The sequence below is a fragment of the Marinobacter sp. MMG032 genome, from assembly GCF_040112695.1.
In the GTDB taxonomy this organism is placed as follows: Bacteria; Pseudomonadota; Gammaproteobacteria; order Pseudomonadales; family Oleiphilaceae; genus Marinobacter; species Marinobacter salsuginis.
The window spans coordinates 459975-921347 of the sequence record NZ_CP157802.1 but is presented as its reverse complement, the minus strand read 5'-3'; the positions used below and the strand labels follow the sequence as shown (position 1 = coordinate 921347).

Here is a 461373-nt window from a genome sequence, read left to right as displayed (position 1 = left end):
TACGAGATCTCCCGCAACCAGACCATCATCAATGCCTCCATTCGCGAAGCGCCTGCCGGTCTGATCAATACCGACTGTAGCCTGACCCCGGTTCTGGTATTCCTTGAGGATCACAAGGCAGAGACCCTGGAAACCGTTGTTGAGCGCGTCGAACAGTTTGCCGAGAAGAACAGCAACGAGGAGCACCGGTTCCTGCTGGCGGCCGGTAATGCCGGTGTCGAGGCTGCGACCAATGAGGTTATCTCCGGCGCCAAGGACAAGATGCTGATTCTCGTCTACAGCGTGGTGAGTTTGCTGTGCTTCGTGACCTTCCGCTCGGTCCGCGCGGTACTGTGTATCGTGATACCTCTGGGACTGACGTCGATCCTCTGCGAGGCGATCATGGCGGTGTCCGGCATTGGTATCAAAGTGGCAACCCTGCCGGTTATTGCCCTGGGTGTTGGTATAGGTGTCGACTACGGCATCTACATCTACAGCAAGCTGGAGAAATACCTGCTTGAGGGCAAAACACTCCAGGAGGCCTACTACGAGACGCTGCGCTCCACTGGTAAGGCGGTGATGTTTACCGGCGTGACGCTGGGCCTGGGTGTTGTCACCTGGATCTTCTCGCCGATCAAGTTCCAGGCCGACATGGGCTTCCTGCTGTTCTTCATGTTCCTGTGGAATATGGTGGGAGCCATCTGGCTGTTGCCGGCTCTGGCCCGGTTCCTGCTGCGGCCGGACCAGATGCTCGCCAAGGCCCGAGCTGCGAAATAACATTCGCAATTATCTGCAAAAAAGCCCGCATCGCGGGCTTTTTTGTTGTCTGCTCAACCGTTTAGCGAGCTAATCCATGCTTTATTTATGGTGTGAAGTGGTCTATGTTTTACGGTGTTCGTACCATTTGCCCGCCCACGAGGCGGGCGCTTCATTACAATGAACAGAAAAAAGGAAGAACTCACATGACACTGAAACTGAAAGCCTCCGCATTTGCTGTCGCTGCCGCAGTCAGCCTGGGTGCTGCTTCCACCTCCGTTTCCGCGCAGGAGCAGCGCTTTGTGACTATCGGCACCGGTGGTGTAACCGGTGTTTATTATCCGGCCGGCGGTGCGATCTGTCGTCTGGTGAACATGGACCGTAAAGAACATGGTATCCGCTGCTCCGTTGAGAGCACCGGTGGCTCCGTCTACAACCTGAACGCTATCCGCCAGGGCGAGCTCGATCTGGCCGTGGCCCAGTCCGACTGGCAATATCATGCCTACAACGGCACCAGCCAATTCAAGGACGATGGCGCCAACAAGGACCTTCGCGCGGTATTTTCCCTGCATCCAGAGCCGTTCACCGTTGTTGCCAGCAAGGGTTCAGGCATCAAGACCTTTGAAGACCTGGAAGGCAAGCGGGTTTCCGTTGGTAACCCGGGTTCTGGCCAGCGGGCCACTGCCGAGGTTCTGATGGAAGAAATGGGTTGGGGCATGGACAAGTTTGCCCTCGCCGCTGAGATCAAGGCCGCCGAGCAGTCACAGGCCCTGTGCGACGGCAACATCGACGCTTTCTTCTACACCGTCGGGCACCCCTCAGGCGCCATCAAGGAAGCCACTACTTCCTGTGACAGCGTGATTGTCAACGTTGATAACGAGGCGACCCAGACACTGATCGAAGAGAATCCGTATTACCGCAAAGCGGTCATCCCGGGTGGTATGTACCGTGGCTCTGACGAAGACACCACTACCTTCGGTGTGGCGGCAACCTTTGTTTCTTCCACCGATGTACCGGAAGATGTGGTTTATGCCGTGGTCAAGGCGGTGTTCGAAAACTTCGACAGCTTCAAGCGTCTGCACCCTGCCTTCGCCAATCTGAACAAGGAAGAGATGGTCTCTGATGCCCTGAGTGCGCCGCTGCACCCGGGTGCTGCCAAGTACTACAAGGAAGCCGGTCTGATCGACTGATCTGACCTGAAACCGGACCGGCGGGCCCAGGCCCGCCGGGTTTCCCTTCAGAGAACAACCTTTCACGCTACAGGAAGAACTTATGGCAACGAGCGATCCGTCGAACGGAGGTAGCGCTGGCGGCGGCAATGTAGAAGAAATCCTGCAGACCGAAACCGGGGGCAGGGCGGCGACCGGTTACGCGGCCGTTATTCTGTTCATCGTTCCCCTTGTGTGGTCGCTGTTCCAGCTCTGGATTGCGTCACCGCTCCCGTTTATTCTGGATTTCGGCATTTTCAATTCGACGGAAGCCCGTTCGATTCACCTGGCGTTCGCCGTTTTCCTGGCCTTCGCGTCTTTTCCGATGATCCGTGGTCGTCATGTTAACGCGGTCCCGATTTACGACTGGATCCTCGCCGTTGTGGCGGCGTTTTGTGCCTCTTATCTATACGTTTTTTATGAAGAGCTTTCGACGCGTCCCGGTGCGCCGATCACCCAGGATCTTTGGGTTGCGCTGATCGGTCTGGTGCTGCTGCTGGAAGCTACCCGGCGTTCACTTGGTCTGCCATTGACCATCGTGGCCGCGGTATTCATAACCTACTCTATTGCCGGCCCCTACATGCCGGATGTGATTGCCCACAAGGGCGTCAGTCTTAGCAAGCTGGCTTCCCATCAATGGCTGGGTACGGAAGGCGTGTTTGGTGTGGCGCTCGGGGTGTCCACCAGTTTTGTCTTTCTGTTTGTTCTGTTCGGCGCACTGCTGGAGAGGGCCGGTGCCGGCAACTATTTCATCAAGGTGGCCTACGCCATGCTTGGTCACATGCGGGGCGGCCCGGCCAAGGCTGCGGTTGTGTCCAGTGGCCTGAGTGGTGTGATCTCTGGTTCCTCCATCGCCAATGTGGTGACTACCGGGACCTTCACCATTCCGTTGATGAAGCGGGTGGGTTTTCCAGCCACCAAGGCTGGCGCCGTCGAAGTGGCTGCTTCAACGAACGGTCAGCTGACGCCGCCCATCATGGGCGCAGCCGCGTTCCTGATGGTTGAGTATGTGGGTATCTCTTACCTTGAGGTCATCAAGCACGCGATCCTGCCGGCGATGATTTCCTACGTCGCCCTCATCTACATCGTGCACCTCGAAGCTTGCAAGCTGAACATGCAGGGCATCGAGCGGTTGAACAAGCCCACCATGGCGCAGCGGATGCTGAACTGGGTGGTGATGCTGCTGGGCCTGATCATACTCACTCTGGTGGTGTACTACGGCATAGGCTGGATGAAGACATTGCTCGGCGAGGCAGCCATCTGGGTGCTGGCGCCGCTGTTGGTAGCCGTCTATGTCGCCCTGGTAGGTTACGCGACGCGTTTCCCTGAGCTGGAAGAGGACGACCCGAACAAGGACATGGGCGAGCTGCCTCCGGTCGGGCCAACCGTGAAAACCGGCCTGTATTTCCTGCTGCCGGTGGTGGTCCTGGTGTGGTGCCTGACTGTTGAGCGCTTTTCACCCCAGCTTTCCGCGTTCTGGGCTACCGTGTTCATGATCTTCATTGTGATCACCCAGCGGCCGCTGAAAGCCTTTTTCCGCAAGCGTGGCGACTTCGCCCGCCTGACCAAAGACGGCTTTTTCGATCTGGCCCATTCGCTGGCCACCGGCGCTCGCAACATGGTCGGTATTGGCGTGGCGACCGCCACCGCAGGGATTGTGGTGGGCACCGTCACCCTGACGGGTATTGGCCTCGTAATGACGGCCTTCGTGGAGTTCCTGTCTGGCGGCAATCTGCTGCTCATGCTCATTTTCACCGCCATTATCAGTCTGATTCTCGGTATGGGGCTGCCAACTACCGCGAACTACATTGTTGTCTCCACTTTGATGGCGCCGGTGATTGTCACCCTTGGTGCCCAGAACGGACTGATCGTACCGCTGATTGCGGTGCACCTGTTCGTGTTCTACTTCGGCATCCTCGCGGATGATACGCCACCGGTGGGTCTTGCCGCCTACGCGGCGGCGGCCATTTCGGGTGCCGACCCGATACGGACCGGTGTGCAGGGTTTTACCTACGATATTCGAACCGCAATCCTGCCGTTCATGTTTATCTTCAACACCCAGTTGTTGCTGATCGGCCTGACGGGGTGGTTTGACCTGCTGGTGACCATCTTCAGTGCGGTCACGGCCATGCTGGTATTCTCGGCCGCTACCCAGGGCTACTGGTTTACCAAGAGCTATAAATGGGAAACAGTGTTGCTGCTGCTCATCACCTTCACCATGTTCCGTCCAGGTTTCTGGTGGGACATGGTTTACCCGCCGACTGAAGACCAGCCGGGTGCACAGGTCATGGAGTATGTCGAAGAGGTTCCGGCGGGCCAGCCGATCATCCTCAAGGCATCTGGCATGAATATCGATGGCGATGAGGTGAGCACCTATGTGCGGCTGCCGATTCCCGCAGGCGAGACACCTGAGCAGAGACTGATGGAGGCAGGCCTGGAGCTGAGCCCTGACGGCGACAAAATGGCGGTGGACTTTGTCGGGTTTGGCAGCCCGGCGGAAGAGGTCGGTATCCAGTTTGGCTGGACCATCGATGCCGTGCAGGTTCAGCTTTCGCGACCGCCGAAGGAGCTGATGTTCATTCCGGCCCTGGCGCTTCTGGGTCTTCTGGCCTATGGCCAGCTCCGGCGACGGGCCCGCGAAGAGGCAGCCGGCCAGGCGGCCTGACAGAGCCCTGGATGCGAGAAACCCGGCATTAACCTGCCGGGTTTTTTTCTGTTAGACTTCGCCTCGAATCGGCCCGCGGTTTGTATCGCGTCGCGCCGTCACCATGTGGTCTCTGGTATAGATCACCGCTGAGTAACCAACAGGAGCTTTTCATGCCCGTCGTAACCCTGCCCGATGGCAGCCATCGCAGTTTTGCCGAACCCGTAACCGTTCATGACGTTGCCGCCGATATTGGCGCTGGCCTTGCCAAAGCCGCCCTTGCCGGAAAGGTGGATGGTCAGCTCGTGGACACCAGCTATCGCATCGAGAATGATGCCGACCTCGCCATTGTCACAGAACGTGACGAGGAGGGCGTTGATATCATTCGCCATTCCACGGCGCACTTGATGGCCATGGCTGTCCAGGAACTGTTTCCAGGAGCCCAGGTTACCATCGGCCCGGTGATCGACAACGGCTTCTACTACGACTTCAAGTACGACCGCCCGTTCACCAATGAGGACCTGGCGCGGATCGAGAAGCGTATGGAAGAGCTCGCCAAGCAGGACCTTCCGGTTTCGCGCTCCATCATGTCCCGTGATGAGGCGATCAAGCTCTTTGAAGATATGGGCGAAGAGTACAAGGTCCGTATCATCCAGGACATTCCGGGCGACGAAGACCTTTCTTTCTACAGTCAGGGCGACTTTATCGACCTGTGCCGCGGTCCCCACGTGCCAAGCACCGGCAAACTGAAAGCCTTCAAACTGACCAAGGTGGCCGGCGCCTACTGGCGGGGCGACACCAGTAATGAGCAGCTTCAGCGCGTTTACGGAACCGCCTGGGGCAACAAGAAAGATCTGAAGGCCTACCTGCACCGTCTGGAAGAAGCAGAGAAGCGAGATCACCGCAAGGTTGGCAAGAAGCTTGGCCTGTTCCATATGCAGGAAGAGGCGCCGGGCATGGTGTTCTGGCATCCCGATGGCTGGTCGCTATACCAGGAAGTCGAACAATACATGCGCCGCAAGCAGCAGGAGCATGGCTACAAGGAAATCAAGACGCCACAGGTGGTGTCGCGAACCCTGTGGGAGAAGTCAGGGCACTGGGACAAGTTCAAGGACGACATGTTCACCACCGAGTCGGAAAAACACGACTACGCCATCAAGCCCATGAACTGTCCGTGCCACGTTCAGGTCTTCAACCAGGGGCTGAAAAGCTACAAGGACCTTCCGCTGAGGCTGGCAGAATTCGGTTCCTGCCATCGGAACGAGGCTTCCGGAGCGTTGCATGGACTCATGCGGGTTCGGGGCTTTACCCAGGACGACGCCCATATCTTCTGTGAAGAAGACGCTATCCAGCAGGAAGTGTCGGCCTTTATCGAAATGCTGCACGAAATCTACACGGACTTCGGGTTCACTGAAATCCTTTACAAGCTCTCAACCCGTCCGGAAAAGCGGGTTGGCTCCGATGAAGTCTGGGACAAGGCGGAAGCCGCCCTGGAAGAGGCGCTGAATCGTGAGGGCGTAGACTGGGAACTGCTGCCGGGCGAAGGGGCCTTTTACGGGCCCAAGATCGAGTTCTCCCTGAAAGACTGTATCGGACGGGTGTGGCAGTGTGGCACCATCCAGGTAGACTTCTCAATGCCGGGTCGTCTGGGAGCGCAGTATGTTGCCGACAATTCGGAGCGGAAAACTCCGGTAATGCTGCACCGCGCGGTGTTGGGTTCCTTCGAGCGTTTCATCGGGATCCTGATCGAGGAATACGAAGGAGCATTCCCGACCTGGCTCGCGCCGACACAGGTGGCAATCCTCAATATTACCGATAATCAGCGTGATTATTGTCAGAATCTGGCGAAAAAGTGGGATTCTTTGGGGTATAGGGTTAATGCTGACTTGAGAAACGAGAAGATCGGCTTTAAAATCCGCGAGCATACTCTTAACAAGGTTCCCTATCTTGTCGTCGTAGGTGACAAGGAAATCGAGAATAACGCGGTTGCCGTACGTACCCGCAAGGGCGAAGATCTGGGAACTTTATCGCTTGAAGCGTTCGAACAGCTGTTGGCTGATGAAATTCAACGCAAAGGCAGAACCAAGACGGAGATCTGATTATTAAACAGCGAACGAATCGGGGTGGGCGTACTCCGAAAGCGCCTATCAATGAGAATATTGACGCAACTGAAGTCCGCCTGATCGATGCCGAAGGCAACCAGGTCGGAATTGTGCCAATTGAGGAAGCTCTAAAGCAGGCCGAAGAGGCTACCCTTGATCTGGTGCAGGTTACGGATTCCGATCCGATCGTCTGTAAGATAATGGACTACGGCAAGAAGATCTTCGAAGAGAAGAAAGCCAAGGCGGCTGCCAAGAAGAAACAGAAGCAGACGCAGGTCAAAGAGCTTAAGTTCCGTCCCGGAACTGAAGAAGGGGATTATCAGGTCAAACTACGCAACCTGATACGTTTCCTTGAAAACGGGGACCGCGGCAAAATCACGATCCGTTTCCGAGGCCGTGAGATGGCACACCAGGAAATTGGTATGCAGCTCATGCAGCGCATCGAATCCGACGTGGAAGAGCTTGCCCAGGTAGAGATGCGGCCGAAAATGGAAGGCCGGCAGATGACCATGGTAGTGGCGCCCCGCAAGAAGAAGTGAACCTGATCGGGTGCTTGTCCCCCGCGCATGCGGGGGATTTGTCGTTCAGGGGCACATCATTGTTTATTTAAAAATAGAATGCGGAGTTTTAAAAAATGCCCAAGATGAAAACCAAAAGCGGAGCCACCAAGCGGTTCAAGAAAACCGCCACCGGCTTCAAGCACAAGCAGTCCTTCACCAGCCACATCCTGACCAAGAAGAGCCCGAAGCGTAAGCGTCAGCTGCGCGGCACCAAGCTCATCGCCAAGTCGGATGTTGCATCTATCAAGCGTATGACCGCGTGCTGATCCAGCCGCGAGAATCATTCCTTAGAAAGTACAGGTAGAAGGATTAAAGTATGGCTCGTGTAAAACGTGGTGTGGTCGCACGCCGTCGTCACAAAAAGATTCTCAATCAGGCCAAAGGTTACTACGGCGCTCGTAGCCGGGTATTCCGTGTAGCCAAGCAGGCGGTTATCAAGGCCGGTCAGTACGCGTACCGTGACCGTCGTAACCGCAAGCGTGCTTTCCGCGCTCTGTGGATTGCCCGTATCAATGCTGGTGCCCGCGCTAACGGTCTGTCTTACAGCCGTCTGATCGCTGGCCTGAAAAAGGCTAACGTTGAAATCGATCGTAAGGTTCTGGCCGATCTGGCCATGAACGAGCAGCAGGCGTTTGCCGCTGTTGTTGAGAAGGCCAAAGCGTCCCTGTGATCGCTTAGCTCTTTCATCGATTGCTGATCGATATGGGCGCCCCATGATTTCATGACGGCGCCTCCTGATAGGGGAAGGGCACGCTCTTCCCCTATTTTTGTTTTTGAAGTTACGTTTTTAAGCACTTCCATTTCTGGTTTGGAGCAGGGTCAATGGAAAACCTGGAGCAACTGGTTCAGGACGGTCTGGCAGCAGTTGATAGCGCCGACAGCCTGCAGGCACTTGATCAAATTCGTGTTGAGTATCTTGGCAAGAAGGGCGTGATTACCCAGCAGGCGAAAACTCTTGGCAAGCTCTCGGCCGAGGAGCGCCCTGCCGCCGGCCAGAAAATCAATGAAGCCAAGGGGCAGGTTGAAGAGGCCATCAACGCCCGGCGAACAGACCTTGAGCGTGCTGCCATCGAGCAGAAGCTCGCCAGCGAATCCATCGATGTGACTTTGCCCGGCCGTGGCCAGGACCTGGGCGGCTTGCACCCGGTTACCCGCACCCTGCAAAGGATTGAGCATTTCTTCGCCCGCGCCGGCTATACCGTCGAGCAGGGGCCCGAGATTGAAGACGATTACCATAACTTCGAAGCGCTCAATATTCCGGGGCATCACCCGGCCCGTGCCATGCACGATACATTCTATTTCAACCCGGGCACCCTGCTGAGAACCCACACCTCGCCGGTACAGATTCGCACCATGGAAGCGGGCAAGCCGCCGTTCCGGATGATATGCCCCGGGCGGGTTTACCGTTGTGATTCGGATATGACGCACACCCCCATGTTTCACCAGGTGGAGGGTTTGCTGGTCGAGAAAAACGTCAGCTTTGCGGATCTTAAAAGTACAGTCGAAGAGTTCCTGCGAGTGTTCTTTGAGCGGGATCTTCAGGTCCGCTTCCGTCCCTCGTATTTCCCCTTTACGGAGCCTTCTGCAGAAGTGGACATCGAGTGGGGGCGGGAAGCCGACGGCAGTATCAAGTGGCTTGAGGTCATGGGTTGCGGAATGGTGCACCCCAAGGTGTTTGAGTATTGCGGAATCGATGCCGAGGAGTACCGTGGCTTCGCATTTGGCCTGGGCGTAGAGCGCCTGGCCATGCTTCGTTACGGCGTCAACGATCTGCGCATGTTTTTCGAGAACGATCTGCGCTTCCTGCGCCAGTTCCGTTAACAGGCAAGATCAGAGCATCAACCAAACAGGCATAACCGCATCAGGACAAGGCAATAACCATGAAATTCAGTGAACAGTGGCTGCGCGAGTGGGTCAATCCGCAAATCGATACCCAGGAATTAATGGACCAGATCACCATGGCCGGTCTGGAGGTGGACGGTTTCGAGCCGGTGGCCGGTCAATTCAACGGCGTAGTCGTTGGAGAGGTCAAATCGGTAGGTCCACATCCTGACGCAGATAAACTGCGGGTTTGCCAGGTCAGTGATGGCGCCTCTGAAGTGCAGGTGGTTTGTGGCGCTCCCAATGTCCGTGAAGGAATGAAGGTGCCTTTTGCAGTGGTTGGTGCGGTCCTGCCCGGTGATTTCAAAATCAAGAGGGCCAAGCTTCGCGGCCAGCCCTCCGAGGGCATGCTCTGTTCCGAGTCGGAGCTGGGGCTGTCCGACAATCACGATGGCCTGATGGAGCTCCCCGCGGACGCACCGGTCGGTCAGGACGTAGCGGACTACCTGAAGCTGAACGACGTCACCATTGACGTGGACCTGACGCCCAACCGAGCCGACTGCCTGTCTATCAAGGGCATCGCCCGGGAAGTGGGTGTTCTGAACAGCATGCTGGTCGACAGCCCCGAAATCGAGCCGGTGGAATCGGTGCACTCTGAAGTGCCTGATATCCGCGTGGAAGCGCCAGCAGGTTGTCCACGGTATCTGGGTCGGATTCTTCGTAACGTGAACCTGCAGGCGGAATCGCCCCTGTGGATGCAGGAAAAGCTCCGCCGTTCCGGGATTCGCTCAATTGACGCTGCCGTGGATGTCACCAATTACGTGATGCTGGAACTTGGCCAGCCCATGCACGCCTTTGATCGTGATGAAATCCAGGGCGGGATCGTTGTCCGGATGGCGCGAATTGGTGAAAAGCTGGTTCTGCTGGATGGCCAGGAAGTCGAACTGACCCAGGGCACTCTGGTAATTGCAGATCACGAAAAACCGATCGCCATTGCCGGTGTCATGGGTGGAGAACATTCCGGTGTCAGTTCCAAAACCCGGGATCTGGTGCTGGAGGCCGCCTATTTCGATCCGATTACGCTGGCAGGCAAGGCCCGTCACTATGGCCTGCACACAGACGCATCGCACCGGTTTGAGCGGGGCGTCGATTACAAGTTGGCGCGGGACGCCATGGAACGCGCAACTCGTTTGCTGATGGATATCGTGGGTGGTGAGCCTGGAGAAATTGTTGAAGTTGCCAGCGATGAGGATATTCCAGGGGATCGGTTTGTCGACTTGCGTGCTCGCCGGCTGAATGACGTTCTGGGTATGGAAATCGACCGTACTACCGTTGAGGAAATTCTTACCCGGCTGGGCCTTCGGGTGGAAAAGCTCCTGAAAGATGGCTGGCGGGTGAGTGTGCCCAGCTTCCGCCCGGATATCTCCATTGAGGAAGATCTGATTGAAGAAGTGGGGCGGATCTATGGCTATAACAATCTGCCCGTAACCGAGCCAACTGGCTCGCTCGGTCTGCGTCCCGAGCAGGAAGCTGTTCGACCGGTATCTGCTATCCGCAACTTCTTTGTGGATCATGGGTATCAGGAGGCGGTGACCTACAGCTTTGTCGATCCGAAAGTTCAGCAGCTGGTGGATCCTGATCGTCAGGGCATTGCGCTGGCCAATCCGATTTCCTCGGATCTGTCGGTGATGCGAACCACCCTATGGAGTGGTCTGCTGAAAACCGTCGCCCACAACCAGAACCGTCAGCAGCCGCGGATCCGGCTGTTCGAAACCGGTCTGCGCTTTCTGCGGGAGGGCGAGCGGATTGATCAGCAGCCGATGCTGGCCGGTGTCGTGGTTGGTAGCCAGTATCCTGAAAACTGGGCAAACGGTCGCAGAACAGCGGATTTCTTTGATGTAAAAGGGGATCTGGAGAGTCTGTTCAGGTTGCTCGGTATAGAGATTCAGTTTATCGGCAGCAAACACCCTGCGTTGCATCCGGGACAGACCGCCGAACTGATGCGCGACGGCGAGCACGTGGGCTGGCTGGGTACTCTGCATCCACAAGTTCAGAAAAATCTTGAACTTAATGGCACGATCCTGATGTTTGAGCTATTCTTGAATTCAATCGTTACCGGATATGTGCCTAATTTCAAAGAAATTTCAAAATTCCCGGAAGTTCGTCGGGATTTGGCTATTATTATCGGGAGCGAGGTAGCGTTCGCCGATGTAGAGCGTGTGGCCAGAAAGCATGCCGGTGAGCAGCTGACAGCGTTGCGTGCGTTTGATGTCTATGAGGGCGAGAGCCTGGGTGAAGGTAACCGGAGCCTGGCCCTGAGCCTGTTCTGGCAGCATCCCGAACGTACATTGAACGAGGATGAAGTGCATTCGCTCTTCAACGGTGTGATCGACGCATTGAAAGAAGAGCTGGGGGCAACACTGAGGAGTTGAGAAATGGCGGCTTTGACGAAAGCGGAAATGGCAGAGCGGTTGTACGAGGAATTGGGCCTGAACAAGCGCGAAGCCAAGGAAATGGTAGAAGCTTTTTTCGATGAGATCAGAGGCGCTCTCAGCCATAACGAACAGGTGAAGCTGTCGGGTTTCGGTAACTTCGACCTTCGGGACAAGAAGCAGCGGCCGGGACGGAACCCGAAAACCGGTGAAGAGATTCCCATCAGTGCACGGCGTGTAGTTACGTTTCGCCCGGGACAAAAACTAAAGCAAAAAGTAGAAGCGTATGCTGGAACCCAGTCATAACAACGAACTTCCCACGATTCCGGGGAAGCGCTATTTCACCATCGGTGAGGTGGCGGAGCTGTGCGCGGTAAAAGCGCACGTACTTCGCTATTGGGAACAGGAGTTTCCCCAGCTGTCGCCGGTAAAGCGCCGGGGCAACCGCCGGTATTATCAGCGGGCGGATGTTATTACCATTCGCCAGATTCGGAGCCTGCTCTACGACCAGGGCTACACCATCGGTGGCGCCAAGCAGAAACTCAGTAGCCACGAGGTAAAGGACGACACGTCCCAGTACAAGCAACTGATCCGGCAAATGATTACCGAGCTGGAGGAAGTACTCGAGGTGCTGAACGCGCCCGTCAAATAGAGTTCACCAGGCTCTGAAGAAAAACCGGGACAGCATGGCTGCCCCGGTTTTTTTATGCCCGCATGGTTACTGCTTCTTGCAGGTTTTGATGCCCAGCAACGAATAGGCAGGGCAGTTGCCCACCAAAGCGGTTGCCAAGGGCACAATGCCAATCCAGCCCCAGGGTGTTTGCGGGCCCACAAACACGAGAGCCAGCAGTACAATGCCGACGATGGCGCGAATGATACGGTCCGCAGATCCCATATTGATGCTCATGATCCTTTCTCCTTGCTTGATATGCGATGACAGAACGGACTTTAGCGCCTGCTCGCTGGCGGTTCAGTGATAAAGTCACACAAGGCCGGCCGCTGAGCTGAGCTAATCTGATGATCTATGGAAAAGTCGATGGTGCGACACAGCATTCTTGAAACCTTGTCCGGGCCTCTTCGCAAAGAAGTCCTTGGCAGCCTGCAGTCTCTTCACTTTGAGCATGGAAGGATTCTGTTCCGGGCTGGGGATCCCTGTCAGGGACTTCCTCTGGTACTGAATGGAACCGTGAAGGTCCAGATGACCGGCCTGTCCGGTCACAGCATCGTGCTTTATCGGATGGGGGCTGATGACATTTGCACACTGTCTATCGGTTGTCTGATGACAGGCGATGGCTTTCGTGCAGAGGCAGTGGTTGAAGAGGATGCCGAAGTGTTTATGGTGCCCAGGGGGCTGTTTGACCGGCTGATGGACCAGTCTGCTGATTTCAGGCTTGGCATTATGGAATCCTACGGACGCCGTTTGAATGACCTGATGTTACTGGTGGAAGAGGTCGCGTTCAGGCGTATGGATGAGCGTCTGTTTCAGTGGCTTGAGGCCAGGGTCGGACAGGGAATCATGACTATCACCCATCAGGAACTTGCAGTGGAGTTGGGAACCGCCAGGGAAGTGGTTAGCCGACTGCTGAAAGAGTTTGAACGCAAGGGCATGCTGCGGCTTGCCCGAGGAAAGATCGAGTTCACCAGTTCGTTTCCCGGTAAGCCCTGAAGCAAAAAGCCCGGACCTTTCGGCCCGGGCTTTTTATTGGAATCTGGTCGGGACGGTAGGATTTGAACCTACGACCCCTTGCACCCCATGCAAGTGCGCTACCAAGCTGCGCTACGCCCCGATTCGCTCTTTGCCAACTGGAAAAACTTGAGAGTATTCTCAGTGGCTTAGCGGGAGCGAAGTCTACACGAGCCCATGGAAAAAATAAACATCCGATGGCGATTTTGATGCCCGTTTTTTAGCGCAGCTTGGTTTCCCGGAGTTTCAGGATAAATTCGGGTGGTTCAAAAGTGTCTGGCCGGGCAAATTCCCAGTATTTGTCGAACACCGTCAGCCCGGTTTTTCCCTCCAGCAAGGTGCCCGGTTCCAGAAATGGGAACAGGTCCATGTAAGAGTGCACCTCTGTTTTGGATACCCGCCGAACGATGTGCTCCGGGCCGAGTTCGGAAGGGTGCCTGAGCCCCGAGGCTTCCAGCAGGTTCTGCAGCGCGTCGAGCGTATTCTTGTGGTAGTTGTATACCCTCTGGCTCTTGTGCTCTACGTCGAGCTTGTTACCGCGGCGGGGATCCTGGGTGGCTACGCCGCTCGGGCAGCGCCCGGTGTGGCAATTGAGCGCCTGTATGCAGCCCAGCGCAAACATATAGCCCCTGGCCGCGTTGCACCAGTCAGCCCCCAGCGCCAGGGTTCGCGCAATGTTGAAGGCCGAGGTGATCTTGCCGGCGGCGCCAATGGCAATGTCCTCCCGAAGATTGGTACCCACCAGAGTGTTGTGAACCAGCAGGAGCGCTTCGGTCATTGGCATTCCCAACCGATTAATAAACTCGAGGGGAGCCGCACCGGTGCCGCCTTCTCCGCCGTCGACCACGATAAAATCCGGTTTTCGCCCGGTCTCCAGCATGGCTTTAACGATGGCAAACCATTCCCATGGGTGGCCGATAGCGAGCTTGAAGCCAACGGGCTTGCCTCCGGACAGCTCCCGCAGCCGGTCAATGAATTCCAGCATTTCTGTTGGTGTTGAGAACGCCGAATGGCTGGCAGGGGAGACGCAGTCCTCGCCAACAGAAACGCCTCGTGCTTCGGCGATCTCCGGCGTTACCTTGGCGCCGGGCAGAATTCCGCCATGACCGGGCTTTGCGCCCTGAGATAGTTTGAGCTCTATCATTTTGACCTGATCAAATGAGGCATTCTCGTGAAACATGTCTTCGTTGAACGAACCATCTTTGTGACGGCAGCCGAAGTATCCCGAACCGATCTCCCAGACCAGGTCACCGCCGGGCTGTTTGTGGTAGCGGGAAATGGAGCCCTCTCCGGTATCGTGATAGAAGCCTCCCATCCTGGCGCCGGCATTGAGACTGAGGATGGCGTTGGCTGACAGCGAGCCAAAGCTCATGGCAGAGATGTTGAACACGCTTGCGTTGTAGGGCTTGTCGCAGGTTTTTCCGATCAGGATACGGAAATCGCTACTACTGAGGCGGGTGGGTGCAAGGGAATGATTCATCCACTCGAAACCCTCATCGTACATCCCGAGCTGTGAGCCGAAAGGGCGCTTGTCCAGAACATTCTTCGCGCGCTGATAGACGATGGTGCGTTGTTCCCGTGAAAAGGGACGCTCTTCCGTGTCTGACTGGATGAAATACTGCCGGATTTCAGGGCCCACGGATTCAAGCAGATAACGAAAGTTTGCCATGATCGGATAGTTCCGGCTGACCGTGTGTTTTCGTTGCATCAGGTCGTAGGTACCCAGGGCCGCGAACGCGCCAAATATTACCGGAAATACATAACCTTCCTCCAAGACCAGGGCAAGCCCGAGCGAGACAAAAAATCCGGCAATGCTGAGTGCATAGGCGGTATAGCGAAGCGGAAAGGTCTTTGTTTTTTCCATGGGATCCTCTGATTGGCTCGGAAAAGCCGGCTCGAACAGAGCGGCAGCTGATGAAGAGTTTAGTCGTACGATGCGGGATCCTGTCGCGATTGGTCCCGAATCTGGCTGGTCCGTTTTCGATCATGGTCTATGATTAATATCAAGGCGGCAAAATAATCGTGGTTTTGATGTTTTGAGCTCAAAACATTATGATAACGCGCTTGTAATGTCTGAATACCGATTCTGAATAAACGATTTACCAACTCAGGAGGCTCCATAACGTGGGCGAGGTAGTTAAAGACGAATATTCCACGGATTACGTGGCTGGCCAGGACAATATCACTCCGTTCGGGCTAGATCTCCATGCACCGGTATTTCCGATTACGGCGATACTGGTTGTTGCGTTTGTGATAGGCACCCTGATGTTCCCCGGGCCAGCGAAAGAGCTGCTCGACGGGGCAAAATGGGACATTATTGCGACGTTTGACTGGTTTTTCCTGATCAGTGCCAACATCTTCGTGGTGGTGTGCCTGGCTCTGATCTTCCTGCCGATGGGTAAAATCCGCATCGGGGGGCAGGACTGCAAACCTGAATTCTCAACGCTTTCCTGGTTCTGCATGCTTTTCGCCGCCGGTATGGGCATTGGTCTTATGTTCTGGGCCGTGGCCGAGCCGGTGGCTTACTACACGGGATGGTACAAGACGCCGTTCAATGTAGAGGCAAACACAGATGACGCCCGTAATCTTGCGATGGGCGCGACCATGTACCATTGGGGTCTGCATCCCTGGGGCATCTATGCAGTCGTTGCTCTTTCCCTGGCGTTTTTCGCCTTTAACAAAAACATGCCTTTGACCATTCGCTCGGCCTTTTTCCCGCTGCTGAAAGACAAGGTGTGGGGCTGGCCTGGACACATTATCGATGTGCTGGCTGTTGTCGCGACGATCTTTGGTCTGGCAACGTCACTCGGTTTCGGTGCCCAGCAGGCGGCTTCCGGTCTGAACTACCTGTTCGGTACGGGTGCAGACACGAATATCCAGATGGCGATCATTGTCGGCGTCACAGCCCTCGCATTGATCTCGGTGCTCAGGGGGCTCGACGGTGGCGTAAAGATCCTGAGTAACATCAACATGGCCGTTGCGGGCATTCTGCTGTTGTTCGTGGTATTTGCCGGTCCGACGATGACGGTTCTGGAAACTCTCTGGGTGACTTCCTCCAATTACGTGGGCAACGCATTGCAACTGAGCAATCCGTTTGGCCGCGAGGACGAAGCCTGGTTCCAGGGCTGGACTGTATTCTACTGGGCCTGGTGGATTTCCTGGTCACCGTTCGTAGGTATGTTCATTGCGCGCGTGTCCAAGGGCCGTACCGTTCGTGAATTTGTCACTGCCGTGTTGATCGTCCCGACTGTTATCACTGTTGTATGGATGAGCGCCTTTGGTGGTGCCGCCATTGAACAGATTCAGCAGGGCATTGGTGAACTGGCTGAGAACGGCCTGACCGAGGTTTCGCTGGCTACGTTCCAGATGTTCGCGAACCTCCCGCTGACTGGAATCCTGTCATTTGTCGGTATCGTTCTGGTTCTGGTGTTCTTCGTAACATCTTCGGACTCTGGCTCGCTGGTCATCGACAGTATTACGGCTGGTGGCAAGACTGATGCACCGACCGCCCAGCGTGTGTTCTGGGTAGTTGCCGAGGGTGCGATTGCTGCAGCTCTGATCTTTGGCGGCGGTGAAGATGCACTGGGCGCGATCCAGGCAACCGCTATCAGTGCGGGGCTGCCATTTACGGTGGTTCTCCTGATCATGGCCTGGGGGCTTCTGAAGGGCCTCAGTCACGAGCGGCAACTTTTGATCGCCCGGGGCGAACTGTCCTGAGGGGGCGTGGAAATAAAAAAACCGGGGCTTTGGCCCCGGTTTTTTTATGTTTGCTATTAACTCAGTTACTGGCAAACGTTTCCATGGCGAAACGTGAGCGCTCCAGAGGCGTGAAGTGTGGCCGTTTGAGCGCTTCAATCGCGCGGAGTCGGGGAAGCAGTCCGCGGCCATTTGCCATCTGGATTGCCAGTCCGGGCCGGGCGTTCAATTCCAGTAGCAGTGGCCCCTCGTTCGCATCTACCACCAGATCAACCCCCATGTAGCCCAGCCCGGTTGCTTCGTAGCAGCGGGAGGCCATTTCCAGCATCTCATCCCAGGCTTCTATCTGGATATTCTCCAGTGCAAGACCGGTGTCCGGATGGAGGGTTATGGGGCGGTTGAACTGAACCGCATTCAGTCCCTGGCCAGAGCCGATATCCAGGCCAACCCCAACGGCGCCCTGATGCAGGTTTGCCTTACCGTCAGACGCGGTTGTGGCCAGCCTCAGCATCGCCATTACCGGGTAACCCTGGAAAACGATAATCCGGATATCGGGCACACCCTGATGAGAATACTTCGCCAATGACGGGGCGGACTCCACCAGGTTTTCGACGATAGCCACGTCCGGAGTACCCGCGAGCGAGTAGAGCCCGGCCAGAATGTTGGTCAAATGACGCTCCAGGAACCGAGAATCTACCCGCGAGCCGGATGCCTTGATGTACTCGTCGCCATCCCGACCGGTTATGACGGTAATTCCCTTGCCGCCAGACCCTTTCGCCGGTTTGATGGCAAATCCGGCCAGATCCTCCGCCATTTCCCGGAAGTGTGATATCTCATGCTGTTGGTGGACAACCTGAAGCAGTTTCGGGGTTTTTACGCCGTATTCGGCAACCACCAGTTTTGTTTTCAGTTTGTTGTCTACCAACGGATAGGATGACCGCTCATTGTACCGGGCAATGTAATCCACATTGCGCCGGTTCATGTTCAGCATCCCCAGCCTCTTGAGCGATCTCGGCGATATCCAGTCCATGTCAGTCGTACGCCTTCATTGGCGTAAAGCGCCTTAGCTCGCTGAGCTTGTAGCCGGTGTACTGACCCATCAACAGGATCAGACCGAGAATAACAAGGTGCAGCTCCGGGAAGTTGAAGGTGAGGTGGCCGGCCAAGGGTGCGCTCATCAGCAAATAGGCGCAGATGGCCACAAACAGACTGCCTGCGCCCTGAACCATGACCTCATGCGCCCCTTCTTCTTCCCAGAGGATGGACATCCGCTCGATGGTCCAGGCGATGATCACCATCGGGAAGAAGGTGACCGTCATGCCGGTATTGAATCCCATCTGATAGCCGATGATGCTCAGGCCTGCGGTAATAAAGATAACCAGGATGATCAGGGCGGATATGCGGGATACCAGCAGCAGGTTAAGGCTGGACAGGTAGCCGCGCATCAGCAAGCCAATAGATACCACCGACAGGAACGCGATCAAGCCCGGCACCAGAGTTGTCTGCACGAAGGCCACTGCGATCAACACGGGCATGAAGGTGCCAGAGGTGCGAATGCCGATAACAATCCGCATGAAAGCGACCATCAGTGCCCCCAGTGGCAGCAACAGCAGCATTCGGAACATGCTTTGCTCTTCAATGGGCAGCTCGTAAAAGCTCAGGAAGCCGAGACCATTGGCTGCGGATTCCATGGTTGCAAGTTGAAGGGCAGGAACCGTTTGCCTGAGCATCGAGAAGCTTACTTCCGAGTTCTCGCCACCTACCACATCAAGCAATGAGGCTGCCCCCTGGCGCCAAAGCAGGAGGTCTTCAGGCACGCCCTGTTCGGCAGTCTTGGGGTTGAAGGTGAGCCAACGCTTGCCGTTGTAGATTTGCAGGTAGGGCATCAGCTGTTGCCGCCGCCGGGCATCTTCGAGTCTCAGTCCGTCCGCTGTTCTGGCGGCAATACCACTGTGGTTGAGCATGTCGACCAGAAGATCCAGGTAATTCTCTTCTGAAACCAGCAGGGTTGTGTTCTGTGTCCGGCTGTCTGGCTGCATCAGCCGGATAAGCTCGCGGGTCATGCTTTCCGGTGTGCTCGAGCGGGCTTCTGCCTGGCTAAGAATTTCCTGTACCGCTGTTGCCTCGGGCTCTTCCCAGAAGGTCCTCGGTGTTTTCGGTTCGCGCGCCGGGATTTCGGGCCTAGCATCTGGATCCGGAATAAACTGGGCTTTGAAATACAGGGTCTGTGGCCCCGAGACTTCACGTTTGCTCCACTCCGCACGGCGGCTGCCGGCGCTATCGATGATGGAAAAGCCGTAGCCGGGCGAAGCGGCTTGCTCGGTCAGGATGCGGAAGCCCGGTGGTTGCTCGGGAATATTGAGACTGGCAAGGACCGAGCCGTCCACTGCGTCAAAATCGATGCGGGCCTCAACCATCCACACTGGGCGTTGCTCACCTGTCAGCCAGGGGATGCCAAGCTCAACGTGTCTCCAGACGGCGAGGGAAATACCTGCAGAAATGAGCAGGAAAACAGCGATATAAAAAGGCAGGCGCGAGCGGGTGGTCACGATTCGTTCCCGTTGCTGTTGCGGATGGATTCAGGCAGCTCGGTTGCATATTCCTTGCCGACATCGATCAGCATGACGTCACGCAGAATATTGCGGCCGATCAGAACCTCGTAGGTGAGGTTGGTTCTGTCGGCAAGTGTAAACTCCGCAACCTGTTGGTGATCGCCAATAAAAAACTGAAGCTCGACGACGACCCGACGCTCCGCTTCATCGGCGCTGGCCTGGATTACGCGAACCCGGCGAGAGATCTCTTTTTCCAGGGTTACAAACTTGTCTGCACCGGGAACAGGCACATCAAAGCGCACCCAATTGTTGCCGTCCCGCTCGAACCGGGTGATGTTGCGTGCGTCTATCGAAGAAGTTTCGGCACCGCTGTCAATGCGAGCCTTGTAGATCAGGCCGGGGCCCGCAAGGTAGAAGTTTTCAACCTCGCCGACAATCACCTTGCCCTTCAGGCGGTCTGCACGCCCTTTCGAACTATCTGTTGCGGGGCATTGTGTCTGGGCCCGCACTGGCGGACATTCAGGTTTTTCCACCTGGGTGGCAATTGCGTCGAGTATGGTCTGAGTCGAAGAGCGGGTTTGGGCAATGGCTTGCTCGTGCCTGACCGCTGAGTTTTCTTCCATGGTAACGAGAGTTGCCCGCTGACTCTTGATGGATCCCTGGAGTTCATTCATATCCGTTTTGGGAACCATGAAATAGCGGTCTGCCGAGCATCCCGTCAGCAGAAGAATGCCTGCAAGTGTGGTGACGGAAAGCTTAGGCAGTCCAGCCCGATACCATTTGAAACCCATTAAGAACCCCTGAGCTGGCAGTCTGTCACGCTCGATACCGAGCTATTGTGACGGTCTATGCGTGTGAAACCGGATAAATAGGAAGGGAAGTATACAACATCCAATCTGTGTGGTTGATTTACAGATGGTTAAGGGGCAGTAGTGTTTACCGTGACAGGAAATTCCCCTCTCCGAGAACAGTCTCAGCGCGCAGGTATTCCTGGATTACCGGGGAGCAGTTAAGGTAGAAAAGCAATAGTTCGCGCTGCACATCCTGATCCTGGATTCTGGCTGCGAAGCTGATCAGCTCCCGGATTTCCTGGTCACTCTCAGACTTGCTGGAGGGCATGCCGAAACTCTTGCCATACCGCGCCTTCAGCAGGTTGGTAAGACGCTCGAGATGAAACTCGCCCGTGTGGGTAATGTGCGGAAGGATTCTGAAGCCGTCCTTGTTGCCGTTCGGACGGGTGCCGAATAAGCCTGCCTGGCTGTCCTGGCCGGAGCAGTCATTGTGCAGAAACTCCGCCTCCAGTTTTCGCCACAGTTCTTTCAGCATGATCTGTTATCCGTTTCTGATCTGGTTCGGGCCCGCCGTGCGGTTAAAAAAGGTTATAACCACTTGGCGAGTGAACATTTTACCCTTTTAGACGATATTACGTTGGCCGTCCAGAGGCAGATGCCCGAGCTTTAAAATAATGCCAAACAGTCGTGGTCCTTAGTGCCTCGCCATTCTGATTGACGGCGTGCCGGGCAAAAGGTTCCCTTCGTGGGGTAGACTGTTGTGGGGCCGGGAAACACCGGTTCCTCAATCAAACACAGAACCGTAACAGGAGTAGTACCAGGTGTCTGAAGCCCTCACGGAACTGATCTTGTCCCGGCCCGATCTGATGGCGGGATTGATGGTTGTGTTAATCCTTTTGATCGTTCTGAAAGGGCTCTGGGGCAGGAATGGTCGACTTGGGCAGGACGTTGAACAGTGGCGACAGCATGCAACCGCCCTCGAAAATCGGGTGGCCGGTCTGGAGTCGGATCTGGAAAATGGCAAGCAGCGCGTGGCACAGCTGGAGAGCGAGCGTCAGAGCCTGCAGGCGAAGTCGGACGAGCTTTCCCGCGAGCTGGGCGAGGCCCGCGTCGCGCTCCGCGAGAAGGAAGTGACCATTGAGAAGGAGCGCCGATCCGCCCATGAAAAACTGGAGTTGCTTGAGCGTAACCGTGATGCCTTGAAGACGGAGTTCGAGAATCTGGCCAACAAGATTTTTGAGCAGAAGAGCGAGCGTTTCAGCCAGCAGACCCGCACCAGCCTTGATACTCTGCTGAATCCTTTCAGGGACCAGTTGCAGGACTTCCGCAAGCGGGTTGAAGACGTGTACACCACCGAAACCCGTGATCGTCAGGCCCTCCGTAGTGAGATCAAGTCACTGCAGGAACTGAATCGCCAGATAACCGAGGAAGCATCCAATCTGACCCGCGCCCTCAAAGGCGACAAGAAGATTCAGGGTAACTGGGGTGAGTTGATCCTTGAACGGGTACTGGAGAAATCCGGTCTGCGCAAGGGCGTGGAGTATGATACCCAGGGAAGCTATCGCGACGGCGACAATCAGCTCTACCGGCCGGACGTCATTGTTCATCTGCCGGATAGCCGCAACCTGATCATTGATTCCAAGGTCTCACTGGTGGCCTACCAGCAGTGGGTGACGGAGGAAGAGGATTCCGGGGTCAAGGAGGAGGCGCTCAAGCAACACGTCGAGGCCGTGAGGAATCACATTCGTACCCTTAGCGAAAAAGACTACAGCCAGCTCCACGGCCTCCATTCCCCGGACTTTGTGTTGCTGTTCATGCCGATAGAGCCCGCTTTTGTGGCAGCATTTCAGCAGGACGAGAACCTTTTCGCAGAAGCCTTTGAGCGAAAGATTATTGTGGTAACGCCAACCACGCTGCTGGCAACACTGCGAACCATTGAGAATATCTGGCGGTACGAACGCCAGAGCCAGAATGCCCGGCAAATCGCTGAGCGGGCTGGCGCTGTTTATGACAAACTCAGGGTGTTTGTTGAGGCGATGGAGCGCCTGGGCACACAGTTGCATACTGCCCAGGGAACCTATGATTCGGCCATGAACACCCTGACCCGTGGGCGCGGCAACCTGATCTCCCAGGCGAACCGCTTTGTAGAACTGGGTGTTCGGGTGAAAAAGGAATTGCCGAAGGGGATAATGGACCAGGCCGAAGTAGACGAGGGTGAAGAGTTCCGTCATTCCGGGGACAACGACCTGCCTGATTCAGAGAAGCAGGCGATTGGTGCAGATAACGAGCAGGAGTAGATGCCATGGCAGTATTATTTGGAACAGGTCGCTGTTTTGCCCTGGGGGCTGTATTGGCTTCCGCGCTCCTGTCCGGGCCCGCGCTGGCGCTGGCGCCCGAGCACGAGACTCGCAGATTGATGCTCGCTACCGAAGGGGCAGTGGTTGCGGAAAACTGGGGCGAGGCCGCCGAGTATCTGAACCGCTTGCAGCAACTGGAGGGTGAAAAGCCGGCCGATTACTATTTTTATCGGGGGCGGGTGATGCTGCAGTCTTCCCACCTGAACGAAGCCCAGTCTGCTCTTGAGACCTATGTGAGCCGCGCCGGCGCTGAGGGTGCCCACTACCAGGAATCCCTGCAGTTGATCACTTCCATTGAAAAGACCCGAAAGCAGAATGCCCTGGCCCCACAGGCAACCGGTGAGAGTGAACAGGTTGCGGTTATTGAGCCGGCGGGTGAGGGCCGTATTGAGTCTTTGCGCAAGCTGTATCTGGCAGATTCAGACCGCGAGGCGCTGACGCTTCATATCAACAGCCTGCTCGAATTGGCTGGCTGGCGCCGTGATCAGGCGGTCGTGCGGCTCGATCGGCCAGCCGACGTTGAATATCGTCTTGGCACCCAGGGAGAGGAAATCCAGATTCAGGAACTGAAGCGCGCCGAGGATGGCCGGATACTGCGAAGCACAGAGACGATGTCGGTGTTTGGCATCAACCCCAGGGTGGAATGGCGTTGTGAGGCGACTGTTTCAACTTGCTGGGTCTATGATCCGAGGGACGGTTCCCGACTGCTTCAACTGGCCGAAAACCGGGAAAGGGCCCAGGAAATCGCCGAAACGCTCGGGCAGCTGATCCGTTCGCTTCAGGCGCCCTCGGGGTCCTGAGTCAATCGGAGAGATCACCGCGCTCGCCTTCCCGATAGGCGCCTGGCGTCACCCCGGTCCACTTCTTGAAGGCCCGATGGAAGGTTGAGGGTTCGGTGAAACCGACTTTGGCGGCGATGTCGTTAATCGGAAGTTCCTGCCGGCTCAGATAGTAAATAGCCATATCCCGGCGTAACAGATCCTTGATCTCCTGGAACGAGGTATTCTCCTGCTTCAGTCTGCGTCGCAGTGTCTGCGGGCTGGTATGCAGGCCCGCTGCAATCCATTCAAAATCCGGCAAAGGCTTCGAAAGATCCCTGCCGATTAACGCCCGAATGCGTCCCGTAAAGGTGTTACTCTCGTCCGGACGGGATAGCAGGTCTGCCGGCGAGGTCTTCAGGAACTGCCGCATCTCCGGCTTGTCGCGGATGACAGGCGCAGACAGGAAGCGCTTGTCGAAGGTGAGGGCAATTCTGTCAGACTCGAATGCCAGAGGGCAGTGGAAAATGTGCCGGTATTCGTCGCCATGGGCCGGCCGTGGGTAATCGAACTCGGCCTTCTCCAGCTCGATGGGTTGGCCGATGAGCCAACTGCCCAGTCGGTGCCAGATCACCAGAATACTCTCCCGCAGGAAAAAGCTCGGATCGTTGATCTCGCCCTCTATCCGGGTTACGAGCTGAGCCTTGTCCCTGGCAACCTCCAGTTCCATGGACACCATGGGTTCAAACAGGCGGGAAAACTGGAAGGCCTGCCGGTACACAGATTCCAGATTGGGGCAGTCAATCACCAAAGCACACATGGTGGCAAAGGTTCCTGTTCGGGCCCGTCTGGGCCCCAGCCCCATGAACTCATCTCCCATGCGGTTCCAGAGCACCTGCATCAAATGGCTGAACTGATCACTGCTGACCCTCGCCATCTCGATGCGCAGCAGATCGGGAGAGATTCCGGCTTCCCGGAGCATTTCACGGGTATCAAAACCAAGTCGCTCGGCGCCCACAAGGGCCGCCTGTACAAAGTGCTTCGAAACCGTCAGATCGGACATTACGCTCGCCGTTCCATGAAAACGAAACCCATCATAAAACCCCGGCAGAACAATGCAACCGAAGCCGTTTGGCCACACTGGTAGAAACGGCCAATCGGAATGAAGGAACCGGCAGTTGGCCCGCTTGGCAAAACCGGGCAGCATGAAGGAAACGAATGCTATTTGCAGAAACCTGAGAATAAAAAGGAGATTATCATGGCGGGTCCTCTGACTTCGCTGAAAGTTCTGGATTTCAGCACCTTGTTGCCCGGCCCCTACGCCACCATGCTGTTGGCGGACATGGGGGCAGATGTATTGCGTGTGGAGGCACCGGACCGAGTGGATCTGACCCGGGTAATGCCACCCCACGATGCCGGCGTGAGCACGGCCCACGGGTTTCTGAACCGTGGCAAGAAGTCGCTCGGGCTTAACCTTAAAGAGGAGGGCAGCCGGGAGAAGGTTCTGGAATTGGTCAAGGACTATGACGTTGTCGTTGAGCAATTCCGGCCGGGAGTGATGGATCGGCTTGGTATCGGCTATGAAGCCCTCAAGTCGGTAAACCCTCGCCTGATCTATTGCTCCATCACCGGCTATGGCCAGACCGGCCCCTACAAGGATCGAGCGGGCCACGACATCAACTATCTCTCCCTGGCTGGAGTAAGCAGTCACTGCGGCCGGGCTGACAGCGGGCCGCCGCCGATGGGTATCCAGATTGCGGATGTGGCCGGCGGTTCACACCACGCCGTCATGGGCATTCTGGCCGCTGTTATCCATCGACAGCAGACCGGAGAAGGGCAGTTTGTTGATATCAGCATGACCGACGCGGCCTTTGCGCTGAACGCCATGGCCGGGGCCGCCTGCCTGGCTGGTGGCCAGGAGCAGAAGCCGGAGAGCGCATTGCTCAACGGCGGCTCATTCTACGACTACTACCAGACCAGCGACGGTCGCTGGCTCTCGGTAGGCAGCCTCGAACCCCAATTCTCCGCCCGCCTGTGCGACACCCTCGGTATTTCCGATATGAAAAGCCTGGCCATGAGCCAGAAGCCCGAGCATCAGCAGCAACTTAAAGCCGCCATCAAGGCAAATATTGCTGCGAAACCCCTGGCCGAGTGGCAGGAGATCTTTGCCAACCAGGACGCCTGCGTGGAGCCGGTTTTGACGATCTCGGAGGCCGCCAAGCATCCACAACTTAAAGCGCGGGATATGGTGATTGGAGTTGACCGGGGAGACGGCACTCAGCAGCCGCAGATCGGATTCCCGATAAAGTTTGAAAAAACGCCATCGCAAACGTCCCGGATCGGAAAAATGCTTGGGGCTGATAATGATCAGTTTCTTTAGAAGAAAATAACGTGAATAAGTGTTCAGTTTTGTCTGGCTGAAAAGGAGGGCTCTGCTAATTTTATAGATGTCACCGGACATGGTGAAAACGTAGTGAACAAATACAAGGAAAACACTATGAAGCTCAGGAAAACACCGAGTGGCAAACATGCCCTCAGTCTCACTGTCGCCCTGCTTGGCAGTACCTTGCTGGCGGGTTGTTTTGACAGCGACAATGACTCTTCTGGACCCTCACAGGCTGAGGTGGATCCCAATCTCTTTCCTTCGGATGGTCAGCTTGAGGCAACCATTCGTCGAACAACGGGTGGCGTTCCTCACATTGTTGCTGATGACCTGAAATCTGCCGCGTTCGGGCACGGATATGCTCAGGCTCAGGACAACGTCTGTATGCTGGCGGAGGCCGTCGTCAAGGCCCGAAGCGAAAGGGCGAAGTATTTTGGGCCGGGGCCGGATGCAGGATTTGGCGTCGGTATCAATGTCGTCAATGACTTCAGCTTCAAGGCCCAACAGATATACGCAGGCGCTGAGGCCGAGTTCCCCACGTTAAGCCCGGAGAGCCGTGCGCTTATTGAGGGCTTTACGGAGGGGTATAACCGCTACGTTAACGAAACCGATGCCTCCCAGTTCCCGGCAGAGTGTGCGGATCAGGAATGGGTGCAGCCGATAACTCCGGTGGATCTCCTGGCCCATTATCGCATTGTCGGCCAGTACGCGAGCGGTGCGTTATTCGCGACGGGGGCCGTGTTCCTCGCAGTCCCACCAACAGCGAGTCCTGCACCGACACCGGTAAGCTCGGTGACCAATGCTGAGGAAGTAAACAACCTACTCAAAAGCGTTGTGGCTACCGCAGAGGCCGGCGCGAGATCACAGACCAATTTCGCGGATATGGGCCTTGCCAGCAACGCGTGGGGTATTGGTAGCGAGTTGACCGAGCAGGGACGGGGCGCTCTGTTGGCGAACCCGCACTTCCCGTACACAGGACATCGGCGCCTCTACGAGGTTCAGATGACCGTGCCGGGTTATCTGAATGTTCATGGCGCTGGACTGCTGGGTACGGCAATTCCGCTGATCAATTTCAACGAGAATCTTGCCTGGTCTCACACGGTTACGACCAGTCGCCGCTTTACCTGGTATGAGCTGGTGCTGAAGGATGATGGAGAATTCCTGACATACGTGAAGGACGGGGTTGAAAAGCCGATCACCACTGAGACCTATCAAATCGAGGTCGACATGGGGATGCCGCAACCTGTTGTGCTGGAGAGAACCTTCTATTTCTCCGAGTATGGTCCCATGATCGCAGCCAATGCTGTCAGCAGTCAGCTGCCAGCCTGGGGCGACAACGGTGCCCTGAACGCGTCTTCAATGGTTGCTCACACCTATCGTGATGCCAATGCCAATACCGGCGGCCTTCTGGACACCTGGTTGGGCATGAGTCGAGCCAGCAACCTTGAAGAGTTCCAGAGTGTCTTCCAGAACTGTGGGTCGACCCTCTGGACCAATACTACCTACGCTGATGACCAGGGTAATGCGTTCTACATTGACAGCAGTTCGGTACCAAATCTCTCCGAAAAAGCTATCGCCCTCGTTAATTTGAGAAGAGCGAGTAGCGACGCTTATGCCGGTCTATTTGATCAAGGCGTGACACTACTGGATGGCAGGCTTTCCCAGGAGGACTGGGTTGAGACAGCATGTGGTCCTCTGGTTCCCTATGACCAGAAACCGAAGCTGGTAAGATCGGACTGGGTGCAGAACTCCAACAGCAGTTACTGGTCAACCAATCCGGACGAGTTCCTGACAGGCTTTTCACCTCTGTTTGGTGATGAAAAGGCGCCTATCAATCCCCGTACGCGCCTGGGCATCAAGATGCTGCAGAATCTGATGGATCCTGGCTTCCCGGACGCGCCGCTACCAGCAGGGCAGGATGGCAAGTTCAGCGCGGAAGAACTTATTGGTGTGATCTGGAACAACCGGGCATGGTATGCAGAACAGTTCCTCCCGGAGCTTCTGCAGCGCTGTGATGCCATCGGCACCACCGCGGTGAACGGTGTCGATTTGTCGTCCTGGTGTCAGTCTCTGAGCAACTGGGATGGGCTATACAACCGGGATAGCGTCGGTGCTCATATCTTCCGTGTTTTCATGGCTAATTATCGCAACGATCTGGACTCAGATCTGACGACGCCTTTCAGCCCGGCTGATCCCGTGGGGACACCGGCTGATCCATCTGAAGAGAATGCCGGGACCGCAAGCGACACCATGCTCTTGGCGCTTGCCGATGGTGTGGCTGCTCTGCAATCTCAGGGAATTTTGCCGACTGATGCCCTTGGAAGCCTTCAGTATTACCGCGCTTCCGGTGGCGTGGCCCCAGGCTCCGGCGCGACACCAGTGTTCCAGACTCAGCCAATTCCCTGGCACGGTGGTGACGGCAACATAGATGGAGCGTTCAACGCGATCGGTGTGGTGACGGATCCGTTCCTGGAAGACACGCGTTTCCCGCGGATTGCACCGTCAACGATCGACAATACTGCCGGATTGTCTGACGGAACGGATGGCATTGATGGCTGGTTGATGGCCAGAGGTACTAGTTGGCATTTTGGTCTGGAGTTCACGGACAACGGTCCGGAGGCTTATGGCCTTGTGAGTTATTCGCAGTCCACAGACTCCATGTCACCTTTCTTCAGTGATCAAAGTGAACAGTATTCCAACAAGGAGTTCCGCCAACTGTTCTTCACGGAAGAGGACATTCAGGCGAATCTGTTGCCACAAGGTCAGACTGTTATTTCTTCGGATTGAGAAACAGTCCACTATGAAAACGCCGCACCCTAACAAGTGCGGCGTTTTTCGTTGCTATTGGTCATGTCGTTGAGAACAAATGGCAGTGCCATCTAAGCTCTCGCAACGCCTGAAATCTCCACGCCTTTACTGCCTATCCTGCCCGACACCACCCCCTTCGCTGGTCAGCTGAGGGCCGTTAACAAGCCTCATGATAAGAACTTCTCTAGAAAACGTGAGCCGCTGAAATCGACGCATGAGTTGTGGGACGTGTGGGCTGTTCGGAATATTGATTGTTCGTGTCTGATCCATGTCGGGCATCGTCCAAAAAAAAAGCCCCGGCGATGCCGGGGCTTGGTAGACAGAAGCCAGTCCTTACGGAGCAGCCTGCTCGTCCTGATCGAGTGCGTTGGCCAGAGTCGGACTGGTTCCCAGTGCATCGATGTTGTTGGGGGAAGCTGGCACGTTGCCGCCGCTCAGAGCTTGCGCTGTTTGCGTGACCATTACCGTAAAGGCGTCACTGGTAACGGCAAACCCACCCGGGCAAGCATCATTTGGCGCTTGAGGCGCTACAAAAGTACCGTGATTGGCGGTAGAGCATGGGTTGCTGCCGTCAAAGAATACTGCGACCGGAGTGGCTGAAGCGCCAGAGACGTCTTCGCTCTGAAGGAGGTTCAGGTCAGCTCCATCGGCAAGATTGGTTCCGCCTGCTCCCAGATCCAGCAGTGCCATCAGAGGCTCCGTGCCAGTCAGCGGTGCGGAGAATGCGGGGCTGAGTGGATTAACGTTAGCTTCGTTCGGTACGGTGCTGTCTCCAACCACCTCAGTGACAAGCAGGTTTCCAGTGGAGGCGCCAAGAGACTTGGCAAAGTTCACTGGATCACCAGCATCAGAGATTGACTGGAACACGTAGAAGAAGCTCTCGAAAGCAGAGGTTCCCTGGGTTACACCTGCATTAGCCAGTCCACCAAGAACTTGGCCGGAGAAGGCCGGTGAGTTCTCAATCAGGCGAGTTACTTGGCCGCTCGTGTTGTGCAGAACAACCGAGCCAAGGGTCGGGAACGTAAAGTTATTAAGGGGAGCCCCGGCATCCTGATAGGTCTGATTCAGCACCCCGTTCAGGCTGCTGTTAGCCAACGCTGAGAAAACGGTTCCAGAAATACCGCCGAGGGAGTGACCAATGAAGTTCACATTGATTCCCGGACCAACGAGATCAAAGGGTTGATAGTCGCCATTAATGTCAAAGGTTTGGATTGACGCTGCCACGTTAAGGAGATCAACGACGCCCTGACGCAGGTTATCGCGGCTGTTCATCATATTGAGAGGATTGATAAACAGGCTACCTGATGAGATGTCTGCCAGAGGGGCTGGTACCGGCTGCAGAGATGCATTTGCGGTATACCCAAAGTGTCGCTCGCCGATGTAGTCAGCAGAAATCAGCGCATTGAGTTGTGCGATGACGGGTGCGAGGGCTGGATTGTTCTGCGCCTCAAGTCCCTGAATCGTAGCCTGTACGGTGGTTGTCAAAGTCTCTTCGTCGAGCTCTGATAGGCCAGCAACCCTGCCTACGCTCGCTCCAGCAAGCCCGTGCAGAGGCTGATCGATTGCTACAACCGTTTGGCAGGCACTTTGTGCCAACAGAATGGCGGGCAGCATTGAGACACTCCGATCTACGGTAATGCCATGCTGGAAAATAGTTACGCCGTTGGGCTTAAATCCTCCCGTTGGGTCTTGATCAACGCAAGACGCTGGGCGCGAATCCGTTGAAGGATTAAACACCACGACTGGTACAGTAGTATCGGCTTTTTTCTGCGGGAATGGGAAGTAGCCATTCACGTTCAGTGTGCCGTCGATATCACGAAGGAAGGAGAAAATTGTGTCTCCCGGAGTCAGATTCTCATTCAGGCCAGCTTCCATGCTTGTGTTGCCTGTCCAGCTGCCTGTGACAATTCCGGCTCCGGTTTCGCCAGGAAGACTCTGGTAGTAGGGCAGGGTGATCGCGCCCTGATGTACTTGAACCTGGGCTGCCGCCTGTGCAATTGGGTTTGTAGGATCTTGTGCTGCCAGACCCTGAATGGTTGCCAGATCTGCCGCCTCAGTTTTCGGATAGAAGAACGAAGGGCGTGGTACTGGCAAGTGAATCGTGTCCCCGATTTCCGGAACAATGGCCTGCGTAAGCGTCGTCTGCGGAGTCTGTGTTCCGTCAGCCGTCAACACATCTTGCACGTTAGACAATGCCGTAACGGCGGCGATTTCTTGCGCACTCAGAGTTGAAGCGTCAAGTTGGCCAGCGCCGAGTTGACCGGCAATCTCGGTGATTTCACCAAGCTTTGTTGTAAGTTGGGAGAAGTTGAGAGTGGGGTAGTTGTCTCTGATTGCTTTCAATTGGGCAGTGAAGCCAATCTTTTGCCCCAGTCCCGACGCATATGCCGCCGGCGCCATCATCGCCCGAAGAACGTCAGTGTCAGAGTTGGTTGTGAATGTGTAAGCCAGCGCAGATTCAGAGCCTGTCTGCATCTGAGCAAGGAATCCGTTCGCCAGCTGGTCAGCAGTCTGCAGAATGGTTTTCACGTTGCCTAGTGCGGGGTTGCCCAGCACGCCATCTGCTAGAGCGACATCCTGAACGGAACGCTCAATTGGCTTACCGTTTGCACCCTGGACGTCGTCAGTGACAACAACCAGGTATTTCTGACCTTCAGTCAAAGGTTCAAGCGGAACAACACGGATAGCGTTGTTTGTGCCGCCATCAACACTTACAGGGTCCGCGCGGAAATTAGGCTGCTCAAGTCCCAAGCCCTGACCAAAGGGATTACTTGCAACGATGCTGGTCGGGTTGGTGTTCGGAAGAGCTTCAGGAGCCGAATCAATTGCAGGGCCAACGTTAAGTGGGAGCAAAAATACTGTCGCGTTTGCCATGACGGTCGCTGGATTCAGCTCACCGTCAAACTTCAGGGTAAAGGCGCCTGAAGTGGAAAAACCCGAGAGATCGTTAACAGCGTCATCTGCCGGGGTGTTACCAGTCGAAAGCCCTGTAAAGTCATAGTTGGCGCTCTGGGTTGCGCCCAACAGCAGGATCAGGTCGGCATTGATCGGGAACGCAGGCTCTTCCGCAATCGGGTTAGGGTTGTAGATCGGACGAACAATCGACCTGTCAATCGTCGTATCTTCAATCTGGTAGTCCGGATTGGCATTCGCCCCCGTCTCGCCGCTATCAAAGCAGCCTGTAAGTCCAACGGAAGACGCCACGGCAAGACTTATTAGAGTTTTCTTGAACATGGGTGGAACCTTTTCCTGTTGTTGTGTCGTTATGTTCGGCAGCTGACGGGGCCGGTCTGATCCGGTAAGCCCGTTGTCAGTGGCCTGTTCTGCTTAAACTGTTGTCTGAAATTGTAGCCAGCGCTGTAAGCCAATTTCTGTATCTTTGACTATAGCGACAGTATGGCAAGTGTTGATCAGCCAAAAGTGTGATTCTGGTGTTTGAATCCTCCCCGCACGATTGGAGTTCGGCCTTTGAGAAAAATAGTTGCCGGATAACGGTTTGTCGAGGTCCGGCAACAGGGAAATTGGGGCCTGGTCGACGTTTATTCGAAGCGCGAGAAATCTGGTTGGCGTTTTTCCATGAAGGCCCGGAAAGCTTCGGCGGCTTCGGGGGATTTCAGCCGTTCTGCAAACAGCTGACCCTCCTCCAGCATGGCTTCCCGGAGTGCTTCCATGGTTGGCTTGTTGAGGAGCGCCTTGGTGGCCCGAATCGCTGCCGGGGCTTTTTCAGTGAGCCTCTGGCAGGCTTCGAAGGCATTGGCTTCCGTTTGCCCAGGCTCACAAACCCGGTTGATCAGGCCAAGCCGAAGACCTTCTTCCGCGGAGAAGGCACCACCAAGCATCAGAAGTTCGGCGGTGCGTACCCGGCCGATCCAGGAAGGTAGCAACAGGCTTGAGCCACCTTCGGGGCACAGGCCGAGGCTGGCAAAGGGCATCTGGAATGCCGTGTTGTCGCCGGCGAACACCAGATCACAGTGCAGCAACATGGTTGTGCCGATGCCGACGGCCGCGCCATTGACCGATGCCACCACCGGTTTAGTGGCGCTGGCCAGTAGTAAAAGAAAACGGCCAACGGGCGTCTGCTCGAAATCACCTGGCAGACCTGCGGCAAATTCGCCCAGGTCGTTGCCTGCGGTGAAGCACTCGCTGGTGCCGGTGAACAGCACGCACCGGATGTTGGTGTCATCCCGGGCCCGTTCCAGCGCGTCGCCCATGGCGGTATACATGGCGTGGGTGAGGGCGTTCTTGCGTTCTGGCCGGTTCAGTCGGACGATGAGGGTCCGGTCTTTGGTTTCGGTGAGGACGAGGTCAGTCACGGCGTCTCCTGGGGTGTTATTATCGTTTGGTTAGGATGATACCTTTTTCTGTTGGCGTTTTTCACGGGTTTTAATCCTTGTTTCGCCATCCGTCGAATCACTCGCCAAACCGATTTTCTGGTAAACTCTCGCCTCCCGATTTCTGATGACACGACATAACGATATCAAGCTGATGAGGCGCCTATGACCACCGTAATCCGCCAGGACGACCTGATTGAAAGCGTAGCGGACGCGCTGCAGTTCATTTCCTACTACCACCCGAAGGATTTCATCCAAGGCGTCTATGAGGCCTACCAGAAGGAAGAATCCCAGGCGGCCAAAGATGCCATGGCCCAGATCCTGATTAACTCGCGCATGTGTGCCCAGGGGCACCGCCCGATCTGTCAGGATACAGGCATTGTGACGGTATTCGTGAATGTCGGCATGAACGTCCAGTGGGATTGCGATATGCCACTGGACGACGTGATCAATGAAGGCGTCCGTCGTGCCTACACGCATCCGGACAACGTGCTGCGCGCCTCGGTGCTGGCCGATCCGGACGGCAAGCGCCAGAACACCAAGGACAACACCCCGGCCATCATCCATTACAAGATGGTTCCGGGTGATACCGTGGAAGTGCACGTGGCTGCCAAGGGTGGCGGTTCTGAAGCCAAGTCCAAGTTCGCGATGCTGAACCCCTCTGACTCAGTCGTGGACTGGGTGCTGAAGATGGTCCCGCAGATGGGGGCCGGCTGGTGTCCGCCGGGCATGCTGGGTATTGGTATCGGCGGTACCGCTGAAAAGGCGATGGAACTGGCCAAGGAATCCTTGCTGGACCCGATCGACATCCACGATCTGAAAGCTCGTGGCGCGTCCAATCGTGCCGAAGAGCTTCGTCTGGAGCTGTTCGACAAGGTAAACGAACTGGGGATCGGCGCTCAGGGCCTCGGCGGTCTCACTACGGTTCTGGATGTGAAGGTGAAAGACTACCCGACCCACGCGGCCAACAAGCCGGTGGCGATTATTCCGAACTGTGCAGCCACCCGTCACGCTCACTTTACCCTGGATGGTACCGGGCCTTCCCTGCAGACCCCGCCAAGCCTGGACGATTGGCCGGAAATTACCTGGGAAGTGGGTGAGAACGTCCGTCGCGTGAATCTGGATACCGTCACTCCGGAAGATGTGAAGGACTGGCAGCCGGGTGAAACCGTTCTGCTCTCCGGCAAGATGCTGACCGGACGCGACGCTGCCCACAAGAAGATGGTGGACATGATCGAGAAAGGCGAGGAGTTGCCGGTTGATCTGAAGGGTCGGTTCATCTACTACGTGGGGCCGGTTGATCCGGTACGCGAAGAGGTTGTTGGTCCCGCAGGCCCGACCACTGCCACACGTATGGACAAGTTTACCCACACCATGCTGGAGAAGACCGGCCTCACCGGCATGATCGGTAAAGCCGAGCGCGGTCAGGTGGCCATCGATGCCATCAAGGAATTCGGCGCGGTTTACTTGATGGCCGTGGGTGGTTCCGCTTACCTGGTCTCCAAGGCCATCAAGAACGCTGAAGTGGTTGCCTTCCCGGAACTGGGTATGGAAGCCATTTACGAGTTCGAGGTGGAGGACATGCCGGTCACTGTCGCCGTCGATTCCCGCGGCTCGTCTGTGCATCAGACAGGTCCTGCGGAATGGCACGAGAAGATCATTGCTGCCAAGGCGGTCTGATCTCCGGAAGTCGCTGAAAAAAGAAAAGGGCCGGACGAATGATCGTCCGGCCCTTTTTCGTTCTGTTGGTCCAGATTTATCAGCTTGAACAGCTGATATTCAGGTGTTTGCCCCAATCCGGCGGCAATGCCGCATAAGCGTCGTTCTCCGGTTGTTCGTCATAGGGCCGCTCAAGCACCTTCAGTAGTGCTTTCATGGGTTCGTAATCCCCGTTCTGGGCTTCCTGAATGACCTGCTGGGCCAGGTAATTCCTCAGCACATACTTCGGATTCACGCGGCGCATGGCGTATTCCCGTTCATCGTGAGCGCGGGTTTCGTTCAGTAGTCGTTCCTCGTAGCGCTCCAGCCACTGGTCCGCCACGCTTCGATCGACAAACAGATCACGCACCGGCCCATGGCCGTGGCTATGCAGGTTGGAAAGCGCCCGGAAGAAACGGGTGTAGTCCACATGATGCTCGTGCATCATGCTGAAGGTATCCATGATCAGGCTCAGGTCTGCTTCATCCTCAATGGCAAGGCCCAGCTTGTCCCGCATGTTCTGGAGGAAGCGCTCGTTGTAGGCCACTTCATACCGGCGAAGCCCCCGGCGCACGTCGTCTTCCTCCATCACGGGCAGCAGGGCTGTGGCCAGATAACGGCAATTCTCAAACCCGACTTGCGGCTGACGATTGTAGGCGTAGCGCCCGCCCTGGTCGGTATGGTTGCTTATATAGCCGGCATCGAAATCATCGAGAAATGCGTAGGGGCCGTAGTCAAAGGTGTCGCCGATGATCGACATGTTGTCACTGTTCATCACGCCGTGGCAGAAGCCCACCGCCTGCCAGTCCGCAATCGTTCGCGCCGTCCGCTCGACCACTTCCTCGAACCACCGGCTGTACCGTTCGTCATCGGGCAGATTGATCAAGTGGGGGAAGTGCAGCGAGATCACGTGTTCGAGTAGCGTCTTGACGGTTTCAGGCCCCTCGTGGTGGGCGGCGAACTCGAAGTGCCCGAAGCGAATGTGCGTTTCGGCTACTCGCACAAGTGCCGCTGCTGTTTCGATGGACTCCCGGCGCACCGGGTCTCTGGCGCTGACCATGAAAAGGGCCCGGGTGGTCGGGATGCCAAGGCCATACATGGCCTCGCTGCATAGATACTCGCGAATGGTGGAGCGAAGCACGGCGCGGCCATCGCCAAAGCGGGAGTAAGGGGTCATACCGGCGCCTTTGAGGTGCCAGTCCCAGCGTCGTCCATCAGGACCAATGGTTTCCCAGAGGAGCAGGCCACGGCCGTCGCCGAGTTCCGGGTTGTAGACCCCGAACTGGTGGCCGGTGTATTTCATGGCCACCGGGTCCATGCCCTCGAGTAATTCCGATCCTGCGCCCACTCCGGTCCAGTCGGATTCGGAATCGGCCCGAAATCCCATCTGGGCTGCGAGTTTGTGGTTGAAACACACCATCTTCGCGTCTTTCAGGGGTGAGGGCTGAACCCGCGTATAAAAACTGTCCGGGAGCTCCAGGTAGCGATGCTCTATTCGAAAATCGTTGCCACTCATAAAACGCCTATACTCCCATTGGTATGAATTCTGCTGCCGTCTCGCTTAAGTCACCCATTAAACTGGAAACCCAACGTGTCTGATCGCTCACTAAAACAAACCGTCAGTGCCCTGATTCAACAGGAGGGCCTGCCCGACGCCTACGCCGAAACGGTGGAAAAAACCATTCTGCCGCTGGCAGACCGAATCTGTGCGCTCCATGATACGGAAAAGCGGCCCATTGTGGTTGGTATTCACGGAGCCCAGGGCACAGGCAAGTCCACGTTGACCCTTTTTTTACGGGAAATTCTGCTCCGGCACCGCAATCGCCCCACTGCCAATTTCTCCCTCGATGATATTTACCTTACCAGAGCCGAGCGTGAGGCCCTTGCCCGGCGGGTACATCCGTTATTTAAGACCCGGGGTGTGCCAGGAACCCACGACGTAGCGTTGGGCCAACAGATTTTGCACCGTCTGCGCAGTGCGGGGCCCGGAGATGCCACGCCCATTCCAGCCTTCGACAAATCAAGGGACGACAGGGTTCCACGTGAGCATTGGCCTGTTTTCGGAGAAAGGGCAGAGATCATTCTTCTGGAAGGCTGGTGCCTGGGCGCGCGACCGGAGATAGACAGTGCGCTAAGAGAGCCGATGAATCCCCTGGAGGCGAACGAGGATCCTGACTGCGTCTGGCGCAGGTATGTTAATGAGCAGTTGAAAGGGGAATACCAGGCGTTTTTTGGTCAAATCGATTGTCTGGTTATGTTGAAGGCTCCCTCCATGGAGTGTGTGCTTGAGTGGCGTCGACTCCAGGAGCAAAAGCTGGCGACGAAAATCGGTAATGCACCAGAAAAGGGCGAGCTCCATGGTGGTGCACAGGATCTGCGCATCATGAACGACGAAGAAATCGGTCGCTTCGTCATGCACTATGAACGCGTTACCCGATCCTGTCTCGCTGAAATGCCGGGCAGGGCTGATGTTCTTATCAACGTGGCCGAGGACCACTCCCTCGGTCTTCCGCAGTTCCGTGAGTCTTGACGGAGAACGGCCATGGCCCGACCTCATTTGATTATCTTTTCCGACCTCGATGGCACCCTGCTTGATCACGATGATTACCGTTGGCAGGCCGCCGGTCCAGCCCTCGACAGGCTGAAGGCAGCCCAGATACCCCTGGTGCTTAACTCCAGCAAAACCATGCCGGAGATCCGGGCGTTGAGGGAAGAGCTTGGAAATAACGATCCGTTCATAGTCGAAAACGGTGCAGCCGTGGTTATTCCGCCCCATGCACTGGGTAATGCCGAAGAAGAAGTGGTGAATTTTGGTGCAACCCGGGATCGGGTTCTTGAGGTGCTTGGCGCTCAACGTAAGAGGGGAGCTCGATTCACGAGCTTTGCCGACATGTCCGCAAACGAGCTGGCGGCAGAGACGGGCCTGGATCCGGCGGCAGCCGGGAGGGCCAAAGAACGGCTTGGGACCGAACCATTGCTCTGGCAGGGATCGGAAGAGGAGCTGGCGGAATTTGAGGCGGCTCTGGGCTCGGAGGGCCTTCGACTGGTAGCCGGAGGACGTTTTCTTCATGCCATGGGGATATTCGATAAAGCCGATGGGGCCCGGTTCTTGCTAAACAAATACAGAGAGCAATACCGGGAGCAGTATGGCGATGCGCCCGTGTTGGCCATTGCCCTGGGCGACAGTCCCAACGATCAGCAGATGCTGGAATCGGCCGATATACCGGTGGTAATCCGGGGTGTCAAAAGCGATGAAGTGCGGCTGCCTTCGGCAAAGCACGCCATGCGCTCCCTCAAGCCCGGCCCTGAAGGCTGGAATGAGTGCGTACTCAATCTCCTGTTTGAGTACGGGTACTGACCCGTTTGAATGCGGGTATAAACAAGGAGAGCCGCCATGGGCGACTTTTACCAGAATGGCATTATCACAACCCTTCATAACCTTGTTCGGCGTCCCGTGGAGGACCTGGAAGCGGAGCTGATGAGCTTTCGCAAGGCCCGGCCAATGTCACTGGTGTTGCCGTCGCTGTATTCGGAGCTGGAGGGGCCGGCCCTGAAAAATATTGTGCACGAGCTGGGCAAGGTGCCTTATCTGGATCAGGTGGTCATTGGCCTCGACCGTGCCAATGAGGAGCAATACCGCCACGCTCTGGAATATTTCTCGGAGCTGCCTCAGAACTTCAAGGTGCTCTGGAACGATGGGCCCCGCCTCAGGAGTATTGACCTGAAGCTCAGGGAGCAGAACCTGGCGCCGACGGAGATGGGCAAGGGCCGAAACGTCTGGTACTGCTTTGGCTATGTACTGGCCTCCGGTGTCAGCAAATCCGTTGCCTTGCACGACTGCGACATCCTTACCTATTCCCGGGATCTAGTGGCCCGCCTGATCTACCCTGTGGCCAATCCCGGCTTCAACTACATGTTCTGCAAAGGCTATTACGCCCGTGTCGCCGACGGGAAAATGAACGGACGGGTGAGCCGGCTACTGGTGACGCCGCTGATCCGCGCACTGAAGAAAGTCTGTGGTCCCAACGATTTCCTCGACTACCTCGACAGTTACCGCTACCCCCTGGCCGGGGAATTCTCATTCCGCACCGACGTGATCAATGATCTGCGCATTCCCAGTGACTGGGGTCTGGAGATCGGTGTGCTTTCGGAGATGAAGCGCAACTACGCCACCAACCGCCTTTGCCAGGTGGACATTGCCGATGTCTATGATCACAAGCACCAGGAACTCTCGGCGGAGGATGTCAGCAAAGGGCTGTCCAAAATGAGCATGGATATCGCCAAGGCCCTGTTCCGGAAGCTGGCGACCAACGGCGAGATTTTCTCCAATGAAAAATTCCGGACCATCAAAGCCACGTATTTCCGCATTGCCCTGGATTTCGTGGAGACCTACCAGAATGACGCCATTATTAACGGATTGACGTTTGATCGGCACAAGGAGGAGAAAGCCGTGGAGCTGTTTGCCCAGAACGTGATGCGGGCCGGCGCCTATTTCCTCGATAATCCGATGGATACACCCTTTATTCCCAGCTGGAACCGGGTCACAAGCGCCATTCCTGACATCAAGGAGCAGTTGCTGGAGGCGGTCGAACTGGATAACGAGGAATTCAAGCCATGACCCAGCCTCTGAAAGCGAAGCTGGTGTCCATGCTGGAGGTGGTTTACCCGGAGCTGGACTGTGACTTTCTGGCCGGGCAGTTATTGACCACCATGGGGCTGGCGCCCAACCAGGAACCGCCGCCTGCGCATCAGAATAACTGGGACGAATCGGATGTGGTGTTGATCACCTACGCCGACACGGTGCAGCGGGCGGACGAAAAGCCTCTGCAGACTCTGCACCGGTTTCTCGGCGATTGTCTGTCGGATTCCATTTCGTCGGTGCACATACTGCCGTTCTTCCCTTATAGCTCCGATGATGGCTTCTCGGTCATGGACTATCTGGCGGTGAACGAGTCCCATGGAAATTGGGAGGATATCGAGAGTATCGCCAGGGACTATAAGCTGATGGCGGATCTGGTCATCAACCATATGTCCGCACGCAGCCGCTGGTTCGAGAACTTCCGCAAACGGGTGGATCCGGGCAAGGATTATTTCTTCGAGGGTAATCCCAGAGACGACCTGAGTGCCGTGGTGCGTCCCCGTACCTCACCGCTCCTGAACCCGGTCCAGACCGACGATGGCGAGCGGTATGTCTGGTGTACCTTCAGCGAGGATCAGGTCGATCTGAATTTTGCCAATCCGAAGGTGCTGATCGAGTTCGCTGCAATCATCCGGCGCTATCTGGAACGAGGCATTATCATTTTCCGGCTTGATGCCGTCGCCTTTCTCTGGAAGGAACCGGGTACGCCCTGCATTCATCTGCAGCAAACCCATGAGCTGATCAAGATCCTCCGGCTGCTGATCGAGCATCACAGCCCTGATGCCGTGGTGATTACCGAGACCAACGTACCCAACCGGGAAAACCTGACCTATTTCGGCAACGCCAACGAAGCCCATGTTATCTACAACTTCTCGTTGCCACCCCTGCTGATCAATACCCTGGTGACCGGTGACTGCAAGCACCTGAAAACCTGGCTGATGAGCATGCCGCCGGCCCAGATGGGCACCACCTATCTGAACTTTATTGCCTCCCATGATGGTGTTGGCATGCGGCCGACGGATGGTCTGCTGACGGAAGAGGAAAAGCAGCGGCTGATCAACACCATGGATTCTTTTGGTGGCAAGGTTTCTTTCCGGCGAACGCCGGATGGTCGGGATCAGCCCTACGAAATCAATATTGCCCTGTACGACGCACTTCAGGGCACGGCGGAGTCGGGGCGGGATCACTGGCAACTGCAGCGTTTTATCTGCGCGCACACCGTGATGCTGGCCCTGGAGGGCATTCCGGCGTTCTACATCCACAGTCTGCTGGCGACGGAAAACGATCTGGAGCGAGTGGAGCATACCGGTCGGCTGCGGTCCATCAACCGCAGTCAGTGGCAACTGGACGACCTGGAGCAGAAGCTCGCGGACCCCCTGAGCCATCACAGCAAAGCGTTCCAGGAGCTGAAGCGTTTGATCGCCATTCGGCGCAAACAGCCGGCATTTCATCCGAATGCCACCCAGTTCACCCTGCATCTCGGGCTTCAGCTGTTCGGTTTCTGGCGTCAAAGTATGCGCCGGGATCAGTCCATCTTCTGCATTCACAATATCAGCAACGAGGTGCAGCAGGTGGCCCTGAGCGACATCAATCTGATTGGTACCGATCATTGGCAGGACCTGATTTCCGGGATGACCATTGATGATCTTTCCGGCTCTATCACCCTGAAGCCATACCAGAGCGTGTGGTTGTCCAACCTGGAAGTTACCGTCTGATCATCTGACAACGTCATTTGTGCAATGCTCGAAAAACATAGGGTATCCTGTGCCCATATGAGCAAGGCCGAGACGTGATACATGATCAAAGCAATCAAGGTAACCGGGGGCAACCTCAGCTGGGAATCCTGGGAAGGGCCGGGGGAGCCGCCCGAGGACCACGTTGAAATTGAGGTTGTCTGGACAGCCATCAACCGTGCCGACCTGATGCAGCGGGCGGGTGTCTACCCACCGCCGCCGGGCGCGTCCGACATTCTGGGGCTGGAAGTCAGCGGGCGGATTGCCTCGGTGGGATCAGGGGTAACCCGTTTCAAACCTGGTGACGAGGTCTGCGCCTTGCTTACGGGCGGCGGTTACGCGACCCATGTTGTCGTGCCCGAAGTTCAGGTTTTGCCTATCCCCAAGGGTTTGTCACTCGAGAAAGCAGCGGCCATTCCCGAGGTGCTCGCCACGGCCTGGCTGAACCTTTACCACGAAGCGGCACTGAAACCGGGCGAACGGGTGCTTCTGCACGCAGGCGGAAGCGGTCTCGGCACCGCTGTCATTCAATTGGCAACGGCCTTCGGTAACCCGGTTTTCGCCACTGCCGGTGACAAAGTCAAGCTGGAGGTTTGTCGAAAGCTGGGGGCCAGCGGTGTCTGGAACCGGAATGACGGTTCCTTTGTGGAGGCCGTTACAGCCTGGGGCGGAGTCGATATGGTTCTGGACCCGGTTGGTGGCAGCTACATTGCCGAAGACCAGCGGGTTCTGAATGTCGATGGCCGGATTGTACTGATCGGGCTGATGGGCGGCCGGATGGCCGAGGTGGATCTGGGCATCATGCTGGTCAAACGCCAGCGTATTATCGGTTCCACACTCCGCTCCCGAACGGTCGAGGATAAGGGTGAGGTCATGCAGGCGCTCTACCGGCATGTCTGGCCGCTGCTGGCCGCCGGCCAGATTGAGCCATTGATCGATAGCACCTGGCCGATCGAACAGTTGGAAGACGCGATGGCCTATGTGGCCGAGAACAGGAACACCGGCAAGGTGCTCCTGAAGATTGCCGACTGAGCAGGCAGCCTGTCGCGCCTTCCTGGATTCGTTAGTCTGCGATATGAACCAGCTGCTTGCCGAAGTTCTGGCCCTTGAGCATGCCCTTGAAGGCGTCAACGGCATTTTCCAGGCCTTCGGCAACAGTTTCCCGGTATTTCAGTTCACCGGAAGCGACCCGTGAGGCCAGAATGTCGGTGATCTCCTGGTGCTGGTCCTGCCATTCGGTCACCAGGAAAAACCGGTGTTCGGGTACTGGGTCCAGTGCCTTGAGGACGTGAAACGGGGTTTCCACGCTGGCCATATCGGTTGCATTGTAGGCGGATACGAAACCGCATATGGGCACCCGGGCGCCCGTGTTCAACAGCGGTGCCACGGCGCGCGTCACGGCACCACCCACGTTTTCAAAGTAGATATCGATGCCGTCAGGGCAGGCCGCTTTCAGGTCTGCTTCCAGATTGCCGGCCTTGTAATCCACACAGGCGTCGAAACCCAGTTCATTGACCACGTAATTGCACTTTTCGGGGCCGCCGGCAACGCCAACAACCCGGCAGCCCTCTGATTTGGCAGTCTGGCCAACGACGGTGCCTACAGGCCCGGAAGCGGCAGAGACAACCACGGTTTCGCCGGCTTTCGGCTTACCCACGTACATCAGGCCGCAGTACCCCGTGCGCCCAGGCATACCGGCAACGCCGAGATAGGCTTGCAGGGGTACGTTGTCTCGCTGCTGAATCTTGTACACCATCGGCGCATCGCCCGGGAAGGTAACGTATTCCTGCCAACCGGAATAACAAGTGACCAGATCACCGACCTTCAGGGCGTCCGAGCGGGATTCCACCACCCGGGCAACGCTCTCGCCGACAATGGGCTCGTCGATGCCGATAGGCTCCATGTAACCTTTGGCATCGTTCATACGAGGGCGCATGTAAGGATCCAGCGACAGCCAGAGCACCTGTGCGACCACCTCACCCTCATTGGGGGAGCGAACGGGGCGCTCTTCCAACACCAGATCGCCTTGTTGAATTTCACCCTGGGGGCGCTGTTTGAGTACAACGGCTCGGTTCCTGTATTCGCTCACTTGTTCTCTCCGGTTGCATAATGAAACCAGATTAGGGTGCAGCAGATTCCGGTGTCGGTCAACCTTCTGGCCAAGTTGATGTGGTTGAAATGTTTTGCATCAGTTGTAGCGAAATGCAACAAATGCAATAATTTGTGGCGTATGAACAGGTATCGTATCTGGAGGTCACCATGACAACCGCTGTTCGTCTTGACGACACATTGGTCCGCCATGCTGCGGCGGAGGGTGCAGTCCATCGGCGCTCGACACCCAAGCAGATCGAGTACTGGGCCGAGATAGGGCGTGCCGTCGCCGGCGACGTGAGCGCCGAAGATCTGATCGCCATTCTCCAGGGTATTCGCCGGGTGAGGGTTGAGCCGGTGGTGGCCGAGCAGGTTTCCAGCGATGACCTCTGGGCTGAGGTGGATCAGGCCCGGGCAAGTGGCGAACTGGAGCGCTCTATCAGCCGCGGGCGTACGGTGTATCAGGCGTCTGGAGAGAAACCGGGCTATCTGGAAGCCATATATCCGGATGGCTCCCGGGAAATCGGTCAGTTTCGCAATGGACGCTTTGAGGCACTGAGTGACCGTGACAACGCAGCCTGAGCTCTGGCTGCTGGTTGGCGGTAACGGTGCGGGCAAAACCACATTTTATGAGCGGTTCCTGGCCCGCCGGAAGATTCCGCTGGTAAACGCCGATAATATTGCCCGCAGCATGTGGCCGGACGCGCCCGAAAAGCACAGTTACGAGGCAGCACTGATTGCGGAAAGGGAACGGCTCAGGCTGATTGAGGAGAGGCAGACCTTCTGCTTCGAAACCGTCTTCTCCCACCCCTCGAAAGTGGATTTTGTCGGGACAGCCAAAGCCGCCGGATTTCGGGTTCGGATGTTTTACTTCCATCTGGAATTGCCCTCCCTGAACAAGGCGCGGGTCGCTTCCCGGGTAACAGCCGGCGGCCACAACGTCCCAGAAGCCAAGATCGAGTCAAGGATTCCACGAACGCTGGCGAATCTGCGCCAATGCATTGGTCTGGCGGACGAATTGCACCTGGTCGATAACTCGCGCCTTGATCAGCCTTACGTACGCGTCGCGGTCTGCGAAAATGGGCAGTGGTGTGCCTTGCAGGATAATTTGCCGCAGTGGGCAAGTGATCTGATTGATCGCTGATCATTCACCCTGGCCAGCTGTCCGGCACTACGAATAAGCGATTGGTTTCCTGCCAGAGGCCGGTGACGGAATTCTGCTTCAGCTTCGCGAACAAGAGCGGGATCTCGGCGCGTTCGATGGTGGCCAGTGCGGCATTCACTGCATCAGGAGCGGGGGATTCGTATTGACGCCACGGGCCGATCCAGTGGGGTTTGTTCAGGAGCACCCAACCGGGAAGGTCCGATGATTCAACCTGTGAGAGGTAGCACCACTGGCCTCGAAGGTGATTTGCAGGCACGGACTGTGGGGCGCTCACCTGTGTTCCGGTCGGGTAAAAAAGGTATCCGGGCATGAAAATGCGGGGCATGACAGGTTCTTTGATACCCATGTCTGCCAGCAGCGCCCTGGCTTCGGGCAGCGTGGTTCGCTGGCTTTGCAAGCGCAACATCCGGTCTGCTTTCAGGTCCAGCCGATCCCGGGCGTTCGGTCCATACCACAGGGTTCTCCCACTGTGCTCCGGAACCCCCAGGTAATATTTGATGGCAATTTCGTGGTGCTCAATTCGATCTTCATTGCGATTGTGCACGACAAAATCCAGTTCGCCGATGGTTCGCCCGTTGGACTGTATCTGTTGGTTTTGAAGCAGAACTTCCCAGCCCAGCAGATCTTCCAGCAATACCCGGTAAAGCCGTTCGAAGTAGAACCCGAGCCGTTTCTGGGGCGGTTCTCTCAGCAGAGGCGGTGCTGTTTGCGGGTTGTGATCCCAGGCTTTAATTTTTTCCGTTACATCATCAGGCAGAAAGCGACCTGGCTCAAACGTCAGCGGTGACTGCAACAGCTGAGGTGCCTGGCATACCCAGGCAAGGTGTCGGACCTCGGGGGTGGTCAGCTCAGAAGCAGAGTAGGGGGCTGTTTTTGCATCCATATGGCCAGAATACCGTAAACTGTCCGCAAGGCACGATGATCAGTTCACTTCACTTCTGAAGGAGGCTACATGCAATATCTTCACACCATGATCCGGGTGAGTAATCTGGAAGAGACGCTGCATTTCTTTTGCGATTTGCTGGGAATGATTGAAATCAGTCGCAAGAGTAGCGACAAAGGCCGGTTTACCCTGGTTTTCCTGGCTGCGCCGGAAGACGAGGCGCGTGCCCGAGAAGACCGGGCGCCGATGATCGAGCTCACCTATAACTGGGATCCTGAAGAGTACACTGGCGGGCGCAATTTTGGCCACCTTGCTTACCGGGTGGACGACATTTATGCGCTTTGCGAGCACCTCAAATCCAATGGCGTAATCATTAATCGCCCGCCCCGTGATGGGCATATGGCTTTTATCCGTACCCCGGATAACATCTCTATCGAGCTTTTGCAGAAAGGTGAGGCGCTTCCACCGAAAGAACCCTGGGCCAGCATGGAAAACACTGGTACCTGGTGAGCCCTGCAGGCGGGCCGCCGCGTGGGGCCAGAGCGTGATACAATAACAATCCGCAACAAAGCTTTCGTATCAGGATGATGCATCAAGAACATGGAGACGTTCGATGGACGATTGGCAAGGATGCCTGGATCCCCAGTGCCAGACCGCTTTACTACGAGCCCGGGAAAGCGTTGAACGCCGTGGCGGCTCGGTGATTACCGCTGAAGACTACCTGCTTGCCCTGCTGGACTCTGTACTCAATATTGTCCGCTTTTTGCGGGGCTGCGGCGTGGATATGGATGAACTCATCCGCACCATTCAGTGCGAACAACCGATAGTGACGGAAGTTGGTGGTGAAGGACAGTTGTCATCCCAGTTGATGTATTGGTTCGCATCGGCCAGGGAAACCAGCAATTCCCCATGGCTAGGGTGGTCGCAGCTGCTTGCGACATTGGTTCGCCATGCGGAGCGGCTGCAGGAAAAAGCCTATGTGGCGGTTTTCGAGCTGGTCCCTCGCTGGCCCGATCCTTCGGAAGAGCGGGAGCCGGCTCCGATCGATGAATTCCAGAGAGCTCCTGTGGTTGTGACTGATTCCGCGTGGGTTGAGCTGGCGGAGGACGTTGCGATCAGTCTGGCGGCGTCCCCGTCAGCCATGCTCTGGGTCCGGGGTGATCGGGGTTCGGGTAAAACAGCGTGGCTGCAATCACTGCTACCAACACTGGAACTCGATTATGTTGAGCTGGACCTCCGCCGTGAAGCGGAAATCATGGCCAGTGATCTTCCGGTTCTTCCAGAGCGCCGGGTGCAGGGCGAGCCTGGTGAGAGTGGATCACGCTGGCCGGTCCTTGTGCTGGACAATATCTCACCCGCAGATCTCATTGCGCTGATGAATCTGCCCGATGGTCTGGCCTCTGAGTTGTTGCTGCAATGGGCCGGGCCGATTCTACTGCTGGGTCCCGGCGAGGCCGCCGACAGCAGTTCGGCCGCCACACTCCAGCATCGCCTGGGCCGTACCCTCGACATCTTTGCCATGCCGGCTTCCAGCGTTGTCCAACGGCAGGCTATTCTGACGGCACATCAGGCCGCCTTAGAGAAGCAATGGAATATCCAGATTCCTCGCTCCGTGATCCGGTTTGCGGCCTCTCGCCGAAGCCGTTGTGTGAGCACTCCCGGAGGAATGCTCCAATGGCTGGAGCGCTCGGCTGCCAGGCTCAATCTCTTTGCTCGAAGGGGCCCGGCCGAGGCGGTGGCCCTGTCCGGGCAGGAAGACACTCTGCGACGTCAGTCGCTGGTGGCCCTGGCCCGCAAGGAGCCTCTTGACGATATCGAAGCATCGCTGGGAGAGATACAGCTTCATCGGGTGGCGGCAGAGGTGGCCTGGCATGAGCGTAAGGCGGCCGGCACCTTGCGTCAGCTTTCTGCTGAAGATTTACGCCAGGAACTGGAGCGCTGGGTTGCAGCTCGACCCGGGCCGGTTCACTATGTGCTGCATTGTAATCAGCAGGATGGAGATTCAGCGGGTGCAGGATCTGGAAATTTACATTCGTGATCTGGAACCGGGTGCGGTGTCAGGGTGGCTAGAGAATCACCTGGACGAACTGGAACTCGATGATGGTGAGGTGACGCGCGTGATCAAGGGCGTTGGCCGCTACGAGGGCGAAAGACTTCGGATATCGCTTTATCCCGGAGCTTTCGGAAAACGATTTACGTCACTGGTTATTGAAGGCCCCAGAGTGCCCTGGAACAGTGATCTGGACTGCGCGCGCAGTGCCTGGCGTGCAATGGATACCGAGATTCGTTGCAGCCCGGGAGACTGGACAGAAGGGGAGCCTGTAGAGGATGAGAAATGGTGGCGATTGGACCACCGGGGCGAGCAACAGGTCGTCTGGAACTGAAAGAGGCAGCCCGTGGGCTGCCTCTCTTTTTAGCGGGCGATTCAGTCGCTCAGGATGGACACGTTGTCGGCCTGGAGGCCTTTGTCTGCTTCCACAACGTTAAAGCGTACCAGTTGACCCTGGCGCAGAACCCGGCGCCCGCGGCCACGAATGGCACGGAAGTGAACGAATACTTCATCACCACTGTCGCGCACGATGAAGCCGAAGCCTTTCTTGACGTTGAACCACTTTACGGTGCCTTCCTCGTTCCCCTCAGGGCTGCTTTCGTCATAGCCGTCATCATCGTCATCGCGGCTCTGGCTGGGTGCACGGTTGCTCGACCGGGATGTTTGTTGCTTTTCGGCCGGTTTCTTGACTGACAACGCAATGGCCAGGAAGCCCGCAATGCCGAAAACGATCAGCGAGATAATGTAGGCTGCGATACCACGGTTGCTACCCAGGGCTTCCACAAGTTGGCCCGCAGCGATCAGGCGAAGAGGCTCTGGTGTGAAAGACAGCAAAATGGCAAGCACCAGCGGTGCGGGAATGGCGATCAGGAGAGAAAAAAGGATCGCTTTGGATGGATTACGCATTGACTGAAATTTCTCCATTCTTGTAACGCTAACGATAAAAACCGGATATCGGGTAAAATCGCACATCCGGCCGGTGAAAACCGACAGTACCCCGAAAAACGGGCGCGCTGGCGGGCAAAAGCGGAATGATACCAGATTATCCCGAGCACTGACCAAGCAGCGGGATACGCAGTGTCATCGATCACATTCTAGAGAGATTTACCCAGGGGAGTCCCAATAGCTGATGAGCCAGAACGATCTGGAAACCCGACTGGATGAGCTGGAAACCCGGCTGGCCTTCCAGGATGACGTTATCAATACCCTGAGCGAGCAGGTGGCCAAGCAGGAAATGGATATCCGTGAACTGTGGGAAGCCAAGCGGTTGCTGCACAAGCAGCTGAAGGATGTTTCGCCGTCCAATATCAAGTCGGAGCAGGACGAAACACCTCCTCCTCATTACTGAAGATGGCGCAATAAAAAGGGTCAGGTGGAATCTTCACCTGACCCTTTTTTGTGGGATTCCGATTTTGACCTTTATGCCAGGAGTTCGATCAGAATCTGCTCGTAGATATCCGAAAGGGTATTCAGATCCTCGGCCTTCACGCATTCATCCACCTTGTGAATGGTTGCATTGATAGGGCCAAGTTCCACCACCTGTGCGCCGGTTGGCGCGATGAAACGGCCATCGGAAGTGCCGCCGGAGGTTGAAAGCTCGGTTTCCCGGCCGGTCACTGTGCGAATGGCGCTCTGGCTGGCGGATACGAGCGCTCCCTTGTCCGTGAGGAACGGACGGCCACTCAGGTGCCACTGCAGGTCGTATTTCAGGTTGTGGCGATCCAGTATGGCTACCACCCGTTCCTCGAGGCTTTCTGCCGTGTTTTCCGTGCAGTAGCGGAAGTTGAAGTGCACCAGGCACTCACCGGGAATAATGTTGCTTCCGGTGCCCGCTTCCATTCTGGTGATCTGGAATGTGGTTGGCGGGAAGAAGTCGTTGCCGTTATCCCAGAACTCCTTCGCCAACGCATCCAGTGCCGGGGCCACGGAATGAACCGGGTTCTCGGCAAGATGCGGGTAGGCAACGTGGCCCTGAACGCCATGCACTGTCAGATAACCATGTAAGGAACCCCGGCGGCCGTTCTTGATCACGTCTCCCACTTCATGGGTGCTGGAGGGTTCGCCGATCAGGCACCAGTCAATCTTTTCGTTCCTGGCTTCGAGGGCTTCCACCACTTTCACGGTGCCGTGTTGGGCCGGGCCCTCCTCATCGCTGGTGATCAGCAGGGCAATGGAGCCACGGTGATCGGGGTGTTTTCCAACGAATCGCTCACAGGCGGTTACGAAGGCCGCAAGGCTGCCCTTCATGTCCGCCGCGCCACGGCCCAGCAAATAGCCGTCCTTGATTACCGGATCAAACGGCGGGTGTGCCCAGTTCTTCTCCGGACCAGTCGGCACCACATCGGTATGGCCGGCAAAGGCCAGCACCGGCCCCTCTGAGCCCTTGCGGGCCCAGAGGTTATCGGTATCGCCAAATCTCAGGTTTTCGCCAGTGAAGCCCAGAGGTGCCAGCCGCGACATCATCAGTTCCTGGCAGCCGGCATCTTCGGGAGTGACGGACTGCCGGCGGATCAGGTCGATGGCAAGTTCTAGGGTCGGGGAATCAGTTGTTTGCATGCAGCTCTTCATTCAGCTCGATGGCAGACTTGTTGGTTTTGCACTCGACCGCGCCGGTCTGACTGTTGCGGCGGAACAGAAGATCCGGCTGGTTGGCCAGATCGCGAGCCTTGATAACCTCAACCAGCTCGTTGTTGTCGTCGAGCAGGGCAACCTTGGTTCCGGCGGTGATGTACAATCCGGCTTCCACTTTGCAGCGGTCGCCCAGCGGGATACCGATGCCGGCGTTGGCACCGATCAGGCAGTTCTCGCCAACCGCAATGATGATGTTGCCACCACCGGACAGGGTGCCCATGGTGGAGCAGCCACCGCCCAGGTCGGAGCCCTTGCCAACCATAACGCCGGCGGAGATGCGGCCCTCGATCATGCTGGTGCCTTCGGTGCCGGCGTTGAAGTTGATGAAGCCTTCGTGCATGACGGTGGTACCTTCACCAACATAGGCGCCAAGACGGACCCGAGCAGTGTCGGCAATGCGAACACCCTTCGGTACCACATAATCTGTCATCTGCGGGAATTTATCGACGGACTTGACTTCCAATGTGCGGCCTTCGAGGCGGGCCTGTAACTGACGATCGGAGAGCTCGTTCAGGTCGATTGCGCCCTCGTTGGTCCAGGCCAGGTTGGGCAGCAGGCCAAAGATGCCATCGAGCTTCAGACCATGGGGTTTCGCCATGCGGTGGGAAATCAGGTGAAGCTTGAGGTAAACCTCGGGCGTGCTGGAAGCTGTGTCATCGGTTTCCAGGACCGTAACAACGACCGGGCGTTTGCTGTTGGCCGCTTTGTCCGCCAGGGTTGCCTGGTCGGTCTGGCCAATCTGTCGCAAGGCATTGGCGAGCTGGCTGAGCTGTTCGGCGGTCGCGCTGATCGCCTGGTTGCCGCCCTTGTATTCCAGGACATTGGAGATGACGTCCATCAGGGTGTTATCGGGTGTCATGACCGGCTGCTGGTAAAAGACTTCCAGCCACTCGCCCTGGTTGTTCTGGGTGCCGATACCGATACCGAATGCAAAGCTCATCTGATGGTTGCTCCTGTTCTGAATGTTGGGGTAAGAAGTTCGCGCCTTCCGACTCCGGAGTTAAAATTTGGATCTGTTGCCCTGAGATTCAGGCCAGCCATGCAGCCCATTCGTCTGCATTGAAACCCACGCGCACCTCATTGCCGTTTTCCACGACAGGGCGCTTAATGATGGACGGATTTTCCAGCATGATCGCGTGAGCACTTTGGGCGCTAATGGTATCACGAACCTCCTCGGGAAGTTTGCGCCACGTGGTGCCACGGCGGTTCAACAGGCTTTCCCAGCCAACGGCGCTCTCCCATTTGGACAGCAGATCGTCGTCCAGACCGTCTTTCTTGAAGTCGTGGAACTGGTAGTCAACGCCTTGCTCATCCAGCCACTTGCGGGCTTTCTTCACCGTGTCACAATTTTTTATGCCATACAGTTTCATGTCTGGTTCGCCTTAACAAATTCAACAATCCGGTGTGCCGCCTCGACGCATTCTTCCACCGGCGCAACCAGGGCCATCCGGACCCGGTTTTCTCCGGGGTTGTGGCCATCCACCGTGCGAGAGAGGTAGCGCCCGGGAAGGACGTGGACGTTCTGCTGGGCGGAGAGTTCCCTGGCAAAGGTTTCATCGTCCATCGGTGTTTCCGGCCACAGGTAAAAGCCGGCGTCCGGGAAATCCACTTCCATGACTTCTCTGAGAATGGGCACTACGGCCTCGAACTTGGCGCGGTAGGCTGCACGGTTCTCCCGAACATGGTCTTCGTCGCTCCAGGCGGCGATGCTGGCCAACTGGTTATGGATGGGCATGGCGCAGCCATGGTAGGTGCGATACTTCAGATAGCCCTCGAGAATGCGAGTGTCACCGGCGACGAAACCGGACCGAAGGCCGGGCAGGTTGCTGCGCTTGGAGAGGCTGTGAAATACCACGCAGCGGCGGTAGTCATCACGACCAATGGCGGCGCAGGTTTGCAGCAGGCCTTCCGGCGGTTTGCTCTCGTCGGGGTACAGCTCGGAATAGCATTCGTCGGAGGCGACGATGAAGTCGTGTTTGTCGGCGAGGGCAATAACCCTGGCCAGTGTTTCCCGTGGAATCACCGCGCCACTTGGGTTGCCCGGTGAACACAGGAACAATACCTGACAATCCCGCCAGACGGATTCCGGCACTGCCTCAAAGTCCGGAATAAAGCCGTTGGAGCCGTCGCAGGGAAGGTATACGGGCGTGGCGCCGGCCAGGAATGCAGCACCCTCATAGACCTGATAAAACGGGTTGGGGCTGACCACGGTGGCAGGTTTGCTGGCATCCACCACAGCCTGGACCAGGGAAAAGATGGCTTCGCGCGTACCGTTCACCGGTACGATGTTTTTCGCCGGGCTCAGGCTGTCGGCTTTCAGTTGGAATCGTTGGGTTGCCCAGTGACTGATGGCCTCGCGAAGTTCATCCGTACCCCGGGTGGTCGGGTAATTGGCAAGCTTGTCCAGGTTGTTCGCAATTACCTCTTTGACGAATTCAGGGGAGGGGTGCTTCGGCTCGCCGATCCCGAGAGAGATGGGGTGGAGATGATCAGGCACGCTAATGCCGGCCTTCAGTTTGGCCAGTTTTTCAAACGGGTAGGGATGGAGTCTGTCCAGATTGGGATTCATTGAATGTCGTCCAGCATTTTGCAGAGATCTTGCTGCAGGGCCTGGCACACGGCCGGGTCCCGGATGGGTTCGCCGTGTTCGTCGGTGACGAAGAAAACGTCCTCTACGCGCTCGCCCAGGGTGGCAATCTTGGCGTTGGTCAGTCGCACCCGATGCTCCAGCAACACCTGGCCGACTCGCGCCAGCAGGCCGGGCCGGTCAGGGGTGATCACTTCCATTACGGTGCGCTGGTTGATGGTGTCGTTAGAGAACGTCACCTCCGTCGGGAAGGCGAAATGTTTCAGTTGCCTTGGTGTGCGCCGGTGGATGATATCCGGGTAGTCTTCCGGGTCATCCAGCTCTTCAATCAGGCGTAAACGCACCCGTTCCTTGCGCGCGGGATCGATTCCAAGAGGCTGGCCCTTTTCATCCAGCACCACGTAGGAGCTGATCGAGTAGGGACCCTCACTGGAGCTGATACGGGCGTCCACGATGTTCAGGTTCAGCTGCTCAAGCACCGCAGTGGTTGCCGCAAACAGGGCAACCCGGTCCTTCATGTAAATAATGATCTGGGAATAGCCATCCGTGGGTCCGCCCCGAGTGTCGCGAATAAGCACCAGTGGGTCGGGGTTGTTGCCGTGACGGACAATGGCGGCTGTCTGCCAGGCAATATCAACGGTTGAGTCCTGGAGAAAATAATCCTCATCCACGGTGTCCCAGATAACGTCGATCTGCTCATCCGTCATGTTCTGGGCGTGCAGGATCTCGCGCGCTTCAGATTGGGTGGCGCGCACCCATTCTTGCCGGTCGATGGGGTTTTCCGTGCCCCGGCGCAGGGCCCGTTTGGCCTCGATATACAGTTGGCGTAACAGAGAGGCGCGCCAGGTGTTCCAGAGTTTTGGGTTGGTTGCGCTGATATCGCATACGGTCAGCACATAGAGATAATCGAGGTGCGCCTGGCTCGGTACTGCTCTGGCAAAGGCATGAATGATGTCCGGGTCAGATATGTCTTTGCGCTGCGCGGTCATGGACATCAGCAGGTGGTTTTCCACGAGCCACGAGATCAGCTGTGTGTCCCGCTCGCTCAGATGATGCCTGTGGCAGAAAGCCTCGGCATCCATGGCGCCCATTTCCGAATGGTCACCGCCCCGTCCTTTGGCAACATCATGGTATATGCCCGCTATATAAAGGGTTTCCAGCTTTGGTAACCGATGGATCAGGCGAGAGGCCAGGGGGTATTCGTCCCGCGCCTCGGTGCCGCTCAGCCGAACCATGTTGCGGATGACGCGCATGGTGTGGGCGTCCACGGTGTAAATGTGAAAAAGGTCGTGCTGCATCTGGCCGATAATCTGGCCGAATTCCGGGAGGTACCGGCCTAGCACGTTGTACTTCTTCATGGCGGACAGGGTCTGATCCAGCGCATGGGGCGTTCTGAGCAGCTCCATGAACAAAGTGGTCACAGCCAGATCGGAACGGAACGCATCGTCAATCAGGTGGCGGTGCGCCCGCAGAGAGCGGATGGTGGTCGCGCGAATGCCCTTGATCTCCGGATGCTGGGCCATCAGCACGAAAATTTCCATGATGGCGTAAGGCGCGTAGGCAAAAACCTGGTTGTTAACCGCTTCGATATAATAGTTGCGAATCTGGAAGCGTTTGTTTATTGGCTGGATGGCGTCTTCGGACGCGCTGCCGAGAATGGCCTCGTCATAATATTGCAGAATCACGTCGGTCAGCTCGGCGAGCGCCAGTACCGTTCGATAGTAGGACTGCATCATCAGTTCAACGCCAAGCCGCTTGCCTTCGTCCTTGTAGCCGAGCATCTGGGCAAGGGCTCGCTGATGGTCGAACAACAGGCGGTTTTCATTCCGGTCGGCCAGTAGTTGCAAGCCATAGCGCAGTTGCCAGAGGAAGGTTTCACCCTGGAAGAGTATCTGATGCTCTTCCTCGGTGAGAATGCTGAATCGGGTCAGGTCTGCAATGTTCTGCAGTCCAAAGTGGCGTTTGGTAATCCAGCCAATGGTCTGTATGTCCCGCAGGGCGCCCGGGGAGCCTTTGACGTTGGGCTCAAGGTTGTATTCGGTATCGCCGTATTTCTGGTGCCGTTGCTGCTGCTCTTCGCGCTTTGCGATGAAGTAGTTGCGGTCGGTGCTGACATCGTCGGAGTACACCTGCTCGCTGAGGTCCGACCGAAGCTCATCCGGGCCGGCGATGGTGCGGGTTTCGAGCAGGTTGGTGAGTATGGTGATGTCTTCACGGGCGGCCGTTTTGCTTTCCTCAATGCTGCGAACGCTATGACCGATATCCAGTCGCAAATCCCAGAGGAGAGTAACAAAGGCCCCCAGATCTTCGTGCCAGCTGTCCTCGATACCATTGCGAGTCAGTATGAGCAAATCAATGTCTGAGTGGGGGTGAAGCTCACCGCGCCCGTAGCCGCCGACAGCCACCAGGGCAATGTCCGGCGAGCCGGAAAAAGGATAACGATTCCAGATTAGCTTCAGAACGGTATCGACGGTGTCGGCCCGGGAGTGGACAAGGGCGCGGACATCGGCCCCCTGCCGGAAGGCCTCGGCATCTGCGTTATACCTTCCCTCTAACAGTTCCCGGGCCGCCTTGACGGGAGAGGGGTCGTTACTGATGCGGGATTCCAGCTCGCTTTGGTCCACTTAGAAGGACTCTTCCTTTCGCTTGGTCAAAACCTCATGGCCGTCAGCAGTCACAAGGATGGTGTGCTCCCATTGTGCAGATAGCTTGTGGTCCTTGGTAACCACGGTCCAGCCGTCCGGCAGCAGTTTGGTCTGGTATTTGCCCTGATTGATCATCGGCTCAATGGTGAAGGTCATGCCCTCTTGAAGCTCCAGGCCGGTGCCGGGTTTGCCGTAATGCATAACCTGCGGCTCTTCATGAAACACCGCGCCGATGCCATGGCCGCAATAATCGCGAACCACAGAGTAGCGGTGTTTTTCGGCGTGTTGCTGAATGACGTGGCCAATATCTCCCAGGCGGGTTCCCGGCTTCACCAGCTCGATACCTTTATAGAGGCACTCCTGAGTGATCTGGATCAGGCGCTCTGTGCCCGGTTTGGGCTTGCCGACGATCCACATCTTGCTCGTGTCACCGTGGTAGCCATCCTTTATTACGGTGACATCAATATTAAGGATGTCTCCGTCCTTGAGTATTTTCTTCTCTGACGGGATGCCGTGGCAGATCACGTGGTTAACCGAGGTACAGATGGACTTCGGAAATCCTTTATAGTTGAGCGGCGCCGGAATGCACTTTTGCTCATTAACAATATAGTCGTGGCAGATCCGGTCGAGTTCTTCAGTGGAAACGCCCGGTTTGACGTAATCGCCAATCATCTCGAGCACTTCGGCCGCCAAACGGCCAGCGACGCGCATCTTTTCGATTTCTTCCGGAGTCTTGATCGATACCTGCATTGGGTTTCCCGTTGATTTGTATCAAACCGGCATTTTAAGGGCCCTGCCGTCCGGGTACAAGGAAGCCGGTCGTCAAAAATAATGGCGTTTACCGGCTCGAATATGGTATAAACGCGCCCGCTGGAAACGAATCCGGCAAATTCACACACGTGTCGGCACGTTATCCCAGGGTGCCTGCTCCTGCTTTTCAAGGAGCCAGGTTGGGATAATCGGACACGTGGAGGACTAACCCGAAGCTAAAAAGGTAACTATCATGGCTCAGGTAAATATGCGTGACCTGTTGAAAGCAGGTGCTCACTTCGGTCACCAGACCCGCTACTGGAACCCGAAAATGTCGAAGTTCATCTTCGGCGCCCGTAACAAGATTCATATCATCAACCTTGAGCAGACTGTTCCTGCCATGAACGATGCGCTGAAGTTCGTTCAGCAGCTGGCAGAGAACAAGAACAAGATCCTGTTCGTTGGTACCAAGCGTGCCGCGGCCAAGATCATCAAGGAAGAAGCCGAGCGTGCCGGTCAGCCGTTCGTTAACCATCGCTGGCTTGGTGGCATGCTGACCAACTACAAGACCATCCGTCAGTCTATCCGTCGCTACCGTGACCTGGAAACCCAGAGCCAGGACGGTACTTTCGACAAGCTGACCAAGAAAGAAGCGCTGGATCGCACCCGTGAAATGGACCGCCTTGAGCGTTCCATTGGCGGTATCAAGGACATGGGTGGTCTGCCGGATGCGATGTTCGTGATCGACGTTGACCATGAGCGTATCGCTATCAAGGAAGCCAACAAACTGGGCATTCCTGTTATCGGCGTTGTGGATACCAACAGTGATCCGGACGGTGTTGATTACGTGATTCCGGGCAACGATGACGCCATTCGCGCGATCCAGATTTACGTGAAAGCCGTTGCTGATACCTGCATCGAAGCGGCCCAGTCTGCCGGTGCCGGCGCTGACGAGTTTGTTGAAGTCAGCGAAGACGCCGAAGGCGCTGCTCCAGCCGCTGAGTAAGGCTTTACCTTCACGTTTGAGATGTAAGGTGTGCCCCGGGTTGCCTCGGGCACACCTCCCCACCGAATTCGGAACAGTTGAGAGGATTGAACATGGCTGCAATTACCGCTGCAATGGTCAAAGAGCTGCGTGAGCGTACCGGCCTTGGCATGATGGAGTGCAAGAAGGCGCTCGTTGAAGCAGAAGGCAGTGTAGACGCCGCAATCGAGGAACTGCGCAAGTCTTCCGGTCTGAAGGCTGCCAAGAAAGCCGGCCGTACCGCCGCTGAAGGCGCTTCACTGATCAAGATTTCTGACGACAACACCGTTGCGTACATTCTGGAAGTGAACTCCGAGACAGACTTCGTGGCTCGCGACGACAACTTCCTGAACTTTGCCAACGATGTCCTGAACGTTGCCTTCGAAAAAGGCGAAACTGACGTAGCCAAACTGATGGAAGGCGATCTGGAAGCCAAGCGTGAAGCGCTGGTTCAGAAGATCGGCGAAAACATCACTGTTCGTCGCATCGTGAAAGTTGAAGGCCCGGTTGTTGGTGGCTATGTCCACAGCAACAACAAGATTGCTTCTGTTGTTGCCCTGACTGCCGGCGACCCTGAAGTTGCCCGTGATATTGCCATGCACGCAGCTGCGGTTAACCCCCGTGTTGGCAAGCCGGAAGACATGCCGGCAGAAGAGCTTGAAAAAGAGAAGGAAGTAATCAAGGCCCAGCCGGATATGGAAGGCAAGCCTGCCGAGATCGTCGAGAAGATGATGGGCGGCCGCATCAAGAAGTTCCTCAAGGAAAACAGCCTTGTTGAGCAGCCTTTCGTCAAGAACCCGGATCAGACCGTGGGCGAGCTGATCAAGTCCAACGGTGGCGAGCTTGTTGGCTTCGTGCGCCTGGAAGTGGGTGAAGGCATTGAGAAGGAAGAAGTGGACTTTGCTGCCGAGGTTGCTGCTGCAGCCGGCACAGGCAAGGCCTGATCCTTCGTTTGATGCAGCGGGCGCTCTGCCTCTGCATCACCTGAGTCTGCCACGTTAGCCGGAAACTTCCGGCTCTCGTGGCGGGCTTGTATCTGAGATACCCCTTTTTTGAGGAGTATGTCAGATACAAGCCTGCAACGGGTATCACGCCGGATAGCAGCCAACAGACGACAAGGGGATCATCATGCCGACATCATCGAAAACCCAGCCCAGATACAAGCGTGTTCTGCTCAAGCTCAGTGGCGAAGCCCTGATGGGTGAGCACGATTTCGGTATTGATCCCAAAGTTCTTGACCGCATGGCACTGGAAATCGGTGCGCTGATTGGTATCGGCGTACAGGTTGGTCTGGTGATTGGTGGCGGTAACCTGTTCCGTGGAGCAGCCCTGAATGCTGCGGGCATGGACCGGGTGACCGGCGACCATATGGGTATGCTGGCCACGGTCATGAACGGTCTGGCGATGCGTGACGCTCTGGAGCGCTCCAACATCCGTACCCGCGTAATGTCGGCAATCCCGATGAGTGGGATCGTCGAGCACTACGACAGACGCCGAGCAGTCAGGGATCTCAAGGACGGCGATGTCGTGATTTTCTGTGCCGGTACCGGCAACCCCTTCTTCACGACAGACTCCGCTGCTTGTCTGCGTGGTATTGAAATCGAGGCGGATGCCGTGCTCAAAGCCACCAAGGTGGATGGCGTATACTCAGCGGATCCGCACCTGGACAGCAGTGCAGAGAAATACGACTACCTCACCTATGATGAGGTTCTGGACAAGAAGTTGGGCGTGATGGATCTGACAGCCATCTGTCTCGCCCGTGATCACGGCATGCCGCTGCGGGTGTTCGATATGAACCGTGCAGGCGCGCTGACTCGCATCGTAACCGGCGAGAAAGAAGGTACACTGATCGAATAAAACGCTGTCCAGGTCCCATGGGAGTTTGGGGCCATAGTGCAAAAAGACATGACGAACGAATTGAGGATGCTGAAGTGATTAACGACATCAAAGCAGAAGCCGAAAAGAAGATGAAGAAGAGCCTGGAGTCCCTGAACAATGCGTTTAACAAGATTCGCACTGGTCGGGCCCATCCTTCTATCCTGGATAGCGTCACCGTGAACTATTACGGCCAGGAGACGCCGCTGAAACAGGTGGCAAGTGTCAACGTCGAGGATAACCGGACTCTGACGGTCTCTCCCTGGGAGAAGAACCTGATGCCGACCATCGAGAAGGCGATCATGGCGTCAGACCTCGGTCTGAACCCGGCTACCAGTGGCGATATCATTCGGATTCCAATGCCGATGCTGACTGAAGAAACCCGTAAGGAAATGGTCAAGCAGGCAAAAGCGGACGCCGAGCACGGTCGTGTTTCAATCCGCAACGCACGTCGGGATGCCAACAGCATGATCAAGGATCTGCTGAAGGAAAAGGAAATTACCGAAGACGACGAGCGCAAGGGCGAGGATGAGATCCAGAAGTTGACCGACCGCTACATTGCGGAAGTCGAGAAGATGCTCAAGGCCAAAGAAGAGGACCTGATGGCGGTTTAACCGTTCGGGTTCACTTGCAAGCGAATTGAAAGGCCGCGGCAATCAAGCGCTTCGGCCGCACAGGGGATTTCATGACGGGAACTGTATCCGCAGAGATTCCGGTGTCGGCAGACAGCCGACCCCGGCATGTGGCCATCATCATGGACGGGAATAATCGATGGGCCAAGGCCCGTCGTCTCAAGGGAGTGGCTGGCCACAAGGCCGGAGTGGATGCGGTCAGGGCAGTGGTAGAAACCTGCGCCCGCGAAGGTGTGGAAGTTCTCACTCTGTTTGCCTTTTCCAGTGAAAACTGGCGGCGCCCCAAGGACGAAGTGTCGGCCCTGATGAAGCTGTTCCTGTTCGCGCTCGAGCGCGAAGTGCGGAAGCTTCATCGTAACGACATCCGGTTGCGCATAATTGGTGACCGGTCCGCCTTCAGTTCTGCGCTTCGCGAACATATGGAAGCGGCGGAGGAGCTGACCCGCAACAACACCCGGATGACGCTCGTGATTGCAGCGAACTACGGCGGACACTGGGATATCACTCAGGCCACGCGCAAGGTGGCGGAACAGGTGCGTGTCGGGCATTTGGCGCCATCCGATATTACCGATGACCTGATCCAGCAGCACCTCAGTATTGGTGACCTGCCAATGCCTGATCTGATGATTCGCACGGCCGGTGAGCAGAGAATCAGCAACTTCATGCTGTGGCACCTGGCTTACACAGAGCTTTACTTTTCTCCGGTGTATTGGCCTGATTTTCAGCAGGAAGAGATGCTCAAGGCCCTGCAGGCATATGCCGGTCGACAGCGTCGTTTTGGCCAGACAGATGATCAGATAGCGGCCAAGGCTCTACAACAATAACGAACGATAGCGACGTCAACCGTGTTAAAAACCCGAATTATCACCGCACTGATTCTCGCCCCGATCGCCATCGGCGGGATCTTCTTTCTCCCTCCGCTGGGGTTTGCTCTCTTCACAGGTGCCATCATCTCTATAGGTGCCTGGGAGTGGGCCAATATGTCTGGCATTGGGCATCCTGCTGGTCGGATCGGTTATGCGCTGCTAACCGCCCTGATTCTATACGGGCTTCTCAACGTGCCGTTTGTGGCGGTGCTCTGGCTGGCGTTGTTCTGGTGGGGAATCTGTTTTCTTCTGGTTCGCAGTTACCCCGCAGGGTCTGAAAAGTGGGGCAGTCTGCCGGTCAGAGCCGTAATGGGGCTGTTCGTGCTGGTGCCCGCCTGGGTTGGCCTGAATCACTTGCGCACCGGTGGCTTTCAGTTTGGTGACAGCTCCAACAACCTGCTGCTCATTCTTTACGTGTTCTGCGTGGTCTGGGTTGCTGATATCGGTGCTTACTTTGCCGGTCGGGCGTTTGGAAAAGCGAAGTTGGCGCCCCGGGTCAGCCCCGGTAAGTCCTGGGCGGGTGTCTGGGGTGGTCTGGTGGCCGTGGGAGCCTTTGCTCTTGTGGTGAGTTTTCTGGCTTCGGCAGGGGTAGGACAGACACTGCTCCTGATTGTTGCCAGTCTCGCCACCGGCCTGGTTTCCGTGTTGGGTGATTTGCTGGAAAGCATGCTCAAGCGGCACCGTGGCATCAAAGACAGCAGCCAGTTGCTACCCGGCCATGGCGGGATTATGGATCGGATCGATAGTCTGACAGCGGCGATTCCGGTTTTTGCTCTCATCATTACCCAACTTGGTTGGCTCACAACCGGGCACTGGTGACTATGGCAACCCGCTCTATCAGTATTCTCGGAGCCACAGGCTCCATTGGCCTCAGCACCCTGGATGTTGTTCGACGGCACCCGGAACGTTTCTCGGTTTATGCATTAACCGCCAGCACCCGCGCGGAGGAACTGGCTGTGTTGTGCCGGGAATTCCGTCCCAAGGTCGCCGTCATGGCCGATCCAGAGGCTGCCAATATGCTCTCCGAGCTGCTGGCAGACTTGCCGGACACCGAGGTGCTCGCCGGCCTGGATGGGTTATGCCAGGCAGCCTCGGCGCCTGACGTTGATACCGTGATGGCAGCCATTGTTGGCGCGGCGGGATTATCGCCTACGCTTTCAGCGGTAAGGGCAGGGAAGCGGGTGCTGCTTGCCAATAAAGAAGCCCTGGTGATGTCCGGGAAATTGTTCATGGACGCCGTGGCCGAGGCCGGTGCCGAACTGCTGCCGATCGATTCCGAGCACAATGCGATTTTCCAGTGCATGCCGGCGGACAAGATACGGGATCCTGCCGGTGCGGGTATCACGAGGATCTTGCTGACAGCCTCTGGTGGCCCCTTCCGCGAGCACTCCGCTGAAGATCTCCGGTCGGTAACGCCGGCCCAGGCGTGTGCCCACCCTAACTGGTCCATGGGGCAAAAGATTTCCGTAGACTCCGCCACCTTGATGAATAAGGGCCTGGAACTGATTGAAGCCTGCTGGCTTTTCAACACAACACCTCAGAAAGTCGAGGTGCACGTGCATCCAGAGAGTATCATCCACTCGATGGTTGAATATGCCGATGGATCCGTGCTGGCCCAGCTTGGCAGTCCGGATATGAGAACGCCGATTGCCAACGGCCTGGCGTGGCCAGAGCGCATTGATGCCGGAGTTCCCCCCCTGGATCTGTTCGCTATCGGGCGCTTTCACTTCGAACGCCCGGATCTGGGGCGTTTCCCTTGCCTGCGCCTGGCTGCGGAAGCTTTCGAGGCCGGCGGCACTGCACCGGCGGTTCTGAATGCGGCCAATGAAGTGGCGGTTGCCGCTTTTCTCGACGGCACCCTGTGTTTTTCGGATATCCCCGTTATCATAGAGCGAACGCTCGCTGCGACCGCCGTTGAGCCAGCAGACAGCTTTGACATCATTTTTGCCAAGGATAAAGAGGCACGGGGTCGTGCGCGGGAACAGATAGGTCTGTTAACTGTCTGATAGTCGCAGCCGTAGGCTGCCCGGCTGAAGCCATTCAATCAGGAACGCTATGCAGATTATTGAAACCGTCCTCGCACTCGCGCTTACCCTCGGCATCCTCGTGACCTTGCACGAATACGGTCATTTCTGGGTCGCCCGGCGGTGCGGGGTAAAAGTGCTCCGATTCTCGGTGGGTTTCGGGAAACCCATGTTTTCCTGGTATGACAAGCATGGAACCGAGTTCGCGGTTGCGGCCATTCCACTGGGCGGCTACGTCAAGATGCTTGATGAGCGCGAGGGGCCGGTACCCGAGGAACTCCGAGACCAGGCCTTCACGTCCAAGCCGCCCGGCCAACGTATTGCCATTGCCGCGGCTGGCCCACTCGCCAATTTTATGTTTGCCATTTTTGCTTACTGGTTGCTGAGTGTGGTCGGCGTTACCCACGTTGCCCCTATTGTCGGGCAAATTGCTGACGAGAGTGTGGCCGAGCGGGTGGGGCTGCAGGAAGGCATGGAGATTCACGCCGTGGATGGCCATCGGGTCAGTTCATGGCGTGATGTAAACATGCGGATTCTCGAGAGGACCGGCGAGCACGGTTCGATCTCCATGGAGGTGTCCGCGGATGGCGCCCGGGGAACCGTCAGTGGTGAGCTTTCCGGATGGGGCCTGAGTGATGACACGCCCAACCCGCTGGCTGAGTTTGGCATCACGCCATGGCGGCCCGCAGTGCCGCCTGTATTGGGTCAGATTTCCGAGGGTGGGCGTGCAGAGGCAGCCGGGTTGCAGCCCGGAGATCGCATCGTTGCCGTGAATGGCGAGGCGATCGGCAGCTGGTTTGAGCTGGTAGAGTTCATTCGCAACGCTCCGGAGCAGACACTTCAGGTCACTGTGGAGCGCAACGGCTCGGAACAATCCCTGAGCGTGACTCCGGAAGCAAGGACCGAGGAAAGTGGCGAGTCGATCGGTTTCGTCGGGGCAGGCGTAGAGGCGATCTCGTGGCCGGAGGAAGTTCTGCGGGATGTCAGCTACGGTCCGTTCGCTGCCATCCCGGTAGCCCTCAGCGAAACCTGGGCGGACACCCGTCTTACGCTCGTGGCCATCAAGAAAATGGTCACCGGACTGTTGTCACCCACAAACCTCAGTGGTCCGATAACCATTGCCCGGGTTGCAGAGGCCAGCGTCAGCTCCGGATTCGAAGATTTCGTGCGTTTTCTTGCTTATCTGAGCGTAAGTCTGGGCATTTTGAACCTTCTGCCTGTACCGGTACTGGATGGTGGTCATATCGTTTACTACACCATCGAAGCCCTCCGGGGAAAGCCGCTTTCCGAGCAGGCTCAGGCGTTTGGATTACGAATTGGTATGGCAATGATCCTCACATTAATGGTGTTTGCTCTTTACAACGACCTGATGCGGTTGTGAGAATTGCGAGCTCTTTACGCGCATTAACCAGGCGAAATATTTGAATGAGACGTTCTCTTCTAAGTGTAGCCGTTGGCCTCGCTGTGGCCGTGTCCGGCCTGAAGCCAGCACTTGCTGATCAGTTCACTGTTGCGGATATTGAGGTTGAAGGCCTGCAGAGGGTATCTGCGGGTACTGTTTTTTCTGCGTTCCCTGTCAATATTGGTGAACAGGTGGACGAGACCGAGCTGGCTGATGCGATCAAATCGCTGTTCCGGACCGGGCTTTTTACCGACATTGAGGCCAGCCGGGAAGCTGGTGTACTCATTCTGACGGTTCGAGAGCGTCCCTCCATCAGTGATATCGAGATCGAGGGCAATAAGAACATTGAGACCGAGATGTTGATGGACGCGCTGGCAGGGGCCGGGCTTCAGGAAGGCCAGGTGTTCCGGCGTGCGACCCTCGAGCGTCTGGAGCTTGAAATACTGCGCTCATACATTGCTCAGGGCCGCTACAATGCCCGGGTAAAGGCAACAGCGGAAGAGCTTCCGAGAAACCGGGTTTCGATTCGTCTGGATATCAATGAAGGTTCTGTTGCCGCGATTCACCACATCAATCTCATTGGCAACCGGGATTTCACCGACGAGGAGCTGCAGGATCTGTTCGAGCTGCAGAGCACGAGCTGGTGGAACTCGATAACCAACGCGGATAAATACGCCAGAGAACGTCTGAGCGGCGATCTGGAGTCGCTTCGGTCATTCTATCTTGATCGGGGCTATCTCGATTTCAACGTCGAGTCCAGCCAGGTGTCCATCTCTCCGGACAAGCAAAAAGTCTTCATTGCGATCGCTGTAAATGAAGGTCCCCAGTACACCATTTCCGAAATTAACCTTCGCGGTGAGCTGATCGTGGGTGAGGAGGAATTGCGCTCGCTGATTCCGGTCGAGGAAGGTGATGTATTCTCCCGGTCCCGCATGACAGCAATTTCCGAATCCCTGGCATTCCGGCTTGGCCGGGAGGGCTATGCCTTTGCCAACGTCAATGCCGTTCCGGAGCCGGGCGAAAATAACACAGCCGCAGTCACGTTTTTTGTGGAGCCTGGCAAACGGGCCTACGTGCGAAGAATCAATTTCGATGGCAACGTGTCTACACGCGATGATGTCCTGCGCCAGGAAATGACGCAAATGGAGGGCGGTGTCGCGTCTTCCGACCGAATCGAGTTCTCCAAGACCAAGTTGGAACGTCTTGGCTTCTTCCAGACTGTTAACGTGGACACCGTCCCGGTACCTGGCACCGACGACCTGGTGGACGTCAATTACTCCGTTGAGGAGCAGCCAACAGGCAGCCTTTCGGCCTCCATTGGCTTTTCCCAGGATTCGGGTGTGATTCTCGGTGCCAATGTCTCTGAGAATAACTTCTTTGGTACCGGTAAGCGGGTATCTTTCGGCGTGAATGTCAGTGACTCCATCAAGAGCGCAAACATCTCCTATCTGGACCCTTACTACACCGTTGATGGCGTGAGCCGCGGGTTCAGTGTATTCGCCCGGGAGACTGACTACGAAGAGGAAGATATTTCATCGTTCCTGCTGGATGAGTACGGTGGCCGCGTTACCTTCGGCTACCCCACGGACAGTATTACCCGCCTGAATTTTGGTGCCGGTGTCACTCAGTCGAATCTGAAGGAAGGCCTCTTTACGTCACAGGAGGTGAGTGAATTCATTGATGAGGAAGGCGACTCGTTCACCAACTTTTTCCTGTTCGGAAGCTGGCGTCGCAGTACTCTGAACCGTGGAGTGTTGCCGACTGATGGTTACAGCCACTCACTGTCCCTGGATGTGGCGGTGCCGGGTAGTGATCTGACCTTCTACAAAGCCACCCACAAAACGGATTTCTACTACCCTGTGACCGATAATAATCGCTGGGTCTTCCGGGCACGGTCAGAGATCGGCTACGGCGATGGCTATGGTGATCGCAGCCAGATGCCGTTCTACGAGCACTTCTACACCGGTGGTTATGGTTCGGTTCGTGGATACGAAGCCAACTCGCTGGGGCTCAGGGCAACGAATAACGTAAACGACCTTTCGGATCCGGATCCGTTTGGCGGCAACCTTTTGACCGAGGGTGGTCTGGAACTGATCTTCCCGACGCCGTTTGCTGGCGATACCCGCTCAATGAGAACGGCATTCTTCCTGGATGCCGGCCAGGTGTTTGATACAGCCAGGGGGTTCGATCCGGAACTGAGCGAAATCAGGATGGCAGCCGGTGTCGGCTTCCAGTGGATAACGGCTGTTGGCCCATTGGCATTCAGTCTCGCTTACCCTCTGAACGACAAAGCTGGCGACGACACACAGGTGTTCCAGTTCTCGCTGGGCCAGACCTTCTAAAGCATGGATAATAATAATCGACGGATGAAAATCAGGAGAAAACCAATGTCCCGATTTGTTTTGATGTTCGCTGCTGTGATTATGGCGTTTTCATTCCCGGCGATGGCCGAAACCCGGATTGGTGTAGTCGATCTGCGTCAGGCACTGTTCTCGTCTGACGATGCCAAGACATTCAGCGAATCGCTTCAGAAGGATTTTGCCGGGGACGAAGCCCGCGTCCGTGAAGCCCAGGAAGCAGCTCGCAAGCTCCAGGAACGCCTTGAGAAGGATGGAGCCATGATGAACGAGAGCGAGCGTAACAAGCTGGCGGGAGAGTTCCAGGAGAAGGTAAAGGAATTCAACTTTCTCAAGCAGCGGCTGGATTCAACGGTGAACCAGCGCAAGCAGGCGTTTCTGGAGCAGGCTCGTCCCGAGGTGGACGCAGCGGTCAAGGAGCTTCTTGAGGAGAACAACCTCGACCTTATCCTGCCAAGCGAAGCGGTTGTCTATGTAAAGCCTGAAATGAATCTGACCTCTCAGCTTCTTGAAAAACTGAACCGTTAATCTGTGACGGGCACCCCGGTGCCCTGATCGTTGCTTGGGAGTTCGCAATGACAGAAAGGTCCTATCGCCTTGGGGAAATTGCCAATGCCCTTGGTGCGGAGCTACGGGGTGACCCTGATGTAAAGGTTTCGGGTCTGGCGACGTTGCAGGCGGCTGGTCCCGGTCAGATCAGCTTCCTGGCGAATCCTTCCTATGGTAAATATCTGCCAGAAACGCGTGCTTCGGCCGTTATTGTTGCACCTGCCTCGGCGAAAGAGGCTCCGACCAACGTCCTGTTACTGGACAACCCCTATCTCGGATATGCTCGGTTGAGCCACTGGTTTGACCCCGCCCCTGTTGCTTCGCCCGGCATTCACCCATCCGCAGTAGTAGACCCGTCAGCGATTATTGCTGAAGATGCCAGCATAGGCCCGAATGCGGTCGTGGAAGCCGGGGCAGACATTGGTGAGAGGGTTGTTGTTGGAGCCGGCTCGATTGTTGGAGCCCGCGCCAGAATCGGAGCCCGGACTCTGATTCGGCCCCGGGTGACTCTGGCTCACGACGTGGTTATTGGCGAACGTTGCCGCATACTCAGCGGTGCTGTGATAGGCTCCGACGGTTTCGGTTTCGCTAACGAGAAGGGCGTTTGGCACCGTATTGCACAGCTCGGGCGCGTTGTTCTCGGGAATGATGTGGAAGTGGGCGCCAACACCACTATCGATCGCGGGGCTTTGGATGACACCGTGATTGGCGACGGTGTGAAGCTCGATAACCTGATCCAGATTGCCCATAACGTATGCATAGGCGAGCACAGTGCCATGGCGGCTATGGTTGGCATTGCCGGCAGCACCCGCATTGGCAGGCACTGTGTTTTCGGTGGCGCATCCGGCGTTGCTGGCCATCTTGAGATCGCCGATCAGGTTCATCTGACCGGTATGACGCTGGTAACCGGTGACATCCGGGAGCCCGGTGTCTATTCATCAGGCACGAGTGCCGATACCAACCGTCAGTGGCGCAAGAATGCAGTGCGCTTCCGGCAGTTGGATGTTCTGGCGCGACGGGTAAAAGAACTCGAAAAGAAATTAGAGGGCTGAGGCCGATCAACATGATGAACATCGACGAAATTCTGGAGTACCTTCCACACCGATACCCGTTTTTGCTGGTGGATCGGGTAACTGAGGTCGAAAAGGGAAAATCGATCAAGGGCTACAAGAATATTTCGTTTAACGAGCCGTTCTTCCAGGGCCACTTCCCGAATAATCCCATCATGCCGGGCGTCTTGATCATTGAGGCGATGGCGCAGTTATCCGGCATTCTCGGTTTTGTGACTGTGGGCCGGAAACCTTCTGACGGCGTGGTACAATACTTGGCCGGTTCGAGCAAGGCCCGGTTCAAACGCCCGGTATTGCCAGGGGATCAACTGTGCATGGAGTCGGAATTTATTTCCGGTAAACGGGGTATATACAAATTCGAGTGTCGCGCTCTGGTCGACGGAGAAGTCGTTTGCGTGGCAGAGATTCTGACCGCTGAGAGAGAAGTTTGATGGCGACAAATGACTGGTCGGGAGTCCATCCTCAGGCAATTGTAGACCCGTCAGCCAGGCTCGGGGACAACGTCACCGTCGGGCCGTGGAGTTACATTGGTCCGGATGTGGAAATCGGCGATGGCACAGAGATCCTGTCGCACGTTGTTGTTAAAGGGCCTACGGTCATTGGCCGGAACAATCGCATCTTCCAGTTCTCCAGTATCGGTGAAGAGTGTCAGGACAAGAAATACGCCGGCGAGCCGACCACGTTGGTGATTGGTGACAACAATGTGATTCGCGAGAATTGCACCATCCACCGCGGCACGGTCCAGGATCGTGGCGAAACCCGCATTGGCAGCGGTAACCTTCTCATGGCTTATGTGCATGTCGCCCACGACTGCATTGTGGGGGATAACACCATCCTGGCCAATTGCGCGACCCTTGCGGGCCATGTCTCGGTCGGTGATTTTGCGATCCTCGGTGGTGGCACCATGGTTCACCAGTTTTGCCATATTGGCCCCCACAGCATGGCGGCCGGTGGCAGCATCGTACTCAAGGATATTCCCGCCTACGTTATGGCCAGTGGTCAGTCAGCGGAGCCTCATGGCATGAACGTCGAAGGCCTCAAGCGCCGCGGTTTCAGTAAAGATGTTTTGCTGGCCTTACGCCGTGCCTACAAGGTCATCTACCGCCAGGGGCTCACGACCGAACAGGCCGTTGAAGAACTCGAGAAATCCTATTCCGATGTCGCGGAGATTCGCCCGCTCATTGACTCCCTGCGTGGAGCACACCGCGGCATCATCCGCTAACCCGGCAGGAGCCTGTCGGTGACAGATCTTTCTCACGCGATCATCAGCGAACGCAAAATCACATTCGGTATCATTGCCGGCGAGGCATCGGGGGATATCCTCGGTGCCGGGCTGATTCGTTCCCTCCGGCAGCGTTATCCCCGTGCCCGTTTCGTCGGAATTGGCGGAGAGGAGATGGTTGCTGAAGGTTTTCACTCGCTGTTGCCGATGGAGCGCCTTTCGGTCATGGGCCTGGTTGAGGTCCTGGGTCGGATTCGCGAACTATTCAGCATCCGGGCCCGAGTGCTGGACTATTTCTTCACGACTCCGCCGGACGTGGTCATTGGTATTGATTCCCCGGATTTTACGCTGGCTATCGAGCGACGCTGTCGCGAGGCCGGTATCCTCTCTGTCCATTATGTCAGCCCATCCGTGTGGGCCTGGCGGCAAAAGCGGATTTTTAAAATCGCCAAGTCCGTCAACCTTATGCTGACCCTGTTCCCGTTTGAGGCTCGTTTCTATGAGGAACACCACGTGCCCGTGGCGTTCGTGGGTCACCCCTTGGCCGATCGCATTCCCGTGGAACCGGATACCCTCAAGATGCGGGAGTCGCTGGGTATAGACCTCGAAGCGTCGGTACTTGCCGTCCTGCCGGGCAGCCGGGCAGGGGAGGTGGAAAGACTCGGCACCCTGTTTTTGGAAGCGTCTCGCTGGATCCAGGAGCGACGCCCGGATCTTCAACTGGTGATTCCCTGTGTCAACAGGGATCGCGAAAAACAGGTGCGGGATCTGGTTGATGCGCTCGAGGTGAAACTGTCAGTCACGATTGTGCGAGGCAGGTCCCGAGACGTGATGGCCGCCTCCGATGTTGTGCTGCTTGCTTCGGGAACTGCAACGCTGGAAGCGATGCTGTTGAAAAAGCCGATGGTCGTGGGCTATCGCTTGAGCGGATTCAGCTATGCCCTGTTGTCGAAATTGGTCAAGGTACCTCACGTCGCGTTGCCCAATTTGCTTGCCAAGCGCCAGCTGGTTCCGGAACTGCTTCAGGATGACGCCACGGCGGAGAGTCTGGGCGCCGCAGTGCTCGAGCGCCTGGAAAACACTAAAGAGCGGGTTCGGCTCAAAGAAGCCTTTACTGACTTGCACCACACCTTGAGGCAGGGTGCCGATGAAAAAGCCGCCCAGGCGATCTCTGACCTGTTAGAGCAGGGTGCCCGCTGATGCCGAAAAAGCCATTGCCGCCGTTCGAATGCCGCTATACGGGCTCTCTCCTGGCTGGTGTCGACGAGGTCGGTCGGGGTCCGCTGATTGGGGCTGTCGTAACGGCGGCGGTGATTCTGGACCCGGACCGGCCGATTGCCGGCCTGGCGGACTCAAAGAAGCTTACTGACAAACGCCGCAGCGCGCTCTATGGGGAGATCCTGGAGCATGCCAAAGCCTGGAGCATAGGCCGGTGCGAGGCCCATGAGATTGATGAGCTGAACATCTATCAGGCCACGATGCTGGCCATGGAGCGTGCGGTTTCAGGTTTGGCGATCGCCCCCGAATACGTTCTGGTGGACGGTAACCGCTGTCCGAAGTGGCACTGGCCATCGGAGCCTGTTGTGAAGGGTGATAGCAGGGTCGAAGCCATCAGCGCCGCCTCCATCATTGCCAAGGTAACCCGTGACCGGGAAATGGAAGCGCTGGAGACGCGTTTCCCTGGTTTCGGCCTGGCACAGCACAAGGGCTACCCAACACCGATCCATCTGGAAGCCCTGCGCCGTCTCGGTGCGACTTCCGAGCACCGCCGCTCGTTTCGCCCGGTACAGGAAGTGATCGAGCAGGTGGGCTTCTATCGCGAGAAAGTGGCGCCAGAGCCAAAGCCAGAGCCAGAGCAACTGCAATATCGAACCGATCTTTTCGAAGATATTGATTGACAGTGGTGCATCCAATCCTTAATATACGCGCACGTTGATCGGGGCAAACCCATCAACAACCAGTTTTGATGCGGGGTGGAGCAGTCTGGTAGCTCGTCGGGCTCATAACCCGAAGGTCGTTGGTTCGAATCCAGCCCCCGCTACCATATTTAAGAAGGGCAGATCAGTTACTTACTGGTCTGCCTTTTTTGCGTTTGGGCCGGCAAAAATCCCCTGTGACGTATATGTGACAAATATGTGCCAAGGCTTGTGACGGTTCGATCTGCGGCCAGGTGGAAAATGACCGTCAGTCAGTTTTTGTTCCTCCTGTGACAATAGTCCTCTACGCTGCAAGTCTGAGTGTGTTCTTGACGTTCCAGTCTAGCCCAAGCTGCCACATTATTATGGCGACATACTTCGGGGTTCTGGCCACGCTTTCTCATTGGAAAGCGGACCTTTTACCGCGATGAGGTGAGTTAGTGAAGAGAGGCTGAACCGAGGTAAGTCCACTCATAGGCTAGGAGTGGCAAGGGCACCAGCATAAATCCAAGCTTTTAAACAAAAGCGAACATTCTAGCGCCTTTCCGACACGCCTAGCAGCCTGTCGGACTTAATGGGCCAGTATGAGATAATGCTGACCTTAAATAAATCACGAATCAGCCATGAGTAACTTTCGTTCTTTCGACCGTCACACGGCCTATTTGCTTCCGCCATCCGTTGACGATTGGTTACCCCAAGACCATTTGGCGCGCTTCATTGTTGAGGTTGTCGACGGCCTTGATCTGCGCTCAATGGTGAACGCCTATGGTGGGCGCGGCAGCGCGGCCTATCATCCATCGCTGCTGTTGTCTCTGCTCATATACGGCTATGCCACCGGCGTGTTTTCCAGCCGCAGGATCGAGCGGGCGACCTACGACTCTGTGGCCTTCCGCTTTATTTCGGCTGGTGCGCATCCAGACCACTACACCCTGGCGACCTTTCGTCGACGTTTTCTCGGTGAACTGGCCGACTTGTTCGTTCAGGTTCTCGAAGTCGCACAGGAAATGAAACTGGTAAAGCTGGGCACCATCAGCCTGGACGGGACCAAGGTCCAGGCCAATGCGTCGCGCCACAGCGCCCTGTCCCATGGCCACATCGAGAAGATGGAAGCTCAGCTCCAGGGCGAAGTGCAGGAACTGCTGGCGTTAGCTGAGCAGGCCGACCAGTCCAATGTCCCAGATGGAATCAGCCTGCCGGAAGAAATACAGCGCCGGGAAGATCGGCTTAAGGCGATGGCGGAAGCCAAAACGAAGATCGAAGCCCGGGCCAAAGCGCGTTTCGAGCGCGAGCAAGCCCAGTACCAGGCCAAACTTGCCGCGCGAGAAGAAAAGCAGAAGAAGAACGGCAGAAAACCAGGCGGTCGTCCACCCAAGCCGCCCACGGCTGGCCCCAAGGCAAAAGATCAGCTCAATCTCACCGATGAAGAATCGCGCATCATGCCAGTGGCCGGTGGCGGCTTCGAGCAGAGCTACAATGCCCAGGCAGCTGTCGATGCAGACAGCATGCTGGTGATGGCACCAGCGGTTACCCAGGCCTGTAACGACAAGGAACAAGTCGAGCCGATGCTCGCGCAACTGGCCGCATTACCGGAGTCGTTGGGCAAAGCTGACACACTGCTTGCCGATACCGGGTATTTCAGCGCCAAAAATGTCGCCGCCTGCGAAAAGGCCGGCATCGATCCGCACATCGCCGTCAAACGGGAAAACCACCACCAGCCGCCGTTGGCGCGATTCGCTGAACCGATGCCAATAACCGAAGGCAGTACGCCGGTCGAGCGCATGGTGCACAAGCTACAAACCCAAGCCGGACGCACGGCCTATGCCTTGTGTAAGCAAACCGTCGAGCCGGTATTCGGCATCATCAAGTCGGTGCTCGGATTTCGTCAGTTCTCGTTACGCGGACTGGACAAAGTGAGCGGCGAATGGGCACTGGTTTGTCTGGCCTGGAATCTGAAACGCATGGCCGTACTGCGTCCGAAATCCGCCCAATGGGCCTGAAATGGGGGCAATTCTGCTCGTTTTGGGATTATTGGGCGCTGTAGGTCACAATTACGCACCAAGATAGTGCGAAACCTGTTTGGATAAGCAGGGGCAAAAATATGCCAATGCTAAGTCCGACAGGCTGCTAGCACAGCTGTCCAATTTCAGCTGGACGGCGAGTTTCAAAATTCGTGCTAGAGTGTCTCTATATCTATGAATTAAATTGAAAATTAGAGCCGTAACTCGGGTTTTGGATAAGATTCTACAATTGCGGCTTAATGCGAATTCAGATTAATAAGCTGTTGAACTAAACCGCTTCGCGGTAGCGAGTGGGCCGGGGAATTCCCCGCAAGTTCAGGTGAACTGACGGATACTTTTGATGAGCCCGAGTGGGCGTTTCAGAAGAGGAGAATCCGTCATGACACCGTTACGTCAGACCATGATCCAGGCCATGTGCCAACATGGCTTTTCCCCCCGAACCCAGCAAAGCTATCTCTACGCGGTAACCGAGCTGGCTCGGTATTACCGGCCAGTTGCCGCCTCTACCTCCATGGTATCCGGTTTCTGTATCTGCAAGTGCTTCACTGGGCGCATTTTGATGTGACGTTGGTATTACCCAAGCGCCCCCAGCGCATTCCGGAATTGCTGACCCGTCAGGAGGTCACTCGCCTGCTGTCGGCAGTCTCCAACCCCACGCATCAGGCGTTGTTGTCTATCATCTATGGCTGTGGCCTGCGAGTCAGTGAAGCCGTGGCGTTGCGGGTGAAGGATGTTGATGGTGAACGTCACCTGCTTCGAATTGATCAGGGTAAGGGAGCCAAGGACCGGATGGTGCCTCTGGCACCGGGACTGCTCCAGGTGCTTCGTCAGTATTGGCGGGTTCGGCGGCCCATGCCGTGGTTATTTCCCAGTGATTTGCTGCCGGATCGGCACCTTCAGATCAGCACTCCCCAGAAGGTGTACCATCAGGCCAAAAGTGCCAGTGGCATTCAGAAAAGCGGAGGCATTCATGCCCTGCGCCATGCCTACGCTACCCACCAGTTAGCTCAGGGCGTTCCCCTTCATGAGTTGCAACAACTGCTGGGGCATAGCGATCTGCGCAGCACGCAGCGGTACTTGCACTGGCTGCCTGGGGTGACACCCCAGAACCGTGGACCTGTCGACCTGATTGCAGGTCTGGGAGGTGGATGATGGCCAGCGCACTCACCGTTCAGACGATTCTGGATCAGTTCCTCCCCGAAAAGTCATTGGATGGCCATCGCCTCAAGGTCTGTGCCCGGTTGACCGGGTGCCGGACGGCCCGCATGGGCGGTATGGAGATGCGTTGTGATCACTGCAAGACCCGCTCCGTCTGTTATTACGGCTGCCGGGATCGGCACTGTCCGCAATGCCAGGGTCGCGCCAGCCAGCGATGGAGTGACCGCCAACGGGCGTTGTTGCTGCCGGTCCCGTACTTTCATGTGGTGTTTACGCTGCCCCACACCCTGAATGGATGGGTTCAGCTGCATCCGGAAGTGCTCTACCGCTGCCTCTTCCAGGCCGTCTGGAACACGCTTAATCAGTTCGGTCGCAATACGCGGCATCTGCGGGGCGAACTGGGCATGACCGCGGTGCTGCATACCTGGGGGCAGAACCTGAGCCGCCATGTTCACGTGCATTGCCTGATCCCGGGAGGTGTACTGACAGACAGTGGCCAATGGCGCAAGGCAAAAAGCGATTACCTGTTCCCGGTACGGGCATTATCAAGGCGTTTTCGGGGGCGAATGGTGTCGTTGCTGAGGGTGTCGGCGAACGCCGGTGAGCTGAATCGGGTGACTAGCAGTGGTGAGACTGATGGTGTACTCAACGGCCTGATGCAACAGGAAGTAAGCGTTCATTCCAAGACGCCCTGCCACCCCTTTGAAATTCGCCCTACAGTAACCTCGCAATTTCCAACACGAGGTTACCCCCATGAAAAAGCACCGCACACCCAAACAGTGGCAGGCCCTGGTTGATCAGCAGCGTGACAGTGGCCTGTCAGCGCCGCAGTTCTGTAAGCAGGAGAATATCGGTTACGCCAGTTTCTGCAACTGGCGCAAGCGCCTGTCCGATCCGTCGACTGATGAGACGGCAGTAAGCGGTGAAGCCGGTTTTCTGGATCTCTCATCGTTGATGGGCAACTCTCCATCCTCCGGCCCAGGCTGGAACATTGTGCTCAGCCTGGGCGGCGTCGAACTGCGGCTGAGCCAGAACGGATGATCGGGCTCGATAGCCAGGCGCGCATCTGGCTGTGCACCGAGCCCACCGACATGCGCAAATCGTTCCGGGGCTTGAGCGCCCTGGTCCGGAATCAGTTGAAGCACGACCCACTCAGCGGCCAGTATTTTGTCTTCGTCAACCGTCGAAAGACTCAGATGAAGATGCTGTACTTTACCGCCACCGGTTATTGCTTGTGGGCCAAGCGCCTGGAGCAGGGACAGTTCCGGGTGCCGTTATCTGCCTCTGGTCAGCGGGCCCTGACCCTGACGGATCTGCAACTGCTGATCGATGGTATCGAAGTGCAAAAATACCGGCAGTTCAAGCGTTTTCGAGGGGTATAGAGAGTGGACTTCCGGTATAATAACGGCCATGAATTCAACGGCTTCCACTCCTTCTTCCAACGCACCTTCTTACTCGGCCCTGGCCGAGGAGAATGCCGTGTTGCGGGAGCAGTTGGGCGCTCAGGCGGAGGCCATTCGCCAGCTGACCCATCAGTTGGACTGGTTCAAGAAACAGCTGTTCGGTCCCAAATCCGAGAAGCAAGTGTATGACCTGCCAGGACAGGACAGCCTGTTCCAGCCCGATGAAGCACCGCTGCCGGAGCAGCCTGATGATGCAGAAAAACGCACCATTAAGGCCTATCAGCGCGGCACCGGCAAAAAGCAGCGGGACGACGACTGCCTGAACGACACCGGACTGCGCTTTACCGCCGATGTCCCGGTGGAAGTCATTGAACACCTGCCACCGGAGCTGACCGGCCCAGAGGCCGATCAGTACGAAGTGATCGGCAGCAAGACCACCTACCGCCTGGCCCAGCGCGCCTCCAGTTATGTGGTGCTGAAGGTGGAGCGGCCGGTGTTCCGACGCAAGGGCAGTGAGAAGCCCATCACCACCCCGGCTCCGTTCAACGTGCTGGATAACAGCCTGGCCGATGTCAGCCTGTTGGCCGGGTTGCTGGTGGACAAGTTCCAGTTCCACCTGCCGCTGTATCGTCAACACCAACGCATCCAGCAGGCCGGCATCACCGTCAGCCGCAGCACCCTGACCAACCTGGTGAAGCGTGCCATCGACCTGCTTCGCCCCATCGTAGATGCCCAGACCGACAACGTATTGCGCAGCCGGGTGATGGCCATGGATGAAACACCCGTCAAGGCCGGCCACCAGGGTCGCGCCGGCCCGCAAAAAGGCAAGATGAAATCCGGCTGGTTCTGGCCGCTGTACGGCGATGCCGACGAGGTGGTGTTCACCTACTCGAACAGCCGTGGGCGCGCCCACATCGAACAGGTACTCAGCGAGTCGTTCAGTGGCACGCTGATCAGTGACGGCTACGCGGCCTATGCCCGTTATGCCGCCGCCCAGGAAAACGTCACCCATGCCCAATGCTGGATGCACAGTCGCCGTTACTTTATCGACGCGCAGAAGGCTCACCCGGAAACTGTCACCGAGGCCCTGCAACGGATCGCGACGCTGTACCGGAATGAAGAGGCCATCAACGCTCAAGGGCTGACTGGCGAGAAGAAACGCCAGTACCGCCTGGCGCACTCCAAGCCGGTGGTCAGCGACTTCTTCCAGTGGTGCCGGGATCAGTTGGAGCAAGGCGGGCTGTTGCCCAGCGATCCTCTGACCAAAGCCCTGAACTACGTGCTCAGCCGCGAAGCCAGCCTGACCGTGTTCCTGGAAGACCCGGACGTGCAGCCAGACATCAACCACCTGGAACGGGCGCTACGCCCCATCCCCATGGGCAAGAAAAACTGGATGTTCTGCTGGACCGAACTGGGCGCGGAACACCTGGGCATCATCCAGAGCCTGATCAGTACCTGCAAGCTGCACGATATTAACCCCTACACTTACCTGGTGGACGTGTTGCAACGCATCAGCCAGCACCCGGCCCGTGAAGTCAGCGACCTGACCCCGCGCCTCTGGAAAACCCGGTTCGCGGAGAACCCGTTACGGGCCCTGATCGACCCACGCCACCCTGACCGACAGAACAAACAGCCGGAGGCCGTTCATGCGCATTGAAGACATGAGCATCGACCAGTTGCTGGAACTGAATCAAACCATCTGCCGGCGCATCGACGAACTGAGGGATCAGGAAAATCTACAGGCGCTGAGCCAGTTGCGGGTGGGCCTGAAAGTGACCTTCGAGGGCCGGGAAGGACCGGTGCTGGGGATCGTCACCAAGATCAACCGCAAGAGTGTGATCGTGTTGGCCGAGGACGGCACCAAACAGTACAAGGTCTCGCCGGAGTTATTGAGGCCTCTCCGTGACGTGAAGTAGGTCAACTACGTCTTGGAATGAACGCTTACAACAGGAATGGGTTGTCTACACTCGGCACTGCCTGAACCAGGCCGATACGGTTGTCGATTATCTCGCTCGCTACACTCACCGGATTGCCATCAGTAACGGGCGGTTGTTGTCGATGGAGGGTGACCGGGTCTCGTTCCGATATAAAGATTATCGGGACAATGGGTGGATTAAGACCCAGTGGCTGGAAGGGCAGGAGTTCGTCAGGCGATTCCTGATGCATATTTTGCCCAAAGGGTTCATGCGTATCCGCCACTTTGGTTACCTGAGCAACCGGACGCGACGACGAAAACTGGCTGTCATCCGGCAGTGCATGTTGCAGTCACCCCAACCAGAACCACACCGAGTGAACCAGGAACCGACTCGTTGTTGGCCTTGCCCGCGCTGCAATGATGGTCTGGTTCACATGGTTCGTCAAATGCCGTGCTTTAGAATAGTGGCAGTGCCAACCGGCTAGCCATTAAGCTGCGCCTGATCTGGCGGGTGATCGCTTACAGTTCCAGGTGAGCTGGGCCGGTGTGCGGCCCGAGACTGGAAAAACCAGCATCTGCGGGTTAGTCTGAGCTACATCACAATAAGGAATCGGCCAATGATGGATATAACCCGGCAAATGTTCACTGGTGCTGAGGTCTGTCGGCAGCCAGCCTCACCGTTCCGAGCCTTGCCTCCTGATTACTTTACCCTTATCCGTCGCCAGACAGCTTCAGCGCCGGCGGCTTAGTCCAACAAACATTTAAAGGTCATGCTGCGCACGACCATTAAATGCTTAGGTGTTAATTTTTAGGAGAGCTTGTTGCTATGGAAAGTCTAGTGTCCTTTAACGAAAGTTCGTCGAATAAATTGTAGTTTAAGGTTATAATTGCAGAAAGCATTGACGGAGCTACTGCAATGGGCCGACCCGTTGTTCCTTTGATCATTACAAATGAAGAACGCGATGAGCTTCAGTCGTGGGTTCGGCGGCGACAGATGCCGGCAGCCGAGCAGCAACGCGCACGAATGATCCTGTTGAGCACTGAGGGCTTGCCCGGACGAGTGATTGCCGAGCGAGTGGGTGTAACGGCAGAGACCGTCAGTAAGTGGCGTAAGCGGTTCGAGCAGTTTCGTGTGGCGGGACTGACAGACGCCCCGAGAAGTGGCCGGCCACGCAGTATTAATGACGACAAGGTAACAGACGTTATCAACAAAACGCTTCAATCCAAGCCCAAGGATGCGACCCACTGGTCTACCACGCTGATGGCCAGGGAAACCGGGCTCAATGCCATGGCCATCAGCCGGATCTGGCGGGCGTTTGGGTTAAAGCCTCATCGTCTGGAGACCTTTAAGCTCTCGACTGACCCCCATTTTGTGGCCAAGGTTCACGACATTGTCGGGTTGTATATGAACCCGCCTGACCGGGCGATGGTCCTGTGTGTGGACGAGAAAAGCCAGATACAGGCGCTGAACCGCACTCAGCCGGCGCTTCCGTTGTCGTTTGGTTACTCCGAAACGCGAACGCACGATTATGTTCGCCATGGCACTACCACTCTGTTTGCAGCCCTGGACGTTGCCACTGGCGAGGTCATCGGACGCCTGCACAGGCGACACCGTGCCAAAGAGTTCCTGGCGTTTTTAAATGAGATTGACCGGGAGGTCCCGGAAGATCTGGATGTTCACCTGGTCATGGACAACTACGGGACTCACAAGACAGAAAAGGTACGAGCCTGGTTCGCCGCAAGGCCCCGCTATCACGTTCATTTCACGCCAACATCAGCATCGTGGGTCAACTTGGTGGAACGATTTTTTGGCCTGATCTCGGAACGTTGGATCAAGCGCAACTCGCACCGAAGCACTCGTGAACTGGAGGCTTCCATTAAAGACTACCTGGCAAGATACAACGACGATCCCAAACCTTTTATCTGGCGCAAAACAGCGGATCAAATCATTGCATCAATCGCTCGTCTTTCCGATAAGCTGAATAATAAGACGAACCTTTGTTAAAGGACACTAGAAGCGATCAAAGGCGAGATTGAGAATTACCACCCAATTGAGCTGCGACCAGCCGGACGCGATACCCTCGTCTCTGGAGCTCCCGCGCCCAGTGATGGGCTGAAGCACACGCTTCCATGCCAATCTCGGCGCGGGCTGGTACTTTCCGGCTGAGAGCATCAAGCCACTTGCTACGAGAATACTTACCTTGCCATTGAGTGTGGCCGTGGCGGTTTGCGCCGTGCACGGGGAACACTGACTTGGCAATATCAACACCGACGCGGATAATATTCATGTGGACTTCTCCTCATCTTTTCGATGGTTGACTGTTCACTCACCATTTTGGCACGTAGATGCCGGTTAGGTGAGGAGGAGTCCATCCCATTGCTTACCCATCAACGACGAGAGATCCAGAAAACTGGCTTCACCGGCCCCAGTCGAATCTTCGGCTGAGGGAACAGACGCTTACGCCTGTTGCAGAAACTGGCATAGCCGATGTTCTCCTGCTTGCAGAACTTTGGGGCTGACAGACCACTGTTGCGCTTCTGGTCAACCAGGGCTCGTCACTGTTCTTCGGTGCGATATGGTCTCATGAAAGCAACCTCCTATTGGTGAATGATCGGTTACTGTAGGAAGAAACTTATCGGGGTGGCAGAACGTCGTGGAATGAACGTGTGCAAATCGCCGCGGAATCGTGCCCATCATCGTCTGTTGAAACGAATCTCGAAATTGCTTAGAATAAAATTATCTTTAAGTACAATGATAAAAATCAAAGATGGAAATAATAAAATGAATAGCATTCTAGATAACGCTTTAAGTCAGGCAGTAGTTTTTGAGTGCACTCACCCAGAAGTGGTCTCAGATTTTGTAAATAAAAAGATTGGCCGTCACACTATTGAACTAATGAGTAAGCCAAAAGCTCTGTCACGCTTGAGTTTTACAGAATTTTCTGGGCTTGGATTATCCTCTCTTTCCTATGGCAGCGAGGTTCGGATCAAAAGTCCTGAGTTAGAGAATACATTTCATTTACAAATAATCACGAAAGGCTTCTGTAATATAACTTTCAAGGACGGAGAAGTTTTTTTGGCTCTCTTCCATTTCGTGTGGAATCGGTCGCCAGCTAACGCCTTTTTGAGCCATACTCCCTGATATCTTCTGACCTCCAGCGAACATCTCTATGAATCCGGAACTCTTGTTCACACAAGCCTTGGGTCTGACGTCACCATGGGCTGTCGATGACATCGATTTTGACCCAAAGGCCCAGCGTATCGATTTCCGGGTCTCCTGTGAGGCGAAGCAATTACCGTGTCCTGGTTGTGGGCGAGCTGATCAGCCTATTCACGACCGGAAACCGCGAACTTGGCGGCATTTGGACTTCTTCCAGTTTGCCGCCTATGTCCATGCCGAGGTGCCCCGGGTGCGCTGCGGCGGCTGCAAGAAGACCACTCAGGTGGAAGTACCCTGGGCTCGCCCGGGCAGCCGTTTCACCCTGCTATTCGAAGCCTTTGCGCTCACGTTGGCCAAGGCCATGCCGGTATCGACCACGGCAAGGCAGCTGAGGACTGATGACAGGGCCCTTTGGCGGGTACTGGACCACCATGTCACCCAGGCACAAGCTCGTGAAGACTACAGCACCGTGACCACCATCGGGGTCGATGAGACCGCCTGTCGGCGTGGCCATCACTACATCACGCTGGTGCATGACCTGGCCGAGCGCCGACTCATCTTTGCAACGCCCGGTCGTGACGCCCAGACTCTGAAAGGATTCTCTGAGGATCTTGCAAGCCATCAGGGCAAGGCTGATCAGATCCGGCACGCCAGCATCGATATGTCTAAAGCCTACATCAGCGGCCTGGGGCAGCACCTGCCCAACGCCGAAATCACCTTTGACCGGTTCCATATCATTCAGCTGGCAAATCAGGCTGTGGATGCCGTGCGCAAGTCTGAAGTACGCCACGACGCCCGCCTGAAGCGAACCAAATGGGCCTGGCTCACGGACATGGCCCGCTGGAGCAAAAAGCAGGATGAGGCCGTCTACGACCTGACCCGCTCCAACCTGAAGACCGCTCGTGCCTGGCGCATCAAAGAGGCCTTGCGTGACATCTTCCAGGCCAAGCCTGGTCGTGAACAAGCGGAAGGGTTACTGAAGCGATGGCACTCCTGGGCCAGACGCTGTCGGTTGGAACCGATGAAACAACTAGCTGCCACCCTCAAGCGACACTGGGCCGGAGTCCTACAGGGCTTTGAAAGCGGCTTGAGCAATGGTTATGTCGAAGCCATGAACAGCCTGATCCAGGCGGCCAAGGCCCGTGCGCGCGGCTACGGCACGGCGAGCCACTTCATTGCCATCTGCTTTCTGATTGCCGGCAAGCTCAAGCATCTGCCAGCAAACCCGTTCCAGACGCCATTACAGAGAATGGTTGCAAGCTAATGTTCCACACAAAACGGAAGAGACCCGTTTTTTTAGGTCAGGGTGACGCAATGATGTTGAATCCCCATGAATTGATAATACTTGATTATTCTCATGACTGTGAAAAGTTGATCTTCAATGTGCCCGAAAGCGAATTTCAGTGTACTGTCGTTTCTGATCTTGGACATATTCCAAAATCAGGTATTCGCTTCCACCGAACTCCGGTAAACCTTTTTTCTTTCCCATCATTAGTAAAACTTTTCGAAGCTATACTCCTGGAGTCTGAAAATTTAGACTCAAGCCTTTTTTGTACTTCTAGCCTATACAAAGAAATCTTTGCAAAAAAACTACTAAGTGTATTTAGAGGCAATTTTAATATAGATGATGATATTCAGGATATTCATCCTTGCATGAAAAATATTATCCAGTACATTGATGAGAATCTCAAAAATGATATTACTTTAGAAGAGTTATCTGACGTGTCAATGGTTAGCGTACGCTCAATTTATAATATGTTCGCCAGCTCATTTTCAACAACTCCTAGAAACTATATAAAGAACAAAAAACTTAATAAAGTTAGAGAGGAATTGTTAAGCGGTCGTGCGAAAAATATCACGGAGATTGCGTTCGATTACGGATTTATGCACTTGGGGCGACTATCGTGTGATTATAAAAAGGTATTTGGTGAGCTCCCTTCTGAAACCCGAAAAGCGGGATTTTCTCTGGAGACTCTGAATAAGTCTCAAAATCGGCGATAATCGAGGGCTAGGAGTCTGCGCGGCAGATACTTTTTGAGCGCTTGTTTCCGCCAGACCGGGCCACTGTTTGGCTGGACCGAGTGTCCGCGATATCGGATTGGCTAAATCATCGCTTTCGGTCCAGCCGGTTAAAAGGGGGGCATCAAAGAGCCCCAACTGTACCTACCGTGAGCCAAAGGCTGCCTCAAGGACTTATGCCAGCCTCATCAGTGAACTCATGCGCCGGAGGTTGAGAGACAGGCAGACCAGATCCCATTCACCCTGTACCGATTGAAGGCCTCGCAAGCTGAACTGGCGAAAGCCCAGAATATTCTTGATCCAACCATTCACCGCCTCGACCAGGTGTTTGCGCTGAGCATAAACTGCTCGCCCCTCGGCGGTGGCAAGCTTCTCCGCCATCCGGGCCGTCGCCGGATACCGCGTGGCGTCGTAAGCGTTCATTCCGAGACGTCCTGCCGACTCACTGAATTCCACCCTACAGTAGCCTCGCAATTTCCAACACGAGGTTACCCCCATGAAAAAGCACCGCACACCCAAACAGTGGCAGGCCCTGGTTGATCAGCAGCGTGACAGTGGCCTGTCAGCGCCGCAGTTCTGTAAGCAGGAGAATATCGGTTACGCCAGTTTCTGCAACTGGCGCAAGCGCCTGTCCGATCCGTCGACTGATGAGACGGCAGTAAGCGGTGAAGCCGGTTTTCTGGATCTCTCATCGTTGATGGGCAACTCTCCATCCTCCGGCCCAGGCTGGAACATTGTGCTCAGCCTGGGCAACGGCGTCGAACTGCGGCTGAGCCAGAACGGATGATCGGGCTCGATAGCCAGGCGCGCATCTGGCTGTGCACCGAGCCCACCGACATGCGCAAATCGTTCCGGGGCTTGAGCGCCCTGGTCCGGAATCAGTTGAAGCACGACCCACTCAGCGGCCAGTATTTTGTCTTCGTCAACCGTCGAAAGACTCAGATGAAGATGCTGTACTTTACCGCCACCGGTTATTGCTTGTGGGCCAAGCGCCTGGAGCAGGGACAGTTCCGGGTGCCGTTATCTGCCTCTGGTCAGCGGGCCCTGACCCTGACGGATCTGCAACTGCTGATCGATGGTATCGAAGTGCAAAAATACCGGCAGTTCAAGCGTTTTCGAGGGGTATAGAGAGTGGACTTCCGGTATAATAACGGCCATGAATTCAACGGCTTCCACTCCTTCTTCCAACGCACCTTCTTACTCGGCCCTGGCCGAGGAGAATGCCGTGTTGCGGGAGCAGTTGGGCGCTCAGGCGGAGGCCATTCGCCAGCTGACCCATCAGTTGGACTGGTTCAAGAAACAGCTGTTCGGTCCCAAATCCGAGAAGCAAGTGTATGACCTGCCAGGACAGGACAGCCTGTTCCAGCCCGATGAAGCACCGCTGCCGGAGCAGCCTGATGATGCAGAAAAACGCACCATTAAGGCCTATCAGCGCGGCACCGGCAAAAAGCAGCGGGACGACGACTGCCTGAACGACACCGGACTGCGCTTTACCGCCGATGTCCCGGTGGAAGTCATTGAACACCTGCCACCGGAGCTGACCGGCCCAGAGGCCGATCAGTACGAAGTGATCGGCAGCAAGACCACCTACCGCCTGGCCCAGCGCGCCTCCAGTTATGTGGTGCTGAAGGTGGAGCGGCCGGTGTTCCGACGCAAGGGCAGTGAGAAGCCCATCACCACCCCGGCTCCGTTCAACGTGCTGGATAACAGCCTGGCCGATGTCAGCCTGTTGGCCGGGTTGCTGGTGGACAAGTTCCAGTTCCACCTGCCGCTGTATCGTCAACACCAACGCATCCAGCAGGCCGGCATCACCGTCAGCCGCAGCACCCTGACCAACCTGGTGAAGCGTGCCATCGACCTGCTTCGCCCCATCGTAGATGCCCAGACCGACAACGTATTGCGCAGCCGGGTGATGGCCATGGATGAAACACCCGTCAAGGCCGGCCACCAGGGTCGCGCCGGCCCGCAAAAAGGCAAGATGAAATCCGGCTGGTTCTGGCCGCTGTACGGCGATGCCGACGAGGTGGTGTTCACCTACTCGAACAGCCGTGGGCGCGCCCACATCGAACAGGTACTCAGCGAGTCGTTCAGTGGCACGCTGATCAGTGACGGCTACGCGGCCTATGCCCGTTATGCCGCCGCCCAGGAAAACGTCACCCATGCCCAATGCTGGATGCACAGTCGCCGTTACTTTATCGACGCGCAGAAGGCTCACCCGGAAACTGTCACCGAGGCCCTGCAACGGATCGCGACGCTGTACCGGAATGAAGAGGCCATCAACGCTCAAGGGCTGACTGGCGAGAAGAAACGCCAGTACCGCCTGGCGCACTCCAAGCCGGTGGTCAGCGACTTCTTCCAGTGGTGCCGGGATCAGTTGGAGCAAGGCGGGCTGTTGCCCAGCGATCCTCTGACCAAAGCCCTGAACTACGTGCTCAGCCGCGAAGCCAGCCTGACCGTGTTCCTGGAAGACCCGGACGTGCAGCCAGACATCAACCACCTGGAACGGGCGCTACGCCCCATCCCCATGGGCAAGAAAAACTGGATGTTCTGCTGGACCGAACTGGGCGCGGAACACCTGGGCATCATCCAGAGCCTGATCAGTACCTGCAAGCTGCACGATATTAACCCCTACACTTACCTGGTGGACGTGTTGCAACGCATCAGCCAGCACCCGGCCCGTGAAGTCAGCGACCTGACCCCGCGCCTCTGGAAAACCCGGTTCGCGGAGAACCCGTTACGGGCCCTGATCGACCCACGCCACCCTGACCGACAGAACAAACAGCCGGAGGCCGTTCATGCGCATTGAAGACATGAGCATCGACCAGTTGCTGGAACTGAATCAAACCATCTGCCGGCGCATCGACGAACTGAGGGATCAGGAAAATCTACAGGCGCTGAGCCAGTTGCGGGTGGGCCTGAAAGTGACCTTCGAGGGCCGGGAAGGACCGGTGCTGGGGATCGTCACCAAGATCAACCGCAAGAGTGTGATCGTGTTGGCCGAGGACGGCACCAAACAGTACAAGGTCTCGCCGGAGTTATTGAGGCCTCTCCGTGACGTGAAGTAGGTCAACTACGTCTTGGAATGAACGCTTACGGCCTTCCGTTACTCTCAGTTACGTGATGATCTGCTGCCGGACGACAACTACCGCGAACTCTGGCAACTCGCCGATACGCATCTTGAACCCCGTGAAGCCTGCAAGTGGATCGTGACAACACTGCGGCTGGCCTTCGAATACGATGACGAGCAATCGCTGGGGGAAGACCTGTTGATAGAAGCCCGGGCCGGCCGGTTCGCGTCAATTACCGAGATCCAGTCACGCTACCTTCGCGGCAATCCCGACCTCGAATTCTCAGCTTCAAGTCAACACACTCTGGTCAGTTATGACGATTTGCTGTCTTCGATCCGCAGCCAGGAGGCGTCGATATGACCGACTCCGTCGCCTTACTGCTTAAAGAACTCCGTCTGCCGGCCTCCCATCGTCACTATCAATCGCTCTGGGAAACGGCCGTTGAAAAGCACTGGTCGCACACCGATTATCTGGCGGCCCTGTGTGAGCACGAACTCTCTGACCGCTACCAGCGCCGTACCCAGAAGTGGCTACGGGAGGCAAAGCTTGCCGCGAACAAAACCTTCTAGCAGCCTGTCGGACTTAGCATTGGCATATTTTTGCCCCTGCTTATCCAAACAGGTTTCGCACTATCTTGGTGCGTAATTGTGACCTACAGCGCCCAATAATCCCAAAACGAGCAGAATTGCCCCCATTTCAGGCCCATTGGGCGGATTTCGGACGCAGTACGGCCATGCGTTTCAGATTCCAGGCCAGACAAACCAGTGCCCATTCGCCGCTCACTTTGTCCAGTCCGCGTAACGAGAACTGACGAAATCCGAGCACCGACTTGATGATGCCGAATACCGGCTCGACGGTTTGCTTACACAAGGCATAGGCCGTGCGTCCGGCTTGGGTTTGTAGCTTGTGCACCATGCGCTCGACCGGCGTACTGCCTTCGGTTATTGGCATCGGTTCAGCGAATCGCGCCAACGGCGGCTGGTGGTGGTTTTCCCGTTTGACGGCGATGTGCGGATCGATGCCGGCCTTTTCGCAGGCGGCGACATTTTTGGCGCTGAAATACCCGGTATCGGCAAGCAGTGTGTCAGCTTTGCCCAACGACTCCGGTAATGCGGCCAGTTGCGCGAGCATCGGCTCGACTTGTTCCTTGTCGTTACAGGCCTGGGTAACCGCTGGTGCCATCACCAGCATGCTGTCTGCATCGACAGCTGCCTGGGCATTGTAGCTCTGCTCGAAGCCGCCACCGGCCACTGGCATGATGCGCGATTCTTCATCGGTGAGATTGAGCTGATCTTTTGCCTTGGGGCCAGCCGTGGGCGGCTTGGGTGGACGACCGCCTGGTTTTCTGCCGTTCTTCTTCTGCTTTTCTTCTCGCGCGGCAAGTTTGGCCTGGTACTGGGCTTGCTCGCGCTCGAAACGCGCTTTGGCCCGGGCTTCGATCTTCGTTTTGGCTTCCGCCATCGCCTTAAGCCGATCTTCCCGGCGCTGTATTTCTTCCGGCAGGCTGATTCCATCTGGGACATTGGACTGGTCGGCCTGCTCAGCTAACGCCAGCAGTTCCTGCACTTCGCCCTGGAGCTGAGCTTCCATCTTCTCGATGTGGCCATGGGACAGGGCGCTGTGGCGCGACGCATTGGCCTGGACCTTGGTCCCGTCCAGGCTGATGGTGCCCAGCTTTACCAGTTTCATTTCCTGTGCGACTTCGAGAACCTGAACGAACAAGTCGGCCAGTTCACCGAGAAAACGTCGACGAAAGGTCGCCAGGGTGTAGTGGTCTGGATGCGCACCAGCCGAAATAAAGCGGAAGGCCACAGAGTCGTAGGTCGCCCGCTCGATCCTGCGGCTGGAAAACACGCCGGTGGCATAGCCGTATATGAGCAGAGACAACAGCAGCGATGGATGATAGGCCGCGCTGCCGCGCCCACCATAGGCGTTCACCATTGAGCGCAGATCAAGGCCGTCGACAACCTCAACAATGAAGCGCGCCAAATGGTCTTGGGGTAACCAATCGTCAACGGATGGCGGAAGCAAATAGGCCGTGTGACGGTCGAAAGAACGAAAGTTACTCATGGCTGATTCGTGATTTATTTAAGGTCAGCATTATCTCATACTGGCCCATTAAGTCCGACAGGCTGCTAGGCGCTGGATCAAAGCGGCTTTAGCCGCCCCTGCAACGCCGCACTGGTCAAGCTGCAACAAGACAGTGACTGGGCACACCATGCCGACAATGTGCTCTTGATAGGCCCCAGCGGCACTGGCAAAACCCATATTGCCAATGCACTGGGCCATCAACTAACCGAACAGGGCGTGCGCTGTAAACTGTTCCCTGCCATAGCGCTGGTTCAGCACTTACAACAAGCCAAACGCGACCTCGACTTGATGACCGCCATGACACGGCTGGATAAATACCGGGTCATCATCATCGACGACATCGGCTATGTGAAAAAGACGGATGCCGAAACCCAGGTGCTGTTCGAGTTCATCGCCCACCGCTATGAGAGTGGCAGCTTGATCGTCACGGCCAACCAGCCATTCAGCGAGTGGGATCAAATATTCCCGGACAGCATGATGACAGTAGCAGCCGTTGACCGGCTGATACACCCGGACAAGATAGTTGACGCCAGACAGTAAGCAATGATCCGAACTTTGCTGAGAAGGTTTTCGACGTCGTTGGCCTGTACCTGAATCCGCCGGATAACGCGCTGGTGCTATCGGTTGACGAAAAAACGCAGATCCAGGCACTGGATCGCACTCAACCAAAGCTGCAACTGAAACCCGGCCAGATCGAGCGCCGTACCCACGATTACAAGAGGCACGGGACGACCAGCTTATATGCGGCCCTGAATATCCTGAACGGCGAAGTGATTGGGCGCATTACACAACGTCACCGCGCCAAAGAGTTTCTCGATTTTCTGCGACAAATTGATCGAGAAACACCGAAAGAGCAGGACCTTCATCTGATTCTGGACAACAGCTCGACTCACAAAACACCAGAAGTGAAAGCCTGGCTGGAAAAGCATCCCCGGTTCAAGCTTCACTTCACACCAACCAGCGCCTCTTGGCTGAATGCCGTGGAGGGCTGGTTTGGTCAACTGGAACGCCGCGCTTTGTACCGTGGCATTTTTACCAGTGTCGGCGAACTGAAGAAGGCGATTCGTCGCTTTATCCAAACTCATAATGAGAAACTGGCAAAGCCGTTCCGCTGGCACAAGAGTGCAGAATCGATTATGACTTCAGTGGCGCGAGCAAAGCTGAGTATTATTGATAATAAATAAACGGATTACCCAGACGGGACACTAAGCTGACAGAGGGGGAGGAGTCCATCCCACTGATTCAGGTCAGGTTCAAAATGGACCCGGACCCAAGATCTCATGCAGGCTGCTGATGATTGTTTCAGGTGCAGAAACGGGATAATAATTGCAGTCTGCGGATTTCGATCCCAGACTAATTCAGAGATTATCTAAGTGAACCATTGTTGTTGGTCTCGATGTAGTCTATTCGTCCCTTCGCTTGGCAGGCAAGGGACTTTTTATATTTACATCGACTTGGCAGTCTGGCACGTTGTCAAATAAAAGATGGTGTATTCTCTATCAATTGAGAAGTGGTGAGGTCTTATATGTCACATCGTATAAAAGAAAAAATCGAATCAATGCTTGTTGCGGATCAGGAAAAAGGTATCTATAAGTTAAGGAGGGATGCCTTTACTGATGAAGAAATTTTCGAACTAGAAATGAAATATATTTTCGAGGGGAACTGGGTATATCTTGCACACGAAAGCCAAATTCCAAATAATAACGATTTCTTTACGACATACATTGGGCGACAGCCAGTAATTATAACGAGAGATAAAGCCGGTGTTCTAAATGCCTTCCTCAATGTCTGTACCCACAGAGGAGCGATGCTCTGTCGGACAAAGAAAGGTAATAAATCGGTCATGACATGCCCTTTCCATGGCTGGACTTTTAATAATTCTGGGAAACTGATAAAAGTAAAGGATGAAAAAGATTCAGGCTATCCAGATTCATTCAACTGTGAAGGAGAGCTGAATCTCAAAAAGGTTGCAAGATTTGATTCTTATCGTGGATTCCTTTTTGGAAGCCTGAATCCTGATGTGCAAGAGTTAGGTGATTATTTGGGTGAATCCACAAAAATAATCGATATGATAGTCAACCAGTCGGAAGATGGTATTGAGGTTCTAAGAGGTGCTTCCACCTATACGTTCGATGGTAACTGGAAGATGCAAGCAGAAAATGGTGCAGATGGATACCATGTTTCAGCTGTACACTGGAATTATGTTGCCGCAGTTGCAAGAAGGAAGCAGGGTCTATCTACTGATAATGCAAAAAGTTTGGATCTTAGCACTTGGAATAAGCAAAAAGGAGGATTTTATGCTTTCGAGAATGGGCACATTCTATTATGGATGCAAGTACCAAATCCTGAGGATAGACCATTGGCTGAAAAGCGAGAAGAATTGTCCAGAAAGTACGGTGAAAACAGAGCCGATTGGATGATTTCGAATATAAGGAACTTGGGGATATACCCAAATGTTTTTTTGATGGATCAAACGAGCACCCAGATCCGTCACTTCCGCCCAATCTCTCCGAATAAAACTGAAGTAACGATATATTGTTTCGCTCCAAAAAATGAAAGTGATAATTCACGTAATAGACGCATTCGACAATATGAAGACTTCTTTAATGCTTCTGGTATGGCAACACCAGATGATTTAGAACAATTTCGCTCGTGTCAGGAGGGTTTTTTAGCTTCCAAAGCACCTTGGAATGATCTTAGTCGAGGGGCTAAGCATTGGATTGAGGGGCAGGATGAAGCAGCTAAGGATATAGATTTATTTCCTCTACTAAGCGGTGCGAAAAGTGAGGATGAAGGACTGTTCGTAGTTCAACACAAGCATTGGGCTAATATCTTAAAAAATATACCTGATGAAGAAGGACAAATTATTTACAAAAAATGAACCTCTTTGGAGAGATGACATGAATTTTGATTATGAAGATATCTGCAAGTTTTTGTATTCCGAGGCTCGCTGTTTAGACGATCAAGATTTTGAGCGCTGGCTTTGTCACTATGATAAAAATGTCGAATTCTGGATGCCATCTTGGGATGATGATGGGGAGATTACAAGTAACCCAAGGAACGAAATTTCACTAATATATTATGAAAATCGTGACGGTCTTGAAGATCGAGTCTTTCGTATCCAAACTGATCGATCGGGCGCAAGCAGTGAGCCTGCTCCGAGGACGCTTCATTCTATAAGCAATATTGAAGTAGTAGACTGTTCTAATCAAGTATGTAATGTTCGGTTTAACTGGACAACAAAGAGTTTTAGATATAACGTAGTGGATACATATTTTGGTGTTACTTTCGTAGATTTAATCATTGATGAAGGTGGGGGTTTTTTAATTTCGAGAAAGAAAGTCGTATTAAAAAATGACTATATACATCATGTGGTTGATATCTATCATATTTAATGTCTTTAAAAAGTTATGGTCTGAGCTTTTCGCACTCGCCTATTAGGGTTAACCATTTGATGTAAAGGCAATATATAATGTACAAGGTAGCGCTAAATTTTGAGGACGGCGTCACTCGATTTATTACAACCTTGCCAATGGAGACGGTGGCGGACGCTGCATACCGATCTGGAATCAATATTCCGCTCGATTGTCGTGATGGAGCTTGTGGAACATGTATGTGCCACTGTGAATCCGGCATTTTTGAGATGGACGGTTATATCGAGGATGCACTCACTGAACAGGAGGCCAGACGCGGGTACGTTTTAACCTGCCAGATGATTCCGGAGTCGGATTGCGTTGTGACGGTACCGGCTTCTTCTGAGGTCTGTATACGCAGCCAGCAAGCTGACATACAAGCCAGGTTGGTCAAGATCAATCGCTTGTCAGAATCGACTTTGTCATTCACCGTTGCCGGTGATCAAGTACGTGCTATGCATTTTCTGCCGGGGCAGTATGCTAACGTTCTGGTGCCAGGGACTGACCAATGGCGTGCGTACTCCTTCAGTTCCATGGTGAGCCAAGCCGATGAGTCGGTATCCTTCCTGATTCGTATAGTACCTGAAGGCTTGATGAGCACCTATATGGTAGAGAAGGCCAGAGTCGGTGAGAGCATTACTCTGCGCGCTCCGTTCGGCAGTTTCTACCTGCGTGAAATCCATCGCCCGGTGTTGATGCTAGCTGGCGGCACCGGCCTGGCACCATTTCTAGCGATGCTCGAAAAGATACAACAAGGCTACAGTGAACACCCTATCCACCTGATTTACGGCGTCTCTCACGATGCTGACTTAGTTCACTTGGACAAGCTGGAGTTGTTCGCCAACGCTATCGAAAACTTTACGTTCGATGCCTGTGTATTGTCAGAAAAGAGTAATTGGCCCCATAAGGGCTACGTCATCAATTACATAGAACCCGGTCACCTGCAAGATGGCGATGTTGACATCTACCTTTGTGGTCCCCCTCCGATGGTTGAAGCGGTCAACGACTATATACAGGAAAAAGGCATTCGGCCAGCTAGCTTCCATTATGAAAAGTTTGCGGCAAGTAAATGAGGAGAATTAAATGCGAGTTGAACGTTTTGAAAACCAAGTCGTCATTGTGACCGGCGCGGCTCAGGGCATAGGTAGAGCGGTTGCTCTCCAGATGGCGGCGGAAAAAGCCAACCTGATGCTGGTGGATCGCTCCGAGATCGTCAAAGAAGTGGCCGAGGAGGCATCGGCTGCCGGTGCGGCAGACGTCCGGGTCAGCGTAGTCGACCTGGAACAATACGGAGGTGCCTGCAAGGCAGTCCAGTCGACAGTAAGCTATTTTGGTCGCATCGACATTTTGGTCAATAATGTTGGCGGTACGATCTGGGTCCAGCCCTACGAAGTTTACGAGGAAGTGCAGATCGAAGCTGAGATTCGGCGCTCATTGTTTCCGACCCTTTGGTGTTCCCATGCTGTCCTGGCACAGATGCAAAAACAGCAAAGTGGAGTGATCGTGAATGTATCATCCCTTGCAACCCGAAGCACTAACCGAGTGCCTTACGCAGCCGCAAAGGGTGGCGTAAACGCTTTGACGGTGTGTCTGGCATTTGAAAATGCCAAATATGGAATCCGTGTCAATGCAGTTGCGCCCGGTGGTACTGATGTTGGCGAGCGAAGAATTCCGCGTAATAGCAAAGCTTTAAACCAATTAGAAGAAGGATGGTATCAGGCTATCGTCGATGAGGCTACTGAAATGAGCTTTATGAAGCGTTATAGCGTACCGGAAGAACAGGCTAATGCCATACTTTTCTTGGCGTCTGACGAGGCTTCCTATATCACGGGTACGGTGTTGCCTGTTGGTGGTGGCTATCAGGGGTGACCTTTTTGCTCCAATTAAAAGTTAATAGGTTCGCACTAATTACGCCCCCCCGAGCACGTTGGTTGTTCGTGTTCTCCTGAAGTTAAGTAATGCAGTTTTCGACTAATAATGGAGCAATACTCGGGAGCGGGCCGAAGGCGCGCTTTAAACGCGAGTTTGGGTTCCTCAAGTAAATCTGACTGGGAGAGGAGGGTATGTCCGGGTTCCAAGTTTTCAACCGCACAACGGGAGATTGTTTTGCCTGCCAGGAGGGCCAGAGTGTACTCAAGGCCATAGAGCAGCGGGGGCTGAAGTGTGTGCCCGTTGGTTGCCGGGGTGGAGGCTGCGGATTTTGTAAGATCCGGGTTCTGGAAGGACATTTCGAGTGCGGCAAGATGAGTAAGCGGTATGCCCCGCCGGAAGCCGTTGAAAAAGGCGAAGTTCTGGCCTGCCGGATCTACCCGAGAACCGACTTGATGATCGAGTGTATGCCGCAACCTGCAGCGCCACTCGCCGAACAGACAAAAACAAAACCGTAGAGGTAATCGTCATGAAAAAAGGTGTTATGCGTCCCGGCCACGTTCAGATCCGCGTTCTGGACATTGAGGAAGCCGTCAAACACTACACAGACTTGATGGGCCTGATTGAAACCGACCGTGATGAACAGGGTCGTGTTTACCTGAAAGCCTGGACGGAAGTCGACAAATTTTCTGTGGTGCTGGTGGAAGCCGACGAACCCGGCTGCGATTTCATGGGCTTCAAGGTGCTGAACGAAGAGGTCCTGGTTCAGCTTGAAAAAGACTTGGTGGATTACGGCGTTGAAGTTGAGCAGGTTCCTGCAGAGGAGTTGAAGGATTGCGGTCGTCGTGTTCGCTTCACAGTGCCTTCTGGCCACGCCTTCGAACTCTATGCCGAAAAGCTCTATACTGGCAAATGGGGCCTTTCCAGCGTTAATCCGGAGGCTTGGCCTCGTGGTCTTCAGGGAATGAAGGCCGTGCGCTTTGACCATTGCCTGTTTTACGGTCCGGAGTTGGCTGCGACGTACGACATTTTTGTTAGAGTTCTCGGCTTTGATCTGGCCGAGCAAGTATTGGACCCGGAAGGCACTCGGGTGGCGCAGTTCCTGACTGTGTCTATGAAAGAGCATGACATCGCCTTCATCCACCACGAAGAAAAAGGTAAGTTCCATCACGCCTCTTTCCACCTGGAAACCTGGGAAGACGTTCTTAGGGCGGCGGACCTGATTACCATGACCGATACGTCCATCGATATCGGGCCGACTCGTCACGGTCTGACCCATGGCAAAACCATCTATTTCTTTGATCCATCTGGAAACCGTAACGAGGTGTTCTGCGGTGGTGATTATTTCTACCCGGATCATAAACCGGTCACCTGGAAGACCGAGGAGCTCGGTAAAGCGATTTTTTACCATGATCGGACATTGAACGAACGCTTTATGACCGTTCTTACGTGATTCCGAAGGGATGAAACAGGACGAAGTTGCAATGAAAGACATTAAGCACTACATCAGCGGGCAGTACGTTAGCTCGGCCAGCGCCAAGCTGTTCGACAACGTCAACCCGACCAACGGCAAGGTGATCAGCAAGGTTCACGAGGCTGGCCGGGACGAAGTGGATGCCGCAGTGAAGGCCGCGAAAGCGGCCCTGCGCGGCCCCTGGGGCAAAATGACACTGGAGGAACGTGCCAGTATCCTGCACAAGGTGGCAGATGGTATCAATGCCCGTTTTGATGAGTTCCTGGAGGCAGAGTGCCTTGATACCGGCAAGCCAAAATCCCTGGCCAGCCACATCGACATCCCCCGGGGCGCCGCCAACTTCAAAGTGTTCGCGGACATGATCAAGAACGTGCCCACCGAATCCTTTGAGATGCCCACTCCGGATGGTACCGGGGCCCTGAACTACGCGGTTCGTCGTCCCAAAGGCGTTATTGGCGTGATCAGCCCTTGGAACCTGCCTTTGCTGCTGATGACCTGGAAGGTCGGGCCGGCCCTGGCCTGTGGCAATACCGTGGTGGTCAAGCCGTCGGAAGAGACGCCGACCACCACTGCGTTACTGGGCGAGGTCATGAAAGAAGCAGGTGTGCCGGATGGCGTCTACAACGTGGTGCATGGCTTTGGCTGTGATTCCGCCGGTGCCTATCTGACCGAGCATCCACAGGTAGACGGCTTTACCTTCACCGGAGAGACCGGCACGGGCGAAGTGATCATGAAGGCCGCCGCCAAAGGTATCCGGGACATCTCCCTGGAGCTGGGTGGCAAGAATGCCGGCCTGGTGTTTGCCGACTGTGACATGGACAAGGCGATCGAGGGCACCATGCGCTCGGCCTTTGCCAACTGTGGCCAGGTATGCCTGGGCACCGAGCGGGTTTATGTCGAACGTTCCATCTTCGACGAGTTTGTGGGCCGGATGAAAGAAGCCGCGGAAAGCCTGAAGATCGGCCCGCCAAATGACAAAGAGGCCAACATGGGCCCGCTGGTCAGCCTCAAACACCGCGAGAAAGTTCTTTCCTATTACCAGAAAGCTGTTGATGACGGCGCCACCGTGGTTACCGGTGGCGGTGTTCCCGATATGCCGGCAGAGCTTGCTGGGGGTGCCTGGGTGGAGCCCACGATCTGGACCGGTTTGCCGGAAGATTCGGCGGTGATTAATGATGAGATTTTTGGCCCCTGTGTCCACCTGTGTCCGTTCGACACCGAGGAGGAGGCTATTGAGCTGGCCAACAGCCTGCCTTATGGGCTCGCCTCGGCAATCTGGAGCGAGAATATTACCCGCGCCCACCGGGTAGCGGGCCAGATTGAGGCGGGCATTATCTGGGTCAACAGCTGGTTCCTCCGTGATCTGCGCACACCGTTCGGTGGTAGCAAGCAGTCCGGTATTTGCCGCGAGGGTGGTGTGCACTCCCTGGAGTTCTACACCGAAATGAAGAACATCTGCGTGAAATTGTGAGCTGATCATGACTGCACCTGAAAATAGTCCCGAAATCGGGCGTGAGATAACCGCCGCCGGCTACCGCACCAACGTGCATGACCATGGTGCCGATAATGCTAAGAGTGATGTTCCGGTCATGATGATCCACGGTTCCGGCCCCGGTGTCACCGCCTGGGCCAACTGGCGCCTGGTGATTCCGGAGCTGGCGAAGCATCGCCGTGTGGTGGCGCCGGACATGCTTGGCTTCGGTTACACCGAACGCCCGGAGGACAACACCTATAACCGGGAACGCTGGGTGGCCCATGCCATCGGTGTTATGGACGCCCTGGATCTGGAGAAAGTGGATCTGGTAGGCAACTCCTTCGGTGGGGGCCTGGCTCTCGCTCTGGCGATCGCGTACCCGGAGCGCATTCGTCGTCTGGTGCTGATGGGCTCGGCTGGCGTCAGGTTCCCGATCACCCAGGGGCTGGATGAAGTCTGGGGCTACGAGCCTTCCCTTGAAAACATGCACCGCCTGATGGATGTGTTCGCGTTCAATAAAAACCTGCTCACCGAAGAACTGGCGGGAATGCGCTATCAGGCCAGCATCCGCCCCGGTTTCCAGGAGTCGTTCGCGGCCATGTTCCCGGCTCCGCGTCAGCGCTGGGTTGACAACCTGGCCAGCCCGGAAGAAGACATCCGGGCACTGCCGCACGAAATCCTGATTATCCATGGCCGGGAAGATGAAGTGATTCCTCTTGAAGCCTCCTACCGACTGGCTGAACTGATTGACCGGGCTCAGCTGCATGTGTTCGGTCGCTGTGGCCACTGGACGCAGATTGAACATGCCAGTCGTTTTGCCCGGCTGGTCAACGATTTTTTGAGCGAAGCCGACCAGGTCGCTGCCCGAGGTAACTAATGGAACAGTCTACAATTCAGGCACTTGGCGACGAGTTATACCAGGCCATGCTGAGCCTCGAAGCGGTCACACCGCTGACCAGCCGTGGCGAGGAGATCAGTATTGACGACGCCTACCACATTTCTCTGCGCATGCTGGAACGTCGTTTAGCGGATGGCGCCTCGATCATCGGCAAGAAGATTGGCGTTACCAGCAAAGCCGTACAGAACATGCTCAATGTTCATCAGCCAGATTTTGGCTATCTCACCGACGACATGGTGTTCAACAGTGGCGAGGTGATGCCCATCAGTGATCGGCTGATTGCCCCCCGAGCTGAGGGCGAAATCGCCTTCATCCTTAAGAAAGATCTGACGGGGCCCGGTATCACCAATGCGGATGTTCTGGCCGCGACTGAGTGCGTCATGCCGTGCTTCGAAATCGTCGATTCCCGCATCCAGGACTGGAAGATATCCATTCAGGACACCGTTGCCGACAACGCCTCCTGCGGACTGTTCGTCCTAGGGGACCAAGCGGTGTCTCCTCGCAAGGTGGATCTGGTTACCTGCGGGATGGTGGTCGAGAAGAACGGCAGTGTGATCAGCGCCGGTGCTGGTGCAGCGGCACTGGGTTCGCCGGTGAATTGTGTTACCTGGCTTGCGAATACGCTGGGTGAGTTCGGTATTTCCCTTAAGGCCGGAGAAGTCATTCTGTCCGGCTCGTTGGTACCCCTTGAGCCGGTCAAGGCCGGTGACTATATGCGCGTAGACATAGGTGGCATTGGAAGCGCATCTGTTCGCTTCGCATGACCGACAAGAACAATGAGGAACAGGCTATGAGCAAGAAAATCAAAGCAGCGATCATCGGCTCGGGTAACATCGGCACCGACCTGATGATCAAGATCCTGCGCAACGGCAAGCACATCGAAATGGGTGTGATGGTCGGTATTGATCCGGAGTCGGACGGTCTGGCCCGCGCCCAGCGAATGGGCGTGGCGACCACCCACGAAGGCGTGGATGGCTTGGTGAAGATGCCGGAATTCGCCGACATCGACATCGTTTTTGATGCCACCTCCGCCAAGGCTCACATGCACAACGAGGTGTTCCTGCGGGGCCATAAGGAAAACATCAAGATTGTCGATCTGACCCCCGCTGCGATAGGCCCCTACTGTGTGCCAGTGGTGAATCTGGAGCAGAACCTGAAGGAAGGCAACGTGAACATGGTCACTTGCGGTGGCCAGGCCACCATTCCGATGGTCGCAGCGGTCTCCCGCGTCGCCAAGGCGCATTACGCGGAAATCGTCGCATCCATTTCCAGTAAATCCGCCGGTCCCGGTACCCGCGCCAACATCGACGAATTCACCGAAACCACCTCCAAGGCCATCGAAGTGGTGGGCGGCGCCCAGAAAGGCAAGGCCATCATCATCCTCAATCCGGCTGAACCACCCCTGCTGATGCGGGACACGGTGTATGTGCTCTCCGATGCCACCGATCAGGCGGAAGTAGAAGCCTCCGTCGAGGAAATGGTAAAGGCGGTGAACAGCTACGTATCCGGCTATCGCCTCAAGCAGAAAGTGCAGTTTGATGTGATTCCCGAAGACCAGCCCATGAACGTCCCGGGCCTGGGCCGCTTCAGCGGCCTGAAGACCTCCATCTTCCTGGAAGTGGAAGGTGCCGCCCATTACCTGCCGGCCTACGCGGGCAACCTGGACATCATGACCTCTGCTGCGCTGGGCACCGCCGAGCGCATTGCCGAATCGCTGGTCAACTGAGGAGGATATCCCCATGACATTCAATCCCGGCAAGAAACTCTATATCTCCGACGTGACCCTGCGGGACGGCAGCCACGCCATCCGTCACCAGTACTCCATCAAGAACGTGCAGGACATTGCACGGGCCCTGGATAAAGCCAAAGTCGACAGTATTGAAGTGGCCCATGGCGACGGCCTGCAGGGCTCCAGCTTCAACTATGGCTTCGGTGCCCACACCGACCTGGAGTGGATCGAAGCGGTGGCCGAAGTCACCGAACACGCCAAGATCGCCACCCTGCTGCTGCCGGGCATCGGCACCGTCCACGACCTGGACAACGCCTACAGCGCCGGCGCCAGAATCGTGCGGGTGGCCACCCACTGCACCGAAGCGGATGTGTCGAAGCAGCACATTGAGCACGCCAGAAAACTCGGCATGGACACCGTCGGCTTCCTGATGATGAGCCACATGCAGACCCCCCAAGGGTTGGCGGAACAGGCCAAGCTGATGGAAGACTACGGTGCGACCTGCCTCTATGTCGTCGACTCCGGCGGTGCCATGAACATGAACGACATCCGCGACCGCTTCCGGGCGCTGAAAGACGTTCTGAAACCTGAAACCGAAACCGGCATCCACGCCCACCACAACCTGGCCCTGGGTGTGGCCAACTCCATCGTGGCGGTCGAGGAAGGCTGTGACCGTGTCGATGCCTCCCTGTCCGGCATGGGCGCGGGCGCCGGTAACGCGCCGCTGGAAGTGTGTATTGCCGCCTTCGACAAGATGGGCTGGGAGCACGGTACCGACGTCTACGCCCTGATGGATGCGGCCGACGATATCGTGCGCCCGCTGCAGGACCGCCCGGTAAGAGTAGACCGTGAAACCCTGGCCTTGGGCTACGCCGGTGTCTACTCCAGCTTCCTGCGCCATTCCGAAGTGGCGGCGCAGAAGTACGGCCTGAAGACTGTGGATATTCTCGTTGAACTGGGCAAACGCCGCATGGTGGGTGGCCAGGAAGACATGATCGTGGATGTGGCGCTGGATCTGCTGGCGGCACAGAAGGAGCGGAACGCTTGAGCAAGACATTGAGCCGTGAACAGGTCCTGGCCCTGGCGGAACACGTGGAAAACGCCGAACTTCAGGCCCATGACATCACCAAGGTGACCAACGACTTTCCGGATATGACCTTCGAGGATGCCTACGATGTGCAGTGGGAGATCCGCCGTAGGAAGGAAGCCCGTGGCAATAAGGTAGTTGGTATGAAAATGGGACTCACCTCTTGGGCCAAAATGGCGCAGATGGGAGTGGAAACGCCGATCTATGGCTTCCTGGCCGATTACTTCAGCGTCCCTGACGGTGGTGTGGTCAACACCAAGGAACTGATCCACCCGAAAATCGAGGCAGAGATTGCCTTTGTCACCAAGGAGCCGCTAAAAGGACCGGGTTGTCACATTGGTCAGGTACTTGCAGCAACAGATTTTGTGATTCCCGCGGTGGAGGTAATCGACTCTCGTTATGAGAACTTCAAGTTTGACCTGGTGAGTGTGGTGGCAGACAACGCTTCGTCCACGCGCTTTATCACCGGTGGTCAGATGGCCGATGTTGCGGACGTCGATCTCAAAACCCTGGGCGTGGTGGTCGAGAAGAACGGTGAAGTGGTGGACGTAGGTGCGGGTGCTGCGGTACTGGGCCATCCGGCCTCCAGCGTTGCCATGCTAGCCAATCTGTTGGCCGAGCGTGGCGAACACATTCCGACTGGTACCTTCATCATGACCGGTGGCATTACCGCCGCGATTACTGTTGAGCCCGGTGACAACATCACCGTGCGCTACCAGGGACTGGGAACCGTGTCCGGGAGGTTCATCTAGAACTTCAGCAAATACTGCCGCTGGAGCACAAAACCTATGATAAAGGCTATTGGCCTGTATCTGTATTTCAACTTTCGTAGCTCATACTTCTACCTGGCCTGCAGTCGCATGTTCGAGGTGTTCGACCAACATCATCTCAATATTATATGGCGGCTACTGGGCGCGCTGGTTCGTTTTGTCGCTAACTCCTCCTCCAAAAACCACGGAGCCGACACGGGTGGGTGCAGGCCCCCGCTGGCGGAAAACGGAGGTTTGTTCAGGCCCTGGTGACGATGATTCGAGCGGAATGGTCAGAGGGCCGGATATAGGCGATACCGATGTGCTGCTCTCGGTTGCTGAAAGCATCGGACTGGATGGAAAGCCTTTGCAGGGCAATTGATGATCCTGAAAACCATGCCCGGCTTGACCGGAACTGGCAGGAAGCAAAGGAAAAGGGCTTTGTAGGGGGCCACACCTTTGTCATCGGCGATCAGATTTTCTGGGGTCATGACAGACTGGACTTCGTGGCGGAGTACCTTCAGGAAAGAGCTGCAGACAGCCTGGACCGGTCAGATCTGGATGTACTTGCCCGATGGCAGAGGCTGGTACCCAATCGCACTGTGCCGGTGTTGATAGACGAGGATTTGGTGCTGACGGACTCCAGGCCCTTGCTGGAGTATCTGGCAGAAACGGGCCCGGAGCTGCTGCCTGATTCCCCCAGCCAGCGGGCGGAGGCGCGATGCTGGATGGTATATGGCGATAGTGTTCTGGGGCGCAGTATCCGGGAAGAGGTGTTCGAGAAGCGCGATAAACCTGAGAATGAGTGGGACCAGAGCAGAATTCGTGCAGGGGGGTCGCGGATTCATGGAAGGGCTGCCGCCCCTGGAAACAGCTCTCGGCGCGGAGCACTTCCTGGCCGGCAACCAGCCAACTCTGGCTGAGTGTGCCTGTTTCCGAGGTTTGCGCTGGCGTTAGCCAGTGATTTTGCGGTTCCCGAAGAGTTTCCTGGTATTCTTCAATGGCTTGGGCGCATGGCCGCTCACCCCGCGTTTGTGCCTGCGAGCCCGGAACGGGTGAGGAACTTTCTGTTTGATCTTACTTGAGGAAACACCATGCCAATAGCACAGCTGTACATTCTTGAAGGGCGCACCGATGAACAGAAGGAGAACCTTATCCGGGAGGTATCGGAAGCCATGTCCCGCACCATCGATTCACCGATTCAGCGTGTGCGGGTCATCATCACCGAAATGCCAAAAAACCATTTCGGAATAGCCGGTAAACCTGCCAGTAAAGTCAGGCCCTAGACAGGTCTCCAGGTCAATGTGGATTGCCGGGGTATATTGTGAACAGATTGCCAGTACTATATCTGTCGTGTGAGACGAAAGCATTGGGCGGCGCCAAAGCCCAATTCAGTCTGCGCCGTCTGGTACCGAAGGGCGTTGTTGTGAACGATGTGGCATTGAACCTCGGCCCCGTTACTAATCAACTGGCCGATACAGAGTATTTCAGCAAAGCCAATGTCCAGGCGGGCAGGGAGAAGAACACCCAGCCGTCACTGGTGGTGGCGCGTGATTGACACCCCTTATCCGTGTTTGATTGGTTCGCATCCGATGATACAAATGAAATACTAGTTAGCAACCCAAACTGGCCGAGCACTGTATGCACTGAAGAAACAGATGGTGGAGCCCGTGTTAGGAATTATCAAACAGGTGATGGGCTTGAGACAGTTCTCGATGAGGGGACTGGACAAGGTGGTGGGCGAGTGGACGTTAGCCACGCTGGCGTGGAATGTGAAGCGGATAAACGTGTTGAAAATGGGCGCAGTGAGAGCCTTTCCCCCTCTCAAAGGCCGATCTGGTGTTCCTCAAGGTTACATAGAGGTCAACTTGGACTCTCTGATGACCACTAACAGGCAAACTTGGGAAGCCAAGCGAACGAGACAACTTTAAATAACGCCTGTCAGGTGCAAATCCGACAGGCTTCTAGAACCGTTTGATTTCCTTAGAAATTACCATTTTCTATCTTCGCTTTCAGCAACCCTCATGAATATCCGGCTTTAATGGAGAAGAAAAATGTCAAAGCACCTCGATAGTCACTTGCTTAGCAACGGCATAACTGCCTTTCTTTTCGGAGTGACGGGGCCCTTGGCTATCCTCATCACGGTGGGTCGTGATGGCGGCCTGAGTGATTTGGATCTTGCCTCCTGGATCTTCGGTGCCTACGGTCTCAGTGGGGTGCTGACTCTGTACTTTTGCTGGCGATACCGGCAGCCGCTTGGGATGGCTTGGACGATTCCGGGCGCGTTGCTCCTGCCATCGGCCCTCGACCACATGAGCTTTGCGGAAGTCATCGGGGCCTATTGGGTAACTGCTATACTCATCACCTTGCTTGGCTGGAGCGGACTCATTAACTGGTTGATGCGCGGCATTCCCATGTCCATCGTCATGGGGATGGTCGCCGGGGTTTTCCTGCCGCTGGGAGTCAAAGTGGTCACCGCGTTTACCGGTAATGCACTGCTCGCCACCGTAAGCCTCGGGGTCTTTCTGCTCTTTACTGCCTTGCCAGCGCTAGGGAGGCGACTGCCTCCAGTGCTGGCCGCGTTGCTCGCAGGTGGCACGGTAGCATGGACTACGGGCGGCATCGCGCCATTGGGAGTGGTGCCGACGCTGATGGCGCGTCCTATTGTGTACATGCCGGAGTTCTCGCTGCAGGCCCTAGTAGAGTTGGTCATCCCGCTCATGATCACTGTTCTGGGTATTCAGAATGCACAGGGCTTTGCGGTATTGCAGCAGGTCGATCATCCACCGCCCATGAAGGCTGTTACGGTGGGATCCGGGCTGGGCTCAATGCTGTTCGCGCTGGTCGGTTCGGTGCCCGCCTGTCTTACCGGGCCGACCAACGCGATACTCGTGTCCAGCGGTGCGCAGCATCGGCAATGGGTCGGCGGCATGGTCTTCGCGATCCTAATGATTATTTTTGGCCTGTTTGCACCGGTTGCAACTGCCGTTGCGTTGGCGCTACCGCTTGCCTTGGTTGGGCTAATCGGCGGACTTGCCATGATCCGGGCGCTGCAGGGCGCTTTCCAAGGCGCCTTTTGTGGCGAGTGTCCACTTGGTGCTCTGGTCGCCTTTGTAGTGTCGGTGGCCGGTGTCCCTATCCTGAATATTGGCGCTCCGTTTTGGGGTCTCGTGTTCGCCTTGATAGCGTCCTGGCTACTCGAGCGTGACAGCCTGCGAAGGGTAATGATGGCAAACTAGTGTCCTTTAACGAAAGTTCGTCGAATAAATTGTAGTTTAAGGTTATAATTGCAGAAAGCATTGACGGAGCTACTGCAATGGGCCGACCCGTTGTTCCTTTGATCATTACAAATGAAGAACGCGATGAGCTTCAGTCGTGGGTTCGGCGGCGACAGATGCCGGCAGCCGAGCAGCAACGCGCACGAATGATCCTGTTGAGCACTGAGGGCTTGCCCGGACGAGTGATTGCCGAGCGAGTGGGTGTAACGGCAGAGACCGTCAGTAAGTGGCGTAAGCGGTTCGAGCAGTTTCGTGTGGCGGGACTGACAGACGCCCCGAGAAGTGGCCGGCCACGCAGTATTAATGACGACAAGGTAACAGACGTTATCAACAAAACGCTTCAATCCAAGCCCAAGGATGCGACCCACTGGTCTACCACGCTGATGGCCAGGGAAACCGGGCTCAATGCCATGGCCATCAGCCGGATCTGGCGGGCGTTTGGGTTAAAGCCTCATCGTCTGGAGACCTTTAAGCTCTCGACTGACCCCCATTTTGTGGCCAAGGTTCACGACATTGTCGGGTTGTATATGAACCCGCCTGACCGGGCGATGGTCCTGTGTGTGGACGAGAAAAGCCAGATACAGGCGCTGAACCGCACTCAGCCGGCGCTTCCGTTGTCGTTTGGTTACTCCGAAACGCGAACGCACGATTATGTTCGCCATGGCACTACCACTCTGTTTGCAGCCCTGGACGTTGCCACTGGCGAGGTCATCGGACGCCTGCACAGGCGACACCGTGCCAAAGAGTTCCTGGCGTTTTTAAATGAGATTGACCGGGAGGTCCCGGAAGATCTGGATGTTCACCTGGTCATGGACAACTACGGGACTCACAAGACAGAAAAGGTACGAGCCTGGTTCGCCGCAAGGCCCCGCTATCACGTTCATTTCACGCCAACATCAGCATCGTGGGTCAACTTGGTGGAACGATTTTTTGGCCTGATCTCGGAACGTTGGATCAAGCGCAACTCGCACCGAAGCACTCGTGAACTGGAGGCTTCCATTAAAGACTACCTGGCAAGATACAACGACGATCCCAAACCTTTTATCTGGCGCAAAACAGCGGATCAAATCATTGCATCAATCGCTCGTCTTTCCGATAAGCTGAATAATAAGACGAACCTTTGTTAAAGGACACTAGTATCCCGTCTGGGTAATCCGTTTATTTATTATCAATAATACTCAGCTTTGCTCGCGCCACTGAAGTCATAATCGATTCTGCACTCTTGTGCCAGCGGAACGGCTTTGCCAGTTTCTCATTATGAGTTTGGATAAAGCGACGAATCGCCTTCTTCAGTTCGCCGACACTGGTAAAAATGCCACGGTACAAAGCGCGGCGTTCCAGTTGACCAAACCAGCCCTCCACGGCATTCAGCCAAGAGGCGCTGGTTGGTGTGAAGTGAAGCTTGAACCGGGGATGCTTTTCCAGCCAGGCTTTCACTTCTGGTGTTTTGTGAGTCGAGCTGTTGTCCAGAATCAGATGAAGGTCCTGCTCTTTCGGTGTTTCTCGATCAATTTGTCGCAGAAAATCGAGAAACTCTTTGGCGCGGTGACGTTGTGTAATGCGCCCAATCACTTCGCCGTTCAGGATATTCAGGGCCGCATATAAGCTGGTCGTCCCGTGCCTCTTGTAATCGTGGGTACGGCGCTCGATCTGGCCGGGTTTCAGTTGCAGCTTTGGTTGAGTGCGATCCAGTGCCTGGATCTGCGTTTTTTCGTCAACCGATAGCACCAGCGCGTTATCCGGCGGATTCAGGTACAGGCCAACGACGTCGAAAACCTTCTCAGCAAAGTCCGGATCATTGCTTATTTTGAAGGTTTTCAGCCGGTGCGGTTTCAGGTCAGCGGCTTTCCAGATCTGATGCACTTGCCAACGACTGACACCGGCATATTCGGCCATCAACCGGACGCTCCAGTGGGTAGATTCCTTCGGCAGCTTTTTGACCGTGTCATCAAGAATCGACTTGACCTTTTTCCGGTCCAGCTTCCTGGGCTGTCCGGGCCTTGGAGCATCTTGCAGGCCACTCAGACCCTGCTTGATATAACGGTTACGCTACTTGAAAACGGTAGGCGTACTGGTCTCCAGTCGCTCGGCCACCGCTTTCGGTGATTCGCCAGCATTCAGAGCCAGAACGATCCGAGCGCGTTGAACAAGATTCTGACTTAATTTGCTTGTCCGTAACCAGCCTTCCAGCTCCAACTGATCATTCACGGTAAGATTAAAGGGTGCTGGTTTCCGCGCCACAACAGGATCTCCAAGCCGGTGAAAAACGACCCGAATTATAGCACATTTATGCTAAAGAATTACCCGGACGGAAAAATAGCAGTGGTTGCCTGACGGTTATCCCGTGTGATCATGAGGGTTTTTTCCGTTTCATTTTATTGAACTGCAATATGCGGATACTAACTGCATAAAAAGGATATCAACATCTGACAAAAAGCTTTTAAATGAAAACTCCGAAAAATAAAAATTGGAGCTAAAAATAATGAGTAAGTGTGTAACCTATTTCGCGGCATTAGCCTTAGGATTTTCTCTGAGCTTTTCCTCTAGTATTGCATTCGCATCTTCAGTTATAAAAATTGGAGTAATGCAACCATTATCTGGCGTATATGCAGGGCCGGGGCAGTCTGGACTTAACGGATTATTGCTCGCGCTGAAAGAATATGAAACCAATGCTCATCAAAATGAAATCGATTTAATCATACTCGATACGGAAGCTAAGCCTGCACGAGCACCCGAATTAGCAACCTCCTTACTCGAGCAGCACAAGGTAGATTTTGTTGTTGGGCCAGCTCACTCGGGTGTAGCAATGGGGATGATCAAGGTGCTGCGTGAAAAGGACACCGTGATGATAATTCCGAACGCCGGCGCTGCAGCGGCAACCGGCCCGCTGTGTTCTCCTAACATTTTTCGCACTTCTTTCTCATCCTGGCAGCCCTCCTACCCCATGGGCAAAGTCGCTCTGGAGAAGGGCTATAGGGATGTCTACCTGATTAGTTGGAACTACGGCATGGGCCGGGAAAGTCTCGAAGCTTTCGAGGAATCCTTTAAAGCTGGGGGCGGTAATGTCGTGAATAAGGTACTGTTGCCGTTCCCATCCGCCAATTTTCAGCCGCATATCAGTGACATCGCCGCCCAGGATCCGGACGCTGTGTTCGTTTTCTTCGCTGGAGGGGGGGCCGCCAAGTTTGTTAAGGACTACGACGCCTCGGGTTTGCGCGGCAATATTCCACTGTTAGGTTCCGGGTTTCTCACCGAGGGCACTCTGGAAGCTCAGGGTGAAGCTGCCGAAGGTGTGATTACAACCCTGCACTATGCAGAGCAGTTGGAGTTGCAAAAAAACCTTGAATTCCGAGAAGCCTTCCACAATGAGTATGGTCACTACCCGGACATCTACGCAGTTCAAGGATATGACGCCGGTCAAGCTATTAACATGACCCTCAATGAGCTTAATGGAGATGTAAGTGACAAAAGGGCGGTGATTGATGTCATGGAAAAGTTGACCATTGACAGTCCCCGTGGAGCTTTCACCTTCTCTCGGGGTCACAACCCGATACAGAATATTTATCTGCGGGAAGTAATAGATGGTGCCAATGTAGTGACGGGCCTGGCCGCTGAGGCTCTGGAGGATCCGGCCCGAGGCTGCAAATTATAATATTGCTCCCTATCACAACTCTCTCCCTCCTCTGTGCTATTCGCAGGCGGCCAGGGGGGGCTTCTTAGCCTTTTCATTCTTTATTGTGGTGAAGTGTCATTGGGGTATTTTATGACAGCAGAACTCATTATTGTACAAGTTCTTAACGGCATCCAGTATGGCTTGTTACTGTTTCTGATTGCCTCGGGGCTGACACTGGTACTTGGCGTCATGGGAATCCTTAATTTAGCCCATGGTTCAATGTATATGGTGGGTGCCTACTTGATGTGGTACTTCGTGACGGTTACCGGCAGTTTCACCGTTTCGGCGGCGCTTTCGGCTACCATTGCCCTTTCTCTTGGCATCCTTATCGAACGTGTTCTGATACAGCGATTTTATAATCGTAACCATCTTGACCAAGTACTGGTCACTATTGGGATGATTTTTGTTTTCAATTCACTTCAAAGTATCCTGTTCGGTAACGATCCTTACGGTGTTCCGGTGCCTGATGCCCTGGACGGTGGCATTCCCTTAACGAATAACTCCACCTATGCTGTTTACCGCATTTTTGTAGCAGTAATCTGCGTCGGTATTGCCGGGCTCCTTTATTTTGTGATCGGGCGTACCCGTTTAGGCATGATGATCCGCGCCGGAAAATCAAATCGCGAGATGGTAGAAGCTTTAGGCGTTAACATCAAAAGTCTCTACACCATTGTGTTTGCATTTGGAGTCATGCTCGCCGCTATCGCCGGCATAATCGCCTCACCCATCAGCTCTATTGTGCCTGGTATGGGCGAGAGCGTTCTGATTACCTGTTTTGTGGTCGTAGTGATTGGCGGAATGGGTTCAATTAAAGGAGCTTTTATTGCTGCCCTATTAGTGGGACTGATAAGCACCTTCTTCTCGATACTCATGCCCAGCATGGCAAATATGATTATCTATATTTTTATGATCCTGGTGTTGTTAATTAAGCCTCAGGGCCTGTTCGCCAAGTAAGCGGGAGCCGATCATGATTTTCGAGAAACGAACCGAGCGTATCATCGTTCCGATATTTTTTATATTGGCTCTATTTGTGCCACTGTTTTTGGACGCCAATTCTTTTTTTGTTAATAAAGTATCGACCATCATCATCATGTCCATTTTTGTTATGTCCCTAGATTTTCTGGTTGGGCGCGTTGGCTTGATCACCTTGGGACACGCGCTTTTTTACGGTCTCGGAGGGTACCTTTTCGTGATTTTGTCGCCGGAATACGAAGTCGTAAACTTTTGGGTCTACACTTTCTATATATGCATTATTTCGGCCCTGATCGCATTGGTGATAGGTGTGGTGGTACTCCGTACTACCGGCATTTACTTCATCATGATCACTCTCGCGATCTCCCAGATGGCGTTCTACTATTTCTTTGATTCGCTCAAATATGGCGGCGACGATGGTCTCTATATTTACATGACGCCTGAGACGAGTATCTTCGGCTTGAGCTTCCTGAATCTGGATGACCCGCAGCACTTTTACTATCTGGCGCTGTTCTCCCTGTTCAACACCCTGGTGTTCTTCAAGGTGGTGCTGCGCTCCCGCTTTGGCCGCATTGTCGAGGCCACCAAGCAGAACCCGGATCGTACCGAGGCCCTGGGCTACAATATCTTTGCTTTCCGCCTTACCTGCTATGTGATCGGAAGCACTCTGGGCGCCTATGCCGGCTTCCTGTTCGCCCTGCAATATGGCTTCGTGAATCCGTCCTTCCTGGCCTGGGAAATGTCCGGCACAGCGCTGGTCATGTCCATCCTCGGCGGACTGGGCACCATCTATGGCGCCATCCTTGGCACCTTCACCTATGAGGGCCTGCAGTACTTCTTTGAGCACCTGACCGAGGAATGGCTGCTATTCATGGGCTCGGCCATCATCCTGATGGTCATCCTGCTGCGCAAAGGTATTGCCGGCTATCTGGAAAAGCTTCTGGAGAAATAACCATGGTTAATGACATCGTTCTGGAAACAGAAGCCCTGAGCAAGTACTGGGGCGGCATCAAGGCCCTCAACGACATCAGCCTGCAGTTCCGGGACCGGCAGCTGCACGGCGTGGTGGGCCCCAACGGCGCTGGCAAAAGCACGCTGCTGAATATGCTCTGCGGCACCCTTAAGCCCACCTCCGGCTGTATCTTCCACAAGGGCCAGCGGATCGACACTCTTAAGCCCTGGAGGTTTGTCCGGCGCGGCATTGGCCGCAGCTTTCAGAAGACCAACATCTATCCAGAAGTGACCTGCCTGGAGAACTGCGCGATCTCGGCCCAGCGTCGTTTTGGTGGCAACTTCAACCTGATCGCGTCCCGCCATAGCAACAAGCTAGTGCGCAAGGCTGCTGAACAGGCCCTCGCGCAGGTAGGCCTCGAGGACCGGACCTACACCCTTGGGGTCGAGATTTCATACGGCGAGCAGCGGCAGCTGGAAATCGCCATGGTGCTGGCCACCAGCCCCTGCATCCTGTTGCTGGACGAACCCATGGCCGGCATGGGTCACGAGGAGTCCCAGCGCATCATCAAGTTGCTCAAGGAGCTAAAGAAAACCTACTGCATCGTACTGGTGGAGCACGACATGGATGCCATTTTCGAGCTGTCGGACCAACTCACGGTACTGGATAACGGCAGCCACCTGATTACGGGCACAGTGGATGAGGTACGGGCCGACCCACGAGTGAAAGAGGCCTATCTGGGCGTGGACGAGGAGCAAGCGGCATGAGCACGGCACTACTGGCACTCAAAAACATCAACACCCTGTACGGACGCAGCCACATCCTGCACGACCTGTCCTTCCGGCTCGAAAAGGGGCAGTCCATGAGCCTGATGGGCCGTAACGGTATGGGCAAGACCACCACCTTGAAGTCCATTCTCGGCATCGTTCCGCCTCGCAGCGGCCACGTGTATTTTGACGGCGAGGACATCGGCAGGTTACCTACCTGGAAGCGCATGCGCCGAGACATAGCCTATGTACCCGAGGGTCGGGGGATGTTCCATAACCTGACCGTGAAGGAGCACCTGCAGATGGCCGCCCGCCCGGGCAGCGACGGCCAGATCGGCTGGGACTACGACCGTATAATGGAAACCTTCCCGCGACTGCAGGAACGGCTGTCCAACATGGGCACAGAACTGTCCGGTGGCGAGCAGCAAATGCTGGCCATCGGCCGTGCCTTGGTCACCAACCCGCGCCTGATGATCCTGGACGAGGCCACCGAAGGTCTGGCACCCCTGATTCGCCAGGACATCTGGAACGTGATTGCCACTATCCGGGAGTCCGGTATTTCCACCCTAGTGGTGGACAAGAACATCAAGGCTCTCAAGAAATTGTGTGACCGGCACGTGGTGTTGGTCAAAGGCAAGGTGCACTTTGACGGAAGTTCAGAGGAAATTGACCGGAACTTGGAAAGGGTTGAAAGCGCGCTAAGCGTATAGTTCAGGAATCAGATAATAAATATGGATGAATGTTCTTGGTGTACATTGGTAAAACAAAAAGAGGAAGTAAAATAATGAAATATCGCAAGTCTCTAATCATGTTGGTAGCCGCATTCTGTTTTGGCATCGCGCCCGTAACGCATGCGATTGATCTTGGTAACTTCAACGATACATCTTTCAGTATAGGAGGGTTTCTCAAGGCTGAGGGCATCTTCGAAAATCCCGAAAATGGGGACAGCCGAATTTTTGGCCGCGCGAACCAAAGCCGTTTCAACCTTAAAACGGTCACCCAAAAACAGGGGCACACAGTGGTAGGCTTCATAGAAGGGGACTTTTACGGTGGCGTATACCCGGGCGAGAATAATGACTGGCGTCTGCGACACGCTTTTATTAAAATAGACAATACGACTATTGGTCAGACTTGGACCGGCCAGTTTTGGGCCGTGGCCTTTACAGATTATTTAGATTTTTTCGGAGGTCCGCGTGGTACACTAGCGGGTAATAACTTCCGCACCACTCTAGCCAGCTACCAGTTTCAGGGGCTTCGAGTAACTGCCCAAGATCCGGTTTACGCTGACGCCGATACTCCTGATCTCGCTATCAATTACGATCTGAACCTGGATGGCGGTCACAGGGTCATCCTGACCGCAAGTGGCCGAGAAGTGGACAATGGAGACTTCGTCGCCGGTGGTGCAATCGGTACCAAAGTTATGCTGGGCGTTCACAGCCTCAACCTAAATGCCCACTATGGAGAAGGTCTGGGTGCGTTTACTGGTGTCGGTGTGAACGGATCTCTTTCGGACGAATTGGAAAATGGTGAAGCCGTGAGCCAAACTGGCCTAAATGCCGGCTTTCGTTATGTCTTCAACAACCAGTGGCGAGCCAATGTATCTTATACTATGGTGGAGGTAGACGATCAGGCAGAGACCAATTACGAGAGTTCGCGGATGAACCTAATTCATAACATTTTACCAGAGTTGGAGGTTGGGGTTGAGTGGCGTAAGTATAACTTGGCTTTTGGGCCGCTAGCTCCAGAAGGGCAGCAGGTCGAAGTGATGGCTAAGTACGCATTTTAAACGTGGTGAATTGAGCTATATTCTGTCTAGTCCTGAAAGAGGTTTACACTTATTTCTATCTAAACGCCCGGTGCATCGCGTCGGGCGTTTTGTATTTGTGCGCCAGGCATGGCGCGTAGCGCCTTGACGGGCGCTGTTCCGGTACAGGTGGTGCTGGCCGGGACTGGTCCACTGCCGGCCGGCTGGATGATGACGGTCAGCCAATCACAGAATACGACGAGCATGGTCATCCCAGCTATCTGAGCGAGAAAGGGGACTTCCGCCACGGCGAAAATGTCGTGCCAACCTACGCCTGGTTTGACGGCACGGTGAAATACACCCTGGTGGATGAAGAACTCGACGTGGCTCATCCTCCGGTTGAAATCAACCGCATTGAGGGCAGTCCGGAGGATCCGAGCTCCCGCATCTGGCCGTTCAAAGTCATGCAGGGCAAGCAGCCTTACGACACCGAACGGAAAACCCTGCTGGCCACCCACGTGTTTGGTGCCGATGACAGTTCTTTGTGGAGCATTTTCAGCTGGCCCAGGGCGCTCAAGGCCGGCAGCGAGATGTCCGGAATGCCCTTCAGCGGCAGCTACGACTTTATCGAAACCACCATGCACTGGCCCATAACCCACATGGTGCCACCGTCTGAAATGGCCCTGGATTGCGCTTCCTGCCATGCTGAAAACAGCCGTCTAGCAGGTCTTCCCCGCATCTATATGCCAGGGTACAGCGGCAACATCTGGCTGGATCGTATTGGCTGGTTGTTGGTAGCCCTGACCTTGATCGGCGTTGTGCTGCATGGTCTGGCAAGAATTCTTCTGAAGGGGAGGAAACAGCCATGAGCCGGGTAATGATCTACAAGCGTTTCGAACGGTTCTGGCACTGATTCCAGGCCCTGCTGATCTTCACGCTGCTGTTTACCTGATTCGAGATTCACGGTAGCTATTCCGTGATTGGTTTCAGCGAGGCGGCGCGGCTGCATACCCTGGCCGCCTGGTCATTGATCATCCTGTGGCTGTTCGCCATTTTCTGGCATGTCACCACGGGTGAATGGCGGCAATACATTCCAACCCGGAACAAACTGTTCGCGGTGATACGCTACTACCTGATCGGGACTTTTACTGGTGAGCCGCATCCGTACCGGAAAACCACCCGGGCCAAACACAATCTGCTCCAGCGTTTGGCCTATCTGTTTTTCAAGCTGATGATTACACCGGTCATCTGGCTCAGTGGCCTGCTCTATCTTTTCTACAACGACTGGCCCGCAACGCTATCCAATGCCCTGGAACTGGAAACGGTGGCACTGGTTCATACCGCAGCGGCCTTTGCCATGCTGGTCTTCATCATTGCCCATGTGTACATGGCAACCATGGGCCCCAGGCTCACTAGCCTGATCAAACCCATGATTACCGGCTACGAGGACCTCGAGGAGCACCATTGAAGAGGCATTCGCTAATCTTCGATGCAAATCGCCCGGCGCTGAACCGCCAGGGCGGTCTTGCCGATAAGAACTGCGATAAGCAACGTAAGCAGGCCAAGAAGTAAAACACCAAGCCCTTTGAAGAACACGAGTTGAAGCTCCTCGTACATTACGAAAGTGGCGATCGTCATGGCTGCCATTGGGAACGAGTACGCCCACCAGGAAAGAAAGAATTCTAGTCGGAGGAACCTGGAGGCTTGGGTCATCAGCATCAGGGTCAGAAAGATCGCATCGTAGTAAAGCACCCGTCCAAATGCGTTCACTTCGCCAACCAGCTGGAACCAGGAAATGAAACCCACGGCAGGCGGGGCGATCAAAATGAACAAAGTGGGCAGGAGTTTAGCCGGAAGCGGCTGATGGAAAAACATCCGGTAGAAAATGATGGTTAACAAAACCAACCAGAAAACCAGGCCAATGCTGAAGAAGAACCACGAGATTTCCACAGATGCATGCTGCACGCCTGCAATGGGTACGAGTATGTTACCTACGATGGGGATAAACCAGGCCGGGTTGATGTGGGCAACTTCAAAGTGGGTCTGGTGCAACCAGGCTGACAAAACATAGAGCGTGAAGCCAAGGTGAAGGGCCGCGCCAATGCTCCAAAGAATGAGTGACACAGCGCCATTGTAGGGTAACAGCGCGATACTCAATAGAATCAGACCAATCGATATGGTCGGGAAGAAGTTCAGTTTGACCGGATGGGCAAACTCCGCTTTTACTGCGCCGGGGTATTTCATGACCTTGGCCAGATAAAGCATTAGCAGAGCAACAAACCCGATGATGGTTAGCCCGAGCAATATAGGGCTTGGCTTCCAAGAGATTCCAAGCAAGCCTTCCGCGCGATGCCAGGCGATGGTAAATCCGGTCATTCCCATCACAACGGCGAACCATGAAATCGGAAAATTTTGCAATCGGGAAGGCCGAACTTCCGTCATCCGTCCACCTCCTTTTCTGAAGACTCAACCAAGGTTGCCCCGTACACCCGGGGCAACCCGAACCTCAAGGCTCAGAACGTGAACGTGCGCATCTTCGGGTTCAGCATCTGGCCGGCCATTTCCGACGGCATTGCAACGCCGACGCCGTCAATCAGATCGTCCTTGCCGTAATCGCTGTTCGGAAGATACAGCGCACAGACCTTCGCCTTGCCACCCTGTTTGAGCAGGCCTCGCAGCATCTGCCCCGGAGTGACACCTTTCGGTTTGAGGGCGGGAGCTTCATAAGTCTTCAGCGCCAGGTCACCGGCCTGATCGCATAGCAGTACATTAACTTTTGCCCCTTGCTTGGCCATGGTGTTAGACAGGACCATCGCCATACCCTGGGTCTGTAGGGAATCGCTGGACAAGATTACAAGCACTTCCTCAACAGCGCCTTTGTGGCTGTCGGCATGAATGCTGAACGGCGCGACTGCTAACAGGGCAGCGGCGGCAAGGGCTTTGAATAATTTGATCATGGGGAGCTCCTCTTTGATGGATCAAAAGGCTTCAACGCGAAGGTATCTAGACAGGATTTAACCGTCAGTGACAAAGTCACTTAAGCTGGTCGATGAATCTTCAGTTCAAAAAAAGCCGGGCGTTTTCAGCCCGGCAAAGGGGTTGTGTGCTCAATCTCCGGGTTCATTCCCAGGCGGCACCCTCAAGTGCATCCAACGGAATCTTCAAGTATCGTTTGCCGTTGGCTTCGGGCTCCGGGAGCCGTCCACCCCGGGTGTTGACCTGCAGCGCATGAAGAATCAGTTTTGGCATCGGTAGCTCGCTGTCACGGGTGTTTCGAAGCTCTACATACTCGGCTTCTGAAGTCTCAGCCAGATGCTTGTTGGCCTGCTTCTGCTCTCCAACGGTGCTTTCCCATTCGGGTTCACGGCCGCCGGGTATGTAGTCGTGACCTGTGAACAGCCGAGTCTCATCAGGCAGGGCCAGAATGGCCTGGATGGAGTCCCAGAGTTGATGGGCATCGCCCCCGGGGAAGTCCGCACGGGCGGTGCCGAAGTCCGGCTGGAAAATGGTGTCGTGGACAAAGGCCGCATCACCGATCATATAGGTGACAGAGGCGAGCGTGTGGCCCGGCGAAAACATCACACGCCCATCAAGATTGCCAATCCGGAACTCGTCGCCAGCACGGAACAGTTGGTCCCACTGTGAGCCGTCGGCCGGGAAATCGGGCCAGTTATAGATGCCTTTCCACAGTTCCTGAACGCCAGTCACATAGCCACCGATCCCGGTCGGAGCGCCGGTCTTTTCTTTCAGGTACTGGGCTGCCGAGAAGTGGTCGGCGTGCGGATGCGTGTCCAGAATCCACTGCACCTCAAAACCCTGCTCCTGCACATAAGCCAGCAATTCATCGGCGTGGTGCGTGGCCGTTGCGCCGGACTTTTCATCGTAATCTAGCACCGGATCAATAATGGCACACTGCTTCGTCTCCGGATCGCTGACCACGTACTGAACACTGAATGTGCGGGGATCGAAAAAACCCGCGACATCGGGAGTGCCCGGGTGTTTTGCGGGTGATTGTTGGAAAGTCCTCATAATTGCGTCCTCCTCAACGCTGAAAAAGCGCCTTTGATTTGGTTATAACGATATATCTGAAAGATTTTAAGGGCTAATTGATACGAGGCATTGAGCCAATGAGGACAACCTAACGGTGCTAGATTTGGGTGGGTGGGGGTGTGCGTCGATTCGATGGACTCAGTTCGAGAGGATATGGACTTACGCGATACGCGTGACATACCCCAGCCTCAAAGGGAGGCGATTTTCGAACATTGACTGCTCAATTCGAATGTTCGCTTTGCGACCGTAGTGACCTCAATGAATCTTCTTTGCCGGAGGTGCTTTGGTCTCATGCAGTGCAAAGGTCAAATAGCGATCGCCCCAATTTCTTTCCGAAAGTGCCAAAATGACCGCTGCCCTTTTGCCCTCAGTTCCGTAATCTACTCGCCTTGGTTCCCCTGAACAACGTCCTCAGATTTGTCCGGTTGGGCCTGTCCCGAATTGGACAGCTTTGGGGTATTACCGATTAGAGTTCTCGGAGCGATCATGCTCGCAAGCCAGGTCTTGGATTGACCAGAATCGGAGTGCCCGTCACCGGGTCCGGAAGGAGATCGCAGCGGACGCCGTAGACTGCCTCGATCAGATCGGCTGTCACCACTTCGCCCGGGTTTCCCTCAGCCACAATACGACCTTCCTTCATTGCCACGAGGTGATCCGCATATCGACAGGCACTGGCCAGATCGTGGATAACCATGGCAATGGTCTTGCCCTGGCGGGCCAGCGCGCGAATCAGCTCGAACACCTCGATCTGATGGCCCAGATCCAGTGCGGACGTGGGTTCATCCAATAACAGCAGCGGTGTTTCCTGGGCAATGGTCATGGCGATCCAGGCGCGTTGCTTCTGGCCTCCGGACAGGGTATCCAGGGCGCGGTCTGTCAGTTCCGTCACATCGGCGGCCTGGATTGCTGTGTCAAAGGCGCTCTGGTCGCGGGAGGACCAGGCTTTCATCCAGCCCTGATGGGGCTGCCGGCCAAAGCGGACCAGATCACCCACAGTCAGGCCTTCAGGCGCGGTGTTGTCCTGTGGCAGCAGTGCCAGTTTCCGCGCCACGTCCCGGGAGGGCAGCCGGTGGATGTCCTTACCATCCAGCAGAACGAGACCAGTACTGGGATTATGAATCCGGGCCAGGCCATTAAGTAGAGTCGACTTGCCACAACCGTTGGGTCCGACAATGGCTGTGACCTTGCCGGGGGGGAGCCGAAGACTCAGATCTTTCGCAACAGTGAAATGGCGATGTGCCAGGGTAATGCCCTCGGCGGCCAGGGTCGCTGAATCGTTCGGGGTCATGTCAGGCTCCTTGGGGAAGGCCTCAGCAGAATCCACAACAGATAGGGACTGCCGATGATGGCTGTGACGATGCCGACCGGGATTTCCAGTGGCGAAAACAGCGTGCGGCCAACCACGTCCGCCACCACCATGAAGGTGGCCCCAGTCAGGGCCGAGGCGAGTAACGGTATCTTGCCCGGGCGGCAAAGGGTGCGCGCCAGTTCCGGGGCGAGCAGGGCGATGAGCCCTACCGGGCCGCAGACAGACACCGCCAGGCCAGTAAGTATTACGGCAAAGCCCAGGCCCAGGAGGCGGGTAATCCTGAGCCGGGTGCCCAGATTGATCGCCACGGCATCGGAAAACTGTAGAGTGTTCAGTGCACGGCTGATACCCAGCAAAATCAGATATCCGGCGACCAGCCCAATGGCCAGAACCTGAACACTCTGGCCTGAGCGGGCGTTGAGGCTACCCACCGTCCACGGGTAGGCGGCGTTGGCCGTATCGATGGCGACCCGGCTGAGCATCACCTGGGTGACGGCCCCGGCGATGGCACCTATGCCGATGCCCGCCACAATAAACCGATAACCCCGTGTGCCATTGGCGCCGGCGAGGCCGAAGGCAATCGCCGTTGCCGCGGCGGCGCCGGTCAGGGCCATGGTAGAGGGAGCCAGGGCGATGCCCGTGCCCACCACCGAGGCGACGGCAAAGGCCGTGGCGGCGTTATCAATACCGATGATGCCGGGCGTGGCGAGACGGTTCCGTGCCAGTGTCTGCATCAAGCAGCCGGCCATGGCCAATGCACCACCACTCAACAACCCCGCCGCCACCCGACTCAGACGCAACTCGTGGACGATGAATGTGGTCATGGTGTCAGCGTTTCCGGCGAGGGCCTGCAGTACGTTCAAAGGCGCAAGCGCAATAGTGCCGAGGGAGAGTGAGGTGATGACTGCGAGTAGCATGAGCGCCAGCAGGCAACAGTTGGTCAGGGCGGCGCGTTTATCCGGTAGGTTCATGGTCATTTTCGTGTCACAGGGCCGGCATACGCCCGGCGCGGACAATCGCCAGCAGAACCGGCGCCCCGATCAGTGCAGTGACGACCCCCAGGGGCAGTTCTGAGGGCGCGGCAATGAGCCGGGAGACAACATCTGCCCCGAGGACCACGGCCGGTCCGATGGGTACGCACAGCCACAGGGTCTTGCGGATGTCCGGGCCGGAGAACGCCCGGGCGATGAAGGGCACGACCAGCCCCACAAAAATCAACGGACCGGCCAGAGCGGTGGCCGAGCCCACGAGCAGGGCGACGGTAACAGTAATCAGAAATCGGACCCGGCCCGGGTGGTGGCCAAGACCCACGGCTGCTTTCTCACCTAGAGCCATGGCGGCGAGGGGTCTGGCCACCACTACCGTCAGCAGCAGTGCCACCCCGATGGCCGGCAGAGTCGCCTCCAGCAGGTTCAGGGATTTGCCGGCAATACTGCCGGTGATCCAGAAGCGGATCTCGTCTGCAGCCCGTTGGTCCATCAACAACAACATGGAAGTCAGCGCCAGCAACAGTCCGGTCAGGGTCGCCCCGGCCAGAACCAGCCGGACCGGGTCGTTACCGAGTCCCTGCACGCGGGTGGCCGCAATCACCAGTGCGCAACCGGCCAGAGCACCCAATTGGGCAACCAGCGTGGTCAGGGTGGCGGTGGTGGCACCAAACAGAATGGCCACGGCAACGGCAAAACCGCTGCCGGCACTGACGCCCAGCAGCCCCGGTTCTGCCAGTGGATTTCGGGTCATGGCCTGCAGCAGTGCGCCAGCCAGACCCAGGGAGAGTCCCGTCACCATTCCGATCACGGTCCTAGGTGCCCTCAGCTCCGCAACCACAAAACGGGCCTCGGCGCTGCCCTTGCCGCTGATCACGGCCAGGGCATCGGTCACCGAAACCGGGCCGGCACCATAAATCAGGCTGGCGAAGGCCACCACCAGCAGCAAAAAACCTGTCGTGGACAACTTCAGGAAAAGAGCGCGGGACGCAACAACGCTGTGAGAAACGGAATAGTTCAAGGTAACGGGTTTCAACGGTGGCTAGTGCTCATTGCCGCTTCAATGTCATCGAGAATCGCCAGAGCTGCCAGTGGCCCGGTGGCGCTGGTCCACAGCTGGCCGCTGACCGTCACCACACGTTCTTCCTGCACCGCGTTGAGGCGGGCAAAGGCCGGTGACTGACGGGCGGCTTCGAGGGCTTTGTTGCCATCGTCGTTCAGGGTGGCCAGAAACACCCAGGTCTGATCCATGCGCGACAGGTTTTCAAGGCTCAGCGGTTCACTGTGTGGACGCCCCGACTTGACCAGATCGTTGTCGGTGACTTCGAAGCCGACCGCCTGAAGCAGGGAAGCGGAGAACAGTCCTTCGGCCATCACTAGGGGACCTTGCGGCATCCAGCGCACCAGGGTGGCGTCGCGTTGGTCGGCGGGAATGGTGGCTGCCAGCAGCTGCGAGACCTCGTTAATCCGATCTCTAACCCTGGCGATGATGCGTTCGCCAGCCGCTTCCCGGCCAAGGGCCTTTGCGAACAGTCGGGTTTCCCGCTCCCAGCTATCTGCCTGAAACAGGGGCACGTTGGAAACCACGACCGGCGCGATGCGTGACAGTAGCTGATATTGCTGTTCGTTGGTCTGAGGTGCCGCCAGGATCAGGTCTGGTCGGGCGGCGATCACGGCTTCGATGTTGGTCTCCGCGGGTGCCCCGACGATGGCAATCTCGCCCGCCTGGGGCTTGATGTAGTCAGCCACATCGCTGTCGCCCCGGGTAATCACGGCTCCCACCGCATTGGCGTTGACAGCAAGGGCGGTATCGAGAGCCCCCTCATACAGGGTCACCACCCGTTCCGGTTTGCCTTCGATGGCTACAGTGCCGAAGGTGGTATCGACATGGCGGGAATCGGCCAGGACCGGAAGGCTTGAAACGCCCACCAGAGCAAGGCTCGCGAGCAACTGTCCGGCCAGTCGCAAAGTACGGTACGTAGGCATGGAAAAACTCCAGAATGAGTCGGCTATCAGATGGCCAAGTGTTAATAAGCTAGCGATCTAATTAATGATAATTGTTCGCATTACATTTTGTAAGGTGCTAATTTGGCACAGACAGTTGCAGAATCTGGAACGGAACAGTCGATGTACGATCTCAAAGAGCTGGAAGCATTTGTTTCTGTGGTAAAAACCGGGAGTCTCACGGTCAGCACGCGGGAGCTGAACCTGCCCAAATCCACCCTAAGCCGGAGAATCCGGGGCCTCGAAGATAATGTGGGGCAGCCATTGCTACGTCGTGAGTCACGACGCATAACCCCCAATGAGGCCGGGAGGGTGTTCTACCGTTACAGCAATGAGATCTTGGAGCTGGCACTTCAGGGGCGATCGGCACTGGATGAACTCAAGGAGGAGGTCAGCGGTAAACTGATTTTGTGCTGCCATGAGGCTCTGGTACGGGGCTGGTTCTCGGAACTGGTGGAATCCTTTATGACGCGGCACAAGGATATCAGGGTGTCGATTCAGACCCAGAGCGTTTTTCCCGAGACGGTGGACGACGGAGCGTGCGTGTGGCTGGGCGGTTGCGGCGAAACTACCCTGCGGCTGGAACCATTGGGTCAGTTGTCACAGGGTATCTATGGCAGTCCCGGATACTTTGCCCGTTATGGCGTTCCTGAAACCCCTGGTGATCTGGCCCGCCATGCGTGGGTAGACATGATCGGCAGTGGCGACACCGGGGCGGTCCTTCAGCATCCCCGACAGGGATCTTATCCGTTGAGCCTTCCGGAAACCGCTTTCACCGTGGACCAGTTCGTCGTGCAGGGCGATGCCATCGCCAAAGGTCGGGGGTTGGGTCTGATGCCGCACTGGCTTGTCGAGCGACGGCTCGAGGCTCACCCGGGAACATTCGTGCCATGTTTGACCGAATGGCAGGGGCCGGTATTGCCGGTCTCCCTGGTCTATCCTCATGGCATCCTGCCTAGACGCCTACGCGCGTTTATCCACCATGTCAGGAATGTCGTGCCGCCGGAATGGTGGGCGCCTGACGCCGCTCAGCGATCACGTGCTGTCCCGAATTCCGGAACACACCATCCCACCCATTGATGACTTACCTTGTGGTAATGTTCGCGCCATTGATAATTGTTCGCATTTGGTAGCCCCTGTCGATTAATCGCGAGACGCTGGCGAAATGCGAACCGAACATTGCAAAAATAAGGAGTTCATCATGCGTCGTCGTTATCCCGCGCTCGCCTCGGCCATTGCGCTGGCTGGTGCCAGTTCTGTTGTCCTGGCCCAGTCCGAGCCGTTTGAGTTAGGGGAGATTGTCGTTACTGCCTCGGGATTTGAGCAGAATATCTCGGATGCGCCAGCCAGTGTTTCCGTCATTCCCGGCGAGGAATTGAACAAGCGCAGTTACACTGACATCACCGACGCCGTGAAAAATATCCCTGGGGTTTTCGTAAATGGCGGTGGTAACTCCCAGGACATTACCATCCGGGGTATGACCGAACAGTACACGCTCTACCTGGTGGATGGCCGACCGGTTTCGGCAGGTCGGAACATCAATACCAACGGGCAGGACGGGGGTAAGCAGATCGCCTTGCCGCCCGCTTCCATGATCGAGCGGATCGAAGTGATTCGCGGGCCCATGTCCTCCCTTTATGGCTCCGAGGCCATGGGTGGCGTGATCAATATCATCACCAAGAAGGCCACGGGCGAGTGGTCCGGTTCGGTGTCGACCGAATACACCCGGTCCTTCTCTGATCTGAATGAAGATTCCCGCCAGACCACGCTGTTTGCCGGCGGCGCGCTGGTGCCGGGCTTGTTGGGTCTGCAGGTCAATGGATCTGTTGCCGACACCGAGGAAAGCCAGTTCATCGGAGGCGACGACAATGCCGAAAGCACGCCGGACAGCACCCGCAAACAGGGTGGAGCGAAACTGATCCTGACGCCGGATGCCCAGAACGAATTCGAGCTGGGTTACACCGCAGCAGAACTGGAGTACATCCACAATCCGGGTGTCAGCATACCGCTGATGGGGCGGAGGGGCCCGAATGAAGCCACAAGTTACACATTCCACAAGGACGTTTACCAGCTTGGCCACAAGGGCACCTACGGCAATCTGACCCTGGATACCTATGTTCAGCACGATGTGTCCGAACGGGAGCGCCAGCTTGAGAAAAAACGGGAAGAAGTGTCCACCTTCAATACCCAGGGCACCTATCTGCTGGGGCAGCACATTGTGACCTTCGGTGGCCAGTACCGTTATGAGGACCTCACCGACGAGACCAATGGCCTGCTGGGCCTGGTACCGACCGCCACCAGCAACGTGGACCGCTGGATCGGCGCCCTGTTCGCGGAAGTGGAATGGTCGGTGCTGGAGGATCTCAATGTGACCACCGGGGTACGTTACAACGACGACGAACTGTTCGGCGGCCACGTCACTCCACGGATCTACGCCAACTATCGGCTGACTCCGGAATGGACCCTCAAGGGCGGTGTATCTACCGGCTACCGGCAGCCGAGCCTCCCAGATGCCACCGAGGGATTCGGCCGGCCCACAGGCGGACCCAACTCGCCCGCACCCCATTCCCGGGCGCTGATCATCGGTAATGAGGATCTGGAGCCGGAGAAGAGCACCAGCTTTGAAGCTGGCTTCGTGTTCAACAGCTTCGATCATGACCTGGATGCCAGCGCGATGCTGTTCCGCACCGAGTTCGATGACAAGATCTCCGAATTCCGCTTCTGCGGCCCGGTCGGTGATTCCGAAGATCCCACCACCTGGACCTGCCCCTACCAAGGCAATAACTACTATTTCCTGAGTACTCGGGAAAACATCGACGAAGCTGTGATGCAGGGCCTGGAACTCTCCCTGGACTATGGCATTACGCCATCATTAACCCTGAGCACCAGCTACACCTACACCGAATCGGAACAGAAAACCGGCGATTTCCAGGGCGAACCCCTGAACAAGATCCCCCGGCACATGGCTAACCTGGGATTGGACTGGCAGGCAACGGCGATGCTGAACCTGTGGCTTGACGGCAATGTCCGTGGGGAAACCAGCGACTTCCTCGACCGCACCAGCATGGAAGACGGTACACCCGGCTACGGCTTCGTGGACGTGGGAATGGTCTATCAGCTCACCGACAATGCGCGGATCAAGGCCGGTCTCTACAACGTCGGTGACAAGGAAGTGACAACCGAAACCTACGGCGTGGTTCTGGATGGCCGCCGCCTCAATCTTGGCCTCGCGGTCGACTTCTAAGAAGGATGCATCGAATGACAATGATTAAAGACGCTGTCGCAGTGGCGCTGGCAGGCTCAGTCCTGGCTGGTTGCGCCGCCATTTCGGATGTCCGGGGGCCAACGGTGATCAGCTATGATCATGGTGCTCTGGACACGCTGATGGAGCTGGGTGTGGGAGAGAAGGTGCTGGCTATTCCCCATCAGGGCCTGCCCGATTATCTGTCGGAGCTCGGGCACCAGCTGCCGGATGCCGGTAGCTTGAAAGTGCCGGAATTGGCTGCGATCGAAACCCTGCAACCAGACCTGGTGTTGATGACTGGCCGTCAGAGCGAGGCTGTCGAGGAGGTGGCGGAACTCACGCGGGTGAAGGACGTCACGTTGCCGCAGGGTACCTATCAGGAGGCCGTGACGGCTCGGGTGCTGGAACTTTCCCGACTCTATGGCCTCGATGGTCGTGCCGAGGAAAAACTCGACGCACTCTGGGACTATGTTAATGACCGAAGAGCCGAAGTGGCCGGTGCCGGCAGAGTGACGGTAGTAACCCACAACGAGGGCAAATTTTCATTGCGGGATGAGCCGGTGGTTTACGAGTTACTGGAACTGACACCAGCGAAAGTCCCGGACACCGTCAAACCGGTCAGTCGGGGCACCCGCACCTTCTATCCGGTGACGCCAGAGACCCTAGCCCACATGGATCCCCGGACTCTGCTGGTGGTGGATCGGAGCGCCGCCATTGGCGCCGCCCCCCTGGACCAGGCGAGGCTTCAGGAACAGCTAAAACAGAGTGGTGCGACTACTCGGGTTGTCATTCTGAATCCTGGGCTTTGGTATCTTTCCGGCGGTGGCCTGCAGAGCATTCGGCTGCAGGTTAATGAAGTGCTTGCTGCTGTTGAGGGGTAGGCGCTGCAGAGAATTGGCTCACTCGACGGCGTCTGGTCCGGACCTGCGATTCGTTATGGGCAATGGAACGAATGCTGGATTTTGACGCTATCGATTTTTTCTACTGTTGAAGATGGAGCACCAACGGGTGGAAAACTCTAATCAGCGGTGCAACTGAAACAGGGATGTTTACAGGTGGTCCGCGACGGGTCAAGCGATGGAGCAAAACTGCGGCAAAATATGATGACTTAATGAGAGTGGTCCTTTAACCATCCCATCTGCTCAATGATCTTCTTGCAACTCGAGCAGGTCTCCCACCTCACATTCAAATAATCGGCAGAGTTTCTCAATGGCTTCCAGGTCTATCCTTTGCGCTGTTTCTTTGTAGAGCAGGGTTACGGTATTCCTGTTAAGACCCGTCTCTCTGGCTACGTCCACGATCTTCATTTTTCGCTCGCCCATCAGCCGAGCGAGATGGCATCGAACCATTTCTGATCATCCTTAATTAAAAAATGTCATCCAGAATGGCAAAAAATGCTTGCAAATGTACTTTTGTTGCTTAAAATGTCATTTAGGATGGCATTCTGATATGGAGAATGTCTTTTGTTGATTTAGCGTAGCGCAACAGAAGGAAAATTTCGATGGAAAATTCCTACACCTACCTGACCACTGAAGAGCTGGCTGGCCGCATCAAATATGACTGCCGCACAATTCGTCAATGTCTTAAAGACACGGTACTGCTGGAGGGCAAGCATTACATCAAGCCTTTTGGCCGACGGAAAATTCTCTTTCTCTGGGAAGAAGTTGAAAAGGAAATGCTGGTCAGTGCTCGTGAGCACGAACACCTGTCAATTCCCATGGCAAGCGGAGCGGTATGTCATGGGTAAGGTGAGAGAGCGTAAGGAGACCGGCAAGCTTTATCTGGATTTTATGTTCGAGGGGCTGCGGTGCAGGGAACAGACCGCGCTGCCGGATACGCCGGCCAACCGTAAAAAGTGCGAAGCACTTCTTCAGAAAGTTGAGGCCAAAATTCTCCTGGGTGAATTCGATTACGCTGAATTCTTCCCGGGCAGCAAGAACCTGAAAAAACTGGCCAAGGCAGGGGCGCTTTCTGGAAGCAGCCGGGCTTCAAATGTAATGGCTGATCCGGATCAGGAAACCGATCAGTCGCCGCTGTTCCCTGATTTCGCCGATCTGTGGCTCCAAGAGAACAAGATCCAATGGCGCGCTTCTCATCTGCGCAATGTTGAGTCCATTCTTGAAAGCTCCCTTAAGCCGGCGTTCAAAAACAAGCGCCTGACCGAGATCACCAAATCGCACATCCTGGCCGCGCGCAACAAGCTGGGGGCCCGTAAGGGCAGGGGAGGCAATGCCCAAATGGCCCCCAAAAGCATTAATAGCCACATGGCGATCCTACGTATGATTCTGACAGAGGGGGCCGAGCGCTACGACTTTGCCAATCCCTATCGCAACATCAAGCCGCTGAAGCTGAAAAAGGTCCAGATCGAACCCTTCTCGATGGATGAGGTAGATAAAATCACCAAGTACGTGCGGGAGGACTACCGCAACTACTATCAAGTCCGCTTCTTCACGGGCATGCGCACCGGCGAAATCGATGGCTTGAAGTGGGAGCACGTGGATTTTGAGAAGCGCGAGATTCTTGTTCGCGAGACGCTGATCAATGGTAAGACCGAATACACCAAAACCGATGGCTCCCAGCGGGAAATCCCTATGTTTGGCCCGGTTTATGACGCACTCAAGGCACAGCACGCGGCAACCGGCAAACTGAGCAAGTTCGTATTTTGCAATCGTCTCGGTGAGCCGCTTGATCACAACAACGTGACCAAGCGCGTCTGGTACCCCTTGCTTCAAGCTCTGAACTTGAAAAAGCGGCGGCCTTATCAGACACGGCATACCGCAGCCACGTTGCTGTTGGCATCTGGAGAAAACCCAGAATGGGTAGCTCGGGTGTTGGGCCACTCCTCCACCGAGATGCTTTTCAAAGTGTACTCCCGCTTTATTCCGAATGTGACCCGTATGGATGGCAGCGCCTTTGAGCGTTTGATCCAAAGCCGTGTAACCGCCAACCAGGAGGTGGACAATGAAACTGAATGAGCTTCGCCCAATTCTGAAGGAAACCTTCAGCGGCGCTTACCGGCTGACTGGACGGGTAGCGTGTTTTGACGATGAGGGCATTCCCTATCTGAAATTGCGCCTGAGCAGCTGTGTTCATGATTGTGTGGTGCTGGCAGTGATCGACTCCATTCCCATCCCAGAGCGCTTGGGTCATATGGAACTGGTCGTGGTCAAAGGGCAGGGTTGCGTTGGTCAGGAGGAGGGCGCCATCCTGTTGACGGACATCCGTCGGCCGCTTCCGACCGATGTGGCTCGTCTGCCGGCGCTGCAAACGTTGCCGCGGCTGTTTTGTCCAAAGCCGGACTCGCTCGACCAACTGATTGATGCAGTGCGCTCCCTGCGGTGCGAGTCGCTGCAGATGTTTGTCAAGCGTGTGCTGGAGCGTCGGGACCGCCTAGAAATCTTCCTAAAAGCCCCGGCCAGCAAGAACTACCACCATAACTATCCCGGTGGACTACTGGTGCATTCGCTGGAAGTCGCCAAAGGCGTTCTCAACATGGTGCATATGAATGAACCGCAGATGGCGAGAGGCATGCAGGAAATCGGTTTTGTGGCCGGACTCCTCCATGATATTGGCAAAACCTACACCTTTGATCTCAATGGTCGGTCTACTGCTGCTGCTCGCCTTTGTGGTCACGGTGATCTGACCCTGGAGGCCTGCGCGCCCGGGCTGGCGTATCTGGACAAAGTTGATCCGGATGCTGCATTAGCCTTGCGCCATATTTGGACCTGCGCTTCTCCGGGAGCTCGTTACGGAGTGCCTGCCGCAATGACCCTCGCTCGCTATGTTCGGGATGCCGACGGACAGAGTGCCATGGTGAACAACCAGTACCAGGCGTTTCGGCGTCGAGAGGCTCAGGGATTCGGTCGTCTGGGGCAGAATGTCTACTGGATACCATCGTTTGATGCAGGGTGGCGATAAGAATGAAATCGAAAGGGTTGAGTCATTACTTGCCTCACCCCTTTCTGACTCTATTCGGGAACGACAGCATCGTAATACAAGCTGTCGTTTTCTGATGATTTGGCGCCTCGCCTTATTAGCTGCCTGGCCTCGGTGACTCGTAAGCCAGAGCAATAGAGACCGGGGCTATCCATTTGTTGGGCTGACTTGGCCTATCGATGATGCAGCTATTCAAACCTGTCCCAGTAGGGCGGCTCGCCAAAAAAGCCATCGATAAAGTCAATAAAGCTCCGAACCTTGCTCGCCAACAATTGGCGATGTGCGTACACCGCGTAGAGCGCCATAGGCTCCGGCTCATGTTCGGGCAGAATGACCTTCAACTTGCCTTCCTTTACTGCAGAGCCGGCAATGAAGGTGGGTTGTAAGGCAATTCCGGTCCCGGCAATAGCCGCTTCTATAAGCACATCGCCGTTGTTGCTGATCATCCCTCTTGTGTTTTCGCGACTACTATCCTGAAGCCATTTCTGCAGCGAATGGCCGGGATCCATGTTCATATAACTGTAACGCAGATACTTGTGCTCTCTCAGATCTTCCGGTCGCCGGGGGGTGCCGTATTGCTCAAGGTAGGCAGGAGACGCGCAAAGAACCAGTCGTACCGGAGCCAGTCGTTTCGCAATCAGTGAGGAGCTCTTGAGGTGGCCAATTCTCAGCGCAATATCGAAACCTTCTTCCAGAATGTCGACTTTCCGGTCGTTCAGTTGCAGATCAATGCCGACGGCGGGGTGCTTTTTTTGGAATTCACTCAGCAGAGGGGCCATATGGCGAATGGCAAACGAGACCGGTGCACTTATGCGTAACAGGCCCTGAGCCTCGGCTTGCAGATTACCGAGCTGATTCTCCATGTCATCAATGTCGTTGAGTACCTGTTGGGCGCGTTGATGATAATGAGTGCCGGCTTCCGTCAGGTGAATTCTCCGAGTGGTGCGATTAAGCAGCCGCACCCCTAAGTGTGTTTCAAGCTGCGAAACGTACTTGCTGACCAGCTGTGGCGATATCTTCAGCCGTTCCGCGGCGCGGGTGAAGGTGCCTTCACTGACCACGGTCACAAAGGCACGCATGGCTTCAATTCGATCCATTGGCTTATCCTGCGGAGTACATCCTTTTTTAACAACGTTTTGTTGATAATAAAGCAACAATAGCCATCTTAGTCTTTCGATTTGGTGATAGTAAAGTGGTCACATCACTTGAAGCATAAGCTTCGGGCTCAACTAACGAGAGAAAGATTCGAGGTGGCGATCATGAACAATCAATTTGTACAGGCATTATTTCAATCCAACGGCGGGTTTGCCGCACTGGTTCTACGGGTGCCGGTTGGCCTGATCCTCGCCGCCCACGGCGCTCAGAAGCTCTTTGGCTGGTTTGGCGGTTATGGACTGGAAGGCACCGGGCAATGGCTGGCAAGTATTGGACTGGAGCCGGGTTACCTGATGGCGTTACTGGCCGGCAGTGCCGAGTTCTTTGGCGGCCTAGCGCTGGTGCTTGGTCTGCTGACACGCCCTGCGGCTGTGATCGCGGCCTTCACCATGCTGGTGGCCATATTTGCTGTCCACATCGGAAACGGCCTGTTCATGTCCAATAACGGTTACGAGTATGCCCTTACCCTGTTTGTCGTCACTCTGGCGCTGGTGATTCAGGGCGGTGGCCGGTTTGCGCTGGATAACCTGTTTCAGAGAGAGGGCTGAACCATGCTGGTAAACGGAGTCTGGAAAGAAAACTGGCAGCCTGTCCAGGCCAAAGATGAGGAAGGGCGCTTTATCCGCCAGACCTCGCCCTTTCGCAACTGGATCACGCCGGATGGCGCCCCGGGACCGACCGGGGTAGGAGGCTTCAAGGCGGAACAAGGACGTTATCACCTGTATGTGGCCTATATTTGCCCCTGGGCTTCGCGAGCATTGATGGCTCGCGAGCTGAAAGGGCTGAAAGACGTGATTGGCGTGACTGTTGTCGATCCCCGGCTGACTGATCAGGGCTGGCAGTTCGGCGGCTATCCGGGTGCGGATGAGGACGCGCTTAACGGTGCTCGCTATATGCATGAGCTATACACCCGGGCGGATCCTCAAATTTCGGGTCGTGCTACTGTGCCGGTCCTCTGGGACAAACACACAGGCACTATCGTCAATAACGAGTCCGCGGATATTCTGCGGATGCTGAACAGTGCCTTCGCAGGGATTGTTAATGAAGGGCCGAATTTGTACCCGGAATCGCTGTCAGGCGAAATCGACAGTCTCAACGAGTATTTGTACACAGACCTGAACAACGGGGTGTATCAGGCCGGCTTTGCGTCCAGCCAGGCGGCTTACGACGAAGCCTACAACAAGGTGTTTGCTGCTCTGGACGAAGTGGATTCGCGGCTGGCCGACGGGCGCGTTTATCTGTTTGGTGACCAGCTGACCGAAACCGATATACGCTTGTTCGTGACCCTGGTGCGCTTTGATGCGGCCTATCACAGCCTGTTCAAGTGCAACCGGAATACCCTGAGAGCCATGCCGCGTCTGCACGACTACATGCACCGCATATTGGCGCTCGACGGCATTGCAAATACAGTAAACCTTGAACATATCAAGGCCGGCTACTATTCCATCAAGGCTTTGAACCCAAGTGGCATTGTTCCGGCAGGGCCGGGAGAACTCTGAGCACAGGAGTGATCGCCATGAACACTGAAACCGATGTGCTGTTTATCTCCCATGGGGGCGGGCCAATGCCACTCCTGGGGGATCCGGGACACCGAGAAATGGTGGCGCGGTTAACGGAGGTTGCCGGTAAGCTTCGCAAACCCTCCGCGATACTTGTTGTTAGCGCGCACTGGGAGGCGTCGGTGCCGACGATCACCTCCAGCGCCAGACCTCCGCTCATCTATGATTACTCTGGCTTCCCACCGGAGGCCTACAATATCCAGTATCCCTGTCCCGGGGAACCGAAACTGGCGTGTCAGATATACCAGGCGCTGGATCAGGCGGGGATCCGGGCGCGCCTTGACGACCAAAGGGGGTTTGATCATGGCCTGTTCGTGCCGCTCAAGCTGATGTATCCGGCGGCGGATATTCCATGCATTCAGTTGTCCCTGGTAAACAGTCTGGATGCCAGTACTCACCTGGCTATTGGCAAGGCACTGCAGGCAGTGGACTACGACAACCTGCTGGTGATTGGCTCGGGCTTCTCATTCCATAACATGCGGGCGTTTTTCTCCGCCAATACGTCGGAGGTTCAGGCTCGCAACCAGGCGTTTGAGGACTGGCTGGAGGAGACGTGTGCCGATAACTCAATGCCGGAATCGGAGCGGGCAGAGCGCCTGGCTCATTGGGACCTTGCCCCCCATGCCCGGTTCTGCCATCCCCGGGAAGAGCACCTTCTGCCTTTGCATGTCTGCTATGGCCTAGCGAATAAGGCGAGCGACGCTCATATCTCGGCAACTATTCTCGGTAAGAAATCAGGGATGTTTTATTGGCGAATAGAGAGGCTCGGTTAAAGCACCAGGCGTGGACGTTTCGTGTTTAAGGCACGTAAAACCGCCTGATATCGGCAAAATATCCGTGGATCTTGTGAGAAAGGGTGGTTTTGATAAACCAAAGCTGCAGTCGAAGGAGGAATCATGATCAGTCCTGCGGAAATCAAAGATCGCGCCGTAGGTTCAATAATGGGCGCTTTCATCGGCGACGCCATTGCACTGGGGCCGCACTGGTATTACGACCTCAAGGAATTGCCACCAAAAGCCCATCCGATCTGAGCCTCTGTCAATGCCTGGTCTGTAAAGGTCTGAACAGCCCGAAACGGTCAATTAACGGACAAAAAGGAAGCATTGCTATAAAAAAGGGCCTTATCCCAAGGTAAGGGTAAGACCCAACTCCCGAAACAGGATCTTCTATTTCAGGGTGATCGTCGTGTTGACAGCGTCAGCCTCGACGTCTTCCTCAAACCATCGGGACGTGACTGTTTTGGTTTGGGTGTAGAACGTTATGACCTGCTTGCCGTAGGGACCCAGGTCACCCAGCTTGGAGCCGCGCGAGCCGCTGAATGAGAACAGAGGAACAGGAACCGGAATGGGTACGTTAATACCGACCTGTCCCACGTCGATGTCTTCCTGGAAGCGCTGGGCTGCTGCACCTGAACGCGTGAAGATTGCGGTGCCGTTTCCATGCGGATTGGCATTGATAATGTCAATGGCTTCATCCATGGACGCGGCTTCCATGACGCATAGCACCGGCCCGAAGATTTCCTGCTCATAGATCGTCATGCAGGCGGTTGTAGTGGTTCAATGATTCCGGACACCAACGTAGGTGGTAAGGTTGCCACCATAAACGAGGTGTCTGATGACCAGAAAACGACGTTCCTTTACTCCTGAGTTCAAGCAGGAAGCAGCCAGCCTGGTGCTGGATCAAGGTTACACCATCGCCCAGGCAAGTATGTCGCTGGGTGTGGTAGAAAGCGCTCTGAGGCGCTGGGTTCAACAGCTGACGGATGAGCGTGAGGGCGTTACCCCGAAGGGTAAGGCCTTAACCCCGGAACAGCGCCGGATTCAGGAGCTGGAAGCCCGCTGTAAACGCCTTGAGCAGGAGAAAGACATACTAAAAAAGGCTACCGCTCTCTTGATGTCGGACGACATGAATCGTACGCGCTGATAGACCAGTTGAGTGAGCGAATGCCTGTTGAAATGGTCTGTAATGCGCTCGATATCAGTCGTTCCAGTTACTACGAATACCGCCAACGGCGGAACCACGTGGATGTCGAGCGTCTGGCCCTGAAGGCTCAGGTAAACCGCCTGTTTACCAAGAGCCGAAGTTCGGCCGGCAGCCGGACAATTAAAGGCTTGCTCAGCGAAGAGGGTGTCGTCGTTGGTCGCTTCAAGGTTCGACGCCTGATGGCCGAACTGGGACTGATCTGCAAACAACCCGGCCCTCACGCTTACAAGCAGGCCACCGTTGAGCGCCCCGATATCCCGAACCACCTGGCTCGTGAATTTGCGGTAGACCGGCCCGATCAGGTCTGGTGTGGTGACATCACTTACATCTGGAGCGGCCAGCGGTGGAGTTATCTGGCGGTCGCACTGGATCTGTTCGCCCGCCGCGTTGTTGGTTGGGCGATGTCATCTAGCCCGGATGCGGACCTGGTTGTAAAAGCTCTGGACCATGCCTGGGAACAGCGTGGTCAACCCGAAAAAGTCATGTTCCATTCAGACCAAGGAAGCCAGTATGCCAGCCGTAAGTTCCGTCAGAGACTCTGGCGCTACCGGATGACTCAAAGCATGAGCCGTCGCGGCAACTGTTGGGATAACGCACCAATGGAGAGGCTGTTCCGAAGTCTGAAAACTGAGTGGGTACCAGCCTTGGGATATCGAAATCTACCTGAGGCAAAGAAAGATGTTGGCGGCTATCTGATGGATTACTACAACCGACAGCGACCTCACACATTTAACGACGGCATTTCGCCCGTTGCTGCTGAGGAAAACCTTAAAATACTGTCCGGAATTAGTTGACCACTACACGCGCCTGGTCGAGACCCTGGAGACTAAGATGAAGAAGAATGACTGGCCGGTGACGTTTTCACTTGGCGTGGTGTCCTTCAATGAAACACCCGGTCGAGTTGATAAAGCCCTGGTGGTAGCTGACGAAACCATGTACCTCGCGAAACGGTCTGGGAAAAATAGGGCTGCAATGCGGACTTTTCATTAGGGCCTCCAATTAGTTAGGCCAGACAAAGCTGGCGGACATGCAGGGTGTTCCGCGAGGCCTGGCCAAAGTTCTGGCTGGCAGTGGCGTGACGGTGAACACAATCCTGCCTGGCCCGACACGTACCGAAGGCGCTCTAAAAATGATGGCGAATCTGGCAGCGGAACGTGGGGTTACGGTCGAGCAGATGGAACGACTGTTTCTCGATGAAAATCGTCCCTCATCGCTTATCAAGCGGTTCGCTGATCCTGAAGAGGTGGCAAGCCTGTGTGTCTACGCAGCATCGCCCCAGGCCAGCGCCACGACCGGCTCGGCTCTGAGGGTAGAGGGCGGCATTGTCGAGAGCATCGCCTGATTGAGCATTATCAGGCGGAGAGCCGAGAAGGGTTGACTCGGGCATGTCAGGGCCACCTGCTAAACTGGTCAAACATCTGCGAACGAAAGGAGATCCCTATGCTTGGAGATTCGAAGGACCGTTACGGTGCCTTGAGTAAAACGTTGCATTGGCTGATGGCGGTGCTGATTGGCTGGCAGTTGTTGAAGTTTGGTGATCGTATTGCGGACGGCGAGCATTGGGTTGGCCAGACGCTGGTCCCCTGGCACATCTCCATCGGTTCATTGTTGCTCGTGTTTATCGCCGCACGACTGCTCTGGGCAGTTAGCCAACGCCAACATCGCCCGGAACAGGATCCCGAGATTGCAGTGCTGGTCAAAGCAGGGCATGGATTGCTTTACGCGGGCATGCTGCTGATGCCCCTCAGCGGAATGATGGTCATGCTGGGTGGCGGTCATGGCATTAACGCTTTCGGGTTGCAGCTGGTGTCGGAGGGTGAGGAGATAGTCTTGGCCTCAGCCCTGGGAAGCGTCCATAGCCCACTGGCCTGGGCATTGACCGTACTGATCATCGGCCACATCGGAATGGCCCTGATTCATCATTTCATCAAGCGTGACGACACGCTTACCAGAATGTTGTAGCGGGGTTCTGAACCCCGCGTGGGAACGACAGCGAACGGCTGTCCCGCTCGACGTTAGCTTCCTATCTCTTTATAATGGCGACCTCGCAGGAGAGTGGGCCGCTGGCCCCGCCGAAGGCGCAAACTCCCATAAACGCTCAGGCACAGGTACTGCGAGCATCATCTAACGCCGTCTGGAGAGCGACTGCCACCGCGGTCCACCGAAGGGGCAAGCAGAGCTAGGCTCTGTAAACTCTCAGGTATCAGGGACAGGGGGAGAGGCCACAGAAACTCAGGAGTCCTGTGTGCTGATCTCTATCTATATGATTGCCATTACCGCTGAAGCCATGTCCGGAGCCCTCACCGCCGGGAGAAGGAACATGGATCTGTTCGGGGTGGCTGTAATCGCTTTTTTCACTGCCCTCGGTGGCGGAACCGTCAGGGACATTCTTCTGGGCAACTTTCCGGTAACCTGGACCCAGCACCCCCGCTATATCTACATGACTATTACGGGTGGGCTGATAACTATCGTGATCGCCCGCTTCATGCGACACCTTCATCAGCTATTTCTCGTGCTGGATGCCATTGGCCTGGTGGCCTTTACCGTTATCGGGTGCAATGTCGCGCTCAGCCTCGGATACGACACGGTCGTGGTGGTGATGTCCGGCAACACCACTGGCATCTTCGGCGGTATTATTCGAGACATTCTCTGCAACCGCACTCCACAGGTATTGCGCCATGAATTGTACGCCAGCGTTTCGCTGGTTGTGGCCTTGCTCTACCTGGCGTTACTCGGTCAGGGATTGAGCGAAAATATTACGCTGCTTGCTGCGTTCAGCGTGGGTTTACTGCTTCGCATGGTTGCCATTCGTTGGCGGGTGTCGCTGCCGGTTTTCAATTATTCGCAGACCCGCTGGGAATGATAGCCGCCGTTCAAGACCTCTGAATGTCTCCGACGAAAATCACGGCTTTCTTTTCGCTGTGGAAGAAAAGAGGATAGGAAGCTTGTAAATTATGTTGACGGCGGAAGATCTGATGTCTGCTCATTTTGTTCGTTTATGGACCTGTGCGACTGCATTGCTTTTGAATACGGCACAAACTGGTTACGCCCAAGCAGATACCTTCAATATTTCCTGGGACAATGACCTGCTTCTGGGATTGGATCAGGGGTATACCAACGGTGTGCGCCTGGCGTATTTAACGTCACCATCGGAAGATACAAAGGCGGTCTCAGCAAATATTTCACGTGCTGCGGGAGGTTTTTTCGAAGCGTTACCGGGGATCGATCCGGGAAACCAGAAACAGGCGGTGTCTTTCAGCCTTCGCCAATTCATGGTCACCCCAGCGGACATTTCGCTCGAGAAACCCAGTCGAAATGACCTCCCTTACGCAGGTTACCTTTTTCTGAGCAGCACTATCTGGAGTTGGGATGCGGACACGATTACTGGCTATGGCGCTCATCTCGGTGTGGTTGGTCCCGAAAGCGGAGCTGAAGCTTCGCAAAAATGGGTGCACAGACTGACAGGCAGTGAAGAACCCAGGGGTTGGGATTACCAGTTAGGGTCGGATGTCGTTGGTGGCTTGCAAGCCACCCATGCCCGGAAGTTGTGGCGAAGTGGCAATAAAGGGGATTTGGAGCATGAGATGGCTTGGGTTGGTTCGGGCATGGTATCCAGTTTCCGTTCTCACGCAAGAGTGGGCGGAGTGTGGCGAACGGGTCAATATCTGCCAGGTAACTTCGTACCCGACTACGCGGGAACCTCCAGCACCGTTGGACTGCCGTCCGCGTTAAATGGCTCAGGGCAGGGATGGTCTGTATTCATAGGTATGGGCCTGGAATATGTTCCTTATTCTTACCTTGAAGACAACGCTGATCCATACCAATTTGAAGAGAGTCTTTTGCTGGCTCAGGTTGGTATCGGTGCAACCTGGCAATGGCAGTCAGTGCAGGCTGCCCTGACATTCCGGGCGACCACCGGCGAGCAAGAGACTAACAAGGACAGTTTCAGCTTCGGAACCCTGTCTCTGACCTGGGTTTATTAGGCTCTCCTGCAACCGTTGATGCGCTCAGCCGGTGAAACCCAGCTTTGACTCCACTGCTGCCTTGGCGTCCACGAGCGCTCGCATGTAATCCTTCCTGTGCTTGTGAGCCCTGGAGGCCGGAACAACAACGGTGATCGCGAAGTGGCCGAGGTAGGTATCCAGCTCGGTGGCGTACGCGGCGACATCTTCCCGGTAGGTTTCCAGATCTTCGGCAATCCCGGTCACACGGACCTGCTCGAGTTCTTCCAGCAGCTGTTTTCGGGCCGAGGGCGATAGGGTGCCTTGCTGCTCGGCCAGATCGAGCAAGCGGACCACCGCTTTTTCCTCCATGTTGGCGAGCAAGGCCTTGCCAGGAGCGGTTGAATGGAATGGGACCCGGATGGTCCCCATCTGTGGTACAACCCTCAGCTCCCGTTCGGCAACAATACGATCAATAACCAGAACACTGTCTCGTTCCCCCACGCAGAACACCACGGTTTCCTGGAGACTTGATGAGAGTTCCTCGAGGAAAGGGCGAGCGACCGAAAGCACATCGATGCGCGTGTGGTAGAGCAGGCGACCCAGTTCGGGGCCCAGCCGATAACCGGTTCCTGAAACGCCATGCTCTGCAAACCCCTCCGTTTCCAGTGCGCCTACGATACGCTGCACGGTTGATCGCGGCAGCTCTACCGCATTAGCCAGTTCACCCAGGCTCAGTCCCTCGGGGTGGTTACCCAAAACCCGCATGATTTCCGCTGCCCGTGCAATGACCTGTATTCCGGATCGTTGTTCTGGAAAGGACGTTTGCTCCGAAGCTCTGCTCATCAAGATGTGTTCCCTCGAGTCGTTGGTTTGACGACATTAAGTCCCTCCGCCCAGAGCATGTCAACCGAACCAGAGCATTCCGATGCGCAGTACTTTCCGAAATTATCACTGTATCGCAATGCGGGTATTATACCGCAATACGGTACAGCGTCTGATAACTACGGAGATACAAGATGACAGACTCCCCTTTCCATTGCCGCCGCGCCTGGCTGTTCTTGCTGTTGTTGGCCGCCATCGGCTTCCTGGCCGGGTGTAGCAAGCCGGATCCAGTTGCCCAAGGTCAGCGCCCGCCCCCTGAAGTCGGTGTGTACGAGGTTGCTGAAAAGCCCTTGCAGCTGACATCAAAGTTGCCGGGCAGAACTCGGGCCTGGCGAACTGCCGAGGTGCGTCCGCAGGTCAATGGCATCATCGAGCAGCGCCTATTCGTGGAAGGCACGTTGGTTGGAAAGGATGAACTGCTCTATCGCATTGACGATGCGCCTTATCAGGCCGACCTGGCCCGGGCCGAGGCCAACCTGGTCAATGCCCGCAATCTGGCCGAACGTTACGAAAGCCTTGTGGGCAGCCGTTCCATCAGTCGCCAGCAGTATGACGATGCCCTCGCAGCCCTGCGAAGTGCGAGGGCTGAATACCAGGCGGCAGAGATCAACCTTGCCTATACCTCGGTCAAGGCGCCCATCCCAGGCAAGATCAGCCGCTCCCGGGTCAGTGAAGGTGCGTTGGTGACCAGTGGCCAGCAGCAGGAGATGGCCACGATTACGCAACTCGATCCGATCTACGTGGATATTGTGCAGCCGGTGACCAAGTTGCTGGACCTTCAGAAGGCCGTTGAAACCGGGCTGATCGAAGCCAATGGCAACGATGATGTTGAAGTTTCCCTGATTCTGGAGAACGGCGAAGCGTACGGACACAAAGGGGTTCTTAAGTTCTCTGAAGTTGTGGTGGACGAGGGGACTGGCTCGGTCACCCTGCGCGCAGAGTTTTCCAATCCGGACGGCAAACTGCTTCCCGGCATGTTTGTTCGAGCCGTGGTGGACGAGGGTGTGCGCCCGAATGCGATTCTGGTTCCCCAGCAGGCGGTGTCCAGGGATACGCGGGGTGCTCCGGGGGTGTGGCTGGTGACAGAGGAAAACACGGTGCAACGCCGGGAAATCAAAACCAGCCGTACGGTTGGCAATACCTGGCTGGTCACTGAGGGTCTGGAAGCCGGAGACCGGCTAGTGACGGAGGGTGTGCAGCGGTTGGCACCGGGTGTGCCCGTGCGGGTATCGCCGGCCAGTAATGTCGAGGTGCGCCTCGATCTTGACTCTCAGGCGAAGTAAGGAGCCAGTCCAATGCCTCGATTTTTCATAGACCGCCCGATCTTCGCCTGGGTTATTGCAATTCTGCTGATGCTTGGTGGCGGCCTGGCGGTGAAAACATTACCCGTGAACCAGTTTCCGGATGTTGCACCGCCGGCCATCGCGCTCTCGGTGACTTACCCCGGGGCCTCGGCTCAGACCGTTCAGGACACCGTAGTTCAGGTCATCGAGCAGCAGCTCAACGGCCTGGATGGCTTGCGCTACATTTCCTCCGAGAGTAACTCGGATGGCAGCATGCAGATCATCGCCACCTTCGAACAGGGCACCGACCCAGACATCGCCCAGGTACAGGTGCAGAACAAATTGCAACTGGCCAACCCGCTGTTGCCGGAAGAAGTGCAACGTCAGGGGATCCGGGTTTCCAAGTTCAAGGTGAACTTCTTCACGGTGTTTGCACTGACCAGCCCGGACGGCAAGTACACTCAGGGCGACCTGGCTGATTACATTGTGTCCAACATCCAGGACCCGATTGCCCGTACCCAGGGTGTGGGCGACTTTCTGCTTTTCGGCTCCCAGTACGCCATGCGCATCTGGCTGGACCCGGAAAAGCTCAACAGCTTCCAGCTGACCCCACAGGATGTGATCAATTCGGTGCGCGCCCAGAACGTGCAGGTGTCTGCTGGCCAACTGGGTGGATTGCCCGCCGCAGAGGGCGTGCAGCTGCAGGCCACCGTCATTGGCAAGCAGCGCATGAAAACCGCCAAAGAATTCGAGAACATCCTGCTGAAAGTGAGCCCCGATGGTTCCCAGGTGCGCCTGGCCGATGTGGCTGAAATCAACCTGGGTAATGAAAATTACGCCATCACCGGCAAATACAACGGCGCGCCGGCAGCGGGTATGGCCCTGCGTCTGGCGACCGGCGCCAATCAGCTGGAAACCGCTACCCGGGTGAAAGAAACCCTGGCCGAGCTGGAGCGTTTCCTGCCGGAAGGTGTTGAAATTGTTCTGCCGTACGACACCACGCCGGTGGTATCCGCCTCCATTGAAACGGTAGCCATGACCCTGGTTGAAGCCGTGGTTTTGGTGTTCCTGGTGATGTTCCTGTTCCTGCAGAGCTGGCGGGCCACCATTATTCCGACACTGGCCGTGCCGGTGGTATTGCTGGCCACTTTCGGGGTGCTCCACGCGTTCGGTTTCACCATCAACGTGATGACAATGTTCGCTATGGTTCTGGCCATCGGCCTGCTGGTGGACGACGCCATTGTGGTCGTGGAAAACGTCGAGCGATTGATGGAGGAAGAAGGGTTGTCGCCCAAAGAGGCGGCCAAGAAATCCATGGATCAGATTGCCGGTGCGCTGCTGGGTATCGGCCTGGTGATTTCAGCGGTGTTCCTTCCAATGGCCTTCTTCGGGGGGTCTACCGGGGTCATCTACCGGCAGTTCTCCGTCACTATCATTTCTGCCATGTCGTTCTCGGTGCTGGTGGCGTTTATCTTCACCCCGGCCCTGTGTGCCACCCTGCTCAAGCCTGGCGACCATCATGCCAAAAAAGGTTTTTTCGGCTGGTTCAACCGCACCTTTGACCGCAACGCAGACCGTTACAAGTCCGGCGTCAGTTATCTTGTTAAACGCAAAGGCCGGTTCATGGGTGTGTACCTGCTGCTGGTTCTGGGCGTCGGGTTCCTGTTCAAAGGGCTGCCTACCGCTTTCCTTCCGGACGAAGACCAGGGCGTGATGATTGTGATGGTGCAGTTGCCCACCAACGCCACCGCAGAGCGAACCGAAGCCGTGCTCGCAGAAGCCGGGAATTATCTGTTGGAAGAAGAGTCCGAGGTGGTCAAGAGTGTGATGTCTGTCCGGGGCTTCAACTTTGCCGGACGGGGTCAGAACTCTGGCATTTTGTTCGTTGATCTCAAGCCCTTTGGCGACCGGGAAGCCTTCGCCCAGAGCGTGTTCGCGCTGGCGGATCGGGCTGGCGGTCGATTTGCCCGGATCAAGGACGCCATCGTGTTCCCGATTGTGCCGCCGGCCATTCTGGAACTGGGTAACGCCACCGGTTTTGATCTTTACCTGAAGGATAACGGGGCTATCGGCCATCAAGGCCTGATGGCCGCCATGGGCGAGTTTGTAAGCAAGGCCAATGCTGAGCCGGCGTTAAATATGGTGCGCCACAACGGTTTGCCGGACGAGCCCCAGTATCAGGTGATCATCGATGATGAGAAAGCCAGGCTATTGCAGGTGTCCATTGCCGACATCAACGCCACCATGTCCGCGGCCTGGGGTTCCAGCTACGTCAACGACTTCCTGCACAATGGCAGGGTGAAGAAAGTCTATGTTCAGGGCCAGTCGGATTCCCGCTTGGCGCCGGAGGACTTCGACAAATGGTTTGTGCGTAACACCCAGGGCGAAATGGTGCCTTTTGCGGCTTTCGCTACCGGTGAGTGGGTGTATGGTTCACCCCGTCTGCAGCGCTATCAGGGGTTGCCCGCGGTTCAGGTTCAGGGCGCCCCCGCCCGCGGCTACAGTACCGGTGATGCAATGACCGCGCTGGAAAACATAGCTGCGAACCTGCCCCAGGGCATTGGCCTGGAGTACACCGGTCTGTCCTATGAAGAAAAACAGGCGGGCAGTCAGGCCATGGTACTGTACGCGCTGTCGATCCTGGTGGTGTTCCTCTGCCTGGCAGCGCTGTATGAAAGCTGGTCGATCCCATTCGCGGTGATCATGCTGGTGCCACTGGGCGTGCTCGGGGCGGTGGTCGCCACTATGGCACGGGGCCTGTCCAACGACGTGTTCTTCCAGGTGGGAATGCTGACCACCATGGGGCTGGCGGCCAAGAACGCCATCCTGATCGTGGAGTTCGCCCGCCAGTTATACGAGCAGGAAGGCAAACCGCTCTTGCAGGCTACTGCTGAAGCGGCCCGACTGCGCCTGCGGCCTATCATCATGACCTCACTGGCGTTTATCTTCGGGGTACTGCCCATGGCCATCGCCAGCGGCGCTTCCAGCGCCAGCCAGCACGCCATTGGCACCGCCGTGGTGGGTGGCACCCTGGCCGCGACGTTCCTCGCCATCTTTTTCGTCCCGGTATTTTACGTTGTGGTTGCCGGTCTTGCTGCACGATGGAAAAAGGCGGAATCAATCAAGGGGGCAGTATAATGACTGTCACCACCCGACTCGTGCTGGCGTTTGTGGGTTCTGTCCTGCTTGCAGGGTGTTCGCTGACGCCTCAATACCAGCAGCCGGAGCCACCGGTTCCGGCGCATTGGGATGTTAGCGAGCGAGACTTGAATGGTGAGCTGCATAACCTGGACCTCAGTTGGCAGGCATTTTTCCCGGATCCGACATTGCAGGCGCTGATTTCGGCCTCGTTGGAGAACAATCAGGATATGCGGATTGCGGCTCTGAATGTGGAGGTTCTGAGAGCGAGGTATCAGATCGAGCGTTCCGCGCTCTATCCAGGTTTGTCGATCGGGGCTGGAGGCGCCCGGCAGCGGGTTCCCGGCGATCTCTCTGCTTCAGGTTCCGATGCAATTGCAGAACGCTATGACGCCAGCGTAGGTCTGACCAGTTATGAGATCGACTTTTTTGCAAAGACCCGTAATCTCTCGGCGGCGGCGCTTGAGAATTACCTGGCCACTGCACAGGCGAAACGCAGCTTTCAGACATCGTTGATTAGCGAGGTTGCTAAGACCTATTTCTCCTGGCGCACCAACCGCAAACAGTTGGCACTTGCCCGGGCGACACAGCAAAGCTTTGAACAGAACCTGGCCTTGATTCAACGCCGATATGACAGTGATGTGGCATCCGCCCTGGAACTTACTCAGGCAGAGACGCTCGTGCACCAGGCACGAACCCAGGTTGCGCAGTTCGACAGACTTGCCCGGCAGGCGGTTAACGCGCTGGCCTTTTTCTCAGGCCACAACTTGCCGGACGGTATGACGAGTTCATTGTCGGAATCCCTTCCGTTGAACAGTGCGCCATTGGGTGCGGGATTGTCGTCCGATTTACTGAAACAACGACCAGATATTCTGGAAGCGGAGCATAGGTTAAAAGCCGCCTATGCAGACATCGGAGCCGCCCGGGCCGCGTTTTTTCCTAGCATTACTCTGACGGCGAGTGCCGGCACCGCCAGTAGCGAGCTCAATGGGCTGTTCGAAGGAGGCAGTGGGAGCTGGTTGTTTGAGCCGCGAATCAATCTGCCAATTTTTACGGGCGGTCGAAACAGGGCCAACCTGGAGGTTTCCGAGACGACCAAAAAGATTCGCCTCGCCGAGTACAGTCGCGCTATTCAGCAGGCGTTTCGTGAGGTGGCCGACAGCCTGGCCGCCCGCGACACCCTTCGGGATCAATTGAACGCGCAACAGGCGTTGGTGAACACTTTGGATGAGTACAATCAACTGGCCAGGAACCGCTATGACGCAGGGATAACCAGTTACCTTGCCGTTCTTGATGCCCAGCGCGAGCACTTTTCTGCACGTCAGCAACTTCTGTCTGACCGCTTCAACCAGGTATCCGCTGAGATTGAGTTGTTCCGATCGTTAGGTGGCGGTTTGGTCTCAGAGACTGCTTTGGCGAACAGAAGCAGAGCGCAATGAACCGACTTACGAATTTGAAAAAGCACCCTGTCCGGGTTGGAGAATTTTATGGAAAGGATTAAGTCGTCTATAAGGTATGTGTTTGTCACTGCGGCTCTAATCGGCCAAAGCGTGACTGCAATAGCCAGTGAGTACCCGGCTGCGGTGCAGAGCCTGATTGATCGCGGCGTAACCATCAGCGGAACCTTCGACGCGCCGGGTGGCATGACCGGCTATGTTGGAAGTATGGAGGGCTGGCCGGTTGCCTTTTACCTTACGATGGACAGCCAGCACGTAGTTGTCGGTCCGATGTTGAATTCAGACGGAGTGAACCTGACCGAATCGAAGATCCAGGAATTAGTCTTCGAGCCGGAAAAGGACACGCACTTGTATTAAATGTGGGCGACGGGAATGATGATGCTTTGGTGAACTCAGGAGGAGAGGAACAATGAGAACCATACTCCAAGTGGACTTTCCTTATGAGGGCCCTTTTGGCGATGAGATGGCGAGCGCGATGGCCGAGCTTGCTGAGTCTATTGCCAGGGAGCCGGGGTTTCTTTGGAAAATATGGACAGAGAACAGCGACACCCGCGAGGCAGGCGGCATTTACTTGTTCGAGGATGAAGGTAGCGCAAGGGCCTATCTGGACAAGCATACGGCCCGACTGAAGGAGTTCGGTGTGCCGAAGGTGAATGGTAAAGTGTTCCGCGTTAACGAGCCGTTGTCCGCTATTGATCGCGGCCCCGTTTGAGTCATGTTGACCGGGGTACGGGACACGTTGTTGCTTTACGATCCCGGCTTCGCACGATTGATCTTCGCCAGCCGAGCTGTGTTGGGCTTGGCAGCGGTCGCAATTATTGGCTGGTTACTTGCCAGAGAAACCGAGCAAGACCTTCCGGGGGTCTTGCTCGGTGTGGCGGCGGCACAGTTCACTCTGCTTCTGGCTCGTGAGCCGAGGCGCGTTACAAGAATTACCACGTCCTTTCTAATGATTCCGGGCTATGGGCTTGGGCTTATGATCGTTCACGTTGTCGCTGACCAGCCAGCGCTGCAGATCATCATTCTGCCTCTAATGGTCGGGCTTGGCTTCTGGTTACAGAGCGGTCGCTCCAAGCTGGCAACCATGATAATGGCCGCTGCGTGGATCTTCATGTTTACGATCTATTTCGGGGCTCAGGATGGGTTGTTGACCTGGCACTTGGCAGCGGTCAGCGTTTCGATCTTGATAATGATGGCGGTGCGCTTTTTGATCTGGGCTGACGATAAGCCGCTCCGCTTGAGCCTTGTTTTGCGCAGTCATCAATTGATCCTGATGCGCGCCGCCCATTTGGCCGCCAGATCAGATACCAGAGCGGATTTGCTTGGTTGGTTTCACAAGGCGATGGTGCCGGTTATTCAGTCATTAGCAACGCATCCAAAACTGGATGATTCCAGCCGGGCCGCGTTACTCGATCAGCGAACCGCTTTTGAAATAGAACTTCTCGGCGCGCCAGCGAGCGAAGCAGAAATCTCCCGGATCCTCACTGAAAAACCAGAAGTCACGAGAGCCGATTGGGTTACCCGGGAAGCTGTGCAGAAGGATGTTGCTGAGTTTCGGAGAACTGACGTGGCGGAAAATGCGGCTAGTTTCTCGGAAAAATGGATGCATTCCTCTCATCGGCGGGCGATACAGGTGACGGCAGCGGTAATGCCGGCAGCCCTGGCGGGATTTCTTATTTCACCGGAAAGATGGCCATGGGCGGTGTTGGTAGCCATGTTCATGTTTTTTGGAACAGAAAGCTCGGGACGATTGTTAAGCAAGGGCGTGCAAAACGTTATTGGCGTCGTTGTGGGATTCGCTCTGGCAATCGTTTTAAGCAGTATTTTGCCACCCATTCCCTGGTTGGAGTGGGCCACAATTATGGGCCTGACTTTTCTGGCCTTCTACTTTATACCCGTTAACTACGCTGCCGGAATGGCGGCAGTAACGGCTCTCATTGGACAGGCACTTTCTCTCGGGGGAAGTGACATCGGAATGTTGCTTGGGCTCAGGTTCATCGAAGTTCTGGCTGGCGCAACCTTTGGAATCTTTGCCGGCCTTTTCGTGATGCCTGAAAGAGCCAGTGATAATGTTCGGCGAGCCTGTGCAAACTTACTGAACGATGCAGCAAACGTGCTCGACCCTAGTAAGACTGGCCCTAGTGCCGCCCGCCTCCGGGAAAACCTGGCGGCTGCCTATACCGCAGCTGACTTTGGCCGTCTTGCAGGCCTTCTGATCGACGGCGCTGGAATGCGGGCAGCCCTTATCGAAATGGCCCAACTTCAGAACCTGATAGAGCTTTACAGAAGCCGCACGTCCCAAACCAATCAGCAAATACCCAACCACTACTTGAATGAGTTAGCCGGCCAGTGCCGAACCGTTGCCGAGCAGGTTGTTGACCGCAGAAAAGAAGCCTTGGTTCCTATTTCGTGGCCTGAGGGCGGCGGCAACGAATTCGGGATTCTCGCAGCAATAGATGCGAGTGTCCGGTCGATTGCCAAATACAGCTAGGCACCGTTTGGAATTGTTACCTAAAAATTTTGAATCTCTCCGCGGGTTGAGGGATAACTACACTATTTAGCGGTTTTTAGGATTCTTTCGTTCTTCGTATCGAGACCAGAGGGACCAACCAGTCAGTGCGCCAGAACCCACAATACCAATCGCCATGGCCGTCAAAACACCTGTTTCAAGCTCCATCGTTGTCTCCTGAGTCTCTGGAGTATTTACTGTAAGATTTTAGCTGATTGGCTAATTTGTTGTGAGATGTTAAATGAACTTTGATCCTATCAACCATTCAGGTCAGCTTTATGAATCAGAAGAATTCAGAGCAAGGTAGTGAGGTTGTTTTCGGGTGTATCCCCTCGCGACTTTTCCTTGATTCTGCGCTTTACATCGATACAGTGCGTGCTGGTATTCCGGGCCTATGGTTAGCTCGAGTCGCACTGTTATCCGGAATTGGTAAGGAGATTGGGAAGACACTTGGCATGTCGGAACAACGCTTCGAGGCAGCCTGTCAGATGGTTACTCTGGATACGAGAACCTCGGAAGCGGTGCTTGAGATTGCCAGGGTGCTGTCGGTGTGTTTTTCGGTCTGGGAGTCGCAAGCGCTAGGAAAAGCTTGGTTGGGATGCCATGTTCCTGCTCTGGGTGAAGAGACTCCGCTCAGTTTAATGGATACCCACGAAGGCCGGTGCTGGCTGATGGAGGTGCTTCGCAAAATCGAAGGAGGCGATTTTAGCTAGCTTATCGTTTCGAAAAGGATAATGGTTAGAGTCTCATTTAGTACCGAAAAATCGCACTGCTGCCGAATCTCATCCCATATGACATTTCTGCCAAAGAAAGAATCGTTTTTGGCCTCACTTAAAGCTGCATCAGCGTTATCTGCGCGATTCAACCGCATGGCTTGCTTGGCCAATCCGTTTTTTTCAGAACTTACCTCGCCAAAAAGTGCGCAAAAAATACGCTTTTACTGCAAAAACAGTCCCTTGATCCTTGAAATAATTAAGCCTGAAGCGTGCCACTGTCAGTGATCAAACTGATCTGAGAGGTTGCCTGAACGAATCGACTGTAACGTCGTTCAGAGCGTCTCGCCGAATGCGAGTCTGACGTGTGGTAAAAGTTAAGAGTAACCGTTTGTTGCAGCCTGGACGGATTGTGATCGACAGCAATCACTGGGTGGATAGGCCGGTACTCGAGAATCTTTGGGACTGAAGTTTATGACTACTCAAAAATCATGCGCGACACTTGATACTACAATCTTGGTTCTGCACCCATCCAGCGCACCCCATGTTGTGAACACTGATGGTGCGTTGGAGTTTGAGGAAGAAGGTGCGCTGGTATTGCCGGCGCAAAAGCAGTTGAAAGACGCGCTGATTCGCGCGCTTAATGAATACGCCAAGTCTCAAAAAACTGAATCCGTCGTTGTCGAATCGCGGCTGAGGGTCGATTCGAGGAGCGATGTTGAGTTCCCTGCAACGTATGTTATTAAGCTTGTCGGTTCTGGCGTAACGTCCGTCGACGTTGAAGCGTTCTCAGCTGCTGCTCGGCTGATCCTTGCCAAATTGATTCCACAGCGAACGCTCGGAGAGCCAGAGGTAGAGAGCTTGCTAGGGATGCAGGATCAGGATGTTCTGCAATCATTGGGCGAGGATGTCGCTGCGCGGTTTGCGAACAAATCGATCAAGCAGGGCATCATGATAAAGTTTGGAAGCGCGGATCCTCAAGGCATAACAATGCGGGGAGTGATGCCAGCTCTCGCCGTAGAGCAGGGCTCACTCGGAACTATCGAGGGTATTGCCAGGCCGATGGGATTCGACGAAGAAAAAAGCATCGTGATCCTCATGGTGAAAAAGTCTGCCAACGACGACGAATCGCATTGCGACGGTAGAATCGAGATGTTGTGCCACGACCTGGGATTTCTCCGCATCGTTGCTCAAGTGTATGCAAACGGTGGCCAGGTAGAGTTCAAGGCTACCACTCAGCCCGGAGTCAGAAAAAAAAGGAAAAGCGTCTTCACCTTGCAGGCATTGAGTCCGGTTGCGGCAAATGAACTGGATCATTTTGAGCTCGAATAAATGTACTGGGGCTCTGATCCCGAGAGCGGCCCTGTCCTTGGGCAGTAAGCTGCTGCAATAGAGATGTACGCCAGTACTAGCTCAAGACCGTCATGGAGCGGACCTAAAGCGGGTTTTGCGAGAACCAACCCGGCGTAAGACCTCGCCCGCCCGAAGGTTCGCCCGTAATCTTCATTGAACGTATCTAGCTGGATCGAAGCGTCTGCAGCCTCATCGAACTGGCCGGCTTGCAGTAAACTTTGAGCGCGTGACATATCGTGAGGCCTGCTTTTGATGATGGCCATATAGGAAGTCTCCGGCAACTCAAAACAGTCGATAACCAGGCGCAGGAGGTTTGAATCCTCCGGTAGGTTCATAAGTAGGTGGCCGTTTCTGCCCACCAAGTTGGAAGCCTGATCCAACAGAGGTAGAGGTCCAACGTTGGTCAGTTGATTCTTCGGTGGCAGCTTCTCGGTGAGTTTCAACATGCGCGGCCAGACGCTAAAAGGGCGTGATTTAAGCAGGTGTCTTGGTAAGGCCGCTCCGTAAACGTATGCCTTTTTCCCTTTCTCAGGATCAAACACCTTGAAGCGAATACCCGCGTTGATTCGATCAACCAAGGTTTCAGCGTCGGCCAGCTCCCCGGGCTCAAGACGCAACAAGTGTTCAATACGGTTTGTATGGTATCCAAGTGCCAGGAGTCGCAAAGCCTCGATCACGATAGAAGGCGTCAGTTCTGCTTGTTTGGAGAAGATCGTGGGCAGAGAGTCCTGTTCAGATACCGTTTCAATGGCCCATTTGTCGGTGTGAATCGCGTTTGGAATGTTGCTGGCGTAGTGGGACCTGACAGGAGTGAGCATGTCTGCCCATTCTATGAGTAGGTGGTTGTATGAGCGCATCTGTGTGTGGGGGGTCTGGTGGCCCAGCGCGCGGCCGATCGCCGTTGCACCGCGTCTCGATGGCAGTTCATGCTGTCCCAGCATAATTTGCCTGATAGCTTCTACATCTGCAGACGTGCACAAATTGGCGGCCAGCGGTGTTTGAATCTCAAACAGCGCAGTAGACAATATATTGCAGAAGCCATGTCTTGCCTGATGGAGGCTCATTCTTGAGTTGCCTGTGACAAGTTTAAGCGCTTTGGCAATGTCGGAGGGAATTGATCGCGCAAAGGGCGTGAGCGCTCCGTCGTTATCCCCAAAGATCGGCTTATTGTTCGAGCCCACTGAACGGATTGTATACCGGGTAAGGGTTGTTTCAATCAGTGTCCGTTCGATCTCCGCCAGTGGGAACATCAAGGGTACGGCGCGCCGACTGCTAGCGCTGTTTTTCAGGGATCGAATGGCGTTGCTTTGAACGAGAACCCATGTAAGTTCCCCTGATTGGCACCAATCAGAGCGCAGTAAGCCCAGGGCTTCTTGGGCCCGGAGGCCAAACCGGAAGGCAAGTAAAAGGACAAAGGCAGCTTGCTTGCCACGGTCCTCTTCGTCTGAGTCCGGGCGCAGCAGTATCCGCAGGGTCTGAAAGTATTCTTCTTCTGAAAACAGTCTGGGGCGCACCGATCGTCTTGAGCTGCCCAAGTCCAGCTCATCCCAGTCGGGTGCAGATACGCCGCGTTCGCAAGCCCAGTCAAAAAAATCGATGAGTCGAGCCGAAAAATACTGCAAGTCCCGTTGTTTCTCCGCATGCCGGGACAGCATTCTCGCGCACAATTCGGTGACGTCTTCTTCGGTCATGACCATCAAGTCAGCATTTGATGCTAAACCACGGAATGCGGGGGACAGTGTGCCCAGGTAGCGTTTGACAGAGGTGGCTGCATAAGGTTTGTGAGCTCGATTGTGCCCGCCTTTGCCCCTGCGGATGCGATAGGCGACCCAGTAACCAAGCATTAAAATGGCGCTGCTGACTCGGTAAGCATTGGATCTACAGTGCCGCTCTATGTCCTTGGCAATCTTCAGTGAAGTGCTCTTGGTGTACTGATTCAGAAAGTCATGCAGCGCTCGGAGGAAAGCCTTGGATGCATCGTAAAATGCCTCGGGATAGTCCGCAGAGGTCATAGCCGGGATGTTTGGTAAAATTTCCGGCTCCGGTAGTTGGTCTTCTGTGCTGCCTCCCGGGACTTTATAGCGGAGCCCTTCGGTAAGCCTCAGGTGATCATAAAAACACACGCTTGTTGGGGGGCTCCTTTCGCTCAGGGCACCAGCGACCATTCCGGGCAAGTCGATGAGGTTGGCCTGCTCGACAACTCGATGTAAAGATTCAAGCACTTTGCCCAGAGTCAGGTCTGTTTGCCCAGCTATACCCTCAGGCCTTGTAGACTTCAGGATTTGCAACAGTGACTTTAGGGACTTCGGGCAAGGCGTTCGCGTGAGGTCCTTTGTGTCTTTTATCCCGAGGCCTTTCGCCAGCAAACGTCCAGTGGTGTGATCGATTACGTGTCGTTGAACCGGCTGATCAAAGTTATCAGGCTCCAGCGCTTCGTTGTATTCAAGGTACACGCGCTGTTTGTGCTGGATCACACGGTAATTCTCGCCCCGAACCAGATCCCCCAACAGCTTAGGGTAGGAGATTCGCTTTTCGATGGCGAGGAAGGTGACAGCGAGGACCAATCCCTCGGATTTTGATAGTCGTGTCTGTCGGATGGCTTGCCTAGTTTCGCTCGCCCAGCGCTGAAGGTCCGGCATAAGTTGAAGTGCCCGGGGACAGGAGCTCCGGAACAATGAGCGCTCAGTGCCGAGGTGAGTCAGTCGATGGCGGATAAACTGCCGTGCTTGTGGCCCTGAAGTCTCAAGCCACTGGATCAAGACCTCCATTCGGATGGCTGCGCGGGGATGGGGCAGACCGTTCTCGCGCGAGAGCATCCATTTAACCAGACTGTCAACATATGCCTGGGTCAGCTGTTCATGCTCTGAGAGAGCATTGGCTTCCAGAGCTAAATCCAGATCCTTTCGAGCTAATGAGCGAGCTTGATCGCGAGCCTGCAATCGGTCCTGATGGCGTTTCGCCTGACCGAAATGCTTTGGCCCGTTGTAGTTGGCTGTGTTGGGCTGGCGTTGAAGCTGAATCTCAACTTGGGGTGTGGTGGGCGGGGCAGCCGTAAAACCAAGTCGGTCAAAGCAGTCATTAATCGCTTGGTGATATCGCTCAGCGTCATCTTTCCAGCATCTTGGTGAGTGATCGCTGTAGGTTGTAACCCCTCGTTCACCGTGCCCCATCCAGCCATCGACGACTTCAGGATTTACGTTACATCGTAATAACTGCTGGGAAAATCTATGCCGGAACAGATTGTTCGGAAGAGACCATTCGAATAGTTCGGCTCCCGGTACGTTTGTGTCGTTTAGTGGGTGCCAGGATCCGCAAGGATCGAGAAAGAAAAACAGCGGCAGAGAGTCGGACGTTCCTTGCAGTACCCGTTCGATACGCTCGGCAAATCCATTGTCGTGATCTGCCAGAACATCTTGAAGTTTACGAAGATGCTCACAATATGCATTAACCAGTGCCCTTGCTCCATCAGCCAAAGGCACCATTCGGCCGCAGTGAAGACCGTCGTCTGTTTTATCATTGATAAAGACCGAAGAAGGCCTGTTGCAAAAATGGCTCAGAGACTCAAAGGGTTCGGAAAGATGACGGCACCCCGTGGCGGCGTAGAGAGCGGTGACCGTATATTGGACCAGATTGTTGTGGAAAGTGACGGGATCGCCATTGGCACTTGCCAGAAGTTTTTCAGTGCTTTTGTGGACCCCTTCAATCAGTATTGATTCTAGCGGTGCTAAGAGACTGCCCATTAGGTTAACCCGTTCACTACTCCCGGATGTGTGTTTTACGGGCAATGCGAAGCCGTTCTGGACTTGTCGGATATCCCAATTGGCATAGCCACACGCTGCGGGAAGGGCAGTGCGGGGATGGGCTGATATCAGACGCGCGAGAGAGTGATCGCCTTGCTCATTAAACACTCGCTGGGGTAGGGCGTTCGCGAGTTTCGCGCTGGAGAGTCTGGGAAAGTGTTGGCGTGCGTGTTCTCGGAACCAGGTTTTCAGGTCATGGGGACAAGCTATCGTCCACAACCGTCTCAGCGATGATTTCTCATGATATGACTGACTGGCTTGTCGAAATATTTCGTGGATCTGTTTCGGCAGGGTGACATGGAGAGTTTCTGCAAAACGCTCGATCAAAGGCTCGTCTTTCTTGTCGGGATACCACGAACTGTGACGACGGGGTGTCTGGCGAAGTAACGTTAAAAAATCGCTTGAGAGGCTCCACTCGGGCTGGACCTTATCGGTGATCTCTAACTCCAATATAAAATCCAGGGATCGTCCAAAATGAAGCGCCAGCCAGACCAGGCCTGCACCCAGTCGCTCTTGAAGTTCATCATGAACGAGGGTGCTCGCTAGCCATCGCTCCAGAAGGTCGGTTTCCGGGGGAAGTGGCTTATCCCATGACCATGGCAGATAGTGAGAAAGCTCCGCCGTTTGCATCAGAACACTTCGGCCTGATAGCTGCTGCTGTTCCGGAGTCTCTTTCGGATTCACGTCGAACAGGAGCAGCTGTTCGAGCGCCTCTTCATCAGCCGAGGTACTCTCGTTGTAGGAGTAGCTTAGAATCTTTGGCGTGCCGATTTTATTGTCAAGGGTCAGCGGGTGGTCGGTGTTCGTGACTAGTCTGATGAATGAGGGCCTGAAGAGGTGGGCCGTTTTTCGAATGGCGATTGGATTTCGTTGGCCTTCTGCTACCCGTTGGATCGCTTTGAGCAATAAAAGTTGTTTGCGATTGCCGGGTTTCGAAAAATAACCCAACGATTGTGTGGCAGCGTGTCGGATCGCAAGAGTGAACTGTTTGTAGGAGTGGCGATCTGAAGGACAGGCCTGCATAGACTTCTCAAGAACTGCGTCTATTGCGGTCCACTTATCGTCGTCACCGGATAAGCTGAGAGCGCTCGCTACCTGTTGTATTTGGCTGTCGTGGCGACAGGAATGTTCCACTGTCCGCTGAATAGCTTGCACGATGAGCCAAAGCCTGAGGGTCCGGCGGAGGTGATCCAGTGGATCACGACCCGATAGTGCTGAGGGTTGTACGATCATTTCGAGCAGAAAATGCTCGTGCTTGATGTCGGCTCCGGCGGCACGGAGTGTTTGTTTGGTATTGTTTCTTGATACGCCCTGGTGAATGCCAACGTACGCTGAAGAGATTTCGGTGCATGTATTGTAGGCTGTGATCAGTCGATTCAGTTGATAGACGTATGGATTGTCAGCCCATTGGGTTAATAGGTCGACGGAATCGGAATCGGAGAGTTCGCGGGATAGGTTGCCGATAATGGTGAAATTTTCGGTGAAGCCAAAAGTGAGAGCAATGGCTTGGAAGATTTCGGATACGCCTTGCTGCTCCGCCCAGGATTCGATAGTCTGAAAATGAGGTCCAGCAAGCCTTACGGTCAAATTGCTATCGTCTGATTCTTCAATCCTGTGCCGATTTTGGTAGTCGTCTTTCGCCATTAATGCACCTAGTCTCCAGAGCCTGCCACCCTTGAAACTCTAATTCATACATCAATTTAAGGCAATTTATTAAGATTGGGCACAAAAAAAGTGGGTTATAATTGTCAGTCTCATAACCTTCGAATCCAGCCCCCGCTACCAAATTCAAAAAAGGCAGATCAGTTAGTCACTGGTCTGCCTTTTTTGTTGCGATATTAAAAACTTGTTAGCGAAATCGCCCGTCCAAAACTCCGTCGTTCTGGGGTATGCTTCGGGACTGAGTTTCCGAAACCATCGTTTGATGAATAAAACAACATAAATGGAGCCTCCGATGAGTTCAATGAAGCGCCTGCTTGCCGCGTTTGCATCCTTTGCAGTTATGTCCAGTGCCGCCGTTGAGGCCCGCGATTTTCGCCTCGGCTTGATCACGCCTCCGCCCCACATCTGGACCAAGGCAGCCAACGAGTTCGGGCAGGATCTGAACGAGAAGTCCGGAGGAGAGCATTCGGTAGCGGTTTTCCCGGCCAGGCAGCTGGGTAACGAGGCGCAGATGGTTCAGCAGCTGCAAACGGGCGCACTGGATATGGCGTTCCTAACCATTGCTGAAGTGTCCAACCGGGTGCCGGATTTCGGCGCGCTATATGCGCCTTATCTGGTCGACAACATTGACCAGGCCGCAGAATTGTTACGCTCCGACGAAGCGAACAAACTTCTGGACCAACTGCCGGCCAACGTTGGCCTGGTAGGTGTAGGTTATGCCATGGCTGGAATGCGCCAGGTGCTCAGCCGGGATGAGGTTTCCGGTCCTGCCGATCTTGAGGGCAAGAAGCTACGCATTACCCCGTTCGAGCCCATTCGGGATTTCTACAACGCCGTCGGCGCGGCACCCACGCCGTTGCCACTTCCTGCGGTCTATGACGCGCTGGCGAATGGCCAGGTTGACGCCATCGACATGGATTTCGACTCCATCCTGGTGCTCAAGTTTTACGAGCGCGCCGACCACCTGCTGATTTCCAACCACATGATGTTCCCCATGGTGGGCGTGGTATCTGGCAAGGTCTGGCGTGACCTGGGCAACGAAGACAGACAGCTCATCCAGGAAACCATGAAAGCTCACCTGAATGCCGTGATGGACAAGTTTGTGGCCCAGGAGAAGGACCAGGAACAGCAGCTCAGAGAGCTGGATATCACCGTGAGGAAGGCAAACCGCAGTGAATTCGCTGACGCCATTTCCGCCTGGGAAGACATCTGGGCTGAGAAAGCCCCGTCTCTTGGTATCCTGCGCAACGTCGCTGAGGACATCAAAGCCCAATAATCCGGGCGATGCACCATGCTTAAAGCTGTTTCGGATTTTGTCGCACGCATTGAAGCTGTCATCGCCGCATCGCTTGCCGGTGCGGTGACCCTGCTGATACTTCTTAACATCGTCACTCGTTTTGCCGGTTACGCCATCTACTGGGTGGATGAGCTGGCGATCTACTGCATGATCTGGATGACTTTCTTCGCGACATCCGTGCTGCTCAAACGGCGGGAAAGCGTTGCCGTGGGTCTGCTGACCGAGTATGTAAAAGGTGGAACCCGAACCGTACTGGCGAAAATTAGCGACCTGATGGTGCTTCTGTTTGGCGGCATTCTGGCCTGGCTCAGCTGGCGCTGGTATGACCCGGTCACGCTATATCAGGTGGGGTTTGACCTGGAAAGCTTTCAGGCAGAAACCTTCAACTTCATGTACGCGGAGAACACCAGCACCCTGGGCATTAAAAAGTTCTGGGTGTGGATGGTGCTGCCGATTCTGTCGATTACGTTGACCATTCATGGTTTAGCTAATCTTCTTTGTTTCGAGGCCGCCCCCGAACAGAGCGGGGGTACGACATGACCGCGGTTGTCTTCGCCGTTCTGTTGTTTTTGGCAGTGCCGATCTCCCTGGTATTGGCACTGACGGCGCTCTGGTATATCTACGATTCGGGTAACACCGTGCTGCTGGATTCCTACTTGCAACAGCTATTCGGCGCTATCCAGAGCTATGGACTGCTGGCGATACCCCTGTTCATGCTCGCCGGCGAATTGATGAATGAGGGTGGCCTTACCAGCAGGCTGGTGAACCTGGCGCGCATCCTGGTCGGTGGGTTCCGCGGAGGCATGGCTTATATCAACCTGGTGGCCAACATGATGATGGCGGCCATTATGGGCTCTGCTGCCTCACAGATCGCCATGATGTCTCGCGCCATGGTGCCTGCCATGGAGAAAGACGGTTACGAAAAGCCTTATGCCGCCGCCATAACCGCTGCCGGGGGATTGCTCTCGCCCATTATCCCGCCGTCCATGCTGTTCGTGCTGTTTGGCGTTCTGGCCCAGGTACCGATTGCGGATATGTTTATTGCGGGCATTATTCCAGGGCTGGTGATGTCCTTCCTGTTTTTTATCGCTATCAGCCTGCTCGGCCTGAAATACCAGTATCCGAAAGGGAGCTGGCCAACGCGCCAGCAGGCTAAACAGTATTTCCTGATGGGCATCCCGGCGGCGCTTATCCCGCTGATCATCATCGGCGGCATCCTCACCGGGCTGGCCACGCCCACAGAATCAGCCGCGCTGGCTTCAATGGGTGCGCTGGTGATTGGCAAATATGTTTATAGAGACCTCAAATACAAAAACCTTTTCGGAGTTCTGAGGCGGACCGCCTTCAATTCCGGCATGGTCATCATGCTGATTGCCGCGGCCGGCGTATTCGGCTGGGTGATCATCTTCGAAAAGATCCCGCAAAGCGCGGCCAGCTGGATCGCCGCACAAACCACAGACCCTTTCATGTTTCTGATGCTGGTCGTGGGTATCCTGCTGCTGGTGGGCATGGTGATCGATGGCATTGCCGCACTGATATTGGTCGTGCCGATCCTAATGCCCATAGCGGAAGCTCAGTTCGGCATCAGCGCTTACCAGTTCGGCGTGGTGGTGTGCCTGACTTTGGTTCTTGGCTTGCTTACGCCACCGGTTGGTGCGGGCCTTTATATTTGTTCCGCCATGACCGGCGCATCGCCGATGGCTATTTTCCGGGCTTTGCTTCCGTTCCTTCTGGCAACTATTCTGACGCTGGTGTTGATCAGTTGGGAAGAGGGGTTGGTGCTGGCGTTGTTGTAGGTAGCACCTGATTTACATAGAGGCACGCTCTCGCAGTTGAGTATGGTCTCCAGTCATTTCGAGGTATGCTATATACCTTCCTTCATTTCTTTCCCTGCTTAGACTTTTTTCCAGTAGCTCACGCCGCTATCGCCCTTTCCGGGCAAATTTTTGCCTTGCTAGTCAGTGATTTCCCCTCTTTATTACCATTCCCTGACGGGAAATTGACATTTTCGTAATTAGGAAAATGACCGTCATCACATCGATAATCGTCCACGTTTTATACAATTTTACAAAGTCGACGATATATTGGTGTTAATTGCATATGAAACGCGTCATCAAAGTGTCACAGGCATGGATTGCCGCGTTTATTCTGGGAGCACTTCTCACAGGCTGTGGGGGTGGTTCATCGGGTAGTGCTGGCACTGCATCACCGGGCGATTCCGGCGGTTCGGTTGGTTCAGGTAATCCGACTGATGGCGGCAACGTTGGTGGTCAGGATCCATCTCCTGAGCGTTCCGCAGTGCTGAGCTGGAGCGCGCCGCTTACTCGCGTGAATGGCGAGAGCATTCCGATGGGCGAGCTCGACAAATATGTGATTCGTTACGGGCAGGATGCCGAAGAGCTGAGCGAAGAGGTTGTCGTTATCAATGCTCAGGCCGAGGCGGAAATGTCCTACGAAGTAAGCGGGCTGGACGTGGGTACCTGGTATTTCACCATTCAGGTTCAGGATACCAACGGGCTGATCAGTGAGCCCTCCGATGTTGTAAGCAAGTCTATCCGGTCCTGAGGCGGGAATTCCCGGCCTGAAGTTTGAAGTCTCAGGCCAGCGGATCTGCAATTGGAAGTTTCAAGGTGAAGGCAGAACCTTCACCCGGTGTCGATGACACCGATATCTCTCCCCTGTGTTTTTCCACGACGGTCTTTACGAACGAAAGCCCCAGCCCGGTACCGTGTACTCCGGCCAATTCCGAGCTCTTCTGCCGACGGTAGCGGTCAAACAGGTGCGGCAGTTCTTCCGGATCGATGCCTGTGCCTTCGTCCGCGATCGTCAAACAGGCCTGGTGACCGGCGCGGAAGACCTGAATGCTGACGTCGGATCCACTCGGGCTGTATTGAACCGCATTGGTGAGCAGGTTGATAACGGCCCGCTCCAGAAGCTCCGCGTTGCCTTTCAGCCAAAGATCTTCGGTGCCCTGAAGCTGGAGCTGTATCTGCTTCTCGATGGCCTGTTCGCTGACGCTATCACGGGCATTCTCCACGATGGCCAGAAACTCGCATTCGTAGAACCGGGTTTCTGTCAGCTGTTCGGCTCGTGCCAGTTGTACGAACTCCTCCGCCAGGTGATAGCTTCGTCGGGCCAGCCGTCCCAGCTGGTCCAGTTGTTCCTGTTCAATGTGGCTAGGGTCTCGTTTCAACTGTTCGATCAGGGCAAGCTGTGAAACCAGTGGCGAACGTACGTCGTGGGAAATAAAGTCGATGGCTTCGCGGTGCTGGCGCTGCTGTTCCCGTAGTTCCGAAATGTCCGAAATGTTGGCAATGATGCCTTGTTGGTCAGTGTCGGGCAGTGAAAACGGCGCGAAATGAATCAGAAAATCCTTGTCGCGAATTCTCAGATCCACGGTTCGGCTCTGTTGCAGTGTCAGGGTATCGGAAACCGTTTCGTGCCAAGGCGGCGTTTCCCGAGGGTCATGTCCTTCGAGCAACCTGACCAGGGGCAGGCCTGCAAGGCTCGGCATGGGTTCGCGGAACCACTCTTCAATATGGCCGTTGGCAAAGCGGATAACGCCCAGTTCGTCGGTAACAATGATACCGTCGGGCATGCGCTCGAAGCTTCTGCGAATAAATTGTTGCATGTGATTCAGCCGATCCGTGGCGATACGCACCCGCTCAATTCGCGCTGAGATATTTTCGCTGGGTCTTGCGGTTGAATCCGCCAGTGCAGGCTGCTCCAGATGAAGTCTGCGCAAGTAGCGCTGGACAGCTTCGCGGCCGAGATCATTGGGCAGCATCAGGCCCAGGTGATAGCGGGTACCGGCGCGCAATAGCTGAATCCAGCTGCGGTTGCTGTCGTGGAACCAGTGGCCGGGGGTCAGATCAGAGGGAACATCGGCCAGGGACAATCCGCGGGCGGAAAGAACCTCGTTCTCCTTGAGTAAAAGCCAGCCAGTGGGCCGGAAGAGGGCTTGAAAGTGCTCCAGAAGTTGCGTTGGGTTTCTTCCCGAGGGTGCGGGCAGGGCAACTTGCGGGCTTCTGGCAAGGTCGTCCAATTGCCGGTTAAGAAAACGATTGGTCATGGCGAGCCTGAGGCCGCTTGAGACTGGAAAGGCCAGGAGCGGCACCAGCAAAGCGTTCGCCAGGGGAATCCACCATTTCAGCGCCAGAAGCATGAACAGATAGAGACCGACCAGTCCGACCAGAGCCGCTGCGCAGGCGAGCAGAGTGCGTGCCGGGCGCATCGGAGGCAGGGCGAGCGCGAGGATCAGAATGGTTGTTAAAGACAGAAGGGCCGAAGCCCATTCCGGTGCCGGGCGAATCAACAGCCCCTGGGTTCTGGCGGAGAACACGTTGGCGTGAAATTCAACACCGGCCATAGGTCGACTCAGGCCTGAGAAAGGTGTTGGCAGTATGTCTCCGAAACCTGCGGCTGTGGCGCCGACAAAGACGGTTTTGCCTCTGAAACGTTCAGGGGCTGGCGGTTGTGTAATAACCTCTGCAAAGGAGTACGACTGCAGGGAGCCGGCACCACCGATCAAGGGGATGGCCCGATACTGATCGCGAACATTGACATAGGGAAGGGCCTCTTCCGTCCCCGAATTTTGTGGCCCTATCCCGCTAGCGGCCAGCGCTAGGCTCGGCCAGAGCTGACGACCCAGACCATTAAACAGGTAGAGACCACGCGCAACGCCGTCGCTGTCCAGTTCCACGTGAGCGTGCCCGAGACCGTTGGCCGCTGAAGCCAGTTGTCCAACCGGCAATTGTTCGCTCAACAGATACTGGGATGTGGGGGGAGACAGATAGACCGGCAGGATGACGTTGCCATGGCTGCGCATCTGTTCTGCCAGTTGCTGGTCATCGGGTGACGGTTCTGCAAACAGAATATCGAAGACAATGGTTTTGGCGCCTGCCTGCTCAAGCTTGGCAATAAGCTCTGCGTGCAGTGTGCGAGGCCATGGCCAGCGCCCGAGGCGGTTCAGACTCAGCTCATCAATGGTTACCAGTACTACCTCGTCCGAGGCATTTACAGGATTTGAAGTAATGGCCTGATCGTAGAGCCAGAAATCAAGGCGCTGGGGCAAATCCGTGGTCTGGATGAGCAGAAGGAGCGCCAGCAGTATCAGGCCCAGAGTCCAGGGGGTCGTTTTAATTGGCAGCCAATCCCGGTTCATGAGCCCTGCTGTGTGTTTCGTTCGATCAACGGATTATTCCAGGTACAATTCCCTCCCAGGTCCCCAGCGGCTTTGCAAAGGACCATCAGAAAGAGCTTTCAGGCGCACAAAATACCGCCTTCCGGGAATAAGACGCAAGGCTGCGGTGGTGTCAGACAGCGTTGCTTCCTTGATGATGTTGTTGAAACCGGGCTCTTCCGACAGCTGTAGGCGATAGTCAGTGGCTGTGTCCACCTTCTCCCAGAAGACCCTGACCTGGCTGTCGATGTAGTTCACACTGATGATTCGCACTGGGGGCAGGCTGCCATTGACCACAAGCTCTCGCGGCTCGGTGGTAGCGACGGAGTTGCCGCCTGCCTCGGTAACCACCCGCCAGTAGTATTTGCCGGGCCCCAGCGGGCGTGAAGGCAGCGCTGCAGTTTCCGGCGCCCATTCGCTGGTGGCGGTAACGTTCCGGAAATCCCGGTCCTCGGCAACTTCCACTCGAGCCACTTCATTGTCGCCGTTCAACTGCCAGCGAAACTCGGGCATATCATCGTTTACCGTGTCTCCATCGGCGGGAGACAAAAGGCTGGCGGTTCTTGCCTGAAGATCGACCTCCACCGGAATTACACGAGGCATGCCGGCGGTTCCGCGAGCATCCAGGGCCGCCAGGTGCACTTCATAGCTGCCGTTATCCAGCCGGCCGATATCAAAGCTGCTGCCAGTGAGTTTGCGGCTTTCCACCCAGCGGCCGGTGTCACTTTCGAAAATATCCACGCGATGCATGGGGGCACGGCTTTCCTGCCAGGTCATCGTAGCCGGCAGTTGGGTCAATTTTGGTGGAAGTGGGTCAAGGGCAGGCGCTGGTGGCAGGCGTCGAATGCTGAGGCCATCATTGCCCGCGGTGGACAGGCTGGCACCGAAGCCCGCAGGAATGCGGCGGGTCTTGCCGGGTGCTCCGAAGTCAACATTTCCCTCGGTTACCTGCAGGCGAGTACCCTCTGCGGATGTCTGAAGTGCAAATGCGGTCCCGCGCACAGCGGCGACGGCGGATGGCGTTTCAATCTCGAATCGGGCGCCGCCCTCCATCACTGGTTTTACGCGGGTGTGGATCTCGCCCCTGTCCAGTCGCAGCCGGGTATCCACCATGCCGGCTTTGCCATATTGGGTCAGGCGATTGAAGATCAGCCGTGAATTCGGAGAAATCCGGACTTCCGAGCCGTCTGCCAGTTCAATAGTGGCGGTTCCGGACGCTGATAGAATTTCGTCACCGACGCGGATCAGGGCATCTTCACTGAGCGGCGTTTTTCGACCCGAGTTTCCGGAAATCAGTTGTACAGTTCCGGTGACCGAGGTTGCCCGTGCAGGTTGTGGTTGGCGTTTCAACCAGGCAAGAGGAATGCGAACACTGTCGCCGGCACCGAGCGTGGCACCGTTTTCAATCTTGTTGTACTGCAAAAGGCGACTTGCTGGAAAGTTCGGCGCTAGAAGGTCGCTGGCCACTTCCGAAAAACTCTCGCCAGGCCGTAACGTGTAGATCCACTCAGGCACTGTGTTGGCGGGAGATGCGTCGGAATGGCCGGCAGAACCGCGAGTCACCGACAGCTCCGCAGCCGTGGGAGCGGCGCAAGCGAGCAGAGCGAGTATCAGCAGCAGTACGGGCAATCGCGGAGCCGGGCTTTCAGTCATTGGCGGCCCTGGCGGGTTCTTGATCATCAAACGCCTGATCCTGTGCCTTCATGGCCTCCAGGCGGTAACCGCGCTGGTAAATCGTCTTGATGCGGAAACCATTTTCGGGATTGAGCCCCAGGCGACGGCGAAGGCGGCTCATGTGTGTATCCACAGTGCGGGTATTGATGTCCCTGGCCAGCCCCCAGACACGCTCGAGCAGCATTTCCCGGGTTAGCAGACGCCCCTGGTTCTGGAACAGGAACAAGGTCAGGTCGAAATCCTTGTCGGTCAGCGTGAGCTCTTCACCATGAAGCGCAATGACTCGCTGCTGCGTATTGATTTCGAACGGGCCGTAGCGAAGCACCTCCTTCTCGCTGTCAGGATTGGACCGTCTCGCCAGGGCGTTGATGCGCGCGACCAGTTCCGCAGCCCGGGCGGGTTTTGCCAGGTAATCGTCGGCGCCGGCATCGAGGGCGCGAACGATGTCTGCCTCGCTGTCCCGTTGGGTGAGGAAGACCACGGGAATTGGCCAGTTGAGCTGGGCCCGGACGCTCTCTAGAACGTCGATACCAGTCATATCCGGAATCTGCCAGTCCAGAACAAGCAGGTCGTAGCTCCGATGCAGAACTGCGCTCAGGAAATTTTGGCCGGTAGGGAAGCTATCGCAGTGATGCCCGCGCTCAGACAGAATTGACTGGATGTGCTGTGCCTGTTCGGTTTCATCTTCAAGCAAAGCAATACGCATTAAGCCTCTCCCGGAGTGTTGCTCTCTTGCCTGTTATGGAGCAGAGCGCTTGACGGACTACTCTGCTATATCAACCAATTATCACAAAATGTGGATCTGCCTTCAGTATCGTTATGTAGACTTGCGTAAACGGACTGCAGGCTTTCCGTTGTCGTCGTCCAGTGTTTGTCGGCAGCCCGGGAAATTACTGCAGCCCCAGAACCAGCCTTTTTTGCCTTTTCGCCGCACCAGGGGCGAGAAACAATGGGGGCAGGGAATGGGTTTTTGGCCAGTACCATCCTGGGGTGCGTCTTCTTCCAGTGGTCGGGTACCCCGGCAATCGGGGTAGCGGGTGCAGGCGTAGAATCGGCCGAACTTGCCGTCCCGCTCCGTCATTGGGGCACGGCATTTGGGGCAATGGGGCCGGGCCTCGGCTGATTCTGTCCCGGCATGCTCGCAGTCCTGGGCGGGCTGGCCTTGGGGTTTGTCCAGAAAGGCGCGTATTTCATCTTTCAGGGTTTCCAGGAACTGCCTCGGGTCACCCTCTCCGCGGCGAATGCTTTCCAGATTGGCTTCCCATACTGCTGTGCGATCCGGTTTGCTGACCGATTTGGGCAGGGCGCCGATCAATGCTTTGGCTTTGTCCGTAGCCCGGATGTGTCGACTGTCACGGTATAGGTAATCCCGCTTGAAGAGGGTTTCGATGATGGAAGCCCGGGTTGCCTCGGTACCCAGGCCATCGGTTTCCCGCAGGGTTTTTCTGAGTTCGGTATCGGTGACAAACCGGGCGATGTTGGTCATCGCCGATAGCAGGGTCGCATCGGTAAAATGCTGCGGCGGCTGGGTCTTCCGTTCGGTGAGGCTGCTATCTTCACAGAATACCGGCTCGCCTTTTTCCAGCCTCGGCAAGGGCGTCTTGTCCGGCTCGTTGCGCCCTTCCCGGAGTTTCAGTTCCAGCGCTTTCCAGCCGGGCTCCAGGATGGCGGTTTCCGTGGCGCGGAATTCGTGCTCTGACACTCGAACCGTCAGTTTGCCTTCCCGGTGCACGGCATCAGGCGCGAATTGCATCAGGTAATGCCGGCTGATCAGGCCGTAGATTTTTTCTTCTGCTGCAGTGAGTTTGCCGTTGGGCGTGGGGCGGCTGGTTGGAATAATGGCATGGTGGGCGTCGACCTGTTTATCGTCCCACGCAGCCGTCCGGCGATCGAGATCTGCGCCGCTACAGGCCTCCTGAAGATCGGGTGCGACCCGGGCAATGGCCCTTACCACCTGTTCCCGCTGGCCGTAATGGCCCTCCGGTAGATACCGGCAATCAGATCGAGGGTAGGTGATGAGCTGGTGGCGCTCGTACAGGTTCTGGGCGGTATCCAAGACCTCTTTGGCGCCCATCCGGAACAGTCGGCCTGCTTCGATTTGCAGGGCCGATAGGGAAAACGGCAAAGGTGGCGCTTCGGACCGATCCCGAAAGCGGGATTCGGTGATTGTGCCGGGGCGGCTTCGGACACTGTCGGCAATCTGTTCAGCAATTTCCCGATTCAGCAGGCGATTTTCTTCATCCAGATAATCCTGGAACTGTTCGTTGGGCAACCAACGGGCGGTGAAGCTTCGCTGGTCGGCTTCCTCTTCCTGAGCCTTGAATCGGGCTTCAATCCGGTAATAGGGCTTAGGCTGGAAGTTTTCGATGGTGTTGTCACGCTCAACCACAAGGCCAAGTACCGGGGTTTGGACCCGGCCAACGGAATAGACGCCTTGCTCCCCTTGTTGCTGGTAACTGAGCGTGTAGAAGCGGGTCAGGTTGATACCATACAACCAGTCTGCCCGTTGCCGGGCGAGCGCTGAATGGGACAGTCGACGGAAATCGCGGTTGTCTTTGGGGCTCTGTATAGCGCGAGATACGGCCGCTGGGGTCAGATCGTTGATTAGAATGCGCTGCACCGGTGCTCTGGTGCCGAAATAGCGGATAACCTCGTCTACCAGCAGTTGGCCCTCACGGTCCGGGTCGCCGGCATGAATAATGATCTGGGCCTGTCTAATCAGGGATTCCAAAACCTTGAGTTGCTGGCGCACGCTGTCCTTGGGCATGACTTCCCATTTGTCGGGAAACATGGGCAGGTCTTCCTGGCGCCATTTTTTCCACGCCGGGTTGTAGCGCGCAGGCTCCGCCGGTTCCAGGAGGTGGCCAATGCACCAGCTTACCGTGGCAGCATTTTCGCCGTTGCCACAACGTATCCAGCCCTGGCCTTTCTGGTGAGGGCCGGGGAGGGCGGCGGCGATGGCGCGGCCCAGGCTTGGTTTTTCGGCGATGTAGAGGTGCATGGGGTTTGGGTGTTTTGGAATCGGGATGGGAATGTGGCGCTTTGGCTCTGTAGTGTCAAGGCTCTCGGGTGTGTGCTGTATGTGTAGTAGACTGGTTGGTGTAGGGGAGGCGGCTGTGGCGATGGCTTTCCCAAAAGACGCCGTGAACCCATCCCTGGGGGCTTGGCGTTGCCATCCATGGCAACGCACACTTTTGGGAAAGCCATCGCCACACCCGCTTCTGACAACGTGCCATTCGCCTCTCTAGTTCCAATGCGGAGGCAGGAGTATTGAAACATGAAGATCCAGAACGCAATTGAAACCAAGCTGAACGAGGCCTTCGAGGCCCGTGTGCTTCAGGTGGAGAACGAGAGCCACAAGCACAGTGTGCCGCCGAATTCTGAAACCCATTTCAAGGTGACCCTGGTGTCGCCGGAGTTTGAGGGGCAGATGAAGGTGCGGCGGCATCAGGCGATTTACAAGGTGCTCGCCGAAGAGTTGGCGGGTCCGGTTCATGCGTTGGCGTTGCATCTATACTCACCGGAAGAGTGGGAGGCGACCGGTCACACTGCGCCGGAGTCTCCGAATTGTATGGGTGGGTCCAAGAAGGATCCGGTGATGGCGGCGCGGACCGCTCAGGGAGAGGGTTCATGAGTCAGTTTTTCCAGATTCATCCGGAGACGCCGCAGAAGCGTCTGATCAATCAGGCGGTGGATATTCTGCGTCGTGGCGGGGTGATTGTGTATCCCACGGATTCCGCCTATGCCATCGGCTGCCACCTGGGCGATAAGCAGGCAGCGGATCGGATCAAGCGGATTCGCAGGCTGGACGACAAGCATAACTTCACCCTGGTATGCCGGGATCTGTCGGACATCGGGGTGTACGCGAAGGTGGATAATACCCAGTACCGGTTGCTGAAGAATTTCACGCCCGGCCCCTACACGTTCATTCTGGATGCCACCAGTGAAGTGCCCCGGCGGCTGCTGCATCCGAAACGCCGCTCGGTGGGCGTAAGGGTGCCGGATAATGCGATTGTTCAGGAGCTGCTGGGTGAACTTGGTGAGCCAATCATGAGCAGCACCCTGATCCTGCCCGGAGAAACCGATCCGATGACAGACCCCTATGACATCCGGGAAACCCTGGAGCATGAGCTGGATCTGATTATCGACGGTGGTTTTTGCGGTTTGGAAGCGACTACGGTGGTGGACTTTACTGGCGAGGCTCCGGTGGTTACCCGAGTTGGCAAGGGAGATCCAGCGCCGTTTGAGGTCTGATCTCCCTTCTAGATTATGCCCGGGCGTTCAAATTAAAGGCGTACGCCCGGCTATTTCCCGCAGCTTCCATTTGCTCAGCACTCACCGAGCGCCGCATGGTGTCGTAACGGTGTACCAGATCCTGCAGGCCATTGAACTGCTGGTTCTCGCTGATCAATGTGTCCAGTAACGGGTTGTTCACGCCGTAGGCCTGGTTCAACTTGAGCGCATTATCCATGAAATGCAGGGTCGGCTCGGTGACGCTCAGGCGATTGAACGCTTCCTTGAAGTTCTTGTTCACGTTCAGGTCTTTTTCAATCTGGGCACGGGTGTTGTCCGCAATTTTTCCCTCTACCACAACGCTGCCGTTTTCGTTTTTGCTCACGTTCAATGCAGTTGCGGGGTGTAAATTGTATTCGGCAAGTTTGTGCCGCAGTGTCTCGCGAATGAAGGCAAGATCCTGCCCCACCGTTTGCTTGTAGTTTGCCATTGCCAGCCGCCGCGCTTTCAGACGTGAGAGATCAGCCTCGCTGCTGTCAGAGGGCGTGAAACGGTCATCGCCAGATGTCGGTTCGGCTTCTACAGCTTTGGGCTGGGCCTTGCCAGTCGCGGCTTCCGGAGCTGTTGAGGGCGTCTGGCGCTTTTCCATGGCCTGCTGGAACTGGGTGCTTGCCCGGATCAGAGAGGTCAGTAGGGACATGGATGGGATTCCTCCTTCGGTGAACCGTAATGCGGTTTCCGAACAGTCTGCGTTGGACATAACGGATACTCGTTATCTAGCTCTGCAGCTTTCAGGCCAACTCCATCAAGTCCCTGCCTGAGGGCTCCCCTCTCTTGTTATGCAAATGACCTTTCCCGGATCTGATCTGGGTCAGGAAATAATTGACGCATATCTATAAAGTTTGGCGACAGTTAGTTGTCGCCATAAAACGTCAAAACAACTCTCAGGCCGCGCGGCCTTGGTGTCGGATTATCATGAAAAAACATTACTCCATCCGCTTCCTGCTACTTGCGGCCCTGGCGGCTGCCTTCTCGCTGATTCTCGTGTTTACCGTGCTCTACAGCGCCGACTCCCAGCGTGATCATCTCGAAGAGTTCAGCCACAAATATGTGGATGGGCTGGCGAAATCTTACTTCGATGGGCTGAACACCATGATGGTCACCGGCACCATCGGTAATCGGGATGTGCTACGGCAAAAGGTGATGGCATCCGAAGATGTGCTGGATGTGCGCGTGATTCGCAGTGATCATTTGAACCGCACCTTCGGGGCTGGCAATGCATCGGAGCAGATAAGAGAGCCTCTGGATGAGAAAGCGCTGGCGGGCGAGAGGGTGGAAGCCTATTCCAGCAATGAGGAGGGTCGCGTCTACACGCTGATCGAGCCGGTGATCGCTATGGAAAACTACCAGGGTGTGAACTGCCTGGGCTGTCACCAGGCCAAGGAGGGTGATGTTCTCGGTGCCATTCGGGTGGATTATTCCCTGGCGGACAGCGACGCCCGGTTGCAGCAACAACTTCTGACCAGTGGCGGCATCCAGGTGGCCATTTTTGCTGCAGTGTTCTTCATGACCGCAGCCGCCTTGAGCCGACTGGTGTTTTCCCGCCTTCGGCGACTCCACGACCGTATGGATGAGATTTCCAGCAATTCGGATCTGACCATTGAGCTTGAGGTTACCCGCAACGACGAAATCGGTTCCGTTTCCCGCGCCTTTAACCGGATGATGGCCAAGATCCGCGAGAGCATGAATACAGTAATGGACAACGCCGAACAGGTTGAGCAGGCGGCCAGAAGTATTGCTGGCAAGGCGGACACCACTGAGCGGGAAGTGCTCGCCCAACGTGACAACACCGATCAGGTGGCCAGCGCCACGACAGAGATGGCCGCGTCAGCGGTTCAGGTCCGGGAAAACGCCATCCACACGACTCGCAAATCCGCAGATACCGCGGAATCCGCCAGCAAGGGGGAAAGCCTTGCCCGCAATGCGGTTGAAGGAATTGAGGCATTGAACAGCGAGGTCCAGAGTGGCGCGCAGCGCATTGAGCAACTGGATCAACGGACAAGCCAGATGTCAGATATGCTGGAGGTGATTTCCAATATTGCCGACCAAACCAACCTGCTGGCGCTCAATGCCGCCATTGAGGCGGCGCGGGCCGGCGAGCAGGGGCGAGGTTTTTCGGTGGTGGCCGATGAGGTACGGGCGCTGGCCTCAAGAACCCAGGATTCAACGGAGGAAATCCGAAACACCATCAATGGACTCAAGGGCGAGGTCGTCGATTGTGTGGCCACCATGCGCCATGCCTCGGAAATGGCAGAGCTGCAGGTTTCAGCGATTCTGACCGTGGAGTCGGAGTTACAGACGATTGCCGCTGCCGTGCGCGAGATTACCGATCTCAATCAGGAAATGGAGAGCGCCGCCAACGAGCAGAGCGATGTCTCCGAGTCCATCAATCACAACGTGATTGAAATCAGCCGCTCAGCAGAGCAGACCTCCGGGGATGCCAAGGAGACGGCGAGGATCGCCGGTGACCTGCTGGCCATGGCGGAGAATTTGAGGAAGACCATCGAACAGTTCCGGCTGAATCAGGAGGGCCGTAAATAAAAAAGCGACCCGGGGCTGAAGAAAGGCTCAGCCCCGATGGTCGGAGACGAAAGGGTTGGTGGCTCGTTCCTGGCCAAATGTGGACATCGGACCGTGTCCGGGAATGAACGCAACCTCATCTCCGAGCGGGAACAGTTGTTCTTTGATTGAGCGGATCAGTGTTGCGTGGTCCCCCTTGGGAAAATCCGTGCGCCCGACGGAGCCATGGAACAGCACGTCACCGACCAGCGCCAGACCTGAGCCCCTGTGGTAGAAAACCACATGGCCAGGCGTGTGGCCCGGGCAATGAAGCACCTCCAGAGTCTGATCGCCCACAGTCACCTGCTCCCCATCTTCAAGCCAGCGATCCGGGGTGAATACTTCCGGTGCCGGAAACCCGAACATCTGTGCCTGCTGAGGCAGGCCGACAATCCAGAAATTGTCTTCCTTCTGCGGCCCCTCAATGGGAATACCCAGCGTTTTCGACAGCTCCGCGGTTCCGCCGGCATGGTCAATATGGGCATGTGTTAGCAGAATTTTCTCGACCTTCACACCTTCCTCATCCACGGCGGCGCGGATCTTTTCGAGATCTCCACCCGGGTCCACGACGGCCGCCCGGCGCGTCTTCTCGCACCAGATCAATGAGCAGTTCTGTTGGAAAGGTGTAACCGGGATGATTCTGTACTTCAGTGACATAGGTTTTCTCTAAAACAGGGGGATAGCTTCTTCGAATAGCTTACCACGCCAGCCAGATAACGTGGCGGGCACCCTTGCCCGGCCGCAGAGCCCTCACTGTGACCGCTTCAACAGAAAATCCGGCCCGGCGTAGCCTCTCGGTGAAGGCATGCTCCTGGCCGGCTGACCAGTAGGCGAGTATGCCGTCATGACGCAGGGCTTTCTGGGCGGCCGCAATGCCTTCCGGTGAGTAGATCCAGTCGTTTTCTTTGCGGGTCAGTCCTTCCGGACCGTTGTCGACATCGAGGAGGATGGCGTCCCACTCGCTGTCTGAATTTCTCAGTAATTCCGCCACATCGCCGATGTGTACCGGGGCTCTCGGATCATTCAGCGGGTTGCCCGCTGCAGAGCCTAGCGGCCCTCGATTCCAGGCTTCTACTTCGGGAACCAGCTCGGCAACCGTTACCTGCGCATTGTTTCCAAGGGCGGACAATGCTGCGGCCAGCGTGAACCCCATGCCCAGGCCGCCAATCAGCACTCGCGGAGCAGGTTGATCGGCAATGCGTTCGCACGCCAGGGTGGCCAGGGCATCCTCCGAGCCGTGGATGCGGCTGTTCATCAATTCGCCTGTGTTGCCAGCGATCTTGATAGAGAATTCTTCATTACGCTGCAACAGACGCAATTGCGTCCCTTTGCCTGGGATGGTCGCAGTGCCGATTTCGGTGAAGCGTGCCATTTGCGGTACCGGGGTGAAATATTGGCGGGCAGTGTAACCCGCTTCATATCCGGTGAATACAATGGGCTGGGTTCGAAATCGGAAACAAGCCTTTCGTCTGGCTTGTCTTTACCTCTATATTTGAAAAACTAACAAATGAAAGTCTCTGAGAAGGGCATCACGCATGGAGTTTTCCAGTCACTTCAAAGGCCTCGAACAGGACATCAAGGACCTCGTCATATCAAGCTTCACTGACTCGGAAGGCTCTGACGAAGGAGAGCTTATCGGTGAACTCGTCCTTAACCTGCTCAGCGATACAGCACCTGATGACATCCAGGTTTTTCTTGCCAGAGCAGGGGATGAGCTGGTTGGGGCGGCTGTTTTTACCCGGCTGACTTATCCAGATGATCACAGAGTGGTCTTTTTGCTATCGCCGATGGCGGTGGCCACCCGGTGGCAAGGCAAGGCTGTCGGTCAGCGCCTATTGACCCATGCCCTGGATTCACTCCGTGAAGAGGGCGTTGATGTGGCGATCACCTACGGCGATCCGGCGTTTTACGGCAAGGTCGGATTCAAACCTCTCTCCCAATCAATCGCCCGGCCACCTCTGCCATTGAGTCAGCCCGAGGGTTGGATCGGGCAGTCGCTCACAAAAGAGCCCCTGGCAGCACTGAGCGGGACATCAATTTGCGTGGCGGCGTTGAACGATCCGTCTTTCTGGTAGTGAGTTATTTGGTTTTCGATTCAACAGGACGGGATGGCAGGTTCTGATTCAGGTGAAGTGGTACCCCCGGCAGGACTCGAACCTGCTACCTTCCCCTTAGGAGGGGGACGCTCTATCCAGATGAGCTACGGGGGCATTATCGCGAGAAGGGCGCTATGATAGCGGGCTAAGCCAAGAGGCTCAAGGTGCGACCCGGTTTCGGTGATTGTCACGGAGTTTGTTTTGCCAGACCCTTTCTCGTTAAGTGTGATTGTTCCTGTATGGATGGAGGCGGCGGGTGTTACGGAAACACTGCGCGCCCTGCAAACGATTCGTGCACGGGGGCATGAGGTGGTTGTCGTTGATGGTGGCAGCACCGATCGAACCGTTGAGCTGGCCCGGCCGCTTTGCGACAGGGTGGTTGCCGCAAAGAAGGGACGGGCGCTTCAGATGAACGCCGGGGCAGCGGCGGCAAAAGGCGATCTTCTGTTGTTTCTGCACGCGGATACGCGCCTGCCGAACAACACTCTTGAGCACCTAGCACGTTTCGTCCAGTCGCGCCGCGCCTGGGGACGGTTCGATGTGCGGCTAAGCGGTGAGCGGCCGCTGTTCCGGGTTATTGCCTGGTTCATGAATCAGCGCTCCCGCCTGACGGGCATCTGCACGGGCGATCAGGCCATGTTTGTACGAGGGGATACTTTCGAGGCGCTGGACGGTTTTCAGCCTATGCCGCTGATGGAAGATGTGGAATTTTCCCGTCGTCTTTGCCTGGTGTCCCGTCCCTTCTGTATAAACGAACCTGTCGTTACCGATAGCCGCCGTTGGCAGAAACACGGTGCCTGGCGAACGATTCTTCTTATGTGGCAACTGCGCTGGCGTTACTGGCGTGGTGAATCGCCAGAGTCTCTGGCCCAAATCTATCGATCGGATGTGCGCAATGCCCCAAAGTAACTTTCCGTCGGCGGTCTTTCTGCAGTTTGCCAAATGGCCGGAGGCTGGCCGGGTAAAAACCCGTTTGATGCCGGAGTTAGGCGCTGTGGGCGCACTTGATGCCCACATCCGACTTACGCTGGCGGTGCTGGATAACCTGTGTGCGACCGGCTACCCGGTAGAGTTCTGGTGGGACCGACCGGCTGATGATCGGCCCGGCGAGGCCGAATCGATTGTTGAAGAACTGGAAGGTGCAGGTCTGCATCAGGGCGTCCAGCAGGGCAGGACGCTCGGGGAGCGTATGCACCGCGCCCTCAGTCAGTCACTTGGGGATTACGAGCGGGCCCTGATTGTTGGCAGTGATTGCCCGTCGGTGGACCCGGATTATGCCCGAAAGGCGGTTGCCTGTTTGGCGGATTATGACGTTGTGCTCGGACCGTCAGACGATGGCGGCTATGTGCTGATTGGGGCCTCCAGAGTGGCGGAGGGAATGCTCGACGACATTGCCTGGGGGACGCCCGAAGTTCTGACTCAAACCTGTGATCGACTGGAAGAGTCGGGGCTCAGCTATTGTTTGCTCGAGCCCCGCTGGGATGTTGACGAGCCCGAGGACTGGGCTCGTTTTCTGCGTACCTGCTAATGTTTTCAGCTGGCGGGTACCGGTGGCAGTTCCGTTAGCCTGCCCAAAGCCCGACTCGCCTCAAGGCCGTCTCCGCCGGTCACAACCTGCAGGCTCTGGTCTCGCTCCAGAACCGACTTCCGGAACGTTTCAAGCAGTGCCGCTTTACTCACGCCTCGCACCGCGTCGGCCAGTTGCTCACGGGAATCAAAGCTTTCCATGTCTCGATCAATCTCGCGCCAGTAGCGGCTGGAGATCTCGCCAAGTTGCCGGTCTTTCTCCAGCAGTTTGCTGATGACGGCCTGCTTTTCGCGTTCCAGACGCTCCGCTGTCAATGCTGACAAGGTCTCCTCGAAGCTGTTGGAAAACTCCTGAACGGCCTGGTCGATCTCTGCGCGCGTTGCCGACGGCGATTGCACTACAAACCCGAGGGCAGGCGTCTCCAGCATTTCGAAAGGCGTCGCGTATACGATATAGCCCAACTGGCGGTTGGTTCTTATTTCCTCATAGAACGGGCTGCTGATGATCTGGGCCAGCAGGCGGAATCGGGCCCGTTCCTCGAAGCTGGTGTTGTCGCCCTGCATGTAGAGTGTATAGCCGGTGTCCGGGTGGTCTACCTCAATGGAAACCATCGTTTCAGTGTCTGGCAAATGACGTACCTGACTGCGGTCTACCTCGGTCAATTCACTGTTGCCAAGAACAATCGCGTCGATCTGCCGCGCCAGGTTCAGGGCCGAGGCTTCCGTGAGGTTTCCATGGGCCAGCATGACCGGGTCCACCTGTGAGAGCAGGGCCTCCGAGAAGGAATTCAGTTCATCGAAGCTCACTTCCCGGGCAGCCTTGAGCTTGGCGTCAGTCGGCCAGGCACCCTCGATAAGGGACGTCTGTACGAACTCCGAGGTCTGTTCCACCGGGCGGTCCTTGGCCTTGTTCTGAAGGCCGTCAATCAGCTGTTGCCGGGCGATTTCAAAACGCTGCTCCGTTAGCTCTGGTGCAGCCACCTGAAGCAGTATCCGGTTCATCAGGGTATGGAGTTTATCGTTGTAACCGCCGACACGAACCGTGATACCCCTCAGATGAGGGTAAACGCTGTAATCCAGGCCCGCGAGGCTGGCAGAGTAAGCCCAGGCATTCAGATTAGTATTGATGGTGTCTACCAGCAGCTGGGTCAGAACGTAGCTGCGGGCCGAAGCCCGGGTGGCTGGCGTTCGCAGACCCACGAACACATTGGCTTTCGGGGTATCAAACCGGGTGTCCCGGGCAAACCAGACATCCATTCCTTCAAGTGCGCCGAGTCTTGTCGGCTGGTCCATCGTGCTTCCCGATACCATCGCCAGATCTTCCGGTACGAAGGGGTTTTCAGGGGGTAAACGCAGCTGGGCCGAGAGCTCTGGGAGGCTCCGAGCCGTGAGCGTTTCCGGGTTCAGGGCTTCCCGAGTCCAGGCAGCGTTGTACCAGTCGGTGCGATTCGGATTCTCCAGTTCAGGTTCTGGTGCCAGAACGAAGGCAAGCAGGTTTTCCGGTGTCAGTCTGTCCAGAATGTCGCGATACTGCTCCGGTGCAAAGCGCTCAACCAGCCAGGGAGCCCGCAGTACGTCTTCCGGCGGATAGTCCTGCAGGTAGCGAGAGAGACGCATCGCCTCATGCAGGGGGTTACCCTGCTCGCGGAACTGGAAGTCTATTCGTGCCAGGTTCTGCATCTCGAGGAAGCGCTGCTCGCTGATTCCTTTCTGGCGAACCTTTTCAATGTACTCGAACACCAACGGCAAAATGTCCTCATGGCGAGCTAGCCCCTCGGGTGTCAGGGAGATGCTGATCTCGAGGGTGGCGTTTTCACCGGTATCCATGCCCAGACCTGCGGAGAGGCTCTCGGCCAGACCGGCCTTTTTAAGCGCATCGAAAAGACTGCCTGGGCCCTCATGGCCAAGCAGGTTGGCCACGTAGCTGACGGGCTTAGTGCGGTAGTTTTCTTCCTGGGATGGAATCGGGAAGGTAAGCGACAGGCTGCGAACATCCTTGAGCGCTTCTGCTGTTACCTTGGCCGGGAGGTCCTCCGCCCGGTAAAGGCTGGCCACATGGCGTTTGGTTTCGAGGTTTCGGTTTTCGATGGCATCGAACCGGCCTCGCACCATGGATTCCAGTTCGTCCAGGGTTTGCGGCCCGTAAACCGCCAGGCTCATGATGTTCGAGGAGTAGTGCTGCTTCCAGAACTCGATCAGGTCAGGCCGGAGCGGGTTGTCTTCGGTGTTCTCCAGGGTGCTGAGGTTGCCCACCGCAAACTGGCTGAAGGCGTGGTCGGGATTACTGGCGGCTTTTTTTACGGAATAGAATCGGCGCCCATCGTCTTTTTGTTTGGCGCTGAATTCCGAGTGCACGGCGTTGCGTTCACGGTCCACCAGTTCGGCGGTAAACAGGGGTGCGGAAAACTGCTGCGCGAATCGGTCCAGGGCCGGTTCCAGAAATTCGGCCTGAACATCGAAGAAATAATTCGTGTCCTGGAATGCAGTGAAGGCATTGTGCTGGCCGCCATGGCTCTTGATGAACTGCTGGTATTCCCCTGGATCCGGATATTTCTCGGTTCCAAGGAACAGCATGTGCTCCAGGAAGTGGGAGAGTCCTTCCCGATCCGCCGGATCATCGCCACTACCGACGGCAACGTTCATCGAGGCAGCCGCTTTGTCGGCATCCTGATCCGAAACCAGAATCACCTTCAGGGCATTATCCAGTTCGATGAACCGGTACTGGTTATCGTCATTGGGGCTCTTCTCCGGAATCTGGGCTGCAAAAGCAAGGGTGCTGAACAGCACAAGTGTCAGCAGGGAAAACAGGCGTGATATCGGGTTCTGCATTGAGTTCTTCCTGACGGTGCGTGTGTTCATAGGTTCTCTGTGATTCGGAGAAGAGTTTCGTGTATCAGTGCATCGGCGCGCTGCGTGTGCTCTCTGGTTGCTGGTCCAATGTTTTACGAGCGAGATCCGCGGCTTTCTCACCGTCCAGCTGGCCAGAGGCGATACGCTCCAGAACCGTAGCCATGATGGCGACGGACTGTCGGTAATCGGCAAACTCGGCCTGGAAGGCATGATCAATGGCCTCGTAGACCGCCTGGATTTTCTCCTCGCGGGAACCTGCGTTTTCGGCGGTGTCGTTTATGGCCCTCAAACAGGCTCGGGCAATGGAAATGTATCGTTCTGCGTTGGGATTGTCTTTCTGCATGATTGGTGGTTCCGAAGATCGGTTTTCCTGTGAAAAGAAGAGATGCCAGAAGGCGCGATAAGTTCCCGATTATGTCATTGCTGGCGGGCGCTTTCATTGCTTTGCGGTAATCCGGAAATTGGGCATGCATGGGCCAATTCCTGTGCTAGTCTCAAAAGCATTGTGTCGGCGAACCGGACAGGCCCGTTGAGCGTGCGGGAGAAAATTTTTAGAGTAATAGCTCTATGCAAAACAAAGGCTTACAGAGTAAAAACTCTAAAAAAGTTCGATACATGAAGGTTGCAATTAAGTACAATGCCGGCGTTTCCGGAAAACTCTAAGACTTTAGTCGTATGAGCGCCGGCATGGATAGACAACAACAGAGCAACAGGCAGGGTGGAAGATCGATGAATTATTTCCTGACGGGTGGCACCGGATTTATTGGCCGTTTCCTCGTGGAGAAGCTTCTGGCACGTGGGGGTACTGTCCACGTTCTGGTGCGTGAACAATCCCAGGACAAGTTGGACAAATTGCGCGAGCGGTGGGGTGCGGATGAAACCCAGGTGAAGGCTGTCATAGGCGACCTGACCAGCAAAAATCTGGGTATTGACGCCAAGACACTGAAAGCCCTGAAAGGGAAAATCGACCACTTCTTTCACCTCGCCGCCGTGTACGACATGGGGGCCGACGAAGAAGCTCAGCAGGCGACCAACATCGAGGGCACTCGGGCTGCGGTGAGTGCTGCCGAGGCAATGGGCGCCAAACACTTCCATCACGTGTCTTCCATCGCGGCTGCCGGGCTGTTCAAGGGGATTTTCCGCGAAGACATGTTCGAGGAAGCCGAGAAGCTGGACCATCCTTACCTGCGCACCAAGCACGAATCTGAAAAGGTGGTTCGGGAGGAATGTAAGGTTCCCTTCCGCATTTACCGCCCGGGCATGGTAATTGGTCATTCTTCCACCGGCGAAATGGACAAGGTGGATGGCCCCTACTACTTCTTCAAGATGATTCAGAAAATTCGCCATGCGCTACCCCAGTGGGTGCCGACCATTGGTGTCGAAGGCGGGCGTCTGAACATTGTGCCGGTGGATTTCGTAGTTAACGCCATGGACCACATTGCCCACCTTGAGGGTGAAGACGGCAAGTGCTTCCACCTGGTGGACAGTGATCCGTACAAGGTTGGCGAAATCCTCAATATCTTTAGTGAGGCAGGGCACGCACCCAAGATGGGGATGCGGATTGATTCCAGAATGTTCGGCTTTATTCCGCCGTTCATTCGCCAGAGTCTGAAGAATCTTCCGCCCGTGAAGCGGCTGACCTCGGCAATCCTCGACGACATGGGCATTCCGCCCTCCGTGATGTCATTCATCAATTACCCGACCCGGTTCGACGCCCGTGAAACCGAGCGCGTTTTGAAAGGCACCGGTATTGAAGTGCCCCGGCTGCCGGACTACGCGCCGGTGATCTGGGACTACTGGGAGCGCAATCTGGACCCGGACCTGTTCAAGGACCGCACGCTCAAGGGCACGGTTGAAGGTCGCGTGTGCGTAGTGACAGGTGCAACGTCCGGTATCGGTCTGGCCACGGCGCAAAAACTGGCAGACGCTGGCGCCATCCTGGTGATCGGCGCCCGGAAACTGGAGCGTCTGAAGGAAGTGACCGCGGAGCTGGAGTCTCGCGGAGCGAGCGTGCACGCCTATCCGTGCGATTTCTCCGACATGGACGCGTGCGATGAGTTTGTGAAGACCGTTCTGGATAACCACGGCCACGTGGATGTGCTGGTCAACAATGCCGGGCGTTCCATTCGCCGGTCACTGGACCTGTCGTTCGATCGATTCCACGATTTCGAGCGCACCATGCAGCTGAACTACTTCGGTTCCGTGCGCCTGATCATGGGCTTTGCGCCGAAGATGCTGGAGAACCGCCGAGGGCACGTAGTGAACATCTCGTCTATCGGGGTGTTGACCAACGCGCCCCGATTCTCGGCCTATGTGGCGTCCAAGTCTGCCCTGGATGCATTCAGCCGTTGTGCTGCTGCGGAGTGGTCAGATCGCAACGTGACCTTCACCACCATCAACATGCCGTTGGTGAAGACCCCGATGATTGCGCCGACCAAAATCTACGATTCGGTGCCTACCCTGACGCCGGACGAGGCCGCAGGCATGGTCGCTGACGCGATTGTTTATCGACCGAAACGCATCGCGACTCGTCTCGGGATTTTTGCCCAGGTGCTGCATGCCCTGGCACCCAAGATGGGCGAGATTGTCATGAACACCGGTTACCGGATGTTCCCGGATTCACCTGCCGCCGCCGGCAGTCGATCCGGCGAGAAGCCGAAGGTGTCCACAGAGCAGGTGGCTTTCGCCGCCATCATGCGGGGCATCTACTGGTAACGTGGTAGCGCCTGAATCGAGTGGGAGGGGAGTTACTTCCCCTCCCATTTCAATTGGTTAAACAAGATTCGCCTCTTTTTTGAGTTGTTCTGGGCTAAAGAAAACCTGCCGATAGCCGATGGTTAACATAAGAACAATATAAAAGAAGGGCTATTGATGACTCTCAAGAAACGTCTTTTGCTGACCTTGCTGCTGGTTGGCCTGCTTCCCGTCATTGCCATCTCGTTTTTTAACGCCGAAATTGCCCGACAGAGCCTGACGGAACAGGCGTTGCAACAACTCTCTATTGCGGCTACCAACAAGCAGCATAGTGTTGAAGATTATCTCAGCACTATTGCCCGGCAGTTGAAAGCCATGGCCAATAATCGCGGGACCCGAACGGCGGCCCAGGGGTTTGGTTTGGCATTTCAGAATTACGAAAAACTGGTACAAGAGGAGCAGTCGACCTTACGGGAAAACGTCGAGGCTTATTATCAGCAGAATTTCTTGCCACCCTTACAGCAAAATGGTGGTGCTAAGGGACGTTCAGCCTCGGATTTCGTTGCATCCCTCAGCAAAAACAGCCTGGCTCTGCAGATGGGTTACATCGTGGACAACCCGAATCCTGTGGGGCAGAAAGACGAATTGGTATCGGCCGACGTCCATATCGCGCAGTTTTATAACACCCTTCACAAACAGTGGCACACCTCCTTCAAGGAGTTTCAGGAGGCGTTCGGCTACTACGATATTTATCTCATTGATGCCGATACAGGCCATGTTATCTATTCCGTAGCCAAAGAGGTTGATTTTGCTACCTCCCTGAAAGACGGTCCCTACGCGGATTCCGGCCTTGCGGCAGCTTATCGTCAGGCGCTGTCTGACGGACAGTATACTGCTCCGACTTTTGTTGATTTTACTCGGTATGTACCGTCCTACGGTGCGCCCGCCGGATTTGTGGCAACCCCCATATATTCCGAAAAGGATGAGCGGCTGGCCGTGCTGGCCTTCCAGTTCCCCATCGACAGCCTGAACAACATCATGATGGAGCGAGATGGCATGGGCGAAACCGGGGATGCCTATCTGGTGGGCCCGGATAACCTGATGCGGTCAGACTCATACCTGGATCCGGAAAACCGCAGCGTTGTCGCTTCCTTTGCCGACGCGGAGAATGGGCGCATAAGTTCGACATCGGTGGATGAAGCTCTGGCTGGGAATTCCGGTGAAGGCGTGGTTACGTCCTACCGGGGCGAACCAGTGTTTTCCGCCCACAGGCCAGTTGCTGTAGGCGGGTTGAACTGGGCGCTGGTGGCGGAGATCAGCGAAGACGAGGCCTTGGCGCCCGTGCGTGAAATGTGGACGCTGGCCGCGATAGCCATTGCTATTGTGATCCTGGCTGTAGTGGCCGTGGCGGTCTGGACCGCAGTGCGGATCATGAAACCCCTCGGCAGAGACCCGGCCGAATTGCAGGCACTGGCGGAGCAGGTGGCTGCGGGTAATCTGGTCATCGATTCGTCCGAAAGTGACAGGGCAACGGGTGTTTACGGCTCCATGCTCAAAATGGTGTCGGACCTGAAAGAAGTGATCTTCAGGGTCGAGGAGGCTTCCCAGCGCCAGGCCAGTGCATCTGAACAATTGTCGGGTACTTCCTCACATACTCTGGAGAGTGTGAATCAGCAGGCAGAGCAGACTGAGCAGGTGGCGTCGGCCATTGAGGAAATGTCCTCCGCCATCAACGAAGTGTCCCAGAACACCGCGGAATCGTCAGCCAGCGCCAAGCGCACTCATGAGGCGGTCAGCCGCAGCGCAGCCGAGGTGGAATCCTCCGCTGAGGACACCCGTGCTATGGCCAGGGAACTGGAGGAAGCTGAGGCCGGCATAGAGGACTTGCGAAAGAATATGGAATCCATCACCAGGGTTCTGGATTCGATAAAGTCCATCGCCGACCAGACCAATTTGTTGGCTCTGAATGCCGCTATTGAAGCGGCCCGGGCCGGTGAACAGGGCCGGGGCTTCGCGGTGGTTGCGGATGAGGTGCGCAGCCTGGCCCAGAATAGCCAGAAGGCGACCGAGGAGATCAGTAGTTCCATCGAAACTCTGGTGAATTCGTCGGAGCGTGCTTCACAGGTGGTTACCCGCTGCAGCGTCCAGGCCAGCGGTATTTCCGAGCGGACAGGAGCCGTTGTATTACAGCTTCGCGAGGCAGTGGAGGAGGTCACCCGGATGTCCGGTATGGCGGAGCAGATTGCGACTGCATCCGAAGAGCAATCAGCCACAGCCGAAGAAGTAACGCGCAACGTATCTACAATTGCAGAAAAGTCCGTTGAGACCAAACAGGCCATGGCCCAGATATCAGAAGCCAGTGGTGACCTGGCCGAGTTGTCTCATCAGCTCAAGGATTCGCTGTCCCGGTTTAAAGTCAGCTGAGTACCAGAAGGCGTTGAAATCTTAGGCCATGCTCGGCACACAAATAAAAACCCGCTACGGCGGGTTTTTTTAATGGCGGTTACTCGGTCTCTTCGGGGATCACAGGAGGTGGAAAGCCGCCCAGCTCTTTCCATCGATTCACAATGCCGCAGAACAGGTCCGCAGTCTTTTCCGCATCATAGGCTGCGGAGTGGGCTTCCTTATTGCTGAACGGAATGCCCGCGATCTTACAAGCCTGGGCCAGAACCGTATGGCCGTACGCCAGGCCGGCCAGAGTGGCGGTATCGAAAGTGGAAAAGGGATGAAATGGATTGCGCCGGATATCTGCTCGCAGTGCGGCCGCAAAGATGAAATTGTGGTCAAAAGTGGCGTTATGTCCCACCAGAACGGCCCGCTTGCAGTCGTGGTTTTTCACTGCCTTGCGAATCGGGCTGAAGATTTCACTGAGACCTTCCCGCTCGGGAACCGCTTCACGCTCTGGATTCCACGGATCGATGCCGGTGAAATCCAGGGCGGATTGCTCCAGATTGGCGCCTTCAAAGGGATCAATCTGTTGTACGTGGGTCTCCGCTCGCCGCACCCAGCCGTCGTCGTCCATGGTCAGTATTACCGCCGCCACCTCCAGCAGGGCATCCCGCTCGGGATTGAATCCTGCGGTTTCCACGTCGACGACAACGGGTAGAAATCCGCGGAAGCGGAGGGACATGGGATGCGGTGGTTTGTTTTCGTCAGTCACTCAAGCTCCGGTCTTGGCCGTGTGTGAGAAGGAATAGATCAGGTTTACGCCAGTCGCCAGTGAACGGTTTCACCGGCCTTCAGGGGCACGATGGTTCCGTCAGCCAATGGCAGCTCCGCCGGCATGGTCCAGGGTTTGCGAACCAGGGTAATGGTATCGGTGTTGCGCGGCAGGCCGTAGAAGTCAGGGCCGTTGAAGCTGGCGAATGCCTCAAGCTTGTCCAGAATGCCAAGCTCTTCAAAAATATCCGCATACAGGCCGATGGCGCCATAGGCTGAGTAACAGCCGGCACAGCCGCAGGCAGCCTCCTTGCGATCCTTGGCATGAGGAGCAGAATCCGTGCCCAGGAAAAAGCGTTTGTCGCCGCTGGCTACTGCGTCCCGCAACGCCTTCTGATGGCGGTTGCGCTTCAGAATTGGCAGGCAATAAAGGTGCGGTCGAATGCCGCCGACCAGCATATGGTTGCGGTTATACATCAAATGCTGGGGCGTCAGCGTCGCGGCAAGGTTGTCGCCGGTATGCTGCTGGACAAACTCGGCGGAATCGGCCGTCGTAATATGTTCCAGCACAACCTTGAGATTCGGGAAAGCCTCCAGGGTGGGGGCCAGGACCCGCTCGAGAAACACCTTTTCACGGTCAAAGATATCGATATCGGCGTCGGTTACTTCACCATGAACCAGAAGAAGCATGCCGCAGTCTGCCATTGCTTCCAGCACGGGATAGATGTTCCGTATATCCTTCACTCCGGAGTCGGAGTTCGTTGTCGCGCCCGCCGGGTAAAGCTTGGCGGCCACAACACCGGCGGCTTTGGCCTCGCGGATGGTTTCCGGTGTCATGCTCTCGGTCAGGTACAGGGTCATCAACGGCTCGAAGGCGGTGCCTTTGGCAGCCGCGAGAATCCGCTCCCGATAGGCTGCGGCATCAGCGGCGGTTGTGACCGGTGGCACCAGGTTAGGCATGATGATGGCGCGGCCGAAGCAGGCCGCTGTGGCCGGTACCACGTCGCTAAGAATGTCACCATCCCGAACGTGAAGGTGCCAGTCGTCGGGCCGGGTAAGAGTAAGCTTTTCTGTCATGGCAGTTGTCCGCAATACCTTATGCGAGGCGTGCTGTGGGGCCCTGGAGGATAGAGCCCCGAAAAATTTGGCGAATTATACCAGAAGGCGCGGGTGATTGTTTTCCGCCCGGAGCTAAAGAAAGGCAGACGCGGGCCGTTAAGCAATCAGAATCTGTTAACTACCGGACACTGATGGCACGTACTATGGGATTCCGCCTCGGAAAACGTCTCAATACACTGCTGGCTTGCAGTCTTCCTGTGCTGCTTTTGCCGGCTGCCGGGCAGGCTGCCAGCTATGGTGCCGGTATCGAGAATAGCCAGTGGTATCTTGCCGAATCGGTATTCGAGTGTCGCCTGGTGCACGAGGTTCCCGGTTACGGTCGGGCCGTGTTCAATCATCGCGCGGGTGAAAGTCTGAGCTTTTTCCTGGAGTCTGATTCGACACCAATGCGACCAGGGCGGGGGAGTCTCGTGGTGGAGGCACCGGCCTGGCGTCCGGGTGTGGCGCCGAAGCCCCTGGGCACGGTCAATGTGTCGGATGATCGCCGCCAGGTCTCCCTGGATACACGCCAGGCCTTTGTTGTTGCCCACGGCCTGCTGGAGGGTATGCGCCCCACGGTTACCCGGGAATCCTGGTTTGATGGTCGTCCGGTGCGGGTGCAGGTGTCCAATATCAATTTTGCTGGTGAATATGTAGTTGCCCCCGCTAAACCGGACACCACCTCATTCGTTTGATGCCAGTTCCGCCCGGTACTCCCAGGGCGATTTCATTTTCAGCCCCTTGTGCGGGTGGCTGCGGTTATAGTCTTCGACCCATTCCGGCAACCTGGCCATCACCGTGGCGGCATCAGGGAGATCGTTCAAGTACACATAGTCGCGCTTAAACGTCTTCACGAAGGCCTCAGCCATGCCGTTGCTCTGAGGGCTTCTCACCGGTGTGGTACACACGACAAAGCCCAGAGAGGACGCGAAGGCTCGCGTTTCTTTGGCAATGTAGCAACTGCCATTGTCCGTCAGCCATTCCAGCGGATGAGGCACTCGCTCTGACTGGCCGAACCGGTATTCCAAGCTTTCCAGCAGCAGGTCTTGAACCATCTCACCGGTGATGCCACCAGTAGTCGCTACATAGCGCATCAGCTCGCGATCACAGCAGTCCAGGCTGAAGGCTACGCGGACAACCTCCTTGTTCCAGCAGCGGATCTCAAAGCCATCTGAGCACCAACGAAGGTCCGGCTTCAACGTAATAACCTGGCCATTGTGGCAGCGCTCTTGAGGTCGCCCTGTATACCGGGGTAACAGCAGCCCATCCTGCTTCATCAGTCGGTACACGCGCTTGTGGTTTACTCGCTCATCGTTGGCTGCGAGCAACCGATTCAGTCGAGCCGTGATCCTTCGATAGCCATTGGCAGCACGGGCCTCGCACAGCTCACGGATAAACGGCAAATGCCGGTCATCGTCTTGTTTGCTGTATCTCGGGCTTCGGCCTTTCTGGCGACCATGAAGGCGATCCAGAAGATTGGAGCGCGATACCTTCAGCACTTCCGCAACCCGCTTCAGAGGGTATCGTCCGGTGGCAGCAACGGCATGCGCGAGATCAACTTTTTTGACTGAGCCACCTCCAGGGCTTCCCGGAGTATTTCAGCTTCCATCGTCTTGCGGCCCAACATCCGCTCCAGCTCCCGAACCTTCTTTTTCAGGGCTTTGACCTCGGATGCGCTTACAACCTCATCACCGGATTCAATCGCGGACATGCCACCGTCTTTCATCAGCTTCTTCCAACGGAACAACAGACTTGCTGATATACCATGACGCCGGGCTACAAGCGATACCGACATGCCTGGCTGCTCACACTCTGCAACCATGAATGCTTTCTCCTGCGCGGAATACCGGCGACGGCGCTGCACTCCGGTTATGACTTCGATTCTCTCCACCTTGGACACTCCTTTGCACTAGGTCTATGCCTAGGCCTTTGCTTCTACCAAGGTGTCCGGTTTAATTGGGGGCTACTACAGAATACCAGCGCTATCAGCGCTGCACGTCGAATCTCTTGCCGGTGAACTTCGATCAGATTCAGCGTTCAAGGGTGCCCTTTGCCAGTGGCAGCACTCAACTGTCTGACGCCGACAGGCAGTTGCTGGACAACATCGTGCGTTACGTGAATGCCGACACCACGGTTGAGAGAATTTTCGTGGATGGTCACAGTGACAGTATTGGCAGTCGTATCGACAACCGCGCGCTTTCCGAAGATCGTGCCAACGTGGTGGCCGACTACCTCAAGGCGAGCGGTATTGATGAAAACATGATTACCATTCGGGCACACGGTGACCAATACCCGGTATCCAACCGGCCGGCGGATAACCGCCGCACCAATATCCGCTTGCAGAGGGCAGGCGATCGCCCGGAGCTTCAGCAGGCCAACGGGTATGGCGGTGAGCCCCGGGGATAATCGCTTTCAGTAAACCGAGTTCAATACTTCCAGATGGGCGTTTACGCTTTCTGCCAGGGCCCTCAGGTGGTATCCGCCCTCCAGCGTTGAAATGATGCGGTCGTTGCTGTGCTCACGTGCAACAGACACGATCATTTCCGTCAACCAGCGGTAGTCGTCGGTATCCAGATTCAGTTCCGCCATCGGGTCAAGTCTATGGGCATCAAAACCCGCGGAAATCAGAATGAGTTGCGGTTTGAAGTCGTTCAGCCGCTTCAGCCAACCTGCCTCCACCTGTTTCCGATACTCCTCAGACGAACAGTTCGCTGCAATCGGAATGTTGACGATGTTGTCGGCCTGGCGGTGCACATGGGAGTGCGGGTAGAACGGGTGCTGGAAGCTGGAGCACATCAGGATTCGCTCGTCACCACCGACAATGTCCACGGTTCCGTTGCCCTGGTGCACATCGAAATCAATGATCGCGACCCGTTCAAGGTGATGGAAGGTGAGAGCGCGCATGGCGGCCAGGGCGACGTTATTGTAGAAGCAGAAGCCCATGGATTTCGCTCGCTCGGCATGATGGCCGGGCGGGCGCGCGCAAACAAAGGCGTTGGTTACCTGGCTACTCATAACCATATCCACGGCCTGGATGTTGGCGCCAGCGGCAAGGCGGGCTGCCCGCAAAGTGTCCGGCATCATGGCCGTATCCGGATCGGTAAACACGCGGCCCCTTGTGGGTTGCATCAGGTCGAGTTGATGCAGGTACTTTTCGGGATGCACCGTCAATAACTGGTCCCGGGTGATCTCTTCCGGCCTCACCCAGTCGAGCTTCTGATCAAGACCGGTATCAGCCAGGTAGCTGATGATCGCCGCCAGACGCTCAGGGCTTTCCGGATGTTCCGGCCCCATGTTGTGTTTCATGAAGTCATCGTGGGAAAAGAATGCCGTGGTCATACGTCTCGAACTGCCTTCGATGTGCTTATATTTTCTTCAAGCTTATCAGGGAAAACCGCCTGATGCCGTGTTTCTTTGGTCTTATAGGGACGATAGCCATTTCACATCGGGGAATCAGGGCCTAAGATAAGGGTTACACTCATAAGTAACCTGTTTTATTACATTTATTCGCCAACGGCCTGCCGGCCACTCACATAGGAGAGTCAGCTTGAGCACCCGGTATCTGGAGAGCCTTTTCAATCCCGCGTCCATTGCGGTGATCGGTGCGTCGGAGCGGGCAGACAATCTTGGCGGCATGGTATTGCGGAACCTGATGGGGGGCGGTTATCCGGGGCGCCTGCTGGTGGTCAACCAGAACGATTACGACAACGTGCACGGTGTACCCTGCGTCAAGAAAGTCTCCAAAATGGACTTTTCCCCGGATCTGGCCATCATCTGCACGCCGCCGGATACCGTGGCCAAGACCATCAAGCGGCTCGGGGAAGCCGGGGTGCGCACCGCCATTGTCATGACCGGTGGCATGTCCCGTACTCACAGTAAAACCGGTCAGCCTTTGATGTATTCCGTACGCGAGGCCGCCAGGGAAACCGGGATCCGGGTGCTCGGCCCCAACACGATTGGTTTGATGGTTCCGGCACGTAGCCTGAACGCCACCTATGCCCACATGGGCGCGATCCCGGGACGGGTTGCTTTCGTAGGCCAGTCCGGCACCATTGCCAGTTCGGTTATAGACTGGGCCTTTGCCCGGGGGGTGGGGTTTTCCTACTTCCTGACCCTCGGCGATGGCATGGATATCGATCACGACGATCTGATCGACTATCTGGCGCAGGACACCCAGACCCGCGCGATTCTTCTGCACATCGAGAACATCCCGAATGCCCGGCGGTTTATGTCTGCGGTGCGGGTAGCCTCCCGCACCAAGCCAGTGATCGCAGTAAAATCCGGGCGGGTACCGGAATCGGAGTGGTTTCCCCACGATCTGCCGGCCGGTTTGAAACGCAGCGATCCGATATACGATGCCATGCTCCAGCGGGCCGGTGTGCTTCGGGTGGACGGTCTTGGCCAGATGTTCGATGCGCTCGAGACGTTAACCCGGATGCGGCCATTGCGCCGGGAAAGCCTGGCGATCATGGCCAACGGGGTTGGCCCGGGGGTGTTGGCTGTGGACCGCCTGGCGGACCTGGGCGGCGAGCTGGCGGAGTTGTCGGATGCCAGTATCGAGGCCCTGGCCGAGCTGCTGCCACCTTACTGGACCCGCAAGAACCCGATCGATCTCAACTACGATGCTTCACCGGAGTTGTATGGGCAGGCGATCAAGATTCTTGCCAAGGATCCGGAAGTGGCAAACGTTCTGGTGATGTATGCGCCAAGTCTGACAGAGGACAGCCTCCAGATTGCTGACGCTGTGGTGCAGGCTTCCAAGGGCACCCGTCTGAACGTGTTCACCTGCTGGCTGGGCCAGAGTACGGTCATGGATGCGCGGGAAGAGTTTTACCGGGCCGGGCTGCCGTCGTTCTTCAATCCCGAAAAAGCCGTCATGGCGTTCATGCAGCACGTGCGTCATCAGCGTGTTCAGCGGCTGCTCACGGAAACACCCGAGTCCTTTACCGATCACTTTGCAGACCGAACCCACACCCGTCATGTGGTCAGCCGGGCATTGCGCTCGGGCCGGTATCATCTGTCGAACCGGGAAGCCCGGGATCTGGTGAGTGACTATGGCATTAGCACCATCGACACCATGTACTGCGACGATATGGAAGAGGTCCTCGAGGTTTTCGCAGTTGAGCGGCGCCCCATCGATATCACCATCATCCATGAGCAGGCCTGCCATCCTTTCCTCGACCTGAGTCCTACCCAGCGCCGATACAAGGGCACGGTTCAGAAGCTCAACAGCGAAGCGGCCATCATGGACTCCTGCCGCTACCTGATGGAGGAATACCAGAGCCACTTTCCGGGCAGTGGCTTCCTCGGCTTCGCTGTTCAGCGTTCCTATCAGCACGTGGGCGGGATTGAGTTCAGTGTTGGTATTACCCGGGATCCGTTATTTGGCCCCCTGGTGGTATGTGGCGCAGCGGGCGCCCAGATCAATGTGATGACCGACCGGCAGATTGCACTGCCGCCATTGAACATGGTGCTGGCCCGGGAGCTTCTGCGCCGGACTTATATGTACAAGCTGTTGAAAGAACACAGCCTGAAGCCGGAAGAGGATATCCGGGCGGTGTCCGAGACGCTGGTCACCCTCTCCCAGATCGTCATCGACATTCCCGAAATACAGGGTCTGGAGATTTCGCCGCTGCTGTTCAACGAGCAGGGGGCCGTGGCTGTGAATATCGCCATCAATCTGGCCGACAAGCCAGGCCGGCCGATTATCCAGCCATACCCGCGCGAACTCGAGGAGTGGATTGTACTGCCGAAGTCCGGGCGGCGGGTCATCATCCGGCCGGTACTGGCCGAAGATGAGCCCGCGCACCGGGCGTTTCATGAGCTACAGTCGCCAGAATCCATCCGCTACCGGTTCTTCCAGTACCGGAAGCATTTCTCCCGGGAGGACGTTGCCCAGATGGTGCAAATCGACTACGACCGGGAAATGGTCTTTATTGCCAACGCGCCGAGGGAAGACGGAGAAGGTGAGGAAACCCTGGGCACCGTGCGCACCTGGACTGACGCAGACAACCTGCAATGCGAGTTCGCGGTCATGGTGCACGATAAAATGAAGGGAGAGGGCCTGGGCGTCGCCCTGATGCAGAAGATGATCGATTACTGCCGTTCCCGGGGCACCATGGAAATGGTTGGCAACGTGTTGCCGGACAATCGCCCCATGTTGCAGCTTGCGGAACACCTGGGCTTCGAGATCAAGTTCAATATCGAAGAGGAGGTGATGGACCTGCGGCTGGTTCTGAACGAACCGGAAAAGGACTGGCAGAGAGAGCGCCTGGGCAAGAGCGCCCATTGAGCGGTAAGGGGAAAGACGGGGTCAGATTGATTATGCACCTGACCCCGGGGTATCAGCTTTATTCTTCGACAATCGCTGAACGGTCTTCACCACCCAAAGCTTCGAGAAGCCCCGGGATCAAGCGGGACAGCTCCAGGGTCATCAGCGTGAAGGCTGCATCAAACTTGGCAACGGCATCATCCACATCGACGTCGTCCAGTTGGTCCTGGAGTGTTTCGCCGAATTTCAGGCGACGGATGCCCAGCTCTTCATCCAGCACGAAGGAGACGTTGTCGTCCCAGGTCAGTGACAGCTTGGTCACCTGCATGCCCGCATCCAGATGGTTGCGGATTTCATCGGCTTTCAGGTCCAGGCCTTTGCAGCGCACCACACCACCATCTTCAGACGGATCTTTCAGCTCGCATTCACTGCCCAGAACCACCTTGCCAGGCAGATCGACGGATTCGTTCAGCCAGCCGGTGAAGGTAAAGGCAGGCGCCTGCTCCACGGCGGGCGGACGAACCGGCAGCGAGCCAAGGCTCTTGCGCAAGGTGGAGGCCAGATCTTCCGCCTGTTTGGCGGAGCCGGCATCCACTACCAGGACACCGTCCAGGGGCGCGAGGTAGGCGAAGCAGCGGCGATTTTTGGAGAAGGCCTGGGGCAGCATCTCCAGCATCACCTGTTCCTTGATTTCATCCTTTTCTTTGCGGCGGACCTTGCGGCCCTGCTCGAACTCGATAGCCTCCGCTTTCTCTTCCACGGCTTCCTTCACCACCGGGCCAGGAAGGATTTTCTCTTCTTTGCGCAGGGCAATCAGGTGATAGCCGTTAGCACTGTGAACCAGCTGTTCGCCATGCTTGCCCAGGGGTGGAACCCAGCCCTGGCGGCTGGTTTCCTGGGGGCCGCAGGGTTTGAAGGCGTCGGCCTGCAGTTTTTCTTCCAGCTCTTCGGCGGAGATATCAAACGGTTTGGTAAAACGGAATACGCGGGCGTTGCGAAACCACATCAGGGCTGGTCCTTGTCGTTCATATTTGCATGATCTCTACGAGTACGGTCTTGATAATAAAGCCCACAACGCCAGCGCCCAGCACCGTAAACAGGGCGATGGTGCCGAATCTTCCGGCCTGGGATTTCTTGGCCAGGTCCCAGACGATGATACCCATCCAGACAATCAGGCCGGTCAGAAACACCAGCATGGCGATCTGGGAAAACACTGCTTCGTTCATTGCTTACTCCGATGTCAACGTGGATTACTGTTCATCCCGCAGGAAAACCCAGTTGTTCTTATCGGATTGGTCTTCGCTGAAGTAATAGCCTTCGAGGTTAAAACCTTTGAGGTCGTCGGCCTGGGTAATGCGGTTCTGGATGGCAAATCGGCACATCAGGCCGCGGGCTTTCTTGGCGTAGAAGCTGATCATCTTGTACTGACCATTCTTCCAGTCTTTGAATTGGGGGGTAATCAGCCTACCTTCAAGGTCTTTCTTCTTTACACTTTTGAAATACTCATTGGAGGCCAGGTTTACCAGCACGCCGTCGTCGTCTGCCAGCAGCCGGTTGATCTCGTCAGTAATCTTGCTCCCCCAGAAGGCATACAGGTCCTTGCCACGGTTATTCTCGAACCGGGTACCCATCTCCAGGCGATAGGGTTGCATCAGGTCCAGCGGTTTCAGGACCCCATACAGGCCGGAGAGCATGCGCAGATGCTGTTGGGCAAACTCGAAGTCCTCCTCGCTGAAGCTCTCTGCGTCCAGGCCGGTATAAACATCACCCTTGAAGGCCAGTACCGCCTGGCGGGCATTCTCGGGGGTGAACGGCGTGTGCCAGTTCTGGAAGCGCTCCGCGTTCAGCTGGCCCAGCTTGTCGCTGATGCTCATCAGGTTGCTTATCTGATGCGGCTCCAGTTCCTTCAGTTGGTCAACCAGCTCACAGGCGTCGTCGAGAAATTCCGGCTGGGTATAGGTGTCAGTTGCCAGCGGGCTTTCGTAGTCCAGCGTTTTTGCAGGGGAAATAACCATCAACATGTCAGGCAATCCTCATTGCAGGAATGTGAGTAATTCATCCCTGGTAAACGGCCAGTCCAGTTCCGCACCGGTGTCGTTGCGTCGCAGCACTGGAATCCGGGTGCCGTACCGCTCCACCAGCTTTTCGGACCGGGCAATATCCACCACGTCTACCGGTATGGGTTCCGGCATGGGCGTACTGACAAGCAGGGCTTCAGCCAGCTCGCACAAATGGCACTGGGATGTCGTGTAGAAAAGCAGTTCCATTATTTCGGCTGTGCGTCCAGTTTCTGGCCGTTGACGCCCTGGCTGTCCTTGCCCATGAGATACAGGTAAATCGGCATCAGGTCTTCCGGTGCCGGATTTTGCTGTGGGTTCTCCGCCGGGTAGGCGTGGGCTCTCATATTGGTACGGGTCGCGCCCGGGTTCAGACTGTTCACCCGGACATTGTGGCGTTCGTCATCCAGTTCTTCGGACAGAAGTTGACTGAGGCCTTCAACCGCAAACTTGGAGACTGCGTAAGCGCCCCAGTAGGCTTTGGCTTTGCGACCGACACCGGAAGACGTGAAAATCACCGAAGCATCGTCGGATTTGCGCAGCAGGGGGATCATGGCCCGGCTGAGCAGAAACGGGGCTGTTGCATTGACGTGCATGACCTTGTTCCAGGTTTCCGGGTCATACAGTTCAACCGGGCTGCGATCGCCCAGGATGGCCGCGTTGTGCAGTAAACCGTCCAGTTGGCCGAAGTTGTCTTCCAGCGTCATGGCCAGTTCTTCATAGTCCTTCACTGCAGCGCCCTCAAAGTTCATGGGCACGATGGCGGGCTTGGGGTGCCCGGCGGCCTCGATTTCGTCGTAGACCGTTTCCAGCTTTCCTACAGTTCGGCCAACAAGTACGACGGTCGCACCATGGGCGGCAAAGGCCTTTGCCGCAGCCCGGCCAATGCCGCTGCCGGCACCCGTCACCATAACGATACGGTCTTTCAGAAGATCGGCGGGTGCTTGGTAATCATGCATAACCTGTCTCCGTGTCAGGCTGTTACCGGTTAAACACCGGATCCTAAAATTGATCGACTATTGTAACAGCTTTGCCAGGTCAGTGACGGTGTCGGCAATAAGATCCGCTTGCCACAGGTCAATGGTTTCCGGCTCTTCGATATAACCGTAGCGGACCGCGATAGTCTTCATTCCGGCATTGCGACCTGCTTCGATGTCCCGTTCGTGATCGCCTACATAAATCCCTGAACCAGGCTCGGTTCCCATTTGCTGGCAGGCGAGAAACAGGGCCTCCGGATGAGGTTTGCGCTGGGCAACATGATCGGGGCACACCAGGACTGCGCATCGGTTCGCAAGATTTAAGGCTTCGATTAGCGGAACCGCAAAACGGGCAGGCTTGTTGGTGACAATGCCCCAGGGGATCCCCTGTTCCTCAAGAGCCTGGAGTAATTCATCCATGCCTTCGAACAGGCGGGTTTCTACAGCGACTCCGGCCTCGTAGAGGTCGAGGAAGGCTGTGTGTTTTTCCAGGTACTCCGGGTGCTCCGGTTCCAGGCCGAAGCCGACCCGGATCATGGCCCGAGCGCCGTTTGAGACGGAGCGTCGAATATGCTCCGGGGGCAGGGCGGGCATGCCGTATTGTTCCCGCAACTGATTGAGGCAGCGTATGAAATCCGGTGCCGTGTCAATCAGAGTACCATCCAGGTCGAACAGGACTGCCGAGGCTTGATGCGTGTTTTCAGGCTTCACGGATATCCCTGGCGTGCATCAGGTAGTTAACGTCCACGTCCCTACCGAGTTTGTAGATCTTGGTAATCGGGTTATAGGTCATACCCGTCAGTTCCCGGACATCCAGGCCTGCGTTGCGCAGATGATCGGACATTTCAGAGGGCCGGATAAACTTCTTCCATTCGTGAGTGCCCTTTGGCAGCAAACGAAGCACGTATTCGGCGCCGACAATGGCAAACAGGAACGACTTGGGGTTCCGGTTGATGGTTGAGACAAACAGGTGTCCGCCGGGTTTGAGCATGGCGGCACACGCCTTGATGACCGATGCCGGATCCGGGACATGCTCCAGCATTTCCAGACAGGTCACGACATCGTACTGGCCAGCATGTTCGCTGTCCTGCGCCAGTTCTTCGACGGTGATTTGCTGGTAATCCACGTTCACACCGCTCTCCATGCCATGGAGTCGAGCGACCGCAAGGGGCGCCTCGCCCATATCGATACCGGTAACATGGGCGCCGCGCTGGGCCATGCCCTCAGACAAAAGGCCGCCACCGCAGCCGACATCCAGGGCGCGCTTGCCAGCCAGGGATACGCGCTCATCAATGTAATTCAGGCGTAGCGGATTGATGTCGTGTAGCGGTTTGAATTCGCTCGTGGGGTCCCACCAGCGACTGGCCAGGGCCTCGAACTTGGCGATTTCGTTCCGGTCTACATTCTGGTTTGTCATGGTTGGTTCTGCCTGATGGATCAATAAGAAATCGGTTAGTTTGCCTTTGTACGGATACGCCCGGCCCAATCTTCAACCCGGAGCATGAGATCGGCGACGTCAATGCGGGTTAGCCGGCCGTCCTGTAATTGTGGTACGCCGTTAATCCAGCTGTGGCTTACTGATCGACCATGGTTGCTGTAGACGAGGTGCGAAGCCGGATCGTAAACCGGCTGCAAAAACGGGTCACTCAGGTCAATGGCAATGATGTCTGCCAGCTTGCCCTCAACCAGTGATCCGAGTTCGTGGTCCCGCCCCAGGGCCCGGGCTCCGTTGATGGTTGCCATTTCCAGAGCCTTGTGGGCAGACAACGCCGAGGCATCACCGGCTACTACTTTGGCCACCATGGCAGCGGTGCGAAGTTCTCCGAACAGATCCAGGTCGTTGTTGCTGGCGGCGCCGTCAGTGCCAATCGCAACATTAATCCCGTTGTCCAGAAGGTCCTGCACCGGGCAAAGGCCGCTGGCCAATTTCAGGTTCGATTCCGGACAGTGAATGACATGGGCTCCCGATTGTTTCAGCAGGCTCACATCGCTTTCATCGATCTGCGTCATGTGCACGCACTGGGTCTCCGGGCGAAGTACGCCGAGGTCTGCCAGTCTGGCCGTCGGGCGCTGGCCACCTTTTTCAGTGGCCTCGGTTACTTCAAAGGCAGTTTCGTGCAGATGTACCTGGATAACGGCACCGGTTTTTTCCGATAGCCGTACCGCTTCAGTCATCGGCCCGTCGGAAACCGTGTAGGGGGCATGGGGGCCAATGGCCGGCATGATGTAGCCGTCGGTCTTCCAGGTGTCTATAAAGTCGGCACCTTTGCTCAGATACTCGTCCGGACCGGCACCCCAGGGTGTCGGGAAATCCAGCAGCGGAAAACAGATCTGGGCGCGCATGCCCGCATCATGGGCGACCTGTGCAGCGATCTCCGGAAAGAAATACATGTCCGAGAATGTGGTGGTTCCGGTGCGCAGCATTTCTGCCATGGCCAGTTGTGTGCCATCGGCAATGAACTGTTCGCTGATAAAGCGACCTTCGGCCGGCCAGATGTGATCATTCAACCAGGTCATGAGCGGCAGATCATCCGCCATCCCGCGAAACAGTGTCATGGCTGCGTGGCCGTGCATATTGATCAAGCCGGGCATGACAACATGGTGGGGAAGATCGACGGTTTCACGGGTTCGGAAGGTCTGGTCCGCCTGCTCCTGGGGGATTACGGCGACCAGGCGGCTCCCCTGAATTATGACGGCGTGATTCTCAAGCACTGTGCCTGCTGGCTCAATTGGAATCAGCCAGCGCGCGTTGATGCGGATATCGGCTGCGTTGATGGTATCTGCCGTCATTCATTCCTGCCTTACAGCGCTTGGTGCGACCCTGCCGCACCTTGAAAATGTAGCCCGGAAGTATAACCGTTATACTGGCAGTTTTCAGCGCTGAAAAACCGGAGCAGTTTTCTATGGCAACCACCCCGAAACCCTCTTCTGAACGCGGCATTGGTACCGTTGCAATACGGTGGCATGGCAGCAGTCTCGAATTGCTGGACCAACGCCTGCTGCCCGGGGAGGAACACTGGATCACCCTGGAGGGCGCTGCGGGTGTGGCACAAAGCATCCGGGACATGGTGGTTCGTGGCGCTCCGGCGATCGGGATCAGCGCAGCCTACGGGGTGGCCCTGGCAGCCAGGCATGCCGGCGGTGGCGATTGGAAAGCTGAAATCAAACAATCCATTCGTGAGCTGGCGGCATCACGGCCCACGGCGGTGAACCTGTTCTGGGCGTTGCAACGGATGGAACGGGTCTTCCACGCCTGTCACTCTCTCGACGTAGCGGAGAAACGTTTGGCCAATGAGGCCGAGGCAATCCATGAAGAAGATCTGGCTGCCAATTTTGCCATGGCGGACCATGCCCTGGAATTCATCGGTGCAGAGAAACCGCTTTCGGTGTTGACCCACTGCAACACCGGTGCACTTGCCACCGGTGGCTACGGCACGGCTCTGGGCGTTGTTCGACGGCTGCACGAGGAAAAACTGTTGAAAGACGTCTATGCCGATGAAACCCGACCCTGGCTTCAGGGTGGCCGGCTAACGGCCTGGGAACTCTCTCGGGACGGCATTCCTGTCACTTTGAACGCTGATGGCGCTGCGGCAGCAATATTGGCTCGTAACGATGTCCGTTGGGTCATTGTCGGCGCCGACCGCATCACCGCCAATGGCGATGTGGTTAACAAGATTGGCACCTACAGTCTTGCGGTGCTGGCCAGGCATCATAAAGTGGGCTTCATGGTGGTGGCACCGTCGAGCACCGTGGATATGGCTCTGGAGTCAGGCGCGGATGTTCCCATAGAAGAACGGGACGGGATTGAGGTGCGGGAAATCCGGGGTATTCCTCTGGCGCCGGAAGGCGTCAATGTGTTCAACCCGGTTTTTGATGTGACACCGGCCAACCTTATCGACGCCATCGTTACTGAAAAGGGCGTCGTGCATAACCCGAATATTACCGGTATGAGAGCACTATTTGGTTGAAGACGGGCCGCCCGCCTGCCGCTTCTTTCGGACGGGGGATTTCTCGGGTCTGGATGGCCCTTCGGGGTGTTTGTCCTCGTAGGCAGCCTGAAGTTCGGCCACCTCCCGTTCCTGTTCTTCGATAAAGTGCAGGGACATCTCAAAGCTCTGGCGGGTGAACTCCAGCACTTTCTGGAAGCCCTCATCCGAGAGCGTCCGTGCGTCGTCATGCCGGCGGAAGATGTTGATGAATTCGCGTTCCCGCTCGAACTGCAGGGGGAGTTTCGCCACACCCCAGTCATTCAGAATCTGCCAGACTTCCGGGTTGTAGTTGCGCGTGGTGCGCATGATAAAAGGGATTGGATCATTCCGGGCAATGAGAGCCGCGAGACGCAGAATCAGCTCGAAGGAGAGAGTGGAGGTGCCATTCTCAATGGCCTCGAGAACCGACTTGTCCCGCAGGTTCAGGGCCTCGCTCATTTCCGACAAGGTTAGACCGGCCACTTCCCGGATGTCCTTCAGGGACTGACCCGCCGTGAGCATCGCCCGCAACTGATCCTGGGAATTCATCAGGGCCCGACCAACCCGAAGAGACGTATCTGTGGCCTTCACCCCGAACCGGAGCGCTGACCCGGTGAGGCTGGCCAGGCGGTCGATAAGACCTTCCGGCGTCCGTTCCTGGGTTACCGGTTTTTCCAGCCCTTCCACCTGCTCCAGCGAGCGCATGGCATGCAGCGCATCCAGAAGCATGTCCTGGAGCATTCGCGCTTTCTGGCGGCTATCCTGCCCGCTGGTGTCCTTTTCAGTCATGGGCCTGGAGGCATCCGCTTACCGGGTTACCGCGGAGGCCGGAGCCTGTGCGGCGAACTGTTGCGGGTCCAGGATGGACGCCATGCGGTTATCCAGGTCCAGCATGTCAGCCATGATATGGCCACCTTCACGGATCACGAAATCCAGTTCTTCGTCGGTGGAATCCAGGTCAGCTGCCTGTTGGTCCTGCCAGTCTTCGAGGGCTTCAAGGGAATCGAATGGTGGCTGCCCTTTCAGTTCCCGCCTGGCATTCGCAATTGTCAGACGCGTGCGCTCAATTTGTTCGTGTTCGGCACGACGCTCTTCCAGATTAAGGCTGACGCTGTCCGTGGCGCGCTGCTTGGTGAGGAAGTCGATTTCCTGCTGCAACAGACTGAATTCAGGGTTGGTTGAGAACCGCTCTTCGTGTCGCTTGCGAAGCTCATCAATAATACCGCTGAAATCAAAGTAACGCGTGTGCGGCACGGCTTCGATCTGGTCCCAGGGCAGGGCATGGTCGAGGGCGTCCTCACCGATGCGGGTCTTGTCGATGCGGGATGGAATCTCGATATCCGGAATGACCCCTTTGTGCTGGGTGGAGCCGCCTGATACCCGATAGAACTTCGACTGGGTGATCTTGAGTTGGCCATGGTTCAGCGGACGCACCGCCTGAACGGTACCTTTGCCGAAGGTCTGGGAACCAACGACCAGCCCCCTGCCATAGTCCTGGATGGCGCCGGCGAAAATTTCGGACGCTGACGCGCTCATACGGTTGGTGAGTACCACCAGCGGGCCATCATAGGCGACCGAAGGGTCCTCATCGTTCAATACCTGCACATCGTTATTGGCATTGCGGATCTGAACAGTGGGGCCTTTATCGATAAACAGCCCTACCAGATCGTTGGCCTCGTGCAGGGCGCCACCACCATTGTTGCGCAAATCCATGACCAGTCCATCAACGCCCTCGGCTTCGAGTTCCGCGATGAGGTTACGAACGTCCCGGGTTGTACTCTTGTAATTCGGGTCTCCGGCCTGCATGGCCTGGAAATCGGCATAGAACGTGGGGATGGTGATTACGCCAATCGTGTATTCCTTGCCACCGCGCTCAATCCGGATGGTGTCCTTGCTGGCGCTCTGTTCTTCCAGTTTCACCTCATCGCGCTTGATCGCGATGGTTTCGGTGATGGTCTCGTCAGACGCGTTAGCCGGAATGACTTCCAGGGTGACGGTCGAGTTCCTTGGCCCGCGAATCAGATCTACAACTTCGTCCAGCCGCCAACCAATCACATTCACCGGTTTTTCACCTTCCTGTGCCACCGAGACTATGCGGTCTGCCGGTTCAAGCTGACCCTGTTTGGACGCCGGTCCGCCGGGCACCAGTCTCACTACCTTGGTGTATTCGTTATCTGACTGAAGGACCGCTCCAATGCCTTCCAGGGAAAGGCTCATGTTGATGTTGAAGTTCTCGGAGGTGCGCGGTGAAAAGTAGGATGTGTGCGGATCCCACATTCCGGTAAACGCATTCATGTAGGCCTGGAAAGCATCTTCGCTTCTGGCCTGGTACGCGCGCTTGAGCTGACCTTCGTAGCGCCGGCGCAGAGTTTCAACGATGGCCTCATCGTCGGCGCCGTTCAGTCGCTGTGCCAATACTGCGTTTTTGATGCGTTTTACCCACAGTTCGTCCAGCGCCTTGGCATCCGCCTCCCAGTCCGCTTCCGAGCGGTCCACCAGAATGCTCTCGTTGGCCGAGAAGTCCAGCGAGTCTATGCCGTTGTCGATGATTGCCAGTGCAAACTGCAGACGCTCGATAATCCGTTGCTGAACAAGGTTGTAGATATCAAAGCCCGGCTGGAGCTGGCCGGTTTTCAGGGCAGAGCCCAACTGGGTCCGGATTTTGTCGAATTTCGCAATGTCGTCTTGTGACAGGTAGATTCGCTGGCCGTCCAGATAGTCCAGGTAGGCATCAAACACGTCGCCAGACAATTCGTCGCTGATTCCAAGGTCGCGGAAATGCGTAAATTGCAGCTGACGGGCAATCAGAATGTTAGCGCGCGCCTGATCGATCGTCGGCGCAACCGGCTCGTAGACAGCTGGGGTTTCAACCTTGGCATGCAGTCCCAGTGGCGTCGACAGTAGCAAGGCTACAGCCATTGCCTTGCACACCCCGGATCGACCAGTTCCGGCCAGGGTGCGACGAGCCATAATTCTTTCCGCGATGGTCATAAATGCGTACCTGACGGTGTGGGGAGCCCCTCGGCTTTCGGAGGGAGTGTCTACCCGTGACTTATAAATTTATTGTAGGCAAGCACTACACCCGATGCCATAGGCAGGGCGTATCGGTTCGTGACAATCTGTCCATGAAGGCGCCAGGTTGGTAACCGGATGATGGTCGATTGCGTAGGTCTTTGATTGGTAGGGGTGCCGGGCGGAAGCGCATCCCGCCCGGCAATGAGTCAGCAGGGTTTGATCAGGCGAACGTTGTGTTGGTTTCCGCCTTTTCCTGCAGCAGTCTGGGCGGTGCAAAGCGCTCACCATAGGTTTTGGCGAGCTCTGATGCCCGTTCCGTGAACGCTTTCACTCCGAATTGATTGATGAACTGGATGGCGCCACCGGTCCAGGGCGCATAGCCAATGCCGAAGATGCTGCCGATGTTGGCGTCTTCCACCGTGCGCAATACGCCTTCCTCGAGGCAGCGCACCGTTTCAATGGCCTGAATGAACAGTATCCGGTCCTTCAGCTCCTGCAGTTCGACTGCCCGAGCCTTGCCGCTATCCACGAACAGGTTTTCCAGTTCCGGCCAAAGGTGTTTTTTGCCACTGGCGGGGTACTCGTAGAACCCGGCGCCCGAGGCTTTGCCTTTGCGCCCGTGCTCGTTGACCATGGCATCAATCACCGCCTCAGCCGGGTGGGGGTTCCAGGTGCCGCCTGCCGCCTCGGTGTCTTTCTTGCTCTGGTCCCGGATGTGCTGCATAAGGGTCATGCTGACTTCGTCCGAGATCGCCAGAGGTCCCACCGGCATGCCGGCCAGCAGTCCTGCATTCTCAATGCTGGATGGGTGGATGCCTTCGCCCAGCATGCAGATGCCTTCATTGACAAAGGTGCCAAAAACCCGGGAAGTGAAGAATCCCCGGCTGTCATTCACCACCACCGGGATCTTGCCGATCTGCTGAACGTAGTCGAACGAGCGTGCCAGCGTTTCATCAGAGGTTTTCTCGCCGACGATGATTTCCACCAGTTGCATCTTGTCTACCGGTGAGAAGAAATGCAGGCCAATAAAATTCTCGGCGTTCGCGGAGGCCTCGGCGAGTTGGGTGATGGGGATAGTGGACGTATTGGAGGCAAATATGCCGTTGTTTACCAGCTTCGGTTCCGCCTCCTGGGTTACTTTGGCTTTCAGGCCGCTGTCTTCAAACACGGCTTCGATCACCAGGTCGCAGCCCTCCAGATCATCCGCAGAATCCGTGGCTTTGATGCGCCCGAGGATCTCTGCCTTCTGCGCTTCGCTCATCCGGCCACGGCTGACTTTCTTGGCCAGCAATTTCTCGGAGTAGCTCTTGCCTTTTTCGGCGTTCTCCACAGAGACATCTTTCAACACCACGTCGATTCCCCGTGTGGCTGTGGAATAGGCTATACCTGCGCCCATCATGCCGGCGCCAAGCACGCCAACCTTGCGGAAGGTTTCTTTCTCGACGCCATCGGGCCGGCTGCCGCCCGCCTTGATGGCGTTCAGCTGGAACCAGAAGGTGCCGGTCATGTTCTTGGCGACCTGGCCGATCACCAGCTCGGCAAAATACCGGGTCTCGATCAGGCTACCGTTGTCGAAATCCACCTGGGCTCCCTCGACGGCCGCGGAGAGAATGCGTTCCGGCGCCGGATAGCAGCCTTTGGTTTTCTGCTTCAGCATGGCCGGTGCGATGGCCAGTTTCTGGGCCATGGCGGGATGGTGAGGCGCCCCGCCAGGAAACTTGAAGCCTTTCTGGTCCCACGGCTGATGACACTTGGGATTGGCATCGATGAATGCCCGGGCCTTGGTGATCATGTCGTCGGCAGAATCGGCCAGTTCGTCGACAATGCCAGCCTTAAGTGCGGCTTTGGGGTTCACCTTTTTGCCTTCCATCAGAAACGGGAAGGCTGCCTCAAGACCAATCATCCGGGGCAGTCGCTGGGTTCCGCCACCGCCGGGAAGCAGGCCCAGCGTCACCTCCGGCAAGCCCAGTTGAATGCTGTCGTCGTCAATCGCCACGCGATGGTGGCAGGCCAGGGCGATCTCCAGACCACCGCCCAGGGCAGAGCCGTTGATAGCGGCCACCACGGGTTTGCCGGTGGTTTCGAGGAAGCGCATGTGGGCTTTCAGGCCGTTGACCATGTCCTCAAAGGTTTTGGCGTCGGCCTGTGTGACCTTGTGCAGCTCTGTCAGATCGCCGCCGGCAAAGAAGGTTTTTTTGGCTGAGGTAATGATCACGCCGCGGATGTTGTTCAGGTCATCTTTCACTTTCGCTGCCGTCTCCGAGAGGGCGTCCCGGAAAGTGGCATTCATGGTGTTGGCGGACTGGCCCGGCATGTCGATGGTGAGGGTCAGGATCTGATCTGAACCCAGTTCGTAACGGATGGCACTCATAATCGGTTCTCCTTGAAAAGTGGACGGGTTCAGACGCGCTCGATGATGGTGGCAATGCCCATGCCGCCCCCAACGCAGAGGGTAGCCAGGCCGTAGCGCAGTTCACGCCGCTCCAGCTCATCCAGCAAGGTGCCAAGAATCATGGCGCCGGTGGCACCAAGCGGGTGGCCCATGGCGATGGCGCCGCCGTTCACGTTCACTTTTTCGTCGGGAACCGAGAGTTCCCGCTGGAAGCGCATCACCACGGACGCGAAGGCCTCGTTCACTTCAAACAGGTCAATCTGGTCGGCGGTCATGCCCGCTTTTTCCAACGCTTTGCGCGCCGCCGGCGCAGGACCGGTGAGCATGATGGTTGGATCGGTGCTGGTGACGGCTGTGGCAACGATGCGGGCGCGTGGTGTCAGGCCCATGGCCTTGCCCTTGGCTTCGCTGCCGATCAGCATGGCGGTGGCGCCGTCGACAATACCGGAGGAGTTACCGGCGTGATGCACGTGGTTGATCTTCTCAACGTAGTGGTACTTCTCCCGTGCGACACCGTCGAAGCCCATTTCACCCATCATCTGAAAGGAGGGTTTGAGGCCACCCAGGCTCTCCAGCGTCGTGTTGCCGCGCACATGCTCGTCACGGTCGAGGATCACGACACCGTTCTGATCCGTGACGGGAATAATGGATTTTGCAAAGTAGCCGTTCTGCCATGCATTGGCGGCTTTCTGCTGGGATTTCACCGCAAAGCCATCGACATCTTCACGGCTGAAGCCTTCAAGCGTGGCTATCAGGTCTGCGCCGATACCCTGGGGCATGAAACCGGTATGCAGGTTGGTTTCCGGGTCCGTGGCCCAGGCTCCGCCGTCAGAGCCCATGGGTACCCGCGACATGGCCTCCACGCCACCGGCAACCACCATGTCCTCCCAACCGGAGCGTACTTTCATGGCGGCCAGGTTAACGGCTTCAAGTCCGGACGCGCAGAAACGATTGAGGGTAACGCCGGCCACTTTTTCATCCCAGTCGGCCGCCAGAGCGGCTGTCTTGGCGATGTCCGCACCCTGGTCGCCAACGGCGGTCACGCAGCCCATTACGATGTCATCCACCTGGGCGGTGTCCAGGCTGTTCCTCTCCTGCAGCGCGTGGAGCACTGTGGTCAACAGCGTGATGGGTTTGACGCTGTGAAGTGATCCGTCTTTTTTTCCGCGCCCTCTGGGGGTGCGGACTGCATCGAAGATATACGCCTCGGTGGTCATTGCTTGTCCTCTGGTCATATTGTTTTCGGAATTGATTTACCGATGACACAACCATAGCCCGATGCGACCAGGGGGTGTAATGACGCGGGCTGCCAATCGCATTGGCGAAATTGCTCAGGAACCATGACAAGGCGGGAGGTGGCTTCTATGGTGTTAGAAACCGCAGACGAATTCAGGAGGCGAAAGCCATGTCTCTGCGAGATGCGATCGACAACTTTTACGAACGACTGGTGGTGGATGCCATTGAGGCAACGCGGGAGGAGTCCGACACGGCGGATTATCTTACCGATGTGATGTGCGTGGCCCTGAACCGCCTTCCAACGCGGTATTATCGCCATTCAATCGACATGATGTTCTACCTGGCCGACGAAGAACTCAAGGGGATGAAACAGAAATCCCTGGCCGCCGTTAAGGAGGCCAGGGAGTTTGTTAAAGAGCACCAGCGGGAATAAACCTCAGGGTGCTTCAGGCCTGGTTCAGGTTGGCAAGGGCCTTGTTCAGGCGCTCGGCCAGCTCTGTGTTTGCGTCTTTGCCGATTCCGGCCAGGCACCAGCTCGCGAGCAGCTTTTCCACGTCCTGCATTTGATCATTGCCGTTGTCGGCGGATCCCATGCCATCAGCCAGGCGCCGTACCTGTATTTCCATGCGGCGCTGCTGGTCGGTTTCGGGTGAGGGGACACCGCACAGAATTTCCGCCCGTATCACCAGCTCGGCCGGATCACTGGCGTCTGAGGCATCCGCCAGCGCGGCCCAGTGTTTGGGCACGGAATCATTGGCGGTTTCACCCGTTGGGGCAGCCATTACAAGAGACTGCCACGATGCCATTTTTGCCCGAAGCTTCAGCTCGGAAAGCGCCTTATTCAGCCGCTGCTTTTCCTGCTGAACCTGCTCTCTGACGCCCTTGGACAGGTTTGACTCGTCGATTCCACGAAGCGTCGCCAGGGCCGCCGTTACTGACTCCTCATTACTGTCTGAAGATGCCTCGGCAACCTGCTCCAGAGCCACCTGCGCTGACTCGTCGGCGGCCCGCGATGCCTGCTGCTGTTCTGTGCGCTCGGCATCGCGGCGGGCAAAGATCTGGTCGCAGGCCTTGCGGAAAGCCTGCCATAGTTTGCGGTCTTCCCGGTGACGGGTAATGCCGATCGCCTGCCAGTCCCCCTGCAGGGCCTTGGCCTGATTCATGGCCTCCTGGAGCGGTTCGTGGTCAACCAGTGCCTCGGCCTTTTCGACAATCGCCTGTTTCAGTGCTTCGTTTTTCCGGCGCTCCTCATCGAGTGGCGCCTCAAGCTTCCTGAGCAGTTCATCGAAGCGTTTCTGGACGGCACGATTGTCCCGGAATTCCACGGGCCACGCTTCCTTCCACTCCTGGCGCGCTGTCTGGTGGATTCGCTCTGCGGCTTTCCAGTCGATCGATGACCAGTCGGCATTGTTGAGGAAACTCTCAAGTTGCTCGCAAATGGCGGATCGCTTCTCCAGATTGGCCTGTTTAAGGCCGGACTTCGCAGAAAAGTAGGCTTTGCAAGGCTCATAGGCCTTGTCGGAGGCAGCTTTGAACCGGGACCAGAGGTTGCGGTCTGAAGAGCCGCCCAGATCGCGCCACTCATTCTGCAGTTCCTTGATTCGCTCCGCCTTGGCTTCTGGATCCATGGGTTGTTCTGCCAGGTATTCCATTTGCTCGCATAGGGCAATCTGCTTTGGCTGGGTGGCAAAGCCCTGCCAGTCCGAGAGTTCTCTCAATTGTCCGTTAAGGAGTTGTACCCGGGCCTGATAGGGTTTGGCGTGGCGCTGGTCCAAATCACGTAAATGTTGCTGGGCGGTTTTGAACAGCTGCTTCGATTCCTTGAGTTGCTTGGCCTCAAGTGCCGCTTCGAGCTTTTCGAGATCGTTCTCAAGGCGCTTCGCCAGGGCCCTCTGCTGCTCCTGGTCAACACGGGGCTGGGGCTTTGACCTGCGCTTACCGGCCAGCTTTCGCAAGGGCTCAAGCAGTGTGGGAATGGGGTAGCCTTCCGGCCAGTTGATTTCCGCGATCAGGGTTTTTGCCTGCGCGCGCTGTTCTTCAGTAGCGTCGTCTTCCCCCTCTACCAAAGTGCCGAGTTCGACAATGGTGTCCCGGTCCTGAGTGATCCGACGGATCGAACCGAGGTAATTGCGCAGCGCCAGCATGGCTGTTTCGTAGGACTTCTGTTCCTGCTTGTCCACGGCAGTATCCCGGGTCGCTTCCAGCCAGCGGTTTTCCTGGGTTTTCTGCAATGCATCCAGAGAGGCGAGTGAGGGCAGGGTCTCTGGCGGTTGGGCCTTGAGCTCATCCATTGTGCGGGTGAGCAGATCGAGAGTTTCCTGGCGCTGTAGCTGCTGATCTCGCTGGCGCTTTTCACCCTCCGCTGCAGATTGCAGGGTCGCAATGCGTTCTTTGCACTGGTGCACTGCTTCCAGGAATGCTTGCGCCTGCTCCGGAGTTGCGTGCTCTTCCACCTCTGTCCATTGTTTCAGCAGGGCATCAAGCCGGGCCTCGTAAAGTTTGGTGTCGTCGCTTTTCGCCTGGTCCCGCGCGTGACGGGTCAAGGTGGCAATGGTCTGGCTAATGCTGTCCAGTCGAGCCTGTTCTTCACGGCGTTGCTGAAGGGCCGATTTAACGGTTTGGTAGACCCCTTTATCCCGGCCTTTGGCCTGTTTCTGTACTGCCTGGAGACTGGCTTCATCGGTCAGTCTGCCGGCTGCGGTCTGTCGGATATCCGCTGTGACACCTCCCATCGCGAGTTTGGCCAGAATACTTTGCGACGGAGAGCCCTCAAGGGCTTTAAGCTGTTCTTCTCTCTGGCTGGCCCGGGTATTCTCCTGTTCGACAGGCTCGGGCTGTACAGCTTTTCGTTGCTTAGGCGCTGCCTCGGGTGTCTTGCGGGATCTGAACAGTTTCTGGATGAACGCAGCCATAAAAGTATCCTTGGGTGTTGAAACCAGTTCACGGTGTCGGGCAAAGTTGGACCGCCACCGGCCATCGGCCTCCGGTTCGGAAGGCCGGGTAGTTTGACTGGTCAGCCTGGGAGGCTGATCAGTCGGAAATTTTCGCGGCTAGTCTAGCGTTTTGTGTGCGTATGCGGAAAGGGTCTGTATGGCAAAACAGGAAAATCAGGACGATCAGGAATATAAGGCCCGGGCAACAGCGCTAAGATTGCTTGCCAGAAGGGAACATAGCCGCTTTGAGCTGAGTCTGAAACTGCGTCAGAGAAAGGTGTCGGGCGACATTATTGACGCTGTTCTGGATGACTATGAGAAAGAAGGCTGGCTCGATGATGACCGGTTTGCCGACGTTTATGCCCGCCAGAGGATGGATCTTGGTTATGGACCGCTCAGGATTCTGGGGGAACTTCAGCAACGAGGGGTGCATCGGACCCCGGAGTGTGTTGATGAAATGACTGAGGAAGATTGGTGTGAACGGGCTGTTGCCATCCGGGACAAACGGTTTGGGCTGGCGGATCTCAGTGAAGACTGGGATGAAAAAGTGCGTCAGGCGCGTTTTCTGAATCGTCGGGGTTATTCCGCTAGCCAGGTTGAAAGGGCACTGGAAGCCCGTGCCGACTAGACCACTTCGGGGAGACGCTTCAAAGGGTCGGGGGGATCATGCCCAGCTCTGCCGGCAGGCCAGCCCGGAGTTTTTCGTCCGGCTGCAGTCTGTCTGAAAGAACTCCGGCTTTCTGGCTCTCCTCCATCTTTACGATTTGCGCTTCCCGGTCTGGCGCGGGCGTCGCAGGTTCGTTGAGTCGGGCCAGGACATCATAATAACGCCGGATATTCTGAACGTAGATGACTGGCTCGTGGCCCCGGGCATAGCCAAAGCGGGTCTTGGTATACCACTCCTTCTCAGCCAGCAGTGGCAGGAATTCCTTCACATCCATCCACCGATCCGGGTCTTTTCCTGCACCTTCCGTCAGGCGACGGGCGTCCTCAAGGTGGCCAAATCCCACGTTGTAAGAGGCGAGGGCGAACCAGGTACGGTCTGGTTCGGGGATACGTTCGGGAATCTTCTCATGCACGATCCGGAAATACTTGGCACCGCCCTGGATGCTTTCCTCTGCATCCAACCGGTTGTTGATCCCGATGTGGCTGGCTGTGTTCCGCGTCAGCATCATCAGACCGCGGACGCCGGTGGGGGATACCGCGTTGGGACGCCAGTGGGATTCCTGGTAACCGATGGCCGCAAGAAGCCTCCAGTCCATATCGAATTCCCTGGCATAGTCCCGAAACAGCGATTCGTACTTGGGCAAGCGGTTTTCGACGTGGTGCATGAAGGTGCGGGCGCCGACATAATTGAGTCGGTCCAGGTGCCCATAGAAGCGTTCGGCAATCTGGGCCAGGGTGCCGTCGGCCTCCAGGGTTTCGATGAATTGCCGGGCGGCTTTTGCCAGGGAGTCATCTTGCGCCGACGGGAAAAACCAGGCCAGTTCGCCAGGTTCGCCCACCGCAAATGCCTCCTTGACCATTGGATAAAACACGTGGTTCAGATCAAGTTCGTTGGAGGAAACCATCGCATATGGAAATTCGCCGCTCTCGACCCGGGACAGAACCCCAGCAGCGTCCAGCCCGGGGTGCACTTGCCACTGAAGCTCCGAGATTTCTTCCCGGGCCTGGTTCAGGCGATATTCATGGTTGCTGTCAGCCACCACATGAAGGGGTTTCCCGGTCAGATCTGCCAGTGATTCAGGGCGTTCCACGTCCCGGTTATAAACCAGTATCGATTGTGCGTTGATGCCTGTAGCCACGGTATGGTGCTGATCGACCGGTCCCGGCTGGCTGGACAGTCCAAGCATGCCCAGGTGGGCGTAGTTCTTCTCCAGCACTGACAGAATTTCGGTATTGTCCTCGGCGACCCGGATCCGGAGTTTCACGCCCAGCTCGTTGGCGAACAGTTTGGCCAGTTCATAGTCGTAACCGGTTGGGCCGTCCTCACTTTCCACATAGATAGAAGGCGCTGTGCGGGTAATAACATGCAGCACACCCTCCTCCCGAATTTCCTGGAGAGTGCTGGGCTGTGAACATCCGGTCAATGTCAGGGCCGCGCCAAGGAGGCAAGCTATCTTGGCGGATGCGCCTGTAAATGCAGCAAAAATTCTGGGCAAGTCCCGAGTCTCCGTCACGGCTGGATCATCTGGTTGCTTTACCGATGGCGGCTTGGCAACCCTCGCTATCCTGAGTGTGGAAATCCGTTCCACATTGCCAATGATCCTTGGTGGTGGATGTTCGGTCAATAAATCTGGTTAATTAATATGCAAAACAATGTCAATTGTGCGGTCGGGGATTAACGCTTCAAGCGCTGTATCCCGAACCCGCTTTCGAGTATCATGGCGGCCTTTCAAATTGCACCCAGACTTCCCCGTTTCGCGCGATACAGGTTGATATCATGCTTGAACTTCGCGGCGCACCCGCGCTCTCGCCATTCCGTTCCCGCAAACTGCATTCCCGGATTCAGGATATCGTGCCTGAAGTCGAACACGTTTATGCAGAGTTCATGCACTTTGTCGATCTGGAGGCGCACCTCTCCGACGGAGAGCAGGCTATTCTGGACCGGCTACTGACCTATGGCCCGAGTGTGCCGGTGGAAGAGCCGGACGGGGTGCTCTTTCTGGTGGTTCCGCGCCCGGGAACCCTGTCACCCTGGTCAAGCAAGGCAACGGACATTGCCCGAAATTGCGGCCTTCGTCAGATACACCGAATCGAGCGGGGCACGGCTTATTACATTCGTTCCGGTCGGAAGCTGGGGCTTGAACAGCGTGAGAAGATCGCAGCACTGCTGCATGACCGCATGACCCAGAAGGTCTTCCATGAAATGGGCGGTGCGGAGTTGTTGTTCAGTCATGAAGAACCGCGCCTTCTTGGTCGGGTTCCTGTTCTGGCGGGTGGCCGCGATGCGCTGGTTGAGGCGAACTCACGCCTGGGGTTGGCGCTCGCCGAAGATGAAATCGACTACCTGGTGAAGTCTTTCACGGATCTTGAAAGGGATCCGACCGATGTTGAGCTCATGATGTTTGCACAGGCGAACTCCGAGCACTGTCGTCACAAGATATTCAATGCGTCCTGGGATATTGACGGCGAAGGCCAGGAAAAATCTTTGTTCGCCATGATCCGCAATACCTTCGAAATGAACAGTGAAGGCGTTCTCTCGGCGTACAAGGATAACGCCTCTGTTATCCGGGGCAGCCGGGGTGGCCGCTTCTTCCCGGATCCGGAGACCGGGGTCTACGGGTACAACGAGGAAGATATTCATATCCTCATGAAGGTAGAGACCCACAACCACCCCACGGCGATTGCCCCGGCGGCCGGTGCGGCAACGGGTTCCGGCGGCGAAATTCGCGACGAGGGCGCAACCGGGCGGGGCTCCAAGCCCAAGGCCGGCCTGACCGGCTTCACAGTTTCCAACCTGAACCTGCCGGACGACCCCCAGCCATGGGAAATCAATTATGGCAAACCGGAGCGGATTGCTTCAGCTCTGGATATCATGATCGAAGGCCCGATTGGCGGCGCGGCGTTCAACAACGAGTTCGGTCGTCCCAATCTGGCCGGTTATTTCCGCACCTTTGAAGAGAAAGTGCCGGGTGCCGCTGGCGAGGAAGTCCGCGGTTACCACAAGCCGATCATGATTGCCGGCGGTCTCGGCAATATTCGTGAAGAGCACGTGGAGAAGGGCAATATCCCGGTGGGTGCCAAGCTCATCGTGCTGGGTGGCCCCTCGATGCTGATTGGCCTCGGTGGCGGGGCGGCCTCGTCCATGGATTCCGGATCCAGTAACGAAAACCTGGACTTCGCGTCGGTTCAGCGGGATAACCCGGAGATGGAGCGTCGCTGCCAGGAAGTCATCGACCGTTGCTGGCAGATGGGGGACCAAAACCCGATCGCGTTTATTCACGATGTTGGTGCCGGCGGTCTTTCCAATGCCATGCCGGAACTGGTGAAAGATGGCGGCCGCGGCGGCAAATTCGAGCTTCGCGACATTCCCAGTGACGAGCCGGGCATGTCACCGCTGGAGATCTGGTGTAACGAATCCCAGGAACGGTATGTGATGGCCGTGGCTCCGGAAAATCTGGAGCGGTTTGACGCCCTTTGCCGTCGGGAACGTTGCCCCTATGCCGTGATTGGTGAAGCGACAGAGGCCCACCACCTGGAGTTGGGCGATTCCTACTTCGACGACAAGCCGGTGGACCTTCCGATGGAAGTGCTGTTTGGCAAGCCGCCGCGCATGCACCGAAGCGTCAGTCGAGCTTCCTTCACTAAGCCAATCTTCGACTCCACCAAAATCGACCTGGACGACGCCATTCGCCGTGTTCTGCGTCTACCATCGGTTGGTTCCAAGAGCTTTTTGATCACTATCGGTGACCGGACCATTACCGGCCTGGTAGCACGGGATCAGATGGTTGGGCCCTGGCAGGTCCCGGTTGCCGATGTCGCCGTTACCGCTACGTCCTTCGATGTCCGGACGGGAGAGGCTATGGCCATGGGCGAGCGAACGCCGGTTGCAACGATTGATGCCCCGGCGTCCGGCCGCATGGCTGTTGGTGAAGTCATTACCAATATGGCCGCCGCGCCGATCGGTAAATTGTCGGATATACGGTTGTCGGCGAACTGGATGGCAGCTGCCGGACACCCGGGCGAAGATGAAAATCTCTATGAGACGGTTCGCGCGGTAGGAATGGAGCTGTGCCCGGAACTTGGAATCACGATTCCGGTGGGCAAGGACTCCATGTCCATGAAGACCATGTGGGAAGAAGACAACGGCGAGCAGAAGAGCGTAACCGCACCGCTTTCACTGATCGTTAGTGGCTTTGCCCCGGTAACCGATGTTGCCAGAACGCTGACACCCCAATTGGTTAAGGATGCTGGTGAGACCGATTTGATCCTGGTGGATCTTGCCGCGGGCCAGAACCGCCTGGGTGGTTCGGCTCTGGCTCAGGTTTACCGTCAGGTCGGCGCCGTGGCACCGGACCTGGATGATCCAGAGGACATCAAGGCTTTCTTTGCGGTGATCCAGGGTCTTAACTCAGACGATAAGCTGTTGGCTTATCATGACCGCTCCGATGGTGGCCTGTTCGTCACATTGGCCGAAATGTGCTTTGCCGGCCACTGTGGCGTTGATATCAAGCTGGACGGCTTGGCTGAGGATCGCAGTCAGTTTGCCAGGGAACTGTTTAACGAAGAGCTGGGTGCAGTCATCCAGGTGCGCAGGGAAGACACGGGCTTTGTTCTGCAGCAGTTCTCTGCCGCGGGTCTGGGTGATTACATCAGCGTGATTGGCAGCCCGAACGACACCGACAGTCTTCGCCTCACTTTTGAGGGTGGCATCGTTGTGGATGAACCTCGTGTAGAGCTTCAGCGTCTTTGGGCAGAAACCAGTTACCGAGTTCAGTCTCTGCGGGATAACGCCGATTGTGCCCGTGAAGAATTCGATAATCTGTTGGATGTAGAAGATCCCGGCCTTCATGCCGAGCTTACCTACGACATCAACGAAGATGTGGCGGCCCCCTATATCAATAAAGGCATTCGACCGAAGGTTGCGGTTCTGCGAGAGCAGGGTGTGAATGGCCAGGTCGAAATGGCGGCTGCCTTTGATCGCGCCGGTTTCGATTCTGTCGACGTGCATATGAGCGATTTGCTTTCCGGTCGGGTTACGCTGGATGGTTTCAATAGCCTGGTTGCCTGTGGCGGCTTCTCATACGGCGACGTTTTGGGCGCTGGTGAAGGTTGGGCCAAATCGATTCTGTTCAGTGATCGTGTCAGGGACCAGTTCGCGGCATTCTTCAATCGCCAGGACACTTTGGCGCTGGGCGTGTGCAATGGCTGTCAGATGCTGTCCAATCTGCACGAACTGATTCCTGGCAGCGAAGGCTGGCCCCGTTTTGTCCGCAACCAATCGGAACAGTTCGAAGCAAGGCTGGTCATGGCTGAGGTGATGCCGTCGCCTTCTGCGTTCATGGATGGCATGGCTGGGTCCCGTATGCCGATTGCGGTAGCCCATGGCGAAGGCAGGGTTGAATTTGCCAGCGGCACGTCCGCAGAGGCGCTCTCCGAGAACGAGCTCGTGGCGCTGCGCTACGTGGATAATCGGGGGCAGGCAACGGTTCGTTACCCCTATAACCCGAACGGGTCGGAAGCCGGAATTACCGGTGTTACCACTCGCGATGGCAGGGTTACCATCATGATGCCGCATCCCGAGCGGGTGTTCCGCGCTGTTCAGCATTCCTGGCGGCCGTCAGAATGGCAGGAGGACGGTTCCTGGATTCGCATGTTCCGAAATGCGAGACGCTGGTTCGGTTAATCCTCAGCGTCAGGAAGAGCCGGTTTTGGATGCGTTCAACATGAGCGTTCACTCCAAAGCCGGCTTTTTTATTGGCTGCCCCGTTTCCGGGCGTTTTTCAAGGGAAAAAATTGGCGAAATTGGCAAAAATCCCCTTGACTCAGTATTTTTATGCACATTGCTGGTGCCTTCTTGTTTGTTCTGTGCACAAAGACCGGGAAATCGGTTCAACTTTTGCGCAAAATTCATAACCTATTGAAAAGTAAAGATTAAATGAATCGGGTGATTTTGTCGCCAATTTAACGAAAGTGCAGTGATTACGGGGTTTGGGGCCGTGTTCCCAAAAACTTTCCCCAGAGTTATCCACAGAATCTGTGGGTAAGTGTCTAAGCCATTAATCTGTACAAAAAATATCCGATCCGGAGGAGGGTTTGCTATGTACAAGCTGTGTTATTTCGTTCCGGAAACCCACGTAGAGCAAACCAAGCAGGCCTTGTTTGATGCTGGAGCTGGCCGTATCGGCGATTACGATTGTTGTGCCTGGCAATGTCTAGGACAGGGCCAGTTTCGTCCGCTTGAGGGAAGCGACCCGTTTCTTGGCAAAGCCGGTGCGATTGAAGCGGTAGACGAGTACAAGGTTGAGCTGGTCTGTGCCGACGAGCTGATTCGGGAGGCCCTCGCAGCGCTCAAACGGGCTCATCCCTACGAGGAGCCCGCTTACGAGGTTTATCGGATGGCGGAGTTATAGTTTGCGGCTTTATTTGCGGTCTTTTGCCATGGGGTGGCGTATGTCGCTCACATGGACGTCGAAAGATTCGCGCCTGTAGTCGGCCAGGAACAGCTCGAGGGTTCGCTTCACGGTTGGAAATGAGATCTCCTCCCAGGGAATCTCGTCGAGGCCGAAAAGCCTGGATTCCAGGGACTCTTCACCGGCGCCGAATTGCCCGTTCTTCAGGGTGGCTCGGTAGAACATATGAACCTGATTGATGTGTGGCACATCGATAATCGAATAGAGCCCCTCAATGTTTACTTCAGCGAGAGCCTCCTCCATGGTTTCACGTTCGGCGGCTTCAATGGTGGTTTCTGCGTTCTCCATGAATCCAGCGGGCAGCGTCCAGTAGCCATAGCGCGGTTCGATCGCTCTTCGGCACAGCAGTATCTGCCCCTCCCATACGGGAACGGTTCCGGCGACAATGCGCGGGTTCTGGTAATGTATGGTATCGCAGCTTACACAGACATAGCGGTGCCGGTTATCGCCCTCGGGGATGCGTTGTTCAACCGGCTGGCCGCATGTGCTGCAGTACTTCATGATTTTCCCCGTATACTGAATTGGTTTGGTAGTCAGTTTAACGATCCCGGCTGCCTCTGTCTCATCCAACCTCCGGATGTAACGTGGAGACGAACATTGCGTGATTTACTTGCCGAGCGACTCGCCGGCTATGCGCCACGGCAGCTGGCGCTGGATTATCCCGAGGCCGGGATACTGGTTCCGGTGACCGATGATCACCGAAACCCTGAAATGATCTTTACGCTCAGGTCTGAAAATCTGTCCACCCATCGCGGACAGGTAGCTTACCCTGGCGGTAAGCGGGATCCCGGGGACCCATCTCTTGCAGCAACTGCGTTGCGTGAAACCCACGAGGAAATTGGGCTGCCGCCGGAGCAGGTCCAGATTATTGCGCCGCTCAGCCAGGTGATGTCCCGCTATGGAATTCTGGTTACTCCGTACGTCGGTGTCATTCCCGGGGATCATCCTCTGGAGCCGAATCCTCACGAGATCGAAAGTGTATTTCGAGTGCCTCTCTCCTTTTTTCTGGAGGACCGGCGAGAGCGTACGGATGCTCTGAACTTTCTCAACCATACCTTTTACGTTCCGTGCTATCGGTGGGAGCGTTATGAAATCTGGGGGCTGTCGGCCGTGGTTCTGGTTGATTTCCTGAACGCTGTGTACGATGCCGGAATTGACTTGCTTGAACCGCCTGAAGGAGGCTGACATGTTTTACCAGTTGAATGACCGAACGCCGGAATTGTCGGGTGAGGGGCACTTCGTGGCTGACAATGCGTCGGTGATAGGCAATGTGAGGCTCATGGATAATGCCAGCGTCTGGTTTAACGCCGTTATCCGCGGGGACAATGAGTTGATTACCATTGGGCCGGAAACGAATATCCAGGATGGCTCAGTTCTGCACACCGACCCGGGTATGCCGCTTACGCTTGGAAGGGGCGTAACGGTCGGCCACAAGGTCATGCTTCACGGCTGTGAGATCGGAGACTATTCGTTGATTGGCATCAACGCGGTTGTACTTAATGGAGCGAAGATCGGCAAGCATTGCCTGATTGGTGCCAACGCCCTCATTCCAGAGGGAATGGAGGTACCGGATGGCTCCATGGTTGTTGGCTCTCCCGGCAAGATCAAGCGGGAGCTGAACGACAACCAGAAAAAGATGCTGGAAATGAGCGCGCAACACTACGTGCAGAACGCGGCCCGCTATGTCGATGAACTCAAGCCCTGCGAGCCGAAGAAATGAGTGTCGCTGATAAAGTGCGTTCACCCTGCGTGAGCATCTGTGCACTGGATGAGAATGATGTCTGTGTCGGGTGTCATCGGAGCGGGGACGAAATCACCCGCTGGACCCGAATGGATAACGAAGAACGTCGCGAGGTGCTACGAAAGGTGTCGGAGCGAGAAAAGAGATCCCTGATTCACGGCTAATAGAGGTGCTGGCAGATCATGACTGACTCAGTTCGAATTGGTACACCACTTAAAGGTAATGCTTTCAGGGTTCTGTTTTGTGGATCCGGTGAGCTCGGAAAAGAAGTTGTTCTCGAGTTGCAGCGCTATGGCGTTGAAGTGATCGCGGTCGACCGTTATGCCGATGCGCCTGCCATGCAGGTGGCCCATCGAAGTCACGTCATCGATATGTTGGATGGCGCCAGCCTGCGCCGCGTCATCGAGCAGGAAAAGCCAAATCTGATTGTTCCTGAGATTGAAGCCATAGCAACGCCGGAACTGGTTAAGTTGGAAGAGGAGGGGTACCACGTTATCCCAACCGCCAGAGCGGTGAACCTCACAATGAATCGTGAGGGAATTCGTCGCCTTGCGGCCGAAGAGCTCGGATTGCCAACCTCGCCATACCGCTTTGCAGGTTCCCGGGAGGAGTATCTTGCTGCCGTTCAGGAAATCGGCCTGCCACTGGTCGTTAAGCCGGTGATGAGCTCCTCGGGAAAAGGGCAAAGTACGGTCAAGATCGAAGATGATATTGAGGCCGCGTGGGAATATGCGCAATCTGGCGGGCGAGCCGGCAAGGGAAGGGTGATCGTTGAGGGTTTCGTGGACTTTGATTATGAGATAACTCTTCTGACCGTAAAGCACCGCGATGGAGTTTCGTTTTGTGAGCCCATAGGGCATCGTCAGGAAGACGGAGACTACCGTGAGTCGTGGCAACCGCAGCCGATGGCGCCGCTGGCCTATGAGCGCTCGGCTGAAGTTGCCCGTGCTGTGGTGGAAAATCTCGGCGGATATGGCATCTATGGCGTCGAGCTATTCGTTAAAGAGGATAACGTCTGGTTCTCTGAGGTATCGCCACGCCCTCATGATACCGGGTTGGTAACCCTTGTTTCCCAGGACCTTTCCGAGTTTGCACTACACGCGCGGGCGATCCTGGGTCTGCCGATCCCCTCGATACGTCAGGCCGGCCCGTCAGCTTCGGCGGTGATTCTCCCCGAGGGGGATTCAGCAGAAGTCTCTTATACAGGGTTGGAGTCCGCGCTATCGGAGCCGGATACCCAGTTGCGCCTGTTCGGAAAGCCAGAGCTAAAAGGGCGTCGTCGAATGGGGGTTGCGCTTGCGAAGGGTGCCTCAATAGAAGAGGCGCGGAAAAAGGCGCGCGATGCTGCGCAATCGGTTATCGTTGAATTATGAATCTTTCTTGGAATTGGGTGTCAAAAATCGGCTTGGTGAGGTTTTTCGAAAAAAATTCGAAGCAAGCGTTGACACCTCCTGAGAGGTCTGTAGAATGCGCATCTCTTTCGAGGGGCAAGCCACTTAGGCGGCTCCGGATTCGAAAGGCAACTGTTTGAAAGTATTGAAGAAAACGAGTTTTGAAATTCTTCAAATAAACGGTTGACAAGGCAGCGGAACGATGTAGAATACGCGGCCTTGATTGAGCAACAGCTCAAGCGCTCTTTAAAAAGTTGACCAAGTAATTCGTGTGGGCGCTGGCCGAGGTATTTCGGATATGAAATATCAGGACAGTGACTCGTCGAAATTGAGTTTTGTCTTGAGCAAGAATTGCGATCTTCGGATTGCTATATGATTTAAACTGAAGAGTTTGATCATGGCTCAGATTGAACGCTGGCGGCAGGCTTAACACATGCAAGTCGAGCGGTAACAGGGGGTGCTTGCACCCCGCTGACGAGCGGCGGACGGGTGAGTAATGCATAGGAAACTGCCCAGTAGTGGGGGATAGCCCGGGGAAACCCGGATTAATACCGCGTACGCCCTTCGGGGGAAAGCAGGGGATCTTCGGACCTTGCGCTATTGGATGTGCCTATGTCGGATTAGCTAGTTGGTGGGGTAAAGGCCTACCAAGGCGACGATCCGTAGCTGGTCTGAGAGGATGATCAGCCACATCGGGACTGAGACACGGCCCGAACTCCTACGGGAGGCAGCAGTGGGGAATATTGGACAATGGGGGCAACCCTGATCCAGCCATGCCGCGTGTGTGAAGAAGGCTTTCGGGTTGTAAAGCACTTTCAGTGAGGAGGAAAAGTTGGTCGTTAATACCGGCCAGCCTTGACGTTACTCACAGAAGAAGCACCGGCTAACTCCGTGCCAGCAGCCGCGGTAATACGGAGGGTGCAAGCGTTAATCGGAATTACTGGGCGTAAAGCGCGCGTAGGTGGTTTGATAAGCGAGATGTGAAAGCCCCGGGCTTAACCTGGGAACGGCATTTCGAACTGTCAGGCTAGAGTATGGTAGAGGAGTGTGGAATTTCCTGTGTAGCGGTGAAATGCGTAGATATAGGAAGGAACACCAGTGGCGAAGGCGGCACTCTGGACCAATACTGACACTGAGGTGCGAAAGCGTGGGGAGCAAACAGGATTAGATACCCTGGTAGTCCACGCCGTAAACGATGTCTACTAGCCGTTGGGACTCTTGAAGTCTTAGTGGCGCAGCTAACGCACTAAGTAGACCGCCTGGGGAGTACGGCCGCAAGGTTAAAACTCAAATGAATTGACGGGGGCCCGCACAAGCGGTGGAGCATGTGGTTTAATTCGACGCAACGCGAAGAACCTTACCTGGCCTTGACATGCAGAGAACTTTCCAGAGATGGATTGGTGCCTTCGGGAACTCTGACACAGGTGCTGCATGGCCGTCGTCAGCTCGTGTCGTGAGATGTTGGGTTAAGTCCCGTAACGAGCGCAACCCCTATCCCTAGTTGCTAGCAGTTCGGCTGAGAACTCTAGGGAGACTGCCGGTGACAAACCGGAGGAAGGTGGGGATGACGTCAGGTCATCATGGCCCTTACGGCCAGGGCTACACACGTGCTACAATGGCGCGCACAGAGGGCTGCAAACCCGCGAGGGGGAGCCAATCTCACAAAACGCGTCGTAGTCCGGATCGCAGTCTGCAACTCGACTGCGTGAAGTCGGAATCGCTAGTAATCGTGAATCAGAATGTCACGGTGAATACGTTCCCGGGCCTTGTACACACCGCCCGTCACACCATGGGAGTGGATTGCACCAGAAGTGGTTAGTCTAACCTTCGGGAGGACGATCACCACGGTGTGGTTCATGACTGGGGTGAAGTCGTAACAAGGTAGCCGTAGGGGAACCTGCGGCTGGATCACCTCCTTAAACGAAGCCGAACGCTTCGGTCAGAGTCCACACGAATTACTTGGTTGGCTGAATAAAGAGAGCAGATGGGTCGTTGCAGGCCCGTGTTTTTGGGTCTGTAGCTCAGGTGGTTAGAGCGCACCCCTGATAAGGGTGAGGTCGGTGGTTCAAGTCCACCCAGACCCACCAGAATTGCGTGGCTCGTCGTTGTGTCCGGGCTTGCATAGCAGGCTATGCGGCGCCCGAACACGCCTAGATCCACACAATTCTATAGCTAAGGTTAAATCGGCCTGGCTTGTGTGGAAGATCGAGGGGCCATAGCTCAGCTGGGAGAGCGCCTGCCTTGCACGCAGGAGGTCGGCGGTTCGATCCCGCCTGGCTCCACCAAAAGCCTGAACGATCGATGCTTTGAACTGACTAACTTCGGTTAGCAGTGTGCAGAAACAAGTGTTTCAACTTGATGAACAAGTTCGAAGCCCTTCTTTCTGATCACTGGGTCAGATTTGCTCTTTAACAAATTGGACGAGATAGAACACAGAATTTTTTCTCTCATTATCTCCGAGAGAAAAGTTCAAAAGTGATAGCGATTTCAAGCGTTATCCGGTGTTGTCGTTGAAGTGGTTGTTATATCGCTTCAAGGAACTGTCTCCACTTATTGATGCCCTGGTTTACCAGGTTGTCGATGGATGGAACACAGTTGTCTTGGGGTTATATAGTCAAGCAACTAAGCGCATACGGTGGATGCCTTGGCAGTCAGAGGCGATGAAAGACGTGGAAGCCTGCGATAAGGTTCGGGGAGCTGGCAAACAAGCTGTGATCCGGACATCTCTGAATGGGGAAACCCACCGACTTTCGGGTCGGTACCTTACACTGAATCCATAGGTGTAAGGGGCGAACCGGGGGAACTGAAACATCTAAGTACCCCGAGGAAAAGAAATCAACCGAGATTCCCTAAGTAGCGGCGAGCGAACGGGGACTAGCCCTTAAGCTAGACAACTGGTAGGAGAAGGCTCTGGAAAGTGCCGCCATAGTGGGTGATAGCCCCGTATCCGAAACCTGAGTCTGGTGAAATCGAGTAGGACGGGACACGTGATATCCTGTCTGAACATGGGGGGACCATCCTCCAAGGCTAAATACTCCTGACTGACCGATAGTGAACCAGTACCGTGAGGGAAAGGCGAAAAGAACCCCTGTGAGGGGAGTGAAATAGATCCTGAAACCGTATGCGTACAAGCAGTCGGAGCGGACTTGTTCCGTGACGGCGTACCTTTTGTATAATGGGTCAGCGACTTATGTTCAGTGGCGAGGTTAACCGTTTAGGGGAGCCGTAGGGAAACCGAGTCTGAATAGGGCGATTTAGTCGCTGGGCATAGACCCGAAACCGGGCGATCTATCCATGAGCAGGTTGAAGGTGCCGTAACAGGCACTGGAGGACCGAACCCACTGTCGTTGAAAAGCCAGGGGATGACTTGTGGATCGGAGTGAAAGGCTAATCAAGCCCGGAGATAGCTGGTTCTCCCCGAAAGCTATTTAGGTAGCGCCTCGGACGAATACCACAGGGGGTAGAGCACTGTTTCGGCTAGGGGGTCATCCCGACTTACCAACCCGATGCAAACTCCGAATACCTGTGAGTACTATCCGGGAGACACACGGCGGGTGCTAACGTCCGTCGTGAAGAGGGAAACAACCCAGACCGCCAGCTAAGGTCCCCAAGTACCAGTTAAGTGGGAAACGATGTGGGAAGGCTCAGACAGCTAGGAGGTTGGCTTAGAAGCAGCCATCCTTTAAAGAAAGCGTAATAGCTCACTAGTCGAGTCGGCCTGCGCGGAAGATGTAACGGGGCTCAAACTGGTCACCGAAGCTGCGGCTGCATACGTTGTATGCGGGGTAGGGGAGCGTTCTGTAAGCCTGCGAAGGTGTGTTGAGAAGCATGCTGGAGGTATCAGAAGTGCGAATGCTGACATGAGTAACGACAATGCGGGTGAAAAACCCGCACGCCGGAAGACCAAGGGTTCCTGCGCAACGCTAATCGGCGCAGGGTGAGTCGGCCCCTAAGGCGAGACCGAAAGGTGTAGTCGATGGGAAACGGGTTAATATTCCCGTACCTTGGATAGCTGCGATGGAGAGACGGAGAAGGCTAGGTGAGCCGGGCGACGGTTGTCCCGGTTTAAGCGAGTAGGGAGTGGACTTAGGCAAATCCGGGTCCACAATCCTGAGACGTGACGACGACTGCTCATAGAGCGGGAAGTCATTGATGCCATGCTTCCAGGAAAATCTTCTAAGCTTCAGGCTATTCGAGACCGTACCCCAAACCGACACAGGTGGTCAGGTAGAGAATACCAAGGCGCTTGAGAGAACTCGGGTAAAGGAACTAGGCAAAATGGTGCCGTAACTTCGGGAGAAGGCACGCTGGCAGTAAGTGAAGCCCCTGCGGGTGGAGCTGAGACCAGTCGAAGATACCAGGCCCCTGCGACTGTTTATTAAAAACACAGCACTGTGCAAACACGAAAGTGGACGTATACGGTGTGACGCCTGCCCGGTGCCGGAAGGTTAATTGATGGGGTTAGCGCTTGCGCGAAGCTCTTGATCGAAGCCCCGGTAAACGGCGGCCGTAACTATAACGGTCCTAAGGTAGCGAAATTCCTTGTCGGGTAAGTTCCGACCTGCACGAATGGCGTAACGATGGGGGCGCTGTCTCTACCCGAGACTCAGTGAAATTGAAATCGCCGTGAAGATGCGGTGTATCCGCGGCTAGACGGAAAGACCCCGTGAACCTTTACTATAGCTTCACAGTGAACTTTGAGCATGTTTGTGTAGGATAGCTGGGAGGCTTTGAAGTGGGAACGCCAGTTCTCATGGAGCCAACCTTGAAATACCAGCCTGACATGTTTGAGGTTCTAACTTGGTCCCCTTATCGGGGATGAGGACACTGTGTGGTGGGTAGTTTGACTGGGGCGGTCTCCTCCCAAAGCGTAACGGAGGAGCACAAAGGTGGGCTAAGCATGGTCGGACATCATGCGGTTAGTGTAATGGCACAAGCCCGCTTAACTGCGAGACAGACACGTCGAGCAGGTACGAAAGTAGGTCATAGTGATCCGGTGGTTCTGTATGGAAGGGCCATCGCTCAACGGATAAAAGGTACTCCGGGGATAACAGGCTGATACCGCCCAAGAGTTCACATCGACGGCGGTGTTTGGCACCTCGATGTCGGCTCATCACATCCTGGGGCTGAAGCCGGTCCCAAGGGTATGGCTGTTCGCCATTTAAAGTGGTACGCGAGCTGGGTTTAGAACGTCGTGAGACAGTTCGGTCCCTATCTGCCGTGGACGTTGGAGATTTGAGGAAAGCTGCTCCTAGTACGAGAGGACCGGAGTGGACGAACCTCTGGTGTTCGGGTTGTGACGCCAGTCGCATTGCCCGGTAGCTATGTTCGGACAGGATAACCGCTGAAAGCATCTAAGCGGGAAGCCCCTTCCAAGATGAGATCTCCCTGGACCCTCGAGGTCCCTGAAGAGCCGTTCAAGACCAGGACGTTGATAGGTCGGGTGTGTAAGCGCTGCGAGGCGTTGAGCTAACCGATACTAATTGCTCGTGCGGCTTGACTATATAACACCCAAGACAATTGCGGATAATGCAGAGCCTAACCGCTCAAACGAAATCAACATCACTCAGTTCTATCCCGTCCCCCAGTGATCAACCGTTTTGCCTGACGACCATAGCGGTCTGGAACCACCTGATCCCATCCCGAACTCAGAAGTGAAACAGACCAGCGCCGATGGTAGTGTGGCGTTGCCCATGTGAGAGTAGGTCATCGTCAGGCTCCTAACACCAAAAACCCCAGCATCTTCGGTGCTGGGGTTTTTTATTAGCTGCAAAAAAGAGATGACCTACGGGAGTGTCCGCACCGGTGCCGAAGGCAGAGCGAGCATCGCTCGCTCAGGTAAGGACGGGCACCCCGTCTCGGGGTGGCCCGGGTCATCGTTGCAGCGCAACGCGCTGCCTGCGGTATGGGAAAAGATCCCGACAAAGCAAAATCAAGGCAACCAAATCTCAAACACCCCACCACCCAGGCTCCCACCGTTGTGGAGCTTTATAGACCCACTTCTCTCTCCCTCACTGTGCAGTTTGGCGACGGAGGAGGCGAAAAACAGCCCAAGGCTGGTGCTGCCACTTTTGAAATCAAGCGATTTGAAGTTCAGGGTTCCGGTATGTTGCATACTCTCCGGATAGCCTTTCCCGTCGTCTTCAACACCAATCACCAGATATCTATCTCTTTCACCAGCTGTAAGCAGGATTTTGCTTCGCGTGTAGCGTATAGCGTTGTTAATGGTGTTATTTAACACGCCGGTCAGAAGGTCCTCGTCGAAAAAGCCGTTTATGTCTTCAGCCTCTATCGAAACATCAATGCCGAGGCCCTTAAGCAGAGGTGTGTGTCGTGCCAGGTGTTCGGTCAGGAAATCCGGCACAAAGTGTTCCTCAATGTGCGCGGAGAGGTTGTTCTCGCCAAGGCGGTAGATGCCGAGAAGTTGCACCAGATCGTTGTGCATCCTTTCGGCTTCGTACTGAAGAGTATTGAAACGTGCAGATTCCCCCAGGTTTTCCTCGTGTTCGGTGCGAAGTTCGTCCAGGGAGTTCAGGAGCATGCCTAGCGAGTTCTTCATATCGTGAACGGCTGAGGCGAGTACCATTGAAAAATCGATATTCTGGTCGTTCATTCCATCAGTCCCTTCAGCTTGCGTTTTAAGGCGATATAACGCCTATGTTGGCGATGTTGCTCGGGTAGTCCTGATAACCGATCAAGGCAGGACTGACAGCGCTTGAGGAGCTCAGTGCTGGTCGGGTTATTGTCGTGTTCCTTCATCAGTACCTGAACCAGGTTAAGGTTCAGGGCTGCGTGATCAGGCACGATCTCCAGAGCCTTTGAAAACGTTTCTGCTGCTTCTTGCAGGTTTCCGGATTCGAAGGCTTTGATGCCATCCCGGTTCAGGGCTCTGGCCTTGATCTTCTGGCGGAATCCCACGGGTTCATCCAGCAGGCTTTCAATCTTCTGGAGAGTTTCAGGATCGTTGCTGAAGCGTTCGGACATCTCGGCCAGCAACTGTTTCGCATCGGATTCATGCCCCAGGCGAAACAGGGTTTTGGCGTAATCAAGCCCCGTTCTGGCATCCAGAACGGTGGTATCCTGGAGCTCCGGCCTGATACTCTCAAGAATCTTCGCAGCCTGTCGATCCTGTCCCTGGCCTGCGTAAATCCGGCACTGTACGATGCGGCTGCGTAGACCGATACCTTCCTCGCCATCGAATCGCTTTTCCATTTTTTTGAGTACCGCCAGCGCTTCTTTGGCCTTTTCCGCACCATCCTCGTCGAGGTCGCCTTCACTCAGGTCCGACAGTGTCTGGCCCAGTGCAAGGTAGTGTTCGGAGTTGTCATGTATCGAGTAGGTCCCCAGTTCAACGGTTCGACGCCATGCATCTGAAGCCGTGTCCATGTCCTGGTTTGAACCTGCCAGTTCGGCAAGATGCTTCTGCCGAAGCAGCGCATTGGGGGAATGCTCGGCGGCTTTTTCGAGCACTTGCTGTGCCTGTGTAGGACGCCCCTGTCGTTCCAGCCCCTCTGCGAGCAGGTCATACGCCTCCATGTAGTCCGGATGCTTTGCCAGAAGGTCTCTGAGGCCGTCTACCGCCTCGTCGAGACTTCGTTTAGCAAGCAGAACCTTGCACCGCCCGAGCTTTGCCCAGGAAAGCTCACGTTGTGCCAGGACGTCATCGTAGATCTTGAGTGCGTGAGCCTGGTCGCCCAGTTGGAAATACAAGTCGCCCAGGGTTTTCATCAGCCAGGTCTTGTAACGAGGCTGCCGGGGCAGTGCCTGGAGGCAGAGTGAAATAGCCTCCGGATAGTTCTCCCGGTCGATTTCCCGGTTAATGGGTAGGAGGATGTTGCGCTGGCTGATCAGGGCTCCCAGGCGCTTCTCCAGTACGGCCCGATTGATCGGTTTGGTGAGGTAAGCGTCGGGTTGATATTCCCTCGCTCCCATGACCATTTCCTTGGATGTTTCGGCAGTCACCATCAGAAAGAGAGAAGAGCGCTTGAGTAGTTTTTTATGCCGAAGCTCCTCCAGTATGTGCTGGCCATTCTTGCCTTCGCCAAGATTAAAGTCACACAACACGACATCTACGTGATTGTAGGTACAGTACTGAATCGCCTGATTGGCATGGGCTACCAGCTCAATTTTGTCGGCACCGCAGCTGCGAAGCATCTGGCGCATGGACAACCGGAAATTCTCGAAGTCATCAATAACCAGATAGGTGAGCTTGCCGAACGGGTTGAAGTCAGCTTTGGAATCGGTCATGAGCGCTTCTGTTTGAGTAGCTTGTTAACCAGTGCCCTCAGTGCAGCAGGTTTCACCGGTTTGTAAAGAATCTGGTAACCCCGGTCTATGGCATCTTCCCGCACTTCAGGCGCCATATAGCCGGTGATGAGTATTCCAGGGATGTCCGCGTTCAACGCACCACGAATGCTGTCCATGGCGTCGAGGCCATTCTTGTTTTCGTCCAGTTGATAATCGGCAAGTATAATATCCGGGCTTTCCCCTTCCAGTTTTGCCATGGCATCTTCCAGACTTTCGGCCGCGGTCACATCACACTTCCAATTGCCCAGTAGCGCCACCATTCCCTGCAGTATGGCCGGGTCGTTATCGATACACAGGAAATGCAGTCCCCCGAGGTTTGATACTCTCCGGGAGCCCGTAGCGGGCTTGGCAGTGGCGGCTTCGTTCTGCTCGGGCGCGGCTGTTGGTACCGTTATCCCAAAGACGCTACCGCGACCCTGGACAGAATGGACGCTGACCGGGTGGTTCAGCATACCGCTGATGCGATCGACGATCGCAAGACCAAGGCCCAGGCCTTTTTTGTCCCGGCCATGCTGAAACCGACGGAACTCCTCGAAGATATGGGTCAGTTGATCCTCGGGTATGCCAGGACCGGTGTCCCAGACCTCTATCCGGATATAGCCTTTGAGGCGACGGCATCCCAGGAGGATCTTGCCTTCTGGTGTGTAGCGTATGGCATTGGAAAGGAAATTCTGGACCACGCGACGCAGGAGTTTGGCATCCGATCGGATCCATACCGTGCTGGGTACAACGTGCAGCTCCAGGTTCTGGTCCTTGGCGATGGCGGAAAAATCGGTTGCCAGATGGCGCATGATGTCGTTGACGGGGAAGACCCCGATGTTTGGCTCCAGGGCCCCTGCATCCAGCTTGGAAATATCCAGCAGGGTGCTGATGATTTCTTCGGCGGCCCCCAGGGAACTGTCGATGTGGTCTACCAGATCTTTCATCTCACCGTCATCTGCTTTCCCGGCGAGGGCGGAGGTAAACAGTCTGGCTGCGTTCAGGGGCTGGAGCAGGTCGTGGCTGGCCGAAGCCAGGAAGCGCGTCTTGCTCTGGTTCGCCTGCTCGGCCACCGATTTGGCTTTCAGCATCTGCTCATTGATGACCTGGAGCTCCTGGGTGCGTTCCTTTACCCGCTGTTCCAGGTAAATGTTCGTTTCCTTCAGGGCCTGCTCGGTTCGACGCATGGCGGTAATATCCTGGAAGGTCGTGACATAGCCACCGCCGGGGATCGGACTGCCATCAATACGCAAAACGGTTCCATCGGGCCTCTGGCGCTCATAGGACATTGGCCGACCCTCGCGCATGCTGGTGCAGCGGTCAGCCACGATTTCATCAATCCTGCGGGCAGAGAGGTTGGCGTTGGTCAGGTTGTAACGCATCAGATCTTCGACTGGGCGTCCGACCCTGACGAAGCCTTTCGGATAGGTAAACAGCTCCAGGTAACGATGGTTCCAGACCACCAGTTGCTGCTGATGGTTCACCACTGACACGCCCAGGCTAATGTTCTCAATGGCCGACTGCAGCAGCTCGCGGCTGAAAGTCATGGCCTGGGACGCTTCATCGACAATGCTGACAACGTCCTCGATCTGCATGTCCCGGCCGGTGAGGGTAGATTCCAGGACCACTCTGGCCGTAGAGGCGCCAATCACCGAAGCCAACTGGCGCTCGATGTATTTCATCAGATGGGCGGACGCCGGGCGGTGTGGGTGCAGTCGAATGGCATTGCGGCGCTCGTAATTCCGGAAAATGGTTTCTGAGCGCTCTTCACCCATGAACCGGTCCGTAAGGGCCTGCAGGTCGGACGTCAGTATCTCACCCTGCCAGCTCTGGTGTTGGGCCGTTTCGGCCTTGGGCTGTGGATCGTGAAAGAAAGAAGCAATCTGGATTTTTTCGCGGACACGCTGGCGAGTGAGCATTGAGAGGACGATGTACACGACCGTGTTGATCCCCAAACTCCAGATAATGCCGTGGCTTGTCTGGTCCAGCTCGGACCCGAACAGTGCAGTAGGCCGAGTCCAGTTCAACCCCAGGATTCCCTGCTGAACCAGGGTGTCGTTGACCCATCCCGTGGTGGCGAGCGCCGGCAGTAGCAGGGTGTAGCACCACATCAGGAAGCCGAGGCCCAGGCCCCAAACGGCCCCCATATAATTGCCCCGGCGCCAGATAATACCGCCCACCAAGGCAGGCCCGAATTGTGCTGCCGCAGCAAACGAGAGCAGGCCGAAGGCTGTCAGGCTGTAGTCTTCACCAGCCATCCGGTAAAAACCATAGGCTGTGAGCAACACCACGAAAATAGCGACACGTCTGATACTCAACAGCAGGTAACTGAGATCCGTCCGTCGGTTCATGCCTGGCCGGAAAAACTTAAGCAGCGCCGGCATGATGATCTCGTTGCTGACCATGGTGGCGATGGCCACGGAGCATACGATAACCATGGCTGCTGCGGCCGAGCCACCACCGAGGAACGCGAGTATCGCCAGCCATTCCTCGCCGGCCATGATCGGCAGCTGCAGTATCAGAACGTCAGGGTTGCCGGCTGAGGCCTCGGGCGACAACAGTCCGGCTGCTGCAATAGGGAGTACAAATGCGCTGGCTACGATCAGGTAGATGGGCATGGCCCAGCGTGCAATTTCGAAATCCCGATGGTCGGTATTTTCGACGACCATGACATGAAACTGCCGGGGCAGGCAGATGATGGCGAGCATGGCAATGAGCGTCTGGGTTATAAAAGCTGGCGCTTCAATGCCGTCGGTGGTCAGGGTGCCGATCAGGTCTGCGTCCCTCACCCGGTCAAACAGGTCTCCGAATCCGCCATACAGACCGTAGCCAACGAACAGGCCGACGGCGACGAAGGCCACGAGTTTGATCAATGATTCAAAGGCCACGGCCTGGATCATGCCCCGGTGATGCTCGGTGGACTCCAGGTGCCGGGTGCCAAATAGAACGGTGAATACCGCCAGGGCGAGCGTGATGTACCAGGCGGAATCGTTCCAGGCCGCAGTGCTCAGTTCTTCATAGCCGGTGCCGGTTTCCGAGAGCACGTTGAAACCCATGGCAATGGCTTTGAGCTGCAGTGCAATGTACGGAACACTGCCGATCAAGGCGAATGTCGCAATCATCGCAGCCAGTAGCTGGGATTTGCCGTATCGGGAGGCAATGAAGTCCGCGATGGAGGTGCTGTTGTTGCGCTTGCTGATATAGATAATACGGCGCAGCAGTGGCGCGCCGAAAACAAAGACCAACAGCGGGCCCAGGTAGATGGGCAGAAACCCGAGCCCCTCCTGGGTGGCACGGCCCACGGCGCCATAGAAGGTCCAGGAGGTGAAGTAGACAGCCAGGGACAGTGCGTATATGTGGGTGCGTGCCAGTCGCCTGCGGTAGAGGCCGGGATGCTTGTCACCGGCCCAGGCGATCACGAACAGGATCGATATGTAGGTGATGGAAATAAGGACCAGCAGCCAGGCACTAATCATGGTCACACGTTCCCGACAGTATCAGCAGTTTGAAGCATCACGCTAACGAGGTATCACTTTGCGCACACGGTTTTATACAGGGTGTCTCCGGGTTCAAGCAGCTTCAGGTTGTCCACTCGGGGACTTCCGTCAGAGCCCAGTGGCACCAGCTCTCGGGTCGCACAGTTGATGATGTGGATGCGATGGGAAACGGCGTCCGTCATTTTCTGCTCGAAACGATAGAGGGTAAACCGAACAATGTCCTCGCTGTTCGTGTCACGACTGATGCTTTTGGTGTCGACTGTCGAGAATGCGGTGACATAGGGGAAGACGAACGTCCAGGGGCGCCACAGGATGCCGTCTGTTTCGGTATTCACGATTACCGCCTCTTCCGGCAGGCGGACCTGCTTCTGGTCAAACCAGGTGTATTCCATATAGATGAGATAGCCCAGCATGCCCGCTCCGGCAAACACCGGGATGATCCACTTCGGGGCTTTATTTCGAGTGGCGGCACGAATACCAAGAGCGATACCGGCAGCGCCAAGGCCACAAAATACGGTGGCGACAAATGTCCAGAACATATAATGACTTCCTCAAAAAAGAACGGGCTCCCTCATTGAGGAAGCCCGTTCAGTACCAACCTGTCAGTTCATTGAACGTATCAGGTTGAGATGTTGCTTAGTGGTCTTGAGCTTGACCGGCACCACGCGGGTAACGGACGCTTTCAACCAGCTCCTGAATCTCAACGGGCGGTTCTTCAGTTGCGTTGGATACAATGAAGGCTACCGCAAAGTTGACGATTGCACCAACCGCGCCGATAGACAGCGGGGAGATGCCCAGCACCCAGTTTTCCGGGGTGTCTGGCAGGTTGTTGGTGCCCGGGATGAACAGCCAGCCCTTGTAAACGAAGATGTACACAAGAGTGAAGGCCAGACCGGTCAGCATGCCAGCGATGGCGCCTTTGTTGTTCACGCGCTTGGAGAAGATACCCATCATCAGCGCCGGGAACAGGGAAGCTGCCGCGATGCCGAATGCAAGTGCAACCACCTGCGCCGCAAAGCCTGGAGGGTTGGCCCCAAGGTAGGTGGCAACAACGATTGCGACCGCCATGGATATCCGCGCCGCCAACAGCTCGCCTTTCTCCGTGATCGCCGGGTTAATGGAACCTTTGATCAGGTCGTGACTGACCGCCGAGGAAATCGCGAGCAACAGACCGGCCGCTGTGGACAGTGCTGCTGCCAGACCACCTGCTGCGATTAGACCGATGACCCAGCCGGGCAGGTTGGCGATTTCCGGGTTGGCCAGTACCAGGATATCCCGGTTAACGACGAGCTCGTTGCCGTTCCAGCCGCGGGCTTCAGCCGTAGGCGCGAAGGCTTCGCTGTCGTTGTAAAGCTGGATACGACCATCTTCGTTCTTGTCGGTGAACTGGATAAGACCCGTGATTTCCCATTCCTTGATCCAGTTTGGACGCTCGTCGTACTGGATTGGCTCCGCTGCGGTGCCGTCCGGATAGATGGTGGTCATCAGGTTCAGACGAGCCATGGAAGCAACAGCAGGTGCAGTCAGGTACAGCAGGGCGATGAATACCAGGGCCCAGCCGGCAGACCAGCGCGCGTCAGCCACCTTCGGTACGGTGAAGAAGCGGATGATAACGTGGGGCAGACCTGCAGTACCGATCATCAGCGACAGGGTGAACAGAACCATGTTCAGCTTGTTGTCGATATCGGCGGTGTACTCGTTGAAGCCGAGGTCAGTGATAACCTGGTTCAGCTTGTCGAGGATCGGCATGCCGGAATCCACGTGAGTCGAGAACAGACCCAGCGGGGGAAGCGGATTGCCAGTCAGTTGCAGGGAGATGAACACCGCAGGAATGGTGTAGGCAATGATCAGTACGCAGTACTGGGCCACCTGGGTGTAGGTGATGCCCTTCATGCCGCCCATTACCGCGTAGACGAATACCACCACTGCCGCGATCATCAGACCTACGGTGGAGTCCACTTCGAGGAAGCGGGAGAAGGCAACACCGGCACCAGCCATCTGGCCGATAACGTAGGTTACAGACGCTACGATCAGACAGATAACCGCCACCAGGCGGGCGTTCTTGCTGTAGAAGCGGTCACCGATGAACTCGGGCACCGTGAACTTGCCGAACTTCCGCAGGTACGGAGCCAGCAGCATCGCCAGCAGAACGTAACCGCCAGTCCAGCCCATGAGGAAGGTGGAGTTGGCGTAGCCACCGGCAGCGATCAGACCTGCCATGGAGATAAACGATGCCGCGGACATCCAGTCGGCGCCGATTGCTGCGCCGTTGGTGATCGGGTGAACGCCGCCACCGGCAACGTAGAAGTCACTCGTGCTTCCGGCCTTGGCCCAGATAGCGATAGCGATGTAGAGGAGGAAGGAGCCCCCTACAAACATGATGTTAATGGCAAATTGACTCATTCGTTCTTACTCCTCGTGCACGCCGAATTTTTCATCGATCTTGTTCATGCGCCACGCGTAGTGGAAGATCAGAGCGATGAACGTGAGGATGGAACCTTGCTGGGCGAACCAGAAGCCCAGATCGGTACCACCAATCGGAATGCCCGCGAGCATTGGACGGAGCAGAATTGCAAAGCCGTAAGATACCAGGGCCCAGACGATCAGGCTCCCGAATATCAGGCGTAGATTCGCCTTCCAGTAGGCTTCAGCGTCGTAGCTATGACCTGACATAGGATCACTCCTGTGTTGTTGTTGTGGAGGTTGGGTGGGTTTTTGGTGAGGCACTTCTGTTAGAGAATTTATTATTCATATAAGTACTTCTCCGACTAGTTGTCCCTACTGACTTTACTGGTCAAGCGATTTATAGATATTGGCAAAAGGTCTAATTCTCAGTAATTTGGCGTGACGTCCGTCTATTTTCGAGACGTCTGGGCCAGCATCCATTCAGTAACGATGCATGTTTTGCAGACGCCGATGGTAATGAAGCTTGTCGTGCAATCCCTTCAGGGTTTTTACGCCCTCGGTGCGGGCCTTATTCAGGGCTATCAGGGTGAGCTCGGCGGTGGCAAGAGCGTCCGAGGCAGCGTGGTGTCGTTCGCTGACTTCAAGGCCGAAATAATCCGCCCAATTGTCGAGCCCCTTGCCCCCGGTTTTCGTGTTGGGAAAAAACGCAGGCATCAAGTCCGCGACATCCATCCAGGTGTGGGGCTGGGTGTATCCCAGCTGAGCCTTCAATGTCTTCTCCAGAAATTTCTGGTCGAACGCCGAGTGGTAGGCCAGAATCGGGTCGCCATTCATCCACTCGAGAAGGTAAAGCAGGGCGTCCTCGATTTCGTGCCCCTGGGTCAGAGCTTCCGGCCCGATTCCGTGAATAAGCACCGTTTCCCTGATGTCGAGCTCTGGCCGCCTGAGGATCAGGTCGAACTGGTCGCCGAGGTGGATGATGCCGCCCCTGATAGCTACCGCTCCGATAGCAATGACTTCATCCTTGGCGGCATTCAGCCCCGTGGTTTCCAGATCGAGCACAATCAGACGGCAATCCGTGAGGAGCTGTTCTCCCGGTGTTTTCGCGTGGGGCAGATTGCCGGGATCGTGGCTGCCGATCTTCCCGCCCCGCCGATGCTCAATCCATTGTTTTATTTGTTCCAGCATGTCTCGCGCCTGAAGGTCAGAGTTGGTAGGTCACTTCGAGCTTCTGCTGCAACCGCTGAGCCTGCCTGAAGGATTCCCGCAGGATCCGGCGGTCGAGCGGGTTCAGATCGTCGGGATCAATATAGTTGGTCAGCTCCTGGTCCTTTGCCAGCATTTCCTGGTGCGCCCGCATCCGGATCGCCTGGATCAGGCTATAGGCTTCTTTCCAGGCGTTGGCATCTTTCGGGTCGAAGATGCCTTTTTTGGCCAGCTCATCCATTCGTTCCAGGGTGTTTGCCGTCTCAACGCCATTCGCCAGGGCAAAGACGCGAACAGCTTCAACAAATGGCGCCAGGCCCTGGCGTTTAAGGTCCAGTGAATGCTTGTTGCCTTCATCCGACAGGTAGCGGAAGTTGCGGAACATGGTCAGCGGTGGCTTGCGCTGGAAGGCGTTGCCGGCAAGCATTTTCTGGAACAGGGCGTTTTTCCGGATCCGTGCAAGAACCTTCTCCAGAAGGGCATCCAGAGGCTCTGTCGGCCCGTAGATGGCCCTCATATCCAGGAAAATCGAGGAATAAACCAGGTTCTGGGGCGTGGATGCGTCAATAAAGCGGATAAACCATTCGTCCCATTCCCTGTCGCTGAGGCACAGTTTCGGATTGCTGGCCATGATGTTGCCTTTGCACAAGGTGAAGCCGCACTCAGCCAGTTCGTCGTTAACCCTCCGGGCAAACGGCAGCAGCTTCTCCCGGACCTGTTCTTCGGACATGCCTTCGGGCGTCTGGAACAGGATGCCATTGTCCTGGTCCGTCAACAGAGTCTGCTCCTGTCGACCCTCGCTGCCGAATGTCAGCCAGGTAAAGGGAATGCCGGGGTCGTGTTTCTTGATGTTCAGTTCCAGGACCCGACGGACAGTAACATCGTTGAGTGTCGTGATGATCTTGACCACTTGCCCGGAGTCAGCGCCGTGGGCAAGCATGGCATCCACCAGGCGGGAGACGTCCGCTCGCAGGCTCACCAGGGTACGAAGGTGGGTGGCAGTGCCGATGGTGCGGGCAAGGTTAACCAGATCCACCCGCTGCAGGGAGAACAGGTCCCGTTCCGAAACTACGCCAATCAGCTTGTGGTCGTCGTCGATGACACACAAATGGGCAAAATGGTGCTCCGCCATCAGCATGGCAGCCTCGAATGCATCCGCATGGGAGGGCAGGCAGCAGGGATCCTTGGTCATGACCTGTTGGATGGGTGTGTCCAGCGGGCCGGTGCCCTCGGCGATCATGGTCCGAAGGTCCCGCAGTGTGAAAATGCCGGTCGGGATGCGGTTTTCATCGGTAATGATAATGCTGCCGACATTGTTCTCGTGCATACGCGCCACGGCCTTGCGCACTGGAAGGTCCGGCGAGCACACAATGGGATTTCGCAATGCATAACGTTCCAGCGGGGTGTCCAGGGAGGTACTGGAACCCATCGAAGCCATGGCGCTCGACTGGATGCGCCGGTTCACCTGATCAAGCAGGCTACTGACGCCTCGCAGGCAGAAATCCCTAAAGGGTTCACTTTCAGAAAACAGGGTAACGAAGGCCGCCTGCCCGATACTGAGGCAGAAGGTATCGCCCGATGCCCGGTGCAGGGTTCTGGTTGGCCGCTCGCCGATCATGGCGGCCAGAGGAAAACACTCACCCTGGCTGATTTCGAAGGTCGTTTCGGTGCGGTCTTCCTTATCGTTGTGGCGCTCGCCACGAATCCGCCCTTGTTTGACTACGTAGAATCGTTTTACGACGTCATGGTCCGGAGAGAGGACAACGTCGCCATCGGCGTAAAACTGAATGGAGGCATTCTCGGCGAAATGCGCCAGATGCGCATCATCCATGCTGGAAAAGGGCGCATGTTCCCGCAGAAACGTCATTATTGCTCGGATGTTCTGGGGGCGATCATTTTCCGGGTTCGCTGAGGCCATGTCCGTCGTCACTCGCTGGTTATTATTGTCCGTCTGAAGTGTAGTGTAGCCAAAGCGTTCGTCGCCTTACGATTTTGGTCGCAGGAAGCCTGACATAGATCAGTTTTCTTTAAGGCCACTGACCCGGGTGGTAAAGTCAGTATCTGAAACTGGTTATTAACTGTAATGCCATGACAACCAAAGAAGAGCGCCTCAGCTTCCTCGAGGAAATGAAAGACGTCCGGCGTATCCCTAAGCCCAACCGGGCAGAGGTAACAACGCCCCGTGAACTGACGCCCGGCCATCTGGAGCGCCAGAGGGCGGCCGTGGAGAAACCGTTGCGGGATACCAACCCGTTGACATCCGACATGGTGGAACCGCTCACGGCTCACGATGTATTGAGCTGGCAGCGGCCGGGCGTTCAGCACGGCGTGTTCCGCAAGCTCAGGCTCGGGCAGTATCCGATCGAGGCGCGCCTCGATCTGCACCGGATGACCGTTGAGCAGTCCCGGCGTGAAGTTTTCAGGTTTATTGGCGATTGTGTCCGCTACGGATTGCGTTCGGTCATCATTCTGCATGGCAAGGGCGAGCGCAATCCCGATGGAATTGCCCAACTCAAGAGCTACCTCGCCAAGTGGCTACCGGAGCTGGACGATGTCCTGGCGTTTCATTCGGCCCAAAAACACCATGGTGGTACCGGTGCGGTTTATGTCATGGTGCGAAAAAGTGACCGGGACAAGCAGCATAATCGTGAAATCCACGGAAGCCGTTAGCGGCTCCGATCCCAGACACCCTTAAATCAGAGCCGCCATGGCGGCTGAGCGGAGGTTATCGTCGTGAAAAAAGTTGCAGTAGCTGTATTGGCCGTGCTGGCGCTGGCGGGTTGCAAGGATCGAGTGATCTGGAACGACAACGGTAAAGTTGAAGAAGCCACTACGGATCGCGAAGTCTGGAACTCCAACGGCAAGATGGAATCTGGTGAACGCAAGATCTGGGTTAACAAGGATGGCGAGGAAATCGTCAAATAAACCCTGAGCATCTGCCGCAGGCCGGGGCACAACAATAAAACCGGGCAACAAGACCGGAAATACAAAGGAGAGAGTTGGGATGGCCGTGAGCCTGACAGTTAACGGCGACGAGCGGTCGCTGAACATTGAGGGCGATACGCCGCTTTTGTGGGTATTGCGTGATGAGCTGGGGCTCAAGGGCACTAAATTCGGTTGCGGTGCCGGCCTTTGCGGCGCATGCACGGTGCACCTGAACGGGCAGCCTGTACGCTCCTGCTCCACGCCCGTTGAAATGGCTGCCGGCGGCGAGGTCGTCACGATCGAAGGGCTGACTGATGGCGATCGGCTTCATGCCCTTCAGGAGGCCTGGATAGAACACGGTGTTCCCCAGTGCGGTTACTGCCAGTCCGGCCAGATTATGAGTGCAGCTCACTTGCTGGCGAACAACTCCACCCCCTCACGGGACGAAATCGTCGCCGCCATGACGGGCAACCTTTGCCGATGCGGGACCTACTCGCGGATTATTGCGGCCGTAGAATCCGTCGCTGGCTCTGAGTCTTCAGGCGGCTCTCAGAAAGGGGGCGCGTAACATGGCGATGAACCGACGGAATTTCCTCAAGGTCAGTGCCGGTGCCTCCGGCAGTCTGATGGTTTCACTGACGTTGCCGGGCTGTGCCGGAATCCAGACCGGCTACGAGCCGGATACCGGTGAATGGCGGCCCGATGCCTGGCTCGAATTGACCACTGATGACGAGGTTTTCTTCACCCTGGCCCGGGTAGAAATGGGTCAGGGCACCTACACCGGGTTGACGACGCTTATTGCCGAGGAGCTGGAAATCCAGCCAGAGCGGATTAAACCCCGCTTCGCCCCGGTGGCGCCCGAGTATCGAAATCCTTTGTACAAACTTCAGCTCACCGGCGGTAGCACCAGTGTTGCAACCAGTTGGGAGCCCTTGCGAATGGCGGGGGCTGAAGCCCGGCAGATGCTGGTTATGGCCGCGGCCCGGGTCTGGAACGTTGAAGCTAGCGATTGCCGGGCCAATGAAGGGCGGGTGGTGCACCCGAACGGTATCGATTCCATGGCCTATGGCCGGTTGGTCGAGCTGGCTGCCAAAGAAGTGGTTCGGGGTGACATTGCCCTGAAACCACGAAGCGAATGGAAGTACATCGGCAGGGAAAGGGGCAAGCTGGATGCCCGGGCCAAGTCGACGGGAACCGCGGTGTATGGGATTGATGTGGAACTTCCGGACATGGTTTATGGGGTGGTGACCAGGTCGCCCAGGCGCGGAGGCAGGCTACTGGGCTTTAACGGCGATCAGGTCCGGGCAATGGCGGGTGTGCTCGACGTTTTCGAGATCGAGCGCGGCGTTGCCGTCGTTGCCGACAAGTACTGGCGGGCCCGGAAAGCCCAGGACGCGCTCCGGATAGATTGGGATCTCTCGGATGCCGTGTCTTTGTCCACGGAGGATGTGTTTGATTACTATCGCTCTGCCGCTGATGAGGACCCTGGGGAGTCCGAGCGCAGTGAAGGCAGTTTTGCCAGCGCTGTGGAGGAGGGTGACCGAGTAGTGGAAGCCGAGTACGCCCAGCCCTACCTCGCCCATGCTACGTTGGAGCCCATGAACGCCACGGCCTGGTATCACGAAAACCGGATGGACGTGTGGGCACCTACTCAGGCGCCGGACCTCGGACGGATCGCGGCGGCCAGGGTAACCGATCTCGGGCCCGACGATGTCACCATCAATACCACCTTTCTCGGCGGCGGCTTTGGCCGTCGGCTGACCCAGGACTACATAGAGGAAGCGGCGGCCGTGGCCTATCGCATCGGGCGGCCGGTTAAAGTTATCTGGTCCCGGGAAGAAGACACCCGCCATGACCTCTATCGTCCGGCGATGCTCCACCGCATGAAAGCCAGTCTGTCTGGTGGCGAGCTGACGGGCTGGCATCACCAGATCGTTGGACCACAGATCCTGGACTGGTATGTTCGCAACGCGGCGCCTGCCCAGTATCCCTGGGCGCCGAAGTTCATGTACGACACTCTTGGCTCCGTCGGTCTGATGGCCGAGGGCATTGCCACTCCCAAAGATATCTCCGCGATCGAGGGGGCTATCGAGTACCCCTACCGGGTGGCCAATATTGATATTCGCCATACCCACACCGACCCCGGCATTCCCATTAGCTGGTGGCGGTCCGTGGGCTATTCCCATAACGGCTTTGCGGTTGAGACCTTCATGGACGAACTGGCCCACGAGGCCGGAGAAGATCCATACCAGTTTCGTCGTCGGCTGATTTCCCATGAGCCACGGCACCTGGAGGTGCTTGATCGGGTTGCCCGCCTTGCCAATTGGCAGTCCACTGTGGCAGAAGGCCGGGCCCGGGGCCTTGCGTTGTTCCGTAGTTTTGGCACCTATGTGGCGCAGGTGGTGGAAGCCGGAATCGAGAATGGCACGGTTCGGGTCTACAAGGTCACCTGTTCGGTGGACTGCGGCCAAGTCGTGAATCCACGTATCGTGGAGGACCAGATCGAGGGTGGCATTCTGTTCGGTCTGACGGCAGCGCTCTACGGGGAAATTACCCTGCAGAACGGTGAGGTCCAGCAGAGCAACTTCCACGATTATCCGTTGATGAGACAGTACGAGCGACCCGAGGTGGTGGTGGATATTGTTGATAGCGACGAGGCGCCGACCGGTGTTGGTGAGCCGGGCGTGCCGCCAGTCATTCCGGCCCTGGGTAATGCGCTGTTCGCACTGAATGGTAAACGCCAGCGAAGCCTGCCGTTGAAAGCCGATGTCTGAGTCACGCGTCGCTCATTCGGTCGCCACGGGGCGTCAGATGGTTATTGCCAGGATGTCTGAGTGGCTGCAGGCGGGGCAGAGGGTGTGGTTGTGCACCATCGTCGAGACCTGGGGGTCCTCACCGCGTCCGGTTGGTTCCTGGCTGGCGATTGCGGAATCCGGCCACTGGAGCGGCTCGGTTTCCGGGGGTTGTCTGGAGGAGGACCTGTTGCGGCGCACGGCCGAAGACGGGCCAGATCATCCCGTCTTTGTTGATTACGGCATTACGGATGATGACCGGGATCATTTCCAACTGCCTTGCGGCGGCAGGATCCGGCTTCTTGTGGAGCCCCTTCAGGGGCAGTCAGGCCTTGATCATGTTAACGCGCTTGCGGGCGCCTTGCGCGATCGTGAACCGGTGGTCCGCCGCGTCCCCCTGAATGGTATTGTGGCTCTGGAGCGCGCTGTGGCCAGGGCTGGTAAGTCTGTTAGCTTTGACGGCGAGCAGCTTGTCCACGTTCTGCAGCCTGAGTGCCGGCTGTTGTTGATTGGCGCTGGCGAGGTTGCCCGTTACGTTGCGGAATTTGCGACGGCGGCGGAATTTGCTGTAACCCTTTGCGAGCCCAGGGAAACGTTTGCCTCAGGCTGGAGCTACGATCAGATTCCTCTGGATCGCCGCCTGCCCGATGATCTGATTTCCAGAGAGTTTGGCGACGCTTGGTCAGGCATCCTGGCACTGGCTCATGATCCTCGCATAGACGATATGGGCTTGCTGGCGGCCCTTCATTCCAATGCTTTTTACATTGGCGCCATGGGGTCCCGGAAAACCTCGGAAGCAAGGCGGGAACGACTGGCCTCTCTGGGGCTCGATGAAGCTGCACTGGGAAGACTGCGAGCGCCCATCGGCGTCGATATTCCCAGCAAGACTCCGGCAGAAATTGCCATCTCCATTGTCGCCGATCTGATCTCTGCAAGGCATCATTTGCGGGGCGCCGCTTCGTCCCTATAATGGCGGCCATGGGAGTGTTGTAAGCACTCTGAATCCCGGGAGAGAGCTCGTGTTTGATGTAACCCGATACGCAGTCGCTGCAGAAGCAATAATTGAGGCCGGCCGCTTTTTGTACCAACAGGGCTGGTCACCGGCAACCAGCAGCAACTATTCCGCCCGCGTAGACGGCGAACACATTGCCATAACCGTTTCTGGCCGCCACAAGGGGCAGCTGGGTGCCGGCGATGTTATGGTCGTAGACCTGGCGGGTCGCCCGGTGCAGAGTGATTGTCGCTCCTCGGCAGAGACCCGTTTGCATACGGTGTTGTACGAGGTGTTTCCGGAGGTTGGAGCGGTCCTTCACACGCACTCGGTGAAGGCAACGGTTCTCAGCCGCTTGCTGGAAGCTGGCCATCCGCTGACACTGGAGGGCTATGAGCTTCAGAAGGCGTTTACGGGAGTCGATACCCACGAATCGGTACTGGCCGTTCCGGTGTTTGATAACACCCAGGATATCGACGCGCTGGCGGAGCAGACCCGGGAATGGTTCCGGCAGCACCCCGAGCAGCCCGGGTATCTGATTCGCGGCCATGGCCTGTATACCTGGGGTAAAACCATGGCCGACTGCCTGCGCCATGTCGAGGCCTTTGAATTCCTGTTTGAATGTGAGCTTGAAACCATGAGGGTTCGCCCATGACCACCCTGAGTATTTTTGACCAGAGCCAGCCTGAAAAGGCACACACAGTCACCGAGAACCCGGAAAGAATAAGGGAACTTCTTGCCCGTCACGGTGTGCGCTACGAGCAGTGGCCAACCAAGGATCTGCCGGCTGATGCATCCCAGGAAGACATCCTCGAAGCCTACAGCGAGGAAGTGTCGAAACTGAGAAAGGAGTGTGGTTTTCAGTCTGCGGATGTGATCAGCCTGAACCCGGACAATCCGCAGAAAGATGCATTTCGGCAAAAGTTCCTGGATGAGCACACCCACAGTGAAGACGAAATCCGTTTCTTTGTCCGTGGCCAGGGCCTGTTTTACCTGCATTTCGGCAACGAGGTGTTTGCGGTGCTGTGCCAGAAAAACGATCTGATCAGCGTGCCAGATGGCACGCGGCACTGGTTCGATATGGGGCCTGAACCGGGGTTTACCTGTATTCGCCTGTTCACCAACCCGGAAGGCTGGGTCGCCGATTTCACCGGTGAAGACATCGCCAGCAGGTTGCCCCGATACGAGGCACTGGCAGGAGCGGCGGAATGATCCGGGTTGTGCTGACGGACATCGAAGGGACCACCAGCTCGATCTCGTTTGTGCACGATGTCCTTTTCCCCTACGCGAGCGAACACCTGCCGGGATTTGTCCGCGATCGGCATCAGGACACGCCTGCGGTGTCCGAGCAGCTGGACGCAGTGGCGGAGGCGTCAGGTATTGCTCGTGAGGATATTGATGGCCTGATTGAAGTTCTAAAGACCTGGATCAAAGAGGATCGCAAGGAAACGTCCCTGAAGGCGCTGCAGGGCATGGTCTGGGAGCAGGGATACCAGCAGGGAGAGCTGAAGGGCCATATCTACGCCGATGCAGCCGATTACCTGCAGCGCTGGCATGATCGGGGGCTGCGTTTGTTCGTATATTCCTCAGGATCGGTCAAGGCCCAGAAGCTGATTTTCGGTTTCACCACGGAGGGCGACTTTACGCCATTCTTCTCCGGTTACTTCGATACTCGTATCGGTGGCAAGAAAGAGGCCGCTTCATACCTCAATATCTTGTCTGAATTGGGCGTTGAGGCGTCCACGGTGCTGTTCCTTTCAGACGTGGAGGCCGAACTTGAGGCAGCCGAGGAAGCCGGTATGCAAACCGCCTGGCTTGTTCGCGAGGGAGATCTGCCGGAGACAGAACGTTTTGTTGCGCGTGATTTTGCGGAGGTGGATACCCTGCTGCAAAAGCGCTAGGCCAACGCCCCTAAAACGCCATAGCAGGAGGATTTGATGCCCGGAACCGGTTTTTGCAGAATCGTTGCGCCGGTTCTCGCCATGCTTCTTGCCGGTTGCGACCCTTTCTCTGATGCCCGCCCCATGATGGATGAGTATGTGGAGCGGGTCGCCCGGGTGCTGGAAACCGATCCTGAATTTTCTGATATCCCGTCCGCAAGCCAGCTTCCCCGCCGTCGCGACCGGGTGTTGCCCATGCCCGAGCTGGAAATGGGGATGCTCGACTTTCTTTCGCTTTACGGATGTGAACTCCAGTACGTGGTTGGGGAGAAAACCTCGGTGATGGGGCGGGTGATGCAGCCTCTGAACCGTTTGCGCTATGAAATCCGGTTTATTGAAACAGCTAGGGACTGCCTGCCGGACATAGAGGATGAAGAATTCGCCGAAGAGCTAACCGGCGCCATCGACAGCAAGCTGGAATCCCTGCCCATTGCAATCTGGAATGCCACCTGGGGCGTTGAAGAGATCGAGAAGCTGTTCACTCTGGCCAAGGGCTATTACCCGGTAGCGCCGGAGAGCAATCCGGTATCTGATCTGGCTCTTGATATCAACAGCCTGAATGCAGCCGTTTTACGTCTGTACTCGGAGGACCTGGCGGTTTCTCTCGATTTTGCCGGCGACGTTCACCAGCGTTGGCAGGCGGAATTCCGCGCCGGCCAGTTGATCAACAGCGCACTTCTTCTGACCGCCCGGCTCCAGGATGGCACGGAATTGCTCAGGCAGAGAATCAACGGTCGGCCCCTGTGTCTTAACGGTCAGTCCAATAACCAGTCAGATATTGTGCAGAACATGTTTTTCAGTGTGTATATCGAAAAGATCCAGCCCTACATGAGCGCCGTGAATCAGGGGCGGGCTGCGCTCATTGAGCCGTTTGAGCGGCTGGCCAAAGTCCAGAAAGAGGTCATGCCGGAGAGTTTTACGGCGTGGTACCAGCGCCATCTCTCGCAGGGAGCCCAGAGCAGTCTCTGGCGGGAACTGGATGTAGCCATGATGGCGCATACCAGAGCCTGGCAGGAATTGCTGGGCCAGTGCGGGTTGCGCCCCGGCGCCTGACCCCGCTCAGCGCTGGCTTTCCGGCGTCACCCTCAGAATTTCCTCCACCGTTGTCTGGCCTGCAGCCACTTTCTGGGCGCCACTCAGGCGCAGGGATTTCATGCCTTCCTTATAGGCATCCAGCCTGAGCTGTTCCAGCTCGCAGCGATCGGTGATCTGTCGAAGTAAAGAGCCTGAGAGCGTCATGATTTCATAAACTCCGGCCCGGCCAAGATACCCGGTGTTCCGGCACTCCAGGCAGCCCACGGGCTGGTAGAACTGCTTGGGAACCGGCGCTTTCCAGGGCCGGGTCAGGGTCTGCCAGGCCTGCTCGTCGGCAGGGCCCGGCGCTTTGCAATGGGGGCAGAGGGTTCGGGCAAGCCGTTGCGCCATCACACCCAGTACCGTGGCCCGAATCAGGTACGGTGGGATACCCAGTTCCATCATCCGGGTAATCGCGCTCGGCGCGTCGTTGGTGTGTAGGGTCGAGAGCACCAGGTGGCCGGTGAGGGCAGCCTGAACCGCCATTTCCGCCGTTTCCAGATCGCGAATCTCGCCGATCATGATGATATCCGGATCCTGCCGCAGCAGGGCCCGCACACCCGCCGCGAAGGTGAGGTCGATGTTGGTCTGGACCTGCATCTGGTTGAACGCCGGCTCCACCATTTCGATGGGATCCTCGATGGTGCAGACGTTGAGCTCGGATGACGCAATCTGTTTCAGGGTCGAGTACAGGGTTGTGGTCTTGCCAGACCCGGTTGGCCCGGTCACCAGTACAATACCGTGGGGGCGGGAGGTGATTTCCTGCCAGCGCTGGCGGTCTTCCTTGCCGAATCCCAGTTGCTCGTAAGACTTCAACAACACATCCGGATCAAAGATCCGCATGACCATCTTTTCGCCAAAGGCGGTGGGCATGGTGGCCAGACGAAGTTCCACCTCACGGTTATCGGGTTTGCGGGTCTTGATGCGACCGTCCTGTGGACGGCGCTTCTCGGCCACGTTCAGGCGACCGAGAATTTTCAACCGACTGGTGACCGCCACGCCCACGTGCTCTGGGAATTCATAGACATTGTGGAGCACGCCGTCGATCCGAAACCGCACCTGGGTGACTGTGCGGCGGGGCTCTATGTGGATGTCTGAGGCGCGCTGGTCAAAGGCATACTGCAGCAGCCAGTCGACGATCTTGACCACGTGCTGGTCATTGGCATCCGGGTGTTCGCTGGCGCCAAGGTCCAGTAACTGTTCGAAATTCTGGTTACCTGCCACACCGGGGCCCTGGCCGCCACTGGCCTTGCTGACGGAGTTGGCAAGCTGATAGAACTCCACGGTATATCGGCGGATATCCTCGGGGTTGGCGACCACGCGACGGATATCCTTGCGAACTGCCTGTTGGAGGTTTTGGACCCAGTCGTTCTTGAAGGGCTCTGTGCTGGCGATCAGTACCTCTTCTGCGCCGATCTCCACCGCCAGAATGCCGTGGCGTTGGGCAAAGGCATAGGACATCACCCGGGCAATGGCAGGCGTGTCGATCTTCAAAGGATCAATGTGGTAGTAAGGTTGCCCGGCCCAATCTGCCAGCCAATGGGTCAGCCGGTCCAGATCAAGTGTGCGACCACTTTTCTGGCTGGTCAGTGCGGCAATGGCCACCAGTTCCAGTGGATGGCGCTTGCCCTTCTGTCCATCGCCGGTGGCCGCGCCAAGATTGGCCGAGAGTACCCGTTCTGCGTCTTCCTGGCTGATTTCCCCGCTGGTGACAAGTGCGGTGCAAGCATCTCTCAGGGTCAGGGTGCTTCTGGGCGGCGCGGGTGGCCTCGGCACGGTTCCGGAGTTGCTTGTTTCAGCCATAAAGTGTCAGGTCCAGGAATTCAGGGTGTATTTCCATTCGCCACTGGCCGGTTCACTTTGAGGTGAATCATGGCAACAGTGAACAACAGGAAGGTCAGTACCGTCAGAATGACCGGTCCCGTAGCACCTTCACTCAGCCAGGCAGATACGACGGCCTGGGTGAAGTAAAAGATCACCACGAACGACATCCAGATATAGCCCCGATTGTGGCCCCGAAATACCGGAATCGCAAAGGGCAGAAGCGGAAGCAGTTTCACCGCCAGCATCAACGGTATTGAAACGCCCTCGACGGGTGCCGGGTAGAAAGTTGTGATCAGCAGGGTGGCAAGCACGCCGATGTAGAGCGCGGCTGTTGCACGCAAGGTGGCGCGGGCCTTCGGGTTGTTCAGCATAGTGTGTTCCGCAATAAAAAAATGTTAAGAAGATTACGTCTGGTACCCGGGCGTGTATCAGTCAGCAAGCTTCAGGGCGAATCGGGCAAGGCGCTCGCCAAAGGCCTGGCACAATGCTTTCTCGTCAGCGCTCAGTGGCTGCTGTTCACCGGTTCCGGCCCAATGGCTCGGGCCATAGGGAGTGCCCCCGGTTTGTGTGTCCCCCAGGCTTTTCTCGGAGTAGGGCAGGCCGCAGACGACCATGCCGTGATGCAGAAGTGGCATCATCATGGTCATCAGTGTGGTTTCCTGTCCGCCATGAAGGCTGCCGGTCGACGTGAATGCCCCGGCGGGTTTGCCTTCGAGGGCGCCGCCCAGCCATAGGTCGCCGGTGGTGTCCAGGAAGTGCTTCAAAGGCGCCGCCATGTTGCCAAAACGGGTGGGGCTGCCGATGGCCAGGCCGGCACAATTCGCGAGATCGGATTTGCTGGCATAGGGCGCCCCGGAGTCCGGCACAGCGGGCAGCGATGCTGCCGTGTCCGGTGAAACCGGCGGTACCGACCTCAACCTTGCTTCAATTCCCTCCACTCGCACCACGCCACGTCCGATCTGGCTGGCCAGCTCTGCGGTTTGGCCGGTGCGGCTGTAGAAAAGAACAAGAACGTACGGCAATTGCTCGGGCATCGTCAGCGATCCTTCTGATCTGACTCGGGGAAGTTATTGGGGGTCAAAGAATCGAGAGAACGTTTTCTGGCGGACGACCAAGGGCTACTTTGCCGTTGGCAATCACGATCGGCCGTTCAATCAGTTTCGGGGTCGCTATCATGGCCGCGATCAATTGCTCATCGCTCAGCTCAGGGTTGTTCAGTCCCTGTTCTTTATATTCTTTTTCCTTGGTACGCATCAGCTCGCGGGGCGTCAGATTCAGGGCGCTGAGAATATCCTTTAGCTCCTGCTCTGTCGGTGGTGTTTCCAGGTAGCGTATAATCTCCGGTTCAATTCCCCGTTCGGTAAGCAGTTCAAGGGTTTGGCGGGATTTCGAGCAGCGCGGGTTGTGGAAAATCCGGGTTGGTTCTGTCATCTTCGTGCCTGGTTGTCTGAATGGAGTCCACGATTTCTGTGGTCGGTAGTCTAACAGGAGGTTTTCCGGTGCAGTACCCTGATTCAGTTCTTCGTGGCTCCCGCCTTCGCACAGCAGCTATTGCGCTGCTTGTTCTGACGATGACGGGTTGTGAGAAAATTGAACTTGAACGGGCCGAAGGAACAAAGCTGAACTGGGACTCGTTTCGCGGTCAGTGGGTGCTGGTCAACTACTGGGCGGAATGGTGCAAGCCATGTCTTGAGGAAATTCCCGAGCTCAACGAGCTCGACCAGGCACCCGACATCACCGTACTTGGCGTTAATTTCGATGGTGTGCGGGGCGATGCGCTGGTGGAACTCGGGGAACGGATGGGCATTGAATTTACCATGCTGGCGGATGACCCGGGACCCGGGTTCGGCTGGAAACTGCCGGTCGCGCTGCCGGCCACCTTCCTGGTCAATCCCGATGGTGATCTGGTTGAGACTCGTTTTGGCCCCCAGACCGAAGAAGAGCTCAGGGCAGTAATCGGCGGCTGAGACCGCAGCTCTAACTGAATTTTACAGCAGGAATAACCTGACGTTATGTCGCAGACTTTTGTACATCTCCGTGTCCATTCCGAGTACTCCATGGTGGATGGCCTGGTCAGGGTGAAACCGCTGATCAAACGTGTTGCCGAGCTGGGCATGCCGGCCGTCGGCCTGACCGAGCAATCCAATATGTGCTCGCTGGTGCGTTTCTATAAGGCGGCCATGGGCGCGGGTGTCAAGCCCGTCATAGGCGCGGATCTCTGGCTCGAAAATCCGGATGAACCCGAAAACCCTTTCCGGCTGACGCTGCTTGCCCGAGACAACGATGGTTATCTCAACCTCACTGAAATCATTTCCCTGGGTTTCACCGAGGGCCAGCGGTTCGGCAAGCCGATTATCCAGCGAAAGTGGCTGGAGGCCAGAGCGAACGGCCTGATCGCGCTCTCCGGCGCAAAGCTGGGTGATGTGGGCAAGGCGCTGATGGCCGGCAAGCCGGAACTGGCTCGGGAGCGGGCCCGTTACTGGATGGATCTGTACCCGGACAGCTACTACCTGGAGCTCCAGCGCACTGGTCGACCGGGTGACGAGGACTGCCTGCACCTGAGTGTTGAGCTGGCCGGGGCGCTTGGCCTTCCAGTGGTGGCCACCAACGATGTTCACTTCCTCGAAGCGGAAGACTTTGAGGCCCACGAGGCCCGGGTTTGCATCGGCGAGAGTCGTACTCTGGACGATCCGCGGCGTGACCGTCGGTTCAGTGATCAGCAGTACCTGCGCAGCGCCGATGAGATGATCGAGCTGTTCAGCGACATCCCCGAGGCCATCGAGAATACCGTGGAAATCGCCCGGCGCTGCTCGGTGAAGGTTCGGATGGGCGAATACTTCCTTCCGAACTACCCGATTCCGGACGGCATGACCATGGACGACTATTTCCGGAAGGTCTCCGAGGAAGGCCTGGAGGAGCGGCTTGCCAAGACCCTTAGCAAGGACGATCCGGAATACGATGCTAAGCGGGAGGCCTACTACAAGCGCCTGAACTTCGAGCTGGACATCATTATCCAGATGGGTTTCCCGGGCTACTTCCTGATCGTGATGGACTTTATCAAGTGGGCCAAGAACAACGGCGTACCGGTCGGGCCAGGTCGGGGTTCCGGTGCCGGTTCCCTGGTGGCCTATGCCCAGTTGATTACCGATCTGGATCCCCTGGAGTACGACCTGCTGTTCGAGCGCTTCCTGAACCCGGAGCGGGTCTCCATGCCTGACTTTGACGTCGATTTCTGCATGGAAGGGCGGGACAGGGTGATCGAGTACACCGCCCAGAAGTACGGGCGTGAGGCGGTGTCGCAGATCATTACCTTCGGCACCATGGCCGCGAAGGCGGTTGTGCGGGACGTTGCCCGGGTGCAGGGCAAATCCTATGGCCTGGCAGACAAGCTGTCCAAAATGATCCCGTTCGAGCCGGGCATGACCCTTGAGAAGGCTCTGGAACAGGAACCACAACTGGTCGAGTTTCTCGAGAATGACGAGGAAGCCCAGGAAATCTGGGAAATGGCCCTGAAGCTCGAGGGCGTATGCCGGAACGCCGGTAAGCACGCAGGTGGCGTGGTGATCGCGCCCACCAAGATCACCGATTTCTCGCCCCTGTATTGTGATGATGAGGGCGGAAGCCTGGTGACCCAGTTCGATAAGGGCGATGTGGAAGATGCCGGACTGGTGAAGTTCGACTTCCTGGGCCTGCGGACGCTCACGATTATCAAGTGGGCGCTGAACATGATCAATCCGCGCCGGGAAAAGAAGGGCATGCAGCCTCTCGACATCAACGAGATTCCACTGGATGACGTGCCCTCGTTCGACATGCTCAAGAAAGCTGAAACCACGGCAGTGTTCCAGCTGGAATCCCGGGGCATGAAAGACCTGATTCGCCGTCTCCAGCCAGACTCCCTCGAAGACATGATCGCCCTCGTGGCCCTGTTTCGGCCGGGGCCGCTGCAATCGGGCATGGTGGATGACTTTATTGACCGTAAGCACGGTCGCCAGCCCATGTCCTTCCCGCACCCGGATTACCAGTACGAGGGCCTGAAGCCCGTACTGGAACCGACCTACGGCGTCATCCTGTATCAGGAGCAGGTCATGCAGATCGCCCAGGTCATGGCCGGCTATACCCTAGGTGGAGCGGACATGCTGCGCCGGGCCATGGGTAAGAAAAAGCCCGAGGAGATGGCCAAGCAGAAGCAGATCTTCCTGGATGGCTGCGAAAAGAATGGCATCAACAAAACCCTGGCCGAAAATATCTTCGATCTGGTGGAAAAGTTTGCCGGCTACGGCTTTAACAAATCCCACTCGGCTGCTTACGCCCTGGTGTCATACCAGACCCTCTGGCTGAAAGCCCATTACCCGGCAGAGTTCATGGCCGCGGTACTGACTGCCGATATGCAGAACACCGATAAGGTGGTCACGCTGGTGGAAGAATGCCGGAACATGAAGCTGGATCTTCTGGTGCCGGATGTCAGCCGTTCGGAATACACCTTTACCGTTAATGACGACGGCCAGATTGTGTATGGTCTCGGAGCGATCAAGGGCTTGGGTGAGGGCCCGATCCAGAGCATTGTTGAGGGGCGTGGCGATGGCGAGCCGTTCCAGGATATCTTCGATTTCTGTCGGCGGGTTGATCTCAAGAAGGTCAACAAGCGGGCCATGGAAGCGCTTATCCGCTCCGGTGCCATGGACAAGCTGGGTGCAAGCCGTGCGCAGCTCATGGCAAGCATTGATAAGGCCGTGCAGCAGGCCGACCAACAATCCCGGAACGAATCCGTTGGCATGATGGATATGTTTGGCGAAATGCTGGAAGCCGGTGATGGTGGCGATCCCTACGAGGACGTGGCCGGGGTACGCGAATGGCCGGAGAAGCAGCGGCTGAAAGGCGAAAAGGATACCCTGGGGCTGTACCTTACCGGTCATCCGTTTGACGAGTATGAAAAAGAAGTCCGTCGGTTTGTCCGGTCCTCCATTGCCGATTTGAAGCCGAACAAGTCACCCCAGCGGGTGGCGGGGCTGGTGGTTGCCCAGCGAACCATGAAAACGCGCACCGGCTCCACGATGTGTTTTATCACCCTTGATGACCGCAGTGCCCGGATTGAGGCGACGTTGTTTTCCGAGGCGTTTTTCGAAAACCGTGAGCTGTTGCAATCCGACCAGGTGATTGTGGTGGAGGGCCAGGTCAGTCACGACGACTATTCCGGGCAGATGAAAATGCGAGTGAGCTCGGTGATGGATGTGGCTACGGCACGCCAGCAGTTCAGTCGTGGCCTCAAACTGAACCTGTGCGCCGATCAGTTGCAGAACGGCTTGCTGGAGAAGCTCGACAGTACTCTGCGGCCCTTCCGATGCGAGGGCAGCCCGGTCTGGATCGAGTACAGCAGCCCCGAGGCGTCGACCCGGATCGAGCTCGGTGAGTCCTGGCGTGTGCAGCCGGATGACAACCTGCTGCTGGAGCTCCGGTACCTCGTAGGCGACCAGTCGGTAGAACTGGTCTATGATTGAATGAGTTGAAAATTAAAAGTTTGTCAGACAGCGGACTCATACCAATGTCCGCTTTAGCCACTGACCGGGCGCTGCTATCTTTGTGTCAAATTCTGGTTTGGCGGAGTACGTTCCCGCCTGGCAAAAAATGATGGAACATCATGAACCCTAACTATCTGGATTTCGAACAGCCAATCGCCGACCTGGAAGCCAAGATTGAAGAGCTTCGGATGGTTGGTAACGATACCGACATCAATATCACAGACGAGATCACCCGGCTGAAGAAAAAGAGCGTCAGCCTTACCGAGAGCATTTTCTCAGATCTCAAGCCCTGGGACGTTGCGCGACTGGCCCGTCACCCTCGCAGGCCCTACACCCTGGACTACATCGAATCCATCTTTGAGGATTTTGATGAGCTGCACGGTGATCGTCGCTACGCCGACGACCTGGCTATTGTAGGCGGTACCGCCAGGCTTGATGACAAACCGGTGATGGTCATCGGTCATCAAAAGGGTCGGGAAGTCCGCGACAAGGTCAAGCGTAACTTCGGTATGCCCCGGCCGGAGGGCTACCGCAAGGCTCTGCGCCTGATGGAAATGGCCGAGCGTTTCAAGATGCCTATCCTCACCTTCATCGATACGCCAGGGGCTTATCCGGGCATTGGTGCGGAAGAGCGCGGGCAGAGCGAGGCCATTGCCTTCAATCTGGCGGTCATGTCTCGCCTCAAGACACCCATTATCTCCACGGTGATCGGTGAGGGCGGTTCCGGTGGCGCCTTGGCCATCGGTGTCTGTGATCAACTGAACATGCTCCAGTACTCCACCTACGCGGTGATTTCCCCAGAGGGCTGTGCCTCAATCCTCTGGAAGAGTGCCGAATACGCTGCCCAGGCGGCGGAGGCCATGGGTGTAACAGCTGACCGGCTCAAAGATCTGGGGCTGGCGGATAACGTGGTAACCGAGCCCCTTGGCGGTGCTCACCGCAACCCCGAAAAAATGTCGGAATCCCTCAAGGAGGTTCTGGCAAAAGGCGTCGCTGAACTCAGTCGCCTGCCACTGGATGAGCTGGTATCCCGCCGCTATGAGCGGCTGACCCGCTATGACACCGGGCGCTGAGCCCGGCTCCGGATTCACCTGGCCGGAGGCACTGTGCGCCCCGGTCAGAGAACTCCCCGATCACGCCCGCCTGTTGGTTGCCCTGAGCGGCGGCCTCGATTCCACCCTGTTATTACACCTGGCAGTCCATTGCCATGGGCATTCCGGGGCTGTCCGAGCGGTTCATATCAATCATCAGCTGCAGCCGAATGCCTCCGAGACCGAATCATTCTGCCGCGATCTTTGTGGGCGCCTGGGTGTCCCGCTTGTGGTTGAGAAGGTCACTGTCAGGAGCGGAGAAAACTCGGCTGGTGGCATCGAAGAGGCAGCTCGCAAAGCGCGCTATTCCGCCCTGGAAACGATGGTTCAGCGGAGGGATCTGGTTCTGATGGCTCACCATGGCGATGATCAGGCCGAAACGGTGCTGTTCCGGATGCTGAGGGGCAGCGGTGTGGCCGGGCTGGCGGGTATGCCGTTCAGTCGTGCCCTCGGCCCGGCGACACTGGTCCGGCCTCTGCTTGGGTTTGAACGGGCCGAGCTTGAGCGGTGGGCCAGGTCCGCTGGTCTGTCGTGGGTTGATGACCCCAGTAACATCGATCAACGATTTGACCGGAATTTCCTGCGCCACACGGTGCTGCCAGCTTTGCGGGAGCGCTGGCCGGGGCTGAATCGCAGGTTGCGCCACACGGCGGACGCCTGTGCCGAAAGTGAAGCGCTGAACCAAAAGCTGGCGGCCTTGCAGTGGCAGGCTGTCAGCGGTGAGCAGGACCGACTGCCCGTTGAGGGGCTGAAAACCTTAACTCTGGCGGAGCAGAAAAACCTGATTCGCTGGTGGGTTCGGGAGCGGGGGTTTCCTGTGCCCACAATCAGCAGTTGGCAGCAGGTTATGCAGGACCTGATTTTCGCAAGAGAGGATCGAGAGCCGGAGTTCCGGTCCGACGGTTTCAGTCTGCGCCGCTTTCAGGGCGATCTTTACCTGGTTCCGGATCACTCGCAGCTGCCGGATGTCCCCGTTACTCTGGAGCCGGGTCCCGGGCTGAACTTTGGCGAATGGTTCCTGAAGCTGGAGCCGGCCGTTACCCCGGAAAGACCGTTGCCGCCAATACGGATATTTACGAGGCAGGGCGGTGAGCGGGTACGTTTCCGTCCGGATGGTCCGTCCCGTTCGCTCAAGAAGTGGCTGCAGGAGATTGCGGTTCCACCCTGGGAAAGGGCCCGGCTGCCGCTGGTTTTCGCCGGTTCAGGGGATGCAGCCGAACTCGTTGCCATTGGCGATTTATGGTGTTCTGAACAATACTCGGAAGGCGCCCATGCCGCCGGTTGGCGGCTGGTTGTAGAGCGGGAATGTGATTGAGTCAATGGGGCCTTTCTGGTAGTCTGGCGTCCCATCTTGAGATGACAATCTCCCTCCTTCACCGAACCAGACAATCACGGAATCTGCATGACGCGTTATATTTTCGTCACCGGCGGTGTCGTGTCCTCCTTGGGGAAAGGTATCGCATCAGCCTCACTGGCTGCGATCCTCGAGGCACGCGGCCTGAAGGTCACTATTCTCAAGCTGGACCCGTACATCAACGTGGACCCCGGCACCATGAGCCCGTTCCAGCACGGTGAGGTTTTTGTCACCGAGGATGGCGCGGAAACAGACCTGGATCTGGGCCACTATGAGCGCTTCATCCGTTCCCGGATGAGCAAGCGTAATAACTTCACCACCGGCCGGGTGTACGAAGAGGTGATCCGCAAGGAGCGCCGTGGTGACTACCTGGGCGGAACCGTTCAGGTGATTCCTCACATCACTGACGAGATCAAACGTCGGGTTGTTGAAGGGGCTGCCGGCGCCGACGTGGCACTGATCGAAATCGGTGGTACGGTTGGCGATATTGAATCCCTGCCGTTCCTGGAAGCCTGTCGTCAGCTCAAGGTCGAAGTAGGTTCCCAGCGTGCGCTGTTCATGCATCTGACCCTGGTTCCCTACATTGCCACGGCTGGTGAGATCAAGACCAAGCCGACCCAGCATTCCGTCAAGGAAATGCGCTCTATCGGCCTGCAGCCGGATATCTTGCTGTGCCGCTCGGAGCATGAGGTGGACGCCAGCTCGCGTCGCAAGATTGCCCTGTTCACCAACGTCGAAGAGCGGGCAGTTATTCCTCTCCAGGATGCCAAATCCATTTATGCCATCCCGCGCATGCTCTACGAGCATGGCCTGGACCAGTTGGTTATCGAGCGCTTCGGTCTGGATGCCCGTCCTGCGGATTTGAGTGAATGGGACAACGTTGTTGAATCGTTGATGAATCCCGAGCAGGAAGTAACCATTGCCATGGTTGGCAAGTACATGGAACTCCTGGACGCTTACAAGTCTCTGATTGAATCCCTGCTCCACGCCGGCATCAAGACCCGTACCAAGGTCAATATCAACTACATCGATTCCGAAGATATTGAGCGTGACGGTACAGGCGCGCTGGAAAGTGCCGACGCTATCCTGGTGCCGGGCGGCTTCGGCGAGCGTGGCGTTGAAGGCAAGATCCGCACCGTTCAGTACGCCCGTGAGAACAAGGTACCTTACCTGGGCATCTGTCTGGGTATGCAGGTTGCAGTTATTGAATATGCCCGCAATGTGGCAGGCCTCAAAGATGCACACAGCACGGAATTCCGGACGCACACGCCGGAACCGGTTGTCGGCCTTATCACCGAGTGGCTGGATTCTACCGGCGAGCGGGAAGAGCGTACTGAAGAGTCCGATCTGGGCGGAACCATGCGTCTTGGCGCCCAGGACTGCGTGCTGACCGAAGGCTCCACCATTGCCAACTGCTACGGCAAGAAAACCATTCAAGAGCGTCATCGCCACCGCTACGAGGTGAACAATCATTTCCTGCCGAGGCTGGAAGAGGCCGGGCTCCAGATCTCTGGCCGTTCATCGGATGGACGCTTGGTGGAAGTGGTCGAGGCGCCGAACCATCCCTGGTTTGTTGCCTGCCAGTTCCATCCGGAATTTACCTCCACTCCCAGGGACGGCCACCCGCTGTTCAAGGGCTTTGTTGAGGCAGCACTGGCCAGCAAGAAAGGATCCTGAAGATGGCGCAGAGCACCGTAAACGTATCGGGAATCGAGGTCGCCAACGACAAGCCGTTCGTGCTCTTTGGCGGCATGAACGTTCTGGAGTCGCCGGAGCTGGCCATGGAAGTGGCCCAGGCATACGTTGAGGTAACTGGCAAGCTGGGTATTCCCTACGTTTTCAAAGCGTCTTTTGATAAAGCCAACCGGTCGTCCGTGAACTCTTTCCGTGGCCCCGGCCTGGAGAAAGGTCTTCAGATACTGGCGGACATCAAGAGCAAGTTCGGTGTTCCCATTATTTCGGACGTCCACGAGCCGGCTCAGGCGGCCCCGGCAGCCGAAGTCTGTGACATTATCCAACTGCCGGCGTTTTTGAGCCGCCAGACGGATCTGGTGGTCGCCATGGCGAAAACCGGTGCCGTGATCAACATCAAGAAGGCCCAGTTCCTCGCGCCCCAGGAAATGAAGCACATCATTACCAAATGCGAGGAAGCCGGCAACGACAAGGTAATCCTCTGTGAGCGGGGCAGCAGCTTCGGTTACAACAACCTGGTCGTCGACATGCTCGGCTTTGGCATTATGAAAGCCATGAATGTGCCGGTGATGTTTGACGTGACACACTCGCTGCAAATGCCGGGTGGCCGTGCCGATTCCGCCGGTGGCCGACGTGCCCAGGTGACCGATCTGGCGCTGGCGGGTATGTCCCAAGGGCTGGCAGGTTTGTTCCTTGAGGCCCATCCGGACCCGGACAAAGCCAAGTGCGATGGCCCCTGCGCTTTGCGGCTCAGCCAGCTTGAGCCCTTCCTGCAGCGGGTAAAAGCTGTGGATGATCTGGTAAAAAGCTTTAAATCGATCGACACCGCCTGATTGGCGGTGTTGGCGTTTTACGCGGACTATGGGAGCGAGCGGGAACGGCCCTGCGAAAATGTAGAGGGCCATGGATGGCCCGAAACAAGCGCACATGGATGTGCTCGTAGCGGTTTTCGCAGGGCCGTTCCCGTTCGCTCTGACTCCCGAATTTGAAAATGAACTTGGAGACAGAGAAGAATGACCAAGATTGCCAACATCAAGGGCCGTGAGGTTCTGGATTCCCGCGGTAACCCTACTGTAGAAGCCGACGTTATCCTGGAAGACGGCACCATTGGTACCGCCTGCGCACCGTCTGGCGCTTCCACCGGTTCCCGCGAAGCGCTTGAGCTGCGTGATGGTGATGCTTCCCGTTACCTTGGCAAAGGTGTTCTGAAGGCGGTTGAAGCCGTAAACAGCAAGATCCGTGAAGCCCTCGTAGGCAAAGACGCCGCCGATCAGCGCACTCTGGACCAGATCATGCTGGACCTCGATGGCACGGAGAACAAGGCTAACCTTGGCGCTAACGCCATTCTGGCTGTGTCCCTAGCGGCGGCCAAAGCCGCGGCAATCTCCCTGGGCAAGCCTCTGTACGCGCACATTGCCGACATCAACGGTACCTCTGGCAAGTTCTCCATGCCGGTGCCGATGATGAACATCCTGAACGGTGGCGAGCACGCCGATAACAACGTGGATATCCAGGAGTTCATGGTTCAGCCGGTGTCTGCCAAGAGCTTCTCCGAAGCCCTGCGTGTGGGCGCGGAGATTTTTCACAGCCTGAAGAAAGTGCTTAAGGCCCAGGGCCTGAACACGGCAGTTGGTGATGAGGGTGGCTTTGCGCCGAACCTGCCTTCCAACGAAGCGGCACTGGCAGTGATTCAGGAAGCGGTCGAGAAAGCCGGTTACAAGCTCGGTACCGATGTCACCCTGGCTCTGGACTGTGCGTCTTCCGAGTTCTACAAAGACGGCCAGTACCAGCTGTCCGGTGAAGGCAAGAGCTTTGATTCTGAAGGCTTTGCCGACTACCTGGCGGGGCTTTGCGAGCGTTACCCGATCGTCTCCATCGAAGACGGCATGGATGAAAGCGACTGGGATGGCTGGAAAGTGCTGACCGATAAGCTCGGTAGCAAGGTTCAGCTGGTGGGCGACGACCTGTTCGTGACCAACACCAAGATCCTCAAGCAGGGTATCGAGAAGGGCGTGGGTAACTCCATTCTGATCAAGTTCAACCAGATCGGCAGCCTGAGCGAAACTCTTGATGCCATCAAGATGGCCCAGGATGCCGGCTTCACTGCCGTGATTTCACATCGCTCCGGTGAAACCGAGGACACCACCATTGCTGATCTGGCCGTGGCCACCTGCGCCGGGCAAATCAAGACAGGTTCCCTGTGCCGTTCCGATCGTGTTGCCAAGTACAACCAGCTGCTGCGTATCGAAGAAGCCCTGGACGGTAAGGCGCCGTATCGCGGCCTGAGCGAGATCAAGGGGCAGGGCTGATCGACTGATCTGACCGGTTCGGGCAGTGTGTCAGGCCGGTAATCGGCGAAAAACTGTTAAGGCCATCGTGTTCCGGATGAAAATCGGGATACGATGGCCTTTTTGTACAGGCAGTTAGAAGAATTTGTTGCTAATCTACTCTAAGGTCTATACTCAACGTCCGGCGTTGGTATTTTGATTGATTGAATTTTAACGGAATCGGCAATGAAGTTGCTCTGGACCATAATGGTGGTTGTGATTCTCCTGCTGCAGGTACGCCTGTGGGTCGGGGAGGGCAGCTTTGCGCAGGTGTGGGCACTTGAGCAGTCTATCGCCGAGCAACGTGAAGAAAACGCCGAGCTGGCTACCCGCAATGAACGTCTGTATGCCGAAGTCAGGAACCTGCGTAACGAGCAGGGCGCCGTTGAAGAGCGCGCCAGAATGAACCTCGGTCTGATAAGAGACGACGAGACCTTTTTCCTGGTTGTTGAAAACTGATTGTCTATGCCTGCTCCGAGACTTTGGCTGATTGTCCCTGCCGCCGGCATCGGCCAGCGTATGCAGGCCGAACAACCGAAACAGTACCTTCGAATCGGCCAGCGTTTCATTCTCGATATCACCCTTTCCCGATTGATGGATTCCGCCCCGTTTTCCGGCTGCATGGTGCCATTACATCCGGCCGATCATTGGTGGCCGGATACCGAGGCCAGCGGCGATAGCCGAATCCAGACCTGCACCGGCGGAGCCGAAAGGGCCGAGTCGGTATTGTCCGCACTGCATGCCCTGGCGGAGCAGATCAGGGATGATGATTGGGTCCTGGTCCACGATGCGGCACGACCATGTCTTCATACCCGGGACCTGTCGAACCTGATTGACCAACTCTACCACCACCCTGTCGGGGGGCTTCTGGCTTCGCCAGTGGCCGACACCCTGAAGCGGGCTGGCACCGGCGACCTGCCTGAAGTTCTTGAAACGGTGGATCGCAAAAATCTGTGGCGGGCATTAACGCCTCAGATGTTTCGCTATCGTATTCTGGTGGATTCACTGGAAGCTGCCCTTGCCGGTGAACTTCCGGTGACTGATGAGTCCTCTGCCGTGGAATTTTCCGGTAACATGCCGGTTCTGGTCGAAGGGCGGCCGGACAATATCAAGATCACGGTACCCGCGGATCTGGCACTCGCAGGCTTTATTCTCAGCCGGTTCTGAGTTTTCGGAATTTCCGGAGCACATTATGCGTATTGGTCAGGGCTTTGATGTCCACGCCTTCTGTGAAGGCGACTCTGTGATTATTGGCGGTGTAAGCATTCCGCATTCCCATGGGCTGAAGGCCCATTCTGATGGTGATGTCCTGCTGCACGCACTGGCGGATGCGCTGCTGGGCGCCGTAGCACTGGGCGACATCGGACATTTTTTTCCGGACACCAGTGATGAGTGGGCGGGCGCCGACAGCCGCGACCTTCTGCGCCGCGTCATGACCCGGGTCCGGGATGAGGGGTTTGGCGTGGTGAATGTGGATGCCACCATCATCGCTCAAGCTCCTAAAATGGCCCCTCATATTGATGCCATCCGTCTGAACATTGCGGAAGACCTGGGCGTTCCGGCCAGTCGCGTTAGTGTGAAAGCCACCACCACGGAAAAACTCGGCTTTACCGGGCGCGGTGAAGGCATCGCCTGCCAAGCTATCTGCCTGCTTGAACCGGTGGATTCGTGAATCAGTGGCGCCTTGACTGGCCAACGTCTGGCGGTAGGCGTGTTGCTTCGGGCCGTTTGAAGACAGCGCCCGGCGATTTCATTGTTGACGAGGTGCTGGAATTTCCGGAAAGCGGCTCCGATCTCAGGGCAGACGCAATCTCCGGCGTCGGAGAGCATCTCTGTGTGAAACTGGAGAAAGTGGGCGATAACACAGAGTACGTCGCTCGCGAACTGGCCAAAATGGCGGGTTTTCGCAACTTTGATGTCGGCTTCTGCGGTCTCAAGGATCGACATGCGGTAACACGCCAATGGTTCAGTCTCTATCGGCCAGGGTGTGAAGCTCAAGACGCCGCCCTGATTGACGAAATTGCTGTTCGATGGCCCGTTCTTGCGGCCTCGCGACAGGCCCGGAAATTGCGGCGGGGAGAGCACAGTGGCAATGGCTTTGTAATCACCCTGAGAGCAGTCACCGGGGAACGCGAGGTGATTGATCGTGCTCTGGTGCGCCTGGCAGATATTGGCGCTCCCAATTACTTTGGCCCCCAACGGTTCGGCAACGGTGGTGCAAACCTTGACCGGGCGGTGCATCTGGATCCTGCCACCCTGAACCGTCGGAACCGGTCCGGCGGAAAAGGCCGGGGTGGCAAAAAGCGCGCTGGCAGCGACGGCTCGAAAAACGTATTGTATTTTTCGGCGGCGCGCTCATGGCTGTTCAATGAGGTGCTTGCGGCTCGGGTAAGCGATGGCAGCTGGGCCGAGGCGGGGGCTACAGGCCCCTTGTGGGGTGACGGCGGCACGACGGCTTCCGGGGCACTGGAAGCTCTTGAACGGGACATTGTTGCGCAAACCCCTGGATTGGCGAGCCTGTTCTCGGTCACCCGGATGAAACCGGAGCGACGTCCCCTGGCGGTAAAGCCCGATAGGCTTGCCTGGCGGTGGCTGGCTGAGGACACTCTGGAACTGACGTTCTTTTTGTCACCCGGCCAGTACGCCACAACGATTTTGAGTGATATTTTCGAGCTTGAGGACATGAGCCTCAGCCGACATAACGAACAACAAGGCTAGCGGAGAACACTGTGCGTATTCTGTTGTCGAACGATGACGGCGTTCACTCACCGGGGCTAATTGCCCTGTTCGAGGGATTGAAGGGGCTGGGTGAGCTGGAGGTGGTGGCGCCCGATCGGGATCATAGCGGCGCCAGCAACGCCCTTACCCTCAATCGGCCTTTGACCGTAGAAGAGCATCCCAACGGGTTCCGCTCTGTGGATGGCACCCCGACCGACTGTGTTCATCTGGCGGTTAACGGGCTGTTCAAAGAGCCGTTCGACAGAGTAGTCTCCGGAATAAACACCCACGCCAACCTGGGCGATGACATTATTTATTCGGGTACTGTTGCCGCAGCCACTGAGGGACGTCACCTTGGTCTTCCGGCCATCGCTGTTTCCCTGGTCAACGATGGCCACTTTCACTATGCGACGGCTGCCCGGGTGGTCCGGATGCTGCTCGAGAACGAGAGCCCTCTGGAGCTCGGGCCGCGCTCTATCCTCAACGTTAATGTACCGGACGTCCCCTGGGAAGAACTGGCAGGCATTCGGGTAACCCGTCTGGGCCACCGGGAACGGGCGGAAGGCGCGGTGCCAATGACCTGTCCCCGCGGTAAGGAACGTTACTGGATAGGGGCGGCCGGTGTGGGCGGTGATGCCGGTCCTGGTACCGATTTCAACGCCGTCCGCGAAGGCTACGTCTCGGTAACCCCGGTGCATATAGATATGACCCGGCATGAGGCCCTTTCGCGGCTTCGGGACTGGGTCGATACCCTTGCGGATTTGCCGGAGGGCCGGGGATGACCGCTCAGCTTGAAGGTATCGGGATGACCTCACGGCGTACCCGGATGCGACTGGTGCAGCGCCTCAGGGAAGCCGGCATCGAATCGGACCGCGTGCTCGAGATCATGGGAGAGGTGCCAAGGCACATTTTCCTGGATGAAGCGCTGTCCCATCGCGCTTATGAAGACACATCCCTGCCAATCGGGTATGGCCAGACCCTGTCCCAGCCCTACATTGTGGCAAGGATGACGGAATTGATGCTCGCTCATGGGCCATCACGGGTGCTGGAGCTGGGAACCGGGTCAGGTTACCAGACCTCGGTGCTCTCCCGTCTGTTTTCGGAAATTTACAGCGTTGAGCGTATCAAGGCATTACAGGACAGGGCGCGGGACCGGTTGCGTCAGCTGAACGCCAGGAATGTGTTCCTGAAACACGCTGACGGAGGTATGGGCTGGCCTGAGCGGGGTCCTTTCGATGGCATCATCGTGACCGCAGCGCCCATTGAAGTACCAGGCGAGTTACTCGCCCAACTGGCAGACGGTGGCGTTCTGATTGCGCCCGTGGGAGAGGAAGACCAGGTGTTGGTTGAGGTAACCCGCAGGGGTGATCGTTTCGATCACAAAGAGTTGGAGCCGGTCCGTTTTGTGCCGCTGTTGGGCGGGGTTGTCCGCTAGTCATGGTTGATTCTGCAGTACCCAATTCGGATCCTGAAAGCGAAACCGGCCGTATCCATCATCCTGCAGCAGTTTTCCTGCGGGGCATTGCCATGGGCGCGGCTGATATTGTTCCAGGTGTCTCTGGCGGCACCATTGCATTCATTACCGGCATATACTTCCGACTGTTGGGAGCCATCAACGCGGTTCCCGCAGCGGTATTCCATGATCTGCTTCGGGGTCGCTTTGGCGCTTTCTGGCGCACTTGCGATGGAACCTTTCTGGCTTGTCTGCTGGCCGGCATCCTGACCAGCATTGCCACCCTGGCTTCAGCCATCAGTTACATGCTGGTGGCCTATCCCATCCTGATCTGGAGCTTTTTCTTCGGTTTGATTGTCGCTTCGGTTTGGCATGTGGGGCGCCAGGTTCGGCACTATGAGCCTCTACTGCTGATCCCGCTGCTACTGGGGATTGCTGTCGCCTGGTGGATAACCACTCTCTCCGCCAGCGAGGTGGCGCCATCCGCACTGGCGTTTTTCGGGGCCGGTGCGCTAGCCATCTGTGCCATGATTCTTCCCGGTATCTCGGGCAGTTTCATACTGGTGATTATTGGTATGTATGCTCCTGTGCTGGCAGCGATCAAATCGTTGGATGTGGGCGTTCTTATGTTGTTTATGGCAGGGTGCGTGGTGGGCCTTTTATCCATTGCCCGCCTGATCACCTGGGCATTTCATCATTTTCATGATCTTGTCCTCGCCCTGCTGACGGGCTTCATGATCGGTGCGCTCAACAAGGTATGGCCCTGGAAAGAAACGCTGAGTTGGCGGGTAAACAGCTCGGGTGAAAAAGTGCCCTTGAATGAGGCAAGCGTCTGGCCATGGACCTTTTTGGAGCAGGCCGGGCAGGATCCCCAGGTGCTACTTGCGGTGGTTATGGCGCTGGCTGGCTTCGCTCTTGTTCTGCTTGTGGAGTGGATTGGCTCAAGGCGCGGGCATGCCTCATCGTCGGCGTAGATCGGGTCGCTTGTTTTGCGAAATTGTTACCTAACGCACATATCGGGTGTTTCGTGAGGTAACAAGGGCGGCCAGCCAGTAACTTGGCTTCCTGCCTGAAATGTGCAATATATTAGCAAGTTACTATAAAAAGTTTAGAAACTGCTTCGATAACTAAAATGGTTTATACGGATTTTTCATAACTGGGTCAGTTTTATTCCTGTGAGATTTTTGCGTGGGCTAGTCAATGCCGTTTTACCGGTGTCCCCGCGGTTCCTTTCCGGTGCCTGTGAATCTTGTCGCCCTGCTAAAAAAACTCCGATCAGCCTGTTTCTCCTCGCTCCCCTCATAACTTTGATGCTGCTGTCTGGCTGCAATACGCCGGCACTGTACCAGGATGACATTTACAATCCCCCGGTTTATTGGGGTAGGCATGTAGTCCAGCCTGGTGAAACCCTCTACAGCATCGCCTGGCGGTATGGTCGGGACTATCGGGAGCTGGGTGACGCCAATGGGATTGGCCCGCCCTGGAACCTCAGGGCGGGGCAGGTGCTTCGTCTGGACCTTCGCGGAAATGTAACCTCGGGCAGTCAGACTACCACGGCTAGCAGACCGGCTGCCGCGGTCTCCAAAACCCCGAGCCGGGCCTCGCCGCCAAAGCAGACAGCCGCCACGGCACCAAAACCTGCGGTTACCAGGGCGCCGAGTAAAGGCGCGCCGCTTGCCTCGCAGACACAGACCGTAGCCCGAATTGAATGGCGCTGGCCGCATATTGGCACTGTAATTGCTGGATATTCAACATCTGGAAAAGTCAATAAAGGTATTGATATTGCCGGCCAAGCCGGGGATGCTGTAAGAGCAGCAGCCACCGGGAATGTAGTCTACGCCGGCAACGGGTTGCTTGGATACGGCAATCTGATTATCGTGAATCATAACGAGCACTATTTGAGTGCTTACGCTCACAACCGGAAGATTCTGGTGCAGGAAGGGGAGGATGTGAAAGCCGGGCAGGTGATCGCAGAGCTCGGTAGCAGTGGCGCTGAACGACCCATGTTGCATTTTGAGATTCGGAAGAATGGCAATCCGGTTGACCCAGTCCATTATCTGCCACCGCGCTAGGAAATGGTGCAGTCAGCAGGCTGCCCAGATCGCACACCCCGGCACTGACAAAAACACCGCGTTCGCAAGAAAAACAAGAACGGTAATGGCCGTGACAGGCCGACCAACAAAATGTCCTGAAGAAAAAGCATGAAGACAAAGACGTCCGCAATAACAAGAAGTATCGGGCGAACATCCAGGATTATTGAGAGGCGGGGCAAGACAAATGTCAGCAGAGCAAGAAGACATCATCATTGATCGCGTGTCGGACATGGACGATGCCGAGGATCAATTGCTAGCAGAAGAAAAAGTCGATAAAGAGGCGACTGAAGAGGTCGCTGAAGTCGAAGAAGATTTCCCTACCCAGGGACGTTATTTCACCAGTCAAAAGCAGCTGGATGCCACTCAGCTGTATCTCAACGAAATCGGATTTTCACCGCTCCTTACGCCGGAAGAAGAAGTTTATTTTGCCCGCCTGGCGCGCAAGGGTGAGGAGTCCGGTCGCAAACGTATGATTGAGAGCAACCTTCGCCTTGTGGTGAAGATTGCCCGTCGCTATGTGAACCGTGGTCTGACTCTGCTGGACCTGATCGAGGAAGGCAATCTTGGCCTGATCAGGGCGGTTGAGAAGTTCGACCCGGAGCGTGGCTTCCGCTTCTCCACTTACGCCACATGGTGGATTCGCCAGACCATTGAGCGCGCCATCATGAACCAGACCCGCACCATCCGACTCCCGATTCATGTGGTGAAGGAACTCAACCTCTACCTGCGTGCGGCGCGGGAGCTGACCCAGAAGCTGGATCACGAACCGTCGGCCGAAGAAATTGCGAAGATGGTCGACAAGCCGGTGGCTGACGTGAAGCGCATGCTTGGTCTGAATGAGCGCGTTGCGTCCATGGATACACCCATCGGCACCGGTGGTGAAAAATCGCTTCTGGATACCGTAGCCGATGAGGGAGCTTCAGATCCGGCGGATCTCCTGCAGGACAACAACATGTGTTCCTGCCTGGAGAAGTGGATTGATCAGCTCAGTGACAAACAGCAGGAGGTTCTCTCCCGCCGGTTTGGTCTTCGGGGCTACCCGGTCAGTACGCTGGAGGAAGTGGGGCAGGAAATCGGTCTGACCCGCGAACGTGTAAGGCAGATCCAGGTCGAGGCGCTGCGTCGTCTTCGTGAGATCCTGGAGAAGGAAGGCTTGTCCGGAAACCTGCTTTTCAAGTAGGACCCTCCAGATATTCCCATCAAAAAGCCGGCCAGGACACTCCTGGCCGGCTTTTTTGTGTTTCAGGATCGCTGCAAATGAGAACCAGGTTGCGCCTTGGCCGCCAGCCTCATTGATAGAATGCCGGGACCGGGCGGGGATAAGGGTGTCGAAGTCCGGTGCACGAATGAAACACGTCAATAATAACGATCGAAAAGGAAAGGACTATGAAGAAGGCTCTTACAACCGGCTTTGCCTCCGTGCTTATGACAGCCCTGCTGTCGGCACCGGCCTCTGCGCTCACCGTAGAAGGCGTTGATGTTCCGGACACCTATTCCGCCATGGATACCGAACTGAAGCTTAATGGCGCGGGTACCCGTTCCAAGTGGTTTATGGATCTGTATGTCGGAGGCCTGTACGTCCCCGAGACCATTGATGATGGTGAGGCCGTTATCAACGCAGACGAGCCCCAGGCGATTACGCTGCATATCATTTCCGGCATGATTACCAGCGAACGGATGACCGAGGCCACGCTGGAGGGTTTCGAAGCCTCCACCGACGGCGATATGGCGTCTATCCAGGAGGATGTGGACCAGTTCATGGCAGTGTTCCAGGAAGAGATCACCGAGGGTGACGTTTTTGATCTGGTGTATCTGCCCGGCGAGGGCGTGCGGGTCCTGAAGAATGGCGAACACAAGGACACGGTTGGCGATCTGGCCTTTAAAAAAGCCCTGTTCGGAATCTGGCTGTCTGACAAGCCGGCCCAGAAGGATCTGAAGGAGAAAATGCTGGGTCAGCGATAACCGTGGCTTGGCATCTGAATCAAAAAGCCGGCGAGATGCCGGCTTTTTAATGCCCCGGGTTCAGAGGTAATCCCGTTTCTGCTTGAATTCGCAGAGGTCTTCGATGATACAGGCACCGCATTTCGGTTTACGGGCAGTGCAGGTATAGCGGCCATGCAGAATCAGCCAGTGGTGGGCGTCCAGCAGAAACTCTTTCGGAACCAGGCGCATCAACCGGTTTTCAACCTCAAGAACATTCTTGCCCGGAGCGATGCCCGTTCGGTTCGACACTCGATAGATATGGGTGTCCACCGCCATCGCCATGTGGCCGAAGGCGGTGTTGAGCACCACATTTGCAGTTTTCCGACCCACGCCTGGTAAGGCCTCAAGATCTTCCCGGCGTTCCGGTACCTGACCGCCGTGTTTTTCGATCAGCATGCGACAAGTCTTGATCACGTTTTCGGCCTTGCTGTTAAACAGGCCGATGGTCTTGATGTATTCCTTGAGACCATCAACGCCCAGGGCGAGGATGGCCTCTGGGGTGTTGGCTACCGGAAAGAGCTTGTCGGTGGCCTTGTTGACCCCCACATCCGTGGCCTGGGCCGATAGAATAACCGCTATCAGCAACTCGAACGGGCTGGAATAGTTCAGCTCGGTGGTCGGATTGGGGTTGGCTTCCTTCAGCCGGGTGAATATCTCAATGCGTTTCTGTTTGTTCATCGGCTCTCAGTCTGTTGCAACCAGGGATCAGGAAACGTTGCCGGTGACCCGGACCCGTTTGCTGCCCGCCGCTACGGGTGCGGGCTCATGGGCTTTGCGGCGTTCTTCCAGATGATTATCGATCCCGTTCTTGAGGGCAATCAGCAGGCCCAGACCCACGAACGCGCCCGGGGGGAGGATCATGAACAGCATGTCCGGGTAGTTTTCGAAGGGGCGTACCACCCAGTCAGCAGCAACGGGGCCGAGGAGCAGGTGCATGTCGACAAACAGAGTGCCCTGTCCGATCAATTCCCGAAGGCCTCCGAGAACCACCAGAACCGCCAGAAAACCGAGGCCCATCATGGCGCCGTCCAACAGTGCCGGAAGTGGTGGGTTCCTCGAGGCGAAGGCGTCGGCCCGGCCCAGGATGGCACAGTTGGTGACAATCAGCGGAATGAAGATGCCAAGAATCAGGTACAGCTCGTAGGTAAAGGCCTGCATCAGCAACTCTGCGCAGGTCACGAACGAGGCGATGATCATCACGAACGCGGGCAGGCGAACTGACTCGCTCACGAAATTGCGAATCAGCGACACCGCGAGATTGGATCCCATGAGTACCATGAGTGTGGCCAGGCCCAGGCCGATGGCGTTAACAACGGTACTGGTCACTGCCAGAAGAGGGCAGAGTCCAAGCACCTGGACGAGGGCAGGGTTATTGTCCCAGAGTCCGTCCCGGACGATTTCGCTGGATGATTTGGTTGCCATGATCAGGAATGCTCCGTATTGGACGATTCGCCGGCAATCGCTTCAGGATTCAGGATCTTGTCTCTTGGTGACGGCTCTTCGTTAAGCCGTTCCCGGATAATCTGACGATTTTCCCGGAAGTAGATAAGTGCTTTTTGAACCGCTTTCACCACAGCCCTAGGTGTGATGGTGGCGCCGGTGAACTGATCGAACTCTCCACCATTCTTTTTAACGTTCCACTCCCGGTGGGGCGGCTTGCCCAGGGACCGGCCATCAAAGCTCTTGATCCAGTCGGATTTCCGGGTCTCGATCTGGTCTCCCAGCCCCGGCGTTTCTTTATGATTGGTTACCCGCACGCCAAGGATAGTACCTTGCATGTTGACGCCCACCAGCAGATGTATTTTGCCAGAGTACCCGTCCGGGGCCACCACGGGCATGATCATGCCAATGGGACGATCATTCTGTCTCGCCACCCAGACGGTCAGCGGACCGGGTTGCGCTAGCCGCTCACTGGCGGGTAGCTGCACCGTGTCCCTGAGCAGGTCGTTATTGTGCTGGCTCTCCGGAATGATCTCGTAGAGGGCCTGGGCTTCGGCACGAGCCGCCTGCTCACGAATGCGTTCTTCGGTAGCCACCTGGGTCACGGCGATGGTGCCACCGGTGATAACGGCGAACAAGCCGAGCCCGATGGCACTGCGACGAATGGACTGTGCAACTGCGGCCATGATTATCCCTGACTCCCCGGCACACCCCGACGGGCCTTGTGATGCCCGTATGTCCGCGGGGGTGTGTAATGATCAATGAACGGTACGGCAAAATTCATTAGCAGAACGCTGAACGCCACGGCGTCCGGATAATTGCCCCAGGTACGAATCAGGTAGATCAGGATGCCAATCCCGGCCCCGTAGATCAGTTTTCCCTGGTGGCTGGTAGCGGCCGAAACCGGATCGGTGGCAATAAAGAACGCACCCAGCATGGTTCCGCCTGCCAGCAGATGCAGTGAGAGCGGCGTGTAGAGGTCGGCATTATTGCCAAAAGCCAGGCTCATTACGATCAGGCCGCCGAGAAACCCCGCCGGAATGTGCCAGCTGATAATGCGAAGGCCGATCAGCAGCAAGCCTCCGGCCAGGAATGCCCCGTTGACCCACTCCCAGCCTTTGGCGATGCCCTCTCCAAACGTCGGATGGTTGAGAACCTCGACCGCAGTGTGGGTGGTGATCTTGTGTTTGTATTCATCAAGTGGTGTGGCCATTGTCCAGCCATCGACCGCTGTTTGCTGGCCCGAGGCAATGGTCGCCAGTGTCTCACCAAAGCCGGGCGCTCCGTCCCAGAGCATGGCAGGTTCCGCCCAGTTCGTGGTCATGGCCACCGGAAACGAGACCAGAACCAGGGCGTAGCCCACCATGGCGGGGTTGAACGGATTTGAGCCCAGCCCCCCATACAGTTGCTTGGCCACAACTATGGCTGAAATCACCGCGACGGCTGAGACCCACCAGGGCGCGAACTGAGGCAGTGACAGGCCCAGCAGAAGGCCGGTGACGGCAGCAGTGTTGTCCTTGATAAAGAACGCGACTGGCTTCTTTCTGAGCTTCAGAAGGGCAGCTTCGGAGGCGATTGCAACGGCGATACAGAAGACCACATTGATCAGGTTGCCCCAGCCAAAAAACAACGTCTGTGCCAACAGGCCAGGCAAGGCCGCAATAAGCACCCAGAACATCACGCGGGATGTTGGCCGGGCACTGTGTGCGTGGGGCGATGACTGCTGAACGAATGCCATGGGTGTGGTGCCTGATCTCGGTTAGTGGGTTGGCTGGGATTCGGTTGGACCGGCGGCCAGCTGCTGTCTGGCTTCAGCCAGGGCTTCTTCAGCACGTTTTACCCGGTCGTGGTTTTTGGCTACGGCCCGCTCCAGTTTCTCCACGTTGTCCGCCTGCTGGGCTTTGGCGTCATCGAGCATGCCCTGCATGGTTTCCAGTTTCGACTGAGCCTGGCTCAATTGTTTTTCAAGGGCCTCGATATCCGGCTTTTCCTCCGCCGGCGGCTCGCTGGCGGCAGGCTGCCTGGAGGCCTCAGCCTTTGCCTTCTTGCGGGCCAGGGCCTGTTCGACCAGCGCCGACTTGGCGGCCCGCTCATCAACCGCTGCACCCTCTGCAGCCGCTTTTTCCGCTTCAGCCTGCTTCTTGGCTGCCGCTTCGGCAGCGGCCTTCGCACGTTCCTGGCGCCTCAGTTCTTTCTCCTGCTGCTCCCGCTCGAGGCGGGCCTGGCGCGCTTCGAAGCGCTCGCGAGCTCTGTCTGCCTTTAGCTGTTCCGCCTGTTGGGCACGGATCTCGCCCTTGGCGAATCGATAGTACTGAACCAGTGGAATGGAACTCGGGCAAACGTAGGAACAAGCTCCGCATTCAATGCAGTCGAACAGGTTCAGGTGCTCCGCCTTTTCAAACTCGGTAGCCTTGGCATGCCAGAACAACTGTTGTGGCAGGAGTTCCATCGGGCAGGCTTCGGCGCACTGGCCACAACGGATGCAGGGCTGTTCAGGTGACGGTGCCGGCAATTCGGCTGCAGTTGCAGCGATCACACAGTTGGTGGTTTTGATCACCGGTACCGCTTCCGTTGTCAGCGTGTAGCCCATCATGGGCCCGCCAAGCACAAGACGACTAACGGCGTTCTGGTTAACGCCGGCCTGCTCCAGCAGGTGTTCAATCGGCGTGCCAATGAGAGCTTCGAAATTACCCGGTTCCCGGACGGCTTCCCCGGTAATGGTCACCACACGGGAGATCAGCGGTGTTCCTTCGAAAACCGCCTTTGCCACGGCCACTGCGGTTCCGATGTTCTGGCACATCACGCCAATATCGGCTGGAATGCCCCCGCTGGGTACTTCCATGCCGGTCAGAATCTGGATCAGCTGTTTCTCACCGCCTGAGGGATACTTGGTGGGAATAACCGCAATTTCGGTCTGGGTGCCTTCGGTGGCTTTTTGAAGCGCGGCAATGGCCTCTGGCTTGTTGTCCTCGATGCCGATCACGCAACGCTCGGGGCGCAGAATCCAGGCCATGATTTTCAGGCCGGCAACCACCTCATCGGCCTTTTCCCGCATGGTCATGTCGTCCGCGGTGATGTAGGGCTCGCATTCCGCACCGTTCAGGATAAGCGTGCTTACCTTGCGGTCCCGTGGTGGCCGGAGCTTGATGTTGGTGGGAAAGCCGGCGCCACCCATGCCGGAGATGCCGGCGTCACGGATGATCTGCAGAACCTGGTCCCGCTCCAGGGAACGATAGTCCTTTACGGGATTGCGCTGGCACCACTGGTCTTCACCATCCGATTTCAGGGTGATGCACCGGTCCGTCATACCCGAGGGGTGGGGAACAGGAAGGTCGGCAATGCTCTCAATCACGCCGGATGTTGGCGCGTGTACAGGGACGCCCATGCCCGTTTTCACATCGGCAATTTTCTGGCCCTTCAATACCCGCTCGCCGACCTCAACAATGGCTTCGGCGGGCTCGCCGATGTGCTGCTGAAGGGGCAGAACCAGATAGTCAGGAACGCTGGCGCTGCGAATCGGGCGGGCGGTGGAAATGGCTTTGTGTTCCGGAGGGTGAATGCCGCCGGAAAAGTCCCAGAGTTGAGTCATCAGGCGCTGGCTCCCTGGCGATCGGTGGCAATGAGGCCGGATTTGGGCGGTGTCCAGGTCCAGGTGCGTATATCCTGTTCAACCGTCACCATGTCGATGCAATCCACAGGACAGGGATCAACACACAGATCGCAGCCGGTGCATTCGCTTTCAATCACCGTGTGCATGTGCTTTGCGGCTCCAAGAATGGCGTCCACGGGGCAGGCCTGGATGCACTTGGTGCAACCGATGCATTCGTCCTCACGAATCACCGCAACCCGTTTGACCTGTTCAACGCCATGCTCGGCATCCAGTGGCTCTGGCTCTACATCCAGCAGGTCGGCCAGTGCCTTGATAGTGGACTCGCCGCCTGGCGGGCACTTATTGATGGGGCCGCCCTCGGCGATGGATTCGGCATAGGGACGGCATCCGGGATAGCCGCACTGGCCGCACTGGGTCTGGGGCAGAAGGGCATCAATCTGATCGACCAGGGGATTGCCCTCGACCCGGAATCGTTCAGCGGCAAATCCAAGCAAACCGCCGAAAACCACGGCGAGGGCCAGAAGAACCACAACGGCAACAAGAACGCTTGTCCACATAACCTGTTACTCCTAATCCCGTCAGCCGGTCACACGCTGACCAGGCCGCCAAAGCCCAGGAAAGCCAGAGCCATCAGCCCGGCCGTAACAAGGCCGATAGCGGCACCCCGAAATGCAACCGGAACATCGGCCACGGCGATGCGCTCACGCATGGCGGCAAATAGCACCAGAACCATGGAAAAGCCCGCTGCTGCGCCAAAGCCATACAAAACCGACTCAACGAAATTGTTGTTCTTGTTGATGTTCAGAAGGGCAACGCCGAGCACTGCGCAGTTAGTGGTGATCAGCGGAAGGAAAATACCCAGCACCCGATAGAGCAACGGGCTTGTCTTGCGAACCACCATTTCGGTGAACTGCACCACCACGGCAATCACCAGAATGAACGTGATGGTTCTCAGAAACGCCAGGTCCAGCGGCTCAAGCAGATAGGTGTAGGCAAGGTAACTGCAAACCGACGCCAGGGTCAGCACGAAGGTGGTAGCCAGGGACATACCCATGGCCGTTTCCAGCTTTCCGGACACACCCATGAACGGGCACAGGCCCAGAAACTGAACCAGCACAAAATTGTTCACCAGAATGGTGCTGACCAGAATCAGCAGATATTCCGTCATTTACCTTGCTCCATTGGCCCCTGCCAGCTCTGCCTGGTCGCCCTTACATGACCCGCATGCCGGGGGTGGCGCCGGAATCCGGGGACAGGATGAAGATGTCCTTGCCGCCGGGGCCGGCCGCCAGAACCATGCCCTCGGACATCCCGAACTTCATCTTCCGTGGCTTGAGGTTAGCGACCATCACCGTCAGGCGCCCCTCGAGTTCTTCCGGATTGTAGGCTGACTTGATACCAGCAAACACGTTGCGCTCGCCATGCCCTACGTCAAGGGTGAGGCGAAGAAGCTTGTCGGCGCCGTCCACATGCTCGGCTTTGACAATTTTAACCACCCGAAGATCCACTTTCGCGAAATCGCCAAATTCTATTTCATCTGCGATCGGCTCCAGATTGGCAGCAGGCGCCGGTTTGCCGGTCGCTGCAGGCAATTCCTCCTTGGAGGCGTCCAGCATTTTCTCGATCTGGGCCATGTCCACGCGGTTCATCAGCGGTTTGAACTTGTTGATACCGTGGTTTTCCAGGCGCTCGCCGCGGTTGTTCCAGTCCAGCGGCGCATTCAGGAACGTCTCGGACGCCTTGGCAGTTTCCGGCAGTACCGGCGCCAGATAGGTCATCAGAAGATGGAACATGTTGATGGCGTTGGTACAGATAGCCTGCAGGTTCTCGTCCTGGCCTTCCTGCTTGGCAATCACCCAGGGCTGCTCGTCGTTAACATACTGGTTGGCAATGTCCGCCAGTTCCATGATCCGGCGCATCGCGCGGCCGAATTCGCGGGTCTCGTAGAATTCCTCGATTTCCTTGCCGGCTTCGATGAATTCTTTCAGTTTGGCGTGCTCGGTCACCTGGCCAAGCTGGCCTTCAAAGCGCTTGGTAATGAAACCGGCGCTGCGGCTGGCAATATTCACCACCTTGCCCACCAGATCCGAGTTCACCCGGGCCGCAAAATCTTCCAGGTTCAGGTCCATGTCATCCACACTGCCGGTCAGCTTGGCGGCGAAGTAGTAGCGCAGGTATTCCGGGTTCAGATGGTCCAGGTAGGTGCGCGCCATGATAAACGTGCCCCGGGACTTGGACATTTTCTTCCCGTTAACGGTGACAAAACCGTGGGCCCACACTGCGGTCGGTGTGCGGAAGCCAGCGTCATGGAGCATGGACGGCCAGAACAGAGCGTGGAAGTTGATAATATCCTTGCCGATGAAGTGGTAGACCTCAGCGGTGGAATCGGCCTTCCAGAAGTGCTCGAAATCGATGCCTTCCCGGTTGCAGAGGTTCTTGAAGCTCGCCAGGTAACCGATCGGCGCGTCCAGCCAGACATAGAAGTACTTGCCTGGAGCGTCCGGAATCTCGAAACCGAAATAGGGCGCATCACGGCTGATGTCCCATTCCTGCAGACCGGCGTCCAGCCATTCAGCCAGCTTGTTGGCCACCTGCGGCTGCAGCGTTCCGCTGCGGGTCCACTTGGCGAGGAAATCCTGGAAATCCGGCAGCTTGAAGAAATAGTGCTCGGATTCCTTCTCGATCGGTGGGGCTCCGGAGACCGCCGAGCGCGGATTGATCAGCTCGGCCGGCGTGTAGGTCGCGCCACAGGCCTCACAGTTATCACCGTACTGGTCCTCGGTCTTGCACTTGGGGCAGGTGCCCTTGATAAAGCGATCCGCCAGGAACATGTTCTTTTCCGGATCGTAGGACTGGGTAATCTTGCGCGTGGCAATGTGTCCGTTTTCCTGAAGCTGACGGTAGATGTACTCCGAGAACTGACGATTCTCCTCGGAGTGGGTGGTGTAATAGTTGTCGAAGCGGATATGGAACCCGGCGAAATCTTCCTGGTGCTCCTCACGGATCCGGTCGATCAGCTGCTCAGAGGTAATGCCTTCCCGCTCCGCGCGGAGCATGATGGCGGTGCCATGGGCATCGTCGGCGCAAACGTAGTAACAGTTCTGGCCACGCATCTTCTGGTAGCGCACCCAGATATCGGTCTGAATGTATTCCAGCAGGTGCCCCAGATGGATAGGGCCGTTGGCGTACGGCAGGGCGCTGGTAACCAGAATATCGCGCTGTTGCTTGCTCGCTTGCGTCATGGTGATGTCCGAACCTTATGTTGACACGGGTTGGAAAAACAAAACGGGGACTGGCGGCTGTCTTGATTGATTGCCCCAGATAAAGACCCCATATGGTCAGAAACGGGCACAGATGATACCTTCCGAGCAGATAATTTTCACCCGAATCACCTGTTTCCGTGCTTAAAATCGAGCATGAGCTTATTCCGGAGAACCCGATGACACAGATTTCAGAGCAGGCCCTGCAAGCAGCGGTTCGCGAGTACCGCGATCCCTACCTCAACAAGGACCTCTACGAACTGGGTGCCGTTAAATCCCTCAACGCCGACGACAACGGGAACGTCACCCTCATGGTCGAGCTGCCATACCCCTCGAAAGGCATCGCAGGAGCCCTGAAACAGCTGGTCGGTAACGCCCTGGAAGACGTCGACGGTGTTGAGAATGTGGACGTCAACGTGGGCCAGAAAATCCACTCCTACAAAGTCCAGAAAGACCTGCCCTCGGTCCCCGGCGTGAAAAATATCATCGCCGTCGCCTCCGGCAAGGGCGGTGTCGGCAAATCCACCACCGCCGTCAACCTGGCTCTGGCTCTCCAGGCCGAAGGTGCACGGGTTGGCATTCTAGACGCCGACATCTACGGCCCCAGCATCGGCATGATGCTCGGCGTGCCTGAAGGTAAACGCCCGGATACCCGCGAAAACAAATACTTCGTCCCCATGGACGCCCACGGACTCCAGGCCAACTCCATGGCCTTCGTCGTCACCGAGAAAACCCCCATGGTCTGGCGCGGCCCCATGGTCAGCGGCGCCGTGATGCAACTGCTGCAGCAAACCCTCTGGAACGAACTCGACTACCTCATTGTCGACATGCCCCCCGGCACCGGCGACATCCAGCTCACCCTGGCCCAGAAAGTCCCGGTAACCGGCGCCGTCATCGTCACCACACCCCAGGACATCGCACTGCTGGATGGCAAGAAAGGCATCGAAATGTTCCGCAAAGTCGACATCCCGGTGCTTGGCGTGGTCGAAAACATGAGCGTCCACATCTGCAGCAACTGCGGCCACGAAGAACCCCTCTTCGGCCACGGCGGCGGTGAACGCATTGCTGAGGAATACGACACCACACTCCTCGGCCAGTTGCCCCTGCACATGACCATCCGGGAGCAAACCGATGGCGGCACCCCCTCCGTGATCGCCGAACCGGACTCCGAAGTGGCCCGCCGTTATCGCGATATCGCGAGAAGGGTAGGGGCTGAACTGTCCACTAGGGAGCGGAACCTTTCCGGTTCGATCTCAAGTGTTTCCGTGACCGAGCACTGAGGCGTTGCGCAGAACTGCGGCGGTTAACTCACTGGCTTGATCACGGCCGCAGGGGCAGCCTTCCAAAAATGTCGAAGGCCATGGATGGCCTTCGCCAAGCGCACATGGATGTGCTCGTAGCGGTTTTTGGAAGGCTGCCCCTGTCGGCGTAGCCCGCCAATGGTGAAGTCCTGAATAACAGTCGCAGCCCTCTTAAGGCGGAACCTCCGTTGGCTTCGACAGACCCCGAGTGAACAGGTAAACTACGCCCCAATTTTCCCAGTGGATACGAGACTTCGCCAATGAGCATCAAATCCGACAAGTGGATTCGCCGGATGTCCGAACAACACGGCATGATCGAACCGTTCGAAAGCGGACAGGTTCGTGAAACCGAAAAAGGCCGCGTGATCTCCTACGGCACCTCCAGCTACGGCTACGACGTGCGCTGCAGCAACGAATTCAAAATCTTCACCAACGTCCACTCCGCCACCGTGGACCCGAAGAACTTCGACGAAAACAGCTTCGTCAACTACACTGGCGACGTCTGCATCATCCCGCCGAACTCCTTCGCGCTGGCCCGTACCGTGGAATACTTCCGCATCCCGCGAAGCGTACTGACCATCTGCCTGGGCAAGTCCACCTATGCCCGCTGCGGGATCATTGTCAACGTAACCCCGCTGGAGCCGGAATGGGAAGGCCAGGTAACCCTGGAATTTTCCAACACCACCAACCTGCCGGCGAAGATCTACGCCAATGAAGGCGTGGCCCAGATGCTGTTCTTCGAATCTGACGAAATCTGTGAAACCAGCTACAAGGATCGCGGCGGCAAGTACCTCGGCCAGACCGGCGTGACCCTGCCCAGGACATGAACGCCAATCAGTTCCTGAAAGCCGTCTCACAACTGCAGGGCTGGCGCGAATGCGCCTTCCTGCTCGCTCTGGCTGAGCGCTCATTCCCGAATTACGCGTTGTTTTCCGACGCCATGGGCCTGAAAACCGGTGCCAAAATGCGCCAGCTTCTGGATCTGGGCTGGGACATGCTTCAAAAAGACGTCTCGGAATCCGCCATTCCCCAGCTGCTTGCGAAACTGGAAACCCTTTCGCCAGATGTCGAAGCCTACGATGCCTACGGCGTTTACCCGGCCTTCGACTTCTGTCAGCTACTGGAGCAGGCCCTGCTGAACCGGCTCAACCCGGCCAAGCACCGGGCCACCGATGCCTCGCAAATGGCTACCGGAACCGTGATGAACTTCATTGAGCTGTCGGAGGGCGAGGATCTGGAGGAGGACGAACTTGTTCGTTTGCTCGATCACCATCCGCTGATGAAGGAAGACAAAACCTTCCAGCGGGACCTGATCCTGGCTCTGAAACGCCAGCGTACGCCGACCGATCAGTTTGTGGCCCGGCTTCGGGAAGACGCCGCCAACGAGGGCGTCAGTAACCTCGGTATCTCGCTCAGCGAATAAACGCAGGGTGAAGAAGCAAGCTACACTTCCGGTAGTACTCCTTATTCTCAGATTAGGTCAGATGGATTTAACCCCATGAAACTCTCTGCTTTTGGTCGCAAGTTCACCGCCGATGCCGGCATCACGTCTCTGATGGATGACCTGGGTAACGCCATGGCATCCGGAGATGACATGATCATGATGGGTGGCGGTAATCCAGGGCACATTCCCGAGATTCAGCAGCGGGTGCAGGAAATTCTGGCCGATATGAGTCGTAGTGAGGGCGACGTTCGCCGTTTGGTCGGCATCTACGATCCGCCCCAGGGTGAAAAACAGTTTATCGCCTCGCTCGCCGAACTGCTTAACCGGGAATACGACTGGGGGTTGAAGCCCGAGAATATTGCCCTGACCAACGGCAGTCAGGCGGCCTTCTTCATGCTCTTCAACATGTTTGGCGGCGATTATGGCGAAGGACAGCGCAAGCATATCCTGTTGCCACTGGCCCCCGAGTATATCGGCTACGCCGACGCTGGCATCGAACCGGGACTGTTTCACGCGGTTCAGCCGGACATCTCCTTCACCGATGCCCACGAATTCAAGTATCGGGTGGATTTTGATGCGGTGGAGGTCACCGGAGAAACCGGCGCCATCTGTGTGTCGCGGCCAACCAATCCCACTGGCAACGTTGTCACGGATGAGGAGCTTGCGCGGCTCGAAGAGCTTGCCCGGCAGCACGATGTTCCGCTGATCGTTGACGGAGCCTACGGCACGCCCTTCCCGAGCTTGTTGTTCGTTGATGCAATGCCGACCTGGAACGACCAGATTATCCTCTGTCTGAGCCTTTCGAAGCTGGGTTTGCCGGCGGCGAGGACCGGTATCGTGATTGCGGCCGAGCCCGTGATCAAGGCGCTTTCCGGTATCAACGCCATCATGAATCTGGCGACTGGCAGCTTTGGTGCCATGCTGGCGAAGCCGCTGGTTCGCTCCGGTGAGATCCTGTCCCTTAGCCGGGATGTGGTTTGCCCCTTCTACAAGGCGAAGATGGAGCGGGCGGTGGCGGCTTTCCGGGAGGCCATGGGTGAGGACAGCTGCCGCTGGTACGTCCACAAACCCGAAGGCGCCATGTTCCTGTGGCTCTGGTTCCCGGACCTGCCGATTACCAGCCTGGAACTGTACCAGAGGCTGAAAAGCCGGGGTGTCCTGGTGGTTTCCGGGCATTATTTCTTCCCGGGGTTGCCCGAGGATGGCTGGAGGCACCGGCACGAGTGCCTGCGCGTTACCTATTCACAGGACGACGACCGGGTCGCCGAAGGTCTTCGGATCATTGCTGATGAGGTCAAGGCGGTGTGGCGGGAGGCCGGGCGCAGCGTCTAGCGCTCGAACTCCGCTTCCTTGAGTTTCAGCTCGTAGGTGCTGCCGTCCGGCTCCACCTGTCTGAGCCGGACGAGCAGGTAATTCTGCTCCGGCGAAAACCACATCAGGGTCTGGCGCTTCGAGTCCTCGCGGACCTTCTCTGCCTTGAGCGTGCTTCTCTGTTTGCTGCCCGTGTTTATCTTCTCGCCGTTGATCACCGCGAAGCGATCGGTATCTATGGAGTTGCCGTCCAGCACCCGATAGGTCATATCCCGCTTGCCGTTCTTGATATCCTGATGCAGCTGAAGCTGATAACCCAGCGGGTCCAGAAGGCCTTCCTCAAGTGGTAGTTCAAAGCGCTTGCCCTTGTATTCCCCGCTTGCGACGCCTGCGGACCAGTCAAAGTCGATCGATTGCTTTCGGTCGCTGATCAGAAAACCGGATAGTCGGTACCGGTATCGCATGGGTATGACGTGTCCGTCCTCCCAGCGGAATACGAGCGATTCGTCGATACTCACGATAAAGGAATCGACATCCGTCCGGTAAAGCCAGATGTCGTTGCCCTGGGAGGTAAGTGTGCGCTTTGCAGTACCATTGAGGGAGAGCCCCTTTTCCATGGCTGCGGTGTAGCTGGCCTCGAAAGGGGTCAGGTCGGCTTCAGTCTGTGCGTGCAGATTGGCCGGCCCGGCCAGAATGCCGAGGCAGGCCAGCAAGACCGCTAAGCCTGCTCTGGTGAGTCGTCGTGAAAGCATCTTGTCATTCCCGAACCATTACCGTCATCAATGGCGACAGTGTAGCTGCTTGGAGCGAGTGCGGGGATGACAATTCGTTCAGGGGAGGTATCAGTTGTCCGGCAGGCGCATGGGCGCGTTCAGCGGTTCGCCGTCGAACAGCACATAATCGCTGCCCAGTTGAATCCGGCCTTCGCAGAACCAGCGCACAACGATAGGGTAAAGGATGTGCTCCTTGGTCTGGACCTTCTCCGCGAGGCTTTCGGGTGTGTCATCGGAAGCAATCGACACCTCTGCCTGGGCAATGACCGGGCCGCCATCCAGCTCTTCGGTGACGAAGTGGATAGAGACGCCGTGAACCCTATCACCCGCTTCCAGTGCCCTGCGGTGCGTGTTGAGCCCGGTGTACTTGGGCAGCAATGAGGGGTGAATGTTCAGCATCTTGCCCCGGAAAGCCCGGACAAAGTCGGTGGTCAGAATACGCATGAAGCCTGCCAGAACAATCACGTCCGGATTGTAGCGGAGGATTTCCGCCATCAGGGAGGCATCGAACTCATCCCGGGATTCGAAATTCTTGTGGTTGACCACAAAGGTTTCGATGTTGGCCTGGGCCGCGCGCTCGAGGGCAAATGCTCCGGGCTGGTTGCAGCCAACGGCAACGATCTGCCCCGGGAAATCCCGTTCTCGGCTGGCTTCAATGAGAGCCTGAAGGTTGGTGCCACTGCCGGAGGCGAGCACCAGGATTTTCGGTAACGGAGTCTGATCTGCCTTCATGCCGACAGCAGTCCCGGAGCGTAGCGAACGCTGGCATCGGCCTCTTCACTGTCTGCGCGCTCGATCGTACCCACGTGCCAGGCATGTTCGCCCAGAGCCTTAAGCGTATCCAGGGCGAGTTCCTTCTGGTTGGCCGGCACGCAGACAATCATGCCGATACCGCAGTTGAACGTGCGGTACATTTCTTCACTGGCCACGCCGCCGTTGTTCTTGAGCCACTCAAAAACCGGAGGCAGCGACCAGCTTTCGGTGTCTATGGCCGCGATAGTGCCGTTTGGCAGAACCCTGGGAATATTTTCCGGCAGGCCGCCACCGGTAATGTGGGACAGGGCCCGGACATCCACCTCGCGAATCAGTTGCAGGAGGTTCTTTACGTAGATGCGCGTCGGGGCCATCAGGGCATTCGCCAGGGTAGTGTCGCCCATAGGCTGCTCGAGGTCGGCGTTGCTGACTTCCAGAATCTTCCGGATCAGGGAATAGCCGTTTGAGTGAGGTCCGGAAGAGCCCAGGGCAATCAGAACATCGCCGGCCTGAACCCGGCCGCCATCAATGATTTCGCTGCGTTCGGCAACGCCCACGCAGAAGCCTGCCAGATCGTAGTCGTCGCCCTCGTACATGCCCGGCATTTCAGCGGTTTCTCCGCCTACCAGCGCGCAACCGGCCTGTTCGCAGCCTTCGCCGATCCCGGCAACCACCTGTGCAGCAACATCTACGTTGAGTTTGCCGGTTGCATAATAGTCCAGGAAGAACAGCGGCTCTGCGCCGCCGACAACCAGATCGTTCACGCACATGGCAACCAGATCAATGCCAATGGTGTCGTGCTTGTCCAGTTGCATGGCCAGTCTGAGCTTTGTGCCCACGCCGTCGGTGCCGGAAACCAAAACCGGTTCGTTGTATCCGGCGGGAATGGAGACCATGGCGCCGAAGCCGCCCAGACCGCCAAGAACCTCGGGTCGGCGAGTGCGCGCGGCGGTGTCCTTGATTCGGCTGACGAGTTCATTGCCGGCATCGATATCGACGCCAGCATCGCGGTAGGTCAGGGAGGGCTTCTGTTCGCTCATGGTGTACTTAACCGTTGGCCAGTGGGTCAGGCGGCGGATTTTAACAGGTGCGGTGTGGCGCTCCAAATGTATATTGCTTTTCCGAAATCCGCGGCTGCTACTCACGCCTTGGGGCATGGTGTATCCTATGCGCCATTCATGCGAATTGCAGGGTGTTTCATGTCAGTATCAGGACAAAAGCCGGCACACAGGTCTGTTTCCGCGGCGTGGTTCTTTGCGTTGTTCAGCTTTCTGCTGATCGGGTTTTCCGCCCCGGTAACCGCGGTGACAGTCTCCGACCTGTACTCGGCCAAAGTACCGGTGGAAGGATCCTCGCCTGGGCAGCTGGCTCAGGGGTATGCCGATGGCCTCAGCCAAGTCTTTATCCGGGTTTCCGGCACACGTGAGGTGCTGGCCATGGAGGGCGTTGAAACACTGCTGTCCGACGCCGAGTCTTTGCTACTTTCCTATCAGGTTGCCCGGGATAAGTCCGGCCAGAGTGTTCTGAGCATGTCTTTCGGAGCGGTTGGTGTTAACCGCGCCCTGGCTTCAATCGATGCGCCGGTGTGGGGCGCCAACAGGCCACTTACGCTGGCCTGGATCGCTGCCGAGGATCGGGGTTCGAGAACACTCGTCACGCGACCAGAAGCGGGCGCCGGCGCAGAAAACGCCGACACCTGGCGGGCTGCGTTCGATGAGGCTGCCGGTCAGCGTGGCTTGCCGGTTGCGTTACCGCCATCGGATTTTGGCGCTGATCGGGAGTTGCTCTCGGATATCTGGGGGCAGTTTATTGGCCGGGTGAAGTCCGCCTCTGAGGATCTGGATCACGATGTTCTTGCACTGGTTCGGGTCAGCCGCACCGGCGGGCAATGGCGTGCGGGCTGGGTGTTCGATGGTATGGCCATGAATACCGGTGAAGAGTCGGTAACGGCGCAGACTCCGGAAGCATTGGCGGAGGCCGTGATCAATCGCTGGGCCGAGCTCTATGCCAGCCGGTATGCAGTCTCTGCATCAGAAGTGGGGGACTCGCCGCAGGTGGACATTGTTTTGCGCGGCGTGACCTCACTGGAAGACTATGCAAGAGCCAATAAGGTGCTGGAGGGGCTGACACCGGTTGTCAGTGTCGGTGCCCACCGGGTACGCGATGAGCAGCTTACCCTGCGCGTTGCTTTTTCCGGTGAGCTGGACCAGCTTCGCGAGTATATCGCCCTGGATCCGCGCTTTGTTCCGATGGAGTCAGACGTTCCCGCGGAACGCCCAGGTCCCGCGCCGACAGCAGAGGGGCAGTTAACGTCGTCGGACGCGAACACAGAAGCAGCAACCGGGAGCGAGGAAGCCCAACCGGAAGACCCGGATCAGCAAACCTCTGTGGCAGGGCCCGAAGAAACCTCCCAGTTTACCTATCAGCCGGTGCCCGTTGATGAGGAAGAGGCCAGGGAGGCGTTCGAATCCCTGTACCAGGTTCTGTATTATCGTTGGCAACCGTCTTCTGTCATCGGGAGCGATGGCGGCGAATAAGGTGTAACCGGAGGGAGTCTTTTGAATTTGCACCGCTGGCGCTGGATTCCCAATGCCCTGACGTTCCTGCGTATCCTGTTGATCGCTCCCTTTGCTGGAGCGCTCCTTGCCGGAGATTATCGCCGGGCGTTGCTTATTTTTTTCCTGGCGGCGGGTACCGGCGCGGTTGACGGGTTCCTGGCCCGGCATTTCAACTGGCGCTCCAGGCTTGGGGCGATTGCCGATCCCCTGGCGGACAAGGCCCTGCTGATTACAGCTTACCTGATGCTGACACTCACCGCCGTTCTGCCGGTATGGCTGTTTTTGCTGGTGCTGGGTCGCGATCTTTTGATTGTTGTCGGGGCTCTGGCATACCACTACAAGGTTGGCCGATACGATATGGAGCCAAGCATCCCCGGCAAGATCAATACCTTTATTCAGATTCTCGTCGCCCTTGCCATTATCGTGCTGCTGGCGGACCTGCCGATGCAGCCCTGGGTGGTGGATGCCGGCATACTCCTGGTGGCTGTTTCCGCAGTGGTCAGCGGGGGGCATTACCTGATTGTATGGAGCTTGCGGGCCTGGAGGGCTACCCGTCCATGACCGCGTCCCAGTTGGTGCTTGGGGTCAAGCTACGAGATGATGCCCGGTTTGATAACTTTCACGGTGACAGGAACACCACAGCGGCCCAGCGCCTTGAATCCGTCTGTCATCGGCCTGATGATGTTCCAGTGGTTGTACTGTGTGGTGATGCCGATACCGGCAAAAGTCATCTTTTGCAGGCCGTGTGCCACCTGGGTGATCAGCAGGCCAGGACAGCTGTCTGTATCAGCATCGCAGAGCTGGAGCCTTTCGGTGCCGATGCCCTGTCGGGGCTTGAGGGCCACGACATTGTATGTCTGGACGATGTCGATCGCATCGCAGGGCAGCAGGTATGGGAAGAGGCCATTTTTCATCTGTATAACCGGATACAGGATCGGCGCGGCCTGTTGTTGGTAAGTCTCTCTGATTTGCCAGCGAGCCTGCCTTTTGCATTGCCGGACCTGGTCTCGAGGTTCAGTCACGGGTTGGTCATCCAGTTGGGCATATACCGGGATGAGGATCGCCTGAAGATTCTGCGGGCCCGGGCAGAGCAGCGGGGGCTGGTCATGGCAGATGACGTCGCCAGCTACATCATGCGCCGGGCACCGCGGAGGCTCGGTGATTTGCTGGGGATTCTGGATATACTGGACGAAAACTCACTTCAGGCCCAGAGGAGGCTTACCATCCCCTTTGTGAAAACAGTGATGGAGTGGTGAGCTGGACGGCACACATTGCAGGGCAGAAAACGATAACGGGTTCATCAAGGGAGAGAAAAAATGAGACGGGTGGTATTCAATCAGAAGGGCGGTGTCGGCAAGTCCAGTATCACGTGTAACCTCGCAGCCATCAGCGCCGCTCGTGGAAAGCGAACTCTGGTTGTGGATCTTGATCCCCAGGGAAACTCCACCCATTATCTGCTCGGCAAGCCTGCCAGCGAGCTCAAGGACACCGTCGCCGATCTGCTTGAACAGACGGTTGCATTTACGGTTTTCAATCGCCGCCCGGATGAATTTGTCCACGCCTCACCGTTCAAGAACCTGTTTGTGATGCCTTCCAGCCCGGAGCTGGACTTCCTGGAACGCAAGCTGGAAGCGAAGCACAAAATCTACAAACTGAGGGAGGCCCTGAAAAAGCTCGGTGAATCCTTCGATGCGATCTACATCGACACGGCGCCCGCGTTGAATTTCTACACGCGCTCCGCTCTGATTGCCGCCCAGCGTTGCCTGATACCCTTCGATTGTGACGATTTTTCCCGGCAGGCCCTGTACAACATCCTGAATGAGATTCGTGATCTCCAGGAAGATCACAACGAGGACCTTGTGGTGGAGGGAATTGTTGCCAACCAGTTCCAGCCCCGCGCCAGCTTGCCGAAGCAGCTGGTCAGGGAGCTTACCGAAGAAGGCTTGCCCATGCTGCCGGTAAGGCTCTCAAGCTCCGTGAAAATGAAAGAATCCCATCAAAGCCGGCAGCCCCTGATTCACATGGCGCCCAAGCACCCACTGACACGCCAGTATGAGGACCTGTTCCGGGTCCTGCATGGTGAAACCGTGGAGCTTGAGCCGCTGAGCGATTGAGGCGAGATTGATATGACTGAATCCGGTAACCCGATCGGGCAGGTTGCAGACTGCCTTCTGAACATTGAGATGGAGTTGCGGCAGCTGGGTCTCTGGGAGTCTGAGCCACCACCGGACGAAGCATTCCAGAGTGTTCAGCCATTCTGTATCGATACGCTGGAGTTCACCCAGTGGCTGCAATTTGTCTTCGTTGAGCGGATGAAGGTGATCATCGAAAACGATCACCCGTTACCCTCGGCTTCCGGCATCGCACCGATGGCCGAGGAGCACTTCCGGGGACGGCCGGAGTCCGGGAGCCGGCTGGTCAGGGAACTGGAAGCTATCGATCGCCTTCTGAGTGACGGGTGATCAGTCCAGTCTCATAGACAGATCCAGGGCCTTCACATCTTTGGTCAGAGCCCCGATCGAAATGTAGTCCACGCCCGTTTCGGCGACCGGCACCAGGGTGTCGGCGTTGATGCCCCCGGAGGCCTCCAGCTTTGCCTTGCCCCCAGTGGTGGCAACAGCCGTTCGCATGTCCTCAAGCGAGAACTCATCCAGCATGATGATATCTGCGCCAGCCTTCAGGGCCTGCGCCAGCTCGTCGAGGTTCTCGGTTTCCACTTCAACCGGTTTGCCTGGCGCAATCCTGTGGGCGGCCTCAATGGCCTTGGCGATTGAGCCGCAGGCGGCAATGTGATTTTCCTTGATCAGGAAGGCGTCCCAAAGGCCGATGCGATGATTAAAGCAACCGCCACAGGTAACGGCGTATTTCTGGGCCAGACGCAGACCTGGCAAGGTTTTGCGGGTATCCAGCAGGCGAACCTGGGTGTGGGCAACCCGGGCAGCATAAGCAGCGCATGAAGTAGCAACCCCGGACAGGGTCTGGAGCCAGTTCAGGGCTGCTCGCTCGGCGCTCAGCAGGCTTCTGGCAGGGCCCTCCATAGTAAACAGCACCTGGTCCGGTGAAACGGTATCACCATCGGATACCTGCCAGGTGAGTTCCACGGACGGGTCCACTTGTCGGAACACCTCGTTAACCCATTCCCTTCCTGCAATCGTCGCGGTTTCCCGGGTAATCACGCGGCCCTTCGCTCGTTTGTCGGCGGGTATCAGCCTGGCCGTGATGTCACCATCACCAATGTCTTCCCGCAGGCTCTGAGCAACATTCTCAATTCGGGCCTGGCGAAGGAGTTCTGGGGAGATCATAGGGCAAAGTGTCCGGTGCAGAGGGTTGTAAGCGGTTTAGGCTGCCAATTCTAAAGGGCCGCCAGAGAATCGCCAAACTCTTGAGTCCAGACTGCTAAACTGTGATGCACGTCAGGTCTACACAAAAGGTGACAAAATCTGACACAACCTGACGTGGGCAGCTCGTATCATGTGAAGTGGAGAAACCAAAAGGCATTATTGCAAGACAAGGCGGAGCAGCGACATGGTGCACGATAACAAGGTTGTCAGCTTTTCAGGCCAGAAGCCGCCCGCCCGGTTTTCATTGCCTGCGCCCCTCATTCGTCTGCGTGACGCATCGGGTCAGTCCCTGAAGTCCGTTCTTGCCAGTTTTTTCGATCGTGCCGATGATGCCCTGTTCGAACTCGCCGACAGAGCCGGAACGAATCTTGACCAGACCGCCTACTTTGACGCCATGCGCGAGCTCAGGCTTCGCCGCAAGTCCATGGTGGTCTCGATCCTCCAGTACGTCAGCCAGGCGTTCAATGAAATTGGCAAATTCCAACCCCAGCAGAGCGCCCGGTCCCTGGAGGACGTGGATGAGGACTCTCTCAGCCTGGTTGATCACTCCCAGTTGGAGCAGCAGGTTGCTGTCGACAACCTGATCAACAAGCTCCGGAACCGCTATACCGAACAGATCCGTCTGCTGACAGCGCGTGTCGGGCATCTGTTGCCGGGCATTGATCTGAAAGACGCGCAGATGCCATTGAGCCCGGAAATCATCTGTGGCGGTGTTGCCGAAGCCTGTGCCGATCTGGATATTGATATCCGGGCCAAGCTGGTGGTTTTGAAGCTGTTCGATCGCCTGCTTGCCGATACTCTCGGTGACTTCTACAAAGAAGCGAACCGTACCCTGATTAATGAAGGGGTTATGCCGGACATGAAGCGTCCCCCTACCGGCAGGGTGCCCGCTCGCTCGGGTCAGCGCCCGACAGGCGAGAGTTCGGCACCGGCAGGCGCGGGCGGGCAGGCAGGTTTTTCTTCAGAGAGCCAGGGTATGTCTCAATCGCAGGCAACATTCTCGGAGCTCAGTGCGCTGCTGCACCGGGGCGATACCGCTCCTGCCAGCGGTACTGCCTCTTACGGTGAAGGTTACATTGATACTGATCGACTGATGGCGCGCCTCACCGAGGCGCAGTCCAACAGCCGTCAATGGGGCGATGATGCCGTTGTTCCGCTGAACGAGCAGCTTCAGCCGATCCTGCGCTCAGGTGATGGCAAAAGCCTGCACGTGGGTCAGGTGGACAGTGATGTGATCAACCTGGTTTCCATGTTGTTCGACTTCATCCTTGAGGATCGTCAGCTGCACCCTGTGATGAAGGCGTTGATTGGTCGCCTGCAGATTCCGGTACTCAAGGTGGCACTGAGCGACAAGAACTTCTTCAATCGCGGCGGTCACCCGGTCCGTAAGCTGCTTAACGAACTGGCGCTGTCAGCCATCGGCTGGACCGAAAAAAAGGCCGGCCAGAGGGACCCGCTCAGGGAAAAAATCGAATCGGTTGTGGACAGGGTGCTGGGCGAGTTCACTACCGACGTCAGTTTGTTCGAAGAGCTGCTCAAAGACTTCAGCCACTTCATGGATCTCGACCGCAGACGTCGTGAGCTCGTGGAGCAACGCCTGCGGGATGCAGAAGAGGGTCGAGCCCGGCAGGAGCGTGCCTCCCAGGCGGCGGACGGATTGTTACAGGAACTGATGGAGCAACGGGACATTCCCGAGCCGGTTGCCGGGCTCCTGAACGAAGCCTGGACCAAATATCTGCAATGGGTGGTTCTACGGGAAGGTGAGGAAAGCGACCGCTGGCAACACGCCCGGAATCTCACCGAGCAGCTGGTGTGGAGTGTCGACCCTCGCCCGATCAATGACTCTACCCGTGGGGAGCTTCTCCGTGCGATTCCAGCCATTGTGGATGACCTTCGCAAGGCTCTCCAGGAGATTTCCTGGGACCCGTTTGCCACCGATGCGGCCATTCGTGACCTGGAGCTGGCCCACGTAGACGTTTTCCAGCGGCTGGTGACCGCGCCCGCTCGTCCCGAACCTTTGGCGGAGCCTGAGGACTTGCCCGAGCCAGAGCCCGAGCGCTCGCTGCAAGAGCCTGTGGCTCCTCCGGCGCCAGACGAGGGGTTGGAGGAGACCCTGGCGCCGACCGAGCCCGAGCAGGCAGCCTCTGGGCTGGCCAACGAGGCGCCAGAGGAAAAAGCGGGGATGGCAGAGACTGCGGATCCGGCTCAGGTATCGCCGCAATGGCTGGAAAAGGCGGAAAGCTTGCGCGTGGGTTCATGGATTGAGCTAACCCGAGACGAAACCAAGGTGCGCTGCAAGCTTGCGGCCTTTATCAAAGCCACTGGCAAGTACATCTTCGTCAACCGCAGTGGTGCCAAGGTGGCCGAGTATTTACGTCTGGAACTCGCCGCCGACATGGAAGCCGGGAAGATCAGCATGCTCGATGATGGCCTCATCTTTGATCGGGCACTGGAGTCGATCATCGACAACCTGCGCAGCAGCCGCAAGGACTGATTCGTAGCAACCGTGGCAAGTTTGTGATTCAATCAGAGAGTGTAATCCTCTGATACATCTGGAATTACTTTGCCCGATACAGACGTTTTCGCCGAACGCCATACTGATTCCGGTACCGATGCAAGATTGCTTCGTGAAACCGGACGGATTTCCTTCGCCCGCTGGCGTCCCTCACCAAATTTCGGGCCCCGTCCGGATGGGGTGCCCATCTCCCTGTTGGTCGTCCACAACATCAGCCTGCCTCCCGGGCAGTTTGGCGGTCCGGAAATAGAGGACTTTTTCTGCAACCGGCTTGATCACTCCGCGCACCCATATTTCCAGACCATCGAGGGCGTTCAGGTGTCCGCCCATCTGTTGATTCGTCGGGATGGTGCTCTGGTTCAGTTTGTCAGTCTGCTGGAGCGCGCCTGGCATGCTGGCCGTTCGTGTTTCGAAGGTCAGGACGAGTGCAATGATTTCTCCATCGGCATAGAACTGGAGGGGACTGACGACATCCCTTACACCCCTGAACAGTATCGTAGGCTGGCAGAGGTGGCGGACCTGATTATGGCAGCCTGGCCGGCCATCACTGCCGACCGTATCACCGGCCACTGCGACATTGCGCCGGGCAGGAAAACTGATCCGGGGCCGGCCTTCGACTGGCAGTACTTCCGGGCGGGGCTGCACGCAGCCAGAGGTTCGGGGAGGAACGCCTGAATGGTGTTTGTTGTGTTTCTTCTGGCTTACATGGTTCGCAGGCGTCTGGATTCCCTTGATCTGCTCTCCGGTGACGAGGTCTGGCGTCGCTGGTTCAGGCATGGCAGCCGGGTCAGGGCAGGCCGTGAGTCCGGGATAGGTATCGGGCTGGCACTGGTTCTATTGCCGGCCTTTCTGCTCGGGCTTGCGCAATATCTCCTGGTCGCCTCCGGCTGGAGAATGGCTGCTTACCCACTGGAGTTCCTGGTTCTGGTCGTTCTCATGGGAACGCCTGGCTGGCGACAGATCCTCCGGGCCTACGCAGAGGCATGGCAGCGGGGGGATATGCAGTCAGCCTGGCATCATGTGAAAGATCTTTTGCCGGCCGATGAACGGGGAGCCGCGGTGTCTCCCGAGGCCATGCACCTCTCGCTGTCGAAGGCACTTATGGTGTCGGTGTTCCAGCGCTTCTTTCTGGTGGCTTTCTGGTACGTGGTTGGTGGTATCGGCGTTGCCGTTCTCGCCCGCGGTCTGGTTGCCCTTGCCGATCAGTGGCCCCAGGCTCCGGCAAGGCCGCGCTTTTCCGGGTTGGCGAACCTCGCCGGCTGGATCCCTGCCAGGCTTCTTTCCCTGACTTTCGGAATTGCCGGAGACCTGGCCGGCTGGCTGCGGGAAACCCGCCGCACGCTGACCGGTGTGACCAAAAAAGCCGGGGAGGTGCTCATGATTTCGGCCAACGGGTCGTTAACCGGGTATGCGCTGGATCCAGCCCGCTTTTCCCGGGTTCATCCGGATGAGTGGACAGCGTTCGGAGGACGTAGCCTGAGAGCAGTAAGGGATTTGTTGAACAGAAGCATGCTGGTCTGGACATGCACGCTCGCTCTGCTGGTCATTTCCGGGGTTGTCTGAGCCGGATTTTATAAAACATTACAGTTTAACAAGAAATAATGCTTAAGTTTTTAAGACTTTAGGCGACAATATAAGAAAAGAACATGAGTTCAGTTGTTTTTTGCCAGCACGAGGGTCCCTGTGAAGCAACTCATTAATCCCGCCATTGCACTGATGAACCGGCTGCCGATGGTTTACAAGTTCAGTCTCATCAGCATCCTGTTCCTGTTACCGATCGGTGGGCTGTCCTGGCTCGCCATTTCCGAGCTGAACCGTTCCGTCCAGACCATGACTCGAGGTGTCGAGGGGCTTGAGCAGCTTCAGCAGGTTGACCGGCTGGTGGACGCCGCGATGGATTATCGCGATTATCGCTCACCCGCGATCATCAAGGACGAGAGCGCTATTATGGCGGTGTCGGAAGAGGCTGCCAGTGAGATTGATAATACGCTGGCGGCCCTGACTGCCGAGGAGCGTTCTTTCGATACTTCTGGCTCCTGGGCCGAGCAGGTCAGCGACCTTCGGCAGGAGTGGGAGGCTCTGCGGTCTGAAGACAACTATCAGGGTAACTTCGATCCGCAGTTCAAGTATTACCAGGAATTTGTCCAGAAGGCTCAGGCCCTGCTTTCGGCCACCATTGAAATCTCGGGCCTGGGGCAGGGGGCGTCCCGGGAAAATCAGTTGATTCTCGGACTTGTCCGCGACTCATTACCGGCAGCCCGCACCGTGATTGGCCAGGCAAAATCCTACGGTATCTATGCCCTGGTCGAGGGGCAGGTAGGCTATGCGCTGAGCGAAACGCTGAACGAAATCTATGACCAGTTGACCAATCGCAGTTCACTGCTCTCACCAGCGTTGGCCCTGGCCTCTGAGGCATCGCCGGCTTTGGCTGAGCGGGCGGGCAATGCCATCCAGCGGGTTGATGAGAGCCTGATGGTGGTTCGGGATCAACTGGATGTGAACGTGATTACGCCGATGCGCCTGGAAATGCCCTGGACTGAATACAACGACCTGATGTCCGGGCAACTGGCTCACTATGATCAGGTCAAGGCGGCGGCTTTCAACGTGGTCGACGAGAATCTGCAGGCGCGGCTGAACAGTGAGGTCAATCAGCGCCGGCTGATCGTCATCGCCCTGGTTGTTGTTCTTCTGGTGGTGGTCTATCTCTATATCGGCTTCTTCATGTCTGTACGCACTGCCATTAACCGGTTCAGCGAAGCGGCTCGCAGCGTCGCTGCCGGCGATATGACCACCCACATCATGCTGCGCAATCGCGACGAACTGGGTGAGCTGACCACGGAATTCAATAACATGACCGACCGGATTGCCGAGCTGATCCGTTCCGTCAGCCGGACTACGGCGGATGTGGACCAGCAGGCAACCCGGGTCAATGATACTGCGGCGGCCAACAGCGAAGCCGTGGCACGGCAGATGGAAGAAAGCGGCCAGATCAACGAAGCCATGAACCAGATGGTCGAGGCGGTTCACGAAGTTACCGAAAGCGCTCACCGGGTGGCAGACAGCGCCAGCAACGCCGAGCAGGACACCGAGACCGGTCGTGGCGTCGTTGCTGATACCGTAGAAACCATCAACAAGCTGGCAGGCGAGATATCCGGCGCCGTGGAAGTGATTAACCGGGTCAGCAAGGACAGCGACAACATCAGCCAGGTGCTGATAGAGATCAAGGCGATTGCCGAACAGACCAACCTGTTGGCCCTGAATGCTGCGATTGAGGCCGCGAGGGCAGGTGAGCAGGGTCGTGGGTTTGCGGTAGTTGCCGATGAGGTCCGCTCACTCTCTCAGCGTACCCATAAATCCACCGAAGAGATCGAAGGCATGATTTCCCGGCTTCAGAGCGGCGTGAAAGACGCGGTTTCGGCCATGACCAACAGCCGGGACGTTACCGAGACAACGGTGCAGAAGTCTGGTGAAGTGACGGAAGCTCTGGACAGGATCGCCAAAGGCATCTCGGTGATCGTGGATATGAGCCACCAGATTGCACAGGCGGCAGAAGAGCAGTCTGCCGTTGCGAAAAACGTGAATGCCAGTGTCGAGCAGATTGGCGAACTGGGCCATAAAACGGCCGCCAATGCCGAGGAGACACTGGGATCCTCGAGGGAAATGTCGCAACTGACGGCCTCACTTCAGCGTCTGGTGGAGGCCTTTAAAGTCTGACTGGCGCCAGAACTGGAGCGAGACAACTAAAAATCCGGCCCTAAAGGCCGGATTTTTTTTGTTCCCAGAGAATTTCCTCACCGCCCTCGCGCCGGGCTAATACGCGGGCAATGACGAATAACAGATCGGAGAGACGATTCAGGTAGTGCCGGGAAGCGGTGTTGATCGAATCCTCGTGGCCGAGGGCGACGACAACCCGCTCTGCACGGCGACAGACCGCACGGGCAAGGTGGCATTGGGCTGCAGCGGGGCTACCGCCTGGCAATACAAAGTTCTTCAGTGGTGGCAGACCCTCGTTGTGCTGGTCCAACGTGCCCTCCAACCACTCAATGTGTTCGTCGCCGATCACACGGCTGCCGGGAATGGCAAATTCGCCGCCAAGGTCGAACAGATGGTGCTGGATACGGCGCAGGCTTTCCACCAGTTCATCGTCGCTGTCCAGTGTCTCGATCAAAAGCCCGATGTGGCAGTTGAGTTCATCAGCGGTACCCATGGCCTCGACCCGCTGGGCGTTCTTGGCAATACGATTTCCATCGGCCAGGCCCGTAGAGCCGTCATCGCCGGTGCGGGTGTAAATCTTGGAAAGGCGGTTGCCCATCAGTCTGCTCCTGTTAACGTCACGACAGTTGTTGTACCCGCTCGGTCAGCATTTGGTTCACCGGAGTTTCGATGCCGAGCTCTTTCCCCAGTTTCGCCACGTATCCGTTTATAAAGTCTATCTCGGTTTGGCGTCCCCGTTGAACATCGGCACGCATGGATGACGTGTTGCCGGCGGTATTGCGGGCTACCTGCTCGATGCGTTCCCGTAGCGCGTCCGGTGTCTGTCGAATCCTGACGGCGGCATCCATCAGCTGTGAAAGCTCCAGACAGAGCTGGTCGATGGTGCTCTGGTACAGGGGGGCATCCAGGATCTTGCCATTGGGGCAGTCCAGGATGGCGGTGTAGGGGTTGATGCCGGCGTTAATAATGAGTTTTTGCCAGAGGCGCTGAACGATGTCCGTCTCCGGATGAATGTTCAGGCCGGAGGTTGCCAGCATGGTAACGGCTTTCCTGACCGTTGCTTTGGCGGGGCTTGTCATCGGGCCTACCCAGGTGTCACCGGTACCGGCGTGAACGAGAAGCCCTGATTCTGGTCGGTTCGCGCCCTCTGTAGTGCTTGCGGCCAGGATTGGTCGCTCCGGCCACCGCTTGGCAACGGCTTGCTGGCTGCCAAGACCGTTCTGGAAAAGCAGGATGGGGGTATCAATTGCGAACTGGTTGATGACGCCGGCAACGGCGTCCAGGGTATCGCCGGCCTTGGTTGTAACCAGAATAAGCTCTGGCTCGTCGCCAGGCTGTAGAAAGGGAATCCGTACTTGTGATTCCGGCCCTTTAAAAGGCCGGAACCGGTAATCGACACTGGCGCCGGTCGGCTCACCGGGCCTGGCAATGAAGGCAATGCCCCCCGCAGGTAGCATTGCGCCCCAGAGCCTGCCCAGCGAGCCTGCGCCGAGAATGCCGATCATGCCGGTTACATGGCCTCGATGTCAGCCCTTTGCTGGCTCAGGCGGGCCTGGCTGCTCTGGGCGTCCCGGAGTTTTTCCTGCTCTTTCTCAACTACCTCGGCGGGCGCCTTGGCAGTAAACTTCTCGTTCCCCAATTTGCCCTCCAGGCGGCCAATCTCTTTCTGCAGGCGCTCCAGCTCCTTGTCCAGGCGCTTGAGCTCGGCATCCTTGTCGATCAGGCCGGCCATGGGAACCAGAACTTCCATGTCGCCTACCAGTTGGGTGGCAGACATCGGAGCTTTGTCACCTTCGAACCAGTCCAGGCTCTCCAGCTTGGCAAGGGAGCCAAGGAACTGGCGGTTGTCGTTCATGCGACGCTGGTCTTCGGCGTCTTTGCCGCGCAGCAGTACCGGAATCTTTTTCGCCGGGGAGATGTTCATTTCGCCCCGGATGTTCCGCACTGCCACGATTACGCCTTTCAGCCATTCAATATCGGCAGTGACCGCTGCATCCTGCTTGGTGGCATCCGGCTGCGGGTAGGCCTGCAGCATGATGCTGTCGCCGATTTTACCAGCCAGGGGCGCAATACGCTGCCAGATTTCCTCGGTGATGAACGGCATCATCGGGTGGGCCAGGCGCAGGACGGCTTCCAGCACGCGCACCAGGGTACGACGGGTGCCGCGCTTGGCTTCGGCGCTGGCGCTTTCATCATTGAGGACCGGCTTGGACAGCTCTAGATACCAGTCGCAGTACTCATTCCAGATGAATTCGTACAACGCATAGGCGGCCAGATCGAACCGGTACTGGTCCAGGTAACGGATGACATCCTGTTCGCAGCTTTGCAGCTCGCTGATGATCCAGCGATCGGCCAGGGACAGCTCTACAGGCTCGTCATGTACGCCGCAATCTTCGCCCTCGGTGTTCATCAGCACGTAGCGGGCCGCGTTCCACAGCTTGTTGCAGAAGTTGCGGTAGCCTTCCAGGCGTTTCATATCCCAGTTGATGTCGCGGCCGGTGGTGGCCATGGCGGCCAGGGTGAAACGCAGGGCGTCGGTGCCGTGGGCGGCGATGCCCTCGGGGAATTCCTTCTTCGTGCGCTTACCGATCTTCTCGGCCAGCTTCGGCTGCATCAGGTTGCCGGTGCGCTTCTCCAGCAGGTCGTCCAGGCTGATGCCATCAATCATGTCCAGCGGGTCGATTACGTTGCCCTTGGACTTGGACATCTTGTCGCCGTGCTCGTCGCGAATCAGACCGGTGACGTACACGGTGTGGAAGGGCACTTGGGGCGTACCGTCTTCGTTCTTCATGAAGTGCATGGTCATCATGATCATCCGGGCAACCCAGAAGAAGATGATGTCGAAGCCGGTTACCAGCACATCGGTTGGATGGAAGGTCTTCAGGCGCTCGGTGATTTCCGGCCAGCCCAGGGTGCCGAAAGTCCACAGGGCAGAGCTGAACCAGGTATCCAGAACGTCTTCATCCTGCTCCAGGGTGACGTCGGCATCCAGGTTGTGCTTCTGGCGAACTTCATCTTCGCTGCGGCCAACATAGATGTTCCCCTCGGCGTCGTACCAGGCCGGAATACGATGGCCCCACCAGAGCTGGCGGGAGATGCACCAGTCCTGGATGTCGCGCATCCAGGCAAAGTACATGTTCTCGTACTGCTTGGGTACGAACTGGATACGACCGTCTTCCACCGCCTCAATGGCCGGTTTGGCCAGGGTCTTGGCGTCGGCAAACCACTGGTCGGTCAGCATGGGCTCGATAATCAGGCCGGAGCGATCACCCCGGGGCACGCTGAGTACGTGGTCCTCGATGTTCTCGACCAGCCCCTCGGCTTCCATGTCGGCAACAATCTGTTTACGGGCTGCTTCCCGGGTTAGTCCGGCGTAGGCGCTTGGCATGGTGCCGTCGAGTTCGGTGTTTTCGCTGCCATCGGCATTGAACACTTCGGCCACGTCCCGGATGTTGGCGTCCTGGGTCATGACGTTAATCATCGGCAGGTTGTTGCGCTTGCCCACGGCATAGTCGTTGAAGTCGTGGGCCGGAGTGATCTTCACGCAGCCGGAGCCTTTCTCCGGATCGGCGTGATGGTCGGCCACAATGGGAATCCGACGGTTCACCAGCGGTAGCATCACGTGTTTGCCAATCAGGTGCTGGTAGCGTTCGTCGTCCGGGTGTACGGCCACGGCGGTGTCGCCGAGCATGGTTTCCGGACGGGTGGTGGCCACCACCAGGTAATCTTTGCCGTCTTTGGTCTGCACGCCGTCAGCCAGTGGGTAGCGCAGATGCCAGAAAAAACCTTTCTCTTCCTTGTTTTCCACTTCCAAATCAGAAATGGCGGTGTGCAGTTTCGGGTCCCAGTTCACCAGGCGTTTGCCGCGGTAGACCAGGCCTTCGTCGTACAGCCGAATGAACACTTCCTGCACGGCCTTGTAGAAGCCATCGTCCATGGTGAAGCGTTCGTTGTCCCAGTCCACGGAATTGCCGAGGCGACGGATCTGGCGGGTGATGGTGCCGCCCGAGTGTTCTTTCCAGTCCCAGATGCGCTTGATGAACTCTTCCCGGCCCAGGTCGTGGCGGGTTTTGTCTTCTTCAGCGGCCAGTTTGCGCTCAACCACCATCTGGGTGGCGATGCCGGCGTGGTCGGTGCCGACGGTCCACAGTGCGTTGCGGCCCTGCATGCGCTTGAAGCGGGTGAGGGTGTCCATGATGGTGTGCTGGAACGCATGGCCCATGTGCAGGCTGCCGGTGACGTTGGGCGGCGGGATGGCGATGCTGTAGGACTGGCCTTCACCTGTGGGGCGGAAGTACCCTTTGGCTTCCCAGTTTTCGTACCACTGGCGCTCGATGTTTTCTGGCTGGTAGGTTTTTTCCATGGGGTTCTGCAGTGACCGTTGGTTGATTCACAAGGGAAAATTGAGACGCACGATTATACATGCTCGCCGGTGATGCGGCGAACCTAACGCTTCCTCTGATCATGCACCCGGGGTTCAATTCCCAGTGCCCGCAACTGCTTGAAATGCGAGCGGGCCTGATTCAGCACATTCGGATCGTTATGGGCGACCAGAGCCAGCCGTTTGAACCGGTCTGCATCCGCCGGCAAGGTGGCCGAAAGAATGATCACGGTATCCCAGTCTTCGGCGACCGGCGGGCATAGCAGGATGCCGACAGGGTCGGTGCAGGTGGTAGCTGAATCGGGAACAACGCTGTGTGGAATGAAGGCGTCGGGGCTGAAGTTCCAGAGCAGGTCGTCCAGTTCTTCTGCGTGTTGCATGGTATCGCAGACGACGCACACGCGGTCTCCCTGCTGCCAGGCTTTGTCCACGAGCTTTGCGGCGTGGAGGTTGCGGGCTGCGGGGGTGTTCTGGGCGAGGATGTGGAACCAGTAGCGTTGGTTCCGGTCCTCTTGGCCGGAAGAGCCGGCAGCGGGGCTGCCGGTTTCCGGAGAGGGCGCCGGGTTGTTATCCGGCATGGGACATCAGGTAGTCGACCAGCAGGGGCACCGGGCGGCCGGAAGAGCCTTTGGCCTTACCGGAGTGCCAGGCAGTACCGGCGATGTCGAGGTGCGCCCAGCGGTAGTCTTTGGCGAACCTGGACAGGAAGCACGCTGCGGTAATGGTGCCGGCTGGGCGGCCGCCGATATTGGCCATGTCGGCGAAGTTGCTGTCGAGCTGGCTCTGGTATTCGTCCCAGAGCGGCAGGCGCCAGGCTCGGTCACCAGCCCGTTCGCCGGCGGCCAGCAGTTCGTTGGCCAGTTCATCGTTGTTGGCCAGCAGGCCGGTCGCATGGTTGCCAAGGGCAATGATGCAGGCACCGGTCAGGGTTGCCAGATCGATGACGGCGGCCGGGTCAAACTTCTTCACGTAGGTGAGAGCGTCACACAAAACCAGGCGGCCTTCGGCGTCGGTGTTGAGGATTTCAACGGTCATACCCGACAGGGTGGTTACAATATCGCCCGGGCGGGACGCGCCGCCGTCCGGCATGTTCTCCGCCGCGGCAATGACAGCCACTACGTTAATCTTGGGCTGGGTTTCGGCCAGAACCTTCATGGCGCCGAAGACGCTGGCGGAGCCGCCCATGTCGTACTTCATCTCATCCATGCCCTCGCCGGGCTTGAGGCTGATCCCGCCGGTGTCGAAGGTGATACCTTTGCCAACGAGGACATGGGGCTTGTCTTTGGCCTTGCCGCCACGGTATTCCATCACAATCAGGCGTGGGGGTTGGGTGCTGCCTTTGCCCACGGCGAGGATGGTGTTCATACCCATTTTTTCCATCTGCTTCTCATCAAGCACTTCGGTCTTGATGGAGTCGTAGTCCTTGGCCAGTTTCTTGGCCTGCTGGGCCAGCCATTCCGGATGGCAGATGTTGGGCGGGGTGTTGCCGAGATCCCGGGTGAAGTTCATGCCGCGCCCGGTGGCGAGGCCGAGGTTGAAGGCATCCTTGAGGGCTTTGCCGGCATTCGAGGCATGGACAACGACTTTGTTTAGCTTGCGGTCGGCAGGCTTTTCGCTCTTGAAGTCGCTGAAGGTGTAGAGCTGGTCTTCCAGCGTCCTGCCAATCAGGCTCAGCCGGGCGGCCTCGGAGCTCACGGCTTCTTCGCCGGTTACCGGGGTATCTGCCAGCGCTATCGCGACACTTTTGGACGGACCGTCCTTGAGCGCGGTCATCATTGCAATCAACGCTTTACGGTAGTTGGCGGGGCTGCGATCTGCATCCTTGCCCGTGCCAACCACGAGCAGACGGCTCCAGGGCTGATCGGTCAGCGGAATTGTCACTGTGGTGGCATTTTTGCCGGTGAGGTCACCGGCCTTCTGGAGTGTCTTGATCAGCCCGCCCAGAGCCTCATCGGCCTGATTGGTCGAATCGGGCCAGGTGCCTTTCTCAGGCAAGCCAATAACAAGGCAGTCTGCTTTGGTGCTGGCGATGGCTTTACTGCTCAGGCTGAAATTCATGGCAACTCCTGTTGATTGTTCACGAGGGTCCCGCCGCCGGCGGGAATCGTTCTTGATTGTGATCTAGTCTAGCATTGGGGCTTGCCGGGAAATTATCAAGCGATTGGCGCGGCTTCCGCGCCTGTTCGTGCCTTCACGCCGGTGTAATACCGCTACTCTGTCATTCGGCACCAAGGTTACATAGAATACGCGCAGTTCCCAGCCACCTCCACGTTTCAACGGATACGGCCAGAGAGACCGATTTGAGTATCATTTTCCGTTACCTCATACGCCAGATCATGATCAGCATGCTTGCCGTTTCCGGCATTCTGCTGCTGGTGTTCATGAGTGGCCGTTTCCTTAAATATCTGGACAGTGCTGCGCAAGGCAGTATTTCCGCCGGTGTTCTGTTCGAGATCATGGCGTACCGTTTTCCGGGATTTCTCGAACTGATCCTGCCGCTGGGTCTGTTTATTGGCATTCTGCTCGCCTACGGCCGCATGTACCTCGAAAGCGAGATGACCGTGTTGTTTGCCTGCGGTGTCAGCGACAAGGCCCTGTTGGGTAAAACCCTCCTGGGCAGTCTGCCGGTGATGATCATCGTTGGCGCCATGAGTCTGTACGTCTCTCCCTGGGGAATGAACCAGGTTGAGAAAATCTTCAATGAACAGCGCAAGGCCACAGAATTCGAGATGCTGGCGCCCGGGCGTTTCCAGGATTTCTCTTCGGGCGGGCGGGTGACCTACACCGAAGGCCTGAGTGAGGATAAACGCCGGCTTCAGGGGGTCTTTATCGCCGAATACGCCGAAAACGGTCAGGGGCTGACGATTATCACCGCCGACTCCGGTTCCCAGCTGGTGGACCCGGAAACCGGGAGCCGTTTCTTGATCCTGGAAGAGGGTGGCCGCTTCGAGGGTGCCGCTGGGGAGCTGGACTACACCACCATCGATTTTGAAGCCTATGGCCTGAAGATCGAGAGTGGCAAGGCTGGCACCCGGGAGCTGGAGGAAGGGGCCAGTACCTGGAGCCTGATGCAGTCAGACCGGCTGGAGGATCGGGCTTTGTTGCACTGGCGCCTTTCACTGCCCCTGATTGTCCCGGTCGTGACTTTGCTGGCGGTTCGCCTGAGCCGGGTGAACCCTCGCCAGGGTAGGTTCTTCCATCTGCTTCCGGCGATGCTGGTGTACATCACCTACCTCGGCCTGCTGATTGTTGCCCGGGACTGGCTTGCCGAGGGCAAGGTTCCCGAGTGGGTCGGCATGCTCTGGGTCCATGCCCTGTTTATCGGTTTTGGCCTTTGGCTGCAATTTGGTCCTGACTGGCTGCATCGCCGGCGATTGATGCGGGAGGGGACTGCCCATGCGCAGGATTGACGGCTATGTGATGCGCACCGTTGGCGGCGCCATGTTCCTGGTGATGGTAGTGGTACTGTCGCTTGATCTGATCTTCGCCTTTATCGCCGAGCTTGAGGATACCCGCAATGATTACCAGACGCTTGAGGCGCTCTGGTATGTCTTCCTGACCCTGCCACGTCGGATCTACGATTACCTGCCGCTGGGCGCGTTCATGGGGTGTCTGGTGGGGCTGGGTTCCATGGCCAGCTCGTCGGAGCTGACGGTTATCCGGGCGGCCGGGGTCTCGCTCAAACGTATTGTCTGGTCGGCCATGAAGCCGGCTCTGGTTGTGGTCATTCTGGGCGTATTGATTGGTGAGTACGTGGCCCCGCCGGCAGAGCGGGTGGCGCAGAGCGACAAGGCCGTGGCACTGGGTGCAGGCACCAACGTCGCTTCGGCGTCTGGGGTCTGGCACAAGGAAGGGAACGTCTACATTCACCTGAACGCGGTGCAGCCCAATGGCGTGCTTCACGGCGTTTCCCGATTCCAGTTCAACGAAGACAGGCAGTTGCTGGCGGCGAGCTTTGCGGAGCGGGCCATCTATCAGGGCGATTATTGGCTGCTGGAGAAGGTGCGCACCACCGAGTTCGAGGAAGACAGAACCACCCGCTCTGAAAAGCAGGCCCTGAGATGGGATACGGGGCTGTCACCAAGCGTTCTGAGTGTCCTGATTGTAAAACCGGAAAACCTCTCCATGACGGGCCTGTTCACTTACGCCCGCTATCTGGGGGAGCAGGATCTCAATGCCTCTCGTTACTGGCTGGCGTTCTGGAAGAAGGCCCTGATGCCCCTGGGTACTGCTGTGATGGTGCTGGTCGCCATTTCCTTTATTTTCGGGCCCCTGCGCTCGGTTACCATGGGTTTTCGAGTGTTCACGGGCCTGTTGGTGGGGCTGCTATTCAAGTACATGCAGGATCTGCTGGGGCCCATGAGTCTTGTTTACGGTTTTAACCCGATGCTGGCGGTGTTGGTGCCAATTGCGGTCAATGCCGTGGTAGGCGCGATCCTGATGCGCCGGGCCGGCTAGCAGACCCTGACCCCGTCGTTACTTTGCCGCGCGCTTTTTCGTTGTGGTCTCCTTGGGAACCGAGACAACGACGCTGTCCGACAGCCGATCAGTGATGGAAAGACCGTTGATCGGATAGAACAAAGCGATAATCGCCGGTATGCCCAGAAACAGAGTGGCGGCTCCGAGGTAGTAGCTGCCCAGCAGCGTCAGGAAGATCACCGCCGCCGCCGTTACATACCGCCTGAGCGCCTTGCTCCAGCTCACCGACGTGCCATCGATGTTTTCAATGCGGATACGCCACACCTGCATTCCCAGGGTCTGGCCGATGCGGGTCCAGAAATAGCCGAAGAACAGGTAGAGGACCAGAAACAGGGTAAACGTCAGCCCCGGGTCGCCCGAAAGCTGGCCTGACTCGGCCATCTGTTCGTACCGGTCCCAGCCAGTAATCCAGCCGGCCACCATGGTGTATCCCCAGGTCGCGACAAGCAGCACGGCGATGCTGATCAAACCGTCGTAAATAATGGCAAGAGAGCGTTTCAGGGCGGTGGCTGGTGGGAATAGTTCCTCGGCGTCATGGAAGCGTCGGGGCATGGAATCTCCTGTGATGTTTCACGTTTTTCCTGTTCTCGGCGTGTGCTAGAGTAGCGGATTTGCACAAGCATGTAAGTATTCGTATTCAATCGCGGACCGGGCGGCACTCCCGCCGGGTTTCTGGAAAGGTATTAAAGGGCTATGAAAACCGCAGAGTTGCGACAGGCGTTCCTCGATTATTTCAAGCAGCAAGGCCACACCATTGTTCCAAGTAGTTCGCTGGTACCTGCGGACGACCCCACATTGCTGTTTACGAATGCGGGAATGAACCAGTTCAAGGACCTGTTCCTGGGCCGTGAAGAGCGTGACTACACCCGGGCAACCTCCTCCCAGAAATGCGTCCGCGCGGGTGGCAAGCATAACGACCTGGAAAACGTGGGCTACACCGCCCGTCACCACACCTTCTTCGAAATGCTGGGCAACTTCAGCTTCGGTGACTACTTCAAGCGCGAAGCGATCAACTACGCCTGGACATTTCTGACCGGCGAGAACTGGCTGAACCTGCCCCAGGAGAAACTCTGGGTGACCGTATACGCCGAAGATGACGAAGCCTTCGATATCTGGAACAAGGAAATCGGAGTTCCGGCTGACCGTATCGTCCGGATCGGCGATAACAAGGGTGGTCGTTACGCCTCTGACAACTTCTGGCAAATGGGCGATACCGGTCCCTGTGGCCCCTGTACCGAAATCTTCTACGATCACGGCCCGGATGTGGCTGGTGGACCTCCGGGCTCGCCGGAAGAGGACGGTGATCGTTACATCGAAATCTGGAACGTGGTGTTCATGCAGTACAACCGTACTGCCGATGGTGAGATGCTGAAGCTGCCCAAGCCCTCCGTAGACACTGGCATGGGTCTGGAGCGAATCACCGCGGTTCTGCAGGGCGTGCACAGCAACTATGAGATCGATCTGTTCCAGGATCTGTTGGCGGCCGCCTCTCAGGTTCTGGGCGGTGCCGCGACCACGGAAGCGTCACTTCGTGTTGTCGCCGATCACATCCGCTCCTGCGCCTTCCTGATTGCCGACGGCGTGATGCCTTCCAACGAGGGCCGCGGTTTCGTGCTGCGCCGGATCATTCGCCGCGCGGCACGCCATGGCAACAAGCTGGGAGCAACCGGGCCATTCTTCTACAAACTCACCGGTGCCCTGTGTGAATTGATGGGCGACGCCTTCCCGCAGCTGGTTAGCAGCCGCAAGCAGATTGAAAAGGTGTTGCTGCAGGAAGAAGAGCAGTTTGCCAAGACGCTGGACAAGGGCTTGCGCCTGCTTGAGCAGGACATTGCCGAGCTCAACGGCACCGAGATTCCGGGCGAGACCATCTTCACCCTCTACGATACCTACGGTTTCCCGGTTGACCTGACCAACGACATCGCTCGTGAGCGGGGCCTGACGCTGGACTATGAAGGCTATGAGAAAGCCATGGAAGGTCAGCGCGAACGCGCCCGGGCAGCCAGCAAGTTCGGTATCGACTACAACGCCGCCGGTTTGCAGCTCGAGGGCAAGACTGAATTTACCGGTTATGAGCATATCGATGGCCACGAGAAAATCCGTGCAGTCATCGTTAACGGCGAGGAAAAGACCGCAGAAGCCGGTGATGAGGCCGTTGTGGTGCTCGAGCGCACGCCGTTCTACGCCGAGTCCGGTGGCCAGGTGGGCGATACTGGCCTGCTGACCTGGAGCGGTGGCCGGTTCAAGGTAACGGATACGCGCAAGGAAGGGGATAACCACCTGCACCTTGGTACGCTGATCGAAGGCGAGTTGTTCCCGGGGCTGGAAGTCGACGCCCGGATCGATCACGCCCGTCGTGAGCGCACCAAGCGCAACCACTCCGCTACCCACCTGCTGCATGCGGCCCTGCGCAAGGTGCTGGGTGAGCATGTAACCCAGAAGGGTTCATTGGTGGATCCGGATAAACTGCGTTTCGACTTCTCCCATTTCGAGGCCGTGACGCCGGAACAGCTCCGTGAGATTGAGCGTCAGGTGAACGAGCAGATTCTGGAAAACAGCCCGGTGCAAACCGAAATCACCGACATGGAAAAGGCCCAGGAGAAGGGCGCCATGGCGCTGTTCGGTGAAAAATACGGGGATGTGGTTCGGGTACTCAGCATGGGTACCGACAACTACTCCGTTGAACTATGCGGTGGTACGCACGTTTCTCGCACTGGTGACATTGGTCTTTTCCGTATTACCTCTGAAAGCGGCATTTCATCCGGTGTGCGCCGTATCGAAGCGGTTACCGGCATGGGCGCGCTGGACTGGATCGACGGTACCGAGCGCACACTGCGCGAAGCGGCTCGCCTGGTGAAAGGTTCCCGCGATTCGGTTATTGAGAAAGTTCAGCAGACCGTCGATCGCAATCGTCAGCTTGAGAAGGAAGTGGATGCGCTGAAAGCCAAGCTGGCTTCTTCTGCAGGCACCGACCTGGCCAGCACAGCGGTGGACGTGGCCGGGCTCAAGGTCGTGGCCTCTGAACTGGAAGGCGCTGACCGCAAAGCCCTGATGGAAACGGCGGACCAGCTCAAGAACAAGCTGGGCGAAGGTGTTGTGGTGCTTGCCAGCGTGGAAGATGGCAAGGTCACCCTGGTCGCCGGTGTTACCAAGTCTGCGACGAACCGGATCAAGGCAGGGGATCTGATGAAGCACCTGGCGGCCCAGGTCGACGGCAAAGGCGGGGGACGTCCCGATATGGCTCAGGGTGGTGGTAATGATCCATCCAAGCTTGAGGATGCCCTGGCAGGTGTCGCCGGTTGGGTCGAAAAAAATATCGCTTAAGCAACTGTTTTTGTGGGCGGGCTGGGGTTTATAATCCCGCCCGTTTGTTTTAATTGGCGGAGCGTTACTCCGCTGTGAGTCCCCGTTTCGGATATTGGGAAAATAATGGCTCTGTTGGTTCAGAAATTTGGTGGCACATCGGTTGGAACAACCGAACGTATTCAAGCGGTAGCCGACAAGGTGTGCCGTTTCCGCAAGGAAGGTCATGATGTCGTTGTCGTGGTTTCCGCCATGAGTGGCGAAACCAACCGGTTGATCGCCCTGGCGAACGACATCATGGAGGAGCCTACGCCCCGTGAGATGGACGTGTTGGTCTCCACCGGTGAGCAGGTAACGATTGCGCTCCTGTCCATGGCGTTGCAGAAACGCGGCTGTGAGGCGCGCTCCTACACAGGCTCACAGGTACGCATCCTGACTGACAGCAGTCACACCAAGGCTCGGATCAAACAGATCGATGAACAGCGCATGCGCGAAGATCTGGATGCCGGCCGAGTGGTTGTGGTCGCCGGGTTCCAGGGCATCGACGAGAGCGGCAATATCACCACTCTGGGCCGCGGCGGGTCTGATACTACAGCGGTAGCGCTGGCGGCGGCGCTCAGGGCAGACGAATGCCAGATCTATACCGACGTTGACGGTGTCTACACGACCGATCCCAGGGTTGTCGATACCGCGCGCAGGCTTGAGCGGATCACGTTCGAGGAAATGCTCGAGATGGCCAGCCTGGGCTCGAAAGTGCTCCAGATCCGTTCGGTAGAATTTGCAGGTAAATACAACGTTCCATTAAGGGTACTTTCCAGCTTCCAGGAAGGCGAAGGCACCCTGATTACTCTTGAGGATGAAAACGCCATGGAACAACCGGTTGTTTCCGGCATCGCTTTTAACCGTGATGAAGCCAAACTGACCATTGCCGGCGTACCGGATACCCCGGGCAGCGCGCTGCGCATTCTGAAGCCGGTGAGCGACGCCAATATCGAAGTGGATATGATCGTGCAGAACGTGGGTGAGGATAACCGCACAGCCTTCACGTTCACCGTTCACCGCAATGATTTCAAGCGTGCGAAAGAAGTGCTTCAGCGTGTGGCTGATGAACTGGGCGCCCGTGAAGTGGCTGGCGACAGCAAGATTGCCAAGGTCAGCATCGTGGGTGTTGGAATGCGTTCCCACGCTGGCGTGGCAACCCAGATGTTTGAAGCGCTGTCCAATGAGGGCATCAACATCCAGATGATCTCCACATCAGAAATCAAGATTTCCGTGGTGATCGATGAGAAATACCTTGAGCTTGCGGTTCGTGCGCTTCACAGTGCATTTGAGCTGGACAAGCCCGCGGTATCAGACGAGGCCTGAAAAACGCAGATAAAAGGTCGGTCTGCGGAGCCTCTGAAAAAAAGGGCATCATATGCTGAGCCTATGACAAACGTGAACCGTATAAGGGAATGTGCGTCTACAGATCAGTAAGTGATCCCACTATAAAAGCAATAAATAGATCAAAAACCATTTATCGGAACAGGTAGCTCTGGATAGGGAGTAAGGGATATGTTGATTTTGACTCGCCGTGTGGGCGAAATCCTGATGGTCGGCGACGATATCACCGTCACCGTCCTGGGTGTAAAGGGCAATCAGGTACGCATTGGCGTTAATGCCCCGAAAGAAGTCGCGGTACACCGTGAAGAAATCTACCAGCGTATTCAGTCGGAAAAAGGCTCTGAAGAGCCGGAACCCGGCAACAGCTGAGAGACAGAAAGCCGTTCATGGGAAACCTGAACGGCTTTTTTGATGATGGGCTGAAACGAGTCCGAAAAATCTCGTGTCAACCCTATGAAAACAGAAAAATTATGGTAGTATACGCCCCGTTCTCAAGGAGAGGTGGGTGAGTGGCTGAAACCAGTTCCCTGCTAAGGAACCGTACGAGCAATCGTACCGAGGGTTCGAATCCCTCCCTCTCCGCCATTTTCCTTTCGGGAAAAGCGAGACAGGTTGAGGTAGCATTCAACCAGAGCAAGTGATCAATGTGCGGCTGTAGCTCAGCTGGATAGAGTACCTGGCTACGAACCAGGCGGTCGGAGGTTCGAATCCTCCCAGCCGCGCCATCGATCAACCTGCCACAAGTTTTAAGCGGCTGTAGCTCAGCTGGATAGAGTACCTGGCTACGAACCAGGCGGTCGGAGGTTCGAATCCTCCCAGCCGCGCCATATCAAATAAAGAACCCCGCCTTGTGCGGGGTTTTTTATTTGTCCCCGGTCAATTTCAGTCTGTTCAATATTTGCGCAAACCTCTTGTCCGAACCTAACCTTAAGTGTGTAGGGAAATCTAATTTCAGGAAGGAGGTCTACCCATGAACAAGACATTGAACGGTAGCTACAAAGACCACGACCAGGCCAAGAACACCTGGGATGACCTGATTGCAACCGGCATACCTCGCGACAACATTTTCATCGACGAGGAAGCCAAAGTGGTGAAAGTCAGCGTGCCTGCCGAGACCGAGAGGGAAATCCTGGAGATATTTGAGCGGCATCAGCTCCACTGAAGCAAACTGACGCGAATAGAAAGAGGCAGGCAACCAGGGAGAGTTGCCTGCCTCTTTTTTTGAATGGCCTAGAGTCGGAATCGGGAAACCAGGTTCTGCAGGTCGCTGCCGAGCCTGGCCAGCTCGCTGCTGGAGCTGGCTGTCTGGTTCGATGAAGCAGCAGACTGATCGGTAACGTCGCGGATGCTGGTGATGTTCTGATTGATCTCCTCAGCCACCGACGTCTGCTGCTCGGAGGCTGTGGCGATCTGGCTGTTGTACTGTTTGATGTCCTCCACGGCACGGGCAATGCGCTCAATGGTCGCCCCGGTTGCCGTGGCACGCTCCAGGGTGTTCGAGGCCATGGTGGTGCTGGACTCCATGGCAGAAACCGAATCGCCGGCACTGTTTTGAAGCGAGGTTACCAGTGTCTCGATTTCCTGGGCGGATGATTGGGTCCGCTGGGCGAGTGAACGAACCTCATCAGCTACGACGGCAAAGCCTCGACCTTGCTCACCAGCCCGGGCGGCTTCAATAGCAGCGTTCAGGGCCAGTAGATTGGTCTGTTCAGCAACCGATTTGATGACATCCAGGACGGTTCCGATGTTTGCGGTTTCTTTCTGCAGTCCCTGGATAGTTTCCATGCTCTGGCTGACTTCGTGCGCCAGGCTGTTCACCTGATCAACCGTTTCCCGTACCTCTCGTTCACCATCGCTGGCCTGACTGGCAGCATCGGTTGCTACTGAGAAGGCCTGCTCTGCGCTGCGGGCAATTTCGCCAACGGTCGCCGTCATTTCGTTCATGGCCGTGGCAACCTGGTCGGTTTCCTGCTTCTGGCGGTTGATGCCGTCGCTGGTCTGGCTGGTGACGGTTGAGAGCTCCTCGGCAGAGGCGGCGATGTTTGATGCACCTGATTCAATACTCCTGACCAATTCCCGGAGGCTTGTTACCATCGTCGCCAGGGCGGCCATCAGCCGACCGATCTCGTTGGTACCGCTTGCCTTGATGTCCACGGTCAGGTTGCCGGAGGCAACCTCGGAGGCAATGTTCACTGCCTGATTAACGGGGGATACGATCGCGCGAGTGATCAGGTAAGCCATCAGGATGCCCAGCACCACGGCAATGCCGGTGGCGCCAAAAATCAACCCGGACGCCTGCAGGCGGTCAGCCTCCATTTTCTCGGTCTGAAGTGCCCGAAGGTTGTTTGCCGATTCGATGGCGCTGCGAGCCGTGCTAACCATGTCATCGGATAGTTGCTTACCCGCGTTGGTCAGATCCACTACCGTTTGAAATTCGCTTACATAAGTCTCAAGTGCCTTGTTGATCTCTTCTTTTTCCTCGGCGGTGATCGCCGCCGATTTGAGCGGGCCCTGGACTCTTTTTGCATCTTCGAGATAAGCCTTGACGCTGGCAGTGTCCTGTTCGATGAGGAATTTGCGTTCAGACCGGCGCATATCCTCGAAAATGGCCGAGGCGAAAAACAGAGAGCTGTGTGCCTTGAGTGATGAGCCGAAGATGCGGGCGCTGGTTTCAAGGCGCTCGAGCGCTGCCTCTCGCTCACCAATATTTGTCTCAACCTGTCCCATCAGTTGCTGGTAGTTTTTTACATCAGCCTGAATCTGGCCCAGTGTTTCGATATCTTCGGGTACTGCAAGCAATGGTTTGATGTCTTTGGTCAGTTCCAGAACACGATCGCCCTGTGCCTGTGTGCTTGCAACAGCCTCGCTTTCACCGGTTAACAAGAAGTTCTTCTCTTCAACCCGTGCTTCGGTGAGATTGGTATTTACTTGCCCGAGCATGGCAACAATATTTGACCGCTGACCGTAACTATCCAGTGCACGGTCGCCAACCAGGCCGACCAGAATGGTCAGAACGAGGAGGATGGCAAAACCTCCGGCCAGTCGAGTCCGGATGGTCATGTTGCTGAACAGCTCTGAAAAACGCATTGTGTTTTTATCCCTGAACGATGTGAGAGTAGCCGGCCCAACTTCGATAGCGCCTCTGTCCGACCGCAGGCCGGAGACGTGCTTTTGATACGCCTGGAAGAGTAAAGGTGCCTTTTATTTGACTTATATTAAGAGGGTTTACGGCGGGGTATTCCAGAACTTTACAGTAACAGATGATTACCGGGTGTTCTTTAACGTGATACAGAATGTTGAGTTGCTGATTCTGATGGCTATCAGAATCAGCTCAACGGACTACCACATCAGGTCATCGGGAATTTCGTAGCCTGCATACGGGTCGTCTTCGCCTACATCATCCTTCTTGCGGTCATGTAGAACGACAACGGCGCTTTCATCCCGCTCCATGATCTTCCGCGCAACGCCTTCCGCCACAATCTCGTAATTGTCGTTCACAAAAACGATCGCCAGCCGGCCGCGGGATAGCTGATCGACCATCGTGTCGTCTACGAAAAGCTTCTTGATTTTCTTGTCATGGACGAACTGGTAGGAGGTTTCGCCCCGGCTCCGGTCCAGCCGGTTGGTTTCTACCAGCTGCCGGATCTGGGCCTGAATGGCTTTCTTCTCGGCGGCGTGCTGGCGCTCCAGGTTGAGCTGGCGATCCCGTTCGGCTTTTTCCTCACGGGCCTGGCGCGCTCGGACCTCGGCCTCGTTTACCTCGACAGCACCCTTGGGTTGTTGTTTTCTCTTCTTGCGTTTTTCGCTGCGAATAGCCTTGGCCTTTTTCTCGTCGGCCAGGCCGGCTTTCAGCAGTTGGTCCTGCAGGGATGCCATCAGTCACTCCGTTCTTTCGTTGCAGATTCTGGTATCATTCGGGCTTGGTGTCCCGTCTGGCTAATTCCTTAACCTACTGCGTAGCGCTGAGGTCTCTGGCCAAGGCGCCTGTCTGAAGACATGGTGGTTCCATATCAAGGACAGGCAACACCGGCCAGAGACCTCAGCGCTTCGCCCTTCGGGAGCCACTGAGGGCTTTGATAGCCGCGTTGCGTCGTCTCGATTTGGAGCCACCAAATCTTCGCCACCGCGCCTAGCTCTCAAAGCCCTCATTGGCTCAGTAGATTAAGGAATTAGCCAGACGGGACACCAGTATACGCCCTCATTATTGCCTTCATAACCAGCTTCCGCTGATTCCGGGATTTTCTTCTATGTCTTCTTTTAATGACTTTGGCCTGTCGTCGGCCATGCGTTCGAACCTCGACCAATTGGGGTTTGCTCAACCCACGGAGATCCAGGCGAAGGCGCTTGTGCCAGGGCTGGCCGGTAAAGACATTATCGCCATGGCGAAAACCGGTAGCGGAAAAACGGCGGCCTTTGGCATCAGCCTGGTTGAGAAGCTAAATCCCCGGCTGTTTGCGGTGCAGGCGCTGATGTTGTGCCCCACCAGGGAGCTGGCGGATCAGGTGGCCAAAGCGATCCGGGAGCTGGCTCGGGCCCGGGATAATATCAAGGTGCTGACTCTGTGCGGTGGTGTGGCCATTGGCCCCCAGATCGGGTCGCTTAGCCATGGTGCGCACATTGTGGTTGGAACGCCGGGAAGGATCCAGGACCACTTGCGTAAGCAAACCCTCTCATTGGCACGGCTGAAAACCGTGGTGCTTGATGAGGCAGACCGCATGCTGGATATGGGTTTTCAGGAGGCGATGGAAGATATTCTTTCCCAGACACCGTCCTCCCGCCAGACCATGATGTTTTCGGCGACCTGGCCCGCGCCCATCCGTGAACTGAGCAAGCAGTATCAGAAGAGCCCGGTAGATGTTCGCGCGGAAGAAACCGGAGAGAATCCGGACATCGAAGAGTTGTTCTACGAAGTGTTGCCGCAATCCAAATCGGATGCCATTGTGGCGCTGCTTGCCGAGCGGCAGCCTGAGTCCTGTATCGTTTTTTGCACCACCAAGCAGCAGTGCGACGAACTGGCGCAGGAGCTTGGTGAACGAGGCTTTTCCGCACTGCCTTTGCACGGGGATCTGGAACAAAGGGATCGCGACAGTGTGCTGGTGCGCTTTGGCAATCAGAGTTGTTCCATCCTGGTAGCCACCGACGTGGCCGCCCGAGGCCTTGATATCAAGTCTCTGCCTTTGGTGATCAATGCTGACCCTGCACGGGATCCCGAGGTTCATACTCATCGCATCGGGCGCACCGGCCGGGCAGGCGAGCAGGGCCATGCCGTCACCTTCTGCACACCGGCCCAAGGCCACAAGATCAGTCGTATCGAATCCGAGAGAGGGCGCGCCGTGGAGTGGGGAGACACCGAGGCCCTTCTGGCGACGCCCCTGAAGCCCGTTACGCCCGCCATGAAAACCCTGTGCATTGCCGGTGGCCGCAAGGACAAGATTCGTCCGGGGGATGTAATGGGCGCCCTGACTGGTGAAGCCGGTCTGCCCGGAAAGGCCGTCGGGAAGATCGATCTGTTCGACCATCAGTGTTTTGTGGCGGTTGAAAAGTCGCTGGCAGGCAAGGCGTTGTCCAGGCTTGAAAACGGCAAGGTAAAAGGCCGTAAAATCCGCGTCCGATATGCCTGAATGAGAATTGCTTCGTCTGGGTAAATGCGTGTCTTTTCGGGCCGCGACGCTCGGAAACCCCGTATAGATTTTTGCATTCAGGTTGCCCGAGGGCCCTGAAAACGGTAAATTACGCAGGATTTTGCCCCCCGAATTGTGGCGGAAGGCTGTTAGACCTTAGTCTAACTGGTCAGTCCGGGCAAAGTTCGGGAGAAACATAAATCAATACAGGTAGCTGTTCGATATGAATGACCTGATGTCACAAGCCGTCGATCTGATGATTGCCGGAATGGGGTTTGTGTTCGTGTTCCTGATTATTCTGGTATTCGCGACACTCCTCATGTCCAAGCTTATAGGACGGTTTGCGCCGCCAGAGCCGGCAACCCCGGCCAAAACGCCACGTGCCAAGCCGAAGGCGCCCGCGTCGGTTGACCCTGACACCGCCGAGGCCATCAAGAAGGCGATTGCACAATTCCGGTCGCGCCACAAGAAGTGAGCCGGTAAAAGACTAGAACCTTTAAACAGAAGGCTGACACGATGACTGACACAAAGAAACCGCTGGGGATTACGGACGTTATCCTGCGTGACGCCCACCAGTCCCTGCTTGCCACCCGTATGCGGCTGGATGACATGCTGCCTATTGCCGAGAAACTCGACAAGGTCGGTTTCTGGTCCCTGGAGTCCTGGGGCGGTGCTACCTTTGATTCCTGCATCCGCTACCTGGGCGAAGATCCCTGGGAGCGCATTCGCGAGCTGAAAAAAGCCATGCCCAACACCCAGCAGCAGATGCTTCTGCGCGGCCAGAATCTGCTGGGCTACCGTCATTACGCGGATGATGTGGTTGACCGTTTCTGTGAGCGTGCCGCCGAGAATGGCGTGGACGTGTTCCGTATTTTCGATGCGATGAACGATCCCCGTAACCTGGATCGCGCCATCAAGGCTGTTCGCAAGACCGGCAAACACGCCCAGGGCACCATTGCCTACACCACCAGCCCGGTTCACACCATCGACATGTGGGTCGAACTGGCGAAAGAAGTCGCCGACATGGGTGCGGACTCCATCGCCATCAAGGACATGGCGGGCATTCTCAAGCCGTACGTGGCCTTTGATCTGGTCAGCCGTCTGAAGAAAGAGCTGGACATCCCGATTCACATGCAGTGCCACGCCACTACCGGCATGTCCACCGCTACCGCCATCAAGGCCGCGGAAGCCGGTATCGACAACGTGGATACCGCGATTTCTTCCATGAGCATGACCTACGGTCACTCGCCCACCGAAGCCGTGGTTGCGATTCTTGAGGGTACCGATCGTGATACCGGCCTGGACCTGAACCTGCTGGAAGAAATTGCCGCTTACTTCCGTCAGGTACGGAAGAAGTACGCCAAGTTTGAAGGCAGCCTGCGTGGTACCGACTCCCGCATCCTGATTGCCCAGGTACCGGGTGGCATGCTCACCAACATGGAAAACCAGCTGCGTGAGCAAAATGCCAGCGACAAGTTCGACCAGGTACTGGACGAGATTCCCAAGGTTCGTGAAGACCTGGGCTACATCCCGCTGGTAACCCCGACTTCCCAGATCGTCGGCACCCAGGCGGTGCTGAACGTTCTGACCGGCGAGCGTTACAAGTCCATCTCCAAGGAAACCTCTGCAATTCTTAAAGGCGAATACGGTGCTGCACCTGCGCCCATGAACAAGGAACTGCAAGAGCGTGTTCTGGATGGCAAAGAGCCTGTGACCTGTCGTCCGGCAGATCTGCTTGAGCCGGAAATGGACAAGCTGACCGACGAGCTCAAGAAGCTGGCCGAAGAGAAGGGCATCAAGCTGGCGGAAAATGTCGAAGACGACGTTCTGACCTACGCGCTGTTCCCGCAGATTGGCCTGAAGTTCCTGGAAAACCGTGACAACCCGGATGCGTTCGAGCCGGTTCCAACCGCCGAAAGCGCAGCTCCGGCCAAGAAGTCCGAAGGACCCGAGACCTACACCGTTGAAGTGAACGGCAAGAAGTTTGTGGTTGCCGTTTCCGAAGGTGGTGAGATCACCCAGATTCAGGGTGAGGGCGGTGCTGCTTCCGCACCGGCTGCTTCTTCGGCTCCGGCACCTGCAGCAGGTGAAGGCGAGCCTGTGGTCGCGCCTCTGGGTGGCAACATCTTCAAGGTCCTGGTTTCACCGGGTGACACCGTTGAAGAGGGCGATGTGATGATTATCCTCGAGGCCATGAAAATGGAAACCGAGGTTCGCGCGCCGAAAGCCGGCACTATCGGCGAAGTCTTCATCAAGGTCGGTGATGCCGTCTCTCCTGATGATGAAATGCTGACAATCGCATAAAGGGCCAGCATTCCATGGAAAAATTAATGACACTCTGGACAGGTAGTGGCCTGTTCAACATCGAGATCGGCCAGGTGATCATGATCGCCATCGGCCTCTTGCTCCTCTATCTTGCTATCAACAAGAAATTTGAGCCGCTGCTTCTGGTACCCATCGGGTTTGGTGGCATTCTGGCGAATATTCCGGAGGCAGGCCTGGCCCTGACTGCGGCGGAAAATGCCATCCACTTCGCTCTGAAGAACGAAGCAACTCAGGTTCTGGCCGCATTGGCCGCGCCCCTGGATGTGGCTTATCAGGCCGGGCAGGCAGTAACGCCCGAGCTTAAGGAAGCCTTCAAGCTGGCTGTGAAAGAGGCCAGCTACTCCGAAATGGCGGCGGCAAACTCCCTTGCGCAGGACTTCGGTTATGGCAATGGCATGCTGTATAACTTCTACTCTGTGGTTATCGGCAGCACCATCGGGCCTCTGCTGATCTTCATGGGTGTGGGTGCCATGACAGACTTCGGTCCGCTGCTTGCCAACCCCAAGACCCTGCTGCTGGGTGCTGCGGCTCAGTTCGGCATTTTCGGTACTGTAATCGGTGCTGCGCTGCTGGACTGGACCGGTGTTCTGGAGTTCAACATCCTGGAAGCGGCTGCCATCGGTATCATCGGTGGTGCGGATGGCCCGACGTCCATCTACGTATCCAGTGTTCTGGCTCCGCATCTGCTGGGTGCCATTGCCGTCTCTGCCTACGCTTACATGGCACTGGTACCGATGATTCAGCCGCCGATCATGAAGGCGCTGACTTCGGCCGAAGAGCGGAAGATCAAGATGAATCAGTTGCGCCCGGTCAGCAAGCAGGAAAAGATCATTTTCCCGCTGGTGGTACTGATTGCAGTGGTTCTGTTCCTGCCGGATGCGGCACCGCTGCTGGGTATGTTCTGTTTCGGTAACCTGATGCGTGAGTGTGGCGTGGTCGAGCGTCTGAGCGACACTGCCCAGAATGCCCTGATCAACATCGTGACCATTTTCCTGGGCTTGTCTGTTGGCTCCAAGCTGATGGCGGATAAATTCCTGGATGGTCAGACTCTGGGTATCCTCGGCCTGGGTATCGTTGCCTTCGGTATTGGTACCGCCTGCGGTGTTCTGATGGCGAAGCTGATGAACAAGCTGAGCAAAGAGCAGATCAACCCGTTGATCGGTTCTGCCGGTGTATCTGCGGTGCCGATGGCAGCGCGGGTCTCCAACAAGGTTGGTCTGGAAGCCAACCCGCAGAACTTCCTGCTGATGCACGCCATGGGCCCGAACGTGGCCGGCGTTATTGGCTCTGCGGTTGCTGCGGGTGTGATGATCAAGCTTCTGGGCTGATCTTCTCACTGCAGTACCGAAAACCCCGCCTTTGTGCGGGGTTTTTTGTTGCTAATGAAAATTCCGGGAGTGAACCGGCAACGACCGAATCAAATGGCTAAGATCCGAAAGCCTCCCCGCCATCACATGCACAATATCCCCCTGCCGCTCCAACACGCCCTTAACATGCAACAACCGCGCAGTCAGTAACGGCTTGCGCTGCCGCCGTGCCGTTTCCAGCCACACCACCACGTTTACGTTGCCGGTTTCGTCTTCCAGGGTCACGAAGGTAACGCCAGAGGCGGAACCGGGGCGCTGACGGCCGGTGACCAGGCCGGCGACCTGGACAGGGATGCCGGCTTTGGTGGATTTGAGCTGTTCGGCACTGAGGCAGAATTTCAGGTGGCCCTGTTCCCGCAGTAACGCCAGAGGGTGGCGCTGAAGGGTGAGACCCTGGCTGGCGTAGTCGGCCAGTACGTTCTGGCCTTCCGAGGGTTCCGGTAACTGCTGGCAATAGTCGGGCTGGTAGTCGACAGCGGCCTCTTCAGCGAACAGTTCCGTGGGCTGTTCGTGATCGAGCAGTTGCCAGTACGCCTGGTGGCGGTTGGCGGTGAATGCCGGCATGGCGTTGGCGCCGGCCAGCAGCTCCATATCGCGTTGGTTCAGGGCAGCCAGGCGGCGAAGTTCGCTGGCGGAGCGATAGCCGGCATCTGGCCGGTTCTGGTGGATGCGTTCAGCGCCATTAACCGACAGGCCCTGGATGATTCTGAGGCCCAGGCGCAGATGGCGTTCTTTACCCTCAAGGGTGTGGTCCCACTGGCTGGCATTCACGTCCGGCGGCAGCACGGTGACATTGTGCCGACGGGCATCCTGTACCAGTTGTGAGGGGGAGTAGAAGCCCATGGGCTGGCTGTTGAGCAGGGCGCAGTAGAAGGCTGCCGGGTAGTGCCGTTTGATCCAGGCGGAGACGTAGACCAGCAGGGCAAAGCTGGCAGCGTGGGATTCAGGAAAGCCATAGCCGCCAAAGCCGCAGATCTGCTGGTACAACCGCTCGGCAAAATCGGCATCGTGCCCGCGCTCCAACATGCCGGTGACCAGCTTTTTCCGGAACGGGGTCAGGTCGCCGTGGGATTTCCAGGCGGCCATAGCCCGGCGGAGCTGATCGGCTTCGCCGGCGGAGAATCCCGCCGCCACCATGGCCAGTTTGATCACTTGTTCCTGAAAGATAGGCACACCGAGCGTACGTTCCAGCACCTTACGTACGGCATCGTTTGGGTAGTCTACCGGCTCCAGCCCGTGCTTGCGGCGCAGGTACGGATGCACCATATCGCCCTGGATGGGGCCGGGGCGCACGATGGCCACTTCGATCACCAGGTCATAGTAGGTTTCCGGTTTCAGGCGGGGCAGCATGTTGATCTGGGCCCGGGATTCCACCTGAAACACGCCGATGCTGTCGCCGGTTTGAAGCATGGCGTAGGTGTCACGGTCTTCCTGGGGAACGTCCTGTATCCGGAAAGGCTCGCCTTTTTCATCGCTGATCAGTTCCAGCGCTTTTCGAATGGCGGAGAGCATGCCTAGGGCCAGCACATCCACCTTCATCAGCCCCAGGCTCTCGAGATCGTCCTTGTCCCACTGGATCACGGTGCGGTCGGCCATGGCGGCGTTTTCCACCGGTACCAGTTCGGCCAGTGGCCCGGCGCTGATCACGAACCCACCCACGTGCTGGGAGAGATGCCGGGGAAAGCCCAGCAGGGTATTGACCAGGGTAAAAAACTGGTCCGCCACCTGGGGATTGCGGGTGACTTTCTTGTCGAGAATCTGCTGGCGCCAGTTGGTGGCCTTGTCCCGCCAGTCGATACCTTCCAGCAACTGTTCCACCAGGGCCGGATCAAACCCCAGGGCTTTGCCGACATCGCGGATGGCGCTTTTGGGCCGGTAGCGGATCACGGTAGCCGCCAGGGCGGCACGCTCACGGGTATAGCGCCGGTAGATATACTGGATAACCTCTTCGCGCCGTTCGTGCTCGAAATCCACATCGATATCGGGGGGCTCGTTCCGGTCTTTGGAAATAAACCGCTCGAACAGCAGTTCCACCCGGGCCGGGTTCACCTCGGTGATGCCCAGGCAATAACAGACCGCAGAGTTGGCGGCCGAGCCCCGTCCCTGGCAGAGAATTCCCCGGCTGCGGGCGAAGTCCACAATATCGTGAATGGTGAGGAAGTAATGCTCGTACTTCATCTCCGAGATCAGGCCCAGCTCCTTGCGGATCAGGCTTTGTACCTGCAGTGGAGTGCCCTCCGGGTAACGCCGACGCTCGCCTTCGCGGGTCAGCCGTTTCAGGTAGCCGGCCGGGGTCTCGCCTTCCGGCACCAGATCCGGCGGGTATTCATAGCGCAGGCTGCCGGGCTCGAAGGTGCACTGGCTGGCGATGGCAAGGGTTTCTTTCAGCCAGGCTTCCGGAAACAGTCGCTGCAGAACGGGCAGGGGCCGCAGGTACCGCTCACCATTCTGGAACAGGCAGTGCCCGGCGTTCTCCAGATTGGTGTGATTTCGCAGGGCCGTGAGTACATCCTGCAGCGGCTGGCGTTCCCGGCTGTGCATGTGCACCTCGCCCACGGCGGCAACGGGTGTGCGCAGCTGATCGGCCAGCCAGTGTATTCGGGCCAGCCGCTGCTCCTCGCCAGATTCCAGGGTGCGGGCGGCAGCAATCCAGAGCCGTAGGTCAAAAAGTCGGGCCAGCCACTCGCCGCAGGCCAGTGCCTGATCAGAGTTTGCCTCGGTAGTCGAGGGGGGCAGCCACAGGCACAGGCAGTCATCCAGGGTGTGGGTTTCAATGTCCCGGTAAAACAGCTGGTACTGGCCTTTCTCGGCCCGGCGACGGCCGGTAGTGATCAACTGGCAAAGCTGGCCGTAGCCCTTGCGCGTGCGGGCCAGAAGGATAAAGCGGGGTGATGTGGCGCCGGCTGGCGCATCCGACAACTCAAACCAGCTGCCGGTAATGAGTTTTACCGGGCTCTCTGCCAGCGCTGCCCAGGCCCGGGGAATGCCGGCCACAGAACAGGCATCGGTAATGGCCAGGGCGGTGTAACCCAGCTCATGTGCCCGCTCAGCCAGCTCGTGAGGATGAGAAGCTCCAGTCAGGAAGGTGAAATTGCTGAAGCAGAACAGCTCTGCATAAGATTGTGTAGCCATCAGCCAAACCAACCATGCACGAACCAGCCTTCCCGGGCGTCCCGGAACACCCAGGCCAACTGGCCGCTGGTTAGCTGGGCAATGTAGTAATCTCGGTGCACACGCTGGCCATCCCACCAGCCACCGCTAATGCGCTCGGGCCCGGAAAACCAGGCAACGGGTGCTTCCGTCAGCGGCTGCGGGCCTTTCAACAGCCAGAGCGGCCGCCTGGGCAGTTCTGCCGCTGGTATGAGCGGCGTCCCGGTTTTACGCAGAACTTCGGAAGCCGACCAGGCCCGTTCGGGACGGTGATCCGCCTGGGGGGAAAGCTGCCTGAGGGCCTGATCGCCAAGACGCGCCTGCAACCGACTGATCAGGGTATGCCAGGCTTCATTCAGATCCTGGGTTTCGCCCAGCAGATCCTGCCCGGTAGGTGCTTCCCGGGACAGGAAGCGCTTTACCCGCAGAACTATCGAGATAACCGGGGAACTCAGGGAGTGCTGCTCCAGCCTCAGGCGAATCAGGTTGAGGAAATTATCGGCCCTGTGCTCTGGCCCGGATGTGCGGATCTGCAGCCTGGTTGGTTCTGCGTGCCGATGCCTCAGAATCAGCCGCAGGCTGTCGGTATCCTGCTGGCGCCAGCACAGATCCTCTTCCAGTTCGTCAAGCATGCGCTGGAGCGGAAACAGCAGCCCTTGGGTATGTTCGATTTCCTGCACAAAATCCGCCTGTTGCCGGAACGAGTGGGGCGGTTGCCAGGGTGTGCGGGGATCTGGCCGGGTGCCCTGGATTTTCTGGATGTAAGCCAGCAGTTCCGGAGACAGCCGCCGTGCCAGCTCCCCCGGCGGTAAATCAAACACCTCTCCCAGTGTATTCAGCCCCAGGCGCTGCAGCCGGGTACAGGCTTTCTCGTCAAATTCCGCTGCCAGCAGGGGCATCTGGCTCAGGCTCCGAAGAATGTGGCCCTTGTCTGCGGTGCATTCCCCCTTGCCAGCACGGGCAATCAGCCGGGCCGCCAACGGGGTATAGCCAATACCGATCCAGGCGTTCAACTGGCGTTCATTCAGGCCCTGTTCCACGGTTTGCCAAACAGCGGGCAGGCCGCCATAGAGTTTTTGCAGGCTGCCAATCTCGGCCAGCAGGCCATCGGGCGGCACCAGCACAATATGGGCGGCGTAGCGGTACAGCCAGCGGGCCTGATCTTCCAGAATCCTGGCTTCCTGGGTTTCATCGGCACGCACCATACCCAGATCCGGCGCCAGGCTGATGGCGGTTTTCAGGCGCATGCCGCTACGAATACCCTGGCTCCTGGCTTCCGGGCAGGCCTGAATCACCTTCTGGCCAGAGCCTTCAACCACCACCAGGGCGCCCTCATCTTCACGGGTGCGGCGAATATGGTCCAGCACCAGGTGCGGGAAATGCAGATACAGCCAGAGCATGGAGCGTATTACCTGGTTGAACCCGACCAGGGGCCCCGGACAACCCGGGTGGTTTCACGGAATGCGAGATCGGCCCGCTGGGCCATGGCCAGTGAACAGCGTTGCCCGGGCCAGCTGCCCCGGCGTTTGAGCACATTCACCTTGAGAGCCTGCTGCTCATCGGGTTCCAGTTCCAAACGCAGGGCAGCCGGAGAATTCTGCTCGGCGTAGCGCCGCTCCCGGAACAGCACGCACACATTGCTGCCAGCTTCGGCGGCCAGTTGCAGGCGCCGGACGTCCCGCGAGGCCAGCTTCCCCGGCCAGGCCATCACCAGGCCTGTTACCGGTGAACGCAGGCAGTTTTCCAGTGTCCACAGGAAATCGCCTTCATCGTCGGTATGAATCAGTACCACCTGGTCCAGATTCACACCTTCCCGGGCCAGGGCAGGGGCGTAGGGCGTATGTGGCGGGTTCAGCCAGAACACGCTTTTGCCCTCTTCGCACACCCGCCGCATGAGCGGCAAAAGCAGATGTAGCTCACCAATACCCGGTGCATCCAACAGGCATTCGCTCAGTGCACCCCGGGGCCAGCCCAGGCCGCCAAGCTGGTTATCCAGCACCTGGTAACCGGTGGGTTCCGCCGGCTGTGAAGTCTGGGTATGACGATGCCCCTGCCAGACACGGGCATCCTGCATCAGCGTGTTCAGAAGCTCGCTCATGATGAAAACTCTCGAAATACTGTTTAAATATACAGTATTCTGAAAGCGACCGGATTTCAAGAGAAGGGTTGATAAAGCGAAGGGCACAACCCACGCTTGTACTACGGCCATCAACCATGGAGGTTGAAATGAGTGACCTGAAAGCACACAGCTGTGAAGCCTGCAGCCCGAACGCGCCCAAAGCGACCGAGGAAGAAAAGCAGCAGCTGCACAAAGATGTTCCAGACTGGGAAATTCTGGACATTGACGGTGAGGAGCAGCTCCATAAGGTCTACAAGCTCAAAAACTTTGTTAAGGCGCTCGAATTCACAACCAAGATTGGCGAGCTCGCCGAAGAGGAAGATCATCACCCTGTGATTGTTCTGGAATATGGTAAAGTCGCCGTAAGCTGGTGGAGCCACGAAATAGGTGGCCTGCACAAGAACGACTTTATCCTGGCAGCGAGAACCGATGCTGCCTTCAACGACATGCAATAATCCCAATCGCGGCGGAACCCGGCTTCCGCCGCGCTCCTTCCGGACCGGAGACCACCAGACGAATGGTTGAAAACCGCACTGATAACCCCCTGACCCTGAAGCTCGGCAGGGAAGAGCTCATCATCCGGCGCCGCTACGAAGTGGTCAGTATCATCAACGACTTTTTCATCGCCATCTGGTTTCTGGTGGGGAGCATCCTGTTCCTCTTCCCGGAATACGAGAAAGCGGCCATCTGGCTGTTTATCATTGGCAGCTTCCAGTTCCTGATCCGCCCCACCATCCGGCTTGTCAGCCACATTCACGTTAAGCGAATTCCAGCCAGTAACTGGGAGAGTTAGAAGTCCTCTTTGTCTCTGCCGCACAGGCGTTCGTCTTGACGTACGTACCCAAAGGCGTACACTTGGTGAAAAATTGAACACGCAAGAGGTGCGTCATGACCGGAATCACAGCAACTGAGGCGCGCAGCAACCTTTATCGGTTGATTGACGAGACCGCCGAGTCCCACCAACCAATCGTTATCATGGGTAAGCGGAACAAAGCCGTTCTGGTATCCGAAGAAGACTGGTCTGCTATTCAGGAAACACTTTACCTACTCTCAGTACCAGGTATGCGGGAGTCTATTCGTGAGGGCATGGATACCCCCGTGGATAAATGCGATGAGGAGCTAGACTGGTGACATGGAAGTTGGTTTACACCCAGCAGGCTCAGAAAGATGCAAAAAAGTTGGCCTCCAGCGGCCTCAAACCAAAAGCCCAGGAACTGTTAGCGCTAATAGCGGAAAATCCTTACCGCAAGCCGCCTCAGTTTGAGAAGCTAATTGGTGATCTTGCGGGGGCCTATTCGCGCCGCATTAATATTCAGCATCGCCTGGTCTACCAAGTACTGGAGGACGAGCAAGTGGTGAAAGTCCTCAGACTCTGGAGCCACTACGAATAATGCATAACCAGCCGCTGTTAGCGGACGATTTTTCCACCGCTTCGCGGTTCCAAACTAGCCGCAAAGCTTTGCGTTACTTGTATGAACTATCGCTGCGATTCTGATTTTTCCAAGGACACAATTCTCGCGAGAGCTGCAAGTTTCGTCGAGTATGAAACTTGGTACTCGCGACCTAAAGAAATTGATGGTCGCGTAGAGGGATCGCGAATCCAGTTGATTCGAAGGGCGGGTCCCTTCCATTTCCCTGGAAGAGGGAGATTCGATGGTTTTGTTCAGGAAATAGACGGTAAAGCCTGCATCGTCGGGAAATTCAGCGATGTAAGTTTTGCCACTGGCGTTGGAATAGCTTTTGGTGCTCTGGGCGTTGCAATAATGTTTGCTCAAGGCTTCTCGTTATTTGGCTTTTTTGCCTGTGGCCTATTAACTTTTGGTGGTTACGCGCTCGTGAAAAGCGATCACTCCCGCATTAGAAGCGTCTTGGAGGAAATCGCTGGTAACAAGTAACAAGTCAATCAATTTCGTTCCGGCCTTTGGCCTCCACTGCACGCCCTAGTCGGGCGCCGCTTATTTCAGCGTTATGAAGGAGAAAGGTAGTAAACATGGATCTCGAATTCTTAGATCGGATTGTCTCAAGCGTTGAGGAAGGCAACATACTGGTTATCGGTGATAATAGTCGTGGTTGCTATTATCTTTAACTATAAGAAAATCGCGGACTACCTCGAAGAAAGAAAGCGCGCGAAGATTGTGAAGATATCTGAGGCTCTGAGTTGCGAGCATGTGGATGGCCTGACAAAAGAGCATTTGAAAGATGAGCTTGCTACAGAGCATTTCAAGATTGCTACTGGGCTGCGGCTCGAAAAGGAGTTCAGAGAGGCAATTATTAGTCTGCACAAGAAAACGAAAGGAAACCTTGGATTTTTTCATTTTAAGAGAGCACTAACGCATCTAGAATATAAGGATTCCGAGCTCAAGGTAAAGTTGACGTGGTTTGACCAAGCGGGATTTTTGTTCAACCTGGTGTTTGGCTGCATTTTGGCCCTTCTAGGGCTCCTAACCCTCATCGTCCCGGCGCAAATTGATGAAATCAGCATTGTTCAGTTCTTTATGTTCGTCGGCTTAGGTGCCTTTTTCTTTGCCATTGCGGTCATGATGTTGGTTCAAACGTTTCCGGTAAGGTCAGCAAAGTTTATAAAGGAGGAGATGCAGTCTCTTCATTACCAGTAGTTCCAGTTTGTTACGGGCCTCACGGCCCTCCACCGGACGCCCATTTCGCTGCGCTACATGGGCGTCGCTAAACAAAAGCGTTGATATGACTCCCCACGTCAAGAGGCACGTACCAGTCCAGGCCCGTTTTTTCAGAGCTAGGTTCCCGCTGATATAGGGCGGGTCAGGACAGACGCTGAGGCCAGTAATCGTCGACGGTTCTCATGCTGATATCCGTGGGTTCTCACCACCTTACTTTTCCGTCGTGAAGCCGGTCCTCCGTCTAGGAACGAGCGTCTGGTCTGAGGCTTCAGCCAGGCTTCCTAACGCGCGTCGAGGGTTGCTTCACACTCCGCGGCCTGAAGCGCCTGTCCTGTCCCATAATCGTTGTCATAGCATCAACCTTGGATCGGGTTTGGCGATCACAACTTCCCGGGCAATCGCCCAGATGTGACCGACCAGTTCTCTGGCAATGGCAGCCACAACCACGTTTCGATGTTTACGTCGCTGCATCAGCGATCGATAGCGTCGACAGAGTCGGACCTGCGCATCCCAGGCTTTCTCCACAATGGCCTTGGGCAAGTCTTCCTGGCGCTGCTGCAAGATCCGGGAGGTTTTGGCCGGGTATCGATAGGCATGAGCCGCTTCGATCAGCATGCGTCTTGCCCGCTTGTTTCCGGCACAGGTGAGCGGGCCGATTCGTCGTCGGTTGCCGCTGGATCGTTCGCTGGGTGTCAGGCCGACATAGGCCATCAGTTTCCTGGGGTTGTCGAAGCGCTGGAGATCCCCCAGTTCAGCGACAACGCTGGTAGCGACCAGCAACTGAACACCTCGTAGCGCCTGGACGGCTTTGACCAGTGGGTAGAACCGCCATCGACGCACCTGGTAGGTGAGTTCGTTGTCGAGCCGTTCGAGACGCTTGTGGCGTTCGACAATGGTGTAGAGCATTTCCCGGAACACGGTGTTCTCGGCTGGTGTCGGCATGACCAGTTCCGAGAGCCATCGGATGTGTGCCGCCGACCAGTTGGCCGTACCAGCGTATCGGATATCGTGCCTCAACAGGAACGCCTTGAGCTGGCTCTTGGCATTCTTGAGATCCCACATGGCGGTTTCCCGGGCCCGTGACAGATCGCGAATGGCCTCGTCTTCCGGTTCTGGCACGTAGATGGGATCAATGTCGCCATTGCGCAGCAACTGAGCCAGCTGCATACAGTCGCGTTTATCGGTTTTCACCTGTTGCCCGGGTTTCTTCGGAATCAGTGACGGTGCGACCACAAAGCAAGGATAGTCCCAGCTTGAAAGCAGGCGGAAGAGCCAGTAACCGCAGGGGCCGGCTTCATACACAAACTGAAGCTGACACCCTGGATTCCGGGACTCAAATTGTCGGACCATCTTGCGGATGGCGTAATGTTGGGTACCAATGGCCCCGAGGTAAGTGACCGGTTCTGTTCGGGAATCTGTGGCGTAGGCGACGGCAATAGAGTCTTTGTGCGTATCCAGGCCAATAAACAGTGTGCTATGTTTTTTCATGGTGCTGCCCCCCGATTTTACGCATGTGAACACGTAAATTATGGCTCTGGCTGAGGCTAACCCACGAGGTGGGGGCAGCCCTCTAGTGGGGAGTCATAATGTCTAGCTGTGATTGCCTCACTCGTAAAGTGATACTATAGTGTCACTATCAATTTGGATCAGGGTGAGCCCATGAAAGTTGAGCTTGTTACGAATCTTAAGCGTCAAGCCACAAAGATTCTGGCAGATCTGCATGTGTCTAAAGAGCCGATACTGATCACGGAGCACGGTCAGCCATCCGCATACCTTGTCGATGTGCAGGATTACGAGTTTATGCAGCGCCGACTTGAGCTGCTTGAGGGGCTCTCACGAGGAGAGCGAGCTGTACTTGAGGGAAGAACGTACAGCCGAAGTGAGGCCAGGGAGAAAATGAGTAAATGGCTGAAGTAATCTGGACAGAGCCCGCCCTTCAAGAACTGGATGCCATCGCTGAGTACATTGCTCTAGACAATCCTGCTGCCGCAAGCGATCTGGTCCAACAGGTTTTCTATCAGACCGAGCGTTTGGAAAACTTTCCTCAATCCGGGCGGATTCCTCCCGAACTCCCCAATTCGGTGTACAGGGAGGTAGTGGTTCCACCGTGTCGTATTTTTTATCGTGAGGATGAGAAGCGGGTTCTCATCCTCTATGTCATGCGAGAGGAGAGGCAGCTTCGTGCGTACATGCTTGGGAGCAGCTAACCAGGCGCGTCACTCGGATGCCTTTGTCTCCGCTTCGCTATGCCAAAGTCACCGGTGCGCTTCGGCGTTAGGGCGTTTCTTTATGAAGCAAATTTACGGCAAAGTCTTCAGATCTAGTAGTGGCAGTGAGTACGGGATTATTCGGAAGACTACGGAGCCGCTTCCTGAGGAGCTTTCCGAATCAGATGTGATCGCCGAAGATGAGTGCGGGAATTATTTCGTCCAAGCGAATCTAGAAGTTCATTTTTGGGATCACGAAACTCGCGAATCTACGGTTCTCGCGCGGTCTATTAATGAATTCATCGCTGGGTGTATAGCCCCGTCAGAAATGGAGTTGGAGCCTGGTCAGGTTGAGTCGGTTTGGGTAGACCCAGAATTTGCCAAGAGATTTGGTATCGACCCCAAGCCCTAACAAGTGACTATGGTTTCAACCCCCAATTTCTAACCCATTTTCGGATCCCACAATGCTCCGTCTCGCACCATCGAATTGAGGATGATAATCATCTTTCTGACACAGGCGATGATGGCCGATTTCTTGGTCTTCCCAGCGGCGAGTAACTTGTTGTAGGTGGTTTTGAATACAGGATTACACTGGATGGCGGACATCATCGCCATGTACATAACGGTGCGTATCTGGGCGCGCCCGCCACGGATCTTTCGTTGCCCCTGATATTTGCCACTCTCCTTATTCATAGGGGCCACGCCGATTAGAGCGGCTGCCTCCTTGTTGGAGATATAACCGAGTTCCGGCATGTTGCTGATTAAGCTGAGAGCAACGACCTTGCCGATGCCCGGCATGCTTTGAATGATGTCATTCTTAGCCCTGTAATCGTCACAGCTTTCGATGAGGCACTGGAGTTTCTGGTCGACCTTCGCAATTTGGTTGGCCAAAGCGGTCAGGATGGGTTTGATTGTGCTGGCCAACGCCTTGGGCATGATCTGACATCGATTCTTTTCCATCGTTTGCATGGCTAGTAACTGGCGACGTCGAGACAGTAAATCGCTCAGTTGCTGCAGGACGTCAGGCCGCAGCTTGGAGAGGCGTGGTTGAACCGCTTCGCCATAGTGAGCGATGAGGCTGGCATCCAGACGGTCGGTTTTGGCAAGACGGCCAATAGCTTTACCGAATCCCTTGATGTGAATGGGGTTGGAGATGACGAAAGGAAGATTGGCCTTTGCGCAGGCGCAAACGAATGCATGCTCTAGACGCCCTGTGGCTTCGATAATGATGCGGGTTGGACTATGCTTTTTGAGTGTCGCCACCGCTTCTTTAATGCCCGCTTCGTTGTTGGGAACAGTGAACGCAATGCCTAGTGGGCGAACGTAAAAATCGAGCTGAAACTTGCCGGTGTCCACACCGACGTTGATCTCTTTTTGCGTGTGCTGATTATCCATAATAAGCTGACTCTGCCTTGCTAATACGGGCTCGAGGCCCAGTTGACTATCCGAGTTGAAAAGCTTGGAGACCTGGCCAGCGTTCTCACTTGTTAACGGTCTCTCGACAGAGGAACCTGCGCTGCAGCGAACTACTGACCAGGAAGCGCTAGTTGCAGCTAGCGCCTGGGCCTCACTTTACCCAATTTCTCGGTGGGAATTATCCATACAAGTTGTTGTAGTTTGTTCCGGCCTGCGGCCTCCACCGGACGCCCTTGTCAGGGCGCTGATCTTGCACCTCTTTAGTGGACGGTCTTTTATCGAACACTAATAGGGGCCCATCATGGGACAGACTCGCAAAAGAAACTACGACCGTTACACCCTGGCGTTCAAGCTTCGGGCCGTTAAATCAGTAGTGATACCGGAGTTGGGCGATAAGTAAAGCGTCATCCGTGACTTTGTAAACTATTCGGTGTTCTTCATTGATTCGGCGAGACCAGTACCCGCCGAGGCTGTGTTTGAGGGGCTCTGGTTTACCAACACCTTCGAAAGGCTCTCTTTTAGTCTCTTTGATCAGCTTGTTGATTCGGTTAAGAATCTTTTTGTCGGTTTTCTGCCAGTATAGATAGTCCTCCCAGGCGTTCTCGGAGAAGATGAGTTTCATTCAAGAAGTTCCTTTTCTTGACCACCGCCTCGCTCCAGCTCGGCAACGGATTCCAGCAAACGCCGTGCGCTTTTTGGTGAGCGCAGAAGGTATGCGGTTTCTTGCAGTGCCTCGTAGTCCTCGAGGGAGATCATTACCACTGACTGCGACTTGCTCCGGGTGATGATCACAGGGGAGTGGTCTTCACAGACCTGCTCCATGGTTTTTGCTAGATTGGTTCTAGCGGCTGTGTAGCTAATGGCATCCATGAGGTTTCTCCTGTACAGGATGTTGAACATGTTCAGCATACCGTACGCCAAAGGATTTAACAATCGGCGCCACTGTGTATGTTTTATGTGCATATGTGAATTAATTTTCTCCAATTTTTTGCACCCTCCTTGTCCCTGCCTATACTCCTCTATGTCATAGCTTGAATTCATGACGCTGTTTGCTGTTTCCATGGGCCTTTCGGCTCAAATTTACGCAACAGGGTTTTGATGCTGCAGTCCGGCTACCACGGAGAATATGGATGTTTTTCCGGCCGGTCTCGAAACCTGCGCAAGACAATCGCTGCGAGGGATCGCTATGGCAACTTCCACCCGATTTACTACCGTCGATTTTTCCCAATTCGATTGGCTTAACCGCATAGATGCTGACGTCCTGCTTGATGTCGGCGACCTGTCTCCAGACCTGCTGACTGTTCCCGGCAAAGACGTTCAGCGTTTGCTTTCGGAAGTGGTTCGCCTTGTTCTGGACCTTCCTAGAAACAGCACGCCGCTGGTTGTCTGGACCAAAGGCGACAGCGAGCTGCTCATCCACAGCGATCAAACCCGTATTCAATTCTCCAGCGGCGTTATCACCGTAACGGTGACGGCGAAGTGCGAGGAGCATGGAAAGCTTCGCATTCCGGTACCGATTGGTGTTGGCACCAAACAGTCGCCGAGCGGTCTTGTAATGTCCACGTTCGAAGACCTGGAGGGCCCGGAAGAGCTGATACTGGCCTGGCGGGATCCAATTCAGGCATTCGCCTGGGAATCCGTGCTTGAGGTGGCTTCTGTGCTCTGCGCAGAGGTTGGTAACGATAAGCGTGGATTGCCGCTTGTACCCGGCGCTATTGCCGCAGCGCCGAATAAAATGCTGGTGCAGCCCGTTGCCCGGTTTTCACTGATGCCGGGAGTCTGACATGGGTGCTGATCAGAATCTCGACGTATTTGGCACGCTGGCGGAAGCCGTTGGCCTGACCCGCGATGGCGAACTACAGGGTGATTGGTTCCAGGACCCACTGGGCAATCCCAACGGCAGCAAGCGCGGTCTCAGCTCGATGATGTACCTCGATGAGCAGCGAGAGGCACTGATTGCGTTTGTCGACGACGTGCTGGGAGCGCCAGACAGGGAAGAGCAAGGGAGAGCTGTCTGGGTCCCGCTTTTCAGGGACTCCGGTGCAACCATTTTCGTAGTGGTTGATGAGGCCGACAACGGCGCCAGAGTAGGGTTTGGCATTGAATACGACAGCGGTAGCTCGTTGCCTGCAATCTCTGTGAGCGCCCATGTTCCGGTGTTCCAGTTCGAACGGGAGGGCGCGGGAGCGCTGGATATTTCCGGGGCGCAACCCGATTGGCTGGTGTTGGGCCGGGACGACGCGCACATCGAACTGGCGATCAGAGTCATCATTTCCAACGATGCTCCTGCGCCGGGGGACCTCTTTATTGGCGCCGTAGCCGTGGGCGTGGACGTTCCAACCAGCCCCGCTGATGATCTGGAATTCAGTCTAGGGTTTGAGCGGCTTCAGCTTCCCGGAACCAATGCACCCAGGGATTTTGAGCTCACCGTGGATAACATTAACGAGCTGGGCTCCGACTTTCTGGAATTCATGACGGGCCTGATACAGGCGCAGGCCGAGGCGCTCGACACCACCAATCCGGCAACCGCACCGTTTGCGGCGCTCACCGGTTTGGCGGGTTTACGGTCTGTTCCGAATATTCCGCCATTTCCGCTGGAGTCCCTGATTTCAAATGGCGTGTCTGCGGTGACCGGCTGGATTGAATCCATCCTTTCTTCCGCGCCTGCTCGCAATGCCTGGCTCGGCCAGTGGGCCGCGCTGCTGGGCGGAACCGTCAATTCTGGCCGAAGCGCCATTGAGTTCAGCGACGGATCATTGGCCGGAGCCGCTGGTTTGCGTGTGGCGTCGTCAGCTGCCGGGGGATTGATCATCACCCCCTGGCTGGAGGGTTCGCTCAGACCTCAGGCCGGCGCGGAAGTGAAGGCGCAGGCGGACCTGCTGACCCTGGCAACCCTGGATGGCAGTATCAAAGCCGTGCCGAATTTGTCGCTTCTTGCGGTGTTCGGGCAGGCAGCGGGCATGGGGTCGCCGCTGCTTGCGGGCGATCCAGCAATTGGGTCAATCAAAACCGGTATTACTCTGGCCGCGGGCAAACCGGCTTTTGCATTGACCGCTCATAACGTTACGCTCGGCGGCACCAATCATGAGTTATTGGATCTGTCGTCTCCCGATGCTGCGCTGGACGCCGCCGAGAGCCTGGTGGACGGCGCGCTGGTTTCGGCCTTGGCCACTCTCGGTCGCCCCGGCGAAATCTGTTCCCAACTGCTGGGGCTTGATCCGCCCACCGGCATCTCCGGCCCTTCAGCGATCGAACTCCTGACCGACCCACTAGGCAAAACGGCCGCCTACTGGAATTCACTCGCTGCCTCGCCGGCAGCCATGGCGGTTGTTTTAACCTCAACCCAGGAACTCATCACCGGTAACTCAACCAGTGTTTCCGGCACTGGCACGGCAGCGGATCCCTGGAGTATTGATCTGGACCCTGTAGCGCTTGAGGTTTCGATCGACGGTGACTGGGTCAATTTTGATTTGGAAGCTCGCCTCGAAAACACTGTACTGGACGACAAGCGATCAGACGTTTTTGTCAGTGCAAGGCTGTTGCGGCTGAATTTTGCGGCGCCGAACGCGGAGTTCCTGAGCCGAATAAACGCGGGTACCCGGCTTCGGGAAGCCAATGGGTCTGATCTCAGGCTGGATATGGGGCAGGTTGATGTCTCGGCCCGGTCGATTGGTGCCTCGGTGGTTTGGGGGGCTTCAACGGGCTTTGCCGTGCGTGTGGATGCGCCAGACCTGTCAGTCGAAGTTGAGGCGGTCGATGCATCCGACAGTTCAACCATCGAAGTTCCGTTGCCGCTGCCGGAGTTCAGTAGCGGTGGCACGGTCCGCTTCAGCCCGGATTGGGGTGCCATCGAAAATGCCGTTGCCGCGTTGCTTCGGCGCCTGGGCTCGCCGATTATCACCGCGCTTACTGACCTGGTTGGCTGGAACGGCGAGGGGGCCCGCCTGTCCATTGAGCAGCTTTTGAGCGACCCGGAAGCAGCTCTTAAATCCTGGATGGGTGATCTGGTACTGAATTGCAGCAATGTTCGGGTGGCGATGAGCCCGCTCTCATATCTGTTCAGTGGTTTCCGCCAGTGGGCACCGCTGGGCAATGGCAATGAAAGCACGCCCTATCGAGCCGCCATAGCCGCTGCCCTCAGGGCGCCGGGCGTTGCGGTGTGGCTGGACCCTGGCTGCGACATCCACCGCGGGCGGTATCAGCCTCCAGCCGGCAATTTCGATTCCAGCGAGCCGACGGAGTTGGCCTCCATTGCACAAGCTATTCGGGCGGCAGGTACCGAGCTTCCGGAGTTCGCCGATCTGATGACGGGCCGGAACCGGCTGGACGAGGGCTTTCAGGCGTTAATCGATCGCTTCACCGGCACCGACGGCCTGATCGGCCGCCCAGCGTCGCTGCCAACCGGTGTGAATGGCGTCGACATTGAAGGCTTGAGCTATCGTGAGCTCGTGGCATTCGGTGCCATCAACCTGTTGCCCCAGGAAGCTTTCGGAAGCGCACAGGATGCGGTGGTTTACGTGGGCTGTGAGGACCTCTGGAGTACCTGTTTCGGAAGCGATAGCCTGGATGTTCGGGGAGAGGTCAGCGGGCCTGGCGTTCCGACGTCCGCCAACGGACACTGGTCCATTTGCCTGCCGAATCCAGCAACAGCCGCGGCAGCGAGACCGGATCGTGGTGCCATAGACGAGCAATGCCAGCGCCTGATCGAGGTGTTGCAGGATAGGGCCACGCCCATAACGATTGTTGCCTTCGGTTCTGCAGGGGCGGCTGCTATCAAGGCGGCGAGTACGATCACTGCGATTGATCGGTTGGTAACGGTAGGCTCTCCCTGGGCGCCGGTTTCCCTGAATGGCTTGTTGTCCGGGTTGAGCGGCGATGCCTTGCGGCTCCTCTTGCAGCTCCAGCGACCAGAGCCCGAGACGATTAACGAAGAGGAGATTGCCGGAGAATCCAACGCCCTCCTGCAGTTTGGCTATGTTCTTGACCGGGCGTCCCTGGCAGCTGGTTTAACACCCGACAGCTTTGATGAGCTTTTGCGGGCGGACCAGCAACCAATCCGGGCCGGCCTTCCGGTAGACGCGGTTTTCGGTGCCCTTGACGCCGAAGCCCTGGAGACGGGGCTTGCTGCAACGGTCGCCGGTGCCATTGCCTACCGCCACGAAACCTATGAACCTCCGGCAACGCCACCAACCAAACTGCACGCGGGCGTGGATCTGCCGGTTATCGATGCCAATCTCGGCGGCGTCTTCCTCGGGGCAGGGGCCATTCTTGAACTGGCGACCTGCGATCGCGGCCCCGGTGGCGATGGTTTTGAGGTGCAAACAGACAGGCAGGTCATCCTGGATCTGCATTTCGGTGTTCCGGATGGTTGGCTTGTTGGTGGCCCGGGCGCCGGCCAGAACGACATTGAGGTGCGCTGGGTATCTGCCCGGTTGTGCCTGCCCTTGGCCGGTAGCACGTGGGTATCTGGCGCCCGGATAGTTCTGCACGAGGCCAACTGCTTCGGGGTGCGGCGGGACCAGTGGGTGATTGAAAACGGGGCTGGCGTAGCCTCGCCAAGCTTGCCCACGTCTGAGGTTCATTTGATTCTGGCCGAAGTTGTGGGGCGCCTGGCTTCGGCATCTCCGGATCTCAGCCAACTGCTTGCCGACATCGGGCTGGTTGCCGGAGGTGGTTATGATCCGGAAGGTTTTGATCAGCTTATCCTGGATGCCAGTGCGGCAATCAACGCGGCCGTCGATGCATCTCCGGCCAGCCTTGCCGGCGCACTCAGGGCGCTTGGAGGATTTGGTGGCGCAGGCGCCGAGATATCCTGGGCACTCGATGCGGCAACCATTGCCGTCGATCTGAACTCCCGCGCCCTTGCACTGGACGTAAGCCATGTGGCGGCAGACCTTGTTCCACTGGGCCTGACGCTATTTGCTTCCGCATCCTCGGCGTCCATCTCCGGCTCCATCGGCGCAATCGAGCCGGATGTGGGCGGTCTTGAGCTTGAAGCCAGTGCTGCTACGGGCGGAGTTTCACCCGCCCTGACTATTGCCTGGCAAACTCCCGGTTCGTTGTCCGCGACGTCAATCAATCTTCTGTCATCGCTAAGCACTTCCGAGCAGGCCACGCTGGTGAAACTGGGCGCGTCGTTCATTCCGTCAACGCTTCTGGCGGGATTGGTTGATCACCTCCGCGAAACCGCTTCTGACGATGCAAGGGTCGCCATTGAGGTGATTATGGATGGCCTGGATTTGCTGGCGCCGCCTTCTGAATTGCCCTCACGCAGGGTGTTGCTGCCCTGGGCGCTGTTTATGGACCCGGTGGGTTGGCTGAAGGCAGGCGCTGCACCCTGGAAGGCCGACCCGTTTGGCCAGGCGATTCAGGTGTTCGATGCGCTCGGCCAGTTGTTGATACCCGGCTTCACCGAGGGCCGATTCGATTTCAGTAATGAGGTGTCCGTCACCTACGGGGTGGCCTCAGACCGACTGAATGTGGACGTCGCCATCGAAACCAGTCATTCATTGGGCGCAACTCCGGTCATCATCAGCCTGGGCGGCGGCCTGTCCATTGCCACCAACGGCTCGATTGGCACCCTCGTTTCCAGTTCGGCGACCTTTGATGGGAAGGGCGTTGCTATCTCCCTCTCGCCAGATGTTCGCATCGACCTCCTGCCGGCTGCCCCAGCAGCGCCCATGCAGATTTACCCTTCGGGACCGGGCCTGGGATCACTTCTGGCGACTGGCGCAGGTATGGCCATCCCGGTCGCGCTTAACGCATTGATTGCCGAAAGGGCCAACCCGACGCCGTCGCTGCAAAAAAATGTGGCTATGGCAGTCTTTGAGTTGGGCAGCGCATTGGATCTTCTGGAATCCAATCAGTTTGCCGACGCCAGAATTCAGACCTTTGCCGCAGACCCCGCCGGGGTACTTTTATCCCGCCTGCCCAATCTGGTTGTTACCGCAATTTCGCAGTTGGCCAATGCTCTCGACCCTGCAGGCACAGTCGTTTCGACATCGACGCCTGCGACGGGAATCTGTCGACTGTCACTGGGCAGCACGGACCCCGTGGAGATCACTCTGGATGCCAGCCCCACGGGCCCTGCCATTGAACTGGCCGCGGCTCTTTTAATCGCGGATGTCGGAACGGTCGGATTCGACCGGGTGCGACTCAGCGCGAGCGGCGTAGCCGTTGCTGTCTCCTATGTGGCAAGCGGCTTCGACGTTGGCAATGGTTTGATTCTTCGCCCTGTCGCGAAAATTGAAGCCGGCGTGTCCGGCGCCGGTTTCTCCCGAATGGCCGCCCTTGGTCTCGTCACTGATGGCACGGGTGACCAGTCCGTTCAGTTCCGGTGGGCGTTGAATCAGACGCCGCCGCGGGTAGTTGTTGTTGAAGAGTCACCGTCCGGTGAAACCGAAGACAACGAGCCCGCTGCTGTGGCCCTGGCGCTCCTGTCCCAGGCTGTCTCCATGGCAGCCGGTGTCACGTTGGAAGCGCTTGGTACATTGGGAACGGATGCGGTTGATGCACTGCAGGATGTTCTGTTCACCGGTGGCACACCAACTCTGGATCCCACCCTGTTTGACGACATCGTCGACCCGGAAGCATTGTTGAAGCGCCTGTTCCAGCTCGGCTTCAACCTGGCCGACCACAACCTGAAAATTACCATTGATGGCAAAGTGGATGTCGGCTTCACACGAAACGGCGATCTTGCTGGCATCTTCGTGTCTTTGCCCCCGGGCGAACGCATTTCGCTCGGCGGCAGCGACCCGACGGTGGATCTCGAAGTGGTCGCCAACTGGGTGACGTCGCCCGGAATCGCGCCGGGTTTGTCGATCTTGCTCGTTGAAAAGGTCGGCAGCGATTTTCAACTGAATGCGGGTTTCTCCATTGCCGGTCTGGGCGTTCGCGTTGGCAAAAACGCAGGGCCTTTGCTGAACCTGGGTATTATGAGTATCGACGCCATCGGCGTTCATTTATACGGCGAGGCCGTGCCGGCAGGGTTAGGCGGCGGCGTTCAGGTTCAGCTTGATGGGCTGGCCATCGTGCCCTCGGCGGCCGGCGGCGACAATGCGGTTGCCAACAACATCATGAGCGACGCCGGAAATGATGCGTCGCCCTCGGCCCGTCCTGCCTTCAGCCCGGCGTTGGCGATTCAGAAGAACCCGGGCGGCGCCCTTGGCATTTCATTGCGGGCAGGGGATCCGCCTGGCCCCTGGTGGCTGGCGATCCAGAGACAGTTGGGCCCGCTTTACCTGGAGCAATTCGGTTTTGATGTCACCGAAGTTGATGGTTCCGTTACCGGGATTTCGCTGCTGTTCGATGCGCGCGTCTCACTGTTCGGGCTAACGGCATCGGTTGAGGAACTTGGCCTGCACTGGCTCGGCGGTGACGTCTTCGAGTTGACCAACTGGGCGGTCGATTTGAAGGGCTTGGGTGTTTCCGGGGACTTCAGTGGTCTGTCTATCGCTGGTGGTCTTCTGAAAACAGACCTGGACGGACAGATCGGCTACGTCGGAATGCTAATGGGTCGTTTCGGGGTGTATGGACTCTCCCTGTTCGGCGGATACAGCGACGACAAAGGGCTGCCTTCGTTCTTTGTCTTCGGTGCCATTCAAGGCCCCATTGGTGGCCCTCCCGCTTTCTTCCTGACCGGCATTGGGGGCGGTCTGGGCATCAAACGGGGGCTACGCGTTCCGGATGACCTGTCAAAGTTTGGCGAATACCCCTTCATCAAGGCTCTGGATCCAGCGGCGAGCGTCTCCTCCGATCCATTGGAGGAGTTGCGAAAGCTTGCCGAGTACTTCCCTCCGGAGCCGGGTAACTTCTGGTTTGCCGCCGGCATCAGTTTTACCAGCTTTTCTCTGGTGGATGGTGTCGCCGTGTTGTCGGTTTCCGTCGGCAACGGGTTGGAACTCAATCTCTTTGGCCTGGCTCGAATGGCTTTGCCCAGGCCCCAGGCCGCACTCGTATCCATTGAGTTGGGGTTGCTTGCCCGGTTCTCGTCCTCCGAGGGGCTGTTCCTGATACAGGCGCAGCTTACCGACAATAGCTGGCTGCTGTACCCCGAGGTTCGCCTTACAGGGGGCTTTGCTTTTGCTACCTGGTGGCTCGGCCCCAATGCCGGCCAGTTCGTTCTGACATTGGGCGGCTATCACCCCAGCTTTCAGCGTGAGGGGTATCCGATTGTTGCCAGGTTGGGCCTGCAATGGCGGGTGTCCAACGCCATTGTGATCAAGGGTGGCTCTTACTTTGCCCTCACATCGGAAGCCTTGATGGCAGGGGTGGAAGTGGAGGTCAGTGCCGACTTTGGCTTCGCCTGGGCCCGCATTGCCTTTGGTGCGAACGCCATTGTCTATTTCGATCCGTTCTACTTCATGGCGGACGCCTACGCCCGCATTTCCGCCGGAGTAAAGATAAAAACGTTCCTCGGCACCATTCGAATCAGCATCAGCCTTGGTGCACGTATTGAGGTCGAGGGGCCTGATTTCCGGGGTAAAGCGACCATCGAAGTGGGTCCTTGCGACATCAAGGTGAAGTTCGGCAGTTCCCGCGAGATTCGCGGCATATTCGTGGGTTGGGATGAGTTCGTACCCAAGTATCTGGAAGAAACGGCGCCGGGCCGGGCGCGGACTCTCTCCGGGGCAGCGGGTAAGGGGGCTTTGCCCGCTTCCACGGAGGGTGAAACCTCTGCACCCTCCAGTGACGGTAGTTATGAGCGGCCCTTCGAAGTCTTCGCGGAGTTCGAAGTGTCGGTTGTCGCAACCGGCCCGGTCACCCGGTTTGACTTCAACAACCCGGCCATCGACAAGGACATTACGCCCAAATTGCCGAGTGGCGCCGCGGTAGCGATGGGGTTGAGCCCCATGAACGCCGCCGGGTTGAAGGGTGAGTTGGAAATTCGCCTTGAGCGCAGGGTTGGAAACACCTGGACGGACCGCACCTCGGACCTGCGCCCCCTGGTGGAGGGCATGAAGGACGAAAAGACTGCCGAGGAAGGCCCTACCTATGGCCTGGAAGCCTTCCCGATCGGTGTTTGGGGGCCGCCAGAAGATCCCGAGCAACCTTCCAGTCCCATTCCGAAAGGCGACGTTATTTTCGCCGGCAGCCGGTTAAAGATGGTTGCCGAGGCGGACATGAGTTCGCAAACCGGCCCGGAAATCGATTACTACCGGGTTGAAGCAGGCCGGCGCCCACTGCCGTTGTCTGCCGCCGGTACGTTGCGGGCCGACAACCTGAACCGGGCCACCGCTTTGGGAGTTGTTGCCGAGAGCGCGAGCATTGAGGAAGCCTTTATTGAAGCCCGGAAGTATCTGTTTGCGGACGGTACCGGCGCGTTACCCGAGGGGCTGCTGGCCACAGGGCAGCGCAGCGCCAAAGCGCAGGCTATCTACGAGAACTCCCGCACCGCGCCACCCATGTTTGGAACACTGATGGATGGCCTGGAGGCCTCGAATGCCAGCAACGGTTCGACCGCCTTCATGTCTCTGGATGAGAGCCCCCGGGTCATCAAACCAACGAAGCCGTTCGTGACCGGATTCATGAGCAACGGGGCAGGCGTGGCCCTGCGGGATGCGACCACAACCGTTGCGGACAAACGCATCAAGCGCCGCCCGGCACCGTCCACCGAATCTGTTCGCGGCCGACTGGGCCGCAGCCTGCCGATCAAACTGAACACAACCCATGCTCCGTCCAGCTTCAACGATCTGACGGTCGTTGTTCGCGGCTCTGTACCTCGCACCAGCGTTACCAGCGCCAGCCAGACGTATCTCGGCGGCCGGGTTGGCTCGGGTGCGGGGGCCGCCTATGTAAAGGGCCTCGGGACAGAAGCTGGACCGGTTCCCCAGGCGCCCGGTAGCAAACTCCGCCCCGGCGATATTGTCACCATGCGATCTCCGGATGCCGCAATTGATGGGGACGATACCCGGCCTGAACTCAAGATCACCGGCGCGGCACGAGTAGTCATGTTATTGGGCAACGGTGCTGTGGTTGCCGATGAACAGGTTCAGGATCGCCAGATCTCCGTCCCGAAACACACTGCGACGATTGCCGTCCAGGCCAGTGGTGGAGGCGATGGTCGCCCCACCGGTCTGAGAATTGTGGGCTGGCACGATCAATCCAGACTGATTCGCCTGACCGGGCGATCAGCGCTGGGGGCCGGATGCGTTCTGTCGCTGAACGGCACAGCCGGAAGAGCCTCCGTGGGATGGCATCTCGCCCAGGATGTGGTGCGCGGTGCGGCTGCCGTGTCCACCCGGTTCGATCACACCGTTACCTGTGTTGGTGTGATTCTGAAAGCCGGTGAGGGTCGGTCTGCCAGTGATGTGGAAATAGAACTGCACGGTGCCCGGCACCGCAGGCAGCCGGTTCAGCCGGTGGTTGTTCAGGCCGGGGCACGCTCGGTGCTGTTGTTTGAAATCAATACCATTGCCGGTCACTCCGGTGTTTCCGTTCGGGCCCTGCAGGGAGGCGCCCGTGAAATTGCGGGTATGATCGGGGCGAATGCATCGGCTGAGGCAATGGCTGAACTGATCGCCGAGAAAGGATTGCCGGCAACGGTTTCAAGACTACGCGCCGTTGGTGGCAGTAACTGCGAGATCGAGTGGGTGCCGGCACAGGAAGATTAACGCCGGGCAGATCCGAGCAGGGACCGGCGAAAGAGGATAGCAAGAAGGAAGCAAGCGATGCCTGTTGGTGAAGGAAAGTTCAAGCTTTATGCCAAGCTGAATCCGCCTCTGGAGGCAGGGCTGTGGCGAATAAGGGCCAACCAGAAATTCTCAGCGCAAACGCCGGAGGCCAGTCTGGATGCCGGTGCGCTGAAGGTGGACGAGGAGAACATCCACCTCAGGATTCGGTCGCCGCGCTACATTCTGCCGCCCGATCAGATTCTGTCGACCTATCCACCGGCCAATTCCTTTGGTAGCTATGGCAGCCGCCTGCCACAGGTGGTCATCAAAAGACGGACCCTGCCCTGGGAACGCCGCCTTGACGGCGCACCCGCCAATACACCCTGGTTGGCACTTGTGCTCATCGCCGAAGGGGAAGCCAGGCTGGAAACCGGCGTTGATGTCGCGAATTGCGTAACCGAGGGCATTGAACTCGACGGATTAAAAGAAGTCGCCAAGGGCAACTGTCTGGCCATCAGAAAATCAGTCATCGATAAGGTTTTTCCCACCAAAAACGACGTGGACCTGCTGGCTCATGCCCGGGAGGTGGACATCCACGATACCGAGCTGATGATGGGTGATGATGACGGGTTTCTTGCCGTTGTCATCAGCAACCGTCTGCCTGTGCCGGGCAAGGACGAGGACGGCAATGATGCCCCGGTGAAGTATCTGGCCTGTCTTGTGAATCTTGAGGGCCAATACGATGTGTTGTTGGACCGGTCCCCGGATCCGGTGCCGTCGTTCGTTACACCTTTCATGGTCAAGAGTACCGTTCACCAGAGTATGGCCAGTTACGACGACCATCAGGTGATGGGCACGGCTCTGGCTCCACGGGCTGCGGGAATCAATGCCGGCGACCTTCAGAATCTGACTCAGCCGGTGCCTCTGGCTCCGGGCGTCAAAGGCTCCCGGTCGACACAATTCAAGTCCGGCGCTGCGGCAACTGCCGGCGCGGTCCCATATTCCGGCTCCGGTACCTGGGCCATCAAAAAGTCCAAAGGCTCCACTTCGGCAGACATTGCTCTCAATATGGCCGAGCCCTTTCGGGTGATTCAAACCTTCGAGGCCCTGCCTTTGGACCCCGAATATCGGTTCCCGGTTTTGCTGCACTGGAGTTTCACCACGACCGGCGACACCACCTTCCGATCATTGATGGAAAACCTGGACTCCCGCCTGCTTGGCGATGTAGGGCCAGGTCAGAAATCCGTGAGTGGCCGCCTGCCTCTGGAGGTTGCCGAAAGTGGACATGTCGGTCTGGGCCACCAAACCCGTGAGGGTGACAAGGTACGGTCCTGGTACAGAGGACCGCTGGTGCCGCATCCCACCCGAAATTCCAGTGCTGATCGACTGAAGCTGGCACACAGTTCAGACCAGCTCCGAGTGGTTATACCGGATGGCCGGGAAGATCTGTCACTGGCCACTGCCTTTGAAACGGGCCGTCTTCTTACTCTGTCTCAACCGTCCATCATCGCTTCGTTGATGCGGTGGCGACAAAACGACTATCACGCTGCCCGACTGAAGTCCCTGCTCATAAAAAACAGAACTCTCTGGGAGGAGGTGCTCGGGGCAGGCATTGATCAAATAGACCTTCGCCATCTGGGCCGGCTTTCAGGACGTTTCTTTGCCGATGCTGTTGTGAGAACCCCTGAAAAGTTTCTGGGAAATCCAATGCCCCAAGTCGGACCCGGACGGCCACTGGAATTCAATGGTCAGCCCACCACCGTGCTTGCTCGGGGGTTGGGGCTGGAGCCGGCCTTATTCGTCGGCGACCTGAACAAAGTTTTCGAGGGTTTGCGGGGTGTCCAAGTGCCCAAAGAAGACCTGCTTACACGTGAACTGGGCAAAGTCGATTTGCGGGGAACCCTGGAGGCGGATCTGGACCGGCAGCGTGTCGATCTGGTGTCCAGCACGCTGTCGAATGAACTGATCAACGAACACCTGACCGGCCCTGCGTTTCCGGTCACTGATCGCCTGATCAGAGAGGGCTTGAATGACAATCTGGATGTGATCCTGCGGGACCGGCCCAGAGATTTCACGGATGAGGACGAGTCATGATCAACAAAAACCAGGACATCCTCGAAAACCTCGGACAGGAGCTGGAAAAAACTGCACGGGCTCCGCTCAACGAATTCAGGATTGACCAAAACACCGCGATGCCCGCGGAGCTTAGGAACTGGTTGGTCAGCTTGCGGCTACTCAACGGGGTTCCATTTGCCAATCTGGTGGCGGACTCCGAATTACTCCCGCAAGAATCGATTCGCTGGTTCTACATGGATCGGCGTTGGACGGATGCGCTGGTCCAGGGCGCGCTCAGCGTTGGCACGGTGAATAGTGACGACCGCATCCAACTGGATGCCCAATACAGCGCCATCCGAGCGGAACTGGATACCGAAGAGCGCAACGTACGTCGTCGCACGCTCGCCCCACGTCTGACTGGCCAAACGGGACCCATTACCGGATTTCTGCTTCGCTCCGCCGCCGTATCCGGGTGGCCGGGCATGCATGTTCGGGCTTTTGATGTAGACCCGGAGGAGGGCGACGAAGCCCGGTTCGAAGAGGACGATCCCCGACGAATCCGGCTGCTGCGTTTGGAAAGGTTGGCCCCCGCCGTTTTGCTCTGCCTGTTTGATGGTGTTCCCAAAGTTGTTCACCTGGAAGAACCGCGCCAGGGCGTCCAGTTTGGCTTCAAACACGAGGATAACGGTAACCAACGCTCAGCAACGCTGACTCCCCGCAGGAAGAGCGACTTCAGCTACCTCGACGTGGAGGACATAGACGTGCCGTTTCGCGTGGGGTCATCCGGTGTTGTTGATATTCGGCGGTTATCCGCGGCTCTGGCTGCGCATGATGAAACCGGCGCGGGCGATGGTCTGGACAGCGCCGAGTACGCCTTGCAGTTAATTCGATTCCCATGGCGGCAGGTGTTTGGGGAGGTTCAGGTTCCACCGATATCTGCCATGTTCCGGGCGACCGTGGCTTATGAGCCCATGGTTAACGCCACATTCAAGCTGTGAGGGGGCGCTATGTTCAAACACCTGTTGAAGAAAAAGACCCTCACGAAAGCGGTCTATGACGAACGATGGGCCTGGCTGGTTCGAGCGGATACTGACCTGGCCGCCGTCAATACCTGGGACCCGGATTTGCGGCGGAACAAACGCATCCTGGTTCCCATCGATGTTCAGGCCTATGTTGCAAAAGAATCCAACCCGGAGCCGTTGGTGTCCGTGACCGGTGGGCCTGGCGACCCTGCGCCTTTTGCTGAAGGGCAGGTGCCGGAAAATGGTGTTCACCTGCACTGGGCACTTCCCGATGCGCTCCTGAGGGGGGGCGAATCAGCTGCAGGCGGCGAGCTGGAAATGACAGAGCTTCCCAACCACTGGGTTGTGGTGCGAGCGCTTTTCCCCGTCGGCATTAAACGGCCCATGATACGAGGCTGGGTGATCGATGCAAAAACCGCGAGCATTCGGCCTCTGGGCTCCTTTAACGGATCGAATTTCGGTACCTCGGAACAGCCTACCTATGAACCTCTGGACGGGACCGTAGGCGGATCACCGCTCTGGACCGCGTCTTATCATGCCAGTGCCAATCGTTTCGCTTTCCATGATGCCCTGGAAGATCTGCCAGAACTTCGAAAGACCGCGAAAGACGGTTTTGAGAAAGATGCCGGTACCTACACCGTTGCGGGCTGGTATACGGACATGGACAAAGATCCGCTGGCGGTGGTTAGCAAAAAAGACTTGCTGGATGTGATGGCCGACCTTGGATGGTATCTGGATCCGGAAGCCGAGCCGCCCAGCAACGAACCGGATCTGGCCGTGTTGGAACGTCTGTTATCGAAAGGGGAGATGAAGCAGCCAGCTGAGGCAACTCCAACCAGTTTTGTGGCAAAAGGCCGTGTTGAATCTTTCACTTACGCCGACATGACTCCGGAAATGGGCCTGCCGGTGGATAAAGCGTCCAAGTTGTTTATTGCCCAGAAATCTCCCACTTTCATGTCGCTTTTTCACGGCATGATTTCCGGCGTGCCAATCGGAGAGAACTTGCCGGTCATTGACGAGCGACCATCCTCAGAGGCGCTGTCGGTCGCGGCCGGGTTTGATACGGATGATCTGGTTACCGCCCTCGGCGCAGATGCCATCGGCGATAGCGTTTCCCGGAGGCGTGCCGCTGAAATGCTGGCCGCTGCCTTCACCAGCGATTTGATGGACCGTATGGGCACTCAGGACGGCCTCCGGGATATTGCCGAGCGAGAGCACGACGACATGTTCAGCTCTCGTCCGGGCAAACCCTTGCCTGCAGCCAAACTCGATCATCTGCGCGTTGAGGACTCCGCGTCGGTTAACGCAACTTCGGTCGGGCGAAAAGGGCGGGCCAGGATGAGCAAGGAGAGCACCGCCGGACGGGTGTCGCCGCTGCCTCGTTGGCGTGACAAAGTTGTCTTCAGCGAGGAAATGCAAGCGCCCAAAGCTCCACCAATCGAGCTCAGATCCGATGCGATTCGGGGTGCGCTCAAAGACCGGCGCACTGTTGAACGACCCGCACCCCGTCTTTTCATGCCCCAGCCCCCGTCGCTGGCCATAAAAGGTGCCAAGCCAAGCCTGCGCCATCATTATGACGGACTCCACGATGATAATGGCCGTTTACGGTGCCGTTACCCCAATGAGGCGGTGAAAGGCATCAAAGGCGTGGTCAAGGCGAAAGACCTGGTGCCCACGCTGGGATCGGGCGCAATCCCGCCCGAAGTGTTGACCATCGTACGTGAAGCTCTGGTTCTGAATCCCTACTGCAGCCGCTGGCTGGCCAACGCTGCCACCGACAAGGACGAGGTTCGCCCGAAGTATCAGAGCCGCATTGAAGGAGAGATGCTCCGGCTCTACTCCGCAGATGGTCGCTACGACGGCAGCGGGGCGTACACCTTGTCTGGCAGCCTTGCGGATCCGCAAGCGCCGGGAAAGGAAACCTGGCAGCAATTCTCTTTCCAGGAGACGTCCCTGAAAAAGCAAATCACGGCTGAGCTGGCTGTTGCCTCTTACCTTGAGGGGCTGAGCCCGAGCCCACTGGGGGTTACCGCCTGGCGACAGCCCTGGGTGCCGCTTTGGCTGGAATGGCGGATTGAATTGGAGGGCTCGACTTCTTTGACTGATTGGCAGCTCGATGAACTGGACATGGTTCGAAAAACCGACGCCAGTGATGTCCAGATGATTGAGATTACCGGGCGTAGCCCGCTGCATCGGGGCCTGGGGACGGCTCTTCAGGCAGGTATCAGCCGCTGGGTTGCGGCGGAGCAGGAGAGGGAGGCCACCGGCGATACGCTGACGGCATCCCAGGAAAACACATTGAATACCCTGGCGGATTTCATCAAACCCCAGGATCTAGCGTCGGCCTCTCTGGATGGGGTCAGGGAACAACTCCTGGGCCTGAACTATCTGGGCGGATTCTTCTCCACGCCTGGCGCCGATGACCGGCCAGAGGTTATTGCCGATCCTTTGACCTTGTTCGGGGGAACCATCTCCTTTAAGGCGCTTCGTTTGGTGGATGCATTTGGCCGTGTCCTTGACGTGCCTACCACGGACATTCAAACCACCACACCCCTGGAAATACCGGATGATACCTCTGCCATGAAGATGCCACTGCGCATCCAGGGGGGCGGGCGCTGGCTTTTTCGGTTGGTCGACCCGGCCTATCAGGGCGACCCGGCACTGGCTCCTGAAGCCTTTGTGAATCAATTGGAGCCAACCTTGGCGGTTAACCCTGTTGCCGGCTTTCTGTTACCTGACCACATTGATGAATCTCTCGAAGCTTTCGATAAGAGGGGGAATCCATTGGGCCAGATCAGTCATCATGAGCTGACCGGAGCGGTCCGCTGGGAGCTAGCTCCGGGGAGGCCCTTGCCCCCGGGCGCTGGCCCTATGGCCGATCTGCCGCCCGATGCAACGCCCGTGGGCAATCTTGTTTCCGGGGTAATCAGAACGGATGTGCAGCATCGAAAGGGGGAGCTACCGACTACCGAAAGCTCGCTGACAGGTTTGCTGAGGGCAATCGACACCACACTCTGGACAGTGGATACCTTCAGTACATTGGGGTCGTCATCGATTGCCGGCCTGGTGGGGCGTCCCATCGCTGTGGTCAAGGCGACACTGAGGTTGGATGTGCCTGACGATCTTGACGATGTGCGAGTGGATTCAATTGAAACGGCGAATACCCGCAAGGCCGCGTTCGAGGCGCTCCGGGATCAGGCGTTTCCGGTACGGCTGGGCGATCTCCAGCGCAGCGACGATTCACTGCTCGGTTATTTTATTGATGACAACTACGACCGGTTCCATCTCGTCGACAAGTCCATCGGTGCGCTGGCTCGGGAGAGCGGTCGTCGCCGAGGGCAGTTGGGTTTGCTGGGCAAGGTTCATGTTCCGGATGTCCAGCCACTGGACCATCCTTATCTGGTTGACGAGGATCTTTTCTATGTCCGGCCCGGTACCTGCCATACGCTGACGCTGTTGATGCTGCCTGCTGGCAAGGTGCACCTTACCTCCGGCGTTCTGCCGAGGAAGTCACTGGCTCTCAATGACGCCTGGATCAATGATGGCCTTAAGCGGGTGATCCCTTCTGTTCGGGTAGGTCCGGTGCTTGTTGATCCTGAGGAGATTCGGTTACCCAAGGTCAATCTTCTGGGCGAGAAGCAACAGTTCACTCGTCGGACCGGCCCCTTGACCTGGCGAGACGACCCCATCGTTGCCGCGACGCAGTCAGCACTTCTGCCAAGAACGCCTCACGAATTCCAGGAGGGCTGGATTCGGATCATTGAGGAGGATCAGTCATGAGTGATATCCCAGTGAATTCGATATCAGCTCAGGAGCGAGCACGTGAGAGGCGCCGTAAACGAAAAGCTGAGAAGCAAAAGAATGCGGCCGCAAGGGACAGTTTTTTAACGTCAATATCCGGTGCACCAGATAAACAGGCGCTGTCGGACGCGATGAAAGTCTTTATGGAGAGTGAGGGTATTGGAGCATTCGGTGAACCGCTGGACCTGCCTTCTGCTCGGGCTGCTGCCGGCCCCGGCCCCGCTCCTATGGTGTTTCCAGCTAATAATACCAATCGCTGGGTACCGATTGGACCCTCGGTGGTTCGCCGGGGCCAAGCCGACGGCCGACCTCGGGTGTCTGGGCGCGTTCGGGATCTCGCTGTCAGCCCGGATGGCCAGAGGGCCTACGCTGGTTCTGCCAAGGGCGGTGTTTGGTATACCGGCGATGGCGGCGCTACTTGGGAGCCCGTCGGTGGGTGGGCCAACGAGCCGCGACGTGCTGGGGGTAACACCAGTGCTTTCGCCTGTGGTTGTCTGTTGGTGAATTTTGGCGCGACCGTCGCTGACGATTTTGTGATGGTGGGTACCGGTGAGATTGGTGCCACGCAGGGTGTTGATGGCGCTGACTCCATACACGGAGTTGGTGTTCTTTCCGCCACAGGCCCTGCTGCAGGTGGGTTGAGGTTCGATCCCTGGGAGTCCTCAGCGGGCATTGGTGTTCTGGAAGGTGTGTCAATCGTAAGGATGGTTCGAGTTCCAGGGTCTCCCGCTGGGGCGGACGGTGACATCGTTTTGGCAGCCACATCAGCGGGTCTTTTGAGAGGCACCCGATCTATCGTTTCGGGTTCTCTCCAGTTTACGTGGACGGCACTAAATTTTCCTGCAGCACCGGCGTCTCCACCGGCTTTTGGAGCTGTTTTATCCGCTTGTGATCCAACAGATCTTTGCTACGTCAATAATCGGCTTTTTATTTGCTACCGACACACCGGAGTCGCATTTTCTGACGACAATGGCACGACTCAGAATTGGGTCGGGATGAATTTTCAGCCACCACCAACAGTGCCAGCAGGCAGCACGCTTCTCGGTAGATTGAGTATTGCAGCCAATGATGACGCCGACAGGGTTTATGTGCTGGGAGATGTCGACACCAACCCAAGCGCCAATCCTTCGCTTAAGATTCCACATGTCTGGCAAATTGCTAACCCCGCCGATGCTGCCCCCGTAGCCAATCCACTCAATAACGTGCCGTCAGCCGCCAACCTCTGGGATGGCCAACGCGATTATGATCAGGCCATGGTTGTGACCACTCGGAATACAGCGCTGGTACCACCCCCGGTCCGAACGGATCGTGTCTATATTGGCGGTTCAACGGTTGAGCTGAACAATTGGAACGCGTCAATCTGGGCTTTCGACGTAAACGGCAACAACCTGGTGCCCTCGCCGGGAGTTTCTGACCAGCCCGCTGGAACGAATGCCGGGGCGACTCGGGCGGGACTCATCGGTGATTCGGTCCATCCGGACGTTCACGCACTAAAAAAAGCCACTAATGCTGACGGGTCCCGGCAAATCTGGGTGGGCTGCGATGGCGGAGTTTTCGTCTCCCTACGCGATGGGCAAACCAATACGTTCAGCAGCCGCAACGTGGGCCTTGCCTCTATCGAATCCATCTTCAGCGCCAGCCATCCCACATCGAGTCATTTCGCCATACTTGGGTGTCAAGACAATGGTCGCCAGGTACGAGTGGGTAGTACGGTTTGGGAAATGAAAAACAACATGCAGGGTGACGGTGGAGGTGTGACCTTTCATCCTGTCCAGTCCCACTACGTGATGGGACAGTATGCGGAGGCGAGCTGGGATTGTGACCCGTCCGGTCGATACGCAGCTCCCTGCAACCTGATTGATAATGACCCCGAACAAGCGAATAACACCAGTAACTTTTACTCGGGAATCGACACCGTGCGGCGAGCCTCTGGTAACCGAGCGAGAGTGGCGTTGGGAACCAATCGAGTGTGGGTGACCGATAATCTCGGCACCAGCAACCCGAACACATGGCGGGTGTTACCCATTACCGCCGTTGGCACTTTCGTTCAGTGGCGCGATGGCCGGCCTGGCAACCGCAGGCCGAGCACCGCTGCCAACATGGCCTTCGGTGTGCCCCCGGCAGGCTTTGGTCCGGTAGTGACTGTTAAATGGGTGGACGAGCGGACTCTCCTGGCGTTGTTCAATGCGGGTGTTATTCGCTACAGCGAAGACCCGGGAAATCCGGGTCGCTGGACATCAACGGCGTTGATCGGGCCGGGGGTTGCCGCGCCGGCGGCGCCATTGGTCGTCCCGCAGGCGACTTTTTTTACGGATATTGCGCCAGTTCCGGGAACCAACGATTTTTATCTCACCACGACTGGCCAAACCACCAACTGGACTCCGGCCGTTCCGGCATCGCCAACCTCTGCAGCGGTAGCGGCCATCGCGCCAGTCGCCGCTGCAGACGCCTGTTTTTACTATGATAATGCAGCCGGAGGTTGTCGGCTGACCGGTCTGGGCCAGGTCTTGCCAGCCTTGCCCCCCCGGGCGACCAGCCCGATCGACCCGGCGTACTCGGTCACGGTTGACCCGGCCAACCCCAGTACAGTGTATGTCGGCACGTGCATTGGGGTATGGACTTCAACCAAAATCGCGGGCAATGCCCATGGCCCATGGCAGCTGTTCGTGAACGGTCTGCCGGAAGCGGTCGTGCAGGACCTTCACATCTGGCAAGATCCGTCCGGCGCGGGCACGTCGCCGAGGTTGATGAGGGCCACCTTGCAGTCCCGAGGCGTTTGGGAGGTCAACCTCGCTGCAGCTGAGCCCGCCCGAACCTATGTGCGGGTGCACCCGAGGGATGACCGCCGCATGTTCCCGACCCCCATGCAAAATCCGCGTCGTCGTCCCGGGGCCACGGCGGAGCCCTTTTTCGCGAGCCCGGATATCGTTGTACGGCCAGAGGCACCGGTAGGGACAACGCCATCGTTCCGGGGAACCAACATCTGGAACGGCAATCTGCGCTATCAACTCTGGACGTTCCAGACCGCCTTCCGGTGGATTTACCCCAGCGTTATCCCAAATGGTGAGTGGAGTGACCAAATGGGTGATCTTGTTGAGCGCCACCGCCGCTTGAGAGGCATTGCAAACCCGGGCGCAAGACGAATAGATGCTGCCTTGTGGGCTGACGTGATGGCCAACGCACTTGACGAGAACGGGTCGCCGGGTGTTTACAGGGCGCCCTGGCAAAACGCAGCCGTACCGGCGTTACCCGGTTCGGAGATTGACCTGATGGAAACAGTGGTACCCCGGCGAGTGAGGAACTCAGTCTGGCAGGTATACCGCGAGCGAAGCATCGTTGATGTCTTGCTGCACCATCGGGACACCCGGCCGGTGGCTGCAAACGGAGCGTTTGTGGTGCTGTTATGGCGTTCCGGAGCCTCTCAAAACACGTTGCTGGGAACGGATTGTACAAACGTCTTGCCCTTTGTCCGCAGCCTGACCGGCGGAGCGCCGCAGCCAACACCTCCGGGATGGAACGTGGCGCTGGCGGCTGACGGCACGCCATTGAACCGTTTGTCGGTTGACCTGGCTGCTCGAATGCCAAGAGCGGTGTCTATCAACGTGGACTTTTCCGGCGTTTCGACCGGTCATCGGATACTGCTCCTGGCTGTTGTCGGCTCAACAAACGATGTCTTTTCGGCAGTACCAACGGGTCCGGTTACCTCCGTGGAAAATCTGGTGCGCAACTGGCCCCATGCTGCGGCCCGGGTTGTCAGCGTCTGGCCTCGACCCGGCAATCAACTTTTCCCTTAAGCAAGGACGCACCGATGGAACTTGATGCGATATCTCTGATCCTTCTGGCGCTGGCCATCCCGGCGTCGTTTATTGTCTCCGCTGCAGCGGGCCTCGGCGGTTCCCTGATTCTGGTGCCCGCCATGATGATGGCCATCGGTACCAAAGAGGGGATCGCCGTGGCTGCTTTGTTGTTGGCCTGCAACAACGTTGCGAAGGTGGCGGTTTACCGGAAAACCCTGCCCTGGAGGGCCTCCGGCGCCGTCATCATTGCAGTTCTGCTGGGAACCGCACTGGGCGCGACTCTGATGCTCAAACTGCCAGAGCTATGGATTCGGTATGCCGTTGCGCTGGTGATTGTTGTCACCCTCGTGTGGGAGTTTTCGCCCTATCATCGCGCGAAAAAAGCCTGGGGGGTTGGGCTAGCATTCTGTTCTGGCGCTACCTCAGGTATTTCAGGTACTTCGGGGCCGCTGAAGGGCGTCGCACTTCGCAGCCTGCAGCTTGAGCGTTTTTATTTTGTGGGCGCCGCCTCTCTGGTGTCCCTCGTCGGCGACACGACCAAGGCCGTGGTGTTCAGTCAGTCGGGCTTGCTGCAAACAGAGCATCTGGTTCTGGCAGGTATTCTGGTCCCTGTTATGGCAGGTTGTACCTTGCTGGGAAGAACCATCAACAGGAAACTGGGAGAGCGCTGGTATAGCGTTCTGTTCTGGACCGTAATGGGCGGCTATATCTTGCGACTGGTGACATAAATGGCGGACCCAAAAGAGAAGAAGGGAGTGGGAAAACACCATTCTTTGACTGACCAGGCACCTGAAAAGCAACCTGCACGAGACGCAGCCGAAAAGGTGGCCTCCGGACAACCGGCAGAAAAACCTGATTTCGATCAGAAAGATCAAAACATTTCGCCGCGTCGAAAGGCGCCGGGGCCCGGAAAAATCTCTCGTCCGTCATCGGAAAGCCAGCCGGAGCCGGAAGCCGAGGGAGGACCGGGTGAGCAAACATCGGCACCGCCTGAGGCCGTCATCGATGAGGGTTCAAAAGGCCGGAAAGGCAAGAAGCCATGACAGCTATCGTCGATACCAAGCGGTTGAACAGCGGCGACACCGGGGGACAGGCAGGTACAATCCTGGAACCTGCTCTGGCATGCTCCGGTAAACGCATTATCGTAACGGGCAACTGGTTTTGTTCCCGATCCACCGACGGTGGCGACAACTGGGTGTTTGTAGACCCCTATACGGAATTGCCTCCCGCAGGTGCTGGATTCTGTTGCGATCAGCTCATTCACTACTGCTCTTCCAGACGGCTCTGGATCTGGCTTCTGCAGTTTTCCAAGACCACCCAAGGAAACCTGATTCGTGTCGCTGTCAGTTCATCCGGCGCGCCTGGTACATGGACCTGGTGGGATACAACTCCGACGGATATTGACGAACAGTGGTCGGGGACCTGGCTGGATTACCCCGATCTGGCCGAATCAGATAACCACCTCTTGCTGTCGTTCAACGTGTTCAGCACAACCACGGACCGCTGGCAAAGAGCGGTGGTGTTACGACTGTCCCTGGATCAATTGAAGGCGCGTGAAGCGATCTCCCGGGAAGCCTGGTCAACCGAAGAATTCGGATCTCTCCGTTTTTGTCGGGGCATGGGAAGTACGGCGATCTTTGCCAGCTTGAGCTACTTTCAGCCATCTATCGAAGTGTTCCGATGGCCTGACGACGAAGAGGATGTCTCGCAAGTTTCCGTCGCTGTGAGGCATTGGCGCGACGGCCCCTACGCAAAACCTGATGATGCGACAAGTCAATGGATGAATCGCATGGATGATCGCGTTCTCGGAGCGTGGGAGTCAGGCGGTGTTCTTGGTTTCGTCTGGGTGGCCTCGGCGGATGTTCAGCACCCTTTTCCCTTCGTACGCGTGGTGAGAATCCGGAAGAGTTCGAATGAGCTGATTGATGAGCCCGATCTGTGGAATTCGGACCGGGCCTGGGCTTATCCGTCCGTTTGCCCGAACCAACGGGGCGATGTGGGCATAGTAGCGGTGTGCGGTGCCGGGGGCCGCCATCCAACGCTGGGGGTTGGGTGGCTGGATGACAGCGATTCAAATGCTTTGCCAAACTGGCAGATGGCTCTGGGGGATGCCTCTAGCCACCAGCCCCACGCTCGAGCATGGGGAGACTACCTCGATATCCAGCCAGACCCACGCCGTAAAACCTATTGGATGGCGTCCGCCTTTACTCTCCAGGGAGGTGGGGGAAGGGCAAATATTGTTCCGCAGGTTCTGACATTCAAGCCATAAAACCATTGACTGCCTGAACGTTATTTTGTGGGAGGAACAGTTGGACGAACGGCTACTTATAACCCTTGACCGTCTGAGGCGGAGATACGGCCCCATGATGGTTAACAACTACTAAGAGAGGATGCCCGATGAACTCAGCTGTCGTTCGCATATTTTCCATTTTCGCCGTTTTGCTCCCGTTTCTTACAAGCGCCGCCTCGGCTGAGCAGAATCTTTACCAGCAGTTGGCGAAGATGGCCGGGGAGTGTCGGTCAGCAAGGAGTGTAGAATGTACTCAAGCATGCCTGCGCCCTTCGAGGGAGCTCAGGCACGGCAAAACGGTTCCAGAATCCGACATTGAGGCATGTCGGGCAGCCTATGCGAGTTTTGAGTCGACCAAACCCACCCCCGAGCCGGTCTGGGAGCCCGAGTATGCGCCAATGCCAGATGTAGTCGGCATTTTCCGTGGGGCTTTGGTTGACGCCAAAGGACGAGTTGACTGGAAACGTTATTGCCGCTCCTCAGCTCAGATCAATGGCAAGGCACTCCAGATGCGAGGTATCTCCAAAGGCGCGACTGTGAGGGTGTCCGGGGTTCGATACGTCACCAACCCGACACGCAGCTTCGACAGGGCTAAGCTGGCATGCCACGCCGACAGCGTTGAAGTAGTGTCCAACCCCTGATTGGAGGGACGAAAGGGGCGCTTGCTTTTTGTTTCTTGTCAGAAAATGGGCTCACCAGTCGCCTTGACCGCGTAGAAGAGGCAATCGCTCTTTGCAATCACCGGGTTGGTGGTAATCATAAAGGCTTTGATGGCCTGCGCGGGGAAGATTTTCCCCTCTCTGACCTGAAAAACCTGCTCCATGTTCTCGGTCCGGTTATGGCCGATGGCGTTGAGTACGCTGAGGCCTTTTTTTCCAATCCATCCCAGCGGCTCATTTGGCGATACGATCCCGAAATTTCGGTGTTCGATGTCTGGTGACAAAGTGAGGTCAGCCCGGCCGGAGGGTTCAGGAAGATATTCTATGGTTGCTTCCGGAACCAGCTCCACCCGAATCGGATTTCTTAGTACCTCCACGTCCCACTCCGCCTTTTCAAGTGATAACACGTCTGGCCTTGAGGCATACCGCACGAGGCCCTCATACGCCAATTGATGGGCCTGATCATCTTGGGACCCACCACACTCGATGGTTACCGTTGGGACTTCCTGCTCGGAGTATTCCATCAGGGCGCCGAGGCGAAGATCTGTCATTATGAGGCGGTCTGTGAACAGAGAGGTCAGCGCCTGGTGGGCCGCATCATTGGTGATGGTCACCGCGAAGGCCGGCCCTGTGCCTGAGGTGTTGTGTACGTCCAGCAAGCATTCCGGGTTCGCGTCATGAAGTTCTGACAGCATGGCCTTTGCAATCGCGCCTTCCTCTCCCGCGAACGGTTCTTTGAAACAGCGGTTGAGGTCACGTCCCGCAGGAAGCTGTCGCAGTGAGAGGGTGGGCGGGATTTTCGCAGGGTAGACGCCGCCCAGGAGAAACAGCATGTTGACCTCAGGGGTGTGCTGCTCTAGCAGCCAACGGTGAAGCGCAAACAGGCCCGAAGGCTCATTACCGTGAAGCAGCGTCGCCATGGCCCGGGTGCGGGAGCGATCGCGACCAGCAACACGGACAACCGTGGGTTTCTGCAGCTGCTCCAGCCATTCAAGAGGGGAGCGGCCCAGCGTGCGGGGTGAGGGATCATGCAGATAATCGAGTACGTTCGAGTTGCTCACGGTGACAATGTCCATTCATGGATCGGCGTATTTTTCTTCTGGTTGGCCATGTAAAGAGACAGCATAGTTCGGAAGGCTTCATGGGGGCTTACGTTCTTGAACAGGGACTCGGTGATGTGGCGCTGCCAACGCGCGCCCGACATGGCTGTTTCAATGCGGCCTTCGATGATTCCCAGCAGGCGGCGTATTTCCGATTCGTCCACGGCTGTCTGCGCAAGGGCTTCACAGGCCCGGGGCAGAAGCTCCCGGGCAACGGTTAACAGGGGCGTATCCTGCAACTGCACCTGATCCTTGTGAGGCCAGATGATTTCTGCCCCGACGCCATATTTTGCGGCGCGGTAAAAATTGTGTTCGGTGTAATGGAAGGGGAGTATCGACGTCAGATGGCCGATGTCATCCAGCACGGCCAATGCTGCCCCTATTATGAACAGGCCGTTCGCACACATATCAGCGGCGGTCGGGCCTGCAGGCATGGAGCGAATCTCAATGCGCAGATGGCCGCCTTCGGTATGGTCGTAGATGGCCCGGTTCCAGGGCCAGGTGGTTCCCTGGTGCAGTCGCAGTTCGGCCAGTTTTGGCACTTCGCCACGATCAATCATCGCCATCGGATCTTCCTCCGACATCAGGGGAATGATGGGTGGGTAGAGCGATGCCGAGGCAGCAAACAACTCCCAGGCGCTACGAATCCAGCCGGTCCCATAGTAGACCCTTGGCGGATGGCGCCAGGTTTTATGGTTGGGTGATCGGCTGTCGATGGATTGTTTGAACAGGGCAATCCGGGTTTCGTCCCACAGGTGGTGGCCAAACAGACTGGGTGAGTTGCTCGCCAGAGCGAGGACCACCGGCGTGACGAGTTGTACGGCATTGAAATAATCCGCAAAACGATGGGCTGGCACGCGCCAGTGCAACTGGAAAGAGGTGTTGGCGCCTTCCATGTAGACATCGTCGGCCTCCAGGTTAATCACATCGTTACCGCCAATATGGATGCTGAACGGCTCGCCCCGTTGTTCGAGCAATGCTTTGGATAGCGCGTGATAACGAGGTTCGTCCGTCATCACCTGCGCACCCATGTCGGACTGGCGAAGTGTCGGCAAAATGCCGATCGGTACCAACTCTCCATCCAATGGCGCGGCGTGCTCATCGATCCTCCGAATCGCAGTGAGCAGCTCCTGCTCCGTTCTGGCAAACGGTGATCCCTTGAAGGCCTGGGGGCTGAGGTTGTATTCGAGGTTGAAGCGGTTGAGTTCAACCGTAAGCTGGGGGTCCTGGACTCTGGCGGCAATGTCGGTGTTGATGGGTTGCACGCGCAGGTCAGAGTTTACGATGTAGAACTCTACCTCGGCGCCAATGGAACTCTCACCCTCACCAAAGCCGGGCTGGTTCAAAAGACGAGTGAGCGCTTTCAGGTCTGTGCGGACCTTGGCGGCAAAACGTTCAAACTCTTCCGGCGCAAATTCCGTTGTCTTGATCGACAGTCCCACGGCAACGTCTTCTCCAGCGCTGACTTACCTTGATAGTAGTGGAAGATGCGCCGGGTACCAGTCCGGCGCGATCAAATTTGACGCCTGTCTGTAACAGATGCCTCTTATAACTTTAAGTTTTTACGGAAGCAATAAATCATCTAGTTAAGGCATTGTTGTTTTAGAACTCCGACCTTATCTTTGCGTTCTAACAAAGCGCCATCTTTATTCCTCTGGCGTATATCAAGATTCCGAGTTAACTGGGAGCTCTGCCTACTATGCCGAATTCAATTTTTTCTGGTTCCAAAGCCCGTAAGGGCCTGTGGTTTAGTGCGCTGGCGTTGGCGTTCTCGCTGACGGGGCCGGCTTCTGCCCAGGAGCGTGAGCTTCTGAACTCCTCCTACGATATTGCCCGCGAGCTGTTTGCCGAATACAACGTTCTGTTCCAGGACTACTGGAAAGAAAAAACAGGCGAGACAGTCAATATCCAGCAGTCACACGCTGGCTCGTCCAAGCAGGCGCGCGCCATTCTTCAGGGCCTGGGTGCCGATGTGGTGACCTACAACCAGGTAACCGACGTGAATATCCTGGCCGAGCGCGGCAACCTGATTCCCGAGGATTGGGCCTCACGTTTGCCCAACAACAGCTCTCCCTACTATTCCACCATGGCGTTCCTGGTGCGTGAGGGTAACCCCAAGAACATCCAGAACTGGGATGACCTTATCCGCGAAGACGTCGAGCTGATCATGCCTAACCCGAAAACCTCCGGTAACGGCCGCTACACCTACCTGGCGGCGCTGGGCTTCGCCCAGGACAAGTTCGGTGACGACCAGGAGAAGATTGACGCGTTCCTGAGCGATCTGCTGGGTCAGGTAAAGGTCTTCGACTCCGGCGGCCGTGGCGCCACCACCACGTTTGTCGAGCGCGGCCTGGGTGATGTGCTGCTGACCTTTGAGTCCGAAGTAAACAACATCCCGGAGCTGAACCCGGACAAGAACTTCCAGGTTGTGGTTCCGAAAGTGAGTTTCCTGGCCGAGTTTCCGGTGACCTGGATCGACAAGAACATCGAGAAAAAGGGCACAGAGGAACTGGCCCAAGCTTATTTGAAGCATCTTTATTCGGAAGAAGCCCAGCGTATGCTGGCCGGCTTCAACTACCGGGTGCATAACGAAACCGTGAAAGCGGAAGTGGCGGACAAGTTCCCGGAACTGAAGCTGATGCCGATTCAGGACATCGCAGGCAGTTGGGAAAACGCCATGGAGACCCACTTTGCCAGTGGCGGCAAGCTGGACCAGTTGCAGCGTCGCCGCTAAGGGATGCGCACCTGATCCATGGCCACCACTGACGTTTCGGAGCGCCCGTCAAAGCGGCTGAGCGCTCCCGCCACCAAACGCGTTTTGCCGGGGTTCGGACTGAGCCTCGGCATTTCGCTTTTCTTTATCAGCCTGGTGCTGCTTCTGCCCATCAGCGGCCTGTTTATCCGTGCCGCCGGCATGGGGTGGGAGCAGTTCTGGTTTGTCATCACCGATCCCCGGGTGGTTGCGTCCTACAAGGTGACCGTCCTGGCGGCGCTGGCGGCCTCCCTTTTTAACTGCGTGTTCGGCCTGCTGATGGCCTGGGTGCTGGTGCGTTACGAGTTCCCGGGTAAGCGGCTGCTGGATGCGATCATGGATCTGCCATTTGCTCTGCCAACCGCCGTGGCCGGGATCACACTGGCGACCCTGTTTGCCGAAAGCGGTTGGTATGGGCAGTACCTGGCCGAGCTTGGAATTGAAGTCGCCTTTACGCCGGTTGGTATTGTGGTGGCCATGGCGTATACCAGCGTGCCGTTCGTGGTGCGCACGGTTCAGCCGGTACTTGAGGAAATGGCACCGGAAGATGAAGAGGCGGCGATGAGCCTGGGTGCTTCGGACATGACGGTCTTTCGGAAGATCCTGTTTCCCACACTCTGGCCGGCTGTTGTAACCGGCGGTGCGCTTTCGTTTGCCCGAAGCCTGGGGGAATACGGTGCGGTCATCTTCATTGCCGGCAACTCGCCCTACATCAGTGAAGTGATCAGTCTGATGATCTTTGTTCGCCTGGAGGAGTACGATTTTCCGGCGGCCAGTGCCATTGCCGCGGTCGTGATGACGGTATCGCTGTTGTTGCTTCTGGCGATCAACGTCTGGCAAGGGCGCTACCTCAAGCGCCTGCACGGAGGTTAGGGTATGGCTGCGCGTAAACATCGTCGCGTGGGCGATAGCCCGCTGGTTCGTCGCACGCTGATCGGTTTGGCTGTTGCTTTGACCGTTCTGTTGCTGTTCATGCCCCTGGTGCTGATTTTTGTGCAGGCGTTTGCCGAGGGCTGGGCCGGTTACGTCAGCAATATTCTCAACGAGTACACGCTTCACGCCATCGGTCTGACGCTCGTGGTTGCGCTGCTCACCGTGCCGCTGAACATGGTATTCGGCGTTTTCCTTGCGTGGCTGGTGACCCGTTTCCGGTTCCCCGGGCGCAAGCTGCTGACCACACTGATTGATATTCCATTCGCTGTTTCTCCAGTAGTTGCCGGTCTACTTTTCCTTCTGCTTTATGGCAGCAATGGCTGGGTAGGCCAGTGGCTTGGTGAATACGACATTCAACTGATGTTCTCCTGGCCAGGCATCGTGATGGTTACGGTCTTCGTAACCTGCCCGTTTGTGGCAAGGGAACTGATTCCACTGATGCAGCAGCAGGGCCGGGAAGAGGAAGAGGCCGGTGTGGTACTGGGTGCCTCCGGCTGGCAGCTGTTCCGGCGGGTCACCCTTCCAAATATCCGCTGGGCGCTTCTTTACGGCGTTATCCTCACCAATGCCCGGGCCGTGGGCGAGTTTGGCGCAGTATCGGTGGTTTCCGGCAACATCCGGGGCGAAACCAACACGCTGCCGTTGCAGGTAGAGCTGCTTTACCAGGATTACAACACAGTGGGCGCGTTTGCAGCTTCGTCACTGCTTGCAGGTATCGCGCTGATCACTCTTGTCGTGAAGGCCATTGTTGAATGGCGTCAGAGTCGTAACTAAGGGTTTCAAATGAGCATCGAGATACAGGGTATCAACAAGTTTTTCGACAAGTTCCAGGCCCTGCATGATATCAATCTGACCATTCCGGACGGCCAGCTCACGGCGTTGCTAGGCCCCTCTGGCTCGGGCAAGACTACGCTGCTGCGGATCATTGCCGGCCTGGAAACGCCGGAAGAGGGGAGAATACGCTTCAGCGGCAGGGATGTAACCGACCTGCACGTGCGGGACCGGCGCGTGGGGTTTGTGTTCCAGCACTATGCGCTGTTCCGCCACATGACAGTGGCCGAGAACGTGGCCTTTGGCCTTAACGTGCTTCCGCGTAAGGAGCGCCCGGGTAAACCGGAGATCCGCAAGCGGGTGAAAGACCTGCTGGAGATGGTGCAGCTGGAACATCTGGCGGGCCGTTACCCGGCGCAACTCTCCGGTGGCCAGAAGCAGCGCATTGCGTTGGCTCGTGCCATGGCCATGCGGCCAGAGATTCTTTTGCTGGATGAACCCTTCGGCGCGCTTGATGCCAAGGTGCGAAAAGACCTACGCCGCTGGCTGCGAAGTCTGCACGACGAGCTGCACTTCACCAGTGTGTTCGTGACTCACGATCAGGAAGAAGCCCTGGAACTCTCCGATCAGGTGGTGGTGATGAGCAATGGCCGGATTGAGCAGGTTGATACGCCCCTGGAGCTTTACGGTCGTCCGGACAGCCGGTTCGTGTTCGAATTTCTCGGCCAGGTAAATGTGCTTTCCGGCAAGATCCGCGACGGCGTCATGAGCCAGGGCGATGCCTGGATTCGCTTACCTGAAGGCTGCGAAAACGACGACGCCCAGCTCTATCTTCGGCCCCACGAAGTTCGCCTGACCCAGTCCGCCAGTGACCAGGCCCATCTGCCGTTCCGTATCGAGGCCATCAACCTGATCGGTGCCGAAGTGCGGATCGAACTTAAGCCCGATGGTTGGGAGTGTGACGAGTTGTGGGAGGTTGGCATCAGCCATACCGAGTTCAACGCCCGCCAACCCCAGCGCGGTGATCGCTGCTTTGCGGTGCCGGATGTCGGCCACCTGTTCTGTGAGCATTCGCCCGAGCCCAAGACCCTCGAGTGGCGTTAGTGCCCCGATGGCTGGAGCAGGGCGCCGGCCATAATCTATAGTTTCCTGATGAGGGGGCGCCGCCCCCCCCCCCCCCCGGATGACTCGTCCGACATCATCGGCGTATTCCACACCCGGGTGGAAACCATCAGGAGGATGTAATGCCATTACCCGCCCCGTTAACCGGAGACCAGGTCTATCACGCTTGTCCAGAGGAAAAACTGGATTTCCTGACCACCGATGACCTGCAAGACCTGGATCAACCCTACGGTCAGGACCGGGTTCTGCGAGCACTGGAATTCGGCGCGGGTATCCGGGCTGAGGGTTTCAACCTGTTTGTCCTCGGGCCCGCCGGGGCAGGGAAGCATGAACTTGTTGAGCGCTTTCTTTCCCGGCACTCAGCCAGGCAACCGGTTCCTCCGGATTGGTGCCATGTCTATAACTTCCGCTTTTCAGATCGGCCGGGTGCGATCCAGTTGCCAGCGGGGCAGGGACAGCAATTCAAGAAAGACATGAGTGATCTGGCTGAGGAGCTTCGCACGGCCATTCCGGCGGCCTTTGAGAGCGAGGAGTACCAGGCCCGCTTGCAGGAGCTGCAGGAAGAGATGGCCAAGCGCCAGCACCAGGGGCTGTTCGAGATCCAGGAAGAGGCCAACCGCAACAACATTGCCATGATCACCACACCAGCCGGTTTTACCTTTGCCCCCATGCGCAAAGGTGAGGTGATCGATCCCGAGGAATACAAGAAATTCTCCGATGAAGAAAAGCAACTGGTTGAATCCAAGGTTGAGGAACTGCAGAAAAAGCTGCAGCAGACCATCCAGCAGATTCCCAGGATGCGGAAAGAAGTGCGTGAGCGGGTCCATGCCCTGAATGAAGAGATGGTACAGCTGACTCTCGGCGGCCCGATCGGGGAACTGAGGGAAAAGTGGTCACATCTCCCGGAGGTTGTCGATTACCTGGACGCGGTCCGAGAAGACGTGGTGGAGCATGCTGAAGCCTTTCAGGGCAGTGATAACGGGCCACCGGCAGGGCTGCTGGCGCGGTACAAGGTCAATTTGCTGGTGGATAACGCCGAAACCGTCGGCGCGCCGGTTATCTACGAGGATCTGCCCAATCATCAGCACCTGGCCGGGCAGATTGAACATCGGGCCCGTCAGGGCAACCTCTATACCGACTTCACGCTGATTCGCGGTGGTTCCATGCACCGCGCCAACGGCGGCTATCTGATCATCGATGCCCGGCGGGTGCTGACTCAGCCCATGGCCTGGGAAAGCCTGAAGCGGATTCTGTCATCCGGTGAAATCCGCATCGAGTCCCTGGAGCGCCTCTATGGATTGGTAAGTACCGTCAGTCTGCAGCCGGAGCCGATTCCGGTGTCGGTCAAGGTGGTTTTGCTTGGGGACCGGATGCTGTACTACCTGTTGTCCCATTACGATCCGGATTTCCTGGACCTCTTCAAGGTTGAGGCAGATTTTGAGGATGATCTTGATCGTAACGATGACTGCTACGAACTCTATGCCCGGATGATCGCCACCATGGTCCGGGCCCTGAAAATGCGGCCGCTGGAGCGAGGTGCTGTAGCCAGGCTGATTGAGCATGCCAGCCGGCTGGCGGCGGACCAACGCAAACTGACCGCCCACGACCGTGTGCTCCGGGACATACTCAGTGAGGCTGACCATTGGGCCAGCCAGGCGGGTGCCGATACCGTCGAGGCCAGCCATCTGCAGCAGGCTATTGATGAGCGGGAATACCGGGCCAGCCGTGTTCGGGAAAGAAGCCGGGAGCAAATCAGCCGGGGTGTGGTGATAATTGCCACTTCGGGAGAAGAAGTGGCTCAGGTGAATGGCCTATCGGTACTCAGGCTGGGCGCGTCGATGTTCGGCCAGCCCACCCGGATTACCGCCACGGCGCGGCCGGGCAAGGGGCAGGTGGTCGATATCGAGCGGGAGGCCAAGCTGGGTGGCCCCATTCACAGCAAGGCCGTGATGATACTGTCCCGGTTCCTGGCAAGCCGGTATGCCGGTGATGGTGAGCTGTCGCTGTCGGCAAGCCTGGCTTTCGAGCAATCCTACGGTGGTGTTGAGGGCGATTCCGCTTCGGTGGCAGAGACCTGCGTGCTGCTTTCAGCCATTTCCCGGGTGCCAATCAGGCAGTCCTTCGCCGTAACAGGGTCCATGAACCAGCATGGTGAAGTTCAGGCGGTGGGTGGCGTGAATGAGAAGATCGAAGGCTTTTTCGATGTCTGCAGGGAAACTGGTGGGGTTGGGGGCCAGGGCGTTCTGCTGCCGGCAAGCAATGTTGAGCACCTGATGCTCAAGGCCGATGTCAGGCAGGCGATTGCCGAGGACCGATTCCGGATCTATCCGATCTCCCATATCAACGAAGCCATTGAGCTTTTGACCGGCCTGGAGGTCGGGGAGCTGGACAGTAATGGCGAGTTTCCAGCTAACAGCTTCAATCGCCGGGTTGCCGAGCGCCTCAAGAAATTTGCGGAGGCCAGCAAAAAGCGGGATAGCAATGGAGATGCAAACAACGGCGGAGGTAAGGACAGTGACTGACACACCTGGAGCTCGGGCTGTGAGCAGTGATGAAGCCGGCCGTGTGCTTGTACTGCTGGATGGCTCGAGAATGAGCTATGCCGCGTTGAAGGCTGCTGCAGAGATTGCAGGGTCCACCGGTGCTGAAGTGCTTGGCGTGTTTGTTGAGGAACTGAACCTGTTGCGAAGTGCAGGGTATGGGTTTGCTCGAGAGGTGGGGGCTTCGTCCGGCGTCAGCCGCCCCTTTGATCCGGCCGGCGTTGAGCAGCGAATGCAAAGGCTGGCCAGCCAGGCTCGGCACGCTTTGGCTGGCGCTGTAGCGCCATACGGCGGCAAGCACACGCTCAGCATTGCCCGTGGCCATGTAATTGATGAAGTGCTGGCTCTGGCTGGGCCCCGGGATCTTCTGGTGCTTGGCCGAGTTGGTTGGTCCTCGGCGCCGGGGGCGCGCCTGGGCTCAACGGCCAAGGGGCTGGTTCGTCGTTCGCCGGGCAGGGTTCTGCTCTGGTGCGAACATCGTGTTTTGCCGCAGGGCCGGGTAGTGGTTTTTCTGAATGATCACAGGGAGGCCAACAGCCGCGCGGTTCAGGCAGCAGCTGAGGCTATTCGGTATTCCCATCGGCCGGTAACGATGTTGCTGGGGGCGGCACCGGATATTCCGCCCGAGGAGCGGCAACGCATAGTTCTGGAGCTGGGTATTCCAGAGCGGGACCTTCGTGTACGGTCGCTGCCATCAACGGACCCAGTTACCGTAGCCGGTATTTTGCGCGAAGAGAAAGCCGTTCAGCTGGTGCTTAGCCGTGATTGTTCATTGCTTCAGGAACCCGGCGCGGAGCGGTTGCTGGTGGCACTGAACCTTCCGGTGACTGTGACTCCCTGAATCCTCAAGCAATCTTGCGAGCGTCTTCCTTGCGCAGGATTTCCTCGACGTCTTCGGCAGAGAGGGTTTCGTGCTTCAATACGGCCGTGGCGAGGGCTTCCAGCTGGTTTCGGTGCTCGGTCAGGAAGTCCAGGGTAGCCCTCTCCAGCGCCAGCAGTTGGGACTGGATTTCCTCATCAATCATCTCGGCCATCTTTTCACTGAATTCCCTGGGCATGCCCATCTCCCGGCCAAGGAACACATGCTCTTCGCCAATGCTTAAGCCAAGGGGGCCGATTTTTTCACTCATACCCCACTGGCCGACCATTTTGCGTACCAGAGCGGTGGCTTCCTTCAGGTCGTTCTGGGCCCCGGTGCTGACTTCACCATAAATCAGCTTTTCCGAACAGCGGCCACCAAGCATCACCTTGATGCGATCCTTGAGGTAACTCTCGTTGTAGGTGTAGTGGTCTTCCCGAGGCGTTTGTTCGGTCACCCCCATGGCCATGCCGTGAGGGATGATCGTTAATTTGGTGAGTGGGTCGGCGTTGGGCATGTAATAGGCCATGATGGCGTGGCCGCATTCGTGGTAGGCAACCGACTCCCGCTCCTTGGGCGTGAGCTTGGTGTCCCGTTCTTCGCCGAGAATGATTCTGTCCCTTGCCAGCTCAAAGCAATGGGCGTTCACCTCGTGCAGGTTTTCCCGGGCTGCCGTCAGCGCGGCTTCATTCACCAGGTTTTTCAGGTCCGCCCCGGAGAAACCGATAGTGCGCGCGGCCAGTTGATCCAGGTCGACATCATTCGCCAAGGGTACCTTTCGCACGTGAACGGCCAGGATGGCCGCGCGGGCCTCCTTGTGGGGGCGGTCGAGGGTGATCTTACGGTCAAAACGGCCCGGGCGGAGCAGGGCGCTGTCCAGAACGTCCGGCCGGTTGGTGGCAGCAAGTACCAGAACATTTTCGTGAGCCTCGAAACCGTCCATTTCCGTGAGGATCTGATTCAGTGTTTGCTCTCTTTCATCATGGCCACCACCCAGGCCCGCACCACGTGATCGGCCAATGGCATCCAGTTCGTCGATGAAAATCAGCGCCGGCGCGTCTTTCCGGGCTTCCTTGAACATGTCCCGAACGCGTGCGGCGCCAACACCGACGAACATCTCGATGAATTCCGAGGCACTGATGCTGTAGAAGGGCACTTCGGCTTCGCCGGCGATGGCCCGGGCCAGCAGTGTCTTGCCGGTGCCCGGCGGGCCGACCAGAAGCACGCCCTTGGGCATGACAGCACCCAGTGCCCGGTATTTTTCGGGAGATTTCAGGAAATCGATGATCTCGGCAATTTCCCGCTTGGCGGATTCAATGCCGGCCACGTCATCGAGTGTTGCCGTCGAAGTTTCCTTGCGGGCCCGTCTTGCCTTGGACCGGCTGAAATCAAACGGCCCACCACCCTGGGTCATCCGCTTCTGGGCGGCGCCCCAGAACCAGAACATCAGGGCCAGCAGAAGGATCCAGGGCAGGAAGCCGCGGATCATTTCCTGCCACCAGGGTAGGCCGGAGGGGGTGGCCCGGATTACAACTTCGTGCTCTTCCAGCAGGTTGAGCAGGGCGGGGTCTTCCATGGGCGGGCGGATGGTCTGGAACCCCGGGGTGCTGGTCCGTGCGGGGCTGTCAGAGCTGAAGTCTGCAGCACCGCTGTCGGTAAACAGACCGGTGATGGATTCCTCTTTCAGAGTGACTTCCGCCACCTGATTGTTCATCACAGCGGTCTTGAATTCAGAATAGGCCAGGTCCTGAAGCCGGGGTTGTCCGCCGTCCTGAAGCCAGAGCACCATCAGGAAGATGGCGGCACTGAGCCACAGGAACGCAAACTGGTTCGGGATTGCCGGCTGTTGGTTCTGGTCCGGCTTCTGTTGCTGGTTGTCTGGCCCACCCGGTGCTGTCATCTCGGTCTCCGGTCGCCCTCCATGATCTTAGCCACGAAGACGGATTTTCCGTAAGTCTCGAATGACCATTTCATGGTATCCGAGAGCACGCCCATTACCTCATCATAGTCGCCGAAAATCTCGGTGCTCATTCGCCCCGGGTAGACTTCCAGTCCGGTCTGCTCCAGGCGCGCGATCAGGTCTTTGATTGGCTGCTTGTACTCCTCTTTCAGGGGATAGCAGCTCAGCTGTACAGAAAGATACATAAAGCCTCCTTTCAGGTCAGTGACCCTGGTCAATTGCCCGTTAATAGCCCATGGCCGACGAAGTGCTCCTCCTCGGGTCCGCGCCACCGTTGAGAACACCGTCTTCGTCAATCAGGATGCTCTGGATGGCGCCCATGGCTGATCCGCCTACCACCTTATGCCCGCGTTCCTCCAGCAGTCGAATGGTGTCCGGGCTGATGCCCTGTTCGATCCGGATTTCATCCGGCAGCCACTGGTGATGCATGCGAGGTGCGCTCACGGCGGTCTGAACGTTCATGCCATGATCAATCACATTGAGGATCACCTGCAAGGTGGTGGTAATGATCCGGGAGCCCCCGGGGCTGCCGGTAACCAGAACGTTCTTGCCATCCTTTTTTACGATGGTGGGCGACATGGAGCTCAGCATGCGCTTGCCGGGCTCCACCTTGTTGGCTTCGCCGCCGATCAGGCCATAAGCGTTGGGAACACCGGGCTTAGCACTGAAGTCGTCCATTTCGTTGTTAAGCAGGAATCCGGCGCCTTCCACCGTAATGCCGGATCCGTAACTGAAATTGATGGTGTAGGTGTTTGATACCGCGTTGCCCCATTTATCCACCACGGAAAAATGGGTGGTTTCAGGACTTTCCCAGACAGCCGGCTGGCCGGGATTGATGTCGCTGGCTGGTCGTGCCCTGTCCGGATTAATGCCTTTGCGGAGTTCGTCTGCGTAGCCTTTGCTGGTTAACCCCGCCAGTGGCACCTCCACATAATCGGTGTCGCCCAGGTATTTTGAACGGTCGGCGTAGGCCAGTTTCATGGCTTCGGCCATGTGATGAATCGCATCAGCGGAGTTGTGGCCAAACTCGGCCATCGGGAAGCCTTCCAGGATATTCAGGATCTGGACAATGTGGGTGCCACCGGAGGAGGGCGGCGACATGGAGAAAATATCGTACCCGCGATAGTTGCCGTAAACCGGCTCTCGGACTACCGGGCGGTAGTCTTTGAGGTCCTGGTGCGTGATGAGGCCGCCATTTCGTTCCATTTCGCCGGCAATCAGATCGGCCGTTTCGCCTTCGTAAAAGCCTTTCACGCCATTGTCGGCAATGCGCTGGAGTGTTGCCGCCAGTTCTGGCTGTCGAAAACGTTCGCCGGGCTGCCAGGCGCTGCCGTCTTCCTTATAAAAGGTGTCACGGGTGGCGGGCCATCGCTCGAGTCTCTCCCGGGCCTGCTCCAGACCTTCAGTAAAACGCTGGGGCACCACGAAACCCTCTTGGGCAAGCTTGATCGCCGGCGCCAGTGCCTGCTTGATGGTAATGGTGCCGTGGCGCTCCAGCGCCAGTGCCAGGCCGGCAACCGTTCCTGGAACCCCTGCGGCCAGGTGGGTAAAACGACTGCGGTTCTTGACCACCTCGCCGGATTCGTCCTGGAACATGGTTTCTGTGGCGGCAGCTGGCGCTTTTTCCCGATAATCAATGGCTTCCGGATCTGAGCCGTCGCCCCTGGAAATCAGCATGAAACCGCCACCGCCAATGTTGCCGGAACGAGGCTGGGTGACAGCCAGTGCGAAACCGGCGGTAACGGCTGCATCGATTGCATTCCCGCCGTTTTTCAGCACTTCCAGAGCCACCTCGGTGGCCAGTGTGTGACTGGTGGCAACCATGCCCTGGGTTGCGGTAACCGGGTGAAACCGTTCACCTTCGAGAATGGCCTGTCCGAAGGCCGGCGCGGTGGTAATGAAAAAGGCCAGGGCGGCCGCAATCGAAAGGCGGCCTGAGCGCCCCGTGGGGACGTTTTTGATTGTGCGTTGGTACAGGCCTCTGTCCATATCTCCATTCCTCGTTTCTGGCGTTCAGATAGGCTATGATAGCCGGTCATTTTCATAGGTGCGTACCGTTAACCTGCCGTTAATGTCGGCGGTGATTCCCCGACGTACCTGCTTTCCCGGATTTCAGTTAAGGAAAGGCTTTCATGGAGCATACCTATCGTCTTGTGATTTCCTGCCCCGACCGGGTGGGAATTGTCGCCAAGGTGAGTAATTTTCTGTCGACATACAATGGCTGGATTACCGAGGCGAGTCACCATTCCGACACGCAAACCGGCTGGTTTTTCATGCGGCACGAGATCAAGGCCACCTCGATACCGTTTGGTCTTGACCAGTTCCGGGCGGCGTTCGAGCCGATTGCCCGCGAATTCAACATGAACTGGCACATCGCCGATTCGGCCCAGCCGAAGAAAGTGATCCTGATGTGCAGCAAGGAATCCCACTGTGTGGCGGATCTTTTGCACCGCTGGCACAGCAAGGAGATCAACGCCGAGATAGTGGCGGTCATCTCCAACCATGACGACCTGCGCCGGATGGTGGAGTGGCACGAGATTCCGTATCACCACGTACCGGTCAGCAAGGAAAACAAGGCAGATGCCTTCGCCCATATTGATGAGCTGTTCCAGAAATACGAAGCCGATGTGGTGGTGCTTGCCCGATACATGCAGATCCTTCCCGGCGAGCTCTGTGAGAAATACTCCGGCAAGGTGATCAACATCCATCACAGCTTCCTGCCGTCCTTCGCCGGTGCTCGCCCTTATCATCAGGCCTACAGCCGCGGTGTTAAGCTGATTGGTGCCACCTGCCACTACGTGACCGAGGACCTTGACGAGGGCCCGATCATCGAGCAGGACGTTATCCGGATCACCCACAGTGACTCCATCGAGGATATGGTCCGCCTCGGTAAGGATGTCGAGAAGAACGTGCTGGCCAGGGGCCTGCGTTCTCACATCGAGGATCGGGTGATCACCTACGAAAACAAGACAGTGGTGTTTGATTAAGGCTGCCTCACAGTTGCCCCGGAGAGGGTGCGACTGTGGTAGACTTGGCGGCTTGTTGAAGAATAACTATGGGGCCCGGAAACGGCCCTGACACGACTTCCAGATAACGCAAAGGAACCTTTCTCGATGGGTGAGTTAGCCAAAGAGATCCTGCCGGTCAATATTGAAGACGAGTTGAAACAGTCCTACCTCGATTACGCCATGAGCGTGATCGTCGGGCGGGCGCTTCCGGATGTGAGGGATGGCCTCAAGCCGGTTCACCGTCGTGTCCTGTTCGCCATGTCCGAACTGAACAACGACTGGAACAAAGCCTACAAGAAGTCCGCCCGTGTGGTGGGTGATGTTATCGGTAAATACCACCCCCACGGTGACTCTGCGGTATACGACACCATCGTTCGTATGGCCCAGCCATTCTCCCTGCGGTATCCGTTGGTGGATGGCCAGGGTAATTTCGGTTCCATCGACGGCGATAACGCGGCCGCCATGCGTTACACCGAGATCCGCATGGAGAAGATTGCCCACTCCTTGCTTGCGGATCTGGATAAGGAAACCGTCGATTTCGTTGATAACTACGACGGCACCGAGCGGATTCCCGAGGTTCTGCCTACCCGGGTTCCCAACCTGCTGGTGAACGGTTCCTCCGGTATCGCCGTTGGTATGGCCACCAATATTCCGCCGCACAATCTCACGGAAGTCGTGAATGGCTGTCTGGCGCTGATTGATAACCCGGATCTGACCATCGATGAACTGATGGAATACATCCCGGGCCCGGATTTCCCGACCCAGGGCATTATCAATGGTCGTGCCGGCATTGTTGAGGCCTACCGTACGGGCCGTGGCCGTATTTACATCCGCGCCCGTCACGAGATCGAGCACGACAACAAGACCAACCGCGATGCCATCATCATCACCGAGCTGCCGTATCAGCTGAACAAGGCCCGCCTGATCGAGAAGATCGCCGAGCTGGTGAAAGAGAAGCGTCTTGAAGGTATCTCCGAGCTGCGGGATGAGTCGAACAAGGAAGGTATCCGGGTGGTGATCGAGCTGCGTCGGGGTGAGAACCCGGATGTTGTGGTCAACAACCTGTTTGCCCAGACCCAGCTTGAGACCGTGTTCGGCATCAACATGGTTGGCCTGATCAACGGTGAGCCGAAGACCCTGAACCTGAAGCAGTTGCTGGATGCGTTCGTTCGTCACCGTCGTGAAGTGGTGACCCGCCGGACCATTTACGAACTGCGCAAGGCCCGTGAGCGCGGCCATATTCTGGAAGGCCTGACCGTTGCCCTGGCCAACATCGACGAGATTATCGAGCTGATCAAGGCCTCGCCGTCTGCCGCCGAAGCCAAGGAAAAGCTGGTTGCCAAGGGCTGGTCCCCGGGCGATGTGATGGCCATGTTGGAGCGTGCCGGCCAGGACGCCTGCCGTCCGGATGACCTGCCGGAAATCTACGGTCTGCGTGAAGGTCTGTACCATCTGTCTCCGGAACAGGCCCAGGCGATTCTGGATCTGCGTCTGCACCGTCTGACCGGCCTCGAGACCGAGAAGCTGCAGAACGAGTACAAGGAAATTCTTGAGAAGATCGCGGATCTGCTCGATATTCTGGGCGACCCCGAGCGCCTGCTCCAGGTCATCCGGGAAGAGCTGGAAGCGATCGTCAGCGAATTTGGTGACGAGCGTCGTACCGAAATCACCAGCTCCCGTCGCGACCTGACCATCGCCGACCTGATTGATGAAGAAGATCTTGTGGTGACCATTTCCCACAGCGGTTACGCCAAGACCCAGGCCGTTGAAGACTATCAGGCCCAGCGCCGTGGCGGTCGCGGCAAGGCAGCCACCTCCATGAAGGACGAAGATTTCGTCGAGAAGCTGCTGGTGGCCAACTCCCACGATACGATTCTGTGTTTCTCCAACCGTGGCAAGGTTTACTGGCTGCGGGTGTTCGAGATTCCACGCGCCAGCCGGGCATCTCGCGGTCGGCCCATGGTGAATATCCTGCCGCTGGAGGAAGGTGAGCGTATCACCACATTCCTGCCGGTTCGTGATTATCCGGAAGACCAGTTCGTCCTGATGGCCACCTCTGCCGGTGTGGTCAAGAAGACGCCGCTGCCGAACTTCTCGCGTCCGCGCAGTACCGGTCTGATTGCCCTGTCCCTGGACGAAGGCGATACCCTGATCGGCGCGGCCATTACCAAAGGTGATGCCGAGGTCATGCTGTTCTCGACTGCCGGCAAGGCGGTGCGCTTTAACGAGGAAGCCGTTCGCCCGATGAGCCGGACCGCCCGTGGTGTTCGCGGTATCAAGATGCCGGAAGGTCACCATGTGGTGTCGCTGATTATTCCGCAGGAAGGTGGGGTTATCCTGACCGCCTCGGAAAACGGCTACGGCAAGCGGACCGCCATTGACGAGTTCCCGACCTACAGCCGGGGCAGCCAGGGCGTTATTGCGATGCAGTGCTCCGAGCGTAACGGTAACCTGGTAACGGCCCTGCAGCTGTTTGAAGGCGACGAGATGATGCTCATCTCTGACAAGGGCACTCTGGTTCGTACCCGGACAGATGAAGTGTCGGTTCTGAGCCGGAATACTCAGGGCGTACGCCTGATCAAGCTGAGCCAGGAAGACGAGCGCCTGGTGGGCGTTGAGCGGATCGCGGAAACCGACGACGAAGAGCTCGACAGCGAAGGCAATCCGATTGTTGCCGACGAGAGCCCGCAAGAAGGTGACGAAGGCGAGAGTGCCGGCGAAGAATAAGCCGGCACTTGCCACAGACAGATTCAGTAAGACTTGAGAGAAAGCAGCAACATGAGCAGGGCGTATAACTTTTGTGCAGGTCCGGCCACCTTGCCGGAAAGCGTGCTTCGTCAGGCGCGGGATGAAATGCTCGACTGGCGTGGTACCGGCATGTCGGTGATGGAAATGAGCCATCGCAGCGACGAGTTTGTCCAGATTGCCGAGACTGCTGAACAAGATCTGCGTGAACTGGCCGGCGTGTCCGACGACTACGCCGTTCTGTTCATGCAGGGCGGAGCGTCCAGCCAGTTTTCCACCATTCCCCTGAATCTGCTGGGCGAAAAAGGCTCCGCTGACTACGTGAACACCGGCATCTGGTCCAAAAAGGCCATTGCCGAGGCCAGTCGCTATGGCAAAGTGAACGTAGTGGCGAGTTCGGAAGACAGTGGCTTTACCACGATTCCGGACCAGACATCCTGGCAGAGCAGTGCTGACGCGGCGTACCTGCACTACACGCCGAATGAAACCATTGGCGGTCTGGAATTCGATTTTGTTCCGGACAGCCCGGCGGTTCCGTTGGTGGCGGACATGTCTTCCACGATGCTTTCGCGGCCGGTGGATGTGTCGAAATTCGGTCTGATCTATGCCGGCGCCCAGAAGAATATCGGTCCCTCGGGTCTGGTGGTGGTAATTATTCGCAAGGATCTCCTGGGCAGGGCCCGCAAGGAGACACCGACCATGATGAACTACCAGGTGATCGCGGATAACGGTTCCATGTACAACACCCCGGCCACTTACTCATGGTACCTGGCCGGCCTGGTGTTCAAGTGGCTGAAAGAGCAGGGCGGTGTGAAGGCGATGGGTGAGATCAACCTGCGCAAAGCCCGAAAGCTCTATGACTTTATCGATACCAATGAGTTTTACGCCAACCCGATTGACCCGCGCTTCCGGTCCTGGATGAACGTTCCATTCACCCTGGCTGATGACGCCCTGAATGGTGAGTTCCTCAAGGGAGCGAATGCCCGTGGCCTGTTGAACCTGGCCGGACATCGCTCGGTTGGCGGTATGCGTGCGAGCATCTATAACGCGATGCCCGAAGCCGGTGTCGATGCGCTGATTAACTACATGACCGAATTTGCGAAGGAGCGTGGCTGATCATGAGTGACGAGCAGGTTCGGCTCGGAGAGCTGCGGGACGAGATCGATCAGATTGATCAGAAGATCATGGAGCTTATCAGTGCCAGGGCCGCCTGTGCCCAGGAAGTAGCCCATGTGAAGATGACCGCCAATCCGGGACAGGACGTCTTTTTCTACCGACCGGAGCGGGAAGCCCAGGTACTTCGGCGCATCAAGGAGCAGAATCCGGGGCCGCTTTCCGGTGAGGAAATGGCGCGTCTGTTCCGGGAAATCATGTCCGCCTGTCTGGCGCTTGAAAAGCCCATGCACATTGCCTTCCTGGGGCCCATTGGCACCTTTACCCAGGCGGCAGCGCTCAAGCATTTCGGTCACTCGGTGGTCAGCGTGCCACTGCCGGCTATCGACGCGGTGTTCCGGGAGGTTGAATCGGGAGCTGCGCATTACGGTGTGGTACCGGTCGAAAACTCCACCGAGGGAATGATCAACCATACCCTGGATATGTTCATGTCCTCGCCGCTCAAGATCTGCGGTGAGGTTCAACTGCGGATCCACCATCATCTACTGGTGTCTCCGAAGCACGGCGACCAGGAAATCACCCGGATTTATTCCCATCAACAGTCCTTTGCCCAGTGCCGGCAGTGGCTGGATACCCATCGCTACGGTATTGAGCGGGTTACCGTTTCCAGTAATGCGGAAGCCGCCCGGCGTGCCGCCGAGGAGCCGGGAACAGCAGCCATTGCCGGAGATATGGCGGCCGAGCTCTATGGTCTGCAAAAGCTGGCAAACAGCATCGAGGATCGACCGGACAATACCACCCGATTCCTGATTATTGGGCGTGAGGAGGTGCCGGCCAGCGGTCACGACAAGTCGTCCATTCTGGTGTCCATGCGCAACAAGCCGGGGGCGCTGTATCAACTCCTTGAACCGTTCCATCGCCACGGCCTCAGCCTCACCAGGATCGAAACGCGGCCGTCGCCGAGCGGTACCTGGGCCTATGTGTTCTATATCGATTTCGAGGGACACATGGAAGACGAGCAGGTCCGGAAGGTGCTGGCTGAAGTGGATGAAGAGGCGGTTGAGCTCAAGCGTCTGGGCTCCTACCCGATTGGCGTGCTTTGAGTAGTTGCAACAGCCTTTTTGAGCAAAGAATGTCGAGGACAATGTATGGCGATTGATTACCAGAGTCTGGCGGTTCGCGGCGTGCAGGCGCTCTCACCCTACCAGCCTGGCAAGCCGATCGAAGAGCTGGCAAGGGAACTGGGTCTCAACCCGGCGGAAATCATCAAGCTTGCCAGCAATGAGAACCCGCTCGGGCCCAGCGAGAAAGCCCTTGAGGCGGCGCGGCAGGCGTTGTCGGAACTTTGTCTGTACCCCGACGGTAACGGATTCAACCTGAAACAGGCGTTGTCGAAGCGTCTCAACGTTGGAATGGATCAGATTACCCTTGGCAACGGCTCGAACGACGTTCTCGAAGTGATCACCCGCTGTTTCGCGGATGCTGATTCCGAAGTTGTTTTCTCCCAGTACGCATTCGCCGTTTATCCTCTGGTGACCCAGGCTATCGGCGCCAAGGGCGTTTCTGTGCCTGCCCGGGAATGGGGGCACGACCTGGATGCGATGGCCGAGGCGGTCACCGATCGTACTCGCCTCGTGTTTGTCGCTAACCCAAATAACCCCACGGGTACGGTTCACACAGCGGAAGCCATCGAGTCGTTCCTGAAAAAGATTCCCGAGAACGTGCTTGTGGTTCTGGATGAGGCCTACTGCGAATACCTGACGGGTGATCAATACCCGGATGGCGTCGAACTGTTGGACCGCTTCCCGAATCTCATCGTTTGCCGCACGTTTTCCAAGGCCTGGGGGTTGGCCGCACTCAGGGTGGGGTACAGCATCTCTTCACCGGCCATTGCCGACATTCTCAATCGGGTGCGCCAGCCGTTTAACGTGGATACCATTGCCCTGTCCGCAGCCACGGCTGTGCTTGAAGACGAGGAATATCTCCAGCGTTCCCGCGATGTGAATACAGCCGGTCTGCGTCAGTTGCAGGACGCATTCGACCGGATGGGACTCAGCTACATACCGTCGGCCGGGAATTTCGTGGCCGTGGAAGTGGGAGAGCAAGCCATGGGCGTGTACCAGTCGCTGCTGGCTCATGGTGTGATTGTCAGGCCCATCGCTGGCTATGGCATGCCCCGGCATCTGCGGGTGTCTGTCGGCCTTCCGGAAGAGAACGAGCGCTTTATCGAGGCGCTGGCCCAGGCCCTGACCGCATCGGGGCTAAGCGACTGATATGGTGTCTTCCGAGCCTTTGTTCAAGCGGGTCGCGGTGATTGGTCTGGGGCTGATTGGTGGCTCCCTGGCCAGTGCTATCCGTCGCAACGGGCTGGCCGACACGGTCGTTGGCGCGGACCAGCGTCATGAGGAACTGCAGCTTGGCAAAGAGCTGGGCGTGATCGATCAGGCGGCCACGGCGGTGTCTGATGCCGTGCGGGGTGCCGATCTGGTTGTGCTGGCTGTACCAGTCAGGGCAACCCGGGCGGTTCTTGAGCAGATTCGTCCCGCATTGGAACCGGAAGCCATACTGACCGACGTGGGTAGCACGAAGTCCAGCTTCGTGAATGATGTTGAGGCTGTGTTCGGCAGTCTTACGCCCCGGGTCATTCCCGGCCATCCGATTGCTGGCTCCGAGAAAAGTGGCATTCGGGCGGCGAACCCCGAGTTGTTTGCCAACCACAAGGTGATTCTTACGCCGCCTGAAGAGGTCAGTCAGCCGCATCTTGCCCGGCTCAGGGCCTTATGGGAGGGCTGCGGGGCCACGGTGCTGACCATGTCGGTGGCGTATCACGACGAGGTGCTGGCAGCCACCAGCCACCTGCCGCACCTTATCGCTTTCTCCCTGGTGGATACCCTGGCGGGAGAAGACGAAAATATGGATATCTTCCGGTACGCCGCTGGAGGCTTCAGGGACTTTACCCGGATTGCCGCCAGTGATCCGGTGATGTGGCACGATATCTTTCTGTCGAACCGCGATGCGGTTCTTCGCGTGATTGACCACTTTACCCACGACCTCGAACAACTGCGCACTGCCATTGCCAATCAGGACAGCGCCACGTTGTTGCGGGTTTTCAGTCGCGCCAAGGCGGCGCGTGAACATTTTTCGAAGATGCTCTCAGGACAGGCTTACGTGACAAACAACAGTGAAAAGCAGGTGACGTTCCGTCTTCAGCCCGGTGGCGCGATTACCGGTGATATCCGCGTTCCGGGCGACAAGTCGATGTCGCACCGTTCGATCATGCTGGGCGCCCTCGCGGATGGCGTAACCGAAGTGAAAGGATTTCTGGAAGGCGAGGACAGCCTGGCCACGCTTCAGGCGTTCCGTGACATGGGCGTGACCATCGAAGGCCCGGACGACGGTTTCGTGCGGATTCACGGCGTTGGCATGCACGGCCTCCAGGCCCCAAGGGGCCCGCTGTATCTGGGTAACTCGGGAACCGCCATGCGACTGTTTGCGGGGTTGCTGGCAGCCCAGCCCTTTGATTCCGAGTTGACCGGGGATGCGAGCCTCTCTGGTCGCCCGATGGGGCGGGTTGCCGATCCGCTCAGGGCCATGGGTGCGGTGATCGATACTGCAGAGGGTGGTCGCCCGCCGCTGAAAATCCGTGGCGGTCAGACGTTGCAGGGAATCCACTACGAAATGCCAGTAGCCAGTGCCCAGGTGAAGTCATGCCTCCTGCTGGCCGGTCTTTATGCCGAGGGCAGTACATCGGTCACCGAGCCTGCTCCCACGCGCGATCACACCGAGCGCATGCTGGCGGGCTTTGGCTACCACGTTCACCGGGACGGTGCGACGGCCAGCGTCAGTGGTGGCGGTAAACTGACGGCAACCAACATTGATGTGCCTGCCGATATTTCTTCATCGGCGTTTTTCCTGGTAGCGGCGAGCATCGCTCCGGGCTCCGATCTGGTCCTGCGGCATGTTGGCATGAATCCGACCCGGGTCGGTGTGATCAACATCCTGAATCAGATGGGTGCCAACATCGAGATTCTGGACGAGCGCGAAATCGGTGGCGAGCCGGTTGCTGACCTGCGGGTCCGCTCAGCGGAGCTGCAGGGAATCGATATTCCGGAAGATCAGGTGCCCCTGGCCATTGACGAATTCCCGGTGCTGTTCATTGCCGCCACCTGCGCCAAAGGGCGCACGGTTCTGCGGGGCGCGGAGGAGCTTCGGGTCAAGGAAAGCGACCGCATTCAGGTAATGGCCGATGGCCTGGCTGCCCTGGGTGTGGAAACCACCGTAACCCCGGATGGCATCATCATTGATGGCGGGCAGACCATCGGTGGCGGTACCGTGAACAGCCACGGAGACCACCGTATTGCCATGTCTTTCGCAGTGGCATCGCTGCGCGCCGCGGGAGAGATCACAGTCACTGATTGTGCGAATGTGGCTACCTCTTTCCCGGGATTTGTGGAACTTGCGCAGGGAACGGGGATCAATATCTCAGCCGAGGGGGCTGAATAATGGTTGAAAGCAGTGCGCCGGTGATCACTGTTGATGGTCCTGGAGGTTCGGGTAAAGGCACGATCACCCAGATGCTGGCCCGAAAGCTTGGCTGGCACTTGCTTGACAGTGGTGCCTTGTACCGGCTGACGGCCCTGGCGGCGGTACGTCAGGGTGTGTCTCTGGATGACGAGGCTGGCCTGGTAGAGGTCGCCGCTGGACTCGATGTGTCGTTTGAGCCCACGCCTGCAGGCGAGCCGGTCAAGGTTATTCTGGCAGGGCAGGATGTGACCGCAGATATACGTACAGAATCGGCTGGCGATAATGCCTCGAAGGTGGCCGTGATTCAGTCGGTCCGGGACGCTCTTTTGCAGCGCCAGCGCGACTTCCGGCAGACGCCGGGCCTGGTGGCCGATGGTCGCGACATGGGGACGGTGGTGTTTCCGGATGCCCCGGTAAAAATCTTCCTGACGGCAAGCGCCGAGGAGAGGGCCCAGCGGCGCTATAGCCAGTTGAAGGACGCGGGTGTCGATGTTAATATTGACGCCCTTTTAGAGGAGATACGGGTTCGTGATGAACGGGATATGAACCGTTCCGCAGCCCCTCTCAAGCCCGCAGATGATGCGCAAGTCATTGATTCTACGGGGTTGAGTATAGAAGAGGTGTTGGACAGGTGTATGGCCGCAGCTGGTCAGGCCTGACTACACCTTTTTGTCGTTGAAATGCCGGATGTAGCGCTATCTGCCAGCCACAGGCTTAGTCCGGAACTTGTTAACAGACCGTGTTGCTGGTGGCACGGAGTACACTTGCGTTGATCATATAGGACTCATAATGAGCGAGAGCTTTGCGGATCTTTTTGAAGAAAGCCTGAAAGAAATTGACATGCAGCCAGGTTCCATCGTCCAGGGAACCGTTGTAGACGTCGATAACGACTGGGTCACCGTTAACGCCGGACTGAAGTCTGAAGGCGTTATCCCCGCCTCCCAGTTCCTTAACGAAAAAGGCGAGTTGGAAATTGCTATCGGCGACGTTGTCGATGTAGCTCTCGACGCTGTGGAAGACGGCTTCGGTGAGACCCGTCTGTCCCGTGAAAAGGCCAAGCGTGCAGAAGCCTGGAAGGTACTCGAAAAGTCCTTCGAAGCTGAGGAAGTGGTTAAAGGTATTATCAACGGTAAGGTCAAGGGTGGTTTCACCGTCGATCTGGCCGGTATTCGTGCCTTCCTGCCTGGCTCGCTGGTAGACGTTCGTCCGGTTCGCGATACCGCGCACCTGGAGAACAAAGAACTCGAATTCAAGGTTATCAAGCTCGACCAGAAGCGTAACAACGTGGTTGTTTCCCGCCGCGCCGTTCTGGAAGCTGAGAACAGTGCCGAGCGTGAAGCTTTGCTGGAAACCCTGACCGAGGGTATGGAAATCAAGGGTATCGTCAAGAACCTGACCGACTACGGCGCGTTCGTAGACCTGGGTGGTGTTGACGGCCTGCTGCACATTACCGATATGGCCTGGAAGCGCATCAAGCATCCGAGCGAAATCGTGAATGTTGGCGACGAGATCAGCGTCAAGGTCCTGAAGTTCGACCGTGAGCGTAACCGTGTTTCCCTCGGCCTCAAGCAGCTGGGCGAAGATCCCTGGGTTGATATCAAGGGTCGTTACCCGGAAGGTTCCAAGGTCAAGGCACGCGTTACCAACCTGACCGACTACGGCTGCTTTGCTGAGCTGGAAGAGGGTGTTGAAGGTCTGGTTCACGTTTCCGAAATGGATTGGACCAACAAGAACATCCATCCGTCCAAGGTTGTCCAGGTGGGCGACGAAGTGGACGTGATGATTCTGGACATCGACGAAGAGCGTCGTCGTATCTCCCTGGGTATCAAGCAGTGTGTATCCAACCCGTGGGAAGATTTCTCCAGCAACTTCAACAAGGGCGATCGCATCTCCGGTAAGATCAAGTCAATCACTGACTTCGGTATCTTTATCGGTCTGGATGGCGGCATCGACGGTCTGGTTCATCTGTCTGATATCAGCTGGAACGAGACTGGCGAAGAAGCGGTTCGTGAATACAAGAAGGGTGACGAAGTTGAAACCGTTATCCTGTCTGTTGATCCGGAGCGTGAGCGTATTTCCCTGGGTATCAAGCAGCTCGAGAGCGATCCGTTCGCCGAGTTCGTACAGCTGAACGACAAGGGCTCCATTGTTAAGGGCACCGTGTCTGCTGTAGATGCCAAGGCGGCTACCATCGCCCTGAACGACGAAGTTGAAGCGGTACTGAAAGCCTCTGAAATCAGCCGTGACCGTGTTGAAGATGCACGCAATGCGCTGAAGGAAGGCGAAGAAGTTGAAGCGAAGATCATCAGCATCGATCGCAAAAACCGCATCATCAACCTGTCTGTGAAGTCCAAAGACGTTGAGGACGACAAGCAGGCTCTGGAAAACGTGCGGACCAAGACTGCCGAAACTTCTTCTGGTGCGACCACCATCGGTGATCTCATCAAGGAGCAGATGCAGCAGCAAAACGCCAACAAGGACTAATCGTCCGGTTGGTATGAAAAAAACGGGCTCTAAGAGCCCGTTTTTTTTGTGTTTTTTTCTGGTTTGGCTAAACTAGGTAGTCATGGGAATCCGGTAACCGACGGCCGAATAAAAACGAAAGAGGGAAACGCCTCATGACGAAGTCCGAACTGGTCGAGCTGATTGCTTCGAAGCAGACACAGCTCTCCGTTAAAGATGTCGAACTGGCTGTAAAAACCATCATTGAGCACATGTCCCAGTCGCTTGCCGATGGTCAGAGAATAGAAATCCGGGGATTTGGCAGTTTTTCCCTTCACCACCGGGCCGCGCGTACCGGGCGCAATCCGAAAACCGGTGAGGCTGTCCAGCTGCCAGCCAAGTACGTACCGCACTTCAAACCCGGTAAGGAATTGAGAGAGCAGGTCAACGACAGCTTGAAGAAAGGCTTTTAAAAGCTGCTCAGGGAACGCGTATAATTTGGGCCCTCAGGCCCCTTGGGAGTGCTATCGCTATGGCAGGATTGCAGAAGATCCTCATTATTCTGTTGGTTTTGGTCCTGGTTCTGCTGGCACTGGTATTCTCGCTCAACAATCAAATGGCAGTCTCCCTCAACTTCCTGCTGTTTGAGACCCAACCCCATGGCGTTGCCGTCTGGATTATCATGGCATTTGTTGTCGGTGCCCTCGTAGGCGTGCTGATGACCATGCTGGCCACCGTTCGAACCTCGGTGTCCCGGCGAACCCTTCAGAAACGACTTGATCGCGCCGAGCAGGCATTGGAGAAATCCAGGGCCCAGAACGACCGGACTCTTTAATGGATATCGTACTTCAGTGGCTGCTGCTCACTGTTGCAGTCGCCGTTGGCTGGCTAGTGGGCCGGCTGGGAAGCAATGACAACCGATCCGGCAAAACGATTTCCGACGAGGAATCGGTTAAGGACCGTCTCCAGTTTCTGTTCACCAACTATTCCGACCAGGCCGTTGAAAACTTCGTTCAGTCCCTTGCGGTAAACAAGGACACCGTCAGTCTGCACCTGTCTATCGGAAGCCATTTCCGTAACAAGGGCGAAACGGACCGGGCGATCTTGATTCACCAGAATCTTTTGGCCAGGCCCGAACTACCTCCGCGTTTCTCGCCACAGGTCACCCTTGAGCTCGCCCGGGATTACCTGAATGCCGGTCTGCTTGACCGTGCTGAGGCACTGCTGCATCAATTGATGGGTGACAAGGAGTATGGGCGGCATTCCTCGCAACAGCTTATTGATCTCTACCAGCAGGAGAAGGAGTGGGCTAAAGCAGCCGAGGTCGCGCGAGCGCTTACCCGGGGCGATGCCGACCCGGCCATGTTCAAGGTGCTGGCCTATTTAACCTGTGAGCTGTCCGAAGAGTCCCTGAAGCAGGACGACCGGTGGGCTGCGCAGAAGCTGGCCAGGGAAGCGCTCGATTACGATCGCTCCTGTGTTCGGGCCAACCTTATTCTGATGAAGCTTCTGGTTCGTCAGGGCAGTTACCGAGAGGCCAGCAACCAGTGCCTCAAAGTGTTCGAGCAGAACGCCGAGTTCGGGCCGGAAGCCATCGACCGCTTGATGAAGCTTGAGCACGAGCATGGTGATATCGGGCGGCTGGCGAAAAAACTGCGCAAGCTTTACGAAAGCTATCCGAGCACCAGCCTCCTTCTGGCCCTTGTCGAGTCCGTCGAACGTGCCTCGGGGCGTCCTGCAGCTATCGATTTGCTCAGGCAGGAACTGGAAACACGGCCGAGTGTGCGTGGCCTGCTCAGACTGGTGGAAATGGCCGGCTACGAAAAGGGCATGACCACCGATGAGGGCAGGCTGGTGAGCCGCATCGGTCACCTGATACTTGCCAACCGACCTGTCTATCGCTGTGTCAGTTGTGGTTTCTCAGGTCGTCAACTGCACTGGCTGTGCCCCAGCTGCAAGCAGTGGGAAACCGTCCGCCCGATCCAGGGTGTTGAAGCCGAATAAACCTTTACTGAATCTCTGCAGGAAAAGTGAACGTGCAAACCGCTAACGATCCAAAGATCATCGTCGCCCTCGATTTTCCGTCCCAGAATCCGGCCCTTGAGCTGGTCGACAAACTGGACCCCGCCAAATGTCGACTGAAAGTGGGCAAAGAGCTGTTCACCCGTTCAGGCCCGCAACTGGTCGAGGGTCTGCAGAAGCGAGGATTCGACGTATTCCTGGACCTGAAATTCCACGATATTCCCAACACCACGTCAGCTGCCGTCGCGGCTGCGGCCGACCTGGGTGTCTGGATGGTGAACGTTCATGCGTCCGGCGGCGAAAAAATGATGACCGCCTGTCGGGAACGCCTTGAAGCCTTCGGTACTGGTCGCCCGCTGTTGATTGCTGTGACCGTCCTCACCAGTATGAACGCCGACGACCTGGCAGGCATCGGCATCACCGATTCCCCGGAAGCCCAGGTGTCCCGCCTGGCAACCCTCACCAAAAACTGCGGTCTCGACGGCGTCGTCTGTTCCGCACAAGAAGCACCCAAGCTCAAAGCCGAGCAGGGCGCTGACTTCAAATTGATCACACCTGGTATCCGTCCCCTGACGGCCGATAAAGGCGACCAACAGCGCATCATGACCCCCACGGATGCCCTCAAAGCCGGTTCCGACTACCTGGTAATCGGTCGTCCCATTACCCAGGCAAATGACCCGCTGGCTGCCTTGGAGGCTATTCATTCAGAGGTGATCGAGCTCTGACTCGTTCTATTTTTTGAATCCTGCCCCAGCCTTCGAAATTGGGGGGCTGGTGCTGTGGGTGCGCCCTCCCAAAAACCGCTACGAGCACGTCCATGTGCGCTTGGCTGTGGCCATCCATGGCCACAGACATTTTTGGGAGGGCACCCCCACAGCACCGTTCCGGTCGTCGCAGTTATAGTCCGCCTTTTGCACCGCACTCTATTAGGCAGAGTTCCTTGAGTCGTATTGTGTCGTTAGCTGCAGATTTTCTTTTTACTCGGTATATCTGTTTAGTCTGAACGGGCCGGCCAGCAGGTCTTTCCAAAACTGTAGAGGGCCAGGGATGGCCCGATTCAAGCGCACACGGACGTGCTTGTAGCGTGTTTTGGAAAGACCTGCTGGCTGGCCCGCCCCCAAAACACGAAGGCTAGGGCAGGACTTGCTATCAACAATCGAAGTCAAAACCGAAAAGTGGGGCAATAAAAAACCCGCTAACTCAAAGAATTAGCGGGTTTTCAGAATAGTGGCTCCCCGAGCTGGGCTCGAACCAGCGACAAACGGATTAACAGTCCGTTGCTCTACCAACTGAGCTATCGGGGAACGTCGTCGTGTGACGAGGCGCGTATATTAAGTTGGCTATACCGCCCCGTCAACCCCTGGCCAGAACTTTTTAGCCGAGCGCTTTCTGCAGGCGCTCAATGGCCTTTTCCAGATTGTCCATGCTGGTGGCGAAGCTCAGTCGCATGTGGCCCGGGCAGCCGAAGGCTGAGCCAGGAACCAGTGCCACGCCGGCGTCGGTCAGCAGTTTCTCGGCAAACTCAACGTCGGTGCTGACGCTGGAGTCGGCATCGATGGCGCCCTGGAAGCTGGGGAACACATAGAAGGTTCCGTCGCCATTCAGGCACTCAACGCCCGGGAGCTTGTTCAGGGCCTCTACCAGCCAGTCGTGGCGTTCCTTGAATGCCTTGACCATCTCGCCCACGCAGGCCTGATCACCGTCCAGCGCAGCCTGTGCCGCTGCCTGGGAGATGGAGGCGGGGTTGGAGGTGCTCTGTGACTGGATCTTCTTCATGGCGCCGATGATTTTCGCCGGGCCAGCGGCGTAGCCGATACGCCATCCCGTCATGGAGTAGGCTTTGGAAACGCCGTTCAGCACGAACGTGCGGTCATACAGCTCAGGCGTGGCGTTCAGGATGTTGCAGAACGGCTTGCCGGTCCAGAGGATCGGCTCGTACATGTCGTCCGTGGCGATCATGATGTTCGGGTGTTTCTTCAGCACCTCGCCGATGGCCTGCAGCTCTTCCAGGGTGTATGCCATGCCGCTCGGGTTGGAGGGGCTGTTGATCACGAACAGGCGGGTACGCTCGGTGATGGCGTTTTCCAGCTGTTCCGGAGTGATCTTGAAGCGTGTCTCGGCGCCGGTTTCGATGATGACCGGTTTGCCCTCGGCAACCAGTACCATGTCCGGGTAGGAAACCCAGTAGGGGGCCGGGATGATGGCTTCGTCACCGGGGTTCAATGTGGCAAGTGCGAGGTTGAAAAAGCTCTGTTTGCCACCACTGCTTACCAGTATCTGGTTGGCTTCGTAATCCAGGCCGTTGTCCCGTTTGAACTTCGCAATAATCGCTTTTTTCAGGGCGGGCGTACCATCCACGGCGGTGTACTTGGTCTGGCCGTTGTTGATGGCTTCAATGGCTGCCTGTTTGATGTGATCAGGTGTGTCGAAGTCCGGCTCGCCGGCACCCAGGCCGATAATGTCCTGGCCTGCTGCGCGGAGTTCCGCGGCCTTGTTGGTGACTGCGAGGGTGGGAGAGGGCTTGATAGCCTGTACTCGGCTGGAAAGTTGAAGGTCCAAACTTGCGCTCCTTAAAGCTGCGTCTGATAGGGCTGCGACCGCCGGGTGCCAGAGCTGCTGGCTGATTTCTGCCCAGCCGTCGATCGCACTGATGGTATCATGAAGCCAGTGTATCGCTAAATTTCTCTAATGGTAGGGACCATAACGCCCCTGCCTCGGTTTTACCGGAGGTTTTCGCCAGTTATGGCCAGTAATCAGGCAAACGTTTCCGCCAGGGAAGGTGTGTTCAAAGTAGATTCACCGTTCCAGCCAGCCGGCGATCAACCCAAGGCGATCGAGGGGCTGGTGGATGGCATTCACTCCGGTCTCGCACACCAGACCCTGCTGGGGGTAACCGGCTCCGGTAAAACGTTCACTATCGCCAATGTGGTTCAGGAGGTTCAACGGCCAACGATCATCATGGCCCACAACAAGACGCTGGCAGCCCAACTTTACGGTGAGTTCAAGGAATTCTTTCCGGACAACGCCGTGGAGTATTTCGTCTCCTACTACGACTACTACCAGCCCGAGGCCTACGTGCCCTCGTCGGACACGTTTATCGAAAAAGACGCGTCCATCAACGAGCACATCGAACAGATGCGTCTGTCTGCCACCAAGGCGTTGTTGGAAAGACCGGACGCCATCATCGTGGCAACGGTTTCTTCCATCTACGGTCTGGGTGACCCCCAATCCTACCTGAAGATGATGCTGCATCTGGATCGGGGCGATCAGATTGACCAGCGGTTTATTTTGCGGCGCCTGGCCGAGCTTCAGTACACACGGAATGACGTTGAGTTCCACCGGGCCAATTACCGTGTTCGAGGCGATGTGATCGATGTGTTTCCGGCGGAATCCGAGAAAGAGGCGATCCGCATAGAGCTGTTCGATGATGAGGTGGAGAATCTCAGCTATTTCGACCCTCTGACTGGCGAGGTTCTTCGCCGTGTGCCCCGGGTAACTATCTATCCGAAATCGCATTATGTGACGCCCCGACAGACGGTGTTGGATGCGGTTGAGCATATCAAGGTGGAGCTGGATGAGCGGCTGCAGCAGTTGCGGGACAACAACCGCCTGGTGGAAGCCCAGCGACTGGAAGAAAGAACCCGGTACGATATCGAAATGATGCTGGAATTGGGCTACTGCAACGGCATCGAGAACTACTCGCGCTATCTATCCGGTCGCCGGCCCGGTGAGGCACCGCCGACACTGTTTGATTACCTGCCGCCCAACGCTTTGCTGGTGGTGGACGAGTCCCACGTAACCATTCCCCAGATCGGCGCCATGTACAAAGGTGACCGTTCCCGCAAGGAAACGCTGGTGGAGTATGGATTCCGCCTGCCATCGGCGCTGGATAACCGGCCCATGAAATTTGAAGAGTGGGAGCGGATTGCGCCGCAGATGATTTTCGTATCGGCTACGCCGGCGAACTACGAGGCCGAGCACGCCGGGCAGGTAGTGGAGCAGGTGGTTCGACCCACCGGCCTGCTAGATCCGGAAATCGAGGTGCGCCCGGCCTCTACCCAGGTGGACGACCTGCTTTCCGAGATTAATGCCCGGGTGAAAGTTAAGGAACGGGTTCTGGTGACAACGCTGACCAAGCGCATGGCGGAGGATCTGACCGACTTCCTGATGGAGCAGGATATCAAGGTTCGCTACCTGCATTCGGACATCGATACCGTGGAAAGGGTGGAAATCATCCGGGATTTGCGGCGAGGTGAATTCGATGTGCTGGTTGGGATCAACCTGTTGCGGGAAGGTCTGGACATGCCCGAGGTGTCTTTGGTGGCCATCCTCGACGCTGACAAGGAAGGGTTCCTGCGGTCGGAACGTTCATTGATACAGACCATTGGCCGTGCCGCGCGGAATGTTCACGGTAAAGCCATTCTCTACGGCGACCGAATCACGGGTTCCATGCAAAGAGCCATTGATGAAACCGAGCGCCGGCGGGCGAAACAGCAGGCCCACAATGACGAATTCGGCATCACGCCCCAGGGCCTGAACAAGAAGATTGCGGACATCATGGAAGGTGCAGGTGGCGGTGGTCGAGGCCGTCGCAAGGCCGAGCGCCCGGGACAGAAAGCGGCGGAAGAGGCAGAGCAATACAGGGCGAAAACCGGAAACCGGTCGCCGGAGGAAGTTCTCAAAGAAGTATCGCGGCTGGAGGACGAAATGTACAAAGCCGCGTCCGAGCTGGATTTCGAGACGGCGGCCCGTCTTCGGGACGAGATTGCCGAGCTGAAGGAGGCGGCCCTTCGGACCGCATGATCAGGCCGGCCGCTTTGGCCCCACGATGACTGCGGCCTGCAAGGGCTGGTTCCTGCCATAGCGGGAGATCTGGCTGAACACCCTTCGGTCGACCGGCAGGTATTGTTTGTCGACCACTGTTTCGCCCGCCTCGGCGTCGATTTCCGGATCGTGCAGGTACACAAACTGGTCATCAATCGCGCACACCGTCACCCAGTGGGGAACGCGGCTGCGGTTCAACTGCCAGGTGCTGATCAGGATGACCGGAACTCGCCCTTCGTGGAGGGCTTCCTCCATGGCTTCGAGGGTCAGGGGATCATGGTGCAGCTGGATGTCGGTCTGGCCGATGTCATGAAGAAACCCCTCATGGACCAGTTCCAGAACGCGTTTCTTGTCCTCGCTTCTGACGGTGTCCTTGAACAGCGCACCTTCCATACTGATCCACGCGCTGGCTTCAAAGCCCCGGTTCCAGGCAGCCAGTGCCAATCCATGAGGGCCGCAGCCACCATGGCCGGCCAGCATGAATATGGTGGTCGCCTCCCGCCAGAGTCTGAGCTCCTCCAGGGTTGTGAGCGGTTGCTGCTCATCCAGGGCGGCCATGGCCATGATCAGTGCGGCGGGGCCACAGGAAAAATCCGTGGTCTGTGGGTAGTAGGGGACAGCCGGAAATTCCCTTGAAGGCTCATAGAACAGAATCCGGCGCTCAAAGCGCAGGGCGTCGCCATGGTCCTCATAGTAATCCCGATAGGTGCCAAACTGGCGGTAGCCCAGCCGATTGTAGAGAGCGATCGCGCCCTTGTTATCTTCACGGACTTCCAGGCGCATGATGATACGGCCAGCGTCCACCGCTTCGGATTCCGCCTCACGCACCAGTTTCTCACCCACACCCCGGCCCCGAACAGTCGGTGACACCGCGATGGAATAGATCCGCGCCAGCCGGGTAGCAGCGCTCATCAGAACCAGGCAATAGCCCACCAGTTCGCCATCGGCTTCGGCGATTATCAAGCGGTCCCTCGGCATCTCCAGGAAACGGCGAAAGCTGCGCCTGGAAAGTCGGTCCTCTGTGAAACACCGGTTTTCAAGCTCAACCAGGGCGTTGAGATCCTTGCTGGTGGCTTGTCGTAGCTGGAAATCAGGCATTGAGATGCGGCCTTGAGAAGAGCTTGGAGGGCATGCTGGTGGGCTTCCCGTATTCGGCTATTATGGGTGAGAGCAAGGGTAACGCAAAGACTGTAAGGATGCGTAAAAGCACGCATTATTCGTCGATTGTGCACCGATCATCACCGGCGTATCGTTGCGTCAAATATCACAGGCAAGACCTTTCAGGGAGGAATGCCTTTAATGTCCCGTTTGCTTATCGTAGTGGACCGCGCCAAAGACTGGGCGCCTTATTACCCCAGTGAAGATGTACTGACGTTTGATCAGTATCTCCAGTTCTCGGCACCGCCGTCCAGCCGGGTAAGAGTCATTAACCTGTGCCAGAGCGCCCGGTACCTGAGCAAGGGGTATTATTGCTCATTGCTGGCGGAAGCCCGTGGCCACCACGTGGTGCCTTCGGTAATGACGCTTAATGACCTGGGTAGGAAAGGGTTGTTTTCTCTCGAGCTGGAAGAGCTTGATGAGAGCGTTATCAACTGGCTGGAGGCGTCGGGTTCGGCAATTGATCCCGCCAGTGATGAGCGCGCAGCTACTCATGAAGTCCGGATCCGGACGTACTTTGGCCAGGCTGAGCATCCGGATCTCAAACCGGTTGCCAGGGCCCTGTTCGAGCGTTTTCCGTGCCCGATTCTCGAGGTTGTCTTCAAGCGCCGCAAGCAGTGGCAGATCGAGTCCATGAAACCGGCGGCCCCGGCGGACCTCGGCGAACAGGAGCAGGACGTATTTGCCGCCGCCCTGGATCGTTTCAGCAGCATGGTGTGGCGTAAGCCCCGAACCCGTCGACGTTACCGCTACGACCTGGCGGTTCTGGTCAATCCCGATGAGGAAATGCCGCCGAGCGACAAGGTTGCCCTGAAGCGATTCGAAAAGGCCGGTCGCAAGCTGGGTATCAATGTTGAGCAGATCACCCGCAGGGATTACATGCGCCTTCCGGAATACGATGGTCTGTTCATCCGGGAAACCACCGCCATTGACCACCATACCTACCGTTTTGCCCGCAAGGCAGCGGCGGAGGGTATGGTAGTTATTGATGATCCTGTATCGATCCTGAAGTGCACCAACAAAGTGTTTCTTGCGGATCTTCTGAAAAACAACAAGGTTCCCACACCCAAGACGCTGATCCTGTCCAAAGACCAGAAGAACGCGGTTGAACAAGTCATCAGCGAGCTGGGCTTTCCCGTGGTCATCAAGATTCCGGATGGCGCATTTTCCCGGGGCGTTACCAAGGCGGAGGATGAGAAGACCTTGCGAGCCGGTCTAAAGGACCTGTTCAAGCAGTCGGCCCTGGTGCTGGCCCAGGAATATCTGTACACCGATTACGACTGGCGCATTGGTGTGCTAGGTGGTCGGGCTATCTACGCCTGCAAATACATGATGGTGAAAGGCCACTGGCAGATCTACCAACACGGTGAATCCGAGAGTGAAAGCGGTGGCTTCGAGACCATGCCCACTTACGAGGTGCCGAGAAATGTGATTCAGGCGGCCCTGAATGCCACCAAGCTGATTGGTAACGGGCTGTACGGTGTGGATATTAAACAATCCGGAAACCGGGTTGCCGTGATTGAAGTCAACGACAATCCGAGCATTGATGCCGGTGTCGAGGATCGCTTCCTCGGGGGCGAACTCTATACCCTGATCATGCAGGAGTTTCTCTCCAGGATGGAGGAGAACCGGCGGAGGTAAAGGGTTTGGCCGGCGTCTTCAGGGGCCGGCCACCCAAACCCGGACACTGCCAAACCAGGGGTAATCCCGAAGCTGATCCCTGATGTTTGCGGAGGAGAACAGGGTTTTTTCCTCGTACTCGTCGAGAAACAGTTCCAGGTGCACCTTGTTCTTCAGGTAGTGCAGCCGCAGGCGACTGTGGTGTGGAAGTTCACCAATATGCCGGGCCAGTACAGCCCGGATGTCTTCTCGGGAAGGCAGGCGCTCAGAGGTCAGCGGCTGGTCTTCGTCGTTTTCAGCGTCGATGTGGAAATTGATGTCCCGAATGTTGTCCAGGGCGTCTCGCATGCCCGAGACTACCTGCATACCGATCTGATGTCCCTCTGAAACGCTGATTTCCGGGCGGACCACCAGGTGAATATCCAGCAGGATGTCATGGCCCATGCGACGGCTACGAAGTTCGTGGACGTTGCGCACGCCGTCTGTGTCGCGGGCAATGCTCTTGAGCATCTCTGTGTCTTCGTGAGAAAGACCGGTATCCACAAGCTCTTTTACGCTGTCCCAGGTGAACTTCCAGCCAATGTGGATAATGATTCCGGCAATCACCACTGCGGCAAACACATCGAGCCAGATCACGCCCAGCATGGCACCTGCGGTCGAAACCAGAACGACGATTGAGGAAAACGCATCGGTTCTGCTGTGCCAGGCGTTGGCAATAATCAGATCCGAGCGAATTTTCAGGCCTACGTGGCGAGTGTATCGGAAGATCCACTCCTTCCCGGCCACAGACACGGCCGCCGCTACCAGTACCGGCCATCCGGGAACGGTATCCACGTTGCCTTCGATCAGACGAAGCGTGTTTTCCCAGGCCAGGGCAGCGCCTACCGCGATCAGAATACTACCAAGGACCAGGGTGCCGAAGGTCTCGATTCGCTGGTGACCGTAGGGGTGATCTTCATCCGGTTCCTGGCGGGAAACTTTCATGACACCGAGGACAACCAGATCCGAGGCAACGTCGGTAAAGGAGTGAATGCCATCGACCAGCAGTGCCTGGGAATGAAAAAGAGCACCTGCAATGACTTTAATGACACCGAGTACGGCATCGAGAATCATTCCAATAATGGTGACCCTTGAAGCCGCCCTCATTTCGCCCGCAAGACTGTCCCGGTTCTGTTGAGCGGAGGAAATCGGCTCTTGCATTGCAGAACTCCTGATCCGAAAACAGGTGCCAGTATAACGTTATTCTTGGAGTGTGTGGCAGTACCGGCCCGAAAGCCGAATTTCAAGTGATTTATGCACATCATTGCAGAACGGTGACCGGGTAACATTTTGTTTAGTATTTGTCGACAGGCAAGAAAAAAATTTATAACCTATTGAAAATAAAGTTAAATTTAACTGGTCAAAAAATGATCAATCTGTAGGCTGGCGCAGTTATCAAGGGATGGGAACCGTTGCCCCTCGATTTTCAACAGGGTTATCCACAGATTCCGTGGAAAAGGTCATGAGACTGCCATGATACAGTCATTTAGAGCTGATTTTTCTCTATCCCGGGAAGCTGTGGAAAACTTCCGGTATACTCCGCCCACTTGGATCAGGGGAGTTTTTTCAGATGTACGGCGTTTTCCGCAACCTGCTTTTCCGTCTTCCGGCTGAGCAGGCTCACAATATTGCATTGAATGGTCTGGATCTTGCGCAACGAATGGGCGTTTTGAACGTTTTTTCGCGAAAAATAGATTCATTGCCAGTGAATGTTATGGGGCTGGATTTTCCGAACCCTGTCGGGCTCGCCGCAGGTCTTGATAAGAACGCCGATCATCTTGATGCACTGGGAGCCCTGGGCTTCGGATTCATTGAAGTGGGAACAGTCACGCCACTGGCGCAGCCCGGAAATCCCAAACCGAGAATGTTTCGACTGCCGGAACATCAGGCCATCATTAATCGCATGGGTTTCAATAACGAAGGGTTGGACCACTTGCTGGCGCGCGTGGACAATCGCCGGTACCGCGGGGTGTTGGGAATCAATGTTGGCAAAAACAAGGATACGCCCAACGATCAATCTGAATCGGACTACCGAAAGGGGATTTCGGCTGTCTACACCCGCGCCGATTACATTACGGTGAATGTGTCCTCGCCCAATACGCCAGGGCTACGGGATCTGCAGTTTGGGGACTCTCTGAAAGGGCTTCTGGAAGCCATCAAGGACGAGCAACTGAAGTGTGAAAAAGAACATGGGCGTTATGTGCCTGTAGCCGTAAAGATTGCTCCGGACATGGACGATGACGGTATCCGTTTTGTGGCATCTGCGCTGCGAGAGACGGGGCTGGACGGCGTGATTGCCACCAATACAACGGTCAGTCGTGATGCGGTGGCGGGTCATCCTTATGCCAATGAGGCCGGGGGGCTGAGCGGAGTGCCGGTTCGGGAAGCGTCTCTGAGGGTCATAAAGGGACTTTACGCGGAGTTGGGGGAGTCGTTGCCGATTATTGGCGTGGGCGGCATTACCGACGGCGAGAGCGCAGCAGAGAAAGTCCGGGCCGGAGCCAAACTTGTACAAATTTACACAGGGTTTATTTACCGTGGGCCTCAGCTGATAAAAGAAGCCGTTGAGGCGATCAGGCAGGTACAGTGATTGTCGGTGTCCCAGAACGAAGGTGGGCCCGCTTAGCGGGCCCGAGCGGGGAATGAACCCCGTAGCGCTTCTTCGCATGGTATGGGGCGGGAGGCCCCATTTGGGTTACTCTGGATACTGCGTCAAGTTGTGTAGAAAAAGATCAGATTAAGATTCGGGGTTAGTTCAGCCGTCAAGCCGTCGTAACGTTAGCCAGTTTGTGGATGCCGGATACGCCGGTCATGCCCTCCCATTGATCTGTGCGGCCTTCTCGCCACCCGTTCAGCCATTCCTGGCGAACTTCCGCCTGTTCAATCGGGCAGCTGTCTTTGGATTTACCGGACACGCCAGCGAGATAACCCCGCTTGTATGCACGAGCGTACATGTCTCTTTTCTGTCTTTTCATGCCGTTCCTCACTGATGGATTAACAGAACAAGCGTGTACACACCTGCAGTGGCTGCGACAACTGTTACCCGCTCCGGGATAACCCACTATTGTCAGCTCAAGCCAGAGCAGTCAGGATCCTGTTAACGGAAGGTTTGTTACCTTCCGGAACGACGCGTCAATTACAAGGTAAGTCGAACCTTGCGCGGATGTACACTAATTATTTCATCTATGTGACGCTTTTTTTATAGTTATGTGAACTAAAAAATCACCACCAATTTCGGAACAGCCAGTATTCCGGAAACTTACCAGTCGCCGCTGATACACCAGGAGTTGAACTTGTCCAAATCTGTATTTTTCGTAACCTGCCCGAAGGGGGTGGAATACCTTCTGGCGGACGAGCTCAGCACTTTTGGCCTGGACACCGTGCGCAACGCGCCGGCGGGAGTCTGGGTAGAAGGTTCTCTGGAAGGTGGCTACCGCGCGTGCCTCTGGTCGCGCCTGGCCAACCGGGTGATCCTCCATGTCGACGAAGTGAATGCCAACAGTGGCGACGAGCTTTATGACGGTGTTGTGCACATGGACTGGCAGCAGCATATCCCGGTGAATGGAAGCTTCCGGGTCACTTTTCTCGGTCAGAACGAGGCAATCCGGAATACGCAATACGGAGCACAGCGGGTAAAAGACGGCATTGTTGACCGGTTCCAGGCCAATGGAGGCCCGAGGCCTTCCGTGGATGCCAAGAATCCCGATGTCATTATCTCCGCTCGACTGAATCGGGGGCGCCTGTCACTGGGAGTCGACCTAAGCGGCCATAGCCTCCATATGCGCGGCTACCGGACAGATAAAGGCATAGCACCACTTAAAGAAAACCTGGCGGCGGCATTACTGATGCGTGCGGGCTGGCCAGAGATTGCCTCGACCGGCGGCGATTTTCTGGACCCGATGTGTGGGTCCGGCACGCTTGTTATTGAAGCCGCGATGATGGCGCTGGATATGGCGCCCGGGCGCAAACAGGAGCGGTTTGGTTTCGAGAAATGGCCGGGCCATCAGCCGGAGCTCTGGTTGTCCTTGCGCCAGGAAGCAGAACGTCGCGCCCATGAGGGTAAACAGAAACGAATCCCCAGGCTGGCGGGCTTTGACCAGGACAGTCGGGTCATTGCGACGGCCTGGAAGAATATCCAGCGGGCCGGGCTTGAGAGTATTGTCCACGTTGAAGCTCGATCGGTTGACGCCCTGGAACCGGAGGGCGGCTGGTCCAAACATGGGTTGGTGTTGACCAATCCCCCATACGGTGAGCGCTTGAGTGAGCGCAGGGAACTGGGCGCCCTGTACCAGGCGCTGGGCGCTGCAGTGAAACGCAGCGTACCCGGCTGGCGGCTTGGTGTGTTTACCGGTGCCCCGGAATACGGCAAGTCCATCGGTTTGCGAAGCTACAAGCAATACCGGCTTTTCAACGGCAAACTGCCCGCTCAGTTGCTGTTGTTCGAAATCAATGACGCCAGCGCCATGACCCCGCGGGGCCCCGATATCCCCGGTGAGATTACTCCTCGTATTGCTAACGAGGAACGTGCGGCCATGCTTCGTAACCGGCTCAAGAAAAATATGAAGACCATCGGCCAGTGGGCGAGAAAGCAGGGCATTGGTTGCTATCGTCTTTACGATGCCGACATGCCGGAGTTCGCTCTGGCAATCGATATCTATGAGGGCCGGATACACGTGCAGGAGTACGCGGCCCCGAAATCGGTGGACGAACGTTCCGCCCGTGAACGTCTGGCCGAAGCTCTTGCAGTGATTCCCGAAGCGCTCGGCGTGGACCGGGAAGACATGGTGTGCAAGCAGCGCCAGCGCCAGACGGGCACCAGCCAGTATGAAAAGCAGGCTGCCAGTGGCGAGTTTTTCAAGGTTCACGAACATGGCTGTGTGCTGAAGGTGAACCTGAAGGATTACCTGGACACCGGTCTGTTTCTGGATCATCGGCCGGTGCGGCACTGGATTCAGCAACACGCCGCAAACCAGCGGTTTCTGAATCTGTTCTGCTATACCGGGGCGGCCACGGTGCATGCCGTGGTAGGAGGCGCCAGCCGCTCTCTCAGCCTTGATATGTCAAAAACCTATGTCGGATGGGCCGAGGAGAATCTGGCCCTGAACGGTGCGGATCCCCGGAAACATCGGGTAGAGCAGGCGGATTGCCTGGCCTGGCTTGCGGACCGAAAAACGGCGGACCAACGGTTTGATCTGATCTTCATGGATCCGCCCACATTTTCGAACTCCGCCCGAATGGCGGGCGTTCTGGATATCCAGAAGGATCATCCCACGCTGGTGAGGCAGGCCATGGCGAGGCTGAGCTCTGATGGATTGCTGATCTTTTCCAATAATTTCCGGCGATTCAAGCTCGACGAGGCACTGGAAAGCGAGTTCGAGGTTTCCGAAGTTACCCGGGATACCCTGGACAGGGATTTCCAGCGCAATGCCCGGATCCACCGGTGCTGGCACATCCGCCACAAGGCATAAAGGAAATTGAATAGAACGGTAGGTCGGATTAGCGAAGCGTAATCCGACCTGTATTCTAGAACTCGTAGCGCAGGCCGCCGGAGAACTGGAAGGTATTCACATCCGTGGCGGTGTCTTCGAAGAGCTTTCCTCCTTCGAACACCAGGAAGGTGTCGTCCATTACTTCGAAGTCGAGGCCAGCAATCCAGCTGACGCTGAAGCCGCTGTCTGGAAATTCGCCTTCGAGGTCCAGAAAGGGGTTGTTGCGGTCATTCGCCGGGTCGCTAATCTCCCCCTCGCCATGGATATAGGAAAAGCCAAACTGTCCGTAGAGGTTGGCGTAGTCGGTAATCGGATAGTGCAGGCCGATATACCAGCTTGCGTAGTAGTCAACGCTCAATGTGAGGTCACTATTCGGGACTTCGGCGTCTTTAAAGCCGCCGCCGGCCCGCAACTCGGCGTGGAACAGGTCGGTTATATGACCACCCATCACCAGTGTTCCGCCAGTGCCCCAGGCCGTCTCCTTGGTGTTTTCACCGATGGTGCGGTGGTTGTAAGTGGTTGCCAGCAGACCGATGTAGTGTTTGTCTGCTCGAGGAGTATCCTGGGCCAGAACAGCCTGGGAGGCGAGAAACAGGGCGGGGACAAGTGGGCAGATAAGGGGCGTTCGCACAACCTTGTTCATTGTTATCGGGCTTCCTGACGTGGGCGAATACGGGCTGATTCTGCCTTGTGTAACCGTTTGTTACGTCGACCCGTGTCACACTTCCCTGTGTCTGTTCTGCACCGTTAAAGGTCTTCGTCGAACAGGCCTTCTTCCCGAGCCATTAGCAGCAGGGCATATACGCCATTTTCGGGCAGTTGAGGTTCCAGGCTTTCCTCGAACAGCAACTGGCGACGACGATCTTCCAGGGTTTCGCTGTCGAGGCCGGTAATAAGCTCACTGATGGGTGCGATCTCAAACGGGGCTTCCTGTCCCACCGCCGTGAAGATCAGGTCCACCAGAATCTCGTCCGGATCAAGGCCGTCCACGAATACGGTCTGGTCTGGCAGGTCCTGGTGCAGTTCCCGGGCCAGTTCGATGAGGGGCACGCCCTGTTCTTCCAGGTAGAGCAGGTCGATATCACCGAGGTCACCGTCTTCGGGGAGCCAGTCATCGGAAGGGGCGATCACCACGGTTTTCATCCGGCCGTCTTCCAGCGACCAGGCCATGGCGGTTGGGAAAAGCGCGTCGTCGGTCTGGCAGTATTCAATGTCGAGAAATCTCGGTGCAGGCACGTTGGGCTCCCGGTGCTGGTTAATTTGTGACCCGGTTATAGGGAATGTCCGTTGACCAGTATGAGGCTTTACGGCTTCATGCCATACTGATGGCGCAATTATCTTTTAATCAGGGACATCATGGAACACGCTGAATTTAACAAAGATTTATTGAAGTTTCTGAACACCTCTCCCACACCCTGGCACGCAGTTGACACCATGAAGCAACGGCTCAGTGCGGCCGGGTTCCAGGAACTGGATGAGCGGGAAGACTGGTCACTGGCCAAAAACCAGGGCTATTTCGTTATCCGTAACGGCTCTTCGATCGTTGCCTTCCGCACCGGCAGCAAAGACGTTGCCACCTCGGGGATCCGTATGGTGGGTGCCCATACCGATAGCCCCTGCCTGAAGGTCAAGCCCATACCTGAGCTTCGCCGCAAGGGTTTTTTCCAGCTGGGGGTCGAGGTCTACGGCGGTGTTCTGCTCAACCCCTGGTTTGATCGGGACCTTTCTCTGGCCGGTCGGGTTACGGTGTTGGACGAGGACGGCAAGGTGCGGGATACGCTGGTGGATTTTCGCAAACCCATCGCGTTTATCCCCAGTCTGGCCATCCACCTCGACCGCGAAGCCAACAGCAATCGGACGGTTAATCCCCAGACCGATCTGCCACCGGTTGTGATGCAGGTTCCGGAAAGTGACACGACCAGCTTTGTCGATTTGCTGTCACAACAGGTCAGAACAGAATCCGAACTGAGTGTTCGCAAGGTTCTGGGCTACGAGCTGAGCTTTTACGATGCCCGTGAGGCGTCGTTTGTCGGTTTGCGCGATGATTTCATCGCATCCGCTCGGCTGGACAACCTGCTGAGTTGTTACATCGGCCTTCAGTCTTTGCTGAAAGCTTCCGGTGATGAGGCCGCTCTGTTGGTCTGCAATGATCACGAAGAGGTTGGCAGTATGTCGGCCGAAGGCGCCCAGGGGCCGTTCCTCACGGCGGTGCTGGATCGTTGGGCCGGCTCCGGCAAGGCTCGGGCCATTGCCCGTTCGATGATGGTGTCGGCGGATAATGCCCACGGCATTCACCCCAATTACATGGATAAACACGACGAAAATCACGGTCCGATTCTCAATCAGGGGCCGGTGATCAAGGTTAACCACAACCAGCGTTACGCCACCAACAGTCGCTCGGCGGCCGTATACCGCCACATCAGTGACGAGCTGGGTTTGCCACACCAGACGTTTGTGGTTCGAAGTGACATGGGCTGTGGCAGTACCATCGGGCCGCTCACGGCGGGTAATCTGGGAGTGACCACGCTGGACATTGGTGTACCGCAGTTCGGTATGCACTCTATTCGGGAACTGATCGGAACCGAGGATGGCTTCACGCTGTTCCGCGTGCTGACCGAATTCATGCAGCGCGAACAGATTTTCTAGGGCGGGAAACGAAAAATGCCGCTGATTCATCAGAAGCAGCGGCATTTCGAAATAAGTGGCTCCCCGAGCTGGGCTCGAACCAGCGACAAACGGATTAACAGTCCGTTGCTCTACCAACTGAGCTATCGGGGAACAGCATCAAGTGGCGCGCATATTAAGCGCTTTGATTTACGGGGTCAACCCCCTGATATGAAAGGCTAAAAATTGTACGAAAGCAGGACTCTTCACTATCGTCCGCCACCGTGGCTACGCAACGGTCACGTCCAGTCGGTCTGGCCCACGCTGTTTCGCAAAGTACCCATGGTGGATCCCGAGCCGGAAGTGATTGCGACGCCGGATGACGACGAACTGCACCTGGACTGGTACCGGCAGGGCAGCGACCGTCTGGCGATTGTGTCCCACGGGTTGGAGGGGCATAGCCGGCGTCCCTACGTGCTCGGTTTAACCCGAGCCTTGCTGCGTGAGGGATGGGATGTTCTGGCGTGGAACTTCCGCTCCTGCGGCGGCGTTATGAATCGGCAACCCAGGTTCTATCATAGCGGCGCCACTGAGGATCTCGGCCTGGTGGTCAATCACGGTTTGTCGGGTAACTACAACACCCTGTTCCTTTCCGGGTTTAGCATGGGGGGCAATCTGACGCTGCTTTATCTGGGCGAACAGGGTGAGGGAGTCGATAGCCGGATCTGCGGCGCCGTTGCCTACTCGGTTCCCTGCGACCTGGCCGGCAGTGCCGATATGCTGGCACTGCCCAGCCGAAAGATCTACATGCAGCGCTTTCTTCGGGATCTGAAGGTGAAAATGCAGGAGAAGGCAGAAAAGTTCCCGGACCTGATCGATGTTTCCGGGTTTGACGCGATCCGCAGTTTTCATGAGTTTGATGATCGCTACACGGCACCACTGCACGGTTTCCGCAATGCCCGGGATTACTGGGCGCAGTGCTCGGCGCTGGGGCGCATGCGAGATGTGCGGGTGCCGGCGCTGATGGTCAATGCCGCCGATGATCCGTTCCTGTCGCCGCAGTGCTTTCCGGAGTCCCGGCGGCAGCTCGGTGCCCATGTGCGCCTTGAGGCGCCTCGCTGGGGCGGTCATGTGGGGTTTGTCGAGCACGCCAGGGACGGGTTCTACTGGTCAGAGCGCCGGGCCCTGGCGTTTCTCCGGGGATTGCACTGAGTCGGAGTTACTGAAGGATCGGTTTGATGACCGGCCAGACGTTGTCCAGCAGTTTGGCCTGGGCTTCCTCGGTAGGATGAATACCGTCGTCCTGCATCAGTCCGTCCTGGTTGTAGATGCCGTCCAGAAAGAAGGGAACCAGAGCGGTGTCGTAACGGTCTGACAGCTTCGGGTAGATTTCGGCGAACATTTCTGTGTACCGCTGTCCGTAGTTGGGAGGTATCTGCATGCCCACCAGCACGGCACGCGCCCCCGAACCCTGGACCTTTTCGATCATGGAGGCGAGATTGGATTCGATAACATTGGGCGGAAAGCCGCGAAGGCCGTCGTTGCCTCCCAATTCGATGATCACAACTTCGGGCTCGTTCTCCTCAAGCAGTTCGGGCAGACGACGAGCGCCGCCATCGGTGGTCTCTCCGCTGATGCTGGCATTGACCACTTCCCATTCCGTTAGTCCCTTGTCTTCCAGGCGCTCACGTAACAACTGCACCCAGGCAGTTTCGGAGGGAACGCCATAGGCGGCACTGAGGCTGTCTCCGATAATCAGAAGCGTGTTCTGGCTAGCCGCCACGGGCAGCGCCAACAGGGTAGCCACAAGAAAAAGAATTGATCTGACGTACACCAATGCCGTATGCATAGACAACCAATACACCTTTAAGTCGTTTTCAGGACCCAGGATCGGGAGACTCCGTGAACCAGATGACCAATATTAACCCGGATAGCCAGAGCCCAATGTTACGGGTAAATAACCTGACTCACCGCGTCAGTGTTGAAACCGATACGCTGACGATCTTGCAAGGGGTCACTCTTGAAATCAATCGGGGAGAGTCCGTAGCCATTGTCGGGCGCTCCGGGTCTGGAAAAACCACACTCCTGGGCCTGTTAGCCGGCCTCGATACGCCGACTGAGGGCACGGTTGAGCTGGACGGGTCGGTGATCAGCAAGCTCAGCGAAGACGAGCGGGCAAAGCTTCGGGCCCACCGGGTTGGGTTCGTGTTTCAGTCCTTCCAGCTTTTACCTGCGCTCACCGCGCTCGAGAACGTTATGTTGCCCCTGGAGCTTGCGGGTATGAGCGCTCCGGAAAAAAGAGCACGTGAACTACTGGAACGGGTGGGCCTGGGCGAACGTCTGACCCACACTCCAAGACAGCTGTCGGGCGGTGAGCAGCAGCGGGTAGCGATTGCGCGGGCGTTCGCTTCTGAGCCGCTCATTCTGTTTGCTGATGAGCCGACCGGCAACCTGGACAACCGCACCGGCCAGGCAGTTTCCGATCTGCTCATGGCACTCAACCGGGAGCAGGGCACAACGCTGGTAATGGTTACCCACGACGAACACCTGGCGGCGCGCTGCAATCGGCAGTTCCACATTGAAGCCGGCGTTCTTACCGAACCGAGCGCTGCTCAGGAGATGGCACACTGATGGCGGCTGCAAACAAGCTCATGTCGGTCCGCCGGGACTGGCGGGAAAGGGATGTTCGTGTCGTTCTCGCCGCCCTGATCATTGCCGTTGCCACGGTTGCTACCATCGCCCTGTTTGCCAGCCAGCTGCAACGCACCTTGGTTTCCTCAGCCAGTTCGTTCCTGGCGGCGGATCGGCAGCTGGAAGCGGAAAATGGTCGACCCATTCCCGATTCATGGCTCGAGGAAGCGACTGATCAGGGGCTGGCAACCGGTCGAATGGTGGAATTCTCCACCATGGTTTTGGGCGCTGATAATTTCCAGCTGGTGTCGGTGAAAGCCGTCAGCAACGAATATCCGCTTCGGGGGGATATCGAAATACAGCGGGACCCCACGGGGCCCAGGGAGCTGGTTAGTCAGGGGCCCGGGCCAGGAGAGGTCTGGATCAACCCGCGCCTGCTCAGACTGCTGGATCTGGAAATCGGAGAGTCCCTGGAAGTCGGGAATCTGAACCTGACCGTCTCAGGTCTCCTCATTCGCGAGCCCGATGGTGGTTTCCGGCTCTCCGCGCTGGCGCCACGGGTAATGATGCATGTGGATGATGTCTCAGCCACCGGGGTGATTCAGGAGGGCAGCCGGGTTGAGTATGTTTACCTGTTTGCCGGTGACGAAGCCTCTCTGGAGTCGTACTATCAATGGCTGCAACCCCGTATGGAGCCGAGCCATGAATGGGAGGGCGTGCGCGATGGTGAAACCTTCTCCCGCTCCCTTGAGCGTGCCGAGCGATTCCTGCTGCTCGGCGGCAGCCTTGCGGTTCTGCTTGCCGCTGTGGCGGTTGCTGTTGCAAGCCGGCAATACGCCCTGTCTCAACGCGACACCGTCGCATTACTGAAGACCCTCGGTCTGAGCGGCGCTGGTATTGGCGGCTTGTATCTCAGGCGTCTGGCACTCTGGGGCGTTACCGGCATCGTCGGTGGCCTGCTGGTGGCCATGCCGCTTTACTGGTTGCTGACTCGCATGCTGAGCGAGGTACTGGAGCGCCCGGTGGACTTCCAGCTTGACCCTTCCGCCCTGGTGCCCGCGCTTCTGACGGCCCTTGTCTCTCTGTTTGCCTTCGCCTATCCGCCGGTGCGTCGGCTTCGGAATGTGCCGGCCATGCGCGTACTGCGAAGCCAACCCGGTGAAACAGGTCGTGAGGCCTTGCCGGATATCTTGATCGCCATTGTGGCGGTGTTCGGACTGGTCTGGATGTACGCCGGCGAACTGGCCCTCGTGGTTTCCCTGCTCGGTGGCCTTGCCCTGCTGCTTGGCGCCCTTGGGCTGGTTGGTTGGCTGCTGGTGGCCACACTGCGCAAGGTCCGTGGCGGCGGTAATGCCTGGCGTCTGGCATTGGTGGGCCTCTACCGGCATCGCAGGGCCAGTCTGTCCCAGATTGCCGTGTTTGCGATGACGCTGATGCTTGCCGCCACGCTGATACTGGTGCGCACTTCATTACTGTCGGACTGGCAGGCCCAGTTGCCCGATGACGCGCCCAATCACTTTCTGATCAATATCGCGCCTGAAGCGGTTGAGGACGTTGATGCGTTCTGGCAAGAGCGTGGCCAGCCCCTGGATAAACTCTACCCCATGGTTCGCGGTCGTCTGACCGAGCTCAATGGACAGCCGGTAAAGGAAACGGTCAGTAAGGATGAGAATGTAAACGCGCTTAACCGTGAACTGAACCTCACCTGGATGTCGGCTTTGCCGGAAGACAACGAGGTAGTGGAGGGTACCTGGTTCGGTGAGAACCAGAAAGACGGCGTCTCGGTGGAAGCCGAACTGGCTGCACAACTCGGCCTGTCATTGGGCGACAAGCTGACCTTTACCATCGGTTCCGAGAAGGTAACGGAAGCTGTCACCAGTATCCGCACGGTTCAGTGGGACAGCATGAAGCCCAATTTCTACATGGCCTTCCCGCCGGAGGGCGGTCTGACAGACATGCCTGCAACCTGGATAACCAGCTTTTATCTTCCGAAGGACAACAAGAATGCATTGAACGAGTTTTCGCGCCAGTTCCCGACCGTATCGGTACTGGAAATTGACCACGTGATCGAGCGCATCCAGGAGATTGTCCGCCAGGTGACACAGGCGATCGAAGCCATCCTGGCGCTGATTCTTGCAGCAGCGCTTGTGGTGATGGCAGCGGTGGTCAGTGCGACACTTCAGGACCGGCAAAGGGAAGGCGCTTTGCTGCGAACTCTGGGCGGCAGGCAGAAACTGTTAGTGCGCAGCACTATGCTCGAATTCGCTTTGCTGGGAGGCTTTGCAGGCTTGCTGGGAGTGGTTGCCGCCGAGGCGGCGGTCTGGGCACTTCAGTTCAGAATGTTCGAGGGCACGTTCCAATGGCACTGGCATGTGGTGCTGCCTATCCCGCTGGTTAGTGCCTTGGTTCTGGCCCTGTTTGGCCGATGGCAACTCCGGCCGGTTCTGAGCGTGTCGCCCATGCTTTTGCTAAGGCGTCTGGAGTAAGGCGCCCGGAGTAGAGCGGCGGCAGCGGTTATCGGTAGTTGGCGAGAATGGCGTCAAGTTCGCCGTTCTCTCTCATCTCCGCCAGTTCGGCATTGAATTGATTGGCGAAGGAATGCCAGTCCTTACGCAACATCAGCCGGAAGCCATAATTGCTGATGCCCTTGCTGGTTATGTCGAAGTGCTGCCTGAGGCCCTCGTTCCGCAGAATCCATTTTCCGACCAGCCGATCAGCGACAGCCGCGTCGAATCGGTCGCCGTGCAGCACGAACGTGAACATGTCCTTGTCCCTGGAAACATCGAAACGGCGAACTCGGCCCTCTTCGAAGTAAGGCTCGAGCAGCGGATACCGGTACCCGAGGTGAGTAACAATGGTTTTTGAAACCAGATCGTCTGGGCTCTCGTACGAGAAGTCCGATTGAGCAGGTGCAAAAAACACCTCTTCGATGTCCACGACAGGGTCAGTAAACAGGAACTGCTCCGGATTATCTGCCCACTCCCGGGCCCTTGGCGTGCCGTCGATGTAACCCTCAAGCAGCATCTGATCAACCCGCTTTCGCGGAATCCTTTCAGCAATAACCCTGTAGCCGAGGCGTTTGGCAACCACGGACACGACATCCCACATGATTCCTGAGGGTTGGTTCTGATCAACGATCAGATAGGGGGGATAGCCGTTGGGAGAGATGTTGAAACGGAATACACGCTCTTCCCCGGACACTTCCTCGGACGCGGATACGGAAAAAGAAGGTATTGTCAGACCAACCAGCAGGATGCCGAGAATGGCAGAGGTGAGGCAGGACACTCGGTTTTGCATGCGGAGGGGGCTCTCTACGAAACGATGCTGTAGGTGAAAAATGAACCCGGCTATCATCCCTGCCAGAAGTGGCTAATTGTCCTCTTTTGCTCAGTCCTTTTCAATGATGTGATTTCTATCTTAAGAAAAATGCTAAAGCCGGGGCCGCGTGCGGCCCCCGCTTTCCGGTTATGCCCAGGCGCGTCGCAGAACCGCGCGGGCGTCCTCCAGTGTCACTTCCTTCGGGTTGAACATGATGGAGCCATCATCCAGCGCCATTTCGGCGATGTGATCCAGCTGATCCTCGGTTACCTTGCCGGTTTCCTTCAGTGTACGTGGCAACTGGCACCGCTTGTAAAGGGCATCCCGAAGTTTGCGAATGGCGGAAATACTGGCCTCTGCCCGGCGGCTTGCAGGCGTTGCTGCGAACACTTCTGGGCCTTCCAGATACAGCAACAAGTCGCCCAGAGGATCCCGGATGGTTTCCAGGTTGTACTCCAGCACATAGGGCAGGTAAAGACTCATACACAGACCGTGGGGTAGGTGACAGATAGCGCCGGTTGCGTGTCCCAATGCGTGCACCAGGCCCACCATGGAATTTGAAAAGGCAATGCCGGCCATGGTCGACGCCTGGGCCAGCTCCAACCGGCCGTCGCTGTCTTTCGGGTTGTCCATCACATTGAGCAGGGAGTGGCTGATCTTTTTGATCGCCGCGGTGGCGTAGGCGTCGCTCAATGGGTTCTTGGCCATGCAGGTAAAGGCTTCCGTGGCATGGGTCATGGCGTCCATCGCCGTTGCCGCGGTGATGTGCGGCGGCAGGGTAAGTGTCATGCGCGGATCAATGATCGCCGCGTTAGGCAGCAGGAACGATGACGTGAAGGGCAGCTTGACGCCCTTGGTTTCATCGGTGATCACGGCAACGGAGGTGACTTCCGAACCGGTACCGGCCGTTGTGGGCACGACGAAAAAGGGCTTCAGGGGATGCTTGAGCACGCCGGCACCGCTGTACTTCGCGATATCGTCACCACCCTCGGAAACCAGAATATTGACGGCCTTGCCGGTATCAATCGCCGAACCGCCGCCGACGGCGATAATGGAGTCGCACTTTTCCTGACGGTAAATGCCGGCGATATCACGCACCACGGTGGTGGAGGAGTCTGGCGGAACATCATCATAGATAGACGTGATTTCCAGCCCGCTTTCCTCGCAAGCGGCGATAACGGGTTCCAGCAGACCCGCAGCCCGTACGCCCTTGTCGGTTACGATCATCGGCCGTCTCGCAGCCATGCCTGTGAGCTCATAGGGAATGTGTTCAAGTGCGGCCTTGCCGGCAATGACTTTCACCGGGCAGAAGAACTCATAATATTTAGTGGTCATCACGCTCTCGCTGTCTCGACAAAATTGGTTGCAACTTTCAGGTAAATGCGTGCAGCACTGATCAGTTTTTCCGGCAGGTGCAGATCGGCCGGGTACTCCTTAACGGCCCGCTCGGCGATCAGTTTTGGCAGAATGAATGACTCAAGCCGGTTCAGCACCCGGGTCATGCGCACCGCATAGCTGATGTCGCCATCGACCAGCATGCGGTCATTGGCGAATGCCACGGAGGTTTTCTCCTGGAAAGACAGCACCAGAAACGCATGGGCAATATGCTTGAACTGAATTGACAGGTCGACGGGGCGGGGTGCCTGGTCACCGTGGTAGCGGAATCGCCCCTGGCCGGTGTGCTCCACGATCAGCTTTGAGCCGTCCGGCATCACCATCATTTCAAACAGAAAGCCATCAGGCAGGGCCCTGGCTTCATTCTGAACCTTTTCGTCCACTTCACTCACAGCCTGCAGTGCCCGCCCCATTACCTGAAACATCAGTTCCACATACAAGCGGCGCGCCTGGAAGACCATGGGCTGGATACGTTTCGCTAACATGTCCGTCATCCAATCATTGTTGATGTGATCTGATTTTTAGAGTTATTGCTCTAAAAGTCAATGGAGGCGTCGACAGAAGATGTGCGTCAGACCGGCAATCTTGATCCCGGGCAATAAAAAGGCCGGAACCCCTCGGAACTCCGGCCTTCTAAAGTCAACGATTCCGGCGGCAATTATTGCGTGAGTGCCGCCAGTTTACGTTTGGCCTCTTCAGCCACGTCACCACCGGCTTCGGCGGCCTTGCTGTAATAGGCAATGGCTTCATTTCGATTATTCTGTTTTACCGCGACATCGCCGAGTCGCAGGAAGGCGATGGATGTGGGAACGGTTTCATTGGCTTTGATGAGGTTTTCCCTGGCCTTGTCCAGATTATTGAGTCTCAGGGCATTCAGGCCGTTGTAAAGGCGGTATTTAAACATTTCGGGATAGAGCTCCACGGCCTTCTCGAAGTCGGCAGCGGCTTTCTCGGCTTCCTTCTGCTCCTGATAAATTCGACCGCGCAGCGCGTAGAACATGGCCTCACGCGGAAGCAGGCGAATCGCTTCGTTTATTTTGTCCAGGGCAGGTTTCATTTCACCCTTGGAAGCAAGCTCCATGGCCTTGTCGTGGGCCTCGTACGCGGGTTGCAGCGAACGGAGCTTGCCCATCTTGCGTTCGTAGACTTCCTCTCCCCGATAGCCGCCGGCACCGATCTTCTGAACCAGTTCGCGGTTTTCCTGTACCCTCTTTGCCGAGGGTGGATGGGTCGCAAACAGACCATCAATGAAGCTGGACTGACGGCCCTCAGAGAGTTTCAGAAAGAGCTCCTGAAGCTCGACAGCCGCCTGCGGGTCGTAGCCTGCCTGTTTCATGTAAAGAATGCCGTAATGATCAGATTCCAGTTCATCTCCCTGGCTGTATTGCGCCAGTGCGAGTTGGGCCCCCAATGCGGCACCACCCATGATCAGCCCGGCCCATTCGTTATCCGAAAGCGCAAAGCCGAGGCCAGCAACGCCGGCACTGATCAGCATGCCCTGTTGCATCCGCTGAACACTGTGTCTGGCCGCAGCGTGAACAATCTCGTGGCCAAGAACCGAGGCAAGCTGAGCCTCGTCCTCGAGTTCTGTCAGCAGGCCGCGATTGATGGCGATCTTGCCTCCGGGCAAGGCCCAGGCGTTGGGCACGCTGCTGTTAAGAACCACGAATTCGTAGGGCAGATCGGGACGATCGCTGACCTGCGCCAGCTTCTGGCCGACCTCGCTCACGTACAGATTCAGCTCGGGGGCGATATAAAACCGGCCGCCCTGGGTTTGCTGTGTGGGCTCGTATTGCTCCGCGCCCATGGCGAGTTCCTGGCTCTCGCCGATCAGTGAAAGCTGCTTTTCGCCGGTAACCGGATTGACCGAGCAACCACTCAGCAATACCGCCAGGGCAATGATAGCGAGGCTGGTTTTGATAGCAGACAGGTTCAAGATGAGCTCCCTTTTCGATGAATCTATGTCGGGCTCCGTCGTAAATCTTTGCCCGATTACTGAAAGGCCAGTTTATAGCACATGATTGGTTGTGGGTGGATGACCGCTCCGCCTCGAGCGGTGGTGGCGAACAGGTCCATGGCGTATCATAAGCCCCTGTTCCCGCTCTGTTTCGCCATTTTCAAATCTAGGGCAGCCAATGGGTAATCTTCTCGAATTAATCGCTTTGCTCTGGTTCCTGGTTTGTTGGCTGGGTTATACCGAGTACTCCAAACGCCGCGCCGCCGACCGACCCTGTCTCTCCAACACGCTCGACCTTTATCGGGAAGACTGGATGCGCGTCATGTTGCGCCGGGAAAACCGGATTGCTGATGCGTCGGTGGTTGGTAACCTGGAGCGAAACGGCGCCTTTTTCGCCTCCAGTTGCCTGCTGATTCTTGCGGGTATCATCACTGCGCTCGGATACACCCAGGAAGTGATGGAAGTGTTCAGCACCATGCCATTCGGAACCTTGCCGACCCGGGAAATCTGGGAGCTGCGCATGGTGGTGCTGCTAGTGGTGTTTATCTATGCCTTCTTCAAATTCACCTGGTCCATGCGGATGTACAATTTTGTCTCGGTGATGGTAGGCAGTGCCCCGCCACCGGACGATACCAAAACCAGCCCGGCAGGACGGGAAGCCTTCGCCCGCAGTGCCGGCAACATCTGCAACCTCGCAGGCGACGCGTTCAACCTGGGTCTTCGATCCTACTATTACGCGCTTGCCGTGGTAGGCTGGTTTATCCATCCGATCGTTTTCATGGCGGCGTCCACCCTGGTGGTCATCGTACTCTACCGCCGGGAATTCTGTTCTACGGCACTGGAGGCGTTGAGAGCAGGGAAAGTGTTCGAAGAGCCGCTGCCCGGCAAGGCGGAAAACAGCGCAAAACCCAAAAGTTGATCCACAGGTTGAACCTGAATGAACGATGACATCCGACGGAAACGGGTTACCCGTTTTATCGACACACTCAACCAGGCCAAAGAGCTGGGGCTTACCGTTACCGAATCCAAAAAGGGCAGCCTGACACTGTGCCTGCCATACAGTGACCGGATTATCGGTAACCCGGACACCGGTGTGATTCATGGCGGCGCCATTACCACCCTCATGGATACCACCTCAGGCTGTGTGATCCTTTGCGCACTGGACGATTTTGAGCTTTGCCCAACACTCGACCTGCGTGTGGACTACATGCGCCCGGCCCATCCCAGGAAGCCGGTCTACGCAAGGGCCGAAACCTACCGGGTAACCCGTAACATCATTTTTACCCGGTGCGAGGCTTACCAGGAGGGCGGTGAAACCATTGCCAACTGCGTGGCCACCTTCATGCGTATTGGCAAGGATGCCAGCCCGAAACACTACCGGGACCTGATTACCGGAGGTGAAGAATGACCGATCCTGAAATCCTGCGCTACACCCAGGAGACCGGTGACTTCAGCCGCATGCTGAACAGCATTCCCTACGCCACCTGGATTGGTCTGCAGTGCGAGCGCTTCGGTGACGACCTGATTTTCCGTCTGCCCTGTAAAGACTCCAACCTCGGAAACCCGATCCTGCCGGCTATTCATGGCGGTGTGATCGGTGGTTTCATGGAGATGTCCGCCAACATCTACCTGATCATGTCCCAGGAAAGCCTGCGTATGCCCCGCATCGTCGATTTTTCCCTGGATTACCTCCGTGCCGGTCTCAACCGCGAAACCTACGCCGAATGCCGCCTGACCCGCCAGGGCAACCGCGTAGCCAATGTGATGGTCAGCGCCTGGCAAAAATCCCGCTCGCAACCCATTGCGACTGCCAGGGCACACTTCCTCCTCGAAGACTGATTTGCCAATGCACCGGGGCTTGAAATGCCCCGGCGTGCCCCCACTTTTGCTCAGAACGAACACAATAGCCTGGTGGCGCGGGTAGGAAGGGCTTTCCAAAACCGTGCGGAGCCATGGGCGAAGAGCGAAAGCTCTTCACGGGCAGGCCATGGACGGCCTGCCCAGGACCCTTGTGCGACGCAGGAGCGAAAAGCGCGAGGGGCGGAGCCGAGCGTACATGGATGTATTCACAGCGTGTTTTGGAAAGCCCTTCCTACCCGTGCCGCTCCACGAATCATGAGGTAACTCGGGCGCTGCCATTAGCCCGATTATTTGTAGCAGGAGACAAAAACGCCATGACGGTTGAGACGCAAAAAGAGACTCTGGGTTTTCAGACCGAAGTGAAGCAGCTGCTTCACCTGATGATTCACTCGTTGTACTCCAACAAGGAAATCTTCCTTCGTGAGCTGATTTCCAACGCTTCAGATGCCGAGGACAAACTGCGTTTCGCAGCACTGAAAGATGACGGCCTTTACGAGGGGGATCCTGAGCTGAAGATTCGCCTGGATTTCGATGAAGAGGCGAATACTGTCACTCTGACCGATAACGGTATCGGCATGACCCGTGACGACGTCATCCAGAACCTGGGCACCATTGCCCGTTCCGGCACCGCCGAATTCCTGCAGCAGTTGTCTGGTGATGAGAAGAAGGACAGCAAGCTGATCGGCCAGTTTGGTGTCGGTTTTTATTCGGCGTTTATCGTGGCCGACAAGGTGGATGTGTTTACCCGCCGCGCCGGTGCTCCGGTAGAAGAGGGCGTGCATTGGGAGTCCAAGGGCGACGGTGAGTTTTCCATTGAGCAAGTCAATCGGGAAAACCGTGGTACCCAGATTGTGCTGCACCTGAAATCGGACGCCAAGGAATTTGCCAACGGCTGGAAACTGCGCAGCCTGGTGAAGAAGTACTCCGACCATATTTCGTTTCCGGTGGTCATGAAGGCCGAGTCCGATGAAGGCGAGAAGAAAGACGAGTACGAGACCGTCAACGATGCGACCGCGCTCTGGACCCTTCCGCGTACCGAGATCAAGGACGAGGAGTACAAGGAGTTCTACAAGCACATCGCCCACGATTTTGAAGACCCGCTGACCTGGTCCCACAACAAGGTGGAAGGCAAGCTGGACTACACCAGCCTGCTGTATATCCCGGCCCGAGCGCCTTTTGATCTTTACAACCGGGAAGCGCCCCGCGGCCTGAAGCTGTATGTGCAGCGCGTGTTCATCATGGATGACGCCGAGCAGTTCCTGCCGCTGTACCTGCGTTTTGCCAAGGGTGTGATCGACTCGAACGACCTGTCCCTGAACGTTTCGCGCGAGATCCTGCAGAACGACAGCACCGTGGAAAGCATTCGTACCGCGCTGACCAAGCGGGTTCTGGACATGCTGTCCAAGCTGGACAAGAAGGATCCGGAGCAGTACCAGAAGTTCTGGGGTGAATTCGGCACTGTATTGAAGGAAGGCCCGGCGGAAGATTTCAGCAACCGCGAGAAGATTGCCGGTCTGCTGCGCTTTGCCTCCACTCACACCGGTGAAAGCACGCAAAATGTCTCTCTCGATGACTACATCAGCCGTATGAAAGAGGGGCAGAAGAAGCTCTATTACATTACCGCCGACAACTTCACCGCGGCCAAGAGCAGCCCGCACCTGGAAGTTTTCCGCAAGAAGGGCATCGAGGTTCTGATCCTTACCGATCGCATCGACGAGTGGATGATGGGCTACCTCAGCGAGTACGACGGCAAACAGTTCCAGGACGTCGCTCGTGGCGATCTGGACTTGGGCGAAGTCGAGACCGAGGAAGACAAGAAGCACAAGGAAGAGGCGGCCGAAGAGCACAAGGATCTGCTCGAGCGCATCAAAAATGCTCTGAGCGACCGGGTTCAGGAAGTGCGTGTAACCAACCGTCTGACTGACTCACCGGCTTGCCTGGTTGTGGGGGATTTTGACATGGGTGCGCAGATGAAGAAGATCATGGAAGCCGCCGGCCAGAAAGTGCCGGAAAGTAAACCGATCTTCGAGATTAACGTGGACCACCCTCTGGTTCAGCGCCTTGAGAGCGAGAAGGGCGAAGAGCGGTTCAACGAGCTCTCTGCAGTCCTGCTGGACCAGGCCACCCTGGCAAGCGGTGAGCAGCTCCCGGACCCGGGTGCCTACGTTACCCGCCTGAACCGTCTGTTGCTTGAATTGGCCAACTGATAGCCGATGCAGCAGATTATAGTGGATATCAGCATCAGCCCTGATGAGTGGATCAAGCTCTATCAGGGCGTTGCCACCGATGTTCACACCACGGCCCGGGACGGACGCTCCGTCCGCTTCCCGGCCCGTATTCTCTCCCGTTTCTACCTCCGCGATGGAATTCGCGGCAGTTTCCGCATTGTTTTTGACGATGCCGGCAAGTTCTCTTCCATTGAGCGGCTCTAGTCAGCCAGCACTTCATTCATAAATAAAAGCTTTCACAAATTTATTTTTAATTAATTGTATTGGGCGATCGACCTCGCGCTAAGGTGGTGGTGTTCTCGTTAGGCAGGAGCAGATCCATGTCCAATGCAGTGTCACTCAGTCGTTCAATCGCCTGGCCGGACTTTCTAGACATCCTGGCGAGTTACTCAAGTGATTACGCTTGTGCCCAGTAATGGAATGAACCCGCATGGCGTGCGGGAAACCCTATAGGCACACGCTATCCGGGACATAAGAAATTCTCAGAGCAGATCGTTTGTTGTGTCCTATAGTTAGAGGTGCCTGAATCAAAGCAGTGTCGTTTTGCCAACCCCAATGAGGAGAGAGAAATGACCGACAACAACAGTGCGGGTGGAAAGTGCCCCGTAATGCATGGCTCGAATACCCAGGAGAAGGCCGACGTAGCCGGCTGGTGGCCTGAGAACCTCAATCTGGACATCCTTCATCAGCACGACCGCAAAACCAATCCCCTCGGTGAAGATTTCGACTATCGGGAAGAGGTCAGGAAACTCGACCACGAAGCCCTTGAAAAAGACATGCACGAGTTGATGACCAACAGCCAGGAATGGTGGCCGGCTGATTGGGGTCATTACGGTGGTCTGATGATTCGTCTGGCGTGGCACGCGGCCGGTACCTATCGACTGGCCGATGGCCGCGGTGGTGCGGGTACCGGTAACCAGCGATTTGCTCCTCTGAACTCGTGGCCCGACAACGGCAACCTCGACAAGGCCCGCCGTCTGCTGTGGCCGCTGAAGAAAAAGTACGGCAACAAGGTGAGCTGGGCCGACCTGTTTATCCTGGCCGGTAACGTTGCCTATGAATCGTTTGGCCTGAAGACGTTTGGTTTCTCCTACGGCCGGGAGGACATCTGGCACCCGGAGAAAGACATCTACTGGGGTGCGGAAAAAGAGTGGCTGGCACCATCGGACAGCCGTTATGAGGACGTGAACAAGCCTGACACCATGGAAAACCCTCTGGCCGCCGTGCAGATGGGTCTGATCTATGTGAACCCGGAGGGCGTCAATGGTCAACCGGATCCCCAGAAGACCGCCGAGCAGGTAAGAACGACCTTTGCCCGCATGGCGATGAATGATGAAGAGACTGCAGCGTTGACCGCGGGCGGCCACACGGTTGGTAAAGCTCACGGTAATGGTGATGCCGATGCCCTTGGACCAGAGCCGGAAGGTGCAGACGTCGAAACCCAGGGCTTCGGCTGGATGAACCCGAACCTCGGCGGCAAGGCGACCAATGCCGTCACCTCCGGTATCGAAGGCGCCTGGACGACGAACCCGACCAAGTTCGACATGGGCTATTTCGATCTGTTGTTCGGTTACGAGTGGCAGCTGACCAAGAGCCCGGCTGGTGCGAACCAGTGGGAGCCGATCGACATCAAAGAAGAGCACATGCCGGTCGACCCGACCGACCCATCTGTCCGTCGCAAGCCGATGATGACTGATGCGGATATGGCCATGAAGGTGGACCCGAAGTACCGTGCGATCTGCGAGAAGTTCATGGCCGATCCGCATTACTTCAAGGATTGCTTCGCCCGTGCCTGGTTCAAGCTGACGCACCGCGATATGGGGCCGAAGTCCCGTTACATTGGTCCGGGTGTGCCGGATGAAGACCTGATCTGGCAGGATCCGGTGCCCCAGGGCGAGACCAACTACATCGAAGAGGTGGTGAAGGAGAAAATCGCCGCAGCGGGTCTGAGCCTGAACGAGTTGGTCTGCACCGCCTGGGACAGCGCCCGCACGTTCCGCGGATCTGATATGCGTGGTGGTGCCAACGGTGCCCGGATTCGCTTGGCTCCCCAGAAGGACTGGCAGGGCAATGAGCCCGACCGTCTGGACAAGGTGCTCAAGGTGTATGAACAGATTTCGGCCGACACCGGCGCCAGCATCGCTGACGTGATCGTGTTGGGTGGTAACCTGGGCATCGAGATGGCAGCCAAAGCTGCCGGCCATGACGTGCACGTTCCCTTCCTCAAGGGTCGTGGCGATGCGACCGACGAGATGACGGACGCAGAATCCTTCGAACCGATGGAGCCGTTGGCTGATGGCTTCCGCAACTGGCAGAAGAAGGATTACGTGGTCAAGCCTGAAGAAATGCTTCTGGACCGTGCCCAACTGATGGGTCTGACCGCGCCTGAAATGACCGTTCTTCTTGGCGGCATGCGGGTGCTCGGGACCAACTATGGCGGCACCAAGCACGGCGTATTCACAGATCGCGTTGGCCAACTGACCAATGACTTCTTCGTGAATCTGACTGACATGGCAAACCGTTGGGAGCCTACTGGCAAGAACTCGTATAACATCGTGGATCGCAAGACTGGTGATACCAAGTTCACCGCGACCCGTGTTGATCTCGTGTTCGGCTCCAACTCCATCCTGCGTGCCTACGCAGAGGTGTACGCCCAGGACGACAACGAAGAGAAGTTCGTGAACGACTTCGTCGCCGCCTGGACCAAGGTCATGAACGCCGATCGCTTCGACGTCAAGAAGTAAACCAGCCGTAACCAGCCGGGCATTCCATTGCGGAATGCCCGGCTACCAACTTCCCGCCAAATTCCCTACAATCCGCTCCGTCTGATTTTTGATCAGCCACAACCTTTACCCCTTTTGATCAAACCTCTGGAGCCTTCATGCGAATCATCCTTGCCCCGATGGAAGGGCTGGTCGACGCACCTATCCGCGAAACCCTGACCAAGGTTGGCGGGATAGATCGGTGCGTAACCGAATTCGTTCGCGTGACCCATGGCATGCTGCCTCCGAGAGTGTTCTATAAATACGCCCCCGAGCTACACAACCGGTCACTCACTCAAGTAGGTACCCCCGTTGCCGTTCAGCTATTGGGTTCAGACCCTCATCAGATGGCACGCCATGGCGTGCGGGCTGCGGAACTTGGTGCTACCCAGGTGGACATCAACTTTGGCTGCCCCGCCAAAACCGTGAATAAACACAAGGGCGGCTGCGTGTTGATGCGGGAGCCGGAGCTCATGCACGAAATTGTGGCTGCTGTTCGTCAGGCTGTGCCAGGCCATGTACCTGTTACCGCCAAGATGCGGCTGGGCTACGACGACCGTTCCATGGGCGTGGCTTGTGCGCAGGCACTGGAATCCGCCGGTGCCGAAGAGATTGTTATCCATGCCCGCAGCAAAGTGGATGGCTACAAACCGCCGGCCTACTGGGAGGAAATCGCCCGGGCAAGGGAGGCGGTAAAAACCCACATCATTGCCAACGGCGAGATCTGGACGGTCGCGGATTACTGGCGATGCCGTGAGGTGTCCGGCTGCGATGACGTGATGATTGGCCGTGGCCTGATCGCGCGGCCAGACCTCGCCCGCCGGATCAAGGCCAGCCAGCAGGGTGAAACCGTGGCTGATATGACCTGGACGGAGGCCGTGGCGCTGGTTCGCGAGTACGCGACCGTTCTCCAGGGCTGGCTTGAGGACCGCTATGTGACCGGTCGCATCAAGCAGTGGCTCAATTTTCTCCGCCAGGGTTTTGCCGAGGCAGAAGCGCTCTGGCCAGAGGCTCGAAAAATTCGTCAGGTGGCACCCATGATGGCATGCCTAGAGCAGCCGGTTATCCTGACAGACACGCGCGCAGCCTGACCCAAATCTTCCCAAGTTGGAATTTCCTCCGTTGACACTGGTATCAACGGTGTTTTTGTTCGTATCTAAACTGTTACGAACAAAAAAGCGACTGGGAGGACGATCAACATGTTTCCAGGACTATTCCGTTACGCCCTGGCGAGTGCCGGAGTGATTGCCTGTATGCTTTTGGTTGCGGCCTTGCCCGCCGCAGCTGATGACCATGTGGTAAAGGTGACCCCCTTGGGTAGCCACGATGGTGAATTCTGTGGCCGTGACCGGGCGCTGGTGTTTGAAGATCCGAACGGCACCCGGATTCTCTACGATGCCGGCCGAACCGTCGCCGGGCCAGACGATCCACGTCTGGGCAAGATCGACATTGTGCTGGTTTCCCATATGCATGGGGACCACGTGGGTGACCAACGAATCAGCAAGACAAACCAGGGCACCTGCGGGTCCCCGGACACCGGTGTTTCAACGCTGCCACAATCCAACACCGTCGATATTGCAGTGAAACACAACGCAAAGATCGTGACAGGCAGTGAAATGCCTGCCTTTTTTGCCGCCAAGCTCAAGGACGCTGGCGGTGATCCCGCCAACTCCATGCTGGTGCGTTTTGGGGGCGAACGTGAGGTTGGCGGAGTGGCGATCACCACGGTGCCTGCGGTTCACAGCAACGGCGTTTCACCTTCCTTCCTGACCGGTCCATTGGCGGAATACCTGGCAGCTGCCGGTGTGGGTGCCAGTGTGGGACCACCAACGGGCTACGTGTTGAAGTTTTCGAATGGCCTGGTCGTTTACCTGTCAGGTGATACCGGTATTACCGCTGAGCAGCAGCTGGTTGTGAGAGATCACTATGGTGCGGGGCTTGCGGTGATGAACATAGGAGATACGTTCACCACCGGACCCAGGCAGGCCGCCTATGTGATCAACCATCTGGTGCAACCGAAGGCCGTCATTGCCTCCCATGCCAACGAGCCGGCCACCTCCGGCGGCAAGGTTCAGGACGGCACGCGCACGGAGTTGTTCCGGGATTCCGTGAACGTGCCGGTCCATGTTCCGCTCAGTGGCCGCACCATGGCGTTCAACAGTATGGCCAGCTGTATATCCGGCTGTAATTGATGATCAATGCGGCAGCCGATCAGTTCTCCATCTCCGGCTGGTAGTTGCCCGAGCGCGCTGCGCCGTTCAGACGAGCGCGCTTGAGTATCGCCGACTGGGCTTCGGGGCCATTCTCCAGATTGCCGGCCCAGGCTTTCTGGGCCGGCTCCTGCAGCGCACGTCCATAGGAAAAGCTGAGCTCCCAGGGCTGAGGCCCCATGCTGTTCATGGCATTCAGGTTGATAGTGGCCTCTTCAGGAGTTTGCCCGCCCGACAGGAAGAAGATGCCCGGAACCGCAGCCGGTACCGCTCTTCGAAAGACAGCAAGTGTTGCTGTCGCCACTTCTTCAGGCGCGGCCTTTGAATTTTCCTTGCCCGGTGTCACCATGCTGGGCTTCAGGATCATCTGTTCCAGCTGAACTTTATGCCGGTAAAGGGCTCGGAAAACCTCGCGAATGACCGCTTCGCTCACTTCGGCGCAGCGATCAATGCTGTGATTGCCATCAATCAGCACTTCCGGCTCGACGATAGGCACAATACCCAGGGACTGGCAGATAGCCGCGTAACGGGCGAGAACCTCGGCATTCGCCTCGATCGCCTGCCGCGAGGGCAGGGTGTCTGAGATGTGGAACACATCCCGCCACTTGGCAAACCGTGCCCCCTGGTTCTTGTAGATTTCCAGGCGGTCGTCCAGGCCATCCAGACCAAAGGTGATTTCATCACCGGGGGCATTCACGAGAGGGCCTTTACCCTTGTCGACCTTGATACCTGGCACTATGCCTTTGCTGGCCAGAAGCTTCGGCATGGGCACATTATCGAGGCTCTGCTGGCCGAGTGTCTCTTCAAACAGGATGACCCCACTGATGAATTCCCCGAGCCCGGAAGCCGAAAAAATGAGGCTCCGATATTCCCGCCGCATATCCTCGCTCGACTCCACGCCAACGGCTTTGAAGCGCTTGGCAATGGTGGGGTGGCTTTCATCCGCCGCGAGGATTCCCTTGCCTGGCTGAACCAGATCCCGGATGGTCGTGCTGAGTTCTTCCTGAGTGGTCATAGTGAGCTCCTGATTAATCCTTGAAGGTCTGATTGGTCGTTCGGCCCGCTACCTTATTGTAGACGTTGAATAGGTGTGTGGAATTTGATCTGGGCTAAGGCAGAAGCCTGCACTGTGATTTATGCTTCAACAATAACAACAGGGAAAAGGGAAGCCTGAATATGAAAACCGTTGTCAGTGTCAGCCTGGGATCTTCCGAATACGATTACGATCTGGAGACCTCCTTCCTCGGCCAGCCTTTCCGGATTATTCGAATTGGCACAGACGGCGACCTTTCCCGTGCCGAAGCGGTTCTTGAGTCGGTACACACGCAGGCCGACGCCATTGGTCTGAGTATGGTCCACGATCACTATGAGGTGGGTCGGGAGCAGCTTGAACACCCCGATACCGCTCGCCTGGAGGCCTGTGTGCCTGACAAGCCCGTGACCACCGGTGCGGGCCTGAGGGCGATCCTGCAGGAATGGGCCGTCCGCCACACCCAATCCGAACTGGGGCATTTTTTCGACAACGCCCGTGTGCTGTTTATGAATGGGCAGGCCGGTTATCGAATTGCCCGGTCCCTCTCGGAACACACCGACAACCTTTTCTTTGCCGACCCGTACACGGATTTCGGGGTGCCCAGGCTGCTGACTTCCCTGAAGCAACTGGAAACCTACACCTCGCTGACGGCTCCGATCATGTTCAGGCCAGCAGCCGTGAAAGCGGTAGAAACCATTCTTCGCACACCCTTATATCGTCTGGGTGAAAACCTCGTTAAAGGCTCATTGCACCATGCCGTGGCCGATTCCCACGTGATCGTAGGCGCCATCGGAGACCTGGAGCATTTCACGCAGAAAGAGCTGGATGGCAAGACCATCATAACTTCGCGGGTTACTGACTCGGCGCTCGACTGGATGAGGTCCCGCCGGGTTGCCATGGTCGTTGACTACAGTCCATGGCTGGAAGGCCGACCCCTGGGCGTGAATGTGATGGAGGCGATGATCAGCGCCGCGCTCTCCAGAACACCGGATCAGCTGGGACCGGACGATTATCTGGATGTTATCCAGAGTCTCGGTATTGAGCCGCGAATCCTGTATCCGGATGGCTACCGTCGGGTGAACCGGTTTGCGTTTGTTATTCATCCGCTTTCCCAGCAATACCTCACCAAGACGCCGCCGCTGGATTGGGTTGCCAATGTTTCCCCTCCTGTGGTGATGAACCTGGTGGAAAAGGCCATCGCCTATTCACCACCGTTTATTTATTCGAAGGTGTCCGGAATCCGGTCACCGAATGGCGATGAGGTAGAGGGCTGGCTGATTACCGTGGGTGGCACCCCCCGGGAAATCATGGCCCACGGGCCGGAATTTACCTACGCCCGGCTGTTGCAGGCCGCAAAACTGGCCAAGAAACTCGGGGCCCAGATCATGGGCCTGGGGGCGTTCACCAAGGTAGTGGGGGATGCAGGTATTACGGTGGCCAAGCGGGCACCGCTGCCGATCACAACCGGTAACAGCTACAGTGCCTCCGGCGCGCTTTGGGCGGCCCATGATGCCATGAAGAAAATAGGGCGGGTAAGTATCGGCGCCAGCGGCAAGGCCGCCGGCAAGGCGATGGTGGTGGGTGCTACAGGTGCCATCGGCTCCGTCTGTGCACGATTGCTGGCCAAGGCAGTGGATGAGGTCTACCTGGCGGCACCGGAGCCGGCGAAACTCCTGGCGCTCAAGGAAAGCATCGAACAGGAAACGCCCGGGGCCATCGTGCATGTTGCCGGTTCGGCCGAACGCGATCTGGCGGACATGGACATGATCGTCACTGCCACCTCCGGAGCCGGCAAACGCATTCTCGACATCATGAAAGTGAAGCCGGGTTGTGTGATCACCGACGTAGCGCGCCCCCTGGATATTCCGGCAGAAGACGTGGCAAAGCGTCCGGATGTGCTGGTGATCGAATCCGGCGAAATACAGCTACCGGGCGACGTACACATGAAAGACATCGGCTTGCCCAAAGGTATTGCCTATGCCTGCCTGGCGGAAACCATTGTGCTGGCCCTTGAGGCGCGTTTCGAGAACTTTACCCTGGGCCGAAACATCGAATGGGAGAAAGTGCGGGAGATCTACAAGCTCGGCCTGAAGCATGGCATGAAACTGGCCGCAATCTCCGGGGTGAACGGTGTGTTCACCGAGGAGGACTTCGAACGGGTTCGAACCCTGGCGGCCAGTGCAGAAGAACCTCAGGCGCAAGAACCTCAGGCAGAGGGATCGAGCACACCGGCGTAGCGCACGCCGCTGAGCAGGGCCATCTCCCGATGCCAGGTGGACAGGTCATCGATATTCAGTTTGCTGAGGCTGTCATGGCCGCAGGCCCTTGCCATTACCTGCATCAGTGAGACCGAGGCCTCAAGGAAGTTCTGCAGCTGTTTGGCCGACTGGTCCACGTTCAACCGCTGGCGCAGATCCCTGTTCTGGGTTGCGATGCCAGCGGGGCAGTTATTGGTGTTGCAGATACGGGCAGCAACACAGCCGATGGACTGCATGGCACTGTTGGCAATCGCAATGCCGTCTGCACCCAGGGCCATCGCCTTCACGAAATCAATGGGCACCCGCAGGCCGCCGGTCACGATCAGCGTGACTCGTCCGCTGGCGCCGCGATCATCCAGATAGCGCCGGGCGCGAGCCAGGGCCGGAATGGTCGGCACACTGATGTGGTCGCGGAAGATTTCGGGCGCAGCGCCGGTACCTCCGCCACGGCCGTCCAGAATGATGTAATCGGCGCCGGCATCCAGCGCGAACTGAACATCCCGCTCAATGTGATTGGCGCTGAGTTTGAAGCCCACAGGAATTCCGCCGGTGATTTCCCGAACATGGCTGGCGAAGCGCTGGAAATCCTCGACCGAGCGCAGATCCTCGAACGTGGGTGGTGAAATGGCAGATTCACCCTCGGGAATGTTGCGAACCTGTGAGATCTTGCCGGTGTTTTTGTTGGCGGGCAGGTGGCCGCCGGTACCGGTCTTGGCGCCCTGCCCACCCTTGAAATGGAATGCCTGGACTTTCTTCAACAGCTCTTCTTTGTAGCCAAACTTGGCGCTGGCCAGTTCATAGAAGTAGCGTGAGTTTTCCTGCTGCTCCTCCGGTAACATGCCGCCTTCGCCGGAACAGATACCGGTTCCCGCAAGCTCGGCGCCCCGGGCCAGGGCAATTTTTGCCTCCTCCGATAGAGCGCCGAAGCTCATGTCCGAAACGAAAAGGGGCATGCTCAGGGTGAGGGGTTTGCGTGCTTCAGGTCCGATCACCAGTTCCGTTGATACTTCGGCGTCATCGGCCAACGGTTTGCTGGCCATCTGGGCCACCATTAGCTGCAGATCGTCCCAATGGGGCAGGGTGTGACGGGGCACGCCCATGGCGGTTGTTGGGCCATGGTGGCCCATGTTGCTCAGGCCCTCACGCGCTAACTGGTGAATAAACTCCGTCGGCTCGTCCTTTGTCGACTTGGCTTTTGGAGCGTCACCGGACTGGCTCTCATCGTCGCCATCGTCGTCAGAATCAGGTGCCTCCTTGCCAACCTGATCATCGCTGAACTGCTGGTGGGTGCCGTCACAGTAGGGAGCGCTTCCGGTCTGTTTGCACTGGCACAGAACCGCCTCTTCGTCTTTTTCCGCCTTGAAGACCTTGGGTTTGAATCCGGTGTCTCCATGGGAACCGTCGCAGAACGGCTGGTTATTGGAACGACCACAGACGCAGAAGGCGTATTCTTCGCCCTTTTTGAGACTGACTTTCTTGGGCTTGTTATCAGCGATCACCGGATTGCTCATTGCAAAGCTCCTTGTTTGGCGTATGCCGGTAAATGTACAAAGGTGTACGGGCATCAAACGCAAATAGGCTACTTGTAATGACCAAGTGTGGGTCAGAAATGCTGTCAGTGCTATTCCGTTCGCCAATTTCGCTCCAGCAATTCGTGTTCTTTCTCTGGGCCAATTGGTGGCGTCGCCATCATGCGGTCGAGTTGGTCGTCAAGTACGCTTCCTCCGCTGGCTGTCCGGTAGCCGTCGCTTGCAACTGCCTGACCTGTTTCCACCTGAACTCGCTGTTCCCAGTTCCCCGAATGGGTGCGACAGGCAATCTGCTCCGACCCATTGCTGTGGGTCTCTAACCGGAACTGCCGACACCATTCACCGGATTGGTTTCTGAAGGTCAGTCGAGGTGTAAGTTCGATGCTGGCATTCACAGAATAGGTTTCTCCGCTGGGGCGGCTGTCCAGTGTCGCCGCTACCTCTGACCATACCGCATTGTCCGCGGTTGGCATGGTAAGCCACTGCGCCATCGCGAACCCTGCGACCACGGCTGCTGCAATGGCTTTACCTGAATGCCCGCGCAGTCTGCGCCACCAGGGAAACGATACAACATTGCTATCCGTTGGCTTTGGCGTCTCCCGATTATCCTCAGCGAGCATCCTGGTGACTGATTCGGGGAAGGGACGGTCATCAATGTCGCCGTAGTGGCTCTTTAGTTCTGAATCAACGGCCGCAAGCTCCGCCAACCGGTCGGTCAGGGATGGGTCCGTTGCGAGCCGCTCCCTGACAGCCTCCATTTCCGATGGGCTCAGTTCACTGTCCAGAAATGCTGACAGTGTTTCGTCTGTAATCTTCATGACTCGCTCCTCAAGGTTGCGGGTGACAGAGCTTCGCTCAGGGCTGCCCGGGCACGGGCCAGCCGGCTCATGACAGTGCCTTTGGGCACCTCGAGTATTTCCGCCACCATCTTGTAGGGCATTCCCTGGATAGCAACGAGAGAAATGATCTGTCGCTGGTCTTCGGGAAGGCGCGACATGGCGGCGTCCACACGGCTCCACTCGATCTCTTTCGTTGTCTGATGCTCGCCATCGGTCACTTGCCCATCACTTAACTCCGGATTTTCGGTGGCATCCCGACGAACCTTTCGAGCCCGACACTCGTCTATCCAGACATTGCGGCATATCCGGAAGGCCCATTTCGTGAGATCGACATCACTGGGCATATCGCGGGTCAGGATTCTCTCGACGGTATTCTGTAAGAGGTCGTCGGCATCGGCCATGGAGCCCGTCAGGGAGTACGCAAACCTTCTCAGGGCTGGTAGTAGATCCTTGAGTTCCTGTTGCATAGTTCTTTTTCAGAGTTGAGTGTATGGGGAAGACGATCCGGCCCGCGTTTTATTCCATGCGTCAGGGAATTTTTTCCAGTTCAGGCCGTTAGAGTAAGTGAAACAATCCAGAATTTGGACGGTAACCATGAAGCCGCTTTTTAAATTGTCGATTCTGTCAGCTGTGGTCATGTGGTGGGCGCCGTCATCTGCGACCGCGCTCACTGCGGACGGACTCATTAACAACCCGGCGAGCGGTATTACCCGACAGGTGGAGCGAAACGCCGAGCGGCTGGTGGAGCGGGCAGCGACTCGTCGAGCAGAGCAGCAGGCTCAGAAACTCCGGAGTGTCGTCGAGTCGCTTCCGGATAGCCTTCCTGTCTACACAGTATCAGGGCAAAAAGCGTTTAATGAAGTCGTACAGGAGGATGGCTTCAGGGCTGTAGAGAGGCAATGGCTGGTGACCGGTACGCCGGAGGACATCAATCGCCTGGACCATCCGGGGATCACCGTTCTGGAACGTACAACCTTATCCGGGCTTGGCATGATCGTGGCCAGATTTCGGGTTCGTCCGGACCTGGATTCATACGAGAGTCTTCGCAAGCTCTTGCCGGACCTGGCCGACAGCCTGGACCGCAACCACGTATACAGCCCGCGGACAGGTCCATCCGATTCTTCGGAAGTGCCTGCCGTTCGATCGGGTGTAAGCCTGTGTGAGGAGCCGGTCAAAATAGGAATGATCGACACGTCCGTGGCAACGGAACACCCCGCTTTTGGTGCAGCCCGTATAGTCGAACAACGTTTTTTGTCGCTGGAAGGGAGTCGCGGTGAACTGGCTCCTGTAAAACAACATGGTACAGCGGTCGCGGGCCAGTTGGTTGGCAGGCAGGGTAGCGAAGGGGAGGCAAGGCTGCCGGGCGCGACCCTTTTTAACGCCTCGGTTTTTTACTCGCGGACAGACAATCTCTCCGGAGCCACGCTCGTGCATTTGCTGAAGGGTTTGGACTGGCTGGCGACACAGGAACCATCGGTGATCAATATCAGCCTTACCGGTGCCGATAACCGGCTACTGGGAGCGGCGGTCAGACGACTTGCCAATCAGGGTACGTTGTTGGTTGCTGCGGTTGGCAATGAGGGGCCCGCCGCGTCACCGCTGTTCCCGGCGGCGTATTCTGAAGTGATTGGCGTTACCGCAACCTCCCGCACAGGTGAGCTCTACCGATGGGCAAGTCGCGGAGAACACGTGATGTTCGCAGCCCATGGTGTTGCGGTTAGCGTTCCTGACCCGGAGGGAGGCCTGGCGACGGAGAGTGGCACTTCACTGGCCGCTCCTGTTGTTGCAGCTGCCTTGGCCTGTGAAGCCAATGGCAGTAATCCACAGAAGGCCGTTGAGGCTTTGATAGACCAGGCTCAGGACCTCGGTGAACCTGGTCGGGACAGTCTTTTTGGTTTCGGTTTCCTGCCGTATTGACTTGCCCGCCTCAGAAATCTGCCCTGAGTGTCAGGCCGGCAATGGTTCGGCTGTAGTCGGTGGAGTCCTCGGTGCCCTGGTAAATACCATGAGACACAGAGGGCTCGACGCTGAAAGTCCCGTTCAGACCAATTCGCCAACTGGCTTCGAAAACATTAGCCTGCTCGGCCCGACGACTGGCTGACGTGTCGATAAAATCCCCGGTGAAAGGGTTGTCGAGAAACGAGCTAGAAGAAGAAACCGCTGTTTGGTCGTAGTCCCGTGTTTCATATCGCCAGCCAAGACTAATCCGATTATCCTCTCCTCCCAGCAAAAAGCGGTTGAGCAACGTCGCCCGCACTCGCCAGAGGTCATTGTCGAAGGATTCCGCTTCGGCATCCTCCTTGTCGTAGTCTACGCCGATTACGAAATGACTCCTGGCGTTGTTAAAGAAGAAAAACGAATCGAGGCTTGCGCCCCGGATGTCCGAATCGCGCGCCTCGCTCTCCTCGTAGTCCTTACGCTTTTCCTGCAGGCTCGCAAGCAGGTAAACATCATCATCAATGAGGCTGCCGAGATAAGCGCTTGCCCTGTGGAAATCGAGAAAGGGCTCTGAGCCTAAAACCGAGTGGGAATAATGGTAGCTCGTACCAATGGTTACCGGATCAAAATCGTAACTCAGATCGGCGGAGAGTAGGTGAATGTCCTGGTCGAATTGACCAAGCTCCCGATACCGACTGCCAGAGAGGGAGTATCCGAGGGTAAGGTTCAGTCGCTCGGCAGGCTTCAGCACCCCTTCCAGGCCGGCGTCAAAAACCCAGGCCTGATCACTCTGTTCCGATGAGGCGTTCAGGTCGTCCACTGAGACATTGCTGTCGTGTTCAACGCCGGCTGACAGGTGTCCATTTAAAGTCGCTTGTTCGGCGGCGTCCGCAAAACACATAGAGGCCGAGAGACCCAGCGCGGTAACGCCGTACTGTAGAGATCGCGTGAAGTTCATCAGCGTGTTTCTCCTCAGCTGAAAAAAGAGCCGGGCCAAAAGAGGCCCGGCGATTCAGATTCGGCTATCGGTTCAGAGCATCCCGCCGCTGGCGGAGCCTTTTACAGTGCTCCCGACGGAATTCTGAACCTCGCTCCTGACGCTATCGGACACAGACGTACCGATTTGTTGATGGGTTTCAGCACGGATTTCGGCGTTGCGAGTCTTGTTCATCTCATCTTTTGCCTTGCCAGCCTGCTCATTGGCTTCATTCCGGGCGACGTTTGCCGTTGCCGAGGCCGTGCCCCGCACCTGTTGACCGGCCTCAACACCTGCGCTGACAGCTCGATTGGCGTTCTGGCGAGCTTCGTCTCTAACCGCCTTGCCATTTACGCTGCCTTGCGCGTTGGCCGATGCGCCACCTTGCGCGGAAACGCCGTTCTGGCTGCTGGCTTGGGCCGACATGTTGGCATCAGCCTGTGCGTTTGCAGCGGCAGCGCCTTCGGCTGCATAGGCGCCGGTGGAAAGAAGTGAGCAGATTGCGAGTGTCAGTACGTGTTTTTTCATGGTTACGTCCTCCTGTTTTACCCTTTTGGGTGGCTTTCATGAGGAGGACGTACCAGCAACGGATTTATTCCAGAAAAATTCAGAACTTCCTAGAAACCTGCTTTGGCAGCCCGTGCGACGTGCAGTTTCTTGTAGCTCTCGATCAACCGCTGGTGCTTTTCCAATCCTTCCAGCTGCATGTTGGTTGGTTCAAGACCATGGAAACGGACTGTGCCGTCTATTGAGCCAACAACGGCTTCCATGGTTTTCTCGCCGAACATGCGAGTGAAGTTGGTGATGTAGTCGTCCATCTCCATTTCGTCATCCAGGGTGACCTCCAACGCTGCGTACATCGCCCTGTAGAAGAGGCCCCGCTCAACGGTGTTGTCGTTGAACTGAAGGAACATGTCGACGAACTCTAGCGCTTCTTCATGCCACTGCAGGGCAAGGCAGATCAGGATCTTCAGCTCAAGGATGGTGAGCTGACCCCAGACGGTGTTTTCATCAAACTCCACGCCAATCAGGGTGATGATGGTCATGTAGTTGTCCAACTGGCTGGCTTCCAGTCGCTCCACCAGATCGGCCAGTTGCTCCTCGTCCAGACGGTGCAGGTTGAGGATGTCTTCCCGGTAGTCCAGAGCCATGTTGGTGTTGTCCATGATCAGGTCTTCCACCGGGTACACCTCTGAGTACCCGGGAACCAGAATCCGGCACACCGGCGCGCCCAGTTCCTCATAAACCGCGACATACACTTCCTTGCCCAGGTCCCGGAGGATACCGAACAGACACTCCGCTTCCTCCGCGTTGGTGCCGGAGAAATCCCACTCGACAAACTCATAGTCGGATTTCGCGCTGAAGAAGCGCCAGGACACAACGCCGGTGGAGTCGATGAAGTGCTCCACAAAGTTGTTCGGTTCGGTGACGGCCAGGCTGTTGAAGGTCGGCGGCGGCACGTCGTTGAGACCCTCGAAGCTGCGCCCCTGCAGAAGCTCAGTGAGGCTTCGCTCCAGAGCCACTTCAAAGTTCGGGTGCGCGCCAAAGGACGCAAACACGCCGCCAGTGCGCGGGTTCATGAGCGTCACGCACATCACCGGGAACTGGCCGCCCAGGGAAGCATCTTTGACCAGAGTCGGGAAGCCCTGGGCCTCCAGCGCTTCAATGCCTTCCAGGATGTCGGGGTATTTTTCAAGAACCTCCCGGGGTACGTCCGGCAGAGCGATTTCCTCTTCGATGATCTGCTTTTTGACGGCGCGCTCAAAGATTTCCGACAGGCACTGAACCTGCGCTTCGTTCAGCGTATTGCCGGCACTCATGCCGTTGCTGAGAAACAGGTTTTCGATCAGGTTGGACGGGAAATACACCGTCTCGCCGTCGGATTTTCGCACGTAGGGCAGGGAGACAATGCCCCGGTCGGCTCTGCCAGAGTTGGTGTCGATCAGATTGGAGCCACGAAGCTCGCCGTCCGGGTTGTAGATGGCAAGACAGTGGTCATCCAGGATGCCGTCGGGCAGTTCGTCGGACGGCCCGGGCTTGAACCATTTTTCGTTCGGGTAATGGACGAACTCGCTGTTGGCGATTTCCTCGCCAAAGAACTGGTCGTTGTAGAAGAAGTTGCAGCTGAGCCGTTCGATGAACTCGCCCAGGGCAGAGCAAAGGGCGCTTTCCTTGGTGGCACCCTTGCCATTGGTAAAGCACATCGGTGAGGCCGCGTCGCGAATGTGCAGCGACCAGACGTGCGGCACGATGTTCCGCCAGGACGCGATCTCGATCTTCATGCCCAGCTCCTCGAGGATGCCGGTCATATTGGCGATGGTTTGCTCCAGGGGCAGGTCCTTGCCTTCGATAAAGGTCTGGCTGCCGCCTTCCGGCTGAGTCATCAGCAGTGCCTGGGCGTCGGCGTCCAGGTTCTCGACAGTTTCAATCTCGAAGGTGGGGCCGGTCTGGACTACTTTTTTCACGGTGCAGCGATCGATCGAGCGCAGAATGCCCTGCCGGTCTTTTTCAGAGATATCCTCTGGCAGCTCCACGGAAATCTTGAAGATCTGGTTGTATCGATTTTCCGGGTCCACGATGTTGTTCTGGGACAGGCGGATATTTTCGGTGGGAATGTCCCGGGCGAGACAGTAAACCCGAACGAAGTAAGCCGCACAGAGTGCCGACGAGGCCAGGAAGTAATCGAACGGGCTGGGCGCCGAGCCGTCGCCCTTGTAGCGAATGGGCTGGTCCGTTACGACCGTGAAATCGTCAAACTTGGCTTCAAGTCTGAGGTTCTCGAGAAAGTTGACGTTGATTTCCATTACACAGAGTCCTGGATCGGAGAATTTGGCGCGCCATGGCTTCTAATGGCGGCCATTATCCAGTTTTTGCCCGCGTTCGTCTTGGTCGGTCTTCTACGGATGGGCCAATGCCAGTTCGACCGCCTGGGCCGCGTGAATTTCCGTGGTGTCGTAGAGCGGAACCTCGGTGTCGGCCTGGCTGATCAGCAATCCGATCTCGGTGCAGCCGAGAATCACTGCCTGGGCCCCGCGCCCGGAAAGCGATGAAACGATATCCAGGTAGGTATGGCGCGAGTCAGGCTTGATCTTGCCCTGGCAGAGCTCTTCGTAGATAACACGGTGCACCTCATCCCGCTGGCTTTCATTCGGGGTGAGGACGTCGATACCGGCAGCCTCCAGTCGTTGCCTGTAGAACGCCTGCTCCATGGTAAACCGTGTGCCCAGCAGTCCTACTCGGGTCGCACCATCTTTCTTCAGTACCTGCGCGGTGGCATCCGCGATGTGCAGCAATGGAATCCCTATCGCCTGTTCAATCTCCGGAGCAACCTTGTGCATGGTGTTGGTACCGATCATCAGGAAATCGGCACCTGCCTTCTGGACTGATAACGCCGCATCCGAGAGGATTCGGGCAGTGGCTCCCCAGTCTCCCTTGTGCTGAAGCGCTTCAATGTCGGCGAAATCGACGCTGTAGAGCACTATCTTCGCAGAATGCAGGCCGCCCAGCCGAGTCTTCACGCCTTCATTGAGCAGGCGGTAGTAGGTCTGCGTGGATTCCCAGCTCATGCCGCCGAGAAGGCCAATGGTTTTCATGATTAATCTCCGTATTATCCGCTGACCGTCACAATGATCAGTGCCACGGCATAGACCGAAAGCATCAGGGCACTTTCAAACCCGATCTTGCCAATTCCGTAGCGTTGGCGTCGGACCATCCCCATCAGCAGTGTGGCTGTCATTAGAATGCTTACCAGCCCCCAGGTCATTTGTATCGGGGTTATGTCGTGATAGATGGAGCCGCCAGGGTAGCCGACATCGGCTGACGCGATCACCAGCATGTTAAAACAGTTGGTGCCGAAAATGTTGCTCACTGCCAGCGTCAGCGCGTTTCTGCGGATAGCGGCAATCGTGGTGACCAGCTCGGGTGAGGAAGTTGTCAGCGCGGTAAACAGGCCGCCAATCAGGGTATCAGACAGGCCCGTTTCGTCGCTGATCACTTTGGCCCCTTCCATCAGTATCCATCCGGCGACGCCTGTAATGGCTGCCAGAATGATGAAAGTGATCCAGGCCTGGACAAGGCCGCCGCGAAGGTAATGGCCAGGCTTGTCGGGAACGGTCTGGCGGGTCAGTCGGGGAAACCACATGGGTTTACTGTCTGTTTTGCGAACCAGGTGAAGCCCGAACAGATACGCCGCCGTAATCACGGGTGTGATTGGGTGTATTCCCCAGAGTGAAACCGGTGGGCTGGCAATGGCCAGTAGTGGCAAGGCCAGCAAGACAATCAACAACGCAGCGAGCATCAGATTGGTTGAGGATGCGGCCGCGTGCTCCAGGTTCGCTTTGCGGTACATGATGTCGGCAATGCCCAGAAACACAAGGTTCGCCGCCATACAGCCCATCACATTGCTCATGGCAAGATCCGGCCTTGAATCCATGGCCGCGCTGAGCGTGGCGGCGAAGTCGGGCAGTGATGTCACGCCCGCCAGCAAAAAGATGCCGAACAATGCCTCTCCCAGACCCGTGCGATCAGCCAGTTCATCGGCTACCCGCGCGAGTCGGCTGCCGGCTGTCACAATAACAACGGATGCGATGGCAAAAGCGATGATGCCGGTAGTCAGTGATGGAAACACTCAAGGCTCCAGCCTGTTGTGATTGGTTGGGTTGCTCAAGGTAACTATAGCGGTTGGGGAATGGCCAGAGGGATTATCGGCGCCCAGAAAGAAATTCGGGCTTCTATAATAGATTCAGAAAGATCAGGTACCAGGTTCAGAACACACGGGAGCGATGCATGAGCAATCTTATGGAATCTGTTGAACAGAGCTGTGATTCAGCCGATGCGCCGTGCAGCGCTATTGAGACGATCTTGAGCCCCAGGGTAGCCGATCTGGGAGGTTTTTCTGTCCGCCGTCTGTTGCCAACCGCAAAGCGAAAAATGGTCGGGCCCTGGATATTTTTTGATGAAATGGGACCGGCGGACTTCCCGGCGGGCCAGGGCATCAACGTGCTGCCTCATCCGCACATCGGCCTCGCCACGGTAACCTTTCTGTTCGAGGGTGAGATACTGCATCGGGACTCGGTGGGTAGCTGCCAGCCCATCCGGCCCGGAGATATCAACCTTATGGTGGCGGGCAGCGGTATCGCCCATTCCGAGCGGGAGCGCCCCGAGATAACGGCCACTGACCACCGGTTGCACGGTCTCCAGCTTTGGCTGGCCTTACCGGAAACCGACGAGGAAACAGCGCCAGCGTTCCACCATTATTCCAACGATGATATCCCTTCATTGGAAATCGACGGCGTGCCGGTGCGAGTTATGATCGGCAGTGCCTATGGAGTAACGTCGCCCGTGCCCCAGTTCTGCAAAACCCTGTATCTGGAAGCCACCCTCGAAGCCGGCCAGACTCTGACATTACCCGAGGCGCCTGAGCGGGCGGTTTACATAGCGAGTGGGGCCCTCCAAGCCCATGGCTCCGAACTTCCTACCCATAGCATGACGGTCTTTTCGAGTGAGCCCGGTGTTGCCATCACCGCCACGGAGGATTCCCGTATTGCTGTCATTGGCGGTGAGCCGCTGGGGAAGCGGTTTATTGAGTGGAACTTTGTCTCGTCCAGCAAAGCCCGCATTGACCAGGCAAGGGAAGACTGGCGAGCCGGTCGTTTTGAAAAAGTGGTGGGTGATGAGGAAGAGTTCATTCCTTACTAGCAGGCTATCTGGACACGTATCCTGGAGTCTCATGGCTCGGGTAAAGGGAGAAATCCCACGGCATTGCGTGAGTTGTACGAGAAGGCCAAAAAGAAGAAGAAAAAGAAGAGTTGATCGCCACAGCAAAGTTCAGGCTGCGGCGATCAGAGATGTCAGGTTGACGTATCAGAAACGATACTTGGCGTTGGCATTCACAGTGCGCCGCTCGCCGTAGCCGCAGTCTGCGCCCTCAGAGCGGCACCAGGTGATGTACTCTTCATCGGCCAGGTTCTTGGCGTCTATAGTGAAATCCCAGTTTTGCCAGGTATAACCAATCATGGCGTCGTAGAGGGTAACGGAGGGAACAACGGGCCCGCCGCCTGAGCCAACGTTGTCACCCACATAGCGAACCCCGGCTCCAAACCGCCAGTTGCTGGCGATGTAGAGCTGGTTCCACCAGGAGGCCTGGCGTTCGGCTACATAGGGCAGACGGTTGCCGGAGGCGTCGTCCTTTGCGTTCATATCGGTGTAGGCCAGTTGGGTTTCGAAACGCTGCCAGCGCTTGTTTACCTGCAGTTCCCAGCCATCGATCACCGCGCCGGTCTGTTCGACACCGCCGGGGGTGCTGCCGTCGCTGACCCGGTTCTCCTGAGTGATGTCGAAGTAAGCAGCGGTGATGCCCAGGGACTGGTCCGGGGAAACGTACTTCACACCCGCTTCCTGCTGATCGCCAGTGGTCGGCTTAAGGGTATTTCCCGCGGCCGTGCCGTCGGTGCCCAGATTCAGGCTGAAGGCTTCTGCGTAGCTGATATACGGAGAAATTCCGTTATCAAACCGGTACATCAAACCTGCGCGACCGGTGGTTTCCTCTTCATCACTGACGGTGTCTGATCCGGACACGGCCAACCGGCGGTTCTCGGCCCAGTCGTGGCGGAGGCCGGCGGATACAACGACTGGCCCGATTTCGATGTGGTCGGCGACGTACAGACCGATTTGTTCGATCTCGTTGTCCGGGCGGTCTGACGGGTTGATAACACCGTCGTTCAGGTTGCCGTACTGCGGATCATACACATCGAAGGTGCCTCCAAGGCCGTAGCCGTAGAAGTAGTTGTCCTGTTCCCACAGGGCATCCTGGCGGTCGGCACCGATGATCAGGCGATGGCGGGTCATGCCAAGCTCAACGTCGCCTTCCAGGCGAGCATCCATGTTGAAAATTTGGGTTTCAGCGTCTGCCGTGTAAATGGTGCGGGGCACCTCGCCATTGGCATCTGGAATACTGGGAATCGTGATCCAGTGCTCGCGATTCTCGGTGCTGGAACGGGTGTAACGTGCCGTGGCAGACATCGCCCAGTTGGAATTCAGCTGATGATCGACAAACAGGGTAGCTTCGGTTTTCTCGCGGTCATAGCGATCCCAGCCTGGCTCACCAACGAACCGCTCGGAACCGATAAAGCCCTGCGAGCCGGGTTCCAGGGTGCCGGCCTGCGGCAGGAACTGGGCGGATACCTGGCCTTTGTTCTCCTGACGGTTCAGCAGCAGAGTAACGCTCGTGTCATCGCTGGCCCGCCAGGTCAGGGAAGGGGAGAGTACGTAGCCGTCGTCTTCCACATAATCCACCTGGGTGTCGCTGTCGCGCCCAAGTGCGATGAGGCGGTACAGCAAATCACCGCTTTCGTTGACCGGGCCGGTCACGTCCACTGCCAGTTGCCTGCGATTGAAGGTACCGTACTGGGCCCAGATTTCACCGGCCTGCTCATCCTCCGGGAGCTTGGATACCCCGTTGATGATGCCGCCAAGATCGCTCTGGCCATAAAGCATGGACGACGGGCCTTTGAGCACTTCGATGCTCTCCAGGGCGTAAACATTGGAGCGAACGGTGTTGTACGAACCGTAGATCTGGCGCAGGCCATCGAGATAGCGGCCTGCGTCGACCCCGCGCACCTTTGCGGAATCAATTCGGGTATCAAAGCCAAAGTTTCCTGCATTTACGCCGGGTGTATAAAGCAGGGCATCCTGAATGTTCTTGGCCCCGGAATCTTCGATGAATCCGCGATCAACGATGGAGACTGAATAGGGTTGCTCTTCTACCGGAACATTGAGCTTGCCAACGGCTGGTGTCTTCTCCAGGGGCATGTAGTCGGGAGCAGTAATGGCGTCGGATACCACATCGAGTGCCTCGAGTGTGGTGGTTTCATCGGCCTGGGATTGTGCATTGGCCAGGGAACTGGCGCCGAGCAGGGAAGCGAACGCGACGAAACTGCAGCGCCGGGAGCTTGGGGCTTTCATGGGTGTTTACGCCTCTGTTGTTAATGCTGAAGCGAATGATAACAATTATTATTAAAGTTACAAGAACTGATGTCTTTTTGCTTGCCCGGTTCAGTCCACAGTAAAAGACAGAATTCTTGAGATATGGCTGTACGGCAGGCCGCTCTCTTCGTGCCAGCGGTTAAAGACTTCCTGCGCCTGCATCAGCCCCTTCTTGCTGGTCGGCGAGGCATCCAGCACCTCCTCGCGGTGCAGCGCAGCAATCACATCGCGGGAAAGAATAAAGCCGTCCCAGCCCACGCGGCGCAGAAAATACTGGGCGCTGTTGCCGCCAAGCCGGGCTCCGTTGCGTTTTAACCAGATAAGCAGGCCTGCCTGGTCACTACGTGGCCAGTTGGCCAGAAACTTGCCGAAGCTGCCGTGTTCCCGGGCGGTATCCACAATCATCCGGGCATTCTCGGGCACGGTCTGAATTTTCTGGGCGTTTCGTACGATCCGCTCATCGCTGGCCAACTGTTCAAGTACCTCGGGAGAAACCTGTTGCCAGTAAAGGGGAACGAACCCCTCGAACGCTTCCTCAAACTTCGGCCATTTGTTCTCGATCACCCGCCAGACGAAACCTGCCTTGAAGATGCACCGGGTGATTTCCGACAGGTATCGGTCGTCACCCAGAGCTTCCAGCTCGCCGGGTTGGGCCACCTTGGGCAGCCGTGCGCGAACTTCGCTCTCGGCGCCTTTTTGAAGAACGGACTGTTCGTAGATGCGGGAAAAGGGCATAACGGTCTCTGAATCAGTCCAGTCTGTTGAAGGATTTTCTCCGGCCAATGTGTGCAAGGCCATTGATCAGGGTGCCGAGCAATCCGAGTGTGGGACGCACAATCAATCGGAATACCCAGCTGCCGATGTACAACAGGGGCAGCATCAGCAGCAGCCAACCGAAAAACTGCACCAGCTTTGTTGGGTAACCCAGTATTTCGGACATCTCAGCCAGAAGGTCATTGATAATACTCGGGTTCGTGACGACCAGGTACCCTACGCCAACCACGGCGGGCCATTTTGCGTAGCGGGCGGTTGCCATCAACATGCGGCCGCTGTTGGCAAGTCGTGCGCCAAGGGCGGCAGAGCGGGTACCCGCGGCGGCGCTTCTTGAAGAAACCGCAACTGCACGTCCTGCCCGCAGCACTTTCAGCGCGCTGGCAAAAACCAGAACATCCACCGATGCCCAGCCAACGTCAGCGGCGGACACGTCCTCACCTGTGCGGTACTGAATCTCCAGGTTACGAATGCCGCTGGCGAAAAACTGGTTGATATTCTCCAGCACCCGTTCCGTTCGAACCCAGATGATGTCGCCCTGATCGTTCAGCACGAATTGACCCAGAAAATCATGCCCCTCCTCCTGGATGAAGCGCACGGCATACCAGCCGCGCTCTTCCCGGGTCAGCTTTTCCTTCACGGGACGTTTTTGCTGGCCGGCGGTATCGGTGTCGGTTTTTTCGTCACCGGAAAAAAATTCCACAGCCGCCCGGTATCGAGCGGCCAAGTCGTTCATCAGCTCGATGGAGCCAATCGGGTTGCTCAGGAAATAGTGGATCGGCGGAAGGACGTTTTCGCCATAAAGCCTGAGAATGTCGCGAAATTCCGGCTCCGGCCCGTAAATTGGCAAGATCTCTCGGGTCATCTCCGGGTATCGTAAATAGGCCGCGCGGGCCTTCAGTAGAAGAAGCTCATCATCCGCCATATCCAGCAATGCGGCCTGCACTTCAAGAGGTTCCGATTCGATACGAGGGAACTCCGTGAGGGTATCTTCCGCCTGGATCTGGATCAGCCGTTCTTCAATCAGCATGGGGCGCGAACTGACAGTGGCTGTCAGTGCAATGACCGTTGCAAGCCCCAGTATCAGCAGAAGTTTTCTCATCATCGGTTGACCTGAATACTCACATGACCGATCTGGTTCCAGTAAGCATGCCTCATGGAAATCTCTGTGCAATTCAACTCAGGTTTTCACTGAAGCTAACCTGCAGCGGGGATGATTCCAAGGAAAGTTTCAAGAACTCTGCTTTTGTAGCCGGATCAACCAGCGACTAAGCTTTGAAGGTTAGCTCATATGTATACGACCGGAAATGCAGATCTTTCCCGGTTTCTCGTGGGTTGCTCTGCACTGTGGTCTGGCAGGAGAGGCGCGTGGCTGGAAAGCAGACGAAGCGTAGGTTTTTGATCAGAGAGGCGCGGGAAGACGATCTGCCCCAGATGGTTGGCTTCCTCGCCAAGTTGGCGCTGCATGTCTCGGGCGCTCCTCCCCACGATTTGAAAGAAAATGAATACAAACGACTTCTGAGAACTCTGCATTCCTCTCTGGACGATCCCCACAGACGATTGATCGTGGCCGAAAGTAAAAGCGCGGGTCTGGTGGGCATGGGTTATGTTTATATCTGGAGAAGCCAGGGCATCTGGGAGCAGTCGGAACCGACAGAATTCAAGTCTGGTGTTATTGATGATATCTGGGTTGAACCGGAATTCCGGGGGCTTGGTATCCTGAAGGCATTGCTGCGCGACCTGGTGACGTTCGCGGAGGAACACCATGCCTCAGAGCTGATCCTCGAATACTCTGCGTCCAACAAGGAAGCCAAGGCCGCCTGGACCAAACTGGGGTTCAAACCGACCGGGGTGCGCGCGGCGGCATTCACGTCGGTGGTGAAGCAGGCGCTGGCGGAATGACAAGGACAAGAAAAGGAAACAGGCCATGATCGGCGATCGCACTGTAAATGTGTTTTACGATGAGATCATGCTCGGGCACAACCCTGAGGTGGATCTACCGTTTATGCCCAGCCGGGTGGAGAAGCGTGTGCGCTCCATTCTTCAGGGGCTGGACTTCAAGTGGAGCTATCCGGAGCACCCGGGCCGAATAAGCGCCATCAAGGAGTATCTTGACGAAAACCCGGTTGACGGCGTTCAGTTCAGGTCTGGCGCACCTGCCGCTACCTATGATCAGCTGGCTCGGGTACATACAACATCCTACCTTGATCACATATTCTCATTGGACGGAAAACGGGCCTGGCTTGATAAAGACACAACGGCTGTATCGCCCGATAGCATCAAAGCGGCCACCGCTGCCGCAGGCAACGCCATTGCCGCTGTTGAAAGTGTGGTTAAAGGGGAATGTGAAAGCGCCTTCGCCCTGATTCGGCCCCCCGGCCACCATGCTGAACCGGTCCGGGCCCGGGGATTCTGCCTGCTCAACAACGTTGCCATAGCCGCGGCCCATGCCCAGGCCAAACTGGGTTGTGAAAAAATCCTGATCATTGACTGGGACGCCCACCACGGCAACGGCACCCAGGACATCTTCTGGGCCGACCCCGACGTGCTGTTTTTCGATACCCACTGCGCGGCGCCTTTTTATCCCGGCTCTGGCCACCTGGAAGAGATCGGTGATGGCCTCGGGGAAGGCTACACCATCAATGTTCCCCTGCCGGAAACCGCGGGCGACGTCGCTTTCGAGAAAGTGTTCCGGGAGATTCTGATGCCGGCGGCCGATTACTTTAAACCGGATCTGGTACTGGTCTCTGCGGGCTTTGATCCGCACCGAAACGACATGGCCCTGAACCTCACCTACGATGGCTTCAAAGTGCTCACTGGCATTGTCCAGGCTATTGCCGACAAACACTGCGATGGTCGCTTGGCGCTGGTCCTGGAAGGTGGTTACAGCCTGAGTTCGCTGTCCAGGGGTGTGCACGCCGTACTCGAAGTGCTGGCAGGAGGGGAGGTGCCGGAAGTTCATGAAATCGGCGTGCCAGAGGCCGAGGAAGCAGCCGAGTTCCATCGGTCTGCTTTCAGTGACGAAGACTGATTTTTTTCAAAAGGGACAGACTTTCACCCCGCTGAAAATACTTTGTGTGCGGCTTCCGCAACAATTCCATGTCGCTGTGCCAGTTTCCACCGATCATCGTCGTAGCCGCCGCCAATGACCGTTGCCACTGGAATGCCCCGCCGTTTTAATTCAATGAGCACCTGAAAATCCCGCTCGAAAATTCCCTCCTCGGAAATACTCAGCCTGCCGAGGGGATCATCCCTGAAAACATCGACTCCTGCATCGTACAGCACGATGTCTGGACGGGATTGCACAAGCGCTCCCTGTAGCGTCTCGCTGACAACTTCCAGGTAGGGCTCATCCTCAAGGCCATCCGGCAGGGCGACATCGAGGTCACTTATTTTTTTCTCGAAAGGGTAGTTACGCTCACAGTGAATCGAGCAGGTAAAGGCATTTGGCTCATTGGCCAACAAGGCAGCGGTGCCATCACCCTGGTGTACATCCACATCGAAGATAAGCACACGATTAACGCCATCCTGCTGCAACAGCACATTGGCGGCGATCGCCAGATCGTTGAGGATGCAAAAGCCGGCAGCGTAATCGTAATGGGCATGATGAGTGCCACCGGCCAGATGACAGGCAATGCCATGCTGAAGGGCCAACTGGGCAGTCAAAACCGTGCCGGAAGGGGCCAGGAACGTGCGTCGAACGAGGCCCTTGCTCCAGGGCAGGTTCATCTGACGTTTCTCCCTTGCCGAGAGTTGATCGCCGGCGAACCGGGCAAGGTAATCCGGGCAGTGGGTCCGGGTCAGCCACGCCTGTCTACACGGGGCAGGGCGGAAGCCGTTGGCTTGAGTCAGAAGCCCCCGCTCGCGAGCGTAGTCAGCAAGAAGTCCGAACTTTTCCATAGGGAAACGGTGTTTGGCCGGAAACGGGAAGCTGTAGTCTGGATGGTGAACCACGGGTACGGGCATTGGATCGTCCGGGAGCGGTGTATTTACTGCGTCAGAACGTTATTCGGCGGGTACCGCTGCGATACCTGAATCGCACAGTGCTTGGATCTCCTTGCTGGAATACCCGCATTCTGCCAACAGTTCGGTGGTTTGCTCGCCCAGCCGTGGTGCCCCTTGCCACTGTTGCTCTGGTGTCGCCGAGAAGCGTGAAGGTGCCCGGGCCTGACGGAGCCGCCCAGCCTGTGGGTGATCATAGTTTGAGAGCAGGCCGTTCGCCTCGACCTGAGGATGGTCCAGCACTTGAGTTCGGGTTAACACCGGGGCGCAGGGCACTTGTTCGGCTTCCAGTTTCGCCAACCAGTGTTCGGCCGTATCGGTTTTTATAACCGACTGGATCAGCTCCAGCCTCGCATCAATATTCTCCTGGCGCAGCTTGGCTGTCATGAAGCGAGGATCCTCCGCCCACTCCGGGCGGTTCAGAGCACGAATGAGGGCTTGCCACTCCCGGTCGCTCTGAACCGCAATGGTGATGTAGCCCGTCGTGGTCTCGTAAATCAGGTCCTGAAGACTTGCTGCTTCCTGTTGTGGCACTTCGCTGTGAACGAAGGTCTGGCTGCCCATATCGGAGCTCCACAAAAACGCGATGATCGCGTCCAGCATGGATAACCGCACATGCTGAGCCTCGCCCGTGCGTTCCCGGGCGAACAGTGCCGCGGTGATCGCCTGGGCGGCGGTCACACCGGTGAGTTTGTCTGGAAGAATCGTTCTCACCAGTTGCGGGCGCAGCTCATCCGCGCCTGCCTGCACGGTGGCCAATCCCGAGAGGCCCTGAATCAGCGGGTCGTATACCGGTCGCTGGGAATACGGGCCGGTATCACCAAACCCACTGATCGATATCACGATGAGGTTCGGAGCCACCTTGCGGAGTTGCTCCTCACCAAGCCCCATCCTCTCTATGACTCCCGGTCGGAAGTTCTGCACAAAGACATCGGCCGTTGCCACCAGGCGAAGCAGTGCATCTCGGCCTTGCTGCTCTTTCAGATTTAATGCCACCGACTTCTTGTTACGGTTGTTGTTCAGATACAGCGCCGACATGTCCCCCTGCCGGTTGGCGGCGGAGCGAGTGAAGTCGCCGCCGGCTGGGTTTTCAACCTTGATGACCTCGGCTCCCTGATCCGCCAACATCATGGTAGCCAGCGGTCCGGAGATCATGGCGGTCAGATCGATAATGCGGATTCCGTCGAGCGGTCCGGTCATGGAAAAGAGCTCCTGTTTTGTTCTGAGGGCGCTCCCAGACGAGAGTGCACCACTCGGAAAAAGGGTTCGTACTCTAGACTTTATGCTGCATCTGAATAGTTGTTGATACGCAACAGAGAAGAAAATTCATCAAACCAGAGGAGCGCCAGTGTCCACCAGCGTCGAAATGAGTGAAATTTTTCTCGAGTACCCCACCGAATCCGGCAAGGTCGCTGTACTCAAAAATGCCTCTCTCATGGTGCCCCCCGGAGAAACACTGGCAATCACCGGACCCTCTGGCAGCGGGAAAACCTCGCTGCTTCTTCTGCTTTCCGGCTTGCAGCGCCCGACCAGTGGCGAGATCTTTGTGGGCGATCAGCGCCTGGGCGAGATGGATGCCAACACCCTGGCGGACTGGCGAAGTGAGCACCTTGGCATTATTTTCCAGTCCTTTCACCTGTTGCCGGGCCTGACGGCCCTGGGGAATGTCAGTCTGCCGCTTGAAATTGCCGGCGAGGAACGACCCCGGGAACGGGCGCTTGCCATGCTGGAGGCGGTTGGCCTCAGCCATCGTCTGCAGCATTACCCGGGGCAGCTGTCTGGGGGAGAGCAGCAACGTGTCGCGATTGCCAGGGCGCTGGTGCACCAGCCGAGCCTGCTGCTGGGGGATGAGCCAACGGGCAACCTGGACCATGAAACCGGCGAGAAAGTCCTTTCCCTGTTATTCGATCTTCACAAGGAGAGCAAATCCACGCTGGTGCTGGTAACGCACGACGAGCGCGTTGCCGAGCGATGCCAGCATCGGGTTCGAATGGATGGTGGTCGTCTTTATGAATCGTGAAAGCCCTCGCCAACCCCGTTCCACGAGCCCGCTATGGATGATCAGGTTCGCGATCACCGATCTGCGATCGCGGATCTCTGCGCTGAAGGTCTTCCTGGCCTGTCTTATTCTGGGCGTCACCCTGGTAGCTGCGACAGCCAGCCTTTACCGGGTGATCGAACAGAGCCTGCTGGCGGATACCCGGGCGTTGTTGGGCGGTGATGTAGAGCTGGATACCAGCGAGCCCCTGCCGGATGAAGTGCTCGAGTGGATTCGGGCCACCGGCAACATTTCGCTGGTCCGGGAATTCGATACCATCGTGAGTGGCAGCGGCGGTGACGGATTTTTTCGGGCCGAGATACTGGTCCCGGATGCTCTGTATCCCCTCTACGGCGAACTGGAACTGGTTCCTGATGAATCCCTGCAGGATCTGACGGCCCGGAAACAAGGGCAGTGGGGCGCCATCATCGATCCACTGCTGGCAGAACGCCTTGGTCAGTCTGTTGGCGACCAGATCGAGATCGGCGCAGCCACCTTTCGAATCAGCGGTCTTATCGAGAAACAACCTGATCGGAGCCTGAATGCCAACTGGCGTGGCCTGCCGATCATGATTTCTGAACCGGCGGTTGAGGCAACCGGATTAATCCGCCCGGGTAGCCGTGTGGATTACGAATACCGGGTGCAGACCGAGCAGAATCTCGACACCTGGCTTGAGCTATTCGAGCAGGCATTCCCGGACGCCCGATGGGAAATCACAACCTTCGCCGAGCGCAGCGAGCGAATCTCCGAGCGGCTGGACCAGATTGCTACAGCGCTGATCCTTATTGCTTTCACCACCTTGTTCATTGGCGGCCTCGGCGTTGCCAACAGCATTCACGCCTACCTTGATGAAAAGCTGGGCACCATTGCCACGCTGCAAACATTGGGCCTTCGCCGAAAACCGCTAGTGGGCATATACCTGCTGCAGATTGGCATTCTGGGTAGCCTGGCCGGGCTTGTTGGGGGCGGCATCGGACTGGGGCTGTCCGCCCTGGCAATTGGCGTGGCGGGGGATGCCTTCGCGCTGACGGGGCCAGACGGGGCGGGAGGCTGGTTGTCCTTGTGGATCACCCCCTTACTACTGAGCTGGTTGTTTGCCGTGCTGACCGCCTATGTGTTCGCTCTGCCGGCTCTGGCGCGTGCTCTGGCTGCTGCACCAGCGGGGCTTTTTCGAGGGCAGGTTCAGGCCGCCCCGAATGAACCCCGCAGTTGGCGGATTGCCAGTTACCTTTTGCTGGCAGTCTACATAGGCGCGACGCTCCTCTTGCTTCCGTCGCCCCATCTGGGATTCCTGTTCCTGCTGGCGGTAATCGGGCTCTGGGGGCTCCTGGAGGGTTTGATCAAGGGATTGCGCCGCGGTGCAAAGGCCCTGGAAAACGGCGGCTTCGCTGATCGCAGGTTTGCCCGGCGTCTGGCCCTGGCCAACCTTCACAGGCCGGATTCTCCCCTGCGGGCCACGCTGCTTTCTCTGGGTACCGCTCTCACGTTGGTGGTGGCTTGTACGCTGATGGTCACTACGCTCATGCGGGCTCTGGAAACCACGATACCGGAAGAGTCACCGGCGCTGATTCTGTACGAGGTGTTCCCGGACCAGATGGAACCGCTGCGAACAGAGCTGGAAGCCCTGGACAGCTCCAGCCGCGTGGAGCTGCTCCCGATGGTCCGTTCCCGGCTTGCCACCATCAACCAGCGGCCGATTGCCGAGGTGCTTGCCGACAACGCCGAAGCCAGGCGGGAAGCCATGGGGGATGAATACAAACTGAGCTATCTCTCCGGCAACCCAGAAGCTCTCGAACTGGTGGAAGGAAACTGGTGGACGTCGCCGGCCCCTGAAGGCGAGCCTGCCTACATGGCCATGGAGGATCGGGAGGCGTATCAGCTTGGCCTGGGGGTAGGCGATCAGCTCACCTTTACTGCACAGGATAAGAGCATCAATGTCGAAATCCGTGCAATCTACCGGCAAAAAGGACTCCAGACACGATTCTGGTTTGAGGGGATATTGCAGGAAGGGGCGCTGGACGACCTGATCAGTCTGTATGTAGGCGCGGTTTATCAGAGCGACGAGGCGGCCAAGGAATCCCAGCAATGGTTGGCACAGAACATCCCCAACGTGATCACGCTGCGGACGGCAGACTGGCTCGAAACGGCCGGGGACCTGCTGAACAAGGCTGCCGCGGGGCTTGCGGCGGTCGCCTCCGTAAGCCTTCTTGCCAGTTTGCTGGTGCTTTCCAGCGTGGTCAGTGTGAGTCGCAGGCGGCAGCTCTATGAGGCGAACCTGTTGCACTGCCTTGGCGCCCGACATGGGGCCATCAGGCAATCCATGTTGCTTGAAACCGGCTTGCTGACTGTTCTGGCAACGGTCTTCGCCACAGGGCTTGGCGCGTTAATTGCCTTACCCGTAGCTGACCTCGCCCTGAAGCTGCCTGCAGGTGATCTGTGGTGGGTTGGGGCGCTGGTTGCGGGTGTTGTCAGCTCTCTGGCGCTGTTGGGTGGACTCCTGCCCACGCTCAAGGCAATGCGGCTGAATCCTGCTGTGTTGCTCAGAGACAGTTAAAACGTCTTGCTGACGCAATAAATTCGTCTTTTAGGTAAATGAGGAGGAAAAGTTATTTAAATTATATACTTAAGATCGCCAAAAAATGCCGTTTGTTCGTTTTTTGGCCGGCATCATGAGTTGCAGGCTCAAAAAATCCGGTTATATTGAGAAAATTAAGGAAAATTGCCTACCAAATGGCAAATTTCAAAAATTTTCACTAAAACATCTACGGTAGTATTTTTACGTATGCTTTTTGCACATAACTCGTGTTGTGTACGCATAACAGACACACACTTATCGTCCACAAAAGAAAAAGAGAGAAAAACTATGATTCGCAAACTTGCACCGCTGGTATTCGCTTGTGCTGCAGTCACCTCCGTGAACGCCACAGCAGACCAGCTGGACACCGTGATTCAACGTGGCACTCTGAACTGTGGCGTGGTTCTGGACTTCCCACCCATGGGGTACTTTGACGAGAACAACGAGCCGGCTGGCTTCGACGTGGATTACTGTAACGACCTGGGCGAAGCGCTCGGCGTCGACGTTAACGTTCTCAACCTCACCTGGGGCGAGCGGATCCCATCTCTGGTCTCCGGTAAAACCGACGTTGTTATCGGTTCCACTTCCGATACGCTGGAACGTGCCAAAACCGTCGGCTTCACCTACCCGTACTTCGTTTTCAAATTCCAGGTTATTGCGAACGAGGACAAGAACATTGAATCCTTCGATGACCTTAAGAACCTGAAGGTTGGTGCAGCACTCGGTACTACCTACGAAACCGAGTACCTGGCCTACGCTGAGCAGCAGGGCTGGGGCAAGGACAACTACACCTCGTTCAAGTCTGAAAACGACGCCTACCTGGGTCTGTACCAGGGCAAGGTGGACGCGATCATTTCAACCAACACGAACATCGCAACCAAGCTGCGTAGCGAAGAGTTTGCGGACTTTGAAGCAGGTCCCTACGTGCCCAACTACGACGACGTTGTTGGCATTATCGCCAAGCGTGACGAGGTGGCCTGGATCAACTACCTGAACCTGTTCCTGGTTCGCCAGATTCGCGATGGCAACATGAACGAAGCTTACAACAAGCACTTCGGCACCGATGCACCTGCCGATCTGATCCAGTCCCTCCGGGACAACAAGTAAGCGCCGAAGCGACGGCCGCCAGACAGGCGGCCGTTATTGCATTGGTTCCCGGGTCAGGCGCTCATTCAGCGGCGCGCTGCCCCAAAATTCTGATCGCAGCTCTGTTTCGAGGGCAGTGGTCGAGTTTCCTACCATTCATTAAATGGCCAAGGTATGGACTACGAATTTCACTGGAACGTTGTATTCCAGAACATGCCCCAGCTGCTGAACGGTGCTTTCGTTACCTTGCACGTATCCGTTCTAGCCATGCTTCTGGGCATTGTGATCGCAATACTGTTGGCGATCGCCAAAATGAACAACACTAAGTTCTTCAGCCAGGTTGCTACGGTGTGGGTCGAAATTGCCCGGAATACGCCGGCACTGTTTCAGATCTACATGGCCTATTTCGGCCTTGGTGCGTTCGGGATTCACCTGAGCCCGTATGTGGCCGTGCTGAGTGCACTGGTCTTCATCAACGCGGGCTACCTCACGGAGACTTTCCGGGGTGGCTTCCAGTCGATTCCCAGCACCCAGTACAGCGCCTCCAAGTCCCTGGGTATGACCAGCATCCAGTCGTATCGCTATATCATCCTTCCGCAGATGCTGAGGCGCATCTATCACCCGATGACCAACCAGTTTGTCTGGTCGATTCTGATGAGCTCTCTGGGGATTCTGGTGGGTATGAGTGAACTCTCCGGCACAACTCAGAGACTGCAGTCACTGTCGTTCAGAACGCTGGAGTTCTTCATCGTGGCGGCGGTTATGTACTTCATCATCACAAAGCTGGTGTTGTTCGGGTCATCGCTGCTTGCCCGTCGACTGTTCAAGGGGGAAATCTGATGAATTCCTTATTCACACCCCTTTCCTGGAGCGATAGCGGGCTGATCCTGACCGGTGTCTGGAACACCGTCATCATCTCTGTTGTGGCCATCGTCGTGGGTACCCTGTTGGGTCTGGTGGTCGGCTTCATCCGCTCCGAGAGCAACAAGGTGGTCAATGTGGTGTTCGGGGGCGTTCTGGACGTGCTCCGGAGTGTGCCGCTGATCATCCAGCTGATTCTGTTCTCAACCTTCGTTGGCGCAATGGGCAACCCCCTGGCGCCGTTTGTTGCGGGCTCCATTGTGCTTTCGCTTTACACCATGGCGTTTATGGCCGAGGTGTTCCGCGGAGGCTTCGAGAGTGTCAGCCCCTCAATGCAGACAGCGGCGCGCTCACTGGGCATGACCAAGTGGCAAACCATCTACCACATCCGCTTGCCCATCGGCCTGCGCGCGGTGTTCCCGTCCTGGCTGGGTGTTTCGCTCAGCGTTATCAAGGACTCGGCGCTGGTGTCGGTGATCGGTTACATGGAATTGCTGCGCACGTCAGAACAACTTATTTCAAGAACCCAGCAACCGCTCGAGATTCTCATAGGTGTTGGTATCTTCTACTTCATTATTTCGTACCCGCTTTCCCACTACGGCCGGTACGTTGAGAGGAAAATGGCAATATGATCAGTGTACAGAATGTCCATAAATCCTTCGGTGATCTTGAAGTGCTCAAAGGCGTGAGCCTGGACGTGCAGAAAGGCGAAGTGGTGAGCGTTATCGGGGGCTCCGGTAGCGGCAAGTCGACTCTGCTGTACTGCATCAACGCCATCGAGACCATCAACAGCGGCAAGATTCTGGTTGATGATGTGGATGTGCATGCCAAGTCCACCAACAAGGACAAGCTGCGCCAGAAACTGGGCATGGTGTTTCAGCAGTGGAATTCCTTTCCCCACATGACGGTACTGGAGAATGCGGCGCTGGCCCCCAGAATCGTCAAAAAAATGAGCAAGGAAGAAGCGATCGAGATTGCCAAAAAGGAACTGGAGCACGTTGGCCTGGGTGACAAGCTGGATGTGTACCCAACCAAGATGTCCGGTGGTCAGCAGCAGCGCCTGGCCATTGCCCGTGCCTTGGCCATGAAGCCCGACTACATGCTGCTGGACGAGGTAACCTCTGCGCTCGATCCGGAGCTGGTGGGCGAGGTTCTCGATACCCTTCGCCTGTTGGCGGAAGAGGGCATGACCATGATCTGCGTAACCCATGAAATGGGCTTTGCGCGGGATGTGTCCGACCGGGTGGCCTACTTCCATCAGGGCGTGATTGCGGAGATTGGTGAAGCCAGGCAGGTGATTACCGATCCGCAAAACCCGCTCACTCAGAAGTTCCTCTCGAAGGTGCGCTAAAAAGTCGCCACAGACGTGGTGCTGGTTGGGGGAGTTTTTGGACCCGCTTCCCCAGCCATTTTTACGTGTCAGTTCCGGTTTTTCAGAACCTCATAAATTTGCGATATCGCGTCGTCCTGCCCCTCCTTTTCCATCATATCCTCGAGTAATTCCAACACCCGTTTCTCATCGTTACTGCGGAGTCCTGGCCAGTAAACATATGGCACCAGATCCGGATTGCGGATAAAGAACAGCGCGGTTTCTTCCGGCGCGTTCGCAATGTCGCCCCGCAGGCCCAGGGTGAAATGGCGGCCCTCATGGCCCTGCAGTGTTACCAGAAGTGAGTTGTCCCGTTCAATGAACCGGCTTTCCTCAACTGAAATAGGCTCCGCAAGGTCGGGTACTGACGTGATGTAATACTGAAAACCCAGGAATGCCACCAATACAACAAGCAGGGCGGCCAGGGCAGTGGATTTGATCATTGAGTGTCTTCCGTTCGGGGCAAGCGTGCCTCAATCCTTTTTCATCAGGTACTCCGCCACCGCTTGATAAGCGGGCAGCGAGGTTGGGTCTATCTTGCTGTTACTGGCATTGGGAAACGATGCGAAGCGTACCAGAACCATGTTGGCGGTGGGGTCAATGTAAATGGTTTGCCCGTGCACGCCTCGAGCGGCATAAGCGCCATTGGCATTGTGGAAGATCCACCACATGCCACGGTAGCTCCCGCCGGGGAGGGTTTTGTAGCCAGCCTTGGCAAAGGCCTTCTTGTCGCCGCCGGCCTCAATTGCATTCACCACAGATTCAGGAAACAGTTGCTGGTCTTTGTACTGGCCCTTGTTCAGCATCAAGAGGCCAATCCTGCCGAGATCCCTGAGCCCTGCGCTCAGGCCGCCGCCCGCGAACGGCGTACCTTTGGCGTCTATCGTCATGTAGGCGTCCTGTTCAGTGCCCAGGGGTTGCCACAGGCGATCGGAAAGGAGATCCGCCACGCTCTTACCGCTTACCCGGGAGATGATCCAGCCGAGGGCATCGGAATTGACCGTCCGGTAGCCGAACGCATCGCCGTGTTCGCCGTTCTGCTCAACGGTTTGCAGGTACTCGAAATAACCCTCCGGCCCGCTGTAATCGGAAGGCTTTGGCAAGGGGCTGGCGGCGGCAGAGTACTGCCAGATGTCTGCCTCGGGATCGGCGTAGTTTTCGCTGTAATCCAGCGCGGTGGTCATATCCATCACTTGTCGAACCGTCGCAGTGCCGAAGGCACTGTCGCGCAACTCGGGTACAATCGTGGCGACTTTGGACTGGTCATCAAGTTTGCCCTCAGCGACCAGGATTTCTGCCAGCAAGCCGGTGAGGGACTTTGTCATCGACATGGCCGCGTGTTTGCCGGCTTCGTTCAGGCAACCGTTGTAATACTCATACACAATCTTGCCATGATGCAGGATCAGTAGCCCGTCGGTGTAATTGGCAGACAGAGACTCCTGCCAGCCCATGGGAGTGTCGCTACCAATCGGCGTGAATGAAATGCTATTGATGCCATTGTCCAGGGCGTAGGGCAGAGGATCCGGGGCACCTATGCCACGACTAACTTGAGTGGTAGGGAGCAGCTCCCGTATGTGACACACCGTCCAGCGCAGTTTCGGAAAGCTGAAGTAATTGCTTTGCGGTTGCCCGATCAGTTTATCGTCTGACGGTGGAAAACCGGTCATCCATTGCAATGCTCCCGGGTCAGATGCTTCAGCGCTCATCGGAGCTGAAGCCTGGGTAGTGGCCCATGCGCCTGGAATGCTTAACGCGAAGAGCATCAGGGCGTGAACAGGATTGAAGCCGGGCATGTCCATTTACCTCGCAAAATTCGTTACATGGCCCTGGAGAAGACCGAGAACGGCAGGGCCTTCAAGACGTAACTCAGTGGCGTCCATGGCCACCAGGGTACGTAGCAGCGGCGCTTTTCTGATTCGATGGCTTTAACCAGGGCCTTCACGCCGGTTTCCAGGTCCACCCTGAAGGGCGCGTTCTTGGTATCCCGGTTGATATCCGTGAGAATGTAGCCGGGCATGATGTTGCTGACGTTGATTGGCTTGCCCTTGGTATCCAGTTGCAGACCTTCTGCCAGGGACGCCACCGCAGCCTTGGTGGCGGCGTAAACGTTCAAGGGCCCGCGGAAACCACGCACCCCGCTGACTGAGGACATCAGCACCAGGTGGCCGCTGTTCTGCTCGCGGAAGATCTCCATGGCCGCCTCGCTCTGGGCAATGGCCGCGATGAAGTTGGTCTCGGCGGTGTGTCTATTGGCCGCGAAGTGTCCACGGCCGATAGGCTGGGAACTGCCAATACCCGCATTCACGACTACCCGATCAAGACTGCCCAGCTCATCCCGGAACGCGCGGAACACTTCGAATACCTGATCGTAATCGCAGACATCGAGACCGCGAACCAGCACTCGGATATTGGGGTTGGCCTGCTGCAATTCCCGTTGTAGCGCCTCCAGCTTGTCGGCCCGCCTTGCGCAGAGCGCTAGGTTGCATCCCTTGGCAGCCCATTCGCGGGCCATACCTTCCCCAAGACCAGTGCTGGCACCGGTAATCAGAATGTTCTTTCGCATCAGTTATCCCCTGAAGTCGTTCGTGTTATTTGCGCTCACAGTACCATGATCGAACGCTCAGGGGATTGACTGAAATGCAGCCCGGTACTGACCAATTCTTTCAGTGTGGCCCGTTACTCCACCATGACCGTGATCCTCTCGGAGACCACGGGCGGGTTGTGCGGAACATGCATGTGGTCACCTACGAGAAGCTGTAACGTGTGCTTTCCCGGCGATAGCGTGATCTCGGTTTCGGTTTGCCCGCCGCCAAAGTGCTTGACGTGATCTGTAGCGGGAAGAGGCTGGCTCAAATCCGACGGTATCTCGGTATCGATCAGCAGGTGGTGGTGCCCGGTGCCTGCTTTCTCCACACCGGCGGGCGCCACGCCCATGTTCCGCAGGCCAAAGACAACTTTGAAGGTTTGGTTAACGGTAGCGCCATCGGTTGGCTGGACAAAATACACACCGGCATTGGCCGGGGCTTCAGATTTCATGCTCTCTGCCAGCGCTGATAAAGGCGCGATCAAAAGAGCTGAAACCAGCGTAATTGCGATCCTGTTCATCTCATTTCCTCCCTGGGGGATGCCCCACATGAGTATAGTTGAGGAAGTGAACTTATGGCGGTCCCGCCATAGCGAACCGCCGAAATGCGACTCCGTTGCGCTCAACCGTCTGCTCCCCAACAACCTTGAATCCTTGATACTCAAAAAACGGACGCGCCTCCAGGCTGGCGTCTGTTGTTAGCTTTGTGACTCCGCTGGCAGCCAGGCGCTGCGATGCTGCCTTGTAAAGCAAGGAGGCGACGCCTCTGCGGGAAAACGAAGGCGCCGTGAACAGAAACTCAATATGGCCTGCGGAGGTGAATGAGATAAAACCCGCCAGAACACCCCTGAATTCAGCGACAAGTGTTTTCACGCCTGAGAGGCGGGAACGCCATTGCTCCAGGTCTGGCGATCGTGGTGCCCATGTTGCCAGTTGTTCCGGCGTGTAGCTCTGGGAAGCAATTTGATGCACGGAATCCGTGAACAGAGCGACGATGTCAGCCAGGTCCTGGTCTGCGAAAGGTCTGATATTCATGGTTTGGTCAACGCGCCTCCGCAATGGCTATGCGCTTCGTGGCGCAAACATGATGATCGCCATGCCGAGCAAGGCAACGCCGGAGCCCAAAAGGTCCCAGGCGGTCGGCCTGATGCCATCAACAGCCCATAGCCAGAGAATGGCCATGAAAATATATACGCCGCCGTAGGCCGCATAAACCCGCCCGGCTGCCGTTGGATGAAGAGACAGCAACCAGGCAAATGCCGCGAGGCTCAGAGCCCCAGGGACCAGTAGCCAGATGCTCTTGCCTTCACGAAGCCACAGATAGGGCAGGTAGCAGCCAACGATTTCAGCCAGGGCGGTGACCAGAAACAGGCCGACAGTTTTCAGTTCAGGCAAGGGAGTTGTCCTTTGGAAACGTAAATTTCGTTCTCGCGCCCCAACATTGCAACACTTAACCGAAAGGTGGGGTACTTATTTGCCTATGCGGTAGTAATGGCCGAAATCGCCGTCCTTCCTTGAGCTGCGGATAACCTGCCAGCCCAATTTTTCGGCGACTTTTTTACTGGCTTCATTGTTGTCTGCGATAAACACCTGTGCGGTATCAAGATCAATTTCATGTGCGAGCTTTCCGACGGCCAGTTCACAGGCCCTGGTTGCGATGCCTTTGCCCCAAAATTCCGACCTGATGAAATAGCCGAAATCCAGAATGCCATTAATCTCCTTAATGCCGCAAAAGCCAATAAATTCATCTGAAATAGCGTCTGAGATCACGTAGCGGGATGGACGCTGAAGAGCCTCGTTAAACCAGGCGGCTGCCTCATCATCAGAAAGAGCACGGCGGGGACCTAAGAACCGCATGACTTCAGGATCTGCGAGCATTGAAAGGACCGCAGGTTTATCTCTCGCATTGAGGCCCCGTAGTTTTATTTGCGCGCCTGACAATTTACTTTGTTGCTTTTTACGCAAGTAGGGTCCCAAGAATCTGCTCACTTCTTTTTCGCCAACACCCTGGACCACCTGAATGCCTGCCTGACGCAGTTTTTCCAACCCGTGACCATTGTTTCGAGGGTCTGGATCAATCAGCGCGACGACAACCTGCGAAATACCCTTGGTGATAAAGGCGTCGGCGCAGGATGGTGTCCTTCCTTGAAAAGAGCAGGGCTCCAGTGTCACGTAAGCTATGAGATCGGAAAATGACCCAGAGTAATTTGCCAGCGCATCAGCCTCAGCATGATAGCGACCTGGCGCTCTCGTGTACCCGCTAGAGACCACCACATCGTCTTTTACCAATACGCACCCAACGGGAGGATTAGGCAAGCAGTGTGGCAGGGCCTTTTGCGACTCGGAGAGAGCAAGTGCCATGAATGCTTCGTGAGATGCCAATATTTTTTCCTTAAGTCAAAGTTGGTGCATGTGTTTAGTGGAGCGAATTAGGCCTGCTGCCGCTCCCAAGCCTCATGTAGTTGGGTGAGGATGCCGGTAACTCTTTCATAGACTTCTTCCGGTAAGGAACGATAGCGGTCTCTTGCCCAATCCAGAACTATCGGGCCCCTGATCTGTGAAGCGTGTTGAGGGAATGCCTTCAGGTACTCCTCAGTCAGTGCGGCTCCCCTCGGGAAAATATGAAAGTGGAGCTGAGATTGCTCTTCCCCAAACTGAGCGCAGTAAATGCGTTCAGGTCTCACTATTTGTCTGACCAATGAAGTGACGTTGGTCAACAGAGGCCCAAGACTTTCAGCGGACCGCTTAGGCAAAGCGTCCAGGGATTTGACGGCAGCTAATGGAGAGACGATCAAGTATCCGGGAATAGCACAGGAGTAACAGTGTTCGACAACAAAATCGTTCGAACGCCCAATCTCAAAGTTCATCATTGCCTAATCTACACCTGGTTTTCCGTTGCCTGATGGGGATCGGATTTCAACATCCATCCAAGGCCATTTCTAGAGCAGCAAGGCTCTCCGGCCCTGCCTCGAAGCGCATGCATTTCTTTGAGTCACGCTCCCACGAGGCGGCTGAGCCCATGTGAAGATGCACGTTCACGGCCGCTTCAAATGACTCCTCCAGGAGTCCTGCAGGAACCCAAACCAACTCCATGCCCCTCAGTTGGTTTGGCACTGGGCTACCGCACACCGAGCAGAAATCACTGCGATAGCCTGTTGGCTTCTGGAAAGAAGAGATTTTGTCCTGACCAGACACCCAGCGAAAGTTCTCCTGCTCTACAAACGTTGCCGCATTCGCCGACGAACCTGTTGCCTTACGGCAGAGAGAACAATGGCATTGGTAGAGGTTGGGAATATTGCCCTCAATCTTGAATTTCACTCCGCCGCAAAGGCACTCGCCATCCATTTGTAATTCCTTGTCGCGTTCATTGCGCAGTTAAGAATATGGAGCTTTTTGAAAAATGTTCTACTTCCTAAAGCCGCCATCGCATAGGGTGAGTCTGTTGAAGCATACCGTTCTCATCCCAGTCTTCCCAGCCAGTGAAGGGGATAGGAGGCTCATTGAAGAGTCCCTGCAGCCGCTTTGCCCAAAGGGTTTTCTTCTGTTCAAGCTGCGCTCTGAACCTGGACTCGTCCTCGTAACGAATCCCGCCTCCCTGAATGCCATAGCTCACCTGGGGTGGCAAAACATCAAACCCCACGTAATAAAGCGAGGAATGTATCGGCCATAGCCATTCAACCATGTTGCCAGCGCGTCCGAAGGGCATGAAAGCCTGCTCCGGAGATCCGGTGGTTACCGACAACATGGCTCTTTTGCCCCGGAAGTGCCCCCGATTGTAACGCCGACTCCCGGAATAGAGTCCACCGTATACGAGGACCCGATCAAACCAACCCTTGAGGATTGCTGGTTGCGAATGCCACCACAGGGGAAACTGGAAAATCACGAGGTCTGCCCACTCCAGGCGGCTGATTTCCCTCTGAATCTCGGGCGCCAGTGGACCTCGCTCATAGTGAGCCCGCTGTTCGGTCAAAGGAGCGAAGTAGGCTTTATCCACCCGCTCGGTATAGTGTTCGGCACGTTCGACTGGATCGAACCCTTCCTGATAAAGATCGTCGAATTCCACCTTATACCCCTTAGCCTGAAAAGATTCTCTGGCCACATCAGCCAGACCTCCGTTGAACGATTTGCGTTCCGGGTGTGCGAAAACAATCAGCACGTTCATACCTGATCACTCCTTTTGCATTCATCTGCGGATACCTTAAGATGTTCTTCAGTGCACATAAATTCTCTATCTCCGTAAACTGGCCTTGCATGGATGAACAGCGAATGCGCTGGGACGATCTGCAGATCGTGTCGGCTATTGTTGATACAGGCACGCTATCCGGGGCGGGAAAGCGGCTGGGCATAAGCCATGCTACGGTCTTCCGTCGGCTTACCAATCTGGAAAATCAGCTGGGTGTAACGCTATTCGAGCGTTCGCGCTCCGGATACACGCCAAGCGCTGCGGGAGAGGATCTTTTCGAGGTTGCGAGACGGGTTCAGGAGGATATTACGGGCGTTGAGCGTCGGCTCGCAGGAAAGGATCTCAAACTGTCCGGAACCATCCGGGTCACCACAACCGACACCCTGTTTTCGGGCCTGTTGGCAACACTGTTTGAGAGGTTTCGAGGGAACTATCCCGATATCAAGCTGGAAGTCGTTATCTCGAACCAGCTGCACAGCCTGAGCAAGCGGGAGGCAGACATTGCCATTCGCCCGACAGGGAATCCGCCGGAAACCCTGGTTGGGCGCAGGGTCGGGGTTATCCGGCAGAGCGTCTATGGTCAGCGGTCACAGTGGCAAAACCGGCGAGGACCCCTCGATCCCTTAACGGGCCACCAGTGGATCGGCCCGGACGAACACATGGGCAATCGTGCCCTGGAAACCTGGATGGCGCAAAATGGTTTGAATGAATTCTGCAGCTACCGTGTCGACTCAATGCTGGGCATGCAAGCAGCAACTCGATCCGGTTCGGCCGTGGCTGTGCTTCCAGACTATCTGGCTGGCTCCGATCCTGAGTTATGCTGCCTGACCGATCCCATTTCGGAACTGGACATTCCTCTGTGGATTCTGAGCCATCCGGACCTGAAACGCGTGAAACGAATGCGGGAGTTTACCCGGGTTATCGGCGAGGAATTGAGGCAAGCACTCGCCAATTGCAAGGCTTAAGTCTTCACCCATTTATCACCTTCCTTGTGATACTCCTGTTTTACCGCCGCCCAGGCAACCTTATGGGCCGTCTCTTCCCGGCTCGCGTCGCCACGGCGGTCTTCGGGATCACGTTATTCTTCCCATGCTGAATTGAACGCTTTGCGGTAAACCTCCTGGGCATGACCTGGCAGGCTATTGCGAACGCTGGCTGGCAATTCCGAATTGTTGTTGTAGGGCATGAGGCTTTCCTCCGAAAAGGCTTTTACTTGGCGCGATTACAGGATATCTCCAACGAATCTAAATCCACCGCCGAACCCGTCGTTCATATTCCCTGAAGTCTTCGCCGAATAAATCCCGGAGGGCACGCTCCTCCGGTTCAATCTGAAACCGGTTCATATAAACGACGAAGAAAATTACGCCAACCAGGGCCCACGCGGACGCCAGGAATACGCCCCAGGCGAGGAGCCACAGCGCGAAGCCGACGTACATGGGATTTCTTGAAAAGCGGTACACGCCTGAGCTGACCAGCTTGGAGCTTGCCTCTGGAGTGCGTGGGTCCACGGTTGTTTGCGCGCTTCGAAAGGACATTACCCCTGCCAGAGGAAAAAGAGTGCCCAGTGCAAGCAGGATGGCCGCGAGGGACAGGCGAAGCGCTTCGCTGGTATCAATGCGCGGGCTCCAGTTTGCGATGACCCACATGAGCATCCCGATGATCAGCACCAGAGCAAGGGGTGGGATGCGTTTTTCCAGCATTTGAAGGTTCACAATAAAAAGGACTCTGTTCTCGGATTCACGAGGGTTGCAGCGATGATTTGCTCAAGCTAATCGTGATCAATCAGACGATCGATCATTTTTTGCCAGCCAGGCCCGAAAAGGTGCCGCTGAATCCGCAAGTTCTATCTGGGTCAATCCCAATTCCTCGGGCCTCACGGGATGGATCTGGCCGTAGAGCTGTTCTGCAATATTGCCGTCTGCAAAGCCGGCCCAATTTGCAGTTTCCTGGGAGGCGGCAAACACAATTCGTGGAATACGGGCCCAGTGAGCAGCAGCCAGACACATGGGGCAGGGTTCGCAGCTCGCGTACAGGGTAGCTTCTGGCATATGCGCGTTTCCAAGCATCTTTCCGGCCATGCGAATTGCCGCCACTTCGGCGTGAGCGGTAGGGTCGCACTCCTGCTTTGCCCGGTTGCCAGCCCGGGCAACAACACTGCCATTGTGAACCACCACAGCGCCAAAGGGTGCGCCACCATCGCCGACCGAATCCACGGCCAGCTGAATTGCTTGTTGGAGATAGGCTTTGTCACGGTCTTCGGTCTGGGGGTAGCTCACGTTGGAACTTTCCTCGTTGTTGAGTATTGCTCCCGCCTGGCTAGCGAAGCTGACTGTCCTTGCTACCTCTACGATTGATGCCGCCAGAGTGGGGATGCTCCTTTTCATGGGCTGACTGGCAATCAATGCACAATCGGACGCCGGGAATAGTCTTACGCCGGGCCTCCGGAATCGGAGCACCGCATTCGTCGCATTCCTCGGCGCTCTCGCCTTCGGCTAACTGGCTGCGAGCGCGCTGGATTTCATCTTCAACGCTTGCGTCGATCTGTTCCTGAACTGCACCATCACGAGACCATCCGCCTGCCATGGGGCCCTCCGAAGTCTGGCTGACTGAAACTACTCAACGTTAGCATTGTAGCTCGGGTGCTCAAAGGTGGCCGATGCCCCATTGGTTGTCGACTCAGGGATTTTCTGTGTATTGGGGCAGGTCGTCTGTGATCTCAAACCACGGCGCCTTGTTTCCCACGTAAACGTGTCGCTCTGGCGTTACGCCCGGGTCTGTATCGAGGGTGCCCATGGGGAACCCAAGCACTTCGGGATGAGCATCGAATTTTGTGTAGAGGCTAGAGCCGCAGTTCGAACAAAAGGCCTTATGCTCACCGGGAGATGACTCATAAAGCTTGATCAGCTCCTCGCCTTGCACCGTGCGCCAGTCTGCTGCATTTACCTTGGCACGGGTTCGAAATGCTGACGCATGAAGCTTGCGGCACATGGTGCAGTGGCAGTTCAGAACATCCGTGAGGGGGCCGTGGATTTCGTATTTGATGCCGCCGCAGAGGCAGCTTCCGGTCTGGTGCATAGGGTCAGCTCCTGTTGCTCCCTTCGTCTTTAAAACTGGCTTCGATCCGTTCCCGAACCATACCATCGCGAGACGTTTAGAGCACCGGATTCATTTTTTATGCAATGCCTTGTAGCGTTCCTCCAGTTCGGCACGAATGGCTCGTCGCTCCTTACCGTTGGCAAATCGCCGTATCTGATCATCGGTGCTCGGAACCAGCTGCGGCACGGGGACGGCCTTACCGCTATCATCAACCGCCACCATGGTAAAGAAGCAGCTGTTGCTGTGGCGAACCAATTTGTCGCGGATATTCTCGGTAACTACCTTGATGCCGATCTCCATGGAGGTGCGGCCGGTGTAGTTCACGCTGGCAAGAAAGGTGACCAGCTCGCCAATCCGGATGGGTTGAAGGAACATCACCTGGTCGACGGAGAGAGTAACGACATAGGTCCCCGCATAACGGCTGGCGCAGGCATAGGCAACCTCATCCAGGTACTTCAAAAGCGTACCGCCGTGCACATTGCCGGAGAAATTGGCTTTGTCCGGCGTCATCAGAACGGTCATGCTCAGGCTTGTTGAATTGTTTTCCATGGCGCTTCTCTGTTGGTTTGCTTTCCAGTATAGGCGCCAGGGTGCTGACAGGTGGCAGTACTTTTTAGTCTGCCTCGAAAGTCACCAGATCCACATCCGCTGCCTGGGTGCGCAGAGGAACCAGTGCCTGGTAGGCGGGGGAGTTGTGCCAATTGGCGACCGAATCCGAGTCCGGAAAGCGTATAACCACCGTATCGGTGTGCCGGTATTGCCCGCTCAGCACCTTTGCACGTGTACCCCGAAGCACCAACTCTCCGCTCCAAGGCACGAGCGTTTCCGGTACCAGGCTGCGGTATTCTGCCCATTTTTCCGGGTCTTTTACGGTGATGTTGCCGATCACGTAGGCTGCCATTTGCATTCTCCGGTCTCTGATTGAGCTGGTTGGTCACGAAAAACAAACGTGACCGCGGGAATTACTGGTTCAGAAGATCTTCAATCCAATTCAGGAATCTGGCCGCACTCCTCGTTTCGAAGCTTTGCTTACCTGGAACGTAATAGCACAAATCTGATGCGACCGATTGAGTGTCGAAGTGCTGCAGAACGTTGGCTTTCAAGAGCTTGCTGGCGAGCGTTGTAGAGCAGAACACCAACCCATTGCCTGCCATGGCCTGCTGGATCCCGAAAAGCTCCTGATCAAACGTTTTGAGTTGAATATTGGCGCCCTCCAGTCCATTTTTTTCCAACCAGGTGGCCAGGGGAGCGTGCGGTAACGCTTTGTTTTTCCACTCCGTGCTGAAAAGTGTAATGGGTTCATTCCCACTGTAAGGCGACTTCATTCCATAAGCACCAAACACATTAAATGACTCCAATCGAACGACGTCAGAGTCCTCAACGACTGAGGCATCCCCGAACCGAATGGGGATGACATAGGATTGGCTGTCGACCGACTCACCGGTGGATATTTCAACAGAGATATCCGGGTTGGCTTGTTCAAATTCGTGCTGGGAGGGGATAAGCACCATCGCTGCCAGCGATGATGTGGTCGTCACCCTCACCGTATTACCAGCCTTCATCACCTCTTCCAAGGCGCTGTCGATTTTCCGAAAACCTTCGGAGGTTGCTCTGGCTAACCGAACCCCCGTTCCGGTCAGGGATATCTGCCTTCCCTGCCGATGAAACAGGCTCACATTCAATCGGCTTTCCAGGTTGCCAATGTGGTGTGATATGGCTGTGGGCGTCAGCGAAAGTTCTTCTGCCGCCAACTTGAAGCTTCCCCGGCGGGCAGCCGACTCAAAGGCTTTCAACGCCTGTAATGACACCTGCAATGTGGGTCTCCCAATCAATCACTGGTTTATGGATGTTATAGATGAGTTCAATTCATCTGCAAGTGCAATTTTTACGTTTGTGCAAGTCTAACCAGCCTCACAAACTAGCTCATGTCATCAACCAACCAAGGAAATGAACATGAGCACACTATTACACATTGATTCCAGTGTTAGAGCGGCGACTAATCCCAACCCGGATCACGATTCCATATCGAAGAATATCGCACGCCGGTTTATTGATACCTGGCAGGAAAACCGGCCTGAAGATGAATATATCTATCGTGACGTTGGCGTGAATCCACCTGCTTTCATTACCCAGGAATGGATTGGCGCGGTGTTTACCCCGGAGGAGAAACGTACCCCGGCACAGCAGGAGACACTGGCACTCTCCGATACCCTGATTGCCGAAGTGTCGGCGGCCGACGTTCTCGTGATCTCTTCACCCATGTACAACTACGGTATGCCGGCTCAGCTTAAAGCCTGGTTCGATCAGATCGTACGCATCGGCAAAACGTTTGATTTCGATCTCGAACGAGGTGACTTCCCGCTGCAGCCTCTGCTCTCAGGTAAGACATTGATCATCGTGACCTCCAGCGGAGAGTTTGGCTTTGAGAAAGGCGGAATAAGAGAAGAGTCTGGCCACCTGGCGCCACACCTGCGGACGCTGAGCAAATACCTCGGGGTAGACACCATCTACGAGATTGCCGCCGAATACCAGGAGTTTGGCGACGAAAGACACCGCGTGTCAGTAGCCAACGCCAAGGAGCGAGCCGAAAGACTTGCTTCAGAGCTGAGCCTTTCAGGCCAGGCAGTATCATCAAGAAATGAGGTCACCGATGCGTGACCGAATTGATGAAGAGCGTCTGGCAACCTGTGGCGAAAGCGCCATCGATCTGGCTATTAGCAATGTAAAAGCCGGTGGTTTGCCGTTTTCCGCTGTGATCGTCAATCAAAGTGGAAACGTTGTCGGCAAGGGGGTAAATCAGGTTGCTGAGCATCTGGATTGCACCGCACACGCTGAAATTCAGGCAATAAGAGATGCTTCAAGGAAGGAGCAAGGCGTTTCTCTAAAAGGGGCTACGTTGATTGCTTCAGGAGAGCCATGCGCTCTCTGCTATATGGCAATCCGTATGGCCGGTATCAGGAACGTTCGTATCGTAGCGGACAGATATGAGGCTAGAGACAACGGGTTCGATTACCTGTGGACTTACCAGTATTTGAATCCTGCCCTTTTGGATGAGCTCGACGTAGTGACTTTAGTTAATGACAGGAAACTGCTTCCATTTAAGATGGCTAACAGGAAATTGAGTGATCAAGGGGAATAGTCTGAGACACTTTTGGATCTATTCGATAAAGTGCTCGCTAACAAAAAGGCCCGGAGTTCTCACTCCGGACCTTCTTGTCACTCACTGCAGTCAATTAACTCAACCGCACTTACTATCGCCGCAGGAAAGGCAGGTCGCACACCCATCCATTACGATCACCGCCTTGGTGCTGCACTTGCCACACATGGTGGCGTTGGCAGGGTAGTCGCTGGCTTTCTCGTCGTTCGTGGCCGTGGTGTGGCTGGCTTCGAACTCGGCACGCTTTTCGGCGAGGATGCGCTTGGTGGTTTCGCTCATTTCCTCGCTTTCCAGCAGGCCAATCGCCTTAAGGTGCTTCTCGATCACGGCTCCAATTTCAGCCACCAGGGACGGCATGAATACGCCGCCTTTCTTGAAGTAGCCACCATTGGGGTCGTACACGCTGCGTAGCTCTTCCACCAGGAAGGTGACGTCGCCACCCTTGCGGAATACCGCTGAGATAACGCGGGTGAGGGCGATTACCCACTGGAAGTGTTCCATCGACTTGGAGTTGATGAACACTTCGTACGGCTGCCGGCTCTCATGGTCGGTGCCTTCGTTGAGCAGGATGTCGTTGATGGTGATATACATCGCGTGCTCGGCCACCGGCGGCTTGATCTTGTAGGTGGTGCCCAGCAGGAAGTCCGGCCGTTCGATGTATTCGTTCATCTGAACGGGCTTGGTTTCTGCGTGCACCGGAGCCTGGTGTTCGGCGGCTGCTTCAGGGTCGGCCTTCTTTACGCGGTAGCCGACGATTTTGTTGCTGATTTTAACTGTCATGTTCGTTGTCCTGTGTCGGTTCCCGGATCAGTACTTGCCGTAGGTGCCTTCTTTCAGCGCGTCAAACAGGTTGGCGGCGTTGTGGATTTCGCCGTCGTACTCTACCTGCTCGTTGCCCTTGAGGGTGACCTTGCTGCCATCGTCCAGGGTGAACTCGTACATTGTGTTCTCGAGGTCTTTTTCCTTAACCAGTACGCCCTGGAAGGCTTCCGGATTGAAGCGGAAGGTGGTGCAACCCTTCAGGCCCTTGTCGTAGGCGTAGAGGTAAATGTCCTTGAAGTCCTGATAGGCGAAGTCTGTCGGAACGTTCGCGGTCTTGGAAATCGAGGAATCTACCCACTTCTGGGCGGCGGCCTGGATGTCCACGTGCTGCGATGGGGTTACATCGTCGGAAGTGGTGAAGTAGGCCGGCAGCTTCTTGTCCTCGTCTTCGGAGAACGGCATGGCGCCCGGGTTCACCAGGTGGCGGTAGGCCAGCAGCTCGAAGGAGAACACATCTACCTTCTCTTTGGTCTTCCGGCCTTCGCGGATGATGTTACGAGCATAGTGGTGCGAGAAGCTCGGCTCGATACCGTTACTGGCGTTGTTGGCCAAAGACAGGCTGATGGTGCCGGTTGGAGCGATGGAGGTGTGGTGGGTAAAGCGGCCACCTTTCTCGGCCAGTTCTTCCACCAGCTTCGGCTCCACGCTGGCAATCTGCTGCATGTACTTGCTGTACTTCGCGTGCAGTACGCGACCTTTCACCTTGTCGCCCAGCTTGTAGCCGTCTTTGCTCAGCTGCGGGCACTTGTTCAACATCTTGGCATCAATCTCGAACTCGTCGTCCATGATCGGCGCAACGCCTTTTTCCTCGGCCAGGGCGAGGGACTGGCGCCAGCCTTCAACGGCCATTTCACGCACGACTTCTTCGGTGAACTGCACGGATTCTTCAGAACCATACGGCATACGCAGCATGGCGAGGGTGGACCCCAGGCCAAGGATGCCCATGCCGTGGCGGCGCTTGTAGGTGATTTCGTGGCGCTGTTCGGCCAGGGGCAGGCCGTTGATCTCTACCACGTTGTCCAGCATGCGGGTGAAGATGCCTACTACCTTGCGGTATTTTTCATAGTTGAAGCTGGCCTTGTCGGTGAACGGGTAGTCCACGAATTTGGTCAGGTTCACGGAGCCCAGCAGGCAGCTGCCGTATGGGGGCAGGGGCTGCTCACCGCAGGGGTTGGTGGCGCGGATGTCCTCACAGAACCAGTTGTTGTTCATCTGGTTGACCTTGTCGATCAGGATGAAACCCGGCTCGGCGTAGTCGTAGGTGCTGGTCATGATGGTGTCCCAGATGAACTGGGCTTTCAGGGTACGGTAGATACGGCAGGCAACCTTGCCTTCGTCGTTTACCACATAGCCTTCCTGCACCGGGAAATCGCGGTAAACGAACTGGCTCGCATCGCTCAGGTCCAGGCCTTCGTCTTCGACTTCCTTCTGGGTAACCGGGAAGGAGAGGTGCCAGTCGTCACCGTTGCGCACGGCTTCGATGAAGTCTTCGGTGATCAGCAGCGACAGGTTGAACTGGCGCAGGCGGCCGTCTTCGCGCTTGGCCTGGATGAAGTCGATCACGTCCGGGTGGTGCACGTCGAACGTGGCCATCTGGGCGCCGCGGCGGCCACCGGCAGAGGATACGGTGAAACACATGCGGTCGAAGATATCCATGAACGACAGCGGGCCGGAGGTGGTCGCACCGGCGCCGGCCACGTACGCCCCTTTCGGACGCAGGGTGGAGAATTCATAACCGATACCACAGCCTGCCTTGAGGGTAAGGCCGGCTTCGTGGTTCTTTTCCAGGATGTCGTTCATGGAATCCTGAACGGTGCCGGAAACGGTGCAGTTAATGGTGGAGGTGGCGGGCTTGTGCGCCTCGGCACCGGCGTTCGAGGTAATCCGGCCGGCGGGAATGGCACCGTTCTGCAGAGCCCAGATGAAGTTCTTCATGTGCTGGGTGCGTACGGATTTGTTTTCCACCTCGGCAAGGGCTTTGGCAACACGTTCGTAGGTTGCGTTGATGTCCTTGTCTACGGGCTCGCCGGTCTTGGTCTTCAGCTGATATTTGCTGTGCCAGATGTCGATCGAGGCTTCCTGCATCGGGATTGTCGTTACCACTGCCTGTGCCTTTGCGTTCATTTCCACCCTCTGTCTTCCGGTATGTCTTCTTTTTATGGCGCCAGTCCTTGTACCAGCGGCGCCATACCCCTTGAGAATCGTCGTTTTGGCCTTGGGCCTGTTTTCTTTTTAACCACTAGATATGGGTTGAATCTGAAATGAGTATAACAGGATATAGTGTTCTGTGAATAAGAACGCAACTATTGATAGGCGCTTCGGAGCAAAGAAAATCAATCGAAACCAGCTTGAATCCGGGAAATTTTTTCTAAAACAGCGGTTTGAGGCTAAAGGTTTAAAACCACTACATGTTGTGGTTTTGTGAGGATGTGGTGTCAATAACGAATTGTTCGATTCCGGTCAAAAGTTGGCAAAAACAGGCGATCAGGGAGGGGAAACGGGGGCCAGGCTGGCCCCCTTTTTTTTCAGCCCAGCAGAAGGCTGTCGTCGTCCACTTCCAACCCACGCTGTTTCTCAAACAAGCCCAACAGATCCTTCACTTCCAGGCCTTCGCGGTCTTTGCCTTCGATATCAAACACCACCTGGCCCTGGTGCAGCATGACCGTGCGGCTGCCAACTTCCAGTGCCTGCTTCATGCTGTGGGTCACCATCAGCGCGGTGAGCTTTTGCTCCTCGATGATCTTGGTGGTGAGTTCCAGAACGAACGCAGCGGTTTTCGGGTCCAGAGCCGCCGTGTGCTCGTCGAGCAGCAGGATGCTTGAGGGCGTCAGGCTGGCCATCAACAGGCTTACAGCCTGACGCTGGCCGCCGGAAAGCAGGCCCATCTTGTCGCCAAGGCGTTTTTCCAGGCCCAGGTTCAGGGACGAAAGGCTGTCCTTGAACTTTTCCATGTACTGTCGTTTAACGGCGCTTGTGAGGCCCCGGCGCTGACCACGTTTGATGGCCAGGGCGAGGTTTTCCTCGATGGTAAGGCCTTCACAGGTGCCGGCCAGTGGGTCCTGGAATACCCGGGCAACCCGGCCGGCCCGTTTGTGGGTGGGCAGTTTGGTTACGCCCTGGTTGTCCACGATGATCTGGCCACTGTCTACCAGCACTTCGCCAGCCAGGGCGTTCAGAAAGGTGGATTTACCGGCGCCGTTACTGCCAATAACCGTAACAAACTCGCCCTGGTTGACCGTCAGGCTCATGCCTCTGAGCGCGGGGTTTTCCAGGGGGGTTCCTTTGCCGAAGGTGAGTCGGAGGTCGGTTGCACTGATCATTTCGCCTCCTCAGGCCTTGCTTCGGGAAAGTTTGCCGGCAATGGATGAACGCACGCCGGGCAGAACGATGGCCAAGGTGACCAGAACCGCAGTTATCAGGTTCAGATCCTGCGCCTGAAGGCCAAGGAAATCGGCGTTCAGGGCAAGGGCGATGGCCAGCCGGTAGATGATGGCTCCCACCACGCAGGCGATCAGTGCGCGTAACACCGTGGAGGGAGTCACAACGGCTTCACCACCAATCAGGGAGGCTAGGCCAATCACAATAACGCCCACGCCCATGGTGACGTCTGCTGCGCCCTGGCTCTGGGCGAACAAGGCGCCGGCAAGTCCAACCAGGCCATTGGAGACGGCAACGCCAAGCACAATCATGGCGCCGGTGGCGATGCCCTGGGCCCGGGCCATCCTGGCGTTGGCGCCGGTGGCTCGCATGGCCAGGCCGGTTTCGGATTTCATGAAACGCCACAGCAGAATAAGCGCTACGAAGACCACAATGATGAACAGGAGCACCGGTACTTGATGGTAGGCCAGATCCAGGTCATACCAGGGCGTCAGCACCGTTTCTTCCGTTAGCAGTGCCACGTTGGGGCGGCCCATGATGCGCAGGTTTACCGAATACAGCGCAATCATGGTCAGGATCGAAGCCAGCAGGTTCAGAATGTTCAGTTTCACATTCAGCAGGGCCGTTACTGCGCCGGCGGCCATGCCGGCCATGACCGCGCAACCTGTCGCCAGCCACGGATTCCAGCCGTCAATAATAAGCACAGCGGCCACGGCAGCACCGAGCGGGAAGCTGCCATCTACGGTGAGGTCCGGGAAATCAAGCACCCGGAAAGAGAGGTAGATGCCAAAAGCGACGAGGCCATAAATCAGGCCAGTCTCGATGGCACCATAAAGCGCAATGTTACTCAGCATGGTCGGGTATCACCAATGATAAAACGGGCGGCCCCTTGTGAGGGCCGCCCGTGTTGTTCGGGGGATTACTTGGCGCTGTCGATAACCTGCTCGGCGTCACCGATCACGTCATCGGACAGGGTGATACCCATGCGCTCAGCGGCAGCCGGGTTCACGAAAAGGTCCAGCTTCTCCATTGTCTCGACACCCATGTCTCCGGGTTTTTCGCCATTCAATACCCGGGCAACCATCACGCCAGTCTGGCGGCCATGGTCGTAGTAGTCGAAGCCCAGCGCCGCAACAGCGCCGCGCTCAACCGTGGCGGTGTCGGCGGCGAATACCGGGATACCGGCGCGCTCACCCACGGAGATAACGGCTTCAGCAGCACTGATAACTGTGTTGTCAGTGGTCAGGTAGATGGCATCGGCTTTGCCAACCAGGGAGCGGGCGGCGCCCAGAACCTCGGACGTTTTGGTAGCGGCACCTTTTACCAGTTCAAGGCCGCGGGCGGCGAGGCGCTCTTCCAGCAGTTCCACCAGGGAGACAGCGTTGGCTTCGCCCGGGTTGTAGACGGTGCCAATGCGTTTGGCATCGGGCATTACGCGCTGGAGCATATCCAGATGTTTGTCGATGGGCAGCATGTCGCTCACACCCGTGATGTTTGCGCCCGGTGCTTCGAGGCTACTCACCAGCTTGGCGCCGAGCGGGTCGGTCACTGCTGAGAAGATGACTGGCGTATTGCGGGCCGCAGCGGCAACGGTCTGGGCGGAGGGCGTGGCAATTGCCACAATCACGTCGGGGCTTGCGCCAACAAATTTGCGGGCAATCTGTGAAGCGATGGCGGAGTTGCCCTGGGCACTTTCGTGCATTACTTCCAGGTTGTCGTCCTCTTTGAAGCCGCGCTCGGCGAGTTCGTCTTTAATGCCCTGGTAGACGGCGTCCAGTGCCGGGTGCTCCACAATCTGTGTGATGGCTACAACGCGGGGTTCCTGTGCCTGAACGAGTGTTGCCAGCGCCAGCAGTGTGGCACCGAACAGGGTACGCAGGGTTGTCTTGGCCATATGCCCATCTCCGGGTAGGTTAACTGGAATGTTGCAATTCTGAAGGGGCGCAAGTTTACCACAGGCAGAGGGTTTAAGGGGTAGGGGATGTTGCCGGAAGCAGGGCTATGATCCAGATAGGTGTAGTTGGAAATTATTTTGCTTGTGTCACGTTTTGACGGCTCATACTATGTTGAAATACCCTACGAAAGTCTAATAATAAGTCATCCATAATTCGAACAACGAACTGCAAGGAAGGTCCATGGACACAACAAACAAACTTCCCCTGGATATGGTTTATCACTGGGAGAAGGCCAAGGCGAATTCTGTCTATATGACACAGCCCATCGGGGGCGGTAAAACGGTAGATTACACCTGGGGCCGGGCGGTGGATGAGGCGAGACGCATGGCGTCTTACCTGAAGTCCCTGAACCTCCCCGAAAAAAGCCGCATCGGCCTGATCTCCAAAAACTGCGCCCACTGGATCATGACCGACTGGGCCATCTGGATGGCCGGCCACATTTCCGTTCCGTTGTATCCCACCCTTAACGCCGACACCGTCAATTACATTCTCAACCATGCCGAGTGTGAAGTGGTGTTTGTTGGCAAGCTGGACGACTGGGACATGATGAAACCGGGCGTGCCGGAATCAGTGCGTTGCATTTCCTTCCCGCTGAGCCCGCCCAATGATTTCGAAACCTGGGACGATATCGTTGCCAAGTATCCGCCCCTGGAAGAAAACGTTCAGCGTGATGCCAATGAACTGGCGACGATCGTTTACACCTCCGGCAGCACGGGCAAACCAAAAGGCGTCATGCTCAGCTTTTACAACATGGCCTATGCGGCAGAGGGTGGTATGGAAGTGCTTGGCGTGGGCTCCGAGGAGCGCATGCTCTCTTACCTGCCGCTGGCTCACGTATTCGAGCGTACCTTTGTTGAGTTGGCATCTTTGTATGCGGGTTTCCACCTTTATTTTGCGGAATCTCTGGATACCTTCGTTCAGGATCTTCAACGGGCCCAGCCAACCCTGTTCCTCTCGGTACCGCGCCTGTGGGTGAAGTTCCAGCACGGTGTGCTGCAGAAGTTGCCCAAGAAGAAGCTGGACCGGCTGATGAAAATTCCAGTGGTCAACAAATTGATCAAGAAGAAGATCCTCAAGGGCCTTGGCCTGGACAAGGTCAAGCTCGCAGGCAGTGGTTCGGCACCGCTGGCAAGCGACGTTCTGGACTGGTACCGCAACCTTGGTCTCGAGCTGCTGGAAGGCTATGGCATGTCTGAAAACTTTGCCTATTCCCATATGAGCAAGCCAGGGCGGTCAAGGACGGGTTACGTTGGTGAGTCTGCACCCGGGGTTAAAACCCGTATCAGCCCGGAGGGTGAGATCCAGATCAAGAGCCCGGCCACGATGATGGGTTATTACAAGGACGAGGAGAAAACCCGGGAAGCGTTCACTGAAGACGGTTTTCTGAAGACCGGCGACAAGGGCGAGATTGATGAGATGGGCCGGCTCAAGATCACCGGTCGCATCAAGGAAATCTTCAAGACCAGCAAGGGCAAGTATATTGCGCCTGCGCCCATCGAGAATCGCCTGATGTCCCACGATGCCATCGAAATGGTCTGCGTCTCTGGGGCCAACCAAACCCAGCCTCATGCCCTGGTCATGCTGGGCGAAGAAGCCCGACCGAAAATGGCGGACGAGGCCTTCCGAAATGAAATTGAAGAGAGCTTCAAGAAGCTGATTGCCGATGTGAACAAGACCGTGGATCCCCATGAGCAGTTGGCGTTCATCACGGTGGTCAGCGACGAATGGTCGATCGAGAACAGCTTCCTCACACCCACGATGAAGCTCAAGCGCAATGTGGTTGAAGACGCCTACCAGGAGAAAGTCGACAAGTGGTATGCGCAGCGTCAGCCGGTTATCTGGCAGTAACGCTTTCGATTACAGGTGAAGATGTTCTGGCCCGGCTCTGCCGGGCTTTTTTTATAGCGGAAAAAACCGACGTAAGTCGCATAGGGAAAAGGAGGATGCGGGCCTAAACTGAAGGGATATCAGGAGGATGTTATGAGCCAGTTGTCCCTTTTCCAGAAACGTATCCATGACGAGATTCCTCTTTCTCGCGCCCTGGGGATTCAATTGCATTCCTGGGATGGCCATTCGCTGTTACTCAGCGCACCTCTGGAGCCCAACAGCAATCACCAGGGTACCGGTTTCGGGGGCAGTGTATATTCGGCGGCGGTAACGGCGGCCTGGGGCCTCACGGAACTGGCGCTCTGGGACCTCGGTCTTCGGGGAAACGTGGTGGTGCAAAGCGGGAACATTGACTATCTGGAACCTGTGACATCCGACTTTTACGTGATCTGCCGCCTGCCCGGTGAAGAGATGCCGGAGCGTTTTCGCAAGAGCCTTGCCAGGCACGGCAAGGGCCGGCTGGATCTGACGGCAGAAGTCTTCTGCGGAGAGCCAACCACAATGCCGGAAGGCGACCCTGTCGCCGTGTTCCAGGGGCGATTCGTGGTTCAGGATGTGAAATCCCGGATCACTTTCTGATCCGGGTCCGATCAGGCGATAGAGCGGCTGTTGGAGATCGAGCGGCTCATCAGAATGATCGGAATGATGCCGGCCAGAACGATGATCAGGGCGGGCAGGGCGCTGTGGTAAAGGCGCTCGTCAGAGGCAAACTGGTAGACGTAGGTGGCCAGGGTCTCGAAGTTGAACGGTCTGAGAATCAGTGTGGCCGGCAACTCCTTCATGCAATCCACGAACACCACCAGGGCAGCCGTAACCAACGTGCCTCTTAGCATCGGCAGGTGAACATGTACCAGGGTGTTGCCCGGGCTGTGCCCAAGAGACCGTGATGCCATGTCCATGCTGGGCGTAATTTTCTGCAACGCACTTTCCACGCTGCCGGCAGAAACCGCCAGGAACCTCACGGTGTAGGCAAACACCAGGGCGAAGGCCGTGCCGCTGAGTAACAGGCCGGTGCTGATACCGAAAACATCCCGCATCAGGCTGTCCAGCCAGTTGTCAAAGCCCGCCAGTGGCACAATCACGCCTACAGCCAGCACTGCCCCCGGCATGGCATAACCAAGGCTGGATAGCCGCATCAGTACCTGCATTTTGCGAGTGTTGTGCAGGCGGCGGCTATAGGCAAGCGTAACGCCGATCAGCAGCGTGGTGAGAGCGGCGGTACTGGAGAGGAAGAGGCTGTTGAAGGTGTTGCGGACAAAATCCGGGTTCCAGCTTTCACCGAAATATTCCCAGGCGTATAGCCCGAGAGTCGCGCCGGGAATCACAAAACCGAACAGTACGGGGAGTGCGCACACGGCAAGGCAAACCATCTGGCGCGGGAACGACATGGTGAAGCGCTGGATCGGATCCCGGTTGTCCCGCGCTGCGAACTGTTGCTGACGTCTTCGCGAGTAGCGCTCGAGCGTCACCAGGATGACCACGAAGATCAGCATGGTGGTGGCTATCTGGGCCGCGCCGCCAAGGTTGCCCAGGTTCAACCAGGTATCGAACAGGCCGGCGGTGAGGGTCTGAACGGCGAAAAAGTCCACGGTGCCGAAATCGTTCAGGGTTTCCATCAGCACCAGCGAGAGACCTACGGCCACTGCAGGGCGGGCTATTGGCAGAACCACCCTGAAGAACGTGCTCAGCGCCGAGTGGCCGAGACTGCGGCTAACGGCGAACAGAGACGGGGACTGCTCCAGAAACGCAGCCCGGGCAAGCAGGTAAACGTATGGATACAAAACCAGCCCGATCATCAGGGTGGCGCCTTCAAGGCTCCGGATTTCCGGGAACCAGTAGTCGGCGGCACTGGTCCAGCCGAACAGGTCGCGTAGTGTGCCCTGAACCGGCCCTGCGTAGTCCAGAAGGCTGGTGTATACATAGGCAATAACGTACGCCGGCACTGCGAAAGGCAGCAGCATGGCCCATTCAAAGAATTTGCGGCCGGGAAACTCGCACATGGTGACCGCCCAGGCCGAGGCCAGGCCAATCACGAGAGTCAGGGCGCCCACGCCGATCATCAGCTTGAGTGTCGTCGTCAGATAACGGGGAAGCGTGGTCTCGATCAGGTGTGGCCAGATATTCTCTTCGGGAAAAAACGCCAGGAAAATTACGGAAAGAA

402 protein-coding genes, 10 tRNA genes, 3 rRNA genes, 9 pseudogenes and 2 riboswitches (2 of these 426 running past the window's edge) are annotated in these 461373 nt (G+C 56.8%); of the genes and pseudogenes, 265 read left to right on the top strand and 159 right to left on the bottom strand.

Annotated elements, in window-relative coordinates:
• The 11 genes from ABNF92_RS04235 to ABNF92_RS04185 all read left to right on the top strand — a co-directional run.
• Positions 1 to 756, top strand: partial view of an MMPL family transporter gene (locus ABNF92_RS04235; protein WP_136631671.1) — the end only. The gene continues 1629 nt to the left of window position 1, outside the view; 756 of the gene's 2385 nt are visible here — the last part of the coding sequence; the start codon falls outside the window, past its left edge; its stop codon occupies positions 754 to 756.
• A gap of 185 nt (positions 757 to 941) precedes the next feature.
• Positions 942 to 1925 carry a TAXI family TRAP transporter solute-binding subunit gene (locus tag ABNF92_RS04230; protein ID WP_069183852.1) on the top strand — a complete coding sequence of 328 codons (984 nt, stop codon included), beginning with the start codon at positions 942 to 944 and terminating at the stop codon, positions 1923 to 1925.
• Positions 1926 to 2007: 82 nt separating this feature from the next.
• Positions 2008 to 4608: a TRAP transporter permease gene (locus ABNF92_RS04225; protein ID WP_209398297.1), complete on the top strand. Its 2601-nt coding sequence runs from the start codon at positions 2008 to 2010 to the stop codon at positions 4606 to 4608.
• A gap of 152 nt (positions 4609 to 4760) precedes the next feature.
• A complete protein-coding gene (gene thrS, locus ABNF92_RS04220) occupies positions 4761 to 6686 on the top strand; it encodes a threonine--tRNA ligase (protein ID WP_069183850.1) in 1926 nt (641 codons plus the stop codon).
• Entirely contained in the window at positions 6683 to 7228 is a 546-nt protein-coding gene (gene infC / locus ABNF92_RS04215; RefSeq protein WP_083231826.1) for a translation initiation factor IF-3, read from the top strand. The genes thrS and infC overlap by 4 nt, the downstream gene beginning before the upstream one ends.
• Positions 7229 to 7323: 95 nt before the next feature.
• Complete coding sequence (gene rpmI, locus ABNF92_RS04210; protein ID WP_007151842.1) at positions 7324 to 7515, top strand: 50S ribosomal protein L35; 192 nt, start codon at positions 7324 to 7326, stop codon at positions 7513 to 7515.
• A 50-nt stretch (positions 7516 to 7565) separates the two neighbouring features.
• Positions 7566 to 7919: a 50S ribosomal protein L20 gene (gene rplT, locus ABNF92_RS04205; RefSeq protein WP_008170485.1), complete on the top strand. Its 354-nt coding sequence runs from the start codon at positions 7566 to 7568 to the stop codon at positions 7917 to 7919.
• Between the two features lie 152 nt (positions 7920 to 8071).
• A complete protein-coding gene (pheS, locus tag ABNF92_RS04200; RefSeq protein ID WP_069183848.1) occupies positions 8072 to 9070 on the top strand; it encodes a phenylalanine--tRNA ligase subunit alpha in 999 nt (332 codons plus the stop codon).
• A gap of 59 nt (positions 9071 to 9129) precedes the next feature.
• Entirely contained in the window at positions 9130 to 11502 is a 2373-nt protein-coding gene (gene pheT / locus ABNF92_RS04195; RefSeq protein ID WP_349343535.1) for a phenylalanine--tRNA ligase subunit beta, read from the top strand.
• A 3-nt stretch (positions 11503 to 11505) separates the two neighbouring features.
• A complete protein-coding gene (gene ihfA / locus ABNF92_RS04190) occupies positions 11506 to 11808 on the top strand; it encodes an integration host factor subunit alpha (RefSeq protein ID WP_007151838.1) in 303 nt (100 codons plus the stop codon).
• Complete coding sequence (locus ABNF92_RS04185; protein WP_008170477.1) at positions 11789 to 12154, top strand: MerR family transcriptional regulator; 366 nt, start codon at positions 11789 to 11791, stop codon at positions 12152 to 12154. Before ihfA ends, ABNF92_RS04185 begins: the two co-directional genes overlap by 20 nt.
• A 66-nt stretch (positions 12155 to 12220) precedes the next feature.
• Here ABNF92_RS04185 and ABNF92_RS04180 read toward each other — a convergent pair whose 3' ends face one another.
• On the bottom strand, positions 12221 to 12409 hold the full coding sequence (locus ABNF92_RS04180; protein WP_349343534.1) for a DUF2892 domain-containing protein: 189 nt from the start codon (positions 12407 to 12409) through the stop codon (positions 12221 to 12223).
• Positions 12410 to 12538: 129 nt separating this feature from the next.
• Between ABNF92_RS04180 and ABNF92_RS04175 the strand changes: the two genes are divergently transcribed.
• Positions 12539 to 13168 carry a Crp/Fnr family transcriptional regulator gene (locus tag ABNF92_RS04175; protein WP_349343533.1) on the top strand — a complete coding sequence of 210 codons (630 nt, stop codon included), beginning with the start codon at positions 12539 to 12541 and terminating at the stop codon, positions 13166 to 13168.
• Positions 13169 to 13212: 44 nt separating this feature from the next.
• On the opposite strand, the gene ABNF92_RS04170 is transcribed toward ABNF92_RS04175, so the two are convergent.
• A tRNA-Pro gene (locus ABNF92_RS04170) sits at positions 13213 to 13289 on the bottom strand.
• Between the two features lie 117 nt (positions 13290 to 13406).
• On the bottom strand, positions 13407 to 15050 hold the full coding sequence (locus tag ABNF92_RS04165) for an FMN-binding glutamate synthase family protein (protein WP_349343532.1): 1644 nt from the start codon (positions 15048 to 15050) through the stop codon (positions 13407 to 13409).
• A 260-nt stretch (positions 15051 to 15310) separates the two neighbouring features.
• Between ABNF92_RS04165 and ABNF92_RS04160 the strand changes: the two genes are divergently transcribed.
• Positions 15311 to 16903 carry a BCCT family transporter gene (locus ABNF92_RS04160; RefSeq protein ID WP_349343531.1) on the top strand — a complete coding sequence of 531 codons (1593 nt, stop codon included), beginning with the start codon at positions 15311 to 15313 and terminating at the stop codon, positions 16901 to 16903.
• A gap of 61 nt (positions 16904 to 16964) precedes the next feature.
• On the opposite strand, the gene ABNF92_RS04155 is transcribed toward ABNF92_RS04160, so the two are convergent.
• The 4 genes from ABNF92_RS04155 to ABNF92_RS04140 all read right to left on the bottom strand — a co-directional run bounded on the left by ABNF92_RS04155 (position 16965) and on the right by ABNF92_RS04140 (position 20760).
• A complete protein-coding gene (locus tag ABNF92_RS04155; protein ID WP_349343530.1) occupies positions 16965 to 17912 on the bottom strand; it encodes an alpha-L-glutamate ligase-like protein in 948 nt (315 codons plus the stop codon).
• A gap of 1 nt (position 17913) precedes the next feature.
• On the bottom strand, positions 17914 to 19431 hold the full coding sequence (locus ABNF92_RS04150) for an inactive transglutaminase family protein (RefSeq protein WP_349343529.1): 1518 nt from the start codon (positions 19429 to 19431) through the stop codon (positions 17914 to 17916).
• The gene (locus ABNF92_RS04145) at positions 19428 to 20225 is read right to left on the bottom strand and encodes a RimK/LysX family protein (RefSeq protein WP_222466434.1); all 798 of its coding nucleotides are present in this window, start codon (positions 20223 to 20225) and stop codon (positions 19428 to 19430) included. Before ABNF92_RS04145 ends, ABNF92_RS04150 begins: the two co-directional genes overlap by 4 nt.
• Positions 20226 to 20370: 145 nt before the next feature.
• Positions 20371 to 20760, bottom strand: a complete 390-nt coding sequence (locus tag ABNF92_RS04140; protein ID WP_153634469.1) for a hypothetical protein — start codon at positions 20758 to 20760, stop codon at positions 20371 to 20373.
• Between the two features lie 286 nt (positions 20761 to 21046).
• Here ABNF92_RS04140 and rmuC point away from each other — a divergent pair, with 286 nt between their 5' ends.
• A complete protein-coding gene (gene rmuC / locus ABNF92_RS04135) occupies positions 21047 to 22522 on the top strand; it encodes a DNA recombination protein RmuC (protein WP_349343528.1) in 1476 nt (491 codons plus the stop codon).
• A 5-nt stretch (positions 22523 to 22527) separates the two neighbouring features.
• On the top strand, positions 22528 to 23382 hold the full coding sequence (locus ABNF92_RS04130) for a hypothetical protein (RefSeq protein WP_069184929.1): 855 nt from the start codon (positions 22528 to 22530) through the stop codon (positions 23380 to 23382).
• Position 23383: 1 nt separating this feature from the next.
• Here ABNF92_RS04130 and ABNF92_RS04125 read toward each other — a convergent pair whose 3' ends face one another.
• Positions 23384 to 24403 (bottom strand): AraC family transcriptional regulator, encoded by a 1020-nt coding sequence (locus ABNF92_RS04125; protein ID WP_349343527.1) that lies wholly within the window; start codon positions 24401 to 24403, stop codon positions 23384 to 23386.
• Positions 24404 to 24598: 195 nt separating this feature from the next.
• On the opposite strand from ABNF92_RS04125, the gene ABNF92_RS04120 reads away from it, so the two are divergent.
• Positions 24599 to 25720, top strand: a complete 1122-nt coding sequence (locus tag ABNF92_RS04120; RefSeq protein WP_349343526.1) for a CaiB/BaiF CoA-transferase family protein — start codon at positions 24599 to 24601, stop codon at positions 25718 to 25720.
• 117 nt (positions 25721 to 25837) lie between these two features.
• Positions 25838 to 28510 carry a penicillin acylase family protein gene (locus tag ABNF92_RS04115; protein WP_349343525.1) on the top strand — a complete coding sequence of 891 codons (2673 nt, stop codon included), beginning with the start codon at positions 25838 to 25840 and terminating at the stop codon, positions 28508 to 28510.
• A 354-nt stretch (positions 28511 to 28864) separates the two neighbouring features.
• Here ABNF92_RS04115 and ABNF92_RS04110 read toward each other — a convergent pair whose 3' ends face one another.
• Both ABNF92_RS04110 and ABNF92_RS04105 read right to left on the bottom strand, forming a co-directional pair.
• A complete protein-coding gene (locus ABNF92_RS04110) occupies positions 28865 to 31765 on the bottom strand; it encodes an MECDP-synthase (protein WP_349343524.1) in 2901 nt (966 codons plus the stop codon).
• A gap of 305 nt (positions 31766 to 32070) precedes the next feature.
• A complete protein-coding gene (locus tag ABNF92_RS04105) occupies positions 32071 to 32844 on the bottom strand; it encodes an enoyl-CoA hydratase (protein WP_349343523.1) in 774 nt (257 codons plus the stop codon).
• Between the two features lie 183 nt (positions 32845 to 33027).
• On the opposite strand from ABNF92_RS04105, the gene ABNF92_RS04100 reads away from it, so the two are divergent.
• The gene (locus tag ABNF92_RS04100; protein WP_349343522.1) at positions 33028 to 34542 is read left to right on the top strand and encodes a fumarate hydratase; all 1515 of its coding nucleotides are present in this window, start codon (positions 33028 to 33030) and stop codon (positions 34540 to 34542) included.
• A gap of 79 nt (positions 34543 to 34621) precedes the next feature.
• Here the strand turns inward: ABNF92_RS04100 and ABNF92_RS04095 are convergent, their stop codons facing one another.
• A complete protein-coding gene (locus ABNF92_RS04095) occupies positions 34622 to 36076 on the bottom strand; it encodes a protein adenylyltransferase SelO (protein ID WP_349343521.1) in 1455 nt (484 codons plus the stop codon).
• Between the two features lie 75 nt (positions 36077 to 36151).
• Here ABNF92_RS04095 and ABNF92_RS04090 point away from each other — a divergent pair, with 75 nt between their 5' ends.
• The 5 genes from ABNF92_RS04090 (at position 36152) to ABNF92_RS04070 (ending at position 41964) form a co-directional block, all read left to right on the top strand.
• A complete protein-coding gene (locus tag ABNF92_RS04090) occupies positions 36152 to 37090 on the top strand; it encodes a hypothetical protein (protein WP_349343520.1) in 939 nt (312 codons plus the stop codon).
• Positions 37091 to 37102: 12 nt separating this feature from the next.
• On the top strand, positions 37103 to 37918 hold the full coding sequence (locus ABNF92_RS04085) for an HAD-IIB family hydrolase (protein ID WP_305967054.1): 816 nt from the start codon (positions 37103 to 37105) through the stop codon (positions 37916 to 37918).
• 36 nt (positions 37919 to 37954) lie between these two features.
• Positions 37955 to 39178 carry a glycosyl transferase gene (locus tag ABNF92_RS04080; RefSeq protein WP_069184922.1) on the top strand — a complete coding sequence of 408 codons (1224 nt, stop codon included), beginning with the start codon at positions 37955 to 37957 and terminating at the stop codon, positions 39176 to 39178.
• A complete protein-coding gene (locus tag ABNF92_RS04075) occupies positions 39175 to 40914 on the top strand; it encodes a sugar phosphorylase (RefSeq protein ID WP_349343519.1) in 1740 nt (579 codons plus the stop codon). The genes ABNF92_RS04080 and ABNF92_RS04075 overlap by 4 nt, the downstream gene beginning before the upstream one ends.
• Before the next feature lie 81 nt (positions 40915 to 40995).
• Positions 40996 to 41964 carry an NAD(P)H-quinone oxidoreductase gene (locus ABNF92_RS04070; RefSeq protein WP_349343518.1) on the top strand — a complete coding sequence of 323 codons (969 nt, stop codon included), beginning with the start codon at positions 40996 to 40998 and terminating at the stop codon, positions 41962 to 41964.
• 31 nt (positions 41965 to 41995) lie between these two features.
• Here ABNF92_RS04070 and ABNF92_RS04065 read toward each other — a convergent pair whose 3' ends face one another.
• Positions 41996 to 43021 (bottom strand): NADP-dependent oxidoreductase, encoded by a 1026-nt coding sequence (locus ABNF92_RS04065; protein WP_349343517.1) that lies wholly within the window; start codon positions 43019 to 43021, stop codon positions 41996 to 41998.
• Positions 43022 to 43191: 170 nt separating this feature from the next.
• Between ABNF92_RS04065 and ABNF92_RS04060 the strand changes: the two genes are divergently transcribed.
• Both ABNF92_RS04060 and ABNF92_RS04055 read left to right on the top strand, forming a co-directional pair.
• Positions 43192 to 43605: a ParD-like family protein gene (locus ABNF92_RS04060; RefSeq protein ID WP_222466446.1), complete on the top strand. Its 414-nt coding sequence runs from the start codon at positions 43192 to 43194 to the stop codon at positions 43603 to 43605.
• A complete protein-coding gene (locus tag ABNF92_RS04055; RefSeq protein WP_069184917.1) occupies positions 43589 to 44167 on the top strand; it encodes an AAA family ATPase in 579 nt (192 codons plus the stop codon). Before ABNF92_RS04060 ends, ABNF92_RS04055 begins: the two co-directional genes overlap by 17 nt.
• A gap of 4 nt (positions 44168 to 44171) precedes the next feature.
• Here ABNF92_RS04055 and ABNF92_RS04050 read toward each other — a convergent pair whose 3' ends face one another.
• Positions 44172 to 45071 (bottom strand): DUF1853 family protein, encoded by a 900-nt coding sequence (locus ABNF92_RS04050; RefSeq protein ID WP_349343516.1) that lies wholly within the window; start codon positions 45069 to 45071, stop codon positions 44172 to 44174.
• A 69-nt stretch (positions 45072 to 45140) separates the two neighbouring features.
• Here ABNF92_RS04050 and ABNF92_RS04045 point away from each other — a divergent pair, with 69 nt between their 5' ends.
• The 3 genes from ABNF92_RS04045 (at position 45141) to ABNF92_RS04035 (ending at position 47455) form a co-directional block, all read left to right on the top strand.
• Positions 45141 to 45581 (top strand): VOC family protein, encoded by a 441-nt coding sequence (locus ABNF92_RS04045; RefSeq protein WP_349343515.1) that lies wholly within the window; start codon positions 45141 to 45143, stop codon positions 45579 to 45581.
• Positions 45582 to 45684: 103 nt separating this feature from the next.
• Entirely contained in the window at positions 45685 to 47109 is a 1425-nt protein-coding gene (locus tag ABNF92_RS04040; protein ID WP_349343514.1) for a hypothetical protein, read from the top strand.
• Complete coding sequence (locus tag ABNF92_RS04035) at positions 47081 to 47455, top strand: hypothetical protein (protein ID WP_136631752.1); 375 nt, start codon at positions 47081 to 47083, stop codon at positions 47453 to 47455. The genes ABNF92_RS04040 and ABNF92_RS04035 overlap by 29 nt, the downstream gene beginning before the upstream one ends.
• Before the next feature lie 41 nt (positions 47456 to 47496).
• Here ABNF92_RS04035 and ABNF92_RS04030 read toward each other — a convergent pair whose 3' ends face one another.
• Positions 47497 to 48027: a cold shock domain-containing protein gene (locus tag ABNF92_RS04030; protein ID WP_069184912.1), complete on the bottom strand. Its 531-nt coding sequence runs from the start codon at positions 48025 to 48027 to the stop codon at positions 47497 to 47499.
• A gap of 223 nt (positions 48028 to 48250) precedes the next feature.
• On the opposite strand from ABNF92_RS04030, the gene ABNF92_RS04025 reads away from it, so the two are divergent.
• Positions 48251 to 48469 (top strand): SlyX family protein, encoded by a 219-nt coding sequence (locus ABNF92_RS04025; protein ID WP_008170396.1) that lies wholly within the window; start codon positions 48251 to 48253, stop codon positions 48467 to 48469.
• 71 nt (positions 48470 to 48540) lie between these two features.
• On the opposite strand, the gene dapE is transcribed toward ABNF92_RS04025, so the two are convergent.
• The 6 genes from dapE to map all read right to left on the bottom strand — a co-directional run bounded on the left by dapE (position 48541) and on the right by map (position 55734).
• Positions 48541 to 49677 (bottom strand): succinyl-diaminopimelate desuccinylase, encoded by a 1137-nt coding sequence (dapE, locus tag ABNF92_RS04020; protein WP_305967063.1) that lies wholly within the window; start codon positions 49675 to 49677, stop codon positions 48541 to 48543.
• Entirely contained in the window at positions 49664 to 50692 is a 1029-nt protein-coding gene (gene dapD / locus ABNF92_RS04015; protein WP_136631750.1) for a 2,3,4,5-tetrahydropyridine-2,6-dicarboxylate N-succinyltransferase, read from the bottom strand. The genes dapE and dapD overlap by 14 nt, the downstream gene beginning before the upstream one ends.
• A gap of 88 nt (positions 50693 to 50780) precedes the next feature.
• Positions 50781 to 51122 carry an ArsC family reductase gene (locus ABNF92_RS04010; RefSeq protein ID WP_069184909.1) on the bottom strand — a complete coding sequence of 114 codons (342 nt, stop codon included), beginning with the start codon at positions 51120 to 51122 and terminating at the stop codon, positions 50781 to 50783.
• Positions 51119 to 52321 carry a succinyldiaminopimelate transaminase gene (gene dapC, locus ABNF92_RS04005; protein WP_349343513.1) on the bottom strand — a complete coding sequence of 401 codons (1203 nt, stop codon included), beginning with the start codon at positions 52319 to 52321 and terminating at the stop codon, positions 51119 to 51121. The genes ABNF92_RS04010 and dapC overlap by 4 nt, the downstream gene beginning before the upstream one ends.
• Entirely contained in the window at positions 52318 to 54963 is a 2646-nt protein-coding gene (locus tag ABNF92_RS04000; RefSeq protein WP_349343512.1) for a [protein-PII] uridylyltransferase, read from the bottom strand. The genes dapC and ABNF92_RS04000 overlap by 4 nt, the downstream gene beginning before the upstream one ends.
• Complete coding sequence (map, locus tag ABNF92_RS03995; protein ID WP_064227416.1) at positions 54964 to 55734, bottom strand: type I methionyl aminopeptidase; 771 nt, start codon at positions 55732 to 55734, stop codon at positions 54964 to 54966.
• Between the two features lie 253 nt (positions 55735 to 55987).
• Between map and rpsB the strand changes: the two genes are divergently transcribed.
• The 26 genes and pseudogenes from rpsB to ABNF92_RS03865 all read left to right on the top strand — a co-directional run bounded on the left by rpsB (position 55988) and on the right by ABNF92_RS03865 (position 79170).
• Entirely contained in the window at positions 55988 to 56740 is a 753-nt protein-coding gene (rpsB, locus tag ABNF92_RS03990) for a 30S ribosomal protein S2 (RefSeq protein WP_069184906.1), read from the top strand.
• A gap of 92 nt (positions 56741 to 56832) precedes the next feature.
• Positions 56833 to 57702, top strand: coding sequence for a translation elongation factor Ts (gene tsf / locus ABNF92_RS03985; RefSeq protein ID WP_069184905.1), 870 nt, complete (start codon positions 56833 to 56835; stop codon positions 57700 to 57702).
• 184 nt (positions 57703 to 57886) lie between these two features.
• The gene (gene pyrH / locus ABNF92_RS03980) at positions 57887 to 58615 is read left to right on the top strand and encodes a UMP kinase (RefSeq protein WP_008170379.1); all 729 of its coding nucleotides are present in this window, start codon (positions 57887 to 57889) and stop codon (positions 58613 to 58615) included.
• A gap of 74 nt (positions 58616 to 58689) precedes the next feature.
• Positions 58690 to 59247 carry a ribosome recycling factor gene (gene frr / locus ABNF92_RS03975; protein ID WP_069184904.1) on the top strand — a complete coding sequence of 186 codons (558 nt, stop codon included), beginning with the start codon at positions 58690 to 58692 and terminating at the stop codon, positions 59245 to 59247.
• A 71-nt stretch (positions 59248 to 59318) separates the two neighbouring features.
• Entirely contained in the window at positions 59319 to 60089 is a 771-nt protein-coding gene (uppS, locus tag ABNF92_RS03970) for a polyprenyl diphosphate synthase (protein ID WP_069184903.1), read from the top strand.
• 21 nt (positions 60090 to 60110) lie between these two features.
• Positions 60111 to 60950 (top strand): phosphatidate cytidylyltransferase, encoded by an 840-nt coding sequence (locus tag ABNF92_RS03965; RefSeq protein WP_349343511.1) that lies wholly within the window; start codon positions 60111 to 60113, stop codon positions 60948 to 60950.
• A 2-nt stretch (positions 60951 to 60952) separates the two neighbouring features.
• Positions 60953 to 62137, top strand: a complete 1185-nt coding sequence (gene ispC / locus ABNF92_RS03960; RefSeq protein ID WP_349343510.1) for a 1-deoxy-D-xylulose-5-phosphate reductoisomerase — start codon at positions 60953 to 60955, stop codon at positions 62135 to 62137.
• A 49-nt stretch (positions 62138 to 62186) separates the two neighbouring features.
• A complete protein-coding gene (rseP, locus tag ABNF92_RS03955; protein ID WP_349343509.1) occupies positions 62187 to 63536 on the top strand; it encodes an RIP metalloprotease RseP in 1350 nt (449 codons plus the stop codon).
• Between the two features lie 44 nt (positions 63537 to 63580).
• On the top strand, positions 63581 to 65899 hold the full coding sequence (bamA, locus tag ABNF92_RS03950) for an outer membrane protein assembly factor BamA (RefSeq protein ID WP_136631746.1): 2319 nt from the start codon (positions 63581 to 63583) through the stop codon (positions 65897 to 65899).
• Between the two features lie 45 nt (positions 65900 to 65944).
• Positions 65945 to 66442 (top strand): OmpH family outer membrane protein, encoded by a 498-nt coding sequence (locus ABNF92_RS03945; protein WP_136631745.1) that lies wholly within the window; start codon positions 65945 to 65947, stop codon positions 66440 to 66442.
• Positions 66443 to 66489: 47 nt separating this feature from the next.
• A complete protein-coding gene (lpxD, locus tag ABNF92_RS03940) occupies positions 66490 to 67515 on the top strand; it encodes a UDP-3-O-(3-hydroxymyristoyl)glucosamine N-acyltransferase (protein WP_349343508.1) in 1026 nt (341 codons plus the stop codon).
• A gap of 11 nt (positions 67516 to 67526) precedes the next feature.
• On the top strand, positions 67527 to 67964 hold the full coding sequence (fabZ, locus tag ABNF92_RS03935) for a 3-hydroxyacyl-ACP dehydratase FabZ (protein ID WP_069184896.1): 438 nt from the start codon (positions 67527 to 67529) through the stop codon (positions 67962 to 67964).
• A complete protein-coding gene (gene lpxA, locus ABNF92_RS03930) occupies positions 67964 to 68755 on the top strand; it encodes an acyl-ACP--UDP-N-acetylglucosamine O-acyltransferase (protein ID WP_069184895.1) in 792 nt (263 codons plus the stop codon). The genes fabZ and lpxA overlap by 1 nt, the downstream gene beginning before the upstream one ends.
• 18 nt (positions 68756 to 68773) lie before the next feature.
• Positions 68774 to 69955: a lipid-A-disaccharide synthase gene (gene lpxB / locus ABNF92_RS03925; RefSeq protein WP_349343507.1), complete on the top strand. Its 1182-nt coding sequence runs from the start codon at positions 68774 to 68776 to the stop codon at positions 69953 to 69955.
• Positions 69955 to 70653 carry a ribonuclease HII gene (gene rnhB / locus ABNF92_RS03920; protein WP_153634450.1) on the top strand — a complete coding sequence of 233 codons (699 nt, stop codon included), beginning with the start codon at positions 69955 to 69957 and terminating at the stop codon, positions 70651 to 70653. Before lpxB ends, rnhB begins: the two co-directional genes overlap by 1 nt.
• Before the next feature lie 69 nt (positions 70654 to 70722).
• Positions 70723 to 70799, top strand: a tRNA-Met gene (locus ABNF92_RS03915).
• 495 nt (positions 70800 to 71294) lie between these two features.
• The gene (locus ABNF92_RS03910; RefSeq protein ID WP_349343493.1) at positions 71295 to 72668 is read left to right on the top strand and encodes an IS1182 family transposase; all 1374 of its coding nucleotides are present in this window, start codon (positions 71295 to 71297) and stop codon (positions 72666 to 72668) included.
• A 400-nt stretch (positions 72669 to 73068) separates the two neighbouring features.
• Complete coding sequence (locus ABNF92_RS03905; RefSeq protein ID WP_349343506.1) at positions 73069 to 73254, top strand: hypothetical protein; 186 nt, start codon at positions 73069 to 73071, stop codon at positions 73252 to 73254.
• Complete coding sequence (locus tag ABNF92_RS03900) at positions 73251 to 73841, top strand: tyrosine-type recombinase/integrase (RefSeq protein WP_349343505.1); 591 nt, start codon at positions 73251 to 73253, stop codon at positions 73839 to 73841. Before ABNF92_RS03905 ends, ABNF92_RS03900 begins: the two co-directional genes overlap by 4 nt.
• Positions 73841 to 74644 (top strand): transposase zinc-binding domain-containing protein, encoded by an 804-nt coding sequence (locus ABNF92_RS03895; protein WP_349343504.1) that lies wholly within the window; start codon positions 73841 to 73843, stop codon positions 74642 to 74644. Before ABNF92_RS03900 ends, ABNF92_RS03895 begins: the two co-directional genes overlap by 1 nt.
• A complete protein-coding gene (locus ABNF92_RS03890) occupies positions 74601 to 74888 on the top strand; it encodes an IS66 family insertion sequence element accessory protein TnpB (RefSeq protein WP_349343503.1) in 288 nt (95 codons plus the stop codon). Before ABNF92_RS03895 ends, ABNF92_RS03890 begins: the two co-directional genes overlap by 44 nt.
• Positions 74885 to 75229 carry an IS66 family insertion sequence element accessory protein TnpB gene (gene tnpB, locus ABNF92_RS03885; RefSeq protein ID WP_016915087.1) on the top strand — a complete coding sequence of 115 codons (345 nt, stop codon included), beginning with the start codon at positions 74885 to 74887 and terminating at the stop codon, positions 75227 to 75229. The genes ABNF92_RS03890 and tnpB (ABNF92_RS03885) overlap by 4 nt, the downstream gene beginning before the upstream one ends.
• 28 nt (positions 75230 to 75257) lie before the next feature.
• Positions 75258 to 76907: an IS66 family transposase gene (locus ABNF92_RS03880; protein WP_349343497.1), complete on the top strand. Its 1650-nt coding sequence runs from the start codon at positions 75258 to 75260 to the stop codon at positions 76905 to 76907.
• A complete protein-coding gene (locus ABNF92_RS03875) occupies positions 76897 to 77166 on the top strand; it encodes a hypothetical protein (RefSeq protein ID WP_349343496.1) in 270 nt (89 codons plus the stop codon). Before ABNF92_RS03880 ends, ABNF92_RS03875 begins: the two co-directional genes overlap by 11 nt.
• Before the next feature lie 28 nt (positions 77167 to 77194).
• Positions 77195 to 77650 (top strand): annotated as a pseudogene (locus ABNF92_RS03870) (transposase); the annotation flags it as partial.
• 431 nt (positions 77651 to 78081) lie between these two features.
• Positions 78082 to 79170 carry an IS630 family transposase gene (locus ABNF92_RS03865; RefSeq protein WP_349343477.1) on the top strand — a complete coding sequence of 363 codons (1089 nt, stop codon included), beginning with the start codon at positions 78082 to 78084 and terminating at the stop codon, positions 79168 to 79170.
• A 16-nt stretch (positions 79171 to 79186) separates the two neighbouring features.
• Here ABNF92_RS03865 and ABNF92_RS03860 read toward each other — a convergent pair whose 3' ends face one another.
• The gene (locus ABNF92_RS03860) at positions 79187 to 79453 is read right to left on the bottom strand and encodes a hypothetical protein (protein WP_349343502.1); all 267 of its coding nucleotides are present in this window, start codon (positions 79451 to 79453) and stop codon (positions 79187 to 79189) included.
• A 353-nt stretch (positions 79454 to 79806) separates the two neighbouring features.
• Here ABNF92_RS03860 and ABNF92_RS03855 point away from each other — a divergent pair, with 353 nt between their 5' ends.
• From ABNF92_RS03855 to ABNF92_RS03845, 3 genes are read left to right on the top strand one after another with little or no spacing between them, the layout of a single operon-like run.
• Positions 79807 to 80307 carry a hypothetical protein gene (locus ABNF92_RS03855; RefSeq protein ID WP_349343501.1) on the top strand — a complete coding sequence of 167 codons (501 nt, stop codon included), beginning with the start codon at positions 79807 to 79809 and terminating at the stop codon, positions 80305 to 80307.
• A gap of 28 nt (positions 80308 to 80335) precedes the next feature.
• Complete coding sequence (locus ABNF92_RS03850) at positions 80336 to 81589, top strand: ISL3 family transposase (RefSeq protein WP_349342348.1); 1254 nt, start codon at positions 80336 to 80338, stop codon at positions 81587 to 81589.
• 50 nt (positions 81590 to 81639) lie between these two features.
• Complete coding sequence (locus tag ABNF92_RS03845) at positions 81640 to 82326, top strand: AraC family transcriptional regulator (RefSeq protein ID WP_349343500.1); 687 nt, start codon at positions 81640 to 81642, stop codon at positions 82324 to 82326.
• Between the two features lie 192 nt (positions 82327 to 82518).
• On the opposite strand, the pseudogene ABNF92_RS03840 reads toward ABNF92_RS03845, so the two are convergent.
• Positions 82519 to 82755 (bottom strand): annotated as a pseudogene (locus tag ABNF92_RS03840) (transposase); the annotation flags it as partial.
• An 85-nt stretch (positions 82756 to 82840) separates the two neighbouring features.
• Here ABNF92_RS03840 and ABNF92_RS03835 point away from each other — a divergent pair.
• The 6 genes from ABNF92_RS03835 to ABNF92_RS03810 all read left to right on the top strand — a co-directional run bounded on the left by ABNF92_RS03835 (position 82841) and on the right by ABNF92_RS03810 (position 85981).
• Positions 82841 to 83131, top strand: coding sequence for an IS66 family insertion sequence element accessory protein TnpB (locus tag ABNF92_RS03835; RefSeq protein WP_349343499.1), 291 nt, complete (start codon positions 82841 to 82843; stop codon positions 83129 to 83131).
• Positions 83128 to 83472 (top strand): IS66 family insertion sequence element accessory protein TnpB, encoded by a 345-nt coding sequence (gene tnpB / locus ABNF92_RS03830; RefSeq protein ID WP_016915087.1) that lies wholly within the window; start codon positions 83128 to 83130, stop codon positions 83470 to 83472. The genes ABNF92_RS03835 and tnpB (ABNF92_RS03830) overlap by 4 nt, the downstream gene beginning before the upstream one ends.
• Before the next feature lie 28 nt (positions 83473 to 83500).
• Positions 83501 to 85150, top strand: coding sequence for an IS66 family transposase (locus ABNF92_RS03825; RefSeq protein ID WP_349343497.1), 1650 nt, complete (start codon positions 83501 to 83503; stop codon positions 85148 to 85150).
• Positions 85140 to 85409, top strand: coding sequence for a hypothetical protein (locus tag ABNF92_RS03820; RefSeq protein ID WP_349343496.1), 270 nt, complete (start codon positions 85140 to 85142; stop codon positions 85407 to 85409). Before ABNF92_RS03825 ends, ABNF92_RS03820 begins: the two co-directional genes overlap by 11 nt.
• Before the next feature lie 141 nt (positions 85410 to 85550).
• The gene (locus ABNF92_RS03815; RefSeq protein WP_349343495.1) at positions 85551 to 85772 is read left to right on the top strand and encodes a hypothetical protein; all 222 of its coding nucleotides are present in this window, start codon (positions 85551 to 85553) and stop codon (positions 85770 to 85772) included.
• Positions 85769 to 85981 (top strand): ATP-binding protein, encoded by a 213-nt coding sequence (locus ABNF92_RS03810; RefSeq protein WP_349343494.1) that lies wholly within the window; start codon positions 85769 to 85771, stop codon positions 85979 to 85981. The genes ABNF92_RS03815 and ABNF92_RS03810 overlap by 4 nt, the downstream gene beginning before the upstream one ends.
• Before the next feature lie 127 nt (positions 85982 to 86108).
• Here ABNF92_RS03810 and ABNF92_RS03805 read toward each other — a convergent pair whose 3' ends face one another.
• Positions 86109 to 87482, bottom strand: coding sequence for an IS1182 family transposase (locus tag ABNF92_RS03805; protein WP_349343493.1), 1374 nt, complete (start codon positions 87480 to 87482; stop codon positions 86109 to 86111).
• Between the two features lie 69 nt (positions 87483 to 87551).
• On the opposite strand from ABNF92_RS03805, the pseudogene ABNF92_RS03800 reads away from it, so the two are divergent.
• The 20 genes and pseudogenes from ABNF92_RS03800 to ABNF92_RS03705 all read left to right on the top strand — a co-directional run.
• Positions 87552 to 88043 (top strand): annotated as a pseudogene (locus tag ABNF92_RS03800) (ATP-binding protein); the annotation flags it as partial.
• Positions 88040 to 88687, top strand: a pseudogene (locus ABNF92_RS03795) (IS630 family transposase); the annotation flags it as partial. The pseudogenes ABNF92_RS03800 and ABNF92_RS03795, both read left to right, overlap by 4 nt.
• Positions 88688 to 89028: 341 nt before the next feature.
• The gene (locus ABNF92_RS03790) at positions 89029 to 90384 is read left to right on the top strand and encodes a Rieske 2Fe-2S domain-containing protein (protein WP_349343492.1); all 1356 of its coding nucleotides are present in this window, start codon (positions 89029 to 89031) and stop codon (positions 90382 to 90384) included.
• A gap of 19 nt (positions 90385 to 90403) precedes the next feature.
• A complete protein-coding gene (locus ABNF92_RS03785; RefSeq protein WP_349343491.1) occupies positions 90404 to 90898 on the top strand; it encodes an aromatic-ring-hydroxylating dioxygenase subunit beta in 495 nt (164 codons plus the stop codon).
• A gap of 74 nt (positions 90899 to 90972) precedes the next feature.
• Positions 90973 to 91989 carry a benzoate 1,2-dioxygenase electron transfer component BenC gene (gene benC, locus ABNF92_RS03780; protein ID WP_349344055.1) on the top strand — a complete coding sequence of 339 codons (1017 nt, stop codon included), beginning with the start codon at positions 90973 to 90975 and terminating at the stop codon, positions 91987 to 91989.
• A 10-nt stretch (positions 91990 to 91999) separates the two neighbouring features.
• Positions 92000 to 92785 (top strand): 1,6-dihydroxycyclohexa-2,4-diene-1-carboxylate dehydrogenase, encoded by a 786-nt coding sequence (locus ABNF92_RS03775; RefSeq protein ID WP_349343490.1) that lies wholly within the window; start codon positions 92000 to 92002, stop codon positions 92783 to 92785.
• Positions 92786 to 92979: 194 nt separating this feature from the next.
• Positions 92980 to 93303: a 2Fe-2S iron-sulfur cluster-binding protein gene (locus ABNF92_RS03770; protein WP_349343489.1), complete on the top strand. Its 324-nt coding sequence runs from the start codon at positions 92980 to 92982 to the stop codon at positions 93301 to 93303.
• A gap of 11 nt (positions 93304 to 93314) precedes the next feature.
• Entirely contained in the window at positions 93315 to 94238 is a 924-nt protein-coding gene (locus ABNF92_RS03765) for a catechol 2,3-dioxygenase (RefSeq protein WP_349343488.1), read from the top strand.
• Between the two features lie 31 nt (positions 94239 to 94269).
• The gene (locus ABNF92_RS03760) at positions 94270 to 95730 is read left to right on the top strand and encodes a 2-hydroxymuconic semialdehyde dehydrogenase (protein ID WP_349343487.1); all 1461 of its coding nucleotides are present in this window, start codon (positions 94270 to 94272) and stop codon (positions 95728 to 95730) included.
• Between the two features lie 7 nt (positions 95731 to 95737).
• Entirely contained in the window at positions 95738 to 96610 is an 873-nt protein-coding gene (locus ABNF92_RS03755) for an alpha/beta hydrolase (protein ID WP_349343486.1), read from the top strand.
• Complete coding sequence (gene dmpE / locus ABNF92_RS03750; RefSeq protein WP_349343485.1) at positions 96610 to 97395, top strand: 2-oxopent-4-enoate hydratase; 786 nt, start codon at positions 96610 to 96612, stop codon at positions 97393 to 97395. Before ABNF92_RS03755 ends, dmpE begins: the two co-directional genes overlap by 1 nt.
• 26 nt (positions 97396 to 97421) lie before the next feature.
• A complete protein-coding gene (locus ABNF92_RS03745; RefSeq protein ID WP_349343484.1) occupies positions 97422 to 98357 on the top strand; it encodes an acetaldehyde dehydrogenase (acetylating) in 936 nt (311 codons plus the stop codon).
• Between the two features lie 13 nt (positions 98358 to 98370).
• A complete protein-coding gene (gene dmpG / locus ABNF92_RS03740) occupies positions 98371 to 99408 on the top strand; it encodes a 4-hydroxy-2-oxovalerate aldolase (protein ID WP_349343483.1) in 1038 nt (345 codons plus the stop codon).
• The gene (dmpH, locus tag ABNF92_RS03735) at positions 99405 to 100199 is read left to right on the top strand and encodes a 2-oxo-3-hexenedioate decarboxylase (protein ID WP_349343482.1); all 795 of its coding nucleotides are present in this window, start codon (positions 99405 to 99407) and stop codon (positions 100197 to 100199) included. Before dmpG ends, dmpH begins: the two co-directional genes overlap by 4 nt.
• Positions 100200 to 100531: 332 nt before the next feature.
• Positions 100532 to 101119: a glutathione S-transferase family protein gene (locus ABNF92_RS03730; RefSeq protein ID WP_349343481.1), complete on the top strand. Its 588-nt coding sequence runs from the start codon at positions 100532 to 100534 to the stop codon at positions 101117 to 101119.
• Between the two features lie 171 nt (positions 101120 to 101290).
• Positions 101291 to 101482 (top strand): 2-hydroxymuconate tautomerase, encoded by a 192-nt coding sequence (locus ABNF92_RS03725; protein WP_349343480.1) that lies wholly within the window; start codon positions 101291 to 101293, stop codon positions 101480 to 101482.
• A 38-nt stretch (positions 101483 to 101520) separates the two neighbouring features.
• Complete coding sequence (locus tag ABNF92_RS03720; protein WP_349343479.1) at positions 101521 to 101754, top strand: hypothetical protein; 234 nt, start codon at positions 101521 to 101523, stop codon at positions 101752 to 101754.
• 31 nt (positions 101755 to 101785) lie between these two features.
• Positions 101786 to 101992 (top strand): annotated as a pseudogene (locus tag ABNF92_RS03715) (transposase); the annotation flags it as partial.
• A gap of 258 nt (positions 101993 to 102250) precedes the next feature.
• Positions 102251 to 103435, top strand: a complete 1185-nt coding sequence (locus ABNF92_RS03710) for a benzoate/H(+) symporter BenE family transporter (RefSeq protein WP_349343478.1) — start codon at positions 102251 to 102253, stop codon at positions 103433 to 103435.
• A gap of 77 nt (positions 103436 to 103512) precedes the next feature.
• Positions 103513 to 104601, top strand: coding sequence for an IS630 family transposase (locus ABNF92_RS03705; RefSeq protein WP_349343477.1), 1089 nt, complete (start codon positions 103513 to 103515; stop codon positions 104599 to 104601).
• 31 nt (positions 104602 to 104632) lie between these two features.
• Here ABNF92_RS03705 and ABNF92_RS03700 read toward each other — a convergent pair.
• Positions 104633 to 105715 (bottom strand): annotated as a pseudogene (locus ABNF92_RS03700) (IS630 family transposase).
• A gap of 241 nt (positions 105716 to 105956) precedes the next feature.
• Between ABNF92_RS03700 and ABNF92_RS03695 the strand changes: the two are divergent.
• The 8 genes and pseudogenes from ABNF92_RS03695 (at position 105957) to ABNF92_RS03660 (ending at position 113050) form a co-directional block, all read left to right on the top strand.
• The gene (locus tag ABNF92_RS03695; RefSeq protein WP_349343476.1) at positions 105957 to 107126 is read left to right on the top strand and encodes an ABC transporter substrate-binding protein; all 1170 of its coding nucleotides are present in this window, start codon (positions 105957 to 105959) and stop codon (positions 107124 to 107126) included.
• Between the two features lie 111 nt (positions 107127 to 107237).
• Complete coding sequence (locus ABNF92_RS03690) at positions 107238 to 108101, top strand: branched-chain amino acid ABC transporter permease (RefSeq protein ID WP_349343475.1); 864 nt, start codon at positions 107238 to 107240, stop codon at positions 108099 to 108101.
• A 13-nt stretch (positions 108102 to 108114) separates the two neighbouring features.
• Positions 108115 to 109071 carry a branched-chain amino acid ABC transporter permease gene (locus ABNF92_RS03685; RefSeq protein WP_349343474.1) on the top strand — a complete coding sequence of 319 codons (957 nt, stop codon included), beginning with the start codon at positions 108115 to 108117 and terminating at the stop codon, positions 109069 to 109071.
• A gap of 2 nt (positions 109072 to 109073) precedes the next feature.
• Positions 109074 to 109838: an ABC transporter ATP-binding protein gene (locus ABNF92_RS03680; protein ID WP_349343473.1), complete on the top strand. Its 765-nt coding sequence runs from the start codon at positions 109074 to 109076 to the stop codon at positions 109836 to 109838.
• Positions 109835 to 110548, top strand: coding sequence for an ABC transporter ATP-binding protein (locus ABNF92_RS03675; RefSeq protein WP_349343472.1), 714 nt, complete (start codon positions 109835 to 109837; stop codon positions 110546 to 110548). Before ABNF92_RS03680 ends, ABNF92_RS03675 begins: the two co-directional genes overlap by 4 nt.
• 74 nt (positions 110549 to 110622) lie before the next feature.
• The gene (locus ABNF92_RS03670; protein ID WP_349343471.1) at positions 110623 to 111624 is read left to right on the top strand and encodes a porin; all 1002 of its coding nucleotides are present in this window, start codon (positions 110623 to 110625) and stop codon (positions 111622 to 111624) included.
• A 170-nt stretch (positions 111625 to 111794) separates the two neighbouring features.
• Positions 111795 to 112451 (top strand): annotated as a pseudogene (locus ABNF92_RS03665) (cytochrome C); the annotation flags it as partial.
• Between the two features lie 107 nt (positions 112452 to 112558).
• Positions 112559 to 113050, top strand: coding sequence for a cytochrome b/b6 domain-containing protein (locus ABNF92_RS03660; RefSeq protein WP_349343470.1), 492 nt, complete (start codon positions 112559 to 112561; stop codon positions 113048 to 113050).
• A gap of 11 nt (positions 113051 to 113061) precedes the next feature.
• Here ABNF92_RS03660 and ABNF92_RS03655 read toward each other — a convergent pair whose 3' ends face one another.
• The 7 genes from ABNF92_RS03655 to ABNF92_RS03625 form a co-directional block, all read right to left on the bottom strand.
• Positions 113062 to 114024, bottom strand: coding sequence for an SLAC1 anion channel family protein (locus ABNF92_RS03655; RefSeq protein ID WP_349343469.1), 963 nt, complete (start codon positions 114022 to 114024; stop codon positions 113062 to 113064).
• A gap of 71 nt (positions 114025 to 114095) precedes the next feature.
• Positions 114096 to 114539 carry a hypothetical protein gene (locus ABNF92_RS03650; protein WP_349343468.1) on the bottom strand — a complete coding sequence of 148 codons (444 nt, stop codon included), beginning with the start codon at positions 114537 to 114539 and terminating at the stop codon, positions 114096 to 114098.
• Positions 114540 to 114702: 163 nt separating this feature from the next.
• Positions 114703 to 115611 (bottom strand): MBL fold metallo-hydrolase, encoded by a 909-nt coding sequence (locus ABNF92_RS03645; protein ID WP_349343467.1) that lies wholly within the window; start codon positions 115609 to 115611, stop codon positions 114703 to 114705.
• A gap of 505 nt (positions 115612 to 116116) precedes the next feature.
• The gene (locus ABNF92_RS03640; protein WP_349343466.1) at positions 116117 to 116920 is read right to left on the bottom strand and encodes an ABC transporter ATP-binding protein; all 804 of its coding nucleotides are present in this window, start codon (positions 116918 to 116920) and stop codon (positions 116117 to 116119) included.
• The gene (locus tag ABNF92_RS03635) at positions 116917 to 117912 is read right to left on the bottom strand and encodes an iron ABC transporter permease (protein WP_349343465.1); all 996 of its coding nucleotides are present in this window, start codon (positions 117910 to 117912) and stop codon (positions 116917 to 116919) included. The genes ABNF92_RS03640 and ABNF92_RS03635 overlap by 4 nt, the downstream gene beginning before the upstream one ends.
• Before the next feature lie 13 nt (positions 117913 to 117925).
• Positions 117926 to 118948: an iron ABC transporter permease gene (locus ABNF92_RS03630; RefSeq protein ID WP_349343464.1), complete on the bottom strand. Its 1023-nt coding sequence runs from the start codon at positions 118946 to 118948 to the stop codon at positions 117926 to 117928.
• Between the two features lie 11 nt (positions 118949 to 118959).
• Positions 118960 to 119913 carry an iron-siderophore ABC transporter substrate-binding protein gene (locus tag ABNF92_RS03625; RefSeq protein ID WP_349343463.1) on the bottom strand — a complete coding sequence of 318 codons (954 nt, stop codon included), beginning with the start codon at positions 119911 to 119913 and terminating at the stop codon, positions 118960 to 118962.
• Between the two features lie 141 nt (positions 119914 to 120054).
• Here ABNF92_RS03625 and ABNF92_RS03620 point away from each other — a divergent pair, with 141 nt between their 5' ends.
• The 3 genes from ABNF92_RS03620 to ABNF92_RS03610 all read left to right on the top strand — a co-directional run bounded on the left by ABNF92_RS03620 (position 120055) and on the right by ABNF92_RS03610 (position 124056).
• On the top strand, positions 120055 to 121011 hold the full coding sequence (locus ABNF92_RS03620) for a LysR family transcriptional regulator (RefSeq protein WP_349343462.1): 957 nt from the start codon (positions 120055 to 120057) through the stop codon (positions 121009 to 121011).
• Between the two features lie 121 nt (positions 121012 to 121132).
• Positions 121133 to 123175, top strand: coding sequence for a TonB-dependent receptor (locus ABNF92_RS03615; protein WP_349343461.1), 2043 nt, complete (start codon positions 121133 to 121135; stop codon positions 123173 to 123175).
• A gap of 14 nt (positions 123176 to 123189) precedes the next feature.
• Positions 123190 to 124056: an ABC transporter substrate-binding protein gene (locus ABNF92_RS03610; RefSeq protein WP_349343460.1), complete on the top strand. Its 867-nt coding sequence runs from the start codon at positions 123190 to 123192 to the stop codon at positions 124054 to 124056.
• A 261-nt stretch (positions 124057 to 124317) separates the two neighbouring features.
• Here the strand turns inward: ABNF92_RS03610 and ABNF92_RS03605 are convergent, their stop codons facing one another.
• Positions 124318 to 124524, bottom strand: a complete 207-nt coding sequence (locus tag ABNF92_RS03605) for a helix-turn-helix transcriptional regulator (RefSeq protein WP_008937849.1) — start codon at positions 124522 to 124524, stop codon at positions 124318 to 124320.
• Between the two features lie 152 nt (positions 124525 to 124676).
• On the opposite strand from ABNF92_RS03605, the gene ABNF92_RS03600 reads away from it, so the two are divergent.
• From ABNF92_RS03600 to ABNF92_RS03590, 3 genes are read left to right on the top strand one after another with little or no spacing between them, the layout of a single operon-like run.
• Positions 124677 to 124922 (top strand): hypothetical protein, encoded by a 246-nt coding sequence (locus ABNF92_RS03600; protein ID WP_008937850.1) that lies wholly within the window; start codon positions 124677 to 124679, stop codon positions 124920 to 124922.
• Complete coding sequence (locus ABNF92_RS03595; RefSeq protein WP_008937851.1) at positions 124915 to 126150, top strand: site-specific integrase; 1236 nt, start codon at positions 124915 to 124917, stop codon at positions 126148 to 126150. Before ABNF92_RS03600 ends, ABNF92_RS03595 begins: the two co-directional genes overlap by 8 nt.
• Positions 126137 to 127093: a TraI domain-containing protein gene (locus ABNF92_RS03590; protein WP_008937852.1), complete on the top strand. Its 957-nt coding sequence runs from the start codon at positions 126137 to 126139 to the stop codon at positions 127091 to 127093. Before ABNF92_RS03595 ends, ABNF92_RS03590 begins: the two co-directional genes overlap by 14 nt.
• A 206-nt stretch (positions 127094 to 127299) precedes the next feature.
• Here ABNF92_RS03590 and ABNF92_RS03585 read toward each other — a convergent pair whose 3' ends face one another.
• Positions 127300 to 128208 (bottom strand): LysR family transcriptional regulator, encoded by a 909-nt coding sequence (locus ABNF92_RS03585; RefSeq protein WP_008937853.1) that lies wholly within the window; start codon positions 128206 to 128208, stop codon positions 127300 to 127302.
• Between the two features lie 162 nt (positions 128209 to 128370).
• Here ABNF92_RS03585 and ABNF92_RS03580 point away from each other — a divergent pair, with 162 nt between their 5' ends.
• The 4 genes from ABNF92_RS03580 (at position 128371) to ABNF92_RS03565 (ending at position 130856) form a co-directional block, all read left to right on the top strand.
• Complete coding sequence (locus ABNF92_RS03580; protein WP_008937854.1) at positions 128371 to 128814, top strand: DoxX family protein; 444 nt, start codon at positions 128371 to 128373, stop codon at positions 128812 to 128814.
• Positions 128815 to 128817: 3 nt separating this feature from the next.
• A complete protein-coding gene (locus ABNF92_RS03575; protein WP_008937855.1) occupies positions 128818 to 129765 on the top strand; it encodes a glutathione S-transferase family protein in 948 nt (315 codons plus the stop codon).
• A 17-nt stretch (positions 129766 to 129782) separates the two neighbouring features.
• Positions 129783 to 130598, top strand: coding sequence for a class III extradiol ring-cleavage dioxygenase (locus ABNF92_RS03570; protein WP_349343459.1), 816 nt, complete (start codon positions 129783 to 129785; stop codon positions 130596 to 130598).
• 123 nt (positions 130599 to 130721) lie between these two features.
• Entirely contained in the window at positions 130722 to 130856 is a 135-nt protein-coding gene (locus tag ABNF92_RS03565) for a hypothetical protein (protein ID WP_349343458.1), read from the top strand.
• A gap of 135 nt (positions 130857 to 130991) precedes the next feature.
• Here the strand turns inward: ABNF92_RS03565 and ABNF92_RS03560 are convergent.
• Positions 130992 to 131363: pseudogene (locus ABNF92_RS03560) on the bottom strand (aldehyde dehydrogenase family protein); the annotation flags it as partial.
• A gap of 76 nt (positions 131364 to 131439) precedes the next feature.
• Between ABNF92_RS03560 and ABNF92_RS03555 the strand changes: the two are divergent.
• The 6 genes from ABNF92_RS03555 (at position 131440) to ABNF92_RS03530 (ending at position 135791) form a co-directional block, all read left to right on the top strand.
• Positions 131440 to 132602 (top strand): IS3 family transposase gene (locus ABNF92_RS03555; protein ID WP_349343457.1). Its coding sequence is split into 2 segments (ribosomal slippage): positions 131440 to 131695 and positions 131695 to 132602, totalling 1164 coding nucleotides; the frame shifts between segments, so codons are not numbered across the junction.
• A gap of 37 nt (positions 132603 to 132639) precedes the next feature.
• Positions 132640 to 132798, top strand: coding sequence for a hypothetical protein (locus ABNF92_RS03550; protein ID WP_349343456.1), 159 nt, complete (start codon positions 132640 to 132642; stop codon positions 132796 to 132798).
• A gap of 37 nt (positions 132799 to 132835) precedes the next feature.
• Positions 132836 to 133150 (top strand): SDR family oxidoreductase, encoded by a 315-nt coding sequence (locus ABNF92_RS03545; protein ID WP_349343455.1) that lies wholly within the window; start codon positions 132836 to 132838, stop codon positions 133148 to 133150.
• A 98-nt stretch (positions 133151 to 133248) separates the two neighbouring features.
• Entirely contained in the window at positions 133249 to 133770 is a 522-nt protein-coding gene (locus ABNF92_RS03540) for a cytochrome b (protein ID WP_349343454.1), read from the top strand.
• A gap of 76 nt (positions 133771 to 133846) precedes the next feature.
• Positions 133847 to 133932: riboswitch (glycine riboswitch) on the top strand.
• A riboswitch (glycine riboswitch) is annotated at positions 133933 to 134031 on the top strand. It begins immediately after the preceding riboswitch.
• Between the two features lie 40 nt (positions 134032 to 134071).
• Positions 134072 to 134671 carry a trimeric intracellular cation channel family protein gene (locus ABNF92_RS03535; RefSeq protein ID WP_349344054.1) on the top strand — a complete coding sequence of 200 codons (600 nt, stop codon included), beginning with the start codon at positions 134072 to 134074 and terminating at the stop codon, positions 134669 to 134671.
• Positions 134672 to 134762: 91 nt separating this feature from the next.
• A complete protein-coding gene (locus tag ABNF92_RS03530) occupies positions 134763 to 135791 on the top strand; it encodes a lipid A deacylase LpxR family protein (protein ID WP_349343453.1) in 1029 nt (342 codons plus the stop codon).
• A 24-nt stretch (positions 135792 to 135815) separates the two neighbouring features.
• On the opposite strand, the gene ABNF92_RS03525 is transcribed toward ABNF92_RS03530, so the two are convergent.
• Positions 135816 to 136595, bottom strand: coding sequence for an IclR family transcriptional regulator (locus ABNF92_RS03525; RefSeq protein ID WP_349343452.1), 780 nt, complete (start codon positions 136593 to 136595; stop codon positions 135816 to 135818).
• Positions 136596 to 136768: 173 nt separating this feature from the next.
• Here ABNF92_RS03525 and ABNF92_RS03520 point away from each other — a divergent pair, with 173 nt between their 5' ends.
• The 8 genes from ABNF92_RS03520 (at position 136769) to ABNF92_RS03485 (ending at position 147066) form a co-directional block, all read left to right on the top strand.
• Positions 136769 to 137917 (top strand): efflux RND transporter periplasmic adaptor subunit, encoded by a 1149-nt coding sequence (locus ABNF92_RS03520; protein WP_349343451.1) that lies wholly within the window; start codon positions 136769 to 136771, stop codon positions 137915 to 137917.
• A gap of 12 nt (positions 137918 to 137929) precedes the next feature.
• Positions 137930 to 141055, top strand: coding sequence for an efflux RND transporter permease subunit (locus tag ABNF92_RS03515; RefSeq protein WP_349343450.1), 3126 nt, complete (start codon positions 137930 to 137932; stop codon positions 141053 to 141055).
• Positions 141055 to 142494: an efflux transporter outer membrane subunit gene (locus tag ABNF92_RS03510; RefSeq protein WP_349343449.1), complete on the top strand. Its 1440-nt coding sequence runs from the start codon at positions 141055 to 141057 to the stop codon at positions 142492 to 142494. Before ABNF92_RS03515 ends, ABNF92_RS03510 begins: the two co-directional genes overlap by 1 nt.
• Positions 142495 to 142542: 48 nt before the next feature.
• Positions 142543 to 142869, top strand: a complete 327-nt coding sequence (locus tag ABNF92_RS03505; RefSeq protein ID WP_349343448.1) for a hypothetical protein — start codon at positions 142543 to 142545, stop codon at positions 142867 to 142869.
• Between the two features lie 52 nt (positions 142870 to 142921).
• Complete coding sequence (locus ABNF92_RS03500) at positions 142922 to 143224, top strand: monooxygenase (RefSeq protein WP_349343447.1); 303 nt, start codon at positions 142922 to 142924, stop codon at positions 143222 to 143224.
• A 30-nt stretch (positions 143225 to 143254) separates the two neighbouring features.
• Positions 143255 to 145003 carry an FUSC family protein gene (locus ABNF92_RS03495; RefSeq protein ID WP_349343446.1) on the top strand — a complete coding sequence of 583 codons (1749 nt, stop codon included), beginning with the start codon at positions 143255 to 143257 and terminating at the stop codon, positions 145001 to 145003.
• Between the two features lie 296 nt (positions 145004 to 145299).
• On the top strand, positions 145300 to 145734 hold the full coding sequence (locus tag ABNF92_RS03490) for an antitoxin Xre/MbcA/ParS toxin-binding domain-containing protein (protein WP_349343445.1): 435 nt from the start codon (positions 145300 to 145302) through the stop codon (positions 145732 to 145734).
• Positions 145735 to 146208: 474 nt separating this feature from the next.
• Positions 146209 to 147066 (top strand): hypothetical protein, encoded by an 858-nt coding sequence (locus tag ABNF92_RS03485; RefSeq protein WP_349343444.1) that lies wholly within the window; start codon positions 146209 to 146211, stop codon positions 147064 to 147066.
• Here ABNF92_RS03485 and ABNF92_RS03480 read toward each other — a convergent pair.
• The gene (locus ABNF92_RS03480) at positions 147048 to 152531 is read right to left on the bottom strand and encodes a hypothetical protein (protein ID WP_349343443.1); all 5484 of its coding nucleotides are present in this window, start codon (positions 152529 to 152531) and stop codon (positions 147048 to 147050) included. The two genes, ABNF92_RS03485 and ABNF92_RS03480, sit on opposite strands and share 19 nt — an antisense overlap.
• A gap of 310 nt (positions 152532 to 152841) precedes the next feature.
• Between ABNF92_RS03480 and ABNF92_RS03475 the strand changes: the two genes are divergently transcribed.
• From ABNF92_RS03475 to ABNF92_RS03460, 4 genes are all read left to right on the top strand, one after another.
• Positions 152842 to 153825, top strand: a complete 984-nt coding sequence (locus tag ABNF92_RS03475; protein ID WP_069184881.1) for a TRAP transporter substrate-binding protein — start codon at positions 152842 to 152844, stop codon at positions 153823 to 153825.
• Between the two features lie 15 nt (positions 153826 to 153840).
• Entirely contained in the window at positions 153841 to 154386 is a 546-nt protein-coding gene (locus ABNF92_RS03470) for a TRAP transporter small permease subunit (protein WP_069184880.1), read from the top strand.
• On the top strand, positions 154383 to 155642 hold the full coding sequence (locus ABNF92_RS03465; protein WP_069184879.1) for a TRAP transporter large permease: 1260 nt from the start codon (positions 154383 to 154385) through the stop codon (positions 155640 to 155642). Before ABNF92_RS03470 ends, ABNF92_RS03465 begins: the two co-directional genes overlap by 4 nt.
• 304 nt (positions 155643 to 155946) lie before the next feature.
• Positions 155947 to 156411, top strand: coding sequence for a fibronectin type III domain-containing protein (locus tag ABNF92_RS03460; protein WP_227514606.1), 465 nt, complete (start codon positions 155947 to 155949; stop codon positions 156409 to 156411).
• Between the two features lie 31 nt (positions 156412 to 156442).
• Here ABNF92_RS03460 and ABNF92_RS03455 read toward each other — a convergent pair whose 3' ends face one another.
• The 4 genes from ABNF92_RS03455 to ABNF92_RS03440 form a co-directional block, all read right to left on the bottom strand.
• A complete protein-coding gene (locus ABNF92_RS03455; RefSeq protein WP_349343442.1) occupies positions 156443 to 159010 on the bottom strand; it encodes a CHASE2 domain-containing protein in 2568 nt (855 codons plus the stop codon).
• A 33-nt stretch (positions 159011 to 159043) separates the two neighbouring features.
• Complete coding sequence (locus ABNF92_RS03450) at positions 159044 to 160681, bottom strand: FecR domain-containing protein (RefSeq protein ID WP_349343441.1); 1638 nt, start codon at positions 160679 to 160681, stop codon at positions 159044 to 159046.
• A complete protein-coding gene (locus ABNF92_RS03445; RefSeq protein WP_136629456.1) occupies positions 160674 to 161408 on the bottom strand; it encodes a response regulator transcription factor in 735 nt (244 codons plus the stop codon). Before ABNF92_RS03445 ends, ABNF92_RS03450 begins: the two co-directional genes overlap by 8 nt.
• Positions 161409 to 161519: 111 nt before the next feature.
• On the bottom strand, positions 161520 to 163703 hold the full coding sequence (locus tag ABNF92_RS03440; RefSeq protein ID WP_349343440.1) for a DNA topoisomerase III: 2184 nt from the start codon (positions 163701 to 163703) through the stop codon (positions 161520 to 161522).
• Between the two features lie 276 nt (positions 163704 to 163979).
• Here ABNF92_RS03440 and ABNF92_RS03435 point away from each other — a divergent pair, with 276 nt between their 5' ends.
• Both ABNF92_RS03435 and ABNF92_RS03430 read left to right on the top strand, forming a co-directional pair.
• A complete protein-coding gene (locus ABNF92_RS03435; protein WP_069184875.1) occupies positions 163980 to 164336 on the top strand; it encodes a BolA/IbaG family iron-sulfur metabolism protein in 357 nt (118 codons plus the stop codon).
• On the top strand, positions 164333 to 164956 hold the full coding sequence (locus ABNF92_RS03430; protein WP_349343439.1) for an L-threonylcarbamoyladenylate synthase: 624 nt from the start codon (positions 164333 to 164335) through the stop codon (positions 164954 to 164956). Before ABNF92_RS03435 ends, ABNF92_RS03430 begins: the two co-directional genes overlap by 4 nt.
• Positions 164957 to 164969: 13 nt before the next feature.
• On the opposite strand, the gene ABNF92_RS03425 is transcribed toward ABNF92_RS03430, so the two are convergent.
• Positions 164970 to 165635, bottom strand: a complete 666-nt coding sequence (locus ABNF92_RS03425; protein ID WP_349343438.1) for a hypothetical protein — start codon at positions 165633 to 165635, stop codon at positions 164970 to 164972.
• Between the two features lie 275 nt (positions 165636 to 165910).
• Here ABNF92_RS03425 and ABNF92_RS03420 point away from each other — a divergent pair, with 275 nt between their 5' ends.
• The gene (locus tag ABNF92_RS03420) at positions 165911 to 167536 is read left to right on the top strand and encodes a methyl-accepting chemotaxis protein (protein ID WP_349343437.1); all 1626 of its coding nucleotides are present in this window, start codon (positions 165911 to 165913) and stop codon (positions 167534 to 167536) included.
• A gap of 27 nt (positions 167537 to 167563) precedes the next feature.
• On the opposite strand, the gene ABNF92_RS03415 is transcribed toward ABNF92_RS03420, so the two are convergent.
• The gene (locus ABNF92_RS03415; protein ID WP_349343436.1) at positions 167564 to 168211 is read right to left on the bottom strand and encodes an MBL fold metallo-hydrolase; all 648 of its coding nucleotides are present in this window, start codon (positions 168209 to 168211) and stop codon (positions 167564 to 167566) included.
• A gap of 40 nt (positions 168212 to 168251) precedes the next feature.
• Positions 168252 to 168926 carry a hypothetical protein gene (locus ABNF92_RS03410; RefSeq protein ID WP_349343435.1) on the bottom strand — a complete coding sequence of 225 codons (675 nt, stop codon included), beginning with the start codon at positions 168924 to 168926 and terminating at the stop codon, positions 168252 to 168254.
• 163 nt (positions 168927 to 169089) lie between these two features.
• Between ABNF92_RS03410 and ABNF92_RS03405 the strand changes: the two genes are divergently transcribed.
• Positions 169090 to 169629: an N-acetyltransferase gene (locus tag ABNF92_RS03405; RefSeq protein ID WP_349343434.1), complete on the top strand. Its 540-nt coding sequence runs from the start codon at positions 169090 to 169092 to the stop codon at positions 169627 to 169629.
• Between the two features lie 58 nt (positions 169630 to 169687).
• Here the strand turns inward: ABNF92_RS03405 and ABNF92_RS03400 are convergent.
• Positions 169688 to 169764: transfer RNA gene (locus ABNF92_RS03400), tRNA-Arg, on the bottom strand.
• Positions 169765 to 169851: 87 nt separating this feature from the next.
• Between ABNF92_RS03400 and ABNF92_RS03395 the strand changes: the two genes are divergently transcribed.
• The gene (locus ABNF92_RS03395; RefSeq protein ID WP_349343433.1) at positions 169852 to 170559 is read left to right on the top strand and encodes a TIGR04283 family arsenosugar biosynthesis glycosyltransferase; all 708 of its coding nucleotides are present in this window, start codon (positions 169852 to 169854) and stop codon (positions 170557 to 170559) included.
• Positions 170546 to 171178: a TIGR04282 family arsenosugar biosynthesis glycosyltransferase gene (locus ABNF92_RS03390; protein ID WP_069184868.1), complete on the top strand. Its 633-nt coding sequence runs from the start codon at positions 170546 to 170548 to the stop codon at positions 171176 to 171178. Before ABNF92_RS03395 ends, ABNF92_RS03390 begins: the two co-directional genes overlap by 14 nt.
• A 5-nt stretch (positions 171179 to 171183) precedes the next feature.
• Here ABNF92_RS03390 and ABNF92_RS03385 read toward each other — a convergent pair whose 3' ends face one another.
• Together ABNF92_RS03385 and ABNF92_RS03380 are read right to left on the bottom strand one after the other, a co-directional pair.
• On the bottom strand, positions 171184 to 174006 hold the full coding sequence (locus tag ABNF92_RS03385) for an insulinase family protein (RefSeq protein ID WP_349343432.1): 2823 nt from the start codon (positions 174004 to 174006) through the stop codon (positions 171184 to 171186).
• A gap of 64 nt (positions 174007 to 174070) precedes the next feature.
• The gene (locus ABNF92_RS03380; RefSeq protein WP_349343431.1) at positions 174071 to 174370 is read right to left on the bottom strand and encodes a hypothetical protein; all 300 of its coding nucleotides are present in this window, start codon (positions 174368 to 174370) and stop codon (positions 174071 to 174073) included.
• Positions 174371 to 174756: 386 nt separating this feature from the next.
• On the opposite strand from ABNF92_RS03380, the gene ABNF92_RS03375 reads away from it, so the two are divergent.
• Positions 174757 to 176742 (top strand): SDR family oxidoreductase, encoded by a 1986-nt coding sequence (locus tag ABNF92_RS03375; RefSeq protein ID WP_291907971.1) that lies wholly within the window; start codon positions 174757 to 174759, stop codon positions 176740 to 176742.
• 156 nt (positions 176743 to 176898) lie between these two features.
• A complete protein-coding gene (locus ABNF92_RS03370; RefSeq protein WP_349343430.1) occupies positions 176899 to 179145 on the top strand; it encodes a methyl-accepting chemotaxis protein in 2247 nt (748 codons plus the stop codon).
• Between the two features lie 79 nt (positions 179146 to 179224).
• On the opposite strand, the gene rnt is transcribed toward ABNF92_RS03370, so the two are convergent.
• Positions 179225 to 179881, bottom strand: coding sequence for a ribonuclease T (gene rnt, locus ABNF92_RS03365; RefSeq protein WP_349343429.1), 657 nt, complete (start codon positions 179879 to 179881; stop codon positions 179225 to 179227).
• A 44-nt stretch (positions 179882 to 179925) separates the two neighbouring features.
• A complete protein-coding gene (gene pyrC / locus ABNF92_RS03360) occupies positions 179926 to 180957 on the bottom strand; it encodes a dihydroorotase (protein ID WP_349343428.1) in 1032 nt (343 codons plus the stop codon).
• Positions 180958 to 181130: 173 nt separating this feature from the next.
• On the opposite strand from pyrC, the gene ABNF92_RS03355 reads away from it, so the two are divergent.
• Entirely contained in the window at positions 181131 to 181673 is a 543-nt protein-coding gene (locus ABNF92_RS03355; RefSeq protein WP_349343427.1) for a hypothetical protein, read from the top strand.
• Here the strand turns inward: ABNF92_RS03355 and ABNF92_RS03350 are convergent.
• Positions 181662 to 182869 (bottom strand): IS3-like element ISMaq2 family transposase gene (locus tag ABNF92_RS03350; RefSeq protein WP_349342663.1). Its coding sequence is split into 2 segments (ribosomal slippage): positions 181662 to 182542 and positions 182542 to 182869, totalling 1209 coding nucleotides; the frame shifts between segments, so codons are not numbered across the junction. The two genes, ABNF92_RS03355 and ABNF92_RS03350, sit on opposite strands and share 12 nt — an antisense overlap.
• A 65-nt stretch (positions 182870 to 182934) precedes the next feature.
• Between ABNF92_RS03350 and ABNF92_RS03345 the strand changes: the two genes are divergently transcribed.
• Positions 182935 to 183384, top strand: coding sequence for an OmpA family protein (locus tag ABNF92_RS03345; RefSeq protein WP_349343426.1), 450 nt, complete (start codon positions 182935 to 182937; stop codon positions 183382 to 183384).
• Between the two features lie 6 nt (positions 183385 to 183390).
• Here ABNF92_RS03345 and ABNF92_RS03340 read toward each other — a convergent pair whose 3' ends face one another.
• Positions 183391 to 184317: a histone deacetylase family protein gene (locus ABNF92_RS03340; protein ID WP_069184861.1), complete on the bottom strand. Its 927-nt coding sequence runs from the start codon at positions 184315 to 184317 to the stop codon at positions 183391 to 183393.
• Positions 184318 to 184525: 208 nt separating this feature from the next.
• Between ABNF92_RS03340 and ABNF92_RS03335 the strand changes: the two genes are divergently transcribed.
• Positions 184526 to 187270: a GNAT family N-acetyltransferase gene (locus ABNF92_RS03335; protein WP_349343425.1), complete on the top strand. Its 2745-nt coding sequence runs from the start codon at positions 184526 to 184528 to the stop codon at positions 187268 to 187270.
• Positions 187271 to 187328: 58 nt separating this feature from the next.
• Here the strand turns inward: ABNF92_RS03335 and rdgC are convergent, their stop codons facing one another.
• Genes rdgC through ABNF92_RS03295 form a run of 8 tightly spaced genes read right to left on the bottom strand, consistent with a single transcriptional unit; the run spans position 187329 to position 193073 of the window.
• Positions 187329 to 188255 carry a recombination-associated protein RdgC gene (gene rdgC / locus ABNF92_RS03330; RefSeq protein WP_349343424.1) on the bottom strand — a complete coding sequence of 309 codons (927 nt, stop codon included), beginning with the start codon at positions 188253 to 188255 and terminating at the stop codon, positions 187329 to 187331.
• 19 nt (positions 188256 to 188274) lie between these two features.
• Positions 188275 to 188475, bottom strand: a complete 201-nt coding sequence (locus ABNF92_RS03325) for a DUF2788 domain-containing protein (protein WP_069184858.1) — start codon at positions 188473 to 188475, stop codon at positions 188275 to 188277.
• 24 nt (positions 188476 to 188499) lie between these two features.
• Positions 188500 to 189270 carry a peroxide stress protein YaaA gene (gene yaaA / locus ABNF92_RS03320; protein WP_069184857.1) on the bottom strand — a complete coding sequence of 257 codons (771 nt, stop codon included), beginning with the start codon at positions 189268 to 189270 and terminating at the stop codon, positions 188500 to 188502.
• 12 nt (positions 189271 to 189282) lie between these two features.
• On the bottom strand, positions 189283 to 189516 hold the full coding sequence (locus ABNF92_RS03315) for a glutaredoxin family protein (RefSeq protein ID WP_349343423.1): 234 nt from the start codon (positions 189514 to 189516) through the stop codon (positions 189283 to 189285).
• The gene (locus ABNF92_RS03310; protein WP_069184855.1) at positions 189516 to 190265 is read right to left on the bottom strand and encodes a YciK family oxidoreductase; all 750 of its coding nucleotides are present in this window, start codon (positions 190263 to 190265) and stop codon (positions 189516 to 189518) included. The genes ABNF92_RS03315 and ABNF92_RS03310 overlap by 1 nt, the downstream gene beginning before the upstream one ends.
• A gap of 57 nt (positions 190266 to 190322) precedes the next feature.
• Positions 190323 to 190994, bottom strand: coding sequence for a phosphoglycolate phosphatase (gene gph, locus ABNF92_RS03305; protein ID WP_291907966.1), 672 nt, complete (start codon positions 190992 to 190994; stop codon positions 190323 to 190325).
• Positions 190984 to 191700, bottom strand: a complete 717-nt coding sequence (gene ubiG / locus ABNF92_RS03300; RefSeq protein WP_291907965.1) for a bifunctional 2-polyprenyl-6-hydroxyphenol methylase/3-demethylubiquinol 3-O-methyltransferase UbiG — start codon at positions 191698 to 191700, stop codon at positions 190984 to 190986. The genes gph and ubiG overlap by 11 nt, the downstream gene beginning before the upstream one ends.
• 35 nt (positions 191701 to 191735) lie before the next feature.
• Positions 191736 to 193073, bottom strand: a complete 1338-nt coding sequence (locus ABNF92_RS03295; protein ID WP_349343422.1) for a TRZ/ATZ family hydrolase — start codon at positions 193071 to 193073, stop codon at positions 191736 to 191738.
• A 113-nt stretch (positions 193074 to 193186) separates the two neighbouring features.
• Here ABNF92_RS03295 and mtnA point away from each other — a divergent pair, with 113 nt between their 5' ends.
• Entirely contained in the window at positions 193187 to 194251 is a 1065-nt protein-coding gene (gene mtnA / locus ABNF92_RS03290; RefSeq protein ID WP_349343421.1) for an S-methyl-5-thioribose-1-phosphate isomerase, read from the top strand.
• On the opposite strand, the gene ABNF92_RS03285 is transcribed toward mtnA, so the two are convergent.
• The 4 genes from ABNF92_RS03285 to ABNF92_RS03270 form a co-directional block, all read right to left on the bottom strand.
• The gene (locus tag ABNF92_RS03285) at positions 194240 to 195040 is read right to left on the bottom strand and encodes a helix-turn-helix transcriptional regulator (protein WP_305967085.1); all 801 of its coding nucleotides are present in this window, start codon (positions 195038 to 195040) and stop codon (positions 194240 to 194242) included. The genes mtnA and ABNF92_RS03285 overlap by 12 nt on opposite strands.
• A gap of 18 nt (positions 195041 to 195058) precedes the next feature.
• Positions 195059 to 197242, bottom strand: a complete 2184-nt coding sequence (locus ABNF92_RS03280) for a carboxy terminal-processing peptidase (RefSeq protein ID WP_069184849.1) — start codon at positions 197240 to 197242, stop codon at positions 195059 to 195061.
• Positions 197243 to 197486: 244 nt separating this feature from the next.
• Entirely contained in the window at positions 197487 to 199637 is a 2151-nt protein-coding gene (locus ABNF92_RS03275) for a 3-hydroxyacyl-CoA dehydrogenase NAD-binding domain-containing protein (RefSeq protein ID WP_349343420.1), read from the bottom strand.
• 29 nt (positions 199638 to 199666) lie between these two features.
• Entirely contained in the window at positions 199667 to 200875 is a 1209-nt protein-coding gene (locus ABNF92_RS03270) for an acetyl-CoA C-acetyltransferase (RefSeq protein ID WP_069184847.1), read from the bottom strand.
• A 188-nt stretch (positions 200876 to 201063) separates the two neighbouring features.
• Between ABNF92_RS03270 and ABNF92_RS03265 the strand changes: the two genes are divergently transcribed.
• Positions 201064 to 201327, top strand: coding sequence for a late competence development ComFB family protein (locus tag ABNF92_RS03265; RefSeq protein ID WP_349343419.1), 264 nt, complete (start codon positions 201064 to 201066; stop codon positions 201325 to 201327).
• Positions 201328 to 201340: 13 nt separating this feature from the next.
• Here ABNF92_RS03265 and ABNF92_RS03260 read toward each other — a convergent pair whose 3' ends face one another.
• Complete coding sequence (locus ABNF92_RS03260; protein WP_349343418.1) at positions 201341 to 203806, bottom strand: DUF349 domain-containing protein; 2466 nt, start codon at positions 203804 to 203806, stop codon at positions 201341 to 201343.
• 178 nt (positions 203807 to 203984) lie between these two features.
• Between ABNF92_RS03260 and ABNF92_RS03255 the strand changes: the two genes are divergently transcribed.
• The gene (locus tag ABNF92_RS03255; RefSeq protein WP_349343417.1) at positions 203985 to 204455 is read left to right on the top strand and encodes a regulatory protein RecX; all 471 of its coding nucleotides are present in this window, start codon (positions 203985 to 203987) and stop codon (positions 204453 to 204455) included.
• A gap of 19 nt (positions 204456 to 204474) precedes the next feature.
• Here the strand turns inward: ABNF92_RS03255 and mltF are convergent, their stop codons facing one another.
• Complete coding sequence (mltF, locus tag ABNF92_RS03250; protein ID WP_349343416.1) at positions 204475 to 205989, bottom strand: membrane-bound lytic murein transglycosylase MltF; 1515 nt, start codon at positions 205987 to 205989, stop codon at positions 204475 to 204477.
• Between the two features lie 281 nt (positions 205990 to 206270).
• Between mltF and purL the strand changes: the two genes are divergently transcribed.
• On the top strand, positions 206271 to 210176 hold the full coding sequence (gene purL, locus ABNF92_RS03245) for a phosphoribosylformylglycinamidine synthase (protein WP_349343415.1): 3906 nt from the start codon (positions 206271 to 206273) through the stop codon (positions 210174 to 210176).
• A gap of 415 nt (positions 210177 to 210591) precedes the next feature.
• Entirely contained in the window at positions 210592 to 210903 is a 312-nt protein-coding gene (locus ABNF92_RS03240) for a YqfO family protein (RefSeq protein ID WP_222466487.1), read from the top strand.
• A 9-nt stretch (positions 210904 to 210912) separates the two neighbouring features.
• Here the strand turns inward: ABNF92_RS03240 and ABNF92_RS03235 are convergent, their stop codons facing one another.
• On the bottom strand, positions 210913 to 211464 hold the full coding sequence (locus tag ABNF92_RS03235; protein WP_069184939.1) for an NUDIX hydrolase: 552 nt from the start codon (positions 211462 to 211464) through the stop codon (positions 210913 to 210915).
• 96 nt (positions 211465 to 211560) lie between these two features.
• On the opposite strand from ABNF92_RS03235, the gene ABNF92_RS03230 reads away from it, so the two are divergent.
• The 9 genes from ABNF92_RS03230 (at position 211561) to rrf (ending at position 219813) form a co-directional block, all read left to right on the top strand.
• Positions 211561 to 212148, top strand: a complete 588-nt coding sequence (locus tag ABNF92_RS03230; RefSeq protein ID WP_209398180.1) for a CoA pyrophosphatase — start codon at positions 211561 to 211563, stop codon at positions 212146 to 212148.
• Between the two features lies 1 nt (position 212149).
• Complete coding sequence (locus ABNF92_RS03225; protein WP_069184839.1) at positions 212150 to 212683, top strand: gamma carbonic anhydrase family protein; 534 nt, start codon at positions 212150 to 212152, stop codon at positions 212681 to 212683.
• On the top strand, positions 212680 to 212868 hold the full coding sequence (locus ABNF92_RS03220; RefSeq protein WP_083231869.1) for a DUF1289 domain-containing protein: 189 nt from the start codon (positions 212680 to 212682) through the stop codon (positions 212866 to 212868). The genes ABNF92_RS03225 and ABNF92_RS03220 overlap by 4 nt, the downstream gene beginning before the upstream one ends.
• A gap of 18 nt (positions 212869 to 212886) precedes the next feature.
• Positions 212887 to 214077 carry a formate-dependent phosphoribosylglycinamide formyltransferase gene (gene purT, locus ABNF92_RS03215; protein ID WP_349343414.1) on the top strand — a complete coding sequence of 397 codons (1191 nt, stop codon included), beginning with the start codon at positions 212887 to 212889 and terminating at the stop codon, positions 214075 to 214077.
• A 397-nt stretch (positions 214078 to 214474) separates the two neighbouring features.
• Positions 214475 to 216014, top strand: a 16S ribosomal RNA gene (locus tag ABNF92_RS03210).
• Between the two features lie 91 nt (positions 216015 to 216105).
• Positions 216106 to 216182: transfer RNA gene (locus tag ABNF92_RS03205), tRNA-Ile, on the top strand.
• Between the two features lie 122 nt (positions 216183 to 216304).
• Positions 216305 to 216380 (top strand) — tRNA-Ala (locus ABNF92_RS03200).
• 327 nt (positions 216381 to 216707) lie between these two features.
• A 23S ribosomal RNA gene (locus tag ABNF92_RS03195) occupies positions 216708 to 219599 on the top strand.
• Between the two features lie 99 nt (positions 219600 to 219698).
• A 5S ribosomal RNA gene (gene rrf, locus ABNF92_RS03190) occupies positions 219699 to 219813 on the top strand.
• Together the 16S, 23S and 5S rRNA genes with 2 tRNA genes alongside form the textbook arrangement of a ribosomal RNA operon.
• Before the next feature lie 214 nt (positions 219814 to 220027).
• Here rrf and ABNF92_RS03185 read toward each other — a convergent pair.
• The 8 genes from ABNF92_RS03185 to ABNF92_RS03150 all read right to left on the bottom strand — a co-directional run bounded on the left by ABNF92_RS03185 (position 220028) and on the right by ABNF92_RS03150 (position 231408).
• Positions 220028 to 220708, bottom strand: a complete 681-nt coding sequence (locus ABNF92_RS03185; RefSeq protein ID WP_349343413.1) for a HAMP domain-containing sensor histidine kinase — start codon at positions 220706 to 220708, stop codon at positions 220028 to 220030.
• Positions 220705 to 222342 carry a tetratricopeptide repeat protein gene (locus tag ABNF92_RS03180; RefSeq protein ID WP_349343412.1) on the bottom strand — a complete coding sequence of 546 codons (1638 nt, stop codon included), beginning with the start codon at positions 222340 to 222342 and terminating at the stop codon, positions 220705 to 220707. The genes ABNF92_RS03185 and ABNF92_RS03180 overlap by 4 nt, the downstream gene beginning before the upstream one ends.
• A complete protein-coding gene (locus tag ABNF92_RS03175) occupies positions 222339 to 225857 on the bottom strand; it encodes a PAS domain-containing hybrid sensor histidine kinase/response regulator (RefSeq protein WP_349343411.1) in 3519 nt (1172 codons plus the stop codon). Before ABNF92_RS03175 ends, ABNF92_RS03180 begins: the two co-directional genes overlap by 4 nt.
• Before the next feature lie 53 nt (positions 225858 to 225910).
• Complete coding sequence (locus ABNF92_RS03170) at positions 225911 to 226417, bottom strand: hypothetical protein (protein ID WP_349343410.1); 507 nt, start codon at positions 226415 to 226417, stop codon at positions 225911 to 225913.
• Between the two features lie 97 nt (positions 226418 to 226514).
• Complete coding sequence (locus ABNF92_RS03165; RefSeq protein ID WP_349343409.1) at positions 226515 to 228281, bottom strand: sodium:solute symporter family protein; 1767 nt, start codon at positions 228279 to 228281, stop codon at positions 226515 to 226517.
• A gap of 6 nt (positions 228282 to 228287) precedes the next feature.
• The gene (locus tag ABNF92_RS03160) at positions 228288 to 228551 is read right to left on the bottom strand and encodes a DUF4212 domain-containing protein (protein WP_069184506.1); all 264 of its coding nucleotides are present in this window, start codon (positions 228549 to 228551) and stop codon (positions 228288 to 228290) included.
• Between the two features lie 213 nt (positions 228552 to 228764).
• Positions 228765 to 229472: a 3'-5' exonuclease gene (locus ABNF92_RS03155; protein ID WP_069184507.1), complete on the bottom strand. Its 708-nt coding sequence runs from the start codon at positions 229470 to 229472 to the stop codon at positions 228765 to 228767.
• 16 nt (positions 229473 to 229488) lie between these two features.
• Positions 229489 to 231408 carry a putative nucleotidyltransferase substrate binding domain-containing protein gene (locus ABNF92_RS03150; protein WP_069184508.1) on the bottom strand — a complete coding sequence of 640 codons (1920 nt, stop codon included), beginning with the start codon at positions 231406 to 231408 and terminating at the stop codon, positions 229489 to 229491.
• Between the two features lie 170 nt (positions 231409 to 231578).
• On the opposite strand from ABNF92_RS03150, the gene smrA reads away from it, so the two are divergent.
• From smrA to ABNF92_RS03105, 9 genes are all read left to right on the top strand, one after another.
• Complete coding sequence (smrA, locus tag ABNF92_RS03145) at positions 231579 to 232160, top strand: DNA endonuclease SmrA (RefSeq protein WP_069184675.1); 582 nt, start codon at positions 231579 to 231581, stop codon at positions 232158 to 232160.
• 63 nt (positions 232161 to 232223) lie between these two features.
• The gene (locus tag ABNF92_RS03140) at positions 232224 to 232415 is read left to right on the top strand and encodes a hypothetical protein (protein WP_136629583.1); all 192 of its coding nucleotides are present in this window, start codon (positions 232224 to 232226) and stop codon (positions 232413 to 232415) included.
• 79 nt (positions 232416 to 232494) lie between these two features.
• Complete coding sequence (locus ABNF92_RS03135; protein WP_153634720.1) at positions 232495 to 232983, top strand: (2Fe-2S)-binding protein; 489 nt, start codon at positions 232495 to 232497, stop codon at positions 232981 to 232983.
• Position 232984: 1 nt separating this feature from the next.
• A complete protein-coding gene (locus tag ABNF92_RS03130; RefSeq protein WP_349343408.1) occupies positions 232985 to 235189 on the top strand; it encodes a molybdopterin cofactor-binding domain-containing protein in 2205 nt (734 codons plus the stop codon).
• A complete protein-coding gene (locus tag ABNF92_RS03125; RefSeq protein ID WP_349343407.1) occupies positions 235182 to 236177 on the top strand; it encodes an XdhC family protein in 996 nt (331 codons plus the stop codon). The genes ABNF92_RS03130 and ABNF92_RS03125 overlap by 8 nt, the downstream gene beginning before the upstream one ends.
• Positions 236178 to 236226: 49 nt before the next feature.
• Complete coding sequence (locus tag ABNF92_RS03120; RefSeq protein WP_136629586.1) at positions 236227 to 236853, top strand: methylthioribulose 1-phosphate dehydratase; 627 nt, start codon at positions 236227 to 236229, stop codon at positions 236851 to 236853.
• Entirely contained in the window at positions 236850 to 237410 is a 561-nt protein-coding gene (locus tag ABNF92_RS03115; RefSeq protein WP_349343406.1) for a cupin, read from the top strand. Before ABNF92_RS03120 ends, ABNF92_RS03115 begins: the two co-directional genes overlap by 4 nt.
• Positions 237407 to 238099: an acireductone synthase gene (mtnC, locus tag ABNF92_RS03110; protein ID WP_349343405.1), complete on the top strand. Its 693-nt coding sequence runs from the start codon at positions 237407 to 237409 to the stop codon at positions 238097 to 238099. Before ABNF92_RS03115 ends, mtnC begins: the two co-directional genes overlap by 4 nt.
• A 36-nt stretch (positions 238100 to 238135) precedes the next feature.
• On the top strand, positions 238136 to 239191 hold the full coding sequence (locus ABNF92_RS03105) for a DUF3080 domain-containing protein (protein WP_291907904.1): 1056 nt from the start codon (positions 238136 to 238138) through the stop codon (positions 239189 to 239191).
• 6 nt (positions 239192 to 239197) lie between these two features.
• Here the strand turns inward: ABNF92_RS03105 and ABNF92_RS03100 are convergent, their stop codons facing one another.
• Genes ABNF92_RS03100 through arsC form a run of 4 tightly spaced genes read right to left on the bottom strand, consistent with a single transcriptional unit; the run spans position 239198 to position 242467 of the window.
• Positions 239198 to 241015, bottom strand: coding sequence for a GspE/PulE family protein (locus ABNF92_RS03100; RefSeq protein WP_349343404.1), 1818 nt, complete (start codon positions 241013 to 241015; stop codon positions 239198 to 239200).
• A 20-nt stretch (positions 241016 to 241035) separates the two neighbouring features.
• Entirely contained in the window at positions 241036 to 241407 is a 372-nt protein-coding gene (locus tag ABNF92_RS03095; RefSeq protein ID WP_136629590.1) for a DUF2069 domain-containing protein, read from the bottom strand.
• Positions 241408 to 241464: 57 nt separating this feature from the next.
• The gene (gene wrbA, locus ABNF92_RS03090; RefSeq protein WP_349343403.1) at positions 241465 to 242070 is read right to left on the bottom strand and encodes an NAD(P)H:quinone oxidoreductase; all 606 of its coding nucleotides are present in this window, start codon (positions 242068 to 242070) and stop codon (positions 241465 to 241467) included.
• Positions 242071 to 242113: 43 nt separating this feature from the next.
• On the bottom strand, positions 242114 to 242467 hold the full coding sequence (gene arsC / locus ABNF92_RS03085; protein ID WP_069184519.1) for an arsenate reductase (glutaredoxin): 354 nt from the start codon (positions 242465 to 242467) through the stop codon (positions 242114 to 242116).
• Positions 242468 to 242535: 68 nt separating this feature from the next.
• Here arsC and ABNF92_RS03080 point away from each other — a divergent pair, with 68 nt between their 5' ends.
• From ABNF92_RS03080 to ABNF92_RS03000, 17 genes are all read left to right on the top strand, one after another.
• Entirely contained in the window at positions 242536 to 243003 is a 468-nt protein-coding gene (locus ABNF92_RS03080; RefSeq protein WP_349343402.1) for a TlpA disulfide reductase family protein, read from the top strand.
• Between the two features lie 45 nt (positions 243004 to 243048).
• Positions 243049 to 246531 (top strand): DNA polymerase III subunit alpha, encoded by a 3483-nt coding sequence (dnaE, locus tag ABNF92_RS03075; RefSeq protein WP_069184521.1) that lies wholly within the window; start codon positions 243049 to 243051, stop codon positions 246529 to 246531.
• A gap of 140 nt (positions 246532 to 246671) precedes the next feature.
• Positions 246672 to 247625, top strand: coding sequence for an acetyl-CoA carboxylase carboxyl transferase subunit alpha (accA, locus tag ABNF92_RS03070; protein WP_069184522.1), 954 nt, complete (start codon positions 246672 to 246674; stop codon positions 247623 to 247625).
• The gene (tilS, locus tag ABNF92_RS03065; RefSeq protein WP_349343401.1) at positions 247609 to 248958 is read left to right on the top strand and encodes a tRNA lysidine(34) synthetase TilS; all 1350 of its coding nucleotides are present in this window, start codon (positions 247609 to 247611) and stop codon (positions 248956 to 248958) included. The genes accA and tilS overlap by 17 nt, the downstream gene beginning before the upstream one ends.
• A gap of 87 nt (positions 248959 to 249045) precedes the next feature.
• A complete protein-coding gene (locus tag ABNF92_RS03060; RefSeq protein WP_069184524.1) occupies positions 249046 to 250674 on the top strand; it encodes a CTP synthase in 1629 nt (542 codons plus the stop codon).
• 2 nt (positions 250675 to 250676) lie between these two features.
• Positions 250677 to 251522, top strand: coding sequence for a 3-deoxy-8-phosphooctulonate synthase (gene kdsA, locus ABNF92_RS03055; protein ID WP_136629596.1), 846 nt, complete (start codon positions 250677 to 250679; stop codon positions 251520 to 251522).
• A gap of 180 nt (positions 251523 to 251702) precedes the next feature.
• Entirely contained in the window at positions 251703 to 252998 is a 1296-nt protein-coding gene (gene eno / locus ABNF92_RS03050; protein ID WP_222464219.1) for a phosphopyruvate hydratase, read from the top strand.
• 204 nt (positions 252999 to 253202) lie between these two features.
• The gene (locus ABNF92_RS03045) at positions 253203 to 253475 is read left to right on the top strand and encodes a septum formation initiator family protein (RefSeq protein WP_062784903.1); all 273 of its coding nucleotides are present in this window, start codon (positions 253203 to 253205) and stop codon (positions 253473 to 253475) included.
• A 6-nt stretch (positions 253476 to 253481) separates the two neighbouring features.
• The gene (gene ispD / locus ABNF92_RS03040) at positions 253482 to 254183 is read left to right on the top strand and encodes a 2-C-methyl-D-erythritol 4-phosphate cytidylyltransferase (RefSeq protein ID WP_349343400.1); all 702 of its coding nucleotides are present in this window, start codon (positions 253482 to 253484) and stop codon (positions 254181 to 254183) included.
• A 25-nt stretch (positions 254184 to 254208) separates the two neighbouring features.
• Entirely contained in the window at positions 254209 to 254688 is a 480-nt protein-coding gene (ispF, locus tag ABNF92_RS03035; protein WP_349343399.1) for a 2-C-methyl-D-erythritol 2,4-cyclodiphosphate synthase, read from the top strand.
• Entirely contained in the window at positions 254685 to 255734 is a 1050-nt protein-coding gene (locus ABNF92_RS03030) for a tRNA pseudouridine(13) synthase TruD (RefSeq protein ID WP_349343398.1), read from the top strand. Before ispF ends, ABNF92_RS03030 begins: the two co-directional genes overlap by 4 nt.
• 11 nt (positions 255735 to 255745) lie before the next feature.
• Positions 255746 to 256516 carry a 5'/3'-nucleotidase SurE gene (gene surE, locus ABNF92_RS03025; protein ID WP_069184531.1) on the top strand — a complete coding sequence of 257 codons (771 nt, stop codon included), beginning with the start codon at positions 255746 to 255748 and terminating at the stop codon, positions 256514 to 256516.
• Positions 256513 to 257169: a protein-L-isoaspartate(D-aspartate) O-methyltransferase gene (locus ABNF92_RS03020; RefSeq protein WP_069184532.1), complete on the top strand. Its 657-nt coding sequence runs from the start codon at positions 256513 to 256515 to the stop codon at positions 257167 to 257169. Before surE ends, ABNF92_RS03020 begins: the two co-directional genes overlap by 4 nt.
• A gap of 2 nt (positions 257170 to 257171) precedes the next feature.
• The gene (locus ABNF92_RS03015; RefSeq protein ID WP_349343397.1) at positions 257172 to 258161 is read left to right on the top strand and encodes a DUF368 domain-containing protein; all 990 of its coding nucleotides are present in this window, start codon (positions 257172 to 257174) and stop codon (positions 258159 to 258161) included.
• A gap of 336 nt (positions 258162 to 258497) precedes the next feature.
• Positions 258498 to 259259, top strand: a complete 762-nt coding sequence (locus tag ABNF92_RS03010; protein WP_174805055.1) for a peptidoglycan DD-metalloendopeptidase family protein — start codon at positions 258498 to 258500, stop codon at positions 259257 to 259259.
• Between the two features lie 205 nt (positions 259260 to 259464).
• Positions 259465 to 260460: an RNA polymerase sigma factor RpoS gene (gene rpoS / locus ABNF92_RS03005; RefSeq protein ID WP_069184534.1), complete on the top strand. Its 996-nt coding sequence runs from the start codon at positions 259465 to 259467 to the stop codon at positions 260458 to 260460.
• 206 nt (positions 260461 to 260666) lie between these two features.
• On the top strand, positions 260667 to 261242 hold the full coding sequence (locus tag ABNF92_RS03000) for a chalcone isomerase family protein (protein WP_291907878.1): 576 nt from the start codon (positions 260667 to 260669) through the stop codon (positions 261240 to 261242).
• Positions 261243 to 261302: 60 nt separating this feature from the next.
• Here ABNF92_RS03000 and nth read toward each other — a convergent pair whose 3' ends face one another.
• The 8 genes from nth to metG are packed head-to-tail and all read right to left on the bottom strand — an operon-like array spanning position 261303 to position 269555.
• The gene (gene nth / locus ABNF92_RS02995; RefSeq protein WP_209398120.1) at positions 261303 to 261941 is read right to left on the bottom strand and encodes an endonuclease III; all 639 of its coding nucleotides are present in this window, start codon (positions 261939 to 261941) and stop codon (positions 261303 to 261305) included.
• A 27-nt stretch (positions 261942 to 261968) separates the two neighbouring features.
• The gene (locus tag ABNF92_RS02990) at positions 261969 to 262685 is read right to left on the bottom strand and encodes an electron transport complex subunit E (protein WP_209398118.1); all 717 of its coding nucleotides are present in this window, start codon (positions 262683 to 262685) and stop codon (positions 261969 to 261971) included.
• A gap of 2 nt (positions 262686 to 262687) precedes the next feature.
• Positions 262688 to 263389 carry an electron transport complex subunit RsxG gene (rsxG, locus tag ABNF92_RS02985; protein WP_136629638.1) on the bottom strand — a complete coding sequence of 234 codons (702 nt, stop codon included), beginning with the start codon at positions 263387 to 263389 and terminating at the stop codon, positions 262688 to 262690.
• 2 nt (positions 263390 to 263391) lie between these two features.
• Positions 263392 to 264441: an electron transport complex subunit RsxD gene (gene rsxD, locus ABNF92_RS02980; RefSeq protein ID WP_349343396.1), complete on the bottom strand. Its 1050-nt coding sequence runs from the start codon at positions 264439 to 264441 to the stop codon at positions 263392 to 263394.
• Between the two features lie 21 nt (positions 264442 to 264462).
• Complete coding sequence (rsxC, locus tag ABNF92_RS02975; RefSeq protein ID WP_349343395.1) at positions 264463 to 266292, bottom strand: electron transport complex subunit RsxC; 1830 nt, start codon at positions 266290 to 266292, stop codon at positions 264463 to 264465.
• The gene (rsxB, locus tag ABNF92_RS02970) at positions 266292 to 266870 is read right to left on the bottom strand and encodes an electron transport complex subunit RsxB (protein ID WP_136629641.1); all 579 of its coding nucleotides are present in this window, start codon (positions 266868 to 266870) and stop codon (positions 266292 to 266294) included. The genes rsxC and rsxB overlap by 1 nt, the downstream gene beginning before the upstream one ends.
• A 29-nt stretch (positions 266871 to 266899) precedes the next feature.
• Positions 266900 to 267481, bottom strand: coding sequence for an electron transport complex subunit RsxA (gene rsxA / locus ABNF92_RS02965; protein WP_008172856.1), 582 nt, complete (start codon positions 267479 to 267481; stop codon positions 266900 to 266902).
• A 43-nt stretch (positions 267482 to 267524) separates the two neighbouring features.
• Complete coding sequence (gene metG, locus ABNF92_RS02960; protein WP_349343394.1) at positions 267525 to 269555, bottom strand: methionine--tRNA ligase; 2031 nt, start codon at positions 269553 to 269555, stop codon at positions 267525 to 267527.
• A gap of 197 nt (positions 269556 to 269752) precedes the next feature.
• Between metG and apbC the strand changes: the two genes are divergently transcribed.
• The 4 genes from apbC to ABNF92_RS02940 all read left to right on the top strand — a co-directional run bounded on the left by apbC (position 269753) and on the right by ABNF92_RS02940 (position 273650).
• Entirely contained in the window at positions 269753 to 270853 is a 1101-nt protein-coding gene (gene apbC / locus ABNF92_RS02955) for an iron-sulfur cluster carrier protein ApbC (protein WP_349343393.1), read from the top strand.
• A gap of 281 nt (positions 270854 to 271134) precedes the next feature.
• The gene (dcd, locus tag ABNF92_RS02950; RefSeq protein WP_008172848.1) at positions 271135 to 271701 is read left to right on the top strand and encodes a dCTP deaminase; all 567 of its coding nucleotides are present in this window, start codon (positions 271135 to 271137) and stop codon (positions 271699 to 271701) included.
• Positions 271698 to 272297, top strand: a complete 600-nt coding sequence (locus tag ABNF92_RS02945) for a YjaG family protein (protein ID WP_069184544.1) — start codon at positions 271698 to 271700, stop codon at positions 272295 to 272297. Before dcd ends, ABNF92_RS02945 begins: the two co-directional genes overlap by 4 nt.
• A gap of 75 nt (positions 272298 to 272372) precedes the next feature.
• The gene (locus ABNF92_RS02940; protein WP_349343392.1) at positions 272373 to 273650 is read left to right on the top strand and encodes a valine--pyruvate transaminase; all 1278 of its coding nucleotides are present in this window, start codon (positions 272373 to 272375) and stop codon (positions 273648 to 273650) included.
• Here the strand turns inward: ABNF92_RS02940 and ABNF92_RS02935 are convergent.
• The 3 genes from ABNF92_RS02935 to purM form a co-directional block, all read right to left on the bottom strand.
• Complete coding sequence (locus ABNF92_RS02935; protein ID WP_069184546.1) at positions 273647 to 274381, bottom strand: DUF3108 domain-containing protein; 735 nt, start codon at positions 274379 to 274381, stop codon at positions 273647 to 273649. The genes ABNF92_RS02940 and ABNF92_RS02935 overlap by 4 nt on opposite strands.
• Before the next feature lie 90 nt (positions 274382 to 274471).
• Positions 274472 to 275134 carry a phosphoribosylglycinamide formyltransferase gene (gene purN, locus ABNF92_RS02930; protein WP_222464233.1) on the bottom strand — a complete coding sequence of 221 codons (663 nt, stop codon included), beginning with the start codon at positions 275132 to 275134 and terminating at the stop codon, positions 274472 to 274474.
• Positions 275131 to 276195 carry a phosphoribosylformylglycinamidine cyclo-ligase gene (gene purM, locus ABNF92_RS02925; RefSeq protein ID WP_291907858.1) on the bottom strand — a complete coding sequence of 355 codons (1065 nt, stop codon included), beginning with the start codon at positions 276193 to 276195 and terminating at the stop codon, positions 275131 to 275133. Before purM ends, purN begins: the two co-directional genes overlap by 4 nt.
• A 159-nt stretch (positions 276196 to 276354) precedes the next feature.
• Between purM and ABNF92_RS02920 the strand changes: the two genes are divergently transcribed.
• Genes ABNF92_RS02920 through ABNF92_RS02900 form a run of 5 tightly spaced genes read left to right on the top strand, consistent with a single transcriptional unit; the run spans position 276355 to position 280175 of the window.
• Positions 276355 to 277692, top strand: coding sequence for a DUF2066 domain-containing protein (locus tag ABNF92_RS02920; RefSeq protein ID WP_349343391.1), 1338 nt, complete (start codon positions 276355 to 276357; stop codon positions 277690 to 277692).
• A gap of 21 nt (positions 277693 to 277713) precedes the next feature.
• Positions 277714 to 278274, top strand: coding sequence for a CDP-alcohol phosphatidyltransferase family protein (locus ABNF92_RS02915; protein ID WP_349343390.1), 561 nt, complete (start codon positions 277714 to 277716; stop codon positions 278272 to 278274).
• Complete coding sequence (gene hda / locus ABNF92_RS02910; RefSeq protein WP_349343389.1) at positions 278271 to 278969, top strand: DnaA regulatory inactivator Hda; 699 nt, start codon at positions 278271 to 278273, stop codon at positions 278967 to 278969. The genes ABNF92_RS02915 and hda overlap by 4 nt, the downstream gene beginning before the upstream one ends.
• 60 nt (positions 278970 to 279029) lie before the next feature.
• Positions 279030 to 279827, top strand: coding sequence for a ParA family protein (locus tag ABNF92_RS02905; RefSeq protein WP_349343388.1), 798 nt, complete (start codon positions 279030 to 279032; stop codon positions 279825 to 279827).
• Positions 279828 to 279839: 12 nt separating this feature from the next.
• Positions 279840 to 280175: a YqcC family protein gene (locus ABNF92_RS02900; protein WP_069184553.1), complete on the top strand. Its 336-nt coding sequence runs from the start codon at positions 279840 to 279842 to the stop codon at positions 280173 to 280175.
• Here the strand turns inward: ABNF92_RS02900 and nadC are convergent, their stop codons facing one another.
• Complete coding sequence (gene nadC / locus ABNF92_RS02895; RefSeq protein ID WP_136629649.1) at positions 280176 to 281015, bottom strand: carboxylating nicotinate-nucleotide diphosphorylase; 840 nt, start codon at positions 281013 to 281015, stop codon at positions 280176 to 280178. It abuts the gene before it with no gap.
• A gap of 223 nt (positions 281016 to 281238) precedes the next feature.
• On the opposite strand from nadC, the gene ABNF92_RS02890 reads away from it, so the two are divergent.
• The 4 genes from ABNF92_RS02890 (at position 281239) to ABNF92_RS02875 (ending at position 287283) form a co-directional block, all read left to right on the top strand.
• Complete coding sequence (locus tag ABNF92_RS02890) at positions 281239 to 283548, top strand: DUF1631 domain-containing protein (RefSeq protein WP_349343387.1); 2310 nt, start codon at positions 281239 to 281241, stop codon at positions 283546 to 283548.
• A 126-nt stretch (positions 283549 to 283674) separates the two neighbouring features.
• A complete protein-coding gene (gene ampD, locus ABNF92_RS02885) occupies positions 283675 to 284244 on the top strand; it encodes a 1,6-anhydro-N-acetylmuramyl-L-alanine amidase AmpD (protein ID WP_349344053.1) in 570 nt (189 codons plus the stop codon).
• Positions 284245 to 285132: a histidine kinase gene (locus tag ABNF92_RS02880; RefSeq protein WP_349343386.1), complete on the top strand. Its 888-nt coding sequence runs from the start codon at positions 284245 to 284247 to the stop codon at positions 285130 to 285132. It abuts the gene before it with no gap.
• Between the two features lie 120 nt (positions 285133 to 285252).
• Positions 285253 to 287283, top strand: a complete 2031-nt coding sequence (locus tag ABNF92_RS02875; protein ID WP_349343385.1) for a methyl-accepting chemotaxis protein — start codon at positions 285253 to 285255, stop codon at positions 287281 to 287283.
• Between the two features lie 40 nt (positions 287284 to 287323).
• Here ABNF92_RS02875 and ABNF92_RS02870 read toward each other — a convergent pair whose 3' ends face one another.
• The 5 genes from ABNF92_RS02870 to ABNF92_RS02850 all read right to left on the bottom strand — a co-directional run bounded on the left by ABNF92_RS02870 (position 287324) and on the right by ABNF92_RS02850 (position 293722).
• Positions 287324 to 287881 (bottom strand): cob(I)yrinic acid a,c-diamide adenosyltransferase, encoded by a 558-nt coding sequence (locus ABNF92_RS02870; RefSeq protein WP_069184559.1) that lies wholly within the window; start codon positions 287879 to 287881, stop codon positions 287324 to 287326.
• Positions 287882 to 287900: 19 nt separating this feature from the next.
• Entirely contained in the window at positions 287901 to 288788 is an 888-nt protein-coding gene (locus ABNF92_RS02865) for a ketopantoate reductase family protein (RefSeq protein WP_291907845.1), read from the bottom strand.
• Between the two features lie 5 nt (positions 288789 to 288793).
• Positions 288794 to 291646 (bottom strand): valine--tRNA ligase, encoded by a 2853-nt coding sequence (locus ABNF92_RS02860; protein ID WP_349343384.1) that lies wholly within the window; start codon positions 291644 to 291646, stop codon positions 288794 to 288796.
• An 83-nt stretch (positions 291647 to 291729) separates the two neighbouring features.
• Positions 291730 to 292242 (bottom strand): DNA polymerase III subunit chi, encoded by a 513-nt coding sequence (locus ABNF92_RS02855; RefSeq protein ID WP_069184562.1) that lies wholly within the window; start codon positions 292240 to 292242, stop codon positions 291730 to 291732.
• Positions 292232 to 293722, bottom strand: a complete 1491-nt coding sequence (locus tag ABNF92_RS02850; protein WP_349343383.1) for a leucyl aminopeptidase — start codon at positions 293720 to 293722, stop codon at positions 292232 to 292234. The genes ABNF92_RS02855 and ABNF92_RS02850 overlap by 11 nt, the downstream gene beginning before the upstream one ends.
• A gap of 242 nt (positions 293723 to 293964) precedes the next feature.
• Between ABNF92_RS02850 and lptF the strand changes: the two genes are divergently transcribed.
• Together lptF and lptG are read left to right on the top strand one after the other, a co-directional pair.
• Positions 293965 to 295074, top strand: a complete 1110-nt coding sequence (gene lptF / locus ABNF92_RS02845) for an LPS export ABC transporter permease LptF (protein ID WP_273082916.1) — start codon at positions 293965 to 293967, stop codon at positions 295072 to 295074.
• Complete coding sequence (lptG, locus tag ABNF92_RS02840; RefSeq protein ID WP_069184565.1) at positions 295061 to 296122, top strand: LPS export ABC transporter permease LptG; 1062 nt, start codon at positions 295061 to 295063, stop codon at positions 296120 to 296122. Before lptF ends, lptG begins: the two co-directional genes overlap by 14 nt.
• Positions 296123 to 296140: 18 nt before the next feature.
• Here lptG and ABNF92_RS02835 read toward each other — a convergent pair whose 3' ends face one another.
• Positions 296141 to 296695: an RDD family protein gene (locus ABNF92_RS02835; RefSeq protein ID WP_069184566.1), complete on the bottom strand. Its 555-nt coding sequence runs from the start codon at positions 296693 to 296695 to the stop codon at positions 296141 to 296143.
• A 141-nt stretch (positions 296696 to 296836) separates the two neighbouring features.
• On the opposite strand from ABNF92_RS02835, the gene alaS reads away from it, so the two are divergent.
• The 7 genes from alaS to ABNF92_RS02800 all read left to right on the top strand — a co-directional run bounded on the left by alaS (position 296837) and on the right by ABNF92_RS02800 (position 301991).
• Positions 296837 to 299467, top strand: a complete 2631-nt coding sequence (gene alaS, locus ABNF92_RS02830) for an alanine--tRNA ligase (protein WP_136629657.1) — start codon at positions 296837 to 296839, stop codon at positions 299465 to 299467.
• 105 nt (positions 299468 to 299572) lie between these two features.
• Complete coding sequence (locus ABNF92_RS02825; RefSeq protein ID WP_069184568.1) at positions 299573 to 300811, top strand: aspartate kinase; 1239 nt, start codon at positions 299573 to 299575, stop codon at positions 300809 to 300811.
• Positions 300812 to 301000: 189 nt separating this feature from the next.
• Positions 301001 to 301198: a carbon storage regulator CsrA gene (csrA, locus tag ABNF92_RS02820; RefSeq protein ID WP_349343382.1), complete on the top strand. Its 198-nt coding sequence runs from the start codon at positions 301001 to 301003 to the stop codon at positions 301196 to 301198.
• A 126-nt stretch (positions 301199 to 301324) separates the two neighbouring features.
• A tRNA-Ser gene (locus tag ABNF92_RS02815) sits at positions 301325 to 301414 on the top strand.
• Positions 301415 to 301477: 63 nt separating this feature from the next.
• Positions 301478 to 301554 (top strand) — tRNA-Arg (locus ABNF92_RS02810).
• Positions 301555 to 301579: 25 nt separating this feature from the next.
• Positions 301580 to 301656 (top strand) — tRNA-Arg (locus ABNF92_RS02805).
• Between the two features lie 143 nt (positions 301657 to 301799).
• A complete protein-coding gene (locus ABNF92_RS02800; protein WP_008172131.1) occupies positions 301800 to 301991 on the top strand; it encodes a hypothetical protein in 192 nt (63 codons plus the stop codon).
• A 68-nt stretch (positions 301992 to 302059) separates the two neighbouring features.
• On the opposite strand, the gene ABNF92_RS02795 is transcribed toward ABNF92_RS02800, so the two are convergent.
• Positions 302060 to 303916 carry a methyl-accepting chemotaxis protein gene (locus tag ABNF92_RS02795; protein ID WP_349343381.1) on the bottom strand — a complete coding sequence of 619 codons (1857 nt, stop codon included), beginning with the start codon at positions 303914 to 303916 and terminating at the stop codon, positions 302060 to 302062.
• A gap of 252 nt (positions 303917 to 304168) precedes the next feature.
• A complete protein-coding gene (locus tag ABNF92_RS02790; RefSeq protein ID WP_349343380.1) occupies positions 304169 to 304705 on the bottom strand; it encodes a DUF2058 domain-containing protein in 537 nt (178 codons plus the stop codon).
• A gap of 371 nt (positions 304706 to 305076) precedes the next feature.
• Between ABNF92_RS02790 and dbpA the strand changes: the two genes are divergently transcribed.
• The 4 genes from dbpA to ABNF92_RS02770 all read left to right on the top strand — a co-directional run bounded on the left by dbpA (position 305077) and on the right by ABNF92_RS02770 (position 310103).
• Positions 305077 to 306450, top strand: a complete 1374-nt coding sequence (dbpA, locus tag ABNF92_RS02785) for an ATP-dependent RNA helicase DbpA (protein ID WP_349343379.1) — start codon at positions 305077 to 305079, stop codon at positions 306448 to 306450.
• Positions 306451 to 306673: 223 nt separating this feature from the next.
• A complete protein-coding gene (locus ABNF92_RS02780) occupies positions 306674 to 306925 on the top strand; it encodes an OadG family protein (protein WP_008172126.1) in 252 nt (83 codons plus the stop codon).
• 41 nt (positions 306926 to 306966) lie between these two features.
• A complete protein-coding gene (oadA, locus tag ABNF92_RS02775) occupies positions 306967 to 308754 on the top strand; it encodes a sodium-extruding oxaloacetate decarboxylase subunit alpha (RefSeq protein ID WP_069184573.1) in 1788 nt (595 codons plus the stop codon).
• A 26-nt stretch (positions 308755 to 308780) separates the two neighbouring features.
• On the top strand, positions 308781 to 310103 hold the full coding sequence (locus ABNF92_RS02770) for a sodium ion-translocating decarboxylase subunit beta (RefSeq protein ID WP_069184574.1): 1323 nt from the start codon (positions 308781 to 308783) through the stop codon (positions 310101 to 310103).
• 51 nt (positions 310104 to 310154) lie between these two features.
• Here the strand turns inward: ABNF92_RS02770 and ABNF92_RS02765 are convergent, their stop codons facing one another.
• The 3 genes from ABNF92_RS02765 to imuA are packed head-to-tail and all read right to left on the bottom strand — an operon-like array spanning position 310155 to position 315390.
• Positions 310155 to 313274, bottom strand: a complete 3120-nt coding sequence (locus ABNF92_RS02765; protein WP_349343378.1) for an error-prone DNA polymerase — start codon at positions 313272 to 313274, stop codon at positions 310155 to 310157.
• Positions 313274 to 314692 carry a DNA polymerase Y family protein gene (locus tag ABNF92_RS02760; RefSeq protein ID WP_349343377.1) on the bottom strand — a complete coding sequence of 473 codons (1419 nt, stop codon included), beginning with the start codon at positions 314690 to 314692 and terminating at the stop codon, positions 313274 to 313276. The genes ABNF92_RS02765 and ABNF92_RS02760 overlap by 1 nt, the downstream gene beginning before the upstream one ends.
• Positions 314693 to 314700: 8 nt before the next feature.
• On the bottom strand, positions 314701 to 315390 hold the full coding sequence (gene imuA / locus ABNF92_RS02755; protein WP_136630102.1) for a translesion DNA synthesis-associated protein ImuA: 690 nt from the start codon (positions 315388 to 315390) through the stop codon (positions 314701 to 314703).
• A gap of 128 nt (positions 315391 to 315518) precedes the next feature.
• Here imuA and ABNF92_RS02750 point away from each other — a divergent pair, with 128 nt between their 5' ends.
• From ABNF92_RS02750 to ABNF92_RS02725, 6 genes are all read left to right on the top strand, one after another.
• Positions 315519 to 315866, top strand: coding sequence for a 4a-hydroxytetrahydrobiopterin dehydratase (locus ABNF92_RS02750; protein WP_053114935.1), 348 nt, complete (start codon positions 315519 to 315521; stop codon positions 315864 to 315866).
• 62 nt (positions 315867 to 315928) lie between these two features.
• A complete protein-coding gene (locus ABNF92_RS02745) occupies positions 315929 to 316204 on the top strand; it encodes a YrhK family protein (protein WP_349343376.1) in 276 nt (91 codons plus the stop codon).
• A gap of 95 nt (positions 316205 to 316299) precedes the next feature.
• On the top strand, positions 316300 to 316542 hold the full coding sequence (locus ABNF92_RS02740) for a type II toxin-antitoxin system Phd/YefM family antitoxin (RefSeq protein ID WP_349343375.1): 243 nt from the start codon (positions 316300 to 316302) through the stop codon (positions 316540 to 316542).
• Positions 316539 to 316802: a Txe/YoeB family addiction module toxin gene (locus ABNF92_RS02735; RefSeq protein WP_349343374.1), complete on the top strand. Its 264-nt coding sequence runs from the start codon at positions 316539 to 316541 to the stop codon at positions 316800 to 316802. The genes ABNF92_RS02740 and ABNF92_RS02735 overlap by 4 nt, the downstream gene beginning before the upstream one ends.
• A gap of 81 nt (positions 316803 to 316883) precedes the next feature.
• Positions 316884 to 317306, top strand: a complete 423-nt coding sequence (locus tag ABNF92_RS02730) for a hypothetical protein (protein ID WP_349343373.1) — start codon at positions 316884 to 316886, stop codon at positions 317304 to 317306.
• A 171-nt stretch (positions 317307 to 317477) separates the two neighbouring features.
• The gene (locus tag ABNF92_RS02725; RefSeq protein WP_349343372.1) at positions 317478 to 318026 is read left to right on the top strand and encodes a hypothetical protein; all 549 of its coding nucleotides are present in this window, start codon (positions 317478 to 317480) and stop codon (positions 318024 to 318026) included.
• Positions 318027 to 318395: 369 nt separating this feature from the next.
• Here ABNF92_RS02725 and ABNF92_RS02720 read toward each other — a convergent pair whose 3' ends face one another.
• On the bottom strand, positions 318396 to 319535 hold the full coding sequence (locus tag ABNF92_RS02720; protein WP_349343371.1) for an IS110 family transposase: 1140 nt from the start codon (positions 319533 to 319535) through the stop codon (positions 318396 to 318398).
• Positions 319536 to 319706: 171 nt separating this feature from the next.
• Between ABNF92_RS02720 and ABNF92_RS02715 the strand changes: the two genes are divergently transcribed.
• The 3 genes from ABNF92_RS02715 (at position 319707) to ABNF92_RS02705 (ending at position 320666) form a co-directional block, all read left to right on the top strand.
• Positions 319707 to 319964: a type II toxin-antitoxin system Phd/YefM family antitoxin gene (locus tag ABNF92_RS02715; RefSeq protein WP_136629747.1), complete on the top strand. Its 258-nt coding sequence runs from the start codon at positions 319707 to 319709 to the stop codon at positions 319962 to 319964.
• Positions 319952 to 320254 carry a type II toxin-antitoxin system RelE/ParE family toxin gene (locus tag ABNF92_RS02710; protein ID WP_136629746.1) on the top strand — a complete coding sequence of 101 codons (303 nt, stop codon included), beginning with the start codon at positions 319952 to 319954 and terminating at the stop codon, positions 320252 to 320254. The genes ABNF92_RS02715 and ABNF92_RS02710 overlap by 13 nt, the downstream gene beginning before the upstream one ends.
• An 82-nt stretch (positions 320255 to 320336) precedes the next feature.
• Positions 320337 to 320666 carry an SMI1/KNR4 family protein gene (locus ABNF92_RS02705; protein WP_349343370.1) on the top strand — a complete coding sequence of 110 codons (330 nt, stop codon included), beginning with the start codon at positions 320337 to 320339 and terminating at the stop codon, positions 320664 to 320666.
• 29 nt (positions 320667 to 320695) lie between these two features.
• Here ABNF92_RS02705 and ABNF92_RS02700 read toward each other — a convergent pair whose 3' ends face one another.
• The 3 genes from ABNF92_RS02700 to ABNF92_RS02690 form a co-directional block, all read right to left on the bottom strand.
• On the bottom strand, positions 320696 to 321649 hold the full coding sequence (locus ABNF92_RS02700) for an IS110 family transposase (RefSeq protein WP_349343369.1): 954 nt from the start codon (positions 321647 to 321649) through the stop codon (positions 320696 to 320698).
• Between the two features lie 388 nt (positions 321650 to 322037).
• Complete coding sequence (locus ABNF92_RS02695; protein ID WP_349343368.1) at positions 322038 to 322292, bottom strand: Txe/YoeB family addiction module toxin; 255 nt, start codon at positions 322290 to 322292, stop codon at positions 322038 to 322040.
• On the bottom strand, positions 322289 to 322540 hold the full coding sequence (locus ABNF92_RS02690) for a type II toxin-antitoxin system prevent-host-death family antitoxin (RefSeq protein ID WP_230706949.1): 252 nt from the start codon (positions 322538 to 322540) through the stop codon (positions 322289 to 322291). The genes ABNF92_RS02695 and ABNF92_RS02690 overlap by 4 nt, the downstream gene beginning before the upstream one ends.
• Before the next feature lie 316 nt (positions 322541 to 322856).
• On the opposite strand from ABNF92_RS02690, the gene ABNF92_RS02685 reads away from it, so the two are divergent.
• The 9 genes from ABNF92_RS02685 to ABNF92_RS02645 all read left to right on the top strand — a co-directional run bounded on the left by ABNF92_RS02685 (position 322857) and on the right by ABNF92_RS02645 (position 346888).
• A complete protein-coding gene (locus ABNF92_RS02685) occupies positions 322857 to 323453 on the top strand; it encodes a hypothetical protein (RefSeq protein WP_349343367.1) in 597 nt (198 codons plus the stop codon).
• 1 nt (position 323454) lies between these two features.
• Positions 323455 to 333282: a DUF6603 domain-containing protein gene (locus tag ABNF92_RS02680; protein ID WP_349343366.1), complete on the top strand. Its 9828-nt coding sequence runs from the start codon at positions 323455 to 323457 to the stop codon at positions 333280 to 333282.
• Between the two features lie 57 nt (positions 333283 to 333339).
• On the top strand, positions 333340 to 335376 hold the full coding sequence (locus ABNF92_RS02675) for a hypothetical protein (RefSeq protein ID WP_349343365.1): 2037 nt from the start codon (positions 333340 to 333342) through the stop codon (positions 335374 to 335376).
• Positions 335373 to 336335 (top strand): hypothetical protein, encoded by a 963-nt coding sequence (locus tag ABNF92_RS02670; RefSeq protein ID WP_349343364.1) that lies wholly within the window; start codon positions 335373 to 335375, stop codon positions 336333 to 336335. Before ABNF92_RS02675 ends, ABNF92_RS02670 begins: the two co-directional genes overlap by 4 nt.
• 9 nt (positions 336336 to 336344) lie before the next feature.
• Positions 336345 to 340139, top strand: coding sequence for a hypothetical protein (locus ABNF92_RS02665; protein ID WP_349343363.1), 3795 nt, complete (start codon positions 336345 to 336347; stop codon positions 340137 to 340139).
• Positions 340140 to 341155: 1016 nt separating this feature from the next.
• Positions 341156 to 343954, top strand: coding sequence for a hypothetical protein (locus ABNF92_RS02660; RefSeq protein WP_349343362.1), 2799 nt, complete (start codon positions 341156 to 341158; stop codon positions 343952 to 343954).
• Between the two features lie 14 nt (positions 343955 to 343968).
• On the top strand, positions 343969 to 344685 hold the full coding sequence (locus ABNF92_RS02655) for a sulfite exporter TauE/SafE family protein (RefSeq protein WP_209398028.1): 717 nt from the start codon (positions 343969 to 343971) through the stop codon (positions 344683 to 344685).
• 311 nt (positions 344686 to 344996) lie between these two features.
• Positions 344997 to 346226 (top strand): hypothetical protein, encoded by a 1230-nt coding sequence (locus ABNF92_RS02650; RefSeq protein ID WP_222464265.1) that lies wholly within the window; start codon positions 344997 to 344999, stop codon positions 346224 to 346226.
• A 419-nt stretch (positions 346227 to 346645) separates the two neighbouring features.
• Complete coding sequence (locus tag ABNF92_RS02645; RefSeq protein WP_222464266.1) at positions 346646 to 346888, top strand: hypothetical protein; 243 nt, start codon at positions 346646 to 346648, stop codon at positions 346886 to 346888.
• 38 nt (positions 346889 to 346926) lie between these two features.
• On the opposite strand, the gene ABNF92_RS02640 is transcribed toward ABNF92_RS02645, so the two are convergent.
• Both ABNF92_RS02640 and ABNF92_RS02635 read right to left on the bottom strand, forming a co-directional pair.
• Positions 346927 to 347967: a succinylglutamate desuccinylase gene (locus ABNF92_RS02640; protein WP_349343361.1), complete on the bottom strand. Its 1041-nt coding sequence runs from the start codon at positions 347965 to 347967 to the stop codon at positions 346927 to 346929.
• Positions 347964 to 349448, bottom strand: coding sequence for a hypothetical protein (locus tag ABNF92_RS02635; protein WP_349343360.1), 1485 nt, complete (start codon positions 349446 to 349448; stop codon positions 347964 to 347966). The genes ABNF92_RS02640 and ABNF92_RS02635 overlap by 4 nt, the downstream gene beginning before the upstream one ends.
• 257 nt (positions 349449 to 349705) lie before the next feature.
• Between ABNF92_RS02635 and cysP the strand changes: the two genes are divergently transcribed.
• From cysP to ABNF92_RS02605, 6 genes are all read left to right on the top strand, one after another.
• Complete coding sequence (cysP, locus tag ABNF92_RS02630) at positions 349706 to 350740, top strand: thiosulfate ABC transporter substrate-binding protein CysP (protein ID WP_069184594.1); 1035 nt, start codon at positions 349706 to 349708, stop codon at positions 350738 to 350740.
• 18 nt (positions 350741 to 350758) lie between these two features.
• Complete coding sequence (cysT, locus tag ABNF92_RS02625; protein WP_349343359.1) at positions 350759 to 351631, top strand: sulfate/thiosulfate ABC transporter permease CysT; 873 nt, start codon at positions 350759 to 350761, stop codon at positions 351629 to 351631.
• Positions 351632 to 351634: 3 nt separating this feature from the next.
• Complete coding sequence (gene cysW / locus ABNF92_RS02620; RefSeq protein ID WP_136629729.1) at positions 351635 to 352465, top strand: sulfate ABC transporter permease subunit CysW; 831 nt, start codon at positions 351635 to 351637, stop codon at positions 352463 to 352465.
• Between the two features lie 9 nt (positions 352466 to 352474).
• Positions 352475 to 353566 (top strand): TOBE-like domain-containing protein, encoded by a 1092-nt coding sequence (locus ABNF92_RS02615; RefSeq protein WP_069184597.1) that lies wholly within the window; start codon positions 352475 to 352477, stop codon positions 353564 to 353566.
• Between the two features lie 140 nt (positions 353567 to 353706).
• Positions 353707 to 356106, top strand: a complete 2400-nt coding sequence (locus ABNF92_RS02610; protein WP_349343358.1) for an ATP-binding protein — start codon at positions 353707 to 353709, stop codon at positions 356104 to 356106.
• 19 nt (positions 356107 to 356125) lie between these two features.
• Positions 356126 to 356965, top strand: a complete 840-nt coding sequence (locus ABNF92_RS02605; RefSeq protein WP_349343357.1) for a universal stress protein — start codon at positions 356126 to 356128, stop codon at positions 356963 to 356965.
• A 4-nt stretch (positions 356966 to 356969) separates the two neighbouring features.
• On the opposite strand, the gene ftsH is transcribed toward ABNF92_RS02605, so the two are convergent.
• Genes ftsH through ggt form a run of 3 tightly spaced genes read right to left on the bottom strand, consistent with a single transcriptional unit; the run spans position 356970 to position 360932 of the window.
• Positions 356970 to 358883: an ATP-dependent zinc metalloprotease FtsH gene (gene ftsH, locus ABNF92_RS02600; protein ID WP_349343356.1), complete on the bottom strand. Its 1914-nt coding sequence runs from the start codon at positions 358881 to 358883 to the stop codon at positions 356970 to 356972.
• Positions 358880 to 359128, bottom strand: coding sequence for a thiamine-binding protein (locus ABNF92_RS02595; protein WP_069184601.1), 249 nt, complete (start codon positions 359126 to 359128; stop codon positions 358880 to 358882). Before ABNF92_RS02595 ends, ftsH begins: the two co-directional genes overlap by 4 nt.
• 40 nt (positions 359129 to 359168) lie before the next feature.
• Positions 359169 to 360932 carry a gamma-glutamyltransferase gene (gene ggt / locus ABNF92_RS02590; RefSeq protein WP_349343355.1) on the bottom strand — a complete coding sequence of 588 codons (1764 nt, stop codon included), beginning with the start codon at positions 360930 to 360932 and terminating at the stop codon, positions 359169 to 359171.
• Between the two features lie 143 nt (positions 360933 to 361075).
• Between ggt and purU the strand changes: the two genes are divergently transcribed.
• The 12 genes from purU to pyrF all read left to right on the top strand — a co-directional run bounded on the left by purU (position 361076) and on the right by pyrF (position 375522).
• Positions 361076 to 361930, top strand: coding sequence for a formyltetrahydrofolate deformylase (gene purU, locus ABNF92_RS02585; RefSeq protein ID WP_349343354.1), 855 nt, complete (start codon positions 361076 to 361078; stop codon positions 361928 to 361930).
• Between the two features lie 126 nt (positions 361931 to 362056).
• The gene (gene gyrA / locus ABNF92_RS02580) at positions 362057 to 364678 is read left to right on the top strand and encodes a DNA gyrase subunit A (RefSeq protein ID WP_069184604.1); all 2622 of its coding nucleotides are present in this window, start codon (positions 362057 to 362059) and stop codon (positions 364676 to 364678) included.
• Between the two features lie 51 nt (positions 364679 to 364729).
• A complete protein-coding gene (serC, locus tag ABNF92_RS02575) occupies positions 364730 to 365812 on the top strand; it encodes a 3-phosphoserine/phosphohydroxythreonine transaminase (protein WP_291907771.1) in 1083 nt (360 codons plus the stop codon).
• A gap of 2 nt (positions 365813 to 365814) precedes the next feature.
• Positions 365815 to 366912 carry a prephenate dehydratase gene (gene pheA, locus ABNF92_RS02570; protein ID WP_069184606.1) on the top strand — a complete coding sequence of 366 codons (1098 nt, stop codon included), beginning with the start codon at positions 365815 to 365817 and terminating at the stop codon, positions 366910 to 366912.
• 45 nt (positions 366913 to 366957) lie between these two features.
• Positions 366958 to 368082 carry a histidinol-phosphate transaminase gene (gene hisC, locus ABNF92_RS02565; protein WP_349343353.1) on the top strand — a complete coding sequence of 375 codons (1125 nt, stop codon included), beginning with the start codon at positions 366958 to 366960 and terminating at the stop codon, positions 368080 to 368082.
• A gap of 1 nt (position 368083) precedes the next feature.
• The gene (locus tag ABNF92_RS02560; RefSeq protein ID WP_349343352.1) at positions 368084 to 370312 is read left to right on the top strand and encodes a bifunctional prephenate dehydrogenase/3-phosphoshikimate 1-carboxyvinyltransferase; all 2229 of its coding nucleotides are present in this window, start codon (positions 368084 to 368086) and stop codon (positions 370310 to 370312) included.
• Positions 370312 to 370992, top strand: a complete 681-nt coding sequence (gene cmk / locus ABNF92_RS02555) for a (d)CMP kinase (RefSeq protein ID WP_349343351.1) — start codon at positions 370312 to 370314, stop codon at positions 370990 to 370992. The genes ABNF92_RS02560 and cmk overlap by 1 nt, the downstream gene beginning before the upstream one ends.
• Positions 370993 to 371122: 130 nt before the next feature.
• Positions 371123 to 372817 carry a 30S ribosomal protein S1 gene (gene rpsA / locus ABNF92_RS02550; RefSeq protein ID WP_014576794.1) on the top strand — a complete coding sequence of 565 codons (1695 nt, stop codon included), beginning with the start codon at positions 371123 to 371125 and terminating at the stop codon, positions 372815 to 372817.
• A 134-nt stretch (positions 372818 to 372951) separates the two neighbouring features.
• Entirely contained in the window at positions 372952 to 373248 is a 297-nt protein-coding gene (locus ABNF92_RS02545; protein ID WP_008172061.1) for an integration host factor subunit beta, read from the top strand.
• 59 nt (positions 373249 to 373307) lie between these two features.
• Complete coding sequence (locus ABNF92_RS02540; RefSeq protein ID WP_064230620.1) at positions 373308 to 373610, top strand: LapA family protein; 303 nt, start codon at positions 373308 to 373310, stop codon at positions 373608 to 373610.
• Positions 373610 to 374779: a lipopolysaccharide assembly protein LapB gene (gene lapB / locus ABNF92_RS02535; protein ID WP_136629687.1), complete on the top strand. Its 1170-nt coding sequence runs from the start codon at positions 373610 to 373612 to the stop codon at positions 374777 to 374779. The genes ABNF92_RS02540 and lapB overlap by 1 nt, the downstream gene beginning before the upstream one ends.
• 32 nt (positions 374780 to 374811) lie before the next feature.
• Complete coding sequence (pyrF, locus tag ABNF92_RS02530; protein ID WP_349343350.1) at positions 374812 to 375522, top strand: orotidine-5'-phosphate decarboxylase; 711 nt, start codon at positions 374812 to 374814, stop codon at positions 375520 to 375522.
• A gap of 503 nt (positions 375523 to 376025) precedes the next feature.
• On the opposite strand, the gene ABNF92_RS02525 is transcribed toward pyrF, so the two are convergent.
• Positions 376026 to 376101, bottom strand: a tRNA-Asn gene (locus tag ABNF92_RS02525).
• 70 nt (positions 376102 to 376171) lie between these two features.
• Entirely contained in the window at positions 376172 to 377356 is a 1185-nt protein-coding gene (locus tag ABNF92_RS02520) for a pyridoxal phosphate-dependent aminotransferase (RefSeq protein ID WP_136629374.1), read from the bottom strand.
• 183 nt (positions 377357 to 377539) lie between these two features.
• Here ABNF92_RS02520 and uvrB point away from each other — a divergent pair, with 183 nt between their 5' ends.
• A complete protein-coding gene (uvrB, locus tag ABNF92_RS02515) occupies positions 377540 to 379600 on the top strand; it encodes an excinuclease ABC subunit UvrB (protein WP_349343349.1) in 2061 nt (686 codons plus the stop codon).
• Here the strand turns inward: uvrB and rimI are convergent, their stop codons facing one another.
• Positions 379601 to 380719 (bottom strand): ribosomal protein S18-alanine N-acetyltransferase, encoded by a 1119-nt coding sequence (rimI, locus tag ABNF92_RS02510; protein WP_069184614.1) that lies wholly within the window; start codon positions 380717 to 380719, stop codon positions 379601 to 379603. It abuts the gene before it with no gap.
• Between the two features lie 201 nt (positions 380720 to 380920).
• Here rimI and ABNF92_RS02505 point away from each other — a divergent pair, with 201 nt between their 5' ends.
• Positions 380921 to 382420: a RimK family protein gene (locus tag ABNF92_RS02505; RefSeq protein WP_069184615.1), complete on the top strand. Its 1500-nt coding sequence runs from the start codon at positions 380921 to 380923 to the stop codon at positions 382418 to 382420.
• Between the two features lie 18 nt (positions 382421 to 382438).
• Here ABNF92_RS02505 and ABNF92_RS02500 read toward each other — a convergent pair whose 3' ends face one another.
• Positions 382439 to 383599, bottom strand: a complete 1161-nt coding sequence (locus tag ABNF92_RS02500; RefSeq protein ID WP_349343348.1) for a cation diffusion facilitator family transporter — start codon at positions 383597 to 383599, stop codon at positions 382439 to 382441.
• 409 nt (positions 383600 to 384008) lie between these two features.
• On the opposite strand from ABNF92_RS02500, the gene ABNF92_RS02495 reads away from it, so the two are divergent.
• Positions 384009 to 385028, top strand: a complete 1020-nt coding sequence (locus tag ABNF92_RS02495) for a quinone-dependent dihydroorotate dehydrogenase (RefSeq protein WP_349343347.1) — start codon at positions 384009 to 384011, stop codon at positions 385026 to 385028.
• Between the two features lie 172 nt (positions 385029 to 385200).
• Here the strand turns inward: ABNF92_RS02495 and rmf are convergent, their stop codons facing one another.
• A complete protein-coding gene (gene rmf, locus ABNF92_RS02490; protein ID WP_069184618.1) occupies positions 385201 to 385413 on the bottom strand; it encodes a ribosome modulation factor in 213 nt (70 codons plus the stop codon).
• Positions 385414 to 385731: 318 nt separating this feature from the next.
• Here rmf and rlmKL point away from each other — a divergent pair, with 318 nt between their 5' ends.
• Positions 385732 to 387906 (top strand): bifunctional 23S rRNA (guanine(2069)-N(7))-methyltransferase RlmK/23S rRNA (guanine(2445)-N(2))-methyltransferase RlmL, encoded by a 2175-nt coding sequence (rlmKL, locus tag ABNF92_RS02485; protein ID WP_349343346.1) that lies wholly within the window; start codon positions 385732 to 385734, stop codon positions 387904 to 387906.
• A 55-nt stretch (positions 387907 to 387961) separates the two neighbouring features.
• Here the strand turns inward: rlmKL and ABNF92_RS02480 are convergent, their stop codons facing one another.
• Together ABNF92_RS02480 and ABNF92_RS02475 are read right to left on the bottom strand one after the other, a co-directional pair.
• Positions 387962 to 388570 carry an outer membrane beta-barrel protein gene (locus tag ABNF92_RS02480; protein ID WP_153634683.1) on the bottom strand — a complete coding sequence of 203 codons (609 nt, stop codon included), beginning with the start codon at positions 388568 to 388570 and terminating at the stop codon, positions 387962 to 387964.
• Between the two features lie 104 nt (positions 388571 to 388674).
• Positions 388675 to 389163, bottom strand: a complete 489-nt coding sequence (locus ABNF92_RS02475; RefSeq protein WP_069184621.1) for a hypothetical protein — start codon at positions 389161 to 389163, stop codon at positions 388675 to 388677.
• Between the two features lie 120 nt (positions 389164 to 389283).
• Between ABNF92_RS02475 and ABNF92_RS02470 the strand changes: the two genes are divergently transcribed.
• Positions 389284 to 390573 (top strand): M18 family aminopeptidase, encoded by a 1290-nt coding sequence (locus ABNF92_RS02470; protein ID WP_291907730.1) that lies wholly within the window; start codon positions 389284 to 389286, stop codon positions 390571 to 390573.
• 56 nt (positions 390574 to 390629) lie between these two features.
• Here the strand turns inward: ABNF92_RS02470 and ABNF92_RS02465 are convergent.
• A tRNA-Asn gene (locus tag ABNF92_RS02465) sits at positions 390630 to 390705 on the bottom strand.
• 72 nt (positions 390706 to 390777) lie between these two features.
• On the opposite strand from ABNF92_RS02465, the gene ABNF92_RS02460 reads away from it, so the two are divergent.
• Complete coding sequence (locus ABNF92_RS02460; protein WP_153634681.1) at positions 390778 to 391743, top strand: alpha/beta fold hydrolase; 966 nt, start codon at positions 390778 to 390780, stop codon at positions 391741 to 391743.
• A gap of 7 nt (positions 391744 to 391750) precedes the next feature.
• Here ABNF92_RS02460 and ABNF92_RS02455 read toward each other — a convergent pair whose 3' ends face one another.
• On the bottom strand, positions 391751 to 392380 hold the full coding sequence (locus ABNF92_RS02455) for an arylesterase (protein ID WP_349343345.1): 630 nt from the start codon (positions 392378 to 392380) through the stop codon (positions 391751 to 391753).
• A gap of 62 nt (positions 392381 to 392442) precedes the next feature.
• On the opposite strand from ABNF92_RS02455, the gene ABNF92_RS02450 reads away from it, so the two are divergent.
• Together ABNF92_RS02450 and ABNF92_RS02445 are read left to right on the top strand one after the other, a co-directional pair.
• Positions 392443 to 393162 carry an ATP-binding cassette domain-containing protein gene (locus ABNF92_RS02450; protein ID WP_069184679.1) on the top strand — a complete coding sequence of 240 codons (720 nt, stop codon included), beginning with the start codon at positions 392443 to 392445 and terminating at the stop codon, positions 393160 to 393162.
• Positions 393162 to 395648: an FtsX-like permease family protein gene (locus ABNF92_RS02445; protein WP_349343344.1), complete on the top strand. Its 2487-nt coding sequence runs from the start codon at positions 393162 to 393164 to the stop codon at positions 395646 to 395648. Before ABNF92_RS02450 ends, ABNF92_RS02445 begins: the two co-directional genes overlap by 1 nt.
• Before the next feature lie 28 nt (positions 395649 to 395676).
• Here ABNF92_RS02445 and ABNF92_RS02440 read toward each other — a convergent pair whose 3' ends face one another.
• From ABNF92_RS02440 to ABNF92_RS02425, 4 genes are all read right to left on the bottom strand, one after another.
• Positions 395677 to 396459 carry a transporter substrate-binding domain-containing protein gene (locus tag ABNF92_RS02440; RefSeq protein WP_069184626.1) on the bottom strand — a complete coding sequence of 261 codons (783 nt, stop codon included), beginning with the start codon at positions 396457 to 396459 and terminating at the stop codon, positions 395677 to 395679.
• Positions 396460 to 396627: 168 nt separating this feature from the next.
• Positions 396628 to 397815 (bottom strand): iron-containing alcohol dehydrogenase, encoded by a 1188-nt coding sequence (locus ABNF92_RS02435; protein WP_069184627.1) that lies wholly within the window; start codon positions 397813 to 397815, stop codon positions 396628 to 396630.
• Positions 397815 to 398360: a hypothetical protein gene (locus tag ABNF92_RS02430; RefSeq protein ID WP_136629691.1), complete on the bottom strand. Its 546-nt coding sequence runs from the start codon at positions 398358 to 398360 to the stop codon at positions 397815 to 397817. Before ABNF92_RS02430 ends, ABNF92_RS02435 begins: the two co-directional genes overlap by 1 nt.
• Positions 398361 to 398533: 173 nt before the next feature.
• Positions 398534 to 399811 (bottom strand): M48 family metalloprotease, encoded by a 1278-nt coding sequence (locus ABNF92_RS02425; RefSeq protein WP_349343343.1) that lies wholly within the window; start codon positions 399809 to 399811, stop codon positions 398534 to 398536.
• Between the two features lie 199 nt (positions 399812 to 400010).
• Between ABNF92_RS02425 and ABNF92_RS02420 the strand changes: the two genes are divergently transcribed.
• From ABNF92_RS02420 to ABNF92_RS02385, 8 genes are all read left to right on the top strand, one after another.
• On the top strand, positions 400011 to 400751 hold the full coding sequence (locus tag ABNF92_RS02420; RefSeq protein ID WP_136629693.1) for a DUF599 domain-containing protein: 741 nt from the start codon (positions 400011 to 400013) through the stop codon (positions 400749 to 400751).
• Between the two features lie 18 nt (positions 400752 to 400769).
• The gene (locus ABNF92_RS02415) at positions 400770 to 401240 is read left to right on the top strand and encodes a PaaI family thioesterase (protein WP_349343342.1); all 471 of its coding nucleotides are present in this window, start codon (positions 400770 to 400772) and stop codon (positions 401238 to 401240) included.
• On the top strand, positions 401237 to 401671 hold the full coding sequence (locus tag ABNF92_RS02410) for a PaaI family thioesterase (protein WP_069184632.1): 435 nt from the start codon (positions 401237 to 401239) through the stop codon (positions 401669 to 401671). Before ABNF92_RS02415 ends, ABNF92_RS02410 begins: the two co-directional genes overlap by 4 nt.
• A gap of 335 nt (positions 401672 to 402006) precedes the next feature.
• Positions 402007 to 403899 carry a molecular chaperone HtpG gene (htpG, locus tag ABNF92_RS02405; protein ID WP_349343341.1) on the top strand — a complete coding sequence of 631 codons (1893 nt, stop codon included), beginning with the start codon at positions 402007 to 402009 and terminating at the stop codon, positions 403897 to 403899.
• A gap of 6 nt (positions 403900 to 403905) precedes the next feature.
• Complete coding sequence (locus tag ABNF92_RS02400) at positions 403906 to 404124, top strand: DUF2835 domain-containing protein (RefSeq protein ID WP_008172004.1); 219 nt, start codon at positions 403906 to 403908, stop codon at positions 404122 to 404124.
• Positions 404125 to 404489: 365 nt separating this feature from the next.
• Positions 404490 to 406664: a catalase/peroxidase HPI gene (gene katG / locus ABNF92_RS02395; protein WP_349343340.1), complete on the top strand. Its 2175-nt coding sequence runs from the start codon at positions 404490 to 404492 to the stop codon at positions 406662 to 406664.
• A 137-nt stretch (positions 406665 to 406801) separates the two neighbouring features.
• Entirely contained in the window at positions 406802 to 407773 is a 972-nt protein-coding gene (locus tag ABNF92_RS02390) for a tRNA-dihydrouridine synthase (RefSeq protein ID WP_349343339.1), read from the top strand.
• Between the two features lie 108 nt (positions 407774 to 407881).
• On the top strand, positions 407882 to 408874 hold the full coding sequence (locus ABNF92_RS02385; protein ID WP_069184636.1) for an MBL fold metallo-hydrolase: 993 nt from the start codon (positions 407882 to 407884) through the stop codon (positions 408872 to 408874).
• Between the two features lie 19 nt (positions 408875 to 408893).
• Here ABNF92_RS02385 and ABNF92_RS02380 read toward each other — a convergent pair whose 3' ends face one another.
• A complete protein-coding gene (locus ABNF92_RS02380; protein ID WP_349343338.1) occupies positions 408894 to 409907 on the bottom strand; it encodes a class I fructose-bisphosphate aldolase in 1014 nt (337 codons plus the stop codon).
• 161 nt (positions 409908 to 410068) lie between these two features.
• Between ABNF92_RS02380 and ABNF92_RS02375 the strand changes: the two genes are divergently transcribed.
• Positions 410069 to 412162: a dehydrogenase gene (locus tag ABNF92_RS02375; RefSeq protein WP_069184638.1), complete on the top strand. Its 2094-nt coding sequence runs from the start codon at positions 410069 to 410071 to the stop codon at positions 412160 to 412162.
• Here the strand turns inward: ABNF92_RS02375 and ABNF92_RS02370 are convergent.
• The 3 genes from ABNF92_RS02370 to ABNF92_RS02360 form a co-directional block, all read right to left on the bottom strand.
• On the bottom strand, positions 412132 to 413694 hold the full coding sequence (locus tag ABNF92_RS02370; RefSeq protein WP_349343337.1) for a glutamate synthase-related protein: 1563 nt from the start codon (positions 413692 to 413694) through the stop codon (positions 412132 to 412134). The two genes, ABNF92_RS02375 and ABNF92_RS02370, sit on opposite strands and share 31 nt — an antisense overlap.
• 110 nt (positions 413695 to 413804) lie before the next feature.
• Complete coding sequence (locus tag ABNF92_RS02365; protein WP_069184640.1) at positions 413805 to 414530, bottom strand: hypothetical protein; 726 nt, start codon at positions 414528 to 414530, stop codon at positions 413805 to 413807.
• Complete coding sequence (locus ABNF92_RS02360) at positions 414527 to 415018, bottom strand: RNA polymerase sigma factor (RefSeq protein ID WP_069184641.1); 492 nt, start codon at positions 415016 to 415018, stop codon at positions 414527 to 414529. The genes ABNF92_RS02365 and ABNF92_RS02360 overlap by 4 nt, the downstream gene beginning before the upstream one ends.
• A 127-nt stretch (positions 415019 to 415145) precedes the next feature.
• On the opposite strand from ABNF92_RS02360, the gene ABNF92_RS02355 reads away from it, so the two are divergent.
• Positions 415146 to 416468, top strand: coding sequence for a S8 family serine peptidase (locus ABNF92_RS02355; RefSeq protein ID WP_349343336.1), 1323 nt, complete (start codon positions 415146 to 415148; stop codon positions 416466 to 416468).
• A gap of 10 nt (positions 416469 to 416478) precedes the next feature.
• On the opposite strand, the gene ABNF92_RS02350 is transcribed toward ABNF92_RS02355, so the two are convergent.
• From ABNF92_RS02350 to ABNF92_RS02330, 5 genes are all read right to left on the bottom strand, one after another.
• Entirely contained in the window at positions 416479 to 417447 is a 969-nt protein-coding gene (locus ABNF92_RS02350) for a surface lipoprotein assembly modifier (RefSeq protein ID WP_349343335.1), read from the bottom strand.
• A gap of 72 nt (positions 417448 to 417519) precedes the next feature.
• Entirely contained in the window at positions 417520 to 417993 is a 474-nt protein-coding gene (locus ABNF92_RS02345; protein WP_291907667.1) for a hypothetical protein, read from the bottom strand.
• Between the two features lie 89 nt (positions 417994 to 418082).
• Positions 418083 to 420269: an OsmC domain/YcaO domain-containing protein gene (locus ABNF92_RS02340; RefSeq protein ID WP_349343334.1), complete on the bottom strand. Its 2187-nt coding sequence runs from the start codon at positions 420267 to 420269 to the stop codon at positions 418083 to 418085.
• Between the two features lie 93 nt (positions 420270 to 420362).
• On the bottom strand, positions 420363 to 421058 hold the full coding sequence (locus ABNF92_RS02335) for an aspartate/glutamate racemase family protein (RefSeq protein ID WP_349343333.1): 696 nt from the start codon (positions 421056 to 421058) through the stop codon (positions 420363 to 420365).
• A gap of 14 nt (positions 421059 to 421072) precedes the next feature.
• Positions 421073 to 422092, bottom strand: coding sequence for a sodium:calcium antiporter (locus ABNF92_RS02330; protein WP_349343332.1), 1020 nt, complete (start codon positions 422090 to 422092; stop codon positions 421073 to 421075).
• A 158-nt stretch (positions 422093 to 422250) separates the two neighbouring features.
• Here ABNF92_RS02330 and ABNF92_RS02325 point away from each other — a divergent pair, with 158 nt between their 5' ends.
• Entirely contained in the window at positions 422251 to 423162 is a 912-nt protein-coding gene (locus ABNF92_RS02325; RefSeq protein ID WP_349343331.1) for a pirin family protein, read from the top strand.
• A gap of 165 nt (positions 423163 to 423327) precedes the next feature.
• Here ABNF92_RS02325 and ABNF92_RS02320 read toward each other — a convergent pair whose 3' ends face one another.
• The 3 genes from ABNF92_RS02320 to ABNF92_RS02310 form a co-directional block, all read right to left on the bottom strand.
• A complete protein-coding gene (locus tag ABNF92_RS02320) occupies positions 423328 to 425427 on the bottom strand; it encodes a TonB-dependent siderophore receptor (protein WP_349343330.1) in 2100 nt (699 codons plus the stop codon).
• A 90-nt stretch (positions 425428 to 425517) separates the two neighbouring features.
• A complete protein-coding gene (locus ABNF92_RS02315; RefSeq protein ID WP_349343329.1) occupies positions 425518 to 426183 on the bottom strand; it encodes a DNA-3-methyladenine glycosylase I in 666 nt (221 codons plus the stop codon).
• A 13-nt stretch (positions 426184 to 426196) separates the two neighbouring features.
• Positions 426197 to 427324: a hypothetical protein gene (locus tag ABNF92_RS02310; protein WP_349343328.1), complete on the bottom strand. Its 1128-nt coding sequence runs from the start codon at positions 427322 to 427324 to the stop codon at positions 426197 to 426199.
• A 263-nt stretch (positions 427325 to 427587) separates the two neighbouring features.
• On the opposite strand from ABNF92_RS02310, the gene ABNF92_RS02305 reads away from it, so the two are divergent.
• Both ABNF92_RS02305 and ABNF92_RS02300 read left to right on the top strand, forming a co-directional pair.
• Positions 427588 to 428121: a GNAT family N-acetyltransferase gene (locus ABNF92_RS02305; RefSeq protein ID WP_222464308.1), complete on the top strand. Its 534-nt coding sequence runs from the start codon at positions 427588 to 427590 to the stop codon at positions 428119 to 428121.
• 25 nt (positions 428122 to 428146) lie between these two features.
• Positions 428147 to 429250, top strand: coding sequence for a histone deacetylase (locus tag ABNF92_RS02300; RefSeq protein ID WP_069184652.1), 1104 nt, complete (start codon positions 428147 to 428149; stop codon positions 429248 to 429250).
• Positions 429251 to 429273: 23 nt separating this feature from the next.
• Here the strand turns inward: ABNF92_RS02300 and ABNF92_RS02295 are convergent, their stop codons facing one another.
• Positions 429274 to 430185 (bottom strand): histone deacetylase, encoded by a 912-nt coding sequence (locus ABNF92_RS02295; protein ID WP_349343327.1) that lies wholly within the window; start codon positions 430183 to 430185, stop codon positions 429274 to 429276.
• A 39-nt stretch (positions 430186 to 430224) separates the two neighbouring features.
• Positions 430225 to 431421: a CoA transferase gene (locus ABNF92_RS02290; RefSeq protein WP_349343326.1), complete on the bottom strand. Its 1197-nt coding sequence runs from the start codon at positions 431419 to 431421 to the stop codon at positions 430225 to 430227.
• Positions 431422 to 431587: 166 nt separating this feature from the next.
• Between ABNF92_RS02290 and ABNF92_RS02285 the strand changes: the two genes are divergently transcribed.
• From ABNF92_RS02285 to ABNF92_RS02260, 6 genes are all read left to right on the top strand, one after another.
• The gene (locus ABNF92_RS02285; protein ID WP_174805057.1) at positions 431588 to 432241 is read left to right on the top strand and encodes an ABC transporter ATP-binding protein; all 654 of its coding nucleotides are present in this window, start codon (positions 431588 to 431590) and stop codon (positions 432239 to 432241) included.
• A complete protein-coding gene (locus ABNF92_RS02280) occupies positions 432231 to 434813 on the top strand; it encodes an FtsX-like permease family protein (protein WP_349343325.1) in 2583 nt (860 codons plus the stop codon). Before ABNF92_RS02285 ends, ABNF92_RS02280 begins: the two co-directional genes overlap by 11 nt.
• A gap of 309 nt (positions 434814 to 435122) precedes the next feature.
• Positions 435123 to 435941 carry a transporter substrate-binding domain-containing protein gene (locus ABNF92_RS02275; RefSeq protein WP_136632295.1) on the top strand — a complete coding sequence of 273 codons (819 nt, stop codon included), beginning with the start codon at positions 435123 to 435125 and terminating at the stop codon, positions 435939 to 435941.
• Positions 435942 to 436094: 153 nt separating this feature from the next.
• Positions 436095 to 436760 carry an amino acid ABC transporter permease gene (locus ABNF92_RS02270; protein WP_069184657.1) on the top strand — a complete coding sequence of 222 codons (666 nt, stop codon included), beginning with the start codon at positions 436095 to 436097 and terminating at the stop codon, positions 436758 to 436760.
• Positions 436760 to 437413 (top strand): amino acid ABC transporter permease, encoded by a 654-nt coding sequence (locus tag ABNF92_RS02265; protein ID WP_069184658.1) that lies wholly within the window; start codon positions 436760 to 436762, stop codon positions 437411 to 437413. Before ABNF92_RS02270 ends, ABNF92_RS02265 begins: the two co-directional genes overlap by 1 nt.
• Positions 437410 to 438132: an amino acid ABC transporter ATP-binding protein gene (locus tag ABNF92_RS02260; RefSeq protein ID WP_069184659.1), complete on the top strand. Its 723-nt coding sequence runs from the start codon at positions 437410 to 437412 to the stop codon at positions 438130 to 438132. The genes ABNF92_RS02265 and ABNF92_RS02260 overlap by 4 nt, the downstream gene beginning before the upstream one ends.
• A 68-nt stretch (positions 438133 to 438200) precedes the next feature.
• Here ABNF92_RS02260 and ABNF92_RS02255 read toward each other — a convergent pair whose 3' ends face one another.
• The 9 genes from ABNF92_RS02255 to ABNF92_RS02215 all read right to left on the bottom strand — a co-directional run bounded on the left by ABNF92_RS02255 (position 438201) and on the right by ABNF92_RS02215 (position 444896).
• Complete coding sequence (locus tag ABNF92_RS02255) at positions 438201 to 438593, bottom strand: hypothetical protein (protein WP_069184660.1); 393 nt, start codon at positions 438591 to 438593, stop codon at positions 438201 to 438203.
• A 30-nt stretch (positions 438594 to 438623) separates the two neighbouring features.
• Entirely contained in the window at positions 438624 to 439943 is a 1320-nt protein-coding gene (locus ABNF92_RS02250) for a serine hydrolase (RefSeq protein WP_349343324.1), read from the bottom strand.
• A gap of 23 nt (positions 439944 to 439966) precedes the next feature.
• Positions 439967 to 440713 (bottom strand): SDR family oxidoreductase, encoded by a 747-nt coding sequence (locus tag ABNF92_RS02245; RefSeq protein WP_349343323.1) that lies wholly within the window; start codon positions 440711 to 440713, stop codon positions 439967 to 439969.
• Between the two features lie 113 nt (positions 440714 to 440826).
• The gene (locus ABNF92_RS02240) at positions 440827 to 441255 is read right to left on the bottom strand and encodes a DUF4399 domain-containing protein (RefSeq protein ID WP_349343322.1); all 429 of its coding nucleotides are present in this window, start codon (positions 441253 to 441255) and stop codon (positions 440827 to 440829) included.
• 52 nt (positions 441256 to 441307) lie between these two features.
• Entirely contained in the window at positions 441308 to 441769 is a 462-nt protein-coding gene (locus ABNF92_RS02235) for a GNAT family N-acetyltransferase (protein ID WP_349343321.1), read from the bottom strand.
• A gap of 27 nt (positions 441770 to 441796) precedes the next feature.
• Positions 441797 to 442129, bottom strand: coding sequence for a YnfA family protein (locus tag ABNF92_RS02230; protein WP_136632290.1), 333 nt, complete (start codon positions 442127 to 442129; stop codon positions 441797 to 441799).
• Positions 442130 to 442204: 75 nt separating this feature from the next.
• Positions 442205 to 443116, bottom strand: coding sequence for a GNAT family N-acetyltransferase (locus ABNF92_RS02225; protein WP_305966175.1), 912 nt, complete (start codon positions 443114 to 443116; stop codon positions 442205 to 442207).
• A gap of 534 nt (positions 443117 to 443650) precedes the next feature.
• On the bottom strand, positions 443651 to 444079 hold the full coding sequence (locus tag ABNF92_RS02220; RefSeq protein WP_136632289.1) for a GFA family protein: 429 nt from the start codon (positions 444077 to 444079) through the stop codon (positions 443651 to 443653).
• A 67-nt stretch (positions 444080 to 444146) separates the two neighbouring features.
• Complete coding sequence (locus ABNF92_RS02215) at positions 444147 to 444896, bottom strand: NAD(P)H-dependent oxidoreductase (protein ID WP_349343320.1); 750 nt, start codon at positions 444894 to 444896, stop codon at positions 444147 to 444149.
• Between the two features lie 89 nt (positions 444897 to 444985).
• Between ABNF92_RS02215 and ABNF92_RS02210 the strand changes: the two genes are divergently transcribed.
• Positions 444986 to 445882, top strand: a complete 897-nt coding sequence (locus ABNF92_RS02210) for a LysR family transcriptional regulator (RefSeq protein WP_349343319.1) — start codon at positions 444986 to 444988, stop codon at positions 445880 to 445882.
• Here ABNF92_RS02210 and ABNF92_RS02205 read toward each other — a convergent pair.
• The 8 genes and pseudogenes from ABNF92_RS02205 to ABNF92_RS02170 form a co-directional block, all read right to left on the bottom strand.
• Positions 445879 to 446103, bottom strand: a pseudogene (locus tag ABNF92_RS02205) (ChaB family protein). The gene ABNF92_RS02210 and the pseudogene ABNF92_RS02205 sit on opposite strands and share 4 nt — an antisense overlap.
• Before the next feature lie 58 nt (positions 446104 to 446161).
• Positions 446162 to 446629 carry an isoprenylcysteine carboxylmethyltransferase family protein gene (locus tag ABNF92_RS02200; protein ID WP_306344443.1) on the bottom strand — a complete coding sequence of 156 codons (468 nt, stop codon included), beginning with the start codon at positions 446627 to 446629 and terminating at the stop codon, positions 446162 to 446164.
• Between the two features lie 66 nt (positions 446630 to 446695).
• Positions 446696 to 447193 carry a nucleoside deaminase gene (locus tag ABNF92_RS02195; protein ID WP_227549400.1) on the bottom strand — a complete coding sequence of 166 codons (498 nt, stop codon included), beginning with the start codon at positions 447191 to 447193 and terminating at the stop codon, positions 446696 to 446698.
• 40 nt (positions 447194 to 447233) lie between these two features.
• Positions 447234 to 447500 carry a DksA/TraR family C4-type zinc finger protein gene (locus ABNF92_RS02190; RefSeq protein ID WP_349343318.1) on the bottom strand — a complete coding sequence of 89 codons (267 nt, stop codon included), beginning with the start codon at positions 447498 to 447500 and terminating at the stop codon, positions 447234 to 447236.
• Between the two features lie 93 nt (positions 447501 to 447593).
• Positions 447594 to 447992 carry a GFA family protein gene (locus tag ABNF92_RS02185; RefSeq protein ID WP_349343317.1) on the bottom strand — a complete coding sequence of 133 codons (399 nt, stop codon included), beginning with the start codon at positions 447990 to 447992 and terminating at the stop codon, positions 447594 to 447596.
• 90 nt (positions 447993 to 448082) lie between these two features.
• Positions 448083 to 448562 carry an acyl-CoA thioesterase gene (locus tag ABNF92_RS02180; protein ID WP_069184671.1) on the bottom strand — a complete coding sequence of 160 codons (480 nt, stop codon included), beginning with the start codon at positions 448560 to 448562 and terminating at the stop codon, positions 448083 to 448085.
• A gap of 64 nt (positions 448563 to 448626) precedes the next feature.
• Positions 448627 to 448914 (bottom strand): DUF1330 domain-containing protein, encoded by a 288-nt coding sequence (locus tag ABNF92_RS02175; RefSeq protein WP_349343316.1) that lies wholly within the window; start codon positions 448912 to 448914, stop codon positions 448627 to 448629.
• Between the two features lie 61 nt (positions 448915 to 448975).
• Positions 448976 to 449821 carry a LysR family transcriptional regulator gene (locus tag ABNF92_RS02170; protein WP_349344052.1) on the bottom strand — a complete coding sequence of 282 codons (846 nt, stop codon included), beginning with the start codon at positions 449819 to 449821 and terminating at the stop codon, positions 448976 to 448978.
• Between the two features lie 145 nt (positions 449822 to 449966).
• Between ABNF92_RS02170 and ABNF92_RS02165 the strand changes: the two genes are divergently transcribed.
• A complete protein-coding gene (locus tag ABNF92_RS02165; protein WP_222464326.1) occupies positions 449967 to 450671 on the top strand; it encodes an NAD(P)H-dependent oxidoreductase in 705 nt (234 codons plus the stop codon).
• Complete coding sequence (locus ABNF92_RS02160) at positions 450664 to 451152, top strand: nucleoside deaminase (RefSeq protein ID WP_153637193.1); 489 nt, start codon at positions 450664 to 450666, stop codon at positions 451150 to 451152. The genes ABNF92_RS02165 and ABNF92_RS02160 overlap by 8 nt, the downstream gene beginning before the upstream one ends.
• Positions 451153 to 451251: 99 nt before the next feature.
• Here the strand turns inward: ABNF92_RS02160 and ABNF92_RS02155 are convergent, their stop codons facing one another.
• From ABNF92_RS02155 to ABNF92_RS02135, 5 genes are all read right to left on the bottom strand, one after another.
• Positions 451252 to 451950, bottom strand: coding sequence for an NrdJb (locus ABNF92_RS02155; protein WP_069184949.1), 699 nt, complete (start codon positions 451948 to 451950; stop codon positions 451252 to 451254).
• 27 nt (positions 451951 to 451977) lie between these two features.
• Positions 451978 to 454116 carry an adenosylcobalamin-dependent ribonucleoside-diphosphate reductase gene (locus tag ABNF92_RS02150; RefSeq protein ID WP_069185068.1) on the bottom strand — a complete coding sequence of 713 codons (2139 nt, stop codon included), beginning with the start codon at positions 454114 to 454116 and terminating at the stop codon, positions 451978 to 451980.
• Between the two features lie 401 nt (positions 454117 to 454517).
• Positions 454518 to 455312 carry an ABC transporter ATP-binding protein gene (locus tag ABNF92_RS02145; protein WP_349343315.1) on the bottom strand — a complete coding sequence of 265 codons (795 nt, stop codon included), beginning with the start codon at positions 455310 to 455312 and terminating at the stop codon, positions 454518 to 454520.
• A gap of 9 nt (positions 455313 to 455321) precedes the next feature.
• Complete coding sequence (locus ABNF92_RS02140) at positions 455322 to 456224, bottom strand: ABC transporter permease (RefSeq protein WP_349343314.1); 903 nt, start codon at positions 456222 to 456224, stop codon at positions 455322 to 455324.
• A 65-nt stretch (positions 456225 to 456289) separates the two neighbouring features.
• A complete protein-coding gene (locus tag ABNF92_RS02135) occupies positions 456290 to 457264 on the bottom strand; it encodes an ABC transporter substrate-binding protein (protein ID WP_222464337.1) in 975 nt (324 codons plus the stop codon).
• A gap of 241 nt (positions 457265 to 457505) precedes the next feature.
• Between ABNF92_RS02135 and ABNF92_RS02130 the strand changes: the two genes are divergently transcribed.
• Complete coding sequence (locus ABNF92_RS02130; protein WP_349343313.1) at positions 457506 to 459173, top strand: AMP-binding protein; 1668 nt, start codon at positions 457506 to 457508, stop codon at positions 459171 to 459173.
• A 132-nt stretch (positions 459174 to 459305) separates the two neighbouring features.
• Positions 459306 to 459791: a thioesterase domain-containing protein gene (locus ABNF92_RS02125; RefSeq protein ID WP_349343312.1), complete on the top strand. Its 486-nt coding sequence runs from the start codon at positions 459306 to 459308 to the stop codon at positions 459789 to 459791.
• Between the two features lie 11 nt (positions 459792 to 459802).
• Here ABNF92_RS02125 and ABNF92_RS02120 read toward each other — a convergent pair whose 3' ends face one another.
• Positions 459803 to 461373 carry the 3' portion of an iron ABC transporter permease gene (locus ABNF92_RS02120; RefSeq protein WP_349343311.1) on the bottom strand. The gene runs 118 nt beyond the window's last position, so 1571 of the gene's 1689 nt are visible here — the last part of the coding sequence; the start codon falls outside the window, past its right edge — the gene reads right to left on this strand; its stop codon occupies positions 459803 to 459805.

Coding starts and splice junctions, on each gene's coding strand:
- ABNF92_RS03000 (WP_291907878.1), top strand. CDS start 260,667: ATGAAGAAGGCTCTTACAACCGGCTTTGCCTCCGTGCTTATGACAGCC.
- ABNF92_RS02280 (WP_349343325.1), top strand. CDS start 432,231: ATGAATCGTGAAAGCCCTCGCCAACCCCGTTCCACGAGCCCGCTATGG.
- ABNF92_RS03645 (WP_349343467.1), bottom strand. CDS start 115,611: ATGAGGACTTTCCAACAATCACCCGCAAAACACCCGGGCACTCCCGAT.
- ABNF92_RS03235 (WP_069184939.1), bottom strand. CDS start 211,464: ATGAAGTACTGCAGCACATGCGGCCAGCCGGTTGAACAACGCATCCCC.
- ABNF92_RS03810 (WP_349343494.1), top strand. CDS start 85,769: ATGACCGACTCCGTCGCCTTACTGCTTAAAGAACTCCGTCTGCCGGCC.
- ABNF92_RS02500 (WP_349343348.1), bottom strand. CDS start 383,599: ATGCAAGAGCCGATTTCCTCCGCTCAACAGAACCGGGACAGTCTTGCG.
- ABNF92_RS02320 (WP_349343330.1), bottom strand. CDS start 425,427: ATGAAAGCCCCAAGCTCCCGGCGCTGCAGTTTCGTCGCGTTCGCTTCC.
- ABNF92_RS03270 (WP_069184847.1), bottom strand. CDS start 200,875: ATGACCACCGAGGCGTATATCTTCGATGCAGTCCGCACCCCCAGAGGG.
- purU (WP_349343354.1), top strand. CDS start 361,076: ATGGAGCATACCTATCGTCTTGTGATTTCCTGCCCCGACCGGGTGGGA.
- ABNF92_RS02415 (WP_349343342.1), top strand. CDS start 400,770: ATGAACGATGACATCCGACGGAAACGGGTTACCCGTTTTATCGACACA.
- ABNF92_RS03240 (WP_222466487.1), top strand. CDS start 210,592: ATGTACAAGCTGTGTTATTTCGTTCCGGAAACCCACGTAGAGCAAACC.
- ABNF92_RS02945 (WP_069184544.1), top strand. CDS start 271,698: ATGAACGCCAATCAGTTCCTGAAAGCCGTCTCACAACTGCAGGGCTGG.
- ABNF92_RS03595 (WP_008937851.1), top strand. CDS start 124,915: ATGGGTAAGGTGAGAGAGCGTAAGGAGACCGGCAAGCTTTATCTGGAT.
- uppS (WP_069184903.1), top strand. CDS start 59,319: ATGACGGGAACTGTATCCGCAGAGATTCCGGTGTCGGCAGACAGCCGA.
- ABNF92_RS02125 (WP_349343312.1), top strand. CDS start 459,306: ATGAGCCAGTTGTCCCTTTTCCAGAAACGTATCCATGACGAGATTCCT.
- ABNF92_RS02410 (WP_069184632.1), top strand. CDS start 401,237: ATGACCGATCCTGAAATCCTGCGCTACACCCAGGAGACCGGTGACTTC.
- rseP (WP_349343509.1), top strand. CDS start 62,187: ATGCAGATTATTGAAACCGTCCTCGCACTCGCGCTTACCCTCGGCATC.
- ABNF92_RS02310 (WP_349343328.1), bottom strand. CDS start 427,324: ATGATGAGAAAACTTCTGCTGATACTGGGGCTTGCAACGGTCATTGCA.
- dapC (WP_349343513.1), bottom strand. CDS start 52,321: ATGAATCCCAATCTGGACAGACTCCATCCCTACCCGTTTGAAAAACTG.
- ABNF92_RS03340 (WP_069184861.1), bottom strand. CDS start 184,317: ATGACCACGGCATTCTTTTCCCACGATGACTTCATGAAACACAACATG.
- ABNF92_RS03890 (WP_349343503.1), top strand. CDS start 74,601: ATGAAAAAGCACCGCACACCCAAACAGTGGCAGGCCCTGGTTGATCAG.
- hda (WP_349343389.1), top strand. CDS start 278,271: ATGACCGCGTCCCAGTTGGTGCTTGGGGTCAAGCTACGAGATGATGCC.
- ABNF92_RS02865 (WP_291907845.1), bottom strand. CDS start 288,788: ATGATCGGCATTCTCGGCGCAGGCTCGCTGGGCAGGCTCTGGGGCGCA.
- ABNF92_RS02140 (WP_349343314.1), bottom strand. CDS start 456,224: ATGCTGAGTAACATTGCGCTTTATGGTGCCATCGAGACTGGCCTGATT.
- ABNF92_RS03430 (WP_349343439.1), top strand. CDS start 164,333: ATGAGTCAGTTTTTCCAGATTCATCCGGAGACGCCGCAGAAGCGTCTG.
- ABNF92_RS03390 (WP_069184868.1), top strand. CDS start 170,546: ATGCCCCAAAGTAACTTTCCGTCGGCGGTCTTTCTGCAGTTTGCCAAA.
- dbpA (WP_349343379.1), top strand. CDS start 305,077: ATGTCTTCTTTTAATGACTTTGGCCTGTCGTCGGCCATGCGTTCGAAC.
- rsxB (WP_136629641.1), bottom strand. CDS start 266,870: ATGTGGACAAGCGTTCTTGTTGCCGTTGTGGTTCTTCTGGCCCTCGCC.
- ABNF92_RS02435 (WP_069184627.1), bottom strand. CDS start 397,815: ATGACCACTAAATATTATGAGTTCTTCTGCCCGGTGAAAGTCATTGCC.
- rmf (WP_069184618.1), bottom strand. CDS start 385,413: ATGAAAAGACAGAAAAGAGACATGTACGCTCGTGCATACAAGCGGGGT.
- rimI (WP_069184614.1), bottom strand. CDS start 380,719: ATGCCTGATTTCCAGCTACGACAAGCCACCAGCAAGGATCTCAACGCC.
- ABNF92_RS02335 (WP_349343333.1), bottom strand. CDS start 421,058: ATGAAAACCATTGGCCTTCTCGGCGGCATGAGCTGGGAATCCACGCAG.
- ABNF92_RS04180 (WP_349343534.1), bottom strand. CDS start 12,409: ATGAGCATCAATATGGGATCTGCGGACCGTATCATTCGCGCCATCGTC.
- ABNF92_RS03105 (WP_291907904.1), top strand. CDS start 238,136: ATGCCCGGAACCGGTTTTTGCAGAATCGTTGCGCCGGTTCTCGCCATG.
- ABNF92_RS04130 (WP_069184929.1), top strand. CDS start 22,528: ATGGCAGTATTATTTGGAACAGGTCGCTGTTTTGCCCTGGGGGCTGTA.
- rdgC (WP_349343424.1), bottom strand. CDS start 188,255: ATGTGGTTTCGCAACGCCCGCGTATTCCGTTTTACCAAACCGTTTGAT.
- ABNF92_RS03380 (WP_349343431.1), bottom strand. CDS start 174,370: ATGCAGAAAGACAATCCCAACGCAGAACGATACATTTCCATTGCCCGA.
- ABNF92_RS03425 (WP_349343438.1), bottom strand. CDS start 165,635: ATGTCCCTACTGACCTCTCTGATCCGGGCAAGCACCCAGTTCCAGCAG.
- ABNF92_RS03535 (WP_349344054.1), top strand. CDS start 134,072: ATGATTGCCATTACCGCTGAAGCCATGTCCGGAGCCCTCACCGCCGGG.
- ABNF92_RS03060 (WP_069184524.1), top strand. CDS start 249,046: ATGACGCGTTATATTTTCGTCACCGGCGGTGTCGTGTCCTCCTTGGGG.
- ABNF92_RS03505 (WP_349343448.1), top strand. CDS start 142,543: ATGGAAAGGATTAAGTCGTCTATAAGGTATGTGTTTGTCACTGCGGCT.
- ABNF92_RS03705 (WP_349343477.1), top strand. CDS start 103,513: ATGGGCCGACCCGTTGTTCCTTTGATCATTACAAATGAAGAACGCGAT.
- katG (WP_349343340.1), top strand. CDS start 404,490: ATGACCGACAACAACAGTGCGGGTGGAAAGTGCCCCGTAATGCATGGC.
- ABNF92_RS02390 (WP_349343339.1), top strand. CDS start 406,802: ATGCGAATCATCCTTGCCCCGATGGAAGGGCTGGTCGACGCACCTATC.
- ABNF92_RS04025 (WP_008170396.1), top strand. CDS start 48,251: ATGAGCCAGAACGATCTGGAAACCCGACTGGATGAGCTGGAAACCCGG.
- ABNF92_RS02345 (WP_291907667.1), bottom strand. CDS start 417,993: ATGAAAAAACACGTACTGACACTCGCAATCTGCTCACTTCTTTCCACC.
- ABNF92_RS04175 (WP_349343533.1), top strand. CDS start 12,539: ATGGTGCGACACAGCATTCTTGAAACCTTGTCCGGGCCTCTTCGCAAA.
- ABNF92_RS02730 (WP_349343373.1), top strand. CDS start 316,884: ATGAACTATCGCTGCGATTCTGATTTTTCCAAGGACACAATTCTCGCG.
- cysW (WP_136629729.1), top strand. CDS start 351,635: ATGGCTGCGCGTAAACATCGTCGCGTGGGCGATAGCCCGCTGGTTCGT.
- cysP (WP_069184594.1), top strand. CDS start 349,706: ATGCCGAATTCAATTTTTTCTGGTTCCAAAGCCCGTAAGGGCCTGTGG.
- ABNF92_RS02560 (WP_349343352.1), top strand. CDS start 368,084: ATGGTGTCTTCCGAGCCTTTGTTCAAGCGGGTCGCGGTGATTGGTCTG.
- ABNF92_RS03805 (WP_349343493.1), bottom strand. CDS start 87,482: ATGAGTAACTTTCGTTCTTTCGACCGTCACACGGCCTATTTGCTTCCG.
- pheT (WP_349343535.1), top strand. CDS start 9,130: ATGAAATTCAGTGAACAGTGGCTGCGCGAGTGGGTCAATCCGCAAATC.
- ABNF92_RS02665 (WP_349343363.1), top strand. CDS start 336,345: ATGTTCAAACACCTGTTGAAGAAAAAGACCCTCACGAAAGCGGTCTAT.
- ABNF92_RS03615 (WP_349343461.1), top strand. CDS start 121,133: ATGCGTCGTCGTTATCCCGCGCTCGCCTCGGCCATTGCGCTGGCTGGT.
- uvrB (WP_349343349.1), top strand. CDS start 377,540: ATGGCCAGTAATCAGGCAAACGTTTCCGCCAGGGAAGGTGTGTTCAAA.
- ABNF92_RS04120 (WP_349343526.1), top strand. CDS start 24,599: ATGGCGGGTCCTCTGACTTCGCTGAAAGTTCTGGATTTCAGCACCTTG.
- ABNF92_RS02255 (WP_069184660.1), bottom strand. CDS start 438,593: ATGATCAAATCCACTGCCCTGGCCGCCCTGCTTGTTGTATTGGTGGCA.
- eno (WP_222464219.1), top strand. CDS start 251,703: ATGACCAAGATTGCCAACATCAAGGGCCGTGAGGTTCTGGATTCCCGC.
- ABNF92_RS03435 (WP_069184875.1), top strand. CDS start 163,980: ATGAAGATCCAGAACGCAATTGAAACCAAGCTGAACGAGGCCTTCGAG.
- yaaA (WP_069184857.1), bottom strand. CDS start 189,270: ATGTTGATGGTTATTTCCCCTGCAAAAACGCTGGACTACGAAAGCCCG.
- ABNF92_RS02450 (WP_069184679.1), top strand. CDS start 392,443: ATGACCAATATTAACCCGGATAGCCAGAGCCCAATGTTACGGGTAAAT.
- ABNF92_RS03530 (WP_349343453.1), top strand. CDS start 134,763: ATGTTGACGGCGGAAGATCTGATGTCTGCTCATTTTGTTCGTTTATGG.
- ispC (WP_349343510.1), top strand. CDS start 60,953: ATGGCAACCCGCTCTATCAGTATTCTCGGAGCCACAGGCTCCATTGGC.
- ABNF92_RS03385 (WP_349343432.1), bottom strand. CDS start 174,006: ATGCAGAACCCGATATCACGCCTGTTTTCCCTGCTGACACTTGTGCTG.
- ABNF92_RS02385 (WP_069184636.1), top strand. CDS start 407,882: ATGTTTCCAGGACTATTCCGTTACGCCCTGGCGAGTGCCGGAGTGATT.
- ABNF92_RS02650 (WP_222464265.1), top strand. CDS start 344,997: ATGACAGCTATCGTCGATACCAAGCGGTTGAACAGCGGCGACACCGGG.
- ABNF92_RS03500 (WP_349343447.1), top strand. CDS start 142,922: ATGAGAACCATACTCCAAGTGGACTTTCCTTATGAGGGCCCTTTTGGC.
- mtnA (WP_349343421.1), top strand. CDS start 193,187: ATGGCAACCACCCCGAAACCCTCTTCTGAACGCGGCATTGGTACCGTT.
- ABNF92_RS04155 (WP_349343530.1), bottom strand. CDS start 17,912: ATGGACTGGATATCGCCGAGATCGCTCAAGAGGCTGGGGATGCTGAAC.
- ABNF92_RS02890 (WP_349343387.1), top strand. CDS start 281,239: ATGGTGCACGATAACAAGGTTGTCAGCTTTTCAGGCCAGAAGCCGCCC.
- ABNF92_RS02710 (WP_136629746.1), top strand. CDS start 319,952: ATGGCTGAAGTAATCTGGACAGAGCCCGCCCTTCAAGAACTGGATGCC.
- ABNF92_RS02825 (WP_069184568.1), top strand. CDS start 299,573: ATGGCTCTGTTGGTTCAGAAATTTGGTGGCACATCGGTTGGAACAACC.
- ABNF92_RS04100 (WP_349343522.1), top strand. CDS start 33,028: ATGACCACCGTAATCCGCCAGGACGACCTGATTGAAAGCGTAGCGGAC.
- ABNF92_RS02645 (WP_222464266.1), top strand. CDS start 346,646: ATGCCAGATGTAGTCGGCATTTTCCGTGGGGCTTTGGTTGACGCCAAA.
- hisC (WP_349343353.1), top strand. CDS start 366,958: ATGGCGATTGATTACCAGAGTCTGGCGGTTCGCGGCGTGCAGGCGCTC.
- ABNF92_RS03370 (WP_349343430.1), top strand. CDS start 176,899: ATGACTCTCAAGAAACGTCTTTTGCTGACCTTGCTGCTGGTTGGCCTG.
- accA (WP_069184522.1), top strand. CDS start 246,672: ATGAACCCTAACTATCTGGATTTCGAACAGCCAATCGCCGACCTGGAA.
- ABNF92_RS02670 (WP_349343364.1), top strand. CDS start 335,373: ATGATCAACAAAAACCAGGACATCCTCGAAAACCTCGGACAGGAGCTG.
- ABNF92_RS03845 (WP_349343500.1), top strand. CDS start 81,640: ATGATGTTGAATCCCCATGAATTGATAATACTTGATTATTCTCATGAC.
- ABNF92_RS03490 (WP_349343445.1), top strand. CDS start 145,300: ATGAATCAGAAGAATTCAGAGCAAGGTAGTGAGGTTGTTTTCGGGTGT.
- ABNF92_RS03310 (WP_069184855.1), bottom strand. CDS start 190,265: ATGCATGATTACCAAGCACCCGCCGATCTTCTGAAAGACCGTATCGTT.
- ABNF92_RS03790 (WP_349343492.1), top strand. CDS start 89,029: ATGTCACATCGTATAAAAGAAAAAATCGAATCAATGCTTGTTGCGGAT.
- ABNF92_RS03295 (WP_349343422.1), bottom strand. CDS start 193,073: ATGACGGCAGATACCATCAACGCAGCCGATATCCGCATCAACGCGCGC.
- ABNF92_RS03325 (WP_069184858.1), bottom strand. CDS start 188,475: ATGAACGAAGCAGTGTTTTCCCAGATCGCCATGCTGGTGTTTCTGACC.
- map (WP_064227416.1), bottom strand. CDS start 55,734: ATGCAGGTATCGATCAAGACTCCGGAAGAAATCGAAAAGATGCGCGTC.
- ABNF92_RS03155 (WP_069184507.1), bottom strand. CDS start 229,472: ATGCTGGAACAAATAAAACAATGGATTGAGCATCGGCGGGGCGGGAAG.
- ABNF92_RS03150 (WP_069184508.1), bottom strand. CDS start 231,408: ATGGCCTCAGCGAACCCGGAAAATGATCGCCCCCAGAACATCCGAGCA.
- ABNF92_RS04145 (WP_222466434.1), bottom strand. CDS start 20,225: ATGGGTTTCAAATGGTATCGGGCTGGACTGCCTAAGCTTTCCGTCACC.
- ABNF92_RS03130 (WP_349343408.1), top strand. CDS start 232,985: ATGGCGATGAACCGACGGAATTTCCTCAAGGTCAGTGCCGGTGCCTCC.
- ABNF92_RS02165 (WP_222464326.1), top strand. CDS start 449,967: ATGAGCACACTATTACACATTGATTCCAGTGTTAGAGCGGCGACTAAT.
- ABNF92_RS03525 (WP_349343452.1), bottom strand. CDS start 136,595: ATGAGCAGAGCTTCGGAGCAAACGTCCTTTCCAGAACAACGATCCGGA.
- purL (WP_349343415.1), top strand. CDS start 206,271: ATGCTTGAACTTCGCGGCGCACCCGCGCTCTCGCCATTCCGTTCCCGC.
- ABNF92_RS02135 (WP_222464337.1), bottom strand. CDS start 457,264: ATGGCCAAGACAACCCTGCGTACCCTGTTCGGTGCCACACTGCTGGCG.
- ABNF92_RS02705 (WP_349343370.1), top strand. CDS start 320,337: ATGAAGCAAATTTACGGCAAAGTCTTCAGATCTAGTAGTGGCAGTGAG.
- ABNF92_RS02680 (WP_349343366.1), top strand. CDS start 323,455: ATGGGTGCTGATCAGAATCTCGACGTATTTGGCACGCTGGCGGAAGCC.
- ABNF92_RS02145 (WP_349343315.1), bottom strand. CDS start 455,312: ATGATCAGTGCAACCGACCTCCGACTCACCTTCGGCAAAGGAACCCCC.
- ftsH (WP_349343356.1), bottom strand. CDS start 358,883: ATGACAGCACCGGGTGGGCCAGACAACCAGCAACAGAAGCCGGACCAG.
- ABNF92_RS03170 (WP_349343410.1), bottom strand. CDS start 226,417: ATGTTCTGGACATTTGTCGCCACCGTATTTTGTGGCCTTGGCGCTGCC.
- ABNF92_RS03475 (WP_069184881.1), top strand. CDS start 152,842: ATGAGTTCAATGAAGCGCCTGCTTGCCGCGTTTGCATCCTTTGCAGTT.
- pheS (WP_069183848.1), top strand. CDS start 8,072: ATGGAAAACCTGGAGCAACTGGTTCAGGACGGTCTGGCAGCAGTTGAT.
- ABNF92_RS02455 (WP_349343345.1), bottom strand. CDS start 392,380: ATGCATACGGCATTGGTGTACGTCAGATCAATTCTTTTTCTTGTGGCT.
- rpmI (WP_007151842.1), top strand. CDS start 7,324: ATGCCCAAGATGAAAACCAAAAGCGGAGCCACCAAGCGGTTCAAGAAA.
- ABNF92_RS03820 (WP_349343496.1), top strand. CDS start 85,140: ATGCGCATTGAAGACATGAGCATCGACCAGTTGCTGGAACTGAATCAA.
- ABNF92_RS03675 (WP_349343472.1), top strand. CDS start 109,835: ATGAGCACGGCACTACTGGCACTCAAAAACATCAACACCCTGTACGGA.
- rplT (WP_008170485.1), top strand. CDS start 7,566: ATGGCTCGTGTAAAACGTGGTGTGGTCGCACGCCGTCGTCACAAAAAG.
- ABNF92_RS02155 (WP_069184949.1), bottom strand. CDS start 451,950: ATGACAGTTAAAATCAGCAACAAAATCGTCGGCTACCGCGTAAAGAAG.
- ABNF92_RS02610 (WP_349343358.1), top strand. CDS start 353,707: ATGCCATTACCCGCCCCGTTAACCGGAGACCAGGTCTATCACGCTTGT.
- ABNF92_RS02685 (WP_349343367.1), top strand. CDS start 322,857: ATGGCAACTTCCACCCGATTTACTACCGTCGATTTTTCCCAATTCGAT.
- ABNF92_RS03770 (WP_349343489.1), top strand. CDS start 92,980: ATGTCCGGGTTCCAAGTTTTCAACCGCACAACGGGAGATTGTTTTGCC.
- ABNF92_RS02940 (WP_349343392.1), top strand. CDS start 272,373: ATGAAACTCTCTGCTTTTGGTCGCAAGTTCACCGCCGATGCCGGCATC.
- ABNF92_RS03570 (WP_349343459.1), top strand. CDS start 129,783: ATGAACACTGAAACCGATGTGCTGTTTATCTCCCATGGGGGCGGGCCA.
- dcd (WP_008172848.1), top strand. CDS start 271,135: ATGAGCATCAAATCCGACAAGTGGATTCGCCGGATGTCCGAACAACAC.
- ABNF92_RS03670 (WP_349343471.1), top strand. CDS start 110,623: ATGAAATATCGCAAGTCTCTAATCATGTTGGTAGCCGCATTCTGTTTT.
- ABNF92_RS02185 (WP_349343317.1), bottom strand. CDS start 447,992: ATGCACCAGACCGGAAGCTGCCTCTGCGGCGGCATCAAATACGAAATC.
- ABNF92_RS03255 (WP_349343417.1), top strand. CDS start 203,985: ATGGCAAAACAGGAAAATCAGGACGATCAGGAATATAAGGCCCGGGCA.
- ABNF92_RS02745 (WP_349343376.1), top strand. CDS start 315,929: ATGGTTGAAAACCGCACTGATAACCCCCTGACCCTGAAGCTCGGCAGG.
- ABNF92_RS04225 (WP_209398297.1), top strand. CDS start 2,008: ATGGCAACGAGCGATCCGTCGAACGGAGGTAGCGCTGGCGGCGGCAAT.
- bamA (WP_136631746.1), top strand. CDS start 63,581: ATGAGACGTTCTCTTCTAAGTGTAGCCGTTGGCCTCGCTGTGGCCGTG.
- thrS (WP_069183850.1), top strand. CDS start 4,761: ATGCCCGTCGTAACCCTGCCCGATGGCAGCCATCGCAGTTTTGCCGAA.
- ABNF92_RS02595 (WP_069184601.1), bottom strand. CDS start 359,128: ATGTATCTTTCTGTACAGCTGAGCTGCTATCCCCTGAAAGAGGAGTAC.
- oadA (WP_069184573.1), top strand. CDS start 306,967: ATGACTGACACAAAGAAACCGCTGGGGATTACGGACGTTATCCTGCGT.
- ABNF92_RS02780 (WP_008172126.1), top strand. CDS start 306,674: ATGAATGACCTGATGTCACAAGCCGTCGATCTGATGATTGCCGGAATG.
- ABNF92_RS02990 (WP_209398118.1), bottom strand. CDS start 262,685: ATGGCAACCAAATCATCCAGCGAAATCGTCCGGGACGGACTCTGGGAC.
- ABNF92_RS03580 (WP_008937854.1), top strand. CDS start 128,371: ATGAACAATCAATTTGTACAGGCATTATTTCAATCCAACGGCGGGTTT.
- ABNF92_RS02180 (WP_069184671.1), bottom strand. CDS start 448,562: ATGGAAAACAATTCAACAAGCCTGAGCATGACCGTTCTGATGACGCCG.
- purT (WP_349343414.1), top strand. CDS start 212,887: ATGACTGACTCAGTTCGAATTGGTACACCACTTAAAGGTAATGCTTTC.
- ABNF92_RS02800 (WP_008172131.1), top strand. CDS start 301,800: ATGAACAAGACATTGAACGGTAGCTACAAAGACCACGACCAGGCCAAG.
- ABNF92_RS03100 (WP_349343404.1), bottom strand. CDS start 241,015: ATGGCTGAAACAAGCAACTCCGGAACCGTGCCGAGGCCACCCGCGCCG.
- ABNF92_RS02740 (WP_349343375.1), top strand. CDS start 316,300: ATGACCGGAATCACAGCAACTGAGGCGCGCAGCAACCTTTATCGGTTG.
- ABNF92_RS03440 (WP_349343440.1), bottom strand. CDS start 163,703: ATGCACCTCTACATCGCCGAAAAACCAAGCCTGGGCCGCGCCATCGCC.
- rsxA (WP_008172856.1), bottom strand. CDS start 267,481: ATGACGGAATATCTGCTGATTCTGGTCAGCACCATTCTGGTGAACAAT.
- ABNF92_RS02375 (WP_069184638.1), top strand. CDS start 410,069: ATGAAAACCGTTGTCAGTGTCAGCCTGGGATCTTCCGAATACGATTAC.
- ABNF92_RS03875 (WP_349343496.1), top strand. CDS start 76,897: ATGCGCATTGAAGACATGAGCATCGACCAGTTGCTGGAACTGAATCAA.
- ABNF92_RS02715 (WP_136629747.1), top strand. CDS start 319,707: ATGAAAGTTGAGCTTGTTACGAATCTTAAGCGTCAAGCCACAAAGATT.
- ABNF92_RS03450 (WP_349343441.1), bottom strand. CDS start 160,681: ATGACTGAAAGCCCGGCTCCGCGATTGCCCGTACTGCTGCTGATACTC.
- rpoS (WP_069184534.1), top strand. CDS start 259,465: ATGTCAGCAGAGCAAGAAGACATCATCATTGATCGCGTGTCGGACATG.
- ABNF92_RS02445 (WP_349343344.1), top strand. CDS start 393,162: ATGGCGGCTGCAAACAAGCTCATGTCGGTCCGCCGGGACTGGCGGGAA.
- ABNF92_RS02615 (WP_069184597.1), top strand. CDS start 352,475: ATGAGCATCGAGATACAGGGTATCAACAAGTTTTTCGACAAGTTCCAG.
- ABNF92_RS03765 (WP_349343488.1), top strand. CDS start 93,315: ATGAAAAAAGGTGTTATGCGTCCCGGCCACGTTCAGATCCGCGTTCTG.
- ABNF92_RS02835 (WP_069184566.1), bottom strand. CDS start 296,695: ATGCCCCGACGCTTCCATGACGCCGAGGAACTATTCCCACCAGCCACC.
- ABNF92_RS03835 (WP_349343499.1), top strand. CDS start 82,841: ATGAAAAAGCACCGCACACCCAAACAGTGGCAGGCCCTGGTTGATCAG.
- rpsA (WP_014576794.1), top strand. CDS start 371,123: ATGAGCGAGAGCTTTGCGGATCTTTTTGAAGAAAGCCTGAAAGAAATT.
- ABNF92_RS03455 (WP_349343442.1), bottom strand. CDS start 159,010: ATGAACCGGGATTGGCTGCCAATTAAAACGACCCCCTGGACTCTGGGC.
- ihfA (WP_007151838.1), top strand. CDS start 11,506: ATGGCGGCTTTGACGAAAGCGGAAATGGCAGAGCGGTTGTACGAGGAA.
- ABNF92_RS03905 (WP_349343506.1), top strand. CDS start 73,069: ATGACACCGTTACGTCAGACCATGATCCAGGCCATGTGCCAACATGGC.
- ABNF92_RS03865 (WP_349343477.1), top strand. CDS start 78,082: ATGGGCCGACCCGTTGTTCCTTTGATCATTACAAATGAAGAACGCGAT.
- ABNF92_RS04185 (WP_008170477.1), top strand. CDS start 11,789: ATGCTGGAACCCAGTCATAACAACGAACTTCCCACGATTCCGGGGAAG.
- ABNF92_RS03420 (WP_349343437.1), top strand. CDS start 165,911: ATGAAAAAACATTACTCCATCCGCTTCCTGCTACTTGCGGCCCTGGCG.
- alaS (WP_136629657.1), top strand. CDS start 296,837: ATGAAAACCGCAGAGTTGCGACAGGCGTTCCTCGATTATTTCAAGCAG.
- ABNF92_RS04050 (WP_349343516.1), bottom strand. CDS start 45,071: ATGGATGCAAAAACAGCCCCCTACTCTGCTTCTGAGCTGACCACCCCC.
- ABNF92_RS03480 (WP_349343443.1), bottom strand. CDS start 152,531: ATGGCGAAAGACGACTACCAAAATCGGCACAGGATTGAAGAATCAGAC.
- ABNF92_RS04110 (WP_349343524.1), bottom strand. CDS start 31,765: ATGTTCAAGAAAACTCTAATAAGTCTTGCCGTGGCGTCTTCCGTTGGA.
- ABNF92_RS02440 (WP_069184626.1), bottom strand. CDS start 396,459: ATGCAAAACCGAGTGTCCTGCCTCACCTCTGCCATTCTCGGCATCCTG.
- ABNF92_RS02265 (WP_069184658.1), top strand. CDS start 436,760: ATGAATTCCTTATTCACACCCCTTTCCTGGAGCGATAGCGGGCTGATC.
- ABNF92_RS03880 (WP_349343497.1), top strand. CDS start 75,258: ATGAATTCAACGGCTTCCACTCCTTCTTCCAACGCACCTTCTTACTCG.
- ABNF92_RS02250 (WP_349343324.1), bottom strand. CDS start 439,943: ATGCCCGGCTTCAATCCTGTTCACGCCCTGATGCTCTTCGCGTTAAGC.
- ABNF92_RS03135 (WP_153634720.1), top strand. CDS start 232,495: ATGGCCGTGAGCCTGACAGTTAACGGCGACGAGCGGTCGCTGAACATT.
- ABNF92_RS04230 (WP_069183852.1), top strand. CDS start 942: ATGACACTGAAACTGAAAGCCTCCGCATTTGCTGTCGCTGCCGCAGTC.
- ABNF92_RS02905 (WP_349343388.1), top strand. CDS start 279,030: ATGAGACGGGTGGTATTCAATCAGAAGGGCGGTGTCGGCAAGTCCAGT.
- ABNF92_RS03550 (WP_349343456.1), top strand. CDS start 132,640: ATGAAGAAGAATGACTGGCCGGTGACGTTTTCACTTGGCGTGGTGTCC.
- ABNF92_RS03605 (WP_008937849.1), bottom strand. CDS start 124,524: ATGGTTCGATGCCATCTCGCTCGGCTGATGGGCGAGCGAAAAATGAAG.
- ABNF92_RS02880 (WP_349343386.1), top strand. CDS start 284,245: ATGGTGTTTGTTGTGTTTCTTCTGGCTTACATGGTTCGCAGGCGTCTG.
- ABNF92_RS02240 (WP_349343322.1), bottom strand. CDS start 441,255: ATGAACAGGATCGCAATTACGCTGGTTTCAGCTCTTTTGATCGCGCCT.
- ABNF92_RS02860 (WP_349343384.1), bottom strand. CDS start 291,646: ATGGAAAAAACCTACCAGCCAGAAAACATCGAGCGCCAGTGGTACGAA.
- ABNF92_RS02505 (WP_069184615.1), top strand. CDS start 380,921: ATGTCCCGTTTGCTTATCGTAGTGGACCGCGCCAAAGACTGGGCGCCT.
- ubiG (WP_291907965.1), bottom strand. CDS start 191,700: ATGACAAACCAGAATGTAGACCGGAACGAAATCGCCAAGTTCGAGGCC.
- ABNF92_RS02690 (WP_230706949.1), bottom strand. CDS start 322,540: ATGGATGCCATTAGCTACACAGCCGCTAGAACCAATCTAGCAAAAACC.
- ABNF92_RS02130 (WP_349343313.1), top strand. CDS start 457,506: ATGGACACAACAAACAAACTTCCCCTGGATATGGTTTATCACTGGGAG.
- rpsB (WP_069184906.1), top strand. CDS start 55,988: ATGGCTCAGGTAAATATGCGTGACCTGTTGAAAGCAGGTGCTCACTTC.
- ABNF92_RS03515 (WP_349343450.1), top strand. CDS start 137,930: ATGCCTCGATTTTTCATAGACCGCCCGATCTTCGCCTGGGTTATTGCA.
- wrbA (WP_349343403.1), bottom strand. CDS start 242,070: ATGCCCGAGCAATTGCCGTACGTTCTTGTTCTTTTCTACAGCCGCACC.
- ABNF92_RS02355 (WP_349343336.1), top strand. CDS start 415,146: ATGAAGCCGCTTTTTAAATTGTCGATTCTGTCAGCTGTGGTCATGTGG.
- ABNF92_RS03180 (WP_349343412.1), bottom strand. CDS start 222,342: ATGACCGATTCCAAAGCTGACTTCAACCCGTTCGGCAAGCTCACCTAT.
- ABNF92_RS03945 (WP_136631745.1), top strand. CDS start 65,945: ATGTCCCGATTTGTTTTGATGTTCGCTGCTGTGATTATGGCGTTTTCA.
- pyrH (WP_008170379.1), top strand. CDS start 57,887: ATGCCGACATCATCGAAAACCCAGCCCAGATACAAGCGTGTTCTGCTC.
- ABNF92_RS03635 (WP_349343465.1), bottom strand. CDS start 117,912: ATGAACCTACCGGATAAACGCGCCGCCCTGACCAACTGTTGCCTGCTG.
- ABNF92_RS04030 (WP_069184912.1), bottom strand. CDS start 48,027: ATGCGTAATCCATCCAAAGCGATCCTTTTTTCTCTCCTGATCGCCATT.
- ABNF92_RS03625 (WP_349343463.1), bottom strand. CDS start 119,913: ATGCCTACGTACCGTACTTTGCGACTGGCCGGACAGTTGCTCGCGAGC.
- dnaE (WP_069184521.1), top strand. CDS start 243,049: ATGTCGCAGACTTTTGTACATCTCCGTGTCCATTCCGAGTACTCCATG.
- ABNF92_RS03355 (WP_349343427.1), top strand. CDS start 181,131: ATGGCACGTACTATGGGATTCCGCCTCGGAAAACGTCTCAATACACTG.
- ABNF92_RS03185 (WP_349343413.1), bottom strand. CDS start 220,708: ATGAACGACCAGAATATCGATTTTTCAATGGTACTCGCCTCAGCCGTT.
- ABNF92_RS02365 (WP_069184640.1), bottom strand. CDS start 414,530: ATGAAGATTACAGACGAAACACTGTCAGCATTTCTGGACAGTGAACTG.
- ABNF92_RS03755 (WP_349343486.1), top strand. CDS start 95,738: ATGACTGCACCTGAAAATAGTCCCGAAATCGGGCGTGAGATAACCGCC.
- tsf (WP_069184905.1), top strand. CDS start 56,833: ATGGCTGCAATTACCGCTGCAATGGTCAAAGAGCTGCGTGAGCGTACC.
- ABNF92_RS02340 (WP_349343334.1), bottom strand. CDS start 420,269: ATGGAAATCAACGTCAACTTTCTCGAGAACCTCAGACTTGAAGCCAAG.
- ABNF92_RS02370 (WP_349343337.1), bottom strand. CDS start 413,694: ATGAGCAATCCGGTGATCGCTGATAACAAGCCCAAGAAAGTCAGTCTC.
- ABNF92_RS04080 (WP_069184922.1), top strand. CDS start 37,955: ATGGGCGACTTTTACCAGAATGGCATTATCACAACCCTTCATAACCTT.
- ABNF92_RS02480 (WP_153634683.1), bottom strand. CDS start 388,570: ATGAACAAGGTTGTGCGAACGCCCCTTATCTGCCCACTTGTCCCCGCC.
- serC (WP_291907771.1), top strand. CDS start 364,730: ATGAGCAGGGCGTATAACTTTTGTGCAGGTCCGGCCACCTTGCCGGAA.
- ABNF92_RS03640 (WP_349343466.1), bottom strand. CDS start 116,920: ATGACCCCGAACGATTCAGCGACCCTGGCCGCCGAGGGCATTACCCTG.
- tnpB (WP_016915087.1), top strand. CDS start 83,128: ATGATCGGGCTCGATAGCCAGGCGCGCATCTGGCTGTGCACCGAGCCC.
- ABNF92_RS03470 (WP_069184880.1), top strand. CDS start 153,841: ATGCTTAAAGCTGTTTCGGATTTTGTCGCACGCATTGAAGCTGTCATC.
- ABNF92_RS03655 (WP_349343469.1), bottom strand. CDS start 114,024: ATGACGGAAGTTCGGCCTTCCCGATTGCAAAATTTTCCGATTTCATGG.
- ABNF92_RS02765 (WP_349343378.1), bottom strand. CDS start 313,274: ATGGCTACACAATCTTATGCAGAGCTGTTCTGCTTCAGCAATTTCACC.
- dmpE (WP_349343485.1), top strand. CDS start 96,610: ATGGAACAGTCTACAATTCAGGCACTTGGCGACGAGTTATACCAGGCC.
- ABNF92_RS02900 (WP_069184553.1), top strand. CDS start 279,840: ATGACTGAATCCGGTAACCCGATCGGGCAGGTTGCAGACTGCCTTCTG.
- ABNF92_RS03165 (WP_349343409.1), bottom strand. CDS start 228,281: ATGAGTCAATTTGCCATTAACATCATGTTTGTAGGGGGCTCCTTCCTC.
- ABNF92_RS03695 (WP_349343476.1), top strand. CDS start 105,957: ATGAGTAAGTGTGTAACCTATTTCGCGGCATTAGCCTTAGGATTTTCT.
- ABNF92_RS02245 (WP_349343323.1), bottom strand. CDS start 440,713: ATGCGAAAGAACATTCTGATTACCGGTGCCAGCACTGGTCTTGGGGAA.
- ABNF92_RS02360 (WP_069184641.1), bottom strand. CDS start 415,018: ATGCAACAGGAACTCAAGGATCTACTACCAGCCCTGAGAAGGTTTGCG.
- ABNF92_RS02795 (WP_349343381.1), bottom strand. CDS start 303,916: ATGCGTTTTTCAGAGCTGTTCAGCAACATGACCATCCGGACTCGACTG.
- ABNF92_RS03760 (WP_349343487.1), top strand. CDS start 94,270: ATGAAAGACATTAAGCACTACATCAGCGGGCAGTACGTTAGCTCGGCC.
- arsC (WP_069184519.1), bottom strand. CDS start 242,467: ATGACAGAACCAACCCGGATTTTCCACAACCCGCGCTGCTCGAAATCC.
- gyrA (WP_069184604.1), top strand. CDS start 362,057: ATGGGTGAGTTAGCCAAAGAGATCCTGCCGGTCAATATTGAAGACGAG.
- ABNF92_RS03860 (WP_349343502.1), bottom strand. CDS start 79,453: ATGAATATTATCCGCGTCGGTGTTGATATTGCCAAGTCAGTGTTCCCC.
- ABNF92_RS02270 (WP_069184657.1), top strand. CDS start 436,095: ATGGACTACGAATTTCACTGGAACGTTGTATTCCAGAACATGCCCCAG.
- ABNF92_RS02150 (WP_069185068.1), bottom strand. CDS start 454,116: ATGAACGCAAAGGCACAGGCAGTGGTAACGACAATCCCGATGCAGGAA.
- ABNF92_RS03445 (WP_136629456.1), bottom strand. CDS start 161,408: ATGCGTATTGCTTTGCTTGAAGATGAAACCGAACAGGCACAGCACATC.
- ABNF92_RS02350 (WP_349343335.1), bottom strand. CDS start 417,447: ATGAACTTCACGCGATCTCTACAGTACGGCGTTACCGCGCTGGGTCTC.
- ABNF92_RS04070 (WP_349343518.1), top strand. CDS start 40,996: ATGATCAAAGCAATCAAGGTAACCGGGGGCAACCTCAGCTGGGAATCC.
- ABNF92_RS02295 (WP_349343327.1), bottom strand. CDS start 430,185: ATGCCCGTACCCGTGGTTCACCATCCAGACTACAGCTTCCCGTTTCCG.
- rsxC (WP_349343395.1), bottom strand. CDS start 266,292: ATGACTCAACTCTGGGACTTTTCCGGCGGCATTCACCCTCCGGAACAC.
- rnhB (WP_153634450.1), top strand. CDS start 69,955: ATGCCGAAAAAGCCATTGCCGCCGTTCGAATGCCGCTATACGGGCTCT.
- ABNF92_RS03825 (WP_349343497.1), top strand. CDS start 83,501: ATGAATTCAACGGCTTCCACTCCTTCTTCCAACGCACCTTCTTACTCG.
- ABNF92_RS03620 (WP_349343462.1), top strand. CDS start 120,055: ATGTACGATCTCAAAGAGCTGGAAGCATTTGTTTCTGTGGTAAAAACC.
- ABNF92_RS03465 (WP_069184879.1), top strand. CDS start 154,383: ATGACCGCGGTTGTCTTCGCCGTTCTGTTGTTTTTGGCAGTGCCGATC.
- ABNF92_RS03690 (WP_349343475.1), top strand. CDS start 107,238: ATGACAGCAGAACTCATTATTGTACAAGTTCTTAACGGCATCCAGTAT.
- ABNF92_RS02720 (WP_349343371.1), bottom strand. CDS start 319,535: ATGAAAAAACATAGCACACTGTTTATTGGCCTGGATACGCACAAAGAC.
- ABNF92_RS02750 (WP_053114935.1), top strand. CDS start 315,519: ATGAGTGACCTGAAAGCACACAGCTGTGAAGCCTGCAGCCCGAACGCG.
- cmk (WP_349343351.1), top strand. CDS start 370,312: ATGGTTGAAAGCAGTGCGCCGGTGATCACTGTTGATGGTCCTGGAGGT.
- ABNF92_RS03600 (WP_008937850.1), top strand. CDS start 124,677: ATGGAAAATTCCTACACCTACCTGACCACTGAAGAGCTGGCTGGCCGC.
- ABNF92_RS02935 (WP_069184546.1), bottom strand. CDS start 274,381: ATGCTTTCACGACGACTCACCAGAGCAGGCTTAGCGGTCTTGCTGGCC.
- ABNF92_RS03460 (WP_227514606.1), top strand. CDS start 155,947: ATGAAACGCGTCATCAAAGTGTCACAGGCATGGATTGCCGCGTTTATT.
- ABNF92_RS03485 (WP_349343444.1), top strand. CDS start 146,209: ATGACTACTCAAAAATCATGCGCGACACTTGATACTACAATCTTGGTT.
- purN (WP_222464233.1), bottom strand. CDS start 275,134: ATGAAGGCAGATCAGACTCCGTTACCGAAAATCCTGGTGCTCGCCTCC.
- nadC (WP_136629649.1), bottom strand. CDS start 281,015: ATGATCTCCCCAGAACTCCTTCGCCAGGCCCGAATTGAGAATGTTGCT.
- ABNF92_RS02920 (WP_349343391.1), top strand. CDS start 276,355: ATGTCAGTATCAGGACAAAAGCCGGCACACAGGTCTGTTTCCGCGGCG.
- ABNF92_RS02275 (WP_136632295.1), top strand. CDS start 435,123: ATGATTCGCAAACTTGCACCGCTGGTATTCGCTTGTGCTGCAGTCACC.
- ABNF92_RS03590 (WP_008937852.1), top strand. CDS start 126,137: ATGAAACTGAATGAGCTTCGCCCAATTCTGAAGGAAACCTTCAGCGGC.
- ABNF92_RS03175 (WP_349343411.1), bottom strand. CDS start 225,857: ATGATTAGTGCCTGGCTGCTGGTCCTTATTTCCATCACCTACATATCG.
- ABNF92_RS02300 (WP_069184652.1), top strand. CDS start 428,147: ATGATCGGCGATCGCACTGTAAATGTGTTTTACGATGAGATCATGCTC.
- ABNF92_RS03225 (WP_069184839.1), top strand. CDS start 212,150: ATGTTTTACCAGTTGAATGACCGAACGCCGGAATTGTCGGGTGAGGGG.
- ABNF92_RS03850 (WP_349342348.1), top strand. CDS start 80,336: ATGAATCCGGAACTCTTGTTCACACAAGCCTTGGGTCTGACGTCACCA.
- ABNF92_RS02160 (WP_153637193.1), top strand. CDS start 450,664: ATGCGTGACCGAATTGATGAAGAGCGTCTGGCAACCTGTGGCGAAAGC.
- ABNF92_RS03565 (WP_349343458.1), top strand. CDS start 130,722: ATGATCAGTCCTGCGGAAATCAAAGATCGCGCCGTAGGTTCAATAATG.
- ABNF92_RS03010 (WP_174805055.1), top strand. CDS start 258,498: ATGCTGCTGTCTGGCTGCAATACGCCGGCACTGTACCAGGATGACATT.
- ABNF92_RS03095 (WP_136629590.1), bottom strand. CDS start 241,407: ATGCTGAACAACCCGAAGGCCCGCGCCACCTTGCGTGCAACAGCCGCG.
- ABNF92_RS02545 (WP_008172061.1), top strand. CDS start 372,952: ATGACGAAGTCCGAACTGGTCGAGCTGATTGCTTCGAAGCAGACACAG.
- dapD (WP_136631750.1), bottom strand. CDS start 50,692: ATGAGCTTTGCATTCGGTATCGGTATCGGCACCCAGAACAACCAGGGC.
- ABNF92_RS04125 (WP_349343527.1), bottom strand. CDS start 24,403: ATGTCCGATCTGACGGTTTCGAAGCACTTTGTACAGGCGGCCCTTGTG.
- ABNF92_RS03045 (WP_062784903.1), top strand. CDS start 253,203: ATGAAGTTGCTCTGGACCATAATGGTGGTTGTGATTCTCCTGCTGCAG.
- ABNF92_RS02470 (WP_291907730.1), top strand. CDS start 389,284: ATGGAACACGCTGAATTTAACAAAGATTTATTGAAGTTTCTGAACACC.
- ispD (WP_349343400.1), top strand. CDS start 253,482: ATGCCTGCTCCGAGACTTTGGCTGATTGTCCCTGCCGCCGGCATCGGC.
- ABNF92_RS02495 (WP_349343347.1), top strand. CDS start 384,009: ATGTACGGCGTTTTCCGCAACCTGCTTTTCCGTCTTCCGGCTGAGCAG.
- ABNF92_RS02210 (WP_349343319.1), top strand. CDS start 444,986: ATGGATGAACAGCGAATGCGCTGGGACGATCTGCAGATCGTGTCGGCT.
- dmpG (WP_349343483.1), top strand. CDS start 98,371: ATGACATTCAATCCCGGCAAGAAACTCTATATCTCCGACGTGACCCTG.
- ABNF92_RS03545 (WP_349343455.1), top strand. CDS start 132,836: ATGCAGGGTGTTCCGCGAGGCCTGGCCAAAGTTCTGGCTGGCAGTGGC.
- ABNF92_RS03410 (WP_349343435.1), bottom strand. CDS start 168,926: ATGGCACGCTTCACCGAAATCGGCACTGCGACCATCCCAGGCAAAGGG.
- ABNF92_RS02430 (WP_136629691.1), bottom strand. CDS start 398,360: ATGTTAGCGAAACGTATCCAGCCCATGGTCTTCCAGGCGCGCCGCTTG.
- ABNF92_RS03115 (WP_349343406.1), top strand. CDS start 236,850: ATGACCACCCTGAGTATTTTTGACCAGAGCCAGCCTGAAAAGGCACAC.
- ABNF92_RS02290 (WP_349343326.1), bottom strand. CDS start 431,421: ATGACCGGACCGCTCGACGGAATCCGCATTATCGATCTGACCGCCATG.
- ABNF92_RS02695 (WP_349343368.1), bottom strand. CDS start 322,292: ATGAAACTCATCTTCTCCGAGAACGCCTGGGAGGACTATCTATACTGG.
- ABNF92_RS03610 (WP_349343460.1), top strand. CDS start 123,190: ATGACAATGATTAAAGACGCTGTCGCAGTGGCGCTGGCAGGCTCAGTC.
- ABNF92_RS03405 (WP_349343434.1), top strand. CDS start 169,090: ATGGAGTTTTCCAGTCACTTCAAAGGCCTCGAACAGGACATCAAGGAC.
- ABNF92_RS04115 (WP_349343525.1), top strand. CDS start 25,838: ATGAAGCTCAGGAAAACACCGAGTGGCAAACATGCCCTCAGTCTCACT.
- rsxD (WP_349343396.1), bottom strand. CDS start 264,441: ATGGCATTCGTTCAGCAGTCATCGCCCCACGCACACAGTGCCCGGCCA.
- fabZ (WP_069184896.1), top strand. CDS start 67,527: ATGATGAACATCGACGAAATTCTGGAGTACCTTCCACACCGATACCCG.
- ABNF92_RS03585 (WP_008937853.1), bottom strand. CDS start 128,208: ATGGATCGAATTGAAGCCATGCGTGCCTTTGTGACCGTGGTCAGTGAA.
- nth (WP_209398120.1), bottom strand. CDS start 261,941: ATGAACAAACAGAAACGCATTGAGATATTCACCCGGCTGAAGGAAGCC.
- mtnC (WP_349343405.1), top strand. CDS start 237,407: ATGATCCGGGTTGTGCTGACGGACATCGAAGGGACCACCAGCTCGATC.
- ABNF92_RS02660 (WP_349343362.1), top strand. CDS start 341,156: ATGAATTTTCAGCCACCACCAACAGTGCCAGCAGGCAGCACGCTTCTC.
- ggt (WP_349343355.1), bottom strand. CDS start 360,932: ATGGACAGAGGCCTGTACCAACGCACAATCAAAAACGTCCCCACGGGG.
- ABNF92_RS02420 (WP_136629693.1), top strand. CDS start 400,011: ATGGGTAATCTTCTCGAATTAATCGCTTTGCTCTGGTTCCTGGTTTGT.
- ABNF92_RS04085 (WP_305967054.1), top strand. CDS start 37,103: ATGGCCCGACCTCATTTGATTATCTTTTCCGACCTCGATGGCACCCTG.
- ABNF92_RS02325 (WP_349343331.1), top strand. CDS start 422,251: ATGAGCAATCTTATGGAATCTGTTGAACAGAGCTGTGATTCAGCCGAT.
- ABNF92_RS02380 (WP_349343338.1), bottom strand. CDS start 409,907: ATGACCACTCAGGAAGAACTCAGCACGACCATCCGGGATCTGGTTCAG.
- pyrC (WP_349343428.1), bottom strand. CDS start 180,957: ATGACAGAAAAGCTTACTCTTACCCGGCCCGACGACTGGCACCTTCAC.
- dapE (WP_305967063.1), bottom strand. CDS start 49,677: ATGCAAACAACTGATTCCCCGACCCTAGAACTTGCCATCGACCTGATC.
- ABNF92_RS02855 (WP_069184562.1), bottom strand. CDS start 292,242: ATGCCGGATAACAACCCGGCGCCCTCTCCGGAAACCGGCAGCCCCGCT.
- ABNF92_RS03910 (WP_349343493.1), top strand. CDS start 71,295: ATGAGTAACTTTCGTTCTTTCGACCGTCACACGGCCTATTTGCTTCCG.
- ABNF92_RS04140 (WP_153634469.1), bottom strand. CDS start 20,760: ATGCTGAAAGAACTGTGGCGAAAACTGGAGGCGGAGTTTCTGCACAAT.
- ABNF92_RS02215 (WP_349343320.1), bottom strand. CDS start 444,896: ATGAACGTGCTGATTGTTTTCGCACACCCGGAACGCAAATCGTTCAAC.
- ABNF92_RS03575 (WP_008937855.1), top strand. CDS start 128,818: ATGCTGGTAAACGGAGTCTGGAAAGAAAACTGGCAGCCTGTCCAGGCC.
- ABNF92_RS02235 (WP_349343321.1), bottom strand. CDS start 441,769: ATGAATATCAGACCTTTCGCAGACCAGGACCTGGCTGACATCGTCGCT.
- ABNF92_RS03650 (WP_349343468.1), bottom strand. CDS start 114,539: ATGATCAAATTATTCAAAGCCCTTGCCGCCGCTGCCCTGTTAGCAGTC.
- ABNF92_RS04095 (WP_349343521.1), bottom strand. CDS start 36,076: ATGAGTGGCAACGATTTTCGAATAGAGCATCGCTACCTGGAGCTCCCG.
- pheA (WP_069184606.1), top strand. CDS start 365,815: ATGAGTGACGAGCAGGTTCGGCTCGGAGAGCTGCGGGACGAGATCGAT.
- lptG (WP_069184565.1), top strand. CDS start 295,061: ATGCGCAGGATTGACGGCTATGTGATGCGCACCGTTGGCGGCGCCATG.
- ABNF92_RS03265 (WP_349343419.1), top strand. CDS start 201,064: ATGTCTCTGCGAGATGCGATCGACAACTTTTACGAACGACTGGTGGTG.
- rsxG (WP_136629638.1), bottom strand. CDS start 263,389: ATGGCCGCAGTTGCACAGTCCATTCGTCGCAGTGCCATCGGGCTCGGC.
- ABNF92_RS04045 (WP_349343515.1), top strand. CDS start 45,141: ATGCAATATCTTCACACCATGATCCGGGTGAGTAATCTGGAAGAGACG.
- kdsA (WP_136629596.1), top strand. CDS start 250,677: ATGGCGCAGAGCACCGTAAACGTATCGGGAATCGAGGTCGCCAACGAC.
- ABNF92_RS04075 (WP_349343519.1), top strand. CDS start 39,175: ATGACCCAGCCTCTGAAAGCGAAGCTGGTGTCCATGCTGGAGGTGGTT.
- ABNF92_RS03685 (WP_349343474.1), top strand. CDS start 108,115: ATGATTTTCGAGAAACGAACCGAGCGTATCATCGTTCCGATATTTTTT.
- ABNF92_RS02400 (WP_008172004.1), top strand. CDS start 403,906: ATGCAGCAGATTATAGTGGATATCAGCATCAGCCCTGATGAGTGGATC.
- ABNF92_RS02220 (WP_136632289.1), bottom strand. CDS start 444,079: ATGGATGGCGAGTGCCTTTGCGGCGGAGTGAAATTCAAGATTGAGGGC.
- ABNF92_RS02190 (WP_349343318.1), bottom strand. CDS start 447,500: ATGGCAGGCGGATGGTCTCGTGATGGTGCAGTTCAGGAACAGATCGAC.
- metG (WP_349343394.1), bottom strand. CDS start 269,555: ATGACGCAAGCGAGCAAGCAACAGCGCGATATTCTGGTTACCAGCGCC.
- ABNF92_RS03785 (WP_349343491.1), top strand. CDS start 90,404: ATGAATTTTGATTATGAAGATATCTGCAAGTTTTTGTATTCCGAGGCT.
- ABNF92_RS02285 (WP_174805057.1), top strand. CDS start 431,588: ATGAGTGAAATTTTTCTCGAGTACCCCACCGAATCCGGCAAGGTCGCT.
- ABNF92_RS03020 (WP_069184532.1), top strand. CDS start 256,513: ATGACCGCTCAGCTTGAAGGTATCGGGATGACCTCACGGCGTACCCGG.
- csrA (WP_349343382.1), top strand. CDS start 301,001: ATGTTGATTTTGACTCGCCGTGTGGGCGAAATCCTGATGGTCGGCGAC.
- ABNF92_RS03415 (WP_349343436.1), bottom strand. CDS start 168,211: ATGTCACTGAAGTACAGAATCATCCCGGTTACACCTTTCCAACAGAAC.
- ABNF92_RS02850 (WP_349343383.1), bottom strand. CDS start 293,722: ATGAATTTCAGCCTGAGCAGTAAAGCCATCGCCAGCACCAAAGCAGAC.
- lpxA (WP_069184895.1), top strand. CDS start 67,964: ATGGCGACAAATGACTGGTCGGGAGTCCATCCTCAGGCAATTGTAGAC.
- tilS (WP_349343401.1), top strand. CDS start 247,609: ATGACACCGGGCGCTGAGCCCGGCTCCGGATTCACCTGGCCGGAGGCA.
- ABNF92_RS03710 (WP_349343478.1), top strand. CDS start 102,251: ATGTCAAAGCACCTCGATAGTCACTTGCTTAGCAACGGCATAACTGCC.
- ABNF92_RS02675 (WP_349343365.1), top strand. CDS start 333,340: ATGCCTGTTGGTGAAGGAAAGTTCAAGCTTTATGCCAAGCTGAATCCG.
- ABNF92_RS04040 (WP_349343514.1), top strand. CDS start 45,685: ATGGACGATTGGCAAGGATGCCTGGATCCCCAGTGCCAGACCGCTTTA.
- purM (WP_291907858.1), bottom strand. CDS start 276,195: ATGAGCGAACAGAAGCCCTCCCTGACCTACCGCGATGCTGGCGTCGAT.
- ABNF92_RS02540 (WP_064230620.1), top strand. CDS start 373,308: ATGGCAGGATTGCAGAAGATCCTCATTATTCTGTTGGTTTTGGTCCTG.
- ABNF92_RS03725 (WP_349343480.1), top strand. CDS start 101,291: ATGCCAATAGCACAGCTGTACATTCTTGAAGGGCGCACCGATGAACAG.
- lpxD (WP_349343508.1), top strand. CDS start 66,490: ATGACAGAAAGGTCCTATCGCCTTGGGGAAATTGCCAATGCCCTTGGT.
- cysT (WP_349343359.1), top strand. CDS start 350,759: ATGGCCACCACTGACGTTTCGGAGCGCCCGTCAAAGCGGCTGAGCGCT.
- ABNF92_RS02790 (WP_349343380.1), bottom strand. CDS start 304,705: ATGGCATCCCTGCAGGACCAACTGCTGAAAGCCGGCCTGGCCGACGAG.
- ABNF92_RS03895 (WP_349343504.1), top strand. CDS start 73,841: ATGGCCAGCGCACTCACCGTTCAGACGATTCTGGATCAGTTCCTCCCC.
- smrA (WP_069184675.1), top strand. CDS start 231,579: ATGACAACCAAAGAAGAGCGCCTCAGCTTCCTCGAGGAAATGAAAGAC.
- ABNF92_RS04165 (WP_349343532.1), bottom strand. CDS start 15,050: ATGGAAAAAACAAAGACCTTTCCGCTTCGCTATACCGCCTATGCACTC.
- ispF (WP_349343399.1), top strand. CDS start 254,209: ATGCGTATTGGTCAGGGCTTTGATGTCCACGCCTTCTGTGAAGGCGAC.
- ABNF92_RS02655 (WP_209398028.1), top strand. CDS start 343,969: ATGGAACTTGATGCGATATCTCTGATCCTTCTGGCGCTGGCCATCCCG.
- ABNF92_RS03680 (WP_349343473.1), top strand. CDS start 109,074: ATGGTTAATGACATCGTTCTGGAAACAGAAGCCCTGAGCAAGTACTGG.
- ABNF92_RS03275 (WP_349343420.1), bottom strand. CDS start 199,637: ATGAGTGCCATCCGTTACGAACTGGGTTCAGATCAGATCCTGACCCTC.
- imuA (WP_136630102.1), bottom strand. CDS start 315,390: ATGAGCGAGCTTCTGAACACGCTGATGCAGGATGCCCGTGTCTGGCAG.
- ABNF92_RS02700 (WP_349343369.1), bottom strand. CDS start 321,649: ATGGATAATCAGCACACGCAAAAAGAGATCAACGTCGGTGTGGACACC.
- ABNF92_RS03375 (WP_291907971.1), top strand. CDS start 174,757: ATGAATTATTTCCTGACGGGTGGCACCGGATTTATTGGCCGTTTCCTC.
- ABNF92_RS02870 (WP_069184559.1), bottom strand. CDS start 287,881: ATGGGCAACCGCCTTTCCAAGATTTACACCCGCACCGGCGATGACGGC.
- ABNF92_RS03015 (WP_349343397.1), top strand. CDS start 257,172: ATGGTTGATTCTGCAGTACCCAATTCGGATCCTGAAAGCGAAACCGGC.
- ABNF92_RS02175 (WP_349343316.1), bottom strand. CDS start 448,914: ATGGCAGCCTACGTGATCGGCAACATCACCGTAAAAGACCCGGAAAAA.
- ABNF92_RS03520 (WP_349343451.1), top strand. CDS start 136,769: ATGACAGACTCCCCTTTCCATTGCCGCCGCGCCTGGCTGTTCTTGCTG.
- ABNF92_RS02260 (WP_069184659.1), top strand. CDS start 437,410: ATGATCAGTGTACAGAATGTCCATAAATCCTTCGGTGATCTTGAAGTG.
- ABNF92_RS03775 (WP_349343490.1), top strand. CDS start 92,000: ATGCGAGTTGAACGTTTTGAAAACCAAGTCGTCATTGTGACCGGCGCG.
- ABNF92_RS04060 (WP_222466446.1), top strand. CDS start 43,192: ATGACAACCGCTGTTCGTCTTGACGACACATTGGTCCGCCATGCTGCG.
- ABNF92_RS02770 (WP_069184574.1), top strand. CDS start 308,781: ATGACACTCTGGACAGGTAGTGGCCTGTTCAACATCGAGATCGGCCAG.
- ABNF92_RS03125 (WP_349343407.1), top strand. CDS start 235,182: ATGTCTGAGTCACGCGTCGCTCATTCGGTCGCCACGGGGCGTCAGATG.
- ABNF92_RS03315 (WP_349343423.1), bottom strand. CDS start 189,516: ATGGAACTGCTTTTCTACACGACATCCCAGTGCCATTTGTGCGAGCTG.
- lapB (WP_136629687.1), top strand. CDS start 373,610: ATGGATATCGTACTTCAGTGGCTGCTGCTCACTGTTGCAGTCGCCGTT.
- ABNF92_RS03220 (WP_083231869.1), top strand. CDS start 212,680: ATGAGTGTCGCTGATAAAGTGCGTTCACCCTGCGTGAGCATCTGTGCA.
- ABNF92_RS03280 (WP_069184849.1), bottom strand. CDS start 197,242: ATGACCATCGCGGAAAGAATTATGGCTCGTCGCACCCTGGCCGGAACT.
- ABNF92_RS04010 (WP_069184909.1), bottom strand. CDS start 51,122: ATGAAACTGTATGGCATAAAAAATTGTGACACGGTGAAGAAAGCCCGC.
- ABNF92_RS03160 (WP_069184506.1), bottom strand. CDS start 228,551: ATGTCAGGTCATAGCTACGACGCTGAAGCCTACTGGAAGGCGAATCTA.
- ABNF92_RS03285 (WP_305967085.1), bottom strand. CDS start 195,040: ATGACTGAAAAGGACACCAGCGGGCAGGATAGCCGCCAGAAAGCGCGA.
- ABNF92_RS03745 (WP_349343484.1), top strand. CDS start 97,422: ATGAGCAAGAAAATCAAAGCAGCGATCATCGGCTCGGGTAACATCGGC.
- tnpB (WP_016915087.1), top strand. CDS start 74,885: ATGATCGGGCTCGATAGCCAGGCGCGCATCTGGCTGTGCACCGAGCCC.
- ABNF92_RS03510 (WP_349343449.1), top strand. CDS start 141,055: ATGACTGTCACCACCCGACTCGTGCTGGCGTTTGTGGGTTCTGTCCTG.
- ABNF92_RS02760 (WP_349343377.1), bottom strand. CDS start 314,692: ATGCTCTGGCTGTATCTGCATTTCCCGCACCTGGTGCTGGACCATATT.
- ABNF92_RS03540 (WP_349343454.1), top strand. CDS start 133,249: ATGCTTGGAGATTCGAAGGACCGTTACGGTGCCTTGAGTAAAACGTTG.
- htpG (WP_349343341.1), top strand. CDS start 402,007: ATGACGGTTGAGACGCAAAAAGAGACTCTGGGTTTTCAGACCGAAGTG.
- apbC (WP_349343393.1), top strand. CDS start 269,753: ATGACACAGATTTCAGAGCAGGCCCTGCAAGCAGCGGTTCGCGAGTAC.
- ABNF92_RS02315 (WP_349343329.1), bottom strand. CDS start 426,183: ATGCCCTTTTCCCGCATCTACGAACAGTCCGTTCTTCAAAAAGGCGCC.
- ABNF92_RS03260 (WP_349343418.1), bottom strand. CDS start 203,806: ATGGCTGCGTTCATCCAGAAACTGTTCAGATCCCGCAAGACACCCGAG.